Origin of the sequence: Pseudomonas sp. B21-040, assembly GCF_024748695.1 — a bacterium.
GTDB lineage: Bacteria > Pseudomonadota > Gammaproteobacteria > Pseudomonadales > Pseudomonadaceae > Aquipseudomonas.
This window is the reverse complement of record NZ_CP087176.1, coordinates 635880-1097252: the sequence shown is the minus strand read 5'-3', so window position 1 is coordinate 1097252 and position 461373 is coordinate 635880. Positions and strand designations below refer to the sequence as shown.

The window sequence follows — 461373 nt, the reverse complement described above, 5'->3', positions numbered from 1 at the left end:
CGTCGCCTCACCGAGAACGATGCCCTGCTGAAGAAACTGGCGCGTCTCGAATCGATCACTGTTCTGGCTGCCGGCGAAGAAGCACCGCTGTCTGCCACGGCACTGGTTGGCGAGATGGAAGTGCTGGTACCAATGGCTGGCCTCATCGACAAAGGTGCGGAACTGGCGCGTCTGGACAAGGAAATCCAGCGTTTGCAAGGTGAAGTGCAACGCGTCGGCGGCAAGCTGTCCAACGCTGGCTTCGTCGACAAGGCCCCGGCCGAAGTGATCGACAAGGAGCGCGCCAAACTGGCTGAAGCCGAACAGGCTTTGAGCAAGTTGGCCGAGCAGCATGCGCGGATTGCCAGTCTGTAACGGCAAATCGCAATGAAAAAGGGAGGCCCGCAACGGCCTCCCTTTTTTGTGCCTGTCACTTTATAACTAACAACGACTATTCCTGTAGGAGCCGAGCTTGCTCGCGATGGCGGCTGAACATTCGACATAGATGCAGCCTGACCGTCCGCCATCGCGAGCAAGCTCGGCTCCTACGGGAATCTGTGTTGCTTCTGATATTGCGTTCCCAAGAGCTGGATGTGGGACAATACCCGCCACTTTTAGCCATACCCGAATCGACCTCGCCCATGAACGCCCCCCGCACACCTAGACCTGCGCGTAAAAAGCCTGACACCGCGACCCCGGCCAAAGCCGTGGAACCGCGCGAAAAAGCCAGCCTTCACCCGCGCAACCGCCATCAGGGTCGTTACGACTTCCCGGCGCTGATCAAAACCACGCCGGAACTGGCGAAGTACGTGATCATCAACCCGTACGGCAAAGAAAGCATTGACTTCGCCAGCCCCGATGCGGTGCGTGTGTTCAACCGGGCGTTGCTCAAGTCGTTCTATGGCATCGCGCATTGGGACATCCCGGCTGATTACCTGTGCCCACCGGTTCCGGGTCGTGCCGACTACGTGCACTTCCTCGCCGACCTGTTGGCCAGCGTCAATGACGGTGAAATCCCTCGCGGCGCGCCAGTCAAAGTGCTCGATATCGGCATGGGCGCCAACTGCGTTTATCCGTTGATCGGCTACAGCGACTACCGCTGGCACTTCCTCGGCTCGGAAATCGATCCGACGGCCGTGGCCGCTGCCAAAGCCATCGTGCAGTCCAACGGGCTGAACAAAGCCATCCAGCTGCGCCAGCAAACCAACCCCAAGCACATTCTGCTGGGCCTGCTGGAGCCGGGCGAACGTTTTGACCTGACCATGTGCAACCCGCCGTTCCACGCCTCGATGGACGAAGCGACCAAGGGCAGCGAGCGTAAGTGGCGCGCCTTGGGCCGTGCCGACCCGAAACGTAAATTGCCGGTGCTGAACTTCGGCGGACAATCGGCTGAGCTGTGGTGCGAAGGTGGCGAGGCGCGGTTTGTCACGCAATTGATCGCCGAGAGCGCCCATTTCCAACACAAAGTGCTGTGGTTCAGCACCCTGGTGTCGAAGGCTTCAAATCTGCCAGCGATCCAGACCGCCTTGAAAAAGGCCGGCGTCCTGGAAAGCCAGGTGGTGGAAATGTCCCAAGGACAAAAGCAAAGCCGCTTCGTTGCCTGGACCTTCCAGACAAAATCCGAACAGCAAGTGTGGCGTGAACGCTGGGCTCGTAAAAGCTGATTAGCGACTGCAACAGCGGCTGACCGCCGGTCAGTCGCTGAATCGCAGACACAAAAAAACCGTGCCCGGATTGCTCCGGAGCACGGTTTTTTTTAACAAGTCTTACTTGTTAACAGCGTCGGTCAGGCCTTTGGCCACAACCAGCTTGATAACTTTCTTGGCAGCGATTTCGATGGCAGCGCCAGTCGAAGGGTTACGGCCAGTACGGGCAGGACGCTCAGTCACTTTCAGTTTGCCGATACCTGGCAGAGTGATTTCGCCGCCGTTTTCCAGCTGATCAGCAACGATTTGGCCCAGTTGGTCCAGAGCGTTACGCGCGGTGGTTTTTGGCGCGTCGATGGCTTCAGCGATGTCGGCGATCAGTTGGTCTTTAGTAAGAGCCATGTAGTGTTCCTTCCCTATCAAATTCATATGGATTGCAGAGTGCAGTGTCAGCCATCGAGCCCGATCTTCTGGATCTGGCACCCTCGGCCAATAACCACTGGATCGGGGTTATAGATACCGAAATCAGGGTTTGGTTCGACCTGACAAATGCTGAATGCACGCTTAACGCAGTGACTTCGCGTAAGACGGGGCAAAACTAGCACAGAGACGGGGAAATATCCGCCTCTAGCTACCCATTTGGTCAGCTTTATTGCTCTAAATCGGGAAAAAAACGCATAAGCACCGTCGGTCGCCCGGGATTTGCCCTTCATGCCGCGCCAAAACCAGTGGTTGCGGTACACTTGGCACTTTTTCGGGGAGCACGCCCTCCTCTCTTCATTCAGCCGAGAAGCCCATGCCGATCCGTCATTGCATCGTCCACCTGATCGACAAAAAACCCGACGGCACACCCGCAGTTCTTCACGCCCGCGACTCTGAACTCGCCGAGTCGAGCGCGATCGAGAACATGCTTGCCGACCTCAATGAGAGCTACAACGCCAAACAAGGCAAGGCGTGGGGGTTTTTCCATGCCGAATCCGGCGCGCACCCGTTCAGCGGCTGGCTGAAGGAATACTTCGAGGGCGGCAAGGACTTCACGGCGTTCAGCCGGGTGGCAGTAGAGCACCTGCAAAAGCTGATGGAAGAGTCGAACCTCTCGGTGGGCGGCCACGTGCTGTTTGCCCATTACCAACAAGGCATGACCGATTACCTGGCCATCGCGCTCCTGCACCACAGTGAAGGCGTTGCAGTGACCGATCAGCTGGATGTCACCCCGTCCCGCCATCTGGATTTGGGCCAATTGCACCTCGCGGCGCGGATCAACGTGTCCGAGTGGCAGAACAACAAGCAATCCAAGCAGTACATTTCGTTCATCAAAGGCAAGAACGGGAAAAAGGTTTCGGAGTATTTCCGCGACTTCATCGGTTGCCAGGAAGGTGTCGACGGCCCTGGTGAAACCCGCACTTTGCTCAAAGCCTTCAGCGACTTCGTGGAAAGTGAAGATTTGCCGGAGGAGTCTGCCCGCGAGAAGACCAAGACCCTGGTCGATTACGCCAGCAGCCAGGCCAAACTCGGTGAGCCCATGGGCCTGGAAGAACTCTCGGAGCTGATCGACGAAGAGCGCCCGAAAGCCTTCTACGATCACATCCGTAACAAGGACTACGGCCTGTCCCCGGAAATCCCGGCGGACAAACGCACCCTGAACCAGTTCCGCCGCTTCACTGGCCGCGCCGAAGGCTTGTCGATCAGCTTCGAAGCACACCTGCTGGGTTCGAAGATCGAGTACGACGAAGAAGCCGGCACGCTGATCATCAAAGGCCTGCCCACCCAACTGACCGACCAGCTCAAGCGACGCAACTGATGCTGAACAGCATCCTGAAGAAATTCCTGCTGATCGTGTTGGTGGTCGTGGTCTACCAGAACTGGGGCAAGATCAAGCGGGTGTTCAACCCCTCACAAGTCGTGTCAGAGCAGACGCAGGCCAAGGCCAACGTCGTGCTCTACGCGACCGACTGGTGCGGCTACTGCAAGCTGACCCGGCGTTTTCTCGACCAGAAAGGTATTCCGTACAAGGAATTCGACATCGAGAAAGATGCCGAGGCGCGCAAGGCTTATGAAGCCTTGGGTGGTGGCGGAATTCCGATCATCGACGTTAATGGTACGTTGATTCGCGGGTATGACCCGGATGCGATCCTCGCCGCATTGAAGTAACTCTTCGCCTCACACAATTCCTGTAGGAGCCTGGCTTGCCCGCGATGGCCGCGACTCGGTCTAACAGTCACACCGCGTAATCGTTCATCGCGGGCAAGCCATGCTCCCACAGGGGCAGGTCAGTGTTTCTCGATGCGGAATCCGAACCGTGGAAAGTGCACATGCACCACGCCGCCACGCTCGTCTTCACGACGCAGAATCAATTCCTCGCTGCCCGCGAACACTAATTCCCCGGCCACCGGATCAACGCCATAATCGGTTGCGGCAATGACCACCTGCTGGCCCGCCTCAAATCCATTGGGCTCATCGAACTGCTCATCCGGCAGTGCCGCTGGCGTGCTATTGCGCGCGATCTCCAGCGCCTCTTCGGAGGTCATCTCGCTGAAGGCACCGTGCCCGAAACCCAATACTCGCGCGTGCCACGCGGCAACCGCCGGGTAAGCATCCACCAGCGGTGCAGTGACCGGGGTGGCTTTGAGGAACCAGAGGCAATGCGCCAGGGCGAAGTCGGCAATCGACGGTTCGCCGAACAGGAAGTCACCCTGCTCGCGCTGCAATTGCAGCTCCAGCCGCGACATGATCGTGGGCCACTGGTGCCGCGCCTGCTCGGCGGACAATCGGGTCGCACTACCGCCACTGAACAATCCAGCGCGGTCAGCGAGAAACGCCTTGATTGCTTCCGGCGACAACCTGCCAAATCTGACGGCGATCGATTCCGGCTGAAACACCAGGCTGACCGCATGCTGGAACACCACCGAATCGGCCCATGCAGCGAGGGTCGCGGCAATCATTTCCTGACCTTCCGGGAAGAACGCCGGCAAGGCTTTTTCCTGTTCCAGTCGACGGGCGATCAGCGACGTGTCGCAGTAAATATCCGCCCCGATCTGCAATACCGGCGTCTTGCGGTAACCGCCCGTCAACGCCGTCAGATCGGGTTTTGGCATCACCGGCGAGATGTTCACCGAGCGCCAGGACAGCCCCTTGAAGCCCAATAACAGACGGGCCTTTTCGGCAAAGGGGGACGTCGGGTAATGATGAAGAATCAACTCGGACATGCTCGGCTCCGCCGCACGGATTAGGAATCCGCAGCTTAGCGCGCAATCCGCACGCGGCCTACAGATCTGCCTGATGGGAACCTATCAGTCAGGTTGATAAGCCCGCAGCAGCACTCGCCACCAGACATTTCTTGGCTAAGAGAGGCACAAGTCAGTCAGTTGGCGGCCTTGAAACATGCCGACCATCGACAGACCACTGTACATATAGACATATAGGTTTATATCCGGCACATTTCGCCCCCATTGTTATAATTTGGGTCTGCAAACCCAAGGAGATTGAAATGCCTGCTCAACACATCCCGGTCCGGGCTGTCGATGTAGCGGCCGCCATTCAGGAGCGAATGGGGGAAATGACAGCAATGAAGCTTCAAAAACTTGTTTACTACAGCCAGGCTTGGTCACTTGTTTGGGATGAGGCACCGCTCATAACGGAGCAGGTGCAGGCGTGGGCAAATGGCCCAGTAATTCCTGAGCTCTACACCGCTCATAGGGGGCTTTACTCAGTCGCACCAGGCCAGATCGAAGGCGACTCGGGCAAACTCGACAAAGACCAACTTGAAACGATTGAAGCCGTGTTACAGCACTACGGTGACAAGCACTCTCAATGGCTAAGTGACCTCACACACGCAGAAGACCCATGGAAAAATGCTCGCCAACAAGCTGGCTTGACGGACGGCGCGCGAGGCAACGTTGAAATCAGCCAAGCGGCTATGGCCGAGTATTACAGCTCTTTGTGAGGCTTTATGGCGAAGGGATCGCAAAAAAAAGTACCAAAAACCCGCGTAGCTCCAACTTTCGACAAACCTGCAAAGCACCCCCACTCGCGAGAGATGCCAATATCCGGCATTTCCTGGCGCTTCAGCCGCATCGATAAAGGCGGTCCTTTTTCATGGTCTGATCTCGCAGAACCCACTGACTACAAAGCTGTAATGGAACGCTTGCACTGCTTTGAAACGATGTGCGCACGGGAGATACGAGAAAGCGGCTCGCATGACATCGATATAGTCGACTTGTCGAAGGAAGCACGACATCGACTCCAAGAAATCCAACAAGACGACATTGATTCCCTGATGTCATTTCGTATCACCGGCGCAAAAAGAGTTTTTTGTATTCGAGAGCGTGAAGTCATGCGCGTTCTTTGGTATGACCCGGACCACCAAGTCTGCCCTTCACTAAAAAAACACACTTGAACCATGCTCGTTTGATGCTTTGGGCACTCGCATGCTAGCAACGGCATCCTCATCTAAGTGCATCGCTTCGAAACTCCTACGATCTTGGTCAACTTATCAAATCGATAAGCCCGCAGCAGCACTCGCCACCAGACATTCCTTGGCACTTTTCTTGAGTTTTTTGATCAGCCGTTCCTGTCGTAGCGCTTCGCTTTTATCGCGACAGACTTCGGTGTAGACCAAGGCCACGGCAGGGCTGGACAGGAAAAACCGCGCGCCCTTGCCGCTCTGGTGAGTGGCGAAGCGACGCACGGGATCGTCGCTGATCCCGCAGTAGAGCGAGCCATTGGCCGCGCGAACGAGGTAGACGAACCAGGGTTTGCTGACGGGCAGCGCCGGCTCGGCGGCAATGTCGGAAGATTCGCTCTGGGTGTTCACGTGACGATCAAGGCTTGTAGGAAACAAGCCGCGATCTTATCAGCGACTGGCCTGGAATGCCTTCAGCCCCTTCAGGGCTTGAGCTCGCACGGCGTTTCTGACCAGAGGTGTCCAGCCCAGAATCAGCCCTTTGAAACCCAGCGCCTGGCGGGACCAGGTCCACAGGTCGAAGCTGTCGTGATGTTCGCAAATCTTGCCATCGCGAAATATGAAGCGGGCCTGAATGTCGTTGACCACGGTGTTGCCAGTCTGGCTGAACAGATACGTCGCGACCCAATGCGCACCGCCGGTGCGCTCGTCGGCCCGCACGTTATCGAACGTCAGGGAGAAATCCTTCGCCCGGGTGGTGAGCATGCGCCACATGTCGCCGGCGTCGCGGCCGCGCAGTTCACCGAACGCCGGATCACTGAACACCACGTCGTCGGTATAGCAGGCGCTCATGGCCTCGGCATCCAGACGCTGGAAAGCTTGATAGAACCGGGTGATCAATTCGTTGTGGGCATCACTCATGGGCAGACTCCCTGTGCTTGCAAAATGGCCTTGAAAGATTGCCTGCACGATAGTCTGCAACGGAGCGAAACACTATCGGCATTCGCGGGCCGAATACCGACAGTGCGCAGGCGTCAGACTTTTTCGCTTTCGACTCGAACGTACAGCGAACGTCCTGCACCGAGCCCGGCAATAATCGCACCGAGACCAATCACACCAAAGATCCAGCCCAGCGCTGTCCAGCCGCCGGTCCAGTCATGCACGATACCCACCGCGAACGGTCCCATCGAGGCCAAGGTGTAGCCGAACCCCTGGGCCATGCTCGACAGGTTGGCCGCGACATGCGAGTCCCGCGAGCGCAGCACAATGAGGGTCAACGCCAGGCTGAACGTGGCACCCTGCCCCAGACCGAGCAGAATCGCCCAGCCCCACAGGCCTTCAATCGGCGCATACAGACAGCCGAACAGGCCGCCGAGGGTCATCAGCATCACCACCACAATCGCCAGGCGCTGATCCTTGCCGCGTGTCGCCAGCCAAGGCGCCGCCAGTGAACTGACCAACTGAACAATCACCGAACCTGACAGCACCAGACCGGCTTGTGTCGGCGTCAGGCCACGGCCGATCAGGATCGACGGCAACCAGCCAAACACGATGTAGGCCAGGGAGGATTGCAGCCCCATGTACAAGGTCACTTGCCACGCCAACGGATCACGCAGTAGCCCGCGAACCCGGTAAGCGACATTGTGTGCACCGTGTTTCTGGCCGCCCACTTGCGGCAACCAGAAGATCGCCGCGATCAATGCTGGCAACACCCAGAAGCCAAGACCCAAGGCCCAGCTTTTGTCGAAATGCTCGCTCAGTGGCACGGTCGCACCTGCGGCCATCGCCGCCCCCAGACACAAAGCCATGGTGTAGACACCGGTCATGGTGCCGGCCTGTTTCGGGAAATCTCGCTTGACGATACCGGGCAACAAAACACCGATCACACCAATGCTCGCACCAGCCAGCACACTGCCGGCGAACAAGCCTGTCTGGCCAAATGAGCTGCGCAAAATGATCCCGCCCGCCAGCATCAGCAGAATGCCCAACACCACCCGCTCGGCACCAAACCGTCGCGCCAGCACCGGCGCCAACGGCGCGAACAAGCCGAGGCACAGCACCGGTAAAGTCGTCAGCAGGCCGGCCTGGGCAGCCGACAAACCGAGGGTCTTCGAGACCTCGCTGAGCATCGGCGCCATGCTCGACAACGCCGGGCGCAAGTTCAACGCCACCAGGATCAGACCCAGTAACAACAGCCATGGCCGGCGCAGTATCGGGTGACTTTGCTGGACTTGTTCGTCATCCGCTTCGGCGTCGATCAGCAGCTCTTCGAGCTCCGTCGTGCGCTTGGATTGGGCGAGGTTGTTTTCGCTGCTGGACATGGGCTTCCCGGTTTCAAGGTTCATTGATCAACTGCCTCGACAAAGCTTTGGCCCGCTCCGGGTCACGTTGTTCGACGGCATCCAGCAGCTCGATATGCAGGTCGAATACTTCCTGGCGTCGCGGGGTGATATTCAGGGTCTGGCGCAATTGCGCGCCGATGACGCTGGAGAAATAGCGATACAGCTCGCTGAGCGTCGGGTTGTGCGCGGCATCCACCAGACGGCGGTGGAAGACCAGGTCGCAGGCGATGTAACTGTCGAGATCGCCGTGGTAATGACGGCCGCTGACGCCGAGTGCCTCGCGCAACGCCACCAGGTCTTCATCCGTTCTGCGTAACGCAGCGAGACCGATGGCTTCAACTTCGAGGATGTGCCGCGTTTCGCGGGCTTGCTCATGGGAGCAGCGGGACAAGGCTTTCATCGTGTCCAACGGATCGATCACGGCCCGCAGGTAGCTACCGTCGCCCTGGCGGATTTCGATCAATCCGGAAAACGCCAATACACGCATGGCTTCGCGCACCGTGTTGCGGCTGATGCCCAGTTCGGTCGCCAGTTCCGGCTCGGTGGGCAAGCGTTGGCCGACGACCCAGACGCCTTGCGTGATGCGAAGGCGTAGCTGGTCCAGCGCTTGGTCGACCAAGGATCGCTTGGTCAATGGAGAAATGTCTGACATGGAATTCGCCCTTTCATCCAATCATAGGATGAATTTTCTGACATGTTAGTCAGCTACCTGTAGGACGGCAACCGCCTACGGTCAGAGAGAAGGAAATGGAGCGGGATTTTCGATTGGTCAAAATTACCCTTTAAGGGTAATTTCAGGGATAGGGTTCACAGCTTCTTATGGAAAAGAACACACCCCACTACGCCTTGTCAGTCATCAAGGACGAGGTAAGAAGGCAAGGAGCCAAAGCGTTTACTCAAGTCGCATTGAGATCTGGCACGCAAATGGGATTGCACCTGCGAGATATGGAATCAATCATTTGCTCGCTGGAACGCCGAATGCTCTACAAGTCAATGACGTGCTACTCCGATCACCGAAGGTGGCAGGATGTTTACCACACTACATTTCGTGAAATGGAGCTCTACATCAAAGTGACCTACTGCCCCAACGGTGGGCCCCCGGTGATCTCTTTCAAGGAGCGGAACTTATGAACACGCGGCAATGCATGAGTTGTGGCACTCGACATGCCATGCAACATTTCGAAGGTCGCAGCCTCAGTGTCGACTACAAGAACGTATCACGCTGGGTGCACGATATCGCCGGCTGGGAGTGCAAGGTATGCGGTGAAATCATTTTCGATAATGAAACTGACAGCGCCGAGCGCTATTCCGACGCTGGCGATAAATTGCTCGAAGACTGCTTTCAGACCATGGGCGCGGAGATGAAACGCATCCGCCGAAAATTACATCTCACGCAGAAGGAAGCGGTGAAGCAGCTTTCCGGTGCTGGCCACAATGCGTTCTCACGTTACGAGCGCGGCGAACTTCCACCCCCTCAAGCGTTGTTCACGCTGATGCGCCTGCTGGATCGGCATCCTCACTTGCTGGCTGAAATACAAGCCATGAACGAAGGTTCCGACTTGAAGCGACTGCTGGCAGCACGCTTCCCGGAGCAGGAAACGGTACTGGCGTCCTGACCCCGAATATCAGCCAAAAATAAACCCGGAACACTGTCCGGGTTTATTTCACTGCCTGGCTTCGATCAATGCAGGATCTGGCTCAGGAACATCTTGGTCCGCTCATTCTGCGGGTTATCGAAGAAGTCGTTCGGCGCGGCCTGTTCGACGATTTCACCCTTGTCCATGAAGATCACGCGATTGGCCACGGTACGGGCGAAGCCCATTTCGTGGGTTACGCAGAGCATGGTCATGCCGTCTTCAGCCAGGCCGATCATGGTGTCCAGCACCTCTTTCACCATCTCGGGGTCGAGCGCGGAAGTGGGTTCATCGAACAGCATGATTTTCGGTTTCATGCACAGCGCGCGGGCAATCGCCACACGCTGTTGCTGACCACCGGACAGTTGCCCCGGGAATTTATGCGCCTGCTCCGGAATGCGTACGCGCTCCAGGTAATGCATGGCGATTTCCTCGGCCTGGCGCTTGGGCATTTTGCGTACCCACATCGGCGCCAAAGTGCAGTTCTGCAGAATGGTCAGGTGCGGAAACAGATTGAAGTGCTGGAACACCATGCCGACTTCACGGCGCACCGATTCGATCTGCTTGAGGTCGTTGGTCAGTTCCACGCCATCGACCACGATGCGCCCCTGCTGGTGTTCTTCCAGTCGATTGAGGCAACGGATGGTGGTGGACTTGCCGGAACCCGACGGGCCGCACAACACAATACGCTCGCCCTGTTTCACGTTCAGGTTGATGTCTTTCAACACGTGAAACTGGCCGTACCACTTGTTCACGCCCTGCATCTGAATAATGCCTTCAGGGCTCACAGGCTTTTTGATTGCTTCGCTCATTACAGAACTCCTAACGCTTGTGGCCAGTGTCGAGCTTGCGTTCCAGATGCATGGAATAGCGCGACATACCAAAACAGAAAATCCAGAACACCAGGGCCGCGAACACATAACCTTCAGTAGCCATGCCCAGCCATTTCGGGTCGGCGGCGGCTTGTTTGACGCTGTTGAGCAGGTCGAACAGGCCGATGATGATCACCAGGCTGGTGTCCTTGAACAGCGCAATGAAGGTGTTGACGATGCCGGGAATGACCAGCTTCAGGGCTTGCGGCAGGATCACCAGGCCCATGCTGCGCCAGTAACCGAGGCCCATCGCGGCAGCCGCTTCGTACTGACCTTTTGGAATCGCTTGCAGACCACCGCGCACCACTTCGGCCACATAGGCCGACTGGAACAGGATCACGCCGATCAGCGCCCGCAACAGTTTGTCGAAGCTCATGCCTTCAGGCAGGAACAACGGCAGCATCACCGACGACATGAACAGCACCGTGATCAACGGCACGCCGCGCCAGAATTCGATGAAGGTCACGCAGACCACGCGAATCGCCGGCATGTTCGACCGACGGCCCAACGCCAGGACAATCCCCAGCGGCAACGCACCGGCAATCCCCACGGTGGCGATCACCAGGGTCAGCATCAGCCCGCCCCACTGGCTGGTTGCCACGTTGGTCAAGCCGAAGATGCCGCCATGCAACAGGAAGTAGGCAATGATCGGGTACAGCACCAGGAAGCTCAGCGCGTATACCGCTTTACGGTGAAAGCGCGAGATGAACAACGGTGCAATGCCGATGACGGCCAGCCACACGGTCAGGTCCACGCGCCAGCGCAGTTCCGGTGGGTAGTAGCCGTACATGAACTGACCAAAACGCTGTTGGATAAACACCCAGCAGGCGCCTTCCTTGGTGCAGTCGGCGCGGGTCGTGCCCACCCAGTTGGCGTCGAGGATGGCCCAGTTCAGGATCGGTGGGACGACCAGGTAAATCAGGTAAAACGCGAACAGGGTCAGCAAGGTGTTGAGCCAGCTGGAAAACATGTTCGCGCGCATCCATGCGACCACACCGATGCTGCTGCTCGGTGGAGGCATGTCAGGTTTGAAAGTATGAGTACTCATGCGCTTTTCCTTACCGCTCGATCAGCGCAATGCGCTTGTTGTACCAGTTCATCAGCAGGGAGATGCTGATACTGATCGCCAGGTACACGCTCATGGTGATGGCAACCACCTCGATCGCCTGCCCGGTCTGGTTCAGCACCGTACCGGCAAACAACGAAACCATTTCCGGATATCCGATACCGGCCGCCAGCGAGGAGTTTTTCGCCAGGTTCAGGTATTGGCTGGTGAGCGGTGGAATGATCACGCGCAAGGCTTGCGGGATGATCACCTTGCGCAGCGTCGGACCGTTGCGCAGGCCAAGCGAATGCGCCGCTTCGGTCTGGCCGTGGCTGACCGACTTGATGCCCGAACGCACGATTTCGGCGATGAACGCCGCGGTGTACACCGTCAGGGCCAGGGTCAACGCCAGCAATTCCGGGATCAGTACCCAGCCACCGATGAAGTTGAAGCCTTGCAGCTTTGGCATTTCCCAGTGCAGCGGCGCGCCGAAAATCAGTGCGCACAGCGCCGGTATCACCAGGAACATCGCCAGACCGGTCCAGAATTTGTGGAACGGTACACCGGTCTCTTCGAAGCGCTTGGTCGCCCACCGGCTCATCACCACGATGGCGACGATGGCCACCACAACGCTCGCCACAAACGGCCAGAACCCGTCCGCCATCAGGGCGGCCGGCATGTTCAGGCCGCGGCTGCTGACGTAGAAGGTGTCGCCGAAATTATGACTGTTACGCGGCCCCGGCATCGTCAGGAACACCGCGAAGTACCAGAACAGGATTTGCAGCAGTGGCGGAATATTGCGGAAGACTTCCACATACACCGTCGCTACCTTGCTGATGATCCAGTTCTTCGACAGCCGTGACACGCCGACGATGAACCCGAGGATCGTCGCCAGGATCACGCCGATGAAGGTCACCAGCAGCGTGTTGAGCAAGCCGATGACAAACACTCGGGCATAGGTGTCCGATTCGGTGTAGTCGATCAGGTGTTGAGCGATGCCGAAACCGGCACTGCGCTCCAAAAAGCTGAAACCGGAGGTAATGCCCCGGTGCTGAAGATTGGTCTGGGTGTTATCAAACAGATACCAGCCCATCGAGACCACCGCCACGATGGTGATGATCTGAAATAGCCACGCACGCACTTTGGGATCGCTGAGGCTAAGCCTCTGCTTTGGTGCGCCGATTGAATTTTGCATGAAGTGCCCCGGATGTAATGGAACAGAACATCACCCGGTGGTTGGCCCACCGGGTGATAGAACCATCAGCGCACTGGTGGTGCGTATTGAATGCCGCCAGCGTTCCACAGAGCGTTCAGCCCGCGGTCGATTTCCAGCGGAGTGTTCTTGCCGAGGTTCTTCTCGAACACTTCGCCATAGTTACCGACTTGCTTGACGATCTGGACGACCCAGTCTTTTTTCACTTTCAGGTCTTTGCCGTATTCACCGTCGGTGCCCAGCAGACGAGCAACGTCCGGGTTCTTGGTGCCTTTGGCTTCAGCTTCGACGTTTTTCGAAGTGATACCGGCTTCTTCAGCGTTGAGCATGGCGTAGCCAGTCCAGCGCACGATGGCCAGCCATTCGTCGTCGCCGTTACGCACGACAGGGCCCAGAGGTTCTTTGGAAATGGTTTCCGGCAGAACCACGTAGTCCTTCGGCGAGGCCAGCTTGCTGCGCTGGGCGAACAGCTGAGACTTGTCGGAGGTCAGTACGTCGCAACGACCGGACTCGAGCGACTTGGCGCTTTCGTCAGAGGTGTCGAACGTGATCGGGGTGTATTTCAGACCGTTGCCGCGGAAGTAGTCGGAAACGTTCAGCTCGGTGGTGGTACCGGCCTGGATGCAGATGGTTGCACCGTCCAGTTCCTTGGCACTCTTGACGCCCAGCTTGTTGTTAACCAGGAAGCCGATGCCGTCGTAGTAAGTGATGAAGCCAGGGAATTTCAGGCCCATGCCCGCGTCACGAGAGCTGGTCATGGTGGTGTTGCGCGACAGGATGTCGATTTCGCCCGACTGCAGCGCAGTGAAGCGCTCTTTGGCGTTCAACTGGCTGAACTTCACTTTGGTCGCGTCGCCGAAAACGGCAGCGGCCACAGCACGGCAATAGTCAGCATCGATACCAACGATCTTGCCAGTGGAGTCCGGAACCGAGAAACCCGGCAGACCGTCACTTACACCGCACTGTACGAAACCTTTCTTCTGCACTGCATCCAGGGTTGCACCCGCCTGAGCGAACCCGCTGACACCGAGTACTGCGGCTGCAGTCACGATGGCCAGGGTGGATTTCAACATCTTCATTCAAACCTCCAGTTTTGCTCTTGTTGTGTCGGAGCTTGAGTCCTGCCGCACCCTTTTGAGGCGTAATTGACCCCTGTTGATTTTTTTTAGGGTCAACCGACGTAAGGACCTGCGCTATGAGTCTAGTAGGAGAAAACCCACATCATGGATTACTCACTTCTCACCAATCGGCCGAACGGGCTGTAGCCCTTTCACGCTCGCTAAGCCCGTAACGGCCACTGGCGAACATCCATCACCGGATTCTTTGCTATCCCACCACCAACAATGGCCTGATAGTGTTACCGACAGGCGTGGGATTGTTCGTGCAGGTTTTCCCATAGCAAGGCCCGTACCAGACCGCCTGCTGAAGCGTTTATGCGACAGGTCAATAGCAAAACTTGTAGCCTTGCGACATCTTGTTAACTGATCAACCAGACGCGCACCCGGATCTCGCACTCAATGAGAGCGCGCGCACAACTATGGAGCAGCCATGACCGAGCCCCTTATCCTTGAACCCGTGAAGGCCGCAGACGCCTGCGTTATATGGCTTCACGGCCTGGGTGCCGACCGTTACGACTTCCTGCCGGTGGCGGAAGCGTTGCAGGAAACCCTGCTGAGCACCCGATTCGTTTTGCCCCAGGCGCCGACCTGTGCCGTCACCATTAACGGCGGCTACGAGATGCCGAGCTGGTACGACATATTGGCCATGAGCCCAGCACGCTCGATTAACCGTGAACAGCTGGAAGCGTCGGCGGACAGGGTCATTGAATTGATCGAAGAACAGCGAGCCAGCGGAATAGACGCCTCGCGGATTTTCCTGGCAGGCTTTTCCCAAGGCGGTGCCGTGGTGTTGCACACCGCATTCCTGAAATGGCAGGGGCCATTGGGTGGCGTACTTGCCCTCTCCACTTATGCCCCGACGTTCAGCGATCAGCTTGAGCTTTCAGCCAGCCAGCAACGCATTCCCGTGCTGTCGTTGCACGGTCAATACGATGACGTGGTGCAAAACGCCATGGGCCGCTCTGCCTATGAGCATTTGAAGCAGCGTGGTGTCACCGTGACATGGCAAGAGTACCCAATGGGTCACGAAGTGTTACCCGAAGAGATTCACGACATCGGCACCTGGCTTACAGAGCGTTTGCGTTAACGTTCAGGTGAAATACCGCCCTTTGATCATCCCACTACGCCGCGCCCGATTCTTGCATTACACTGGCCGGCGTACATTCCTTAACCAATTGATGAGATGACCGTGCTCAAAGCACTCAAGAAAATGTTCGGTAAAAGCGAGGCTGAGCAGCTCGCGCCAGTTCCCAGCGCTCCGTCTCATACTCCCAGCCACCGCACCGACGGTAATCAGCCTGGCCGGACCGCAACCGTAGCGGCACCGAAACACGAGCCGATGACCACACCGGCCACTCCCTCTGCCCCGGCGACTGCCGATGAGCAGCCGCGTAGCGAAGCGCCAAAACCGGCAAAACCGCGTCGCGAACCCAAGCCAAAAGTCTCTGTCATTCCCTGGAAACTCGAAGATTTCGTCGTCGAACCCCAGGAAGGCAAAACCCGCTTCCACGATTTCAAACTCGCCCCGGAACTGATGCACGCCATCCAGGACCTTGGCTTTCCGTACTGCACGCCCATTCAGGCGCAGGTGCTTGGCTTTACCCTGGCGGGCAAAGACGCCATCGGTCGCGCCCAGACCGGCACCGGCAAAACCGCGGCGTTCCTGATTTCGATCATCACCCAACTGCTGCAAACCCCGCCGCCGAAAGAGCGCTACATGGGTGAGCCGCGGGCGCTGATCATTGCGCCAACCCGCGAACTGGTGGTGCAGATCGCCAAAGACGCAGCGGACCTGACCAAATACACCGGCCTCAACGTCATGACGTTTGTCGGTGGCATGGACTTCGACAAGCAACTCAAGCACCTCGAAGCCCGCCACTGCGACATCCTCGTCGCCACCCCGGGCCGCTTGCTCGACTTCAACCAGCGCGGCGACGTGCACCTGGACATGGTCGAAGTCATGGTGCTGGACGAAGCCGACCGCATGCTCGACATGGGTTTCATCCCGCAAGTGCGTCAAATCATTCGCCAGACGCCGCCGAAGAACGAGCGTCAAACGCTGCTGTTCTCCGCAACCTTCACCGAAGACGTGATGAACCTCGCCAAGCAATGGACCACCGACCCGTCGATCGTCGAGATCGAAGCGCAGAATGTGGCCAGCGAAAACGTCGAGCAGCACATCTACGCCGTTGCCGGTGCCGACAAATACAAATTGCTCTACAACCTGGTCAACGACAACGGTTGGGAGCGGGTGATGGTCTTCGCCAACCGCAAGGATGAAGTGCGACGCATTGAAGAGCGTCTGGTGCGTGATGGCGTCAACGCCGCGCAACTGTCTGGCGATGTACCGCAGCACAAGCGCATCAAGACCCTGGAAGGTTTCCGCGAAGGCAAGATCCGCGTTCTGGTCGCCACTGATGTGGCCGGTCGCGGCATTCACATCGACGGCATCAGCCACGTGATCAACTTCACCCTGCCGGAAGTCCCGGACGACTACGTGCACCGCATCGGTCGTACCGGCCGGGCGGGCGCTGATGGCGTGTCCATCAGTTTTGCCGGGGAGGACGACTCCTACCAGTTACCGTCCATCGAGGCGCTGCTGGGTCGCAAGATCAGCTGTGAAACACCACCGACGCATCTGTTGCGGGCGGTTGAGCGCAAGCGCCCATAACCGGGCACTTGAAGAAAGAGGCGCAGCCGGCAACGGACTGCGCTTTTTTTTCGTCTGGTTTTTTTCAACAGGAGCTTGCCCGATACAACTAAAAGTCCATAATGGACAAATTAGTTTAGTTCAGTGTCCGGAGCCGACCATGTCCAGTACGCCTTATGTGATCACCCAACCTCAGGCTCGCGAGCTGCTGGCCAGGGTCGATGTGCCGCAAATCCTGCGCAAGCTGTTCCGCGACCTGGCTGCCGGGCAAGCGGTGCAACCGGCACAGCAACTGGTGGAATTCCCTCAGGGCGCGGGCGATTTCATCAACTACCTCGGCGTACTGGCGCAAGACGGTGTCTACGGGGTTAAAACCTCACCGTACATCGTCCGCGAACAAGGCCCGCTGGTGACCGCGTGGACCCTGCTGATGTCGATGCAGACCGGCCAGCCGCTACTCCTTTGCGATGCCGGTGAATTGACCACCGCACGCACGGCCGCCACCACCGCCGTGGCGGTCGATGCACTCGCCCCTTTAAAGGCTCGGCGTCTGGCGATCATCGGCAGCGGCAAAGTTGCCCAGGCACACCTGCACTACGTCAAAGACCTGCGCGACTGGCAGAGCATCACGCTGTATTCGCCAAGTCTGAGCGACAAGCAACCCGAAGTATTGGCGCACCTCAACAGTCTCGACCCACGCCTGGTCATCGTCGACAGTCGCGAAGCGGCCACCGGGGACGCCGACGTGATCATGCTGTGCACCTCGTCCGCAGGGCCGGTGATCGACCCGTCAAGCTTGAGTAAACCGGCGCTGATCACCTCGATCAGCACCAATGCCCCACACGCCCACGAAGTCCCGCCGCAGAGCCTCAATGACATGCAGGTGTTCTGCGACTACCGTGTGACCACACCAGGGTCGGCCGGTGAAATGCTGATTGCCGGCGAGCAACATGGCTGGGACAAGCAGGCGATTGTCGGCGACTTGCCTGACTTGCTGAGCGAAAAGGTACAGCGCCCCGATTACAGCCGGCATGTGTTCTTCCGCTCCATCGGCCTGGGCCTGGAAGACATCGCGCTGGCCAATGCCATTTACCAATTGCAGCGTTAACCCTCCGTTTCTGTAGGAGCAAGGCTTGTCCGCGATTGCATCACCGCGGCTAACCTGAATGCCCGCGGCGTCTGCATCGCGGACAAGCCTTGCTCCTACAGAAAACCATTTACTCCGGCCTTTGCGCCCCATCAGGAGACGTTCATGAGCCAGGCAGACTTCATCATCATCGGCGGCGGGATTGCCGGGGCTTCCACCGGTTTTTGGCTCTCGCAGCAAGCCAGGGTGATTGTGCTCGAACGCGAATCGCACCCGGCCTATCACTCCACCGGACGTTCCGCTGCGCTGTACACCGCCGCCTACGGCACTCCCCAGGTTCGCGCACTGACCCAGGCCAGCCGCGACTTCTTCGACGCACCACCGCCCGGTTTCTGCGAACACCCGCTGCTGACACCACGGGGCGAGATGACCGTGGATTTCACTGGCGATCCCACTGAATTGAACAATCAATACCTCAGCGCCAAAGCCACCGTACCTGAGATGCAACTGCTCAGCGCCGACGAAGCCTGCGCGCGCCTGCCGATTCTGCGCCGGGAAAAAGTCCATGGCGCGATCTACGACCCCACCGCCAGCGACATCGACACCGACGCCCTGCATCAGGGGTACTTGCGCGGCATTCGACGCAACAAAGGCGAAGTCCTGACCGACACCGAAGTGCTAGGCCTGGCCCGGAACGCCGAAGGGATGTGGCAGGTAACCACTAACGGCCAGACCTTCAGCGCCCCCGTCATCATCAATGCCGCCGGTGCCTGGGCCGACAAAATCGGTGCACTGGCCGGCGCCCGGCCGTTGGGCCTGCAACCGAAACGACGTGCCGCTTTCATCTTCGCCGGTCCCGACGGCGTGGACATCCACCATTGGCCGATGCTGGTCAGCCTCGATGAATCGTTCTACATGAAACCCGACGCGGGGATGTTCCTCGGTTCGCCCGCCAATGCCGACCCGGTAGAGCCGCACGACGTGCAGCCCGAGGAGTTGGACATCGCGATGGGCATCTACCAGATCGAAGAAGCCACCACCTTGACCATTCGCCGTCCGACCCGCACCTGGGCTGGCCTGCGCAGCTTCGTACCCGACGGTGATTTGCTCTCCGGCTTCGACCCGACAGTGCCAGGGCTGTTCTGGGTCGCTGCACAAGGCGGTTATGGCATTCAGACGTCACCCGCCATGGGCCAGGCCAGCGCAGCATTGGTGCGCGGCGAAGCCTTGCCGGAGCCACTCAGCCGTTTCGGGCTGGACGCCGGCATGCTCTCCCCCGCTCGCCTGGGCTGATCACCTGCTCAGGTGACGTGTCGACACGATTGCGGCAAACTTCACGCGCCCTTTTTGCAGGGCGCTGACGCTGCCTGGAGCTCCACTGTATGAACGCACCTGAAAAAGACCCGGCGCTGGACAATTACCGAGCGATCGCCGATGCCATCGCCACGCTGTTTTTTCCTCATGCCGAGGTGGTGCTGCATGACCTGCGCACGCAAAAGATCGACTACATCGCCAACAATCTGTCAAAACGCGAAATCGGCGATGACGCCGCGCTGGAGGACATGCTCAGCGACGATGTCAGCGAAACCAACATCGGCCCTTACGAAAAGCTTAATTGGGACGGTCAGAAGATTCGCAGTTTGAGCACGGTATTGCGCGACGCAGAAGGTCACCCGCTCGCGGTGCTGTGCGTCAACCTGAACATCTCGCTGTTCGAAAATGCAAAAGCGGCGCTCGATCTATTCCTGTCGCCGTCCAAATTGATCCCGCAGCCGGATTCACTGTTTCGTGATGACTGGCAGGAGCGCATCAACACCTTCCTGCACGCTTGGCTGCGCGAACGTCAGTTGAGCCTTAACCTGCTGACGCGCGATCACAAACGCGAACTGGTGCTGGCGCTGCACGCCGAAGGCGCCTTCAAGGGCAAGAGCGCTTCGAACTATGTGGCCAATGTGCTGAACATGGGACGGGCGACGGTTTACAAGCATTTGAAGGAATTGAAGGGCTGAAGATTTGCAGTGATTGCTCCGGCCCAATCGCGGGCAAGCCCGCTCCCACAATGTTCGAGTCGTACACAACATACATGTGCATCACTGAACCTGTGGGAGCGGGCTCGCCCGCGAAAGCGATTGATCAGTCGCCGTAGATATCGGACTTGAAGTACTTGTCGGAAATCTTCTGATACTCGCCATTGGCACGAATACCATCAATGGCAGTGTTCAGCTCACTGACCAGCTCACCATTGCCCTTGCGCACCGCGATCCCCGCACCCTCGCCAACGTATTTCGGGTCCTTCAACTCTGGCCCGACAAACGCATAGCCTTTGCCGCGCGGCATCATCAGGAAGTCATTGAGGGGAATGGTGTCGGCAAAAATGGCATCGAGACGACCGGCGGCCAGGTCCATGTAGATTTCTTCGTTGTTGCCATAGCGCTTGACGTTGATGCCCTTGGGCTCAAACACCTCGGTGGCATATCGGTCAGTGGTGGTTGCCCGCTGCACGCCGACAGTCTTGCCCTTGAGGCTGGCGTACTGGTCATCCACGACAGCGCCGTCCTTCATGACCAGACGCGAGGAAGTGAAGTAATACTTGTGGGTGAAATCCACCGACTTCTTGCGGTCTTCGTTAATGGTCATGGACGACAGGGCCATGTCGATTTTCTTCACCTTCAGAGAAGGAATCAGACCGTCGAACTCGCCTTCGACCCACACACATTTGACCTTCATCTGCGCGCACAGGGCATTACCGATGTCGTAGTCGAAACCGACGATCTCGCCTTTGTCGGTTTTGGAAGCGAACGGCGGATAGGCGGCTTCGATACCGATGCGCAGGGTTTTATCAGCGGCGAACAGCGAACTGCACGCCAACAGGCTCAGCGCCAGACCGGTAATGAGGGGGAGTTTCTTCATGTTCGTTCTCTCGCAGGTTGTTGTTGGTTTGGCAAGACAGAGGAAAGAGCTGAAACAGGGAAATATCTTTTTTGTACTTATATTTCCATACTGGACTTTAATGTACAAATCGTCAATCGGGCGCGCGCACCTCGCACCGGCCGATGGTCGGGAGGCGAGTCAGCGAGAATTGATCGTTCCCACGCTCTGCGTGGGAATGCCTGAACGGACGCTCTGCGTTCGGCTCTGAAAGGGACGCGGAGCGTCCCGGGATGCATCCCCACGCAGAGCGTGGGAACGATCAACGCAGGAACTACTTGTTCCAGCGATCCGCCGCCGCATGATCGCTGTCACGCCCTTCCACCCAACGCGGGCCGTCGCTGGTGTTTTCCTTTTTCCAGAACGGCGCGCGGGTTTTCAGGTAATCCATGACAAAGGCACAGGCATCGAAGGCGGCCTGACGATGGGCGCTGGCGGCGCCAACGAAGACGATCGGTTCCCCCGGCTCCAGGGCGCCGATGCGGTGCAACACTTCCAGCTTCAACAGCGGCCAGCGTTGCTCGGCTTCGATGGCAATTTTGCCAAGCGCTTTTTCGGTCATGCCCGGGTAGTGTTCAAGGAACATCCCGGCCACATCGAGGCCGTCATTAAAGTCGCGCACGTAGCCGACAAAACTCACCACCGCGCCCACGCCCACATTGGCAGCGTGCATGGCGTTGACTTCGGCACCCGGATCGAACGGCGCAGGCTGCACGCGAATCGCCATGGCTCAGCCCCCGGTCACGGTCGGAAAAAACGCCACTTCATCGCCATCGCTGACAGGTTCGTCGAGCTGGCACAGGTCTTCGTTGCGGGCGCACATCAAGTTCTGCTCGCTCAATACATCGGCGCCGTCACGTTGGGCCAACTGCGCGCGCACGTCATCAACCGTAGCGAAATCGCCTTGAACCTTTACCGAGTCCACACCGAGCGCTTCACGGTAACGAGCAAAAAACTTCACGGTGACGTTCATGATGGATCCGCCTGGAAATGACCGCTCTTGCCGCCGACCTTCTCCAGCAGTCGCACGCTTTCGATGGTCATGCCGCGATCCACAGCCTTGCACATGTCATAGATAGTCAGGGCTGCCACGCTGGCGGCGGTCAGCGCTTCCATCTCGACGCCGGTCTGCCCGGACAATTTGCAGCGCGCAACGATGCGCACGGTATCGTCGCCTTCGGCACTGAGTTCGACTTTGACCCCAGTCAGCATCAGCGGATGGCACAGAGGAATCAGATCGCTGGTTTTCTTCGCCGCCTGAATGCCGGCAATACGCGCCACGGCAAACACATCCCCTTTGGGATGACCGCCACTGACGATCATCTGCAACGTTTCGGGCAGCATGCGCACCAGCGCTTGGGCCGTCGCTTCACGGAACGTCACGGCTTTTTCGGTGACGTCGACCATGTTGGCGCGACCTTGGGAATCGAGATGAGTCAGCACAGGGTTACTCCTGATCAGGAGCGTCGATTGTAAACCTGCGGGTCAATTTTCCGCACGTTTGATTATCGGGTCACCACAATCTCCCTGTGGGAGCGGGCTTGCTCGCGAAGGCGTAGTGCCAGTCGACATTTACATTGACTGATACACCGCATTCGCGAGCAAGCCCGCTCCCACATTTGATTTGGGTTGGGCACAAAAAAACCGGGCGACCTGTGAAGGCCGCCCGGTTTCGATGAAGCAGTTACAAATGCGACTCTGCGTATTCGGCCAGAATCGAACGAGGCACCCCTTGCAGGGTGATGTGCACACCGTTGGGGAAGTCTTTGAAGCGTTCGGTCAGGTAGGTCAGCCCGGAGCTGGTCGCGGACAGGTAAGGGGTGTCGATCTGCGCCAGGTTGCCCAGGCACACCACTTTGGAACCGGCGCCGGCACGGGTGATGATGGTTTTCATCTGGTGCGGTGTCAGGTTCTGGCATTCATCGATCAAAATCAGGCTCTGCTGGAAGCTGCGACCTCGGATGTAGTTGAGGGATTTGAACTGCAACGGCACTTTGCTGAGGATGTAGTCGACACTGCCATGGGTGTTTTCGTCATCCATGTGCAAGGCTTCGAGGTTGTCGGTGATAGCGCCCAGCCATGGCTCCATTTTTTCCGCTTCGGTGCCGGGCAGGAAGCCGATCTCCTGGTCCAGACCCTGCACGCTACGAGTGGCAATGATTCGGCGATAGCGTTTACTGACCATGGTCTGCTCGATCGCCGCCGCCAGCGCGAGGATGGTTTTACCCGAACCGGCTGCACCGGACAGGTTGACCAGGTGGATATCAGGATCGAGCAAGGCATACAGCGCCAGGCTCTGATAGATGTCACGCGGTTTCAGGCCCCAGGCTTCCTGATGCAGCAGCGGTTCCTGGTGCAGGTCGAGGATCAGCAAACGGTCTTCTGCAATTTCCTTGATCCAGCCGACAAACCCCTGCTCATCAATGATGAACTCGTTGATGTGCACCGCCGGCAGGTTGTCAATCAACTGCACCTCGTGCCAGGTGCGGCCATGGTCCTGACGGGTTTCAACCTTGCTCACACGGTCCCAGAAAGAGCCGGTCATGTTGTGGTAGCCGTTGGGCAGCAATGAAACGTCGTCAACCAATTGGTCGGTGCTGTAGTCCTCGGCCGCGATCCCGCACGCCCGGGCCTTGAGGCGCATGTTGATGTCTTTGGTGACCAGCACGACGGGCAGCTTGGGCGAGCGCGCGTGCAGATCGATCAACTGGTTGATGATGATGTTGTCGTTCAGGTGCTCGGGCAGAATGATATTCGGCTCGGTGCGCTTGCTCATCAGAATTGACAGCAAACCCTTGGGCCCACTTTTGCCGCGCTGGATCGGTACACCAAGCTCTACGTCTTCAGGACTGGCATCGCCCAGCGTCTTGTCGATCAGGCGAATCGCCTGACGGCATTCCGCAGCCACGCTGTGATGCCCGCTCTTGAGCTTGTCCAGCTCTTCAAGGACGGTCATCGGGATGGCGACGTGGTGTTCTTCGAAATTGAGCAGCGCGTTTGGATCGTGAATCAATACGTTGGTATCGAGTACATAAAGGATTGGCTGGTTGGAAGAAGAGCTACGTCCGTGATCATCCATACTCGGTCACCTTTGTGGGAGCCAGTAGACGCAATACCTGGGCGGTGCTGCGCCTCGAAGTGGCCGCCGAATCTCACCTGCGGAGAATCAAGTGACTGCAAACAAACGGGTCTTGGAAGACGCCACCTGTGTTGCAGGTTTCGGCGGTCTGTCTTCGTAATACTCCAAAACATGTGACAGAAAAAAGCACTTTGACGTTTTTTTGAAGTTTATTTTTCAGAATGACCAATAGCACTTGGCGGACTGCCACCACCCGTTTAAAGTCGGAAGTCCGCCTGCTGCGAAACCCCTCAAAAAACCGCCTTTAGCCCAATGTTTACGGGCTCTTTCCATTTTCAGCGAAACGCGTCCTGACAATCCTCCCAACCGATCCCGCTTTGCGCCGTTTGCGTAATGAGCCAGGGCATCGCCGTTTTCACCGCGTCCTGCTTCACATTGAAATTGATCACGCCGTGGCGCCACAGCAGCATCAGCGTCAGCACACGCTGCGCGCTGGGGTTGCCCTTGAGCTTGCCCGCCCCGTCCTGTGCATCGATATCCCACAACGCCACCTGCAAGCCCTGGGCGTTGAAGAAGCCTTCGGCATCGGAGCGACGTTGACCGTCGGGCGGGCGAAACAGCGGTACATAATTTTCCGGCAATTTGCTTTTGACCAGCTCGACGCTGCGTCGCACCGAATCCTGCCAATCCTGCCAGTGACTATGGGAGCGGAACTCCCAGCCCTGCACGCCGATGCATTGCTGCGAGTACATCGCTTGCAGGGTCGCCACCGAGCGCTCGGCCAGACGCGCCTGAATATCCTTGCCGAGGACGAAGAACGTGCCGCTCATGTTCGATTTTCGCAGGTACTCGGCGACCCAGCCGGTGTTGTCGGGGGCGACGTTGGCCGCGCTGTCGAAGGTCAGCAAAAACAACCGGTCATGCATCGCATCGCCGTTGCGCTCGTAGTCGCCAAAACGATCGACTTCACTGCTGGTCTGCGGAAACAGAGCAGCCTTGCGCAATTGCTCGTCCAGGTACTGCGCGTGGAACAAACGGCTTGGCTCGGCCCACTTGATGTAGTAGCTCTCGTCGCTGACCTGGAACTTGGCCGCTTGCCCGCGCAGGGTTTCCATGTCCTCGACCAGGAAACAGAACGAAGCATCCTGATCACAGCTTTGCTGGGCGAAGTTGTAGTTGGTCAGCAGGCGCTGCCACAGACGCTGGCGCAGTTGGTTGACCGCTTCCAGATTGATCTTGCGCAACCCCAGGCGCTGGGCCAGGGCCGGCTCATCCAGCGATTCGCTGGCCAGCAGCACCCGTGCAAACATGAGGATTTCGCCCCGCGACGCTACGTCGAACAGGGTCGGGCTGGTGAGCTTTTCAGGCCAGGTGCTGCGATCAAACGTCGCCAGATCGCCCGGCGCCGCCAAGGCACCAAAGCTCAACAGCCAGGCTGAAAAAATAAAAACGATACGCAATGGGATGTCTCCATAACAAAACCCGCGCCGCACTATATATCGAGACGATCAAAAGAGCGCAGCCTCGCGTTGCTCGACAGCGGCTACACCTTGATTAACGCCTCTTCGGACGCTCCGCGTCCGCTTCGACGGTGACGCGGAGCGTCACTGGCTGCATTCCCACGCAGAGCGTGGGAACGATCACCGTCCGGCACCTATCACGTTGATAGCTGGAGTCATCCGGCTCTACCCCCTAGAATCGCGCCCACGATTACAGGAGACGACTTCATGCTGATGGTGATTTCACCCGCCAAGACCCTCGATTACGAAACACCGCCGGCAACCCAGCGCTTTACCCAGCCGCAGTACCTCGATCATTCCCAGGAATTGATCATGCAGCTGCGCGACCTGACACCGGCGCAAATCAGCGAGCTGATGCACGTCTCCGACAAGATCGGCGGGCTCAACGCCGCGCGTTTCGGCAGCTGGACGCCAGCGTTTACCCCGGAAAACGCCAAGCAAGCGTTGCTGGCTTTTAAAGGCGACGTGTACACCGGCCTGAATGCACAAACCTTCAGCGAAGCCGATTTCGACTACGCCCAACAGCATCTGCGCATGTTGTCCGGACTGTATGGCCTGCTGCGTCCTCTGGATCTGATGCAACCGTATCGGCTGGAGATGGGCACCAAACTGGCCAATGCCCGCGGCAAGGACCTGTATGCCTTCTGGGGCACGCGAATCAGCGAATGGCTGAACGAAGCCTTGGCCGATCAAGGTGATGACGTGCTGCTGAACCTGGCGTCCAAAGAGTACTTCTCGGCCGTCAAACGCAACGCCCTGAACGCACGCATCATCAATACCGACTTCAAGGACCTGAAGAACGGCCAGTACAAGATCATCAGTTTCTACGCGAAAAAAGCCCGCGGCATGATGAGCCGCTTCGTCATTGAAGAGCGCATCAACAACCCTGCCGACCTCAAGCAATTTGACGTTCAGGGTTACCGCTACAGCGCCGAGCAGTCCAAACCGGACAATCTGGTGTTCCTGCGCGATCACGCTCCCGAATAAAACCACTCTACGGCGCACGACATCCATAACCTCGTCGTGCGCCGACGGCCGATCGTCCAACAATTCCCCTTCCGTCTCGTCGTTTTATTGGCGTCAAAAATACATCACCTCGTTTTTTAACTTTAGTTTCACTCGACTTCGAACTTTTTTTTCAGTAGTGGCACTGAAAATTTTTATCGGTAGTGGCATAAAACTATCGAACTCGGTTATCACCCTATGTATCAAGGGTGAAACAGCAAGTGCCATCACAATGAAAGTAGTGCCATCTTTCTCAATATTTCAAAAAATTTCAGATTCCGCGATGAATGGGCTGGAACTATGTCCAGATGCGTCGCTCATACCACCGGTAACGATTATCAACGTGCTTGTACGAGATAACTTACGCAGACAAGCGATTCACGCAGCGAAGTTGTCACATTAACTTCTGAACATGAGTCACTTATTTGGACAACACACAAAGGACAGGAGATACGCATCATTAATATCACCTGCACGGCCAAGGCAGCGCCCCTATAAACGTGCTCACCTGAGCACCCAACCGCTTGATTTACGGGCTTTTCGCCTGGCATTGAGCGCGCAAGACCTTTGCACAAGCGTCCTCAGGCCAGAGGATCGGCTGCATAACAGGGCACGTCATAATAATAAGGCCTAGTTACGCACATCTTGAGTGCACTTATTTAGACACTCGGAACTTATGTATGTCTGCACACGGCATTGTGGCGCCTGTACGGCGCACTTTCGAGTGCACTATGACCGCAAAACACCATTAACTCCGGCCATCTAATGGCTCGTTGAATACAGTCTTGATAACAGTGAGGTAATTGCGATGCGCATCAGCATATTTGGTTTGGGTTACGTCGGCGCAGTGTGTGCCGGTTGCCTGTCTGCACGGGGCCATGACGTCGTTGGCGTCGATGTTGCCAAAGACAAAATCGATATGATCAACGCCGGCAAATCACCGATCGTTGAACCGGGCCTGGGCGAACTTCTGCGCAAGGGTATCGATACGGGCCGCCTGCGCGGCACCACCAACTTCGCCGAGGCGATTCGTGACACCGACTTGTCGATGATCTGCGTCGGTACGCCGAGCAAGAAAAACGGCGACCTGGAACTGAACTACATCGAAGCCGTGTGCCGCGAAATCGGTTTTGTCCTGCGCGACAAGACCACCCGCCACACCATCGTGGTTCGCAGCACCGTGTTGCCGGGCACCGTGGCTAACGTCGTAATCCCGATTCTGGAAGACTGCTCCGGCAAGAAAGCCGGTGTTGATTTCGGTGTTGCGGTGAACCCTGAGTTCCTGCGTGAAAGCACCGCGATCGCCGACTACGACCTGCCGCCAATGACCGTCATCGGCGAGTTCGACAAAGCATCGGGTGACGTTCTGCAATCGCTGTACGAAGAACTCGACGCGCCGATCATCCGCAAGGACATCGCCGTTGCCGAGATGATCAAGTACACCTGCAACGTGTGGCACGCCACCAAGGTCACCTTCGCCAACGAGATCGGCAACATCGCCAAGGCTGTCGGCGTCGATGGCCGTGAAGTGATGGAAGTGGTCTGCCAGGACAAGACCCTGAACCTGTCCCAGTACTACATGCGCCCAGGTTTCGCGTTCGGCGGTTCTTGCCTGCCAAAAGACGTGCGCGCCCTGACCTACCGCGCCAGTTCCCTGGACGTGGAAGCGCCACTGCTGAACTCGCTGATGCGCAGCAACGAATCCCAGGTGCAGAACGCCTTCGACATCGTTTCCAGCCACGACAAACGCAAAGTGGCCCTGCTGGGTCTGAGCTTCAAGGCCGGCACCGATGACCTGCGCGAAAGCCCGCTGGTGGATCTGGCAGAAATGCTGATCGGCAAGGGTTTTGACCTGAGCATCTACGACAGCAACGTCGAATACGCCCGTGTCCACGGTGCGAACCGCGATTACATCGAGTCGAAAATCCCTCACGTCTCGTCGCTGCTCAACGCCGACTTCGACGACGTGATCAACAACTCCGACGTGATCATCCTCGGCAACCGTGACGAGAAATTCCGCGCCCTCGCGCAGAACGCCCCACATGGCAAGCAAGTGGTTGACCTGGTGGGCTTCATGTCCAAAGCCACCAGCGTCAGCGGCCGCACCGAAGGCATCTGCTGGTAATCCGGAATCCCGTCTCTGATACCGCGCTTTCGCGGATGAAACACCTGTAGGAGCACGGCTTGCCGGCGATAACGGACTTGAGATCGCCATCGCCGGCAAGCCGTGCTCCTACAGGGGCGCGGGGCTTGCAACTGACTTTAGGATTCCGATTATGCACAGGCTAAAGCACGGCCTTCTTCAGGCCGCCGGTTGGCTGTTTTACCTAAGTTTACTGATGGGCATCGCCATGGCGCTGCCTGCGTCCACGTTCGACTCCGAGTCGAAGGACTTCATTTTCCTGATCGGGTTCATCGGCATCTGGCGTTACTCGATGGGCGCCACGCACTTTCTGCGCGGCATGCTGTTTCTGTACGTGGTCTACCCGCACCTGCGGCGCAAAGTGCGCAAGCTGGGTAAAGCGGCAGACCCGTCCCACGTGTTTTTGATGGTCACCAGTTTCCGCATCGACGCGTTGACCACCGCGCAGGTTTACGCCTCGGTGATCCGCGAAGCCATCGACTGCGGCCTGCCGACCACCATGGTCTGCTCGATCGTGGAAATGTCCGATGAGCTGCTGGTGAAGAGCCTCTGGTCGCGGATGAACCCGCCGGCCCGGGTCAAACTCGACTTCGTGCGCATTCCCGGCACCGGCAAACGTGACGGCCTGGCCTACGGTTTCCGCGCCATCTCGCGCCACTTGCCGGACGACCGCGCCGTAGTGGCCGTGATCGACGGCGACACCGTGCTCGGCGAAGGCACGGTGCGCAAGACCGTGCCGTGGTTCCAGCTGTTCGGCAACGTCGGCGGCCTGACCACCAACGAGTTCTGCGAAGTGCGCGGCGGCTACATCATGAGCGAATGGCACAAGCTGCGTTTCGCCCAGCGCCACATCAACATGTGCTCGATGGCCCTGTCCAAGCGCGTATTGACCATGACCGGGCGCATGTCGGTGTTCCGTGCCACGGTGGTCACCAACCCGGAATTCATTGCCGACGTGGAAAGCGACTCGCTGCAACACTGGCGCCTGGGTCGTTTCAAGTTCCTTACCGGTGACGACAAGTCGAGCTGGTTCAGCCTGATGCGCCTGGGCTACGACACCTTCTACGTGCCGGACGCCGCGATCAACACCGTGGAACACCCACCGGAAAAGAGCTTCATCAAGGCCAGCCGCAAGCTGATGTTCCGCTGGTACGGCAACAACCTGCGCCAGAACTCCCGTGCCCTGGGCCTGGGGATGAAACGCCTCGGCCTGTTCACGTCGGTGGTGCTGTTCGATCAGCGCGTGTCGATGTGGACGTCCTTGCTGGGCCTGACCGTGGCGCTGATTGCCAGCTTCAAATACGGCACCGCGTTCATCCTGGTTTACCTGCTGTGGATCGGCATTACCCGCCTGATCCTGACCGTGTTGTTGTCCCTCTCCGGTCACCGAATCGGCCCGGCCTACCCGGCGATTCTCTATTACAACCAGATCGTCGGCGCGCTAGTGAAGATCTACGTGTTCTTCCGCCTCGACCAACAGTCCTGGACTCGCCAGCCCACTTCTCTGACCCGTGATCTCGCCAGCTTTCAACGTTGGTTCAACACCTGGTCGTCTCGGACCATGACCTTCTCCGCCGGCAGCATTTTTGTCGCCGTGCTGCTGATGATGGTCTGACCGCCCCTCTATTGAATTAACCAGGAAATCGCCCCTATGAATACCGCCGTCAACGCCAATGTAGTGCATGAATCCGAAGCCCAGCGCCAACACGCCCGAGTGAAAATTCCGGCCAAGCTGCGATTCTTCGGTCCAGACCGGACGCCGGTTGAAGCCCGCGTCATCGACCTTTCCGCCGGTGGCCTGGCGTTCAACGCCGGGCAATTGCCGCTCAAAGCCGGCGATGTGTACAAGGCCCGCCTGCAATTCGTCATCGACAACCTCGGCCTGGCCATGGACGTCGAATTGCAGGTCCGCTCCTATGATCGCGAGACCGGTCGTACCGGGTGTCAGTTCCAGAACCTGGAGCCGCGCGATATTTCCACCCTGCGTCACCTGATCACCTCTCACCTGGCCGGCGACATCGTCAGCATGGGTGAAATGCTGGCGACCCTGCAGCGCGACAACTTCACCAAGGCGCGCAAGGTCAAGGATGGCGGCCACGGCATGACCGCGTTCGGTCGTCTGCGTGCAGTGACCTTCAGCCTGGGAATTTTCATTGTCGGCCTGACCGCATTCGGTTTCATTTTCAAATCGGTGTACGGCATGTACTTCGTCAGCCACGCCCAGGCCGGCCTGGTCAGCGTGCCCGGCATGAACATCACCATGCCGCGTGACGGCACCGTGCAAAGCCTGATCAAAGCCGACGGCGTTGCCGCCAAGGGCGCACCACTGGCAACGTTCAGCACCAGCATGCTCGACGTGCTCAAAGGTCATCTGGACGAAGATCAACTGCAACCGGCCAAGGTTGAAGAACTGTTCGGCAAGCAAATGACCGGCACCCTGACCTCGCCGTGCGATTGCACCGTGGCGCAACAACTGGTTGCCAACGGTCAGTACGCCAGCAAGGGCGACGTGATCTTCCAGTTGGTGCCACGCAACAGCGAAGCCAACGTTGAAGCCCGCTTCTCCTATCGCCAATTCCGCGACGTGCGCCCGGGCACCCCGGTCAGCTTCCAGATCGCCGGCGAAGACAAAACCCGCACCGGCAAAATCGTCAGCAGCACCAGCCTGAAAAGCGCTGACCTGTCATCCGACATCCGCGTACTGATCCAGCCTGACGAAGCCCTGGACAGCAGCCTCGCCGGTCGCCCGGTCGAAGTGAACAGCGATCGGGGCCCGAACCTGAACTGGCTGATCGACAAAGCCATGGCTGCCGGTCTTTAAATCGAGGACATGCCTGTGACTATCATCAGCCTCCTGAGAACACCGAGATCCCTGTGGGAGCGGGCTTGCCCGCGATGGGATCACTGCGGTGTTTCTGAAGAACCGCGTCAAGCGAATCGCGGGCAAGCCCGCTCCCACAGGGGTTATATGGTGTGCTCGCTAGCGCTGGCAGTCAGCCTGGCCGGTTGCGCCGGCCTGCCCGACCAGCGTCTGGCCAACGAAGCCCTCAAGCGCGGCGACACGGCGCTGGCTCAGCAGAACTACAAACAACTGGCCGATCTGGGCTACAGCGAGGCGCAAGTGGGCCTGGCCGATATCCAGGTCGACAGCCGTGACCCGGCGCAGATCAAGCAAGCCGAGGCGACTTATCGCGCCGCAGCCGACGTCTCGCCGCGAGCGCAGGCCCGCCTCGGTCGCCTGCTGGTGGCCAAGCCGGGCTCTACCGAAGCCGAACAGCACGAAGCCGAAGGCCTGTTGAAAAAAGCCTCGGCCAATGGCGAAGGCAACACCCTGATCCCGCTGGCCATGCTCTACCTGCAATACCCGCACAGTTTCCCGAACATCAACGCGCAGAAACAGATCAGCCAATGGCGCGCCGAAGGCAAACCGGAAGCGGGTCTGGCGCAAGTGCTGCTCTACCGCACTCAAGGCACCTACGACCAACATCTGGATGAAGTCGCCAGCATCTGCAAAGCCGCCCTGAACACCACCGACATCTGCTACGTCGAACTGGCCACGGTTTATCAGAAACAGGCCAAGCCCGAGCAACAGGCCGAGCTGATCAAGCAGATGCAAGCCGCACACGCCCGCGGCACCGTCTCCGCGCAGCGGGTGGACAGCGTCGCCCGTGTGCTCGCTGATTCGAGCCTGGGCAAAACCGACGAGAAAACCGCGCAGTCACTGCTCGAACCCATCGCCCCGGGCTACCCGGCGTCGTGGGTCACGCTCGCGCAATTGCTCTATGACTTCCCCGAACTGGGCGATCTCGACCAGATGATGAAGTACCTGGACAACGGTCGCGCCGCCGACCAGCCGCGCGCCGAACTGTTGCTGGGCAAGCTCTACTACGAAGGCAAAATGGTCCCGGCCGACGCCAAGGTCGCCGAAGAACATTTCCAGAAAGCCGTCGGCCGCGAAGTCGCCGCCGATTACTACCTCGGCCAGATCTACCGCCGCGGTTACCTGGGCAAGGTCTATTCGCAAAAAGCGCTGGACCACCTGCTGACCGCTGCACGCAACGGTCAGAACAGCGCCGACTTTGCCATCGCCCAGCTGTTTTCCCAAGGCAAGGGCACCCGGCCCGACCCGCTGAACGCTTATGTCTTCAGCCAATTGGCCAAGGCTCAGAACACCCCGCAAGCCACTGAGCTTGCGCAAACACTCGAAGCACAACTGCCGCCTGCCCAGCTCGCCGAGGCCCAACGCCTGTTGAAACAAGAACAGGCCGTTCGCGGGTCCTTGAGCCAGAACACGCTGGAACTGCATGCCCTGCAAGAAGAAGACGGCGAGGAATCCCTATGAAGTTGAATCCATTCATGAAGGCCGGCATCGGCCTCACGTTCGCGCTGATCTGGTCTTGCCCGACACTGGCCGCGATCACTGAAACCAAAAACTTCGGCCTCGAAGTGAAAGTCACCGGCCAGTCCGAAGACGACAGCGACCTGGGCACCCAGAGCGGCGGCGACGTCAACGGCGTCGGTCTCGACCTGCGTCCGTGGATCTATGGCGAGAGCGGCGCATGGAGCGCCTATGCCATGGGCCAGGCCGTGACCGCCACTGACATCATCGAGACGGATACCTTGCAAGGGACCGCCGGCGACGGCACCACGCCGACCACCAACGATGATCGCAAGACCAAGAAAAACTACCTGGCGATGCGCGAATTCTGGGTCGGTTACAGCGGCCTCACGCCGTATCCGGGCGAGATGCTCAAGTTCGGTCGCCAACGTCTGCACAATGCTGACGGCCAATGGCGCGACACCAACATCGAAGCCCTGAACTGGACCTTCGACACCACCCTGTTGCGCGCCAACGTCGGTGTCGCCGAACGCTTCAGCGAGTACCGCACCGACCTCACGGAACTGGCCCCCAAAGACAAGGATCGCCTGCACGTCTACGCCGACGCGGAGTATCAGTGGCCGCCGGGCAACTGGGTCGGCATTCGGGGTCATCACACCCACGATGACGGCAAGCTCGACTACCCGCAACCGGGTGTACCCACCGATTCGCTGGACAAAAAACAGAACGGCGACATCAGCTGGCTGGGCCTGACCGCCGACAGCGACGCCTACAACTGGCGCAACACCAACACCGTCAATTACTGGGGCAGCATCACCGGCATGAGCGGCGACACCGACACGGTCAACCCGCTGAACGCCAACGGTACGCCTCCGGCCGAAGCCAAGCGCGGTCAAGACCTCAATGGCTGGGCCACGGATGTCGGCGTGCGTCTGCGCCTCGATCCGCAATGGCAAGTCGGTGCCGCCTATGCCCGCGCCAGTGCCGAGTACGAACAGAACGGCCTGGAAAGCAACCGCTCGAACTACACCGGTACCCGTTCGCGGGTTCACCGTTTCGGCGAAGCCTTCCGCGGTGAAATGCAGAACATGCAGACCGCGACCCTGTTCGGTTCGTGGATGCTCAACGACGAATACGACGCCAGCCTGATCTACCACAAATTCTGGCGCGTCGACGGCAACAAGCCGATCGGCAGCAACGGCATCAACGCGGTCGAGAACAACACCGACGACCCTACCGGCGCGATTCTCTCCACCACTTCCCTGCCGCTGAACGATGGCGAAAAAGACCTCGGTCAGGAAATGGACCTGGTCGTGACCAAGTACTTCAAGCAAGGCCTGTTGCCGGCGGCGTTGAGCCAGTCGATCGACGAGCCTTCGGCACTCGTGCGTTTCCGTGGTGGTGTGTTCAAGCCGGGTGATGCGTACGGCAAGGAAGTCGATTCGTACATGCATCGCGCGTTTATCGACGTGATCTGGCGCTTCTGATGCGAACCGCGAAGGGAGTGCCCGACATGAACAATTCGAAGCGAGGTTCGCTCACCTTGCTGGCCAGCGCGATGTTGCTGGCCAGTGCGGCTGCCTTCGCCAATGTGGAGCCGGTCACACCCGTCCAGAAAGGACACCCGGCGACCCTTGCCAAAGGTTTGCAACAAGCCAAGACCTACACCGTCAGCAGCGCGCCGACCGCGCCGCTGGAACTGGCCAAACCAAAACTGCCGGACCTGTCCGGTTACACCGCCGAAGCCATTGCCGCGAAGATCGTGCGCAGCAAGGCCGGCAAAATCAGCGTGCGCCGGATGATGCAGGAAGACGCCCTGAAGGACTTCATCGGCGGTGACAACAAGATGGCCGAGTGGGTGGTGCGCCAGCACGGTATCCCGCAGGCAATCTTCGTCGACGACGGCTACATGAACCTCAAGGACCTGGCGAAGAAACTGCCCAAGCAGTACTTCAGCGAAACCTCGCCGGGTGTGTTCCTGGCGAAGTTGCCGATCGTGGTCGGCCGTCACGGCATTCTTGAAATCGACAAGCAGACCCAGGAATTGCGCCTGTCGCAAGAAGCCGGTTCGTTCCTGGTCAACGACGGCCAGCTGTTTGTGCGTGACACCAAAATCACTGGCTGGCGCGAAAAGGACAACGGCCCGGCGACGTTCACTTCGCCGAAGGAATTCCGTCCGTTCCTGCTGTCCTGGGGCGGCACCGAGACCTACATCGCCAACAGCAAGATCGCCAGTTTCGGCTACGCCAACAGTAAGTCCTATGGCGTGAGTATTTCCCAATACACGCCGAACATGGCCAAGGTCCTTAAGCGCCCTGAACCGACCGGCTGGATCGTCGGCTCCGAGTTCTCGGACATGTGGTACGGCTTCTATTGCTACGAAACCCGCGACTTCGTGGTCAAGGGCAACACTTACAAAGACAACATCGTCTACGGCATCGACCCGCACGACCGTTCCCACGGTCTGATCATTGCCGACAACACCGTCTACGGGACCAAGAAGAAGCACGGGATCATTATTTCCCGTGAGGTCAACGACAGCTTCATTTTCAACAACCGCAGCTACGACAACCACCTCTCGGGGCTGGTGATCGACCGTAACAGCGTGAATAACCTGATTGCCTACAACGAGATCTACAAGAACCACACCGACGGCATCACCCTCTACGAGAGTGCCGACAACCTGATCTACGGCAACAAGGTAATCAGCAACAAACGCCACGGCATCCGCATTCGTAACAGCGTGAACATTCGCCTCTACGAAAACCTGTCCATGGCCAACGGCCTGACCGGCGTCTACGGCCACATCAAAGACCTGAGCGACACCGATCGGGACATCAAGCTCGACCCGTTCGACGCCCAGGTGTCCTTGATCGTGGTCGGCGGTGAACTGGCCGGCAACGGCAGCGGCCCGCTGTCCATCGACTCGCCGTTGAGCGTCGAGTTGTATCGCGTGTCCATGCTCTCTCCGACCAAAGCCAGCGGCATCAGCTTCAGCGGCATTCTCGGCGAGCGTCAGGATGAAATTCTCGACCTGCTGGTGCGCCAGCAGAAAGCCGTGCTGATCGACCCTGTCGAACGCCAGACCGAAATTCGGGACTGAGGATTATTTTATGCACCCACACTTGATCAAATTACTCAGCCTGTCGGCCTTGACCGCCGGCATTCTCGCGGCCAGCCATGGTGTTCGCGCGGATGAAATCCAGGCTCCAAAGTTCAGCGCCGAACCGTGCTGCAACCTGTGCCCCGAAGCGCACGACGCGAAGAACTACACCACGCGCTATCAGCAGAACTTCACCACGCTGGTGCAGGCCCAGGGCGACTGGCTGTTCCGGACGCAGGAAGACTTGCGCACCGAATTCGACACCACCCCCGCCGGCTACAAACGCATGAAAGAGCTGCACGATGCGTTCAAGAGCAAAGGCGTGGAGCTCGTTGTTGTTTATCAACCCACTCGTGGCCTGGTGAATCGCAACAAGCTCAACCCGCAAGAAAAGGCCCAGTACGATTTCGACAAGGCGCTGAAGAACTACAAGGGCATGCTCGGTCGTTTCGCCGCCATGGGTTACGTGGTGCCGGACCTCTCGCCGCTGACCAACGAATCGCTGCCCGACACCTTGCCGGCCCACGATTTCTACTTCCGCGGCGACCAGCACTGGACACCGTATGGCGCCCAGCGCACGGCGAAAATCGTCGCCGAAAAGGTCAAGCAGATTCCGGCCTTCGCCGGCATTCCCAAGCGTGAATTCGAGACCCACAGGTCGGGTCGCATGGGCAAGACCGGAACGTTGCACAACATGGCCGGTCAACTTTGTGGCACCAGCTACGCGATCCAGTACATGGATCAGTTCACCACCGAGCCCAAGGGCGAAGCCGCCGACGGCGACCTCTTCAGTGATGCCGGCAACCCGGAGATCACCCTGGTCGGCACCAGTCACAGTGGCAAGAACTACAACTTCGCCGGTTTCCTCGAAGAGGCCATCGGCGCCGACATCCTCAACGTGGCGTTCCCCGGCGGTGGCCTGGAAGGTTCGATGCTGCAATACCTGGGCAGCGAAGAGTTCCAGACCAAGCCGCCGAAAATCCTGATATGGGAATTCTCGCCGCTCTATCGCCTCGACCAGGAAACCATCTACCGCCAGATGATGGCGCTGCTGGACAACGGTTGCGAAGGCAAGGATGCACAGATGTCCGGCAGCGCCACGCTGAAACCGGGCAAGAACGAATTGATGGTCAACAGCAACAACCTGAACCTGCAAAACAGTAGCCACCAGGTCGACATTCGCTTCGCCGATCCATCGGTGAAAACCCTGCACGCCACCCTCTGGTACATGAACGGTCGCCACGAGGACATCAAGATCGATAAACCGGAAACCTCCGACACCGACGGGCGTTTCGCCTTTGAGTTGCGCACGGACGAAGACTGGGCCTCGCAGAACTTGCTGGCCGTTGAAGTCCAAGGCCCTGAAGCCGGTGCCGCACCACAAAAAGTCGAAGCGAAAATCTGCAAACGCAACGTGTTCCCGAGTGCCGAGCAGCGTACTGCTTCGGTCGGGCAATGAGGTCTGCTATGCGAAATCCGAAATTGAAGAATCTGTTGGCACCGACGCTGTTGAGCCTGGCGATGTTCGCCGGTGCCACCCAAGCCGCCGCGCCCCTGCGTCCGCCCCAGGGTTACTTCGCGCCGATTGAGAAAGTCAAAACCGGCGACAGCAGCGAAGGGTGTGATGCGATGCCGACGCCGTACACCGGCTCACTGCAATTTCGCAGCAAGTACGAAGGCTCGGACAAGGCCCGCGCGACCCTGAACGAGCAATCGGAAAAGGCCTTCCGTGACAGCACCGCCGACATCACCAAAATCGAACGCGGCACCAGCAAGCGTGTGATGCAGTTCATGCGTGACGGTCGCCCGGAACAACTGGAATGCACACTCAACTGGCTCACCGCCTGGGCCAAGGCCGATGCCTTGATGTCCAAGGACTTCAACCACACCGGCAAGTCCATGCGCAAATGGGCGCTGGGCAGCATGGCGTCGTCGTACATTCGCCTGAAGTTCTCCGACTCGCATCCGCTGGCCAACCATCAGCAAGAGTCGCAGTTGATCGAAGCCTGGTTCAGCAAAATGGCCGATCAGGTGGTCAGCGACTGGGACAACCTGCCGCTCGAACAAACCAACAACCACTCGTACTGGGCGGCCTGGTCGGTGATGGCAACGTCCGTCGCCACCAACCGTCGCGACCTGTTCGATTGGGCGGTCAAGGAATACAAGGTCGGCGCCAATCAGGTCGACGCCCAAGGCTTCCTGCCGAATGAACTCAAGCGTCAGCAACGCGCCCTCGCCTACCACAACTATGCCCTGCCGCCACTGGCGATGATCGCTAGTTTCGCTCAGGTCAACGGTGTGGACTTGCGCCAGGAAAACAACGGCGCACTGAAACGCCTGGGTGATCAAGTGCTGGCCGGGGTGAAAGACCCGGACATCTTCGAGAAGAAGAACGGCAAGGAACAGGACATGACCGATCTGAAGATCGACTCGAAATTTGCCTGGCTTGAACCGTTCTGCACGCTCTACACCTGCGCGCCGGATGCGCTGAAGAAGAAGCACGGGATGCAGCCGTTCAAGTCCTTCCGCCTCGGCGGCGACCTGACCAAGGTCTACGACCCGGCCAATGAAAAAGGCAACAAGGGTTCTTAGCGGCAAACACAAAAAGCCTGTAGGAGCCGAGCTTGCTCGCGATGACTGAGTGTCAGTCGACATCGATGTTGAATGTCAGACCGCTATCGCGAGCAAGCTCGGCTCCTACAGGGTGCAAGGCATGAATTGAGTGTAATGCCCCCGGATTTTCGTGGGGGGTTTGGGGGGGCCGTTGGCCCTTGACTGTTGATTAAACATGGAGAGATCAGGATGGTATTTTCATCCAATGTGTTCCTGTTTCTGTTCTTGCCGATCTTTCTCGGCTTGTACTACTTGAGCGGAATACGCTATCGCAACCTGCTGCTGCTGATCGCCAGTTACGTGTTCTATGCCTGGTGGCGCGTGGACTTCCTGGCGCTGTTCGCCGCCGTCACGCTGTGGAATTACTGGATCGGCCTGAAAGTCGGTGCCGCCGGCGTGCGCACCAAACCGGCCCAACGCTGGCTGCTGCTCGGCGTGGCCGTCGACCTGTGCATCCTTGGCTACTTCAAGTACGCCAACTTCGGCGTCGACAGCATCAACGCGATGATGACGTCGGTCGGTCTGTCGCCGTTCATCCTGACCCACGTGCTGCTGCCGATCGGGATCTCGTTCTACATTTTCGAGTCCATCAGCTACATCATCGACGTCTACCGTGGCGACACCCCGGCGACCCGCAATCTGATCGACTTCGCGGCGTTCGTGGCGATCTTCCCGCACCTGATTGCCGGCCCGGTATTGCGCTTTCGTGACCTCGCCGACCAATTCAACAACCGCACCCACACCCTGGACAAGTTCTCCGAGGGCTGCACGCGGTTCATGCAGGGTTTCATCAAGAAAGTCTTCATCGCCGACACCCTCGCGGTGGTGGCCGACCATTGCTTCGCCTTGCAAAACCCGACCACGGGCGATGCCTGGCTCGGGGCGCTGGCCTACACCGCGCAACTGTATTTCGACTTCTCGGGCTACAGCGACATGGCCATCGGCCTGGGCTTGATGATGGGTTTCCGCTTCATGGAAAACTTCAAGCAGCCGTACATCAGCCAGTCGATCACCGAGTTCTGGCGGCGCTGGCACATCAGCCTGTCCACCTGGCTGCGTGACTACCTGTACATCACGCTGGGCGGTAATCGCAAAGGCACGTTGATGACCTATCGCAACCTGTTCCTGACCATGCTGCTCGGTGGTCTGTGGCACGGCGCGAACATCACCTACATCGTCTGGGGTGCGTGGCACGGCATGTGGCTGGCGATTGAAAAAGCCCTGGGCCTGAACACTTCGCCGCGCAGCATCAACCCGATCCGCTGGGCACTGACCTTCCTGCTGGTGGTGATGGGCTGGGTGATCTTCCGTTCGGAAAACCTGCACGTCGCCGGCCGTATGTACGGCGCGATGTTCAGCTTCGGTGAATGGTCGCTGTCGGAACTCAACCAGGCCAGCCTCACCGGCCTGCAAGTGGCAACCCTGGTGGTGGCTTACGTGACGCTGGCGTTCTTCGGCATCCGTGATTTCTACACCAACCGTCCGCCGGAGAAGACCAAGCCTGCCGTCAACGTCGAGACCGATGGTCCTGCCGCTGCGACCCCTGGAATGATCAAAGCCGTACCGGGCGACAACCCGGCCAGCATCCATCAACCGGGTTACACCGTCGGCGTCGAAGCCACCGTGCAACCGGCCTACTGGACCGCTGACTGGTCGCGTTATGTGATGCGCGCCCTGGTGCTGCTGCTGTTCATCGCTTCGATTTTCAAACTCTCGGCGCAAAGCTTCTCGCCGTTCCTTTACTTCCAGTTCTGAGGGATCTGACCATGACCCGCTCATTACGCATCTTCTACATCGCCCTGTTCCTGTTGACCCTGTTGGTCTTGGGCCTGTGGTCCACGCGCAGCTTCTTCGGTTTCAGCACCAGTGCCGACACCACGGTGCTCAACGGCCGCTGGACCAAAGCCGTGGAGACGCACTACGACGACGAGTTTCCGATCAAGCGCCTGGGCACCAACCTCTGGGCCGCGCTGGATTTCAAACTGTTCAACGAAGGTCGTCCGGGCGTTGTGCTCGGTCGCGATCAGTGGCTCTACAGCGATGAAGAGTTCCACCCGGTCGTCAACGAAGAGCTGAACCTGCAAGGCAACTACAGGCTGGTCGAAGGCGTGCGCCAGACCCTCAAGGCCAAAGGCGTGCAACTGGTGATGGCGGTGGTGCCGGCCAAGGTGCGCTTGTACCCGGAACACGTGGGTGAGGTGAAACCGGCCAGCATCCACGCCAACCTCTACAAGGATTTCCACCAGCGCCTGGCCGCCGACCGGATTCCTGCGCCGGACCTGCTCGGCCCGCTGCAACAGGCAAAACAGAACGGTCAGCAAGTGTTCTTGCGCACCGACACCCACTGGACCCCGGAAGGCGCCGAGATCGCCGCCAACCGTCTGGCCAGGACCATTGCCGACAAATACCCGCTAAGCGGCGAGCCGCAAAACTTCGTCACCCAAGCGGCAGAGAACATCACGCACAAGGGTGACTTGCGCCTGTTCCTGCCACTGGACCCGCTGTTCGAAAACCTGATGCCGGCACCGGAGCCTTTGCAAAAGCGCAACACCGTGGCCGCTGAAGATCAACCGGCCGGTGACGACGCCCTGTTCGCCAACACCGAAGTGCCGGTGGCCCTGATCGGCACCAGCTACAGCGCCAACCCGAACTGGAACTTCGTCGGTGCGCTGAAACAAGCGCTGCACAGCGACGTGGTCAATTACGCCGAAGACGGTCACGGCCCGATTCTGCCGATGCTCAGCTACCTGAAAAGCGATGCTTTCAAGAACAGCCCGCCACAGGTGCTGATCTGGGAGTTTCCTGAACGCTATCTGCCTGTGAACAACGAAATCGGTGACGCCGACCCGCAGTGGGTCGCAGAGCTCAAAGAAGCCGGCGCTCGAACCGGGCTGGGTGGAAGCGTCGCGAGCGAAGGCAAGACAAGGCAAAAACAGGCAAGGACGCGGAGTTTACGGGCTGTAAATGAGCAGTCCGAGCCTGTTTTTAACGCCAGATTGCCGAGCGCAGCAGCTTCCACCCAGTCCGGCCAACAAAACGTAGCTGCAAACACTACATCCGAGACGCCCGACCGGGCGCAAAACTGAAAGAGAGAGGTACACCATGACTTTCACTACGACTACTCCTCGCCGTCTCGCCAAGACCTTTGCTCTCGTCGCTGGCATGAGCGTGCTGTCCATGTCCGCCTTCGCCGGCGACGCCGCACTTTACGGTCCGACTGCACCGAAAGGTTCGACCTTCGTGCGTGTCTACAACGCCAGCAACGCTGAAGTCAGCGCCACGGTTGGCAGCACCAGCCTGAGCGACGTTGCGCCGCTGGCCAGCACCGACTTCAGCTTCATGCCGGGCGGCGATTACAGCGCCAAGGTCGGCAGCCAGACCCTGCCGGTGAAACTGGCCGGTGATCACTATTACACCCTGGTCAACAACGCCGCCGGCGCGCCGCAGTTGATCGAAGAACCGCCGTTCAAGAACAAGCAGAAGTCCCTGGTGCGTCTGCAGAACCTGAGCGACAAGTCCCTGACCCTGAAGACCGCCGACGGCAAGACTGACGTGGTGCCAAGCGTGGCCGCCAAGGGCCGTGGCGAGCGTGAGATCAACCCGGTGAAAGTCAGCCTGGCGCTGTTTGAAGGCGACAAGAAAGTTGGCGACGTCAAACCGGTTGCCCTGGAACGCGGTGAAGCCGCCGTGCTGTACGTCACCGGCACCGGCAGCAGCCTGTCGCCAGTCTGGGTAAAACGCCCCGTCTCGACGCGCTAACACATTCATCAGGACGGAGATCCCCCTGTAGCAGCTGGCGAAGCCTGCGTCCGACTGCGCAGCCGTCGCAATCCAGACAACTCGGTTTTTCTGAATGACCGCGTTGAACGGATTGCGACGGCTGCGCCGCCGAACGCAGCCTCGCAGGCTCGGCAGCTGCTACATCGGTGAAACGGCCTGGTTACGGAATAAAAACAAGAGTGAAACGACAGAACGTTCGTAGCTCTAACCAATCGATTTTAAAGGAGTAACAACATGATTCCGGTGATCTTGTCAGGTGGTAGCGGCTCACGTCTTTGGCCGCTTTCGCGTAAACAGTTTCCCAAGCAATTCCTCGCCCTGACCGGCGAACACACGCTGTTCCAGCAAACCCTGGAACGCCTGGTGTTCGAAGGCATGGACACGCCGATTGTGGTCTGCAACAAAGACCACCGCTTCATCGTCAACGAACAGTTGGCCAACCGCAAACTGGAAACCCAGCGCATCCTGATGGAGCCCTTCGGTCGCAACACAGCGCCGGCCGTGGCCCTGACCGCGATGATGCTGGTCAATGAAGGTCGCGACGAGTTGATGCTGGTGCTGCCGGCCGACCACGTACTGGAAGACCAGAAAGCCTTGCAACGCGCCCTGGCCCTGGCCACCGTCGCGGCTGAAAACGGTGAAATGGTGCTCTTCGGCGTGCCGGCCACCAAGCCGGAAACCGGCTACGGCTACATCAAATCCACCAACGATTCGCTGTTGCCGGAAGGCGTGAGCCGCGTCTCGCACTTCGTCGAAAAACCCGATGTGAAACGCGCCACCGAGTTCGTCGAGTCCGGCGGTTACTTCTGGAACAGCGGCATGTTCCTGTTCCGTGCCAGCCGCTTCCTCGAAGAACTGAAGAAGCACGATCCGGACATCTACGACACCTGCCTGCTGACCCTCGAACGCAGCCAGCAGGACGCCGACTCCATCACCTTCGACGAAGCCACTTTCGCCTGCTGCCCGGACAATTCCATCGACTACTCGGTGATGGAAAAAACCCAGCGCGCCTGCGTGGTGCCGTTGACCGCTGGCTGGAGCGATGTCGGTTGCTGGTCGTCGCTGTGGGAAGTGAATGAAAAGGACGCCAACGGCAACGTCACCAAAGGCGACGTGGTCATTCAGGACAGCAAAAACTGCATGATCCACGGCAATGGCAAACTGGTGTCGGTGATCGGCCTGGAAAACATCGTGGTGGTCGAAACCAAGGACGCCATGATGATTGCGCACAAGGACTCGGTCCAAGGCGTGAAACAGATGGTCAACACCCTCAACGAGCAGGGCCGCAGCGAAACCCAGAACCACTGCGAAGTCTATCGTCCGTGGGGTTCCTACGACTCGGTGGACATGGGCGGTCGCTTCCAGGTCAAGCACATTTCGGTCAAGCCGGGCGCCTGCCTGTCGCTGCAAATGCACCACCACCGTGCGGAACACTGGATCGTGGTCAGCGGCACCGCTGAAGTGACCTGCGACGAAAACGTGTTCCTGCTGTGCGAGAACCAGTCGACTTACATCCCGATTGCCTCGGTCCACCGTTTGCGCAACCCGGGCAAGATTCCACTCGAGATCATCGAAGTGCAATCGGGCAGCTATTTGGGTGAAGACGATATCGAGCGCTTTGAGGATATCTACGGTCGATCGACACCGGTCGAGCGCGGCGTGTCGGTGAAAACCATCGCGCAGTAAGCGTTCAGCAAAATAAAAGCCCCCGTCCAGCCCGCTGCGTTCCCTATCCGCAGCGGGTTGGGCGGGGGCTTTTTCTATTTGACCAACTTGGCACCGAATTTAAGTGCGATTTTGGCTGAACGTGGATTGATCGCCTCGGTTATTACTTTGGTGACGTTCATCCGTTTCGACACTATCGCCAGAGACTGCACCGTCAAGTAAGTACCTATCCCTTGCATACGGGGTAATCGTCCCGTTACGCCAGAGCTCCCGAACTTTCCTCCCGATGGTTCCCCTGCACCTTGTGTATCAGGGTGGACGACCGTTTGAACGACCGTCACCTCGGTCTTTCCTTTTTCCGTAAAAGTATTCAGTTCGGTCAGACCGTATATAACTCGCTGCTCAGGCAATTTATTCTTATCCGCTCTTCTCAAAACAACGAAAAATCGTCGTTCAACGACAATGTCAGGATGCCGATTTGGTGAGTCTAAGGTGTTCGCGTCATCCACAAAGGTGTCATTAGCGCTCCGCAACATGTAACCCGAAACGCTTTCTCCAAGGCTGTCATTAGATTCCACTTCCCCCGCTCTCCTTGGCGGTGCAACGTTCGAACGGGCGCTATAAATTTCCCTGTAGCCCTTAAGGCTTTTCTTTACCTCGTCACGACCCACCAGGTATTTGCTATCCGATTCCACCTCCACAACCTTAAACTCACCTGACTCTTTGTACTTCCCGGACGCGCTATCAAGTACGTTAACCTTCTTCAATTTCGCCAATTTCAGCGCGAGCTTCTCCTTTAACCCCACATTCACTTCATAGTTTCCGGTACGGCTAAGTCCATTCGTATCCCAATAGGTCATTGGGTTATTAATGACCATCGCATAAAAATTCAGACCATCCACAACTCCTGCCGGGTCAGGGCTAATCCAACGTTGCAACCACGGTATGTAGTACCGAAAACCATAGTAATAAAGCCGCGTCGCATCCCGCTCCTTGCCCGAATACCGAACGATCTTGTAGTCGACGTCAATCGCTTCCCCGCCGGCAAACCACGCTGTCTCGCCGAAGGGATAAAAAACTTCGCGGCTGATAATTCGCGCGTCATTGCCCAGTTCTACGGTGCAGGACTTCAGGTGATCAACCAGGGTGTACCGATACTGATCATTGACGCCGGAGGGTGGAGCACTTTCCCAGTGCAATACCCGAACGGAGTTTAGGCCCGCCAGTGCGGTGATGACTTGCAGCACCTCTCCGGTACCACTGTCGGTGCGCAGCTCCAGCCCCGGCAAGTAACGCACCTGCGCCAACAGTGTGCGGGCATGGGTCTGCAACGAACGAATCTTGCGCACACGCTGGCCACCGCCATCATAGAAATAGAGCTCAGAGTCATTGCGCCCGGAGTCGCGCTCGACCGGGCTGACCGTTTGCAATTGATTGCGCAAATCCCAGGTCAAAAAACGCCCCTGATCCAGCTCCAGCAAATTGCCGTTAGCGTCGAATGCTGCAGCGATTTCCTCTTCCGTCGGCGGCACGCCATTGCGCCAGGGCAGGCAACGATTGCTGTAGAGGGCAGCCGTCAGTTCACGTCCTGGACTTTGCACGCCGACATGCACCAGCTTCAGCAAATTGCCACTTTCGTCATAACGGTAAGTTTGCTGGTAGTTGCTGAGTGCCGCAGGATCGTTGCGCCCCACGGACTCCGGACCTTGCATGGGAGCGCCTGCCTCCCAGCCAAATGCCTCGATCAATTGATACAGGCTGTCGTAGACAAACCGGCTGATCGGCTCGATGCGTTGATTGTTGAAGTAACGAATCGGCAGTGCCTTGTCTTCGATGCTCAGCACGTTGCCCATTTGGTCATAGACGTAAATCAGGTGTTGCAACAGACCGGTGCGATCGCTATGGGCCCGGCGCTCGATCAGTCGCCCGTCTTGCGGCGCATACGTGAGATTCGTCTGTACGCCGTTACCCGCCACTTCGCGAGTGATCTGCCCGTCAGCGTTGTACTCGATGTCACTCACCAGGGTTTGCCAACCGGGCAAGGCTGCGAGCTTCAAGGCACTTTGGCGCAGCCTGCCATCGAGGGTAAAGCTAAAAGCCTGAGCGCTCTGCCGGGCATCGACCGACGCCAGCACATTCCCTAACGGACTGAACCGCCACGTCGAGACCGCGCCATCGCCCGGCTCCAACAACTCATTGCGATCAGCAATCGGCTCTGGCCAATCAGGCGCAGTTGCATCCTCGGTAAAGTGTTGAACGTGGCATGTGCATTGGCCGGTGATCGCAAACCCCTCAAACAATACAGTGCCGCCGGGCCCATCCTGCCGAATGAGCTGGCCAAACTGGCTGTAGTCCTGGCTACCCTGACCGGGGCGACCATATTCCATGCGTTCAGCACAACGTCGTGGTTCTGTAGCGACGTGCTCAAATACCGCCACAGGACGTAGCAGGTCGTCGTATCCAATCTCCCACCGCGTACCACGACTGTCCCAGCCTTGCAGGACTTCATTGGCGAGACCGGGGAGATTGATCTGCGAGCCGGCATCCACGCTGTGCGTCGCTACGGCGACACCCGACAGTGAATAAACGACCACAAGATTGGCGGGCGCCAGAGGGTTTTGTTCCTGCAACAACCAGAGCCGTGGGTCCCATTGTTTGACAGCACGCCCCGCCGCATTGTGGAGGGTACGATGAATGCGGGTCTGCGTCGGTTCATCTGCAACCGCGCACCAATAATCAATGGAAAGGATCGGCAGCTTTCGCGGGTCGACGACCGACACGGTGGGAGTTTTATAGTGCATGCCGGCGTGCCCCTGTGAGCCAGTGGTGAGCTAATCGCTTGTGGCGCGAGCCGGCTACTGTCAGAAATTACAGTTCCGACCAATGGCAACAGCGCTTGATCCACGAATGTCCATTCGCGCAGCCCTTCGGTAGGATGGAGGCCATGAGTTCAAGGAGCGTACACACATGTTCATCGGCGTCCTGCTGGTCATCACCTGGCTGATCCTGCTGCTGCGCTACCCGTCCAAGGCGTTTCCAGTGTCCGTGGCAGCCGCCGTCGGTTTGGGCCTGGTGGCCATGTGGGTGATCTGGCTGGACAACCGCGAGATCAAGCAACTGGCGCGACTGGAATTGCGCATCGCCTACGCGCCAGAGCAGTGCCCGGCGGATCGTCCGTTGCAGCTGAAAATGAACAACGGCAACGACGTGCCGCTGACCGAATTGCGCTGGCGCATCGCGGCGTATGCACCGGGTGACACGGTCAATCTGGCTGACAATCAATACGAAGCCCCCCGTTATCGCGGCCCCGGCGAACTGCAAGCCGGCGCCAACTGGGAAGACTGTTTGCCACTGCCGCCGCTGCGTCCTGGCTACCGCCCGCAAACCCTGGAGTTTCGCGCCGAGCGATTGCAGGGTAGTTTCTCCGATTAATCCCCTTCTTCTTTTTGCACAAGGACCGCGCCATGCCCGTTGCGTTGATTACCGGTTGCTCCAGCGGCATTGGCCGCGCCCTCGCCGACGTGTTCAAAAACGCCGGCTACAAAGTCTGGGCCAGCGCCCGCAAGGCTGAAGACGTCGCGGCCCTGGCCGCCGCCGGTTTTACCGCCGTGCAGCTGGACGTCAACGACGGCGCGGCACTCGAACAGCTGAGCGAGCGCATCAACCAGCAACATGGCGGCCTCGATGTACTGATCAACAACGCCGGTTTCGGCGCGATGGGGCCGCTGCTCGACGGCGGTGTGCCGGCGATGCAGCGCCAGTTCGAAACCAATGTGTTTGCCATCGTCGGTGTCACCCGAGCACTGTTCCCGGTGTTGCGTCGCGCCAAGGGCCTGGTGGTGAACATCGGCAGCGTTTCAGGAATCCTGGTCACGCCGTTCGCGGGCGCCTACTGTGCTTCGAAAGCCGCCGTTCATGCGTTGAGCGATGCGCTGCGCATGGAATTGGCGCCGTTCGGTGTGCGCGTGATGGAGGTCCAGCCGGGCGCCATCGAATCCAGCTTCGCCAAAAATGCCGGCCACGAGGCGGAACAGTTAATCACCGAACAATCGCCGTGGTTTCCATTGCGCGAAGGCATTCGCGCACGGGCCAAGGCATCGCAGGACAATCCAACACCGGCCAGGGCGTTTGCCGAAGGGGTGCTCAAGGCTGTTCAGCAGAGCAAACCACCACGCTTGATTCGCCTGGGCAATGGCAGCCGGGCGTTGCCGTTGCTGGCGGGGTTGCTGCCCAAGGGCTTGCTGGAAGCGGGATTGATGAAGCGGTTTGGGTTGCGCGGGCAACTCTGAGACCGAGTCGACACCATCGCGGGCAAGCCCGCTCCCACAGGGATCTTGGGTGTGAATGCTATTTATGCCACCCAACAGAACCTTGTAGGAGTGAGCCTGCTCGCGATGGCGTCAGAACTAACACAGAAAAATTCAGGAAACACGATGACCGATTACACCCACTACTTCGACGAAGTCATCCAGGCTCACGTTGCCATCGAACAATGGCTGGCCGAAGAACAAGACCCGACTGCGCTGGAGCACTTGCTGACCCGATTTTCACCACAGTTCTCCATGGTCTCGCCGTTGGGCCGGGTGCTGGATTTCGAGGCGTTGAGGGAGTTGTTTCAACTGGCGGGCGGCAAGAAACTCGGGTTCAGGATTCAGCTTAGTGAATTGCGCGGTGTCGCCCTGCATGACGGTGGCGCGACCGTGAGTTATCGCGAGCAGCAGACCGATGCCACCGGGCTGCACTCTGATCGGCGCTCGACGGTGGTGTTTGAGAAACAGGCCGATGGTCGGCTGGTCTGGCGGCATTTGCATGAGACTTTTATCCAAGGCTGAACACATTGCCCGCTCGTCTGAAATCCGCGACTACCTGTTACTTCTGACAGTAGACGCATTGTAGCTCCTCGCACAGGCTGCCGCTTACCGGGAAATGACTGCCTGCACCTCGCAAGCCTTTTCGAGTAACACGCATCTGCCGGTGAACATCACGTTAACCATGCAGAGGTTGTTATGAATCCAAAAAACTCGACACGCCGCGCAGGCGACCTCGACACGACTTTCGGTACTGACGGTGAAGTCTCGCTGAGTATTCTACCGACCTATATTGGTACTGACCGCCTTCTCCAAGGCGTTCTGATCCTCCCGGACAACAAGATCCTGGTAGGCCTGGGAGTGTCAATAAACCCATTGATTGGGTTTGGGGCTCCACCTTCGTACGGACTGGCGCGGCTGTCTCCTGATGGGATACTTGATAAAGATTTTGGTGTTGATGGAGTCATTACCGACAATTTCAGGCCTAAGGAATCCAGCAAGGGTGGCCGGCTGCTGCGCCTTGAGGACGGACGCCTGTTTATGCTCGGTAGCGTCGGTATAAACGAGGGGGGAACGTCAATTCCCCACTTGGCCATGGCCTGTTACACCGAGGACTATAAGCTGGACACGACTTTCGGAGGAGAAGGCACAGGCCATCTCGTTATCGAAAATAGCTCAACCGAAATTTACATGTCCCGCTACGCCAATGTCACCCAGCAAGCAGATGGCAAGCTACTCATCTGCACCGAGTATCATGAATGGGGCAACGCTTACAAAACCACTGGCATACTTTATCGGCTGCATACCAATGGCACACTCGATACAACCTTCAACGGTAACGGCCGCCTGGAGATCAAAGGGCAAGACCCGGACGCAGCCACCGGCCTGAAAGCCTGCCTCGCGCAAGCCGGCGGAAAAATTGTGGTGGTGGGTCATATTTGTTTTCAACCCGGATTAGGAACAGCAGTCATTGCACGCTTCCATAACGACGGCACGCTCGACAAGACTTTTGGCCGTCGAAACTCACCGGGTTACCACACCGTACCCGTAGGCGGTCTCTGGACCCAGTTCAACAACCTGTTGTCCACACCCCGCGGATTTGTCGCCACAGGTAAGGCTGGTGAGGATGAACCCGGTACGGTCAGCCAGGGAATGATGGTCGGCATAACAAAAGAGGGGCTGGAAGACCTCGACTTCAATGATGGCAAACCACTAATTACGAAATATACGTCAGAAACAGAGACCTCCTGGTCCGACGGTTACATGCAACCTGATGGAAAACTGGTGCTCTCGTCAGCGGGACGCCCATTCCTTTCACGCTGGCTGAGCAACGGCAGCCCCGATACCGAGTTCGGAACGGACGGCGCCGTATTGATTAGGGACACGGGTGTCAGATCAGCCTTTGTGGTGAGCCGCCCCGATAGCAAGATTCTTTGGGCAGCAAATGTCGGCGGGATAGGGGGGTCGATAGGCTCGCTGCGCCGTTACCTAGGCTGAATCATTGATGTACCGGTTGCTATAACGGCAGCGGGGATGGCGTGACCACCACCGTGCACGTAATCCCCGCCGCCAACCACACCCCGTCCGGCACTTCATCAATGTGAATCCGCACCGGCACCCGCTGTGCCAGGCGCACCCAGTTGAACGTCGGGTTCACATCGGCAATCAGCTCGCGACTCTCCGGGTTGTCGCGGTCATAGATACCGCGAGAAATACTCTCCACGTGCCCCTTGAGCACTTCACCGCTCATCAACTGCATGTCGGCCTTATCGCCCACGCGAACGTGCGGCAACTTGGTTTCTTCGAAAAAGCCGTACACCCAGAACGAGTTCATATCGACCACGGCCATTTTCGCTTCGCCGATGCGCGCGTAGTCGCCGCGATGCACGTTGAGGTTGGTCACGTAGCCGTCCACCGCCGCCCGCACTTCGGTGCGCTTGAGGTTGAGTTCGGCGGCTTCGAGTTGTGCCTGCGCGTGTTGATAATCGGCCAGTGCCGAGTCGGCGATATTGCTGGCGTCGTCGCGGTTTTCCTTGGAGATCACCAGGTTGTCCATGTCGGCGCGGCGATGGGCATTGACCTTGCGCATCTCCCAGGTCGACTTGCGTGAAGCAACCAGCGACTGCGCCTGCTTGACCGCGATGCGATAGTGCTCGGGGTCGATCTGCATCAGCAAATCGCCCTTCTTCACTAACTGGTTGTCGCGCACCGGCACGTCCACCACTTCACCGGTGACGTCGGCGGCGACGTTGATGATGTCGGCGCGCACCCGGCCATCGCGGGTCCAGGGGGTGTTCATGTAGTGCTCCCACAAGGTCCGGCCGATCCATAGCGCGAGGGCCAGCACCAGCAGGGTGGCGAGCAGGCTGAAAAGCTTTTTCATCAGGGCCTTCTTCAGTGATAGAGAGTCAACGGTAGACAGTCAGCGCCAGGGCGCCAAACAGACAGGTAAACAGGCTCAGGCGCAGCAGCGCCGGGTGCCAGAAGAAGCGGTACAGATCGAACCCGGACAAGAATCGGTCCAGCGCCCAGGCCATTGCCGCCGCGATGAAAAACATCAGGGTCATGGTCGGCATGTACACGCCGTGGAAGGCGATCTCACGAGGCATGTTCAAGTCCTTTGGGCTCGGTTTTCGTGAAGCCCGCGAGCGGTGACTGCGGGTCCAGCAACGACGTACGAATGAAGTGCAGGTAACTCTTCACCCGGCGTAGGGCCGAGGTGTCGAAGTGCGGCGCGAAAGGCTCATCCGTGGCTTGCACGCGACTGATCGCATGGTCGACCGCGATCAGGCTGCGCTCCAGGTTGCTCTGGCTCGGTTGCAAGAACAGCCGCATCAGCGAACGCCCCATCACCCGGATGGCCTGGCGCCACGGCTGCGTTTCGGCATAGGCCGGGTGCACCGGCAGAATCGCCTGTTCCTTGCGCAATTCGATGATCGCGTGCCCCACCTCCAGCACCACGAACATCCAGCGCAACAAGTCGCTTTGGACTTGCGGCTGACCCGCCGCGAGGCCGTAAGCCTGGTGCAGCAAGTCCCGCGTGCGGCTTTCAAAACTCGACGCCAGCCCCTTGAGTTTGCCGCTGATGGCGTACACCACTTGCCCGCGCAAATCCTGCTCCAGCCGACGCCACAACCAGCGGCTGTTAGGCGGCAAAATGATTGCCCCGGCCGCCGCGCATACCAGCATGCCGAGCACCATGGCGATGTAATCGTTGATGAAGGTGTACGGGTTGTAGACCGTGAGGTTGTCCGGCACTGAACCGGTGCTGAAGAAGATCAACAAACCGAGGCCGACACCGGCGTATTGCGGTCGCGACGTGAGGAACGAACCGAGCACGATCACCGGCGCGAGCATCACGCACAGCAACGGGAAACCGTCGATCCACGGGAAGATGAAAAACATCTCGACGAAGCCGATCAACGCCCCGAGCAGCGTCCCGCACGCCATCTGAAACGCCATGCGCTTAGGGTTGGGTGTCGCCGCAGAAAGCCCCACGGTGGCGGCGGCTATCAGGGTCATGGTCGCGCCACTCGGCCAGGCCGTGGCCACCCAGTAACTGCCGAGCACCACCAGAATGAACGCCGCGCGAATCCCCGAAGCGGCGGACGCCATCCAGTTGGTTTGCGGGGTGAACGGCTCATCCCATTGCTCCCGCTCATGGCTATGTTCAGCCAGCGAGGCGTGGGTCTGTGCATAACTGTGCAGGTCATCGACGAAGCGGTAGAGCAACTCGTACGCGGTGTGGAAATCCAGCAACTCGGCGTCGCTCGGCCGGGTCTCCTGAAAGTGCGCACGCAAGTTGCGCACCCGGGCCGGCAAACCCTCTTTGTAAGCGCTCAACTCGGCGACCAGGCGGGCCGCGTCTGCATGGGTCAAGGCCCGGCCACTGAAGCCGTCGAGCACTTCCGCCAAGTCCTGCAACCCCGGTTTGATCGCCGCGACCACGGGGTCGGCACCACTGCTGCGCAAGCGTTCGAGCAACTGATGCAAGGCATTGAACCGGGTGGTGATGCCCATGAACTCGCTGTTCAAGCGATTGAGCCGACCGTTGCGTCGACGCATGTGCGGGTCTTCAAACACGGTGACGCTGCGCAGCCCTTCCAGCCCGACCGCCTCGGCGATGAAGCGCACGTTGCTGGCCTCAAAAGCCTCCCGTTGACTGCGACCGCGCAAGCCATCGGTGACGAACAAGGCGAACACGCCGAAGCGCTGATACAAAGCGTTGCGCATCGCGGCGCTGGCGGTTTGCGGCAGGATGGCGGCGCTGACCAGTGTCGAGCAGAGAATGCCGAGGGAGATCTCCAACACTCGCCAGACTGCCGCCATGAAGGCGCCGTCCGGGTGTGCCAAGGCAGGCAAACCGACCATTGCGGCGGTGTACCCGGCGAGGACAAAACCGTAGGCGCGAAAGTTGCGATACCGCGCCGCGCCGGCCGAGCAAATACCCACCCAAATCGCCAGCGAGCCGAGGAACAGCTCAGTGTTCTGCGCGAACAAGGCAATCAGCGCGACCATCACCGCCGACCCGGTCAACGTGCCGAGAAAGCGGTAAAAACTCTTGGCAAACACCTGCCCGCTCTGCGGCTGCATCACGATAAACACCGTGATCATCGCCGTGCGCGGTTGCGGAAATTCCAGACGCATCGCCAGCCACAGCGTCAGGAATGCGGCGAACAGCACCTTGAAAATGTAGACCCAGGTCACGCCATCACTGCGCGCCCAGTCAAAGAAACCCCGGCGCCATTCAAGGGAATACAGCCAGCGCAAAGGTGCGGGCAAGGGCGTCATGAAATCCTGCTCAGTGAGATTCGATTAAGACGCAGAACCTGTGGGAGCGAGCTTGCTCGCGATGGCGGAGTGTCAGGCGACACATGCATTGACTGACACGGCCTCATCGCGAGCAAGCTCGCTCCCACAGGGTCCGTGTTCAATTTGTGAGGCTCTGAAGCAGGGCCGGGGTTTTCGGGGCCTGGGTTTGTTCGGTGGTTGGCACATCATTGCCCGCCCCCAATCCTCCACCGAGCGCCGTCACCAGTTCTGCATGAGCACTCAACCGCGCCGCCTGAACCTGTTGCTGAACCTGCTGCTGCTTGAACAACAGCGTCTGGGCATTGAGCACGTTGAGGTAATCGGTGAGCCCGCGCTGGTAGGCGATCATCGCGATGTCATAGGTCTTCTGCGCGGTGGCCACCGACTCGGCAGCGAAGGCCTGCTGCTTGTCCATGGACTCACGGCGGATCAACTGGTCAGAGATGTTTTTCAGTGCATTGACCAGTGTCTGGTTGTACTTGGCCACGGCGATGTCATACCCGGCCGAGGCTTCACCCAGCTCCGAACGCAAACGCCCGCCATCGAAAATCGGCAACGAAATCGCCGGGCCGACGCTGTAGTTGAGTTTCTTGCCGGTCAAAAACTCCAGCGCCCCGCCGCCCGTGGCCATGTAGCCGAGGCTGCCAACCAGATCGACGTTGGGATAAAAACCGGCGTGCGCGACATCAATGCCCCGCGCTTGCGCCGCCACTTGCCAGCGACTGGCGACCACATCCGGGCGTTGACCGAGCAATTGCGCGGGTAACGCCGACGGCAATTTCAGCGCCGTGCCCAACGACAATGTCGGCCGCTGCAATTGCGCACCCTCCCCCGGACCGAAGCCAGCCAATGCCGCGAGCTGGTTGCGGCTGAGGGCGATTTCTTCGTCCAGCGCATCAATCTGCCGATGGGTTTCCGGCAGCGGCGTTTGCGCCTGGCTGACTTCGAAATGCGTGCCGATGCCACCGTTCAGGCGCTTTTGCGCCAGGTCGAGAATCTGTTGTTGCTGTTTCAGGGTCGCTTCGACGATGTCGCGCTGCGCGTAATGCAACGACAGCTCGATGTAGGCACGCACGATGTTGTTCTGCAATTCGAGCTGCGCCAGGCGCGCTTCGGCGGCGCTCATGTGCGCCATGTCCACGGCGCGTTCCGTGGCATTGCTTTCGCGACCCCAGAGGTCCAGCGCATAGCTGAAACCCAGGGCGGCGTTGTTATCCCAAGTGGTGGTGTTGGCCAGCTCACCCGGCCCGTAGAACTGATCGGTCGGCCAGTTGTGGCGCTTGAGGGTGGATTCGCCATTGATCTGCAACGACTCGGCGGATTCGGCGATGCCGGCCATGGATTTGGCCTGGCGCACCCGTGCGGCGGCCATGGCCATGGTCGGGCTGCCTTGCACGGCGCGGTCGATCCAGCGGTTCAGTTGCGGGTCGCCATAAGCCTGCCACCATTGTGCGGTGGGCCAGTGCGCGTCTTGTGCGGCGCTCTGGATGGCTGCGTCGGTGGCCAATGAATCGGCCTCCAGTGCCTTGCCCTGCGGGGCGATCCCTGCGGTACCGATGCAGCCACTGATTGCCAGGGTTAAAGCCAAAACACTGAGCGGCTGAAGCGCTCTGCTGATGCGACGCGGCACTGCTGCGATTTCCTGAAATAGGGGAGGTACGAGTTCCTGTAGGAGCCGGGCTTGCCCGCGATGGCATCACCGCGGTGGGTCTGGATGACCGCGGTGATGCCATCGCGGGCAAGCCCGGCTCCTACAGTGGCGCAATTCTAGGGGTGGGTCTGGTTGGCGATAAGCTGGGATTCTTGTGAATCTTTGTTACCGTTAACGCGATAATCCCTTTGTCGGGGTCTCAGCCCCTGAAACTTCGTGTCACAATTTGCCATCGAACCCGAGAGCACCCCATGGACACTTTGCAAAACATGCGCGCCTTCAGTTACGTGGCCGAGGCCGGCAGCTTCACCGCCGCCGCCGTGCAACTGGACACCACCACGGCCAACGTCTCGCGCGCGGTCTCCAACCTGGAAGCCCACCTGCAAACCCGCCTGCTCAACCGCACCACCCGCCGCATCGCCCTGACCGAAGCCGGCAAGCGCTACTTGTTGCGCTGCGAGCAGATCCTGGCCTACGTCGAAGAAGCCGAAGCCGAGGCCAGCGACGCCCATGCGCGGCCGGCCGGGCAGCTCAAGGTGCACACCATGACCGGCATCGGTCAGCACTTCGTGATCGACGCCATCGCCCGCTATCGCAAGACCCACCCGGACGTCACCTTCGACCTGACCATGGCCAACCGCGTGCCGGACCTGCTCGACGAGGGCTACGACGTGTCCATCGTGCTGGCCAGCGAACTGCCGGACTCGGGTTTTGTGTCCCAGCGCCTGGGTATCACCTACAGCATCGTCTGCGCCTCGCCGGCCTATGTGAAAGCCAACGGCTGCGCGCAAAAGCCCAGCGACTTGCTCAACCACATGTGCCTGCGCCTGGTAAGCCCGGTGATCCCGCTGGAGAAATGGGCCTTCGACGGCCCGGATGGCCAGGAAATGGTGACCATCAACAGCTCACCGTTTTTGGTGAACTCGGCGGATGCGATGAAGACCGCAATCACCAGCGGCATGGGCGTTGGCGTGTTGCCGGTGTACGCGGCGATTGAAGGGCTGCGCAACGGCTCGCTGGTGCGGGTGATGCCCAAGTACCGGTCGCAGGAGCTGAACCTGTACGCAATCTACCCGTCGCGCCAGTATCTGGATGCGAAGATCAAGACGTGGGTCGAGTACTTGCGCGGGTCGTTGCCGGAGATTCTGGCGGCGCATCAGGCGGAACTGGCGGCATATGAATTGAGCGGGAGCCTGGCTGGCGCCCGGGTGGCGAACTGATTTCACGGTCCTACAGACGCGGAGAATTTGGGGAAGGTTTCCGACGGGTTCTGTCGGTTGTTGGGTCAGACGGGAAATGGGTAGGCTTTGGGCGTCGCTGGCTTTTCAGCGATCGGGCCTGGAAAACCCGAAGATAGGGTCACAGCACATGACATAATGCGGCGCTTTTTCAGCTCCGCGATTTAAGTTATGGCGGCTGTGCGTGGGAGACCTTCGGGTCTGCCGGGTTTGATCCTTCTCGGTTTTTCCAGTCCGCGTACAGCTGCCACCCAATCGTCTGGAAAACGGAAAGTGGCGGCTCCTCGACTTCAAGGATCTTTGCCAATGATTAAAGAATCACCGAATCCTCCGGAAACCGACGACGTTTCCCCCTACGAATCCATCGACTCCAAAAAACTCAACGAAGCCGCCGAACGCGCGTTGAATCACTACCTCAATCCCGCCGCCCTCAAATCACCCGCGACTCGCAAGCCCAGCACAATGTTCGTGCTTGCGCCCAATATCAAAGACGAGGACTTGCTGGCCCACACTTGTGAATCGTTGGCCCAGGCCAGTGTGATGGCCGGCGATTTTGCCGCCTATCTGGAAGGCCCGCATCGGAACACGGCGATGGCGATTCAGCAGATCGTCATGCTGGCGGAACTGGCAGCGAACCGGATGATGGATAACCTCGAAATCCCCAAACCCACGCCACACCGCTAATCCCCGGCAGAAACCAATCCTCCTGTAGGAGTGAGCCTGCTCGCGATGACGGTGTGTCAGTCGACTTCAATGTTGAATGTGAGTCCGCCATCGCGAGCAGGCTCGCTCCTACAATTGGACCGGGGCCGTCTGGAAGAGATTGGTCGGCTGTCAGGCCGCCATCGCTGGCAAGCCAAGCTCCTACAGGGAATGAGTACACCGGCCGCTTCTCACCACTCATCAGGCCGAGCGTTAGCTCGCCTTCAGCTCTTGATCTTGATCCACCCGCCCCTTCGGGAGGCTGAGTGGAGGTGTGCATCCGGGGAGTGGCGCGCAGCGCCGTTCGACGCAGTCGAACACGCTGCATGTAGGTCGAAGCGAAGCCGACCGGAGGGCAGTGTCCCCGGATGGATACCGGAGCGAAGGAACGCCGAGCCCCAGCGAGGGGCCGGACGCTCGGGGCGAGCCTTTTTTTGCTTACTTTTTTTTGGCGTTTGAAAAAAAAGTGAGTCGCCGTAAGGGCGAAACCCTAAGCGGCCGTTACCGCAGCAACGGATATGTACACAACCCACAAGAACATGGTCGGCCCAAAGGCCGCCAAGTTCAAAAGCTCACAACTACGAAAAAGAATGTTAGCGTGCTTGGCATTCTCCAAGCCAAATCAAGCCAAGCCCGACGAGCCCACCTCCCATGAAAAAGACCGTCCTCGCCTTCAGCCGCATCACCCCCGAAATGGTCGAACACCTCAAGCAAGACTTCGAAGTCATCGTGCCAAACCCGAAAAACGGCGACATCAACGCCCAATTCAACGAAGCCCTGCCCCACGCCCACGGCCTGATCGGCGTCGGCCGCAAACTCGGTCGCGCACAACTCGAAACCGCCGCCAAACTCCAAGTCGTCTCCAGCGTCTCAGTCGGCTACGACAACTACGACCTCGCCTACTTCAACGAACGCGGGATCATGCTCACCAACACCCCCGACGTCCTCACCGAAAGCACCGCCGACCTCGCCTTCACCCTGCTCATGAGCAGCGCCCGCCGCGTCGCCGAACTGGACGCCTGGACCAAGGCCGGCCAATGGCAAGCCACCGTCGGCGCACCACTGTTCGGCACCGACGTGCACGGCAAAACCCTAGGCATCGTCGGCATGGGCAACATCGGCGCGGCCATTGCCCGTCGCGGTCGCCTGGGGTTCAACATGCCGATTCTCTACAGCGGCAACAGCCGCAAGACAGACCTGGAACAACAACTCGGCGCCCAGTTCCGCACGCTGGATCAACTGCTGGCCGAAGCCGATTTCGTTTGCCTGGTGGTGCCACTCAGCGAAAAGACCAAACACCTGATCAGCCACCGCGAACTGGCACTGATGAAACCCGGCGCCATCCTGGTGAACATCTCACGCGGCCCGGTCGTGGACGAACCAGCCCTGATCGAAGCGCTGCAAAACAACCGCATTCGCGGCGCCGGTCTGGACGTCTACGAAAAAGAACCGCTGGCCGAGTCGCCGTTGTTCCAACTGAAAAACGCCGTGACATTGCCGCACATCGGCTCGGCCACCCACGAAACCCGTGAAGCCATGGCCAACCGCGCCCTGGCCAACCTGCGCAGCGCGCTGTTGGGCGAGCGGCCGCAAGACCTGGTCAACCCGCAAGTCTGGAAAGGCTGACGAAAAACGGGCAGACGTGTCCAAACGTCTGCCCGTACGATCAAGCCAGTTTTCCACTTCCCCCCAGCATCGGTGCCTTGGGTTTACGAAATACCAGCACGTTGCCCAGCATCACCAGCACCAACCCCACCAGCGCCGGCGCGGTCCATTGGTAGCCTTCGGCAAACGCCGACACATTCAGCGCCACCACCGGAAACAACACGGTGCAATACGCCGCGCGCTCCGGGCCCATGCGCCCGACCAGCGTCAGGTAAGCGGTGAAACCGATCACCGAACCCGGGATCACCAGGTACAGCAGCGAACCGATGTAGCGCGCGTTCCATTCCATGTCGAACGGAATGCCTTTGACCAGGCACCACACCGACAACATCGCCGCGCCGTAGGCCATACCCCAGGCGTTGGTCGTCAGCGGTTTCAATCCGGCCTTCTGCTGCAAACTCGACAGCATGTTGCCAGCCGAGAAGCACAAGGTCCCGAGCAAGGCCAGGCCCAGGCCGAGCAGCGTTTCCGGGCTGGCGGTATGCCCGGCCAGTTCCGGCCAGAACAACAGGCCAAGCCCGAACAACCCCAGTGCCCCGCCCATCAACACATTGCGAGCGATTTTTTGACCGAAAAACACCCGCGCATTCAGCGCATTCCACAGGGTGGCGGTGGAAAACACCACGGCAACCAAACCACTGGGAATCCACTGGCTGGCCGTCAGGAAGCACATGAAGTTGACGCAGAACAGGCACAGCCCCTGCGCCAGACAGATCAAATGCCCACGCCGGTTCATCACTTGCAGACGCCGACTCAGCAGCAACATCGCGAACAGCACCAGCGCCGCGAGGCCGAAACGATAGACGATCGACACCGGAATCGCCACCACGCCCAGTTGCCATTTCAAGGCAATCCAGGTGGTGCCCCAGATCAGCACGGTCAGCAAGTACAACGACAGGTTCATGGCAAACACTCCTCAATAGAGGTTCAGTGTCCCGCGCCCGCTCGCCCCGCACTTGCATAAACTTGCGCTTTTGTCGGCGCAGAGGCTGGCAGGCCAACGTCTACGGAGTAGGATGCAAGGCGTTGGAGAGAACCGATCATGCCCGCACTGGAAACACTGCAAGTCTTTCAAGCCCTCAACCGCTCGCCCAATGCTCGCCTTGAGCACAGCGCCGAGCTCGGTGACGGCATGGCTGCAGCCTTGTGGAGCAACCATCACGACGCGCAGGATTACGAAGCGCCGAGTCATCACACGTTGTCGTGCTACATCGCCGGCGGCACCGGCACGTTTCGCCGCGACCAACCCGGCACCAAGGGCGGCCCCGACAAGTTGTGCATTCTGCCCGCCGAGCATCAATCCGGTTGGGTGATCAACGGCGACATTCGCCTGGCCCACGTGTATTTCAGCCCCGAACAATTCGCCCTCGGCTGCGTCACGCTGCTGGACCGTGAACCGCGCGAACTGCAATTGCGCGAAGGCACTTTTCTCGACGATCCGGCGCAAGCCCGACGCTTTCGGCAGATGCTCACCCTTAACTGGAACGAACCCGGCGAACGCGTGCTGACCAGCAGCCTGGCCCACGAAATGCTCAGCCACGTGTTGCTCGGGCAGGTTGGAATGCGTGAGGGCTTGCGGCTCAAGGGTGGACTGGCCGCGCATCAGCGGCGGCAGTTGGTGGAGTTCATCGACAACCAGTTGGCGGAGGCCATCAGCCTTGGGCAATTGGCCGCGCTGTGCGCGTTATCGGAATACCACTTTGCGCGGATGTTCAGGGAAAGCTTCGGCTTGCCGCCGCATCAATATGTGTTGGCGCGAAGACTGAGCCGGGCAAGGGAGTTGCTGCGCTCGACGTCGCAGCCGTTGGGGGAGATTGCATTGGCCTGCGGGTTTGCCAGCGCCAGTCATTTCACCAATCGGTTTCGGCAGGCATTGGGTGGGACACCTGGCGACTATCGCCAGGCGTTTTTGCGCTAAGGCCCATGACAGTCGCTGCCTCTCAGGACGCCATCGCGGGCAAGCCCGGCTCCTACAGGAATAGGTGTCGAAGCGCACTCCTGTGAACGACACTATTCCTGTGGGAGCCGGGCTTGCCCGCGATGAACGATGACGCGGTCTCGGTCAGAACTCCAAAGTGCTGGAAAACAACACCTGCCGCGAATCGCCCATCGACACAAAGAACCGGCTCGCCGCCGAGGTGTAGTAGGTGCGGTCGAACATGTTCTTCACGTTGAGCTGGAACTTGACCTTCTGCCCTTCGACCTTGGTGTCGTACGTGGCGAATGCATCGGCCACGGTGTAGGCCGGCAGGTCGAAGTCGTTGACGGCGTTACCCGCCCGCTCGCCGACATATCGCGCACCCGCGCCGACGCGCAACTGATCGCCACCGACGATGGTGCCGAAGTCATAGACCGCCGACAGCGAGCCGCTATTCTTGGCGACGTTCTGCAGTTGCTTGCCTTTGTAATCCGGGTCTTCGGTGACTTCAGCATCGATGTAGGCATAGCTGCCGATCATGCTCCAACGGTCCGTGAGCTGGCCGGTCAGATCCACTTCCAGGCCACGGGAACGCACTTCGCCGGCAGCACTGTAAATCGTCACCGGGCCTTCGGCGTTGGCCACCAGTACGTTGCGTTTCTTGATGTCGAACAGCGCGATATCCGCCGTGATGCGGCCCGGCATGTCGAGCTTGGCCCCAACCTCCCAGGACTTGGCTTCTTCCGGCGCAATGCTGCCGTCGAGCACGGTGCTGCTGCCGCTCAACGGCGCGATGGTGGAGTTGGGTTTGAACGATTCGGTGTAGCTGCCGTAGAACGACAGTTCGTCGGTGTAGCGGTACACCAGGCCCGCACGCGGCACCCATTTCTGGCCGTTGTTGTCCGTGTTGGCCTTGAACGGCACACCTTTGCCGGCGTACTGGTCGTATTCCTGGAAGCGCCCGCCCGCGACGAAAATCCATTGGTCGGTGAGGTGGATCGAGTCCTGAAGGAAGATCGAGTTGCTGCGCAATTCATCGGTTTGATTACTGTCGGCCGCACTGACGGTGGTGCCCGGCACTTCAAGGCCGTAGATCGGGTCGACGTAGCTGAAGATGCTCCGGCTTTTCTGGCGGATCAGGTCTTCGCGGTAAATCTTGCGGTACTCGTCATCGAGGCCGAACACCAGGTCGTGTTTCATCCCGGACCATTCGACATTGCCTTCGAGGCCGACGGTGGTGAAGCGGTCGGTGCTGATGGCGTTTTGCGTGCCGTCCATGCTGCGGGTCAACGTGCCTTTGTCGGTGTCGATGGCGGTCACGCGCACCTGGCTGGCGTCGTAGGTTTCACGGTTCCAGCTGTAGCCGAAGTGAGCTTTCCAGTTGTCGTTGAGCTCGTGATCGGCCTCGAAGTGGTACAGGTCCGAACGGCCTTCCATGTTGTTGAACGGCTCGTCGAGGCGCAGGTTGCGCGAGATGTCCAACGGATGATTGGTGTTCGGATCGATGACTGTGCCACGGTCAAACGGGGTCAGAAACTCACGGTGTTCATAGGAGAACAACAGCGTGGTGCTTTCGCCGAACCAGGCCAGCGACGGCGCGATCATCGACTCGCGGTGGGTGCCGAAATTGCGCCAGTAATCTTCGTCTTCATGGTCCAGCACCATGCGATAAGCGAGGCCCGATGTGCCCAGTGCGCCGGTGCTGTCGAGGGTGCCACCGCTGCCGTTCTTGCCATCGTCGTAGGTCGAACCGCGCAGAGTCAGGGCGTTGTACTGTTCCAGTTCCGGCTTCTTGCTGACCATGTTGACCACGCCGCCCGGGTCCTGGATGCCGTACAGCAAGGACGCCGGCCCCTTGAGCACTTCGACGCGTTCGACACTCTCACTCAGGCCACGCCCCTGCACGATCGGCATGCCGTCGCGCATGATCGAGCCGTTGCGGTTGTCACCGAAACCACGCGTCATCACCGAGTCCTGGGTGCTCGCCAGTGTGTTGCCCTGGGTGATGCCGCTGACGTTGGCCAGCGCGTCATCCAGATTGCGCGGCACCTGATCGCGAATGACTTGGGCCGGGACCACATTGACGGTCTGCGGGACTTCCTGGAGCAAGGCCGAAGAACGCATCACCGAACTGGTGGGCGGCGGCTGATAACTCATGGATTGATCGGCCACCGAGGTGATGGTGGTGGCGCCCAGGTTCAGGGTGCCCGCCGTCGGCACCGGCTCAAGGATCAGGGTGTTGGGGTCGGTACGGCGGAAGATCAGTCCCGAACCGCTGAGCAAACGCTGCAGGGCTTGTTCGGCGCTCAACGGGCCGTTGATCGCCGGGGCGGTGACGCCGTAGGGCGCTTCATCGGTGTAGACCACACTGATGCCGGTCACCCGGCTGAAGTCGCTCAGGGCCTGGGGCAGCGGTTTGGCGGCAATGGCGAAGTTGAACGGCGCCCGCTGTTGCGTGCTGCCCGTGTCAGCGGCCGAGGCGATGCTCAAGGGCAGCAACGCCAGCGCCGACATACTCAGTGCCGAGGCACCCAACCACTGTTTGACCCAACCCGATTTTGCCCTGGACTTCATTGCTCGATAGACCTGTGTAGAACCGCAACGGATGCGAATGACTCGCAGTTTCAGTCACTACACGGATGGGGCTTGGTTTTACCTCATCAAAATGTTGAAAATAATTTTTGTTCTGAAAGATGCGGTGTCTGATCGGTCCTCATCGCGGGCAAGCCCGGCTCCTACAGGGATCGGGTTCCTTCATGAGAATGCGGTCAAGTGTGGGAGCCGGGCTTGCCCGCGATGGGGCCAGCAGCTTTAACGCAAAATAATCAGCTGCCCCAACACGCTGTGCTGCTCAAACCCCAACACCCCTTGCAACGAACTCAACACGACCTGCGGATCCCTGCTCGGAAAGCTGCCACTGATTCGCCGCGCCGCCAGTTCATCATTGAGCAACACGATCCGCCCCGGGAAGTAACGCCGCAAATCCTGCACCACCTCGGCCAGCGTCGCCTTGTAGTAATTGAGCCAACCCTGGCGCCAGGCCAATTGCGCTTCGCTGTCCACCGCATGGGATTGTTGCGTTGCGCCGTTGCCATAGGCCACTTGCTGGCCGGCGGTGAGGATTTGCTGCTCCGCGTGCTTGTCCGCAGTCACGCCCACCCGTCCGGACAACACCGTGACTTGCGCCCCCTGCGGTTGCAGGCGCACTTCAAACTGCGTGCCCAGCACTCGCGCCTGCCCCTGTTCGGCATCGACCACAAACGGGTCGCCGGTGTGCGTCACGCTGAAAAATCCGGCGCCGCGTCGCAGCTGGACGCGCCGTTCACCGCGACTGAAATCCACGGCAATGGCGCTGTCGGCATCCAGCGTGACTTGCGATTGATCGGCCAGTGTCACGGTGCGAATTTCGCCCGGTGCCGAGACATAATCGGCGCCCAGATCATCGACCCAACGCATCGGCTGCCAACCGACCCCTACGCCGATCATCAGCACCAGACACGCCGCCATGGCCAGCGCACCCGACCAGCGCCGCACGCTGTTGCGAGGCGATTGATTCATCGCATTGAGATAACCCTGCAAGGCCAATGCATCTTCATCGGCCAGGGTTCGCGCCGGCGCTTCGCTCAATTCCCACACGACTTGCGCCTGTGCATAAGCCTCGGCGTGGGCAGGATCAGCCTGCAGCCAGTGACTGAACGTAAGTTGATCGCCACTGCTGGGCTGGTCATGCAACAAGCTCAGCCAAGTGTAGGCGGCCTGCTCCTGAGCGGGCGTCGGGGTGACGCGTTCGGGCTGATTCACGGTGCTTTCCCTGGCGTGCGCATGGGCGATTCCTGCAGGCTGGCCTTGCAGGCATCGAGGGCGCGCATCATATGTTTTTCCACGGCGCTTTGGGACAAGCCCATGGCCTTGGCGATTTCGGCGTATTTGCGACCGTGGATGCGGTTGAGCAAAAAGATCTGCCGCGTGCGCTCCGGCAAGGCCCGCAACGCCGCTTCGACGTGACGCAAATCATTACCGGCTTCCAGCGCGGCTTGCGGTTCGCTGCCGTGGCTGTCTGGCGCCTCCGGTATCCAGCCTTCGTTGACCCGCACCCGCGTGCCTTCGCTGCGCAAATGGTCAATGGCGATGTTGCCGGCGCAGCGCAGCAAGTAAGTGCTGAGCTCTTCGACTTGTACCAGCGGCCGCCGCCAGAAACGCAGGAACAAGTCTTGCACCAGGTCCGCAGCCGTCGCCCGACACCCCACGCGCCGGTTCACCAAGGCTTCCATCTGCGAACGCTGGGAAAGGAACACCTGCAGGAAATGCGCGCGCGCCCCGCGATGTTCTTCGTCGTGTGGTTCGGGTGGGAGGGTGATCATCGGCTCAGCTCTGCACAAACGTGGTGACGATAGAGGCACCAACGAGGGCGAGATATTAATGATAAATATTCTCATACGCAAAGAGATCCGATTGCCAGATCCCGTTTTACCGAGGAGGCATGAACCTGTTTCTGATGGTTCCCACACCTGCATGGGAATGCAGCTTGAGACGCTCCTCGTCCCAACAGCGGACGCAGAGCGTCCATCGAGGCGTTCCCACGCAGAGCGTGGGAACGATCAGTATCTGCGTGGGAACGATCAGAAATCAGTGCTCAAACAAAAACGGGCCTGCAATCGCAGGCCCGTTTTTTGGGGAGGGTAAAAGTGAATCAGGCTTCAGCCGTTTTGCGCTGCCTGTTCGTTCTCGAGAAATTCGTCTTCCAGCAGCGCATCGGCTGCGTTTCTCTCGAACGGCACCACCACGGCACGTGGTTTGCCTCGCAGTTTGCCGAACAGGTGCTCTAGCGCGTGTTCGAGTTTTTCGGCTGCACCGTCGATCGCCAGTTCCAGATTGGCGGCTTTATGGGTGACAGAAATCGGTTGGTGGCCTTTTGGCCTCGCTTCCAGTTGGCAGCGTATGTCGTGCGGTCCGGGCTTCTCGCCGTTTTCGTCCCGCAGGTGAACCTCGACGCGGGTCAGGTCCTCTTCATATCGTTCGAGCGTGCTCTCAATGGTCGTACGTACCCACTCCTCCAGTCGTTTACTGCCTTGAATATGGTTATCGCTATTGACTTGGATTTGCATAGTTCTTCCCTTATTTCAGCTAGCTCGCGAGAGGCCGGTCAGCTAAGCCCTTGGGCGTCATCACCGTGACCTCTTAACTACACAATCGGTCTGTACGCTGAACAATTCAACCCCTTAAAAAAGATAAATATCTAATCGCAAAAAAAGCCGGACAACGGCTAAAAGCGCTGCTAAGGTCGGGAGTTGGGTCGCTTCACTTCTTTGTCACAATTACTCACATCTGCTGCTCCGCCAGCGGGTGCACACTTCGAAATATTCCCGCCTCCTCCACCAGCCAGTCATGCACCGCGCGCACGCCCGGATGGCTCAAAGCGCCCGGCGCATACAGCAGCATATAGCGCTTGTGATTGGGCACCGTCAGCCCGAACGGCACGATCAATGTCCCTCGCTCCAACTCATCGTTGAGCAGCGTACGCCGCGCAATCGCCACGCCCATCCCGGCGATGGCGGCTTCGATGGTCAGGTGATTGCGATTGAAGGTGTGCCCGCGCCGCACGTCTGCGCCCTCGAAGCCGATGGCATTGAGGTAGAACTCCCATTCCGCGTATTCGTAACTGCCGCGCCAGGCGGTGATGTCGTGCAGCAACGGGAAATGCATCAGGTCCGCCGGGCCATGCAGCGGTGGCCGCCCTCGCAACAGGCTGGGGGCACAGACCGGAAAGATCTGTTCGTCGAGCAAGGCTGTGGATAACAGGCCGGGGTAGCTGCCATCGTTCAGGTCGATGGCCAGATCGAAATCCCCCTCGTGCAGCGGCACGCTGCTGTCCTCGGCCACCAGGCGCAATTGAATGTCCGGAAAGCGCTGCTGCAAACGTGGCAGGCGCGGGGTCAGCCATTTACTCAGGAATGACGGAATCGAGCGTAACCGCAAAGTGCCGCTGATCATTCCGGCGTCCAGACGGCGTAATTCGGCATCGATGCTGCCGTACGCCTCGTTGACCGTAATGGCCAGACGCTGGCCTTCTGCGCTCAGTTCCACACCGCGAGCGCGACGATGAAACAGGCGAAAACCCAAGCGCTCTTCCAGTTGCCGAATTTGCTGACTGACCGCCCCCGGCGTGATGTGCAGTTCTTCGGCGCAACGGGTGAACGACAAGTGCCGCGCGGCACAGGAAAACACGTGCAGCCAGACGTAGGTCTGGGCATGCAATTGACGACTCATCGTTTAGTCCTGCTAAAGGCTGTCTTAGGAAGTTTCGTTGGTCACGATGGACCGAGGGAGTCAGTATCGCCGAGATTGCGCTTGTCCTACAAAAATGGCAGCGATTTCTCCTCCATTACTTGTATAGGCTTTAGCATGGCTATCAGTGTTTTCGATCTCTTCAAAGTCGGCATCGGTCCGTCCAGCTCCCACACCGTCGGCCCGATGCGCGCCGCCGCGACCTTCGCCCAGACACTGATTGACCACGGTTTGCTGGACGCCGTGCGCCGGGTAGAAATCCGCCTGTATGGTTCGCTGTCCGCCACCGGCGTCGGCCACGCCACCGACCGGGCCTGTGTCATGGGCTTGATGGGTGAATGGCCGGACAGCATTGATCCGGGCAGCATCGACAGCCGAATCAACACGTTGCTCGAAACCGGTGAACTCGCGCTGGCCGGCAAAAGAACCATCGCCTTCAACTGGCAGCGCGATCTCTTGTTGCTCAATGAGAGCCTGCCCTATCACCCCAATGCCATGTCCCTGACAGCCTTCGGCGAAACCGGCGAATTGTCGGAGCAAACGTATTACTCCGTTGGCGGCGGTTTTATCATCGAAGCGGCGCAAGCCGAGTCCGGCATCGCCCCTGCCAGCGATGTGGTGCTGCCGTATGATTTTTCCAGCGCCGCCGAACTGCTCAGACTCTGCAACCAGCACGGCTTGCGTGTGTCCGAATTGATGATGGCCAACGAATTGGCCTGGCGCAGCGAAGCCGAGATCCGCCAGGGTCTGCTGCACATCTGGTCGGTGATGCGTGAGTGCGTCGAGCAAGGTTTACGTCACGAAGGCATCCTGCCAGGTGGCCTGAATGTGCCACGTCGTGCCGCGAAACTGCACCGCAGTCTGTTGGAAATCGGCAAACCGAATGTCATCACGTCCACCCTGTCGGCCATGGAGTGGGTCAACCTGTTTGCCCTCGCCGTAAACGAAGAAAACGCCGCAGGCGGGCGCATGGTCACGGCACCGACCAACGGCGCGGCGGGGATTATTCCAGCAGTGCTTCATTACTACATGAAGTTCAACCCGGACGCGTCGGACGATGACGTAGTCGCGTTCTTTCTGGGCGCGGCGGCGGTCGGGATTCTGTGCAAGAAAAACGCCTCGATCTCCGGTGCTGAAGTCGGTTGCCAGGGCGAAGTCGGTTCCGCCTGCGCGATGGCCGCTGCCGGCCTGGCCGACGTGCTCGGCGCCACCCCGGAGCAACTGGAAAACGCCGCCGAAATCGGCCTGGAACACAACCTTGGCCTGACCTGCGACCCGGTCGGCGGCCTGGTGCAAGTGCCGTGCATCGAGCGCAATGCGATTGCCGCCGTGAAAGCGATCAACGCCACACAAATGGCCCTGCGCGGCGACGGTAAACACTTCATTTCCCTGGACCGGGTCATCCGCACCATGCGCGATACCGGCGCCGATATGCATGACAAGTACAAAGAAACTTCACGGGGCGGCCTGGCGGTGAGCTGGGTAGAGTGCTGATTGCACTGTCTGCGGTCATCGCTTCATTCTTGCCCTGAAACGGGCACACGCAATCGCACTTCGTAGCAGCTGGCGCAGCCTGCGTCCGGCTGCGAAGCAGTCGTTAAATCAGACGACGCGGTGTTTCAGCAAGACCGCACACTCAGGTTTTACGACTGCTGCGCAGCCGGACGCAGGCTGCGCCAGCTGCTACAGAGAACGGTGTGGTTTAGTGAGCTTGGATGAGCCAGGACGTCCGTCGCTTTTTTGCCGAGATAGTTGTTCGACAACTTTGTGCGGCATGCCCCTTGCTACGTCACCGATGAGGCAAATGGACTTTTGAAACCTCAGCGAGCGATCTGCCGATGGTCTGGTGGTGCGAACCAACCCGGACATGGCCGGTCAACAACTGCACGTTCAATCAAGCGGTGACGCATCATGGACAACCCCTTTCAGGTCATTACCGATGCCTTTGCACCGGATTACCAGATCAACCTGAGCATTCAGGGTCTGGACGGCAGCATCATGCTGACCCTTTCCAACGCGGGCCGCGTGGTCGCCAAACGCATGATCAGCGCCGACCAGCGCAATGACCCCAAACGCCTCAAACGCCTCGTGCAAAGCATCCAGTTCGGCATTGCCATCGAACAGGGCCACAGTGCCATGGCCATCCTCGAAGCCATGACCGACGGCGACGATCACACTTTGCCGCCGCCCTACATCAATGGCCAGCCCCGACACGCGGTCCGGCTCTAAAGCTCGCCCTTCTCCACTTCCGGATGCTCACCGGACCCCGCACCGATCTTGCGTTGCGGGTGTTCGATTTTCACCGAAGGAAACTGCGACGAAGCGTAACGCACCACCAGGATCGAAAACGCCAGCAGCAAAATCCCGCCGCACAGGTAGATGATCCCCAGGTCCGGCGGGTTATGGTGCGAGACGTTGGAAATCAGCAAGCGCGTCAGCGCGGTGATCGCCACGTAGATCAGGAAACGCACCGGCATGTGGTTGGTCTTGAAATAAATCCCGACCATCGCACCCAGTTCCAGGTAGATGAACAGCAGCAAGATGTCATCGATCTTGATGTGCCCTGCTTCGATCATCCCCATAAACTCCATCACCGCGGCATACGCGGTCACCGCACCGATGGCGAACAGCGCCAGGTAATGGAAGGTTTCGACGAACAGGTTGCCCAGGGATTCGGCCAGTTGGTGCACGTTCTGCCGCAGGTTTTCGGCCCAGTTGATTTTCACGATGATGCTTCCTTAGCTCGGTTCGAGCGGATGATGCGCGATTGACGTGACGGTTGTTCTGCATGCAGAAAAAAGGCCAGCCGCTCTCGGTGAGAAGATGATGAGTTGTTGCTGGACACTTTTGTGGTGAATTCACTGACGCCATCGCGAGCAAGCTCGCTCCCACAGGGGATCTGTGGTGTTCACAAAACCACTGTGGGAGCTTGCTCGCGATTGGGGACAACACGGTTCACCTGACAAACGCCAATTTCGGTCTACATTAAAAAGCCACTACCCAAAGCGCAGGGATTCGCTTATCCTTTTCGCTGTATATAAATACAGTGGTCGAAACAGACAACTATTGTGAAGGCATGTGAGGTGGTGAATGGCCGTCGAAGTGGTATACCGCAGCAGCCGAGATCTGGAGCGCTTGTTCATGGATAAAGCCGAAGCTGACCGTCATGACAAAATGCTCGAACTGGCTGAATTGCTGGCTGAAGTGTTGCAAAAAGCCGTTCCGTCCCTGACCGAGCAGCAAGTGGAAGAAGCCGGGATTTACATGGCGAAGAATCGCGATGTATTTGCCAAGGCGTTCAAGAGCCAGCCGGATGCCTTGTCCGAGCTGCTGAATGCGCCGGCTGAAGTCATTGAAACGGCCGAAGCTGTCGAAGTGGCTGTTGAAGCGCCTGACGCTGCGCCGACCAAGCCAGCCAAAGCGGCCAAGGCACCGAAGTAAGAAACACCCGAATTGAATAGGCCCTGAGTCGAATGACTCAGGGCCTTTTTCATGTCTTGGGCAATAGCAGAATTCAGCGGTACAACACTTTCTCCGCCAGTTCGTCCGCCACCCGCGCAGGCGAGCGTTTTTCCGCCTGGGCATGGGCGAAGACTTCGGTCAGCCGTGAAGCAATTTTCGACAGGTGCGCGGTGATGGTCGTCAGCTCTTCGCCACGGTGCTTGAGCGAAACGTAGATCAGCCCGCCCGAATTGATCACGTAGTCCGGCGCATACAGGATGCCGCGTCGCTCCAGTTGATCGGCGACTTCCAGGTGCGTCAGTTGATTGTTGGCAGAGCCGGCCACCGCCGAGCAGCGCAGTTGTGTCACGGAGTGGCTGTTGAGCACGCCGCCCAGGCCACACGGCGCGAGGATGTCACACGGCGTGCTGAGCAGTGCGTCGTTGGCAATCGGGTGCGCGCCCAATTGTTCCATCGCCAGTTGCACCTTGCCGTGATCGATATCGCTGACCAGCAGTTCAGCGCCTGCCGCATGCAGTTGTTCAGCGAGCGCGTAACCGACATTGCCCAACCCTTGGATGGCCACACGCAGGCCCTCCAGATTATCGCTGCCCAGACGGGCCATCGCGGTCGCTCGAATGCCGGTGAACACGCCCATGGCGGCATGCGGTGCTGGGTCGCCCGCTGACGTGGTGCTGGTGACGTGTTGGGTTTGCTGGGCGATGCAATCCATGTCGGCGACTGAAGTGCCACTGTCGATAGCCGTGATATAGCGGCCGTCGAGCTGGTCGATGCAGCGCCCGAAAGCTTCGAACAATGCACCGCGATTTTCCACATGGGCCGGGCGAACAATCACCGCCACGCCGCCGCCCTGGGCCAGACCGGCCAGCGCAGCTTTGTAACTCATGCCTTGTGCCAGGCGTATGGCATCCTCGACCGCCGATTCGTCGCTGGGGTAGGCAAGGTAACGACAGCCGCCCAGGGCAGGTCCCAGCCGGCTGTTATGAATGGCAATCACCGCCTTCAACCCGGTGACCGGGTCGACGCTCAGATGCAGCGATTCAAGGCGAGTGCTTTGCATGAGAGCGAACATCGTGGGGCTCCCGAATCACTTCTTGTAGTCGCCAGTATAGGCTTGCGCCCAAAAATTGCAGAAGCGCACCGGAATAAGCGGCGCTACTTTGCAGGCTTTCGGACATAACCTGAAACCGCATGTGTGCAGCACTGGACGAATGCCGGAGACGGGGCTAAAACGAGGCATCCGCCGGAGATTTTGATGACGCCCCGACAATGCTTCTTCGATTGCCTGCAACGTTCACCGCCCGCGCTGTTCGAGGCAGGGCTGTGGATGGCGGTCGAGCACGATGCCAGGCTGGCCCCCGAGGCAGTACTGGCCGACCTCAACGACCTGACACAGCAGGTCAGCCAGGGTTTGCCGATGTTGCCGGTCGCCGAACTGGCCCAGCCGTTGTTGCGGCGGATGAATGACCTGGGGTTCGCCCAGGACGACTTCACTCCGTTACGCCCTCAAGTCGCCTTGCTCAACAGAGTGCTGGAGCTGCGACGTGGCCAGCCGTTGTCCCTTGGGCTGATTGCACTGGAGTTGGCCAAACGCCTGGAAATCCCGCTGGTGGGCGTCAACTTCCCCGGGCACTTCCTGTTGCGGGTTCCCGGTGCCGATCATCTGCTCGACCCTTGTGGCGGGCGCCGGTTATACCCCAACGACTGCCGTGAACTGCTGCATCGACAGTACGGCCCGAACATGAAACTCAGCGCTGACCATTTACTGACGGCTGACCCGGTGCAGATGATGCAGCGCCTGTCGCGAAACCTGCGTCAGCTGCACCTGTCCCACGATGACTACATCGGTGCCCTGATCGACGCCGAACGCGTACTGGAACTGGGCAACGCCAACGCCGCCGACTACCTGGCCAGGGCCAGCCTCTATCAACGGCTGGACTGTCCGAATGCCGAGCGATTTGATCTGGAGCATGCGCTGTTGCTCAGCGACGACCCGATCCAGCGGATTCGCCTGACGGAACGGCTGGGGCATTTGCCGCCCAACTCGATCGTCCATTGATTAATCGCCGGCTCCTACAGGGGTCAACATGAGGCTTTATGGGGTATCAGGCTGGTTGGCCGGGTGCGCCGTGATGAACGCTGGATGGGTGGCTGCCAGTGCCGCTACTCGGCGAATTCGTGGATACGCTTCGAGGGAAATATTGAATCGCTCGGCCGCGTACAGCTGGGGGATCAGGTAGACATCCGCCAATCCCGGTTCGTCGCCAAAGCAATAACCCTTCTCACCGATCAACTGCTCCACCGTCGCCAGCCCCTGGCTGATCCAGTGCCCGATCCACTCCACCACTTGCGGCTCGTCATGACCCAGTTGGCGCAGCTTGTTGAGCACGCTGACGTTATGCAATGGATGCACATCGCAACCAATCACCGCCGCCACACCGCGTTCATGGGCGCGGGCGGCAAGGTCTTTGGACAGCAGCGGCACCTGTGGATAACGTTCTTCCAGGTACTCGATGATCGCTGGCGACTGAATCAACAGATCGCCTTCGTCCGTGCGCAGAGCCGGCACCCGACCCTGCGGGTTGATGCCCAGATAAGGCGGCTGCCGATGTTCGCCACCTTGCGGTGCAATCAGGTTGATCGGCAGCGCCTGGTAGTCCAGGCCCTTGAGCGCCAATGCGATTCGCACCCGAAAAGACGAGGTCGAACGGTAGTAGGTATAGAGTTCCATGACCCGATCCTCTTAGCGAGCCGACAGCACTTTGCCGCGGCATTCGCCGAAACCGATAGAGGCAAAACCTTCACGGCTGCAACGGGCACGCAGGATGATTTCGTCGCCGTCTTCCAGGAATTTACGCACCTCACCCGACGCCAGTTCGATCGGCTTTTTACCGCCCTCGGTGATTTCCAGCAGGCTGCCGAACTGACCGCTTTCGGGACCGGACAAGGTGCCCGAGCCGAACAGGTCACCGGCCTGCAACTGGCAACCATTGACGCTGTGGTGCGCGACCATTTGCGCCACGGTCCAGTACATGTGTTGGGTGTTGCTGAGCGTCAGGCGATGGGCCGGCAACTTCTGCTCGCGCAGGCCTTCGGTGAGCAGCAGCACTTCGAGTTCGATGTCGAAACCGCCAGCGGCTTGATCGCGTTTGTCGAACAGGTACGGCAGCGGCTGCGGATCGCCTTCAGGGCGCGCAGCTTGCGGGCGACGGAACGGCTCCAGCGCTTCGGCCGTCACCACCCACGGTGAAATGCTGGTGATAAAGCTTTTCGACAGGAACGGCCCCAACGGCTGGTATTCCCACGCTTGAATGTCACGTGCCGACCAATCGTTGAGCAAGCAGAAACCGGCGATGTGATCAGCGGCATCACCGATGGCGATCGAGTCGCCCATCTCGTTGCCTTGGCCAATCCAGATGCCCAGTTCCAGTTCGTAGTCCAGACGCGCGCACGGACCAAATGTCGGCTCGGTCTGACCGGCCGGCAAGGTCTGGCCTTTCGGACGGCGAACGTCAGTACCGGACGGACGAATGGTCGAAGCGCGGCCGTGATAACCGATGGGGACGTACTTGTAGTTCGGCAGCAGCGGGTTATCGGGGCGGAACAGTTTGCCGACGTTTTGCGCGTGCTCGATACCGACGTAGAAGTCGGTGTAATCGTTGATTTTAGCTGGCAGGTGCATCTCGCAATTCGCCGCCAAGGGCAGCAGTTTTGCGCCTTGGGCTTCGATTTTTCCGTGCAGGGTGCTGCCTTCGGTGAACAGTTCCAGCAGACGTTGGCGCAAGGCAACGCGAGCGTCGCGACCCAGTTCGAAAAACGCATTCAGTTGACCGCCACGGGTCGCTTCGACGGCCGCTTTCGCAGCGCCATCGAACAGCCCGGCTTCCAGCGCCGCCTCCAGATCAAAAATATGCTCGCCGATCGCCACACCGCTGCGCGGGGCTGAACCGTTCACGCTGAACACACCCAACGGCAGGTTTTGCAGCGGGAAATCGGTGTGGCCGTTGGCGGAGGCAACCCAGCTACGAGTGATGGAAGTCTGAGTCATGGGTTATCTCCGGGTCGGGTCGAAAGTGGCAGGCAGCGTGGCCCAGCAGGCATCGTAGTTTGTTTGCAGTTGCGGGCAATCCAGGGCGAAACGGCTCGGGCGCAATACCTGGCTGGTCTCGAACATGAAGGCCATGGTGTTGTCGATTTTCGCTGGCGCCAGTTCCGCATTGATCGCCTTGGTGCAGGTTTCACCGTCGGGACCGTGTGCACTCATGCAGCTGTGCAAGGACGCACCGCCGGGCACAAAGCCTTCGGCCTTGGCATCGTATTCGCCTTTGATCAGCCCCATGAACTCGTTCATCAGATTGCGGTGGAACCACGGTGGACGGAAGGTTTTCTCGGCGACCATCCAGCGTGGCGGGAAGATCACGAAGTCCAGGTTGGCCAGGCCATGCACACTGGTTGGCGACGTCAGGACGGTGAAAATCGAAGGGTCCGGGTGATCGAAACTGACCGTGCCGATGGTATTGAAACGGCGCAGGTCATATTTGTACGGCACGTTATTGCCATGCCAGGCGACCACGTTGAGCGGTGAATGATCCAGCTCGCAGCCCCACAATTGACCGAGGAATTTCTGCACCAGCGTGGTCGGCTGCTTGAGATTTTCGTAATGCGCAACCGGCGTCAGGAAGTCCCGCGGGTTGGCCAGGCCATTGCTGCCGATCGGCCCCAGGTCCGGCAGACGCAACGGCGCGCCGTGGTTCTCGGCGATGTAACCGCGCGCTTGCGGGTCGAGCAGTTCGACGCGAAATTTCAGCCCGCGTGGCAATACGGCGATTTCCAGTGGTTCCAGATCCAGCACGCCGAGCTCGGTAGCAATTCGCAAGCGCCCCTGCTCCGGCACCAGCAGCAGTTCGCCGTCAGCGTTGAAGAAAACGCGCTCCATGGAGCGGTTCGCGCGGTAGCTAAGGATGCTGATCCCGGCCGGTTTTTCCGCGCCCGAGTTGGCGGCCATGCTCACCAGCCCATCGATGAAATCGGTCGGCTCGGTGGGGATGTCCAACGGGTTCCAGCGCAGGCGGTTGGGGGTCACTTCACCCAATGGGCCGCCGGCCAGTTGCCGATCCAGTTTGACGAACGCCGGGTGATTGGCCGATGGCTGAATGCGGTACATCCATGTGCGCCGCGCTTCACTGCGAGCCATGGTAAACGCGGTGCCGGAGAACAATTCGGTGTAGAGGCCATAGGGGGCCTTTTGCGGGGAATTCTGGCCGACGGGCAGTGCGCCGGGCAACGCTTCACTGCTGAACTCGTTGCCGAAGCCTGACTGATAAGCCAGCGCTGGCGCGGTTGAATCAGGGTTCATGGAGCCTCCTGAACAGGGAGTAGGCAGTGGCCTGTCGCTCTGTTGCAGAGGTTCGGCACGCCTGGGTTATTTTTATCGTAATTTGATTACGCATAACGTAATTTGATTGGTATTGACCGTCAAGCTATAAAGACGCCCATTCGTCCCGGGATCAGACCGCCTCCATGGAAACGCCGCGCAACAACGACAAGCAGAAAGTCCGCTCGGCCGAGGTCGGCACCGACATCCTCAAGGCCTTGGCCCAGTTGTCGCCATCGACCTCGCTGTCGCGCCTGGCGGAACACGTGCAGATGCCGGCGAGCAAGGTCCATCGCTATTTGCAGGCGCTGATCGCCAGCGGTTTTGCCGAGCAGAACACCGCCACCAACCACTACGGCCTCGGGCGTGAAGCCTTGCGCGTCGGTCTTGCCGCACTCAACAGTATGGATGTGCTGAAAGTCGCTGCCCTGCCGTTGGCCGAACTGCGCGATGAACTGAACGAAACCTGCTTTTTGGCGGTGTGGGGCAATCAGGGTGCGACCGTGGTTCACATCGAACCGGCGGTGCGCGCGGTGACGGTGGTGACGCAGTTGGGTTCGGTGTTGCCATTGCTCAGTTCATCCACCGGTTTGGTGTTCGGCGCGTTTCTGCCAAAGCGTGAAACCGTCGACTTGCGCGAGCAGGAACTGCAAACCGCCAACGTTCATACGCTGGCGGACGATCAGGCCTACACGGCATTGTGCGAACAGATCCGCGAGCGCGGTCTGCATCATGTGCACGGGTTGCTGATGCCCGGTGTCGATGCGTTGTCAGCGCCGGTATTCAATGCCGTCGGGAATGTTGCTGCGGTGATGACTATTGTTGGCCCGGCGTCGTTGTTTTACGCAGACGAAAACGGCCCGGCGGCGCAGCGATTGCTGGCGGCGACGCGGGCCGTGAGTTGGCGGATGGGGTATGAGCCATCCCGTTCTATTTGATCTCTGTCGACCTCAGTATCCAGCCTGCACAGAGTAAAGAGAAAAATTAATGCACTGTGGTTTTGCTGGTATTGACGTCTTGTTCACCCAGCACGTCTTGAACGATTTCGAGCAGTCTTTCATGACCGAGTTTCTGCCCCGTGGCCTTAGATACCATGCTCACAACGGTTTTTGCATCACCAAACAACTGGATCAAACTCTTCTGGGCATTGGTGACCTCTTTTGCACCCCGAGTTGCCTGCCCCAGGCTCACCAGTCCGATCAATGCGTCCTTGAAGTATTTAAACGAGGCATCGTAATCGCCATAGTAATGTGCCTTTACGCCATCGTAGAAATTTTTACCCAGTTCTACAATCGTCACCAACACACCAACAGGAGGAATAACTAAACTAATAACAGTGGCAGCCAACATCACATTATCATAAATCAGGCCCGCAACAATCTCATTAAGACTGGTGGTTTGTTCATCGACATCATCAATGACCCGATTCACTTTGATTTCATATGAAGCTCGCAGATCCCTGACCCTGGACATGTACGAAGGCACAGGCGCCGCAACTGTGTCAGCACGACTCTGAAGCAGATCAAAATAGTCGTTGACCACCTTTTTATCTGCGACTTTTATTCGATTGATGTAATAACTCCTGAACGGACCAAAACGAAGCCTGACAGCGGAAGCAAAATGACCGATGGGGCGAAACGCCGCACCATCCGGTGCATCCGGAGTATAAAGAAAATCTTCAAGTCCTTTAGCGGTCTTAATCCTGAATATATAAACACCCGTCACCTCACGAGTTTTTAAAATATTAAATCGATAGACACTTTCCTCATTGACCACAGGATTCTCATACAATTGTCCTTGCGGAACTTTCAGATCAAGAATAAGTTTTTCAATACTTCTAAACTGATCACCGTCCAATCCAGCATCAAAGAACTGAGTCAGTAAGGCCTGATGCATCTCACAATGCACACGTTTGAAGTTTACTTCTCGTCTGAAGGTGTAGGATGAATGACGCTCAGCCAGATAATCAGACTTCAGAAAGTCAATATATTTTTCTCCCGAGCGAAGTGTTTTAGACCACGAGGCAATATCTCGTATATCGAGCTTGTCGAGGGGCGGGTGGACAGCTCTCCAATAAAATTTAGGATACTGCCCTGGAACGGGTTGAGGACTATTATTAGGCTCAAAGCTACGCCCCTCGACAATCAGTTCCGTCAGACTCATCTGCTCATCCGAGCTTATTTGCACATAAACCATATCGGGATCGACATTGACGTAACTCCCGCGAGAACGAAGTACCGCCTCTACCCTTTCTTTAATAAGTTCTCGGGAATATTCCTCAAAGGAAGGAAACGCCGTTTCGCGGGACTCTACAGTGTAAAGCGCTTTGAGCTCTGTATTTAGACGAGCATGTTGCTGACGCAACAGTCGCGGCACATTTCGGTAATAGGCCGGAGCTGCCTGATTGATTTTCGCTAACGACCAATCATAATTCAGCCCCACAAAACGGGTCAGTGGTATTCGCGTCTCTCTATTTAAAACTATGGACTTGAGGTTACTCAGAATCGGTTTTATAACGTGCTGACGCAGCCTTTCCCCCACACTTGGAACATCATTGGCATTCATAAGCGAAGCCGCATAACCAGAATCGCTATTCATCCATTCCCCAAGTTTTTCCTTAAAGGCATTAAACTCAGCAAAACGAAGGACCTCATATTCCCCTTTTGGGGTTTTCAAGAAGACCAGTTGTGTACCAAACGATTTTTGCGCCCCCCAGAACAGCATGACATCATTCAAACAATGGGACGCTCCGTCGAAGTACACGCCATTAATCTCAACCGCCAATTCACCTTGCAATCCACGCTCAACCAACCGGACATCGTTATCGTTGATCTTTCCGGTGTATCGAGCTATCCACAGTGCGAGTTCCAATTTACTCGACAATCGATTGAGACAGGCATCGTGATAGGCCTGTGACAGATAAAAGGGCGCCGCCTCCACAAAATCGCGTCGTACATCGACAGTTTGCAACCAGTATTCAAGCTTTTCGGGAGTCAAGCCAGGAATTGCCTGAGCGCCCTCGAAACGCATCTGGACCCTGTGTCCACCATCGTGCAATCCGAAAATAATCTGTTCTGTCAGGGTCCTTGCGTCCTCCTGAACGATCGTCCGACCACCGATTTTGAGCTCATACCGGCTATGAACTTTTATCGTATCGGGGTTGATTTCAACGCCGAACGCACTGCGGGCCCAATCTTTAACCTTTCTGCGAGCATACAAGGTCAGGGAAAAATGCTCATCGGACTTAACTTGAAACTCGGCGTCGTAATTATCCGCCGATTCTTCAAGTTCCTCATACCGCAGCTGAACGTTCTTGTCCGACGCTTTTAACCAGTCCGGCCAACCGGCACGATTGACTGCCGCCTTCAACACCTCGAATTGAGCTGACCAGTTTGATTTCACCGCGTCCAGTCGCTGAATCGCTTCCAACTCAACGAGCAAATTCGGGCTATGGCTATCACCAAAGTTTAAAAGCCTCGAAAAATCATCGCGCTGTTGCTTTAGACGACTATCGACACAAAAATCGAATATATCCTCTTGCACATTCTTATAGGACACACTGGTTTTCGAGACAGACCATCGCGAACACAATGCCGCATGCATATCATTACTCGTGACGAAAAATTCGAAACCGCTTTCTGGCGTGTACACCACACAAGTGTGCCAGTCGTCATCCAGAGAAAGTTCTGAAGGTGTCAGCCCGTTCATATTGACTACAAAGCTGGAAGGAAACGTCGCCGGAATTTTGTTTGGTACTTCCAATACGATGCGGTATAAAGCAGTACCCTTTCCCGACAGCAGGAGTTCCGAAACCCGTCGCCCTTGGGAAGAGTCCAATACTCCTCCAATAGTACTCAGCGACAGTTGGGCCATCAACGCATGCGCCTGTAATTGCTTCAAGACATCTTTGTTCGTCGAAGCCGGATTATCAATCACTCCGGCATTGGTCAGCCAGTATCGATCAACGCTTGCGCGATGCTCCGATCTGAGATCACTTATTGCTTTTACCAGAATGCGTTCGACCGATTGAATACTGAGGCCTTGAACAGCGTATGCATTATTTGTAGTGTTCGGTCGTGTGTATACACCATCCACCCCAAAAATATAGTTAGGAGATATATTTTTTTCCAAACACTCGAAAAAAACATCCAGCAAAGTACCTGATGGACGAGTTTTCTGCTCAGCCGTGTAAGCACCTCTGGTAATAAAAATATTTTCAGAATTCAGCGCCACATTATACTCATGTACTTTCAGCGCTAACCGGTCACGGGTCATTTCCTTAAATGAAGGAACATCACCCAGAAACGCCAAAAGTTGCTCCCCCACCTGCCGAACCTTCGCCAACTCAGTGGAAGCCTGCACGGTTCCTTGCGGAGCATCGAGCATCAAACTGTTATAACTTGCACTCATCTTAGTTATCCTTGATAGAGACAGACCAGAAGCAACTTCATGTCACTTCACCTGCAGAGGCCCAACCCTAATAACTTTTCACCGCGCTGAAAACACCAAATCCATTTCAAGTAATTTAGTCATCAAACAATAATATTAAAACAACCACCCCCCCCACATTTAACACAACCTTAATAACTTCGCCTTTGCCACTGCTTGCGTTCTCCGGGCAACACCCAACTTCCCATGAATTCGGCGCGCATGAGTCTTAACCGTATGTAAGGAGATATAAAGCTGCTCAGCTATTTGCTGATTGGAATTCCCTTGAGCAATTAACGCGAGCACTTCCAACTCGCGTCGGCTGAGCGGGCCTGCGTCCACGACAGACGGCAAATCGCTTACTTCACGTTCAAAATCCGGTTGTCGCAATTTCAATTCACGCAACGCTTGGTGGAGACCATGACGCTTAACCAATTGCTGACCGCACTGTAAAGCACGCTCAGCAAGGGAACTATCCCCCATCAACCAAGCGACTTGCCCCAGTGCCAACTGCAGTTCTGCCTCCAGGCTTAACATGCCTCTCTGTTGCGCCTGATCTATCAATCCAAACAGTTGAATTTGCGGCTGGTTTGCTTGGTGCAAACAGGTTTTCGCTAAAATCAGCAGGTATTCAATGCGTGGTATGAGATCAAGGGTGGCGGGGGGCGCCTGTCGCGCCTGAGGCCCACGATAATGACGCAAGACCCGCGTCAAGGCCTCAACCGCTAATTCGGGACGGCCCTGCTGGAGCCAGATTTGACTGCTGATTTGCAACAGCACACCGCGGTAAACAGTGTCGGGAATCTGCCGCTGTTGCATCAAGCGTTCGGCGTCGCGCAGATGGGCAAACGCCTGGGCATAGTCGCTCTGATTGGCCGCCACCTGAGCCAAACCGAGGAACCCATAAAGCACCCGTTTGTCGTGACTGCGCAGACAGATCTGCATCCCGGCTTCGAAATATTCGGCGGCCTGTGCATCCAGGCCCTGAGACAAGTTCAAGCGCCCACGGCGCAAGGCAATTCGCCCAAGCAAGGGCCCGGCGATCTGCTGCTGTTGAGTGAGTAGGCCATGTACATTCGCGAGCAAACTTTCGGCACGTTGAGGAGCGCCACGTTGCTCCAGTAATTGCGCGTGATCGAGTTCAAGCAGACCTTCGAACACCAGCGAGCCTTGTGCTCGTGCCAGGCACAACGCATCGCGGTTTATCGCCTGCGCCAAATCGAGTTCGCCCCTGAGCAGGGCTTGTTGCGTCAAACCCGACAGGCACATCAAACGTACGGGCCAGAGTTCAGCACCGAGCACGCTTAGCGCGTCGAGAAAATGCGCGCGTGAACCCTCCATGCGCCCTTGCAAATGCAGTAGCCAGCCTTGCTGGGCCTGCCAGCGCGCAATCAATTGCCGCTGAAGGAGCGCCGACGGTTGAGGGGTGAATCGAGACAGATGTTCGATGCATTCGGCCGCTTGCTCGAATCGACCGGCAAACAGCAAGGCTGCGGTGATCAACCCGACCAATTGCGGCGAGCCGAGCGTCAGTTCGTCGCCGTGCTGCTCATGCAAACGCAGCAACAGGACCACTGTCTGCTCCTCGAATAGATGCTCGAAACTGAAGTGCTGCAGCAGGCTGACCGCGACTTCGAATTCTTCGGCCAGCAAGGCCTGCTCGAAGGCGGCTTTCCAGTCCTGTTCAGCCGTGAACCATTGGCAGGCACGTCGATGCCAGGAACGACCGGCTGGCCATTGCTCATTGCGTATCGTGTGAGTGAGCGGAGCGAAAATTTGCAGCCAGTCTGCCGAGTCCTGCCAAGGCTCGATAAAACAGCCCAGTTCCTGCAACACCTTCAGGTACGCGCAGCCTTCACCGGCCCCAAACAGGTGATCGCAAAGGCTTGCATTGAAACGTGGCAAATGCGCCAGGACCCGCCAGACCTCCGCCAATTCCGGGGTCAGCACAGCGAACAACTCGTGCTGCAGGTAATCAAGCAACGTGTCCGTTTGCCCTTGAAGTGTGTTGTTGCGCGACCAATCACATTTTTGCAGCAGCGCAATCCGTACGCCCGCACACCAGCCGCCACTGCGCTGGATGATTTTACTGGCGGCGTTGTTGGCGTCTGCCTGCGGCAGATGGCGCAACAGTGCGGCGATTTCGGTTTGATTGAAGGCCAGCGTCGAGTGCTCACATTCATACAATTCGTCATCGAGCAGCAACCGCGGCCAGTTGCATTGCGGGCGCCGACGAGCGCCCATCCACCAGGTCAACATCGGGCTGCTGACCGCCAGCATGCGATCCAGCAACAAGTCCAGTTCGGGGTTCGGGACGCGGCAATAGTCGTCGAGAAACAGCCAGGTCGGCGTCTGCAATCGCGCCAGTTGCCCCAGCAATTCAGTTTCGCCTGACGAGGCCAGCCCTAGCGTCTCGGCCAGACGTTGTCGAAAATCAGCGGTGCTCATTGCCACGCCAGACAACGGCAACCAACACACACGACACTGCGGCGGTGCCTGCAACAGGCATTCGGCGAGCAGTGCGGTCTTGCCACTGCCCGCTGGTGCGCAGAGCAATTTCACCCGCGCCGTGGAGGCCAGCAGCGGCTCGGTCAAACGCTCACGCGACAGATGATGGGAGGACAGTCTGGGCAAAAATCCAGAACGGTCCAGACACGGAGTCATGGCGGTCATTGCGGCGTGCCTTTTTATAATTGTCCGCCAACCCTAGACCTGTCCAAGCCGCTTGTTGAGAAGTATTCAGCACGCTGATTGGCGCCCATAAAAAAGGCGACCGAGCGGTCGCCTTTTGTCCTGCGAAGGTATCAGCCCCGTTACCGAACCCCTTCGGCACGCAACGCCGAGGGGGTGAAGTCGTTAACCTTGGCTTCAAAGGCAAACTCAAAACTGTGTTTCTCTTCGTTCTTCATGCCCAGTGCAATGTACCGGCCGGCAATGATGTCGTAGAGCGCTTCCAGCGTGTAGGCCTGGGCCTGGTGATCGTAGTAATACTGAGCGTGACCCTCCGCCACTCGCCACAGTTGCCCGCGACCGTCGTAGTGATCCACCAGCGCCACTTGCCAGCTGTCTTCGTCGATGTACATGTGGCGCTTGGCGTAGATGTGGCGCTCGCTCGGCTTGACCGTGCCGATCACTTCCCAGACGCGGTGCAGCTCATATCGGGTCAGGTCCTGGTTAATGTGGCCGGCCTTGACGATGTCGTCGTACTTGAGGCTCGGCGAATCCAGTTTGTAGCTGTTGTAAGGGATGTACATCTCCTTCTTGCCGACCAGTTTCCAGTCGTAGCGATCCGGTGCACCGGAGAACATGTCGTAGTTGTCGGAGGTACGCAGACCGTCAGCAGCGGTGCCCGGGCCGTCATAGGCCACTTGCGGGGCACGACGCACACGGCGCTGGCCGGCGTTGTAGATCCACGCCAGACGCGGCTCTTTCACCTGATCGAGGGTTTCGTGCACCAACAGTACGTTACCGGCCAGACGTGCCGGTGCGGTCACCGACTGTTTGAAGAAAGTCAGCACGTTGGCGGCTTTGTCCGCGTCCATGTCCTTCATCAGTTGCGGGACGGCGATTTCTTCCTCGAAGCGGATCGGAGTGTAGCTGCCGTTGGTTTGCGGGGTCACCTGGGTGATGATGCGTTTGAGGTTGCCGCCGTGGTAACGGGTGATGTGGTTCCACAACACTTCGACGCCATTCTTGGGAATCGGGAATGCGTAGTAACGGTTGCCGGTGAAACCCGCCAATCCGTTACCGTCATTGATGGTGCTCACGCTCAGTGCACTGCGCTTGGCTGACTCGTAGATCTCTGGCGGCACGGCCACAGTGCGGTGGGTCGGGTAGACCGGAATCTTGTAGGTTTCCGGGTAGCGTTTGAACATCGCCACCTGGCCTTCCGACAACTTGTCCTTGTACTTGTCGACCGTTGCGGGGGTGATTACAAACAGTGGTTTTTCGTTGCCGAACGGGTCAGCCAGAAAACCTTTGCTGTCCACCGCACCGGCGTTTTTCGGGATGCCGCCGGTCCAGGCCGGAATAGAGCCGTCAGCGTTGCCGGCCTTCTCGGCACCCAGCGGCGTGAGGCTGGTGCCCAGTTTGTTGGCTTCTTCCGGCGACACCGCCGCCATCACGTTGACAGCCAGCAAGCTCAGGGCCAGGGCGCCACATTGCAGAATCATCTTGCGCATTGAAATCATCCTTTCTCAGCCAGATCAGAAGTTCACGCCGAAGCTCAGCGCCACGAAGTCGCGGTCTTCGAGGACGTTGAAGTCACCACCAAAAAAGTCGGTGTAGCTCAGGCTCGCGGTATAGGTGTTGCGGTAGTCGGCATCGACACCGACGCTGACCGCTTTGGCGCCTTCGTTGAACAGCCCGTTGGGGCCGTAGCCGGCGACATCGTGCGACCAGGACAGGTTGGGTTTGAGGTTGATCCCGGCGAACACGTCGGCGTAATCAAGGATTGCCCGCGCGCGGTAGCCCCAGGAGGTCGAAGTGACAAACCCGTCAGTTTCGCCACCAAAACCGTATTGCCCGTAGACCGAATCACGGCCGTAACGCAAGTGGCTGCGTCCCTCCAGGCCACCGACATGAACCACCGCCGCTTCGCCGACCACGGTGAGCCGCTGAGCCCCCAGTACCTGATCGAAGAACTGCGTCAGCGAGCTCTGGATTTGCGTGACTTCCTTGCGACGGTAGCCTTTGTTGTCGGCACCGGGCGTCGAGACGATCGGCGATGCCAGACCACCGGCAATCGGGTTGAGCATCGCCAGTGTCAGGTCGTTGGTGTTGACCTGTACGGGCGCGTTCGGGCGATAGCTGATCTCGCCACTCCACGCGGTACCGGTGGACAATGTGGTGGAGAAACTCGCGCCATAAAGACGAATGTCCTCCGGATAATCGAGGTAATACTGACCGCGTCCCAGCATCACACTTTGCGCCAGCCCCGAGCCGCTGCCAGGTGCCAGCCGGTTTGCGGTGGCGACCATGCCCGGCAGGCTGGCCAGCGTCGAGGCGCCCGCTGTAACCGTGCCCACCGTCGGTGAGCGGCTGTGGTAGTTCATGAAATACAGACCGTACTCGGTGTCATCGCCGAGCCAGCGCAATGCCGTGCCCCACTGCCCGGAATCCCGCGCATCGCGGTCGCCGCCACGGGGAACGACCACGCCTTCGCGAGTCACCAGAATCGGTTGGCCGAACGCGGCGGCCAGCGGCGCCAAAGGAGCAATCGCTGGGCTACCGACGGTGTAATTGTTGTTGCAACCATCGGCCGCCACGTCGACAGCGAAGAACGTGCCGCAGTTGTCGAGAACGGTCTGGTCCCACTCCAGTTGGTAGAAACCTTCCACCGAGAGCTGATCCGTCAGGCCTTGGGAGACGTACAGCATGTTCACGGGAATCAGGCCTTCCTTGATCTCGGCGCCCGGACGACGAAACGCAGAAACGTCGATCGGGTTGATGCTGTTGATCGAGTTGCCGATGAAGGTACTTTCCCCCCAACTGACCACTTGCTTGCCGGCGCGCACGCTGCCTGGGCGGTCGACAATGTTGTAGTTGTGATAAACGAAGGCGTCGAGAATTTGCCCGCCGGAAGACTTGGCGCCTTCCTTGCGACCTTTGTTGCTGATCGGCTTGAAGTCACGGTCTTCATCTTCCAGTTCGAAGTCGTACCAGTACTTGCCGCGAACGAACACACCGGTGTCGCCGTATTTCAGTTCGAGGTCGTGAATCCCTTTGAAGATTTTGGAAAAGGTTTCACCCTTGCTGAAGTTCAGCCGCCCGTCATCACCGGTCGATGACTGCCCGGTCCCGCCGTTCACGGTGCCGACCAAAGACTTGTCGGCATCGCGCATGCCCCAACTCGCGCCGATGGACAGCGAGGAGTCAAACGTCCCCTCGATCTCCCCAATGTTGAATGAAACAGCCTGCGCCTGGGCACAGCAACCCAAGGCCACCGCAGCGGCCAGCGCTTGCGGCGTGAAGATGGCGCGCATTGTTGTTTTTGTCATGCGTCTTCCCCGGTGAGTGACAGAAGGCCCCACCCTACTGCCGCAACCCGAGAGCGATAAGCGCACCAAGGAGGTATTCGGGATGTACCTCTAAAGGATGAATGGCCCGCAGGGACGCGGGTTTGCGCAGGGTATGGATGGGCTGGATGGCGGGTTATCAGTCAGATGCATGCGACCTCGTAGCCGCCATGAAAATCCGGGACTGTTGCTCGGGCTGCAACACTGCATGTCGCGAATCGCTATTTTTCCTTTTAGGTCAGGGGCTTATTCTTGCCGGGCTTTCAGGGGCAACCCGCTGAAGCACGAATCCAGATGAATCGATGCTTATCGATTGATCGCCCTGTGTACACAGACGTTGTTTTTTAGCTCCTGATCCAACGTCTTATTTGGCCGCTGCGTTTGCAGCGGCCTTTTTTATGTCTGTTGAAAAGCCGATCGTCCTGTTCTACGAGAAACATCCGAAAGCCACATGGGAAATTTCTTCTTGTACAGAAGTATTCCGACTCGCTTGCTTTAGCCTGCCGAAACTTCACTCAATCTCACACACACTTACTTACAGCCCAATCAGAATCATGCACCAAAGTTTTGCTGTAACTTGAAACAAGTCGACCGTAAGCCGACAAACGGAAATCAGTACAAACCGAATATTTTCACCACCCCATCAATCCCCCATTCAACAAGCACGTTCAAAAGGATATGAATATGCAAAAACCCCCAACATGGGAGTTGACCGAAGCTGTTCACACGACTGCAATTGCCCCTTTACACATGCGCATCGTCCCTGCTACTTCATCAGTCATTCCCCACAGCGGCACGTTTGGCCCTCACAACCCCCAACATATTGTAATTGCGAACTCAGATAAAATAGAAACCACCAAAAAGTCGATTGAACAAGCACATCAAACCCGCGCTCATCAACTACCACAAACCATCGAACATGAACTCGCCACCACCAGACTGGAGTTTTCCAATCAACCTCTTTCTCCAGTAGACGCGATCATTCGTGAACTAGGTGTTCGGAACACTCTTCTGCATCGAAAGACCACTGACTTCCATCAAAAAATAAATCTCGCCAATCAGTTTTATGGCGGTGATCCGCTACGCCGTAGCTTGGTTGAGTTCTATCAAAAAGCAACGACCATGGAACAACGGGTCATGCCCAGTGGTATTGCAATGAACACTTGGGCGGCCTCGTACGCCGCGGCACACGAGGCCAGGCTACTCGCGCAATCCATTCAGATACTGAACCAGCAACACGTGCAGGTACTTAATTGGCTGGCTGCAGTACAAGCTAATGACCAAACGCAAGCGGCGGCGGCAGAAGCCCAACGAGTAGCTGCCGAAAGCACCAGGATCGTAGCCGAACAGCAACGCCTGAAAGCAATAGCTGATGCAGCACGTCGGGAACAAGAACAAGTCTGGTTGCGCGAACAGGCTCGGCTTGCAGCACTGGCGGAAACCGAACAGTTAGCTATCGAGCAAGCTAGAAAGGCTGCCGATAAGGCGCGCGCCGCGCAACTTAAGGAGCAGGCCCAGGCTCAAGAAAATGCACGAATCGCAACATTGATAACAGCGTTGGCCGAGGCGCAAGCAAATGCACAAGCTGCCGCAGAGCATTTCGCAGCCGAACAGGCTCGTCTACAAGATGAAATGGAGCAACGAATCGAGCAGATACAAAAGCAACTAGAAACAGAAAGGCAGACCCTGGAGATTCGCTGGAAAGTCACTGACACGGATCTGCGCTACTACACTCATGAGATACGAGAACTAGATCGTTACAGGGCATTCGGATATAGCGACAGCGCATCCCCTTCCGACGAGTCTCAAATATGGAACAATGCACATACGGCTACTCTTGAGGACTACAAGCCAGGAAGCGAACTGTCACTTTTGTATAACGAAGAAGCCATTGCAGCAATGAATGCACAAGACCAAAGAGAGTACGAAAAAGACATGAGGAGTTTCGAATGATGAACACTATCGAACAAATCATCAAAAACGAATCGGTAGAAGATGTAGTTTCGTTTTTCGCACTTTTCAGATCTGCCCAAGACGTCGACAGAATGTATAGTCGCCACCGTCAGGAGATAGTTTTAAACGGCGAACTGGTAAACACTTACAACTCGCTTTTCAGCAATGGCGTACTGATTAGCGACAAAAATGGAAAAACCGTTAAGGGACCTAACTGGAAGACCCCAAAATTTATGACCGAAAATAAATACTCTTAACAAGCGATTCAGCCACCAAGCCTGAGCTTGGTGGCTCCACGAATTAAAGCGAATACTTCTGCAAATTCCCCATCATTTCCTTCAGCGCCTCAATATTGTCCTTCGGATGCGCCGCTCCTTCGAAATCACAAATCTGCTCCCACTGCGCCGCCACATCTTCCGGAGAGAAACCCACTCGCGGATCAAAACCCGCACCCAGGCTGCGTTCCCAGCGCACCTTGCCCATCCAGCCGCCACCCACTTCAAACAACCCGGAAGTCTCCTTGCAGTTTTCACTGGCCAGATATACCACCAACGGGCTGACCAATTCCGGTTTGAGTTGCTCAAACACTTGTGGCGGGATCAGGCCTTCGGTCATGCGCGTGCCGCCGGTAGGCGCGATGGCGTTGACGAGGATGTTGTTCTTGCGACCTTCGATGGCGAGGGTTCGCGTCAGGCCGTACAGGCCGAGTTTGGCCATGCCGTAGTTGGACTGGCCGAAGTTGCCGTAGATGCCCGAGGTCGACGCAGTGAAGATCACGCGGCCATAGTTTTGCTCGCGCATGTGCGGCCAGGCGGCGCGGGTGACTTTGTAGGCGCCTTCGACGTGGACGCGGTAAACCAGGTCCCAGTCGGCGTCGTCCATTTTGTGGAAGGTCTTGTCGCGCAGGATCCCGGCATTGTTGACCACCACATCGATACGGCCAAAAACGTCGAGCGCGTGCTGGACGATTTTGTCGCCGTCGGTAACGGAGTCATGGTTGGCTTCGGCGGTGCCGCCCGCCTCGCGAATTTCGGCAACCACGCGGTCTGCCGCCGACGCGTTGGCGCCTTCCCCTTGCGCCGAACCGCCGAGATCGTTGACCAGCACTTTGGCGCCCTGTTTGGCAAACAGCAGCGCGTGTGCCCGGCCCAAGCCGCCGCCAGCGCCGGTAACGATCACGACTTTATCTTCGAAGCGCACAGACTCATTCATTGGAAAACTCCAGCAGGCCAAGGGGACAATGAGTCCGAGTGTCAGGCACGGCGCTGCTGGTCACAATAAACAGGGGTGAGGCTGAATGGTGCTCGATAAGGCAGGGGGATAATCAGGACCACGCGACCCTGCGCGGCGGCAAAATCAGCCGATCGCGAAACTCCAGGTAATGCTTGAGCACTTGCGTCGGCGCCTCGGTCTGCGGGTAATGGCCAATCTCGGCCAGCAGGACCGTGTCCGGATTGGGGATCAGCTCCCGATAGCGTGTGACCATGTGCGCGCCGGAAATCGGATCGACCTCGCCATCAATGACGCGCAGCGGTACTTCACCGCGTTGCATGGCCGCGACCCAACGCTCGCGCTGGACACGCCGCTCCGGAATATAGGCGATAAGCTTGTGCATGATCCGCGGGCCGTGATTGCTCTCGACCAAACTCCAGAAATCATCTATTTCACTTTCAGTTGGCCGGGTCATCCGCCCGAAAATCTGCCGAAAACTCTTCACCAGCGCATCTCGCGTGAACGCGCGGCCAATCATCCAGCCCAAAGGGCTGAGCAACAGTTTTTGCGCCAGCAGCGGGCGATGGGTTTCGGGAAACAGGCCGCCATTGAGGAACACACAACTGGCAATGTGAATGCCGGTTTCGTAATGCCGGGCCAACAGTTCCTGCGCCACGCTGTCGCCATAGTCGTGGGCCAACACATGCACGGGCTGCGTAACGCTCAAATGCGCCAGCAATGCCTGCTGCAAGTCGGCCTGTTCGAGCAGGCTGTATTCGTGATCCACCGGTTTGGACGAGTCGCCAAAGCCGAGCATGTCGCACGCAATCACCCGATAGCGCTGCGCCAGTGGCTGCCAGAGGTAATGCCAGTCCCAACTGGCGGTCGGGAAGCCATGAATGAGCAACAGCGGCTCACCCTGCCCCGCCGTCCAGTAGCGGATAGTCTGACCACGAAAGATGAACGTCTGGCCGCGTTTGCGCCAGACACACAGGGGGATCTCGGCGAGTGGCATTAGAGTTTATAACCCGGGTCTTGTTGATCGAGTTTGCGTAGCAGCGCCGGCCAGGCCAGCGCGCCACCCATCCCTTGAGCACTTTTGGTAACACCGGCAATCATCGCCTTGGCACCCGCCAGAATCTGCGGTTCGATGGCGATCAATTCGGCACCGCCGTTTTGTGCCAGCACTTGGATATCGCAGGCGCGCTGGAAGGTAAACATCATCAGGAACGTGTCGGCGATGGTGCTGCCACAGGTCAGCAGACCGTGGTTGTGCAGCATCAGGAAATTGTTTTCACCGAGGTCGGCTTGCAGGCGCGCTTTCTCTTCATGGTTCAGCGCAACGCCTTCATAAGCGTGATAAGCCAGGCTGGACAACACAAACAGGGACTGCTGACTGATCGGCAAAATGCCCTGCTTCTGCGCCGACACCGCCACGCCGGCCGCCGTATGGGTGTGCAGCACGCAGACCACATCGTGGCGAACTTCATGCACGGCGCTGTGAATGGTGTAACCGGCGGGATTGATCTCGTAGGGACTGTCCATCAGTTTGTTGCCGGCTTGATCGACCTTCACCAGACTTGATGCAGTGATCTCATGGAACATCAGTCCAAACGGGTTGATCAGAAAGTCTTCAGTGCCCGGCACCTTGGCCGAGATGTGCGTAAAGATCAGGTCGTCCCAGCCATGGGCGGCGACCAAACGATAACAGGCGGCCAGATCGACGCGGGTTTGCCATTCGGCGGCGCTGACCTTATCTCTGACACTGTGGGGCGACTGGACGGGGGCAACATTCACGGCAAGACCTCCTGTTCTTATTGTTGTGCTGTCGTTACACCAGTCTAGTCAGCCCCCGGGCTTCGTGTAGTTGCATTGGCAGCCAGCTTGATGGCCGTGCGAGTCAGTGACGCAATGAGCTTGGATCCATGTCAAAGGACCGACGCTGGTAACCCTGTAGTGAACAGATTCAGCGATCTCGTCAGAAGTATGACGAGCTTCATCTTCAGCGCAAAACGCTGACCAATTCCGCCAGCCACGGCTCGGCGTCGGTTTCCGGGGTCACCGTTTCGCTGGCGTCCAGACGCAGCATCGGCAGCACTTCGCGCAGCCCCAGTTCACCGAACAGTTCGCGCATTTGTTCGCCGCCGCCACAGAAAGTATCGCCATAGCTCGCATCGCCCAGGGCGATGACTGCTCCCGGCAGACCGCGCCATGCTGCGGGCAATTGATCGCGAATCATCGAATACAACGGTTGCAGGTTGTCCGGCAATTCACCCATGCCGGTGGTCGATGTCACCGCCAGAAACGCTTGCGGTTCGAAAGCCAGGACATCGGCCAGTGACGCACGGGGGTTGTGCAGGGTTTCGAAACCGGCGGCCTTCAAAATACTTGCGGCGTGACGGGCGACTTCTTCAGCCGTGCCGTACACCGAGCCGGAAAGGATGGCGACTTTCATCAATCTGATCCTGAAACTGAGTGAAAGACCGGATATTAACAGCACGAACTGTATTGTTCTTTTAGAATGCAGGCTCAATCAAACCGGAAAGGATTCTCCGATGATCAATGCTCAACTGCTGCAAATGGCAATCAACGCTTCCAACGACGGCATCGTGATTGCAGAAAAGGAAGGCGACCAGGACAACATCCTGATTTACGTCAACCCGGCGTTCGAACACCTGACGGGGTACACCAGCGAAGAGATCCTCTACCAGGATTGCCGTTTCCTGCAGTCAGGCGATCGGGATCAGCAAGCGCTTCCAACCATTCGCGAGGCGCTGAGCACGAAAGGCTCCTGCCGGGAAATCCTCAGGAACTACCGCAAGGACGGCACGCCCTTCTGGAACGAACTGTCGCTTTCGACGGTGAAAGATCCGGGCAATGGGCAGGTTTATTTTGTCGGGGTGCAAAAAGACGTCACGATTCAAGTCAAAGCGCAGCAGCGTGTTGCACAGCTGGAAACACAGCTGGCCGAGGCACTCGCCGAACTTGCTGCGCTGAAAGCGACGAACGGTGCAAACAAAACTTCGAATTAGTGGTCATTAACTACAATCACCAATGACTTTGTAACTACTACTTTCGAGCAAGCCATGCAACGTGACGCACTCCTGACCCAGGATGAACTGGACTTCATCCAGACCATGCAACACAACCCGCAACTCAATGTGCGGGATGCGACGTCGAGCTTGCTCGTTAATGGTGGATCGCAGATCCGTGATTTGCTCACGCGCCTCGCGGCTCATGAGCAAGTCACCATCCAGGCCAATTTTGAAAATCAGCAAATGACCTTTCCGCTGCATCTGGTGGAAGACGAGTTTCATGCGCTGCATTTGCGCTTGGGTGTGCCGAGCATTTACGAAGACGGGCCGATGGTCCGACCCTGGCGCCTGGTGCTCGATGAGCCGGTGGCGCTGGAGAATGCCAAAGGCCAGCCCGGCACGATGTATGTGCACGAAGTCTCTTGCAAAGGGGTTTTGCTGGAAGTTCGCAACAAGACCAAACCACCCAAGCACTTCGCCTTGTGGTTCAGCCCCTCAGGCTATGAACGGATTGCGTTGCGCGGCACGTTTGAGCGTGAAACCGAGCACGGTTTCTATGCCTATGAACTGGGCCAGTCCGACAAAGATGAAACCGAGCGCCTGCGCCAGTTCATCCTTCAGCAGCATCGCCTGACACACCCTGCGTTGCATGTCTGAACCTCAGGTATCGAGGTTGCCCGCCAGGAACTGTTTCAGACGCTGGCGCATCACCGCGCCTTCATTGCCCAGACAGCCAATCGACGAACCGGCCAGGCTTTCCTGAGCCAGTTCCGACGTATCCCCGGCAAGAAACAACTGGCAATCCAGGCTCATCGCCAGACGATTGAGCCGTCGTGGCAGATCAGTTGAAGGCACGTGATTGGAAAAAAGCACCAGCGCTTGCGGTTTTAGCTGCTGGCATACCAGCGGCAACTCATCGAATGGCTGACCAATCGTCAGCAGCCGAACCCCCATTTCATTACTGCTCACGAACAGAGCGGCCACCAACAACTCTAGTTCTCGGCACTGACCTGCCAATGCACTGACGATCACCCGCCGGGGTTGCGCGTTACGCATCAGCAGCAAACGTTGCAATACGCGAACTCGCAGAAACCCATCAAAAAACAGCCATTCGCTGGTGCAACCGAATTGATCCTGGCGTTGTAACAACAACTTCCAGAGCGGCATCAGAATGTCCTGAAAAACGACTGCCTGGGAGTAGGTGGAAAAAATCTGCCCGTAGACTTGATCCAGTTGAACATCATCAAAGGAACTCACCGCCGCTTGGACCTGTTGCTGCCAATGGGCGTAATCGGCCTGAACGACTTCCTTGGGAATGAACTGCGCCAGTGCCTTGGGAGGTTCGGTCCTGGCCAGAATCTTGCCAACCTTGCTGACCGCGACACCGCGGTCAATCCAGCCAAGGATGCTGCGAACCTTCTCGACATCGACCATCGAGTACAGCCGATGCCCACTTTCGGTGCGGGTGGGCTGAATCAGGCCATAACGTCGTTCCCATGCCCGCAGCGTGACGGGATTTATGCCCGTCAGCCGCGCCACCTCACGAATGGGAAACAGCTCTTCGCGATTGATGGAAGGATCTGCCTCAGCGGCAGGAGGAGCGTCAGTCAGGACAGGCATTGGATGATGTACGTCCGGTGCGCAAAATTGGATCCCATTCTAACTCCATTACCCCCTGCATGTTCAACACATGCAAACCATGAAAGTCTCTGGTGTATTGGTCAGATTCAGGAATAATCCTTGCTTGTCTCAAGACGCAGTCCGACACCCTGGTGCTGCGTCTGGCGAAACGCCTATCCGGTGTAACGCAAATGCCCTACGGAGATACAAAATGTCTACCTCCCCCGTCACGCTGATGGTGGCGCGTCGCGTCGCCGATGGCCGTTATCAAGACCTGATTGCCTGGCTGCGCGAAGGCGAACAACTGGCCACCGATTTTCCCGGTTATCTCGGCTCTGGCGTGCTCGCTCCGCCAGCCGGTGATGACGAGTTCCAGATTATCTTCCGCTTTGCCGATGAGCAGACCCTGCACACCTGGGAGCATTCCGCCTCGCGTACTGCATGGCTAGGCCGTGGCAGCGATTTGTTCGCCCATCCAACCGAGCATCGGGTCAGCGGCATTGAAGGCTGGTTCGGCGCAGTCGGACAGCGCCCACCACGCTGGAAACAGGCAGTGGCGATCTGGTTGGCATTCTTTCCGGTGTCCTTGTTGTTCAACTTTGTACTGGGGCCTTTGTTGAGCGAACTGAGCCTGCTGCCGCGGGTTTTCATCAGTACGTTGTGCCTGACGCCGTTGATGGTCTACTTCTTCATTCCCTTGTCGACCCGCCTGTTGGCCAACTGGCTGAACACCACGCCGACACGGCCGTTGCCCGCCCGGCCGTCCACGCAAAACCGCTAAGCTCACTACCACAATAGGTGCATGCCTCCCGTCGCTGGTATAGTTTTGCTCTTACCGCGACGCGAGCCGTTCATGACCCCTTCCGCAGCCCCAATCCTCATCACCGGTGCCGGCCAGCGTGTCGGCCTGCATTGTGCGCAGCGTTTGATTGAAGACGGCCATCGGGTGATCTTCAGCTACCGCAGCGAGCGCCCCGGTGTCCAGGCATTGCGTGATCTGGGCGCCATCGCGGTGTTTGCCGACTTCTCCACTGAAGCCGGGATCCTCGCGTTCATCAGCGACCTGAAAACCCATACCGACAGCCTGCGGGCGATTGTCCACAATGCTTCCGAATGGCTGGCCGAAACGCCGGACACCGAGGCCGAAGCCTTCAGCCGCATGTTCAGCGTGCACATGCTTGCGCCCTACCTGATCAACCTGCACTGTGCCGACTTGCTGCAACGCTCAACTCCGGCAGACATTGTGCACATCAGCGATGACGTGACCCGCAAGGGCAGTAGCCAGCACATCGGTTACTGCGCCAGCAAAGCCGGGCTCGACAGCCTTACCCTGTCCTTCGCCGCGAAATATGCGCCGACAATCAAGGTCAACGGTATCGCCCCCGCCCTGCTAATGTTCAATCCCGAGGACGACGCGGCCTATCGCGCCAAGGCGCTGGCCAAATCCGTCCTGGGCATTGAGCCCGGCAGCGAAGTGATCTACCAGAGCCTGCGCTACTTGCTCGACAACCCGTATGTCACCGGCACCACCCTGACCGTCAACGGCGGACGGCACATCAAATAAGAGGCCTCGCGAGGATATTTCATGACGTTATCCCTGTCCCAGAGCTATCGCGAGATCCTCATCGGTCTCGGTGAAAACCCGGATCGCGAAGGCCTGATCGACACGCCGGCGCGTGCGGCAAAAGCCATGCGCTACCTCTGCCATGGCTACGAACAAAGTGTCGAAGAAATCGTCAACGGGGCGCTGTTCGCCTCCGACAATGATGAAATGGTCATCGTCGACAACATCGAGTTGTACTCGCTCTGCGAGCATCACATGCTGCCCTTCATCGGCAAGGCCCATGTGGCTTATATTCCTACGGGCAAGGTGTTGGGCCTGTCGAAAATTGCGCGACTGGTGGACATGTTTGCCCGGCGCCTGCAAATCCAGGAAAACCTTACCCGGCAAATCGCCGAAGCAGTACAACAGGTGACCAATGCCGCCGGTGTTGCGGTGGTCATCGAAGCGCGACACATGTGCATGATGATGCGCGGCGTCGAGAAACAGAATTCGACCATGAACACCTCAGTGATGCTCGGCGCCTTCCGCGAGTCGAGCAATACCCGCCAGGAGTTCCTGCAATTGATTGGACGGAGCAAGTCGTAATGCCACAACTTCAACCAGGTATGGCGCGCATCCGGGTCAAGGACCTGTGCCTGCGGACCTACATCGGAATCAACGAGGATGAAATCCTCAACAAGCAGGATGTGTTGATCAACCTGACCATCCTGTATGCGGCCCAGGAAGCGGTGCGCGACAACGATATCGATCACGCGCTGAACTACCGCACCATCACCAAGGCGATCATTGCCCACGTGGAGGGCAATCGTTTCGCCTTGCTCGAACGGCTCACCCAGGAACTGCTGGACCTGGTAATGACCAACGAATCGGTGCTGTACGCCGAGGTTGAAGTCGACAAGCCTCATGCACTGCGATTCGCCGAATCAGTGTCGATTACCCTGGCGGCGAGCCGCTGAGTGCGTCTGGCGCATTGGCCGCCAGACTTTTATCATCCGCGCCACGATTTGACCGACAGAGCCCGCCATGAACGATCAACAACGCCTGGAACTTGAAGCCGCCGCCTTTCGCCGGCTGGTGGCCCATCTGGACAGCCGCAAGGATGTACAGAACATCGACCTGATGAACCTCTCCGGTTTCTGCCGCAATTGCCTGTCCAAGTGGTACAAGGCCGCCGCCGACGAACGCCAGATCGACGTCAGCCTCGATGACGCCCGCGAAGTGGTCTACGGCATGCCGTACGCCGAATGGAAAGCCCGATACCAGCAAGAAGCCAGCGCCGAACAACAGGCGGCGTTTGCCAAAGGAAAACCCAATGAGTGATTTGAACACCCTGCGCGCCAGCCTCAAGAGCGGCGAACACGTTTTTGCCGAAACCCTGGCGTTCATCGCCGCCGGTTACGACTATCAACCGCAGGCTTTCAACAACGGTGGTGTGGAAAACGCGGCCGGTCAGAATGAAGGTTCGTGCAAGACCCTGGGTCTGGCGCTGCTCGAAGGCCTGAGCGATGAAGAAGCGCTGCTGGCGTTCGGCGAGCATTACCGTTCGGTGGTCGCAACGCCTGATGGCAGTGACCACGGCAATATCCGCGCATTGATTGCCCATGGGCTGGCCGGGGTGAAGTTCACTCAACAGCCGCTCACTCGCCGCTAAACGCTTTTTCTGTAGGAGCAAAGCTTGCTCGCGATGGCGATCACAGAGACGCCATCGCCGGCAAGCCGCGCTTCTACAAGAGCCACAACACATCCCGACTTTTAAGATTGACCCGGCAACTTTATTTCGTTTGCCGGGCAGCGCTGCTCACGGCTTAGATAAAAAGAAGCATCCCTTCTTCAGAGTCGGTCATCCATGAGCAGCGAATCCATCAGCCGGTCGATCAACATCGTTCATCCTGTCACGCTCAGCCACGGCAAAAATGCCGAGGTCTGGGACACCGATGGCAAACGCTACATCGACTTCGTCGGCGGCATCGGCGTACTCAACCTCGGCCATTGCCACCCGCGCATCGTCGACGCCATTCGCGAGCAAGCCACCCGGCTGACCCACTACGCCTTCAACGCAGCACCGCATGTGCCTTACATCGAACTGATGGATCGCCTGACTGCGTTCATTCCCGTGGACTATCCGGTCAGCGGCATGCTCACCAACAGCGGCGCGGAAGCGGCGGAAAACGCCCTGAAGATCGTTCGCGGCGCCACCGGCCGCACCGCCGTGATCGCGTTCGACGGCGCCTTCCACGGCCGCACGCTGGCCACCCTGAACCTCAACGGCAAGGTCGCGCCCTACAAACAGAAAGTCGGCGTATTGCCGGGGCCGGTGTATCACCTGCCCTTCCCGAGCCAGGACAACGGCGTGACCTGCGCCGAAGCCTTGAAGGCCATGGACCGCCTGTTCAGCGTCGAAATCGACATTGATGACGTGGCGTGTTTCATCGTCGAACCGGTACAGGGCGAAGCAGGCTTCCTGGCGATGGACGTGGAGTTCGCCCAGTCGCTGCGACGGTTGTGTGATGAAAAGGGCATTGTGCTGATCGCTGACGAAATCCAGTCCGGTTTTGGCCGCACCGGCCAGCGTTTTGCGTTCTCGCGGCTGGGCATCGAACCGGACCTGATTCTGCTGGGCAAAAGCATCGCCGGCGGCGTACCACTGGGTGCGGTGGTTGGGCGCAAGGCATTGCTCGACACCTTGCCCAAGGGCGGACTGGGCGGCACCTATTCGGGAAACCCCATTGCCTGCGCCGCCGCGCTGGCGACCCTGGATGAGATGACCGACACACAGTTGCAAGCCTGGGGCGCGCAGCAGGAAGAAGCGATTGTCAGCCGCTACAAAGCTTGGTGCGACAGCAAACTTTCACCGTATCTGGGTCGTTTGACCGGTGTCGGCGCGATGCGCGGAATTGAACTGGCCCATGCCGATGGCACACCGGCACCCGCCCAGTTGACGCAACTGCTGGCGTTGGCGCGAGACGCCGGTTTGCTGCTGATGCCCAGCGGCAAGTCGCGCCATATCATTCGACTGTTGGCGCCATTGACCACCGAAGCGGCGGTGCTGGAGGAAGGCCTGGATATTCTTGAAGCGTGCCTCTGCAAACTAACTTGATCGCAAAATGAGTTCAGGGACTGACATAGCGAATTAAGTTCGCTTGTTGTCCCCGAATTCGTGTCGCAATACTGGCCAAAGACCCCTTTATCTAGCGAGAACATCACCACCTACACATTGAGGCCGTTATGTATCACGACAATATAATTTATAAGAAAAAGTCCAACGATCCTCAATTCCTGCTTGCCGTCGCCGTGGTGCTGTTCCTCGGCTCCTACCTGATGAACCTGGGCAACAGCGCCCTAAGTCATTTTCTGCAACCGCTGCTGGGCGATGCCCCGGACAGCCTCACTGCTCGCAACATCGCCATCGGCCTTGGTATTGCCGCACTGGGCACGCTGAACTTCCATGTCCTCGGGCGCTTGAAGTTCAAGGTGCAAACCACCGTTGTATGGGTCGAACTGCTGGTCCTGTTTCTGGCGTTCTTCGATACCTTCGATCTTTCCTACAGCTTCATACTCGACAAAGTCGGCTTCCTGATCCTCCAGGGCGCTGCCACCACCTTGTACATCTCCGCCGTGGCCATTGTGATCGCATTTGTTCTTGCGCTGATCGGCGCGGTGGCCAAGTTGTCGAACAACGGTCTGGCCAATGCCCTCGCCTCGTTCTACACCTCGTTCTTTCGCGGCGTGCCGCTGCTGATTCAGATCTACCTGATTTACCTGGGCCTGCCGCAACTCGGCTATGTGGTTGATGCGGTGCCGGCCGGCATCCTTGCGCTGTCACTGTGTTATGGCGCCTACATGACTGAAATTTTCCGCGCTGGTATCCAGAGCATTCCGGTCGGCCAGTGGGAAGCTTCGCGAGCCCTGAACATCAGCCCGTTCAAAACCCTCAGCCGCGTGATCATGCCCCAGGCCTTGCGAGTGATCATTCCGCCGACCGGCAATCAGTTTATCGCCATGCTCAAGGACAGCTCGCTGGTGTCGGTGATCGGCGTCTGGGAACTGATGTACCTGGCCAAGACCCAGGGCCGGGCAGACTTCCGCCACCTGGAGATGTTGATTACGGCGGCAATGATCTACTGGGCGCTGTCGTTCATTCTCGAACGGGTGCAGGCGCGAATCGAAAAACGGGTCAACCGTTCCACGGCAAGGGGCTGATACGTGATGACTCGAACCAATACCGCTGAACAACTTGACCTGGCCGCAGTTGTACGACCTGGCCCATCGATGATTTCGATCACTGGCCTGAACAAGTGGTACGGCAATTTTCACGCCTTGCGCGATGTCGACCTGAAGGTCGCCACTGGCGAAATCCTGGTGGTGTGCGGGCCGTCAGGCTCGGGTAAATCGACAATGATTCGCTGCATCAATCACCTGGAAAACTTTCAGAAAGGCCACATACAGGTCAACGGAATCACCCTCACCAGCGAAGCGGAAAGTGTCAGCGCCGTGCGCAGCGAAATCGGCATGGTGTTCCAGAGCTTCAATCTGTTCCCGCACTTGAGTGTGATGGACAACCTGACCCTGGCCCCGCAACTGGTACAGGGCGTGTCATCCGCCGAAGCGAAAAAACGCGCGCAGGTTTATCTCGAACGTGTACGAATTGCCGAGCATGCGGACAAGTACCCCTCGCAATTGTCCGGCGGTCAGCAGCAACGCGTGGCGATTGCCCGGGCGCTGTGCATGAACCCCAAAGTGATGCTGTTCGACGAACCGACCTCCGCGCTGGACCCGGAAATGGTTCATGAGGTGCTGGACGTCATGAGCGAATTGGCCACCGACGGCATGACCATGATCTGCGTGACCCACGAAATGGGCTTTGCCAGCAAGGTCGCTGACCGGGTGTTGTTCATGGATCAAGGCCAGGTCATCGAACAAGCCACCCCTGCCGAGTTTTTCAACAACCCACAGACCGAACGCGCGCAGAAATTTCTGTCGCAAATCATCGGTCACTGAGAAGCGCTTTACCCCCGCATAACAATAACGAGAAGTGGAGATGGACATGCTCAGTAAGAAACACGCATTCACCCTTGCAGCCTCCCTGTCACTGTTGTTTGTCGGTGCCGCCAATGCCGGTGCGGTGCTGGACAAGATCCAGAGCAGCAAGACATTGACCGTCGCCACCTCGGCAACTTGGCCACCCCAAGGTTTCATCAACGACAAGAATGAAATCGACGGTTTTGATATCGACGTGTCCAAGGAGATTGCCAAGCGCCTCGGCGTCGAGGCCAAATTCATCACTCCCGACTGGGATGTGATTACCGCAGGCAAGTGGAATGGCCGCTGGGATGTGTCTGTGGGCTCGATGACCGCGACGAAAAGTCGTGCGCGAATTCTCGATTTTCCCGGAACTTATTACTACGTGCCCTACGTGTTTGCGGTCCACAACAAATCCACGGTCACCGATCACAAAGTGCTGAATGGCAAAACCATCGGCGTCGAAGGTGGCACCACGTCAGAGGACTATTTCAGCCAGGCGCTGGCCATCGAAACCACTGACGTACCACCAGTGGTCTACGACGTAAAAACCGAAAAAATGAAGACCTACGCCGGCTCCGTCGGCCCGCTCGACGATCTGCGCCTGGGCGATGGTACCCGGCTGGACGCCATCCTCACGCAACGCAGCACCCTGGATGCAGCGGTCAAGAAAGGCTATCCACTGCGCGCTGTCGACAACGCCGTGGTGTTTTATGAACCGCTGGCCGTTGCCACCGACAAGGGTGACCCGGAGCTAAAAGCCAAGTTGGGTGAAATCATCGGTGAGATGCACAAGGACGGCACGCTGACCAAGCTGTCGGACAAGTGGTACGGCGTGGATTACTCAACCATCAAGTAACGCCCGATCCTGCGGGGGGGAGCGAGCTGGCTCGCTCCCACAGAAAACAATTCTTCTAGGATTGACCATGTCCTTCCCCAACACCTGGTACTCCCAAACCTCGCTGCCCCACGCAGCCAGGCCAGAATTGAACACCCACGAAACCTGCGACGTGTGCCTCATCGGAGCCGGTATCGCCGGCCTCACCGCCGCGCTGGAGCTGACCCGTCGCGGCAAGCGCGTGATCATCCTTGAAGCCAATCAGGTTGCCTGGGGCGCGTCCGGCCGTAATGGCGGCGTGGTCTCGCCAGGCTGGGCTGAGGGGACCGGTGCGATTCGCAAAAAACTTGGACTGGAACACGCCAGGGCGCTGTTCAAGATGTCAGCCGAAGGCGTGGAGATCGTCCGTCGCAACATCATCGAACTGGCTTTGCCCGGTTGCGTGCCATCTGCTGGCACGATTCGGGTCAAGCGCTACGACGACGGCGCGGGTGTGAAAAACCACATCGAAACCATGCGCCGCGACTTCGGTTATGAACTCAACTATCTCGATACGGCCCAGGTCCGCGATCGAGCCCATACCTTGCGCTATTTCCAGGGCGTCGAAGATCCGAACGCCATGCACTTCCACCCGCTCAATTACTGTCTGGGCCTGGCCCTCGCCATTGAAGCGGCAGGAGGCAGGATTTTCGAGCAATCGAAAATGCACGCCTGGCGTCGCGACGGTAGCGACAAAATCGTCAAGACCGCGCATGGCACCGTGAGCTGTAAAGATCTGGTGTTCTGCGCGGGGGGTTATGGCGGCCCCGAACTGCAAAAACTCAGCCGCGCTTACCTGCCCATCGCCACCTACGTGGTGTTGACCGAGCACTTGGGCGACTCGATTAAAAATGTCCTCGACTCCGGTGCGGCCTTCTCCGATGACCGTCGAGCTTCGGATTACTACCGCATCGTCGAAGGCGACCGCCTGCTCTGGGGTGGACGTATCACCACCCGCAACGAACAGAATGAAAAAGCCCTGGCAGCCATGCTCAAGGCCGACATGGTGTCGGTCTATCCACAACTGGCACCGGTAAAAATCGAATTGGCCTGGTCCGGCCTGATGGGTTACTCCACCAACAAAATGCCCAACCTCGGTCTACTGGAACCGGGCGTCTGGGCCTGCACCTCCTTTGGCGGTCACGGTTTGAATACTGGCTCCATCGGCGGCAGGGTAATTGCCGAAGCCGTGTGCGGGGAAAGTGCACGCCATGAGTTGTTCAAGCCATACCTGCTGGACTGGAATGGCGGGCCGTTCGGTCGGGTGGCCGCCAATGCGATCTATCAATCGCTGAAGGTAATGGATTTCGTTCAGGAGCGGCTCAAGGGCTGAAAAACGCTGGATAACCTGTAGGCGTGACGGAGCCGACATGCACCCACAGGTTCTTTGATCGACAGAAAGTGCGGGCATAAAAAAACCGGCTGCGAAGCCGGTTTTTCATTTCAACGATCTCAGAACTTGGCGTTCTGCAGGTCGTCCAGGTAACGCTCGGTGTCCAGAGCGGCCATGCAGCCAGCGCCGGCCGAGGTGATGGCCTGACGGTAAACGTGGTCAGCCACGTCACCGGCGGCGAAGATACCTTCGATGCTGGTCGCTGTTGCGTTGCCTTCACGGCCGCCTTGCACCACCAGGTAGCCGTCTTTCAACGTCAGCTGACCTTCGAACAACGACGTGTTCGGGGTGTGGCCGATGGCGATGAACACGCCGTCGACTTTCAGTTCGTCGAAGCTGCCATCGTTGTTCTTCAGGCGTGCACCGGTGACGCCCATGTTGTCGCCCAGTACTTCGTCCAGGTTGGCGTTCAGCTTCAGGATGATCTTGCCTTCGGCAACCCGGGCATTGAGCTTGTCGATCAGGATCTTCTCGGCGCGGAAGGTTTCACGACGGTGGATCAGGGTCACTGTGCTGGCGATGTTGGCCAGGTACAGCGCTTCTTCAACCGCGGTGTTGCCACCGCCGACCACAGCCACCGGCTTGTTGCGATAGAAGAAACCATCGCAGGTCGCGCAGGCCGAAACGCCTTTGCCCATGAACGCTTCTTCGGACGGCAGGCCCAGGTAGCGAGCGCTGGCACCGGTGGCGATGATCAGGGCGTCGCAGGTGTACTTTGCGCTGTCGCCGATCAGGGTGTAAGGCTTGGAAGCAAAGTCCACGGCATTGATGTGATCGAAAACGATCTCGGTCTCAAAGCGCTCGGCGTGTTCTTTCATGCGTTCCATCAGCGCCGGGCCGGTCAGGCCGTGGACGTCGCCCGGCCAGTTGTCGACTTCGGTGGTGGTGGTCAGTTGACCACCGGCCTGCATGCCGGTGATCAGCAGTGGCTTGAGGTTGGCACGGGCGGCGTAGACCGCAGCGCTGTAACCGGCAGGGCCGGAACCGAGAATAATCACTCGCGAATGACGGACTTCAGACATGACCTGCTCCTGTTGACCGGCCCTGAACATCAGGCGCGGAACGCCGGGTTGCCGGCGGGAATAAAAAAGGACCGTGGTTACCTTGGGGAAGGCTTGAGTTCGACAGTCCTGCAAAAAGATTGGGTGCAGCGTATCGAGGGGGCGAAGATTAAGGAAATACGGTTTAACAATCCAGCTCATAGGTGGTCTCTATCCCACCGCAGCGACTATATAAACGTCTTTGTTACAGTGAATGTCGATTCAGCGACCGCGCTTTCCCCCTTCCGACAAAGCCGGTAAGGTCGGCGCGTTTCCCTCTGCCCGGAGCACGTTATGCCCGCACCCGCCCTGTCCGGCCCGCAATACCTGCGCGAAGGCCTCAAGCTGGTCCTGAGCCCCAGCCTGCGTTTGTTTGTCTTGTTGCCGCTGGCAATCAACCTGGTGCTGTTCGTCGGATTGATTTATCTGGCCGGCCATCAGTTCAGTCTGTGGGTCGATACGCTGATGCCGACCCTACCCGACTGGCTGAGTTTTCTCAGCTACATCCTCTGGCCGATTTTTGTGGTGCTGGTGGTGTTGATGGTGTTCTTCACCTTCACCATGCTCGCCAACGTCATCGCCGCGCCGTTCAATGGCTTCCTTGCGGAGAAAGTCGAAGTGGTGGTGCGTGGCACCGACGACTTCCCGACTTTCAGCTGGGGCGAACTGATCGCCATGATCCCGCGCACCCTCTCCCGGGAAATGCGCAAACTCGGCTACTTCCTGCCACGGGCAATCGGGCTGTTTATCCTGTCCTTCATCCCGGTGGTGAACATCATTGCAGCACCGCTGTGGCTACTGTTCGGGGTGTGGATGATGGCGATCCAGTACATCGACTACCCGGCGGATAACCACAAACTCGGCTGGAATGAAATGCTCGCCTGGCTGCGGCAGAAGCGCTGGCAGAGCATGAGTTTCGGCGGCAGCGTGTATCTGGTGCTGCTGATCCCGGTGGTGAACATTTTGATGATGCCGGCCGCCGTGGCCGGGGCGACGCTGTTCTGGGTGCGTGAGCGCGGGGCGGAAAATCTGGTGGCCCAGCGCTGACCGAGTCACAAATCCATCATCAAAGCGCCACAATGACGACATGGCCTCAGCCGACACTGAGGTCATGACGACAGCTCTGCATATCACTCTGATCACCGAAACATTCCCTCCGGAAATCAACGGCGTGGCCAACACCCTTGGCCGTTTGTGCGACGGTTTGCGCGCGCGCGGGCACCAGGTGGAATTGGTGCGGCCTCGCCAGGGGGGGGATCAGCAGTTGAGCAGTGACGATGATTTGCTGTTGTGTCGAGGCTGGCCGCTACCGGGCTATCCCGGCCTGCAATGGGGCCAGTCGTCGATGCATAAACTGTTGAGGCGCTGGACGCGTCATCGCCCCGACGTGCTGTACATCGCCACCGAAGGGCCTCTGGGCTTGTCCGCATTACGCGCAGCACGGCGATTGGGGATTTCGGTGGTGAGCGGCTTTCACACCAACTTTCAGCAGTACTCCAGCCAATACGGGCTCGGGTTGTTGACTCGTTTGCTGACGCACTACCTGCGCTGGTTTCACAACCGCTCGACCCTGACCCTGGTGCCGAGCCCCAGTCAGCGACTGGAGCTTGAACGCCGACATTTCGAGCGTCTGGCCTTGCTTTCCCGGGGTGTCGACAGCCAATTGTTTCATCCGAGCAAAAGGCAGGTATCGCTGCGCGAACAGTGGGGCTTGGCCGAGGATGACATTGCGGTCATTCATGTCGGGCGCTTGGCTCCCGAGAAAAACCTGGGCTTGCTCAAACGCAGTTTCGACTCGCTGAAAGCCACTTATCCACAGCGCAACATACGCTTGATCGTCATCGGTGACGGCCCACAACGAGCAGCGCTGGAGCAGGACCTTCCCGAGGCGGTTTTCTGTGGCTCACAACGCGGTGAGGCGCTGGCCAGTCATTACGCATCGGGGGACGTATTTCTATTTCCAAGCATGACCGAAACCTTTGGCAATGTGGTGCTTGAAGCATTGGCGTCGGGATTGGGCGTGGTGGCGTACGACCAGGCGGCAGCGGCGCAGCATATCCGCCATGGCTACAACGGCGTGCTGGCGATGCCGGGGGATGAAGAAGCCTTTTGTGATGCTGCGGCGTGGTTGCTGGAAGAGCGCGAAACCTTGCGGTGTGTGCGGCTCAATGCGCGCCAGCATGCGAGTCGCCAGGGCTGGGCCGCGATTATCGAGCAGTTTGAAGGGCAGTTGCGCGGGGCTTGCATGCAGGGGCAACCCCTACCCGATGCAGCGTTTTTGCCTTAAAAGCATCGCGGGCAAGCCTTGCTCCTACGGTGTTGTGTCGATTCACACATTGGTATTCGACAAAGAACCGTAGGAGTAAGACTTGCCCGCGATAGCGTCAGTGCGGTCGCTGCTTAAACCAGCGACATCAACGCTTCGCGGCTGAACGGCAGGATGTCTTCTTCACGACCGTCGCGTACTTTCTGCGCCCAGTCCGGGTCGACCAACAATGCGCGCCCCACGGCCACCAGGTCGAATTCGTCGTTGTTCAAACGCTCCAGCAGCTTTTCCAGACTGGCCGGCTGGGCGATCTTGTCGGTGTTGACCATGAATTGCAGGAACTCGCCGTCCAGGCCAACGCTGCCCACGGTGATGGTCGGCTTGCCCGTGAGTTTGCGGGTCCAGCCGGCCAGGTTCAGCTCGGAACCGTCGAATTCCGGCTCCCAGAAACGGCGCGTCGAGCAGTGGAAAATGTCCACGCCAGCGTCGGACAATGGCTTGAGGAACTCACCCAACGCTTGCGGGGTTTGCACCAGGCGCGCGGTGTAATCCTGCTGTTTCCACTGCGAGAAGCGGAAGATGATCGGGAAACCTTCGCCGACCGCTGCACGCACAGCCTGAATCAGCTCGATGGCAAACCGTGAACGGTTGGCCAGGCTGCCGCCGTATTCGTCGGTGCGCTGGTTGCTGCCTTCCCAGAAGAACTGGTCCACGAGATAGCCGTGGGCGCCATGGATTTCCACGCCGTCCATGCCAATGCTCTGGGCATCTTTGGCCGCCTGAGCGAACGCGGCGATCACGTCCTGGATATCTTGTTTAGTCATGCCGTGAACCACGACCTGACCGTCCTTCAATTTTTCCGATGGGCCGTAACCCGGGACGCTGGCGTCCGGCTCAGTGCCAATACGACGCACACTGCCGACATGCCACAGTTGCGGAACGATCTTGCCGCCTTCGGCGTGGACCGCATCGACCACTTTCTTCCAGCCGGCCAATGCGGCATCGCCGTAGAAATGCGGCACATTGGGGTAGCCGTTCGACGCCTTGTGGCCGACGGTCGTGCCTTCGGTGATGATCAGACCCACGCCGGCCGCAGCACGACGACGGTAGTATTCGATCACTTTGGAATTGGGTACGCCACCCGGCGAAAACGAACGGGTCATCGGCGCCATGACAACGCGGGTCGGCAGCTCAAGGGTGCCGAGGTGGAACGGTTTGAACAAGGCTTTGACGGACATGGGGCACTCCACGAAAACGATATCGACGGGACGTAATTTTATGACGACGATAATATGCGGAGTTGCCAGCGATGCACAGCACTATTGATCTGGGTGATTAAGGGTCAAAAGGCAGGCATAAAAAAACGCAGCCGAGGCTGCGTTTCTTGTGAGTTCAGCTCAACGCTTTTTCGATCGCATGAACGATCGTCGGATCATCCGGCGCCGTGCGCGGGGAAAACCGCGCCAGCACACGACCGTCCTTGCCCAGCAGGAATTTTTCGAAGTTCCAGGTAATGTCACCCGGGAATTCCGCACCCTCGCCCGCCAGCAGGCGATACAACTGATGACGCTCATGACCGTTGACTTCCAGCTTGCTGGACAACGGAAAAGTCACGCCATAGTTGAGGCTGCAAAACTCCTGGATCTCTTGCTCGGAACCCGGCTCCTGCCCGGCAAACTGGTTGCACGGCAGACCCAGAACGCTGAAACCTTTGGCTTTGAACTGCTGATAAAGGTTTTCCAGCGCCGCGTACTGTGGGGTCAAGCCACATTTGGAGGCGACGTTGACCACCAGCACGACTTGCCCCTTGAAGGGCGCCAGCGGTAGGTCTTGTCCATCCAGGGCTGTCAACTTAAGGTCGTGAAAAGCACTCATGACGAACTCCAAATTCCCGTGTTCTTCTCGAAACAGCCACTTGGCAATGCCGCCAAGGACAGCCGCGGACTAAAAAGGCGCCCTAGGGCGCCTCTCCAGTACTCTGAGCTTAGCGCAGAAAATCAGTGGTGATGGCCACCTTCGCCATGGACGTGACCATGAGCGATTTCTTCTTGGCTGGCATCACGGATGTCGATGATCTTGACCTGGAAATTCAGGCGCTGACCGGCCAACGGGTGGTTGCCGTCAACGGTGACGTCGTCGCCGTCCAGATCGCGAATGGTGACGATCTGCATCTGGCCGTCCGGAGCGGAAGCGTGGAACTGCATGCCCACTTCCAGCTCATCAACGCCTTCGAACATGCTGCGGCTCAGGGTGCTGACCAGTTCGGCAGCGTATTCGCCGTAAGCGTCTTCAGGTTCAACGGCTACGGTCAGCTCGTCGCCAACGGTTTTGCCTTCCAGAGCCTTTTCCAGGCCCGGGATGATGTTGCCTGCGCCTTGCAGGTAGACCAGCGGCGCGCCGCCGGCGGAGCTGTCGATGACCTCACCAGCGTCGTTGGTCAGGGTATAGTCGATGGAGACAGCCTTATTGGCGGCGATCAGCATGGGGCGAGACCTTTTGCATAAGAATGATGAAAGGCCAAGTTTAGCGAAGCAATCGCGCGAAAGCGAACACAACCCGGACGGAAGGTTCGCGGCGCAGGGCGTAACGGTCACAGGTTTCCATCAGGATGAGGACGGGCATTGGGTGGCCGAGCTTTCCTGCGGCCACACCCAGCACCTGCGTCACCAGCCGCCGTGGCAATCGCGTGCCTGGGTGCAGGACCCCGCGCAACGTATTGAAAAAATAGGCCAGCCCTTTGATTGCGGTTGGTGCGCACAAGGCTCGGTTAGCGATAACCTTGGCGACTGAATTGCGGCAGATCGTCAGATATAGATGATCGCCATTGCCATGCACCCTTAGAGAATTCGCATGCAAACTTTTTTTATCGCGCCCACCGACTTTGGTGTGGGTCTGACGTCTATCAGCCTCGGGCTGGTGCGCACGCTTGAGCGTGCCGGTCTCAAGGTCGGCTTTTTCAAACCGATTGCCCAGCCCCATCCGGGTGATACCGGGCCGGAACGCTCCACCGAACTGGTAGCGCGCACCCACGGTTTGAAGCCACCGCAACCGCTGGGCCTGGCGCATGTCGAGCGCATGCTCGGCGATGGTCAACTCGATGAGTTGCTCGAAGAAATCATCACCCTCTACCAGCAAGCCGCTGTCGGCAAAGACGTGCTGATCGTCGAAGGCATGGTCCCGACCCGCAGCGCCAGCTACGCCGCACGGGTGAATCTGCACCTGGCGAAAAGCCTCGACGCCGATGTGATCCTGGTCTCGGCACCGGAAAACGAAGTGCTGACCGAGCTCTCCGGGCGCGTGGAATTGCAGGCGCAATTGTTCGGCGGCCCAAAAGACCCGAAAGTCCTCGGCGTGATCCTCAACAAGGTCAAGACCGACGAAAGCATGGATGTCTTCGCCACGCGCTTGAAAGAACACTCGCCATTGCTGCGCAGCGGTGATTTCCGCCTGTTGGGGTGCATCCCGTACCAGCCGGAATTGAACGCCCCGCGCACCCGCGATGTGGCTGATCTGATGGGCGCGCAGATTCTCAATGCCGGTGACTACGAAACCCGGCGCATGACCAAAATCATCATCTGCGCCCGCACCATGCGCAACACCGTGGAACTGCTCAAGCCCGGCGTGCTGGTGGTCACCCCCGGCGACCGCGATGACATCATCCTGGCCGTCAGCCTCGCGGCCATGAACGGCGTGCCCTTGGCCGGCCTGCTGCTGACCAGCGACACCCTGCCCGACCCGCGCATCATGGACCTGTGCCGTGGCGCCTTGCAGGCGGGGTTGCCGGTGTTGTCGGTGAGCACCGGCTCCTACGACACCGCCAACCAGCTCAATGGCTTGAACAAGGAAATTCCTATCGATGACCGCGAGCGTGCGGAGATCATTACCGACTTCGTCGCCAGCCACCTCGACGCCAACTGGTTGCACCAGCGCTGCGGTACCCCGCGTGAGATGCGCCTGTCGCCCGCCGTATTCCGCTATCAATTGATCCAGCGCGCCCAGGCTGCCAACAAGCGCATCGTGCTGCCAGAAGGCAGCGAGCCGCTGACCGTGCAAGCGGCAGCGATCTGTCAGGCGCGTGGCATTGCCCGTTGCGTGTTGCTGGCCAAACCGGCGGACGTCGAAGCCGTCGCTCGCGCCCAAGGCATCGAGCTGCCACCCGGGCTGGAGATTCTCGACCCGGACCTGATCCGCGAGCGCTATGTCGAGCCGATGGTTGCCCTGCGCAAAAGCAAAAGCCTCAACGCACCGATGGCCGAGCAGCAACTGGAAGACACTGTTGTGATCGGCACCATGATGCTGGCGCTGGATGAAGTCGACGGTCTCGTGTCCGGTGTCATCCACTCCACCGCCAATACCATCCGACCGGCCCTTCAACTGATCAAAACCGCGCCGGGCTGCACGCTGGTGTCGTCGGTGTTCTTCATGCTGTTCCCTGAAGAAGTGCTGGTCTACGGCGACTGCGTGATGAACCCGCACCCGAGCGCCATCGAACTGGCCGAGATCGCCCTGCAAAGCGCCGACTCGGCGGCCGCGTTCGGCATCACCCCGCGCGTGGCGATGATCAGCTACTCCAGCGGTGAATCGGCCAGCGGCGAAGAAGTCGAGAAAGTGCGCGAAGCAACGTTGCTCGCCCACGAGCAGCAAAACTCGCTGTTGATCGACGGCCCTCTGCAGTACGACGCCGCCGCCAACGAAACGGTGGCCCGACAACTGGCCCCCAACAGTCAGGTCGCCGGTCGCGCCACAGTGTTCGTGTTCCCCGACCTCAACACCGGCAACACCACCCACAAAGCCGTGCAGCGCAGCGCCGATTGCGTCAGCCTCGGCCCGATGTTGCAAGGCCTGCGCAAACCGGTGAACGACCTGCCGCGCGGTGCGCAAGTCGATGACATCGTCTACACGATCGCATTGACCGCGATCCAGGCTGCTAACCGACCTATGGATGTTTAAATGCTGGATTTCCTGCCTGCCGCCGTACGCGGCGTGATTGCATCGTTGTTGTTGGCACTGAACACCATTTTGCTCTGCTCCTTTCTGTTCTGCGTGGCACTCGTCAAGGTTTTGCCGTTTGCCTTCACGCAGCGGATTGCAGGCTGGTTGATGAGCCATACCCATGAAGCCTGGATCAGCCTCAACAAAGGCTGGATGAACCTGGTCCGCCGCACGCGCTGGCACCTCAGCGGCCTGCAAGGCCTGGACTATCAACATTCCTACCTGATCACCAGTAACCACCAGAGCTGGGTCGACATTCTGGTGCTGCAATACGTGCTCAACCGTCGTATCCAACCGCTGAAGTTCTTTCTCAAGCAGGAGCTGATCTGGGTGCCGGTCATTGGTATGGCCTGGTGGGCGCTGGGCTTTCCATTCATGAAGCGCTACTCCAAGGCCTATCTGGAAAAGCACCCGGAGAAAAAAGGCAAAGACCTGGAAACCACCCGCAAGACGTGCGCGAAGTTTCGCAATAATCCGGTGGGGATTTTCAACTTTGTCGAAGGCACGCGCTTCACTGAAGCCAAACATGCGCAGCAGCAATCACCGTTTCGCTACCTGCTCAAACCCAAGGCCGGCGGCATTGCCTTTGTGCTGGACGCCATGGGCGAGCAACTCGAATCCATCGTCAATGTGACCATCCACTACCCGGCCGGACGTCCCGGTTTTTGGGACCTGTTGTGCGGGAACGTGGCGGACGTGGTGGTGCATTTTCAGGAACTGAAAATCTCGCCGCAGTACATTGGCAAGAATTACGATCAGGACGGCGATTACCGATTGCAGTTTCAGGGCTGGATCAATCAGCTGTGGCTGGACAAGGATGCGTTGCTGGAGCAGATGCATCGCGAGTATCCGGCCAAGTGAACCAGGTTCCGGAAGGGCCTCATCGCGGGCAAGCCATGCTCCTACAGTTTTTCGTCGTGCCATATGGCGCGGCCACCCGAAATCTGTAGGAGCAAGGCTTGCCCGCGATGGCGATCTTGGGGACAAAAAAAACCCGCCGATGATCACTCATCGGCGGGTTTCTTTTTTGCGCTTAGCGCTTAGATCGCGCCGCGCTGACGCAGCAGGTCCAGCACTTGCTTGACGCTTTCTTCCAGCGACAGCGATTGGGTGTCGACCACGAGGTCGGCATCCAGCGGCACGTCGTACGGGAAGGAGTCGCCCGGGATGTTGTCGCCAGCCGCCGCGTAAAGGCCTTGTGGATCACGCTCGGCACACACGGTCGGCGAGGCCTGGACGTAAATCGTCAGCAGACGCTCTTTGCCGATCAGTTCCTTGGCCTGTTCACGCCCTTCGGCACTTGGGGCAACGAACGCCGCCAGGGTCAGCAAACCGGCTTCGTTGAACTGACGCGCAACGTGCGCGGCACGGCGCCAGTTCTCGGTACGCCCGGCGCGGTCCTGTGGCAGACCTTTGTTCAGGTCGTGACGCAGGTTCTGGCCATCGAGCACAAACACTGCACGGCCCAAGTCGAACAGCTTGCGTTCAACCGCGTAGGCCAGGGTGCTTTTGCCAGCGCCTGACAAGCCGCTGAACAACACGGTGGCCGGTTGCTGGCCGAAGCGCTGGGCGCGTTCTTCGGTGGCGACGTGTGCGAGTTTGCCGTGATGCGTGCTGCTGCCCGGCGCCACTGGCTGAGCGATGATCATGCCAGCGGCGACGGTGCCATTGGTCAAGCGATCAATGACGATGAACGAACCGGTGGTGCGGTTGCTCGCGTAACCGTCCAGCGCGATGGCCGCGTCGAGGCTGATCTTGACCCGACCGATCTCGTTCAGTTGCAAGGCACTGGCAGGGCCTTCTTCCAGGGTGTTCACGTCAACGCGGTTGACGATGCTGGTGATCGAACCCGGCACGTATGTCGTGGCGCGCTTGATGTCGTACTTCTTGCCCGGCAGCATCGGCTCTTCGGCCATCCACACCAGCATGGCGTCGAAGCCGTCAGTCACTTGCGGCAGGTTGTCGGCGTGTACCAACAGATCGCCGCGAGAGATGTCGATCTCGTCTTCCATGGTCAGCGTCACCGCTTGACCCGGACCTGCATGCTCCAGCTCACCTTCGAAAGTGACAATGGATTTCACGCGGCTGCTCTTGCCCGACGGCAGCACAACGACTTCGTCGCCCTTGTGCACAACGCCGCTGGCCAGGGTGCCGGCGAAACCACGGAAGTTCAGGTTCGGACGGTTGACGTACTGCACCGGGAAACGCAAATCGGTGTAGTTGCGATCGCTGGCGATCTCGACGGTTTCCAGAATTTCCATCAGCGACTGGCCGGTGTACCACGGCGAGCGCTCGGATTTGTTCACCACGTTGTCGCCCTTGAGGGCCGACATCGGCACGAAGGCCATGGTGGTCGGCTTGAAGGCGATGCCTTCAGCGAACTTCAGGTAATCGGCCTTGATCGACTCGAAGATGCTTTGGTCAAAGCCATTGATGTCCATCTTGTTGACGGCCACCACGATGTGTTTGATACCCAGCAACGAGGCGATGAAGCTGTGGCGACGGGTCTGGGTCTGCACACCGTAACGGGCGTCGATCAGGATGATCGCCAGGTCACAGGTAGACGCACCGGTGGCCATGTTGCGGGTGTACTGCTCATGGCCGGGGGTGTCGGCGATGATGAATTTGCGTTTGGCGGTGGAGAAATACCGGTAGGCGACATCGATGGTGATGCCTTGCTCGCGCTCGGCCTGCAGGCCGTCGACCAGCAATGCCAGGTCGATGTCATCGCCGGTGGTGCCAACTTTCTTCGAGTCGCGGGTAATGGCTTCCAGGTGATCTTCGTAGATCATCTTGGAGTCGTGCAGCAGGCGCCCGATCAGGGTGCTCTTGCCGTCGTCGACGTTGCCACAGGTCAGAAAGCGCAGCATTTCCTTGCGTTCGTGCTGGCCCAGGTAGGCGAGGATGTCCTCGCTGATCAAATCAGATACGTGCGACATGACAACCCCTTAGAAATAACCCTGACGTTTCTTTTCTTCCATCGAGCCTGCGCCATCGTGATCGATGACCCGGCCCTGGCGTTCGGAAGTTCGCGTCAGGAGCATTTCCTGAATGATGTCGGTCAGCGTGACAGCCTCGGACTCGACCGCACCGGTCAACGGGTAGTCGCCCAGCGTACGGAAACGGACCTTCTTCTTGACGATACGCGCCTTGTCTTCATCGCTCAGGTGATTGAGCAGGCGATCGTCGTCGATCATGATCCAGGTGCCATTCATCTCGATGACGTCGCGCTCGGCGGCGAAATACAGCGGCACGATCGGGATTCCTTCGAGGTAGATGTACTGCCAGATGTCCAGTTCGGTCCAGTTCGACAACGGGAACACGCGAATCGATTCGCCCTTGTTGACGTTGCCGTTGTAGACGTTCCACAACTCTGGACGTTGGTTTTTCGGGTCCCAGCGGTGCTTGGTGTCGCGGAAGGAATACACGCGCTCTTTGGCACGGGACTTCTCTTCGTCACGACGGGCGCCACCGAAAGCGGCGTCGAAACCGTACTTGTCGAGAGCCTGCTTGAGGCCTTCGGTTTTCATGATATCGGTGTGTTTGGCACTGCCGTGGGTCAACGGGTTGATGCCCTGCGCGACGCCATCGGGGTTAACGTGCACCAGCAGGTCAAGGCCGAGTTCTTCAACCATGCGGTCGCGGAACGCGTACATTTCCTTGAACTTCCACTGGGTGTCGACGTGCATCACCGGAAACGGAAGTTTGCCCGGGAAGAATGCCTTGCGCGCAAGGTGCAGCATCACGGCGGAGTCTTTACCGACGGAGTACAGCATCACCGGGTTATCGAACTCGGCGGCGACCTCGCGGATGATGTGGATGCTTTCGGCCTCCAGCTGTTTCAGATGCGTCAGTTTGTCGACCATGGCTACTCACGAAAACGATCTTATGGACGGCCAGCGGGCCGTGTTCGAGCGAGGAATCCTAGCACAGCGACCTCTTCTAATCAGGACGCCAACTAGATCGAAAGGGTATATGAATATACCCCCTCGTTTGGGCTGGTGAATGGCGATCTCCTGTAGGAGCACGGCTTGCCGGCGATGGCGTCCTTGAGATCGCTATCGCGGGCAAGCCTTGCTCCTACAGGGGAGGCAGGTCATCAGATGGGATTGGGGCAATCGATGAAGATGTGTTCCAGCGCAAAGCGTCGCGCCAGATAGTCCCCCAGCGCCTGCACGCCATAACGCTCGGTGGCGTGATGGCCGGCGGCGATGAAGCTGATGTCGTTTTCCCGCGCGCTGTGGAACGTCTGCTCGGAGGCTTCGCCACTGAGGTACAGGTCGACACCGGCGAGCACCGCCTGATCGATGTACCCCTGGCCACCACCGGTGCACCAGCCAACCCGGCGAATCATCTCGCTACCTTCGATCAGCAGCGGCTCGCGGCCCATGACTTCCTGGACACGGCGGGCGAAATCACGCGGCGTCATCGGTTCACTCAACGAGCCGACCAGGCCGACGACTTTCAGATTGTCCGGATCCAGCGGCCCTTCGACCGTAATGTCCAACTGCCTGGCCAATTGCACGTTATTGCCCACGTCCGGGTGCAGATCCAGCGGCAAATGGTAGGACAACAGGCTGATGTCGTGCTTGAGCAAGGTTTTCAACCGACGCTGCTTCATGCCGGTGATGCACGGGTTCTCGCCCTTCCAGAAATAGCCGTGATGCACCAGTACCAGGTCGGCCTGAGCTTCGACGGCGGCGTCCAGCAGCGCCTGGCTGGCGGTGACACCGCTGACGATACGCATCACTTGCGGCCGGCCCTCGACCTGCAAACCGTTGGGGCAGTAATCAGCAATCTTGGCACTGGCGAGGTAACGGTCGGCTTCTTCAACCAGGGTGCTCAGGGCGACGGCCATAAAAGACTCCTAAATATCCCGTTCAGAGGCGTGCTCGGCCTCGTATAATGCGCGACATTATGGGCGGTCTCATACCGCCTGCAACCTTTCAGGACGTGCTTAATGCTCAAGGCGCTGCGTTTTTCCGGCTGGCCGCTGTTGGCTGGCGTGCTTATCGCTCTTTTGATAATTCAGCGTTACCCGCAGTGGGTCGGGCTTCCGAGCCTAGACGTGAATTTGCAGCAAGCACCGCAAACGACCGGCGTGCAACAGGGGCCGGTGTCCTATGCCGACGCCGTGGTCACCGCCGCGCCAGCCGTGGTCAACCTGTACACCACCAAAGTCATCAACAAACCCAATCATCCGCTGTTCGAAGACCCGCAGTTCCGCCGCTTCTTCGGTGATAACTCGCCCAAGCAAAAGCGCATGGAATCGAGCCTGGGCTCCGGCGTGATCATGAGCCCGGAAGGCTACATCCTGACCAATAACCACGTGACCACCGGTGCCGACCAGATTGTCGTGGCGCTCAAGGACGGTCGTGAAACCCTGGCCCGAGTGATCGGTAGCGATCCGGAAACCGATCTCGCGGTCTTGAAGATCGACCTCAAGTCCCTCCCGTCGATCACCATCGGTCGTTCCGACAACATCCGCATCGGCGACGTCTCGCTGGCCATCGGCAACCCGTTCGGTGTCGGCCAGACCGTAACCATGGGCATCATCAGCGCCACCGGGCGTAATCAGCTAGGCCTGAACAACTATGAAGACTTCATCCAGACCGACGCCGCCATCAACCCCGGCAACTCCGGCGGTGCGCTGGTGGATGCCAACGGCAACCTGACCGGCATCAACACCGCGATCTTCTCCAAGTCCGGCGGCTCGCAAGGCATCGGTTTCGCGATCCCGGTCAAACTGGCGATGGAAGTGATGAAGTCGATCATTGAACACGGCCAGGTGATTCGTGGCTGGCTCGGGATTGAAGTGCAACCGCTGTCTCAGGAACTGGCCGAGTCGTTTGGTCTGTCGGGGCGTCCGGGGATTGTGGTCGCGGGGATTTTCCGTGACGGTCCGGCGCAGAAGGCCGGCCTGCAACTGGGTGACGTAATACTTAGCATCGACGGCGAACCGGCCGGCGATGGTCGCCGCTCCATGAATCAGGTCGCGCGGATCAAACCGACCGACAAGGTCACGGTTCAGGTGATGCGTAACGGCAAGGAACTCAAGTTGACCGCAGAAATCGGTCTGCGTCCGCCGCCTGCGCCAGTCAAAGAGAAAGAAGAAGAGTAAGTGATTGATCGTTCCCACGCTCTGCGTGGGAACGATCAGTGACGATCAGTCAGAGGGGGCTTTTAGAGATCGCCGAGGCCGTCGATCAGCGCCTGATTCTGCTCCGGCGTACCAATCGAAATCCGCAGGAACTGCGCAATCCGCTCCTGCTTGAAGTGCCGGACAATCACGCCCTGCTCACGCAACTTCGCCGCGAGTCCTGCCGCATCATGCTGCGGGTGACGCGCGAAAATGAAGTTCGCCGCCGACGGCAGCACCTCAAATCCCTTCGCCTCCAACTGCCCGACTACCTTGTCGCGGCTGTCGATGACCAACCGACACGTTTTGTCGAAGTACTCGCGATCCTCGAACGCCGCCGCAGCCCCCACAATCGCCAGTCGATCCAGCGGGTAGGAGTTGAAGCTGTTCTTGATCCGCTCAAGCGCTTCGATCAAATCCGGATGCCCCACCGCCAGGCCAACCCGCAGGCCGGCCAGGGAACGGGACTTGGACAGAGTCTGCGTCACCAGCAGGTTCGGATAACGATCCACCAGAGTGATCGCCGTTTCGCCACCGAAGTCGATGTAAGCCTCGTCCACGACGACCACCGAATCCGGGCTGGCCTTGAGGATTTGCTCCACCGCATCCAGCGCCAGCAGGCAGCCGGTCGGCGCATTCGGGTTAGGGAAAATGATCCCGCCGTTCGGCTTGGCGTAATCCGCCGGGTTGATCTGGAAGTGTTCGTCCAGCGGCACCGCGTCGAACTTGATGCCGTACAAGCCGCAATACACCGGATAGAAGCTGTAGCTGATATCCGGGAACAGCAGCGGTTGATCGTGTTGCAGCAAGCCGTGGAAAATGTGCGCCAGGACTTCATCGGAACCGTTGCCGAGGAATACCTGGTTGCTCTGCACCCCGTAGTACTTGGCCACGGCTTGTTTCAGCACATCGCTGTTCGGGTCCGGGTACAGACGCAGGTTGTCGTTCAGTTCGGTCTGCATCGCCGCCAAGGCTTTGGGTGATGGACCGTACGGGTTTTCGTTGGTGTTGAGCTTGACCAGTTTTGCCAGTTTCGGCTGCTCGCCCGGCACGTAAGGCACCAGATCCTTAACGAACGAGCTCCAGAATTTACTCATGTTCAGTTTCCCTTTTGCTCGTCGATGATGCGGTACTCGGCGCTACGGGCGTGGGCGGTCAGCGACTCGCCACGGGCCAGCACGGACGCGGTCTTGCCCAGTTCGGACGCCCCCTGCTCGGAGCAGAAGATGATCGACGAGCGTTTCTGGAAGTCATACACGCCCAACGGCGAGGAGAAGCGCGCGGTGCCGGAAGTCGGCAATACGTGGTTCGGACCGGCGCAGTAATCACCCAGGGCTTCGGACGTGTGACGGCCCATGAAAATCGCGCCGGCGTGACGGATCTTCGGCAACCAGGCCTGCGGATCTGCAACCGACAACTCCAGGTGTTCCGGCGCAATGCGGTTAGCCACTTCGATGGCTTGCTCCATGTCGCGCACCTGGATCAATGCACCACGGCCATTGATCGACGTTTCGATGATCTCGGCACGCTCCATGGTCGGCATCAATTTGCTGATGCTCGCGGCGACCTTGTCGAGGAATTCCGCGTCCGGGCTGACGAGAATGGCCTGGGCGTCTTCATCGTGTTCGGCCTGGGAGAACAGGTCCATGGCGATCCAGTCCGGATCGGTCTGGCCGTCGCACACCACAAGAATTTCGGACGGGCCGGCGATCATGTCGATACCGACCTGACCAAACACATGGCGCTTGGCGGTGGCGACATAGATGTTGCCGGGGCCGACCACTTTGTCGACTTTCGGCACGCTTTCGGTGCCGTAAGCCAGCGCGGCCACGGCTTGGGCACCGCCGATGGTGAACACCCGATCAACCCCGGCAATGCACGCCGCGGCCAGCACCAGTTCGTTGATTTCACCGCGCGGGGTCGGCACCACCATGACCACTTCGGTCACGCCAGCGACCTTGGCCGGAATCGCGTTCATCAACACCGAAGAGGGGTACGACGCCTTGCCGCCTGGAACATACAGACCGGCGCGATCCAGCGGCGTGACCTTCTGGCCCAGCACCGTGCCATCGGCTTCGGTGTAGCTCCAGGAATCCTGCTTCTGCTTCTCGTGGTAGCTGCGCACACGTGTAGCAGCTTTTTCCAGGGCTTCGCGCTGAGGCACGGTAATGCGCGTAAGCGCCAGTTCAAGACGTTCGCGCGGCAGGATCAAGTCCGCCATCGAGGCGACTTCCAGGCCGTCGAACTTCTGGGTGAACTCCACCAGCGCCGCATCGCCACGCTCGCGCACGGCTTTGATGATGTCCAGCACCCGCTGATTGACCGAGTCGTCAGACACACTTTCCCAGCTCAGCAGATGATCCAGATGATGCGCGAAATCCGGATCAGCAGCGTTCAGTCGGCGAATTGCAGTCGGTGCGGTCATAGCGAGAGCCTCATAGAATTGGCAAAAACTCAGGCGCCCTAACTTAGCAGTCGTTTCCGCTTGGGCACCTGAGAATTCTGGCTATGAGGCGGATAGACGGGCGCGACTTAACGTCGCGCAGGTAAATCAGCCGCGGTGTCGAGACTCCACTGCCTTGCGCAGGGTGTCGATCAACGCCTGGATTCGGGCGTGTTGCATTTTCATCGAAGCTTTGTTGACGATCAGCCGAGAGCTGATGTCGGCAATGAAATCCTGGGGTTCCAGGCCATTGGCGCGCAGGGTGTTGCCGGTGTCGACCACGTCAATGATCTTGTCCGCCAGACCAATCAGCGGCGCCAGCTCCATCGAGCCGTACAGCTTGATGATGTCGACCTGGCGACCCTGCTCGGCGTAGTAACGCTTGGCAACGTTGACGAACTTGGTCGCCACCCGCAGGCGGCCCTTAGGCTCGACATCGCCGACACGGCCGGCAGTCATCAGCTTGCAGAGGGCAATTCGCAGGTCCAAAGGCTCGTACAAGCCCTGGCCGCCATATTCCATCAGCACATCTTTACCGGCGACACCGAGGTCCGCGGCACCATGTTCGACATACGTCGGCACGTCGGTGGCGCGCACGATCAGCAGACGTACGTCAGGCTGAGTCGTGGGGATGATCAGCTTGCGGCTCTTGTCCGGATTCTCGGTCGGCACGATGCCCGCTTCAGCCAGAAGCGGCAAAGTGTCGTCAAGGATGCGGCCCTTGGACAGTGCGATAGTCAACATGGGAAACGTCAGTCCTTATCAAGGTACTCATGTCCGGTCGCAAATGACGCCGGACACACATCGAGCCGGAAACCGGCTCGACTTCAACAATTCAACGGGCATGTCCTTATGCCCATGCAGCAGAAACTAGCCCGGTACGCGGCGGATCTTGGCGCCGAGCATTTGCAGTTTCTCTTCGATGCACTCGTAACCACGGTCGATGTGGTAGATGCGGTCGATCAGGGTGTCGCCTTCAGCGATCAGCGCCGAAATGACCAGGCTGGCCGAAGCACGCAGGTCGGTGGCCATGACTGGCGCGCCTTTGAGCTTCTCGGTACCGGTAACGATAGCCGTGTTGCCTTCGACCTGAATCTTGGCGCCCATGCGATGCAGTTCGTAAACGTGCATGAAGCGGTTTTCGAAGATCGTCTCGATCACGGCGCCCGTGCCTTCGGCAATGGCGTTGAGGGAGATGAACTGCGCTTGCATGTCGGTCGGGAACGCCGGGTACGGAGCGGTGCGCACGTTGACGGCTTTTGGCCGCTTGCCGTGCATGTTCAGTTCGATCCAGTCTTCGCCACAGGTGATTTCGGCACCCGCTTCACGGAGTTTTTCCAGAACGGCTTCAAGAATGGTCGGATCGGTATCCTTGACCTTCACACGGCCGCCGGTCACGGCAGCAGCGACCAGGTAAGTACCGGTTTCGATTCGGTCAGGCATCACTTTGTAAGTGGTGGTGTGCAGACGCTCGACGCCATCGATGGTGATGGTGTCGGTACCAGCGCCGGAAACCTTGGCACCCATGGCGTTCAGGAAGTTGGCCAGGTCGACCACTTCCGGCTCGCGCGCGGCGTTTGCCAACACACTGCGACCCTTGGCCAGGGCAGCGGCCATCATGATGTTTTCGGTACCGGTCACGCTGACGGTATCGAAGAAGAAGTGCGCACCGCGCAGGCCGCCTTCAGGCGCCTTGGCCTTGATGTAGCCGCCTTCGACGTCGATGACCGCGCCCATCGCTTCCAGACCACGGATGTGCAGGTCCACCGGACGCGAACCGATGGCGCAACCGCCAGGCAGTGCGACTTCGGCTTCACCGAAACGGGCAACCATAGGGCCCAATACCAGGATCGACGCACGCATGGTTTTAACCAGTTCGTACGGGGCGATCAGGGTCTTGATGGTGCGTGGGTCGATTTCGACGGCGAGCTTCTCGTCGATCACCGGCTCGATCCCCATCCGACCGAACAATTCGATCATGGTGGTGATGTCGTGCAGGTGCGGCAGGTTGGCCACGGTAACCGGGCCATCACACAGCAGGGTTGCAGCCAGGATCGGCAGGGCGGAGTTCTTTGCCCCGGAGATGCGGATCTCGCCATCAAGACGAGGACCGCCAGTAATAATCAATTTATCCATAAGAATCTCGACGCCCTTGGGCTCAGGTGCGCTCGGCCCAGGCCGCGCTGCTGAAAAATTTCATAGTGACCGCATGGATGCTGCCATCGGTGATCCATGGGTTCAAATGGGCATAGATCTGCTGTTGACGCTTCACCGGGCTCAACGCCGCCAGTTCATCGCTAATCACGTTCAGCTGGAAATTGCAGCCTTCGCCCTCAACTTCTACCAACGTTCCGGGCAGCTTTCCTTCAAGGAAGCTCTTCACTTCTACGGCCTGCATGCTCAACCTCAATCGGCGCCCTGTGCGCGCGGGTCGGACATCATACAAAAAAGCCCCGCGCCTGCGAACCCCGCGAAGCAGGACTCTGACGGGGGGCTTCTTAATAGATGCGTTTAGGGATGCGCCAACAGCTCGGTCAATTCGCTGACCTGAGCGATTTCACGCATGTCTTCCGGCATCCCGCGAATGCTCAGCGCCTTGCCGGCGGCCTGCGCATCACGGATGAAGCACAGCAGCAGCGACAAGCCGACACTGCTGGACTTCAACACCGCCGAACAATCGACCACCACTTCGGTCGCGGTACTGGCTTTGATCAGCGCCTGTCCCTGCTTGCGCAAGTCGGGGCCGGTCAGGTAATCCAGCATGCCGCTGAGCCGAAGCTCGCCGGTTTCACTCATGCGAATGGCCGACACACTCATTGGTTAGTGGTCTCGGTCGATGCCTTGGCTTTGGCGACTTCCCCGGCCCAGTTGTTGATGGTCTTGTCCAGGTCGTTGCCATTTCGCTGCATCGCATCAGCGAACTGATCGCGGAACAGCTTGCCAATGTTGATGCCATTGATGATGACGTTACGCAGTTTCCACTCGCCGTTGATCTTTTCCAGCGTGTAAGACACCGGGTAGATCGCGCCGTTGTTGCCCTTGACCGTCATGCCAACACTGGTGCGGTCACCCGACTCGTCCTTGGCAGGATCGACGGTGATGCCCTGGTTGTTGTATTCGAGCAAAGCATTGCCATAAAACTGGAACAGGCCCTTCTTGAAGTTTTCTTCGAAGGTTTTCATCTGTGCCGGTGTGGCTTTGCGCGAGTACTTGACCGTCATGATGCTCTTGGAAATACCCTCGGCATCCACCACAGGTCCGACGATGGTGTTCAACGCCGTGTAGAAATCCTGCGGGTCCTGCTTGTACTTCTCTTTATTCGCCGACAGATCGGCAAGCATCCGGGTGGTGGTGTCCTGTACCAGATCGTGCGCGGAAGGCGCCGCCACGGCGTTAGCCACCAACGGCATCGCCGCGAGTAATACCAACAGGCCACGTCGCAAGGTAGAGATCATTCAAAAGCTCCTCATTTGGCGTCTTTACTAACGGTATTGAGCAGGAATTTACCGATCAGGTCTTCGAGTACCAGCGACGACTGGGTGTCATGGATGGTTCCACCATCCTTGAGCAAGGCTTCTTCGCCGCCCACGCTGATACCGATGTACTTCTCGCCCAACAAGCCAGCCGTCAGGATAGATGCAGTGGAGTCAGCCGGCAGGTTATCTACGCGCTTTTCCAGTTGCATGGTCACCCGACCGGTGAAGCTGTCGCGGTCCAGATCGATCGCCGTGACCTTGCCGATGGTCACACCGGCCATGGTCACTTTAGCTCTGACCGTCAAACCGGCGATATTGTCGAAGTATGCATAAAGTTTATACGTGTCGGTGCTCGGGCTCGGGGACAGGCCACTGACCCGCAAAGCCAGCAACAGCAAAGCCAGGATGCCAGCCAGCAAGAAAAGGCCGACACCGATTTCCAGGGTGCGGTTTTGCATCAGAAATCTCCAAACATCAAGGCGGTCAGAATAAAGTCCAGGCCGAGCACTGCCAAAGAGGCATACACCACGGTCTTGGTAGTGGCACGACTGATCCCCTCGGAAGTGGGCTCACAGTCATAGCCTTGGAATACGGCGATCCAGGTCACGACGAACGCGAAGACGATGCTTTTGATGATGCCATTGAGCACATCGTCAGTGAACGTCACGCTGTTTTGCATGTTCGACCAGTAGGAACCTTCATAGACGCCCAGCCAGTCGACGGCCACCCACGAACCACCCCAGATACCCACCACGCTGAAAATCATCGCCAGCACCGGCAGGGAAATGAAGCCGGCCCACAGGCGCGGGGCAACGATGTATTTGAGCGGGTCGACACCAATCATTTCCAGACTGGACAGCTGCTCGGTGGACTTCATGTTGCCGATTTCGGCCGTTAGCGCCGAACCGGCACGCCCGGCGAACAACAAGGCCGTCACGACCGGTCCCAACTCACGCAACAGCGTCAGCGCGACCATCTGCCCCACCGCCTGTTCCGAGCCGTAGCTGGACAGGATATTGAAGCCCTGCAGCGCGAGCACCATCCCGATGAACACCCCGGAGACCACAATGATCACCAGGGACATCACGCCAACGGAATGCAACTGCTTGATCAGCAGGCCAAAACCGCCGCCGATGCCACCGCGACCGAGCAAGGCATGAAACAGGAAAATCGTCGAACGTCCGAACACCGCCAGTGCGTCGATGGCAGAGTGGCCGAACCGGCGCACGCGTTCTATTAATGAAATCTTGCGCATCAACGCTTCCCCAGAAGATCTGCGCGGTAGTCCGTCGCTGGAAAGTGGTATGCAACAGGGCCGTCAGGTTCACCGGTCATGAATTGGCGGATCCGTGGTTCCTGGGAGTTCATCAGCTCCTCGGGAGTCCCCTGCCCCAATACCTGACCTTCGCCGACGACATAGATATAGTCGGCGATGCTCGCTGTCTCGGCCAGATCGTGGGACACCACGATACTGGTGATGCCCAGGGCATCGTTAAGCAGACGGATCAGACGCACCAGCACCCCCATGGCGATAGGATCCTGGCCGACAAATGGCTCGTCATACATGAGAATCTGCGGATCGAGAGCAATCGCCCGGGCGAGCGCGACACGACGCTTCATGCCGCCGGACAACTCGTCAGGCATCAGGTCGATGGCGCCACGCAAGCCCACGGCCTGCAATTTAAGCAGGACGATGTCGCGGATCATTTCTTCCGGCAGCTCGGTATGAACGCGCAGCGGGAAGGCGACGTTCTCGAACACATCGAGGTCGGTAAACAGGGCGCCGCTCTGGAACAGCACCCCCATGTGCTTGCGCGCATCGAACAGATCACTGCGCGACAACTTGGGCAGGTTCTGGCCGTTGACCCAGACTTCGCCCTTTGATGGACGCAATTGTGCGCCCATCAATCGCAGCAGCGTGGTTTTGCCACACCCGGAAGGCCCCATGATGCCGGTGACCTTGCCGCGCGGGATACGGATATCGACGTTATTGAAAATGCTGCGCGTTCCGCGCTTGAAGGACAGTCCCTTCAGCTCGACCGCGTAGGCGTTATCGGCACTCATCTAAACTCCTTGCGATGCAGCCTCTCACTCGGACGCCTGGCTCTCTGACGAAAGCACATACCTCCCCGGGCAGGCCGAACTGGCGGCGAACTATATCACTGCAAAGGCCAAGCGCCAAAGGCCCAAGCCAGACCATCTTGTGGCAAAAAGCCTCGTTTAGAGGGTATTCGGCAAGCGGGAATGACAAAGCGTGACGAACTTGCGTGAGGGTTTTGATCATTACCGCTATAATCGCCGCCTTTTCATCAGGCTATACGATTTCTGACATGAGCCAATCCAGCGACCTGATTCAATCAGCACAACGCACCATCCGCCTCGAACTGGAAGCCGTAGAAGGCTTGCTGCCCCATATCGACGCTGATTTCGTACGCGCTTGCGAGATGATTCTGGCCAGCAAAGGCCGCGTGGTAGTGGTCGGCATGGGCAAATCAGGGCACATCGGCAACAAGATCGCCGCCACCCTGGCCAGCACCGGCACCACGGCTTTTTTCGTGCATCCGGCCGAAGCCAGCCATGGCGACATGGGCATGATCACGCGCGACGACATCATCCTGGCCCTGTCGAACTCCGGCTCCACCAACGAAATCGTCACCCTGCTGCCCCTGATCAAGCGTCTGGGCATCCAATTGATCAGCGTGACCGGCAACCCGGATTCACCGCTGGCCAAGGCTGCCGAGGTCAACCTCAATGTTCACGTCGAACACGAGGCCTGCCCGCTGAATCTGGCACCGACCTCCTCCACCACCGCCGCGCTGGTCATGGGCGATGCCCTGGCCGTTGCATTGCTGGAAGCTCGCGGCTTTACCGCTGAAGACTTCGCCTTTTCCCACCCGGGTGGCGCGCTGGGTCGACGTTTGCTGCTGAAAGTGGAAAATGTCATGCACGCCGGACAAGAGCTGCCACAGGTTCAACGCGGCACCTTGCTCAAGGACGCCTTGATGGAAATGACCCGCAAAGGCCTGGGCATGACCGTGATTCTGGAAGCGGACGGCAAGCTGGCCGGGATCTTCACCGACGGTGACTTGCGCCGCACGCTGGACCGCAGCATCGATATCCATAGCGCTACCATCGATCAGGTCATGACCGCCCACGGCAAGACTGCCCGCGCAGAGATGCTCGCCGCCGAAGCCCTGAAAATCATGGAAGACCACAAAATCAACGCGCTGGTCGTGGTCGACAGCGAAGACCGTCCGGTCGGCGCCTTGAACATGCACGACTTGCTGCGTGCGGGAGTAATGTAATGAGCTCGGACCTGCTTCAACGCGGCAAACAGATCAAGCTGGCAGTGTTCGACGTCGATGGCGTGCTGACCGACGGGCGCCTGTATTTCCTTGAAGACGGCAGTGAATTCAAGACGTTCAACACACTGGACGGCCAAGGCATCAAGATGTTGATGGCAGCCGGCGTGCAGACCGCTATCATTAGCGGTCGCAAGACCCCGGTCGTTGAGCGGCGCGCAAAGAATCTTGGCATTCCCCACCTGTACCAGGGTCGTGAAGACAAACTGGTGGTGCTCGACGAACTGCTTGCCCAACTCAATCTAAGCTATGAACAAGTGGCCTACCTCGGCGACGACCTTCCAGACCTACCGGTGATTCGCCGCGTCGGCCTGGGCATGGCGGTCGCCAACGCAGCCAGCTTCGTGCGAGAACACGCCCACGGCATCACCCAGGCCCGTGGTGGCGAGGGTGCCGCTCGCGAATTCTGCGAATTGATCCTGCGTGCCCAGGGCCGCCTTGATGCGGCCAACGCTGCGTACCTGTGAGCCCATTATGCTAAGCAAAAAGTTTCGCAACATTCTGTTGTTCGGCTGCATTGCGGCGCTGTTCGCCGCAGTCGGCTACTGGAACATCAGCCCGGAACGCTTCCTCGACAAACCTGTGGTCAAGGTCGATGAAAGCGCGATCGACTATTACGCGCTCAACGCCCATAGCGTGCAGTTCCTGCCGGACGGCAAATTGCAATACGAAATGACGTCCGACAAAGTCGAACACCTGAAAGCGTCCGAAGTCACGCTACTGACCAATCCCGACCTGAACATGTTTCGCGGCACCCAGTTTCCCTGGCATGTCCAGAGCGAGCACGGAGAGGTCAACCCTGACGGCACTCAGGTCGAGCTGATCGATTCGGTACGCATCACCCGTTTCGACGAAAAAAACCGCAGGACCCTGATTACCACCACCCGTATGACTGTGTTCCCGCAGCAACAATATGCGCAGACCGACCAACCCGTTAGAATCGACGGCGCTGGCGGTGTATCGACAGGCAACGGAATGAAAGCGTACTTGAAAGAAAGCAGGATACACCTGCTATCGAACGTAAGAGGACAGTATGAGGCTCGTTAAAACTCTCCCTATTTTGCTCAGTCTGGGCGCAGCACTGGGAAGCGTGAGCGCCTGGGCTCTGCCGACCGACCAATCCCAGCCTATCCGCATACAGGCCGACGACGCCCAACTGGACGACAAGAACGGCATCGCCACCTATACGGGCGACGTAATCATCACCCAGGGCACGATGAAGGTCACCGGCAACAAAGTGACCATGACCCGCACTCCGACTGGCGACATCGACGTGGTGACTTCGGTGGGCAACCTCGCTTACTTCGAACAACTGCAAACCCAGGGCGACACCAAGCCTGTTCAGGGCTGGGGCGTCACCATCCAGTACCACGCCTCGCAAAACCGTGTCGTGCTGATCGACAAGGCAAAAGTTGTCGACAAGGACAACAACGTCACCCAAGGCGAGAAGATCGTCTACGACACGGCCAAAAAGCTTGCGAGCGCTGGTCGCGCCACGGGCAGCAAGGTCACTGAGGCGCGCCCGCGTATCGACATGGTGATCCAGCCGAAGAAGAAAACCGACGAGCAAAAGGCCCAGTAATGGCAACTCTGAAAGCTCAGCATCTGGCCAAGAGCTACAAGAGCCGCCAGGTCGTGCGCGATGTCAGCCTGTCGATCGACAGCGGTCAAATCGTCGGCCTGCTGGGCCCTAACGGCGCCGGCAAGACCACCTGCTTCTACATGATTGTCGGCCTTGTACAGGCCGATCAGGGGCGCGTACTGATCGACGACCTGGACGTCAGCCACCAGCCCATGCACGGTCGTGCGAAAGCCGGTATCGGCTATCTGCCGCAAGAAGCGTCGATCTTCCGCAAACTTTCGGTGGCCGACAACATCATGGCGATCCTCGAGACCCGCAAGGAGCTCGACAAGGCCGGACGTCGCAAAGAGCTGGAAAGCCTGCTGCAGGAATTCCATATCAGCCACATCCGCGACAACCTTGGTATGAGCCTGTCGGGTGGCGAACGCCGCCGCGTGGAAATTGCCCGGGCACTGGCGACTAACCCGAAATTCATCCTGCTCGACGAACCTTTCGCCGGCGTGGACCCGATTTCGGTCGGCGACATCAAACAGATTATCCACCACCTCAAGGCCAAGGGCATTGGCGTGCTGATCACGGACCACAACGTCCGTGAAACCCTGGATATCTGCGAAACCGCGTACATCGTCAACGATGGCCAACTGATCGCCGAGGGCGACTCTGCCACCATCCTTGCAAACGACCTGGTGAAAGAAGTCTATCTGGGCCATGAGTTCCGCCTGTAAGCATCGAGGTGTCTGGCTAGTCGACTGAGCTCCTGGCGCAATTAACACAGCAGTGTGTTTTTTATTGTTACGGCGCTCTAGGCAAACACTTCAGTTTCAGGCATATAATTTGCTTATGTTTGGCGCTCCGGCGCCCTGTAGTGGATGGCGCATGTGCGCCGGCGAATAAGGTGTTAAGCCCCTGCCATGAAACCATCGCTAGTCTTGAGAATGGGCCAGCAGCTGACGATGACACCGCAGCTGCAACAGGCCATCCGCCTGCTCCAATTGTCGACCCTGGACCTGCAACAGGAAATCCAGGAGGCTTTGGAGTCCAATCCGATGCTCGAACGCCAGGAAGAAGGCGACGACTTCGACAACGCCGACCCCTTGGCCGACAAAGCCGAGCAGCCACCCAACGCCGACATTCAGGAACCCTCCTATCAGGAAACCGCCCCCACGGTGGACAACCTCGAGGAAGGTGACTGGAACGAACGCATTCCCAATGAACTGCCGGTCGATACCGCATGGGAAGACGTTTACCAGACCAGCGCCAGCAGCCTGCCGAGCAACGATGACGACGAATGGGATTTCACCACTCGCACATCGGCCGGCGAGAGCCTGCAAAGCCACCTGTTGTGGCAACTGAACCTGGCACCGATGTCCGACACCGATCGCCTGATCGCCGTGACCCTGATCGACTGCATCAACAATCAGGGCTATCTGGATGAAACCCTCGAGGAAATCCTCGAAGCCTTCGATCCGGAACTGGACATCGAACTGGACGAAATCGAAGCCGTCCTGCACCGCATCCAGCAATTCGAGCCTGCCGGCATCGGCGCTCGCAACCTGGGCGAATGCCTGCTGCTGCAACTACGCCAGCTGCCAGCCAAGACGCCTTGGCTGGCCGAAGCCAAGCGTCTGGTCACTGACTACATCGATCTGCTGGGCAGCCGCGACTACAGCCAGTTGATGCGCCGCATGAAGCTCAAGGAAGACGAACTGCGCCAGGTCATCGAACTGGTCCAGAGCCTCAACCCGCGTCCCGGCTCGCAGATCGAATCCAGCGAAGCCGAGTACGTCGTGCCTGACGTTATCGTGCGCAAGGATAACGAGCGCTGGCTGGTAGAGCTCAACCAGGAATCGGTGCCAAAGTTGCGGGTCAACGCGCAATACGCCGGATTTGTCCGCCGTGCCGACACCAGCGCTGACAACACCTTCATGCGCAATCAGCTGCAAGAGGCCCGCTGGTTCATCAAGAGCCTGCAAAGCCGCAATGAAACCTTGATGAAAGTTGCCACCCAGATCGTCGAGCATCAGCGCGGTTTCCTGGAATACGGCGACGAAGCCATGAAGCCTTTGGTCCTGCATGACATTGCCGAAGCGGTGGGCATGCACGAATCGACGATTTCACGGGTAACCACGCAAAAATTCATGCATACCCCTCGGGGCATTTATGAGTTGAAATACTTTTTCTCCAGCCACGTAAGTACCTCCGAAGGCGGTGAATGCTCGTCCACAGCGATTCGCGCGATCATCAAAAAACTGGTTGCCGCGGAAAATCAGAAAAAGCCGTTGAGTGACAGCAAGATCGCTGGTTTACTGGAGGCACAAGGCATTCAGGTGGCTCGCCGCACCGTCGCCAAGTATCGCGAATCCCTGGGGATCGCGCCTTCGAGCGAACGTAAGCGGTTGATGTAGGGCCACGCCACAGCGTTCCAGTGGCAGGCATTTCTGCCTGCCGCTTTATGCACTGGCAACGAAGGAGAAGCTGTATGCAAGTCAACATCAGTGGACACCAACTGGAAGTGACCGAACCCCTGCGCACCTACATCGGCGAAAAACTCGAACGATTAGAGCGGCATTTCGACAAGATCACCAACGTGCAGGTCACGATGACCGTCGAGAAGCTGAAGCAGAAAATCGAAGCCACCCTGCATATTCCCGGCAATGAAGTGGTCGCCAACGCGGAACATACCGACATGTACGCAGCGATCGATTCACTGACCGACAAGCTGGATAAACAACTCAAAAAGCATAAGGAAAAGACCCAGAGCCTCCTCCAGGGTGCAACCGGTCGTTAACACTCCCAACCCATGATCCGACTTGAAAACATCCTGACCCCCGGCCGTTCCCTCGTGAACGTGCCGGGCGGCAGTAAAAAGAAAGCCCTCGAGCAAATTGCCAACCTGATCGCCCGGGAAGTGCCGGATCTGGAGATGCAAGATGTCTTCGAAGCGTTGATCGCCCGTGAAAAACTCGGCTCGACCGGTTTTGGTAACGGCATCGCCATCCCCCACTGCCGTCTGAAGGGCTGCATCTCGCCCATCAGCGCCTTGATGCACCTTGACGCGCCCATCGATTTCGATGCCATCGACGGGGCCCCGGTTGACCTGCTGTTCGTACTGCTGGTCCCGGAAGCCGCCACCGATGCGCACCTTGAATTGCTTCGTCAAATAGCCAGCATGCTTGATCGCAAGGAAGTGCGGGAAAAACTGCGTAGTGCTCCGAGCAACGAAGCCTTGTATAAGGTTGTTCTGGAAGAGCAAAACGGTCAGTAATCATGCGCTTGATCATCGTCAGCGGCCGCTCCGGCTCGGGTAAAAGCACCGTACTCGATGTTCTCGAGGATAACGGCTACTACTGCATCGACAACCTGCCCGCCGGACTGCTGCCGGAACTGGCCGAGCGTGCGTTGATTCATACCGAATTGTCGCAACCACTGGTCGCCGTATCTATCGATGCGCGCAATCTGCCGAGCCATCTTTCGCGGTTTCCCGAGTTACTCGAGGAAGTCCGTAGCCGGCATATCAAATGCGATGTGCTGTACCTGGACGCCGACGTAGATACCTTGCTCAAGCGGTTTTCCGAGACCCGCCGTCGTCACCCGCTGAGCACCGCCAATCGCTCGTTGGCCGAGGCGATCGAGGACGAAAGCAATCTGCTGGGCCCCATTGCCGACCTGGCCGATCTCAAAATCAACACGACCAACCTGAACCTGTATCAGCTACGCGACACCATCAAGCTGCGCCTGCTGAACCAGCCGGAAGCCGCCACCGCGTTCCTGGTCGAGTCCTTCGGATTCAAGCGCGGCATGCCGGTGGACGCGGACCTGGTGTTCGATGTGCGCTGCCTGCCCAACCCTTACTGGAAGCCGGAACTGCGAGCGCAGTCCGGGCTTGATCAACCGGTGGCCGAGTACCTGGCGGCTCAACCGGACGTCGAAGAGATGTTCCAGGACATTTCCACCTACTTGCTCAAGTGGTTGCCGCGCTTTGCTGCCAGCAATCGTGCTTATGTCACCATCGCCATTGGCTGCACCGGCGGGCATCACCGCTCCGTCTACCTGACCGAACGCTTGGGCCAGGTCCTGCAACAATCCCTGAAGAACGTCCAGGTCCGCCACCGCGACCTCAGCTAAAGGATCCACATCGCGATGCCTGCTCTGGAAATTGAAATCATCAACAAGCTGGGCCTGCATGCCCGCGCTTCTGCAAAATTCGTTGGCGTCGCCGGTGAATTCAAGGAATGCACGATCCGGGTCGGACGTACTCCCGATTCCATGGTGGACGGAAAAAGCATCATGGCGATGATGATGCTTGCCGCAGGCAAGGGAACGATAATTCACCTTAGTACCGAAGGTGAGCAAGCTGATGAAGCCTTGCAGGCGTTGGTGGATTTGATCAATGACTATTTCGGCGAAGGTGGTTAAGCACTCGTCTAGGCGAGTGCCGTATCCATCACCATCATCAAACAAAATCCGATCAACAAGCCAAGGCTCGCGAGTTTGTCATGACCATTGCGTCGCGACTCCGGGATCACTTCGTGGGTCACCACCAACAACATCGCCCCCGCCGCCAACGCCAATCCCAAAGGCAACAACAGTTCGGCAAGGCTTACCAGCCACGCGCACAACAGCGCGAATACCGGCTCGACCAGGCCTGATGCCGCACCCATCAGAAATGCCTTGATCCTCGACATCCCTGCCCCAGCCAGCACCAACGCAATCACCAGCCCTTCCGGCACATCCTGCAGCGCGATGCCCATGGCCAGGCTGTCCGCGTCCGGCATGCCACCGCCGGCAGAAACGCCGACGGCCATGCCCTCAGGGATGTTATGGGCAATGATGGCAAACACGAACAGCCAGATGCGTGGCGGAATCACCGGATGCTCAAGCGTGCCGATGAGCATTTCCGGTGAAGCGCTCGACACCTTGCGATCAACCAGATACAGACCAAACGCCCCGAGCATGATGCCGAAACAGATCAGTCCACTGGCCGACCACGGCGTCAGGCCGAGGCCTTCAGCGGCGGAAATGCCCGGCACGATCAGCGAAAATGCCGTCGCAGCCAGCATCACGCTGGCACCAAACCCCAACAATGTGTCACTGAGCGCCTGGGGCATGCGCCGAATGACCAGCACCGGCACCGCACCGAGCGCGGTGCCGAGCGCGCAGATCGCACCGCCCTGCAACGCCCGCGACAGTCTCGGCTCCAGATCCAGCCACTCCAATCCGTGGGCGACCAACAACGTCATACCCGCCATCAGTAACAGCGATCCCACCGCGTAACGAAACATTCGTCCACTTCCGATCGCCAGTGTTTCAGTGCCCATAGTCAGCCTTGGATTGTTTTATAGAGGACTTAAACCAGCGCGGCCTGATAGCGCGCAGCGACTTCGGGCCAATTGATGACGTTGTAGAACGCATTGATGTATTCCGGACGGCGGTTCTGATAGCGCAGGTAATAGGCGTGCTCCCACACGTCCAGACCAAGAATCGGCGTGTTGCCGTTCATCAGCGGACTGTCCTGGTTGCCGCTGCTTTCCACCACCAGCGTTTTTTGTGGCGTGACACTCAGCCAGGCCCAACCACTGCCGAAACGGGTCAGCGCCGCTTTGGTGAACGCCTCTTTGAAACTGTCCAGACCACCCAGATGCTCATCGATCGCCTTGGCCAGTGCACCTTCGGGATTGCCGCCGCCGTGAGGTGCCATCACTTCCCAGAACAGCGAATGGTTCGCGTGGCCACCGCCCTGATTGATGACGGCGGCGCGCAGTGATTCCGGCAGCTGCCGGACGCTGGCGACCAGCTTCTCAACTGACCACTCGGCGAACTCCGTGCCCTCAACTGCGGCGTTGAGGTTGTTGATGTAGGTCTGATGGTGCTTGGTGTAATGGATTTCCATGGTCTGTGCATCGATGTGCGGTTCCAGGGCGCCATAGGCGTATGGCAAGGCAGGCAAGGTAAAAGCCATTTCAATGGACTCCATGATGTAAAGGCGCAGGCGCGACCGCCGGGCTGTGCAGCAAACGATGGGTGCGCGGGTACTCGCCGTGCTCGCTGATGAAATTCAGCAGTTCGACATAGGTTTTGCTGCTTTGGCGCAGTGCGGCATCGCGCAGGGCCGGTGCCAGACGCGGATCCTGCAGGGTCTGCAACAACCGTTGGTGGATCGCACACAAATACTCGGCGCTCTCCTCCGGCTGGTTCAGCCGCAGATGCAGGTCCGCCAGGTTGTGGTGGGAAATCACGCAAGCCGCCACCGCTTCGTCGGCATCCGCCCAACGCTCAAACAACACTTGAGCCAGGGCCAGTGCCTGCAAGTAAGCCTCGCGGGCATCGACCAGTTCGCCCAGCATGAAACAGTGATTAGCCCTTTCGATCGTGCGTTTCCAGTGCTCCATGGTGAGCCTCCAAAGCGGTGGCAGTGATTACACGCCGCCAGCGGTGAGTTTTTCCGGGTCCAGCAAAACCTCAAGCTGGTTGCGGGTCAGGTCGGTGTGTTCCAGTGCCACGTCGATAACCGGCCGACCTTGCTGATAAGCCTTCTTGGCAATCTCGGCGGCTTTTTGGTAACCAATGATCGGGTTGAGTGCGGTGACCAGAATCGGATTGCGCGACAGCGCTTCCTTGAGTCTGGCTTCGTTGACCTTGAAGCTGGAGATCGCTTTTTCACCCAGCAGATGGCTGGCGTTGGCCAGCAATTCAATGCTGCTGAGCAGGTTCTGGGCGATGATTGGCAGCATCACGTTCAGTTCGAAATTGCCTGACTGACCGGCGATGGTGATCACGGTGTCGTTGCCGATCACCTGAGCGGCGACCATCGCGGTGGCTTCCGGGATCACCGGGTTGACCTTACCGGGCATGATCGACGAGCCCGGCTGCAAGGCTTCGAGCTCGATCTCCCCCAGACCGGCCAGCGGACCGGAATTCATCCAGCGCAGGTCGTTGGCAATTTTCATCAAGGACACCGCCGTCGCCTTGAGCTGCCCGGAGACCGCAACGGCCGTGTCCTGGGAGCCGATCAGCGCAAACAGATCGGTACCGGGCTTGAATGGGACGTGGGTCAGCTCGCTCAGTTGTTGACTGAAACGCGCGGCGAACTCGGGATGCGCGTTGATGCCGGTGCCCACCGCGGTGCCGCCCTGCGCCAGGGATTGCAGGCTTGGCAGCAGGTTTTGCAGATGACCGATGTTGGCTTTGAGTTGCTGCGCCCATCCGTTAAGCACTTGGCTCATGCGCACCGGCATCGCGTCCATTAAATGAGTGCGACCGGTTTTGATGTGGTGATGAACGGTCTCAGCCTTGTGCTCGATCACCTGCACCAGACGCAGCAGCGCCGGCAGCAGCTGTTCATGCAACGCCAGCGCCGCGCTGACATGGATCGTCGTCGGGATAATGTCGTTGCTGCTTTGGCCGCAATTGACGTGATCGTTGGGGTTCACCGGCTCACCGAGTACACGGCTGGCCAGGGTGGCGATCACTTCGTTGGCATTCATGTTCGAGCTGGTGCCCGAGCCAGTCTGGAAGATGTCCACCGGGAAGTGCTGCATGAAATCGCCGTTGAGCAGACCCAATGCCGCCTCGACAATGGCACCGCCCTGAGCTTCGCTGATTTGCTTGAGCTCGACGTTGGCCCGGGCGGCGGCCGCTTTGGCCAGGATCAGCGCGCGGATGAACTGCACGGGCATCGGCTTGCCGCTGATCGGGAAGTTATCCACCGCCCGTTGGGTCTGCGCGCCATAGAGCGCATCCACCGGGACCTGAAGCTCGCCCATGCTGTCGCGTTCAATGCGTGTCTTGGTCATCAGAAAATCCTTGCACCAGTTCTATGAGGGGAATCGAGGGCTGCAACTCGCAGGTCGCCAGTTGCCAGGTGTAGCGTTGCCAGCGCGTGAGGCGGCACTTGCACAGAGAGAGGCGTTCGAGTTCACGCAGCGGGCGCCAGGCCTGGTCGAGGCAGTAAGTGCGCCAATGCCAGGGCAGCGCGACATCGGCGGCAGTGTCGAGTAACAAACGGAAGGAAGTTTCGGCGATGGTCCAGGGAGACGTTGCCGTGCAACAGGCCAAATACCGGCCTTCAGCCAGGTAATGGGCGATCAGGCGTGGTTCGTCAGGGTCCATGGCGCAACGGATCTGGCGACTCATCCAGCGCCAGCTTTCGAGGTAAGGCTGCTCGTGCAAGGCAGAACTCATGATCCGGGCTCATTCGGTAATGAGATTAATTATTAGATGTTAATGAGAACCAAAACAACCCCGATAAAATCGAGGCATAAAAAAGGCGCGTTTCCCACAGCCGGGTAACGCGCCTTTTTGCGTAACGGTTAAGCGTTAGCTACCCGCGACCGTCATGCGTTCGATCAGCACCGAACCTGTGCGAATGTTGCTGCGCAATTCCAGATCATTACCGACCGCAACGATCTGCTTGAACATGTCACGCATGTTGCCGGCGATGGTCACTTCCTGCACGGCAAACTGGATTTCGCCGTTCTCGACCCAGTAACCCGCTGCGCCACGGGAGTAATCGCCGGTGACCATGTTCAGGCCCTGCCCCATCAGCTCTGTGACCAGCAGGCCACGGCCCATGCGACGCAGCAACGCGGCCTGATCTTCATCGCCATGGGTGACAAACAAGTTGTGCACACCGCCGGCGTTGGCAGTACTCGGCATCCCGAGCTTGCGCCCGGAGTACGTGCCGAGGATGTAGGACACCAACTCACCCTTTTCGACGAACGGCTTGGCGTAAGTCGCCAGGCCGTCGCCATCGAACGCGGAACTGCCCATGGCGCGCATCAAATGCGGACGCTCATCGATGGTCAACCACTCCGGAAACAACTTCTGCCCCAGTGTGCCTTCAAGGAACGACGACTTGCGGTACAGACTGCCGCCGGAAATGGCCGAGAGAAAGCTGCCGAACAAACCACCGGCCAGTTCAGCGGAAAACAACACCGGTACTTCGCAGGTCGGTACGGGACGCGCGCCCAGACGGCTCGCCGCCCGCTGCGCGGCACGCTGACCGATGATCGCCGGATCGGTCAGCAAGTTGCCCTGGCGGTTTACGTCGTACCAGTAATCGCGCTGCATCTGGCCATCGGCCTCGGCAATCATCACGCAACTCAAGCTGTGTCGGGTCGACGCGTAGCCGCCGATAAACCCATGACTGTTGCCGTACACGCGGCAGCCCTGATGGGTGCTGAGCGTGGTGCCGTCGGCATTCTTGATTCGGCTATCGGTGGCAAACGCTGCGGCTTCGCAAGCCAGCGCTTGCTCGATGGCTTGTTCCGGAGTGATGTCCCATTGGTGGAACAGGTCGAAATCCTGCAGGTCGCGGGCCATCAACGCAGCATCGGCCAGGCCCGAGGCTTCGTCTTCGGACGTGTGCTTGGCGATGGCCAGCGCCGCCGCGACGGTTTCCCGAATGGCGTCAGGGCCGCTGGCCGAGGTGCTGGCCGAGCCCTTGCGCTGGCCGACATACAAGGTGATGCCAAAGCCCTGATCGCGGTTGAACTCGACGGTTTCGACCTCGCGCTGGCGCACCGACGTCGACAGGCCCTGTTCCAGGGACACGGCGACTTCGCAGGCACTGGCGCCCTGACGCTTGGCTTCAGCAATGATCTGCTCGACTTGTTCTTGCAGTGCCGGCAACGCTTGTGGGCCGACGCTTTCAACTGCACTCATGCTGTTCTCCACTCAAATTCTGCTTTCGGTATGGCCTTCGAGCGACCGGGCCGGACAAGCGGCCCCCGACTGGTTATCATGGCGGCGTTTCTTTGCGGACGGCCACCATGGTTGATTCTTACGACGACTCCCTCGATACGGGAGAAAAAAGCAAATCCCAGGTTAAACGTGAGCTTCATGCTCTGGTTGACCTTGGCGAGCGCCTTACAACACTCAAGCCTGACTTGCTGGCAAAACTGCCGTTGACCGACGCTTTGCGCCGGGCTCTGGGCGATGCCCCCAAGCACACCGCGAATATCGCGCGTAAACGGCACCTCATGTTCATCGGTAAACTGATGCGCGATCAGGACACTGACGCCATTCTGACCTTGCTCGATCAACTCGATGCCTCCACTCGGCAGTACAACGAACGTTTCCATGGCCTGGAACGCTGGCGCGATCGCTTGATCGCGGGCGACGATGCAGTCCTGGAGAAGTTCGTGCTCGACTACCCGGAAGCTGATCGTCAGCAATTGCGCTCCCTGATCCGTCAGGCCCAGCACGAACTGGCGACCAACAAGCCACCGGCATCGAGCCGTAAAATCTTCAAGTACATCCGTGAGCTGGATGAGACTCAACGCGGCCTGCGTTAAGTCCCTTCTCGGGTGAGTCGCCAAGCGGCTCACCCGAAGCTTCTCTTTTCTCAAAAGCCACTTATGCGCCTGTGCCACCCACAGTGATCGCATCGATTTTCAGCGTTGGCTGGCCGACACCCACCGGCACCGACTGCCCATCCTTGCCACACGTACCCACGCCGCTGTCCAGCGCCAGATCGTTACCGACCATCGACACCTTGCTCATGGCTTCCGGCCCGTTGCCGATCAACGTCGCGCCTTTGACCGGGGCAGTAATCTTGCCGTCTTCGATCAGGTACGCCTCGCTGGTCGAGAACACGAATTTGCCGCTGGTGATGTCCACCTGTCCGCCGCCGAGATTGGCGCAGTAGATGCCGCGCTTCACCGAGGCGATGATTTCTGCCGGATCGCTTTCGCCCGCCAGCATGTAGGTGTTGGTCATGCGCGGCATCGGCAGGTGCGCATAAGATTCGCGACGACCGTTGCCGGTACGAGCCACGCCCATCAGACGCGCATTGAGCTTGTCCTGCATATAGCCTTTGAGTACGCCGTTTTCGATCAGCGTGGTGCACTCGGTCGGGGTGCCTTCGTCGTCGACGTTCAGGGAACCTCGACGGCCCGCCAACGTACCGTCATCGACGATGGTGCACAGTTTGGACGCAACCATTTCGCCCATGCGCCCGCTGTAGGCAGAGCTGCCCTTGCGGTTGAAGTCACCTTCCAGACCATGGCCGACCGCTTCGTGCAGCAGCACGCCAGACCAGCCGGAACCCAGCACCACCGGCAACGTACCGGCCGGCGCCGGAATGGCTTCAAGGTTAACCAGTGCCTGACGCAATGCTTCACGGGCGTAACCCATGGCGCGGTCATCGCTGAGGAAATAACGGTAATCGGTACGACCACCGCCACCATGACCGCCACGCTCGCGGCGACCGTTCTGTTCGACGATCACACTGACATTGAAGCGCACCAATGGCCGTACATCCGCAGCCAGGCCGCCGTCAGTAGAGGCCACCAGAATCCGCTCCCAGACACCGGCCATGCTCACAGTGACTTGCTGGATACGCGGATCGAGAGCACGAGTAGCCGCATCGATGCGTTTAAGGAGTTCGACTTTTTCGGCGCGGCTGATCACTTCCAGCGGGTTGTCCGGCCCATACAACTGGGCGACGTCCTGGGTCGTGAAAGCCTGCACCGTGCCGTTCTGCCCGGCGCGGGAGATTGAGCGCGCGGCACGGGCCGCGGCACCGAGGGCTTCCAGGGTGATGGCATTGCTGTAGGCAAAACCGGTCTTTTCACCCGATTGCGCGCGTACGCCGACGCCCTGGTCGAGGTTGAAGCTGCCTTCCTTGACGATCCCGTCTTCCAGCGCCCAGGACTCGGAAATCTGCCCCTGGAAATACAGGTCGGCAGCATCGATACCCGGGCCAGCCAGGTCGCCGAGCACGCCTTGCAAGCTCTCGATCGTTACGCCACCGGGCGCCAGGAGGTGTTCACTGACTGAGGACAACAACTCGCTCATATGCTTTACGCCTTCAATTCATCGTTCTGAGGCAGGTCGCTGAGCGCCCTGCGAGAAAAAGCGCCGGTGACTGGACACCGGCATCCGCGCCCGGATGGACGCCTGTTCGCTGCTATCTCGTTCGGCCAGCAGCACGGCCTCGCCTTGATCCTGTTGCGCCAGTATCCGGCCCCAAGGGTCGACGATGGCGGCATGCCCCCAGGTTTCTCGCGGCCCCGGATGAGTCCCACCCTGCGCGGCCGCCAGCACATAACATTGAGTCTCGATGGCTCGGGCGCGAATCAGCACATCCCAATGCGCCGCCCCGGTCACCGCGGTAAACGCCGACGGTGCGGTAATCAATTCCGCCCCGGCAGCCCGTAATTCGCTGTACAACTCCGGGAAGCGCAGGTCGTAACACACCGTCAGGCCGACTCGACCGACCGGCGTATCCGCAACCACCACGCCACTGCCATAAGCATAGTCATCGGACTCGCGATAACGCCCGCGATTGTCCGCAACGTCCACATCAAACAAGTGCAGCTTGTCGTAGCGCGCCACCGTTTCGCCATGGTCATTCACCAACAGCGAACAGGCATGCACCTTCGCCGTCGGTTGATCCACCGGCGGCAACGGCAATGTGCCGGCGACTATCCATAACTTGAGGTCGAGGGCGGTCTGTTTCAACCATGGCAGGATCGGCCCGTCGCCCAACGCCTCGGCGCGGCCGATATCGGCGATGTCGCGACGGCCCATCGCGGCGAAGTTTTCCGGCAGCACGGCCAGTTGCGCGCCACCGGCCGCCGCTTGCTCAAGCAGGCGGCGAGCCTGGGCCAGATTGGCCAGCACATCGCTCTGGCTGACCATTTGAATCACCGCTACAGACATGGCCTTTCCTTACTTGAGAAGTGTCCGCCAACCTGTAGCAGCTGGCGAAGCCTGCGTCCGGCTGCGCAGCAGTCGTAACACCGGATTGCACGGTTTACCTGCAAGACCATGTTGACCGGGTTCACGACTGCTGCGCAGCCGGACGCAGGCTTCGCCAGCTGCTACAGGATCTGCGTCGCTGATTGAAATGTGTTCGGCCATGCTACTCCATCGCCTTGGCGAGTGCCTTTTCGAAAAGCGACTCAAAAAGGTTTGTCGAAGGTGATTTTCGGCTCTTTCCACGGGCCTTTGACGGTGTATTTCACACTGGCAAACCGCGCCATGCGATCACCAATCAGTTTGTCGATCAGGAACAGCGCGCCGCCAACGGCCGGCGCGCCAACGATCAACGCGGCAATCGGCAAGTTGTTGGTAACCGGTAACGTCACCAGCAATTTGGCGTCGATTTGATCACCCACCAGATTGAGCGTGCCATCGAGTTCAACATTGCTGGACGGACCGGTCATCCGGATCGGTTCACGGGTGACGTAGACGCCATTGGTACCGACCAGCAAACCTTTGACCCGGTCATAACTCAACCCTTTGCCGAACAGGTCGGAAAAGTCCAGGCGCAAACGGCGACCGATGGAATTGAAGTTAAGCAAGCCGAAGACTCTCAGCGCCTGGGCACTGCCGTCGACTTCAACAAACTGGCCCTTGGTAAGGGAGGCATCAAGGGTGCCGGAGAACCGTTTGCTGGCCAGCCACGCCGGCGAACCGGGCCAGCGACCGTCAACATCCATATGGAACTCTTCGCTGGTGACACTCGGTGCAAACCCCCAGCCCTTGAGCACATCGGCTAGATTCTTGCCGCTGATTCGCCCCTTGTACCAACTGCTGGAACTCCCTGGCGCACCTTCCCAACCGCCACTGCCCTGCAACAGAATGCCTTTGAGCCCCATGTCCAGGTTATTGAATGCAATACCCCGAGGCGTCGGACGGACTTTCAGCGACCAGCCACCCACCAGATCCTGGCCCAGGAACAGCTGATTGATGGTGATGTCCAGCGCCGGAATTTTTGTCGGGTCAACCGTGGCCAGAGGGTCGGGCGCATTATCGTCGGTCAGTGCCTTGGGATCCGGCGCGGGTAGCCGCACGTATTGCAGATTGACCGTGATCGGCGCGCCTTTCGCGTCAGGCACACCGACCGTGCCTTTGACCTGCTGGCTGTCGAGCTGCAAAGCCCAGGCGGCGGGCTTTCGGTTTATCTGCACCGATGCCTTGTCGAGGGTACTGCCCAGTGCACTGAGCTTGCCAATCTGGAAGTCTGCACCGCTGAAGAACTGCTTGGCATTGCCACCCGGATCCTGGCCAGCGTACTTGTCCACCAAATCCTTCCAGGGGCCGACATCCAGTTCCGACAGTACGCCACGCACGCGCAGGCCTTTGGTACCGGGCAACACGGCATTGCCACCACCGAGGAACAGCTCACCACGACCTTCGGCAAAATTGCCGTTCGGGGCTGCAAACGTGAAGTTTGCCAACTCACCATAGTTGACCCAATAACGACGCTCCGCACCTTGCAAGGTCATGCGAAATGTCGTGTCGCGCCCCGCATCGGCTGCCATGCCGAACGGAGCCGGCAGATCAACCGTCACGCCTCTGAGGTTGGAATTGACCATCAACTGGCTGTCGGCGCCATCCAGGGTCAGTTGCAATTGATACGGGATCACCCCGGACACCGGCAACGGCTGAGTCACGTTCAACCACTGAGTGAGTTTTTTGACTTCGACATGACCGGAAGCCGTAACGCGAGTCTTGAGATTGCTGGCGTTGCCATCAGCGAAAATCTGCGCGGTGACCGGTTTATCAAAGGCACGGGCGCTGATGTTCTGCCCGCTCAGACCCTTGGTGCTGTCGAAGCGGAAATCGCCCTTGAGCTGAGTCAGCTCCAGCGGTGGTTCGGGAAGTTTCAGACGCGCCTTGGCTGTTTTGAAGTCAACCAGAATTTTCGGCTTCTCGTCTTTGACCAGCGGGATATCCAGTTTCAGTTTGCCTTGCAGCTCGCCCTCACCTTCCCATTTGGCGAAGGTTTCAGCTGTACCGATGGGGGCCTCCTGAAGAATCTTCAGCCCATCACCCAAGCCGCCAGCAAACTCGCCGTCAAGGAACAGGTGGACGCTTTTTCCATCCGGCACATGGGGAATATTGACGTAGATGTCCTTGACCTGAGTGTCGAGCAACTGGCCCTTGCTGGCCAGAATCCGCACACCACTGTCTTCGACAAACACATCACCCGTGACTTTGCTGACATGCGGCCAGCCTGGCTGGAACGCCAGCTCGGCATCGTGCACCTTGAAGAACAGGCTGATGCTGCGGGCGGTATCAGCGACGCCATGGTTCAGCGACCCCTGATACTGGAAGAAACCTTCATCCACCGCGCCTTTGAGAATGGCCGTACGCAACCATTCGTCGAGTGCGGGGCTGAGGACGGTCGGCAGGTACTTGGCGGTGTAGCGCCCATCGCCTTCCACCATACCCACCCGCAGGTCCATGTAATCTTCCTTGGCGGGATCAAAATACAGGCGAATCAGAAAATCGCCGGCAATCTTGCCCTCTTCGCCAAGCACCTTGAGGTAGGGCGCGATCAGGGTGAAGCCTTCTTTATCGAGTTTCCAGGTCAACGTGGCGTTGGCCTGGATGTACTGCCATGGCTTGGCGAAAATGGGGTCCAGGTGCAGGACAAAGTCCTTGCTGTCCATGCGCAGCTCACCCTTGCCGAGGTCACCGCTGATGCTGCCGCTTACATTTCGCGCCGCCGGGGCGCCGGCATAGGCATCAAAACCTACCCGGTCAAGGTTCGCGGCGAAGCTGAACTTGCTGTCGTCAGTGGCATTGGGCCGCATGTCGATCAGCACATTACGCAGCCCACCGGTCACTTTGAGTTTTTCGACTGCCGTGGCGACACCTTTGGGCAGTGGGCCCAAGGCGTTCAGCAGCGGCGTGAGCGGGGTGAGGTCGAGTCGATCGGCTTGCAGGTGCCAGAGTTCTTCGACCTTGTCAGTGGCCGACGTCTGTTTGAGTTGCAGATGCGACTCCCAGCGCGTCTCGCCGAAGCTCATGGCCAGCGAATCCAGGGTCACCAAGAAGCCTTCGGCATTGCGCTGGAAATAGCCATTGAGCGCCAGGTTGTTGATCTGGATCGGCTTGCGCTCGGCGTACGCCCCTTTGAGTTGCGGCGCGTTGAGGCGAATCGCCGCGCTTTGCAATGTGCGCTGGCCCCAATTGATCCAGAGCTCGCCGCCGGCCTTGATCTCGGAAAAATTCCATTGCTGGGTCAGGCGCTCGGGCAGCCATTTCGACCAATCGCTTTGCGGCAGGCTCAGATAGGCCTCGGCCTCCCCATCCTGCCACTGGCTGGCGCGGATACGGGTACGCAGGCTCATGGCCACTGGCTGGCCATCAGGCAGGGTCATTCGGGCATCGAGACGCTGCCGCGAAGCTCCGGTTTTCAGAGTGAAGCCGACGTAGGTCAAGGTCAGCGCCGGTTGATCCAGTGGTTGCAAGGTCACCTGACTGTCGATCACCGACAACTGCTGGACGATCTGCATGCGATTGAGCAGTTGCTCGGGATCCAGCGGCTGATCCTTCTGCACCGGCAACCCTTCCAGCGCCCACTGCCCGTCGGTGCCTTCCTTGAGGCTGATCTTCAGGCCATTGAGCTCCAGGTGAGCGATGCGCAACTGACGAGCCAACAGGCTGCCCCAAAGGTCAGGCACCGCACGCACCTGATCCAGGCGCAAGGCATTGGCACCTTCGCCGACCGTTACGTCATGGGCGAACAGGATCGGCGCAAAACCACTCCAGCTGCCTTCAAGCTCGCCGATTTGCAATGGCACGCCGAAGGCCTCACGGGCTTTGGTTTCGACCTCGGCCCGGTATTCAGCCACCAGTGGCGTCAGCTCCCGGCCGAGGCTGACGTACAACGCCATCAACACCAATGCCAACGCGCACAGGCCCAGCCCCCAGCGGGTGAGTGCGACCAAAATGCGTGTCAGACGCTCCATGTCAGTTGGCTCCCATGGCAAAAATGCTGCAAAAAGCTGAGGCCAGCCGTTCTAGTAAGGTTGGAACACCGCGATTCAGAGCAACACCACGTCGTATTGTTCCTGGGAATACATGGTTTCCACCTGGAATCGAATGGTGCGTCCGATAAATCCTTCCAGCTCGGCAACGTTACCTGACTCTTCGTCGAGCAAGCGGTCGACAACTTTCTGGTTCGCCAATACACGATAGCCCTCCGCCTGATAGGCGCGAGCCTCGCGGAGAATTTCTCGAAAAATTTCGTAGCAGACCGTTTCAGGGGTCTTCAGCTTGCCGCGCCCCTGACAGCTGCTGCACGGCTCGCACAGCACCTGTTCGAGACTTTCGCGGGTGCGCTTGCGGGTCATCTGCACCAGGCCCAACTCAGTGATGCCGATGATGTTGGTTTTGGCGTGATCGCGTTCCAGTTGCTTCTCAAGCGTGCGCAATACCTGGCGCTGGTGTTCTTCGTCTTCCATGTCGATGAAGTCGATGATGATGATCCCGCCCAGATTGCGCAGGCGCAGCTGACGGGCAATCGCGGTGGCGGCTTCGAGGTTGGTCTTGAAGATGGTTTCTTCAAGGTTGCGATGGCCGACGAAGGCCCCGGTGTTGACGTCGATGGTGCTCATGGCTTCCGCCGGATCGACCACCAGGTAACCGCCGGACTTGAGCGGGACTTTGCGCTCCAGGGCTTTCTGGATTTCGTCTTCCACGCCGTACAAGTCGAAAATGGGCCGCTCGCCTGGGTAGTGTTCAAGACGATCAGCGATTTCCGGCATCAGTTCGGCGACGAACTGCGTGGTTTTCTGAAAGGTTTCCCGGGAGTCGATGCGAATCTTCTCGATCTTCGGGCTCACCAGGTCACGCAAGGTCCGCAACGCCAGGCCGAGGTCTTCGTAGATCACACTCGGCGCACTGATGGTTTTGATCTGCTCGTTGATCTGATCCCAGAGCCTGCGCAAGTAGCGGATGTCCATGAGGATCTCATCGGCGCCCGCCCCTTCGGCGGCGGTGCGCAAAATGAAACCGCCAGCCTCCTTGATGCCTTCTTTGGCCACGCAATCGGTGACCACTTGCTTGAGGCGCTCGCGCTCGGCCTCGTCTTCGATCTTCAGCGAAATACCGACGTGGGCGGTACGCGGCATGTACACCAGATAGCGTGATGGAATCGACAACTGAGTCGTCAGGCGTGCGCCTTTGGAGCCGATCGGGTCCTTGGTGACCTGGACCACCAGGCTCTGGCCTTCATGGACCAGAGCGCTGATGCTCTCGACCACCGGGCCTTCACGCAGGGAGATCTCCGAGGCATGGATGAACGCGGCGCGGTCCAGGCCGATGTCGACGAACGCTGCCTGCATGCCGGGTAGAACCCGCACAACCTTGCCTTTATAGATGTTGCCGACGATCCCGCGCTTTTGCGTACGCTCGACGTGGACCTCTTGCAGAACACCGTTTTCGACCACCGCCACGCGCGATTCCATCGGCGTGATGTTGATCAGAATCTCTTCACTCATGGCAGGGTCTCGTTCGGGCATGTTCACGATAGTGGCTGCATCTTGTCAGTACGACGCTTAGCGCGCGTTAAGTGTTTGCCAACAGGGTATGCCGAAATGGCCGAGCAGTTCCGCGGTTTCGCACAGCGGCAACCCGACCACCGCCGAGTAACTGCCATCGAGCCCGGCAACAAATACCGCACCCACCCCCTGAATTCCGTAGCCACCCGCCTTGTCACGAGGCTCACCGCTGGCCCAGTAGGCTGCCGCTTCTTCGCGACTGATGTTGCGAAACCGCACCAGACTGCGCACCACCAGCGACTCGCAGCGCTCGGCGTCGAGTACGGCGATGGCGGTCAGCACCTCATGCTCACGACCGGCCAACAGCATAAGCATGGCGCACGCATCGGCTTCGTCCACCGGTTTTCCCAGAATTTTGCCGTCCAGCACCACGGCGGTGTCGGCACCCAACACGCAAAAATCGACGTCGGAAACAACTGTTCCGCGCCCGACTTCGGCCTTGCCGCGCGCCAGGCGCTCGACATAGGCCGACGGGGATTCTTGAGGTAAAGGGGTTTCATCGATGTCCGCGCTGATGGCGGAGAATGGCACGCCGATCTGCGTGAGCAGTTCACGCCGACGCGGCGAGCCTGAGGCGAGGTATAGCTTTTTCATCAAGACGTCTCCCTGTCCAGTGCCCTGTCTCACAAATACTGTTCCTTTTTGGCGGCGTCTGTTGTTGCCATACTGCGTTGCCGCTTCTCGCCATAGCGAGCTATGACTTGGCATGGCGCCTTGTCTGGCAACAACAGCCACTCGCCAAAAAAGGAACGTATTTGCGAGACAGGGCACCGGCGCGGGCAAATGCCTGACCGAATTAATTGATTTTGTAGCGTCGACGCAGACCACGCAAACCGTAGCTGACCCAAGGCCAGAGCAACGCACTGACCAGTGCCGGCAGCACCAGCGCCAGGGTTGGCTGGCGATTGCCGGTCAAGGCGCTCAGCCACAGCTGAACCAGCTGCGCGAGGCCGAAGATCACCAGGATCACCAGGCTCTGTTGCCACATCGGGAACATGCGCAAGCGCTGTTGTAGTGACAACACCAGAAAAGTGATCAACGTCAGGATCAGCGCATTCTGGCCAAGCAACGTGCCGTAAAGCACGTCTTCAGCCAAGCCCAGGCACCATGCGGTGACCATGCCGACCTTTTGCGGCAGGGTCAGCGCCCAGAACGCGAGCAGCAACGCCAGCCACAGCGGGCGAAGGATTTCCATGAATTGCGGCAGGGGCGAGATACTGAGCAACAGGCCGATAGCGAACGTCAGCCAGACAATCCAGCTATTTCGGGAAGCTTTGACGCCGACCATTATTCTTCTCTCCCAGTAGAAGCCGGCGCGGGGACAGGCGGTTTGGCGGCAGGCTTCACGGCCGGTTTAGCGGCGGCAGGTTGCGACGCGTGCGGTTTGGCGGCAGCGGGTTTGGCCGGGGTTGCCGCCGGTGCCGGTGCGGCCGGTGCAGCTGGAGGCGCGACAGGTGTGGCAGGCGCTGCGTTGGCGGCGGGCACCGCCGTGGTCGCCGGCACTGGTTTGGGTACGGTGGCCGGAATGATCGGCCCGCCACCATGCTGGTCCAGTGCTTCCTGAGCCTGGGCCGCTTCGTTGGCACGCTCTTCGGCAGTACGGCCGTCGCTGAACACCAACAGCAAGTAGCGACTGCGGTTCAAGGCAGCGGTCGGCACGGCGCGAACAATGGCAAACGGCTGGCCGGAGTCGTGAATCACTTCCTTGACGGTCGCCACCGGGTAACCAGCCGGGAACCGCTGACCGAGGCCGGAGCTGACCAACAGGTCGCCTTCCTTGATGTCTGCAGTATCGGCAACGTGACGCAGTTCCAGGCGCTCCGGGTTGCCGGTGCCGCTGGCAATCGCCCGAAGACCGTTGCGGTTCACCTGCACCGGAATGCTGTGGGTGGTGTCGGTCAGCAGCAATACACGGGAGGTGTAGGGCATCAATTCGACCACCTGCCCCATCAGGCCGCGGGCATCGAGCACCGGCTGACCGAGGATCACCCCGTCGCGCTCACCTTTATTGATGATGATGCGATGGGTGAAGGGGTTCGGGTCCATGCCGATCAACTCGGCCACTTCGACCTTTTCGTTGACCAGCGCGGAAGAATTGAGCAACTCGCGCAGCCGAACGTTCTGCTCGGTCAGGGAGGCAAGCTTTTGCATGCGTCCCTGCAACAGCAGGTTTTCGCTTTGAGTTTTTCGTTTTCGGCGACGAGCTCGGTACGGCTGCCAAATTGGCTGGCCACACCCTGCCATAGCCGCTGCGGCAGGTCGGTGATCCAGTAAGACTGCATCAGCACCAGCGACATTTGGCTACGCACTGGCTTGAGCAGTGTGAAGCGGGCATCGACCACCATCAGCGCGACCGATAGCACGACCAGCACTAATAAGCGCACGCCCAGTGAAGGCCCTTTGGTGAAAAGCGGTTTAATAAGCCGCTCCTCCCAGGCAAATGTTCTCTTTATTCATACGGCATCAAACCGGCCTGGATGCAGACTGACAGAAGATAAACGCCAACAGGCAGCACTGCAAAGTGCTGCCTGCGCGCCAACAGCATAGATGCAACCGGCGAGATCACTCGCTGGATAGCAGGTCCATGGTGTGTTTATCCATCATTTCCAATGCACGGCCACCGCCGCGAGCAACGCAGGTCAGCGGGTCTTCGGCGACGATCACCGGCAGACCTGTTTCCTGGGCCAGCAACTTGTCGAGGTCGCGCAGCAAGGCGCCACCACCGGTCAGAACCAGGCCACGCTCGGCGATATCGGACGCCAGCTCCGGAGGCGATTGCTCCAGTGCGCTTTTCACAGCCTGAACGATGGTGGCCAGGGACTCTTGCAGAGCTTCCAGCACTTCATTGGAGTTCAGGGTGAATGCGCGTGGAACGCCTTCGGCCAGGTTACGGCCACGAACGTCGACTTCGCGAACTTCGCCGCCTGGGTAGGCTGTACCGATTTCCTGTTTGATGCGCTCGGCGGTGGATTCGCCGATCAGGCTGCCGTAGTTGCGACGCACGTAGGTGATGATCGCTTCGTCGAAGCGGTCGCCGCCAACCCGTACGGACTCAGCGTAAACCACACCGTTCAGGGAGATCAGGGCGATTTCGGTAGTACCACCACCGATATCGACCACCATCGAACCGCGTGCTTCTTCAACCGGCAGGCCGGCACCAATCGCAGCAGCCATTGGCTCTTCGATCAGGAACACTTCACGAGCACCGGCACCAAGGGCCGATTCACGGATGGCACGACGCTCAACTTGAGTCGATTTGCACGGAACGCAGATCAGCACACGAGGGCTAGGCTGCAGGAAGCTGTTTTCGTGAACCTTGTTGATAAAGTATTGCAGCATCTTTTCGCAGACGCTGAAGTCGGCAATCACGCCGTCCTTCATCGGACGAATGGCAGCAATGTTGCCCGGCGTTCGGCCGAGCATGCGCTTCGCCTCGGTGCCGACAGCAACGACACTTTTCTGGTTACCGTGTGTCCGAATAGCCACAACCGATGGCTCATTCAGGACGATTCCGCGCTCGCGCACGTAAATAAGGGTGTTGGCAGTGCCCAGGTCAATGGAGAGATCGCTGGAAAACATGCCACGCAGTTTCTTGAACATGGGAAAGGGACCCTAGGCAACGCGTGGGTAAAAAAGTGCGGCAAACTCTAACAACGACAGGGATTTTGGGCAAGGCGCCAATATGTTAAATTGACCGCTTTTCTGTGCACCAACCCCCACAATCGCGGCCTTATGACCGTAGAAATGCGGTAGTGTTCCGACAATCTAACACACGGACGCCGTCCGTTCTGTTTTCCACTGGAGAATCGCAATGGCGCTTGAACGCTCCGACGTGGAAAAAATCGCTCATTTGGCCTGCCTGGGCCTCAATGATGCCGATCTTCCACAAATCACCTCGGCCCTGAATAGCATTCTGGGTCTGGTCGACGAAATGCAGGCGGTCAATACCGACGGTATCGAGCCGCTGGCCCACCCACTGGAAGCCAGCCAGCGCCTGCGCGCAGACGTCGTGACCGAGACCAATCATCGCGAGGCCTATCAGTCCATCGCACCAGCGGTCGAAAACGGCCTGTACCTGGTTCCGAAAGTCATCGACTAAAGGGAAAGAGCCTGCAATGCATCAATTGACTCTGGCCGAGATCGCTCGCGGACTCGCCGATAAAAAGTTTTCTTCCGAAGAGCTGACCAAAACCCTGCTGGCGCGTATCGCCCTGCTCGATCCTCAGCTCAACAGTTTCATCAGCCTCACCGAAGACCTGGCGCTCCAGCAGGCGAAAGCCGCTGACGCACGCCGGGCCAATGGTGAGAGCGGCGCCCTGCTCGGCGCGCCGATTGCGCACAAAGACCTGTTCTGCACCCAGGGCATCCGCACCAGCTGCGGTTCGAAAATGCTCGACAACTTTAAAGCACCGTACGATGCCACCGTAGTCTCCAAACTGGCCGCTGCCGGGACCGTGACCCTGGGCAAGACCAACATGGACGAATTCGCCATGGGTTCGGCCAACGAGTCGAGCTACTACGGCGCGGTGAAAAACCCGTGGAACCTGGAACACGTTCCGGGTGGTTCATCCGGCGGTTCGGCGGCTGCGGTTGCCGCGCGCCTGCTGCCTGCGGCCACGGGCACCGATACCGGCGGCTCGATCCGTCAGCCCGCGGCCCTGACCAACCTCACCGGCCTGAAACCGACGTACGGTCGTGTTTCGCGCTGGGGCATGATTGCCTACGCGTCCAGCCTCGATCAGGGCGGCCCGATGGCGCGCACCGCCGAAGACTGCGCGATTTTGTTGCAAGGTATGGCCGGCTTCGATCCGAATGACTCCACCAGCATTGACGAACCCGTGCCGGATTACCGCTCCAGCCTCAACGGCTCGCTGCAAGGCCTGCGCATCGGCGTGCCGAAAGAGTATTTCAGCGCCGGTCTCGACCCGCGCATCGCCGAGCTGATCCACAACAGCGTCAAGGAGCTGGAAAAACTCGGCGCCGTGATCAAGGAAATCAGCCTGCCGAACATGCAGCATGCGATTCCTGCGTACTACGTGATCGCCCCGGCGGAAGCCTCGTCCAACCTGTCGCGTTTCGACGGCGTGCGTTTCGGCCACCGCTGCGCAGACCCGAAAGACTTGATCGACCTGTACAAGCGCTCCCGTGGCGAAGGCTTCGGCCCGGAAGTACAGCGCCGGATCATGGTCGGTGCCTACGCGCTGTCGGCCGGTTACTACGACGCCTACTACCTGAAGGCCCAGAAGATTCGTCGCTTGATCAAGAACGACTTCATGGCAGCCTTTAATGAGGTCGACATCATCCTCGGCCCAACCACGCCGAACCCGGCCTGGAAGCTTGGCGCCAAGAACAGCGACCCGGTCGCTGCTTACCTGGAAGACGTCTACACCATCACCGCCAACCTCGCCGGCCTGCCGGGCCTGTCCATGCCAGCCGGTTTCGTCGATGGCCTGCCGGTGGGCGTGCAACTGCTCGCGCCATATTTCCAGGAAGGTCGCCTGTTGAACGTTGCCCACCAGTATCAGTTGAACACTGACTGGCACACCCGCACCCCAACCGGCTTCTGAGGAGACACACATGCAATGGGAAGTCGTGATCGGGCTGGAGATTCATACCCAGCTCACCACCCGGTCGAAAATCTTTTCCGGTAGTTCGACCACGTTCGGTTCCGAGCCGAACACCCAGGCCAGCCTGGTAGACCTGGGCATGCCCGGCGTACTGCCGGTGCTGAACCAGGAAGCGGTGCGGATGGCGGTAATGTTCGGTCTGGCGATTGACGCCGAGATCGGCCAGCACAACGTGTTCGCCCGTAAGAACTACTTCTACCCGGACCTGCCCAAGGGCTACCAGATCAGCCAGATGGAATTGCCGATCGTCGGCAAGGGCCACCTGGACATCGCCATGGAAGACGGCACGATCAAACGTGTCGGCGTTACCCGTGCGCACCTGGAAGAAGACGCCGGTAAAAGCCTGCACGAAGAGTTCAACGGCGCCACCGGCATCGACCTGAACCGTGCCGGCACGCCGCTGCTGGAAATCGTCTCCGAGCCGGACATGCGCAGCGCCAAGGAAGCCGTGGCTTACGTCAAGACGGTCCACGCACTGGTGCGTTACCTCGGCATCTGCGACGGCAACATGGCCGAAGGCTCGCTGCGCTGCGACTGCAACGTGTCGATCCGTCCAAAGGGCCAGGTTGAATTCGGCACCCGCTGCGAGATCAAGAACGTCAACTCGTTCCGTTTCATCGAGAAGGCGATCATCAGCGAAGTGCAGCGCCAGATCGAGCTGATCGAAGACGGCGGCAAAGTGATCCAGCAGACCCGCCTGTACGATCCGAACAAGGACGAAACCCGTCCGATGCGCAGCAAAGAGGAAGCCAACGACTACCGTTACTTCCCCGATCCAGACTTGCTGCCAGTGGTCATCGAAGACTCGTTCCTCGACGACGTGCGCGCGACCCTGCCTGAATTGCCACCGCAAAAACGCGAGCGCTTCCAGGAGCAATTCGGTCTGTCGGTCTACGACGCCAGCGTGCTGGCCACCAGCCGCGAGCAAGCCGATTACTTCGAGAAAGTCGCGAGCATCGGCGGCGACGCCAAACTGGCGGCCAACTGGGTGATGGTCGAGTTGGGCAGCCTGCTCAACAAGCAAGGCCTGGACATCGAAGACTCGCCGGTTTCGGCCGAGCAACTGGGTGGCATGCTGCTGCGCATCAAGGACAACACCATCTCCGGCAAGATCGCCAAGGTGGTGTTTGAAGCCATGGCGAACGGCGAAGGCAGCGCGGACGAGATCATCGACAAGCGCGGCCTCAAGCAAGTGACCGACACTGGCGCGATCTCGGCGGTGCTGGACGAAATGCTCGCCGCCAATGCCGAACAGGTCGAACAGTACCGCGCGGCAGACGAAGCCAAACGCGGCAAGATGTTCGGCTTCTTCGTCGGCCAGGCCATGAAAGCCTCCAAAGGCAAGGCCAACCCGCAACAGGTCAACGAATTGCTCAAAAGCAAGCTCGAAGGCTAAATCGTGGTCTTGCGCCCGAGGATCGTTCCCACGCTCTGCGTGGGAATGCCGCCCCGGACGCTCCGCGTCCATCGCAATGTGACGCGGAGCGTCACGGGAAGCGTTCCCACGCGTGAGCGTGGGAACGATCACTCGGGAGCTTTCAAATGAAACATCTGCTCGGCGCCTGCGCCCTGCTCGCTCTGCTGGCCGGTTGCGCCAGCAACGATATCGTCGATCCACACGGCTACGACAAGACCGGCACGGCGTCCTTTTACGGCGCCAAACACCAAGGTAAACGCACCGCCAGTGGCGAGCGTTTCGACAAGAATTCCATGACCGCCGCCCATCGCCAGCTACCCTTTGGCACGCGGGTGAAAGTCACCAATCTGAACAACGACAAGTCCTGCGTGGTCCGCATTAACGACCGCGGGCCACATACCCGTGGACGTCTGATCGACCTGTCCCATGCAGCCGCGGAGCGCTTGGGCATGGTCAAGAGCGGCACCGCCAAGGTTCGCGTGCAAGCCCTCGACGACTGACAGACGGAGCACCCATCATTTTCGGACTTGCCGATATACCCCTGATCAGTGTGATTGAACTGCTCAGTGGCCTGCTTTTACTGATCGCAGGCGCCGAACTGATGGTGCGTGCCGCCGTGCGCCTGGCGGCGCGGTTGCACGTGCGGCCGCTGATTATCGGCCTGACCATCGTCGCCCTTGGCAGCAGTGCGCCGCAGATGGCGATCAGCCTGCAAGCCACCCTGGCGGACAATGCCGACATCGCCGTCGGCAGCGTGATCGGCAGCAGCATCTTCAACATCCTCGTCACCCTCGGGCTTTCGGCACTGATCATTCCGCTGCGTGTCTCGCGGCAACTGGTGCGCCTGGATATTCCGTTGATGATCGGCGCCAGCCTGCTGGTGTTTGTCCTGGCGTGGAATGAAGAACTGACCCGAACCGATGGCGTGATACTGCTGGCAGCATTGGCCCTGTATCTGGGCCTGTTGCTACGCCAGTCCCGGCACTCGGCCCGTCCACCATCGAGCGACCCGCACAGTCACACCGCGCCCTGGATCAGCAGCCTGTTGATGATCGTCGCCGGGCTGGCGATGTTGATCTACGCCGGACACTTGCTGCTGGGGGCGGCGGTTGTCGTGGCGACCGACCTTGGCCTGTCGGAACGAATCATCGGCCTGACCATCGTCGCCATCAGCACATCCCTGCCGGAGTTGGCCACCTCATTGATCGCCGCCCTGCGCGGTCAGCGGGACATTGCCGTGGGCAACGTGATCGGCAGCAACTTGTTCAACCTGCTGGGCGTGCTTGGCGTGACGGCGCTGTTCGCGCCGTCGCCGTTGTCGGTGTCACCCAATGCCCTGGATTTCGACTTGCCGGTGATGCTCGGCGTTGCGGTGTTCTGTCTGCCGTTGTTCTACACCGGCTATCGGGTAACCCGGGCCGAAGGTTTGTTGTGCCTGGCTTTGTACCTGGCTTATGGGTTGCACGTGGTGTCATTCACCACCGGCATGCCACTGGCCGGCAAGCTTGAACACCTGATGCTGTTTTTCGTTCTGCCGGCGCTCGTGGCGTTTCTGCTGTTCTCGTCACTGCGCGCCTGGCATCGCCAACACCACAAGAGGGATGTGTCATGACCGATAATAAAAAATCTGGCGTTGAAGTCCGCCGCCAAGTGATGGGCGACGCCTTCGTCGACCGCGCACTGGGCAATGCCACCGAGTTCACGCAGCCGCTGCAGGATTTCGTCAATGAACACGCCTGGGGCGGTGTGTGGAATCGCGAAGGCCTGCCGCTGAAAACCCGCAGCCTGATCACCCTTGCCGCCCTGACTGCACTGAAGTGCCCGCAAGAATTGAAAGGCCACGTGCGCGGCGCCCTGAACAACGGCTGCACCGTGGAAGAGATTCGTGAAACGTTGCTGCATTGCGCGGTGTACGCCGGCGCGCCCGCGGCGATTGATGCGTTTCGGGCGGCGCAGGAAGTGATTGAGAGCTATCAGAAGCCGGAGTAAATCTTCGGTATTTGCGGCGGCAGGACTACCGCCATCGCGGGCAAGCCCGCTCCCACAGTTTGGAATGCATTCCCCTGTGGGAGCGGGCTTGCCCGCGATGAGGCCCTATAAAACACTACAAATCCCTGGGCTAAATCCACTCGCCCCACTGCAATAAGAAGATCCCGATATTGGTCGTGATTGCCGCCATCAACGTGGTAATCACAATAATCGCCGCCGCCAGTTCATGATTGCCCTCGGCCTGGCGAGCCATGACAAAACTGGCGGCCGCGGTCGGGCTGCCGAAGTACAGAAACAGAATCCCCAATTCCGCCCCACGAAAGCCCCAGAGCCAGGCCCCAAGGGTCGCCAGCACCGGCAGGCCGATCATCTTCACCAGGCTGGAACTGAGCGCCATGTTGCCGCTCTTGCGCAACGCAGCCAGCGACAACGTGCCGCCAATGCAGATCAACGCCAGTGGCAACGTGGTCTGCGCCAGGTACTGCCCGGATGTCTCGAGCCAACCCGGCAAGGCGATCTTGAAATAGGCAAACGGCGCCGCCGCAAACACACTCATGATCAGCGGATTGACCATGACGCTTTTGCAGATGCTCCACGGATCGGACTTGATCACCGGGCTGTAGACTGCCAGCACAATGGTCGAGAGCGTGTTGTAAAACAGGATCACCAGCGCCGCGAGAATCGCCCCGAGGGAAATCCCATAAGCGCCGTACATGCTCGCCGCCAGTGCCAGGCCGATTACCCCGTTGTTGCCGCGAAAGGCGCCCTGGGTGTAAATCCCCCGGTCTTCACGCGGGCACTTCCAGATCGCCCAGCCCCAGGCAATGGCGAAACTTGCCAGGGTCGCAATCGAAAAGTAGATCAGCAGCGCCGGTTGCAACGCGGCGTTCAGGTCGGCATGCAGGATGCCCAGAAACAACAACGCCGGCATGGTGACGTTGAACACCAGGGCCGACGCGGTGTGGATGAAGTTGTCGTTGATCCAGTTGATGCGCTTGAGCAACACCCCCAAAAACAGCATGGCAAACACCGGCGCGGTGATGTTCAGGGTTTCGAGGAAGATTGCCAGCATGCCGGGGATAACCTTGGGTGAGCGTCGTTAGGGGGCTAATGATAAGCCACCCAGAGCATCGGCGTCTGGTAGACCGCTATCGCGGGCAAGCCGTGCTCCTACAGGTCGGCGTCGTACGCAATGGCGTGAACGACATAAAACCGTAGGAGCAAGGCTTGCCCGCGATGCAGGCGACTCGGTCTTACGTAATCGGCGCCGGGTTAAACAACGTGATGTCGTTATGCAGCTTGTGCTGCTCGGCCCACGTCTGTTTTTTGCCGCTGGCCACGTCCAGGTAGTAGTGGAACAACTCCCAGCCAAGCTCTTCGATCGATGCCCGCCCGGTGGCAATCCGCCCGGCATCGATGTCGATCAGGTCCGGCCAGCGTTGCGCCAGTTCCGTGCGGGTCGAGACCTTCACCACCGGCGCCATCGCCAAGCCATACGGCGTGCCACGCCCAGTGGTGAACACATGCAAGTTCATCCCCGCCGCCAACTGCAATGTCCCGCAGACAAAGTCACTGGCCGGGGTCGCGCAGAAGATCAGCCCTTTGCGCTTGAAGCGCTCGCCAGGGCCAAGCACCCCGTTGATCGCACTGCTGCCGGACTTGACGATCGAGCCCAGAGACTTCTCGACAATGTTCGACAGCCCGCCCTTTTTGTTACCCGGTGTGGTGTTGGCACTACGATCCGCTTCGCCCTTGGCCAGGTAGCGGTCGTACCAATCCATTTCCCGCACCAGTTCCTGGGCAACTTCCTCGGTTTCGGCACGGGAGGTCAGCAAGTAAATCGCATCGCGCACTTCAGTGACTTCGGAAAACATCACCGTCGCACCGGCGCGCAGCAACAGGTCCGAGGCATACCCCAAGGCCGGGTTGGCGGTGATGCCGGAAAACGCATCGCTGCCACCGCACTGCATGCCCAGAATCAGCTCGGACGCCGGCACGGTTTCCCGGCGACGCTGATCGAGCTTTTTCAAACGGGTTTCGGCCAGCGCCATGATCTGCTCGATCATCTCGGTAAAACCGTGACTCGAGTCCTGCAAGCGGTACAGCCACGGCTCACTCAAATCCACGGAACTGTCGTTGTCGTGCATGACCTGTCCGGCCTGCAATTTCTCGCAGCCCAGGCTGATCACCAAGGCTTCGCCACCCAGGTTCGGGTTGCGCGCCAGGTTGCGCACGGTGCGGATCGGGATGTACGCGTCCGCCGCCGTAATCGCCACCCCACAGCCATAACTGTGGGTCAGCGCCACCACGTCGTCGACGTTCGGGTACTTGGGCAGCAACTCGTCCTTGATGCGCTTGACCGCATGGTCCAGCACGCCCGTGACGCACTGAACAGTCGTGGTGATACCAAGAATGTTGCGCGTGCCGACGGTGCCGTCGGCGTTGCGATACCCCTCGAACGTATAGCCGTCGAGCGGGGCCTGCGCCGCCGGCACTTCGGTGGACAGCGGCAAGCTGTCCAGCGGTGGCGCGGTGGGCATGCGCAGTTGATCTTCCTTGACCCAGCTGCCGCGCGGAATCGGCTGCAACGCGTAGCCAATGGTCTGGCCGTAACGAATTACCTGGCCGCCTTCGGGAATGTCTTCCAGAGTGACTTTGTGGCTTTGTGGCACGAAGTCCACGGTCACCAGGCCATCGGAAAACTCGGTGCCGGCTGGCACGCCCTGGTCATTGACCACGATCACTACGTTGTCCCGCTCGTGCAGGCGGATGTAGCGCGGCGAGTCGGAATGTTCAATCAACTGCATGACGCCGCTCCTCAGGAATGCGCTTGTGACAATTTGTTATTTGTTTCAGGACCGCTGACTGGCGGCTCTTTTAGCACCACACGCTTGATCGGACCCACGATCACCAGGTAGCTGAACACCGCAACCAGTGCGTTGCAACCGACAAACACCAACGCCCATTTGAACGAGCCGGTGGAGCTGATGATGTAGCCGATCACGATTGGGGTGGTGATCGACGCGATGTTGCCGAACATGTTGAACAGGCCGCCACTCAAACCGGCGATCTGTTTCGGCGAGGTGTCGGAGACCACTGCCCAGCCCAATGCGCCAACGCCTTTACCGAAGAACGCCAGGGCCATGAAACCCACGACCATCCATTCGATGTCGACGTAGTTGCAGGCCACGATGCTGCTGGAAACCAGCAAACCCGCGATGATCGGTGCCTTGCGGGCGAAGGTCAGCGAATGGCCCTTGCGCAGCAGATAGTCGGAAATCACCCCGCCCAGCACACCACCGATGAAACCGCAGATCGCTGGCAACGAAGCAATGAACCCGGCCTTGAGGATGGTCATGCCGCGCTCTTGCACCAGGTACACCGGGAACCAGGTCAGGAAGAAGTAGGTGATGGCGTTGATGCAGTACTGGCTCAAGTACACGCCGAGCATCATGCGGTTGGTCAGCAACTGACGCACGTAATCCCATTTCGGGCCTTCAACGCGCTTGCCGGCTTCCTGGCCTTTGGTTTTGTCCTGGTCCATGTCGACCATGCCGCCATTGTCAGCAATGTGCTTGAACTCTGCGTCATTGATCATCGGGTGCTGGCGCGGGCTGTGGATGACTTTCAGCCAGATCAGCGAGAACACGATGCCGATGCTGCCCATCACCACAAACACGTGCTGCCAGCCAAACGTGAAGACGATCCAGCCCATCAGCGGAGCAAACAACACGGTGGCAAAGTACTGCGCCGAGTTGAAGATCGCCGAAGCCGTGCCGCGTTCAGCGGTCGGGAACCAGGCCGCGACAATGCGTGCGTTACCCGGGAAGGATGGCGCTTCGGCCAGGCCCACCAGGAAGCGCAGCATGAACAGTGCAACCACCGCCGTGGACATGCCGAACTCACCGACATAACCCTGGAGCACGGTGAACAGCGACCAGGTGAAGATGCTCAGTGCATACACTTTTTTCGAGCCGAAACGGTCCAGCAGCCAGCCACCGGGAATTTGCCCGGCCACGTAGGCCCAACCGAATGCAGAGAAGATGTAGCCGAGAGTGACCGCGTCGATGCCGAGGTCTTTTTGCAGGCTGGAGCCCGCGATGGCGATAGTGGCCCGGTCGGCATAGTTGATCGTGGTCACCAGAAAAAGCATGAGCAAAATCAAATAGCGGACGTGAGTCGGCTTGGTCGCTTGCATGTAGATGTACTCCCACTGATTATTTTTATGCGCGGGTGAAACTGTTTATCCCTGTAGGAGCTGTCGAGTGAAACGAGGCTGCGATCTTTTGATCTTTAAAAGCAAAGATCGCAGCCTCGTTTCACTCGACAGCTCCTACAGGGAGTGCGGTATCCGGGGATACCGCGATGTGTCAGGAGCCGATGTAGCTAGTCTTCACGACCGTGTAGAACTCTTGCGCGTAGCGACCTTGCTCGCGAGATCCATAGGATGAACCTTTACGCCCACCGAATGGAACGTGGTAATCCACGCCAGCGGTCGGCAGGTTGACCATCACCATCCCGGCCTGGGAGTGGCGCTTGAAGTGGTTGGCGTACTTCAACGACGTGGTGGCGATGCCCGCCGACAGACCGAACTCGGTGTCGTTGGCCATGGCCAGTGCCGCTTCGTAATCCGCGACGCGAACCACGTTGGCCACCGGGCCGAAGATCTCTTCGCGGCTGATGCGCATCGCGGCTTCGCTGTCGGCAAACAGGGTTGGCGCGAGGAAGTAGCCTTCGGTGTCGCAGGTCACCAGACCACCGCCGCTGACCAGACGCGCACCTTCGGACTGGCCGATGTCGATGTACTTCATGTCCTGTTCAAGCTGCGCTTGCGAAACGACCGGGCCAATGTCGGTGCCGGCTTTCAACGCGTGGCCGACCTTGATCGACTTCATGCGTTCGGCCACGGCTTCGACGAACTTGTCGTGGATGCCGGCGGTGACGATGAAACGGCTCGAAGCAGTGCAACGCTGGCCGGTGGAGTAGAACGCGCTCTGCACCGACAGCTCGACCGCTTGCTTGAGGTCGGCGTCGTCGAGAATGATCTGCGGGTTCTTGCCACCCATTTCCAGCTGAACCTTGGCCTGACGCGACACACAGCTGATCGCGATCTGACGACCGACACCGACGGAACCGGTGAAGCTGATGCCGTCGACTTTCGGGCTCTGCACCATCGCATCGCCAACCACACGACCACTGCCCATCACCAGGTTGAACACACCGGCCGGGAAGCCTGCGCGGGAGATGATTTCGGCCAGGGCCCAGGCGCAACCCGGCACCAGATCAGCCGGCTTGAGCACCACGCAGTTGCCGTAGGCCAGGGCCGGGGCGATTTTCCATGCCGGGATAGCGATCGGGAAGTTCCACGGCGTGATCAGGCCAACCACGCCGAGCGCTTCGCGGGTCACTTCAACGTTCACACCCGGGCGTACCGACGGCAGGTAGTCGCCGGACAGACGCAGGCATTCACCGGCGAAAAACTTGAAAATATTACCGGCGCGGGTCACTTCACCAATGGCTTCAGGCAGGGTCTTGCCCTCCTCCCGAGCCAGCAAGTTGCCGAGTTCTTCACGACGGGCGAGGATTTCAGTACCTACTTTATCCAGCGAATCGTGACGTGCCTGGATGCCCGAAACGGACCAGGCCGGGAACGCAGCGCGAGCGGCGTCGATCGCGGCGTGAACCTGAGCCAGATCGGCTTTGGCGTAATTGCCAATGGTGTCGGTCAGTTCAGACGGGTTGATGTTGGCGCAGTATTCACTGCCCGCAACCCACTCACCATTGATGTAGTTATCAAAACGCTTTGCATCTGCCACGAGATGTTCTCCTCACGCAAAAGGCCGCTGACGAGTCAGCGGCCTTGCTTAATCGAAAGTGTTACTGCGCGCCCTGCTTGTCGATCAGTGCGGCGAGCATTTCGTACTCTTCGCGGGTCAGATCGGTCAGCGGTGCACGCACAGGACCTGCGTCATAGCCGGCAATTTTTGCCCCGGCCTTGACGATGCTCACGGCATAACCGGCCTTGCGGTTACGGATGTCCAGGTATGGCAGGAAGAAGTCGTCGATGATCTTGCCGACGGTGGCGTGATCTTCACGAGCGATCGCGTGGTAGAAGTCCATCGCGGTTTTCGGGATGAAGTTGAACACCGCCGAGGAGTAAACCGGCACGCCCAACGCCTTGTAGGCAGCGGCGTAGACTTCAGCGGTCGGCAAGCCGCCCAGGTAGCTGAAACGGTCACCGAGACGGCGACGGATCGACACCATCAGCTCGATATCGCCCAGGCCATCCTTGTAGCCGATCAGGTTCGGGCAGCGCTCGGCCAGACGTTCCAGCAGCGGCGCGGTCAGGCGGCAGACGTTACGGTTGTAAACCACCACGCCGATTTTTACCGATTTGCACACGGCCTCAACGTGGGCGGCAACGCCGTCCTGGCTGGCTTCGGTCAGGTAGTGCGGCAGCAGCAACAAGCCTTTGGCGCCCAGACGCTCGGCTTCCTGTGCGTATTCGATGGCTTGACGGGTCGAACCGCCAACACCGGCCAGGATCGGCACGCTGGTTTCGCAGGTATCGACGGCCGTCTTGATGATTTCCGAATATTCGCTGGCCGCCAGAGAGAAGAACTCACCGGTACCGCCTGCGGCGAACAACGCCGTGGCGCCGTATGGGGCCAGCCATTCGAGACGCTTGATGTAGCCCGCGCGATGGAAATCGCCCTGAGCATTGAAATCGGTAACCGGGAAAGACAGCAGACCGGAAGAGAGGATGGACTTCAGTTCTTGTGGATTCATTATTCGAACACCCTGGGTAGCAACGTATGTGTGTGTGTGAGAAACCGTTCAGCTTTCGCCGAGTTGTAGGTCATCGTACAACTTAAATAATAACCGTCAACTGCATTTCATCGCCGGCTGCATTTTTATGTAGGAGAGGCTCCTTCCTTGACGTAGGAAATTTCTCGGCTAAGATCGATTTAACTGTATACACATACAGTTATTTTGAAATCTGCCTACGACATATCAAGGAGATAGAAATGTCAGCTCTACACACAAAACCTCAGGAAACACCGAAACAGGTCATTGCCAATCTGGATGATCTTTTTACTGAACGCGGCATTACCGTCAGCGACAACGAACACGTAGTGCTGCACCTTGCCGAGCAACACATCGCGGCTCCTCAACCGCCTGCCTCAACCTCCGCGAGTGCTCTGAAAGGCAAGCCACAGCTACGTTTCGAGGGGGGTGAACACACCGCCATCGGCGACACCACGCTGCTGCGTTTCGTCAAGGATGCCCCGGCCATTCCAGCGGCCCAAGTTGAATTGCACCTGCCCAATGGCCTGGCGCTGACCTATGGCCAAGTGGTTGCGTTGGGGGGTGATTTCTATGGCATTCCCGATCAGCCCGTCAGCGAAGGCGCCACGCCTGCGGAGCGTATCCAGCGCTTTGCCAATGCCTTCAATTCACTCGCTATGCTGCCGGCCGCCAATGCCGAGGCCAAGCAGATCCTCGCCGTGATGCAGAAGGAAATCGCCGCCGTTAATCAGGCGATCCGGGAAGGCAAACAACCTCACGAGGTTTATGACGCCTTGGGAGATACGTTGTCGGAAGAGTGGAACAAGATCACCGGCGGCGGCAGTTTTGTCTCGGCCCTGTTCCCGTTGGGGCGCTATCTGAAATTGGCCGCCAACAACACCGACCATTTTGCCGAACGGGCGCTGGCGGCCTACATCGCCGGGCATACGGCGGCGGTGCAGCAAGCGGTTCTGGCGAAAAGCAGTGGCGACGAAAAACAGCTGGAAATCGCCTACGCGATGAATGCCTTTGCTGATCATTACCTGACCGACCTGTTCTCCGCCGGCCACCTGCGTGTGCCGCGCAAGCAATTGGCAGCGGTGGTCACACCCAGCGACCTGGGCTCGTTGATCACCCGTTTCATGCACGATGAAGACAGCAAATTCGGCCTCAATGTGCGCAACGGCAATGGCGACCAATGGCGGGCCTATGGCGACAAACGCTACTTTGACGCGATCGACAGCGCCAACCGCGTGCAGGTCAATCAAGCGGTTCAACTGTCTGCGGATGAGATCTTCGCGACGTACCTCAGCGGAGTCGCTCCATCGCCGAGCAACTTCAGCGCCTTGAAAAAGCTGCCGGACCTGCAAGCCGTGCTGAACCCGGCGGGCAATTTCTCGCCGCTGTTCAGGGTCGAGGGCAGCAAAGTGCTGCGACGCAAGGACGTCAACAACCTGAACGACACCGCCACCGTCGACGACTGGTGGGGCTGGAGCACCTACTTGCTGCTCAAGGACTACACACCCACCGGCAACGTTGCCTGATAAGGAGATCCATGATGACGATCAAATTGAAACTGGAACTGGCTTCGGGCCAATCAATGAACGGTGCGCCGCTGGAGTTATTGTCCAAGGGCGTGGTGATTGCGCGGGCGGTGGTGAATGGGCGTGGGGACGTGGTGTTTGATGCCAAGCCTGGGGTGGCTGGATTGGCGGTGAGGGTGGATCGGTCAATCCTGCGTACTGGCTGATTTTTTCATCAGGGCTACTGGCCCAATCGCGAGCAAGCTCGACTCCCACAGGTTTTGTGTCGATCACAACCGTGTGAACGCACACAAGACACTGTGGGAGCCGAGCTTGCTCGCGATGGCATTCCAGCAGACAGCAGAAAACTCCGAACCAGAAAATTAACCCCGCTGCGCCTCAGCCTCTTCATGCGCATGACGCAGCCGCTCACGGCTATTGGTCAAGTGCAAACGCATCGCCGCTCGCGCCGCATCGGAATCCTGGCGAGCGATGGCGTCGTAAATCTCTTCGTGCTCACGACTCAGGCGATTCATGTAGTGCTGCTGGTCGTCATGGGCCAGGCGCGCCGAGTTCAGCCGCGTGCGCGGAATGATGCTGGTGCCCAGGTGAGTCATGATGTCGGTGAAGTAGCGGTTTCCGGTTGCCAGGGCAATTTGCAGGTGGAACTGGAAGTCCGAGGCGACCGCATCGCTGGCGTGGGAAGCGCTTTCGTTCAGGGCGTCCAGTGCGGCTCTCATCAGACCCAACTGCTCAGGGCTGCGGCGTTGCGCGGCGAGGCCGGCGGATTCGACTTCGAGGCTGATGCGCAATTCCAGAATCGCCAACACGTCACGCAGGGTCACCACCGTCGCCGGGTCAATACGGAAGCCGCTCGGGCTTGGCGTATCGAGCACGAAGGTGCCGATGCCATGGCGGGTTTCCACCTGCCCGGCTGCCTGCAAGCGGGAAATCGCTTCGCGCACCACGGTGCGGCTGACGCCATGGGCGTCCATGATCGCCGACTCGGTGGGCAATTTGTCGCCGCGCTTGAGGAGACCGTCGCGGATCTGCTCGGACAGCACCGTCACCAATTCCTGTGCGAGGCTGCGGCGCTTGCGAGGGAGGCGGGGTGCGTCAATCGGGTTTTCCATGGTGAACATCTGTCTCGAAAATTCGGCTGAATCCGCATCATAGCTCAACGCGGTTGTACGATCACCGTCGGTGAATATCGCCCGCCGTAGGAGCAAGGCTTGCCCGCGATGGCCATTACTCGGTCTATCCGAGCGACTGCGTTATCGTTCATCGCGGGCAAGCCTTGCTCCTACGGGCATTGTGGTGTTCAGGCGGTCACGGTCTGGTCCACCAAATGGCCGTTCTCGATGCGAACATGCCGTGGATGGAAACGCTTCAGGCTGCTGCGATGCCCGACGCTGATAATGCTCAGCCCTGGCAACTCATCGATCAGCGCTTGATACAACGAAGCCTCATCCTCTTCGTCCATCGCCGACGTCGCTTCGTCCATGTACAGCCATTGCGGTGCGTACAGCAGCGCGCGGGCAAATGCCAAACGTTGCTGTTCACCCGGCGAGAGCATGCGCTGCCAGTGGTTGGCTTCATCCAGACGTCCAACAAGATGCGGCAATCGGCAGGTTTCCAGCACGTGAACGTAGCGTTCTTGCGTATAGGTATCGCCAGGCTGTGGATAACTCAGCACTTCGCGCAGGCTGCCAATCGGCAGATAAGGCTTTTGCGGCAGGAACAGGTAGCGCGCCGATGGCAGGCGAATGCTGCCGTGGCCGCGCGGCCACAAGTGCCCCATGGCTCGCAACAAGGTCGACTTGCCACTGCCGGAACGCCCGCTGAGCATGACACGCTCGCCCTCTTCCACCGCCATATCGGCGTTGGTCAGCAAGTGACGACCGTCCGCCAGATCGAGGCCCAGGTTGTGGATCTTCAGTTCCGTGCCTTGATTCTGCACGTCGATGGCCTGCTGGCGCTCTTCATTGTCGGTCATGGCCTGACGGAAGCTGAGCAGACGGTCACAGGTGGCACGCCATGAGGCGAGGTTCTGATACGCACTGATAAACCAGCTGAAGCTTTCCTGCACATTGCCGAATGCCGAGCTGATTTGCATCAGCTCACCGAGTTCGATCTTGCCGGAGAGGTAACGCGGCGAGGCAACAATGAACGGGAAAATGATGGCCGCCTGGCTGTAACCGGCGGTAAAGAATGTCAGGCGTTTGGACACTTTCATGATGTCCCAGAAATTATGCCAGACCATTCCGAAGCGGCCGCTCAACCGACGATTTTCGTTCGGCTCTCCGTTATATAACGCAATGCTTTCGGCATTCTCGCGAATCCGTACCATGGAGAAACGCAGGTCGGCTTCGAAGCGTTGTTGTTGGTTGTTCAGACCGATCAAGCGGCGACCGATCAAATGCGTCAACCAGCTGCCTACCACTGCGTAAACCAGTACGCACCAGAACATGTAGCCGGGAATAGTGATACCGAAGACTTCAATACTGCCCGACACGCCCCACAGAATGATCGAGAACGACACCAGGCTGACGATATTGCGCAGCAGCCCGATACCCAGCTCAAGGGTGTTGGAGGTGAAGTTGTTAAGGTCTTCGGAAATCCGCTGGTCCGGGTTATCGGTGTAACCGCCCTGCTCCAGCTGGTAGTAGTTTTTGTTGCCGAGCCAACGGGCAAAGTGCTTCTCCGTCAGCCAGGCTCGCCAGCGGATGGTCAGCATCTGTGTCAGATAAAGCCGGTACACCGCACCGACAATCGCCACGGCGGCAATCACGCAGAAATACAGAATCAGCTGCCAGAACGCGGCTTCATCTTTCTTTTGCAAGGCGTTGTAGAAGTCCTTGTACCAGGTGTTGAACCACACCGAGATTCCCACGCTGATCAGCGACAGCGCAATCACTGCAATCAACAGCGTCCAGGCCTTGGCCTTCTCTTCACTTTGCCAATAGGGCGTGATAATCGCCCAGACTTTGCGGAAAAACTGCCCGCGCACGGCATCGTTGACCGCGGAATATTCAGCGTTCTGATTCATGAATAAGGCTCGATAGAGAAAAGAACACGCACGAACCGATCATAGTAGATCGGCTCGGGTTATCGCGAGGACTCTGACGATGATCGTTCAGCGTCCGTTCAGCGACGCACGGGGCGCTTCTGTAGTTTGCGCTGCAAGGTGCGGCGGTGCATGCCCAAGGCGCGAGCGGTGGCAGAGATATTGCCTTCGTGCTCGGTCAGCACGCGCTGGATGTGTTCCCACTGCAAACGGTCCACCGACATCGGGTTTTCCGGTACCAGGGAATCGAGGTCGGCGTGCTCGGAAAGCAGCGCAGCCAGCACGTCGTCGGCGTCGGCCGGTTTGCACAGGTAATTGCAGGCGCCGCGCTTGATCGCCTCGACGGCGGTGGCAATGCTCGAATAACCGGTGAGGATCACCACGCGCATTTCCGGGTCCAGTTCAAGCAGTTTGGGCAGCAATACCAAACCCGAGTCGCCGTCCATTTTCAAGTCCAGCGCGGCGTAATCCGGCAGATCGGCCTGAGCGATGGTCAGGCCTTCTTCGGCAGAGCCTGCAGTGCTGACGCGAAAACCGCGGCGGGCCATGGCGCGTGCCATCACGCGGGTGAAGGTGGCATCGTCGTCGACCAACAGCAAATGCGGCAGTTCTTCGCCTTCAACTTGGATATCGTCACTCATGTTCGTCTCCTCGGGCGACACGGGGCAGGCGCAGCTCGGTGAGCGTGCCGCCTTCCTCATGACTGTAGAGTTTCACTGAGCCGCCGGCGCGTGTCACGCTGGCCTTGCTCAAAAACAGGCCCAGGCCGAAACCTTTGCCCTTGGTGGTAAAAAACGGTTTGCCGATCTGCTCGGCGATGGCCAGCGGCACACCGGCGCCGTGGTCACGAATGCTGATGGTCAGGTTTTCAAAATCCCAGTCCAGCGTCACTTGCAGCCCTTCGGGGCAAGCATCGGCGGCGTTGTTCAGCAAATTCAGCAACGCCTGGGTCAAGTCCGGTGGCGGCGCCATGCGCGGCACGGTGCCCTGCCCCAGGCGCTGGAACCGGTAACTGGCTTCCGGGCGCATCAGGTGCCAGCGGTTCAGCGCTTCATCGAGCCAGTCGGTGACGTCCTGCATCTCCACCGCCAAGCGGCGATTGGCTTCGGCGGCACGCACCAGTTGCTGCAAGGTTTCTTTGCAGGCCTTGACCTGATCCTGCAGCACCTTCAGATCATCCTGCAACATCGGGTCTGGATGATCCTGTTGCATCTCTTTGAGCAACACGCTCATGGTCGCCAGCGGCGTGCCCAATTCGTGAGCCGCACCAGCCGCTTGCGTCGCAACAGCCAGCAATTGCTGGTCACGCAGGCCTTCCTCGCGACGAATGGCACGCAGCTCTTCCTGACGGCGCAACTCTTCGGCCATGCGCGCAGCAAAAAAGGTAATCACCGCCGCGGCCAGCGCGAAACTCAGCCACATGCCGTAGACCTGCAGGTTTTCCCGGGCAATCGGGAAGGTTTGCAACGGATAGAAACGCGCCAGCAGCAAGGTGTACATCGTCAAGGCGATACCGGACAGGATCACCGAATAACGCCATGGCAAGGTCACAGCGGCAATGGTCAGCGGCACCAGGTAATAAGAGACGAACGGGTTGGTCGAGCCACCGGAGAAATACAACAGGGCGCTGTGGATAAACAGGTCGCAGGCCAGCTGCAGCGCGTATTCGAGCTCCGTCACCGGCCACGACGTGCGCAGGCGAACCGCCGTGAATACGCACAGCAGCGTCGAGCAGGCGAGGGTCATTGCCAGTTGCACCCACGGCAGCGGCAGCAGGTCCAGCCAGTAGGCCAACCCCACGGAACCGGCCTGAGCGGCGAGCACCAATGTGCGGATGAACGTCAGCCGCCAGAGGTTCTGGCGAGTAGCAGAAGTGATTTGAACGGGGGCGAGCATGAGCTCTCCTGATGAGCGCTCCAGGCGGATCGCACGGAGTATAACCAAGCGCGGGGGCTGGCAGGCAAAAGTGCGGCAAACCGCCACATGGCAATGGCCAACACAAACCCTTGTAGCAGCTACAGGCGATCGCGTTGATCTGTATAGAAGTTGTAACTGGGCGAACCGGATCATTAAAGCTAGAGTCTGATGGTTTCACGCAGGCTTGGACCTGACGCCTGCGCACCGCCCAAGGAGTTTTCATGCACACATTTCGCCGCAGCGCCGCCCTTCTCGCCCTGAGCATTGGCACCCTCGCCAGCCTCCCGACCCTGGCCGCCGACGAGCTGCACTACAACCAGATCTCCCTGCGCGCTGAAGTCAGCCAGGAAGTGGCTCGCGACCTGATGATCGTGACCCTCTACACCGAAGAACAAAACACCGACCCGGCCAAACTCGCCGCCGACGTCAGCACCACCATGAACAAAGCGCTGGCCCAGGCCAAACAAGTCAAAGACATCACCTTGCGCCAGGGCAGCCGCAACAGCTACCCGATCTACGACACCAAGGGCCAGAAAATCACCGGCTGGCGCGAACGCGCCGAACTGCGCCTGGAAAGCTCCGACTTTGCCGCCCTGTCGAAATTGACCGGCGAACTGCTGACCGACCTGAAAATGGGCGGCATGGACTTCGCCATCGCCACGCCAACCCGCAAGGCCAGTGAAGACGCGCTGCTCAAAGATGCCGTGACGGCCTTCAAGGCCCGCGCGCAACTGGCGACCGATGCACTGGGCGGCAAGAGCTACAAAATCGTTAACCTGAACCTGAACAGCAACGGTTATCCACAACCCTACATGCGCGGGCCGATGATGATGAAAGCTGCCGCAATGGATTCGGCGCCGGTGACCCCGGATGTGGAAGCCGGCACCAGCCAGGTCAGCATGACGGCGGATGGGTCGATTGAAGTGTTGATGCCTTGATTTAATAGCTCGTACATATAAACGGCGATCACCCAGTGATCGCCGTTTTTTATTGCCCGTCGCGAACCAGTCAGATGTTGTGCCGACTGATCCACGGCTCTCGCGTTTTATGCCGGATCAACGTTATCCAACGCCCGATTCACCGCCAACTCCGCCAGCATGATGATCTGCTGAATCGCCATTGCCGTATTACGCTGCGGGCCGATCAGGTTCGTGGCGAAATCACTGGTCATGACGCTGGCAGAGGCCAGTGACTCACAGGCTTGTGCCAGCAGGCTTTCGGTGTCCATGTTCGGGGCGATCATGTACATCGTGCTGGGGCGGCGGGGTTTTTCGGTGTATTGGGATGGAGGGTCGAGGTAGTAGTCGAGAGCGCGTTTTATGGCTTCGCGGTCTTTGATTAGCGACTCGGTGCGCAAAGTCTCGGCATCGGGTGCGGTGGTATCGAGGGGTGGATCGGGTACTAACTTATCCATGGGAAAACTCCTACTTACTGATGGGAGCCATCCATTGCCATTTCCACACGACAAATAGGTGGCCGCTGTACGCAGGGTGGAAATACCGGTTAGTAGGACCCGGCCAGACCGAAGTCTGCCCACGCACAGCCGCCATGACGCAGTTTGCAGACGAAAGAAGTCATCGGCAACGATTACGATGGTCCAGCTATGCGGCTACTAAGAGATCCAGGTTTCCACGCCCGGTCGCTGAAATCGCAGCGACAGCCAAAGATTAGAAGGCCCTCTTCCTACCCGGCAACCTGAAAAATGCGTGGGAAAGCACTGCGTTTTTTACACATCATTCAACACAAAGATGGAACGCGGAGCGTCCCCGGCGGCATTCCCACGCGGAGCGTGGGAACGATCAAAATCGTTAACCTGAACCTGAACAGCAACGGTTATCCACAACCCTACATGCGCGGGCCGATGATGATGAAAGCTGCCGCAATGGATTCGGCGCCGGTGACCCCGGATGTGGAAGCCGGCACCAGCCAGGTCAGCATGACGGCGGATGGGTCGATTGAAGTGTTGATGCCTTGATTTAATAGCTCGTACATATAAACGGCGATCACTGTAGTGATCGCCGTTTTTTATTGCCCGTCGCGAACCAGTCAGATGTTGTGCCGACTGATCCACGGCTCTCGCGTTTTATGCCGGATCAACGTTATCCAACGCCCGATTCACCGCCAACTCCGCCAGCATGATGATCTGCTGAATCGCCATCGCCGTACTGCGCTGCGGGCCGATCAGGTTCGTGGCGAAATCACTGGTCATGACGCTGGCAGAGGCCAGTGATTCGCAGGCTTGGGCCAGCAGACTTTCGGTGTCCATGTTCGGGGCGATCATGTACATCGTGCTGGGGCGGCGGTTTTTTTCGGTGTATTGGGATGGAGGGGCGAGGTAGTAGTCGAGGGCGCGTTTTATGGCTTCGCGGTCTTTGATTAGCGACTCGGTGCGCAAGTCTTCGGCTTCGGGAGTGATGGGTGGATCGGGGACTGACTTATCCATGGAAACTCCTACTGGTAACGGGAGCCATCCCTTCGCCGGATCTCAAGCGGCGAAGAGGTGGCAGCTATGTGCAGAGTGAGATCACCGGTAGTAGGCACCCGGCCAGACCGAAGTCTGCCCGCACACAGCCGCCATAACGCATTTACAGGCAGCAGATAAGCTGGCGCCAATTATGGTGGCATTGGCGCTAGATGAATACTAATAGCCGGGGATCTCACGCCCGGTCGCTGATTTTGCAGCGACAGCCAGAGGTTAGAGACACGGCTTCCTACCCGGCAACCTGAAAAATACGTGGGAAAGCACTGCGTTTCTTACACATCTTTCAACACACAAAAATGGAACGCGGAGCGTCCCCGGCGGCATTCCCACGCGGAGCGTGGGAACGATCAATTGATGCACACCTGTTAGAGATTGGTCGGCTGTCAGGCCGCCATCGCTGGCAAGCCATGCTCCTACAGGAATGAGTACACCGGCCGCTTCTCACCACTCATCAGGCCGAGCGTTAGCTCGCCTGCAGCTCTTGATCTTGATCCACCCGCCCCTTCGGGAGGCTGAGTGGAGGTGTTCATCGGGGGAGTGGCGCGCAGCGCCGTTCGACGCAGTCGAACACGCTGCATGTAGGTCGAAGCGAAGCCGACCGGAGGGCAGTGTCCCCGGAGGGATACCGGAGCGAAGGAACGCCGAGCCCCAGCGAGGGGCCGGACGCTCGGGGCGAGCCTTTTTTTGCTTACTTTTTTTTGGCGTTTGAAAAAAAAGTGAGTCGCCGTAAGGGCGAAACCCTAAGCCGCCGTTACCGCAGCAACGGATATACACACAACCCACAAAAACATGGTCGGCCCAAAGGCCGCCACGACCAAGCGGCGCCACCGAAAGAACCAACGGTTGCACCCAGTGCCACCGCCAAGCAGACAGCCCACGACCCAAGAACTGTCCACCCAAAAACAGCGACCGGTCAAACTGCCCCCACACCCCCAACAAACCCGTTAAACAACAAATACCTAACACCTCACCAAGCAATCAACACCATCCCGCCCCCGACGTAAGAAAACCCCCACCCCGAAAATCAGCCATCTAGGGAATTCTGCCCCCACCGTGTGGGTATAAATAAGTAACACCACGCCCCAACGGGGTGCGCAAATCACCGAGATCGCCCCGCCCCGGTGCGCCGGTTGCACCGAAAAAATCACCCGCAAACGGTCAAATGCACCTGAATTTATACAAATGCGACATTAAGGTACGTACGTGCCACTGTTTAACGCCTATGCTCGATCAGGATCTTGCATTGGGTATGGCCCCTGCATAAGTATCCGCAGGGTCGACTCACGAGGTCGTCCTATAATTCCAAAAAAGCCACAATCATGAGGCCACCATGCTTAAACACGCGGTCATTCCGTTTTTAGTCGGCGCCAGCATGCTAGCTGCCGCACCCTTCGCCCAAGCCGCGACTAACCTGGTGTTCTGCTCCGAAGGGAGCCCGGCCGGTTTCGACCCAGGTCAATACACCACCGGGACCGACTTCGACGCCTCTGCAGAAACCATGTTCAACCGCCTCACCCAGTTCGAACGTGGCGGCACCGCTGTCATTCCTGGTCTGGCGACCAGCTGGGATATTTCCCCGGACGGCCTGACGTACACCTTCCACCTGCGCGACGGCGTCAAGTTCCACACCACCCCGTACTTCAAGCCGACTCGTGATTTCAACGCCGACGACGTGCTGTTCACCTTTAATCGCATGATTAACAAGGATGATCCGTTCCGTAAGGCGTACCCGACCGAATTCCCGTACTTCACCGACATGGGGATGGACACCAACATCACCAAGATCGATAAAGTCGACGACAAAACCGTCAAGTTCACCCTCAAGGAAGTTGATGCCGCGTTCATCCAGAACATGGCCATGAGCTTCGCCTCGCTCCAGTCCGCCGAGTACGCAGCCCAGCTGCTGAAAGAAGGCAAAGCCGCCGACATCAACCAGAAGCCGGTCGGCACTGGTCCGTTCGTGTTCAAGAGCTACCAGAAAGACTCCAACATCCGCTACACCGGGAACAAGGACTACTGGAAGCCGGACGACGTGAAGATCGATAACCTGATCTTCGCCATCACCACTGACCCGTCGGTGCGTATCCAGAAGCTGAAGAAGGGCGAGTGCCAGATCACTCTGTTCCCACGTCCGGCCGACCTGAAGGCGCTGAAAGAAGACAAGTCCCTGAAAGTGCCTGATCAGGCCGGTTTCAACCTGGGCTACATCGCCTACAACGTGATGCCTAAGGTCAAGGGTCAAACCGACGCCAACCCGCTGGCTGAACTGAAAGTGCGCCAGGCACTGGACATGGCAGTCAACAAGCAACAGATCATCGACTCCGTTTACCAGGGCGCCGGCCAACTGGCCGTCAACGCCATGCCACCGACCCAGTGGTCCTACGACACCACCATCAAAGATGCCAAGTACGATCCTGAGAAAGCCAAAGAGCTGCTCAAGGAAGCCGGCGTGAAGGAAGGCACCGAAATCGTCCTGTGGGCGATGCCGGTACAGCGTCCATACAACCCGAACGCCAAGCTGATGGCAGAAATGCTGCAGTCCGACTGGTCCAAGATCGGCCTCAAGGTCAAGATCCAGAGCTACGAGTGGGGCGAGTACATCAAGCGCTCCAAAGGTGGCGAGAACCAGGCAATGCTGATTGGCTGGAGCGGTGACAATGGTGATCCGGACAACTGGCTGAACGTGCTGTTCGGCTGTGATTCGCTGGAAGGCAACAACTTCTCCAAATGGTGCGACAAGAAGTTCGACGGCATCGTAAAAGAAGCCAAGCGCACGACCGATCAGGCCAAGCGCACCGAACTGTACAAACAAGCGCAACACGTCCTCAAAGACGCCGTTCCAATGACACCTATCGCTCACTCGACGGTGTTCCAACCTATGCGCAACGAAGTGCAGGATTTCAAGATCAGCCCGTTTGGCTTGAACTCCTTCTACGGCGTCAGCGTCAGCAAATAAGGTGTTGCAACGGCGACGTTTCTGACGTCGCCGTTGTTTTATCTGCCGAGAAAGTAGGAAAACTCTTACATCCAATTCCGCCGCGTACTACCGCAGTGGTGTCGGACGCGTTGCCATTTCCTACGAGTCTTTAGGACTCTACGCATTTACTGCCAGACCCACGGCCCCTACCGTCGGGTTCTGACCAGCTTATGTGTGGGTTCTCGGTTATTGCCGCCCGCAGGGTTTGAATTCAGTGATCCTCCACGTCCCAGGACGGGACGGCGGCTCATTGTCAAAACACTCGTCAATACAAGAGGGAGCGTCATGCGCCATACCTTGGTTTTATCCGCATTACTGGGCACCGGCCTGTTGGCCGCCACTTCCATGAGCCAGGCCGCCAATAACAGCCTGGTGTTCTGCTCCGAAGGCAGCCCCGCCGGTTTCGACACGGCGCAGTACACCACTGCGACCGATAACGACGCCGCCGAGCCGCTGTACAACCGACTGGCAGAGTTTGAAAAAGGCGCGACCAACGTCGTACCGGGCCTGGCCACGAGCTGGGATATTTCCGAGGACGGCCTTAAGTACACGTTTCACCTGCGCGAAGGGGTGAAGTTTCATGGCACCCAATACTTCACGCCGACCCGTGATTTCAACGCCGATGACGTGCTGTTCACGTTTAATCGCATGCTCGACCCACAACAACCATTCCGTAAGGCTTATCCGACCGAGTTCCCGTATTTCAACGGGATGAGCCTGAACAAGAACATCGCCAAGGTCGAAAAGACCGGGCCCTTGACCGTGGTCATGACGCTCAACAGCGTCGACGCCGCGTTCATCCAGAACATCGCCATGAGTTTCGCCGCCATCCTGTCCGCCGAGTACGCCGACAAACTGCTGGCCGAAGGCAAGCCGAGCGATATCAACCAGAAGCCGATCGGCACTGGCCCGTTCGTATTCAAGAGCTATCAGAAAGACTCCAACATCCGTTACACCGGCAACAAGCAGTACTGGGACCCCAGCCGGGTCAAGCTCGACAACCTGATTTTCGCCATCAATACCGACGCCTCGGTACGCGTGCAGAAACTCAAGGCCAACGAGTGCCAGATCACCCTGCACCCGCGCCCTGCCGATGTGGAGGCACTGAAGAGCGACACAAAACTCAAGCTGATCGAGAAGCCTGGCTTCAACCTCGGCTACATCGCCTACAACGTTCGGCACAAGCCTTTCGACCAGCTCGAAGTGCGCCAGGCGCTCGACATGGCGGTGAACAAACAAAGCATTCTCAAGGCCGTCTATCAGGGTGCCGGTCAACTGGCCGTCAACGCCATGCCACCAACGCAATGGTCCTACGACGAGACGATCAAGGACGCCGCCTATAACCCGGAAAAAGCCAAGGAACTGCTCAAGGCTGCCGGTGTGAAAGAAGGCACCGAAATCACTCTGTGGGCGATGCCCGTTCAGCGCCCTTACAACCCGAACGCCAAGTTGATGGCCGAAATGCTCCAGGCTGACTGGGCGAAAATCGGTCTCAACGTGAAGATTGTCAGCTATGAATGGGGCGAGTACATCAAGCGCACCAAGAATGGCGAGCACGACATCAGCCTCATCGGCTGGACCGGGGACAATGGGGACCCGGACAACTGGCTCGGCACGCTTTACAGCTGCGACGCCATCGGTGGCAACAACTACTCCATGTGGTGTGATCCGGCTTACGACAAGCTGATCAAGCAGGCCAAGGTCGTCACCGACCGTGACCAGCGCACCGTGCTCTACAAACAGGCGCAGCAGTACCTCAAACAGCAGGTGCCGATCACGCCAGTCGCCCACTCGACGGTTAACCAGCCGTTAAGCGCCAAAGTCGAAGGGTTCAAAGTCAGCCCCTTCGGCCGCAACGTGTTCTCGGGCGTCAGTATCGACCAATAACCGATTAGCCAGAACGCTGGGGGCGCAGTGCGCCCTCATGCAAACGTATTGCCGTAATTCGCCGATTCGGCCTACAGCAAACGTTTGCGATGCCTTATATGAGTTCTAAACCAAATAGCCGGACCACCAAAAAAGACCGGTATAAAAAAAGAAAGTAAGGAGCTTCACCCATGAAACTGAGCAGCACCGCGTTATTGGCCTTGGCCATCAGCAGCGTAACCGCCACGGCTTACGCAGAAACCCAGAGCCAGGAATTCACCCCGGTGACGGTCAACACCAAAAGCGCACAAGCCGACGCAACCGGCTTTGTCGAAGGCCAATCCATCAGCGGCACCACGCGCAACTGGTACGCCAACGAACAACTGCATCGCGGCGGCAAGTTCACCTACCGCAAAGACGGTGTAGCCACCCCGACAGATCGTCGTATCAACTGGGTTCAAGGCACCATCATCAAGTACAACTCCGGCTTCACTGAAGGGACCGTGGGTTTCAGCACTGAAGTGGCGGCCTACAACGCTGTCGCGCTTGAACGCGACCGTGAGAACCTGGCCTCCAACAACGGTGGCGCACCGACTTCTCGTCCAGGCGCTGGCAACAACCGTACCCTGACCAAGGAGGGCGGCGACGCTCAAGGCCAGTGGAGCAAACTGGGCCTGGCCAACGTCAAGGCGCGCGTCTCCAACACCACGCTGACTGCCGGCCGCATGAACTTCAGCAGCCCGCAAGTTGATGTGATCGGTAACCGTGCGCTGCCTTCGAGCTTCCAGGGCGTCGCAGTCCACAGCGAAGAGCTGAACAACCTGGCTTTCGACCTGGGCACCTTCGACCGCAACTCACCGCGTACCGAAGAGAGCCTGCGCAAGTTCCGCTCCGAATACGGTACCAGCAGCGCCGAAGCCGACCACGTGAACACCGGCGGTATCACTTACCAGCCATTCGCCAGCCTGACCACCAGCTTCTGGGGCACCCAGGCTGAAGACTTGTGGAACCAGTACTACTTCGGCGCCAGCCACGTATTGGGTGACAGCTCGGTACTGAGCCTGACCACCGGCCTGAACTACTACAAGACGGTCGATGAAGGTAAAAAGCTGCTGGGCGAAATCGACAACCAGGCCGGCTCCCTGTCGTTCGGCCTGACTCACCAGGCTCACACCCTGACTTTCTCGTACCAGGAAATTAACGGTAACGAGTACTTCGACTACCTGCACGAAACCAACGGCATCTACCTGGCCAACTCCCTGCTGTCGGACTTCAACGGCCCGAACGAGAAATCCTTCCAGGTTGCCTACGGTCTGAACATGGCCGAATACGGCGTGCCAGGCCTGAAGTTCAACATCTACCAGGCTCGCGGCTGGGGCATCGACGGTACTCACTACACCGGTACTGCCTACGACGTGAAGAACATGGACGGCGAAACCCACTACGAATACGGCATCGGTTCTACCTACGCCATTCAAAGCGGCCCGCTCAAGGCCACCACTGTTCGCGCGACCTACACCGCTCACCGCGCCAGTGAAAACCAGGGTGATGGCAGCATCAACGAGTTCCGTCTCGTGACCACTATTCCGTTCAATATTCTGTAATGCACCTGCCCACCGGCTGATTCAGTGACGAATCGGCCGTTGGGGTTTTGTCCTTTAACCGATTGCAGAGGGTTCTTGATGAAAATGCTTCCCCTACGTGCGGCCATCGCTGCCGCGTTGCTGAGTGTCGCTGTTGGTGTCTCGGCCAAACCCCTGGTGGTCTGCACCGAAGCCAGTCCGGAAGGCTTCGATATGGTCCAGTACACAACTGCAGTCACCGCCGATGCAGTGGCCGAAACCCTCTTCAATCGCCTGGCGGACTTCAAGCCCGGCACCACCGAGGTGATTCCGGCGCTGGCCGACTCCTGGGACATCAGTGAAGACGGTCTGAGCTACACGTTCCACCTGCGCAAAGGCGTCAAATTTCACACCACCGATTACTTCAAGCCGACCCGCGACATGAACGCCGACGACGTAGTCTGGAGCTTCCAGCGTCAACTGGACCCAAACCACCCATGGCACAAACTGTCGAGCGTGGGCTTCCCGTACTTTGAAAGCATGGGCTTTAAAGAACTGCTCAAAAGCGTAGAAAAAGTCGACGACAACACGGTCAAGTTCACCCTGACCCGTCGCGAAGCGCCATTCCTGGCAGACATTGCCATGGCCTTCTCCTCGATCTACTCCGCCGAGTACGCTGACCAGTTGCTCAAGGCCAACAAGGCCGGCGACCTGAACAACAAACCGGTCGGCACCGGCCCGTTCGTGTTCCAGCGCTATAACAAGGACGCGCAAGTTCGCTTCAAGGCCAACCCGGAGTACTTCCGTGGCAAGCCACCGGCAGACGCGTTGATTCTGGCGATTGCGACCGACAACAACGTGCGCCTGCAAAAACTCAAGGCCAACGAGTGCCAGATCGCGCTGTATCCGAAACCGGATGACATTCCGAGCATCAAGAAAGACACCAACCTCAAGGTTGATGAGCTGAACGCGATGACCGTTTCCTACATCGCGATGAACACCTCGCACAAGTACATGAGTGATGTGCGCGTGCGTAAAGCCATCGACATCGCGTTCGACAAGGCGGCCTATGTCAACGCGCTGTTCGGCAAAGGCAACGCGACTGTGGCGGTCAACCCGTACCCGGACACCCTGCTGGGCTACAACCACAAGCTGACCAACCCGCCGCGTGACTTGGACAAGGCCCGCGCCTTGCTCAAGGAAGCAGGCGTACCGGAAGGCACAACGTTTACACTGTTCACCCGTAACGGCGGCGGGCCGACCAACCCGAACCCGATGCTGGGCGCGCAGATGATGCAGGCTGACCTGGCCAAGGTCGGCATCAAGATCGACATTCGCGTCATGGAATGGGGCGAAATGCTCAAACGTGCGAAAAACGGCGAGCACGACATGGTTTCCGCCGGATGGGCGGGCGATAACGGCGACCCGGATAACTTCCTGACGCCTATGCTGAGTTGCGAAGCAGCCAAGAACGGCGAAAACTACGCGCGCTGGTGCAACGAGAAATTCCAGACGCTGATCGACGAAGCCCGAGCTAAAGTGAACCCGACGGAACGTGCAGCGCTCTACGAGCAAGCCCAGGAGGTTTTCAATCAGGACCAGCCATGGATCAGCATGGCGCACACCCGTATGTTTACTGCAATGCGCAACAACGTAGAGGGCTATCACATTAGCCCGCTTACCACGAATAACTTCGCCACCACCCAGGTGAAGTAAATAAGAAAACTCCCGGTGTCCCTGACTCCAGGGACACCAGGCACGCCTAACCGGCTGATGAGGTACACCACAAGATGTTTAGTTTTATTGCCCGCCGATTGGGGTTATTGATCCCCACGTTTTTCGGCATCACCTTGCTGACTTTCGCGCTGATTCGCATGATTCCAGGCGACCCGGTGGAAGTCATGATGGGCGAACGTCGCGTCGACCCCGAAATGCACGCACAGGCAATGGAACGCCTTGGTCTGAACAAGCCGCTGTATGCCCAGTACCTGGACTACATCGGCAAACTGGCCCACGGCGACCTCGGCGAATCGCTGCGTACCCGTGAAAGCGTGTGGAGCGAGTTCACCTCTCTATTCCCCGCGACCCTGGAACTGTCCATGGCCGCCCTGTTGTTCGCCGGCATCCTGGGCCTCCTGGCCGGGGTGATCGCGGCACTTAAGCGAGGATCCCTGTTCGACCATGGGGTGATGGGCGTCTCCCTCGCGGGGTACTCGATGCCGATCTTCTGGTGGGGCCTGATCCTGATCATGTTCTTCTCGGTGAGCCTGGGCTGGACCCCGGTATCGGGGCGGATCGACCTGCTCTACGACATCGAGCCGCGCACCGGTTTCATGCTGATCGATACGCTGCTGGCCGATGACGTCGGTGCGTTCCTCGATGCCCTGCATCACCTGATCCTGCCGGCCATCGTGCTGGGCACTATCCCGCTGGCCGTTATCGCGCGGATGACCCGTTCGTCGATGCTCGAAGTGCTGCGTGAAGACTACATCCGTACCGCCCGCGCCAAAGGCCTGTCGCCTTCTCGCGTGGTGTTCGTGCACGGCTTGCGTAACGCACTGATTCCGGTACTGACCGTGGTCGGCCTGCAAGTCGGCACATTGCTGGCCGGTGCGGTCCTGACCGAGACCATCTTCTCGTGGCCGGGCATCGGCAAATGGCTGATCGAAGCCATTGGCGCCCGGGACTATCCCGTTGTGCAAAACGGCATCCTGCTAATCGCCTGCCTGGTGATTGTGGTCAACTTCGTAGTGGACATCCTCTACGGCTTTGCCAACCCACGCATCCGTCACCAGCGCTGAGATCATGACCATGACCACTCCAGCTTCAACTCAAAATCAAGCGGTAGCAGTCGATCAAAGCCTGCTGTACCCGTCCCCGTACAAAGAATTCTGGCAAGCGTTCTCCAAAAACAAAGGCGCCGTTGCCGGCCTGATGTTCATGTTGCTGGTGATTTTCTGCGCGATCTTCGCGCCATGGGTTGCCCCGCATAACCCGAGCGAGCAATACCGCGATTTCCTGCTGACCCCGCCAGCCTGGCTGGAAGGTGGGCAGATCCAGTTCCTGCTCGGCACCGATGAACTGGGTCGCGACCTGCTGTCGCGCCTGATCACGGGCTCGCGGCTGTCGCTGATGATCGGCTTGTCGTCGGTGGTGATGTCGTTGATTCCGGGGATCCTGCTGGGTCTGTTCGCCGGTTTCTTCCCGCGCCTGTTGGGCCCGACCATCATGCGTCTGATGGACATCATGCTGGCCCTGCCGTCGCTGCTGCTGGCCGTGGCGATTGTCGCCATCCTCGGCCCTGGCCTGATCAACACCGTGATCGCCATCGCCGTGGTGTCCCTGCCGTCCTATGTTCGACTGACCCGCGCGGCGGTGATGGGCGAACTGAACCGCGATTACGTGACCGCCGCCCGCCTGGCCGGTGCCACGTTGCCGCGCCTGATGTTCATCACCGTGCTGCCGAACTGCATGGCACCGCTGATCGTTCAGGCGACCTTGAGCTTCTCCTCGGCGATTCTCGATGCCGCGGCACTGGGCTTCCTCGGCCTTGGCGTACAACCGCCAACCCCTGAGTGGGGCACCATGCTGGCTTCGGCTCGCGACTACATCGAACGCGCCTGGTGGGTGGTCAGCCTGCCGGGTCTGACCATTTTGCTCAGCGTGCTGGCAATCAACTTGATGGGCGACGGCCTGCGCGATGCGCTGGACCCGAAACTCAAGAACGCCGCCTGAGGAGATTCAAATGTCACTGTTAGAAATCAAGAATCTCAACGTTCGCTTTGGCGACAAAAACGCCGTTCCGGTGGTCGACGGGCTCGACATTACCGTGGAGAAGGGCGAAGTCCTGGCCATCGTTGGCGAGTCGGGTTCGGGTAAGTCCGTGACCATGATGGCGCTGATGGGCCTGATCGAACACCCGGGGATCGTCACTGCCGACGCCCTGAACTTCGACGGCAAGAACATGCTCAAGCTCAGCAACCGTCAGCGTCGGCAAATCGTCGGCAAAGACCTGGCCATGGTCTTCCAGGACCCGATGACCGCGCTGAACCCGAGCTACACCGTCGGTTTCCAGATCGAAGAAGTGCTGCGCCTGCACCTGAAAATGTCCGGCAAGCAAGCGCGCAAGCGTGCCATCGAGCTGCTGGAAAAAGTGGAAATCCCCGGCGCCGCCAGCCGTATGGACGCCTACCCGCACCAACTGTCCGGCGGTATGAGCCAGCGTGTGGCAATCGCCATGGCGATTGCCGGCGAACCGAAACTGCTGATCGCCGACGAACCGACCACCGCGCTGGACGTAACGATTCAGGCGCAGATCATGGACCTGCTGCTGGCGTTGCAGAAAGAGCAGAACATGGGCCTGGTGCTGATCACCCACGACCTCGCGGTCGTGGCCGAAACCGCCCAGCGCGTGTGCGTGATGTACGCCGGTCAAGCGGTTGAAGTCGGTCAGGTGCCCCAGCTGTTCGACATTCCGGCGCACCCTTACAGCGAAGCGCTGCTCAAGGCGATTCCGGAACACAGCCTCGGTGCCACACGCCTGTCGACCCTGCCGGGCATCGTTCCCGGTCGCTACGACCGTCCGCAAGGCTGCCTGCTGTCGCCGCGTTGCCCGTATGTGCAAGACAGCTGCCGCGCCACGCGCCCGGCCCTGGACCCGAAAAGCCACAGCCTCGCCCGCTGCTTCTACCCGCTGAACCAGGAGGTGGCGTAATGGCCGTCGTACTTACCGCCCGCGACCTGACCCGTCACTACGAAGTGTCCCGCGGCCTGTTCAAGGGCCATGCGACCGTGCGCGCCCTCAACGGCGTGTCGTTTGAACTGCATGCCGGCAAAACCCTTGCCGTCGTCGGTGAATCAGGCTGCGGCAAATCCACCCTGGCCCGGGCGTTGACCCTGATCGAAGAGCCGTCCTCCGGCTCCTTGAAAATCGCCGGCCAGGAAGTCACCGGTGCCGACAAGGCCCAGCGCAAGCAACTGCGCAAAGACGTGCAGATGGTGTTCCAGAGCCCGTACGCGTCGCTGAACCCACGGCAAAAAGTCGGTGATCAGCTCGGTGAACCGCTGCTGATCAACACTAACCTGAGTGCGTCCGAACGTCGCGAAAAAGTCCAGGCGATGATGAAGCAGGTGGGCTTGCGTCCCGAGCACTACCAGCGTTATCCGCACATGTTCTCCGGCGGTCAGCGCCAGCGGATTGCCCTGGCCCGCGCGATGATGTTGCAGCCTAAAGTGCTGGTGGCGGATGAGCCGACCTCGGCATTGGACGTGTCGATCCAGGCGCAGGTGCTGAACCTGTTCATGGATTTGCAGCAAGAGTTCAACACCGCCTACGTGTTCATCTCGCACAACCTGGCGGTGGTGCAACACGTGGCTGATGACGTGATGGTGATGTACCTCGGTCGCCCGGTAGAAATGGGTCCGAAGAACGACATCTACGAGCGTCCGCTGCACCCGTACACCCAGGCGCTGCTGTCGGCCACACCGACCATTCACCCGGACCCGAACAAGCCGAAAATCAAAATCGTCGGCGAGTTGCCCAACCCGCTGAACCCACCGTCCGGCTGCGCCTTCCACAAGCGCTGCCCGTATGCCACCGAGCGCTGCAGCACCGAAGAGCCAGCCCTGCGCCCTCTCGATAACCGCCAGGTGGCTTGCCACTACGCCGAGCAATTCCTCGACGGCGCGGCATAAAAATGTGGGAGTGAGCCAGCTCACTCCCACAGCGATTGAATCGCACACGTCATCAAGAAGCGTTAACCAGAAACCCCTTCTCCCACCACTGCGCATCAGCACGGGAGCAGGGGTTTTCTTTTTTCCGGGCGTTACGACTGGCTGTCGCCTTCGTCATCATCGGAATCCGGCTCGTCAGTCGTCGAGTCATCGTCGTTATCCGCACCACCCTGCCCCTGATCGCCTGGCTCGGATTCGGATTTGGCGAGCATCAAGCCACTGTATCCTCCCTGCCCGCTCGAAGCCTGCTCATCATGTTGCGTGCACTCGGCCCACGCCATCGAAGTGCCGAGTGACAGCATCACCATCACTTTCAACAGCAATAAAACACGTAGCAATCTGTTCATAGTCGATTCCATCCTTTCGTAGAGTGCCTATCTGGCGCTGAGTGAAATCTAGTTCCGATCCGCGTGGTTCTCCAGATAGGACGCTAACGGAGGGGTGGAAATGCCGTGGATCGACAGAATGGTTTTGAATAATGGTTATTTCCAAACTCCTTAAGTGGCCGTCTCGCTCTTTAGCGAGGATTTGATCACTGGATGCATACAGGGACGTGTCGCTTGGTATATGAGCGGCATAGAACACATCGCCAACACCGCACTTGCGATCCAGACACTATGCCCGCCAAAGTGACCATATAGCTGGCCGCCAAGGGTCGGCGAAAGAAGCGCACTCATCCCCCAACACATAGAGAAAAGGCCAAAATAAAGCCCACTTCTACCGACTTGCGCACGTTGCATGACCAGGACGTTCAAGGTCGGCATAAACAGAATTTCGCCTACAGTCCAGACAACGGTCGATAGGCAGACAAATAGCATCCCGCTCCCCAACGGCAGAACTCCAAGCCCGAAAGCGAGCAAAAAGGCGCCCGCCAACAGTTGCCGCCGCGCCCCCCATGACTCACTCCAATGGGATAACGGAATTTGCAGCAAAACCACGAGCAATGCATTGAGCGCAAATTGCCATCCGACACCCTCAGCTCGCAGTCGATAGTAATCGAGCAAATAGTTGCCCAACATGCTGTAGACCGGTTCGAAAGCAAGGCCGAGCAAACCTGAAGCCGCTAGTAACCATAAGAACGGTTTGTTCTGGAATGGGGACCTGGCGTCCAATGCTGCGGCATAGAACTCATCCGACATCAGAACATCTCGATGAATAGTCGACCGGACAAACCAGACCAAGGCCAATAACGTCATAGCCGCGCTGACAAAAAACACCCACCGAAAATCAGCCTGTGCCAGAACGCCACCCACCACCCCAGCTATAGCCATACCCAGATTGATGGCAACTCGACTCAATGATTGCGCACGAACACGCCGCTCAACATGGCAATACTCCAGGATCAAACGCTGATGAAGCGTACGAATTGCACCATCGAGAACACCGCTGAACAGCAGCAATCCAGCCAGCCAGGGCACGTCGGTGACCAGCCCCAATAGCACCAAAATCCACACCGAGGCGAACATCAACAATGCAGTAAGCCGCGCCGTGGAGAAATGATCACTCAGCACTCCACCGCCCATTGACCCAATCAGTAATCCTGCACCGTAACCGGACAACAGCCATCCAACCGTTTCAAACGGCAACCCCAGTGCCTGACGCAGGTACAACGCCATGAACAACTTGGCCATGGCGCTCAACCGACTGATGAAAATCAACGCAGCAAGCAGCCAGGCCATAGAGCAGAAGTAGCCATCCAACCGAATAAGGTGAGCAAGTCGGCTAACCATTCCACTGGTCCAGATTGCGGTTCACTTGGCTGTAAATACCTTTTGAGGCGTAAGGAATGTCTGAGCGAATCTCGTGATCCGAATCGAAAAAATACTGCGCCTGTAGCCGGCCATCAGCATCCAGACCTATTAGAGGGTTGTTAATCAGAAATTTTCGCACCGCAGCACAAAGCGTCGGCATTCGAATCAAGATCCTCCACTGTCCGAAGCCGTTTTCCGGAACAACAGCTTGAGCCCCAAAGCGCTTTTTGTATTGGAATGTTCCTTTGCTTAAAAATGGCTCACAACCTTGAAAATCGACCCAGTCGATGGATGATTGATTGGAGGCCCATTCAAGGATCGAGTGATAAACAAAATTCTGCGCACCGTTTGCACGATAAACTGCACTCCCACCCTTCATCCCGATCAAACGTGCATTCAAGGTACGCGTAGACCAGTCAATCAGAGAAACACTTCCCGCAACCCACTCAGCATGCATCTGGACTCGAAACAAAACGCCTCGTTTGAACAAATTCAAAAAAGCGTCCTGCTCTTCCACGCTTCGCGCAAAATCACCGTAACGCGCGTTCATCGTCGGAACATGCATGGTGCGGTAAAAGGAGAAAAAATCCTCATCTTCAATTGACACATCGTACTGAAAGCCACGTTTTATCGATTGAGCCCGGCGTTTGCTTTCACGATTAGATAGTTGCCCCAGCACGTGCTCCCAACCAGCAGAAACATCAACTTTTTGATGAATCCTACTGAGCCCGACAACATCACTTGGTTTTTGGTATTGCTGGATAACATCCGATGAGGTCATCAGCAAACTCATGTCGGCTTTATTTCGTTTTATAAAGTCATCCAGTTGCTCCCACTCCAAAGTCCCTTCTTGGTCTATACACGAACTCTCGAAAAAGCATTGAGCTACAAAAGGAGCGATGTACCGCAGTCCCTCATTCACCCCGAGATACGTAAGACGAGCCAGAGTTCCGGCTCGGGAGGCCCCACTGTAAATACGAAAGTGACAGACTGTTTTCCGACTCATCCGAAAATCAGCGTTCAGCATTATTTCGGTTACGAAGGGTCTCAATCATCTCATCAGCAGTTGCAATGAATGAAAGCCCATCAAACGGCACAACCTCATAGTCCCCAAGACTATAGGTGCCTGATCCATGAATGGTGCAACCGTCCACCTCCTCCAATAGCTGTCTATCAATCGCATTCAAGCAACCGGTCATCGCCATCACCAATGACCACTCCTTCAGATCGCGAGGGTCGCTGGGCAACCTCACTGAGGTATTGGCGAGCATCTGAACGCATTCACTGTAGCGTTGCATACATTCATACAGCGAAACGACAATTCCAGAGCCTCCATTGGCCCGAACATGCCCAGTCATTTCCACAGCGGTAGGCGGCAAGTGCGAGTAAAAAGTGGATTCGAGAGTCTCGTCGGGACTCCAAGTCGTAGCAGGAAAATGTGCAGACGCCGATTGCACCCACAGACCGTCGTCTGCCTGTGTATAGAGTGGAGTAGAAGTGCCCTCGAAATTTCCATCGAGCAAATGCAGAACCATGTCACTGGTAGCCAAGTGTTGAACCAAAAGAAACGAAGGTGTAGAAACCTGTTTTCCTAGGCGTTTCAACGCCTCTACGCCAGAGCAATATCCAAGAAGCCCATAGGCGCTCGATACCGCGTGCACATGCACTGTTTTTCGATCGGTATCCCAAGCATCACCATACTCGAAATCAAAAAAAGCTCGGGCTTGGTCAGAGAATCGATAATTCTCCAGTCGCAGGGAATGCCACAACTTCGAATCACCAAATGGTTCACGACTGAACAGTTCTTTGAACCGCTGACCAATAACCTTCACAGCCTCCGGCGAGTCGCCATCAAGGACAAATATCGGGTTCAGGGCACGCAACCGAGGGTCATCGTAGAGTTCGGTTCTACGCAATTTATCGGTAGTTTGCGCAGGTGTCAGCGTGACAATACGTAATTGCTCGGGATGAACAAGTTTGGCTTTCAACGCACGTAGAACCGCATCACGCAATGCAATAGCCTTGTTACCGGAAGAAGGGGAAAACAACAAAATGCTTTCGCCAGTTTCCTGAATATGCCGGATAGCACGTGCAACGATCAGCGTGGAGGCAAAGGTCTTCGTTGTTTGCGTGTTTGCGTTTTGCCGCAGGTCGAACAGGCGTAGCGGTACACCTCGATAGTGACCTAACTCAAAAAACTGTGCAGTGGCAACAGAAAGAAAATCCTGCATACGGGAGTCCAGTGCAGGCAACCTCATTGAAGGCTCGAAAGAACCGTCGCTGCTGCTGACTTCGAAATCGGAAGCACCTTTGACGATAAGCTCGTAATAACGCTCGAGAACAGAAACCGGGGGCTTAGGTCCTTGTGTCGCCGTTGCACTTGAGTCGGTTTTCATCAGGTCCATTTGTCTTGCGCTCCTGCACGTGGAAAATCGCTACTTGCGAAATACCCAACGAACGCTAGACCTCAACGAGTGCCGTGTCCCGTGAAAAAAGCCAAGAGAACTTGAAACCGGAGCCGAGCTACAAAAATCGGAAAAAAACCCTACAGAAGCATCTTTCATCCTGATCGACTCGACCTATCAGTCATGTCTCTGTTTAACCGCTATCACAACATAATCATCGGTTTGTGCTCACCCTCCAACAGCCTGCGAAGTTCGATTTTGTGCAAGCAAGACGAACAATGGCGGATCGTTTTCCATCAAGGAACATTAGATCACCCGAGATGAATTTCCCCCTTTTACAGGAAAACGTCAGTCATAAAAAAACCCCGGTGCTTGCGCAACGGGGCTTGGGTCTTACTGTTCAGCGCTTAGTGATGTTCACGCGTCGCACGGAATTTCACGTCCGGCCAGCGCTCTTCCATCAGTGCCAGGTTGACTCGGGTCGGGGCCAGGTAGGTCAAGTGACCGCCGCCATCGACCGCGAGGTTTTCCACGGCCTTGTTGGAGAATTCCTCAAGCTTCTTCTTGTCGCTGCAATCGATCCAGCGCGCGGAATAAACGGTGATCGGCTCGTAGGAGCACTCAACCTTGTATTCCTCTTTCAAGCGGCTGGCGACCACATCGAACTGCAGCACACCGACGGCGCCGAGGATGATGTCGTTGCTGCGCTCGGGGAAGAACACCTGGGTCGCGCCTTCTTCGGCCAGTTGCTGCAAACCCTGACGCAGTTGCTTGGATTTCAGCGGATCACGCAGACGCACGCGACGGAACAGTTCCGGAGCGAAGTGCGGGATACCGGTGAAGCCCAGGACTTCGCCTTCGGTGAAGGTGTCGCCGATCTGGATGGTGCCGTGGTTGTGCAAACCGATGATGTCGCCGGCGAAGGCTTCTTCCAGTTGCTCACGCTCGGAGGAGAAGAAGGTCAGCGCATCGCCGATCCGCACGTCCTTGCCGGTGCGCACGTGGCGCATCTTCATGCCTTTTTCGTACTTGCCGGAGCAGATACGCATAAAGGCAATACGGTCGCGGTGTTTCGGGTCCATGTTCGCCTGGATCTTGAAGATGAAGCCCGAGAACTTCTCTTCCACCGGCTCGACGGTGCGCTCGTTGGCCACACGGGCCAATGGCTTCGGCGCCCAGTCCACAACGGCGTCGAGCACATGGTCGACACCAAAGTTACCCAGTGCAGTACCGAAGAACACCGGCGTCAGTTGGCCGTCGAGGAACTCCTGCTGGTTGAACTCGTGGCAGGCGCCCTGCACCAGCTCAAGCTGCTCGACAAAGCGGTCGTACTCGTCACCCAAATGGGCGCGGGCTTCGTCGGAGTCGAGTTTCTCGATGATCTTGGTTTCGGTGCGCTCGTGGCCGTGGCCAGCGGTGTACACAATGATGTAGTCATCGGCGAGGTGGTACACGCCTTTGAAATCACGGTAGCAACCGATCGGCCAGGTGATCGGCGCGGCCTTGATCTTGAGGACCGCTTCGATTTCGTCGAGCAGTTCGATCGGGTCGCGGATGTCACGGTCGAGTTTGTTGATGAAGCTGACAATCGGCGTGTCACGCAGACGGCAAACGTCCATCAGCGCGATGGTCCGTGGCTCTACACCCTTACCGCCGTCGAGGACCATCAAGGCCGAGTCCACCGCGGTCAGGGTGCGGTAGGTGTCTTCGGAGAAGTCTTCGTGGCCCGGGGTGTCGAGCAGGTTGACCATATGGTCGCGATACGGGAACTGCATGACCGACGTGGTAATCGAGATACCACGCTGCTTTTCCATTTCCATCCAGTCGGAGGTGGCATGGCGGTCGGATTTTCGAGATTTCACCGTGCCCGCAATCGCAATCGCCTTGCCCATCAGCAAGAGCTTCTCGGTGATGGTGGTTTTACCGGCATCGGGGTGGGAAATAATGGCGAAAGTGCGGCGTTTCGCGACTTCGGCGGCCTGTTTGGTCATGGGAAATCGCCTGGCAGGTGATTCAAAAAAGGGCGGCGAGTATAGCTCAAAACATGACCTACGAACCACCGTTCGCCTGTAGCAGCTGCCGAGCCTGCGAGGCTGCGTCCGGCGGCGAAGCCGTCGTAAAACCAGGCGCCGCGGTGCCTCGGGCAGATAGCGATGGATGCCTTGACGACGACTTCGTCGCCGAACGCAGCCTCGCCGGCTCGGCAGCTGCTACAGGGGCAAAACGAGATGCGGGGTGGCTAAATGCTGTTAATTATGGAACCTTTTAAAAGGTGCAGACGTCCACTCCCCTGTTACGGCACTCGTACCAGGGGCTGAAAATTCAGCCAGTTAGCCTGACGAGGCTGCGCTTATGGCTCGATCTCATGCGGTTTCATCAGCATGAAGAGCTGCTTCTCGCGAACGTTGATAATCCCGGCAGCCAGGAATGGGATTGCCACTCGGGACTGCGCTCGCCGACAAAGAAAAAAGGAGTCCGCCTGTGGCTATCCACTATGGCAAAGGGCTGATAGGAGGCGCGCTGGTATTCGCCCTTCTGGCCCTGCTGATCCACTGGATCGGCATCAACACGATCGAACATTACCGCGACGATTTGTTGTTTTACCTGCAAGCTCATCTGGTTCTCGTCCTCGCCTCCATGCTGGCCGCCCTCGTTGTGGGCATCCCCGCCGGCATCTTTCTCAGCCGCCCGACCATGGTTGGCCGTGCTGAACGCTTCATGCAGCTCTTCAATATCGGCAACACCGTGCCGCCTCTCGCCGTACTGGCCATCGCCCTGGGGATCCTCGGCATCGGCAGCGGCCCCGCGATCTTCGCCCTGTTCCTCGCCTCACTGTTGCCCATCGTGCGCAATACCTATGAAGGCCTGAAAAACGTCCAGGGCTCCCTCAAGGAAGCGGCCGTCGGCATCGGCATGACCCCGGCCCAAGTGTTGTGGCAGGTCGAATTGCCGAACGCCGTGCCGATCATCATCGGTGGTGTGCGCGTGGCGCTGGCGATCAACGTCGGGACGGCCCCGCTGGCGTTCCTGATCGGCGCCAACAGCCTGGGCAGCCTGATTTTTCCCGGCATCGCCCTGAACAATCAGCCGCAATTGCTGCTCGGCGCGGCTTGTACCGCCCTGCTGGCCTTGCTGCTCGACGGCCTGGTGACACTCGCCAGCCGCCTCTGGCTCGAACGCGGCTTGCGCCCGTCTTAAGCCTCGGCAAAGGAATCAACATGAAAACCTCAAGCTTTTTACTAGGCTGCATCCTGCTGTTCGCAGGATTTGCCCACGCCGCTGAAAAACCGGTCATCCGCATTGGCGCCCGGGTCTTCACCGAACAAACCCTGCTGGCGGAAATCACTTCCCAATACCTGCGCAGCAAGGGTTACGACACTCAAGTCACCGGCGGTTTGGGCAGCAATCTGGCCCGCAGCGCCCATGAAAGTGGCCAACTGGACATGCTCTGGGAGTACACCGGTGTGTCGCTGGTGGCCTACAACCATGTGACGGAAAAACTCGATAGCGAACAGTCCTACGCCCGGGTGAAAGAACTCGACGCGAAAAAAGGCCTGGCCTGGCTCACGCCGTCGAAGTTCAGCAATACCTACGCCTTGGCGCTGCCAAAAAACGTCGCGGATGAATACCCGCAGATCAATACCATTAGTGAGCTGAACACGGCACTACGGGACGAGGCCAAAGCCAACCACCTGGTGGCGCTGGACACCGAGTTCGCCAACCGCTCCGACGGGCTCGGCGGCATGGTGCAGCTGTACGACATGAACCTGACCCGCAAAAACATCCGCCAGATGGACGCAGGGCTGGTCTACACCGCCCTGCGCAATGGCCAGGTGTTTGCCGGTCTGGTCTACACCACCGACGGTCGATTGAACGCCTTCAAGCTGAAACTGCTCGAAGACGACAAGCATTACTTCCCGGACTACACCGCCGCGCCGGTGGTGCGCCAAGCCTTCCTCGATGAGCACCCGCAACTGGCTGAACAGCTCAAGCCACTGGCCCGACTGTTCGACGACGAAACCATGCGGCAACTCAACGCGCGGGTCGATGTCGATCACCAAAGCCCTTCATCCGTTGCCGCAGATTTCCTGCGCCAGCACCCACTCAACTGAGGAGGAAAAGCCATGGAATTTCTGAACGCCTTTTCCCATCTCGACTGGCCGCTGGTCCTGCACCTGACCTGGCAACACATCACGCTGGTCGGCATCGCCGTGACGCTGGCGATTCTGGTCGGCGTGCCGCTGGGCATCCTGATGACCCGCTTCCCGACACTCGCCGGCCCGTTGCAAGCCAGCGCCACGGTGCTGCTGACCGTGCCGTCCATTGCGCTGTTTGGGCTGCTGCTGCCGTTCTACTCCAGGTTTGGCCAGGGCCTGGGGCCGATGCCCGCGATCACGGCAGTGTTTCTGTACTCGCTGCTGCCGATCATGCGCAACACCTACCTTGCGCTGACCAGCGTCGAGCCGGGTATTCGCGAAGCCGCGCGTGGCATCGGCATGACCTTCGGCCAGCGCCTGCGCATGGTTGAACTGCCCATCGCAGTGCCGGTGATCCTCGCCGGCGTGCGCACCGCCGTGGTCATGAACATTGGCGTCATGACCATCGCCGCGACCATCGGCGCCGGTGGCCTCGGCGTCCTCATTCTCGCTTCCATCAGCCGCAGCGACATGTCGATGCTGATCGTCGGCGCCGTGCTGGTCAGCCTGCTGGCCATCTTCGCCGACCTGCTTCTGCAATGGCTGCAACGCTCGCTGACTCCAAAAGGACTCCTGAAATGATCGAACTTCAAAACCTCAGCAAGACCTTCCAAAGTAACGGCAAAGATGTGAAAGCCGTGGACTCGGTAAGCCTGACCGTCAATGAAGGCGAAATCTGCGTGTTCCTCGGGCCATCGGGTTGCGGCAAAAGCACCACGCTGAAAATGATCAACCGCCTGATCAAGCCGACCTCGGGCAAGATCCTGATCAACGGCGAAGACACCACCGACCTCGACGCGGTGACCCTGCGCCGCAACATCGGCTATGTGATCCAGCAGATCGGCCTGTTCCCCAACATGACCATCGAAGAGAACATCGTGGTGGTGCCGAAACTGCTCGGCTGGGACAAGCAGAAATGCCACGACCGCGCCCGCGAATTGATGAGCATGATCAAGCTGGAACCCAAGCAATACCTGAATCGCTACCCGCGTGAGTTGTCCGGTGGGCAGCAGCAGCGGATCGGCGTGATTCGTGCGTTGGCGGCGGATGCACCGCTGTTGCTGATGGATGAACCGTTCGGCGCCGTCGACCCGATCAACCGAGAAATGATCCAGAACGAGTTCTTCGAGATGCAGCGTGCTCTGAACAAGACCGTGATCATGGTCAGCCACGACATCGACGAGGCGATCAAGCTGGGCGACAAGATTGCGATCTTCCGCGCCGGCAAGCTGCTGCAGATCGATCACCCGGACACCCTGCTCGCCCATCCCGCAGACGACTTTGTCAGCAACTTCGTCGGCCAGGACAGCACCCTCAAGCGCTTGCTGCTGGTGAAAGCCGAAGACGCCGCAGACAACGCGCCGTCGGTCAGCCCGGACACCCCGGTGGCCGAGGCGCTGGAACTGATGGATGAACTGGACCGCCGCTATGTCGTGGTGACCTGTGCTGACAACAAGGCATTGGGATACGTCAGACGCCGCGACCTGCACCGTCAGAATGGTACTTGCGGCCAGTACCTGCGCGAGTTCAACGCGACCGCAGCGTATGACGAGCATTTACGCATCCTGCTGTCGCGCATGTACGAGTTCAATCGCTCGTGGCTGCCGGTGATGGATGCCGAGCGAGTGTTTTTGGGCGAGGTGACGCAGGAGTCGATTGCGGCTTACTTGAGCTCAGGTCGTTCGCGCGGCATGAAGACCAACATCGTGTCGCCTGCCGAGGCGGTGGTCGCCTGATAACTCCAATCACCCGGTAAAAATGCAAAACCCTGCAGGAGTGAGCCTGCTCGCGATAGCGCAATGTCAGTCAACGAAGATGTCGACTGTAAAAAACCATCGCGAGCAGGCTCGGTCCTACAAGGTCTGTGCAATTTTTGAGTGATCGACAGAGCGGAAAAAAATATCAACAGCGACACCTCCAAAACCTATCCAGAAATACCTTCTGAAAGAACCAAATCCCCTCTCAACTCAACTTTTGGTGGACAACGTCGCCGAAGTTGACGCTATCGTAGTTACTAGCGACTTGGCGCACAAAAGCATCGAACGTGCAGGTATTTTTAACACTTCACAATTCCTCGGGAACATCCGACTGTCATCTGAGTCGGTTACAAAGAGTGATGTTCGTAACGCGCGTCAGAAGAGTGCAAAAACGCGACATTTTTTGTTGATCTCAAGCCCCTCACGCCCTAAAGTTCGCGCCGAACGTCCATGCTGGAAACGATCCATCCGGCTCAAGTACTGACGACGAGACAGCAAGGCCAAGGGAAAGCTGCACTTCCCATGGCCTTTTTGCTTTCGGCGACATGCCTTGGGAAGTAGGCGAACCAAAGTGGGGATACGGAGGACGTTCATTTGCACCCATTGATTACTAATGTTTGCCACTAGGAGTCCCAAGTATGTCGATCAATGTCGAAGACTATTTCGCGCGCGATACTTTCAACAAAATGAAGGCCTTCGCCGACAAACAGGAAACCCCGTTCGTGGTGATCGACACCGCGATGATTGCCCAGGCCTATGACGACCTGCGCGCCGGTTTCGAATTCGCCAAGGTCTACTACGCCGTCAAGGCCAACCCGGCCGTCGAAATCATCGACCTGCTCAAAGAGAAAGGTTCGAACTTCGACATCGCCTCGATCTACGAGCTCGATAAAGTGATGAACCAGGGCGTCGGCCCGGATCGCATCAGCTACGGCAACACCATCAAGAAATCCAAAGACATTCGCTACTTCTACGAGAAGGGCGTGCGTCTGTATGCCACCGACTCCGAAGCCGACCTGCGCAACATCGCCAAGGCAGCACCAGGTTCGAAAGTCTACGTGCGCATCCTCACCGAAGGCTCGACCACGGCTGACTGGCCTTTGTCGCGCAAATTCGGCTGCCAGACCGACATGGCCATGGACCTGCTGATCCTCGCTCGCGACCTGGGCCTGGTGCCGTACGGCATCTCGTTCCACGTCGGCTCGCAACAGCGCGACATCAGCGTCTGGGACGCGGCGATCGCCAAGGTCAAAGTGATCTTCGAACGCCTGAAAGAAGAAGACGGCATTCACCTGAAGCTGATCAACATGGGCGGTGGCTTCCCGGCCAACTACATCACCCGCACCAACAGCCTGGAAACCTACGCTGAAGAAATCATCCGTTTCCTCAAGGAAGACTTCGGTGACGACCTGCCGGAAATCATCCTCGAGCCGGGCCGTTCGTTGATCGCCAACGCCGGCATCCTGGTCAGCGAAGTGGTGCTGGTGGCACGTAAATCCCGCACCGCCGTCGAGCGTTGGGTGTACACGGATGTGGGCAAGTTCTCCGGCCTGATCGAAACCATGGACGAAGCCATCAAGTTCCCGATCTGGACCGAGAAGAAAGGCGAGATGGAAGAAGTGGTCATCGCCGGCCCAACCTGCGACAGCGCCGACATCATGTACGAAAACTACAAGTACGGCCTGCCGCTGAACCTGGCCATTGGTGATCGTTTGTACTGGTTGTCGACCGGTGCCTACACCACCAGTTACAGCGCTGTTGAATTCAATGGCTTCCCGCCGCTGAAATCGTTTTACGTTTAAGCGCTACGCGTAGAAATGAAAAAGCCCATGACGAGTCATGGGCTTTTTTGTGCCTGCGCTACAGAGGCGCCAGCTGTCGTTCAAGCTCGTCAATGCGTCGGTTATACGCCGGTGCCAACTCGCGAAACTGTGGGTTCACGGCGCTCATCAATGCCTTGCTAGCCACTCGCAGGAAATTCAGATTGCCGCCGGCTAATGCCTTGTGCAACCAGGTCATTGCCTCTTCGACGCCCCCCTCCTCGGCCAGTACCGCGGCATAACTGAACTGCCCGCGAAAATCCCCGCCGACCGCCGAACGGCGATACCAGTCACGCGCCAATGCCGCGTCTGCCGGGCACACTTGTCCTTGCTCCAGATAGCGCCCCAGCAGGTTCATCGATTTCGCGTGACCCAATTCAGCCGCTCGGCGATAGAAGCTGAACGCCTGTGCCTGGTCTTCGATCACACCTCGCCCGGTGGCCAGCAAATTGGCGTAGTTGTACATCGCCCAATCCAGCCCGGCCTGCGCCGCGACCCGGTAATGCCGAGCGGCAATCGAGGCATCCGCCACGCAACCCCAACCGTGCTCATGACAGCGACCCAGCATGTTGCGCGCCATCAAGTGCCCACCTTGAGCCGCAATCGCGAACCAGCGCGTGGCGAGCGGCTGGTCCTGTGCGATGCCATTGCCGTCCAGCAGGATTTGCCCGAGCAGTGCCTGAGCATCGAGTACGCCTTCTCGGGCGGCGATCAAAATGGCTTGAGCCGCACGTGCCGGGCTTTCCTCGAGCATGGATTTGAGTCGGTCACCGTCGAGGACTTCCTCACGGCGCAGTTGATAACTCATACCTCGACCCAACGGCGCAGCAGGTTGTGATAAGTGCCAGTGAGCCGAATCAGCGACGGGTGATCCGGCATGTCCAGCGTCAATTGCTGGATCGCCCCATCCATCTCGAACAGCAAGGCGCGCTGACTGTCTTCACGCACCAGGCTTTGGGTCCAGAAAAACGACGCGTAACGCGTGCCGCGGGTGACGGCGTTGACCTTGTGCAGGCTGGTGCCGGGATACAAAACCATGTCGCCGGCAGGCAGCTTGACGCGCTGAGTGCCGAAGGTGTCCTGGATTTCCAGTTCACCACCGTCGTAGTCCTCAGGTTCACTGAAAAACAGCGTCGCCGACAGATCGGTACGCACCCGCTCGATGCTGCCCTTGGGCTGGCGCACGGCGTTATCAATATGAAAATCGAAACTGCCGCCAGCGGTGTAGCAGTTCACCAACGGCGGGAAGACCTTGTGCGGTAACGCGGCTGACATGAACTGCGGATTTTTCCACAGCCGCTCGAGCATCGCCGCACCGACCTCCTTGGCCAGCGGATGACCCTCAGGCAGTTGCAGGTTGTGCTTGGCTTTAGCCGACTGATAGCCAGCAGTGATTTTGCCATCCGCCCAATCGGCCTGTTCCAGAGCCTCGCGGATACGCTGCACTTCTTCTTTCGAGAACAAGCCTGGAATGTGCAGCAGCATGGCAGGGACACCTGAAACCAAAGGGGCGCTAATGGTATTGATTCTTATTGTCCGTGTAAAACCCTCACGACGAACGAAACAGCAAAAGCGTAAGGTTAAATTGTAAAGAATGTAAATTCCTCGCGAATAGTAACATTTCGCAATTGATACAAATACGCGTCTACCCTATATTCCGCCGCCTCAAATCCTTGGGGAGGGGAATTCAAATGTCGCGTCAACAAACACAAGTACCGGTCAGTTCACCACGTTTGCTCGCATCGGCCATTGGCATGGCGATTACCGCCGGCTCGGCGGGGCACATGGTTTTCGCGGCGGAAAAGGCTGACGAAAAAGCACCGAGTAATGTGATTTCGCTGGGCGCTACCGCCATCACTGGCGAGGCTCAGGACGAGACTTCCTACAACGTCGAAAAAGCGTCCTCGCCCAAGTACACCGCACCACTGGTGGACACACCGCGTTCGATTACCGTCATCCCGCAACAAGTCCTGAAGGACACCGGCGCGATGAACATGCAAGACGCACTGCGCACCGTTCCGGGCATCACCTTTGGTGCCGGTGAAGGTGGCAACCCACAGGGTGACCGTCCATTCATTCGCGGCTTCGATGCCCAGGGCGACACTTACCTGGACGGCGTGCGCGACACCGGTTCGCAGAGCCGCGAGATCTTCGCCGTTGAATCGATTGAAGTCAGCAAAGGCCCGAACTCGGCCATTGGCGGCCGTGGCGCCGCTGGCGGCAGCATCAACCTGGTGAGCAAGAAAGCGCACCTGGGGGATTCGCTCGACGGTGGCTTTACCTGGGGCTCCGACCAGACCCAGCGCTACACCTTCGACGGCAACTATCAGTTCTCCGACACCGCCGCCGGCCGTCTGAACCTGCTGACCCACGAAAGCAACGTCGCCGGCCGCCAGAGCATCGATTACGATCGTTGGGGTATCGCACCGTCCCTGGCCTTCGGCCTGGGCACCGAGACCCGTGTCAACCTCGACTACTACCACCTCGAAAGCAACGACACGCCGGACTCGGGCATTCCGTACTCCATCCCGGTCGCTGGCTCGGCTGCGCGTACCAAGGCCAATCCTGACAAGCCTAATGACGGCGGCAACAGCAGCAACTGGTATGGTCTGAACGACCGCGATTTCCGCAAGACCCGTACCGACACCGCGACCTTCTCCATCGAGCACGATCTGAACGATGCGCTGACCGTCAAGAACACCCTGCGCCACGGCACCAGCATGCAGGATTACATCCTGACCCAGCCGGACGACAGCAAGGGCAACGTCAACAATGGCAGCCTCTGGCGTCGGGCGAATACCCGTGTCAGCAACACCGAGACCACCACTAACCAGACCGATCTGTTTGGTGACGTGTACATCGCCGGGTTCAAGAACAGCTTCGCCACGGGTATCGAGTTCACTCACGAGGAAAACGAAAAATCCTCGTACAACGTCAACACCGATACCACCCCGCGCACCGCAGCGGTGACCACTAACTGCTCTCCGGCCTTGATCGGCAGGCCAAGCGGTTTCAACTGCACCTCGCTGTCCAACCCGAACCAGAACGATCCATGGAACGGTGCAATCTCGCGTAACTACGCCGGTACCGACACCAAGGCCAACACGTACGCGCTGTATGTGTTCGACACCCTGGAATTGTCTGAGCAGTGGCTGGTGAACATGGGTCTGCGTTATGACCATTTCGACACCGACTACAAGACTTTCAACAGTTCCAGCGTGACCACGTCCAAGGGCGATGACACCAGCGAATTCGTCACCGGTCAGTTCGGCGTGGTGTACAAACCTGCTGAAAACGGCAGCATCTATGCGTCCTACGCGACGTCCGCCACGCCACCGGGCAACACCCTGGGCGAAGGTTCGGAAGGCAACCCATTGGGTGGCACACCTGATCGCAACGGCAACCTGCTGAAAAGCGATATGGAACCGGAAACCACCAAGAACTACGAAATCGGCACCAAGTGGGACCTGATGAACGATCGTCTGTCCTTGACCGCCGATATCTTCCGCACCGAGAAAGAAAACGCTCGTGTGCAAACCAACACCACGACATACGAAAACGTCGGCAAGACTCGCGTTCAAGGTGTCGAACTGTCGGCCACCGGCAAGCTCACCGATAAATGGCAGGTCTTCGCCGGTTACGCCTACATGGACAGTGAGCAAGTCGATGGTGGCCCACTGGGTGCGGCCAACGACGGTAACGAGCTGCCTAACACGCCGAAAAACAGCGCCAGCCTGTGGACGACTTATCAAGTCACGCCGAAGCTGACCATCGGTGGCGGTGCGTTCTACGTCGACGATGTGTTTGGCAGCGCTGCCAACACCACCATGGTTGATTCCTACGTTCGTTACGACGCAATGGCGGCCTACAAGCTGAGCAAAAACGTCGACCTGCAACTGAACGTGCAGAACCTGACCGACGAAACGTACTACGACAAAGCGTTCTCGACTCACTTCGCCAACCAGGCGGCCGGTCGTACTGCCTTGCTGAGCACCAACTTCCACTTCTAATAAAAGTGTGAGGAAAAAAGCCCTGCTCATTCGTGAGTAGGGCTTTTGTGTGTAAAAAAGAATGTTTCTCGACAACCCACGGCATAATGCGCGCCGTGAAGACTATTTTTGAACGAACAAGGCGAGTGACGTGTTGAAGAAAACCCTGTTCCAGTTGCACTGGTTTTTCGGCATCAGTGCCGGACTGGTCCTGGCCCTGATGGGCATCACCGGGGCCATGGTGTCGTTTCAGGATGAAATCCTGAGCGTACTGAACCCTTCTGTGTTGCAGGTCCAGAAGCAGGTCGCTGGCGTCCTGCCGCCCGCTGAATTGGTCGAACGCATCGAAGCCGCGTCCGGCAAAAAGGTCTCGATGCTCAACGTCGAAACCGACAGCGGCCGTGCCGCCAAAGTGTTCTTCACCCCGCCGCCGGGTGAACGCCGTGGCGAAATGCGTTACTTCGACCCGTACACCGCCGACTTCATGGGCGATGCCACCGGCCAGGACTTCTTCGGCTTCATGTTGCAACTGCACCGCTTCCTCGCCATGGGCGATACCGGGCGGCAGATTACCGGGGCCTGTACGCTGATCCTGGTGTTCTTCTGCCTGTCCGGTCTTTACCTGCGCTGGCCGCGCCAGTGGAAAAGCTGGCGTGCCTGGCTGACCCTGGACTGGAAGAAAAAGGGTCGTAGCTTCAACTGGGACTTGCACTCCGTGGCCGGCACCTGGTGCCTGGTGTTTTATCTCCTGGCAGCACTGACCGGGTTGTCCTGGTCGTATGAGTGGTACAACAAGGGCCTGACCCGATTGCTGTCCGACGCGCCACAAAACGAGCGCGTGCGCAATCGCGGCCCGGCCCCCAGTGGTCCGGCGCCGACTGCCGATTACTCGGCCATCTGGAGCAGCGTCTACAGCGCCGCCGGCCCGGCACTCAGCGCGTACAACATCCGTATGCCACCCGTGGCCGGCCAGCCGGCGACCGTGTATTACCTGCTGAAAACCTCACCCCACGACCGCGCCCAGAACCAGATCACCCTCGATCCGGCGACCGGCATCGTCAAGCAGCACGACCGTTACAGCGACAAGAGCCTCAAGGCGCAACTGCTGACCAGCATTTACGCGCTGCACGTTGGCAGCTACTTCGGCATTGTCGGGCGGATCATCCTGACGATTGCCTCGCTGACGATGCCGTTGTTTTTCGTCACGGGCTGGTTGCTGTACCTCGATCGTCGGCGCAAGAAAAAGCAGATCAAGGACGCGCGCAAAAGTCTCGATCATCCCGACAGCGATGCGCCGGCCTGGCTGATCGGTTTCGCCAGCCAGAGCGGTTTCGCCGAGCAATTGGCGTGGCAAACGGCCGGGCAGCTGCAAGCCGCCGGGTTGCCGGTTAAGGTGCGGCCACTGGCCAGTGTCAGTGAACAGGATTTGCTCGACTCCACTAATGCGTTGTTCGTGGTCAGCACGTTCGGCGACGGCGAAGCGCCGGACAGCGCGCGCGGCTTCGAACGCAAGATGCTGGGCCGGGCGTCAAGCCTGCAGAGCCTGAACTATGCGGTACTTGGACTCGGTGATCGCCAGTATCAACACTTCTGCGGTTTCGCCCGACGCTTGCACACCTGGCTGGGCGAGCATGGCGGCAAGACCCTGTTCGCGCCGGTGGAAGTCGACAGCGGTGACCCGTACGCCTTGCGTCACTGGCAGCAACAACTGGGCCTGCTGACCGGGCAAACACCGGTCGACACCTGGCAAGCGCCGAGCTACGACAACTGGCCACTGACCCACCGCGAATTGATGAACCCGGACAGCAGCGGCTCGCCGGTGTACTTGCTGGGCCTCACCGCCCCGTCCACCAGCAGTTGGCTGGCGGGAGATCTGGTGGAGGTGTTGCCGCGTAACTGCCCGTGGGCGATCGAGCACTTCCTCGACGGCCTGGGCATCGACGGGCGCGCCGCGGTGGTGTTCGATGGTTTGTCACAACCTTTGGAGCAAGCGCTCGCCACGCGCCAGCTACCTGAAAACAGAGCCCATCTGGTCGGCCTGCACGCTCAGGCATTGGCTGATGCGCTGGTGCCGTTGGCCATGCGCGAATACTCCATTGCCTCGATTGCTGCTGATGGCTTGCTGGAGTTGATCGTGCGCCAGGAACAGCATCCCGACGGCAGCCTGGGCATTGGCTCCGGCTGGCTGACCGAACACGTGCCAGTGGGTGGCAACGTCAGCCTGCGGGTGCGACGCAACAGCGGGTTCCATCTGCCGGCCGAGCCGGTGCCGATGATTCTGCTGGGTAACGGCACCGGCCTTGCCGGGTTGCGCAGTTTGCTCAAGGCGCGCATTGCCGACGGCCAGCAACGCCATTGGCTGCTGTTTGGCGAGCGTCATCGGGAACACGATTACCTGTGCCGCAATGAACTGGAAGAGTGGCTGATCTCAGGCGACCTGGAGCGGCTCGACCTGGCATTCTCGCGGGATCAGGCCGAGAAGGTCTACGTGCAGGATCACCTGCGGGAGTCGGCGGATGAGCTGAAGAAATGGCTCGCCGACGGCGCCGTGATTTACATCTGCGGCAGCTTGCAGGGGATGGCATCAGGGGTCGATCACGTACTCAACGAAGTGCTCGGGATTGCAGAGGTCGATCGCCTGATCGAACAAGGCCGCTACCGCCGCGACGTTTACTGACACACCCCACTCCGTGTAGGAGCTGAGCTTGCTCGCGATGACGGTTTAACAGTCAACAATGAGGGTGACTGACAGGCCGCCATCGCGAGCAAGCTCAGCTCCTACAGGGGGGGCAGGTGTACAAACATTAGACCGGCGTCACCTTCTGCTCAAACACACTCACCCCATCCAGATCCCGCAACACCACACTCATCTCCCCCGTCTGCCCATCAATATTCACCTCGCCAAAAAACTGAAAACCGGCAAACGGTGACGCGTTCTGCACGGGCGGCGCCTTTTCGAACACCACTTCAGGGCCAAAGGTTTTATCCAACTGATCAGGCCCGAAACTCCCCGCGTTCAAAGGCCCGGCGACAAACTCCCAAAACGGTTCAAAATCCTGAAACGCGGCACGATCCGGGTGGTAGTGATGCGCCGCGCAGTAATGCACGTCCGCCGTCAAAAACACGAAATTACGCACCTGCTGTGCTCGCAGGAAACCCAGCAACTCAGCGATTTCCAGCTCACGCCCCTGAGCCGGCCCCGGGTCACCATTGGCCACCGCTTCCCAGCGCGTCACACCGGGGCTGATCTCGCCGTCGGGCGCGCCAAGGCCTAACGACATGTCGGCGGCTATGACTTTCCACTGGGCGGTCGAGCCTTTCAATTCGCGCTTGAGCCAGTCCAGTTGCTCGCGCCCGAGAAAGGGTTTTGCGGCGCCGAGGTTGTCATCATTGGCACCGCGATAACTGCGCATGTCGAGTACAAATACATCGAGCATCGGCCCATAGCCGAGCTTGCGATAAATCCGCCCACCATTGTCGGCGTCCTGCCAACGCATGGGTGCATATTCGAGCCAGGCCTGCCGCCCGTGGCTCACCAGGCTGTGGATATCTTTCTCCTGATAACGCGCGTCGAGTTGCTTGCCCGGCGACCAGTTGTTCACCACTTCGTGGTCGTCCCATTGCCAGATCTGCGGCACCTCGGCATTGAAGCGACGGATGTTTTCGTCCATCAGGTTGTAGCGGTAATTGCCCCGAAAATCGTCGAGATTTTGTGCGACCTTGCTCTTGGCTTCGCTGGTGATGTTGCGCCACACCCGACCGTTTTCGGTGGTCAGTTGCACAGGGATGGGGTTGTCGGCGTAGATCGTGTCGCCGCTGTGGATAAAGAAGTCCGGCAAGCGCAAACGCATGGCTTCATAAATGCGCATACCGCCGATGTCCGGGTTGATACCGAAGCCTTGGCCGGCGGTGTCGCCACTCCAGATAAAACGAATGTCGCGGCGGGTTTGCGGCACGCTGCGCAAATGGCCGAACCAGGGTTCGCTCGCGACACCGCTTTGAGCGTCCTCGAAGGTCACGCGATAGAAAATCGCCTGATCGGCGGGCAACCCGGTGAGCTCGACACGCGCGGTGAAATCGGTGCGGGCATCGGCCAGCGGCGAGACAAATCGGCGCGGGTTGCTGAACAGGCTGCGCGTGTCCCATTCCACGACCATACGGGCCGGGCGATCGCTGCGACTCCAGACCATCGCCCGGTCACCCAGCACATCACCGGACTGCACGCCGTCGCTGAGTTGCGGACGATCCTTGACCGAAGCGATCACCGCCGGCGCCAGGCTTGGTAACAACAGCCCGGCCCCCACCGCTTGGATGACACGACGACGACCGAGGTCGAATTCGCTCATGGTGTTCTCCCTGAAACGGAAAAACATAATGGACTGTGACACACCCCTGTAGGAGCAGAGCTTGCTCGCGATGTCGGTTTAACATTCAACGAAAATGCTGGCTGTTACACCGTCATCGCGAGCAAGCTCGGCGCCTACAAAAAAGGGCGTCAGGCGTTGGCGGGTTCCAGTGCCAACTCGACCGTTTCAGGCCTTTTGACCAGCGCATACGCCACCGCCGTCAACAAACTCCCGGCCACAATCGCCAGCAAGTAAAGCAGCGCATGGTTGATTGCATTCGGGATCGCCAGCACAAACAAGCCACCGTGCGGCGCCATCAGTTTGCAGCCGAAATACATCGACAACGCCCCGGTCAGCGCACCACCGGCAATGCTCGCCGGGATCACCCGCAACGGGTCTTTCGCGGCAAACGGAATCGCCCCTTCCGAGATGAAGCATAGCCCCAGCACCAACGCCGCTTTACCGGCCTCGCGCTCGGTCTGGGCAAATTTGCGCCGGGCAATAAACGTGGCGATGCCCAGGCCAATCGGCGGCACCATGCCGGCGGCCATGGTCGCGGCCATCGGCGCATAGCTTTGCGAGGCCAGCAGCCCCACCGAGAACGCGTAAGCCGCTTTGTTGATCGGCCCGCCCAAGTCGACGCACATCATGCCGCCCAGCAGTACACCGAGCAGAATCGCGTTGGTGGTGCCCATGCTGTCGAGGAAATGCGTCAGCCCTTCGAGCATCCCGGCCACGGGTTTGCCCACCACGTAAATCATCACCAGTCCGGTGAACAGGCTCGCCAGCAACGGGATGATCAGGATCGGTTTCAGCGCCTCAAGGCTCTGCGGCAAACGCGCATAACGATTGATCGCCTGCGCCGCGTAACCGGCGATGAAACCGGCAATGATCCCGCCAATAAAACCGGCACCCAAGGTGCTGGCCAACAGACCACCGATCATCCCTGGCGCCAGGCCCGGCCGGTCGGCAATCGAGTAGGCGATGTAACCCGCCAGCAGCGGCACCATCAGTTTGAACGCGGTGTCGCCGCCGATCTGCATCAAGGCTGCCGCCAACGTGCCGGGTTCCTTGAACGCGGTGATGCCGAACACGAAGGACAGCGCGATCATCAAGCCGCCCGCCACCACCATCGGCAGCATGAACGACACGCCGGTCAGCAAGTGTTTATAGACGCCGGTTTTCTCTTGCCTGGCCGGGCCTTTGGAGCCGCTGGCGGCGCTTTCCTGCTGACCTTCGGCCAACGCTTTGTTCAGCGTCGCTTCGGCTTGCTTGAGGGCAATGCCGGTGCCACAACGGTAAATCTTCTTGCCGGCGAAACGCTCGGTGGCGACTTCAATATCACAGGCCAGCAGCACCACATCGGCCTCGGCAATCGCGGCGGCGCTCAATGGATTGCGCGCGCCGACCGAGCCCTGGGTTTCTATTTGCAAGTCATAACCCAGTCGCTTGGCCGCTTGCTGCAAGGCTTCGGCGGCCATGAACGTATGGGCGACCCCGGTCGGGCATGCGGTGATCGCAACCAGTCGTGGCGCGTTTTTAGGGGTCGCGACAGGCTCGACAACCGTTTCGGGAGCAACGTAAACCTGAGCTTCTTCAGCGCCGCGCCGCAGCACCGCTTCAACATCCTGCAGGGCTTGCGCCGGGGTGCTCTGGAACACGCGTTTGCCGACAAACCGCGCCATATCCACCGGCGCGCTGGTCACCAGCAGGACCCACTCTGCGGCGTCGAGAGTGGCCGCCGACAATTGCCGCTCCGGATGCGTGGCATCCACCACTTCAACGCAGGTCATCCAGCCCTGACGCTGGGCCGCTGCATCGAGCAAACGGGCGCACAGCACACTGGTGACCATGCCGTTCGGGCAGGCCGTAACAATGGCTAACTTCATGACAAACCCTCTTATTGTTCTGTCAGGGGACGCACGCGTACACCCTGTTCGAGCTGCGCCAATTGCGCGGTATCGCCGATGCCGAAACCGATTTGAGTGACCGCCATCGCGGCAATCGCCGTGGCGGTGCGCAGGGTCTGCTCTGGCGTATCGGGCTTTAGCAAACCATGGAGCATGCCGGCCAACAACGAATCGCCCGCGCCCACGGTGCTGGCAACGCTGACCTTGGGGGGTGTGGCATGCAGCGCCGAGCCGACACTGAACCAGTTCACGCCCTCGGCACCGTGGGAAATCACCACGTGCTCGATGCCTTGCGCGTGCAAGCGGCTCGCGGCGTCGGCTTGTGCCGCGACCGACACAACCTCGCAGCCCAGCGCGTCCGCCAACTCTTCTGTGTTGGGTTTGATCAGCCACGGACCGGCCTTGAGCGCCGCGCGCAATGCCTCGCCGCTGGTGTCGAGGGCGACGTTCAAACCGAGTTTTTTCAAGCGTACAATCAACGCCTGCAACCACTGCGCGCTGACGCCCTGCGGCAAACTTCCGGCGACGACGACCGCATCATGGCCGGGCGCAATCTGATCGAGACGATCCAGCAATGCCTGCTGCGCCGCTTCACTCACTCGCGGCCCTGGACCGTTGAGGTCAGTGATGCGCCCGTCGCTTTCCGCCAGCTTGATGTTGCTGCGAATCTCACCGGGAACGCGGATAAACGCGTCGACAAAACCGCGTTTGGCAAACAGGGTTTCGAACGCCTGCAGATTGTCTTCCCCGAGAAAACCGCTGACGGTCAACTGATGCCCAAGGTCGGCCAGCACCTGCGCCACGTTTATGCCTTTGCCAGCGGCGTGGGTGTGCATGGCGTCGCTGCGGTTGACCTGACCGGGTTCAAGGCGCGGCAACTGGACGGTCAGGTCCAGCGCCGGGTTGAGGGTCAGGGTTAAAATCCGGGCCATTACAGAGCCTCCACTAATGCGCGCACTTCATTGGCGCTGCCCACGGCCAGGGCCTGTCGGGCGAGAATTTGCGTCTGGGCGAGGCTGAGTTCGCGAATCCGCGCCTTGACCTCGGCAATGCTGCGACCCGACACACTGAGTTCGTCCACACCCAGGCCGACCAATACCGGCACCGCCAGCGGGTCCGCCGCCAACTCGCCGCACACCCCGACCCATTTGCCATGGGCATGCGCCGCGCGCACGGTGATGTCGATCAATTGCAGCACCGCCGGGTGCAAGCCGTCGGCCTGAGCGGACAAGGTCGGATGACCACGGTCGATGGCCAGTGTGTACTGGGTCAGGTCGTTGGTGCCGACGCTGAAGAAGTCGACTTCCCTGGCCAACACCGGCGCCAGCAAGGCGGCCGACGGCACCTCGATCATGATCCCCAGTTGCAAGTCGGCGACCGGGATTTCCAGACGCAAGCGTTCGGTCATGTCCCGTGCCTGACGCCATTCATCGACGCTGCCCACCATCGGAAACATGATCCGCAGCGGACGGTTATCGGCGGCCCGTAGCAAGGCGCGCAACTGCGCTTCCATGATCTTCGGGCGTTGCAGCGTCAGGCGAATACCGCGCACGCCGAGGAACGGGTTTTCTTCTTTGGCGATGGGCCAATACGGCAGCGGTTTGTCGCCACCGACATCGAGGGTGCGCACCACCAGCGGCCGACCGGCCAGGCCGTCGAGCACGCGACGGTATTCAACTTCCTGGGTGGCCTCGTCCGGCGCCTGCGGGTGGGCCATGAAAATCAGTTCGGTGCGCAACAGGCCAATGCCTTCGGCACCCTGCTCCACCGCGCTGGTGACACCGGCGCTTTCACCAATGTTGGCGAACACTTCGACCGCGTGACCATCGGTGGTCAGCGCCGGTTGATGACGTTGTTCAGCGGCCACTTTCAGGCGCTGTTCGCGGGTGTCGCGTTCTTCGGTGGCGCGTTGCAAGGTCAACGCATCAGCGTCTACGTGCAGGCGACCGCGCTGGCCATCGATCAGCAACGGCGTGCCCGGCGCCAGCAGCAACACCGCCGCACCGGCACCGACCAGCGCCGGAATACCCAAGGCTCGGGCCACGATGGCGCTGTGCGCCGTGGCGCCACCGCGCGCCGTGAGAATACCGGCGACACGCGCCGGATCGAGATGTGCGACGTCGGACGGACCGACTTCGTCCATCACCAGAATGTAAGGTTGGTCAGGCTCTTTCGGCGTTTCAACGCCGCTCAGTTGCGCCAACACGCGCCGACCGATGTCACGCAAGTCCGCCGCACGCTCGGCGAGCAAGGCGTCCTGCAACGACTCCTGTTGCCGGGCCGCCGCTTCGATCACCGCCATCCACGCCGCTTCAGCGCTTTCACCTTGCTTGAGGCGGGTGTCGACTTCATCGCTCAGTTCCGGGTCGTCGAGCATTTCCTGGTGAGTGATGAAAATTTCGCGGATGGCCTTGGACGTGCTGCGTTCAATCAAGCCTTCGATGTCTTGGCGCACCTGCGCCAGTGCCTGTTTGAGGCGCTCGCGTTCAGTTGCGGCGGACTCACCGCGCAGCGGGTAATCGATGGTTTGCAGCACTTGAATATGGGCCGGGCCAATGGCAATTCCGGGCGCCGCGGCGATGGCTTGTATCAGGCTGCCGGACGCCGGGGCGAGCAGTACTTCGGCGACATCGGTGAGTTCTTCGCGCTGCTGACTCACGGCCGGCAACGGCTCGACTTCTTCACCGAGGCCTTCTTCGATGGCCGCCAGCAAGGCGGGCAAGGCATCGGCGGCAATGCTCGGTTCGGCAATGAACTCCAGCACCTGACCGCGACGGGCGCCGAGGCTGAGCAGTTTGCTCAGACTCTTCACCGACACCGCGCTGTCCTGGCTGTCGACGATACGTACGCGTATTTCACCTACAAAATTTTTCGCCAGTTGCGCGAGGATCTTCGCCGGGCGCGCGTGCAAGCCGTGGGCGTTGGCCAATGCGATGCGGGCGCTCGGCCAGTCCGCCGGCAATTCGCCGCCGAGGACTTCAAGCACTTTACGGCTGCTGGTGGCGCGGCCCAATTCGTGGCCGCGACCTTCAATCAGCAAGGCGCACAGGCGTTCGAGCAAGGCTTGATGAGCTTCACCCAGGCTGGCCAGGCAGAACAGACCGCTGAGCGGCTGGCCCAGATAGCGCATTGGTTTGTCCGGGGTGACGAAGGCCAGGCCCGGGCGCTTGACCGTTTGTTCGCTGTGCAACCACCACAGGCCATCGCCCAGCGGCAGTGCTTCGACCTGTTGCAACACAGCGGAAAAACCGTTGCTCACGCAATCGGCCTGGCGCAGCAAACGCGCACCGCGCCAGACCAGTTCTTCGAAGTCGTCGGCAGATACGCCGAGGCCAATCATCTGGGCATCCAGCGCCAGTTCCTGCGGCGCGCCTTGCAGCAGTTTCAACAGCGCTTCAGCGGAGCTTGCACGACGCAAGGCCTGGCCCAGATCGGTCTCGCCTAGGGCGCGGGTCAATAGCTGCAACAAGCGTAAATGCTCATCGGACTTGGCCGCGATACCGATCGCCAGGTACACGATCTGGCCATCGCCCCAGTCAACGCCTTCGGGAAACTGCATCAGCCGCACGCCGGTGGAAAACACCTGGTCGCGGGTTTGTGGCGTACCGTGGGGGATGGCAATGCCTTGGCCGAGAAAGGTCGAGCCCTGAGCTTCCCGTGCTTGCAGACCGGCCAGGTAACCCTCGGCAACCAGGCCATCGGCAACCAGATGCCCGGCCAACAACGCCAATGCTTCGGACTTATCCACAGCCGACTGGCCCATGGAAATCTGCTCTAGGGTGAGCTCGAGCATGCTTTCTCCTTTTTGGCGTCTGATGGCGCCAGGTATTGTTTTGAATGAATCAGCTTAGGCGCTTAGCCTTCACTTTTGGCGGTATCACGGCAGAACCGGCCAAAGGTGTTTATAACGCTGAAAATACGCTTGCTGAAACGTTTAATCTAGAATACTTGGCACGTTACTCGATAATGTCCCATCCTTGAAGCCCAACTTGTCGGATGTGGTTGGACAATAGTCGTCTGCCTGATTCGGGTAGGATTGGCGAAAATGTCGGGGCAAGCTCGAAAAAACAAGGAAATCCCGAGTTGAAACTCAGTGATATCGCACAGTTGGCCGGTGTGTCCGTAACCACCGCCAGTTATGTCATCAATGGCAAGGCTGAACAGCAACGCATCAGCAGTGCTACCGTCGAACGCGTGCGCGCGGTCGTCGAACAACATGGCTTTACGCCCAATCCTCAAGCGGCCGGTCTGCGCAGTCGGCACACCCGCACCCTGGGTTTTATTCTGCCGGACCTGGAAAACCCCAGTTACGCACGAATCGCCAAATTGCTGGAACAAGGCGCCCGGGCACGCGGCTATCAATTACTGATCGCCAGTTCCGACGATGCGCCAGACAGCGAACGACAATTGCTGCAACTGTTCCGCGCCCGGCGCTGCGATGCACTGATCGTTGCCAGTTGCCTGCCGGCCGGTGACGACAGCTACCGCCAGTTGCAGGCCAAAGGCATCCCGATCATCGCCATCGACCGGGTCATGGAGCCCGAGCATTTCTGTTCGGTGATCAGTGATGACCGCGAGGCCAGCCTGCAATTGACCCGCAGTCTACTGGACCCGCAGCCCAAGCAGATCGCCTTGATCGGCGCGCGCCCCGAGTTGAGTATCAGCCAGGAGCGCTCGGCCGGCTTCAAAGAGGCACTCGAGGGGTTCAAAGGCCAAGTATTGATCGAGCATGGCGAGTCGTTCAGCCGCGAATGCGGCAAGCAGTTGATGGAAGAAATGTTGCAGCGCCTGGGGCATCTGCCCGATGCGCTGGTCACCACTTCCTACGTGCTGCTCCAGGGCGTGTTCGACGCCTTGCACGACTTCCCGTTGAAAACCCGTCCGTTGCGTCTCGGTACGTTTGGCGACACGCAGTTGCTGGACTTCCTGCCGCTGCCAGTCAACGCCATGGCCCAACAACATCAACTGATTGCCGATAAAGCCCTGGCACTGGCACTGGCCGCCATCGAGCAGTCCGATTACCAACCTGGCGTGCAAGCCATCGCACGGACCTTCAAGCAGCGCATTCACCGGGACTGAACCGTGGAGCTGATCGACAGCCACACTCATCTGGATTTTTCCGATTTCGACGAGGATCGTCAGGCGCTGCTTGCCGAAAGCCGCGCATTGGGCGTGCGACGGATGGTCGTGCTGGGGGTGTATCAGGCCAATTGGCAGCGGGTCTGGGACCTCGTGCAAAACGATCCCGACCTGCATGCAGCATTCGGTTTGCACCCGGTGTACCTCGAAGATCACCGGCCTGAAGATCTGCGTGAACTGGCTGACTGGCTGACGCGTCTGGCCGGCCATCGACAGGTGTGCGCCGTGGGCGAGATCGGTCTGGATTACTTCATCGAAACCCTGGATCGCGAGCGCCAGCAGGCGCTGTTCGAGGCGCAACTGCAACTGGCGGCGGACTTCCATCTTCCGGCACTGATCCACGTTCGACGCAGCCATGCGGCGGTGATTGCCACGCTTAAGCGCTTTCGGTTGAAACGTGCCGGGATCATCCATGCCTTTGCGGGCAGCAAGGAAGAAGCTCGCGAATACATCAAGCTCGGGTTCAAACTGGGTCTGGGCGGTGCCGCGACCTGGCCGCAGGCGCTGCGCATGCACCGTGTGCTCGCCGAGTTGCCACTTGACTGCGTGGTGCTGGAAACCGACTCACCGGACATGGCCCCGGTCATGTTTCCCGGTCAACGCAACAGCCCGGCGCACCTGCCCGCAATCTGTGGCGCATTGGCGCAAATCATGGCAATCAGCCCCGAGCAGTTGGCCACCGTCAGCACGGCCAATGCCTGCGAGCTGTTCAACTGGTAATCAATCGGCGTGGGCTTTGGCGGCTTCCAGAATTAACGTGATGTGTTGCCGGCGCCGAGCAAATTGAATGACCAGAAAGTAAGCCAGAATCGCGATCAGTGAAAAATTCAGCTGTTCGACCACGCTGAGCATCCCGATCCATTCCATGACCAATGCCACCAGAATCGCCGAACACACCATCACCCGCGTGCTTGCCCGCAGCATGGAAAGTGAGTCCAGCGACTTGAAGCGCTTGATCTGTTTCGGATCACGCAACTGCAAGGCTTTATGGCAGTGAGTACAGGTAAACGATTCGTTGATAGCAATAGCGTTGAGTTGCCAGGCCTCGAGCACACGCGTGCTCCCGCAATGGGCGCAATGCCCCTGGACTCCAATTGTTGCGGCCGACATAACCGGGCCTCCTCAGGGCAGGTCAGAGTGATTGATCTTCCTCCATTGAAGACGAAAAATCTGAATACGCAGGAAATCAGGACCTTACCCACTCACAAAGGTAAAAGTTACTACAGATTATGCGCAAAAACTGTGGGAGCGAGCGTGCTCGCTCCCACAACTTTTACTCAAACCCTGAACGCGCTGATCAGGTGTTTGAGCTCCACCACCTGAGCGGACAACGCGCGGCTGGCATCTTCGGTCTGGTGCGCGCCTTCGGCGGTCCGTTCCCCGGCCCGGTTGATCTCGACGATGTTCTGATCAATGTCGTGGGCGACGGCAGTCTGCTGCTCGACAGCGGCGGCGATCTGCTGGTTCTGGTCAACGATCATGCCGACAGCGCCGAGGATGTTTTCCAGCGCCTGCTGGACCTTCTCCGACTGCCCGACCGTGCCATCGGCCACCTGATGGCTGATGCCCATGGCTTTCACCGCCGCGCCGACGCCGCTGTGAAGCTTGCTGATCATCTGCTCGATTTCTTCGGTCGATTGCTGGGTGCGCTTGGCCAGCGTGCGGACCTCATCGGCCACCACCGCAAAACCACGCCCCTGTTCCCCGGCCCGAGCGGCTTCGATGGCGGCGTTAAGGGCCAACAGATTGGTCTGTTCAGCGATGCTTTTGATCACCTCTAGCACGCGGCTGATGGACTGGCTGTCGCTGGCCAGTTGATTGATCACCAGCACCGACTGATCGATCTCGCTGGCCAATTGCGCGATGCTGCCCTGCTGGGACGCCACCAGCCCGCGACCGCTGATGGTCTCATCGTTGACACTGTGGGCGCTGCTGACTGCAGCGGCGGCACTGCGCGCCACCTCAAGGGAGGTCGCCGACATTTGGTTCATGGCAGTGGCGACCTGTTCGATCTGACTACGTTGCCCGGCCACCGCCTGGTTGCTCTGGGTAGAAACGCTTTGAACCTGCCCGGCCTGGCGCTCGACCTCGTTGACGGTCTGCCCGACGCGTTCGATCAGGTCATGGATTTTCTTCACGGTGCCGTTGAACACCTCGCCCAGCTCACCGAGTTCATCACGACTTTCGGCGCGGAAGGTCACCGTCATGTCGCCCGCAGCGACCGTGTCCATCATGGCGCCAAGTCGTTTGAGGGTGGTGCGGGTGGACGCGTAGAAGCCGCCGTAAAGGTAAAAAATCAATACAAACACCACTGACAACGCCACGGCCTGCAAGACCATGTGAGTGCGGTTCTGCTCCAGTCGCTGCTGCAACTGGGAACCCAGGAACTTCAGCGTGGCTTCGTTGAGTTGGTAGGTCTGGTCCATCAGGGCAGTGACTTGATCGTAAAAACCCTGCCAGGGTGCATCGAGGGTGTCTGCCATCACCACTTTTTCTTCGAACAGCTCACTGGCTTTTTTCAGGGAGGCTTTGCTGCTATCGGCTTGAGCGGCCAGGGTTTCATGCGCCGCTTTGCTGGAGCCCAGTGCATCCTGCAATTTCAGGCTGTATTCGCCCTGGAGTTTTTCGATCTGCGCCAACAACTCATCGAACCGAGTGCTGGATGCCGAGTTGAGAAAGCCCTGCCCCAGGGAATAGGACCCCATCGCCCGGCCATCGCCCAACAGTTGGGTCACAGGCGGGGTGACGTTGGTGATCAGTTCGCTCAGTTGACGCATGTCGCTTTGGCTGTCACGGCTGAGGCCAGCCTGAGTGGCGATGATCTGGCTGAAAATCTGCGCATTACCAAGCAGCTTGCCGATCATTCCGCTTTTGCTTTGCAGGGAGGTTTCCGCTTGCTGGGCCTTGAACGCCGCGATCATTTCATCGCGTTTGCCGTTGAAAACGCTGATCTGCTCCGGATCTGTGGTCATCGCCGTCAGTCCTTGCAGACGCGCCAGGATACTTTGCCCTAGCGTGCCGATCTGCGACTCGATATTGCCGGCCTTGCCAGACTGCCCGAGTGTGACGTTGATCTGCACCAGATTGTTCAGGGTTTCCAGGTCTCGCCGCAGCGTCAGGCCGCTGCCCAGCAGGTCGAGGCTCTGCAGTTCAACTTGTGTGCCCTGAAACTCACGATAGGAATCGCGCACCAGATAGAAGTTGGTGACTAGCATCGGCACCAAAAACAGCACACTGATCAGGCTGAACTTCATGCCGAAGCTCAGTCGATTCATCAGCGCGACGGCGGGATAGAGCAAGCTCTTCACTGGAAGTCTCCCTTTGCATTCTTATTTTTATTTGGCAGGCGCAGCTCAGCGGCAGATAGCCACTATTCAGCGCTATCCCTGTATATCTTAAATCGGCAGGTGGTTTTGTAACTTAAGGTTAACGGGAGGAGGCACAGGCCCGCAGCAGCCTGCATGCGGCTGCGAAGCATGCACCGTGGTTTGGCAGGGTGAACGCGTCGTTTGGATACATGGCGGCTGTGCAGCCGGACGCAGGCAGCGCCAGCTGCTACAGGCATCGATGGGTTACGGCAGGACGGTCCACAGCGCGAAACCGGCGTACCAGAGCACTGCCGCGCGCAATAGCAACTCCCAGATCCGGTCCAGATTGTTGATGCCATCCGGCCCGACGACCGGTGCAGGAATTTCACCGGCCACCAGCCCAACCTTCTCGATCAACTGGGCGGCGCTGATGTTCCAGTTCAGCAACTCATGCAACATCACCCGACTAACGGCGACAAAATTGCCGACCAGCGAAAAACTCGCCGCCAGCAACCGCACCGGTACCCAATCAAAGGCATGACGCAATTGTGCCGCGCGTTCGACCACGCCCGGGTTCTGCCCATGCTCTTCGGCCAGCGCCAACAGGCGATAACTCAGGGCCGCGACCGGTCCGAGCAGGAAGTACCAGAAAATCACCGCAAAGAAACTCTGGTAGGCCTCCCACAGCAAGTGCGCTTCGACCCGCTCCAGCAATTGCTCGCCGCTGTCGGCGCAAATATCCAGGTCCCGTTTGGCCACATGCGCGGCAGCTTGCAGGTCTTCGCGGCGCCAGGCATCGCGAAACGGACCGAGACCGGCCAGCAAGTCACCGCGTCCCAGGCTGTAAATCACCACCAGCAAATGCACCGGTAACGCCAGCAGACCGTAAGCCACCGGATCCAGCACCACCAGCAGCAAGCCCAGCAGCGCGACCGGCAACAACACCAGGATGACCAATATCAACCATGGCCGGTCGATCAGACGTGGCGTGACCTCAAGCTTGTTCAGCTCGCGCACCCAACCGCCATCACGCTGGACCCGATGACGCAGGGCCGAGAATTTCTCGATCCATACCGCCAACAGCAACACCAGAAAACTCATTGTCCTTCCTCTTTTGCCAGGGCTGCGCGATAGCGTGCCCAGTCGAACGCGGGTCCTGGATCGGTCTTGCGCCCCGGTGCAATGTCGCTATGTCCGCAAATACGCTGCGCGGTGATGCCGGGATAAGCACTTTGCAGTTGGCGGGTCAAAGCTGTCAGCGCGTGATATTGAGCATCAGTGAACGGCAGATCATCCGTGCCTTCGAGCTCGATGCCCACGGAAAAATCGTTACAGGTTTCCCGGCCCTCGAAACTTGAAACACCAGCATGCCAAGCCCGATCAAGACAAGAGACAAACTGAGTGACAGTACCGTCACGCTCAATCAGAAAGTGGGCCGACACCCGCAAGTCAGCAATGCCTTCAAAATAAGGATGCTCCGTGACATCCAGACGATTCTGGAAGAATTCCTGCACTTTGCCAGTGGCGAACTGCGCAGGCGGCAAGCTGATGTTATGGATCACCAGCAGGGAAATTTCGCCCGAGGGGCGCGCATTGTGGTTGGGTGAGAGGCATACATGCACGTCCTGACACCAACCGCTCGCGAGGTCCAACTGCATACAGGTTCCTTCAACGAAGTCTGTGTTGGCGCTCAGTATGCCGCGATAGCCCCTCGGGACGCGATCACTTGCCGCCATTGAGTCGGCGCTTCGCACTGAAATAGACGCTGCAGGCGGGCATCGACTTAGCCAGCGAATCGACCAATTGCAGCCCTCAGCGTCAACGGAACACCTCGGACACCTTGGGTTGATTCGTGCCATGGCCCTATAATCGGGGCACTTTGTTTGTGGAGTCCGTTATGCCGAATCTACGCCTCGCCGATTTGACTGCCGAAATCGAAGCCAACGTACGCCGTGCGTTGCGTGAAGACATCGGCAGCGGCGATATCACCGCGCAGTTGATCCCGGCCGAGCGCCTGGCAAAAGCCACCATCATCACCCGTGATGCCGCCGTCATTGCCGGCACGGCGTGGGTCGATGCTGTGTTCCGGCAACTGGACCCGCGGGTTGCGGTGCATTGGCAGGTCAAGGATGGCGAGCGGGTAATACCCAATCAGATTCTGTTCCACCTGGAAGGTCCGGCGCGCTCACTGCTCACCGGCGAACGCAGCGCGCTGAACTTCCTGCAAATGCTGTCGGGCGTGGCCACGCGTGCGCAATACCTGGCGGACTTTGTCGCCAATACTCAAGTGAAGCTGCTCGACACCCGAAAAACCCTGCCTGGCTTGCGTCTGGCGCAAAAGTACGCCGTCACCTGCGGCGGTTGCCATAACCATCGTATCGGCCTTTACGACGCCTTCCTGATCAAGGAAAACCATATCGCTGCCAGCGGTGGCATCCCGGAAGCCATTAACGCCGCCCACAAGATTGCACCGGGTAAACCGGTGGAGATCGAAGTGGAAAGCCTGGATGAGCTCAAAGAAGCGCTGGCGGCGGGTGCCGACATCATCATGCTCGATGAATTGAGCCTGGATGACATGCGCGAAGCCGTGCGTCTGAACGCAGGCAAGGCAAAACTGGAAGCCAGTGGCGGGATCAACGAAAGCACGCTGCTGCCCATCGCCGAAACCGGGGTGGATTACATCTCGATTGGCGCGATGACCAAGGACGTGAAGGCTGTCGATCTGTCGATGCGGTTAAGCCTCTGATCGAGCCTTGTAGAACGAAAAACGCCAGCCTTGTTCAGGCTGGCGTTTTTGTCAGACCACCAGATTGTTCATCTCGCAGTACTCTTCCCACTCAACGCCCAACACCTCGGCCGCCTCCTTGTGCAGTGCCAGGCGTGCAGCCTCGTACTCTTCCGGGGTCGAAGTGTACTTGAGCGTCAATTCCCACGGCTGCAAGCCCTGGGCCTCGGCCTCGTCCTCGAACGCCCACTGGATCTGGTCTTTCTGATCATCGGCGGGCAGGTCTTTGATTTCGTCCATCAATTCAGGCGCGTCCAGCACGTACTTCTTCAGCGCTTCTGCGTGCCTGGCTTCCTGGGTCAATTCTTTAACGGTCATGTCGTTCTCGCTGATCTGGGGAATGGAAGATGGATCTGGATCATCAAGGATCTCTCTGACGCAAAAAACCGGTTGAAGCCCGGTTTATCTGGCCTTCAGAACCATTCGGGGATCATCTGAAAACTGCAAAGCGGTGCTTGTGCAAGCTTCGAATATAGGACGTTTGCTTGCCGATTTATATGGACTTTTACATCAAATCTACAAAAAAAGACTGGAGGAACCTTTCTGAAAATTTTGTCTCGCGTCGCAGGAACAACACGTAAAAGGTAAAGTCATAGCGATGTGCCATATAAGCACTTCACAAGGAACCCTAGTGATGTCCGGTCTTACCAAATGTTCGTCTGCCCTTCTCTCTGCTGGCACGGCTGCCCTTCTTCTTGGCAGCCTGGCGCTGTCAAATACCGCTCAAGCCTTGGAGTACAACACCGACAGCGCTTCGACTTCCGATAAATTTCTCGCTTTCCACAACTATTACGGCAAAGACGTGATGGTCAGATCCAGCGTCAGTACCGAGGATGTGGAGAAATTACAAAGAACCATAAAAACCAATACGGCTGATCTGGAAGAGCTGAAGAAAACCGTCAGTGAACAAGCGCGCCTCATCGAAGAGCTCAAGCGTAACAACGGCTCCAGTTCCAGCTCCAACGCCAGCGAAGTGACCAACCTCAAGCGTACCCTCGGCGAACACGAAACCGGCCTGAAAAATCTCGCCAAGGCAATGGACGAACTCAAACGCAACAGCGGTTCGAGCTCCAGCACCAACACCAGCGAAATGACGGACCTCAAGCGTACCGTCAGCGAACAGCAAAACGGCCTGGTCGCCATGGCCAAGCAGTTGGACGAGCTCAAGCGCAACAGTGGCCAGAGTTCCAGCTCTAGCTCCAGCGAAGTTTCTGATCTCAAACGCAACGTCAGCGAGCAGGATAACAACCTGAAAAAGCTCGCCAGTCAGATGGACGACCTCAAACGCAGCAGCAGTTCGAGCTCCAGTTCCAGTTCCAGTTCCAGCGAAGTGGCCAGTCTCAAGCGCTCAGTCGACGAACAGGATAATGACCTCAAAAGACTCGCCAGCCAGGTCGAAGACCTCAAGCGCAGTGCTGGATCGAGTTCCAGCTCAAGCTCCAGCGACCTGTCCAGCCTGAAGCGGGAAGTCAGCGATCAAGACAATCAACTGAATCAGCTCAAACGCGAGGTGGATGATCTGAGCAGAAAGGTGAAATAAACGGGGGAATGGTGCCCGAGACAGGAATCGAACCTGCGACCTTCGCGTTACGAGTGCGCTGCTCTACCGGCTGAGCTACACGGGCGGTGGGCTAAACCTAGCACCGGTCGCAAGGTCCGGCAACTTGAGGCTCGCCACAGTCATTTCAACAGACAAAAAAATGCCCCGCCGTTTGCACGGCGGGGCATTTTATTACACTAAGGAGTTGGGCTGATTAAACGCCCGAAGCCTTGGCTGCTGCTACGTCTTTGATGGACAGCTTGATACGGCCGCGGTTGTCCACGTCCAGTACCAGTACTTCCACTTCCTGGCCTTCTTTCAGGATGTCGGTCACTTTCTCAACGCGAGCGTCGCTCAGCATCGAGATGTGAACCAGACCGTCCTTGCCTGGCAGGATGTTGACGAATGCGCCGAAGTCGACGATGCGCTCAACCTTACCGACGTAGATCTTGCCGATTTCAGCTTCAGCGGTGATACCCAGAACGCGCTGGCGTGCCGCCTCAGCCGCTTCCTTGGTTTCGCCGAAGATCTTGATCGAGCCGTCGTCTTCGATGTCGATCGAAGCCTTGGTCTCTTCACAGATCGCACGAATGGTCGCGCCGCCTTTACCGATGACATCACGGATTTTGTCGGTGTCGATTTTCATCGCGATCATGGTCGGAGCGTTTTCCGACAGTTCGGTACGCGACTGGCCAATGATCTGGTTCATCTGACCGAGGATGTTCAGGCGCGCTTCCAGGGCTTGGCCCAGAGCGATCTCCATGATTTCTTCGGTGATGCCTTTGATCTTGATGTCCATCTGCAGCGCGGTAACACCCTTGGCGGTACCGGCTACTTTGAAGTCCATGTCGCCGAGGTGGTCTTCGTCACCCAGGATGTCGGTCAGGATGGCGAATTTCTCGCCTTCTTTAACCAGACCCATCGCGATACCGGCAACCGGTGCCTTCATCGGAACGCCAGCGTCCATCAGGGCCAGGGAAGCGCCGCAAACGGAAGCCATCGAGCTCGAACCGTTGGACTCGGTGATTTCCGACACAACACGAATGGTGTACGGGAACACGTCAGCGGCAGGCAGCATGGCTGCAATCGAACGACGGGCCAGACGGCCGTGACCGATTTCGCGACGACCAGCGCCACCCATGCGACCACACTCACCTACCGAGAATGGAGGGAAGTTGTAGTGCAGCATGAACGGGTCTTTTTTCTCGCCTTCCAAGGTATCCAGCAGTTGTGCGTCACGGGCGGTGCCCAGTGTTGCAACAACCAGAGCCTGGGTTTCGCCACGGGTAAACAAAGCCGAACCGTGGGTCTTAGGCAGAACACCGACTTCGATGTTCAACGGACGTACGGTCTTGGTGTCGCGGCCGTCGATACGTGGCTTGCCGTTAACGATGTTTTCGCGAACGGTGCGGTATTCGATTTCGCCGAAAGCCGCTTTGACTTCGCTGGAGGAAGGTTGGCCTTCTTCACCGGACAGCTTGGCAACAACCTGGTCTTTCAGCTCACCCAGGCGAGCGTAACGGTCGGCCTTGATGGTGATGGTGTAAGCCTGGGAGATCGCGTCGCCGAACTCGGCACGGATAGCGCCCAGCAGTGCGGTGGCTTCAGGCTGTGGAGCCCAGGTCCAGGTCGGCTTGGCAGCTTCAGCGGCCAGTTCTTTGACAGCGTTGATCACAACCTGGAACTCGTCGTGAGCAAACAGTACCGCGCCCAGCATCTGGTCTTCGGTCAGCTCTTTGGCTTCCGATTCAACCATCAATACGGCTTCCGAAGTACCGGCAACGACCATGTCCAGGCTCGAAGCTTTCTGTTGTTCGTAAGTCGGGTTCAGCAGGTAACCGGTGCTTTCATGGAACGCAACGCGGGCAGCGCCGATCGGGCCATCGAAAGGAATGCCGGAGATGGCCAGGGCAGCCGAAGTACCGATCATCGCAGCGATGTCCGGATCGGTCTTCTTGCTGGTGGAAACGACGGTGCAGACGACCTGCACTTCGTTCATGAAGCCTTCTGGGAACAGCGGACGGATCGGACGGTCGATCAGTCGGGAAGTCAGGGTTTCTTTCTCGGAAGGACGGCCTTCGCGCTTGAAGAAACCGCCAGGGATCTTACCGGCAGCGTAAGTCTTTTCCTGGTAGTGAACGGACAGAGGGAAGAAGCCCTTGCCTGGATCGGCTTGCTTGGCACCAACGACAGTCACCAATACGCTGACGTCGTCGTCAACGGTGACCAATACTGCGCCGGAGGCCTGACGGGCGATACGGCCAGTCTCGAGGGTAACGGTCGACTGACCGAACTGGAATTTTTTGATTACCGGGTTCACGGTGTCCTACCTTCTTTTGTGGCTCTTGGGGAACTTGTCTTCTTGCGAAATTCTTGGGCAATGTCGGGAGTCGGCCCAACGCCTGTCCAGGGTAAAACGTATATCCAGATAAAACTTGAGGCTGGGAGCCTGCCATGCGCCAGCGGGAAACCCCTGACGCACGGCAGACAACCAACCTCTAGCGCAATCGCTTATTAGCGACGCAGACCCAGGCGACCGATCAGAGTCTGGTAACGACCCAGATCCTTGCCTTTCAGGTAGTCCAGCAGCTTACGGCGCTGGTTTACCATGCGGATCAGACCACGACGGGAGTGGTGATCTTTACCGTTGGCCTTGAAGTGACCTTGCAGCTTGTTGATGTTGTGGGTCAGCAGTGCAACTTGCACTTCTGGCGAACCAGTGTCACCAACAGCTTGCTGGTAGTCAGCTACGATTTGAGCTTTTTCTTGAACGTCGAGAGCCATGAGGCAATCCTTTTATCAGGAAACTGTTTCAGAAAAACAGTTTCAACAGGCCAGGGACAAATCCCTGTATCTAAAAATGAGTAGTGACCGTGCCTGTTAACAGCCACCCTCGTCCGGTCATTCTGACCGAATCAGTCGACGCGGCGCGATGCGCCCGTCTTCGCTCACTTCACCGATACCGATGAAGCGACCGTTGTGATCCTGTACCCGTACCATGCCAAATTTCGGTGCATCCGGGGCTCGAACCGGTTGGCCGTTAAGCCAGTAGAACGAGCTGTGCTCCGAGAACTGCAACAGCGGCCAATCCAGCAGGCCACTGTCCGATGGCATCAGGAAGCGATCAACCGCCTCGTTGCCGCCTTCGGCATGTACCGCTTCCAACTCTTCAAGCGTGACCGTCTGCGCCAGCGTGAAAGGCCCGGCCTGGGTACGTCGCAATTCAGCAACGTAAGCGCCACAACCGAGTTTCTCACCGATATCTTCCACCAGGGTGCGGATATAGGTGCCTTTACTGCAATCCACCGCAAGCCGCGCAGTATCACCCTCAAAGGCCAGCAAATCCAAGCGCGCAATAGTAACAGAACGCGGTTCGCGCTCCACTACTTCGCCAGCACGGGCCAGCTTGTACAGCGGCTGCCCATCACGCTTGAGCGCCGAGTACATCGGCGGTATCTGACTGATTTGCCCACGAAAACCGGGTAAAACAGCTTCGACATCGGCGCGACCAACGGTCACCGGGCGTTCCTGCAAAACTTCGCCCTCGGCATCGGCCGTGGTGGTGGTTTTGCCCAATTGCGCCAGGGTTTCATAAGCCTTGTCGGAGTCGAGCAGGTACTGCGAGAACTTGGTCGCCTCACCGAAGCACAACGGCAACACCCCGGTGGCCAGCGGATCAAGACTGCCGGTGTGCCCGGCCTTCTCGGCGTTGAGCAACCAGCGAACCTTCTGCAACGCGGCGTTTGAGGTGAACCCCAACGGCTTGTCTAGCAGGATAATGCCACTGACGTTACGACGGATACGTTTGACCTGAGCCACCGATTACTCCTTGGCGTCTTCGGGTTCAGCGGCTACCGGGTGCTGATTGTCTTCAGCCACCGCTCGCTCGATCAGGGCCGACAGGTGCGCACCACGCACGACGCTTTCGTCGTAGTGGAAGTGCAGCTGAGGAACGCTGCGCAACTTCATTTCGCGGGCCAACTGCATACGCAGGAAACCAGCGGCGGAGTTGAGCACCTTGATGCTTTGTGCGATGTCTTCGGCGTTGTCCTGCCCCATCACGGTGATGAAGATCTTGGCGTGACCGACGTCACGGCTGACCTCAACAGCGGTAATGGTGACCAGCCCGACGCGCGGGTCTTTGACTTCACGACGGATCAGTTGTGCCAGCTCACGCTGCATCTGATCGCCGATACGTTGGGTACGGCTGTATTCTTTTGCCATGTCTTGTTACCTGTTACTGCCCCACGGTGAAACCCGAGGGGTCTGAAAGCGGCAAACGCCCGGCCTGACAAAAGCCAGACCGGGCGTTGCGTTTAGAGTCCTGACGCTGCGCCGCGCATCTGCATGCGGCGGCTCGACGTGGCCCTTGAAGTGCGCGAGTTAGAGGCTGCGAGCAACCTGAACCTTCTCGAAGACTTCGATCTTGTCACCGACTTTGACGTCGTTGTAGCTCTTCACGCCGATACCGCATTCCATGCCGGCACGTACTTCGGAAGCGTCATCCTTGAAGCGGCGCAGGGATTCCAGCTCGCCTTCGAAGATAACGATGTCTTCACGCAGTACACGGATTGGACGGTTACGGTGAACAACACCTTCGATAACCATGCAACCGGCGATCGCGCCAAACTTCGGCGAACGGAACACGTCACGCACTTCAGCAGTACCCAGGATGTTCTCGCGAACATCGCTGCCCAGCATACCGGTGAGGGCTTTCTTGACGTCTTCAATGATGTCGTAGATCACGTTGTAGTAACGCATATCCAGACCTTCCTGCTCGACGATCTTGCGAGCGCCAGCATCGGCACGCACGTTGAAGCCGAACAATACAGCGTTGGAGGCCAGTGCCAGGTTAGCGTCGGACTCGGTGATACCACCCACGCCGCCACCAACAACACGCACTTGCACTTCGTCGTTACCCAGGCCGTTCAAGGCACCGTTCAACGCTTCCAGCGAACCACGGACGTCGGATTTGAGGACGATGTTGAGCGTCTTCTTCTCTGCCTGACCCATGTTTTCGAAGATGTTTTCAAGCTTGCCGGCGTGAGCACGGGCCAGCTTGACTTCGCGGAACTTGCCTTGACGGAACAGAGCCACTTCACGGGCTTTCTTCTCGTCCGACAGCACGCTCATCTCATCGCCAGCGTCCGGGGTACCGTCCAGGCCGAGGATCTCGACAGGGATGGAAGGACCGGCTTCTTTGATCGGCTTGCCGTTCTCGTCGAGCATGGCACGTACACGGCCGTAGTTCGAACCGACCAGCACCATGTCGCCTTGGCGCAGGGTACCGTCTTGAACCAGAACGGTTGCAACCGGGCCACGACCTTTGTCGAGACGCGATTCAACCACGACGCCACGGCCAGGAGCCGATGGAGTCGCTTTCAGTTCCAGAACTTCGGCTTGCAGCAGAACAGCTTCGAGCAACTCGTCCACACCAGTACCGACTTTCGCCGAAACCGATACGAACGGGGTGTCGCCGCCCCACTCTTCCGAGGTCACGCCGTGAACCGACAGCTCGCTACGGATGCGATCGAGATCAGCGCCCGGCTTGTCGATTTTGTTCACTGCAACAACCAGTGGAACACCGGCAGCCTTGGCGTGCTGAACGGCTTCAATGGTCTGCGGCATCACGCCGTCGTCCGCTGCAACCACCAGGATCACGATGTCGGTCGCCTTGGCACCACGGGCACGCATTGCGGTAAACGCGGCGTGACCCGGGGTGTCGAGGAAAGTGACCATGCCGCGATCAGTTTCAACGTGGTACGCACCGATGTGCTGGGTGATACCGCCGGCTTCGCCAGCAGCTACCTTCGCACGACGGATGTAGTCGAGCAGCGAGGTTTTACCGTGGTCAACGTGGCCCATGACGGTCACAACCGGTGCACGGGAGAACGTCTCACCTTCAAACTTCAGGGACTCGGCCAGGGAATCTTCCAGGGCGGTGTCGCTGACCAGGGTCACTTTGTGGCCCAGTTCTTCGGCTACCAGCTGAGCAGTTTCCTGATCAAGCACCTGGTTGATGGTCGCTGGAGTACCCAGTTTGAACATGAACTTGATGATTTCAGCAGCCTTGACCGACATCTGATTGGCGAGATCGCCAACAGTGATGGTCTCGCCAATCTGCACATCACGCACGACAGGGCCGGTTGGGCTCTGGAAACCGTGGGCGTTGCGTTTCTTCAGCTTGGCCTTGCCGCGACCACCACGACGGAAGCCATCGCTTTCTTCGTCGGTAGTACGTGGCGCAACACGTGGCGCAGGCGCTTTCTCTTTGACCGAAGCACGATGCGGAGCGTTTTTGCGCTCGCCATCACCACCGCCGCTGCGACGATTGTTATCGTCGGCACGTGGTTTGTCCGGACGGCGCTGTTCGTTCTGCTTGTTGCGAACGTCAGCAGACGGTGCTGGTGCAGCCGCTACAACCGGCGCGCTTTCACGCACAGGTTCAGCAACTGCAGCAGGCGCTGCAACAGCGTCAGTCGAACCGTTTTGCGCAGCAGCAGGCTGGCGACGCGCTTCTTCTTCGGCGCGACGCTTGGCTTCTTCTTCAGCCTTCTGACGGGCAGCATTTTCTACTGCGCGACGTTCATCCAGTTCGCGTTTGCGCTCGGCTTCGATTTCTTCCGGGCTGCGCTGTACGAAAACTTTCTTTTTGCGGACTTCAACGCTGATGCTTTTGCTGCCAGCAACACGCAGGGTGCTGGTGGTTTTACGCTGCAGCGTGATCTTGCGTGGTTCTTCCACTTTCGCCTTGTGGCTGCTTTTCAAGTGAGTCAGCAACGATTGCTTCTCACTGTCAGTCACACTTTCTTCGGCGGCGGTGTGCGGCAGACCTGCCTCACGCATCTGCTGCAACAGGCGCTCTACCGGTGTTTTGACCTCATCGGCCAGTTGTTTCACCGTGACTTGCGTCATGCACTTCTCTCCTCAGGCCGCGCCTAATTACTCGAACCAGTGGGCTCGGGCGGCCATGATCAACTTGCCGGCACGATCATCGTCAATGCCGTCGATGTCGAGCAGGTCGTCAATAGACTGCTCGGCCAGGTCTTCGCGGGTAATTACGCCGCGCACCGCCAGTTCCATCGCCAAATCCTTGTCCATACCCTCAAGCGAGAGCAGGTCTTCGGCCGGATGGGCGTCTGCCAGCTTTTCCTCAGTAGCGATGGCTTTGGTCAACAAACGATCCTTGGCACGAGCGCGAAGCTCGTTGACGGTTTCTTCGTCAAAGCCGTCGATGTTGAGCATTTCTTCCAACGGTACGTAGGCAATCTCTTCCAGGCTGGTGAAGCCTTCATCTACCAGCACCTGCGCCAGGTCTTCGTCGACTTCCAGCTCGTCGATGAAGTTGCGCAGGATGTCGCCGGTTTCTGCTTGCTGCTTAGCCTGGATGTCCGATTCGGTCATCACGTTCAGGGTCCAGCCAGTCAATTGGCTAGCCAGACGCACGTTCTGACCACCACGACCGATGGCCTGAGCCAGATTGTCTGCGCCAACGGCGATGTCCATTGCATGGGCATCTTCGTCAACGATAATTGCCGCAACTTCAGCCGGGGACATGGCGTTGATTACGAACTGAGCCGGGTTGTCGTCCCACAGGACGATGTCCACACGCTCACCGCCCAACTCACCCGACACTGCCTGGACGCGCGAACCGCGCATACCGATGCAAGCGCCCTGCGGGTCGATGCGTTTGTCCTTGGAGCGGACCGCGATCTTGGCGCGCGAACCCGGATCACGGGATGCAGCCATTACTTCGATCAGGCCTTCAGCAATTTCCGGCACTTCGATGCGGAACAACTCGATCAGCATTTCCGGCGCGGTGCGCGACAGGATCAACTGCGGGCCGCGGTTCTCGGTGCGGATTTCCTTGAGCAGCGCACGCAGACGTACGCCAACACGGAAAGTTTCGCGAGAAATGATGTCTTCACGAGCCAGCAGCGCTTCAGCGTTGTTACCCAGGTCGACAATCACATTGTCGCGGGTCACTTTCTTCACGGTGCCGGAGATGATTTCCCCCAGGCGCTCGCGATAGGCATCAACGACTTGAGCACGCTCGGCTTCGCGAACTTTCTGCACAATGACTTGCTTGGCAGTCTGTGCAGCGATGCGGCCGAACTCGATGGACTCGATCTTTTCTTCGACTACATCACCAACCTTGGCACCAGGATGCGTTTCCGCAACCTTGCTCGGCCAGGTTTCGATGGCCGGATCGTCCAGATCTGCTTCTTCGACGACCGTCCAACGACGGAATGTCTCATAAGCACCGGTGTGGCGATTGATTTCCACACGCAGATCGACTTCGTCCTCGAAACGCTTTTTGGTAGCAGTGGCCAGGGCCAGCTCCAGCGCTTCAAAAATTACGTTTGCCGGTACGCCCTTTTCATTGGATACCGACTCAACAACCAGCAGTACTTCTTTGCTCATCGTACGCCTCGCCTTTCGCAAGCCATTGGATCCGCGGGATCCGCGTCTCAGTCAAAACTGGGAATAATGTTGGCCTTGTCGATCATATCGATCGGCAACAGGAACTCATGGTCTTCCACCTGCACCACGACGTCCTGTTCTTCTACACCGCGCAGAAGGCCCTGAAAGTTGCGTCGTCCTTCAAAAGGCGAGCGCAGCTTGATCTTCACTTGTTCACCGGCAAATTTTGCAAACTGCTCAATAGTGAACAGAGGGCGTTCCATGCCAGGCGAGGAAACTTCAAGGGTGTATTCAACGGCGATTGGATCTTCAACATCCAGGACACCGCTGATCTGACGGCTGACAATGGCGCAATCGTCCACCAGCACGCCGCCCTCTTTATCAATATAAACGCGCAACATCGAGTGACGACCCTGAGCCGAAAACTCGATACCCCAGCATTCATAGCCCAGGGCCACGACCACCGGGGCCAACAAGGCCTGCAACTCTTCTAGCTTGCTCGACACCTGAACCCCCTCGTGCATGTATGTGCATGCTATGCAAAATAAAAAAATGGGCGAAACGCCCATCCTTGAAACGCCGTCGAACAGCGGCGTTGAAAGTGTCCAGCTAACAAAAAGCCCCTTAAAAGGGGCTCCTTAAACTGGTTGCGGGGGCCGGATTTGAACCGACGACCTTCGGGTTATGAGCCCGACGAGCTACCAGACTGCTCCACCCCGCGACAAAGCTGGGGCGGAAGTATACGACCGATCCCCTACAGGGTCAATGTAACCTTCCACCTGCAAGAAAGCCCGCAACAGCGGGCTCTCCTGACTAATTGGTACCGAGAAGGGGACTCGAACCCCTACACCCTATGGGCACAACCACCTCAAGGTTGCGTGTCTACCAATTCCACCACCTCGGCAATACTACGTTTGAAACCCTTCTTACTTCTGCTCTTGAGCTGGAGGCACGTCAGTCGCTGGAGTAGCCGACTTTTGCTCTTGAAGCACCGGGACATCATCAGAAGCCGGTTGTTGCTTTGGAACTTCCAACACCGCTGGGTTTGGCAAACCTACTTGAGTCAGCTGGTGAGCTTTCTCTTTAGCAAAGTAACCTAACCCTAAGCTGGTTATGAAGAAACCTGCGGCAAGTATAGCAGTAAACTTACTAAGAAAGGTAGAGGAACCTTGGCTTCCGAACACAGTATTTGAAGCACCTGCTCCGAAAGACGCACCAGCATCTGCACCTTTACCCTGCTGTAGCAATACCAGAGCAACTACGCCCAATGCACCCAGCAGATGAAAAACGACTACGACTGTTTCCAGCATTTTTTCAGTTTCCCGCGGCGCGACAGATCGCACCGAACTCATCTGCATTCAGGGAAGCCCCACCAATGAGACCCCCATCGATATCCGGCATGCCGAACAGTTCGACCGCATTGGCCGCCTTCACGCTGCCGCCGTATAGAAGCCGCACACCTTGTGCGATTTCAGAATTCTTTTCCGCCAACTGCGCCCGAATGGCTGCATGCACATCCTGCGCCTGTTGCGGCGAAGCCGTCAGCCCGGTGCCAATGGCCCAGACCGGCTCGTAAGCGATCACAGCCTTTGCAAACACACCAACACCCAGCTCGTCGATAATGCTGTCCAGCTGAGCTGAGACAACTTCGATCGTTTTCCCAGCTTCACGCTGCTCAAGGGTCTCCCCTATGCACAACACCGGAATCAAGCCAGATGCCTGTGCCGCTGCGAACTTGCGAATCAGCACTGCATCCTGCTCGCCCATTATCTGGCGGCGCTCGGAGTGCCCGACAAGCACCAGGGAACAACCTGCATCCACCAACTGACTCGGTGCAACCTCACCGGTCAACGCACCTTGCTCGGATTCCACCGCAGAGTCCTGCGCGCCGACCGAGATCGACTTTCCTTGCAAGCCATCAATCACTTGATTGATATGCAGGCAAGACGGGAATACCGCTACATCAACACCGCTCGGCAAGGCTAAGTCACGAAGGCCGTTGATCAGCTCAGCGACGCTGGCGCGGGTACCGTGCATCTTCCAGTTACCAGCTACCATAGGGCGACGCATGCTGTACCTCGTCGGTCAAAGTGGGCGCAGATGTTACCCAACACAATCAAGGCTGGCAAGCCGAATTCAGGCAGAAACTTCAGTAACCAGTTTTGCCAGCTCTTCTGCGTAACCACGAACCTGCGTTTCGTCTTCGCCTTCGACCATGACACGTACCAATGGCTCTGTACCGGACTTGCGCAAGAGCACACGACCACGACCCGCCATAGCCTTGGTGACACGGTCGCTGGCTTCCTTAACCGCCGGATGATCGAGCGGGCTGGCACCACCGCCAAACCGGACATTGATCAACACCTGAGGGCACTTGCGAAGCGCTTGACGAGCCTGAGCCAGGCCCTCGGAGCGCCTTTTAAGCGCCATCAGCACCTGCAAGGCAGCAATGATCGCATCGCCTGTAGTGGTGTGATTGAAGCAGACGATATGACCCGAGTTTTCACCACCCACCAGCCAGTTACGCTCCAGCAAGTCCGCGATGACATAACGGTCACCAACATTGGCGCGAACAAAAGGAATCGACAAGTCCGCCAAGGCCAATTCCAGCCCGAGGTTACTCATCAGCGTACCAACCACGCCACCTTGCAGCTTGTCGCGCCCATGCAAATCGCGGGCAATGATGTACAGCAGCTCGTCACCATCAACAATGGCACCGGTGTGATCGACCATCAGGACACGATCACCATCACCATCAAAGGCGATACCCAGATCGGCATGCTCGGCCAATACCGCTGCCTGCAGTTGCCCCATATGAGTTGAGCCACAGTTGTCATTGATGTTCAGGCCATTGGGCTGGGCGGAAAGCACAACGACTTCAGCACCAAGCTCACGGAATACACTAGGTGCAACCTTGTAGGTCGCGCCATGGGCACAGTCGATCACGATCTTCAGCCCAGTGAAGCTGGTGCCGGTCGGAACGCTGCTCTTGCAAAATTCGATGTAGCGACCCGATGCGTCGTTGATTCGCGAGACTTTACCGATTTTGCTCGACTCAACCACGGTCATCGGAGTATCTAGCAACTCTTCGATCATCAGCTCGATATCGTCCGGAAGCTTGGTACCTTTCCCGGAGAAAAACTTGATGCCGTTGTCGTCGTGAGGGTTGTGCGAGGCACTGATCACGATACCGGCTTCAGCATGAAATGTGCGCGTCAGGTACGCGATCGCCGGAGTTGGCATCGGCCCCAGGAGCATCACATCAGCACCTGCCGACGTCAGACCGGCCTCAAGCGCGGACTCAAACATGTAACCCGAGATCCGGGTGTCCTTGCCAACCAACACCTTGCAGGCGCCCATTTTGCGGAACGCCATACCAGCAGCCCAGCCCAGCTTGAGCATGAAGTCAGGAGTAATCGGGTATTCACCGACACGGCCACGAATACCGTCAGTACCAAAGTATTTTTTGCTCATAAGTGCTCCATCATTCTTATTCGGCTGATTCCACCGCGGCGATCATCCGCACCACGTCCACTGTTTCGGCTACATCATGGACGCGCAATATACGCGCCCCCCTGGCCGAAGCCAGCGCCGCAAGAGCCAAACCACCGTACAAGCGCTCTCCAACCGGACGATTCAAGGCCTGACCAATCATGCTCTTTCGCGAAACCCCGACCAACAGGGGCCGCCCCAAGGCATGCAGGGCTTGCATATGCTTAAACAAGCTTAGATTGTGCTGCAAGGTCTTCGCGAAGCCAAAACCCGGATCCAGAATAATCCGCTCTGGCGGGATACCCACCGATGCACACAGCACCATGCGCTCGGCGAGAAACTCGCCTACCTCCCTGGTTACGTCCTGATAGTGCGGATCATTCTGCATGTCGCCCGGCTCGCCGAGCATGTGCATCAGACACACCGGCAGCCCGGTAGCCGCCGCAGCGTCCAGGGCACCGTCCCGACGCAGCGAACGCACATCATTGATCAACCCCGCACCCAACCGCGCAGTCTCACGCATGACCGCTGGCGTGGAGGTATCGACAGAAATAATCACATCGAGCTCGCGATTGATTCGCTCAACGATAGGCGCTACGCGCTCCAGCTCCTCAAGCGGTGAAACCGCACGGGCACCAGGGCGGGTCGATTCGCCACCGACATCAATCAGCGTCGCACCCGCCGCCACCATCGACTCGGCATGACGCAGCGCAGCATCGAACTGACTGTATCGGCCACCATCAGAAAAGGAATCGGGTGTGACATTGAGGATACCCATGACATGCGTCTGGGCCAAATCAAGAACCCGGTTGCCGCAAGGCAACCGGGTCGAAGACGGAACAAAAGTCATTTCAAACCTTATACGTCAGCAGCCGGACCGCCGATCGGTGTTTCCGGACGCTCATCCTGCACCACCGGAGGTGTACCGGAAGTACCGGTGCCACCCGACCAGTCACGAGGCTCGCGAGGCGCACGACCCGCCATGATGTCATCGATCTGATCGGCATCGATCGTCTCGTACTTCATCAAGGCATCGGCCATGGCATCAAGCTTGTCACGGTTGTCCGTGAGAATCTGTTTGGCCGTACCGTAGCACTGGTCAATGATGCTGCGCACTTCGGAGTCGATCAGCTTGGCTGTCTCACCAGAGAAACTTGCACTCTGGCCGCCACCGCCGCGACCGAGGAATACTTCACCCTCTTCTTCGGCATACATCAATGGACCGAGTTTTTCCGACAGGCCCCACTTGGTGACCATGTTCCGCGCGATCTGGCTGGCACGCATGATGTCGTTGGACGCACCTGTGGTGACACCATCGAAACCCAAGGTCATTTCTTCAGCGATACGACCACCGTACAGCGAGCAGATCTGGCTGATCAGCGCGCGCTTGGACAGGCTGTAACGGTCTTCTTCAGGCAGGAACATGGTCACACCCAGCGCACGACCGCGCGGGATGATCGAGACCTTATAGACCGGATCATGCTCAGGCACGACACGACCAACAATTGCGTGGCCAGCTTCGTGATAAGCGGTGTTCTGCTTTTCCTTCTCGGACATGACCATGGATTTGCGCTCGGCACCCATCATGATCTTGTCTTTCGCCAGCTCGAACTCTTTCATTTCAACAATGCGCTTGCCGGCACGTGCAGCGAACAACGAAGCTTCGTTCACCAGGTTAGCCAAGTCAGCACCGGAGAAACCTGGTGTACCACGCGCGATCACCGCTGGAGCAACATCGTCACCCATCGGCACTTTACGCATGTGCACCTTGAGAATCTGTTCGCGACCACGAATATCCGGCAGACCGACCACAACCTGACGGTCGAAGCGGCCTGGACGCAGCAACGCAGGGTCCAGTACGTCCGGACGGTTGGTTGCCGCAATAACGATGATGCCGTCATTCATTTCAAAGCCGTCCATCTCCACCAGCAACTGGTTGAGAGTCTGCTCGCGCTCATCGTGACCGCCGCCCATGCCGGCGCCACGATGGCGACCGACGGCGTCGATTTCGTCGATGAAAATGATGCATGGCGCATGTTTCTTGGCCTGCTCGAACATATCGCGAACACGGCTGGCACCGACACCAACAAACATTTCAACGAAGTCGGAACCGGAAATGGTGAAGAACGGTACTTTCGCTTCGCCGGCAATCGCCTTTGCCAGCAAGGTTTTACCGGTACCCGGAGGGCCGACCATCAGCACACCACGAGGAATACGGCCGCCCAGGCGCTGGAATTTGCCCGGATCACGGAGAAACTCGACCAATTCGCCGACTTCTTCCTTCGCTTCGTCACAACCGGCAACGTCAGCCAGAGTGGTTTTCACCTGATCTTCAGAGAGCAGGCGCGCCTTGCTCTTGCCGAAGCTCATCGGCCCACCCTTGCCACCGGCTCCGCCCTGCATCTGCCGCATGAAGAACATGAACACGGCGATGATCACCAGGATCGGGAAGCTTGCGACCAGGAGTTGAGTCCAGATGCTTTGCTGTTCAGGCTGCTTGCCCTCGACCACGACGTGGTTGTCCACGAGGTCGCCGATCAGACCGTTGTCCTGGATTGCCGGACGAATGGTCTTGAAGCTGTCGCCATCGGTGCGTTTACCGGTAATCACGTAGCCGTCAACCGCTACGCGCTCGACCTTGCCATCCTTGACCTGCTGGATGAAGTCGGAATAGTTGAGGGTCTGCGGCTCGTTAGGGCTGGAGAAGTTGTTCATCACTGTCACCAGGACAGCCGCGATGATCAACCACAGGATCAGATTCTTTGCCATATCGTTCAATTAACTACCCTCTGAAGCAAGCTCCGCTAATGGCGCGCGCTTCGCATGATATTCACCGGCCTAACTTACTACATTACCTACGGCTCTGGCAGGCGCCGTCTGTAACCCTTTGTGAAACACTTTCTACACAATATTCGCTAATGCTCACGGGGCGAAATACGAAAAACCTATCGCCCCGCCAAAAAAACCTCGTTTTACTCACTACGCCCGCGGTAACCCCAAGCCAACATGTATTGCTCGCGGGAACTGCCACGAGAAGAGTCTGGCTTGATCATCTGGATCTTGTCGAATTTCCGACGAGCATCCTTCAGGTAAACATCAAACCCTTCGCCCTGAAAAATCTTGATCACGAAATTACCACCTGGCTTGAGTATCCGTTCCGCCAAATCAAGCGCCAGCTCGCAAAGAAACATGGCTTTTGGCATGTCCACTTCAGGCGTACCACTCATATTGGGGGCCATATCGGAAATCACAAGGTCCACCTGCGAATTACCCACGGCTTCAAGGATCCGCGCGAGCACTCCGTCCTCGGTGAAGTCACCCTGGATGAAAGTCACGTCCGGAATGCTGTCCATTTCCAGAATGTCCGAGGCGATCAGGCGCCCCTGACCACCGATCAGACGGCTAGTCACCTGCGACCAACCCCCGGGCGCCGCACCCAGGTCGACAACGCTCATGCCGGGACGGATCAGATTGTATTTCTCCTGGACCTCCAGAAGTTTGTAACTCGCACGCGAGCGGTAGCCATCCTTCTGCGCCTGCTTCACATAGGGATCATTGACATGTCTTTTCAGCCAACCAAGGCTTGTCTTGGAACGCGCCATTGGGCACCTCGATGATAAGGGTCGTGATTAATTGGGCGGATCCACGAGCCCTCGGGTAAAATGGCCGCCATTTTACAGAATCCAGACGAAAGGGTCAGATTATGCCGCTCACTCAAGAGCAGAAGAAACAGTACAAATCCATTGGCCACCATCTGAAACCAGTTTTGATTGTGGCTGACAACGGTTTGACTGAAGGTGTGTTAGCCGAATTTGAACGCGCTTTGGCGGATCACGAGCTGATCAAAATCAAGCTCAACATCCTCGATCGCGAATCGCGCCTGGCGACCATTGCAGAACTCTGCAAGGTTGGCAAAGGGGATCTGGTTCAAGTCATCGGCAAGATGGCACTGATTTACCGCAAGAACTTCAGCGTCAACAAGCAGCTGTCGAACGTCCATCGCTTCAAGTGATGACAAGGGTCAAGGGTGTGCCTCGCGCACCCTGCCACTCCCTCCTGGCACCGGTTGTAACACCAGCAGCAGCCCGGAAAACCCCAACACCAGATAGCTGAACACCTGCCAACGCACCGCATCCGGCCAAGCAAAGCGCACCGCGAAAAACATCGCACACGCATACAGCGCCACCAGCAGCAGTTGCCCGCGAATATCGCGCCATAGACTGGCAAGGCCCTCGGTCTGAACCAGCACCAAAGCCTGAAAAATCACACACGCTGCGGCAAATCCCACCATCAGCGCATTCAGCATGCCTGCAATTTCGTCGATCAGCAGCGGCGCCAGGCCTATTTGACCCAGCGCCGGCGCCAGACCGATGTGTAACAGCCACAGGCCGCCAACCCACAACATCTGAGTCAGCTGCCAACCCATCGCGCCCGCACGTAGCGGGCGCAGGTCTTTAGATGTGGCGAACTTCGACAATCTCGTACTCGATGACGCCGCTTGGCGTTTTCACCGCCACCACATCACCCTCTTCCTTGGCAATCAAGGCGCGGGCCAGTGGCGATCCAACCGAAATCTTGCCCAGTTTGAAATCAGCCTCGTCTTCACCAACGATGTGGTAAGTCACGCGCTCATCCGTCTCAACGTTGGCAATCTCAACGGTGGTACCGAAAATCACTTTGCCTGTGTGAGGAATGCTCGTAACGTCGATGATGACCTGATTCTGAATCCGGCCTTCGATGTCACGAATACGCGCCTCGACCATACCCTGCTGCTCACGAGCAGCGTGGTATTCGGCGTTTTCCTTCAAGTCACCCAACTCGCGGGCCGTACCGATGTCCTGGCTGAGCTTCGGACGGACGACCTTGGTCAGGTGAGTATGTTCTTCTTCCAGGGCGCGAGCGCCCTGAACAGTCATTGGGTACTTGGTTATGCTCATGCCTTCAATCCTGCGTGTAGATCCTGCAAGCGGCGCACGGTCTTCTCGGGACCGAACTTCAGCGCTTCGCAGATAGCTTCGCCAGCAGCAATAGTCGTGGTGCAGTAGATCTTGTGCTGCAAGGCATTACGACGAATGGAGTACGAATCAGCGATCGACTGACGGCCTTCGGTGGTGTTGATGATCAGGGTGACTTCGTCATTCTTGATCATGTCGACCACGTGCGGACGACCCTCGGTCACCTTGTTCACACGACGCACTTTCAGGCCTGCGGCTTCGATCAGCTTGGCAGTACCGGCGGTGGCAACCACTTCGAAGCCCAAGTTGATCAGATCACGAGCCACGCCTGCAACCAGTGGCTTGTCGTCATCACGCACGCTGATGAATGCGGTACCGCCGGTCGGCAGCACTTCGCTGGCGCCCATCTGGGCCTTGGCGAATGCTTCACCGAAGGTATCGCCCACGCCCATCACTTCACCGGTGGACTTCATCTCTGGGCCCAGGATCGGGTCCACGCCAGGGAATTTGGCGAATGGGAACACCGCCTCTTTCACGCTGTAGAAGTTCGGAATGATTTCTTTGGTGAAACCGATTTCTTTCAGGGTTTTACCAGCCATCACGCGAGCGGCGATCATGGCCAGGGACACACCGATGCACTTGGACACGAACGGTACGGTACGGGAAGCGCGCGGGTTGACTTCGATGACGTAGATGTCTTCGCCTTGCAGCGCCAACTGAACGTTCATCAGGCCGACAACGCCGAGTTCCAGGGCCATTTTCTTGACCTGTTCGCGCATCTCGTCCTGGATGTGAGCAGGCAGCGAGTACGGCGGCAGGGAGCACGCGGAGTCACCGGAGTGAACGCCAGCCTGCTCAATGTGCTGCATGATCGCTCCGATCACCACGTCGGTGCCGTCGCAAACCGCATCCACGTCCATTTCGATGGCGCAGTTGAGGAAGTGGTCGAGCAGCACAGGGCTGTCGTTCGACACTTTCACCGCATCACGCAGGTAGCGCTTGAGCTCTTCTTCTTCGTAGACGATTTCCATCGCGCGACCGCCCAGTACGTAGGACGGACGAACCACTAGCGGGTAACCGATCTTGGTGGCAGCACGAATCGCTTCGTCTTCGCTGCGCACGGTGGCGTTTGGCGGCTGACGCAGGTTCAGACGCTCGACCATTTGCTGGAAGCGCTCACGGTCTTCGGCGCGGTCGATGGCATCAGGGCTGGTACCGATGATTGGTACGCCGGCTTCTTCCAGGGCACGCGCCAGTTTCAGCGGGGTTTGGCCGCCATACTGGACGATCACGCCTTTGGGCTTCTCGACGCGAACGATTTCCAGCACGTCTTCCAGGGTAACCGGTTCGAAGTACAGGCGATCGGAAGTGTCGTAGTCGGTGGAAACGGTTTCCGGGTTGCAGTTGACCATGATGGTCTCGTAACCGTCTTCACGCAGGGCCAGTGCCGCGTGTACGCAGCAGTAGTCGAACTCGATACCCTGGCCGATACGGTTTGGACCGCCGCCCAGGATCATGATCTTGTCGCGGCCCGACGGCGCGGCTTCGCACTCTTCCTCGTAGGTCGAGTAGAGGTAAGCGGTGTCGGTGGCGAACTCGGCCGCGCAAGTGTCAACGCGCTTGTAGACCGGGAAGATTTCCAGCTTGTGACGGTGACGACGCAGAGCCTTCTCGGTCACGCCCAGCAGCTTGGCCAGACGCATGTCGGAGAAGCCTTTGCGCTTGAGGCGGAACATCAAGTCGCGATCGATGCTGGTCAGACCGAGGGTCTTGACCTTCTCTTCTTCTTTGATCAGATCTTCGATCTGTACCAGGAACCACGGATCGATCATGTTCATGCCGAAGATGTCTTCGACCGACAGGCCGGCACGGAAGGCATCAGCCACGTACCAGATGCGCTCGGCGCCCGGCACGGTCAGTTCGCGCTTGAGCACGCTCATGCTTTCCGGGTTGCTCAGGTCGAGCTTCTCGTCCAGGCCGCAAACGCCCACTTCCAGACCGCGCAGGGCTTTCTGCAAGGATTCCTGGAAAGTCCGGCCGATGGCCATGACTTCACCGACCGACTTCATTTGAGTGGTCAGGCGGGCGTCGGCTTTCGGGAATTTCTCGAAGGCAAAACGTGGCAGCTTGGTCACGACGTAGTCGATGGACGGTTCGAAGGACGCAGGCGTAGCGCCGCCGGTAATTTCGTTCGACAGTTCGTCGAGGGTGTAGCCGATCGCCAGCTTGGCAGCGATACGCGCAATCGGGAAACCAGTGGCTTTCGAGGCCAGTGCCGAAGAGCGGGATACACGCGGGTTCATCTCGATCACGACCATACGACCAGTGTCCGGGCAGATGCCAAACTGAACGTTGGAGCCGCCGGTTTCCACGCCGATCTCACGCAGTACCGCCAACGAGGCGTTACGCATGATCTGGTATTCCTTGTCCGTCAGGGTCTGTGCTGGCGCAACAGTGATCGAGTCACCGGTGTGCACGCCCATCGGGTCAAAGTTTTCGATGGAGCAAACGATGATGCAGTTGTCCTTCTTATCGCGGACAACCTCCATCTCGTATTCCTTCCAGCCGATCAGGGATTCGTCGATCAGCAGCTCTTTGGTCGGAGACAGGTCCAGACCACGGGCGCAGATTTCTTCGAACTCTTCACGGTTGTAAGCGATACCGCCACCGGTGCCGCCCATGGTGAAGGAAGGACGAATGATGCACGGGAAGCCCAGGCGCTCGAGAACGGCGTTGGCTTCTTCCATGCTGTGGGCGATACCCGAACGCGGGCAGTCCAGGCCGATGGACTTCATCGCCTTGTCGAAGCGAGAACGGTCTTCAGCCTTGTCGATGGTGTCCGCGTTGGCGCCGATCATCTCTACGCCGAACTTCTCCAGGACGCCTTCGCGCTCCAGGTCCAGTGCGCAGTTCAGAGCGGTCTGGCCGCCCATTGTTGGCAGCAGCGCATCCGGACGCTCTTTCTCGATGATTTTGGCAACGGTCTGCCACTTGATCGGCTCGATGTAAGTCGCGTCGGCCATGTCCGGGTCGGTCATGATGGTCGCCGGGTTGGAGTTCACCAGGATGACGCGGTAACCCTCTTCGCGCAGGGCCTTACAGGCCTGGGCGCCGGAGTAGTCGAATTCGCAGGCCTGGCCGATAACGATCGGGCCAGCGCCGAGAATCAGGATGCTTTTAATGTCTGTACGTTTTGGCATGGGTTTGTCACTCAAATCCGCAGGTCAGTCGGCAAGCCGTCTTGTTCAATCTTTGAAGCCTTGAGGGGACCGCCGGTGTCGGGACCGCCCTCAAGCCTTGCACCAATAAAGGTGAGCGATCAGCGTCGCTTGGCCATCTCATTGATGAAGCGATCAAACAATGGCGCTACGTCGTTCGGGCCAGGGCTGGCTTCCGGGTGACCCTGGAAGCTGAAGGCGCTCTTGTCGGTACGCTCGATCCCTTGCAGGGTGCCGTCGAACAGCGATTTGTGGATCGCACGGACGTTGGCTGGCAGGGTCGCTTCGTCTACCGCAAAACCGTGGTTTTGGCTGGTGATCATCACCACACCGCTGTCCAGGTCCTGGACCGGGTGGTTGGCACCGTGGTGGCCGTGACCCATTTTCAGAGTCTTGGCGCCAGAGGCCAGGGCCAGCAGTTGGTGACCGAGGCAGATACCGAAGACCGGAATCTCGGTTTCCAGCACATCCTTGATCGCCTGAATCGCGTAGTCGCACGGCTCAGGGTCACCAGGACCGTTGGACAGGAACACGCCGTCCGGCTTCATCGCCAGAACGTCTGCGGCCGGAGTTTGTGCTGGCACCACGGTCACGCGGCAACCGCGCTCGACCAGCATGCGCAGGATGTTCAGCTTGACGCCGTAGTCGTAGGCGACCACGTGGTACGGCAGCTCGGAGGCTTCGATCGTCGCGTGGCTGTCGGTTTTCAGATCCCAGACCGTCGAGCGCCATTCGTATTGCTCTTTGGTGCTGACGACTTTGGCCAGGTCCATGCCCTTGAGGCCAGGGAAACCCTGTGCAGCGGCGATGGCGGCGGCTTCGGAAATGTTGTCACCGGCCATGATGCAGCCGTTCTGTGCGCCTTTCTCACGCAGGATGCGCGTCAGGCGGCGGGTGTCGATACCGGCGATAGCCACAACGTTGTTGGCTTTCAGGTAATCGGACAGGGACATCGTGTTACGCCAGTTGCTCGCAACCAGTGGCAGGTCACGGATGACCAGGCCAGCGGACCAGACGCGGTCGGATTCGGCGTCTTCCGGCGTGGTGCCGGTGTTGCCGATGTGCGGATAGGTCAGGGTAACGATCTGTTGGGCGTAGGAAGGATCGGTAAGGATTTCCTGATAGCCGGTCATTGCGGTGTTGAACACCACCTCACCAACGGTTTGACCGTCGGCTCCAATGGCTTCGCCGCGAAAAATGCTGCCATCAGCAAGGGCGAGTATGGCTGGCTTAGTCAAGAAGACCTCCCGTAAATAAAGCCTGAAAGGGCGATCGCAGGTTGTAAAAAAGCGGAGTGACGTATGGACACGTCACCCCGCTTCTTCACTGAATTATTCTGCGCGCTTTTAGTGGACACACTAAAGCTGTAGCTTACAGAAAAAGGCATTTTTGGTCTACCGCCAATGAGCCCGAAAGGCTGGAGAATGCGACAGGATGTCGCTTGGCGGTGTAAAACCGGGCTCAAACACTGTGTTTGAACCCGATTTCGGGCGCATCTTAACGCAGATCGAGCACGTCTTGCATGTCGTAAAGGCCTGGCTCACGACCATCCAGCCACAACGCCGCTCGCACCGCGCCTTTGGCGAAGGTCATGCGACTGGACGCTTTATGCGTGATTTCCAGACGCTCGCCCTCACAGGCGAACAGCACCGTGTGATCGCCAACCACATCACCACCGCGAACAGTGGCAAAGCCGATCGTTTCACGCTCACGCGCACCGGTATGACCTTCGCGACCATAGACCGCGACCTTTTGCAGATCACGATCCAAGGCGCTGGCGATCACTTCACCCATGCGCAACGCGGTGCCTGAAGGTGCGTCGATCTTGTGTCGGTGATGCGCTTCGATGATTTCGATATCCGCCTCATCACCCAGCACACGTGCGGCCATGTCGAGCAACTTCAGCGACAGGTTCACGCCAACACTGAAATTGGCCGCGAACACGATCGGAATCTCCTTGCCCGCCTCAGCCAGCAACTGCTTCTGCGCCGCATCCAGCCCGGTAGTGCCGATTACCATGGCCTTGCCGGTCTTGCGGCAGAACGCGAGGTTTTTCAGCATGACTTCCGGGAGCGTGAAGTCGATCAAAACATCGAACTCGTCAGCGACCGCATCCAGATTGCCGGACAACGGCACACCAATACGCCCCAGCGAGGCCAGCTCACCGGCATCCACACCAATCAGCGTGCTGCCGGGGCGCACGATGGCCGCCGTCAGACCGGTCAGCGGCGCGCGCTGCTGCACGGCCTCGACCAGGATTTTGCCCATGCGCCCGGCAGCGCCCATCACAGCTATACGTCGCATGCCGACTCCTTACAAATCGCCGAAGAAGCGCTTCACGCCTTCAAACCAACCGGTGGTTTTCGGCGAATGGCTGTTGTCGTCTGCCAGGGAGCTACGGAACTCTTCCAGCAATTCACGCTGACGACGACCCAGATTGACAGGGGTTTCGACCGCGACACGACACATCAGATCACCCGCACCGCCGCCACGCACTGGCGCCACGCCTTTGCCGCGAACGCGGAACTGCTTGCCGGTCTGGGTCCCCTCAGGGATCTTCAGTTTGACTCGACCATCAAGGGTCGGAATCTCCAGCTCACCGCCCAACGCCGCATCGACAAAACTGATCGGCACTTCGCAGAACAGGTGTTTGCCATCACGCTGGAAGATCGCGTGCTCGCGCACATTGATCACCACGTACAGGTCGCCAGTCGGCCCACCCTGAGCGCCCGCCTCGCCTTCGCCGGACAGACGAATGCGGTCACCGGTATCGACACCGGCCGGCACTTTCACGGAAAGGGTTTTGTACTCTTCAACACGGCCTTCGCCGTTGCAGGAGTTGCACGGGTCGGAAATGATTTTGCCCTGGCCATGGCAACGCGGGCAGGTCTGCTGCACCGAGAAGAAGCCCTGCTGCATGCGGACCTGGCCGATACCGCCGCAAGTCGGGCAGGTAACTGGCGAGGAGCCTTTCTTGGCACCCGAGCCGTCGCACGGCTTGCAGTTGACCAGCGTCGGAACGCGGATGTTCACGGTGGTACCGCGCACCGCCTCTTCCAGGTTCAGTTCCAGGGTGTAACGCAGGTCGCTGCCGCGCTGGGCACCGCCACGGGAACCGCCGCGACCGCCACCGAAGAAGTCACTGAAGACATCGCCAAAGATGTCGGAGAAGTTCTGACCGCCAAAACCGGCACCGCCGCCACCCATGCTCGGGTCGACACCGGCATGACCGTACTGGTCGTAGGCCGCGCGCTTGCTGGAATCGGACAACACTTCGTAGGCTTCGTTAGCCTCTTTGAACATTTCTTCCGACGCTTTGTCATCGGGATTACGGTCCGGGTGATGCTTCATCGCCAAGCGGCGGTAGGCCTTCTTCAGGTCTGCTTCGCTTGAGCCACGCTCAACACCCAATACTTCGTAATAGTCACGCTTTGTCATAAGTCTTTGCACTCTTGAGGACGTTCGGCAAACCTCTCCTGAGCCTTGCCAAACTCGTTGAGCCCCAATACAGGCCCGGACCCAACTCACGTCAATTCAACGATCCTGGTCTTTGATTCATTGCGGTACTTGCGGCTCGAAAAGCAGGAGCATTCCCGGCCATACCAGCAGCACGCGAACGCTGTCGCATGCTGTAAAAATTCGCGTATTCCAGACACGCCAACGCGGGAGCAAGCTCCCGCGCGGCGACATCCTACCAGTCACCGCCTAAAGGCAGTCAACCGGGCGACCAACAACTTACTTGTGGTCTTTGACTTCTTCGAACTCGGCATCGACAACGTCGTCAGCCTTTTCAGCTTTTTCGTCGTGCGGTGCCGCGCCTTCAGCAGGCTGAGCCTGTTCGGCGTACATCTTCTGCGCCACTGGAGCAGAGACTTTCGACAGTTCTTCAACCTTGGCTTCGATTGCAGCTTTGTCGTCGCCTTTGACAGCGGCTTCCAGAGCAACAACAGCAGCTTCGATCGCAGTCTTCTCTTCGGCAGTCACTTTATCGCCAGCGTCAGCGACCATTTTGCGAGTCGAGTGAACCAGCGCATCGCCCTGGTTGCGAGCGGTTGCCAGCTCTTCGAACTGGCGGTCTGCGTCGACGTTGGCTTCAGCATCGCGAATCATCTGCTGAATTTCTTCCTCGGACAGACCGGAGTTGGCCTTGATCACGATCGACTGAGTCTTGCCGGTGGCCTTGTCTTTGGCGCCTACGTGCAGAATGCCGTTGGCGTCGATGTCGAAGGTCACTTCAATTTGTGGCACGCCACGTGGTGCTGGTGGAATGTCGGCCAGGTCGAACTTGCCCAAGGACTTGTTCTGAGCCGCTTGCTTACGCTCACCTTGCAGCACGTGAATGGTCACAGCGCCCTGGTTGTCATCGGCAGTCGAGAACACTTGCGATTTCTTGGTAGGAATCGTGGTGTTTTTCTCGATCAGCGCGGTCATCACGCCGCCCATGGTTTCGATACCCAGGGTCAGCGGGCTGACGTCCAACAGCAGAACGTCTTTGACGTCACCGGCCAATACCGCGCCCTGGATAGCAGCACCCATGGCAACAGCTTCGTCCGGGTTCACGTCTTTACGAGCTTCTTTACCGAAGAACTCGGTTACCAGTTTCTGAACCAGTGGCATACGGGTCTGACCGCCTACCAGGATCACGTCGTTGATTGCGCCAACGTCGATACCGGAGTCTTTCAGAGCGATGCGGCAAGGCTCGATGGTGCGCTGAACCAGGTCTTCAACCAGTGCTTCCAACTTGGCGCGAGAAATCTTCACGTTCAAGTGCTTCGGACCGGTGGCGTCTGCAGTGATGTACGGCAGGTTCACGTCGGTCGACAGAGCAGAGGACAGCTCGATCTTGGCTTTTTCAGCGGCTTCTTTCAGGCGCTGCATGGCCAGCGGGTCACCTTTGAGGTTCATGCCGCTTTCTTTCTTGAATTCGTCAACGAGGTAGTCGATCAGACGAATGTCAAAGTCTTCACCGCCCAGGAACGTGTCACCGTTGGTGGCCAATACTTCGAACTGGTGCTCGCCATCGACTTCAGCGATTTCGATCACGGAAACGTCGAAAGTACCGCCGCCCAAGTCGTAAACGATCACGGTGTGATCGCCCTTCGCCTTGTCCATACCGTAAGCCAGAGCGGCTGCGGTTGGTTCGTTGATGATACGTTTTACGTCCAGACCCGCGATGCGGCCGGCGTCTTTGGTGGCTTGACGCTGGCTGTCGTTGAAGTAGGCCGGAACGGTGATGACCGCTTCAGTCACTGGCTCGCCGAGGTAGTCTTCGGCGGTCTTCTTCATTTTCTTCAGAATTTCAGCCGAGATTTGTGGCGGCGACATTTTCTGGCCGTTCACTTCTACCCACGCGTCGCCATTGTCAGCCTTGGCGATTTTGTAAGGGACCATCTTGATGTCTTTCTGTACGACTTCTTCGTCGAACTTACGACCGATCAGACGCTTCACCGCATACAAGGTGTTGTGCGGATTGGTCACAGCCTGACGCTTGGCCGACTGGCCAACGAGGATTTCGCCATCGTTGGCGTAAGCGATGATCGACGGCGTGGTACGCGCGCCTTCAGCGTTTTCAATAACTTTGGCTACGCCGTTTTCAAGTACGGAGACGCAGGAGTTGGTGGTCCCCAGGTCGATACCGATAATTTTGCCCATGTTCACTCTCCCGAAACTTTGGATTTGGTTGCCGCAGCAGTGGTGGCTAACTGCGGTAGCACTTAAACGCTTGACTTATAAATGGGGGCCTTGCGGCCATTTTCAAGCCTGCTCATCAATCGAAGGCGAAACTGGCGCAGGCGCCTTGCTGACCACGACCATGGCCGGGCGCAGCAGGCGGCCATTGAGCTGATAGCCCTTCTGGAACACCTTGAGCACGCTGTTCGGCTCGACATCGGCGCTTTCCTGCATGGCCATTGCCTGATGCTGAACAGCGTTGAACGGTTCGCCATGCGGATCGATCACTTCCAGCTGATAACGCTTCAGGGTGTCCTGGAACATTTTCAGGGTCAGCTCGATGCCTTCGCGCATTGGACGGATGCTTTCGTCGTCCGGGTTGGACAACTCCAGACCGCGCTCAAGGCTGTCGATGATCGGCAGCAAATCGCCCGCGAATTTCTCCAGGGCAAATTTGTGAGCCTTTTCTACATCCTGCTCGGCGCGACGGCGGACGTTCTGCAGATCGGCGGCTACACGCAAAGCCTGATCCTGCGCGCCTGCCAGTTGCTCTTCGAGCACTTGTACACGAGCCGTCAGGTCATCGCCCGAAGCTTGTGGAGCCTGATCGGCGTCTAGATTTTGCGTATCCACTGTCTGTTCGTCAGCCATAGATTTCTCCTTTCAATATCGTCCGCGAGCTCAACTCGCGCTTCTGTCCCGGTATATGGGGCCGCAAAATCCAGCTTCAAGGGGATTCTTGCGATTACCCTTACAAAAAGCGCTGCATTGCGATTACCCGACGCACCGGGCATTTCGTCAGGCCAAGCAAATCGAGCCAAGCGAGGCCATTGTCAGGCACAAATAAAACACTGTATAAATAACCAGACCTAAAGCCTGGGAGCGGCCTTTATGCTGGTGCACCTGTCCGTACATAACTACGCCATCGTTGAACATCTCGATCTCGAACTCGATCGCGGGATGAGCGTGATCACCGGGGAAACCGGCGCTGGCAAGTCGATCATGCTCGACGCCCTGGGCCTGACTCTGGGTGACCGCGCCGACAGCGGCGTGGTCCGCCCAGGCGCAGACAAGGCTGACATCCTGGCCACCTTCGACCTTGTTGATATTCCGGAAGCCAGTGCCTGGCTCGCCGAGCGCGACCTCGAAAGCGATGGTCCCTGCATCCTGCGTCGAGTCATCACTGCCGAAGGCCGCTCCCGCGGCTACATCAACGGTACGCCCTGCCCTCTCGGCGACCTCAAGGCCCTGGGCGAGTTGCTGATCGACATCCATAGCCAGCACGAACACCAATCGCTACTCAAGACCGACACCCACCGCCGCCTCCTCGACGAGTACGCCGGAGCCACGGACCTTGCCCGCCAGGTACAACTGGCTGCCCAGCGCTGGCGCCAGACGCGCCAGGAGCTCGAACGCCTTTCCAACTCCGGCGACGAGCAGCGCGCTCGCCATCAATTGCTCAGCTATCAACTCGAAGAACTCGAAAACCTCGGCCTCGGCGAAAACGAGCTGGAACAACTGGAGCAGGAACACAAGAACCTTACCAACGCCGAAACCCTGCTGGGCATCTGCCGACAAGTCGTCGAGCAATGCAGCGAAAGTGATTCCGGCAACGTCCTGAACGCCCTGACCGCCAGCCTCAACCGTCTTTCGAGCGTGAACAATTCAATCGGCGCCCTGGGCGAAGCCAGCAGCCTGCTGACCAGCGCACAAATCCAGGTAGAAGAAGCCGTGGGCGAGCTGAACCGCTTCCTCGACAACTTCGACGCCGACCCGGCGCGACTGCAATACCTGGAAGAACGCCTGGATGCGATCTACACCATGGCACGCAAGCACCGCATCCAGCCGACCGAAGTCGCGGAGATGCAGCAACGGCTGCTGGATGAAATCGAAACCCTGAATGCCAACGACGAATCCATCGAGCGGCTCAGCGATGAGCTGGCCTCCTATGCCCGTCATTATCAGGAGCGCGCGCGTGAACTGAGTGACTTGCGCCATCAGGCGTCGAGCAGCCTGGCCAGCGCCGTGGAGCAGGAAATCCAGCGACTGGGCATGCCGGGGGGCCGCTTCACCATCGAACTACGACCCAACAGCAGCGATGAGCTGTTACCCAACGGGCTCGAACAGGTAGAACTGCTGGTGAGCGCCAACCCTGGACAGCCATTGAAAGCCTTGGCCAAAGTAGCTTCGGGTGGCGAACTGTCGCGGATCAGTCTCGCTATTCAGGTGATCACCGCACAAACCTCACGCGTACCAACACTGGTGTTCGACGAAGTGGACGTGGGTATCGGTGGTCCGACCGCCGAAATCGTCGGCCAACTGCTGCGTCGACTTGGGGAGCGGGGGCAGGTGCTGACAGTGACTCACTTGCCGCAAGTGGCTGCGCAGGGTCACCAACACCTGTTCGTACACAAGGTGCGGGGCGAGGATGCAACTCATACGGCTGTCTCCAAGCTGAGCAAAAATGATCGCATCGAAGAAGTGGCGCGGATGCTGGGAGGCATCGACCTCACCAAGGAATCTCTGGCACACGCGAAAAAAATGGTTGTTACCGCAAAAATTTAGGAACAGCAGACAGCACGAAGGCGACCCTGGGGTCGCCTTCGTTCGTTTCGCGAATCTGAAATTCGCGCGACATGCTTACTTTTTCTTGCGTACGTACAGCACCAGATTGTGATCAACCATCTCGAAACCATACTTGTCGACGATGGCTTTCTGCAGGCGCTCGATTTCTTCGTCGAAGAATTCGATCACTTCGCTGGTTTCGACGTTGACCATATGGTCGTGATGCTTGCCGTCATCCAGTTCGAAGACCGCGTGGCCTCCGTCGAAGTTGTGCCGCACCACAAGGCCAGCTGCCTCGAACTGAGTCAGTACACGGTAAACCGTGGCCAGACCGACGTCCTCACCAGCCTCCATCAGCGCCTTGTAAACATCTTCGGCACTCATGTGGCGTTGCTCGGCGGAATCGAGCATTTGCAGAATTTTGACCCTTGGCAGGGTCACTTTGAGGCCGGCTTTGCGTAGTTCGCTATTTTCAACCATGGTCAGCTTTCTCGCGATGCTGCTTCGCAGCTTCTCTTAATGCGGGTATGATCGGCGTTTACGTTGTCCCAGCCAAGATAGTGGAAGTCGCCCACCGATGCAAAACACCAAGCTCTTGCTAACCAGTTTCACCTTTGTGGGACTGCTCGCACTCGCCGGTTGTTCATTCCCCGGGGTTTACAAAATCGACATCCAGCAGGGCAATGTCGTCACGCAGGACATGATAGACCAGTTACGCCCGGGAATGACCCGCAAGCAAGTACGGTTTATCATGGGCAACCCTCTGTTGACTGACACGTTCCATGCCGATCGCTGGGATTATCTGTACAGCCTGCAACCGGGTGGCGGTGAACGCCAACAGGAACGCATTAGCGTTATCTTCAACCCAAATGACCAGCTTGTCAGCCTCTCTGGTGATTTCATGCCAGGCGTGAGCCGCGACGAAGCCATTCTCGGCAAGGACAAAGGCACCACAGTCACTGCGCCAGTTGAAAATGTCGAGAAGCCGAAACCGGAAAAACCGGCCAAGCCTGGTTCGTTGCTGGATCAGATCCAGAAGGACGTCGACGGTGTAGAAACCGTTCCAGTCCCGACGCCAGAACCGCTGGACACCACGCCGCAATAATTTGCGACGCAATAAAAAACCCGGAATTACCGGGTTTTTTATTGTCTGGCGTTTGACCGAATCACTGATTCCGGGCTTTGGCCTCGGCAGCCTTGGCTGCGCGCAACCGGCGAACCTCCTTCGGGTCGGCCAGCAAAGGCCTATAGATCTCGATGCGATCTCCAGCCAGAACCCGTCGACTGTCCGGATCAGCGACGACCTTGCCGAAAATCCCTACAGGGCAAGCCGCCAGATCCAGTTCCGGAAACGCTGCGCCAATGCCTGAGCATTGCACGGCGGCTCGCACCGTCGATGCTGCTGGCATCGTTACGCAGAGCAATACCTGGCGATCCACGGCGGCATACACCACTTCGACCTCAATCACCGACTCAACCATGTATCTGCTTGGCGCGCTGGCAGAACGCGTCCACCAGCGTGTTGGCCGCCTGATTGAACAAAGGCCCCAACGTTGCGCGAACAATCGGCCCGGCGTAGTCGAACGACAGGTCCAGACTGATCTTGCAGGCCTTCTCAGTCAGCGACTTGAACACCCACACGCCGTGCAATTGGGTGAAAGGACCTTCCTCGAGGTTCATTTCGATCGATTGCCCCGGCACCAGAGTATTTCTGGTGACGAAATGCTGGCTGAGGCCGCCCTTGGCCACACCCACGCTGGCACGCATGTACTCAGGCGAAATTTCCAGCACTTCGGCGGCCGAACACCACGGCAGAAACTCGGGGTAACGCGCTACGTCGTTGACCAGGTCATACAGCGCTTGTGCCGGATACGGCAGCAAGGCCGAACGTTGAATATGCGTCGTCATGTCAGCGTCACTTCCACAGCTGGGCGGCAAACACTACGAGAATGCCGATGGGCGCCACATAGCGCATCAAGAACAGGGACAGACCGAACAGCATCGGGCTGCGGATCGACAACTCGTCGCGCACCGCTTCACGCCCCATGATCCAGCCCGCAAACACCACGAAACACAAACCACCGAGTGGCAACATGATCCGTGAGGTAAAGAAATCGATCACACCAAAGAAGTCCAGACCACCGGTCGCCCCCCATTGGTAGAGGTGGAACATCCCGCCATCGTTCACGAAAAACTTGGCTTGCTTCCAGATATTGAAGGAAAACACGGTACCCAGACCGACGAACCAGCAGGAGAAAGCCAACCAGAACGTCACCCAGGCGCGGCGGATTTTGGTGCGTTCAACCAGGTAAGCCACCATGGGCTCAAGCAGCGAAATCGCCGAACTCCAGGCAGCAACCGCAACCAGCACGAAGAACACTACGCCCATCAACTGACCAAACGCTACGTTGCCGAAAGCAAATGGCAGGCTGACGAACATCAAGCCAGGGCCTTCGCTCGGGTTCAAGCCCGCTGCGAACACAATCGGAAACAATGCCAGGCCGGCCACCAGCGAAACGAACGTATCCAGCAGCGCCACGCCCACGACGGTGCCGGAAATCGACGAATGCTTTGGCATGTAGGCGCCATAGATCATGATCGAACCGACACCGACGCTCAGCGAGAAGAACGCGTGCCCCATGGCAGGCAGTAAACCGTCGAGTACTTTTTCCGGGTGGAAGTCGAACATGAAATGCACGCCTTCCATGAAGTGGCCGGTGGTCATGCTGTAACCCAGCAGCACGATGACCATCACAAACAGCAGCGGCATCATGATCCGCAAGCTGCGCTCAAGCCCGGCGACCACGCCTTTGGCGATCACCACGGCAGACAACAGCATGAAAATCGTGTGCCAAAGTGTCAGGCGCCAAGGATCGGCGATCACATTGCCGAAGTACGCGCCGACCTGGTCAGCCGTCACGCCCTGGAAGTCGCCTCGCCCCATGTCGATGATGTAATCCAGCGACCAGCCACCGACCACACTGTAGAACGACAGGATCAGCAACGCCGTGATCATCCCGGCAAATGCGCCCCACGACCATTTGGCCGAATGCCCTGCTTCAAGCGCCAACACCTTCAAGGCGTTGGCCGGACTTTGCCGGGCGCGACGACCAATCAGGGTTTCGGCCAGCATGACCGGCACACCGATCAGCGCGATACAGGCCAGAAACATCAGCACGAAAGCGCCGCCGCCATAGACGCCGACCATGTACGGGAATTTCCAGATACTACCCAGGCCCACGGCCGAACCGGTCGCGGCGAGTATGAAGACCCAGCGGCTAGCCCAACTGCCGTGGACAGAAACCTTGTCTGTCGACATCGTTATCACGCCCAAGCGTTCAAAAAAGAGGCCGCATTGTCCGGGATTCAATCAACCTGCTCAAGCACGTAGCGATACCGTAGCCGACTCGCGCGCAACTCCCTATAATGCCGCCCCTATGGCTAAACAGAAGAAACACCCAACAGGGACCATCGCGCAGAACAAAAAGGCGCGACACGATTACTTCATCGAACATCGGTTCGAGGCTGGTCTGGTCCTGGCCGGCTGGGAAGTAAAAAGTCTGCGGGCAAGCAAGCTGCAACTGGTCGACAGTTACGTGCTGCTCAAGGATGGCGAAGCCTGGCTGCTTGGCAGCCACATTACGCCCCTGATGACCGCCAGCACCCACGTCATTGCTGACCCGACCCGCACCCGAAAGTTGCTGCTCAACCGCCGCGAGCTGGAAAAGCTCGCCGCGGCCGTGCAACAGAAAGGTTATGCCTGCGTATGCTTGTCCTGGTACTGGAGTAAGCACATGGTCAAGTGCGAGATCGCACTGGGCAAGGGCAAGAAGGAATACGACAAGCGTGATACCGAACGCGAGCGCGACGCCGGTCGCGAGTTGCAGCGTGCGGTGCGCAACAAGGGCAAGGAAGACTAACTCTTTGCCTTGAGTTGATTGTTCCCACGCTCTGCGTGGGAATGCAGCAATGGACGCTCTGCGTCCGCCTTGTGACGCGAAGCGTCACGGGATGCATTCCCACGCGGAGCGTGGGAACGATCAGACTACATCCCTTTGCGCCGCTCCGCCCGAGCCATGCGCTGCACTTCCTGACGCACTTCCTCCAGCACTTCCTGCACATACAAAATGTGCCGGCTGGAGACTTCCCGCGCCTGCTCCGCCCGCCCCTCGATAATCGCCAGGTACAACTCCCGGTGCTGCGTGATCAGCATGTCGCGGGTTTCGGTGCGCTGCTTGTACATGCCGCCAATATTGGTCACCACGTTGCGCTTGAGCAGATCGAACAGCCCGCGAATGGTGTGCAGCAACACCGCGTTATGACTGGCCTCGGCAATCGCCAGGTGAAATTTCGCATCTGCCGCACCCTCTTCAGCCCGACTGACGTCATCGTGACGCGAATAACAGTCCTGCAACTCATCAAACGCGGCCGTCAGCCGCTCACGGTCCACATCGGTGGCACGCAAGGCCGCGTAGTAAGCGCAGGACGCTTCCAGCGTGTGGCGAAACTCCAATAGATCGCGTTGCGCCTCAGGGTTATTTTCCAACAGCTGCAGCAATGGATCGCTGAAGGTCGACCCCAACGAATCGACGACGTAATTGCCACCGCCCTGGCGACTGACCAGCAAACCCTTGGCCGCCAGCTTCTGAATCGCCTCGCGCAATGAAGGGCGTGACACACCGAACTGCTCAGCCAGCGTGCGCTCGGCCGGCAAGCGCTCACCAGGCTTCAGCGTGCCTTCCAGGATCATCCCTTCGAGCCGCTCGACAATATCGTCAGACAAACGGCGCTGACGAATCTGATCAAACCCCATAACTCAATTCTCCACGATCCCGACAGCTTGCCGGGATCTCTATTCTGGCCTATTGGCGCGACGCCAGCATCTGGCAAGACGACGCTCGATCAAACCGATCCGATGCGCTGCACACGGCTTATTCGACAAAAGTTTTAGGGCGGCAAATTGACACGCCGCGCATAAGGCTTTTACCCTAGCCAACAGCGATTGTAAATTGGTATTACCAATTAACCAAAAACGCTGCCCAGTGCCTGACCAACAACAATTAGGGGCCACCCCATATGCAAACCTGGCAACAGCTCTACACCCCGCTCGGCAGTCTCGGCGTCTCCGCCCTCGCAGCCGTCATCCCTATCGTGTTTTTCTTCCTGGCGTTGGCGGTGTTCCGCCTCAAAGGTCATGTGGCCGGCAGCATCACCCTGGCGTTATCCATCGCCGTGGCGATTTTTGCCTTCCAGATGCCGGTCGACATGGCGTTCGCCGCCGCCGGTTATGGTTTCGCCTACGGTCTCTGGCCCATCGCCTGGATCATTGTGGCAGCCGTGTTCCTCTACAAACTGACGGTCAAGAGCGGTCAGTTTGAAGTCATCCGCAGCTCGGTACTGTCGATCACCGACGACCAGCGCTTGCAGGTTTTGCTGATCGGCTTCTGCTTCGGCGCTTTCCTGGAAGGTGCAGCCGGTTTCGGCGCGCCGGTAGCGATTACCGCCGCACTGCTCGTTGGCCTGGGCTTCAATCCGCTGTATGCCGCGGGCCTGTGCCTGATTGCCAACACCGCGCCGGTAGCCTTCGGCGCCCTGGGCATCCCGATCATCGTCGCCGGGCAAGTGACCGGCATCGACGCGTTCAAGATCGGCGCCATGACCGGTCGCCAACTACCGCTGCTGTCGCTGTTCGTGCCGTTCTGGCTGGTGTTCATGATGGACGGCCTGCGCGGCGTCAAGGAAACCTGGCCCGCTGCCCTGGTGGCCGGTTTGAGCTTCGCCATCACCCAATACTTCACGTCCAACTTCATTGGACCGGAACTGCCGGACATCACCTCGGCTCTGGTCAGCCTGATTTCGCTGACCCTGTTCCTGAAAGTCTGGCAGCCGAAACGCGCCGCGGGCCAACACATTGTCGGTGCCGTCTCGGCGTCCGTGGTGACCGCCAGCGCCGGCGGCTTCGGTCAACCGCGCACCACCGTGGCCTCGCCTTACAGCCTCGGTGAAATTTTCAAAGCCTGGTCACCGTTCCTGATCCTCACCGTACTGGTCACCATCTGGACCCTGAAACCGTTCAAAGCCATGTTCGCTGCTGGCGGTTCGATGTACAGCTTCGTATTCAACTTCGCCATTCCGCACCTGGACCAAATGGTGATCAAGGTTGCTCCGATCGTGGCGGCGCCGACTGCCATTCCGGCGGTGTTCAAACTTGACCCGATTTCCGCGACCGGCACGGCGATTTTCTTCTCTGCGCTGATCTCGATGCTGGTTCTGAAGATCAACATCAAAACTGGTCTGACCACTTTGAAAGAGACCTTCTACGAACTGCGTTGGCCGATCCTGTCCATCGGCATGGTGCTGGCGTTCGCTTTCGTCACCAACTACTCGGGCATGTCTTCGACCATGGCTCTGGTGCTGGCGGCGACGGGTGCAGCGTTCCCGTTCTTCTCGCCGTTCCTCGGCTGGCTGGGCGTGTTCCTGACCGGTTCCGACACCTCCTCCAACGCACTCTTCAGTTCGTTGCAAGCAACCACCGCGCACCAGATCGGCGTCAACGATGTGTTGCTGGTGGCGGCAAACACCAGTGGCGGCGTGACCGGCAAGATGATCTCGCCACAATCGATCGCCGTGGCCTGCGCCGCGACCGGTCTGGTGGGCAAGGAATCGGATCTGTTCCGCTTCACCCTCAAGCACAGCCTATTCTTTGCAACGATAGTCGGCTTGATCACCCTGGCCCAGGCCTACTGGTTCACCGGCATGCTGGTGCACTAAGTACTACACGTTAAAAAGCAAAAACCGACGCCGGACCACGATTCCGGCGTCAGCAATTCACAACCCGGTCTGCAAGGCTGCTGAAAGCTTCCCTCTCTATATTCAGCAGCCTCAGCGGACGGATAACCGGGACCACCCGGAGACACGCCTGATGAGCGAGCTTTTTTACAACGCCGTGCCGAATGCGACCCGCGTCGCCCCGCCACTGCACGAGCCTCGGCAATACCCTAGCGAGAAACCGTCACGGGTTTACCTGTTCGGAACCTGCGTGGTGGACTTGTTCTACCCCGAAGCCGGGATGGACGCGATTCACTTGCTGGAACGCGAAGGTATTCGTGTCGAGTACCCGCAAGGGCAAAGCTGCTGCGGACAACCGGCCTACACCTCGGGTTACACCGAGCAGGCAAGGACGGTGGCGCGCTCGCAACTGGCGCTGTTTGCCGGGGATTATCCGGTGGTGGTGCCGTCGGGATCGTGTGCCGGGATGTTGCGCGAACACTACGCCGACTTGTTCAAGGACGAGCCGCAGACGTTGAAACAGGTTCAGGCCTTGGCGGCCAGGACGTATGAGCTGGCCGAGTTCCTGCTGTTTGTCTGCAAGGTGCAGCTCAAGGACAGCGGCGAGCCGGTCAAAGTGGCGCTGCACACGTCGTGCTCGGCACGCCGCGAAATGAACACCCACCTGCACGGTCGCGAGTTGTTGGCGCAATTGAGCAACGTAGAGCGGGTCAATCACGATCACGAAAGTGAATGTTGTGGCTTTGGCGGGACGTTCAGCGTCCGTATGCCAGACATTTCCGGTGCGATGGTGGTGGACAAGACCCGGTCGTTGAAGGAGTCCGGCGCGCACAAGGTACTCAGTGCCGACTGCGGTTGCCTGATGAACATCAACGGCTCGCTGGAGAAACAAAAGGAAGCGCTGCGCGGCCAACACCTGGCCAGTTTTCTCTGGCAGCGAACCGGAGGTGCCCGATGAGCACTTCCACGATTATTCCTACGGTTGCCGTAGAAGAGGATTTTCGCACCCGGGCTCACAAGGCTTTGGACGACAAGCAACTGCGAAACAACTTTCGCACTGCGATGGATTCACTGATGACCAAACGGGCAGCGTCCTTCAGCGATGCCCACGAAAGAGAACATTTGCGAGCGCTGGGCAATGCTGTCCGCGCCCGTGCGTTATCCAAGTTGCCCGACCTGCTCGAGCAGCTTGAACAGAACCTGACCCGCAACGGTGTGACAGTGCACTGGGCGGAAACGGTGGACGAAGCCAATGGCATCGTCCTCTCGATCATCCGCGCTCACGAGGGGCGGCAAGTGATCAAGGGCAAATCGATGGTCAGCGAAGAGATGGAGATGAACCATGTCCTCGAGGCTCAAGGCATTGAATGCCTGGAGTCGGACATGGGTGAGTACATCGTCCAGCTCGACCACGAGAAGCCTTCACACATTATTATGCCGGCGATCCACAAGAATGCCGGTCAGGTCGCGTCCTTGTTCCACGACAAACTTGGCGTGGAATACACAAAGGACGTTGACCAACTCATTCAGATCGGTCGCAGAGTCTTGCGGCAGAAATTCTTCGAAGCGGACATCGGCGTCTCCGGCGTCAACTTCGCCGTGGCCGAAACCGGCACCCTGTTGCTGGTGGAAAACGAAGGCAACGGGCGCATGACCACCGCTGTCCCACCCGTGCATATCGCCGTGACCGGCATCGAAAAAGTCGTGGAAAACCTGCGCGACGTGGTGCCGCTGCTGTCACTGCTGACCCGCTCGGCGCTGGGCATTCCGATCACCACCTACGTCAACATGATCTCCGGCCCACGCCAGGAGCATGAACTCGACGGCCCCCGGGAAGTGCACCTGGTATTGCTCGACAACGGTCGCAGCCAGGCGTTTGCCGACAGCGAATTGCGCCAGACCCTGAACTGCATCCGCTGCGGTGCCTGTATGAATCATTGCCCGGTCTACACCCGAATCGGCGGCCATGCCTATGGGGAGGTTTACCCTGGGCCTATCGGAAAAATCATCACGCCTCACATGGTCGGCCTGGCGAAAGTCCCGGATCATCCCAGCGCTTCATCGCTTTGCGGTGCTTGCGGCGAAGTCTGCCCGGTAAAAATTCCTATCCCTGCATTGCTGCGTCGCCTGCGGGAAGAGAACGTCAAAGCCCCGGACAGCCCGAATCAGGTCATGCGCGGTCAAGGCAGCAAGTATTCGCGCAAGGAACGGTTCATCTGGAACGCCTGGGCCAGGCTCAACAGTTCGCCGACGCTTTATCGCCTGTTCGGTTTCTTCGCCACTCGCCTGCGCGCCCTCACGCCAAACAATGTCGGCCCCTGGACGCAAAACCACAGCGCGCCAAAGCCCGCCGCCCGCTCACTGCACGACATGGCCCGCGAACACCTGGCCAAACAGGGAGACCGTTGATGAGCGCCAAGCAAAACATCCTTGCCAAGTTACGGAAAAGTCTGACCGGCACTACGCCCGTGCCTGACGAATTCGACGTCGAACTGGTGACAGCGCCCTACACCTACACACCTGAACAACGCATTCCACAACTGCGCAAACTGATGGAAGCGGTGCACACCGAAATCCATCTGACCTCCAGTGAAGCCTGGCCCGCATTGCTCGCCCAACTGCTGCGTGATCGCCAGTTGCCAAGCCTTTTGATCGCCCCGACGACGCCCCACGGCCAACGCATCACTGGGCACTGGGCGAATCATCCTGAGCTGCCAACGCTCAAAGCCTACGATCGTCCGGTTGAAGAATGGAAAGCCGAGCTGTTCAACGATACCCCGGCCAGCCTCACCGGCACCCTTGGCGCCATTGCCGCAACCGGCAGCCTGATTCTCTGGCCGACGCGTGAAGAACCGCGCTTGATGAGCCTGGTACCGCCGGTGCATTTCGCCCTGCTCAAGGCCAGTGAAATCCGCGACAACTTCTATCAGGTGCAGCAGGAATTCAATTGGGCCCAAGGCATGCCGACCAACGCTTTGCTGGTATCCGGCCCGTCGAAAACTGCGGACATCGAACAAGTCCTGGCGTACGGCGCGCATGGACCGAAAGACCTCGTGGTGCTGATCCTGGAGGACCAATGAGTCTACCGACGGCGTTCCTCAGAGATGCAGAAAAACTGATCCCCCACGAGCGACGTTTCGACGACCCGCTATCGACCCTGGCCTTTGGCACTGACGCCAGTTTCTATCGGCTGATTCCGAAGCTGGTGATTCGCGTCGAGTCGGAAGACGAAGTGGTCTCGCTACTCAAGCTGGCGCAACGGGATCACGTCCCGGTAACGTTCCGCGCCGCCGGCACCAGCCTGTCTGGTCAAGCCATCAGCGATTCGGTGCTGATCGTGTTGGGGGATAACTGGAATGGTCGCGAGATCCGTGGCCAAGGCACGCAAATCCGTCTGCAACCGGGCGTGATCGGCGCGCAGGCCAACGCCTGGCTGGCACCGTTCGGCCGCAAGATCGGCCCGGACCCGGCCTCGATCAACGCCTGCAAAATCGGCGGTATCGTCGCCAACAATGCCAGCGGTATGTGTTGCGGCACGGCGCAGAACACCTATCACACCCTGGCCGGCATTCGGCTGGTGCTGGCCGATGGCAGCCGCCTCGATACCGAAGATTCGGCCAGTGTCGCGGCGTTTCGCCAAAGCCACGCCTCGTTGCTCGAACGCCTGGCGACCTTGGGCCGCGAGACCCGCGCCAATGCTGAATTGGCTGCGAGAATCCGCCACAAATACCGTCTGAAAAATACCACCGGCCTGTCACTCAATGCGCTGGTGGATTTCGACGAGCCTGTGGATATCTTGAGCCACTTGCTGGTGGGTTCCGAAGGCACCCTCGGTTTTATCAGTGCCGTGACGTACGACACGGTGATCGATCACCCGAACAAGGCGTCCGCGCTGATCGTGTTCCCGGATGTGGAAACCTGCTGCAATGCCGTCAGCGTGCTGAAAAGCCAGCCGGTGTCAGCGGTGGAATTGCTCGACCGCCGCAGCCTGCGCTCGGTGCAAGACAAACCCGGCATGCCGTCTTTCGTACAACACCTGTCGAATAATGCCTGCGCGCTGCTGATCGAATCCCGCGCCGCATCGTCCACTTTGTTGCAGGAACAACTGGCGCAGATCATGGCGTCGCTGTCTTCGTTCCCGGTGGAGAAACAGGTCGACTTCACCGAAGACCCGGTGGAAAACGCCCGTCTCTGGGCGATCCGCAAAGACACCTTCCCCGCCGTCGGCGCCGTGCGCAAAACCGGCACCACGGTGATCATCGAGGACGTGACGTTCCCGGTGGAACAACTGGCCATCGGCGTCAATCGCCTGATCGAGTTGTTTGACAAACATCACTACGACGAAGCGATCCTTTTCGGACACGCACTGGAAGGCAATCTGCACTTTGTCTTCACCCAAGGCTTCAACAACCCGGAAGAAGTCGCACGCTATCAAGCGTTCATGGACGACGTGGCGCAGTTGGTGGCGGTGGAATTCGGCGGCTCGTTGAAGGCCGAACACGGCACCGGTCGCAACATGGCGCCGTTCGTTGAGCTGGAATGGGGCAGCGATGCCTACCAATTGATGTGGCAGCTCAAGCGCCTGCTCGACCCCAACGGCATTCTCAACCCGGACGTGGTGCTCAGCGAGGACCCGCAAATCCACCTCAAGCATCTGAAGCCGTTGCCGGCCGCCGACGAGATTGTGGATAAGTGCATCGAATGCGGTTTCTGTGAGCCGGTCTGCCCCTCGAAAGGCCTGACCCTGAGCCCGCGCCAGCGCATCGTGATCTGGCGGGATATTCAGGCGAAAAAGCGTGCGGGCGTTGATGCCACCGAACTCGAAGCGGCCTACGAATACCAAGGCATCGATACTTGCGCGGCCACCGGTCTTTGCGCTCAACGTTGCCCTGTCGGCATCAATACCGGCGAGCTGGTGAAAAAGCTGCGCAGCCGTCACGCAACACGTACGAAAACTGCCAACTGGCTGGAAGGCAATTTCGCCACGGCGCTGCAAGGTGCACGTTTCACTCTGCACGTCGCCAATGGCGCACGGATGCTGCTGGGAGCACCACGCCTGGCGAAACTTTCGGCGTCGCTGACGAAGCTGTCCAAAGGTCAGGTCCCGCAATGGACCAACGCCATGCCGCAGCCGGAAAAAGCCATTCGCTTCAGCCCCACCGTGTCGGACGAACGCCCTCGCGTGGTGTACCTGGCGGCGTGCGTGTCGCGGGTCATGGGCCCGGCGGCGGCGGATAAAGAGCAGATGTCGCTGTACGACAAAACCCGTGGGCTGCTGGAAAAAGCCGGTTACCAAGTGGTCTTCCCGGACAACCTGGACAACCTCTGCTGCGGCCAGCCATTCGCCTCCAAAGGCTACGCCGAACAGGCCGAACACAAGCGCCAGGAACTGATCGGCGCATTACTGCACGCCAGTCGCGGCGGGCTTGATCCGATTTATTGCGACACCAGCCCGTGCACGTTACGGCTGGTTCAAGACCAGGGTGAAGTTCGACTCGACCTGTACGACCCGGTGCGTTTCATCCGTACGCATTTGATGGATCGCCTCGACTTCACACCGCAGGAAGCGCCGATTGCAGTGCACGTCACGTGCAGCACTCAGCACCTTGGGGAAAGTCAGGCGCTGATCGAACTGGCGCGCAAATGCAGTAAAAACGTGGTGATTCCTGAAGGCATTCACTGCTGCGGGTTTGCCGGTGACAAAGGATTCACGACGCCCGAACTGAACGCCCACTCGCTGCGCACGCTCAAGGATGCGGTTCAGCAGTGCAGCGAAGGGATCTCTACCAGCCGCACTTGTGAGATTGGTTTGACGCAACATGGCGGCATTGACTACCACGGACTAGTCTATCTGGTGGACCGCGTTACCCAGGCTAGGGTGCCCTGATAGCAGGATCTAAAGGAAGAAGCATAGGCATGCCGTGCTTATGCTTCTTGCTGGAAACGACAGATTTAAAGCAAAAAAAAGAACCCTGACGTGCCGCCGCAGTCCACTGACCAAGTCCCGCTAATGCGGGACCTCCTAAAAAATCGGTAGACCGTTTTGATGGCCAGCAATGCCTGGTCCTTCAGTCCAAGGAGAAACACATGAATCGTTCTGTGCTTTTAGGTTTGTTCGTTACTGCTTCCATGATGGCTTCCACTTCGTTTGCGGCCGAAAAAACCCAATGCGATGTCAACCTGCAAACCATTGAAAACGGCAAGGCACAGGTTCCTCAGGAAATGGCGGACCAGGTGGAGGCCTCCGTCAAGCAGGCCAAAGCCGACCAGGCAAAAGGCACCAAGGAAGGTATTGATGATTGCATCGCCGAGACCAACGACATCATCAAGACCATCACCGACGCGCACAAAGGCGGGAAGTAACTCAGCTCCGGGCCAACCTTCGGGTTGGCCTTCTGGGCCGTGTTGGCGTGCTGCCTCCAGCAAATACGAAGCAAACCAAAACCCGTCAATTGCGGGTTTTGTCGCATCTGGGGTCTGGTAATCCGTTTTAGTGCCATTGCTCCTGTCACACAGTTTTTTCATCGCTTTTCTGCAAAAACCGAATTCCTGTGCCGCTCCGTAGTCTTTTGGATAAGCCCATCAATCGTGGCTGATTTTTCAGACTCGGCCGAGCCGCCCGCCCATGCGGCAGCACCGAGACCATCAGTTCGAGGAGATACCCATGAAACGTACCGCACTCGCTGGTCTGTTCATTTCTGCTGCAATGCTGGCCTCTCCCGTATTTGCTGCGGACAACAACCTGTGTACGAGCAAGCTGCAAGAGCTCGAAGCCAAAGTGAATTCGCTGCCAGCGACCTCCAGCAATGCGCCGGAGATCAAAAGACTGTTGGCCAGCGCCAAGGCTTCACAAGCCGCCAACGATGAAAAAAAATGCGCCACCGAGGCCAGCCAGGCATTGTCGATGGCAAATTGAACAAGGAACCACCCCATGATCAATCGAGGCCAACCTTGCGGGTGGCCTTCTGAGGCGTGTTGGCGTACACTGCAAAGGCTTGTTGCTCACTTTGATTCACGGAGCAACAGGCTCGGGGCCGTTTAGGATTCGACGCCGGTTGCGAAACTTTAGGTGCATGCCGAGTTGGTAACAGAACTCGTAAATCCACTGTTGCAACTACTTATAGTTGCCAATGACGAAACCTACGGCCAGGAATTCTCTCTCGCTGCGTAAGCAGCTTTAGATCCTGAGCTTCTGGTACCTTCGGGTCCAGCAATCACCAGGGGATGTCTGTAAACCCAAAGTGATTGTCATATAGAACAGAATCGCCGTGCAGTACGTTGTGGACGAAGCGGCTAAAACTTACACAACTCGCCCAAAGCACCCTGCCCTTCGGGTCGCTGAGGGTTAACTTAATAGAAACGGCTACGCATGTAGTACCGACAGCGGAGTACTGGCGGACGGGGGTTCAAATCCCCCCGGCTCCACCATTTGATCAACTAAAGACGTCCACGGACGTCTTTTTTTGTGCCTGCAATCCAGTAAATACGGGGGGTTCAGGGCCACGGGAGGCTTTCCAGGCTTTTTGAGTTCCAGGCAGTTTGGTATTCCCAATGGTATTCCCGGCTACCCGGCGCTAATCTTGGGAATACCAAAAGGTGTCATGGAGTACTTCTCATGTGCGCTCAAACCACCCGCCTCTCCGACCGCCAGCTCAAGGCGGTCAAACCGAAAGACAAGGATTACGTCCTCACGGATGGCGACGGGCTCCAACTGCGAGTCAGGGTCAATCGCTCGATGCAGTGGAATTTCAACTACCGGCATCCCGTCACCAAAAATCGAATCAACATGGCACTCGGCTCTTATCCCGAGGTTTCTCTTGCGCAAGCGAGGAAGAAAACCGTTGAGGCCAGAGAGCTGCTTGCACAGGGCATCGACCCAAAAGCTCAGCGCAATGAGCTACAGGAAGCCAAACGAGCGGAAACGGAACACACCTTCGAGAACGTGGCCTCCGCCTGGTTCGAGCTGAAGAAGGATTCCGTCACGCCGGCGTATGCCGAAGACATTTGGCGCTCCCTCACACTGCATGTTTTTCCGAGCATGAAATCAACGCCTCTCTCCGAAGTCAGCGCCCCAATGGTCATCAAGCTCCTTCGTCCGATTGAGGCCAAAGGCAGCCTCGAGACAGTTAAGCGAGTGAGCCAGCGCCTTAACGAGATCATGACCTACGGGGTCAATTCCGGAATGATCTTTGCCAACCCTCTCAGCGGCATTCGAGCGGTGTTCAAGAAACCTAAGAAAGAGAACATGGCAGCGCTACCACCAGATGAGCTTCCGGAGCTCATGATGGAAATCGCGAACGCCAGCATCAAGCGGACGACCCGCTGCCTGATCGAATGGCAGCTACACACTATGACCCGCCCTGCCGAAGCGGCGACTACCCGATGGGCAGACATCGACTTCGAAAAACGCATCTGGACCATCCCTCCGGAGCGAATGAAAAAGCGTCGTCCGCACACAATCCCGCTGACCGAACATGCACTCTCGTTATTGGAGACGCTTAAGCCCCATAGCGGCCACAGGGAATATGTGTTCCCGTCAGATAGAAATCCGCGCACCCACGCGAATAGCCAGACAGCCAACATGGCATTGAAACGAATGGGCTTTCAGGACCGCTTAGTCAGCCACGGCATGCGCTCCATGGCCAGCACAATTCTGAATGAGCATGGATGGGATCCGGAGCTAATCGAAGTCGCGCTGGCGCATGTCGATAAAGACGAAGTTCGAAGCGCCTACAACCGGGCGGATTACATCGAACGCCGGCGTCCGATGATGGCCTGGTGGAGTGAACATATCCAGAAGGCAGCCACCGGCAGCCTGTCGGCATCCGCCATCAATCAAACCAGGGACCGTAACGTCGTGCCGATACGCTGAGCAGGCGACAATTCGTGCAGTGCAGCAGGGCGACTGAAGTGGCGACTGTCGCTAAATCAGCCGCATGCCTGCGCTTCTTCGGCCAAGCCCCTAAGTATGGGAAGGCTCCGCATTCCCATACTTAGGGGCTCACGCTTAAAGATCTATCAGACAACCACGAGTTGCGTCTTTCTGCGGCGGATCAGCCCTGCTGTTAACTCATAGTAATAGATGGTCGCTGGTGCTGAGCAACGCAGGTAGTGCTCTAAAAACCATCTGGTGTGCTTTTCCTTCCAGGACCAAGGGGTCGCACAACTCCAGCGCTCACGAATCGCCTCGTGCATCCTTTCTGCCTGCCTGATATGCCGCTGCCGCGTGGCATGCGCACCTTTGAGCACGGGGCTCAGAAACAACGCCATATCGAACTCGGACTTCATCGACGACCTCCGATGTAGGCACTCACCACGTCGATGCGGTTATGCCCCAACTCGTGGCTGATCTGCTGACGTGCACGCTGATCGAGTGCTCGATCCTCTCGTTGACCACGACCGCCATTGATGGGCGCGGAGAAGCCGGTCAGTTGTTCATAGCGCTCACAGGCGTAAGCCGCCCGCAGTTCATGAAAGCCTTTCAATCCATGCTCATGCATGATGTCCCGCGCCGGTCGTACGATTGTCTGTAAGAAATCTTTGTAGCTTTCATCAGGTGTTAACAGACTCCGACTGCCCTTGGGTGAGGCCTCGCTGGCCCTGTCGAGGGCGCCACGAACTTGATCCGTGACCGCAATCCAACGCGGTGCCGATGCGCCTGATCGACCGCCTTTGGTGCCGTCCTGGATATTGATCTTGCCCAGTTGCCGAGCCTCACGTTGCAGCCGGGGCAAGTCCGCCAAGATCGCTTCACGCAGGCGCATGCCGGTCTCCCGAGCGAGGAGCACGATGGCACTCACCCTCAGTTGCTGTCGCTCTGACAGCGCTTGCGCAATCAGCCTGACCTGCACACGGTCTTGGCCTTGTGGCGCCTCACTACGCACGCTTGAGCGCTGCAAGCCAAGCGCCTTACTTGGACTCGGGATTTTGACGTATTGATCACCGCGCAGCGCAGCCATCGTTCGGTTCACGCTGGACAGTCGGTTCTGCGCGGTAGCGATGCCGACGTTGCCCTGATCAACCTGCTCCCGCACGTGGACGGCGTACCGCATTAGGACTTCGCGGTCGATCTGTCGCGCATCATTGAGCCTCGGCCCTTCCTCGGATAGACACCAACGCACGAAGGCCTGCCAGCGATCACTATGGGCTTTGACGGTAGCAAAATGGCCGTCGCCAAACAGCTCTTTCAGTGCTTGCGGTCCGGCATAGCTGAGCTGGCGACCGTAGCCGAAATTGCGCCCTGCTCGCTTACCGACCCGAGCCATTTTTCTGTTCCTGATCGGCTGCTGCGAGATCATGCAAAAGGGCTCGCCAGTGCGCACTTACAATCGCGAACTGAGCCCAATCAGTCGGGCGAAAACACAGCGTGTTGTCGGTGACGTAAAGATGCGCGCCCTGCTCTTCCAACCATTGGATAATGGAGGTCGTCGAGGTGGTAGTTCTATGGAGGGTGGCGACACCGGCGACAACGGCGACACCCCTTGCCTTGCCTGCCTTTGAGCGTGGCGACAAAGTGGCGACAGTACCGGCGACAAATCGCACTTTCGGCTCCTTTTGGCGTTGAGCCAGATGGTTGCGCAGCGCTTCATCAAGATTGAACATGGCGCACCTCGAAGGTGTGGCCGTCGGAGATCAACCACTGATGATCAATCAACTCGACCAGCAGCTTTGCGGCATGACGACTGCTCTTGCGGGCAAAGCGGGGACCGTTGCGATTCAGATCTCGAATACTGAAGCGCTTCCAATCCTTGACCTGCAGCCAGCGCAACAGCCGGTCCGCCTCTTCTTTTACCCTGCACACCGGCTCCTGCTCGGTCAGGCGCTGCATCTCGGTGAGGTAGTAGCCAACTAAGGCCGAGGCCCGCTGGATATGGTCGACCTCCACGACACTGCTCTCCTCCACAACGGCCAAAATGCCGGCGACGCGCAAAAGGTTGTCGGCGGCCTTCGAACCGCTGGGCCGCACGCTGGCGAGCTCGCCAAACTCACCCAGTTGAGCTTCGATAGCATCATGCAAATCAATCCAGCGACGACGCGCGAGCGGACTGAGGCTCAGCTTTGACAGTTGCAAGGCTCCGTCAGCGGAAAGTGACCAAGGCTGATAAAACAGAGCCGAAAGGCGGTGATGATAGCGCTTGAGGGCAGCGTCTTTGGACAAGTCGACAGCCTGGTAGCTACGTTGCCCGGCTAGACTGGTGGGCCAGGTCATCAAGCAGCGCCCTAGAATGCCTTGCCCCTGCAGCAACGGGTCACTGAGTAACTGCATGGCCAAATACGGTTGCAGCATCAGGTGCAGGCTCAAGCGTCGGTCATAGGCTCGCAAGCTTTCACCAACCATGGAACGCGCGCGATCTATCGGGCTGCCATCCCAGAGTGACGACAAGGTCGTGACCGCTTTCAAACGGTTATCCCGACTCATGGTGCTGCTGCCGAGGAATTGTCCACCCTCATCACAGAACAGACCCATGCTAGGCAGGTCATGACAGAGCCCCTTGATCAGGGCCTCGATAGTCGGGTCCGTGGTGATCAGTCTAGGGGCTGAGGGCTCCGCTTCGAGCGACATTCCGTTTGCGGGCTCAGGATCGCCGGGCTTGATACGCTGCGCCTGTCGCTGTGCGGCACGGTACCGGGCAAGTTGTTCGCGATAGCGCTGCCACTGTTCACGCTCCCATTGCCGTGCTGGCAGCAATGCAAAACGATCTGCCGCGGTCTTGCGATCACCTGACGCGGCCACTGTAATCAGGAACAGCGACAGGGGGTAATTTCGTCCATCGAGTTGCAAGCCCGCATGACCTTGAGTGGCCAGCGCCGAGGCAGCCAAGACCGATTGTGCGGCCAGTGCCTGGGGCACGCCGATGACCTCGGCCATGCGCTCAACCGCAGGCCCAAGAATTCCACCCAGTGCCTGGACCGGATAAGGCTCGGCCACGGGGTTTGACTCAATTAGCGGTCGTGATAGTTCAAGCTTCGGATCTAACTGCTGCATGGGCTCTCTCCTCGGTAATTGCTGGTTGTCCTCACGTAGTCCCGCCACGGCTGTTGAGTGTTATCAGGGATCAAGGCCCCTGCGGCCTGCGAGGTGTTCACTGACGTGGAACGCACGGCTCCTTACGGCCGGGAGCGAGGGCATGACCCCATGAACCTGACCTCCTTGACGTATCCAAAGACACGGGCGGGTGGAGGCTGTACCGACTGACGAGTTCGGCACCTGGAGATCCTGAGTGGGAGAAGGCAAAAACATCGACACCTGGGGCATGCCTGACTGTCAGTCAGATGCAGCCTTTCCTTAGGCTGCGGCACCGGTGCCTGTATTATTGCGGATGGCGACGAATCGGATTTGTCAGGCCGATTGTCACGAGGAGAGTTGCGGCAATGCTTTGTACGACGTGGCTTGCAGCAGTGGTACGAGCGCCCGTCTCTTTCAAGGAGAAAGAGACGGGCGCGGATTGGCGCAGCGAAGTGTGCCGAGAGGTGAGGTTGCTGCAGTGCAGCGAGGAAGGTCCATCGTCTGCCGCGGTGGGCAGATCAGTCGAGTAGGCGTCCATCACTCTTGGGGAGTGACCGTGCGAGCCGCCGGACGCTAATCGCACTTCGGAAGAACCACCACACAAGTGGCGTAGCCTTAAAGGTTCTGGCTACCTGGGCTGGTGCTGTCAACGACAGCGGTCCGTGCGCCAATTTTTACACCCACGCGAAAAGTCGCGTCAAGCATCATGGCAAAAGCGCTCAGAAAATGGCGACTGTCGCCACTTTTGTCGCCACGCTCCAGGCCCCATTCTGCCAGGGTTGTCGCCGGTGTCGCCGGTGTCGCCAACTCTCGAGCATAGCCCCACGACAACCCCCGCTCTGACGCTCTGGCACTGCGCGATACTCGATAGAGATCACGGGCAATTAATGACGGATAAACAACGGCGTGGCGCTAATCATATTTGAAATGGGAGGGTGGAACGAGGTGGCTTCAAGAAAGAGCGGGTGAACCCTCCGATCGGCGCGATCAAAGATCGCTGGATCGGAGGGTTTGGCGGGAAAAGCAAAGTCTCAAACGTCAATTAGAGCCTCAAGCATCGAAACTTGTTGGTCGGGATGCCGCGACTTCACGAAGGTTGATCAGCGTCTGCTGCAAACGCAGGAGAAAACCGGCCTCGAACGCTTCCTGAAAATCACCTGGACGATGACGTTTTCGATTCTGCGACAGCGCCCACCATAATGGTAATGATGAGCCTTCAAGCCAGGTCTCAGCACACCGAACGCCATCCTTAATCGCCGGAGCGAACTCATCACCCCAGGGGGTTTGAATCGCGGGCGAACCTTCTGCGGACGGAACAGAGACGTACTCACCGATCTGTTGATGAACGCGCTGAGCCGGGATGCCAGTCAAATAGCGAAAGGCCTTGTCGAAAAGCACTGCCGCGTCATCCAGCAGTTCTACGGCCAGCTCAACGTCCTGCGGAAAATGAAGCAGAATACTCTGCGCTCCATTTAGCCGAAGCGTGGCAGCCTGCCGTAGTTTAACTGCGGCATCTTCAGGGGTAAGCGATGCAGTATCGATGGTGTTGGGTTTGGGAAGGCCGATTAGAAGCGAGAGATCAAACATCACGGAATCCTCCGAGATAGTTTGAAGTACAAAACAAACGGCCGGGGTGGCGCACGAGCTTAAAAGGGGGACAGGGCATTTTCCTTATCTCCTCGGACAGTTAAGGAACCGTCCACCCAGCCGTTCTGACACGAAATGGGTGGCGGACCGTACGGGGGTCAGAAACCGGCGTCCGAGGGAACCGGCCAGGCCGAAGCCTGCCCCGCACGGACCGCCATAGAAAAGCGGCAGCTAAGCCTCTGTAAGCACTTAATTGCTGGCTATGGCGCCATGCGCCTCGAACAATTCAGGTTCTGACACCCGGTCACGGGACTGACCGCGACGGACAAAGCGTAAATGTGAAGCAGCGACAACACAAGCATGCAGTATCAATAAGATATGCGTCCGAACGAAGGCTGCCGGCCAGACGCTGATGCTCGCAGGTATCTGGTGGCCCTCTATCGCCTCAGGTCTGACCCAACGACGATTTACCGCCGAGTCCGGCCACACTGATAGAATCGATCAGGCTGTACATAACACCCTTCTGAGAAATGATATGAATATAGAGTTGACGGAAGAAGAGATGCGCCGGGCGCTATTCAGTGAGTCTAAGTCCCCTGCACCGGCAATTAACTCACACGTGCAAGACACCGTTCCGGATGTCGTGACCGTGCAACCGGTAAAGGCAGCGAAGAAAAAGAAAGCGTCAAAAGCCTTTACGCCCAGGCTGAGAGTCACGCTGCGGGTGGGAAATGAGTTTGAAGGCAAAATGCACGAGGAAGTACATGAGGTCGATACACTGAGCACCCTAGTTGCGGAGCAAGAAGCTAAAAAGACGGCTAGAAAAAAATTCAAGTTTGTGGAGGTTATTTCGGTCAAGTCGATGTAAGCGGCCATTCTAATTTGGCCTTGAATCGCTTGCTGTTACCGCGAGTCGCCCAACCGGCGAGTTCGTGTCGCTTGATCACTTAAACCTCAGTTACGGTGATGGTATCGCTAGTTTTACAGTACAGTATCATTCGCAGTATCGTCCCTAGCTGAACGCTCCCCCGATGCCGAGGGTACCGATAGGCATAAACCGGCCAAAAGCGGCCGGTCGGCCCTATAAATAAATCGTCCCCTTTTAATCTTTCAGTTATTTGTAGACGCATAACGAGGCATTATTCTCTATTTAGTGCCTTGTTGTGCTAATTCGTTGAGTCGTCTCGCGGTTCACATTAAGCATGGCAGGCCCAGCTCTTTCAGAAACACATTGTGTTTGTCCCGTGCCGCTTGAATGGTTTCTTCTAACGTAGCCAGTTTGTCATTCACGGCTTGTAGGTTAATGTCTGTCTCTGCGCTCGCGGTAGTGATGTAGCGGGAAATATTCAGGTTGTAGCCGTTCTTTTCAATCTCCCCCATCTCCACCCTACGAGCATAGCGGGGCTCCTCTTTACGGAACTGGTAAGTATCGATGATCTTGGCGATGTTCTCATCGGTCAGTTGGTTCTGGCGCTTACCTTTGATGAAGTGTTCAGCCCCGTTGATAAACAACACGTCGTCCGGTTGCTTGCACTTCTTGAGCACAAGAATGCAGACAGGGATACCTGTGGAATAAAACAGGTTAGATGGCAAGCCGATCACGGTATCGATGTGGCCGTCTTTTAGCAGTTTGGTGCGGATGCGCTCTTCAGCACCGCCACGGAATAACACACCGTGGGGCAGGATGATGGCCATCACGCCTTCGTCTTTCAAAAAGTGAAAGCCATGCAGCAGAAAGGCAAAGTCGGCAGCCGATTTAGGTGCTAGTCCGTGGTTTTTGAAGCGCACGTCATCGGCCAGGGCTTCCGTGGGGTCCCAGCGGTAGCTGAAGGGCGGGTTAGCGACAATGGCATCAAACGTGGGTTTTTTAGCAGGGTTTAGCTCGCGTAGAATGCCCCAGTCGTTGCTCAAAGTGTCGCCATGGTAAATCGCGAACTCGGTGTCCTTCACCCCGTGCAGCAGCATGTTCATGCGGGCCAAGTTATAGGTGGTGATGTTCTTTTCCTGGCCATAAATCTTGCCAATGCCATGCTGCCCCATGCGCTTGCGCACGTTAAGCAGCAGCGAGCCGGAACCGCAGGCGAAGTCCAACACACTTTCCAAGCGCTTTTTGGGCCCGGTTTTGGGGTTTTGGCTGTCAAGGGTGACTATAGCGGAAAGGATGTCGGAAATTTGTTGGGGGGTGTAGAACTCGCCCGCCTTCTTGCCTGAACCAGCGGCAAACTGGCCGATCAGGTATTCGTAAGCATCGCCCAGTGCATCACTATCTGTGGAAAAGTCTGCTAGGCCCTCGGCGATCTTTTGGATGATGGTGCAGAGCTTAGTGTTGCGCTCCGTATAGCTCCTGCCCAGCTTGGGGGACCCCAGATCGATTTCCGAGAAAAGGCCTTGGAAGGTGCTCTCAAAGGACTCGGTTTCGATGTATTTAAAGCCCGCTTGCAGCGTAGTGAGCAGATCATCGTCCTGAGTGCGTGCCATATTGGCGATGCTGTTCCATAGATGTGCCGGCTCGATGACGTAATGCACTTTGCGGCGCATCTGCTTCTCGAAGGCGGGGATGTCCGCCTTGTTCTCCTCATACCAGACTTGAAGAGGAGTCGCTGCCCCCGTTTTTAGCAAGGCGTCAGTGGGCAACTCTGGATAGTCTTTTCCAAGTTCCTTCTTCGCCGCTATTTCATAGTTGTCGGAGAGGTAACGAAGGAAGAGGAAGGACAGCATATAGTCGCGAAAATCATCCGCATCCATAGCTCCGCGCAATTGATCGGCAATGGCCCATAGGGTTTTTCCGAGTTTCTTTTGGTTTTCGGTCATAGTGATTAATTCGTTTCGCTGGAAAACAGCGCTTCGTTAAAAGGGTAAGTGGCAATAAAGTTTCTGAAGATTTTTTGGAAGTGCTCTTTGTTTTCGCCCATCATTTCCCTCGGCTCGTATATCGAATAATCGCCATGACTCATTAGATCAATGATTCTTTTGTGTAAAGTTTTATCTTGGTCATCATTCTCAATTTTGATGCAGTCATCCCAGCTATTCAAGTCGAAAAAATTCGCTGTTTGCTCCATTACGCGGCGCAGCATGTTGAAGTGGTGCGTATATATGGCACCTGTGGCAATTGACTCATTAAGTTCAGCCAGTGTCGCAAGGTGGTGTAGGAATGGCTTGCTGGTTGTGTCCTCAAGGATATAGTTTTCTGGAGCCGCCCCCTTTTTGACAAAGTGACGATAGGCCTTCTTCTTCAGTTCGTTGCTTAGGACGTTAAAGAAGAGAACATGGTGCGATGAAATAACTGTTCTAGGCATCTTGTCTGTTTTGGTTAACAATTGCGCCAGATGATTGGCAACGGTTATTGCGTTATGCTCGTCGAGAGAGGAGATTGGATCGTCGATATAAATGTACTTTACCCAGCTATAAGATTCTGTGTCATCCAGCACTAACTGAACAACGGCGAGAAAGAAGCACCAGATGAAGATATTTTCTTCACCTCGGGAAATTTTAATATGAGTTTCCATCTTGGTGCGTTCTTCTAGAGGGCTGGTTGCGTTCTCATCGAAGTTTGGATTAGGTATTTTTCGAGAAAAGACAACTTCCCAATTTTCGGTGTCAATTCGGAAGTCGAAGTCCGCATAGCGAGCAAGAAACGGGCGAATTCGCGTTTCCATCTCCAGCTCCCACAGTGCGGTGATGAACCGCGAGTTGCGGTTTATTTTAAGCTTCCGCTCTCGGTCTTCCTCAAGGTCATTATCCCAGTAAAACAGGTCCTCGGTGAATGCGTTGAAATAAAGTGTGTCAGGCTCGCCATCAATCTTGCCAAGGTCTTTGAATGTTGTAGAAAGACGTGTTTTTCCAGTGCCATTGAAAGCGTAGAGAATAACAATTTTTTTAGTATTCAATGCATCTCGTAAGTGGAGTGCTAAATTCGTTAAATTAGCAAAAGAAGAAGGCATCAGACGTCGATCTCTGCAAATAATGGGAAGAGCTGCTGCATCAAGCCCATTTTGTGGGCCTTTATGGCTTCAAGCTTAAGACTTTGGGTAACGATCAGGTCACCAAGTGATGACAGGCAGGCAGAGATCTTTCGTTGTTCCAGATCGGATGGCACCAGAATTGGCAGTTTTTTTAAGATACTTCCAGTTATTAGTGGCTGACCCGAACCGAAGATGAGTCTGTTTATATTGATGCTTTCCAGGTAGTAAAAGATAAAATCAATATTGATTGAAGGCTTTAGGCTGACCACAATAGTATTGTCAGTTACGCCAAACGAACCTTTTGCTTTGGTTAATAGGCCAGCATTTGCTCCAACTCTGGCGATTAGTATTCGTTCGCCGCTAAAGCTTGGGCTTGTCGTTTTTCCGATGATGCTAGTCGATCCGTAAAGATCAAAAGCTCCTTCAGGATTGAGCTTATCTCGACCCGATGAAATACTGATGCAAAGACTATCGAGCTTATTTACGATCCATGATTCTCGGAAGCCAGAAAAGCGCAGATTAGGTTGGGTTTCGCCTTCGCGTGGGAAAAGCTGCTGCAGCAGCCCTTCTTTATGGGTCTTGAGCGCGTCCACTTTGCTGCGTTGAGCGACTATCAATGCGTCCAGTGAATTCAGACAATCAGCGATTTTTTGTTGTTCGTCTGGTGACGACACAGGCAAAGGCATTGCCATAAAGTCGTCGCTTGATATGGCCATCCTATCGTGGCGTGCACCAGTGCTAGATGCCTGCCGCATATAGGTGTGCCAGCCGGTAGTCTTGAAAAAATGTTCGTAAAAATCGTTCCTATCGTCTTTGAATTTAAAGACTGTATACAGCGGCGACATTACTCCTGTGCCAATTTTGTTCTTTGATATGGGGCCTACTGGCGCTGTTGACGATATGCGTGGGTTGTAGACGTAGCAGCCCAGCCCAACAACAAAATAGCCTTCAAGTTTTCCTTGCGTAGCGATGTCCTTATCAAAAAAATCTCTCTGATCTACTACACCAAATTCAGCAGAATTGGTTAGCACACGATCAATTTTTTCGTCTCGATTTTTCTGTTTAGCACGAATCGCCAAGCGATTTAGAGGGGTAAACTTCCAGCCCTCTGCCTGCCGAAACTCCGGAAACCGCAGTTTCGGCACCAGCGTGGGCGTGCTGTCTTCCATCGAACTGGTTGTATTTGTCTTACTGCTCATACGCGCTAAGTCCTGATATTTCGCGGCCTTGGGCGCGTTTAATAAGTAGGTCGTGGAGTTCTTTCATCAACGCCAGCTCTGCTTGGGCGCGTGCTTTCCAGCCGAGGTCGAGCGGGGCCATCAGGTCACTTAGCTGGTCGCCGTCGAAGATCATGCGTTGCAGAATGCCATCCACAAAACCTTGTAAGGCTGCTGGGGCCAGGTTGTGTTTGTCTGCGATAGCGGCGAGTTCGGCGGTGTCTTTGTGTTGCTTGAAGCGGCTATAGCCGTCCCGGATAGCGGTTTCGCTCAGCCCCTCACCGGCCTTAAGAGTAGCGATATAGGCGGCAATGTCCTCGCGCTCGTTGATAAACTTGGCATCAGCCTGAATCAGGCCAATCAGCTGTTCGCGGCTCATTTTCTGCTTGCTGGGCTCTTGCTGCGAGAAGCGTGACATCAGCCCCACGATGTAGTCGTAGTCAATAACGGTGGAGGCGAAGAGCACGAACTCGAAATCGAGCTGGTCAACTGCATTGGCTTTGCCATCTTTGTCTTTGCTGTGCTTATCTTGCTGAGCCTTGAGGCGCTGGGCTGTTTCCAAATAAGCACCGCGAAAGCCCAGCAGGTTTTCCTTGGGCAGGATGTGCTCAATGGCAGCGGCGTTGTCTTCAGTGAGGTCGGTATATTGGTCAAGCTGGGTTTTGAGACGCTGCACTTCCTTGAAGTGGCTAATAAAAGCAGCGCGGGCATCGTCTCCTTTTAGGTTATTCACGGCCTCCGGTGCGCAGGCCACGCCTTGCGATTGCATAAAGTCATCAAGCTTTTGCACGGCAGCCTGTAGTTTTTCAATAACTACGGGAGCCTTGTCAACTAGCCAGATTTCGCGGGCCTGTTTGCCGGATTGTTCGCCGGAGAACCGGGTAATCGCGATATCTACAGCATCTTGCTGCTGGCGGAAGTCAAGAATGTTGCCGTAGGGCTTGGTGCTGTTAAGTACGCGGTTGGTACGCGAGAACGCCTGGATCAAACCGTGGTACTTGAGTTTTTTGTCCACGTAGAGCGTGTTCAGGTATTTGGAATCGAAGCCAGTGAGCAGCATGTCGACCACGATGGTGATGTCGATTTTCTGCGTATGTGGGTGGTCAGCATTGGGCCACTGTTGGTCTTTGATGCGCTTTTGCACGTCTTGGTAATAGAGGTCGAACTCGCTGATGCTGTGGTTGCTGCCATAACGGGCGTTGTAGCTACCCAGGATGGCTTTGAGCGCTGCTTTTTTGCTTTCTGGGTCTTCTTCGTTGTCCTGCTTTTCTTGCGGCAGGTCTTCCTGAATCTGCTTTACGTCCGCATTGCCTTCAGCTGGCGGCGAGAATACACAGGCGATATTCAGCAGCGGGTAGTCAGGTTCGGCCAGTTGTTTGGCATGTTGCAACTCGGCAAACAGGCTATGGTATTCGATGGCGTCGTTGATGCTGGCCGTAGCCAAAATGGCATTGAAACGACGCTGGGAGGTGGCCATGTCGTGCTTAGCGAGGATGGCTTCGATTACGGCTCGCTTGGCCAAACCTTCCCCAGGCTTGGGCATTTTTTTGCCCTCTGGTTTAAAGTAATCGATATGGAAGCGCAGCACGTTGGCGTCTTCAATAGCGTGGGTGATGGTGTAAGCGTGCAACTGCTTCTGAAAAAGCTCTTCTGTGGTTTGGTAAGAGGCCTGCTGGTCTTCCACTTTTACGCGTGAGGCGTTTTCTTCGAAGATGGGCGTGCCGGTAAAGCCAAAGAGCTGGGCTTTGGGGAAGAACTCCTTGATGGCTTTGTGGTTCTCGCCAAACTGGGAGCGATGGCATTCATCGAAGATGAACACAATGCGTTTGTCGCGCAGTGGGGCCAACTGCTCTTTGTAGGTGAGCTGGTCGTTCCGTTTGCGCTGCTTGTTACGTCTACTGTTTTCATCCAGCGCGAGGCCGAGCTTCTGGATGGTGGTGACGATAACTTTGTCAGCGTAGTCCTCGGACAGCAGCCGACGCACCAGCGCAGCGGTGTTGGTGTTTTCTTCGACGCAGCCTTCCTGGAACTTGTTGAATTCTTCACGGGTCTGGCGGTCGAGGTCTTTGCGGTCCACCACAAAGAGACATTTCTCGATCTCTGGGGTGTCCTTGAGCAAGGTAGAGGCTTTGAAGGACGTGAGCGTTTTGCCGCTGCCGGTGGTGTGCCAGATATAGCCATTGCCGCAGTTTTGCTGGATGCACTCGACGATGGCTTTGACTGCATAGACTTGGTACGGGCGCATCATCATGAGCTTTTGCTCGCTGGCAATGAGCACCATGTAGCGGCTAAGTGTTTGGCCAAGCGTACATTTGACGAGGAAGGTCTCGGCGAAGCTGTCGAGGTAGGTAATCTTTTTATTTGCCTCGTCAGCAAACTGATATATGGGCAAGAAGCGCTCATCAGCGTTAAACGAGAAATGACGGGCGCTATTATTGGCGAAGTAGTAGGTGTTGTCGCGGTTGCTGACGATGAACAATTGCAGGAAGCACAGCAGCGTTTTGGTGTAGCCGTTGCCGGGGTCGTTTTTGTATTCGACGATCTGCTCCATGGCGCGCCGCGGGTTGATACCCAGCGTTTTGAGTTCCACTTGAACGCACGGAACACCATTGATAAGGATTAGGACGTCGAAGCGGTGGTGGCTGTTGTCGGTGTTGATGCGTAGCTGGTTAACCACCTCAAAGGTGTTTTTGCACCAGTCTTTGATGTTGACCAGTGTGTAGTTCAGAGGAGTGCCGTCTTCGCGGGTGAACGCATTACGCTCGCGCAGGGTGCGCGCCGCCGCAAACACATCAGGGGTGACGATCTCGTCGAGCAGGCGTGCGAATTCGCCATCAGTGAGGCGAACGCGGTTGAGTGCCTCGAATTTATCGCGAAAGTTGCGCTCCAGTGAGGCGCGGTCTCTGATATCTGGGCGGTAGGTGTATTTGAGCTCAACTAGCTTGTCTATAAAGCCTTGTTCGATTCTTTGCTCACTCATTGATGGTGCTCTGCGATCTTCATATGGCCCGTAGTAAAACATGACTATTGTGATTCGCCACATGTTAGCTGGAAAGGGCCTGCGTTCGTAGTTCGTAGGATCAGTTGAGCTGCGTGATACCCATCATTGTTTTTGCTGTTGCCGCGATCGCTGCCGATGGGTATCGCTTCGCTCAACACATCCTACGGCGCACGTTTAGCCCAAGCCTCGCTCCGTCCAGGCGCGCGCTACGCTGTGATGCAGAATCCCGTGGCGCTCGGGCAGGGCTGTGCGGTCTTTGTCGTAGCCGCCGATCAGCCCTACCGCGGGAATGTCGCTGCCCAGGCAGCGGTTAGGCACGGCTTCGTCGCGGACGACGACCGCCCACTTCTGGCCGATTTCTGCCTGTCGTCACCGGCAGCTATACGCAGTTAACTGCCAACCATGGTTACGAAGTGTGCTGGTCAACTCCGATGCAATCGGTGGTCAGATCGAATGCAAACGGGTGGCCAATTTCGCACGGCATTCCAGGTGGTATTCCAAGTGGTATTCCAGCCAAAAACAAAAACCGATATTAATTTTATAAATCAATAACTTAATTAACAGATTCAGATTACCCCGGCCCACCAAATACGAAGCAAGACAAAACCCGCCAAGTGCGGGTTTTGTTGCATCTGGGGTTTGGAAAATTGCGGAGGATTGTTGTGGCGTCCTGTCGACTCACGCCCACATCGGCGACTTATCAGCGGCATCCTCTCCGGCACTCTGCCGACCGCTCGAAATCCCTGATCGCTTGACCGACGCGTGGAGCGATTGACCCACTGGCAGACCACGTTCACGATCAGTACTTGATGTCCCGAGCTGTGCGACGGGTATCTTGCTTGGTACTGCGCTTGTCCTGGCGACACTCTACGTTGCTCTTGTCATTGCCCTTTCTACACTCATCCTTGGTTTGCCGGGCATCGGAACGCCCTTCCTGCCTGGTATCGCGAGCATCACGCCGTTGTTCACCCTGCTCGGTCGCGTAGGCGGGTAGCGTCACCCACTGCACGCCGGCGGCGATGAGCAGCGTCGCCAAGGCTTTCAAGTAGTGCTTGCGAATCATCATTTTTCTCCCATTTTTTATCGCTCAGTCGCTTCGTTTGCTCACCGAAGAACTCAGCGAAAACGTGTGTTACAGCGTGCGCTCGCGACTCTCAAAGCACTTTGCGGTATGTGAAATCTGACGATATGGACAGACAGGCAGTGGCGCAAGGCTGTTATCTGCATGATTGCAAGATGGACATCGGTAACGACTCAATTTGTTCTATGAAAACCCCAAGATGCGGGGTTACAGCCAACGTTGATTACGGATTTGACCGTGGGCTCATCACTGGATCGAACCGGCGGGCTGGGCAGCCCAACACAATCGGGCCTATGCTGGCGTTCTATTCGCAAGGAAGCCGCCATGAAATTCAAAATGCTGATTGTCGCGTTAACCCTCTCCCTGACGTCCGGTTGCGCGTACTACAACGACCGCACCACGGACACCAACAAGAACGGGCGGATTGCCTGTGATGCCGAGCCGGCCAATCAGCCGGGCTGTTATACGAAACAGTCGAAGGATTGGAATTGGGGTGGGTTGAAGTTTGGGGTCGGGGCTTCGAATTAGTTTCGGGTCCTACAGACGCTGTGATTTTTGGAGAGATTTCCGACAGGTTTTGGCGGTTGTTGGGTGGGAAGCAGAGCCCGTAGGCTTTGTCGGTCGCTGCGCATCAGCGATCGGGTGTGGAATCCCGAGATAAACATACTTGCCCCCATGGCATACTGCGGCGCTTTTTCAGGCGCAGTTTTAAGTTATGGCGGCTGTGCGTGGGAGGCCTTCGGGCCTGCCGGGTTTTCTCCGTTTATCTCGGTTATTCCACCCCGCGCACAGTTGCCACCCATTCGAGTGGAATCGGAGCAGTGGCAGCGCCTATGACTCAACGGACGATATTTGCCATGATTAAAGAAACCCCAAATCCGCCTACTGCGGACGACGCGCCCCCGTGCTCCGCCCTCAAATCCCCCGCATCCCGCAAACCCAGCACGATGTTTTTCGTTTCGCCGGATATCAACGACGAAGACCTGTTGGCGTATGCCTGTGAGTCATTGGCTTCGGCGAGTGTGATGACGAGTAATTTTGCGGGGTATCTGGAAGGGCCGCATCGGCACACGGCGATGGCGATTCAGCAGATTGTGATGCTGGCGGAACTGGCGGTGAACCGGATGCTGGATAACGTTGAGTTGCCAAAATCACCACACTGCTAGTCCCCTGTGGGAGTTAGCTGCTCACGATGACGATGGTTCATTCGATATCCATATTGAATGAACCATCGTCATCGCGGGCAAGCCCGCTCCCACATGGGTCAGGTGTATGACTGAAATTTCTTCATCACACCTAAACCACCTTCAACTCCACCTCAACATGCCCACGGGTCATCCGCGAATACGGGCACATCTGATGCGCCGCCTCAGCCAATTCACGCTTCACCCCCGCCTCCAGCCCGGGAATGTTGACGCTCAGCCGGACCGCCAACTGAAAGTCCCCGGCACTGGTTTTGCCCAGGTCCACCTCTGCATCCACCGAGGTATCTTCCGGCAATTTGATTTTCATCTTGCCCGCTGCCACCTGTATCGCGCCGATGAAACAGGCCGAATAGCCCAGTGCAAACAGTTGCTCCGGGTTGGTGCCGGGCTTGCCCGAACCGGGGGAGCTGAAGGTGACGTCCAGCTCGCCGTCGCTGGATTTGCCAGTGCCGGTGCGGCCACCGACGGTGTGGGTTTTTGCGGTGTACAGAACGGTTTCCAGTGCAGTACTCATGGCCGTGACTCCTGAAGGGAAGCGACAGAGTAGGCAAGCCTAGCAGTGCAATCCCTGTTCACAGGTGACGTTGGTCGGATGAAAAAAAAGGCACTGGGCGATCATCGCCAGTGCCTTTTTTGTGCCTGAATAATCCGTCAGCGCGACAACATAAACGTGTCGTACTCCAGATCTTCCAGTGCGGTTGTCAGCCTGTGTAAACCCAGCAATACACAAATCAGCAACGACAAGGTAAAGCCATAACCGAAGAAGCTTGGCCCCAGATACATGCTGAACAGGGTCAACATGGCGTTCAACACCGCGAACAGTACGCACAACTCCAGCACCACGGTGCGTTTGTCCAGGTAGAAGAACACGTTGAGCAAGGCCATGAACACCACCTGGATGCTCACACCGATCAAGTCGATGTAGAACAGCGGCAGGTAATAACTGGAAATGCCCAGCCACTCCAGCAAGCGCGGTGCGAACAGGAACAACAACACCGCCGTCAGCCCCTGCACCTTGCAGATTTCCACCAGGCCCTGACGGATCGACAAGGTCATTTCGGTTTTCAGCTGACCGATGTGCTGCAGCGTTTCACCCTCGCGGATCGCCCGAAAAAGTCGGTCGTACCACTCGGCAAAATCGGTCTCGATGCGCACCAGAAACACCGCCATGCCGGGGATGATCGCCAGGTATGCGAGGAAGATCGGCAAGTCGTACAGGATCGAAGCGCGCAGCGGGCCGACAATTGCGCTGGAGGTGCCGGGGTTGAACCAGAACATGAATTTGTCGATCCAGATGCCCAGGTTGTAGAAGAAGCCGGTGGCCAGCAGGCTGAGGAAAACGTTGCGCCGTGCGAGGAAATCGAAGGCGATCAGTTTCTCGGCGCGGTACTCGCGCAGGATGTCGTAGAGGAACAGGAACAGCAGCGTGCTGTGCCCGATCAACAGCGCCAGCAACAAGCCCGGCATTTGCAGAAAGCTGAGTACGTAAGCACTCGCGACCATCAGCGAGTACCCCACCAGCATCACCAGCAGAATGCGGTTATAGGCCTTCATCCCCGAGAGAAAAATGATCACCAGCCACAAGTTGCACAGCACCACAAAGTTGGCCAGGACCAACACGCGGTAAATCAGCGGCTGGTCGAACAGCAAGCCCAGCACGACAATCCCCAGCAGCCCGGCGCCCAGCGTCACCAGCAACAACACGCCCAGCAGGTTGGGCAGAATCTGATCGTACTTGTGTTCAAACAAGCGGTCGGACACAAACCGGGTGAAGAACAGCTGCAAGCCGCCCGTGAGGATCAACGAGCTGGCCATCAGGTACGTCACCGTCACCAGAAACTGCCCGACCAATGCGTTGGGCAGCAACAAGCCGAGGCTGATGATCCCCACCAACATCACGCTGATGATCGACAACACCCACGGGCCGGAGCTGATCAAGCCGGCGTACACGTAGGCGTGCAAGGTGGCGGTGTAGGAGTCACGCGAAAGGATTTTTCGCAGTTCGAAGCCAATCCCGGCCATTTAACTGTTCTCCATGGCAGCTTGATACAAATCGCGATAACGCTGCAGCATCAAGGCTTCGGTGTAGTAACGAGTGACCCGCAACAAGCCGCTGGCCTGCGCGGCCTCCCAGCGTTGCGGGCTGCGCAGCAGTTCGAGGATCGCCGCGCAGGTGGCTTGCGGGTCGGCGATGGCCACCACTTTGCCGGCGTGCCCGAGGTCACGGTCCTCGGCGCTGCCGCCTTCGATCAACTCGCGGCACGATCCCACGTCACTGCTGACCACTGGTGTACCGGCGGCCCAGGCTTCGAGGATCACCAGCGGCTGTGCCTCACTGATCGAGGTCAGCACCATCAGGCCGAGTTTGGGCAGGATGTCCTGAATGCGCTGGAAGCCGAGAAAGTGCACCTTGCCTTCCAGCCCGAGACTGGCCATCAGGCTGCGGCATTCGTTGACGTATTCCGGGTCTTCCTCTTCCGGGCCGACGATCCAGCCTTCGGCCTGCGGCATGGCGCTGATCACGCCACGCATCGCCCGCAGAAAGGTTTTTACGTCTTTGATCGGCACTACTCGCCCGATCAGCCCCACCACCGGTGCAATACCCTGCGCACGGGATTCCAGCGCGGCCGTCCAGACCGGCAGGTCGATACCATTGGGAATCACCTGCGTGCGGGCCCCGATGGCGCCGTCCTTGATTTGCCGCTGACGATTACCGTCATAGAGCGCGATGATGTTGTCGGCGCTGTTGTAAGTCAGCTGACCGATGCGCTCGAAAAACCGCACCCACAACGTGCGGATGTACCCCGAACCGGCGTCGAGACTGCGGTTCAACGCCTGACCGGAGCTCTCGGCGATCCAGCTGGCCTGCGCCAGGTCGATCTTGCGTTCCTTGGTGTAGATGCCGTGTTCGCTGAGCAAATAGGTGCAGTTCCAGCGCTGCTTGAGGATGCATCCCAGAAAGCCCGCATAACCGGTGGAAATCGAGTGCAGCACTCGCGCTTTCGGCATCCGGCGCGAGGCTTCGGCGAGCATCAGCAGTGGCGACTGCATCGAGCGCAGGGTCCAGAAATAATTGACGAAAGAAGGGTCGGCGCAATGCTGACGGTAGCCTTCGCTCAATGCCGACCAACTGGCGCGGCTGCGCAAGACGTCGTCGAGGGTCAAGCGGCCCTGTGCGATGCAGTCGAGCAAGCGTTCACCCAGCTCCGCTTCTGGCGCATCCGGGTGATGCAGGAAACGATACAAATCCTGCAATTGCTGCTCGTCGGCCTCTCGCGGATCGCCAAGGGTGTCGGTCGGATGCGTCGCATCTTCGAGAAACACCTCTTCAATGTGCAGCACGTTCGCCGGCACTTCGTAGCGTCGCGCCGAATACGCCTGACGCTGTCCACCGATGAACATCACCGAGAAGGTCAGCTCCGGCAGCCCCAGAATCATCTGGTGAATCCAGCTGGAAACGCCGCCGCGCACATAAGGCCAGGTGCCTTCGAGCAGCAGGCAAATGTCGGCAACGGGTGCCTGTTCCTTGTGAGTCATGTCCAGCTCCTGACCAATGCGGCGAACGGCGGACGCTGACGGGTTTCCTCGGGAAGGCGCGCCAGCAATCCGGGAATTTCGTGATAGCGACCGGCCTCGAATGCCAGCTCGGCGTGAAAGGGCAGCACCTGCGCCGCGCCCATTCCGTTCTCCTGGGCCTGACGGAGCAGCACTTCGGCGCGCTCGATATCGCCACGTTCCAGGGCGATGCGTCCGGCCAGCAGAAACAGTTCTCCGCCCTCGCCCGCTGCCAGGCCAAGCTCGGCGTGCTCACCCGCTTGAGTCAGCACGTGTTCGAGCACACTGCCTTGCGCCAGCCCCAGATACGCGAGTTCCCAGTACCAGCGCGCCAACCGGCCATGCAGCGAGCCCGCCGCTTTGGCATTGGCGTCAGCCAGTTCACCGAGCGCGATCTGGATGTGCAGGTTGATGTCGCTTTCCTGCTTGTCGAGCATCGAATACGCCAGCAGCCGCACATCGTCACTCGGGTCCGCGAGCGCCAGTTTGAGGATCGGCACGGCTTCTTTGCCGGGCATGCGCCGGGTGGCCAGCAACGCGGCCAGACGCTGATCCGGATCGGGCGCATGACGCAACACGTCCTGCAAACCGCCATCGGCGAAGATCGGCTTGTGCAGTTGCAACTGCGCGCGGTACGGCAGGCTCGGAATACCCACGGCTTTCCAGGCCTGCTTGTCGCGTTTGCGCGGCAGGTACAGCGCCGGGAAAATCGCCGCGACCACGCCCACCGCCCCCAGCACCGGCACAAAAAACGCCAGGCTGAAGATGAACAGCGGGCTCCACGGCAACGGCGAACGGTAACGCGCCGGCAGCAAAAGCCACACCGCCGCGCACAGCATCACGCAGGCCAGACCGTGGCTGAGGGTGAACACCAGCAATTGTTGTAACTCGGGCGCCGCGAGCCACAAACTGGCCCAACTGCCCGCCTCTAACAACAAGGCTCCGCTAAACAGCCACTTGCTGATCATTCAGGCCACACTCGTTGAACAGGAAATTACGCAGCCCGTTGCGTTCGCAGCCAGGCTCCAGGTTGAACGGCAGCACGCGTACGCCAAGGCTTTCCAGGCTACTTTCGACGCCAAAGTGCTCGTGCAGCATCAGGTTGATCCGAGCCAGATAGCCTTCAGTACCTTGCGGGCTGGTCAACGGCAGCAGCACCAGCAGCAATTGATGATCGAGGTTGTTACGCAGCGACAAATGCAGATCGAGGCCGCGCTGACTACGTTCAAGCAGACGCGTCAGCTCATCGTTGTGACGAGTGATTTCGAAGGCAAACAGCCCGGCCGCCAGTTGATGCTGCTCGACATCCACCAGCGATCGCTTGAGTTGCAACGTGAACTGCTGCGCGTCGGCGTCGGCCAGTTGCAAGACTTGCGGGTCGCGGCGCAACAGGTCGGCGATGTGCCCGGCGAGCAACGCCAGCAGGCTCAGGGTGCGATCCTGGAAGGCGAAGAACGGCATCTGCCGCACGGCCAGAATCGCCAGCAGTCGACCTTCGGCATCGATCAGCGGAATGCACGCCTGTAGCGACGAGAATTGCGCCGAGCTGCCGGCATCGATCAGTTCCTGACGCACGCTGACCAGCTCACCGCGCTCCAGGCACAGCTTGACCAGACCGTCCTCGGTGCCCAACGGCCCCATGACGCCGATGGTCGCCAAGGCTTCGGGCAACACATTTTCTTCACGCTCGTCGACGCGGTACAAACCGGCCACGCGCAACGCACCGTACTGGCCGAGCATGGTCACGATCGGATCGGCCAGCGCGAGCAGCGCATCACCTTCGTTCGGCATCACCCGCAGCTTGTCGCGCAAGCCCAGCAGGGAACTGCGCAAACTCTGATCGCTGCCGGCCACGCGCTGTTCCAGCAGGTCGTGAGAGACCCGCAGAATCTGGTGTGCCCGGGTGAATTCATCGAGGCGATACTGACGGTAATCGTTGGCCATCTGCAGGCGCTGCAAACGTCGCTCCCACAGATCACGCACCTCGCCCACCAGCATGCCGCTGACCAGCACACCGACGATGAACGACGGATCCAGCTCTGTGTAGCCGTCATGCCCGACGTAGCGCAGGGCGAACAGCGCCATCACCAACAGACTGGCGCTGACCAGCCCGCGCACAAAACCGTAACGCACACCCAGCAGCAACGGCGCCAGCACCGGCCAGGGGAAACCGCTGTGCATTTGCAACGGGTCTTGCGGGGTCAGCCACAAGCCCAGGCCGATGGCCGCACCGGTCACCAACAGCGTTTCCAGCCAAGACACCGGGCCGCTGGCACGCGGCGCGAGGCTGTAATCCATATGGGGAGAATTCATTGCATTCACTCGAACTTGAGGGCGCCAACAAGTGTGTCGAGCACCGTTTGCGCGGTGCCGGCCAGGCTTTCACGGGACCAACCGGCGCGGGCGCCGCTTTTGCTCCAAAGCACACGACCGCTGCTGGCTTCGAGCACGCGCAGGCTGATGCCCACCGCTGGCTCGCCGTCCAGACCGTTCTTGTACTGCCACTCTTCAACGCTGCCGGACAGGACGTAATCGAGCTTCTGATCGCGTGCCCAATCGAGCGCGCCGGCCAGGCGTTCGGTGTCATCCATCAAGGCTTGTTCGCCCTGGGTGCTGGCCGGGTAAACCCGGGGTTGCAGACCGTGGCTGCTGAGCACGCTGAGCAGGATTTGCTCACTGCGCTCGCCGGCCTGCGGGGTCTGCGAATAGTTGACCATCGGCACCACGCCCCACTTCGCGTTACGCGGCAGATTGGGGCTGGTGTCGCCGGTGAAACTGGCGCAACCGGCGACGAACAGGACGGCCAGAGCCAGGCTCAGATTACGAATTGCTTGCATCGGTATTACTCCTGTAAACAGTTGATGATCAGCGTCCGAAACGCACGCCGTAGCTCACACCCAGTGTTCCGCCCGCCTGACCATCCCCGCCCTGTGGCGCAGATTGGTAACCGAAGGTCAGGGCCAATTCGTCATTGCCCAGCACTTCGACGCCGATCCCGGTGTTGATGCCGTAGTTGAAGGTTTGATCGAACCATTGCCAGCCCGCCGTCACGTCCACCAGCCAGGTGTATTGCGGGCGAGTGCGCACCAATGCGCCCGGCAAACCGCGACGCCAGGAGCTGCCGACATACAGTTGGCCGTAGCGGCTTTGCAGCAGATCGCTGGCCGTGACGACTGAGGGATCATCCGAGTTATCAACGTTTTTCACCGGGCCGCCGTTGGCGCTGGACAAGTCATTGAGCGTGCGGTCATCCACGTTGTTGTGCTGGTAATCGACGCCGCTGCGCAGGGTCCAGTTAGGTCCGGCGAATTCCAGCGTGTGGTTGTATTCCATCTTCAGTGCCTGGCCGTTGCCCAGGGAATCGCCTTCACGGGTGGAGAACGATTTCTGTGCCACTTCCCAACTGAGCTGGTCTCGCGCCGACAACCCGTGACGACCGCCGAGCCATACGCTGTCGTGCTGACCGAAAGCGCGCATCAAACCGCTGTCTTCGCTTTTGCGATGCCAGTCCAGGCCGCTCTCGATTTGATCACTGGCGCCCAACTGCCAGGTCCGGGACAGACCCAGGCCATTGCGGTCGTCGTCCTTGCGCTGGCTGGTGTCGGCGAACAGTTTGTAGCTGCCGTCCTCGACGAAACGCTGCAAGGTCAGGCCGGCGTTGTTCTCATCACCCATGCGCGATTCAATCAACTGATCGCTGTTGTACGTGCCCTGCTCCAGCTCAACGTCGGCGTACCACTGATCGCCAATGTTGTGCCCGACCTGCAAGCGCGGGCCGTTGATTTCCAGGCCGCCGAAATCCTGTTGATGCCAGGACAGCAGCGCGCCTTGCGGAGTGAGCTCCTGGAGTTCCACTGCCTGGCGACGCAGTTGCTCGCGCACGGCGGCCGGTTGATCGTCACCCAGTGCGGACTGGCTGAGGTCCAGGGCCTCGCCGAAACGGCCGAGACGACTGAGGGCCTGCGCGCGTTGCGCCGGGTTCAGGTCGTTGCTGGCCAACAGCGTTTCGACGTGCTGCTTGTTGCGGCTGCGCAAGGCCTGCTGAATCTGTTCATAACGCTCGACCTTCAAGCCCTGGCTGCGCGCCCAATCCAGCCATTGGTCTTTCTGCGATTCCTGGTTGGTCGCGTCGAGACGCGCCAGCAACCGTTCGAACCACAATTGCAGCATCGCCGGCGAGCCGTCTTTCCACTGCGACACTTCCTGCGACGCCTTGCCAGGCGAATAACTGCTGGCCATCAGGCGTAACCAGACCGCGTAACGCTGGGACGACGGCTTGATTTCTTCACCCTCGGGGCTGCGCAGTAACTTCAGACGCAAGCGTTGAGCTGCGTCCGTATAACCGGCGCTTTCCAGCGCATCGGCATAGGCTGCGCGCACCAGCCAATCCTGCGGGCTGGTCTTGAGGTACAGGCGATACCAGGCCAGGGCCTCGCTTTCACGACCGAGCAACTGGCTGGCACTGGCGAACGGCAACCACAGAATCCGGTCTTCCCGCGCCTGCTTGCGCCACTCGGTCAGCAGCGGTTTCAGAGCCGTTGTGTTGCCCTGATCGATGTAGAGCCACATCAGGCGCTCGCGGAACTGGTTGTCATCCGGGTAACGCGACAAGCCCAACAAGTACAAGCGCTGCGCTTCTTCGGGCTGCCCTTGCTGCACCGCCAAGGCGCCCCGAATCGACAGTACCTGAGCCTGCTCGTAGGCGTCCGGGTTTTGCTCGGCGCTCTTGAGCAACGCGGCCACTTGCGGCCAGTCCTGCAAATCCTGGGCTTGCTGCAAGGCTTCGACCAGACGCTGCGGGTCTTGCAGACGATTCCAACTGCCGACCATCATGGTCAGCGCACGCTGGGGATTGCTGGTGCGGTACATCGTGATCAGCTGACTTTCGTCGCCACTGTTGAGCGAGCCTCGCAGCGTGAGCAGTTTTTCCAGCGACGTCTGCAACTCGTTGTCGAGTTCCAGATCCCAGGCCAGCGCCGAGCGCAGGCGCCAATATTCCTCATCGGCGATCTTGCGGTTATCGACCTGCATCACGCCCCACGCCGACTGATTGTCGAACAGCTTCAGGTAGGTGTTGGCCCAATCGACACGCTCGGCAGTGGTCAGTGCAAAACGTTTGGAGTAAGTCTGGTAGACCTCGGCCTTATGCGCGTATTGCCCGGTGTTCTCCAGGTTTTGCACCAGCCGCGTCCAGGCCAGACGATGCGCCGGGTACTTTTTCAGGTAAGCGCGCAACCACGCTTCGGCTTGCGTCGGTGTGCCGCGCGATTCGTGACCGTAGATCAACGCATCGAGTTCGACGTCGGTCAGCGCACGCTGCTCCATGATCTGGGCAAGCAACGGGATGGCTTGATCAAAGTCAAACTGCTGACTCGCCAGACGCCAGGCGTGCTCGCGTGTTTGCGGGTCTTCGTGCAATGCCAGCACGCGAATCCAGTAGGCCAGCGCCGCCTGACCATCACCACGCCATTCACCCAGGTGCGCCATTTGTTCCAGCAAGGCCGGCTCATCCGGGTGTTCGGTCACGAGCTGTTGACCGCTCTCCCAGGCACCGGCCAGGTCGCCGAGGGCCAGGCGCATGCCAAATTCTTTCCTGAGTATTTGCGGGTTGTCCGGCTGCAAAACACGCCATTGATCAAGGAAGCGCTGCGCCAGATCAAAGCGCTGACTGCCGACGGCGACATCGACGCCCTGCTCCAGCCACGGTGCGTCGGTTTGCGGACCCTTGAGCTGATCCAGTTCATCGGCGAGCACACGCGACGCCTGGTCACCACGGCCAGCGGCCAACAGGCTGTTGAACGCCAGTTGTGCATACTCACGACGCTCTGAGGCTTGCTGGCTGTCCTGTTTGAGCAGCAGATAAATGTCGGCTGCGCGCCCCGGCTGCTCACCACCCAGGTACCACTGCGCGGCGGACTTGAGCGCCTCGATGCGCTGCGCCGGATCACGATCGGCGATTTCTTCGTAGACGCTGGCGGCGAAGGCCGGCGCCTGCAACGTCAGGGCAAGCTTGGCCAGGTTCTGCAATTGCGGCAGCGGCAGCATCCGGTGATCGAAGCTTTGCAAGCGCTCGATCAAGGTTTTCTGCGCAACCGGATCCTGCGCCTTCGCCGCTTCCAGTGCGTCCAGTTCAAGCCGGTAATACGCCTGCAACTCCGGCATCGGTGTCGGCCAGTTTTCGAGGTGCTGGCGTGCCTTGGTGTAGTCGCCGAGACGGATCAACAGGTCGACCAATTGCAGTCGCAAGTGATCGTCGTCCGGGTGCGCCGACAACAGCAGTTCGGCGTAATTGGCCGACACCGCGTCCGGCTCGCGACCGTCGGGCTGGAACACTTCTTCGCGCTGGAACGTCAGCCAAAGGATGCCACCCACCGCCACTGCCACCACCGCCAATGTCCACGGATTGAGCAGGCGGCTGCTTTTAGTTGCTGGGGAGTTAGTTGCAGAAGAGCTGACCATGACTCACCTGCTTCATTGGTAATTGAAAAGTCCACAGGCCGGCAGATGCCTTGCCTGCAAAACGTTGTCCATCCACTTCAACCCGGCAGGTGCCCGCCGAGCGTACGGAGAAGGTCAGGTCGACCTGCCCCGCAAACGAAAAGTCCACCTGGTGCTCATCCACATAGCGCCAGTCCACCAACGGCAGATTGGCCTCCTCCAGTGCCGGTCGGTTATCCCGATCAGGGCGCAACACCAGCAACGCATGGTCGCTGCTCAAGGCCACGTAACGGCCTTGCGGCAAGTCGCGAACACCGGCCACGCCTTGCGAACGCATCAGGTCCGGCCAGCCCATTTGAGGGTCCAGTCGCAGGGTGCGCAGTGCGTCCAGCCCACGAATCTGCCAGGCGCCCTCGGCGGTCCGCGCCAGACTGACCTGATACAACCCGTGCAAACGATCCAGGTAATCGCTCATCCACAGCGACATCGGCTGCTGCGTCTTCATGTAGCCGTAGATGTCGTCCATGGCCTTGATCGAGGCCTGCTTGGTGCTCGAATAGAAGTGGTAATAGAGGTGCAGCCCACGCAAGCGCCGTGGGCTGTCGGTGAGCTCGAAGGTGTCGATCACATCGCGGAAACCGTAATACGGCCCCTTCCACAAATTGGTGTAGAGGTTCTCGTTGATGATCGGTGCGTAGTACTGCAAACCCCCTTCGGTCGGGCGCAGCAGCGGGTTCAAACCGGTCAGCGACGGGTTGGCCTTGGTCAGCATGGTCTCGGCGCCGTTGACGTTTTTCAGACCGGCGTCGTACGCCAGTTTGATCGTGGCGGCAGACGGCAATGCGTCGCCCGGCCAGAACACCATCTTCACCGGTTTTTCCGGGGTGGTGAGGTGCTGGTTGATGTAGTCGCGCGAGCCAAAAATCTCGCGGCGAAAATCGATTTTGTCGTAGCCCGGTATGGCCATTTTCAGGCCGTATTCAGGGTTGAAATTTTCACGCTTCTTGGCCAGTTCAGGTTGCAGAAAAAACGGGTGGCTGAAGGTGTGAGTGGCGACTTCGACTTTCGGGTCGGCGAACAAATCACGGGCAATCGGTTCCAGTTCGCGGGCGAGAAACGGGAACATACCGCGCGGTGAAATCTCACCTTCGATCACCGACACCGAGGTCAGAAACGGATTGGGCCGAATGAAATCGTCGAGCACCTGTTTGCCGGCATACGGCGTGCCGCGCACTTCAGCCCGGGACGGGAAACCATCGCCATCGATGTGCACGGTAGCGATGCGCCGACCGTTTTCGGTGGTGGTGTCCGGACGTGGTTGCACCGGCAGGCGCAAGCTGGCCTGAAGGAAAGCAAACGGATCGAGAATCCAGCGGCTGCGCTCGTTGTTGGTTTCGAGAATGTACGGCGCGAGGGCCAGACCACCCCACTCGCCCACCGCCACCGGCGCAAAGGTCTGGCCATCAGCAGCGGTCAACAGCAGCGCGGCTTTTGGACCTTTGGGTAACAGGGAGATCGCAGTCAGGTCACGGGATCGGGGCTGCACCGGTGCTTCGAACGCTCCAATCAGCGCCTTGTCCTGATAGGTGATGCTCAACGCTTGCGTGCCGATCGGCGCCGCACGATTCAAGCCCAGACGCTTGAGCAGCAGCGGGTCTTGAATCGGCAGGCCGGAAAAAAACACCACCGGCACTTGCTCGTCCAGACGCTTGCCGATCCAGCTGTTGAATGCCGGGGCATCCTGCGGCGGGCCGCTGGTCATCCAGGTGATGACGCCAGCGTACAAACCGCTGAAGCGATATTCCGGCAAGGTGTTGTCGACCGGCAGGTAATCCACGCGATAACCAAGGTATTCGAGCAAGCCACCGAGCAAAGTGTGCCCGGCGTTGCGAATCAGGTCGCCTTCACGCGGGTCGTACAGCAGCGCGACCCGGCGCGGCTGGACTTCGATGTTGCTGACGCCCATCGAGTCCAGTTCAGGCGTGCCGATGTAGGGAATAAACCCCTCTTCGCGCAGACGCGCGGCCAGTTTGCGCGCTTCATCGCGACGCTCCGGCGGCAAGTAGTCGATCGCCACCAGCGGGATGCCTTTGGCACGCAAGGGCTGGATCTGGGTTTCCAGCCATGCTCGGTCGGCTTCAGGCACCGGGCGATAACGCTTGGCGGTCGCATCCCAACCAGCGTGAATCGATTCGACAGCCACAGCCGCTGCGACACCATCAAGCTCGGGCAGCACTTCAAAACCACGGTTAAAAAACAGCTTCAGTGTCGGCTGGCGCTGGTGCAATTCGCGCAGGAAACTGGCGAGCGCCAGACGCTGTGTTTCTCGGTCTGCCTCGGGCTGCAACTGGAAACTGTCGAGGGTGTCGAGGAACAACCCGGCATAGCCTTCGGCCTGCAACGCCTTGGCGCGACCGAACAAATGCTCACGCCAGGCCGGCGCGGCAAGGTTCATCACCTGACTGTCCCAAGCGCCGTTACGCACCGGGCTGATCGCGCCGGCGAGGTGGGCTTTTTCGATGTCGGCCTTGTTGCCGCTGAACTCGCCAATCGACAGATAGGCGAATGGCTGGCTGCCCAAGTCGCGCAGGGTTTTGACGTCGCCTTGGGTCATGTGCCCGGGCTCCACCACCGACCAGTCGAACTGTGCGAGCTCCGGGATCGGCGGCTGATCGGCGTACCAAAACGTCACACTAGAGGGTTGTGGCAAGGCAGCAGCCTGGGCTGCCGGGCCACTCACGATAAGCGCGATGGCAGCCAGCAGCCGTTTAGCGGCCGAGCGGACACGCGTCCTGCGAAAAACGATTTCCATAACGCACTCTTGAATTGACTGAATCGATACCGCGTCAACGTCGAGCCGAGTGACTCGGCCGAATTACAGACTGCGGATAAGCTGCGCTAAACCCTTGCCGATGGTGGTCGGCTCAGGGAGCGTGAAACGCTCGAGCAGGCGAGCGTTGTTGGCGCGCGAGTGGCGAATGTCGCCTTGTCGTGGCGCGTGATGAACCACCTTCAGTGGCGTGCCGACCACACTCCCCAACTCAGTGATCAGGTCGTTGAGACTGGTGGAGCGGCTGAGACCGACGTTGACCGCACCGGGGCTCGGTTCGCTCACTTCCAGGGCCTGGACGAGAATGCTCACCAGGTCCTTAACAAACACGAAATCGCGGGTCTGCCCACCATCACCGAAAATCGCCACCGACTGTTCGGCCATGGCCAGTTTGGTGAAAATGCTGATCACGCCGGAGTACGGCGAAGACGGGTCTTGGCGTGGCCCGAAAATATTGAAGAAGCGAAAGATCATCGGCTCCAGGCCGTGCTCGCGACGATAGAAATCGAGGTAATACTCGCTGGCCAGTTTGTCGGCAGCGTAGGGTGTGAGCGGGGATTTTGGCGTGTCTTCGTGGATCGCCGTGCCTTCGCCGTTATTGCCGTAAATGGCCGCGCTGGAGGCAAACACCACACGCTTGATCCCGGCTCTCGACATGCTTTCGCAGACGTTGAGGGTGCTGACGAAATTGCTTTGATGCGTGCTGACCGGATCATCCACCGAGGCTTGCACTGAAGCCACTGCCGCCAGGTGCACCACGGCGCTGCAATCGCGCATGGCCTGCTCAACGACAGCGCCATCCGCCGCATCACCGATGACCAGGTTGAGATGGGCATTGTCCATTGGCAAATTATCGACTTTGCCGGTCGACAGATTATCCAGCACGCGAACTTTGTAGCCCTTGCCAAGCAACGCTTCGACAAGGTGCGAACCAATAAATCCCGCCCCGCCAGTCACCAGTATTCGCTCGACAAACATCACATTTCTCCCTGAACAGTAGAGCGGGTTCCGCCGACTTTATGGCGCAAGGCCACCAAAACGCGGCCGATAATGGGAGTTCAGGAGCGCACTGTCAATAGTTTGTCTAATCTGATCAGGCATGAAAAAACGCAGCCGAACACGTCATTAATTTGGCGGCATTTAATAGATTCAAGATGTCATGCTACTGCCAAGAAAGAACGACAGACTCGTCTGGAACGGGGCTCTGCGCCGGTTTCGAGGGGCACATAGGCGACGGCTAGCCCACCCCGACCGCATCACCGCTTATCGACGCAAGCCACTGGACGATGACGGCGTGATTGAGGCTGATCGCTGCGTATCAAGTACCAGAGTCGAACGGCTGATCGAGCCAGTGGCGAATCGATTTCAGCGCCGAATGGACTCCCTGATCTATCCTTTCGTCGTCGGTGTACTCAGGAAAATAAATATGAATTTTTGGCTGGGCGCCATTCTGTTGACCGTGATTTTCACGTCTGCACAGGCCGCCACTGAAGTTGCACCTCGGGTCGAGCAAGTGCCTTTCGACAAGGGGACCGATAGCGCCAGGTTCAATGAGTCCATCAAAGGCCGGCTCACCGCGCAGTACCGCACCACCGCCAAGGCCGGCCAGATACTGACCGTCGACCTCAAGACGTCCAACACATCTGTCTATTTCAATATCAGCGCCAAAGGCGCGGACGCTGCGCTGTTCAACGGCTCGATCATGGGCAACCACTTCATGGGCCCGTTGCCCGTGGATGGCGAATACACGGTTCAGGTGTACCTCATGCGCAACGCCGCACGGCGCAACGAAGTGGCGAATTACAGCCTGTCCATGAACCTCAGCCCCTCCTCGGACAGCGCCCAGCCGTTTGATCAAACACTTGAACTGCAAGGCATTCGATTTCAGGTGAAGGGCGAATGGGTCGACGGCAATCCGGTGGTGCGCATCTCGCCGCAAGGGCTGGAAATCGACAACTCGGCTATCAGCCGACCGCAGACCGGCAACATCGCCCGCGCTGAAGTCGCCGACCTTGACCAGGACGGCTCGCCGGAGATTTACGTCTTCGCCCGATCACCTGGTCGCGGCATGCCGGGGGAGTTGGTGGCGTACGCGGCTAACCGTAAGAAGTCGCTGAGTGAGATTTACCTTCCGCCGGTTAGTGAAAACGCGAAGTGGGCGGAGGGGTATCAAGGGGAGGATGAGTTTGCGGTGGTGGAGAATGCGCTGGTGCGGCGGTTTCCGGTTTATGAGAGTGCGGATGCTGGGGCGGGGAGGACGGGGAAGATGCGGCAGGTTCGGTATCGGTTGGAGGCTGGGGAGGCGGGGTGGGTTTTGAAAGGGGATGAGGGGGTGGAGTATTAAGAAATAATCTGGCATCCCTGAACTTCCATACCCCAGATACGAAAAAACCGACTTTCGTCGGCTTCCCCCCCGTTCTCCAGATGGTCATGCCACGCCGGAGATATGGGTTAGTTGTTGACGCAGACTTTAAGCAGCTCGACCACCATCGTCAATGCTCATCTGATGATCACGGAGAGTTGTTGAGGTGCCGAGGTAGAGGACAAGCATTGAGGTAATCGCAGTCAACGGACACGCCTCGTAAGAAATATAGATTGGTGATGTAGCTAGATTTCTTGGGCGCTATCCCAAGCCGTATTTTTGAAAAAAAAGAGACCGATTTCCCTGATGCCAGTCAGTTAAGCAATTTCTGTGGTAACGCAATTTTTGTAGCAGCTGGCGAAGCCTGCGTCCGACTGCGCAGCAGTCGTGAAATCAGGTGACGCGGTGTTTCAGGAAAACCGAAAACGCAGGTATTACGACTGCTGCGCAGTCGGACGCAGGCTTCGCCAGCTGCTACGGATCGCGTTATTGCTTAACTGATCAGCATTGACCGATTTCCCAGCAAAAAAATATGTAGTCCACGCCCTAGGAAACTTCCCGCAACTCGTATCGACTTTCATGAACTGGCGGACACCACGTCCGGCAGATAACCTTGGTTCTTCGCTGTGAACCAGCGAACGGTTTTGACAGGCCGAAAAAGTGGAGATCCAGAAAATAAATGGAGTTCCTTTATGAAAAAAACTAACCCGAACCAACCTGAAGTTCCGACTCTTTCCGAGTCAGAACCCCTCGATTTATCAGACCTATCCAAAACCACCGAACGCACCATCAGCGCCCGCCTCCGCAACCCAAAACGCCCCGACCCCATCAGCCACATCTTCACCCTCCTCCCCGACGTCGACACTCCCACCCTGCTGGCCCACGCCTGCGAAACCCTCGCTTCCCTCAACGTCATGACCACCGACCTCGCTTGTGAACTCGAAGGCTCTCGTCGCAACGTGGCACTGGCCATTCAGCAACTGAGCGTACTCGCCGAGCTGCTGGTAAACCGCGCACTGGACAACCTCGACCCGCCCGACGGGTTGCCCGAGGTTGCATCCGCCAATCACTGAGTGGTCGTGTTTTTTTACACAATGGAGGGTTTGTCATGGATCGATACATGCCTGTCACCGGCATCGACTGCACCATCGCGTCGTTGCTGATCGACACCCAGGCACCGCTGGACGTGTTGCACGAAACCGCGGCTTACCGCATCCGCACCGCGACTCAATTGCTGGAGAGCATCGCTGTTGGCGAAGGTGTTCACAGTGAACTGGCGCGGGGGTTGGTGACGTCGCTGCGCGATGGCTGCGATTTGCTGGATGTCGTCGGTCGGCGATTGCAGGCGCAGGTTTCGACGATGTAACGGAATGGCTATTGAGTCTGCCTCATTAAAAAAAGCACCTGACGAAAACATCGCAGGTGCTTTTTTTCAGCAAAGTGTTTCTAGTCAACAGGCTCAGCACGCCCCCAGCCTTCTGAGGGCCCTCCCCCCGCATTGGCCCGTGCACTAAATGAGCTGACTACAGTGAAAGGCCATTCGGTATTCGCGATTACCCAAACGACAGCATAAATGGCGCTGCCGCTTGTTGAATGGCAGTGACTACATGAGGCGCTCGCTCCCGATGCTGCGGGTAACGATCAAGCACCGCCTCCACCGCCGCCAGCAACTTCTGGACACGCTCCTTCGGCCGCTCGATTTCACACGTCTGTGCAAACTCCAGCACCCCTTGGCGGGAGGCAAATAATGACTTGTTACCTGCCAAATCCAGCGCCAAGACATCTTCCGGGATATAGGCCGTGGTGTTGACGATGTCATAAGCCGGCGCCAGATGCGCATCGCGCTGCGTAGGTTCGGAGTAGAGCAAGCCAAAGTTCTTCAGGTGAGCGTCACCGTTTCCGACGATGCAACTCAAGGCGACGCTATCGAACAGTTGATCAAGTGAAGACTGCAAATGTTTAGCCGGACAAAACAGCCGTACCGCCTTGGCAATTGCCGCGTAACTTTTGCTGTATTTCTGATCGGCCGAAAGCCCCATCAACGCTGCCATGTCCTCGAAGCCAATCGGATTTAACTGATCGTCCCTGTCAAAGCGCCGCATGACAAACAACTGCGCATTATCGGACAGGAAAAATTCCGGGACGGGAATGCCCGCTTCCCTGGCAATGGACATGCAAAGAAATTCATTGATCGCCAGCCCTGGAAACTCTTCCCGACCACTTTTGATTATCAAGTCAGATGTTTTCGAAGTGACTCGTGGCAAATCAGTTTCCTGCTGTTCAGGTACCAACACCTTGGGTTGAACACCGGAAATACCTGCACGCAGAATGTAGCGGTCAAGTAGGTCAGCGAAGATATCTTCAGCTCCGTCCCACGTCAGAATCTCATCGAGCTTTTCACCCGGAAACTGTTGTTCTGCCAGCAAGGTATCGACAGTTTCGGAGCGCACATGAACCCGTCCTATGGGAGAGCTGCTACCGGAAAGGGCGAGTAACAACATCGGATCGACATTGACGGTTTTAGCCAACCGATTACGTAATTGCTCCAGGACATAACCTTCCGGCAAGTTCATCTGAAAAATAGGGTGCAGTTCACGCCGACGGAACTCATCAGGTCTCACTGGCATCGACAAACTGATTGCCATGGGAGGCAATGCATCTTCGTCATAACGAAAGAGGAAATCCTGGCCGCTAGTGAGGATCCTGCCGCTACGACCCTCCGGTGTACTGACGTTCAGAGAGGTCATTTTCATTCGAACATATCCCCAAGTTCTTCCAGCGTCGGCATCGCCGCGGGAATGACCGATAGTTCACAATCCAGTGCGGCTAGAATTCGCGCAAAAGCGATCATTCCGACGGAAACGGTGCCCTTTTCTACCGCGATAACTTTGTATCGTGTCAGCCCGGCGAGTTCGGCAAGCTGGGCTTGCGTCAGTCCACGATTGATACGTTTTTCGCGTATTTGATCGCCAAGGCGAGTGATGATCAGAGAATAGTCCATGTGTAGCTACCGTAACATTTATAACTCAATGTACCGTATACACAACATTCAAGCTAACCCGAATTGCTGACTTATCAAATTCGGCCGCTAATCCGCCTCACTCCAACCCCCACCAATATCCCCAAAACAATCGCCCCCAACGGCACCGCCCCCACCCACGTCATCGTTGGAAACACCAACAAGATCTGCGAGTCATTCCCCCCCAGCATCATCGACGCCCCAATCCCCATCAGCACCCCCGCCAGCAAATGCTTCCCTGCGGCCATCACATCAAACCGCTGGTAGCTGAAGGTTCGGCGATGCAGCGTGTAGCTGAGCATCCCCAGCAACAGCACGACGAACACGGCCACCCGCCGGCTGGTCAGGGAGCTGTCCCCCGAGTCCCAGAACAGTTGCGAAACGTTGTAGATGAATACGCTCGGGGTCCACAGCGGTTCGAAGGTGTAGAGGGCGCTGGTCAGGGCGCCCAGCAGCATGCTGGACAGGACCAGGTGTTTGTCACCGTGAACGCGGATCAGCAACAGCAGCACCAGCAGGACGATGCCCAGGGTCAGCCAGTAGTGGCGGCTGGTGATGGTCGGCATTTGCAGGGCTTTGTGTTCGGCGAGCATGTTCAGGTGGTACCAGAGGACGATCCCCAGCACCCAGCCGAAGAGGGTGAAGGCTTTGTTGAGGTTGCCGCTGGCGAGTTTGGTGAGTGTGCCGACGCTGCAACCGTCATTGAGGACCGAGGCGAGACCAAACAACAGCCCGCCCCCGACCAGTGACAGGTAGCCGATTTCAGGAATGAACAGCGGCTGACTGACACCCAGCAATGCGTAGAGCGGCGCCAGTAACAGGCCGAACAAACCGCACGTGATCAACGCCACAAACAACGTCGGCCGCCCCTTGAGCAACTGCCCCGTGGCATTGACCAGGCACATGCCCATGCGCTGGGACACCCAGCCGATCAGGAAGGCCAGCAGCAGCGAAATCAGCAGTGAGAGCACAAACCTCCTTGTTGCCGGGCAGCGAGAAGTCATCAGGGCATGAAGGACAGATTAGTCGCTGCTCAAACACTTCGGATGAGCCTGCAAAGCCCTTCTACACTCAGTTCGAATTCGTCTTTTTATGCCGACCAGAAAAGAGCCCTCATGACGCCCCTCGAAGACCGCTTGAAGCAAGGCAAGGATGCTCGCAAAAGCTGCCCGCGCAGTTCGCAGGCGTCCACCGGGAAAGTAACGCGTGATCCGCTGCCGCTGATCAAGCGGTCCAGTGAAGGCCGGATCAAATCGCTGGTCGAGCTGCGTTATGGGCGCATGCTGGTTTCGCCCTTTACCTTTTATCGCGGTAACGCACTGCTGCAAGCCCACGACTTGGCGGGCACGTCGAACATGGGCCTGATTTCGACGATCTGTGGCGATTGCCACTTGATGAACTTCGGCGGATTTGCCACGCCCGAGCGCAACCTGTTGTTCAGCGTCAACGATTTCGACGAAGTCCATCCCGGCCCCTGGGAATGGGACCTGAAACGTCTGGTGGCGAGTTTCATGGTGGCGGCCCGCGACCTGCGCCACGGTGAGACGGTTGAAGAAACCGTCTGCCGCCAAGTGGTCGGCGCCTACCAACAAACCATGTTCGAGTGCGCCCAACAAGGCTCGCTGGAAAACTGGTACGAGTCCATCAGTTATGACGATCTGCTCAAGCAGGCGAACAAAAGCACGCTGGAGCACGTGGAACGCGCTATCGAAAAAGCCGAACGGCGTACACATGCTGAACTGCTGCCCAAAATCAGCGAGCGCGACGCTCAAGGTCGCCTGATTATTCGCGATGACCTGCCGGAAATTTTCCACCTGCACAAACACACCACACTGCTTGATGCCGAGGATGACTGGTTGCGCCTTGCGGACTGGCGGCCCCTATACGAAACCTTCATGCGTGATTACCGAAACACACTGCAAACCGACCGACGCGAATTGCTCGCTCGGTTTCATGTTCAAGACTTGGCGTTCAAAGTGGTGGGTGTCGGCAGCGTTGGCACGCGTTGCCTGGTGGCATTGCTGACGGATGACCAGGAGTTCCCGCTGTTCCTGCAATTCAAGGAAGCGCGGCGCTCAGTGCTGGCCGATTACGTGAAGGCCAAGTCAGGGGTACGCCATGACGGTCAACGGGTGGTCGATGGTCAACGGCTGATGCAATCGGCCAGCGACCTGTTCCTCGGCTGGACCACCGGCCCCAGCGGTCGACACTTTTATGTGCGCCAGTTGCGCGACATGAAAATTTCCGCCGAACTCGAAACCTTCGATGCGGAGACTTTCGCGGCCTATGGGCGAGTCTGCGGCCGCGCCCTCGCCCGTGCGCATGCCAAATCCTCCGGTTATGCGGCACAGATCAGCGGGTATGTCGGCAAGAGCGACGCGCTGGCCGATGCGCTGTTCAAGTATGCAAAAAGCTATACCGAACAGAATGAGCGCGACTACGAACGCTTCCAGCAAGCCTGCCGCAAGGGCCGGTTAACGGCACGTTCAGAAGTGGACTTTGCAGCCGATCATTTGCCATAGGCACTCGCGTGCAGGGGCGTTCATCTAGATGAACTTTTCTTCACCCCTACGCGCCTCGGCAATCGGTACAGTGCACACGCTCATTCAAGAAACTACGGTTTGCCCGCCCTCCCGCGGGCTTTTTTTTGCCTGAAGGAAACATCCACCCAGCGTTCACATATCGTTCAGCTTTCGTTGCCTATGATCGGCTCTTCACCCTCCTTCCCGGTCACCACAAGCCCATGTCGCGCGCTGCCTCCTCCCTGTTTCTGCTTGCTGCTTTGCTGTTTTTCTTCGCGCTGGGCAATTACCAATTGCAAGGTTCCACAGAGGCTCGAGTGGCCGGGATCGCCATGGAAATGCACCTGGACAACGATTGGGTGACACCACGCTTGTTCGGCGAGCCGTTTCTGGAAAAACCTCCCTTGAGCCTATGGCTCGACGCCACGGCGATCCGCGTGTTCGGTGGCACCCCGTGGGCGGTGCGGCTGGCGTCGGCCTTTGCCGGGTTGTTCAGCGTGATGGTTCTTTACGCGATGCTGCGCCGATTCGGCCGCCCCAAAGAAATCGCGTGGACGGCGGGCATCCTGCTCGCAACCATGGCCAGCTACTGGAGCAATGTGCGTAGCGTCGGCGAAGACGCCTTGCTGGCCTTGGGTGTGACCGTGGCGTTGCTGGCGTTTTTCCAGGGTGTGAGGCAACCGCAACGCCAGTCGACGCTCGGTAATGCGTTGCTGTTTGCTTCAGGAATTGCCATCGCCACCTTGAGCAAAGGCGTGCTGGGCCTGGCGATGCCGGGCGTGGTGATTTTCGCGTATCTGTTGGCCGAAACCCTGATCGACAAACGCCTGACCCTCTCGGACTGGCTGCGCCCCGGACTGCTGACGTTGCTGGGGTTGGTGCCGTTGTTGGTCTGGCTCGCCTTGCTGTATCAGCGCGGTGGCACACAGGCGGTGACGGATGTATTGCTGACCAACAGCGTCGGGCGCTTTAGCGGTTCCTTCGTTGAAGCAGGGCATTACGAGCCGTTCTATTACTACCTGGCCAAGCTGCCGCAAGCGTTTTTACCCTGGAACATTCTGGTGTATCTGGGGCTGTGGCACTTTCGCAAAAGTCTGATGGCCAATCGTTACTTGCTGTTTTTTACGCTGTGGCTGCTGGCGCAGTTCGCCGTGCTGACACTGGCCTCGAGCAAACGCACCGTGTACCTGATGTCGATGACACCTGCGGCAGCGGTGATTGCAGCGGAATACGCGAGTGTGTTGTACGCAGGACTGAAGGCCCGTGAAACCGCCGCAACCGTGTGGGGTTGGATCGCACGGCATCGACGTGGAGGGGTCATCGGCGTGCTCGCCGTGGTGATGGGCAGCTACCTCGCCACCGCGCAATGGTTGCTACCCCAGGCTGATAGCAGCTTGTCCTTTGTGCCGCTGACTGCGCAGATTCAAACCCTGCAGGACAACGGGCAGCACGTTGCCCTGTTCCAGGCCAATGAGCGAGTAGGTGGCGCCAGCGTGTTCTACGCCCAGCGCCTGCTCAAGGGCCTGGACACTGACGCGCAACTGCATGAGTTTCTGGCGGCGTCAGCGTCCAACGTGGCGGTCATGTCCGGTGATACCGAACCTGCCGCGCCGTTGAAGGTGATCAAGACATTGATGGTGGGACGACAGGCTTACTATTTTGTAAATCTGTAAGTGCTTCAGCGCTGCGCCGCTCGGCCTTTTGCAGCACCGGCACATCCAGCCTTGCCCGTCCATAAAACGCCAGGGCTGTCAGCAAGCACGCCAGCCAGACGAAGATCCCGGCCCAGAAGGTGTGGGACATGTAGTGCCAGCCTTGCAGAACGCGCGTGGTGCCATAGACGAAACCGAGAATCAACGAGCCCCACAACACGGCTTTGGAAAAACGCCATTGGTAACGGCGTGCCACGAAGTACAGCGCGAGCATGGTGAAACCACCCGACGCATGACCACCTGGCCAGCAACGACCGTCACCGGCTTCCCTGAACAGCTGGAAGTTGTTGTACCACTCCATGTGGGCAATTTTGCCGCCATAGAGGGTCGTTTCAATTGGGCAGTACACGCTGGTGTGCGCCTTGAGGAAATGGATCACGCCGGTGCAAACGGCAAACGCCACCACTACAAAAATGAAGTCACGGCGATGCTCGTAGGTAAACCGCAGCACGGAAGCAGCTTTGCTGCGCTCCAGAAAACCGCCGAGGCGTGGATGCTTTTGCGTATTGATCCGCGGCCAGACAAACGACAGCATCGCGCCGATCAAGGCGATTTCAGCGGTCCAGTTGGGAATGATGCGCGCCCACTTGTGGGTGAGCTTCTCAAAGAAGTGCACCTTGTCGAGCGGGAAAGTCTGGCTGACTGGATCAAAAAGAAGGTTGCTGAACGCGATATCGATTGTGGTCATGTCGAACATCAGGAAAACCACGGCCGCGCAAACCAGCGCAATACCGAAGTTCACCCAGTAAAAGCGGTGTCGGGAAAAATTCAGCATTGTGTGTCCTGATCCAGATAAAAAGTTATTCGGTGGTCACCGCGCTCCAGTCGGAGGCCTCAATGAAACCCAGCATGTGAGTCGTTTGCGGTGTTGGAGCGGAGATAAACAGCGAAGCGCCGTAATCCAGGGTGGAGACTGGCAACTTGAGGTCTTTTTCAAGTTGATCCATGCATTCACTGTGGGTCACCAGAACCAGATTGCGGCCCGCCGCTTTGTGCGCCAGCGCATCACGCAACATAGTGCCCTTGCAGCTGATTAGCCAGTCTTCGCCGACGCCTGCCTTGTTAAACATATAACTGGCGGTTTGCGCAGCCCGCAGGATCGGGCTGTGGTAAATGTCGGTTTTGTTCAGTCCGAGCCGTTGGAAGTGCGCGCCCACACTGGCCGCGACGCCTCGGGAACGCTCGGTGATGCCATCGTTTCCAACCAGGCAAGGGGCGGTGGAGTGATCGCAGCGCTCGACATGGCGCACCAGCACAATCATGTCGCCCTTGGTCCAACCGTCCGCCAATGCCTTGGCACCGGCAAAATTGCCATGGGCAAGGTCCGGCACAGCGGCGGGCTGCAACAGCCATAGCGTCAACGGGATCACCAGCAGCGCAGAGGCCAGCACCACCGCCGCATTACGAAAACGGGCATAGCGGCTCAAATCAATCGAGCGCTTTATCCCGAATAGATTCAGTCTCAATTCCACATCAGGCCGCCTCGCCGGCACGTACCACTGTCATTTAATCCCGGGAAGTTAGCGAGGCGTGCGTTGGCAGCAAGTGAAAGTCATGTGAAAAAAAGCTGAAACCCGCGCAAAGTCTTGTTACAGGATCGCGTCCTACAAAATCCTTTCAGCTCTCGCGAATGCGGCCGATACAAACCTGCTACCTACTTTGCTGGCTCCCAAAAACAACAATCTTCCAGCCAACTGACGATCAAGAAACACAATGTTCCTGGAGGAATTGATGAATAGCTGGTTCGGCAATATCAGCGTGAACATGAAACTGGGCCTGGGGTTCGGCCTGGTCCTGGCTCTGACCTGCGTCCTGGCCCTGACCGGCTGGACAAGCCTGGGCAGCCTGATTGACCGCAGCAACTGGATGAGCGACATCACCCAGCTCAACGCCGGCCTGACCAAGTTGCGCGTGGTTCGCCTGCAATACATGCTGACCAACGGCGACGAAACCGCAGCGCAGAGTGTGCAGACCACCCTTGACGCCTTTTCCGCTCAGCAGCAGGCATTGCTGACCAAGTTCAAGAGCCCGGAAAACCTCAAGCTGCTCAAGGAACAAGGCAGCGTCATTGCGGCGTACCAGACGTCCCTGAACAAAATGCGCAGCGCCTACCGCACCGGCAATGGTGCCCGCGACGCCATGGGCGCCAATGCTGAAACTGCCGGCACGCTGATCGAAACCATCAGCACCCGCGTGCAGCAAATGCCGCTGAGCGATCAGCGTTTCGAACAATTCCAGGCCATCACCGCCGCCAAGGAAGCGTTCATCCTCGCCCGTTACGAAGTGCGCGGCTACACCGCCGCCACCAACGCCGAAACCGAGCAAAAAGCCGTCGGCCAACTGGATGCGGCGATTGCCAGCCTCAAAACGCTCAATGCGCAATTCGCCGACACTCAGCAAGACGCCTTGCGTCAGCTCGAAACCGCGCTGAACAATTACCGCAGCGCCTTGCAGGCCTACAAATCGGCCAGTTCCGACGCTGTGCAGGCTCGCAAGGAAATGACCGACCAGGGCGCCGCCATCGTGACCCTTAGCGATCAGCTGTATCAGATCCAGCTCGACCGCCGGGACGCCGAGAGCGCCCAGGCCCGCACCCTGCAATTGATCAGCATCTTGCTCGCGTTGCTGGTTGGCGTGATTGCCGCCGTGATCATCACCCGTCAAATCACCGGTCCGATTCGTGACACCCTGGCCGTGGTTGAACGCATTGCCAGCGGTGACCTGTCCCAGGACATCAAAGTCACCCGCCGTGACGAACTCGGCGTGTTGCAGCAAGGCATCGCGCGCATGGGTGTGACCCTGCGCGACCTGATCAGCGGCATCCGCGATGGCGTCACGCAAATTGCCAGCGCCGCCGAAGAACTGTCGGCCGTGACCGAACAAACCAGTGCCGGGGTGAACAGCCAGAAGATCGAGACCGACCAGGTCGCCACGGCCATGCACGAGATGACGGCCACCGTGCAGGAAGTCGCGCGCAATGCTGAAGAAGCCTCGCAAGCCGCCGCAGCGGCAGACGGCGAAGCCCGCGAAGGCGACAAAGTGGTCAACGAAGCCATCGCCCAGATCGAGCGTCTGGCCAGCGAAGTGGTGCGTTCCACCGAAGCCATGAGCGTGCTGCAACAGGAAAGCGACAAGATCGGCAGTGTCATGGACGTGATCAAAGCCGTCGCCGAGCAGACCAACCTGCTGGCGCTCAACGCTGCGATTGAAGCGGCCCGTGCCGGTGAAGCCGGTCGTGGTTTTGCGGTGGTGGCCGATGAAGTGCGGGGCCTGGCCCAGCGTACGCAGAAATCCACCGAAGAAATCGAAGGCCTGGTGGCCGCTCTGCAGAACGGTACGCAACAAGTGTCGGCGGTGATGAACAACAGCCGTGCGCTCACCGACAGCAGCGTCGCCCTGACCCGCAAGGCTGGCGCGTCGCTGGAGAACATCACCCGCACGGTGTCCAACATCCAGTCGATGAACCAGCAGATCGCCGCCGCTGCCGAACAGCAAAGCGCGGTGGCCGAAGAAATCAGCCGCAGCATCATCAACGTGCGCGACGTGTCCGAACAGACCGCCGCCGCCAGCGACGAAACCGCCGCCTCCAGTGTTGAACTGGCGCGGTTGGGTGGTCAGTTGCAGCAGATGGTCAGCCACTTCCGCGTTTAAGTCGTAACCTTGATCGTTCCCACGCTCCCGCGTGGGAATGCCTCAAGGGACGCTCTGCGTCTGCTTCGGCAGGTGACACAGCGCGCCACGGGCTGCTTGCCCACGCAGAGCGTGGGCACGATCATTTACGTGACCGCGAAGATACTCAGGCGTCCCACGGATTGATCACCTCAATCCCGGAAAACTCGAAGTCTCGAATATTGCGGGTAGCTATAGCAGCCCCATGGCTTCGGCAAATGGCAGCAATTTGCACATCTGCCATTGAAACTGCACGTCCATTTGCTTCAGCACTCGCTGTCAGCGTTGCGTACTCAACAGCGGCATGAGCATCGAACGGCAGAATGCGTCCGGCAAAGTCCTCTTCGAACATTGCCATTGCATGGGCTTCAAGTTTTTGTTTGCGCTTACCGGAAGGCAATCGTGCAATGCCGTGGAGTATCTCAGCCACCGTCACCGCACTGACTGCCAGGTCCATCGCTGGCTGCGCATCAACCCAGGCAAGCACCCGGGGCTCAGGCTCGATTCGCATAAACTCTGAAAGAATGTTGGTATCGAGCACTATCATTCAGAAAAATCCACCGCAGTCGCTTTTTCTGAACGCTCTGGCAGATCAAGCTCCACTCCACCGACAGCGCTGAATCTGTTGCGTATCCGGCTTCCAAGTCCACCGGCGCGATCAACCGTCGCCAAGGCCCTGCCCAGAATCAGGCGAGCCTCCTCCTCCATGGAATGTCCGTTGTGAGCCGCTGTGATACGCAACTGCTCCTTTAGCTTCTCATCGAGGTTTCGAATTGTGATGCTGGCCATGATGCCTCCTGCAATCAATGAAATCATTGATTGCAGGCTAGCACATCCTCCCTGGCCAAAACCCGGCAATCTTCCGAACGGCCAATGTCACCACTCACCGCGTCCCGCGCTGACGCAAGGCCGATGGCATGAAGTACGCGTCTTCCGGCACCGCTTGGGCGAAGTCGACGGTTTCCGGTTCTTCGTTGTCCAGGTTTTGCACGTAGTAACGACGCGCCTGCAAGTCGTGGAAGACGTCCAGTGCACTCCAGGTGGTGGGCAGGTCGTAGAAGTTTTTCAGGTAGGCCATCGACACCCGCCACAACTCCCCTCGCCCGTCATATTGATCCACCAGCGCGGCGCCCCAACTGTCCTCGTCCAGAAACAGCACGCGCTTGGAATAGATGTGCCGCGCACCTGGCTTGAGTGTGCCTTCGACCACCCAGACCCGATGCAACTCATAACGGGTGTATTGCGGGTTGAGGTGGCCCGGCGTGAGCAACTGCGCGTACTTCACCTCAGGGCTGCCGACTTTGTAGCTGTTGTAGGGAATGTAGACCTCTTGCTTGCCCTTGAGCTTCCAGTCGTAACGGTCCGGCGAGCCGTTGAACAGGTCGGTATCGTCCGCCGTGCGCAAGCCGTCGGATGAGGCGATCGGCGTGTCATACGCCAGGTTCGGCGCCCGCCGCACACGGCGTTGGCCGGCGTCGTAGACCCAGGCCTGGCGCGGGTCCTTGAGCTGGTCCAGGGTCTCGTGAATCAACGCCGCACCGCCGGCCAGCCGGGCCGGGCTCTTCACGAATGCCAGGTAGTAAAACAGGATGTTTTTCAGGTCGGCGAACTGACCGCCCGGACGGTAGTAGTTGAACATCCCTTCCTGCTGCGAGGTCACCAGCGCGAAGCTGCCGTTGCGCTGTACCGGCGCTTCGGAGGCACGACGGACCACGTAGATGCCGCGATAACGGGTGATGTGGTTCCACAGCGCCTCGACGCCATCCTTGGGCACGGGGAACGGTACGCCGCCATAGGCATCGGCAAAACCGGTTCCGCCGTCGAGCAGCTTGGCCGAAGTCGCGTTCTTGAAGGTGTTGTCATACAGCCACTGCGGCGCCGACCCCGAACGACGAGAGGTATAGACCGGCATCTGGAAGGTGTCGGGGTAGCTGTTGAACAGCGCGATCTGGCCCGGGCTGAGGTGGGCCTTGTACTGGTCAAGGTTGGCCTTGGTGATGGTGAACAAGGGCTTGTCCGCCGCATACGGGTCCGGGTGATGCTGACCCGGTTTGTAGCCTGCCGGCGCCTGGGTGATGCCGCCGCTCCAGGCCGGAATGGTCCCGGCCGCGTTGCCGGCACGCTCGGCACCCAGCGGCGTCAGCGTGGTTTTCAATTGCTCGGCTTGTTGCGGCGTGATGGCGGCCATTGCGCTGCCGGTGGCCAGGCTCAGGGCCAGCACCAGTGCAGTCTTGGTGAGTCGTGAAGTGTGAAACATGATCGTTCTCCGAATTAATCCAGCAGGTCTGCAAAACACAGCAGATCCCCTGTGGGAGCGGGCTTGCTCGCGAAGGCGATATATCAGGCGACATCCATGTTGGATGTGCCGCCCTCTTCGCGAGCAAGCCCGCTCCCACATTTGGTTTGCGTGTAGCACTTAAAGGAAATACTTGAGGTTGAAGCCGACGTTGTCTCGGTCGCGAACACCGTTGTCCTGCCCGCCGCCGTAGAACTCGGTGTATTGCAGCTCGGCCTCCAGCTTGTTCTGGTAGTTGGCCTTGATCCCCAGGGTGTAGGCCTTGCGGCCGTCGATCGTGTTGCCCGCCTGATAGCTGTTGCCCTTGAAGTCATCCTTGTAGACGACGTAGGGCGAGACGTTGACCCCGGCGTACACGTCGTTCCAGGTGCCGTTGAGCATCGCGGTGTAGCTGTAGGAGTTGCGGTTGACCTGGTCGCTGCGCTCACCGCCGGACACATAGGAAAAGTTGCCGGTGCCCGCGTAGTAACGGGTGCTGCCGTCAAAAGCGGTGTATTGCAGATCGCTGCCGCGCAAGTGCTCGGAGGCGAGTTCGAACACGCCGAACATCGAGTCGAACGACAGACTCGGGCCAAAGTTGTAGATGGTGCCCAGGGACGTGTTGAACGCTTCCACCCGCTCGGCGTTATTGATCTGGCTGTCGAGCGTGACCATCTGCCCGCCAATGTTGATGGTCTTGCCGGACGCGGCAGCAGCTGCGCCATTGGCCAGGTCGCCGATCAGGTCGTTGGTGGCGGCGACACCGATGGGCAGGTTCGGCCGATACGCGACTTCACCGAACACTGACGCCTCGCCCAGGGTGGTGTTGAAGCTGAAGCCGTACATGCGGATGTCTTCGGCGTAGCGACGATGGGCCTGAATACTGCCCAACACATCAATGGTCGTCAGGCCGTTGGCCAGTTGCCCCGCCTGACTGCCCGCCACACCGGACAACACGTTAGTCAGCGCGTTGATGTCGACGCCTTGGTACCCGCCCAGGTCGGCGGAAATGGTCGGTTCCTTGGCGTGGTAATTGACCATGTACACGCCGAACTCGGTGCTGTTGAGTTCTTCTGCAATGTAGCGAAAGGCAAAGCCGAACTGACCGTCGTTGCGCGCGTTGTAATCCTTGCCGACCGAGGCCACCTTGAGGGTGTTGCCGAAAGCCGGGGTCACGCCGTTGGCGTAAAGGCCAGTGGTGCTCAGGGCCTGGTTGAGCAACGGATTGTTGCCCAGTGCGGTGTACAGTCCGATCACGTTGCCGAAGCCGGGAACCGGCGTGTCCAGCGCGGTGTTGCTGAAATTGTTGTAGCCGGTGTTACCACCGTCGGCGAACAGGTCCGTCTGCGAGTAGAAGGTGCCGACCGGGTCGATGCGGGTTTCCTTCCAGTTCGTCTGGTAGAAGCTTTCCATGGTCAGGCTGTCGGTCAGGCCAATGTTGAAGCTGAGCGCTTCCACCGGCACCAGCACTTCCTTGACTTCGGCGCCGGGCAAACGGTACTTGGCGGCGTCCACCGGGTTGGTGGTGTTGATCCCGCCACGGTAGAAAATCCCCTCGCCCCAGTTGAACACCTGGCGACCGACACGGGCCGTGACGGGCATTTGCGCGACGTCCCAATTGCCATAGAGGTAGGCATCGAGCATCTCCACCCGGCTGCCGGCGATGTCGCGGGTCTGGCCAGTGAAGTGGTCGTCCTGGGGGTAACTCTGGCTAGGTTGCGACGGGTTGTTGTTGCGGTAGTAATCGTTGCGCTTGTCCATCAGTTGGGTGTCATAGAACGCGGTGCCGCGCATGAACATCCCGTAGTTCTGATAGTTGGCCTCAAGTTCCGAAGTGATCTTGTACACCTCGGAAACCAGCCCGGTGTCGAAGTTGCGATTACCGTCGTTGGTGTTGACGTCATCGTTGTTTTTGTCCCGGCCCTGGACCCGCCACAAGCGGCCATAAGACAAGGTACTGTCGAACGAACCCGTGACCTGTTTGTCCAGCACACTGAATTCCACGGCCTGCACGCCGTCGACCGCGCACAGTTGCAGCAGCCCTGCCAGGCCGACGCCAGGTAGCGCCGCGCCAGACAGGCGTAATCGAGTGCTCATGATCTGTTCCTCTTCCCTGGGTTTATTGTTTTTATGATTGCTGTGTGAGTGGGCAACGCTGCCGCGATGGCTAGGGCGCCAACCCCGCATTGACATAAATCCGGCTGTGCGCGCCGAAATGTCCCAGCAGCGTGAACAGCTGCTGATTCAGTGCCGGGTGGTCGTAGTCTTCGCGCTTCACTTGATTACTGGCGCTGAAATCGCTGGTGACCGGTGCCGTGTCCAGCCACTGCCCGATGGCTTCATCGAACGCGGCGGATTCCTCGGCAGACTCGGCACTCACCACCTCGCGCAGGTAGTCCACCGAGTACGGCGGGTAGCGAACGTCTTGTACAAGGTCGGCGTAAGCCTTGAGCATCGGGTGTGGCTGACCTTCGCGCAGTAAGCGACGCAGCCAGGTCGACTGATATTTCTCAACTTCCATGTGCCGGGTCGCGACCCGTTCAATGGCCGCGTGCTTGTCGGCATCGAAGCCGGCCAACGCCTTGCTTTCCAACAGCAACAGGCTCGCCAGTTCGACGCCGGGCAGCGGCTTGGCGTGATAAGGCTGGGTCAAGTCCTGGACGTGGTGCAAACCCCAACCGAGAAAACGATAACCCCAGTAAGAATGGCCACTGGCAAACGCCAATCGCGCCAACCCCATGTACTGATAGGCGCGCCAGTCCGGCCAGCTGCGCTGAAGAAACCCGGCGGCGGCATACACCACCGGGCTCTCATGGAAGAACCCCATATGGAACGGCGCCTGTGAGCTGTACTGAAACCGCGCGTCGCCGAAAGACTGCGCGCCGAAGCCGTACAACGCGCCCACCTCGCCTGGGTTGTCGCTGAACAGGTTGATGTCGTGGCCGTAATCCGGCTCATCGGCGGCGCTGGCCAACACGGCCAGGGGCGCGACTTTTTCGCCGTCAGCCACACGGATGAAACGCTGGCGGTTCCAGGGTGAGAGCGTCTGCTCGACCATGACCTGTTCGGCTTTCAGGTGTTCACGCTCGGGCAAATCCTTGCCCGGCAATGGCTGGATAACCATGGCCAGATGAATGTGGGGATTGATCCGCAACGCGGTGAGGAAGTCGTGTCGCAGATTGTCCCCAGGCTCGGCTGGCAGCCGCAGGTTATCGGGGCGCGGCGGGTACTGGGCGAAGTGCTCGCGGGCGAAGCGTTCCTGCTCGTCCAGCAGCGCGATCACGGCGGGGTATTGTTGCGCGAGAAACTGCTCCAGCGGCTCGACTTCAACCTGAGGGGCTTCGCGCAAGGCCGGCAAATCCTGCAACGCCAGGTAGCTGCCCACCGTATGGTTGGACCAACCCCACGCCATCGGGGCGGTTCCACAAAGCAGCAGCAGGAGAAAGGTCAGCTTCATTGCTTTTGGTTCTTATTGGATGTGCTGTGGGGTTGAGCCTAACAACCGACCCTGTCCCTGACACTGTCCAATCTCACCAGAAAAGTTCTCCGATAGCGCCACGCCCCGGTGCAAAAAACACCACCGTCCCCCGTAGGAGCCGAGCTTGCTCGCGATAGCGGTGTGTCAGTCAACAGTCATGCTGGCTGACATACCGCTATCGCGAGCAAGCTCGGCTCCTACAGGGATTTGAGGTGTCTGCTAGGCGGGGTAACCGGTGATTTTGCGGATGCTTTGATACAGCGGCTTGAGCTGTCGGTACATGCGCAGGTAAACCTCTTTGTACAGTCGCTCATAGACCTGCTGCGCCTCAGGTTGCGGCATGAACACCGCACCGACCCGCGTCATGGCCTCCATCGCCGTGGGAAAGTCCGCGTACAGACCCAGCCCCACCGCGCAGCAAATCGCTGCGCCCAGACCGGACGCTTCATAGACATGCGGACGCTCGGCCGGCAGGCCGAAAATGTCGGCCGTGAGCTGCATCGCCGCATCACTCTGGGAGCCACCACCGGCAACACGCAAACGCGTGACGGAGACTTTCGAGCGCTTCTCGATTTTCTCCAGGCCCTGACGCAAGGCATACGCCAGGCCTTCGAGGATCGCCCGATAGATATGCGCGCGGGTATGCACATCGCCGAAGCCGATAATCGCGCCCTTGGCCTCCACACCCGGTTCGCGGATGCCGGGCGACCAGTAGGGTTGCAACATCAGCCCCATGGAGCCCGGCGGCACCGCATTGACCAGCGCATCGAAGAGTTGCTCGGGCTCGATGCCCTGCGCCTTGGCCTGCTGCATTTCCCGCAGGCCGAACTCGTTCTTGAACCAGCTGACCATCCAGTAGCCGCGATAGATCATCACTTCGCAGTTGTAATGATCCGGCAGCGCAGACGGGTAAGGCGGAATCAACGGGACGATTTCCAGGTAGCGCGACCGGGTGCTGGTGATCGTCGCCGTGGTGCCGTAGGACAGGCACACCGTGCTCGCGTCGACGACGCCGGAACCCACCACTTCGCAAGCCTTGTCGGCGCCCGCCGCAATCAGCGGCAACCCTTCGGGAATACCGGTGTGGCGGCTGGCTTCAGCGGTGATGAAACCCAGGGTTTCGCCGGGCTTGTGCAGGCTCGGCAATTGCTCGGGGCGCACCGCCAATGCCTGCCATTTCCAGTCGCTGGGCGCGGCCCATTTCAGACGTTTGAAATCGAACGGCAGGTAGCCGACGCAACAGCCCACGGAATCGACAAAGCGCCCGCACAGGCGATGGGTGAGAAACCCCGAGAGCAGCAAGAACTTGTCGGTCGCCGCCCACACTTCAGGCTGGTGCTTCGCGATCCAGTTAGCCTCCGCCTGGGCGCGAAAATAATCCACGGTGGCTTGCGCGCCGACCAGTTTGAACAGCCAGCCCCACGGTCCCTTGATGCCGCCTTCGACTTCAGCCTGGCGCTGATCGAGCCACAGGATCGCCGGGCGCAGCGGCTTGCCTTGGGCATCGACGTTGATCAAAGTACCGCGCTGGGTGGTCAGGGAAACGCCGGCAATCTGCGACCGATCGATACCGGTTTGCTGCCACACCTGCTGGCAGGCCTCCCCCAGTTTCGCCCAGTAATACTCCGGGTCCTGCTCGGCCCAGCCCGGTCGAGTCGAATAATAGGCCTGCAACTCGACCTTGCCTTTGCCCAGCAAATTGCCCTGCAGGTCGAAGAGCAGCGCGCGCACGCTTTGGGTGCCATTGTCGATGGCCAGCAGGTAACGCTTGGTCGGGTGGTTATCCATGGAGCTCTCTTCAATGGGCATGGGTCGCGCACATTCCTGAATGTTCTAATCCGTAGCAGCTGTCGAGCGAAGCGAGGCTGCGTCCGAGGACAACGTCCTCGCAATCACGGGGGCGACGGCTTCGCCGCCGAACGCTGCCTCGCTCCGCTCGACAGCTGCTACAGGGCTGCAGGGTCGCAGGGCAAACCGTGATGACGTTGCCACAACGCCTGGTAGCGCTGCTGCTCCTGCTGCCAACGCTCGTCGTCCCAGCCCAGTCGTGGTTGGCAGAGTTGGCGAATAGCAGTGAAATAATCCTCGCCACCGCGCGTCAGCAACAGGCCCAGACGGGTTCGGCGCAGCAGCAGGTCATCCAGGTGCAGGACCATTTCCGACTCGCAGGCAAAGGCCAGTTCCGCCCACAACGTATCCGTGGCGCCGACCGTGTCATGACCTGATTCTGCGAGCAGCTCCGCCAGCCTCGGCAGATCACGGCCATGCCGCCCCGCCAGACGCCGCCACTGGCTGCCACTGAGCCCCGGGATCGCCAGCGGCGGTACGACGGCAAAAACCGGCCCGGCGTCATCATCGAAGGGACGTTCGAGCATGTTCGCGCAGGCCTTGAGCACTTCAATGGCCTGCGGGCGAAAGGTGGTCAACTTGCCGCCGGCCAGGGTCACGCAACCCGGCTCCTGCCACAGCACATGCTCACGGGTTTCATTCGAGGGTTTGCCTTGATGTTCACCCGCCGCACTGCCCACCACCGGGCGCACCCCGGACCAGGTCGACAGCACGTCGTCAGCGACTACCTCTGCGTGGGGAAATTGTTGAGTACAGGCCGCCAGCAAATAGTCGAGTTCCTCGCGGCTGATGCTCGCGCTCTGGTCCAGGTCTTCGTGATGATCGAGGTCCGTGGTGCCGACCACCGTGGCGCCCTCCCAAGGAAAAACGAACACCGGTCGACGGTCGCGCTCGTGCAGGAAGGTGAAAGCCTGCGCCACGGGCAGACGCCAGCCCGGTAGCAACAAGTGACTGCCCCGCAACGGGCGCAACTGACGAGGGGCATCGGGCAGGCGCAAGCGCTCGGCCCAGGCGCCAGTGGCCACGGCCAGCACACCACAACGCAAGGTCAGCAATCCGTCACCCTCGCAGTCCTTGACCCGGACCCCGCAAACGCGCCCCTCTTCACGCAGCAATTGCTCCACGCGCACGCCGTTGAGTACCACGGCGCCGTCGCCTCGCGCCTCGCCTAAAACGCGCATCACCAGACGCGCATCATCGGTCAGCGCATCGACAAAACAGGTGCCGCCCAGCAGGTCATCTTCCTTCACGCCCGGCGCCAGATAATGCAGTTGTTGCGCGTCATGGAAGCGATGGCTGCGCCGCCCGGCCAACGCGTCATAGATGGACAACAAACCACCCAGCACCCGTGGGCCGGGAAAGCCGCCACGGTAATGCGGCATCATGAAACTCATCGGCTCCACCAGCCCCGGCGCTTCGTCGAGCAGGCGCTGGCGTTCGCGCACCGAATCACGGGTCAGGCGCCATTGGCCCTTGGCGATGTAACGCAAACCGCCATGGACCATTTTCGAGGATCGGCTGGAGGTGCCCCAGGCGAAATCGCGCTGTTCCAGCAGCAGGCAGCGCCAGCCACGGCGCGCTGCCTCGCGCAGGATACCGGCGCCGCTGATGCCGCCGCCGATCACGATCAGGTCCCAGGTTTCATCCGCCAGCGTCGGCAATACGTGCTGTCGCCACGCGGCGTTCCAGTCCAGGCTCATGGCCGTCACTCCTGCAACAGCGTGCCAGGGTTGAGGCGCCCGGCCGGATCAAAATGCCGGCTCAGTGCCTGCAAGGTGTCCATCGCCAGCGCGCCCTTCTCGCGCAGCAAGTACGGCGCGTGGTCCTTGCCCACGCCATGCTGGTGACTGATGGTGCCGTGGTTGTCGACGATGGTCTGGCTGGCCGCGTGCTTGAGCGCCTGCCAGCGCGCCAGGGTGGCGGGATAGTCCGCCGCCGGCCGAAACACATAGGTGGTGTAGATGCTCGACCCTTCGCCGTAGACATGCGACAGGTGGGTGAACACATGCACCCGCTCGCCCTCAGCCGCCAAGGCGTCGCGCAGGCTGTTTTCGATCAGGGTGAGCAGGTTGTCGACATTGCTCCAGTCGGTAGCGGTTTCCAGGGTGTCGACCACGTAACCGGCGTTCCACAAGTTCTCGCGCAGGTAGGGAAAACGGAAGCGGTTCTGCGCCCACTTCTTGCCGAGCAAGGTGCCGGTAAACACCCCGCCGAACGCCTTGAGGTGCTGGCGGGCCTGGCTCAGGGACAGCGCATTTTGCTTGCGATTACCGGTCACGCCGAAGGTCAACAGGCATTTGCCCGCACCGGCGCCGCGCAGGTTCAGGTACTTTTCCAGCCAGGCGATCTGCTGCGGGTGACCGGCCAACGCCAACTGGGTTTCGGTTTCCACCGCGTTGGACAGGCGCAGCATCGACAGCGGCACGCGCGCCTGGGCCAACTGGCGGATGGCTTGCAGCGCCTGGGTCCAATCGGGCAGAAAGACCCCGTAGAAACGTTCATCAGCGGGCAATGCACTGACCCGCACCTTGACCTCGGAAATAATCCCGAAACGGCCTTCACAACCCAGCACCACCTCGCGCAGATCGGGGCCGGCAGCCGAGGCCGGGAAGGTCGGGATCTCCAGAGGTCCGGCGAAGGTTTCCAGAGTGCCGCCAGCGAACAGTTGCTCGATTCGCCCGTAGCGCAACGATTGCTGGCCACTGGAGCGACTGGCGACCCAACCACCGAGGGTCGAGAGCTCCCACGACTGCGGAAAATGCCCCAGCGTGTAACCCCGGGCGCGCAACTGACTTTCCACCTGTGGCCCGCTGGCGCCGGGGCCGAAGGTGGCCAGCAGGCTCTGTTCGTCGAGGTCCAGCAGGCGATTCATGCGGGCCAGGGACACCGTCACCACTGGCCGCGCGGAACTTGGCGGGTTGATGTGCCCGGCCACCGAGGTGCCGCCGCCATAAGGAATCAGGCACAGATCCTGTTCATGGGCGAGCAGCAGTAACTGGCGAATCTGTTCAGCCGTCTCGGGAAAGGCCACGGCGTCGGGATAAATCCCCAGAGCCCCTTCGCGCAACGCCAGCCAGTCCGGCAGGCTCTGCCCCCGTGCATGCAGCAAACGATCATGGGCATCCACGCTCAAAAGCGGGTGTTCCTGCAACCGCGAGGCCGGCACACGGGCCAATGCCGTCTCAAGCGTGGCATCGGGCAGCGCTCGACCGTCACCCAACCGTTGCGCGAGAAAACTCGCGCCCTGGGCCGGCAGTTCGACCACCGTGGTTGCATCTCCCCAGCCGTTCCAGCGTCGCATGCGTGTGTCCTTTTGCGGTTCTGATCAGTGAAATTTCAGGCCCCCATACTAATCAGCGGCCCGAAAGTGTCACGGTCGCATCCGGCCAGTTCGAGTAGCCAATTGAGTCAAACGTCGCGCAGGTGTCAGCCATTTACTTTAGCCGTGGTTTCAAATTACCTTTCACGGGCATTCATCCGCGCATGCGGGCCTTGATCAAAGGAAGACGATCATGCAATCCCTGGGCTTCACTTCAGTTCCGCCGCTGCTCAAATACCTGCGTCATGCCGAACAACTGGGCGTGGCCATCGAGCCTGCGTTGGCGGCGGCCGGGTTGCAGGCGCAGCAGTTGAGCGATAACAGCCTGCGGCTGCCGGGTGAAGCCCATGAACGGTTACTCGATTATTTCTGCGAACACTCGGGCGATCCGTTGTTCGGTCTCAATGCCGCGCGTTTTGTATTGCCCAACTCCTGGAGTGTGCTGGGTTACATCACCATGAACTGCGCGACCCTGGGCGATGCCATGAGCCGCATCATGCCCTTCGAGAAGCTGGTGGGCGACATGGGCGTCAGCCGCGCCGAGGTGCAAGGCAGCGAGGTGCACCTGATCTGGGCCTGCCGCCATCAACGCCCGCGCATTCGCCGGCACCTGGTGGAAAACGTGCTCGGTTCCTGGCTGCAATACGCACGCTGGATCGCCGATACACAGATGTCGCCGGCCGCCGTCTGGCTGGAACATACACAGCCGGCCGACACGACGCTGGCGCAATACGAGCAGTTTTTCGACTGCCCGGTCCTGTTTGACCAACCTTACTCGGCGCTAATTGTGCCGTTGCCATACTTGCAGTTGCCCTTGCGCCAGGCCGATGCGCAATTGCTGCGCACCCTGGAAGAGCACGCCATGGGATTGATGGCCACGCTGGAGGACGCGTCGCTGGAACAGCGGGTCAAAAGCATCCTGCGCCAGTTGCTCAAGGAGGGCCTGCCACGCAAGGAACAGGTGGCCGAACATCTCGCCGTATCCGTGCGCACGCTGCAACGCCAGTTGCATCAGGCTGGCACGTCGTACCAGCAAATCCTCGATGACCTGCGCCAGGAATTGGCCGAGCATTACCTGCTCAACAGCACCTTGCCGATCCAGGACATCGCCCAGTACCTGGGCTTCACCGAACCGCGCTCGTTTCACCGCACGTTCAAAAGCCGGCGCGGGATGCCGCCCGGTGAGTTTCGCCAGACTCATCGGGGGTGACTGCGCTGGCCTCTTCGCGAGCAAGCTCGCTCCACAGTGGATCTTCATTGACCACCAATTTTGTGAACCACACAAAATCCCTGTGGGAGCGAGCTTGCTCGCGAAGGCGTCAGTCGCAACAACGCAATAAACACCTTTCAGCGCGGGTGTTTAAAGACACTCAGCGTTACGTGACAACGCCCACAGATCCTTGCGCCGCTGCCTACGACTACGCCAGAATCCGCCGGCTTGTGCGCTTGCGGGCTGCTCGGTAACTTGGATCGGGTCACTGATTCCCAGTGATCGGGTTTAGCAGCCCGGCTATGTTCGCTCCTGGTTGCACAAGTATCATCCAGTCAGGCATTTGCCTACGCTTGATGGTGGCTGTGCGCATGGCACCTTCGGGTGCGCCGGGATGGGATGCGACCGGTCTGCTAACTTGCGCATAGCCGCCACCCATTCGCTTAGCAGCGAAAGGGATGCCGCCTTACAAGGTACGCTCCCATGTTCAAAGTTACGCCAAACCCACCGGACACCGATCCGGCATCCCCCTACGAAACCCCTGAGTCAAAGAAATTCCACGAAGCCGCCGAGCGCGCGCTCAACCACTATCTTGGTCCTCCTCCGGCCGCCCAGATCATGGCGACGCCCTACCAACCGAACCGCCTCTACATGGCCAACCCGGCGTCCGGCACGGAACCCTTGCTGGCCGACGCCAGCGAAACCCTGGGCTCAGCCACCGTCATGCTCAACGACTTCGCCGCCCTGCTCCAGGGCTCGCACCGCAAAACCGTGCAAGGTATCGCCCAAGTGGTCATGGTGGCGGAAATGGCGGTCAATCAAGTGCTGGATAAATTAGTGCCCACGGAGTGATCAGTGCGGTGGCGAGGACGCTTGCCACATAGGCCTCTGATCCCTGAACGAAAAAGCCCGCAGCCAAACCGCAATGGTTTGGCAGCGGGCTTCTTTGTGCGGCGGGGGCTTTTCAGCTCAAAGGCTGATCGCGTTGGTGAACACCAACCGATTGCCGAACGGATCAGCGATGGTCATGTCCTGGCTGCCCCACGGCATGGCCTGAATCTGTGGATGCGAAAACGCGTATTCCTTGGCAATCAACTGCTGCTGGAAGGCCTCCAGTTCACCGGTCTCGATGCGCAGGGCCGAACCCGGCGTGGCGTCGCCATGGTGTTCGGACAGGTGCAGCACGCATTCGCCACGAGACACCTGCAAGTACAACGGGAAGTTCGCTTCGAAACGGTGCTGCCAGTCGACTTTGAAACCCAGGAAGTCGACGTAAAACTCCAACGCCTTCGCTTCATCGAAAATCCGCAGGATCGGGGTGGTTTTACCGAAGCTCATGCAGTTACTCCCTGACTGAAATGACGCCCAGTGTAGCTGGGCCGATTGTCAGCGCTTCGGCTTGGTAGCGGCTTTCTTTAGTTGCAATGTGCCACCAGTGTGACAGACCACTAAAAATGCTCACACAAACCCATCACGCAAATCGCCTTGCCGCGCCAGGAACCGCCCTTCCCTTTTGCCGTTCGCCTGCCCTTCGCTGTAACTCAATACACCGTTGACCCACACGCCATCGATGCCTTCCGCCGCCCGTTGCGGGTCATTGAAATCCGCCACGTCGCGAATGGTCACAGGGTTGAACAACACCAGATCCGCCCAGTTGCCTTCACGAATCTCGCCACGCTCTTTCAAGCCAAACCGCGCCGCCGACAGCCCGGTCATTTTGTGTACCGCCGTGTGCAACGGAAACAACCCGACATCGCGACTGAAATGCCCGAGTACCCGTGGAAATGCACCCCACAATCGCGGATGCGGGAACGGGTCTTCGGGCAGCCCGTCGGAGCCGACCATCGACAGCGGGTGCGCGAGGATTCTGCGGACATCCGCTTCGTCCATTCCGTAGTACACCGCACCCGCCGGTTGCAGTTGGCGGGCGGCGTCGAGTAACGACAGGTTCCACTCGGCGGCGATGTCCATCAGGTCGCGGCCGCCCATTTCCGGGTGCGGTGTCGACCAGGTGATGGTGATGCGGTGCGCATCGGTGACTTGCTTCAAATCCAGCGTCGAAGAACTGGCCGCGTAGGGATAGCAGTCGCAGCCCACCGGGTGGGTTTTCGCCGCGTGTTCAAGGGACGCCAGCAATTGCGGGCTGCGCCCCCAGTTACCGGCGCCCGCGCATTTGAGGTGGGAAATGATCACCGGGGATTTCGAATGACGACCAATCTGGAAAGCCTCGTCCATGGCCTCCAGCACCGGTTCGAATTCGCTGCGCAAATGGGTGGTGTACACCGCACCGAACGCCGTCAGCTCTTCGGTCAGTTGCTTCACTTCATCGGTGGACGCCGAGAACGCGCTGGCGTACGCCAGGCCTGTGGATAACCCCAACGCGCCGGCCTCAAGGCTCTCGCGCAGTTGCTCGCGCATTGCGCTGATTTCATCCGCCGTGGCGGTGCGGAACAAGTCGTCGAGGTGGTTACTGCGCAACGCGGTGTGCCCGACCAGTGCTGCAACGTTCAGCGTGGTGTTTGCCGCTTCGACTGCTGCGCGGTAATCGCTGAACGTCGGATAAACAAAGGCTGCGGCGGTGCCGAGCAGGTTCATCGGGTCCGGCGGATTGCCCTTCAAACTTACTGGCGAAGCGCTGATCCCGCAGTTGCCGACGATCACCGTGGTCACGCCCTGGCTGAGCTTGGGCAGCATCTGCGGTTGGCGGATGACCACGGTGTCGTCATGGGTGTGCACATCGATAAAACCCGGCGCCAGCACGCGGCCGGCGGCGTCGATTTCTTCGGTGGCCGTGGCATCGTGCAAATCGCCGATGCGCTCGATGCGCCCGTCCAGGATCGCCACATCGGCGGTGTAACCGGGGGCGTTGCTGCCATCGATGACCAGGGCGTTGCGAATCAGCGTGTCGTACATCATGTCAGTCTCCCAGCGGCAAGTGATCGTCGCCGCCGCGGTAATCGTCCAGGGCGAGTTTGATTCGCCGCAGACGCTCTTGATTGTCTTCAGGGTTAGCCAGCGCCAGCTCGGTGGCCAGCACGTCGATCGCCAGCAGCATGCCGTAGCGTGCCGCGGTCGGTTTGTAGATAAAGGACGTCTCGGCGCTTTGCAGCGGCAGCAGCACATCGGCCAGTTGCGCCAGCGCCGAGTCGGCCCGGGTGATCGCCAGAATTCGCGCGCCGTAGCTGCGCGCCAGTTCAACGGCTTGAAGCAGCTCGGGGGTAATGCCGGTCAGCGAGCAAACGATCACCGCGTGCTCGGCGCCGAGGCTGGCGGCGGTGACGCGCATCATCACCGGGTCGTGGCACACGGCAATCGGATAACCGAGCCGCACCAGCCGCACTTGCAGCTCATCACTGCACAAGGTCGAGCAGCCGCCCATGCCGAATGCATGAATCATGCGCGCCTTGCCCAGCAGCTTCACCGCATCGGTGAAGCGAGTCTCGTCGAACGCCGACAGATGCTGGTGCAAGGTCGACTCGATATCACCGACGATCTGCCGGTAAAACGCCGACTGGTCCGGCGTGCCGGCCGGGTCGAGAAAACGGCTGCCGACGCCACTGGCCTGGGCCAGTTGCAGGCGCAAATCGCGCAAATCCCGGCACCCTACCGTACGGGCGAAACGCGACAGGGTGGCCGTGCTGACTTCCGCTCTCAGCGCCAGCTCATCAAGGCTGGCGGACGAGGCAAAGCCTACGTCGTCGAGCATCAGACGAGCGATGCGTCCTTCACCGGCACTGAAGGAATCCTGGCGGGCGCGGATCTGGTAGAGGATGTCCATGGCAGGCGGCTCCGGTTAAATCAGGTAGGAAAGGCCCACGGTCAGACCGAACGCGACCACCGAAATAATAGTCTCCAGCACGGTCCAGGTCTTGAAGGTCTGGGCGACGCTCATGTTGAAGTATTCCTTGATCAACCAGAAGCCACCGTCGTTGACGTGGGAAAAAATCACCGACCCGGCACCGGTCGCCAGCACCAGCAATTCTGGATGCGGATAGCCGAGCCCAATGGCCACCGGCGCGACAATCCCCGAAGCGGTGGTCATCGCCACCGTCGCAGAACCGGTGGCGATGCGCATCAACGCGGCGAACAACCAGCCCATGATCAGCGGCGACAGGTGAAATTCGTGGGCCAGGCTGACGATCTGGTCGGTGACGCCGGCGTCCACCAGAATCCGGTTGAGGCCGCCACCGGCGCCCACCAGCAAGGTGATGCTGGCGGTCGGGGCCAGGCATTCGTTGGTGAATTTAAGGATCGATTCGCGGCTAAATCCCTGGGCGATGCCGAGGGTCCAGAAGCTCAGCAGCGTGGCCAGCAGCAAGGCGATCACCGAGTTGCCGATGAACAACAAAAACTGGTTGAGGCCGCTGCCTGGCGTGGAGATCAGGTTGGCCCAGCCACCAATCAGCATCAGCACCACCGGCAACAGAATGGTCGCCATGGTGATGCCGAAGCCCGGCAGGCTGTCGCGCGGTTCGCGCTCGAGGAACTGGCGTTCCAGCGGGTTTTCCGCCGGCAACTGAATGCGCGGCACGATGAACTTGGCGTACAGCGGACCGGCGATGATCGCCGTCGGAATGCCGATCAGAATCGCGTACATCAACGTCTGCCCGACCGACGCCCCATACACCTGCACCGCGAGCATCGCCGCCGGGTGCGGTGGCACCAGCGCATGCACCACCGAGAGCCCGGCGACCATCGGCAAACCGACCATCAGAATCGACACGCCCACACGCCGCGCCACGGTAAAAGCGATCGGCACCAGCAACACAAAACCGACCTCGAAGAACAGCGGCAGCCCGACCAGGAATGCAATGCAGACCATCGCCCAGTGCGCGTTCTTCTCGCCGAAGCGGTCGATCAAGGTCCGCGCCACCTGCTCGGCGCCGCCGGACTCGGCCATCATCTTGCCGAGCATCGTCCCCAGCGCCACCACCAGCGCAATGTGCCCCAGGGTTTTGCCGACCCCGGCCTCGTACGCACCGACCACGCCGGACGCCGGCATCCCGGCCAGCAAGGCCAGGCCGATGGACACCAGGGTGATGACGATAAAGGGATTGAGCCGGTAACGGGCGATCAGAACGATCAGTGCAATGATGGCGATGGCGGCATACACCAGCAGCCAATAGCCGAAGGACAGGGTCATGCGGTACTCCTCGAAAGGGTCACGTCGAATGGATTGTGAAACTCTTAAAACATTTCGAGAGGTGATTTTCAAACGAGGTGAAAGTAATTTTCGCGAAGGGGTAAGGGTTGTCGTTGAGAGATATGCGCGGTCGAGGATTATGAAAATCGGGCAGGCGGATTTTCATCCCTTCACGCTGATCGACGCTGATCGCTCCCACGCTCCGCGTGGGAATGCAGCCAGGGACGCTCTGCGTCCCAAAGTGGACGCGGAGCGTCCGGTGAGGCATTCCCACGCAGAGCGTGGGAACGATCTCGACTGCCGTGGCTGGACGTCAGTCGTGACTCACGCGGGCGCGTTTCAGCAGTTTTTTGCAACGCGCCGACACGTGCAGCACGCGCAGGTGCTTGCCGGCCTTGGTGTAGCGTTCGCGCAGCGTATCCAGCGCAGAGATGGCCGAGTAATCAACGAAGCTCAAATGACGGCAATCGAGCGTGACCTGGGCAGGATCATTGGCCGGGTCAAATTGATTGAGGAAAGGCGTGGTCGAGGCAAAGAACAGCGTGCCATGCACCCGGTAGAGTTTGCTGCCGTCGTTCTCCAGATGACTGTCGGCATACAGCTGCCGGGCCTGCTGCCAGGCAAAGTTGAGCGCCGCGATGATGATCCCGCACATCACGGCGGTGGCCAGATCGGTGAACACGGTGATGACCGTCACCGCGATGATCACCAGCACGTCGTTCAACGGCACTTTGTTCACCACCCGCAGCGAGGCCCAGGCGAACGTCTGCTGGGACACCACAAACATCACCCCGACCAGCGCTGCCAGCGGGATGCGCTCGATCAGCGGTGAAAGAAACAGGATGAACAGCAGAATCAGAACCCCGGCCACCACGCCCGACAGCCGGCCGCGCCCACCGGAGCTGAGGTTGATCACGGTCTGGCCGATCATCGCGCAGCCACCCATGCCACCGAACACGCCCGAGACCATGTTGGCCGCGCCCAGCGCCACGCACTCGCGATCCGGGAAGCCACGGCTCTCGGTGATTTCGTCGGTCAGGTTCAGGGTCAGCAGGGTTTCCAGCAGGCCGACCAGCGCCATCAATATCGCGTAGGGGGCGATGATGCGCAGGGTTTCCAGGCTCCAGGGAATGTCTGGCAGCGCAAAGGTCGGCAGGCCACCGGCGATGTGCGCCATGTCACCCAGCGTGCGGGTCGGCAAGCCCAGCAGATACACCGCCAGGCCCACGCTCAGAATCGCCACCAGTGCCGGCGGCACCGCACGCGTGAGGCGCGGCAGCAGATAAACAATGGCCATCGTCACGGCCACCAGCCCCGTCATCAAGGACAGCGGCGTGCCGCTGAGCCAGGTCTCTCCGCTTTTGAAATGCTCCAGCTGCGCCAGGGCAATGATGATCGCCAGGCCGTTGACGAAACCGAGCATCACCGGGTGCGGGACCATGCGCACCAGTTTGCCCAACTTCAGCAGCCCGAACGCCAACATGATCAACCCACCCAGCAGCACCGTGGCCAGCAAATACTGCACGCCGTGTTGCACCACCAGTGCCACGATCACCACGGCCATCGATCCGGCAGCCCCCGAGACCATCCCCGGCCGCCCGCCGAACAGCGCGGTCAGGGTGCAAATGATGAACGCCCCGTAAAGCCCCATCAGCGGGTTGAGATGCGCGACCAGCGCGAAGGCGATGCACTCGGGGAGCAAGGCAAAAGACGTGGTGAGCCCGGCCAGGACATCGGCGCGTAGACGTTTGGGTTTCATCGGAGGGGACCGCACTTGGGAATGACAAAAATTAGTGTGCGGATGTTACGGAATCGAGGCCGGCCCGGCCAGTTGTCGCATTGCTGAAAATGTCATCGCGGGCAAGCCATGCTCCTACAGGTCTGGTGTCGTTCGCCAATGACGTGAACGGCTCAGTACCCTGTAGGAGCATGGCTTGCCCGCGATGAACGATGACGCGGTTTAAGGCGAACTCACACCATCTCGTCACGAATCCAGTCAATCACCGACGTCCGCTGCGGCACCCAGCCCAGCAGTTCACGCGCCTTTTGACCACGCACCCGGCTGTTGGAACCCAAACCGTAGTTGGCCATCTCATACCCCCACTCGGCTTCGGCATCTTTGAGCGGCCAGTCTTGCGCCGCCCCCAACTTCAGCGCCCCGGCCATCGCGGTGGTCATGTCGATGAACGACGCTTCACCGCTTTCAACGAAGTAGAACGTGCCCGGTACGTTCTTGGTCAACGCCAACAGATACAGGGACACCACGTCTTCGATGTGCACGTTGGACCAGATGTTCTGCCCCGGGCCGACATGCCGGACCACGCCACTTTTGCGCGCCTGTTTGAGCAAGCGCGGCAGTTGCACGCTGTCGCGACTGACACCCAGGCTGTGGCCGTAGATCAGGGTGTTGCAGATCACGGCCGAGTTCACGCCGTCGTTCGCCGCGGCGAGGATCAGGTTGTCGATGGCCACGCGGGCAGCCTTGTCGGCAGTCGGTTCCGGCAAGTTGTCTTCGAAGTAGATGACGTCACTTGATTTGCCGCCCGACGCATCGCCGACGATGCTCGAACCGCTGGTGTGCAGGAACACTTTGTTGGAGCCACGCAGGGCGTTGAGCAACGCCTCGACGGCGCCACGATGGTCGCTGCTGGCGGCGTTGATAACGGCGTCGGCAGTGCGAGCCTGTTCGGCGAGCAGGGCGTTGTCGTCGAGCGTGCCGATCACTGGGGTGATGCCCAAGGCGCTCAGTTCATTGGCTTGTTCAGCGCTGCGCACCAGGCCGGTGACGGTGTGGCCGGCACGGATCAGACCGGTGGCGATGGAACCGCCGATAAAACCGGCAGCACCGGTAACGAATACGTTCATGGAGAAACTCCCTGCGTGGATAAGTGATGCAACGAGTATCCAGCAGGGATCACTGACGAATAATCCCCTCTGACCCAATTCACTCTTGCGTAGGAATCACGAATCAGCCCTTGAAATCCGAGTTCGCGTACTCCGCCAATTTGCTTTGGATAAAGTCCAGGAAACACTGAATCCGCAAGGCCAGTTGCGAGTTGCGGTAGTACACCGCGTTGATCGGCTGGCGATAGCCGCTGTTGAATTCGGCCAGCAGCACTTTCAAACGCCCGGCACGAATGTCTTCGATGGTCATGTAGTGCGACAGGCTGGCGATGCCCTGGCCTTCCAGCGCCAGGTGGCGAATGGTCTCGCCGCTGGAAGCGCTGATCGACGCCTGTATCGGCCAGCGATCGCCATGCACATAACGCAGCGGCCACTGATTGAGGCCTTCATTCTGGGTAAACCCCAGTAGCGTGTGCTCACTCAAATCCGCAACTGCCTGCGGCGTACCGTGCTGCTCCAGGTACGCCGGGCTGGCGACGATATGCAACGGGCTGCACCCCAGGGAACGGGCATGCAACGTGGAGTCGGTCAGGGTGCCGATGCGGATGGCGATGTCGGTGCTTTGTTCCAGCAGATCGATGATCAGGTCATTGCTGTTGAGTTCCAGCTGAATGTCCGGGTAGAGCCGGCGGAATTCGTCGATGTACGGCACGATGGCGTGCAGCATGAACGGTGAGGCGGCATTGATCCGCAGCCGCCCGGACGGGGTTTGCTGGCGTGAGTTGAGGCGTTCTTCAAGCTCGTCCATCTGATCGAGAATCCGCTTGGCGTGCTCGAAGAAGTACTTGCCCTCCTCGGTCAGGTCCATGCGCCGCGTGGTGCGATTGATCAACGTGGTATCGAGCTTGGCCTCCAGCCGTGACAACGTGCGACTGACCGCCGAGGGCGTTTGCCCGACCTGTTCAGCCGCAGCGGAGATAGACCCGCACTCAATCACGCAGACAAAAATCTGCAACTCATCGGATCTGGCTTTCACGGATGCCCCTCATTCAAAACTGGCTTGATAGTAGCTGGATGCGGGGCAAAAGGAACCTTACGCCGGCAGGCCGAACACCTCGGTCAAATGCTGCTCATAGCGCGCCACATCGGCTTCGATGTTCGGGCGTTTCATCACGTCGACGCTCAGGAAAGTCGGCAGGCCAGTCATGCCGAGAAACTCGTTGGCCTTGTGGAACGGGAAGTACACCGCGTCCACCCCTTTGCCTTCGAAGAAATCGCTCGGGTCATCGAACGCTTGTTGAGGTGCGTTCCAAGTCAGCGACAGCATGTATTGCTTGCCTTGAATCAGGCCGCCGCTGCCGTACTTTTGCGACGCGTCGGAACGGGTGCGGCCGTCGCTGGCGTAGAGGCTGCCATGGCCTTCGGTGAAGACTTCGTCGAGGTACTTTTTCACGGTCCACGGCGCGCCCATCCACCAGCCGGGCATTTGATAAATGATCACGTCGGCCCAGAGGAATTTGGCGACTTCATCGGCGATGTCGTAACCCTCGTCGATGAAGGTGGTTTTGATATCCATGCCGCCGCGATCCAGCACGCTCAGTGCAGCTTCATGCAGGGTGGTGTTGTAGCGGCCATCGGAGTGGGCGAATTTTTTACCGCCATTGAGCAACAGGACTTTTTTCATGAGAAATCTCGAAAGGTTCAGAAATTTGATGGCGGCAGGTTAACGGCTGACCCCGCGCGGAATAAGCGCTGAATTCGCAAAATTCATTTGACTCATACGCACGAATCAACAGGCGATTGTTGCCATAAACTTGCGACGGTTCTTAACTTGAGGAGATTTCTGATGAGTGAAATGCAAGGCTTCATCCTGCACGCCAAGACCCACCCGGAAAAATCCGACGCCTTCGAAGCGTTTTTCCGTGGCTATGTGGAAGCGAGCCGCGCCGAGCCCGGTTGCATCGAGTACCACATGCTGCGCGACAAACAGGACCCGACGCTGTTTATCTTCTACGAGATCTGGCAGTCCCAGGCCCACCTTGATGTGCACTCGAATCTGCCGCACATGAAGCAGTTCCTCGACCAGCGCGATGAGTACCTGGAACGGGATTTCGATATCCGCGCCATCGACATGCTCAGCCCGTCGTCGGCTAACCACTGATCAACAAATGGCCGCCGAGCACACCGAGGCCGATGAAAAACACACGCTTGAATAACAAAGCGCTGATCCGCTGACGCAGCCATTGGCCCAGCCACATACCGAGCACTGCCGGGATCAGCGCCAGCAACGAGGCACTCAATTCACCACCGCCCAAAGCACCGCGCCACAGCAAGCCCGCGGCCAGCGCGAGGGTCGAAACGGTGAACGACAAACCCAGTGCCTGCACCAGTTCGTCCTTGTTCAAGCCGAGGGCCTGCAGATAAGGCACGGCAGGAATCACGAAGACACCGGTGGCCGAGGTGATGAGGCCTGTCAGCACGCCGCACAGCGGACCGAGCCAGCGTTCGCTGCGACTGCCCACGTGCAAGGTTGGCAGGAACAAGCCGCTCAGCGCGTACAGCAACAACGCGGCGCCCAAGCCCCGCGCCACCCAATGCCCTCCAGCCATGCCGATCCACAGCGTGCCCACCCCCGTGCCGATGAAGATCGACAGCAACAGCGGCCATAGCCGTTTGATCAGCCCGCGCAAATGCCCACCGAACGCCAGTTGCCAGACATTGGTGAGCGTGGCGGGAATGATCAGCAGTGCGGCAGCCTGCGACGGCGCCATAGCCAGGCCGAGAAGGCCCATGGCGATGGTGGGCAAGCCGAGGCCGATGACGCCCTTGATCATGCCGGCCAGCAGGAAGGTGGCGATGACCAGTAAAGAAAGGGCAAGCCCGAGGTTTTGGTAGAACGCGGCGAGTGTATTCATGGGGCTATCCTGAGCCCGGGCGAGTCAGTTGAAAATCTGCCATATACTGAGTCAGCCTCTTGCCAAGCAAGAGGCAGTGATCGTTCCCACGCTCTGCGTGGGAATGCAGCCCGTGACGCTCCGCGTCACCTGCCGAAGCGGACGCAAAGCGTCCAGTGAGGCATTCCCACGCAGAGCGTGGGAACGATCTTGGGATAAAACATGCACTTCGACCTGACCGACCTGCGCCTCTACCTGAACATCCTCGACAGCGGCAACATCACCGCCGGCGCCGCGCGCAGTCATCTGTCGCTGGCAGCCGCGAGTGCAAGAATCCGCGCCATGGAGGCTTCGCTCGGTATCGAATTCCTGCAGCGTGGCCGGCGCGGCGTCACGCCCACGTCGGCGGGTAAAGCCTTGGTCAAACACGCCCGAGCCCTGCTGCAACAGGCCGAACTCATGCAACAGGATCTGGCCGAGTACGCCAAAGGGGTCAAAGGCCAGGTGCGGTTGCTGTGCAACACCACGGCGATCACCGAGTACCTGCCGGAGTTGCTCGCGGACTTCCTGCACGAGCATCCGAATCTCGACATCGACCTTCAAGAACTCCCCAGTGCGCGCATCACTCACGCCTTGCGTCAAGGTGCGGCTGACTTGGGTATCGTCTCCGACGCCGTGGAAACCGATGACCTGCAAACCCGTGCGTTTCGCGACGATCCGCTGGTATTGCTGCTGCCCCGCGATCATCCGTTGGCGGACCGCGAATCCCTGAGTTTCGGCGACACCCTGCACCATGATTTCGTAGGACTGAACGCCAGCAGTGCCTTGGCCGTGTACCTCGAAGCACAAGCGCTGCACGCTGGCGTACGCCTGAAAATCCGCATCCGTGCCGACGGTTTTGATGGCGTCATGCGCATGGTCGCCCGGGGCGCGGGGCTGGCGATCGTGCCCCTCGCAGCCGTCGAGCGCTGGTCCGGCGAACAGCCTTTCCAGAGCATCGCACTGCAAGAACCCTGGGCCCAACGCAAACTCCTGCTCTGTGCCCGGGACTTTGCCACGCTGCCCGGTTATGCCAGAGCCCTTCTGCATACCTTGACTCTCCCCTGAGGGGCAGACTTTACCCTTGAGGTTTCATCTTCAAGGACAGAGACGATGGGCAAACGAATTCTGGTGATTCTCGGTCATCCTTCCAGCAACAGCTTTTGCGCTGCACTCGCCGAGCGATATGCTCAATCGGCGTTGCGCGCCGGGCATGAAGTCCGCCAGTTGTTTCTCGGCACAATGGACTTTGACCCGGTGCTACGTGATGGCTATCAACAGGTTCAACCTCTGGAAGCCGACTTGCGTCAGGCGCAGGCCGACATCCTGTGGGCGCAGCATCTGACGCTGGTTTATCCAATCTGGTGGGGCGGGATTCCGGCCTTGCTCAAGGGCTTTTTTGATCGAGTGTTCCTGCCCGGTTTCGCTTTCAAGTACCGTGAAGGCAAAGCCTTTCCCGACAAATTGTTGCGGGGTCGCAGCGCGCATTTGTTGGTGACCATGGACACGCCACCCTGGTATTACCGTTGGGTGTATCGCATGCCCGGGCTGCATCAGATCCGCAAAACCACCCTCGCCTTCTGCGGTATCGAACCCAGGCGCACACTCACCTTCGGCCCGATTCTCGGCGCCAGCGCAGTCCAGCGTGAAGCCTGGCTGCTGCAAGCCCAGGCTATCGCCAGCCGCTGAGTCTGCCGATAATGCGCGGGGCTGTACCACGGCAAAAAAGGATTTTTCATGTACATCGGCCAAGCCGCGCAACGCTCCGGCACCACGATCAAGAGCATCCGCCATTACGAGTCGATCGGCTTGCTGCCTGAGGCCCGGCGCTTAGGGAAATACCGCGTCTATGACCAGCAAAGTGTCGACCTGCTGATTTTTATCAAGTGCGCCCAACAACTGGGTTTCAGGCTCAAGGAATTGCAGGCGAGCTTCGCCGGCCATCAGGGTCAGTCAATGCCGTGGGAACTGGCGCGTCAGGCCATCGATGCCAAAAAGCGCGAGATCAGTGAGCGAATAACCGTGCTGTCGCACCAGCACGCACAATTGATCGCGTTCGACGCCAGCCTCGAACAATCCAGGGCCGATTGCCCATTGGAAAGTCTTTGAGGTGTTGCGCGTTTCTGGACACCTGGATGTCGAGTTCAGACAACTGACCGGTGCATGGGGGCTATAGGGTGCGACTTCAGTTCTTGAGCCCACTGCCCGGAGTCATCATGACCGCACCGATTACCGTCCTTCGCGATACTCATCCACTGCCGGTACTAGACGCCTGCAAATGGGAAAAACTCGAAGGTGACCCGCACACCGTCAACCTCAACGCCTACACCAGCGAAGACGGCAGCAAGATCATGGGCACCTGGATCTGCACGCCGGGCAAGTGGTATGTGGAATATGTGAAGTGGGAATACTGCGATTTCCGCGAGGGCTACTGCATCATCACCCCGGAAGGCAAAGAGCCGATCCATCTGCGCGCCGGCGATATTTTCGTCATCGAGCCGGGGATGAAAGGCACGTGGGAAGTGGTTGAAACCGTGCGCAAGTATTTCGTGTTTGCCTGATGCAAAAAAACCGGGGGATCACCCGACGTGATCTCCCGGTCAATGAGGGCATGCAGTACCTGTTAAGCGATTATTGCGGCTTGCGATAGCTGTTGATGATCGCCGAGAAGTCTTTACCACCTTCCCCGCGCTGACTCATCGCCTGATACAACTGCTGGGCCACTGCGCCGAGCACCACCGGTTGATGCGCCTGACGGGCCGCTTCCGTGGCCAGTCCCAAATCCTTGAGCATCAGTTCGGCACCGAAGCCACCGGTATAACCGCGCGAGGCCGGCGCTGTTTCAACGATGCCCGGCCACGGGTTGTACATTTCCGAGCTCCAGCAACGCCCGGTCGAGCTGTTGATGATCCCGGCCAGGACGGTCGTGTCGATCCCCAGTGCATCACCCAGCGCCATGGCTTCGCTGACGCCGACCATGGAAATCGCCAGCAGCAGGTTGTTGCAGATCTTGGCGATTTGCCCGGTGCCGACTTCACCGCAATGGACGATGTTGCGGCCCATCTGCGCCAACACCGGTTGCAGGGTGGCGAACAGTTCCGGGGTGGCGCCGACCATAAACGTCAGCGTGCCGGCCGCCGCACCGCCGGTGCCGCCAGAGACGGGCGCATCGGCCATGGCCACGCCTTGCTTGGCTGCGGCGGCGGCCACATTACGCGCGGTCTGTGGATCAATGGTGCTGCAATCCACGGCCGGTACGCCTTGGCCGATACCGGCGAGAACGCCGTCTTCACCCAGCCACACACTGCGAACATGCACAGCGGCGGGCAGCATGGTGATCACCAGTTCTGCACCTTGTGCCGCTTCACGCGCCGAAGCGCTGATGCTGCCGCCCAACTGCTCAAGTTCAGCCAGCACGGTTTTGTTCAGGTCGACCAGGCGCAGCGCGTGGCCGGCCTTGATCAGGTTGCGCGCCATCGGGGCGCCCATGTTGCCGAGACCGATAAAAGCGATTTTCATGTCCGGCTCCTTAACGCAAGTTGATGGTGGTGTTCACACCGTCGTTGACGCTGTCGTCATCGAACCAGCGGCTGGTGACGGTCTTGGTCTGAGTGTAGAACTGCACCACTTGCTTGCCATACGGGCCGAGGTCGCCGAGTTTGGAGCCGCGCGAACCGGTAAAGCTGAAGAACGGGACCGGCACCGGAATCGGGATGTTGATGCCGACCTGGCCGACGTCGATTTCGTTCTGGAATTTACGCGCCGCCGCACCGCTCTGGGTGAACAGGCCCGTGCCGTTGCCGAACGGGTTGGCGTTGACCAGCGCAATGGCTTCGTCGAGCGTATTCACTTCCAGTACGACCAGCACCGGGCCGAAGATTTCCTGGGTGTAGATCTGCATGTCGGTGGTCACGCCGGAGAACAAGGTTGGGCCGACAAAGTTGCCCTTTTCGTAACCCGGTACCGTGATCTCGCGACCGTCCAGCTCCAGCTTGGCGCCTTCCTTGATGCCGCTTTCGATCAGATCGAGAATCCGCGCCTTGGCTTTTTTCGAAATAACCGGCCCCACGTCGGTGCCCGGCTCGCTGCCCGCATTCACAGTCAGCTTCTGCGCCAGCGCTTTCAGATCCGGCAGCCATTGCTTGGCCGCGCCCACCAACACCACCACGGAGGTGGCCATGCAACGTTGACCGGCGGCACCGAAACCGGCGCCGACCAGTGCATTCAGCGCTTGCTCGCGATTGGCGTCCGGCAGCACCACGGCGTGGTTCTTCGCGCCCATCATCGATTGCACGCGTTTGCCGTGTTTGCCGGCCAGGTCGTAGACGTGCGTACCGACGGCGGTCGAACCGACGAAGGACACAGCCTTGATGTCTTTGTGCGTGCAGAGCGCGTCCACCACGTCCTTGCCGCCATGCACGACGTTAAGCACGCCCGCCGGAACGCCAGCCTCGATAGCCAGTTCCACCAGGAGCATGGTCGACATCGGGTCCTGTTCGGACGGTTTGAGCACGAAGGTGTTGCCGCAGGCGATGGCCATCGGGAACATCCACAACGGAATCATCGCCGGGAAGTTGAACGGGGTGATGCCGGCGCAGACACCGATGGGTTGACGCAGGGTGTAGGTGTCGACACCGCCGGCCACGTTCTCGGCAAATTCGCCCATCTGAAGGCTGCCGATGGAGCAGGCGTGCTCGACCACTTCCAGGCCGCGGAAAATGTCGCCTTCAGCGTCGGCGATGGTTTTGCCCTGCTCGGCACTGAGGACCACGGCGATACGCTTGGAGTGTTCGCGAATCAACGCCTGGAGCTTGAGCATGATGCGCATCCGCGCGCCGATCGGGGTCAGTTTCCAGGTCTGGAAAGCACGATGGGCGGCGCTGATGGCGGCATCGACTTCTTCGGTGGTTGCAAACGGAACCTTGGCCAGCACTTGCTGGGTCGCTGGGTTGACGATGTCGTGCCACTCGGTGGACTTCGATTCGACCCACTGGCCGTCGATCAACAGCTTGACCTTCTGCACGGTGGTTTCGTTAGGCGTGAGCGATGCGTTCATGTGGGTCTCCGGATGCTTGTTTTTATCTTGGGAGCCAAGGCGAGTAAGTCGCCTTGAGATGAGGCGTGTGCCGCGAATTGGTTGTGGAGCTGTTTTTGGAGTATAGATGTGCAAACTTCTAATAAGAACGCACATAAAAGCCGGTCCATCATGCAAAAAAACATCACCTCGCTAGGCTCGCTGAACTGGGACGACCTGAAGTTTTTCCTCGAAGTCGCCCGCACCCGCAAGGCCAGCACCGCGGCCAAGCGCCTAGCGGTGGACTACACCACCGTGTCGCGACGGATCAGTTCGCTGGAAGCTTCATTGGGGACGTTGCTGTTCGAGAAATCCCGGACCAGCGGTTTTGTCCTGACCGCAGAAGGTCAGCGATTGCTGGGTTACGCCGAGTCGATCGAAAGCACGCTGCACATGGCCTGCGAGCAGGTTTCAGGATCGGGAGTCGCGCTTTCCGGGCACGTACGCATGGGCTGCACGGAAGGGTTCGGCAGCTTTTTCATCACCCCGCAACTGAGCCATTTCGTCGACGCCTACCCGGCCATCTCCGTCGACATCCTGCCGCTGCCACACTTCATCAGCCTGTCCAAGCGCGAAGCGGACATCGTCATCGCCCTGGAGCGCCCGGAACACGGGCCATATGTCTGCTGCAAACTCTGCGACTACCGGTTGCAGCTGTACGCAACCCAGGAGTATCTCGACAAACATCCACCGATCCGCCGCCCGGCAGACCTGGGCAAGCATTCATTCATTAGTTATGTCGACGATTTGGCGTTCAGCTCGGAGCTGTTGTACCTGGCAAACGTACTGCCCGGCGCCAGCGCCAATCTGCGCAGCACCAGCGTGATCGCGCAATTCGTGGCGGCGCAGCAGGGACGCTCGCTGGCCATCCTGCCGTGCTTCCTGGCGGCGCAGGACTCACGATTACTGCCGGTGTTGCCGCAAGAGATCAACATTACGCGGCAGTTCTGGATGTACTGCCGCGAGGACCTGAGGAAGCTCAAGCGGATTACCCTGTTGTGGGATTACATCCGCGCTGTAACCGAGCAGAACCAAGGGTTGTTGATGGGGGAAAGTCGGGAAATGTTGTTCGCCGACTGAGGATTTTCAAGGAATCAGGTATCGAAATCGTCACGAGGCCAGCAGTCCTTTACCAATGCTTTGTAACAGCGGTTGATACGCAACTTGTAACACCGCTGACGACAGATCGGTACGTCCGGAGAGAGGCATGGCTACCACGTAAAATCTGACTCAAGAAACGCTATACGCAAATCCAGATGAAAGGTCATGGATTGTCATGAAGTGCTAAAGCGCTGTCGCCAAATGAAAGGCTGGAACTCCCCTCGCCTATAAACTCCTCATACGTTCTACGCGGCAAGCCCAGCTATTTACCGGCTCGCTCCATAACCGTGCTTTATGAGGCTGGAGCATGGCTGTGAGATGAACTCCTATCTTTAAGCCATATTTAAAGTGCGTCCAAGGAGAAAAATCATGAAAGACATGGTTATCAGAACGCTCGATTTCCTTTCGAGTCTGTTGGTCGTCCTGGCCCTAATTGTGGGTGCGTTTTCCACGTTTTCCGGACAGGGACCTTATGGTGTTCTGATTGGTGTAGGTATTTTCATTGGCGCCTGCTTTACGTGCGGGTTCTGGATGGCCTTGTCCAAGATCATTGAGAATCAAGAGCGAATGATAGTTATCAATAAACGCTTGCTCCAATCCATCGATAATCTCGACGAAAATTTATCCTCCTCAACGACTAAAACGCTTTCGAGCCGTTAGTTCGGAGCTGGCCCGGCGAAGTCTGCCGCAGCTGACTCGTAAGAGACATCGGGCTTGAGAGGGGAGTGGCGATCTTCTTCACGCTTTTCGTGCAAGTGAGATATAGACCCCTGCCCACAGGACATGCCTACGTTGTGCGTTACTTGAATGTACTCCAGCGAGTTTTTCTCACGCAAACTCTTCGGAGTGATGCCGTTGAGCCACCCCCCATAAAAAGGAAGACTGTATGAGAAAGACGTTGTTTTTGGTAATTGTGGCTACAGCAGTAGCACTTTCCGGAAATGTATATGCTCGTGGCAGTAGTTATGGCGGGCAATCTTCGTACAAATCTAGTTACTCCTATGGAAGTCGCTCTGATCATACCGTCAGTGGATATACGCGAAGTAATGGAACGTATGTCCAACCCTCCCATGCTACAAATCCAGACTCCACTAGAAACAACAACTACAGCACTAGAGGGAATATGAATCCGTACACCGGAAAATACGGCACTAAACCTCGTGATAGCAGGTAGTTATGGAGTTGCTTTACTGGTTTGACAATTCACAGCGAGGTTGACGATGAAAACGTTGTATGCAATGGCGCTGCTTGTATCGATGCTAAATAGCACAATTGCATCTGCAGATACGTTTGACGACTACGAATGCACGGATGACTGCTCAGGGCATCAAGCGGGGTATGACTGGGCCGAAGAAAAGGGGATTGTTGATGAGGATTCCTGTAGCACACCGTCTCAATCATTCAACGAAGGATGTCAGTCGTTCGTTCAAGGTGGCAGTGGGACTATCTCATCGGATGACGATGACGATGAATGAGCTATCTAATGGCTGCTTGGGCAGAGGGCACTACTGAAAGTAGCGCCAACTCCTATAAGACAGATAACTCGTCCAATTTTTTCAGACCAAAAACGACACTACCTGCGTAAAGTGGAGGCGCCTCCGATTTTTAATATTATTTCCCCGGACGATACTATTCCCATGGCGCAAGTTGAAGCGGATTACCCTGTTGTGGGATTACATCCGTTCGGTCACTGAGCAGAACCAAGGGCTGTTGATGGGGGAAAGTCGGGAAATGTTGTTCGCCGACTAGTCGGCGCTCACCACGATCGACACTCGGCGGTTCTCGGTGCGGCCTGTTGTGCTGTCGTTAGACGCCACCGGTTCGCTGCTGCCGAAACCGCGCAACTGGATGTTCTGTTCTTGCATGCCGACGGTGGTCAGCACCTTGCCGACACTTTTCGCCCGGCGCAGGGAAAGCTTTTCGTTATAGGCCTCTTTGCCTGACGCATCGGTGTGGCCATCGACCCGCACGCGCTCAATGCCAACACCCAACAACGCCTTGCCAATGCGTTCGACGATTTCGGTACTGGCAGGGTTCAGGCTGTCGTCGTCACTGCCGAACAGGACTTTGCCGGACAGACCAAATGCCCAGCCTTCCTCGGTCAGTTCAAAACCTTGCTGTTTCAGCACGGCAATTTGCGCCGGCGTCAGGCCCTTTTGCGGGGCCGTCTGGCAGCCGGTCAATGCCAGCAAGGCCATGAACACAGTCATCGCGAAAAATCGCAGGGAACGCGGGGTCATCGATAACAAGAAGTCAGCTCCTGGTTTGATCATCGGCGACAGGATGCTCCGACCCTGCCGTGTGTTGCGCGCCACGAGAGACGCGCTTGGCTTGGTACATGGCCGCGTCGGCGGCGTGGAGCAGAGCGCCCGGTGTGAGGCCATGATCCGGGAAGACGGCGATGCCGATACTGAGCGAGGTCAGCACTTGGGTATTGCCCGGCAACGGGATCGGCAGTTCCATGCTGGCGAGAATCTTGTCGGCAATCCGTTCGGCGTCTTCGGTCTTGTGCAGCGGCGACAGCAGCACGGCAAACTCATCGCCACCCAGCCGCGCCACCAGGTCATCTTCACGAAGTTGTGCACGCACGCGAGTCGCTACCGCCGTCAATACCGCATCACCGGCCGCATGACCGAAGTTGTCGTTGATCTGTTTGAACCGGTCGCTGTCGAGAAACAGCACCGCCACCCGCTCGTTGAGTTTGTTGGCGTTGCGCAACGCACGAATCAGGCGGCCTTCGAAAAAGGCCCGATTGGGCAATCCGGTGAGGCTGTCATGGTTGGCCTGGTGCGCCAGGGTTTCGTTCTCGTTTTGCAGGTGGGTCTGCCAGGATTCCAACTCGTCGAGCAAGGCATTGAAGTCGTTGCCCAGATTGTCCAGTTCGGCGATGGCGGCGGGCGGTACACGACGGTCGAATGCACGCTCGCTGCGGGCGGCGTGAGCAACGGCGGCGAGGCTTCGCAGCGGACCGGTAATCCCGCGAAGTTGCCGCCGCGCCAGATACAGTGCCACCCAGGCACTGATCGCCGTACACAGGACAATGCCCACCAGACCACTGAGCAGAAAGCGCATCAGACTGTAGCCATGCCCTATGAGCTGGATGCTGCCGATTTCGCGGCCTTGATGAACAATCGGCATACCGATGGGCTTTTCCAGAATGATCTTGCCAATCTGTGATTCGAGGTCGGAGAGCAATCCGCTTTCCGAACGCTGCCAGCGCGCCAGCAACTGCCCTTTTGCGTCAAGCACCTGGGCATCGGCGACTTCCTCGGTGGATGCGATCATCGCCAGCGCTTCCGTCGCGGCGGCTTTGTCGTTGAACACCACGGCGGCTTCAACGGTGTAATTGATCGAACGCGCAATGAGGTGCAGGTTGTGGTCGGCATAGACCCGCAACGCCAAGACGCCCAGCAGGGTCAGCGACACACTGGCCATGGCCACACCGACCAGCGCGACGACCAGATGCCCGCGACCGATGACCGAACGCAAGGTTGGGCGAGTATCGGGTTTGAACAGGCTCATGGTGCTACCGACTTGCGGCGCGACAGCTGCAACACACTGGGGTGAATGCGCACGCCACTGCGGGCGACGGAGTCGAGATTGACCTCGAAGGACACTTGATCATCGCTGACCCGCAGGCAAAACAGACTGCCGACGGTGCATTGATCGTCACTTTCGCTGATGCTCAGCACCGGATGCCCGATCAACGAGGCGAACAGCCGAGTGCGCTCATCAGCGATCAGTTTGCCGATGTACACCGCATCGCACTCCCCGACAATCGACGGATTGTCGGCCAGCAGGCGTTGCACGGTGACGGATCGGCCAGTGGCCTGGGTCGTGCCTTTGACCAGATCGTCGGTGTATTCAGTGGGGCCGACCACGCACAAACGCAGTTGCGCAGGTTCGACGGGCCAGCGGGCGTAACTGAGAATGCCGAGCACCACTTGAGTGACCGATTGGGCACGCTGGTCAGCCATGCTCGCCGGCGTTTGCGACTGCGCAAAAACGGCGCCGGACAGCCAGCAGAGTAGGCCAGCGAGCAACACTTGCTTGCCGCCAATGACGCGTCCTGTCGTCCAGGCAGCCACCTTCATGCAGTGATTCTCTTCGATCATAGCGAAATAATGTCGCACGATAGCATAGCGATGAAACACCCGCGAGGCCGCGTACTACGGTGCTTTGGACGGTTTTTTGGCGCCGGGAACTCGCGCCTCAATCGCTCGGTGTACCCCCTTCTTCCAGCTCCAGCATCAACCCGCTCAAGCGCTTGACCTTGCGTCGAACAGCCTCTTCAAATACGCCGGCGCGAGGCTCGATCAAGGTGAACCAGTGCTTGGCCCGGGTAATCCCGGTGTAGATCAGCTCCTTGGTGAGCACCGGGTTCAGGGCGTCCGGCAGAATCAGCGCAGTGTGGGCAAATTCCGAGCCCTGGGATTTGTGCACGGTCATGGCGTAGACAGTTTCGACATCATTGAGCCGGCTCGGCAGAACAAACCGCACGCCGCCCTGACCATCATTTCGCGGAAACGCTACACGCAGAACCTGTTTCCCCGCCTCAGGCCCGTCACGCTCCGGCAGTTTGAGGGCGATGCCGATGTCACCGTTCATCAACCCCAAGCCATAGTCATTACGGGTCATCAACACCGGTCGCCCTTCGTACCACTGCTGATCACTGTCGATCAGCCCGGCCTTGAGCAACGCGGCGGTCACTCGCTGATTCAAACCTTCCACGCCCCATGGGCCTTTGCGCACGGCACACAGCAACTGGAATGCATCGAAGGCTTGCAACACCTCACGCGCCCACTCGGTCCAGCGCGGATCGTCGAGCGTGCTGTCGAGCGCTGGCCGCTGATTGAGAAGAAGGCTCAAGTAGTGGCGATAACCTTGTGGTCCGTCGCCATGTCCTTCGAGCAACAAACGCTCCAACGCCCGATCGTGCTCCCCTTTGAGCGAGAGGGAAAACACGTCGTCGTGGCTTCGAGCCGTCAGTAATGTGCGGGCTTGTTCGGGTTGTTGCTGATTGACCCAGCGCGCCAGTTGCCCAATGCCGCTGCCCTCGCCGAACCGGCGCGAGTGGCGCAGCATCACGACTTGCTGGGCCAATGGATGAGTGCCTTGGGTGTCGGCCTGCAAACCACTGGTGTCCAGGTTTTCGCCACTGACCGCTTCCAGCCATTGGCGTGTCTGCGGGCTGTACCAACCGGCCTCGGCATCCCGGCACAAATCGCCCAGCACCGCACCGGCCTCCACCGATGCCAGTTGATCCTTGTCCCCCAACAACACCAGCCGCGCGTGAGCCGGCATCGCATCCAGCAGGTTGGCCATCATTTCCAGGTCGATCATCGACGCTTCGTCCACCACCAGCACATCCAGTGGCAAGCGATTACCGGCATGGTGGCGGAAGTGTCGCGTGCCGGGTCGACTGCCCAGCAAACGGTGCACCGTGGTGACCTCAGACGGGATCTGGCCGCGAACCGATTCGACGACTTCCAGGGTACGAACCTGTTGGCTGATGGACTCCGTCAGTCGGGCCGCCGCTTTGCCGGTGGGTGCCGCCAGGCGGATGCGCAGCGGTTTGCCAGCCTCCACGGCGGGCGCCTGGAGCAACGCCAGCAAACGCACCACGGTGGTGGTCTTGCCGGTTCCCGGGCCGCCGGTGACGATACTGAACGCACTGCGCGTCGCCAGGGCGCAAGCGAGTTTCTGCCAGTCGATCACGTCACCGGTTTTGGCTGAGCCGAACAAACCGGTCAGGCGCAGGGGCAAATCATTCGGCGTTGTTTCCTGTTCAGCCAGGCGCAGGCGCAGGGCATCGTCGATGCGTCGTTCGTAAGTCCAGTAGCGGCGCAGGTACAGACGCTTGCCCGATAAAACCAAGGGCCGCGATTGCGCCGCTTCACGACTGTCAGCCGCCAGGGCCACCAGCGGGCTGGAGGCCAGAACCTTGCACCAATGGGCACCGTCCAGCGCTTCAAGCAATTGCGACGGCAACACCATCGCGCCACCGTGTAGATCACCTTCAGGGGGCAGCGACAGGGCGAAATCCGGTTCTTTCAATGTTTCGAACACATCCAGGCACACATGACCGTGGCCCAGTTGGTGACTGGTCAGGGCGGCAGCGAGCAGCACCAATGGATCATCGTCGGGAGCGAGTTCATGAAGGAAGGCGACGAAGGCCTTGTCCAACGCTCGCAACCAGCCCCGTTCAACCCAGCGCGTCAGCAACAGCAACAGGTCATCGGCACGACTCAACGGCGCCAGGTCCGCCAGGCTTTCGGCCGCCAAGGGTGTGGGCAGCAAATCGGCGAAGGTACGGGTCATAGCAGTACTCCCTGTTCCCAGGCGGGTTCGGCGGCCTTGGGTTCTGGCTTGCCCTGGAACATTCGGTCCAGTTGCTCGATCAGTGCTTTGGGTGGACGGGCGAAATACACGCCTTGGCTGGCGGCACGCGTGCCACGCAAGAACAGATAGAGCGCCCCGCCAACATGCCGATCGTAGTCATAGTCGACAAGACGTGCCTTGAGTTGCCGGTGCAAGGCCAACAGGTACAACACGTATTGCAGGTCATAGCGGTTATCGAGAATCGACTGCTCCATGGCCTGTTCGGTATAGGCCGCGTCATCAACGCCCAGCCAGTTGGACTTGTAGTCGGCGACGTAGTAGCGCCCCTCGTGCTCGAAGGTGAGGTCGATAAAGCCCTTGAACATGCCGTTGAGCGTGACCGGTTCGGCAGCCACTCGGGCGACGCCGTTGTGGGTGTGCTGACGCACCAATTCATCCAGTTTGAGCACGTCGACTTTATGGCTGGCGAACCAGAACTCCATCTCGACGCGGTACTGGGTCAATTGCTCGAAAATGACCGGTGCCTGCCCGTCGCCGAGGTGCAGCGGGGACTTGAGCAAATGTTGCAGCCAATCGCTCAGCGTGGTGATCCAGCCTTCCCAGCCACGGCGGTTGCAACGGCGGGCAATGGCGTCTTCGACGGCTTGCGGGGCAGCGGCAAAACCTTCGTCACCGGCCCATTCCAGCAAGCCATGGAGAAAGGTGCCGGGATTCGGGCCACGGGGGAATCGGTGGATATCACCGCCACCGGCCATCACTTCTCGTGGTGCTTGCGGATCGAGGCGTTCGTCGTCGAAGAGCTTTTGCGCCTGCGGGCTCTCCGGGGCTTCGTCACTGCCCACACTCAAACTGTCGCCAATGCGCAAGGCGCTGTAGGAGGCAATCCACCAGTTTTCACTGGCCTTGCGTTTGGGGATGCGCAGTGCGAGCAACGTCGCCTGGTTCTGCGGCGGATCGAAGAGCCCATCTGTGGCGTCGGGTACTTCAGCGTAAATCAGCGCCGGGCAATCCTGTTGCACGTCTTCCAGCCAGCGCTTCAAGCCTGCCGACTCGGCTAAAGGCAACCCACCTCCCAACAAGTAACCCAACGCTGACAGGTGCAGCACCGAGCTGTTGTTGTTGCCGCGTTTGAGATCCGTCACGCCGAGCCAGCACGCGTGTTGCGCGCGGGTCAGGGCGACATAAAGCAATCGCAGGTCCTCGGCCAGACGCTCGTCATCGGCCAGGGCAATCAATTCGGCAGTCGGCTTCAACGTCACTTGAGCCTTGCCGTCTGCGTCGTGGTAATGCAGCGGCAAACGGCTGCCATCCACCGGTTTCGCCGAACAAATGAAGGGCAGAAACACCAAGGGATACTCAAGGCCCTTGGACTTGTGGATGGTCACGACCTTGACCAATTGCTCGTCGCTCTCCAGTCGCAGGATTTGCTCTTCACCGGCCTGGCCGGACAACGCCAGATGCTCGGACAAATGACGAATCAGCGCTTGCTCGCCATCGAGCTCGGCCGCTGCCTGCTGCAGCAATTCGAACAGGTGCAGCAGGTTGGTCAGTACTCGCTCCCCATCGCTGCGCGCGATCAATGCCTGGGGTAACTGGAAGTCATGCAGCAGGCGTCGCAGCATCGGCAGCACACCTTGCTTGCGCCAGAGTTCGCGATACCCACGAAACTGCATGACCCGGGCTTCCCAGGCCAGTTCGTCCTGATTCAATCGCTCCAGTTCGGCCAGCGACAGATCCAGCGTGATGCAGGCCAGCGCGGCTCGCAGTGGCCGCTCGGCATCGGGCTCCGCACAGGCCTTGAGCCAGGTCAGCACATCGTGAGCTTCTTGTGCGGCGAATACCGAGTCCTTGTCCGACAGATAGACGCTGCGCACACCGCGCGCCGACAGTTCGCTGCGAACGGCTTGAGCTTCCTTGCCATCGCGCACGAGGATTGCGATGTCCGCTGGCAGCAGGCCTCTGAAGTCCTTGCCGTCCTCGGTGAAACCCGCTCGCCCTTGTTGTCCTGCGTTGAGCAATGCAGTGATTTCACTGGCGCACGCAGCGGCCAGTTTCTGCCGGTACACAGCACCCGACAGTGGCTGATCTGCGGATAGATGCCAGATGTTCAGGGCCGGGACCACCTGGCCTTCCACGTGCAGAACCTCGTCGCGCCCCTGGGATTGAACGGGCTGGAACGGCACAGGATTTTCGCCGTTTTTTTCCCGAAACAGAAACGCGCCGCGCCCCAGTTCACGAGACTCGGCACGCTCGAACACATGGTTCACCGCGCTGACCATGCCATGGCTGGAGCGGAAGTTGGTGCCCAGTGTATGCAGTCGACCGGTGGTGGCCTGACGGGCGCGCAGGTAGGTGTAGATGTCGGCGCCACGGAACGCATAGATCGCCTGCTTCGGATCGCCGATCAGGAACAGACCACTCTCTGGATTGTTGTCTTCGATGCGATAGATGCTTTCGAAGATCCGGTATTGCACCGGGTCGGTGTCCTGAAACTCGTCGATCAATGCAACAGGGAACTGCTCGCGAATCAAGGTGGCCAGGCGCTCGCCGCCCTCGGACTGCAAGGCCGCATCCAGGCGCAGCAGCATGTCATCGAAACCCATCTCTGCGCGGCGACGCTTTTCTTCCTCGAAACGTGCTCCGACCCAGTGAGCGGCATGCTGCAAAACGGCAGCATCGGGGGTTGGCAGTTCGTCAAGGTTGGCCTTGAGGCCGGCCATCGCGTCCAATCCTGGATGGCGAGGCGCTTCGCCCTTCCAGGCTTCGTCCATGCCATCAGGTGTCAGGCGAGTGAAGCCGGTGCTGATATCCAGTTGCTCAAGGGATTCATCTTCGGCCCAGGCTTTGATTTTTTCGAACCAGGGTTCGAAATAGCGCGCCTGCATCTTTCGACCGTCGACGCTCTTGCTCGCCACGCCCTGGTGACAAATGACAAGCAGCTCGTCCGCCCATTGGCACCAAGGCTTCTTGAGTTCGAGCAAGGCGACTCGCCGCTCCTGCAAGCATTCGCTGATCAGCTCGGCAGGCTCTTTATCCTCAACTCGGTCACGCTCACTGGCAAACAACCCTCGCACCCGCGGCAGCAACGCCGCCGGACCGCCCCAATTGCTACGCACCCAATTCAACGCATCGCCTTGCATCGGGTAACAAAACAAGCGCCAGTAATCGCGCAGGACTTCGCCCAGCAAATCGCTGTGATCGGTTTCCAGGGTCTGGGTAAACAGGCTGCCGCTGTCGAACGCATGTTCGCGCAGCATGCGCTGACACCAGCTGTGAATGGTCGAGACGGCAGCCTCATCCATCCATTGCGCGGCGATGTCCAGACGGTTTGCGCAGCCGGACCATTGTTCGGGCAGGTACTGCTCACGCAAATCAGAAATGAGGCTATCCGGCGCCTTCGTCTCATCGCGGAAAAACCGCGCGGCCTCGGCCAGGCGAGTGCGGATACGTTCACGCAACTCTTTGGTGGCGGCATCAGTGAATGTCACAACAAGGATTTGCGGCGGTAACAATTCACGCCCGAAACCGCTCGCCTCACCACCGTGGCCAAGGACGAGGCGCAGATAAAGCGCGGAAATGGTGAAGGTCTTGCCGGTCCCGGCGCTGGCTTCGATCAGTTGGCTGCCGCGCAGTGGGAATGCCAGCGCCAGTGGTGTTTTTGTGGTCATCAACGAGCCTCCTCGCTGGTCAATGAACGCCAGGGGGCTTCAAGCATCGGTTTGTACAAGGCGTTGCACCAGTCGGGGAACGTTTCGTCAGCAATCAGCGCATCGAAGTCAGCAAACTGCCGGGTGAGTGCAGGGGTTTCACGGCGTTCACCGTCAGTGGACTGGCCATCGCCTTCATAGGCTTTACGTGCAGCGGCGTCGGCTTTCAGCGGATCGGTCTGGCCAAGCCAGGCGAAAGCTGTTTTGACTGCAATTGGCAGTGGCTGACGCATACCCGCACGCCAGGCTTGCAGGAGGTGTCCCAGCGTTTGAAGTGCTGCGCCCTTCTCCAGCGGTTCCAGCAGCAGGCTGTCGTCGCTGGCGACCAGTGCGGTAGATATCGGTATGCCGCTGGCGCAGGCCACCAGATGATTGACCCAAGGCCGCGTCAAGCGGTGCCATTTACGGTTCTTGACTGAGCCAATGCTGTTGGGGATGGTCGTGACCGAGAGCAATCCGCCGTCTGCTCGTTGATGCAGACCACTGAGCCAACCTTCCAGACGCAGTCCTTCCAACTCAAGCGCCACCGGCAGAGCACTGGCAAGCGGTGTCGGCCATAGCGCCAGGAGCTGTTGATAGCGTTGCAGCAGATTCGGCAGCGGTTCGATCAATTCACGCTGCAGACATTCGCCGAAACCAGCCATGGGCAGTAGTCCGCTGTTTTGCAAGCGTTTTGCCTGATCTTCAAGTGCCTGATCGGCTTGATCAATTTTCCCCAAAGCAGCAGCCAGCAAGCTGTCGCTGAGGCTATAGCGTTGCAGCGCATCGAGAACGAAGGGTTCTTCATCGGCCAAGGGCACTTCAGCCGCCTCGAAGAACACCTTGAGCCGCTGGCTGAAAAAATGTCGCACGGGATTGCGCAGGAAATCCTGCAATTGACCAAGGCTGAGTGGCTCCTCCTGCGCGTAGGCCTCCAACACTTCGGCACCGGCCGTTTGGTCAGTGACCTGATGAAGAACTTGCCACTCATTGGCGTAGCTGAACAGCGCGTCACCTTCATGAAAGTAGCGAGCGCTGAAGGGTTGCAAAGGGTGCTCCTGAGTCATGGCCTTCAGCAGGTTCTCGCCTTCATTGCGCAGTCGCCAGCCGCTGGCGAGATGGTCACGTAACTGGCCAATCAGGACTGAGGCCGGGCGCTCACTGTTGTCGCGAATGCTGCGGCCAACCCAGCTGATGTAGAGCTGATCGCGCGCCGACAGCAGCGCCTCCAGCAGAAGATAGCGGTCATCTTCGCGGCGGGATCGATCGCCAGGGCGGTAATCACTGCCCATGAGATCGAAATCCAGCGGCGGTTGCGCGCGGGGATAGTCCCCGTCATTCATGCCAAGCAGACAAACCCGTTTGAACGGGATCGCACGCATGGGCATCAAGGTACAGAAGTTGACGGCACCCGCCAGAAAACGCTGAGACAGACGGCCCTGATCCAGTCCCGCCAGCCAGGCTTCGCGAACGACGGTTAACGGCAATTCGTCGTGTAAACCTACGGAATCGCAGGTGTCGAGCCAGGTTTCACGCAGTTCTTCGAGCTGGGCCAGCAAGTAGTCGTCGTGCTCATTGCTTGCCTGGAAGAACAGCTGCACCAGTGCTTGCAAGCGCACGCCCCACTCTTTGGGCGGTGCAGGTTGAGCCAGTTCCTGGTGGGCGATTTCCAGCGCATCCAGCAGCGCCACCAACGGCCCAATGAGTGCGGCATCCAGGCCGCCAATTTCGTCATAAGGCTCGATGCCTTCGCATGCATTGGCGTTGCCCACGGCATAACCCAGCAGCATCCGGCGCAGGCCGAATCGCCAACTGTTTTGCTCCAGCGCTTCAGGCAATCCCAAACCCGCACGCTGTTCGGCATTCATTCCCCAGCGGATGCCAGCCCCTTCGATCCAGCGATGCAGCGTTGGCAGGTCACGCTCCACGACGCCAAAGCGGGCACGTAGCGCTGGAACGTCCAGCAAGTCGAGGATCTCGCTGACAGGGAAACGGCTATCGGGGAGCTTGAGCAGGTGTTCGACAGCAATCAGCAGCGGATCGCGGCCACGCTGGCCTTGGTCCGCGAGCGTGAACGGAATGAAGCGTGGATCCTGTCGGTCAAGTTGACCGAACACTGCTCGAATATGCGGTGCGTAACTGTCGATGTCCGGGACCATCACGATGATGTCGCGGGGCCTTAAGTCAGGGTCAGCGCTGAAGCGTGCCAGCAACTGATCATGGAGAATTTCTACTTCACGTTGAGCACTGTGTGCGATGTGAAAACGGATTGATTCGTCCTGCTCCAGATCGACGGCTGGCCAACACGCGCGCGTTTCGTTCAGGGGACGTAGTTCGAGAATATCGTCCTGCAATTGGTTGAGCATGTTCTGTGGCTGATTGTCGCTGAACAGGTCGATGCGCCCATCACGAAATGCCGAACTATAGCTATTGGGGTCGTCGTAACTGTCGAGAAGATTGATGTAGTCGCGCCCCTGTTTACCCCAGGCAGCCAACAGCGGATGGGCATGCTGGTGGAGCGTTTGCGGGTCGAGCACAACCGGCATTCCGCTCTTGCGGGCCTGGCGTTTGTATTGATGCCGCAGCAGGTCTTTATCGGCGACGATGTCGGCCCAATGGTGACGACATGGGTTATGTACGCACAGCAGAACCTGACTGAAACGGGCCAGCCCGGCGAGCGCTTCGAGGGCTTGAGCCGGTAGAGAGGAAATCCCGAAAACGATCACCCGCGAAGGCAATCCGCTGGGTGCGACGTCCAGGCTGTTGATGCGTTCGATAAACCGCTGATGAACACCGGCTCGGCTTTGCGCCATGCCTTCCTCACCCACATCCAGCAATAGCGCACGCCATAATTCCGCTTGCCAGCAGTTCGCCGGGGCCAGGGGTTTGGCTTCGCCTCTGCCGTTGCGTAGTTGGTGACGGCCTTCTGCCCAGTCTTCGAGCCAGTCGGCTCGATAGACCTGGTATTGGTCAAACAGATCCGCCAGTCGTTCAGACAACTGGTAGCGCTTGCGCAGATCAGTGTCGTGGGTCAGGAAGCGCTGCAGCGGCTCGAAGTGCGGTTGGTTGATCAGTTGCGGAAGTAGCCGCATCAGACGCCAGGTCAGTGGGGCTTTATCGAGCAACGATTTGACCGGGATTTCATCCCGTCCGAGGACCATGCGATAGAGTTGCCACATGAAGCTGCCGGGTAACTGCACGTCGATGGCGGCTGCAATACCACAGCCGCCCAGGTCATCCTCTTCCGGGTCTTCGGCCAGTGCCAACTTAAGCCATTGCGCAATGCCATTGCTCTGCACCAGGGCAATTTCATTTTCCAAGGGAGCCAGCGGATATCGCCGCATGACGCTGATCACCAGGCTGCGCAGTTCATTCAGGCTGTTGCTTTGAACCACCATAAAAGCAGCATTGAGGGACGTGGCGTCCGGCATAAAGGCTTCCTTGGGAAAATACAAACGCTAGGACCGAACCTTAGCATTGTCGGGAGACGGTGACAGCCGGGAGCTGTCCGGTAATGCTGTACGAACTTTCCTGCGGGCAAAACAAAACCCCAACTGCTTTCGCAATTGGGGTTTCGGAATTTAATCTTGACGATGACCTACTCTCACATGGGGAAACCCCACACTACCATCGGCGATGCATCGTTTCACTGCTGAGTTCGGGATGGGATCAGGTGGTTCCAATGCTCTATGGTCGTCAAGAAATTCGGGTACCGAATCGTGGCCAGCTGGCCGCGCTTCAGCAAATTGGGTATGCGATAGTTGGGTGTTTTGTGAGTATCTCGAACTTTCGGTTCGTTTCGTCTTCACACACCGCAATCTGATGCTCTCTCGAGTAGTCAAATTGCTTGGGTGTTATATGGTCAAGCCTCACGGGCAATTAGTATTGGTTAGCTCAACGCCTCACAGCGCTTACACACCCAACCTATCAACGTCGTAGTCTTCGACGGCCCTTCAGGGGACTCAAGGTCCCAGTGAGATCTCATCTTGAGGCTAGTTTCCCGCTTAGATGCTTTCAGCGGTTATCTATTCCGAACATAGCTACCCGGCAATGCCACTGGCGTGACAACCGGAACACCAGAGGTTCGTCCACTCCGGTCCTCTCGTACTAGGAGCAGCCCCTCTCAAATCTCAAACGTCCACGGCAGATAGGGACCGAACTGTCTCACGACGTTCTAAACCCAGCTCGCGTACCACTTTAAATGGCGAACAGCCATACCCTTGGGACCGGCTTCAGCCCCAGGATGTGATGAGCCGACATCGAGGTGCCAAACACCGCCGTCGATATGAACTCTTGGGCGGTATCAGCCTGTTATCCCCGGAGTACCTTTTATCCGTTGAGCGATGGCCCTTCCATACAGAACCACCGGATCACTAAGACCTACTTTCGTACCTGCTCGACGTGTCTGTCTCGCAGTCAAGCGCGCTTTTGCCTTTATACTCTACGACCGATTTCCGACCGGTCTGAGCGCACCTTCGTACTCCTCCGTTACTCTTTAGGAGGAGACCGCCCCAGTCAAACTACCCACCATACACTGTCCTCGATCCGGATAACGGACCTGAGTTAGAACCTCAAAGTTGCCAGGGTGGTATTTCAAGGTTGGCTCCACGCGAACTGGCGTCCACGCTTCAAAGCCTCCCACCTATCCTACACAAGCAAATTCAAAGTCCAGTGCAAAGCTATAGTAAAGGTTCACGGGGTCTTTCCGTCTAGCCGCGGATACACTGCATCTTCACAGCGATTTCAATTTCACTGAGTCTCGGGTGGAGACAGCGCCGCCATCGTTACGCCATTCGTGCAGGTCGGAACTTACCCGACAAGGAATTTCGCTACCTTAGGACCGTTATAGTTACGGCCGCCGTTTACCGGGGCTTCGATCAAGAGCTTCGCGTTAGCTAACCCCATCAATTAACCTTCCGGCACCGGGCAGGCGTCACACCCTATACGTCCACTTTCGTGTTTGCAGAGTGCTGTGTTTTTAATAAACAGTCGCAGCGGCCTGGTATCTTCGACCGGCATGGGCTTACGCAGTAAATGCTTCACCCTCACCGGCGCACCTTCTCCCGAAGTTACGGTGCCATTTTGCCTAGTTCCTTCACCCGAGTTCTCTCAAGCGCCTTGGTATTCTCTACCCAACCACCTGTGTCGGTTTGGGGTACGGTTCCTAGTTACCTGAAGCTTAGAAGCTTTTCTTGGAAGCATGGCATCAACCACTTCGTGTACTAAAAGTACACTCGTCATCAGCTCTCGGCCTTAGAATCCCGGATTTACCTAAGATTCCAGCCTACCACCTTAAACTTGGACAACCAACGCCAAGCTGGCCTAGCCTTCTCCGTCCCTCCATCGCAATAACCAGAAGTACAGGAATATTAACCTGTTTTCCATCGACTACGCTTTTCAGCCTCGCCTTAGGGACCGACTAACCCTGCGTCGATTAACGTTGCGCAGGAAACCTTGGTCTTTCGGCGTGGGTGTTTTTCACACCCATTGTCGTTACTCATGTCAGCATTCGCACTTCTGATACCTCCAGCAAGCTTCTCAACTCACCTTCACAGGCTTACAGAACGCTCCTCTACCGCATCACCTAAGTGATACCCGTAGCTTCGGTGTATGGTTTGAGCCCCGTTACATCTTCCGCGCAGGCCGACTCGACTAGTGAGCTATTACGCTTTCTTTAAAGGGTGGCTGCTTCTAAGCCAACCTCCTAGCTGTCTAAGCCTTCCCACATCGTTTCCCACTTAACCATAACTTTGGGACCTTAGCTGACGGTCTGGGTTGTTTCCCTTTTCACGACGGACGTTAGCACCCGCCGTGTGTCTCCCATGCTCGGCACTTGTAGGTATTCGGAGTTTGCATCGGTTTGGTAAGTCGGGATGACCCCCTAGCCGAAACAGTGCTCTACCCCCTACAGTGATACATGAGGCGCTACCTAAATAGCTTTCGAGGAGAACCAGCTATCTCCGAGCTTGATTAGCCTTTCACTCCGATCCACAGGTCATCCGCTAACTTTTCAACGGTAGTCGGTTCGGTCCTCCAGTTAGTGTTACCCAACCTTCAACCTGCCCATGGATAGATCGCCCGGTTTCGGGTCTATTCCCAGCGACTAGACGCCCTATTAAGACTCGCTTTCGCTACGCCTCCCCTATTCGGTTAAGCTCGCCACTGAAAATAAGTCGCTGACCCATTATACAAAAGGTACGCAGTCACCCAACAAAGTGGGCTCCCACTGCTTGTACGCATACGGTTTCAGGATCTATTTCACTCCCCTCTCCGGGGTTCTTTTCGCCTTTCCCTCACGGTACTAGTTCACTATCGGTCAGTCAGTAGTATTTAGCCTTGGAGGATGGTCCCCCCATATTCAGACAAAGTTTCTCGTGCTCCGTCCTACTCGATTTCATGACCAAGAGATTTTCGCGTACAGGGCTATCACCCACTATGGCCGCACTTTCCAGAGCGTTCCGCTAATCTCAAAGCCACTTAAGGGCTAGTCCCCGTTCGCTCGCCACTACTAAGGGAATCTCGGTTGATTTCTTTTCCTCAGGGTACTTAGATGTTTCAGTTCCCCTGGTTCGCCTCTTGCACCTATGTATTCAGTACAAGATAACCATCTTATGATGGCTGGGTTCCCCCATTCAGACATCTCCGGATCAAAGTCTGTTTGCCGACTCCCCGAAGCTTTTCGCAGGCTACCACGTCTTTCATCGCCTCTGACTGCCAAGGCATCCACCGTATGCGCTTCTTCACTTGACCATATAACCCCAAGCAATCTGGTTATACTGTGAAGACGACATTCGCCGAAAATTCGATAATACTCAATTAAGAGCAACTCACAAATTTTACCTTAGCCTGATCCGTTACCAGTGAAAGTAACGTTCAGTCTATCTTTCTATCACATACCCAAATTTTTAAAGAACGAACTAGTCAAAGACTAGAAATCAACATTCACCATCTCTCGATGGAATGCTCATTTCTAAGCTTTCAAACTTCAGAAGCAGTAGTGGTGGAGCCAAACGGGATCGAACCGTTGACCTCCTGCGTGCAAGGCAGGCGCTCTCCCAGCTGAGCTATGGCCCCGTATTTCTACAGGCGTTTCCCACACAAAATTGGTGGGTCTGGGCAGATTCGAACTGCCGACCTCACCCTTATCAGGGGTGCGCTCTAACCAACTGAGCTACAGACCCAATTTCGGGCTGCTTCTTTCGTCTTCTTCAATGAATCAAGCAATTCGTGTGGGAACTTATGGAGCAGCTGATGTCGTCGATTAAGGAGGTGATCCAGCCGCAGGTTCCCCTACGGCTACCTTGTTACGACTTCACCCCAGTCATGAATCACACCGTGGTAACCGTCCTCCCGAAGGTTAGACTAGCTACTTCTGGTGCAACCCACTCCCATGGTGTGACGGGCGGTGTGTACAAGGCCCGGGAACGTATTCACCGCGACATTCTGATTCGCGATTACTAGCGATTCCGACTTCACGCAGTCGAGTTGCAGACTGCGATCCGGACTACGATCGGTTTTCTGGGATTAGCTCCACCTCGCGGCTTGGCAACCCTCTGTACCGACCATTGTAGCACGTGTGTAGCCCAGGCCGTAAGGGCCATGATGACTTGACGTCATCCCCACCTTCCTCCGGTTTGTCACCGGCAGTCTCCTTAGAGTGCCCACCATAACGTGCTGGTAACTAAGGACAAGGGTTGCGCTCGTTACGGGACTTAACCCAACATCTCACGACACGAGCTGACGACAGCCATGCAGCACCTGTCTCAATGTTCCCGAAGGCACCGATCCATCTCTGGAAAGTTCATTGGATGTCAAGGCCTGGTAAGGTTCTTCGCGTTGCTTCGAATTAAACCACATGCTCCACCGCTTGTGCGGGCCCCCGTCAATTCATTTGAGTTTTAACCTTGCGGCCGTACTCCCCAGGCGGTCAACTTAATGCGTTAGCTGCGCCACTAAGAGCTCAAGGCTCCCAACGGCTAGTTGACATCGTTTACGGCGTGGACTACCAGGGTATCTAATCCTGTTTGCTCCCCACGCTTTCGCACCTCAGTGTCAGTATCAGTCCAGGTGGTCGCCTTCGCCACTGGTGTTCCTTCCTATATCTACGCATTTCACCGCTACACAGGAAATTCCACCACCCTCTACCATACTCTAGCTCGACAGTTTTGAATGCAGTTCCCAGGTTGAGCCCGGGGATTTCACATCCAACTTAACGAACCACCTACGCGCGCTTTACGCCCAGTAATTCCGATTAACGCTTGCACCCTCTGTATTACCGCGGCTGCTGGCACAGAGTTAGCCGGTGCTTATTCTGTCGGTAACGTCAAAATTGCAACGTATTAGGTTACAACCCTTCCTCCCAACTTAAAGTGCTTTACAATCCGAAGACCTTCTTCACACACGCGGCATGGCTGGATCAGGCTTTCGCCCATTGTCCAATATTCCCCACTGCTGCCTCCCGTAGGAGTCTGGACCGTGTCTCAGTTCCAGTGTGACTGATCATCCTCTCAGACCAGTTACGGATCGTCGCCTTGGTGAGCCATTACCTCACCAACTAGCTAATCCGACCTAGGCTCATCTGATAGCGCAAGGCCCGAAGGTCCCCTGCTTTCTCCCGTAGGACGTATGCGGTATTAGCGTCCGTTTCCGAACGTTATCCCCCACTACCAGGCAGATTCCTAGGCATTACTCACCCGTCCGCCGCTCTCAAGAGAAGCAAGCTTCTCTCTACCGCTCGACTTGCATGTGTTAGGCCTGCCGCCAGCGTTCAATCTGAGCCATGATCAAACTCTTCAGTTCAAACATCTTTGGGTTTTTAAGAAACCCTAAACTTGGCTCAGCAATCGTTGGTTACATCTTTGATTTCTCGCGGAGTAACTTGTGATGCTGATAATCTTGTTGACTATCAGTCTGACTCCACAAGCACCCACACGAATTGCTTGATTCAGTTGTTAAAGAGCGGTTGGTTAAGATCTTTCGTCTCAACCGAGGCGCGCATTCTACAGCAGCCTCTGTTGCTGTCAAGTGGTTATTTTCAGAAGTTTTCAAAGTTTCCTTTGTAACTTCAACCACTTGCGCTTCCGATCACTCGGTAGCGGGAGGCGAATTCTACAGCGTTACACGCCGCTGTCAACACCTCTTTTTCAACTCCTTTCGGACTTCGATCAACTGAAGCCACTCACTGCCGAAAACTGCGTAACTCTTTGTTTACCAAGGAGTTTTCCGTTTCGACTGCGCCGGAAGTGGGGCGAATTATAGACATCCTGAATCTGCCGTCAACACTTAATTTCACAATTCTGTCATATGGGTCAAAAAACCCCGGAAACACAAAGGCCGGCCCCAAGGGGCCGGCCTTCTTCCCTTCTACTTACAAGCTAGGGAATGCGAATTGCGAAGCTTCATGGCTCGCGCGCTGCGGCCAGCGCTGAGTGATGGCTTTACGGCGCGTGTAGAAACGCACGCCGTCCGGGCCATAGGCATGCAAGTCGCCGAACAGCGAACGCTTCCAGCCACCAAAGCTGTGATAAGCCACCGGCACCGGCAGCGGCACGTTAACGCCGACCATGCCCACTTCGATTTCATCGCAGAACAACCGCGCCGCTTCACCGTCACGGGTGAAGATGCAGGTGCCATTGCCATACTCGTGATCGTTGATCAGCTGCATCGCCTCTTCCAGGCTGTTGACCCGAACGACGCACAACACCGGCCCGAAGATCTCTTCTTTATAGATGCGCATCTCTGGCGTGACGTTATCAAACAGGCAGCCACCCAGGAAGAAACCTTCCTCGTGACCCGCCACGGTCAGACCACGGCCGTCCACCACCAGCGTCGCGCCGGAAGAAACGCCGTCTTCTACATACCCGCTGACCTTGTCACGTGCCTGCCCAGTCACCAGAGGCCCCATGTCCAGACCACAGTTGGTACCCGCACCGATTTTCAGCGCCTTGATCTGCGGCACCAGTTTGGCCACCAACGCATCCGCCACCTGATCACCCACGCACACGGCCACGGAGATCGCCATGCAGCGTTCGCCACAAGAACCATACGCCGCGCCCATCAGTGCGCTGACAGCGTTATCCAGGTCTGCATCCGGCATCAGCACCGCGTGGTTCTTCGCACCGCCCAGTGCCTGGACGCGCTTGCCGCGCTTGGTGCCTTCGGCGTAGATGTATTCGGCAATCGGCGTCGAACCCACGAAACTCAGCGCTTTGACTTCCGGCGCTTCGATCAGCGCATCCACCGCAGCCTTGTCACCATGCACGACGTTCAGCACGCCTTTAGGCAGGCCGGCTTCCAGCAGCAGTTGAGCGATCAGCAGCGTGGAGCTTGGATCGCGCTCCGAAGGCTTGAGGATAAAGCAGTTGCCGCAGACGATCGCCAGCGGATACATCCACAGCGGCACCATCGCCGGGAAGTTGAACGGAGTAATACCAGCCACAACACCCAACGGCTGGAAGTCCGACCAGGCATCGATGTTCGGGCCGACGTTGCGGCTGTATTCGCCCTTGAGGATTTCCGGCGCTGCGCACGCAAATTCTACGTTCTCGATACCGCGCTTCAACTCACCCGCCGCATCTTCCAGGGTCTTGCCGTGCTCTTCGCTGATCAACTGAGCAATGCGGGCTTCGTTCTGTTCCAGCAGTTGCTTGAAGCGGAACATCACTTGGGCACGTTTGGCCGGCGGCGTGTTACGCCAGGCCGGGAATGCAGCCTTGCCGGCGTCGATTGCCTTCTGAATGGTTTCACGACTGGCCAATGGCAGTTTGCGAATGGCCTGGCCGGTGGACGGGTTGAACACGTCAACCGTGCGACCGTCTTCGGTCACCAGTTCGCCATTGATCAAATGCGGGATAAGGCTCATGTAGCGCTCCTGAAAAGTTGTCCACAGGCGCGCCCAATCAGACGCGCCTTCTATATAGATAGCTCTGGGTATAAACCAAGCCGTGATGGCGCCTGTGAATACGCCATCGCGAGCAAGCTCGGCTCCTACAAGTCTTGTTGAAATCAGTCGATCTTGTTCAGCACTTCGCCGACCGCGTCGAACAGACGATCAAGGTCTTGCGGCTTGCTGTTGAAGGTTGGGCCGAACTGCAGGGTGTCGCCGCCGAAGCGCACGTAGAACCCGGCTTTCCACAACGCCATGCCCGCTTCGAACGGACGCACGATCGCGTCGCCATCACGCGGTGCGATCTGGATGGCACCGGCCAGGCCGTAGTTACGAATGTCGATAATGTTTTTCGTGCCCTTCAGGCCGTGCAGCACGTTTTCGAAATGCGGTGCAACATCGGCGACGCTCTGTACGAGGTTTTCCTTTTGCAGCAAGTCGAGTGCTGCCAGGCCAGCGGCGCAGGCCACCGGGTGCGCGGAATAGGTATAGCCGTGCGGGAATTCCACGGCGTACTCAGGCGTCGCCTGGTTCATGAAGGTCTGGTAGATCTCGGAGCTGGCAATCACCGCGCCCATCGGGATCGCGCCGTTGGTGACTTGCTTGGCGATGCACATCAGATCCGGGGTGACGCCAAAAGTATCGGCACCGAACATTTTGCCGGTACGGCCGAAACCGGTGATCACTTCGTCGAACACCAGCAGGATGTTGTGCTGATCGCAGATCTCGCGCAGACGCTTGAGGTAGCCCTGAGGCGGAACCAGCACGCCAGCGGAGCCGGCCAGTGGCTCGACGAATACGGCGGCGATGTTCGAAGCGTCGTGCAGTTCGATCAACTTCAACAGCTCGTCAGCCAGCGCGATACCGCCCAGCTCAGGCATGCCACGGGAGTAGGCATTGCTCGCCAGCAGTGTGTGCGGCAGATGATCAACGTCCATCATCGCCTGACCGAAAATCTTGCGATTGCCGTTCACACCGCCAAGGCTGGTGCCGGCGATGTTCACACCGTGGTAACCACGGGCACGGCCGATCATTTTGGTCTTGGTGGCCTGGCCTTTCAGACGCCAGTAAGCGCGAACCATCTTCACCGCCGTGTCAGCGCACTCGGAACCTGAGTCGGTGAAGAACACGTGATTCAGATTGCCCGGGGTCAGGTCGGTGATTTTCTCAGCCAGCTGGAACGACAGCGGATGGCCGTACTGGAAGCCTGGCGAGTAATCGAGCGTGCCCAATTGCTTGGCGACCGCTTCCTGGATTTCCTTGCGAGTGTGCCCGGCGCCGCAGGTCCACAGACCGGACAGCGAGTCATAAACCTTGCGGCCCTTGTCGTCGATCAACCAGCTGCCTTCAGCGCCGACAATCAGGCGCGGGTCGCGCTGGAAGTTACGGTTGGCGGTGTAGGGCATCCAGTGAGCATCAAGCTTGAGCTGGCTGGCCAGGGAAGTCGGGGCGTTTTCAGGCAAGTTCATGGGCAAAACCTCGCAGGGCAATAAGCGGCGTAGAGATCAAAAGCGTTCTTGCAGCTAAATTGCCACGGGGATAAAGTCTGTGAAATCCAACTTTTCTAACGTTCAGTCAGGCTACTACTAAACTATGAGCACCCGTCGCCCTGATCCACTCGCGCAAGTCAGCGACTTTGATATCCGTTTATTGCGGATCTTTCGCAGCGTGGTCGAGTGCGGCGGCTTCTCGGCGGCGGAAAGCGTGCTGGGGATCGGTCGTTCGGCCATCAGCCAGCAAATGAGTGATCTGGAACAGCGCCTGGGCTTGCGATTGTGCCAACGCGGTCGCGCCGGATTTTCCCTGACCGAAGAAGGTCGCGAGGTGTACCAATCGGCCTTGCAGCTATTAAGTGCGCTGGAAAGTTTCCGCACCGAGGTCAACGGCCTGCACCAACACTTGCGCGGCGAATTGACCATCGGCCTGACCGATAACCTGGTCACCCTCCCCCACATGCGCATCACCCACGCCTTGGCGCAATTGAAGGAACGCGGCCCGGACGTGCAAATCCAGATCCGCATGATCGCGCCCAATGAAGTTGAACAAGGCGTGCTCGATGGCCGTTTGCATGTCGGCGTAGTCCCGCAGGCCAGCGCGCTGTCAGGGCTGGAATATCAGCCGCTCTACAGCGAACGCTCGCTGCTGTACTGCGCGGTCGGACATCCGCTGTTTTATGTCGACGACAAACAACTCGATGACGAGCGTCTCAATAGCCAGGACGCGATTGCCCCGACCTTCCGCTTGCCGGCGGAGATCCAGGCCCATTACCAGGCGCTCAATTGCACCGCCAGCGCTTCGGACCGTGAAGGCATGGCGTTCCTGATCCTGACCGGCCGGTACATTGGTTACCTGCCGGACCATTACGCCAGCCTCTGGGTGCAGCAAGGTCGTTTACGCGCCTTGAAACCGAAGGCACGTTTCTATGACCTGAGCCTTGCATCGGTCACGCGCAAGGGCCGCCGTCCGCATTTGGTCCTGGAAAGTTTCCTGGAAAGTCTCGCCGCAACGCGCTGAACGGTAGGAGCCGAGTTTGCTCGCGATGGCGGCTTAACATTCAGCATTCATGGTGACAGACCGGACGCCATCGCGAGCAAGCTCGGCTCCTACAAGTACAAAGGGTTTTATCGCGCAGGCTCTTGTCTGAATCCTGTGGGTGCGCTATCAACGCACTGGTTGCACCCACCTATTTGTCTGGAAGTGCCTATGACCTTTGAAGTCCCAGCTCACGGCGGCAAACCTGCCAGCCGCATTCGTCAGAAGAACGAAGAGACCATCATCAAAGCCGCCGAAGACGAGTTCGCCCGGCACGGGTTCAAAGGCACCAGCATGAACACCATCGCCCTGAATGCCGGGTTGCCCAAGGCGAACCTGCATTATTACTTCACCAACAAACTCGGTTTGTACGTGGCGGTGCTGAGCAACATCATCGAGTTGTGGGACAGCACCTTCAATACCCTGACCGCCGAGGATGATCCGGCCGAAGCGCTGACGCGTTATATTCGCGCCAAGATGGAGTTTTCCCGTCGCCAGCCACAAGCGTCGCGGGTCTTCGCCATGGAAGTGATCAGCGGCGGCGAATGCCTGACCGAGTATTTCAACCAGGATTATCGGGCCTGGTTCCAGGGCCGGGCGGCGGTGTTCCAGGCGTGGATCGACGCCGGCAAAATGGACCCGGTTGATCCGGTCAACCTGATCTTCCTGTTGTGGGGAAGCACTCAGCATTACGCCGACTTCGCCACACAGATCTGCCGGGTCAGCGGGCGTACCAAACTGACCAAACAAGACATGGAAGAAGCCGGCAACAATCTGATCCGCATCATCCTCAAGGGCTGCGGCCTGACCCCTGCCATTTAAGACACCTATGCCTTTTACCCTCAGCGACTTTTGCGAATACCGCGAAGAGATTCGCAAAAGCCGCTTCATCACCTTCGCCGCACCGATTGCCAGCCCTGCTGACGCCCAGGCCTTCATCGAGCAACACAGCGATCTGAATGCGTCGCACAATTGCTGGGCGTGGAAGCTCGGCGATCAGTACCGCAGCAACGACGATGGCGAGCCCGGAGGCACCGCTGGCCGGCCGATTCTGGCCGCCATCGAAGCACAGGACTGCGACCAGGTCGCGGTGCTGGTGATTCGCTGGTATGGCGGTATTCAACTGGGCACCGGCGGCCTCGCCCGGGCCTATGGCGGCGGCGCCAACAAGTGTCTGCAAGCCGCGCCGAAGATTGAGCTGATCAGTCGCGTACCCGTCAGTTGTGCCTGCGCCTTCGGCGAACTGGCGCTGGTGAAACTTCGTGTGGCGGAACTGGGCGGGCTGGTGGTGGAAGAAACGTTCACCGCCAACGGCGTCGAACTGCAATTGGCAGTGGGGAAAGCGCAAATCAGTGCTCTGCAATCGCAGCTGGCGGACTTGAGTCGCGGGCGCATTGTGTTGCAGCACTGAACGCACCAACAACGTTCATCCTTATTCCGTCGACGTTAGAGATTTGCCCACATCTACTGTGCACCCGCCTGTGGATAACCTGAGCACAGGTGCCTGTAACCCTTCTGTCATGCGGGTTTGCGGGCTTTGTTCACTTTTCGTCCAATTCGCCATCACTCACCGTAAATTCGCGTAAAAACAAATAGTTAGCGCGGTTTATCACCTTTAGAAGATAGCCGTACAGTGCTTATGCCCGTCCTTTGAGCTTGCGCACAAATGCTGTGGAGCAATCTGTGGATAACCCGTTCATGGCTGTCGCCGCCCCATATCTGGCATGGCTTGCGAGCAGTTGTTCGTTTTTTAACCAACTGCCGACGAGCAAAACCGGGGCCTGATCAATCGGTTTGCCCTGAAGTAGTGCCTGACTTAGCCTCGAGAGATAGCAATGCCTCGTCCTTGAGAGCCGTGCTTGCAGGGACTGCCGGCTTTCCTGACTCAATGGCCAGGAAATTGCTTTATCCACAGGCATCACTCCTGTCGACCCGAGTCAGTCATGCCCAACCCCGTGCCGATCCCCGATCAAACGCCGCGCCTGCACTTGCGCAGCATCAGCAAACGCTACCCCGGCTGCTTGGCCAACGACGCTATCGACCTGACCATTGCGCCTGGCGAAATCCATGCCCTGCTCGGGGAAAACGGCGCCGGTAAAAGTACGCTGATGAAGATCATCTACGGCGTCACCCAAGCCGATTCGGGAGAGATGATCTGGCAAGGGCAACGCGTGACCATGCGCAACCCCGCCCAGGCCCGAGGTCTTGGGATCGGCATGGTGTTCCAGCATTTCTCGCTGTTCGAAACACTGAGCGTGGCGCAGAACATCGCACTGGCGATGGGCCGGGCGGGTGGCACACCGAAACAGCTTGAACCGAAAATTCGTGAAGTGTCCCGACGTTATGGCATGGCGCTGGAGCCGGAGCGACTTGTCCACAGCCTGTCCATTGGCGAGCGGCAACGGGTAGAAATCATTCGCTGCCTGATGCAAGACATCCGCTTGCTGATCCTCGATGAACCAACCTCGGTGCTGACCCCGCAAGAGGCCGAGGAATTGTTCGTCACCTTGCGCCGACTCGCCGCCGAAGGCTGCAGCATTCTGTTTATCAGCCACAAGCTCGGTGAAGTCCGGGCGCTGTGCCACAGCGCGACCGTGTTGCGCGGCGGTCGAGTGGCCGGGCATTGCGTGCCGGCCGAATGCTCGGACCAACAATTGGCGCGGCTGATGGTGGGTGAAGCGGCAGAGTTGATAACGGACTACCCGAAGGTCGTGGCCAGCAATGCGTTCCTGGCTATTAACGGCGTGTCCTGGCCCAACCCCGACCCGTTCGGCTGCTCGCTCAAAGGCGTTGATCTTGAGGTGCGCAGCGGTGAAATCGTCGGCATCGCCGGTGTCGCGGGTAATGGTCAGGATGAATTGCTGGCCCTGCTCAGCGGCGAAGAACGACTGAGCCACAACGACGGATCGACGATCAGTTTCGGCGGGCAACCCGTCGCCCACCTGCGGCCTGATGCACGGCGTAAGCTCGGCCTCGCCTTCGTTCCGGCTGAACGCCTGGGTCACGGCGCGGTACCGGATTTGAGCCTGGCGGACAACGCGCTGCTCACAGCGTTTCAACAAGGGCTGGTCAGTCACGGATTGATTCAGCGCGCAAAGGTTGAAGCATTGGCCGAAGAAATCATCAAGCGCTTTGGCGTAAAAACCCCCGATACCCAAACGCCAGCCCGCAGCCTCTCCGGTGGCAACTTGCAGAAATTCATCCTCGGCCGGGAGATCCTCCAGCAACCCAAACTGCTGATCGCCGCACACCCGACCTGGGGCGTGGACGTCGGCGCCGCCGCGACCATTCACCGCGTGCTGATTGCCTTGCGCGATGCCGGCGCAGCGATTCTGGTGATCTCCGAAGACCTCGACGAATTGTTCCAGATCAGCGACCGCCTCGGCGCGTTGTGCAGCGGGCGGCTGTCGCCGCTCAAAGCCACTGTCGACACGCGCCTGATTGACGTCGGCGCCTGGATGGCCGGCCAGTTCGATGCCAATCAATCACCTGAACCCGCAACGGTTTAACGGCTTAACTGTTTATCGGAGCTTTCCATGCTGCTTTCTCTCGAACCCCGTGGCCAGCAATCGCGCCTGATGCTTTGGTGCTCACCGTTGTTGGCGGCGGTGCTGACGCTGGGTTGTGGCTCATTGCTGTTTGTCGCGCTGGGCCACGATCCGCTGCTCACCTTGCACACGTTGTTGATTGCGCCGATCAGCGATGGATACGGCGTATCGGAACTCCTGGTCAAAGCGCTGCCGATTCTGCTGTGCGCATTGGGTCTGGCCGTGGCGTATCAGGCACGCATCTGGAACATCGGCGCAGAAGGTCAATTACTGCTCGGCGCATTGGCCGGCAGTACCTTGGCGGTGAACATCATTGACCTGCAAAGTCGCTGGGCACTGGTGCTGATTTTGCTCGTCGGCACCGTGGCCGGTGCAGCCTGGGCCGGGCTGACCGCCTGGTTGCGCACGCGCTTCAACGCCAACGAAATCCTCACCAGCATCATGCTCAATTACATCGCCCTGAACCTGCTGCTGTTTTGTGTGCATGGGCCGTTGAAAGACCCGGAGGGGTTCAATTTTCCGCAGTCAGCGATGTTCGGGGACTTCAGCCGTTTGCCCTTGCTGACCGAAGACGGCCGGGTTCACGCCGGGGTGTATTTCGCCTTGCTGGCGTTGGTCGCGGTCTGGGTGTTGTTGCAGAAAAGCTTTGTCGGTTTTCAGATCAAAGTGTTGGGGCTGGACAAGCGCGCGGCGGGGTTCGTCGGGTTTCGCGAGAAACGGCTGATCTGGCTGGTGCTGCTGATCAGCGGCGGTTTGGCGGGGTTGGCCGGCGTGTGTGAGGTGACCGGGCCGATCGGTCAATTGGTGCCGCAGGTCTCGCCCGGCTATGGCTATGCGGCGATTACCGTAGCGTTTCTCGGGCGGCTGAATCCTGTCGGCATTGTGTTTTCGAGCCTGTTGATGGCGTTGCTGTACATCGGTGGCGAGAGCGCGCAAATGAGCATGAACCTGCCACAAGCCATCACCCAACTGTTCCAGGGAATGATGTTGTTTTTCCTGCTGGCCAGCGATGTGCTGATTCTCTATCGGCCACGTTTGAACCTGCGCTGGGCCCGCCGCGCACCCGCCACCGCCGTACACGCAGGAGCGCTGTGATGGATATCGATCTGCTGAGCAATATTTTCTACGCCATGGTCCGTTGCGGCACACCGTTGCTGTTGGTGGCGCTGGGTGAATTGATTTGCGAGAAAAGCGGCGTCCTCAACCTCGGCCAGGAAGGCATGATGCTGTTTGGCGCGGTGATCGGTTTTATCGTTGCGCTGAACAGCGGCAACCTCTGGCTTGGTGTGCTGTTGGCGATGTTCGCAGGGATGCTGCTGTCGTCGTTGTTTGCGTTAGTCGCGCTGGTGTTCAACGCCAATCAGGTAGCCACTGGCCTGGCGCTGACGATTTTCGGCGTGGGCCTGTCGACGTTTGTCGGCGCGGCGTGGGTCGGTAAACCGTTGAGCGGTTTTGAACCGGTGGCGATTCCCTATCTGAGTGAAATCCCGCTGATCGGGCGAATGCTGTTTGCACAGGATCTGCTGGTGTATTTGTCGTTCGCGCTGTTTGCGTTGGTGGCCTGGGTGATTTTGAAAAGCCGCGTCGGGCTGATCATTCAGGCGGTCGGGGAAAGCCCGGATGCAGCGAGTGCCATGGGCTTGCCGGTGTTGGCGGTGCGCACGCTGGCGGTGTTGTTTGGCGGCGCGATGGCCGGATTGGCCGGGGCGTATCTGTCCCTGGCATACACGCCGATGTGGGCGGAGAACATGAGCGCCGGACGCGGCTGGATTGCATTGGCGCTGGTGGTGTTCGCCAGTTGGCGGGTGTGGCGCTTGCTGCTGGGGGCGTATCTGTTCGGCCTCGCCAGCATCCTGCACCTGGTGGCGCAGGGATTGGGGCTGGCGATACCCTCGAGCCTGCTGGCGATGCTGCCGTATGTCGCGACGATTGTGGTGTTGGTGCTGCTGTCGCGGGATGCGTTGCGTACGCGGTTGTATGCGCCGGTTTCGTTGGGGCAGCCGTGGCAGGCCGGGCATTAGTGGTGCCTTCGCGGGCCTCATCGTCGGAACGCCGCCCGGACCAAGCCAGCTCCCACCTGACCGTGTTGATCACAATTAATGCGCCTGGCGCAAATCCTGTGGGAGCGGGCTTGCCCGCGATGGCGTCCGGACAGGCAACACCTGAATCACGCCCCACGCCAATTCAAAGATCAGGAAGATCACCAACAACGAACTCGCGCCATGGAGCAAGGCATACAGCTGCCAGGCCGAAAACAGGAATCTTCCGACCGCGTCATACCGCCCAAACACCTGCTGCGGATCACGAATCCGCAGCACTGCCCACACGCACACAATCGACCCCAACAGATTCGCCATCAACATGTGCATCGGTTCAAACGCTGGCAGCTCGCCGGGCAAATCCAACGCCTGGCTCACACTCGTCAGCACCCCGTGCAACGCCGCAAAACTCCACGGCGTGGCAAACGCCGCCGTCACGATCAAGTCATACCAGGCACTGCCTTGCACCACCCGGCGATATTGCGCTGAAGTCCACATCGGCATTGCTCCATAAATTCGGGGAGCAACAAGGCTAAAGCCTGGAGTATGCTCCAGGGTCAAGCCCTCTCGAGACGCCAACATGCGCATCGGTGAATTAGCCCAGGCCAGCGCCGTCAGCCGCGACACGCTGCGCTTCTACGAGCAGCGCGGACTGATCGCGGCGCAACGCAGCGCCAATGGTTATCGCGACTACCCGGCGGACATGGTGCAACTGGTGCAGTACATCAAAACCGCTCAGCGACTGGGGTTTACCCTCGGCGAAATCGGCAACAGCGTCGCGGCCATCTGGCAATCACCTGATCCCGACAGTGCCGTCACGCAATTGCTGCAAGACAAACTCAAACTGATCGAAGCCCGGATGGATGAACTCGGCGCGTTGCGTCACGAGTTGCAACAACGGCTCGGGCAACGCTGTCCACTGAATCCATGATCCTCATTTTTCAAGGAAGCCACTCATGTCCAAGGCAAAAACCGCCCTTATCATCGGCGCCTCCCGGGGCCTGGGCCTCGGTCTGGTGAAAGCCCTGCTGGCCGACGGCTGGCAAGTGATCGCCACCGTGCGTAATCCACAGAATGCTGAAGCGTTGCAGGCGTTGGGCGACGTGCGCATCGAGAAACTCGACATGGACGATCAGCCCGCGGTGATCGCCCTCAGCGAACAACTCAAAGGCGAGGTGTTCGATCTGTTATTTGTAAATGCCGGGGTCAAGGGCCCGGACGTGCAAACACCCGGTGGTGCCACGTTGGCCGAAGTCGGCCAGTTGTTTTTTACCAACGCCGTGGCACCGATCAATCTGGCCCAGCGTTTCGTCGGACAGATTCGTCCAGACAGCGGCGTGCTGGCGTTCATGAGTTCGGTACTGGGCAGCGTGACCATGCCCGACGCGCCTGAACTGGCGTTGTACAAGGCCAGCAAAGCAGCGTTGAACTCCATGACCAACAGCTTTGTGACGCAACTGGGCGAGCAAAAACTCACCGTGCTGTCGCTGCACCCAGGCTGGGTGAAAACCGACATGGGCGGTGAAGGCGCGGACATCGATGTCGACACCAGCACCCGTGGTCTGGTTGATCAGGTCAATGCCTATACCGGCAAGGGCGGGCATCATTTTGTGAATTACCGGGGTGAAACCATTCCCTGGTAAACAACTCCGCCGACTGTAGGAGCCGGGCTTGCCCGCGATCGCATCAACCAGGTTTCGCTGACAGACCGCGGCGCCTGCATCGCGGGCAAGCCCGGCTCCTACAGGGATTTGTGTTGTCTGGTCGGGCCGGGCTTGCCCGGAACAGCATTTTGTCCGAAACTGCGCCCCTCGCCCCCGCGGCGACCCTGGATCAGCAGACAGGGTAATCACTGAGCTGGCTAACCTGAACCCCACTTTCAGAGGAGCCGGCCAACATGCCTGCGACCCGTACCTGGTTAAAAAACCCCCTCTCCATTTTTACTGCCAATGGCCTCGATGCCCGTGGTGGCCTGGTAGTGCAAGACGGTTTGATCGTCGAAGTGCTCGGCCTGGGACAGCAACCCTCCACGCCTTGCCATGAAGTCTTCGATGCCCGCGAGCATGTGATCCTTCCGGGGCTGATCAACACCCATCACCATTTCTATCAAACCCTGACCCGTGCCTGGGCGCCGGTGGTCAACCAGCCGTTGTTCCCGTGGCTGAAAACCCTGTACCCGGTCTGGGCCCGTCTTACCCCGGAAAAACTCGCCCTCGCCACCAAAGTCGCGCTGGCCGAGTTGCTGCTGTCGGGCTGCACCACTGCTGCCGATCACCATTACCTGTTTCCCGAAGGCCTTGAAAACGCGATCGACGTGCAAGTCGAAAGCGTCCGTGAACTGGGCATGCGCGCCATGCTCACACGCGGTTCCATGAGCCTCGGCGAAAAGGACGGCGGCCTGCCCCCACAGCAAACCGTGCAGGAAGGCGAAGTGATTCTCGCCGACAGCCAGCGCTTGATCGCCGAATACCATGAACGCGGCGACGGTGCGCAAATCCAGATCGCGTTGGCGCCGTGCTCGCCGTTCTCGGTGACACCGGAGATCATGTCGGCCAGCGCCGAGCTGGCGAACAAGCTCGACGTGCGCCTGCACACGCACCTGGCCGAAACCCTCGACGAAGAAGACTTCTGCCTGCAACGCTTCGGCCTGCGCACCGTGGATTATCTGGACAGCGTCGGCTGGCTCGGCCCGCGTACGTGGCTGGCGCACGGTATCCACTTCAACCCGGACGAGATCGCCCGCCTCGGCACCGCCGGCACCGGTATTTGCCATTGCCCGAGTTCGAACATGCGCCTCGCTTCCGGCATCTGCCCGACGCTGGATCTCACGGCCGCCGGCGCGTTGCTCGGTCTGGGGGTAGACGGCTCGGCGTCCAACGATGCGTCGAACATGATGCTCGAAACCCGCCAGGCGCTGTACATCCAGCGTCTGCGTTATGGCGCCGAGAAGATCACGCCGGAGTTGGTGCTCGGTTGGGCCACCAAGGGTTCGGCGAGTTTGCTGGGACGCACCGATATCGGCGAACTGGCGGTCGGCAAGCAGGCGGACCTGGCGCTGTTCAAACTCGACGAACTGCGCTTCTCCGGCAGCCATGATCCGGTGTCGGCGTTGCTGCTGTGTGGCGCGGATCGCGCGGACCGGGTAATGGTGGGCGGCAAGTGGCGCGTGATTGACGGGCAGGTCGAAGGCCTGGACCTGAAGGGCCTGATTGCCGATCACAGTCAGGCTGCCCGACAGTTGATCGCCGGCGTCTGATAGGACGCCATCGCGGGCAAGCCTTGCTCCTACAGGATTTGCATCGTTCTTGAGAGCGACGCTGTACCTGTAGGAGCATGGCTTGCCCGCGATGCTTTTAAAGGCCCAACAGCGACAACATGATGAACGTCGCAAACAGCACAAAGTGGGTCATGCCTTCGATGGCGTTGGTTTCGCCATCGTTAAGGTTGATCGCGCTGACGATCAGGGTGATGAAAATCATCACCGTCTGCACCGGCGTCATCGCCATCTGGAACGGTTGGCCGGTGTAAAGCGCCATCGCTTCCATCACCGGCACCGTCAGGATGACCGTCGACAGTGACGCCCCCATCGCGATGTTGACGACCGACTGCATGCGATTGGCCAGTGCCGCGCGCAATGCCGTCAGAATCTCCGGCGCAGCCGAAATGGCCGCCACCAGAATCGCAGTTATCACCGGCGGCGCCCCCGTTCCTTGCAAGCCCAGATCCAGGGTTTTGGACATCACTTCGGCCAACGCACCGATCACCACCACGCCAAACACCAACGTGCCGATACTCAGCGCCAGATTGACCGGTTCCGGTTCTTCTTCCGGGACTTTCCGGCGGCGTTTTTCCGGGTAGCTGTAGCTGAAAAAGTAGCTGTGCGGACCAACCTGCATCCGCAGGAACAATGCGTAGAGCACAACCATCGCGCCGATGGTGAAGGCCGAATAGAGTTTCCAGTTGGCCTCGGGAATGAACTCCGGCACCACCATCGATACGCCCATGGCGGTCAGAATCATCACGCTGTAGCTGCGTGCCGAGTCATCGTTGTAGGACTGCTCGCCGTGCTTGAGACCGCCCATCAACGCCGCCAGGCCGAGGATGCCGTTGATGTCGAGCATCACGGCCGAGTAAATCGTGTCGCGCACCAACGTCTTTGAGGCTTCGTTGCTCATCATGATCGCCAGGATCACCACTTCCACCAGCACCGCCGCCAGCGTCAGGATCATCGTGCCGTAGGGATCGCCGACTTTTTCCGCCAGCAGCTCAGCGTGACGGGCGACGCGCATGGAGGCGGCGACGATGAACGCAATCAACACCAGTCCAGCGGCCAGCGCGGCGGGTTGGCCACTGTGGAGCATCCAGTGCTCGAGCGGGTACGCAACAACGGCAGCGAGGACGGCCAGCAGCAGAAAGGTTTCTTGCCTGAGAAGTCTGAGCATCGCGATACCTTTTTGCGCAGTGGCGCGAAATCAGTGCGGTGAGCTACTGACTGCGGTGCGGCGCTAACGTTTCGTTAGACCTTAGCGCACCAGTGGATGGCAACCCTGTCTGGCCATGCACTTTTATTGGCCGCACCGACCTCATCGCGGGCAAGCCCGCTCCCACAGGATTTGCGCAGGTCATGTAGGAGCCGGGCTTGCCCGCGATGGCCGTTACGCGATCTCGTGATGTTTGTTGTCCTGTTGGTCAGCAATTTGCATTGCCCCTGCCAACCTCACAACAACATGGAGTTCGAATTCATGCATAACCGTCCGCTGAAGAAGCTGCTTTGCGCCGTCGCCGCCGCCATCGGTCTGAGCGCCAGCCTGATCGCCAGTGCCGCCGTCCCGCTGAAAGTCGGTTTCGTCTACATCGGTCCAATCGGTGACCACGGCTGGACGTATCAGCATGAACAGGGACGCAAAGTGCTCGCCGAAAAATTCGGCGACCAGATCACCACCAACTACGTGGAGAACGTCGCCGAAGGCGCTGACGCCGAGCGGGTAATCCGCAACATGGCCAAGGACAACTACGACCTGATCTTCACCACGTCTTTCGGCTACATGAACCCGACCCTGAAAGTCGCCAGGCAGTTTCCCAAGGTGACCTTCGAACACGCCACCGGCTACAAGCAGGACAAGAACCTAGGCACCTACCTGGCCCGCACTTACGAGGGCCGCTACGTCGGCGGTTTCCTCGCGGCGAAGATGACCAAGACCAAGAAGATCGGCTATGTCGCCTCATTCCCCATCCCGGAAGTGATCCGCGACATCAACGCCATTCAACTGGCCCTGAACAAGTACAACCCCGGCACCGAGATCAAAGTGGTGTGGGTCAACTCGTGGTTCGATCCAGGCAAGGAAGCCGACGCCGCCAACGCGCTGATCGACCAGGGCGTGGACGTGGTGTTCCAGCACACCGACAGCCCGGCACCGATCCAGGCGGCCGAACGTCGTGGTGTGTACGCCGTCGGCTACGCTTCGGACATGGCGCACTTCGGCCCGAAAGCCGTGCTGACCTCCATCGTCAACGACTGGGGCCCGCACTACGTTCAAGCGACCCAAAGCGTGCTCGACCACGACTGGAAATCGCAGGATTACTGGGGCGGCTTGAAGGAAGGCACGGTTGAACTGCCGATCAGCGACCTGGTGCCTGCGGCGGTGAAAACCGAAGCCGAGCAGATCATTGCCGACATCAAGAGCGGCGCGTTGCAGCCGTTTACCGGGCCGATCAAGGACCAGGCCGGCACGGAGAAAATCCCGGCAGGCGTCAGTGCGACCACTGCGCAACTGGCGTCGATGAACTACTACGTCGAAGGCATGAAGGCCGATATTCCGAAGTAGCTCCCCCAACCCAACACTGTACTTGTGGGAGCGAGCTTGCTCGCGATAGCGGTCTGTCATTCAGCAGTGATGTGACTGACCTGGCCTCATCGCGAGCAAGCTCGCTCCCACAGGGGTACTCCGGTGTTTTTCAGACTGCGTATTCCTCAGGACAATTGTATGAACAGTCTTCCGATCATCGATATCTCCCCTCTCTACAGCGATGACCAAAATGCCTGGACAGCCGTCGCTGCCGAGATCGACCACGCCTGCCGTGAATGGGGTTTCTTCTACATCAAGGGTCACCCAATCTCCCCATCGCGCATCGCCGCCGTACTCGACCACGCTCAACGCTTCTTCGCCCAACCCACCGCCGAAAAGCTGAAAATCGACATCACCCAAACCCGCCACCACCGCGGTTACGGTGCCATCGCCACCGAACAACTCGACCCGAGCAAGCCCAGCGACCTCAAGGAAACGTTCGACATGGGCCTGCACCTGCCCGCCGATCATCCCGACGTGCTGGCGGAGAAACCGCTGCGCGGCCCCAATCGACATCCCGCGCTGCCCGGCTGGCAATCACTGATGGAGCAGCACTACGTCGACATGCAATCCCTGGCGCAAACCCTGTTGCGGGCGATGACGCTGGCGCTGGGCATCGAGCGGGATTTTTTCGATAGCCGTTTCAACGAGCCGGTCAGCGTGCTGCGCATGATCCACTACCCGCCACGCCACACCGCCAGCTCCGATGAACAACAAGGCGCGGGCGCTCACACCGATTACGGCTGCATCACCCTGCTGTATCAGGACACTGCCGGCGGGCTGCAAGTGCGAAACGTAAAGGGCGAGTGGATCGACGCGACGCCGATCGAAGGGACTTTTGTGGTCAACCTCGGCGACATGATGGCGCGCTGGAGCAACGACCGGTATCTGTCGACGCCGCACCGGGTGATCAGCCCGTTCGGTGTGGACCGTTATTCGATGCCGTTCTTTGCCGAACCGCACCCCGACACCGCCATCGAATGCCTGCCGGGTTGCCAGGATGAGCAGCACCCGGCGAAATACCCGGCCACTACCTGCGCGCAATTCCTGCTTTCGCGTTTTGCCGATACCTACGCCTATCGACGGGAACAGGAAGCGGTGTAATCAACCGGCTGGTCAGGTTTTGCTAATTGTTTCCACGGGCATCTGTAGAATGCTCGCCATCTGCACCTGATGAGAAAAGATTATGTACGACTGGCTAAACGCCCTGCCCAAGGCAGAATTGCACTTGCACCTCGAGGGTTCGCTGGAGCCTGAGTTGCTGTTCGCCCTGGCCGAACGCAACAAGATCGCCCTGCCATGGAGCGACGTCGAAACCCTGCGCAAGGCGTACGCCTTCAACAACCTGCAAGAGTTTCTCGACCTGTATTACCAGGGCGCCGACGTGTTGCGCACCTCTCAGGATTTCTACGACCTGACCTGGGCATACCTGTTGCGCTGCAAGGCGCAGAACGTGATTCACACCGAACCGTTCTTCGATCCACAAACCCATACCGACCGTGGCGTGCCCTTCGAAGTGGTGCTCAACGGCATCGCTGCGGCCCTCAAGGATGGCGAGCAACAACTGGGCATTACCAGCGGTTTGATCCTGAGCTTCCTGCGCCACTTGAGCGAAGAAGCAGCCGAGAAAACCCTCGACCAGGCGCTGCCGTTCCGTGATGCGTTTGTGGCCGTGGGCCTGGACAGTTCGGAAATGGGCCACCCGCCCAGCAAGTTCCAGCGTGTGTTTGACCGTGCCCGTCACGAAGGCTTCCTGACCGTGGCCCACGCCGGTGAAGAAGGCCCGCCCGAGTACATCTGGGAAGCCCTCGACCTGCTGAAAATCCAGCGCATCGACCATGGCGTGCGCGCCATCGAAGACGAGCGTTTGATGCAGCGAATCATCGACGAGCAGATCCCGCTGACCGTGTGCCCGTTGTCGAACACCAAACTCTGCGTGTTCGATCACATGTCCCAGCACAACATTCTCGACATGCTCGAGCGTGGCGTGAAAGTGACCGTGAACTCCGATGACCCGGCGTACTTCGGCGGCTACGTGACCGAGAACTTCCATGCGCTGTACACCGACTTGGGCATGACCCAGGATCAGGCCAAGCGCCTGGCGCAAAACAGCCTGGACGCCAGATTGGTCAAGCCATAAGCCACACCGCATAAACCGGAGGTTGCTGCATCTCTACAGCGCCATTTCGAGCTCGGTCTCTTTGGCGAAGCGATGGATTTCTCGCTGCCCTGCGGTGGTCACCTGCAGGGCGCGGGAGTCGTTGGGCAGGCTCAACCAGCCCGACTGCATGAACAATTGCAACAGTGCCGCGCCCAGCGAACCGCCCATGTGCGGGCGTCTTTCGCTCCAGTCGGGACAGGCACAGGCAACCCTGCTGTTGCGATGGGCCAGTGCCTGGATGAACACACCTCGTGTCGCCAGTTGGGTTGAGCCCTTGTGAGTAATCATGACCCGCTGATCGATCTGTTCGATCCAGCCTGCATCCAGCAGGCGCTGGTAAAGGTCGGCGGCCAGGGTGCCTCCCAAATGGTCATCGCACAGTCTGGCCCGCAGCAGTGACGAAGGCGCGGCCTGAGGTTTGGCGATGGGGTTCGGGCGCTTGAAAACATCCGGGACTTCTTGTGGCGTGCTGGCCAGGGTCGCGCTGGCCAATGCCTCGATGGCTGCACCGACCTCGGGGGCCGCCAAGCGGAAAAATCGCTTTCGGCCACGGATTTCAACCCTCAACAGACCGCCTGCGGACAATCGCCCCAAGTGTGCGCTGGCCGAAGAGGGTGACAGGCCGGCCAACAACGCCAGCTCTTCGGTTTGCCGCGCCGTGCCGTCCATCAAGGACCACATCATTGCGCTGCGCTTTGGGTCAGCCAGCAATGTGGCGATCTGGCTGATGCAAGGTGCATGTTCCATGTATTCACTCCCTGTTGAATCGTTTCGTCTGCTGCTCAGAGACATCTTGACCAGTAATGTGTGGTCGGCCAAGACGCGGAAACCGCCATAAGCCGGGCGAAGCTCACCCACTCCTCCCCTGTGCCATTGCTTCGCAGCCAGGGCGAAGGCCGGGTGATTGAGCGGGGTACCGCGCCGACTGGAACGCGGACTCGCCATCGCGAGATCGACGGTGCGTACATGAGGCGGCGCTAGTATAAGCGCGTTAACCGCCGGTTCCTGCCCGTGGGAAACCGTGGGTGGTGATAGTTGCTGAGAGAAATTTCGCTATTTGCCTGCGACTAATGATCGATCCCCGCTATCGTCGGAAATTGACTGCCTAATTGAGCGCATCGGCTGGCAAGCATTTCCCGTAACAGGTTCACCGGCTTACTCAATTGTGCGCGATGGGCGCACAGCAAATTCAGAGGAGCGCGCTCACAGAGCAACTCCGGCATCAGCACCTTCAGTCGCCCGGCGAGTACATCGGCGGCGACATCGAGCCAGGACTTGTAGGCGATCCCCGCGCCGGCAACGGCCCACAACCGGACGACATCGGCATCGTCACTGAAACGGTCACCACTGACGGTCAGGCCAACCTCGCGCTTGCCGTCATGAAAACTCCAGTGATCGTGGACCCGGCTGCCGAGCATGAACAACAAACAATTGTGCTGAGCCAGTTGCTCGAGCTGCCGGGGCTCCCCATGTCTGGCCAGGTAAGCGGGCGCCGCACACAGCACCCGGCGGTTCTGCGGGGCGATGGGCAATGCCACCAGACTAGAGTCTTCCGGCTCGCCGTAGCGCAGGGCAATGTCCACCGGTTGGCGGAACAGGTCGGCAATGCGGTCTCCCAGCAATAGCCGCACGGTCAGTTTCGGGTGCTCACGCTGAAACTCGTCCAGCCAGGGCAACAACAGATTGCGGCCGAAGTCCGACGGTGCGGACAGTTGCAAAATCCCGCTGACCTGGTCCTGACCACTGGCCAGCAAGCGGCGTCCTTCGTCCAGATTGCTCAGGGCGGCGCGGGCATATTCCAGGAACCCCTCGCCTTCGGCGGTCAGGCGCAGGCTGCGGGTTGAACGCGCGAGCAACCGCGCGCCCAGTTGCTGTTCGATGCGCTTCAACGCCGCGCTGGCCACGGCCGCCGACATGTCCATCACCCGCGCCGCCGCCGACAGGCTCCCCAGGTCGGCAGCCCGGACGAACAACTGCAAGTCATCGAAACGCAGCATTTTCAGCCTCGATTATCAAAAAAATATTGAAAGAGACTGCTCTTTTAGCGGGTTTTATCTTGCTGTGAAATAGCCAATCATCTGTGCCATCGAATTCATTACGCTCCCGGAGTCGTCCATGTCCCAGCCATTTACCGCCATTGCCACGCTCATCGCCAAAGCCGGCCAGCAAGACGCCCTTGAACGGCACCTGCGTGCACTGCTGGAACCAACCCGCGCTGAGGCCGGTTGCGGCCAATACGATCTGCATCAGGACCTCGCCAATCCGCATGCCTTTTACATGATCGAGCAGTGGAGCAGCGACGAAGCCCTGGCGGCGCATGACGCCAGCGCCCACATCCAGAATTTCCGGGCCAAGGCCGGCGATTTTCTCGAACACTTTGATCTCAAGCGCCTGCGCACCGTGGCCTGATCCCTAGTGCCGATCCGCACTTTTGTAGCAGCTGGCGAAGCCTGCGTTCGGCTGCGGAGCAGTCGTGAAATCAGGCGATGCGGTGTTTCAGGAAATCCGCGTGTACAGGATTTACCACTGCTCCGCAGCCGAACGCAGGCTTCGCCAGCTGCTACGGAGTGCGCCTCGGCTTAAATGATCGGTATCAGGCTGTCCCCTTTCTTTTATTACCTTTCGGAAACCCCTGTATGAAAGCCATTGCCTATTACACCTCGTTGCCGATCAGCGACGAACAATCCCTGCAAGACATCGAACTGCCGGAACCGGTTGCCGGCCCGCGCGACCTGTTGGTGGACGTCAAAGCCATCTCGGTCAACCCGGTGGACACCAAAGTCCGCCAAAACGTCCAGCCTGAAGACGGCGCGGCCAAGGTGCTGGGTTGGGACGTGGCCGGGGTGGTCAAGGCTGTCGGTAAAGACGTGACCTTGTTCAAGGCTGGCGACAAGGTCTTTTACGCCGGCTCCATCGCCCGTGCCGGCGGCAACAGCGAACGGCATGTGGTGGATGAGCGGATCGTCGGCCACATGCCGAAAACCCTGGGTTTCGCTGAAGCCGCCGCGCTGCCACTGACCGCGATTACCGCCTGGGAATTGCTCTTTGAACGCCTGCAAGTGCGTGAAGGCCAAACCGACGAAGGCCAGCGCCTGCTGATCGTCGGCGCGGCGGGTGGGGTGGGTTCGATCCTCACACAGCTGGCCAGTCAACTGACCGGGCTCAAGGTCATCGGCACCGCTTCCCGCGCGCAAACCCAGAGTTGGGTTCGTGAGTTGGGCGCGGACCTGGTGATCGATCACAGCCAACCGTTGAGCGAAGCGCTCAAGCGTGCCGGGGTGGAATACGTGACCCATGTCGCCAGCCTGACCCAGACCGATCAGCACCTGGATCAATTGGTCGAGGCGCTGGCGCCGCAAGGCAAACTGGCGCTGATCGATGATCCCAAGTCACTGGACGTGACCAAGCTCAAACGCAAGAGCCTGTCACTGCACTGGGAGTTCATGTACACCCGCTCGCTGTTCGAAACCGCAGACATGATCGAGCAACACAAGTTGCTCAACCGCATCGCCGCGCTGATCGACGCCGGGACGTTGAAAACCACGGTCGGCGAGCACTTCGGCAGCATCAACGCGGCCAACCTGCGCCGTGCCCATGCGCTGCTGGAGAGCGGCAAAGCCAAAGGCAAGATTGTGCTGGAAGGGTTCTGAAACATGATGAAACAGTGTCGTTCCTGAAGGAACGACACCGTCAGTCTGAGAGTTGACGCCTGTCACAATAGCGATCGTATTCAGGACTACAATCGAAACCTCTGCGGCACAATCTTTACGTGGCAGTTATTACGAGAGGAGAGGTCAGCAATGAAGATCCTGATAAAAGAATTGGCTAAATCTCAATGGCAGGTCCGCCTGGACCAGCATGCCGTGACATTTCGCAGCGAAGCCGAAGCTCTGGCCTTTACCCGAACCCTCGAAGCACGCCTTTACGCCCCCCATCAAATTCCCGGTCGCCAGCAACGAGCCGCTGGCTGACCCCGTCTTCAGGCCTGCGCTTGCGCCAACGCCCGAACCTTTTGCAAACGCCGGGTGAACATCGCCGCGCTCACCACCAGAACACCACACAGGCTGATGACCATCGCCATCGGTACGGCACTGCCATCGTGTAAAACACCGACCAGCGCCGCGGCACCCGCCGCGACGCTGAATTGCAGACACCCAAGCATCGCCGACGCACTGCCGGCGCGGGCGCCCTGCCCGTTCATCGCACACGCCGAAGCGTTGGGCAAAATGCAGCCGAGGCTGGCGATGCAAATAAACAGTGGAATCAGCAGAGGCCACAAGTGCGCGGGGTGCAAGGCGCTGACGGCGAGCAGCGTCAAACCGGCGGTCAGGTAAACCCACACAGCACGCGCCAGCAAGAACGCCGGACCCCGCTTGGCCAGCAATCGCGCGTTGACTTGCGCCACCAGAATGAACCCCGCCGCGTTGGTGCCAAACAGCCAGCCGAAATGCTCGGCCGGTACGCCATAGAGCTTGATGAAAACGAACGGCGAACCGGCGATGTAGGCAAACATGCCGGCGATGGCGATGCCGCCCGTCAAGGCATGACCGAGAAAGATCCGATCCGACAACAGGCGACCGTACTGCCGAAAAGCCCCGGACAACGGCTGACGCGGCATGTGTGCGGGCAGGCTTTCCGGCAACCCGAGCGTCACGGCCAGCGCAGCCAAGGCACTGAAACCGGTCAACGCCAGGAAAATCGACTGCCAGCCCGTGGTGTTGACCAGCAAGCCGCCGAGCATCGGCGCGAGAATCGGCGCCAGGCCCATGACCAGCATGAGTTGCGAATAGACTTTCGCCGAACCCACCGCATCGCATTTATCGCTGACCACCGCACGGGATATCACCATGCCCGCACAACCGCCCAACGCCTGGACAAATCGTGCGCCGATCAGCCATTCCAGACTCGGTGCATAGGCACAGGCCAGCGACGCAAGGGTGAACAAACCAACCCCGGTCAGCAATGGAATGCGCCGACCGAAACGATCGGCCACCGGGCCGTATGCCAATTGGCCAATCGACAAGCCGAGGAAATACGCCGCCAGTGTCAGTTGAACGTGTTGTTCATCGGTGCCGAAGGCGAGTGCCATCGCCGGGAAGGCCGGCAGATAAAAGTCGATCGCCAGCGGACCGAAAGCGCTGAGGGCGCCAAGAATCAAAATGGTACGAAAGTTCATCAGGCATCCAGTTGGGCATGAGTCAGCAGGCCGACAGTCTAGCCGTGCATGAACGCCTTGAACATTCCGATAGCTCGCTAACTATTAAAAAACACTGAATGCCTTGTGTCAGGCGACTTTGACCTCGTAGCCTTCTTCGCTGATCGCGGCGATCACTTGCTCGACCGTCAACGCGCTTTCAACGCCGACTTCCTTGGCCGCCAGATCGACCCGCACGCTGGCCGCCGGATCCATGGCTTGAAGTGCCTGAGTGATGGCTTTGACACAGTGACCGCAAGACATGCCTTGAACGTTGAACACTTGCATGGTGTGGCTCCTTTGTTGAGATTGCGTGCAGTCTCGAGCTTGCCACCATGGCAAGGTCAAGTTCTTGAACAAACTGCCGGGCTGGCAATCGGCGTCGCGCTCGGCCAAGCTGCGTGCATCAATGACTCGACTTCAGGAGATTCAGCCATGCGCTGGTCAGCTCTCAGCCTGTTTGGCTTCCTCAGCCTCTTTGCCGCGACACCTTCGGTTCAAGCCGCCGGGGAGGACTATGGCGTACTGATCATTTCCCGCGAGCGCCTGGAAGTCGCCACCTCCTGCGAAATCGGTGTGTACATCCAGGATCAACTGGCCGCGCGACTGTTCCAGGAACAAAGCACCTCGTTCAACCTGCCGCCGGGCAATGTGTCCTTGCGCCTCAAGCTGCTGCCGGGCCAGGCGCCGGGTTGCAACCCGGGCATGCTCGCACCGGGTTCGCAGATCATCTCGCTCAAGGCGGGTGATGTGTTGAAGTACCGGATTGCGATGACGCAAGAAGGGATGCACCTCAAGCGAGCAGACCTGGAATATTGACCCGCTGATCGTTCACGCGCTCCGCGTGGGAACGATCGCGGTGCCATAAATAATGGCGCTTGACCTTGCCAGCATGGCAAGGTTGATCCTGTAGGTCTCTACTACAGGGAGCGTGACCGATGTCCGAATCCACCACTTTCGATTTGCCGATTGCCGGCATGACGTGCGCCAGTTGCGCCGGGCGTGTCGAGCGCGCCTTGAGCAAAGTCATCGGCGCCTCCGCCGTCAGCGTCAACCTGGCCACTGAACAGGCCCGAGTCCAGGCGCCCAGCGACAGTTTGCCGGCGTTGATGGCGGCGGTTGAACAGGCCGGCTACAGCGTGCCCCGGCACACTCTGGAACTGAGCATCGACGGCATGACCTGCGCCTCGTGCGTGGGCCGGGTCGAACGTGCGCTGGCCAAGGTGCCGGGCGTGAAGAGCGTCAGCGTCAACCTGGCCAACGAGCGCGCCCACCTCGAACTGCTCGGCCACGTCGATCCGCAAACCCTGATCGCGGCGGTGACCAAAGCGGGTTACTCCGCCAGCGTCTGGGAAGTCGAACACCCGCAAACCGACACTCAACAACAGCGCCTGCACCGTGAGCGTTGGGCGTTGATCATGGCCATCGTCCTTGCCTTGCCGCTGGTGTTGCCGATGCTGCTGCAGCCGTTCGGCGTGCACTGGATGCTTCCCGCCTGGGCGCAATTCGCCCTGGCAACGCCGGTGCAATTCATCTTCGGCGCACGCTTTTATGTGGCAGCCTGGAAAGCCGTGCGCGCCGGGGCCGGGAATATGGATTTGCTGGTTGCCCTCGGCACCAGCGCCGGTTACGGCCTGAGTCTTTACGAATGGGCCACCGCCGCCGGGCGCATGCCGCACCTGTATTTCGAAGCCTCGGCCGTGGTGATTGCCTTGGTCCTGCTCGGCAAATACCTGGAAAGCCGCGCCAAGCGCCAGACCGCCAGCGCCATTCGCGCCCTCGAAGCCTTGCGCCCGGAGCGGGCGATTCAGGTGATCGACGGTCGCGAACAAGACGTCGCCATCAGTGCCCTGCGCCTCAATGACCTGGTCATGGTCAAACCCGGCGAACGCTTCCCGGTGGACGGCGAAGTGGTCGACGGCCAGAGCCACGCCGACGAAGCGCTGATCAGCGGCGAAAGCCTGCCGGTGCCCAAGCAACCCGGCGACAAGGTCACCGGTGGCGCGATCAACGGTGAAGGGCGCTTGTTGGTGCGCACCCAGGCCTTGGGCGCGGAAACCGTGTTGGCACGCATCATTCGTCTGGTCGAAGACGCCCAGGCCGCCAAGGCGCCGATCCAGAAACTGGTGGATAAAGTCAGCCAGGTGTTCGTGCCCACCGTCCTGCTGATCGCGCTGGCGACATTCATCGGCTGGTGGCTGTACGGCGCGCCGATTGAAACAGCCCTGATCAATGCCGTCGCGGTGCTGGTGATTGCCTGCCCCTGTGCCCTGGGACTGGCCACACCAACAGCCATCATGGCCGGGACCGGCGTGGCCGCACGCTACGGGATACTGATCAAGGACGCCGAAGCGCTGGAACGTGCGCATGAAGTCAGTGCGGTGGTGTTCGACAAGACCGGCACGCTGACTTCGGGCACACCGCGGATCGCGCATTTGACCGCCATCGACGGTGACGAATCCGCCCTGCTGCAAATGGCCGGCGCGCTGCAACGGGGTAGCGAACACCCGCTGGCCAAGGCCGTGCTGGACGCTTGCGCCGAACGCGGTTTGAACTTGGCGGATGTCAGTGACAGTCAATCGCTGACAGGGCGAGGCATCGCCGGCACGCTGGAGGGTCGTCGACTGGCATTGGGCAATCGTCGTCTATTGGAAGAAAGTGGTTTAAACGCAGGATCATTGGCTGACTCGGCAACCGCCTGGGAAACCGAAGGCCGGACGCTGTCCTGGCTGATCGAACAAAGCCCCGAATCGAAAGTGCTCGGCCTCTTCGCCTTTGGCGACACGCTCAAACCAGGCGCCCTGCAGGCGGTGCAACAACTCAGCGCAAGGAACATCAGCAGCCACCTGCTCACCGGTGACAATCGCGGCAGTGCCAACGTTGTCGCCCAGGCGCTGGGCATCAATGACGTCCACGCCGAAGTGCTGCCCGCCGACAAAGCGGCCACCGTCGCCACCCTGAAACAAACCGGCGTGGTCGCAATGGTCGGCGATGGCATCAACGACGCCCCGGCCCTGGCGGCCGCGGATATCGGCATCGCCATGGGCGGCGGCACTGACGTGGCCATGCACGCGGCCGGGATTACTTTGATGCGCGGTGACCCTCGGCTAGTGCCGGCGGCGCTGGAGATCAGCCGCAAGACCTACACGAAGATCCGGCAGAACCTGTTCTGGGCCTTCGTCTATAACCTGATCGGCATTCCGCTGGCGGCGTTCGGCTTCCTCAACCCGGTGCTGGCCGGTGCGGCCATGGCATTGTCGAGCGTCAGCGTGGTGAGCAATGCGTTACTGTTGAAAACCTGGAAGCCCAAGGACCTGGAGGACAATCGATGAACATCGGTCAAGCAGCCCGCCAAAGCGGCCTGAGCGCGAAGATGATTCGTTACTACGAGTCCATCGGCCTGCTCAAGGCCGCCCATCGTACCGAGAGCGGCTACCGCGTTTACGGTGACGACGACCTGCACACCCTGGCCTTCATCAAGCGTTCCCGGGACCTGGGGTTTTCGCTGGAAGAGGTCGGCAAGTTACTGACCCTCTGGCAGGACCGCCAAAGAGCCAGCGCCGATGTGAAGGCCCTGGCCCGTCAGCACATCGACGAACTGAACCAGAAGATTCGCGAACTCGGCCAACTGCGCGATACCCTGCAAGACCTGGTTGAGCACTGCCAGGGCGACCATCGTCCCGACTGCCCGATCCTCAAGAATCTCGCGTCGGGCTGCTGCGCCGAACCAGTTCGTCCCTGATCGCCAGCCCCTTCACCACCAACAACGTGGTGAGCGGAATGCCGTGGAACAGCAGCACCACGGCCCCCGGCGTCCACCATGAGTAAAACGGCGCGGCGATCAGCATGCCGACGCCGAACCCGGTCATTTGCAGCAGGGTCAGTAAGCTGAAAATCGGCAGACGCAGGCTGTCCGGTTCACGCTGCAGGCGCGACATCAGCCCCACCTCAGAGAAACCGTCGCCCAACCCCGCGGGCAGGGAAAACAGGAGCAAGCCGTACAGGGTCGGCTGCTGAAACATCAGGATGAAGCCGCAGGACATCAGCAACACCCCGAGAAAAAATCGCCGCTCCAGGTGGGCGTTGTCCGAGCCTTTCAGGCGACTGGCAATGCGCGCACCGATGAATTTCCCAAAGGCCCATACCGCCAGCATCAGTCCCAGCGTGGTGCTGGCCGATTCTGGGGTCAGCAGTTTGGAAACAATCGGCAACCCCACGTTATGTGCAGCGCTGCCCAAGGTGTCGGCCATGGTGACGGCGAGCATCGCGGCCACCACCGGTGCATTGCGCAGCCCTTGGCGCAGGGCCGACCATTCACCCCGCTCATGGGTCGATCCATCACTGGTCACCGGGATGGAAAAGCGCAGTGGCAAGATGAATAACGCGGCCAACAGATACGTCACCACGTTCAGCGCAAACACCGTTTCAAACCCAAACGCCGCCACCAAAAGCCCCGCCACCAGACTGCCGCCGACCATCGCGGCCGAGGAGGCAGAGGTGATCCAGGCATTGGTCTTGAGCAGGTGTTCGCCATCGATCAAGTGCGGCAGCTGACTGTTCAGGCCGATGGCAAACATCGAGTTACCCAAACCCAGGCCGAATGCGATGACAGGGAGCAACAGCGCCTGTTGATCAACCGGCAGCACCAGCAATAAGCCAAGCAAACCTGCGCGCAACAGGTCGAAGGCGATCAACGGCATGCGCCCGACCCAGCGGCGATAAAACGCGGTGCTGATGAGGCTGGCGAAAATCCCCCCGCCCACACGACTGGCGAGGAAGATGCCGACACTCATGGCGCTGTTGCTGAGCAGGTAAACGTAGGTGGCCAGGGCGACCATGTTGAGAAAGGCGCCGAAATCCGAAATCAGACGGGCGGCAATGATCAGTCGGGCGTTGCGGGTGGAGGTGTTCACATTCAGTCCTTGAGTGTGGGGAGTATGGCTGTTGTGGATTGTCTGGTCTGACGCCATCGCGGGCAAGCCACGCTCCCACAGGTTTTGTGTCGACCATGGCGTTCGGGACCGACACTAAACTTGTGGGAGATTCTATGTTGCAGGGGAACCCTGCAGCCTTAAATTTGGCTGGTATTCGCTCTGGTTTTTCATGAGAGCGAATGCCACCCGGCATAGCTTGCGGGCGAGGATCACCAGGGCTTGGGTTTTTGCCAAGCCTCTGACGAGATAGGACTCATAGTACGGTTTCCAGGTGGCAGACCGACAAGCCGCCATCGCCGCGTTGTGAGCCAGGCGCCGCAGCTCCGTATCGCCTTTTTTGGACAGGTGGCGAGGGCTGTTCTTCTTGCCTGAATCCTTTGCTCGCAAGTCCATCCCCAAAAAAGCAATGAATGCATCGCCGTTGGCGAAGTGACCGCGCATGAATGCGGTCGCCAAGCCCATAGCCGTAAGCTCACCGATCCCCTCAATGGCTTTGCAGCGCTTGATGTTTTCGGTGATGCCTGCCTTTTTGCTGACTTTGTGCAGTAATTTCTGGATGGCTTGCTCCGCTTGTTTGAAGGACTTCAATTGCCGGGCCAATTCATCCTTCAGAAGCGGTTCACCTGACCAACTCAGCGTCATGCCCACACGCACATTGATAAGCTCTGCGCGTCTATGAAGCAGACTTTTCAACACCTTGTAGGCCTGCGGAGGTGGACTCCAGAGGCGCAGTCGATCCTGCTCGCTAGACAGGTAACGCGCGAGCAGGCGCGCATCACAAGGGTCGGTTTTCGCCCGTTGGCCAATGCTTTCGCGGTAGTGGCTCAGACGATAAGCATCCACAACGTAAACCCGGTGTCCCATTTCATGGGCCAGTTCGACCGTGTCCAAGTGGTAAATGCTGGTGGCTTCCAAAGCAATTGAGCTTTGCGCAGGCAGAGCTTTGAGCCAACGCCCAAGAGTCTCTCGGTCGTTGTTGATGTGTTGAGTGGTTTGCATGTCTTCGCGGTAAGCGACGATTTCGGCCTTGGCTACATCGATACCGATTACCGTTGGCGAGGTAAGGATTGTCATGACGAATCCTCGGAGCTAGGGTTTAAGGGCTTGTCGGGGTTTACCCTTGCGCTGGCTTGCCTCTATCGTCGGTTTTACCGATGAATTCCTTATCGGCGCTTCGGGTAGAAGGGGCGGGACGAGAAGTCTCCCACGGTCCGTACTGGCTAGAGTCGGAATCGAGCTTTTAGTCCCGCCCACCCCTTCAAGTCTAAACATACAAGCGTGGCTTGCCCGCGATTGAGGCGACGCGGTTACAACAAATGGCACCCACAAAAAACCCGGCCGAAGCCGGGTTTTTGTTTAGCGCATCACTGCATCCAGGGCGGAGGCGGTTCTTCGGCTTTACTCGGTGGCGCATCGTCAGCAGCGCGGATCGCTTGCTTGCGCTCTTCGTCCAGCCGTGCGGCCTCGATTTCGCGCATGATCCCGCCCACGTCGGCCAGTTCTTCCGGCTCGTCGAACTCGCCGGTCAGGACACTGGCCGGGTGCAAGGTGCCAGCTTCGTACAACGCCCACATTTCCTTGGCGTACTTGGTCTTTTTCAACTCCGGCGCAAAACGTCCGAAGTAGGACGCCATGTTGCCAACATCCCGCTCCAGCATGTTGAACGCATGGTTGTTACCCGCAGCGTCCACCGCCTGAGGCAGGTCGATGATGACCGGGCCGTCCGGGGTCAACAGCACATTGAACTCGGACAGGTCACCGTGCACCAGACCGGTACACAACATCAGCACGATCTGCGAAATCAGGAACGCGTGATATTCACGGGCCTGGTCCGGCTCCAGCACCACATCGTTCAGACGCGGCGCGGCATCACCGTATTCATCGGCCACCAGTTCCATGAGCAGTACGCCTTCGAGGAAGTCATACGGCTTGGGCACCCGTACACCGGCACCGGCCAGTCGGAACAAAGCCGCCACTTCGGCGTTCTGCCAGGCATCTTCGGTTTCTTTCTTGCCGAACTTGGAGCCCTTGGCCATCGCCCGAGCCTGACGGCTGTTGCGCACCTTGCGGCCTTCCTGGTACTCGGCCGCCTGACGGAAACTGCGTTTATTCGCCTCCTTGTAGACCTTCGCGCAACGTAACTCGTTGCCGCAGCGCACCACATAAACAGCTGCTTCTTTACCACTCATGAGTGGGCGCAGCACCTCGTCGACCAGACCGTCCTCGATCAGGGGTTCAATGCGTTTTGGAGTCTTCATCAGCTTTTATTGTGGGTCCTTTATTACCAAACACGCGAAAGTCATTCGTTATACGGCAATCCACCCGTTCGGGGGAGGGGTTGCCGACCTATGAACGTCGTGAAGCACACAATGTGCCGGATTAATCGCTCATCCATCACCGGTCGTCAATGACCGGCCGAGATCATAGCTGAGCCAGCGAACTTTGTTGGCGAAGGGATTTGAAGGCATTTGCGACAGAAGCTGACATCTTGCGCAAACCCCTGCGTAGGATTTTTCCAATATGGACTCAATTTCTCCCATCAGCAGCCGAAGTCCTCAGGACAAAGGAATTTGTCCGACAATCGTTCTGATAGAAAAACGACGACGCTTCAGGGACCGAAGTACACCAACAACGTTTTCGGCTACCAATATTCCGCGAGTCATCTGCACTGCGTGGGCCTACAAGAAAATCTGGAGCGCGGATGAACATCAAACAGAAGTTGACCTGGGCGTTTGCAATCATCGCCTGCGTGCCCGTGGTGCTGGTCGCCACCCTGGTTGTGATGAACTTGCGCAGTGATGCCAAGGACAGTTTTGTCGATGGCAGTGGCCGTGAGATTCGTCAGGTCAGCAACGCCATGCAATTGTTTTTCGACGGCATCAGCCAGAACGTCGACTACCTGGCCAAACAGCCCCTGATCAAGGACTCCGACGACAGCCTCAAGACCTACATGAGCGCCAACGCCGAGAGCATTCCCCAGGGTGAAGCAGACAAAAAAGTCTTCAGCCTCCTCCAGGACCTGGGCAACAGCCATCCGTCCTACGCCTATGCCATTCTCGGCACTGCGGCCGGCGGTTATGTGTCCTGGCCGGACGATGCGAAGTTGAACAACTACGATCCACGCCAGCGTCCGTGGTACAAAGCGGCCCAGGCCAAACCGGGCAAGCCGTTTCGCACCGAGGCCTATTACTGGGCACAGGACGACGCGACTTACGTCAGTACCGTGCGCACCATCGACAACAAGTTGGGCACTAACGGCGGCGTGGTCAGCATCGACGTGACGCTCAAGCAGCTCACCGAAATCGTCAAGCAGATCAAGCTGGGTGAAACCGGCTACCTGATGCTGCTGGAAAACACCGGCATGGTCCTGGTGGACCCGAAACAACCAGAGCACAACTTCAAGCCACTGAGCAGCCTCGGCGAGGGTTACGCGCAACTGGCCAAGGCCGGCAAAGGCCTGGTGGAAGTCGAGCTGAACGGCGAACGCTACATGGCCAACGTCTGGCCGTCGGAGCAACTGGGCTGGACCTTCATCGGCCTGATCAAGCAAAACGACGTGATGAGCTCGGCCACCCAACTGACCTGGCTGATCGCAATCATCGCCGCCGTGCTGGCCGTGTTCTTCGCCATCCTCGGTGCCAGCTTCGCCAGCGTTATCGTGCGCCCGATCCGCAGCGTGGCCAGCGGTCTGGAAGGCATCGCCCAAGGCGAAGGCGACCTGACCAAAAACCTGGAAATCCGTGGCAGCGACGAAACCGCGCAACTGGCCAGTTGGTTCAACCAGTTTTTGACGGCGATTCGCAACCTGATTCAAAGCATCGGCGGCGCGGCGACGAAAATTCTCGCCACCTCCAAAAGCTCGACCCAAGTTTCCAGCGACATGGCCGAAGCCGCCGGGCGCCAGCGTGAAGCCGTGGACATGGTGTCCACGGCGTTCCACGAAATGGTCGCCACCGCGAACGAAGTCGCGCGCTCCTGCAGCCAGGCGGCGGAGTCGGCCGACAGTGGCCAGCGTCAGGCCCGTGAAGGTCAGCAGCAGATTGATGCGGCGGTGAGCAGCGTTGATCGCTTGAGCCAGGAAATCGAACAGTCGGCGCAATCGATGCAACAGCTGGAACGCGACAGCAACGATATCCAGTCGATCCTGGGGACCATTCGCTCGATCGCCGAGCAGACCAACCTGCTGGCGCTGAACGCGGCCATCGAAGCGGCACGGGCCGGCGAGCAAGGTCGCGGGTTCGCGGTCGTGGCTGACGAAGTACGGGCGCTGGCCAAACGCACGGCGGACTCCACGGCGGAAATCGACGGGCTGCTCGGCAACCTCGCCAAGCGCACCAGCCAGGTGACCCAACAGATGCACGCCAGCCTGGAAGTGTCGCAACAGTCGGTGAGCCGAATCGGCGAAGCGCGTAACAGCTTCGGGCAGATTCGCGAGTCGGTGGACGTGATCCGTGACATGAACACGCAGATTGCGACAGCCGCCGAAGAACAGCATCACGTGGCCGAAGACATCAACCGCCACATCAGCCAGATTCATGGGGATGCGCAATTGGTCGCGGAACTGGCGAACTCCGCGCGCCTGGATTCGCAGAGCCTGGCCGGGCTTTCGAATGAGCTGGACGGGTTGGTTCGACGGTTCAGAACCTGATCCCCGGCACACCATAGAACCAGTGACTTGATCGTTCCCACGCTCCGCGTGGGAATGAATCCCGGGACGCTCCGCGTCCCACCCAAAGCAGACGCGGAGCGTCCGTTGAGGCATTCCCACGCAGAGCGTGGGTACGATCAATCATTGTCTGAAGAGTTCGCCGGGGGTAAACCCGAACAGGCTTTTGAAGGCGGCAATGAACGCCGAAGTCGAGTCATACCCACATGCCAGTGCGGTGTTGGTCACGCTGTCGCCCTCCTCCAGCAGACTCAATGACGACAGCAGTCGCATCCGCTGTCGCCAGCCGCGAAAGCTCAACCCGGTCTCGCGCTGAAACAGGCGCATCAGGGTTTTTTCCGACAGGCCCAAGCGCTCCGCCCAGGCCTGCAATGTCACGTTTTGCTCAGGGCTTTCAATCAGTTCGTTGCACAATCCCAGCAACCGTTCATGCCGGGGCAACGGCAGGGAAAACCCCACCTCGGGCAAACTCGCCAACTGATCGAGCAACACGCTCACCAGCCGCGCTTCCTGGCTGTCGCCCTGTGGATACTCCACCGCCAGCAGGCAAAAACTCTTGATCAGTTCCCGCGCCAGCGGCGTAACTTCCAGCACCCGGCAACGTCCATCCGCCCACGCACAATCCTCGCGGCGCACATACAAACTGCGCATTTCAGCGCGCATCGAGGTAACGACCTGATGCTCAAGGTCCGCCGGAATCCAGATGCCCCACTGCGGTGGCGCAAAAAAACTGCCCTCGGCGGTATGCACCCCGAGCACGCCACTGATCGCGTAGGAAAACTGCACCCAATCGTGACGATGCGGCGGCGTCCATGAACCGGCATTCAGGCTTTCTACCCGGGCAAACAGCGGACGGGGCAGAGCCGTCAGCGTCGGTATCGTCCGTTCGAGGGAAATTTGTCCGTTAGTCGGCATCAACTAGCCTTATATCGCAAGAGGGTTGATGGAGCCGACGTTAGGCCAAGTAGCAGAGCCATACAAATCTATTTGATGCCGAGATTCCCTGTAGGAGTTCTTCAGCGCTCGATAATCGCGGTGACGCCTTGACCGCCAGCCGCACAGATCGAGATCAGGCCTCGGCCCTTAACGGCCGCGTCCAGCAACTTCGCCAGATTGGCGACGATACGCCCGCCGGTGGCTGCAAACGGATGCCCGGCCGCCAGTGAACTGCCTTTGACGTTGAGGCGGCTGCGGTCGATGGAGCCCAACGGCGCATCAAGCCCCAAGCGGGTTTTGCAATATTGCGGATCTTCCCAGGCCTTCAGCGTGCAGAGCACCTGTGCGGCGAAGGCTTCGTGGATTTCGTAGTAATCGAAGTCTTGCAAGGTCAGGCCATTGCGCGCCAGCAAACGTGGCACCGCGTACACCGGCGCCATCAACAGGCCTTCGGCACCGTTGACGAAATCCACCGCCGCTGCTTCCCCATCACGCAGATAAGCAAGGATCGGCAAGCCACGCGCCCTGGCCCATTCTTCACTGCCCAACAGCACCAGCGAGGCACCGTCGGTGAGTGGCGTCGAGTTGCCGGCGGTCATCGTGCCCTTGGCGCTTTTCTCGAAGGCCGGTTTCAGCTTGGCGAGTTGTTCCAGGGTCAGGTCCAGACGCAAGTTGTTGTCGCGGGTCAGACCGAGGAACGGCGTCATCAGGTCGTTGTGCCAGCCCTCGGCGTAGGCGGCGGTCAGGTTGCGGTGGCTTTGCAGCGCCAGTTGATCCTGTTCTTCGCGGGGGATGTTCCAGGTCTGCGCCATCAGCTCGCAATGTTGCCCCATGGACAAACCGGTGCGGGGTTCGCCATTGCGCGGGAACTCGGGAATGAGATGCCGGGGCCGCAATTGCAGGAATGTTTTCAGTTTGTCGGCGGTGGTCTTGGCGCGATTGGCTTGCAGCAGGATCCGGCGCAGGCCTTCACTGACACTGATTGGCGCATCCGAGGTGGTATCGACGCCGCCGGCAATGCCGCAATCGATCTGCCCCAGGGCGATCTTGTTCGCCACCAGCAACGCCGCTTCCAGCCCGGTACCGCACGCTTGCTGGATATCGTAGGCCGGTGTTTCGGGCGACAGCCGCGAACCGAGCACGCACTCGCGGGTCAGGTTCATGTCCCGCGACAGTTTGAGCACGGCCCCCGCGACCACTTCGCCCATGCGCAGGCCGTGCAGGTTGAAGCGTTCGATCAAGCCTTCGAGCGCTGCGGTGAGCATCGCCTGGTTACTGGCAGTGGCATACGCCCCGTTGGAGCGAGCGAAAGGAATTCGGTTACCGCCGATAATCGCGACGCGGCGCAGCTGAGTCATGAAAAGCTCCTTGTGAAATATTCGAACATCAAACCTGAACCCACAGGCTCTGCATTCCCCCGCAAGTCCTGCAGAACCCAGGTTCAACTACTCTGCAATGTTCAAGCGTAGGCCTTATCTCGTGGATCGAACGACTGATTACCAATCGTGGTCCACACTTCGAACCCCAGCCGCCGGAGCACGTTCCATGTCTGACCGTTATATCGACTTCGCCAATTCGTCCATCGGCCATCGCCTGGTCGGGGCCTTGGGTCTGCCGTCGCCGGTACGCCTGGAGCGCTGGCAGGCCGGCCGATTGCGGCCGGTCGAAGGGGCGTTGTTGATCGGCGGCGGTCCGCTGGCGGAGAAGGTCGGCGCGCTCGCCAATCGCCTGACCGACGCGATTTACAGCTACGGCACCGAGCCCTCGCTGGCCACCGCGTGGATTCCCGGTCACGGCCCGAAACTCAAAGCGGTGGTCTTCGACGCCAGTCATCTGGTGCAGACCGATCAACTCAAACAGTTGCGCGAGTTCTTCCAGCCCTTGATGAAAAACCTCGACCACAGCGCGCACCTGGTCATTCTGGGGCGCGCGCCTGAGACCTTGAACGACCCGTTTGCCGCCAGCGCCCAGCGTGCCCTGGAAGGGTTCAGCCGTTCGCTGGCCAAGGAACTGCGCAGCGGTGGCACGTTGCAGTTGATCTATGTCGGTGAAGGCGCCGAGGAACAACTGGAAGGTCCGTTGCGGTTTTTCCTTTCGCCCAAAAGCGCGTTTGTGTCCGGGCAAGTGATTCGGTTGAAAGCCTGCGACACGCCCGTTCAGGACTGGACGCGGCCGCTGGCAGGGCGCAAGGCGTTGGTGACCGGCGCGGCGCGCGGCATCGGCGCGTCCATCGCCGAAACCCTGGCCCGCGATGGCGCCGAGGTGATTCTGCTGGACGTGCCACCGGCCAAAACCGATCTCGAGGCGCTCGCCGCACGGCTTGCCGGGCGCAGCATCACCCTGGATATTTGCGCCGAAGACGCTGCCGCGCAGTTGATCGAACACTTGCCCGACGGGGTCGACATCGTGGTGCACAACGCCGGTATCACCCGGGACAAAACCCTGGCCAACATGACGCCGGAATTCTGGGACGCGGTGTTGGCCGTCAACCTCAATGCGCCGCAGATGCTGACCAAGGCCCTGCTCGACAGCGCCACCCTGCACGACAACGGTCGCGTGATTTTGCTGGCCTCCATCAGTGGCATCGCCGGCAATCGCGGGCAAACCAATTACGCTGCCAGCAAAGCCGGGCTGATCGGCCTGGCTCAAGCCTGGGCGCCGTTGCTGGGTCAACGCGGCATCAGCATCAATGCCGTGGCGCCAGGATTTATTGAAACGCAAATGACCGCGCACATTCCATTCGGCTTGCGCGAAGCCGGCCGACGCATGAGTTCACTCGGCCAGGGCGGCTTGCCGCAGGACGTCGCCGAAGCCGTGGCATGGTTGGCGCAACCGGGGACGGGTGCGTTTACCGGGCAAGCACTGCGGGTCTGTGGACAAAGTGTTTTGGGGGCCTAGTGATGATGACCGATTGGCACACGCTCAACCGTGAACCGAGCCTGCCGGCGTTGTACGTGCGAGCGGCGACGCGACGCAAGATTACCGGCACCACGTTGCCTCCCACGGGCTTGCACTGTTGGGTCGAGGTCGACCACAAACGCCTGGCGGCTTATCGCAAGGTCTGCGGGTTTGCCGACAACGGGTTGCTGCCGCCGACCTATCCGCACATCCTCGCGTTTGCCTTGCAGATGCAATTGCTCACCGCCAAGGAATTCCCGTTCCCCCTGTTGGGGTTGATTCACCTGAGCAACCGCATTCGCGTCTTGCGTCCCTTGGGCGGGGTGAGTCGTGTACGCGTCAGCGTGCAGGTGCAGAATCTGCAACCGCATGCCAAGGGTGCGACGTTCGACCTGGTGACCTCGCTGAACGATCAATTGGGGCCGCTCTGGGAAGCGCAGAGCCAGATGCTGTGCCGGGGCGTCACACTTGACGGTGATCCGATCGAAGACGTTTTGGCCCCAAGCCTGGAGATGATCGAAGTGAGCCGCTGGCAAGCGCCCGCCGACATTGGTCGCCAGTACGCCAAGGTGTCCGGCGATTACAACCCGATTCACCTGAGTGCCTTCAGCGCCAGGATGTTTGGTTTTCCCGCGGCGATCGCCCACGGGTTGTGGAACAAGGCACGTACCTTGGCGGCGCTGGCCGATCACCTGCCGACGGCGAATATCGAGATTGCCGTGCAGTTTCGCAAACCGGTGCGCTTGCCCAGTGAAGTGACATTGCTGGCGAGCGTGGCGGGGAGCAGTGGTGATTTTCAGCTGGTCGGTGCCGGGGATCTTGAGCACATGGTCGGACATTGGCGGCCGGTGGCCTGATGGTTTGGCAACGCAAAAACCGGAGTCGAAAAAAAACCGCTGATGCGTTCACGTCAGCGGTTTTTTATTGACTGGCAACTCGCCAGTTAACATCAGACATCCCATGCAGTGTCAGTGGGTCAATTTGGGTGGGTAGTTGGCCAGGATGCGTACGACGGTTTCATGAATCGCATTGCTGCGATCGGTCGGGTTCGGCGAGCCGCTGAGCAGTTGCTCGTCACTGCCACGCCACACCAGTTTGCCGTCCTTGCCGTCGAGCAGATCGATCTGGATGGTCGCCACTTTGTAGCTGACGTTGCGGGTTTCGTTGTACATCGGCGCGCCCCAGTAACCGTTCCAAGGGTTGCCATAACCGCCGCCATAATTGGTGGTCACTTGTTGCTGGCGCTCTTCGACGATCAAGTAAGTCTGCACACTCAAGTCACCCTTGGTGCCGGCAGCGGCCGGACGCAAGCCTCGCTGGTCCAGTTGATCGGCAACGGATTGGCGGATGCGTTGCTCGGTCAGATCACTCTTGATCCGCGGATCATCGGGACGGTACTGCAGAGCGGGTTCTTTCCAGCTCCAACTGCGGTAGGCGGCAAAATCACGGCTGGCGTCAAAGTCATGATTGACCTGGTTGGCGGCGCAGGCACTGAGCAGCGCGGCCATAGCCAGTACAACGAGACGGCGGAACATGATGGTTCTCCGGTTGAAGGCATAACTCTGCGAAATGCTTCTTATCTACAGAAGCTAACTAGGAGGATACGCCGACATTGCCTTTTCTACAGCCTTTCGCAGGGCATCGGCTTGCTCGCTCTGGCTGCCGTTATGGCCCGTTTCGGCGCTGGCACTCCACACCGGTTGACCGGTGCCCGCATCGAACATGTCTACCTGCACCACCAAGACTTGTTCCTGATAGGTACGGATGATCGGCACGCTGCCGTACATCCCGTAACCGTTACCGTAGTGGTTGTACCCGCCATAACCGCCGCCGTAATAACCGTAGTCGTCCTGAACCTGACGCAAGCGGGTTTCCAGGTGCAAGTTGGCGCTGACAAACAGGTCGGCTGGACGGTTATCGTGCAACGGTCGCAGGCCGCGCTGATCCAGGGCATTGCTGACCACTTCGGCCACCTGCGCCGAGTCAGCCCAAGTGGTACCCGGCGGCAGTTGACCATCGAGCCAGGCCCAACTGCGATAACGCCCGTAGTCACGGGGTGGCGCGGGGTAGGCGCTGCGATCGAAGGTGTTGGCCGCGCCGGGTGGCGCCGGCGGGATAGGGTTGGACGATGCCACATACGGATTGCTGCCCTGACAGGCCGCCAGCCCGAGACAGATCACCAGCAACCCTGAACGACTTTTCATTTCGTGCTCCGATCAGACCGGTCGACAGATCCAGTGCAAATAGCGCCCAAGCCCGGCAAAGCTTGGGTGACGTCGATGGGCCAGTTCCATTTCGAGCAAGTCCACCAGCTCGGCGCGGGCCTGGAATTCCACAGGCATATAGTCGTGAAAAACCCGCACTCCACTCTGGGTTTCGACCTGCCACAGGCCTTCAAGTTGCGCCGCCAGTTCGCGTGGATCAAGGGGCTGTTGCGGGGTCAGGCTCTGCTTCTCGCCTGCCATGTCGTTCTTGCGCATCTTGCGAAAGTGGCCCTTGAGCAGGTTGCGGTAAATCAGCGCATCGCGGTTATAGAAGGCCAGGGACAACCAGCCACCGGGCTTGGTCAATTGATGCAGCACCGGCAGAATCGCGTGAGGCTCCGCCAGCCATTCGAGCACGGCATGGCACAGCACCAGGTCGTAGGGTTCGGTGAGCTGACCGAGCAGATCCTGCCACGGCGCCTGAATGAACGTTGCGCTCTGCCCGGCCTCGGCAAAGCGCTGGCGCGCCCCTTCGAGCATCGGCTCGGCGGGCTCGGCCAGCGTGACGTCATGGCCGCGCTCGGCCAGCCACAACGACATGTGGCCCAGACCGGCGCCGATGTCGAGTACGCGCAATGGTCGGTCCGGCAGGGTTTCGGCCAGGTCGGCCTGAAGCACCGCCAGGCGGATCGCGCCTTTGGCTCCGCCGTAGATTTTTTCGGCGAAGCGGGTCGCCAGTTGATCGAAATGACGATCGCTCATCAGCTGAACCTCTTTTCGCTGTCTGCGAGTTTGCTGCGCACGACTTCATTCATGTCCAGTCCCAACTCGCTGCACAGCAGCAATAGATAGAGCACGATATCGCCGACTTCCTGCCCGGCATGGGCGAGTTTGTCGGCCGGCAACTGACGTGACTGGTCTTCGGTCAACCACTGGAAAATCTCCACCAGCTCGGACATTTCCACACTGGCGGCCATGGCCAGGTTTTTCGGGCTGTGAAATGGCCGCCAGTCGTTGCGGTCACGGATGGCGTGCAGGCGTTCGGTCAGTTCAACAAGGTTCATCGGGCTCTCCTGAAGGCGTATAGCTTCGGGGGGATGCTGCGTGAAGGCAAGCGGCAAGCACCGCAAAACCACTATGCTTGCAGGGAACTCGCCACCGCGATCAATGGCCCAAGGCTCAACCACTTTCATCAGGACGTTAACGACATGCAGGTAGAAGGTTTTTTCGACTGGCTTGGCCAGGCGCTCGGTTCGGTCATCCGCTTTATCGTTGACGGCCTCAGTGGCTTGTTCAATCTGTTGAGCCACGCCGGCGCAAACTTTGTCGAGGGCTTGTCCCGCACGCTTGGGATGGATACGTCGATCATCAGCATCGTGGCGCTGATTGTGGGGTTGATGTTGTTGTGGTCGGCAATTCGGGCGTTTATGAATGCGTCGGTCATCATGGGGATTATCTGGTTACTGCTGGGGCTTTGGTTGTTGAGCTGGATCATTCACTAACCCCACCTGTTGCTGATCGTTCCCACGCAGAGCGAGGGAACGATCATCACCAACTGTCGCTACAATGCCGGCTTCGCCAAGGAGCCTGCATGTCCAACCTGATTACCGACTGGCGCGACCGCCCGACCCATCGTCGGGTCTGGGCGCTGGCTGCGCCGATGATCCTGTCGAATATTTCCGTACCGCTGGTGGCATTGGTCGACAGTACGGTCATCGGCCACCTGCCCCACGCTCATCAGCTGGGCGCCGTCGCGGTCGGGGCCAGCTTGTATACCTTCCTGGCCTGGGCCATGGGTTTTCTGCGCATGGGCTCAACCGGCTTCGCGGCGCAGGCCGCCGGACGCGGGGATGGTGCGGCTTTGCGGCAGATTTTGCTGCAAGGCCTGTTGTTGGCCTTGGGCCTGTCGATTGTGCTGGGTGCTGCGGGCGTTCCTTTGAGCAGCGTCGCGCTGCACTTCATGCAGCCGTCGGCAGAACTGGATCAACTGACCCGCGAATTTTTCCACACACGTTTGTTCGGCCTGCCGGCGGCACTGGCCAGTTATGCCTTGGTGGGCTGGTTTCTGGGCACCCAGAATGCCCGGGCACCGCTGGCGATTCTGCTGAGCACCAACCTGGTGAACATCGCACTGAACCTGTGGTTTGTCCTCGGTCTGGAATGGGGGGTGGTCGGTGCGGCGCGGGCCTCGGTGATTGCCGAATGGACCGGTGCGCTGATCGGCCTGCTGCTGACGCGCAAAGCCTTGCGTGCCTACCCCGGTCACATCGTTTGGGCCGCGCTGGCGCTGTGGCAGAGTTGGCGGCCATTGCTGGCGGTCAATCGCGACATTTTCATCCGTAGCCTGGCGCTGCAATCAGTGTTTTTCCTGATCACCGTGCAGGGTGCTCGCCTCGGCGATGCCACCGTTGCCGCAAACGCGCTGCTGCTTAACGGCTTGCTGCTGACGGCGCACGCACTGGACGGTTTGGCGCATGCCGTTGAAGCCCTGTGCGGGCACGCCATCGGGGCGCGTGATCGAGAGGCATTGCGGCGTTCATTGGTGGTCGCTTGCGGTTGGTCATTGCTGGCGAGCCTGGGCTTTGCCGTGCTGTTTGCATTCGCCGGGCATTTGTTTATCCAGATGCAGACCGACATTCAGAGTGTGCGCGACACCGCCTTCATCTACCTGCCCTACCTCGCCGCGCTGCCGTTGATCGCGGTGTGGAGCTACTTGCTCGACGGGCTGTTCATCGGCGCCACTCGCGCCCGGGAAATGCGCAACGGCATGCTGTTGACCGTGATCCTGCTGCTGCCCTTCGCCTGGGCCCTGCAAGGCTTGGGCAACCATGGGCTGTGGATCACCTTTTTGCTGTTCATGTTATTACGCAGCCTGACCCTGGGTACTTTTGCCTGGTACTTGCGCAAGAACGATGGCTGGTTCACCGGATGATAGGGGCCGGGGCTTCAGGGTTGATCGCCCTGCCACAGATTGCGCAGTCTATCGAGACGTTCCTGCTGAGTGATCCCCGGCAGCGGCAGTTCAGGTACAGCGCCGGGGTATTGCAAGCGTAACCATAACCATCCATCGAGCACCGGCCGCTCGCTGAAACCCAGCGCCAACCCCTCCAGCAGTTGGGACCACAGGTCGGTGTAATCGCTCCCGGTGGATTGGCTCCAGCGCCAGGCGTGCTGTTCCAGCAGGCAGGTTTGCAATGAGTCACGCTGACGTGCACTGAGGGCTTCCTCTATGCCCAGCGGCTCGACGGCAAGCCCCGGATTGAACAACTGCTGCCAGCCCTGACAGCCAATTGCCCGGTCAGCCCAGGTTCCACCGAACCAGCGTAACCGGCTGATCGGACCGAGCCAGCGACTCAACTCCCGGGCATCGCACGCATCGAAAAAATAGCTGGCCGTCTGGGGGTTGTAGTAGCTCAGCAAGGCGCGGTGATGCAGGCCAACGGTGACGGTGAGCATGCGTTGCAAATGTTCGAGCAACAGCAACGGTGACGCGTCACTGGCCAGCCACAACCCGTTCCAGAGGTGGGGTTCACGCTGACAACGTTCGGTCAGTGCCGAGTGTCCCTTGAGGTCGATCAACACCGGGCCGTGCTCCCTCAACGGCTGCCATTCGCAGTGGTTGAACAGCCAGAACTGCCGGACCTGGGCAAACTGCTCCCGCAGCGCCTCTGCGGCCCCGGGCTCGCCCGGCACATCGAGCAACAGCCATTGCGGGGTGACGTCGGGAGCCTGGACGGCAATCATGCCGCACCGCTCCGGCCAAGCTGTGTCGCGGCCCGGCACGTGCAAAGGGTTTGCGTGCAATGAATAAAACTGCCCCCGCCGGGCAACAGGCACAGCAACACCAACGGTTCACTGGACCGCAACAAACGCAACAATCCATCGGCCGACACCGCGTCATCGACCACCGCAGTGGGTTGTCGCTCGGCCGGGACCGGGGCGGCGGAAGGACCGGGGAGAAACCCGGTAATCATCGGTTGATCCGGATCGCCCTCGATAAAGCTCACCAGCACTTCCACGCCCTCAGTCAACGACTTGACGGGCGCATAGCTCAATTCAGGTGAAATCGACAACCAGCAGTGGCTGGGGGCCGCGCCTTCGCCCTGATAGAGCCAGTCAAATTGCACGGCAACGGGTCTGGACGCTTCGGGTTGCGGCTCATCGACCTCGACCACCCAGGCCCGTTGCAGGCCATGCATCCTGGGGCCAACGGCCGAACTCTGCGGTATAGGAGACAACTCTGCGGCCACCGCACGGATTTGGTTGCCATACGTCAATGCAGGGGCTTGTCCCGCGTGATGCTCGACATGGGTCAGCCACCAGAGACGACTCCCGTCGGCATACGGGTGGCCGGACAGCCGGACACGCTGGCCGCTGCGCAGCGTCGCGAGGTTCGAATGACCATCGCTGGCCTGTGTTCGGTCGTGAAGCGTGAACTGATGCACACCCGAGTGTCCGGTGTCGGGCGTAAAGGCCATCGTTGCGTCACACCGAACGCGCCCCGCCCCGTCTCTAATGACCAGGCAGTGACCGCGCCTGTGATGCTCGAAGTGGTAATGCAGGCGTTCCTGCGCGCACAGCCGCTGGAAAAATTGCAGGTCTGATTCCTGATACTGCGTACAGAAATCACGCGGGGGGTAATCGCCACTCACCTCAAAACGCCGATCCGTGCCGGCAATGCCATGCTCCTTGAGCACCTGAGCGAGGATCTGTGGTACCGAACGGTTACTGAACATACGCTGGCTGAACCGCTGGGCCAGGCAGGCCAGTTTCGGCCGCAGGCGCACACGACAATGCCTGGGGGTGGCGTCATGTCCACCCTGGACCAGTTCATGCAACTGCCCGTGAATCCCGTTCCCCGCAGGTCCGAAATGCAAAAAAACCGGGCGATACATCAGGCTGGCCAAGTCCAAAGCCGGATCATCGACCAACAGATCGACATTGAACTCAAAGGGCTCGCTGATCGCTTCACTGCCGGTAAAGGCCAAGACCTCAAAGGGATCTGGCAGACCCTCTACATCCAGACGAAATGGCGGCTCGTTGACTGGATCGAACATCGGCGATTCTCTACAGGAGGGGCGGCCGGGGATTCTCGCCGAGAGACATGGCCGAGTAGAGAGGCGAAGTACAACTTAGGAAATGACCTACGCGAAAAGAAGACCACATCACGTGGATAGATGTGGTTGTGAGTCATTTCGCTTAAGAAAAAAGAAGCGTCGCACCAGGTCATCTGAAATTTCCGCAGCATGCGGAACATTTTCAGACAACCCGATGAGAGCAGTGCCTTACCTTACGAAGACAGGTAAGACGAACGGGTCAGGCCCAGGCGCAGCGCGTCGAGGAACTGGGTGCGCTCGGCAGCGGTGATGCGGGCACTGGCGCACTTGTCGCGGTAGTGGGTCATCAACTCTTCCGGCGACAAGTGCACGTAACGCAACATGTCTTCGATGGTGTCATGGGTTTCGATACCGGCGTGGTACACGCTGCCATCGGCGTTCTGGTAAATGTTCACCGAGTCGGTGTCACCGAACAGGTTGTGCATGTCACCCAGGATTTCCTGGTAAGCGCCGACCAGGAAAATCCCCAGCAGGTAGTCTTCACCGTCGTTCAGCGCATGCACCGGCAGGCTGGTTTCGATGCTCTGCTCGTCGACGTATTGCTTGATCTTGCCGTCGGAGTCGCAGGTCAGGTCTTGCAGCACGGCGCGGCGCAGCGGCTCTTCGTCGAGACGGTGCAGCGGCAGGATCGGCAGGACCTGGCCGATGGCCCAAGTGTCCGGCAGGCTCTGGAACACCGAGAAGTTGCAGATGTACTTGTCGGCCAGTTTGTCGTTGAGTTCGTCGAGCACCTGACGGTGGGAGCGCTGACGCGCCTTCAACGAGTTGTGCAGGCGACGGCACACGGCGAAGTAGCATTGCTCGGCCAGGGCTTTTTGCGCCAGGGTCAGCTTGCCATCGGCGTACTGGGTGGCCACGTCGCTCATGTAGTGCGTGGCGCGCCAGTAGGTTTCGGTAACCATCTCGATGTCGGTCGGACCCAGCAGATCAACCAGCCACTGCACGGTTTCCGGCAGTTCTTCCTTGTTGTCGATCTTCGGCACGTCATCGTTGTGTTTCTCGACGTCGGTCACTTGCACCACCAGCATGGCGTGGTGCGCGGTCAGGGAACGGCCGCTTTCGGAGAAAATGTTCGGGTGCGGCAGGCTCTGCGCGTCGCAGAATTCCTTGAGCATCCCGACCACGACACCGGCGTAATCGTCCATGTCGTAGTTGATCGAACTGGCGTTACGCGAGTGCGTACCGTCGTAGTCCACGCCCAGGCCGCCGCCAACGTCGATGTGATCCACCGGCAGGCCAAGGTTGCGCAGTTCGCCGTAGTAACGAATCGCTTCCTTGAAACCGTGTTGGTAGTCCGCCAGGTTGGCGATCTGCGAGCCCATGTGGAAGTGCAGCAGGCGAATGCCCTGATCCAGGCCCGCCGCGCGGAAACGCTCGACCACCGACAGCAATTGCGCCGCCGACAGACCGAATTTGGATTTCTCGCCACCGGTGTCAGCCCACTTGGACGAGGCCAGGGACGACAGGCGAACGCGCAGGCCGACCTGAGGCTTGACCTTGAGCGATGCCGCTTCTTCGATCACCAGGCCGACTTCGGATTCTTTCTCGATCACAATAAAGACGTTGTGACCCAGTTTCTGGCCCATCAGCGCCAGACGAATGAACTCGCGGTCCTTGTAGCCGTTGCACACGATGGTGCCGCCCTTCGGCGCCAGCGCCAGCACGGCCAGCAACTCTGGCTTGGAGCCGGCTTCCAGACCGATGGAGACGTCCTGGGTGGCGATGATGTTTTCGATGACCGCTTCTTGCTGGTTCACCTTGATCGGGTACAGCGCGGTGTACTTGCTCTGGTATTCCAGACGCTCGATGTTCGCATCGAAGGCGCCAGTCAGCTGACGCACGCGGTCTTGCAGGATATCCGGGAAACGCACCAGCAATGGCAAGGACAAACCGCTTTGGCGCAGTTGGTCGACTTGCTCGAACAGATCAATAGGCGAACTGGTCGGACCGTTCGGACGAACTTCGACGCGACCGGCGTCATTGATCGCGAAATACCCGGCCCCCCAATGGCGAATCCCGTAAACACTGCGGCTGTCCGCAACTGTCCATTGGCTGCCATCGTCTTTGCGTGTGCGTCGTACGGACATTGAAGTCCCCTATAAAGAAGTCATAGAGCGTCGCCTGGGTTCAGGCCGGCGCAGTCTAAAGAATGAAAATGACGATTAGCCTGCATGCAAGGGCGATAGACCGCACATTCAGGTTTGAGTTTAGAAACCGGTCAGAACAGGCTCTGTGAAAACCATGTAGACGACGCCAGGCCTGGTGTCAGGACCGGATCAAGCCGAGGGTGGTTTTCACAGAGGCTGCTAGCCGCCGGACTTCTTCGCTTTGAAACCGAGTTTGATCAGTTCGCCCAAGAGTAGCTCGACATGATCGCCCTGTATTTCGATGATCCCGTCTTTCAACGCCCCGCCGGTCCCGCAACGTTTCTTCAACGTGGTGGCCAGCTCCTTGAGCGCGTCTTCGGCCAACGGCACGCCGGTGATGGTCGTCACCGTCTTGCCGCCACGGCCCTTGCTTTCGCGACGCACGCGAGCGATGCCGTCGCCGGCCGGGATAACGGTCTGTTTGCAGATGCAGGCGTCCACCGGTTTACTGCATTCCGGGCAATGACGACCTGCGTCGGTGGAAAATACCAAGCCACCAAGGGCGGCGAAGGATGCGGCTTTTTTGGCCACCGGCAATCCTCTTGGGAGGACAAAGACTGGTCGCAGCACTTGGGAAGGCTATCGACCGCGAAGCCCCACTCAGGCAGGGGCAGCGCTACTGAAACGGTACAGACTTGTAGGAGCAGAGCTTGCTCGCGATGCACGTCAACGATAACGCGCGGCATCAGACAGCACGTGTCGCTCACTCGTCCTTCGCGAGCAAGCTCTGCTCCTACAAAAGGTCGCGCAGTGTAACGGCAAAAAGCCGACTTGCTAAGAGCCAATCGGCGCCAATTTATGCCTTGTTTGCGACGTCGCTTTGCTGAGCCTTCAAATAGCGCTTCAACGCCGCCAAAGAGTCCGGGCAATAAGGCTTTTGCTCGATTTCCAGCATCACCTGATCGATGGGGATAAAGCGCGCTTCAAGCACCTCTTCCGGCTGCAGGATCAAGGGGCCGTCCCACACCGCCGAAAACGCCGAACACCACAGGCGGTTACCGGTGTCCTCAAAGAAGAAGTGATCGTGGGCGGTCAGCTCCACGCCACTGACACCCAGTTCTTCTTCGAGTTCGCGGGCGGCCGACTCGGCGTAGGTTTCGCTGGCGAGCACCATGCCCCCTGCCGCCACATCCCAATACCCCGGATAAATGGCTTTGCTCAAGGTTCGGCGGTGCACGCAAAGTTCACCCGCCGAATTGAACAGCATGATGTAGGTACCGCGCCCGATCAGCCCGCGCTCGCGCAAGTCTGACCGGACCAGGGCGCCGAGCAGGTTGTCCTGCTCGTCGACCCAGGCGATCTGTTCGGCATCCGAGGCCGCGCGATGGGCGGCCTCTTTTGAACTATCGACCATGACTCAGCCCTGATTGAGCAATTGACGCAAATCGATCACGGCGGCGTTGGCCCGGGAGATGTAATTGGCCATGACCAACGAGTGGTTGGCCAACACGCCGAAGCCGCTGCCATTGAGGATCATCGGGCTCCAGACCGGCTCTTGCGAGGCTTCCAGCTCACGAATGATCTGGCGCACGCTGACCGTGGCGTTTTTCTTGGCCAGGACATCGGCGAAGTCGACTTCAATGGCACGCAACAAGTGGGACAGGGCCCAGGCTTGACCGCGAGCTTCGTAGAACACGTTGTCGATCTGCATCCACGGGGTCTCGACGATTTCTTCGTCAACCTGTGGCACTTGCCCTGGCGCGAGGACTTCGGTCTTCAGCGAAGTGTTGAGTTTGACCCGACCGACACTGGCCGACAGGCGTTGCGACAGCGAACCCAGGCGAGTGCCGACGTCACCCAGCCAGTTGTTCAGGTTGTCGGCGCGGGCATAGAACAGCGCGCTTTTCTGGTTCGGATCAGACAAGCGCGCCTGATAACGGCTCAGGGAATTGATGCCTTCCTGGTACTCGGACTCACTGGAAGGCAGCACCCAGCTCTTGTTGTCAAAGTTGAAGCGCGGCTCGGCCTTGGCCAGATCGGCGTCTTCGGCGGACTGCGACTGGGAGCGGGCGAAGTCTTTACGCAGCGCACGGCTCAGGTCGCGGACCTGGACCAGCACGCCGTATTCCCAGCTCGGCATGTTGTCCATCCACAGGCCCGGCGGAAAACGGTCATTGGAAATATAGCCACCCGGTTTTGTCAGCAACGTACCGGCGACGGTCTTTAGGGTTTCCACCGTGGTGTAGCCGACCACCATCTGCTTGCCTTCTTTCTCGGCGGCAACCTGGGCCGTTTGCTGAACCGGGAACAGTGCAGGCTCCTCGCTCCAATACCAACCCAGCGCAATGGTAACCAGCAGGTAAAGACCGACCAGCGTGGCCAGCGCCCGGCTGAACAGCAGGCCGCCGAAATAACTGCGGGTGGCCGACTTCGGTTCAGCGGCACGTTCAGGCGCGCTGCCCGCGCGGTTCTTCCAGTCCAGCATGGCGATATCCTTTCAATCACTTGAGTTCATCGGTTCGACCACAACCCTACGCCATCGTGCCTCGTTTTGCCGCGTATTAATCGGCGCGCTGCGGTGAGCCAGGATTGCATCGTCGAGGCGCCACTATAAAGGAAGCACATACCTTGTAGCAGCTGGCGAAGCCTGCGTTCGGCTGCGCAGCAGTCGTAAACCTTGAGTGCGAGGTCTTTCTGAAACACCACATCGACTGATTTCACGACTGCTGCGCAGCCGAACGCAGGCTCCGCCAGCTGCTACATGAGCCGATCCGACTGGCCGGTCACAAACTGAATGACGTCGCAATACAGATTATTGACGTACGACACTCATCCAATTGAAAAGAGGTGCTAGCATAGAGCCACCAGTCGATCTCAGCATTTACCCTAACTAGTAGTCAGGATATGACCGAGCCAGAAGACCCCAGCCGTGAGCGCCTCAAGCACCACTTTGCCCAGCGGGTAATTCATCAGGCACGTCAAATTCTTGAGATCTGGCAGCGCCTGCAACGCAGCGAGTGGTCCATTACCGACCTGTCGGAACTGAGCGAAGCCAACCTTCGCCTGCTGCGCTTTGCCGAGCGCTTCGAACAACCGGAACACACTCAACTGGCGCGCCATATCGGCCAGTCGCTGGAAGCTGTCGACGCCAATCGCGGACGCCTGAGCAGCGGTCTGATCACTGACCTCAATCGCTTGATGCAGCGTCTGTCGCGCACCGGCCTGCGCCATGGCGATCAGTTCGAACAAACCTTCCTGCCGCCCTTGCGCAAGCCCATCTACGTGATGCTGCAGGATCACGACCGCGCCGAGCGCCTGGCCAAGCAACTGGAATTTTTCGGACTCAGCGCCCAGTCCCTGGACAGCGTTGCAGCGTTTCGCTCCTCGATGGTCGAGCGCTTGCCGGCGGCGATCGTCATGGACGTGGACTTCAGCGGCCCCGGCATTGGCCTGAAACTGGCGGCCGAAGCCCAGGAAGGTCTCGATCATCGGCTGCCGCTGTTGTTCTTCAGCCTGCACGAAACCGACACCCCGACCCGCCTCGCCGCCGTGCGCGCCGGTGGCCAGGAGTTTCTCACCGGCACGCTGGAGGCTTCGAGCCTGCTGGAGAAAATCGAAGTCCTGACCTGCGTCGCTCAGTACGAGCCTTACAAAGTGCTGATCATCGACGATTCGCGCGCCCAGGCCCTGCACACCGAACGCCTGTTGAACAGCGCCGGGATCGTCACACGCACACTGATTGATCCGATTCAGGCCATGGCCGAACTGTCGGACTTCCAGCCTGACCTGATCATCCTCGACATGTACATGCCGACCTGCACCGGTACCGAGCTGGCCAAGGTGATCCGACACAACGACCGTTACGTCAGCGTCCCGATCATTTACCTGTCGGCAGAAGACGATCTGGACAAGCAGCTCGATGCCATGAGCGAAGGCGGCGATGACTTCCTGACCAAACCGATCAAGCCGCGCCACCTGATCACCACTGTACGCAACCGCGCAGCACGGGCGCGCAATCTGAAAGCCCGAATGGTCCGCGACAGCCTGACCGGCTTGTACAACCACACGCACATTTTGCAATTGCTCGAAGACTGCAGCTTCCGCTCTCGCCGCGAGAGCAAGCCGTTGAGCTTTGCGATGCTCGACATCGACCACTTCAAGCGAGTCAACGACAGCCACGGCCACCCCATGGGCGACCGGGTGATCAAAAGCCTGGCGCTGTTCCTCAAGCAACGGTTGCGCAAGACTGATTTCATCGGCCGTTACGGCGGTGAAGAGTTTGCGATCGTCATGCCGGACACCGATCTCGAATCCGCTTACACAGTGTTGGATGAAATTCGTCAGCGCTTTGCCGAAATCCACTACCCGGCCCAACCACAGGATCTGTGGTGCACGTTCAGCGCGGGCGTGGTGGAGCTGTGCGAACACTCCGACAGCCTGATGATGGCCAGCCAGGCAGACGAGGCGCTGTACCGCGCCAAGGACGCCGGACGTAACCGTGTCCAGGCGGCGCGAACGTCACAGCAAAGTGCCACTTTTTCATCGGAATCTACCGATTCGGTCATAACCCTGTAACACAAACGCAATAAATTCAGGCGCTTACCATTCTGCCGCTGGTAGACCTGCTATGCGCCTGAAGTTGCTGACCAATCTCAACACCCTCCTTTTAGTCGCCGTGTGCGTGGCCCTTGGCGCCACACTGTGGTGGTCGCAAAAGGCCCTGGAGCGTCCCTATCTTTTGATGGAGCGTTACCTCGGCCTGTCCCAACAATTTCAGAATGAAGTTGCGCGCAACATCGAGGACTACCTTGGCAGTGGCGATGCCCTGCGCCTTAGTAGCGCCAGCCAGGCCATTGATGCCTTGCAAAAGGAGCTCGGTGAACTGCCCCCGGCGCTGGCCGACACCTTGCGCCCGAGCTTGTCGGGCCTGGATGAATTCAGCAAAACCGACCTGTTGGCCGCCGGCAAACTCGCGGGTGACCCGCAAGCATTGTTGCTGCAAGCCGAGCGCGAACTGGGCGCCAGCCTCGACCAGCTCAGCCAATACGCCAGCGCTGACCCGGCCTACCTGACGCCGCTGCTCGCCGCCGCTCAACACTTGGGCAAACTGTCTCTGGCCCGGGACAAACTGGTCAGCAGTGGCCGCAGCGAACTGGCTGCGGACGTCGAGCGCGAAGTGGCCAACATCCGTGCGCAAGCGGAGCTGCTGGGCACCCTGCCGCTGCTCGGCGTCGCCGCCAAAAGCGAATCGAACACCGATGATTTCGCGTCGATGATGGGCCTGGAGAACAACGAAAAAACCGCCGCCGAAGATGCCGGTGTCGGCCTCAAGCGTGAACTCAACAGCCTGCTGACGCGCTACCCGGCCGAGCTGGCGCGCACGCGCGACCAGATTCAGAAACGTACTGACCTCAGTGCCGCCACTCACTTGAAAATCGCCGCCGTGCAGCAAGCCATTGCCGGGCTCGAACCGGTGGTCCGCGCCCAGCACGGGCAGATCCAGAGCGAAGTGAGGTTGATGCAGGGAGTGATGATCGGACTCATCCTGTTGATCGCCTTGCTCATCGACACCCTGCAACGACGCCTGGCCCGAACCCTGACGAACCTGGCGCCGGCGCTGTCCACCTGGGCAGAAGGCGACTTCAGCCGCGACATCGAACTGGGCAATACCAATCGCGAACTGCATGACATTCAAGCGTCGCTCAATCGCTTGCGCGCCTACCTGGTGGACCTGGTCGGGACCATTCGCCTCAACGCCGAGCTGGTCGCTGGCAGCAGCCGAACCCTGGCCGATTTGAGTAGCGACCTGCACAGCGGCGCCGAGCATCAGGCCGGCGACACAGCGCTGATCCGCGATTCCCTCGGCGAACTGGAGGCGACCATTCAACAAGTCGCCGACGATGCCAGCCAAGCGGCCGACGCCAGTCGCAATGCCGGCCTGGCGGTCGAGCATGGGCAGAAAGTCATCGGGCTTAGCCTGACGGGCCTGCACGCACTGGTGGGTGAAGTACAGGGCAACGCGCAAATGATCGAGCACCTGGCGGAAGAGTCGGCGACCATCGGCGGTGTGTTGACGGTGATCCGCTCGATTGCCGACCAGACCAACCTGCTGGCCCTGAACGCCGCCATCGAAGCGGCCCGCGCCGGAGAATTGGGTCGCGGGTTTGCGGTAGTGGCTGAAGAGGTTCGCTCGCTGGCGCAACGCACCGCCGGGGCCACAGCCGAAATTCAAACGCTGATTGCCGGCCTGCAAACCGCCGCGCGCCAATCGGTGGAAGGCATGCGCGCCCAGGTCGAACACGCCGAAGCCACGGCCAATCAGGCGCAAGCGGCCGACGGCGCACTGGATAAAATCGTCGGGGCCATCCAGACCATTGCCGACACCGCCGTGCGCATCGCCGATGTCACCGCTCAGCAGAGCGGCGCCGTCAGCGAGATTCGCAACCACAGCGAGCGAATTCACCAATTGGGCGGGGATAATTTGCTGCGCATTGGTGAAGGGCGCGAGCAAGGGGAGAACTTGCTGGTGCTGGGTGGGCAATTGCGTACCGCCGTTCAGGCCTTTCGCGTCTGAAGACTTCTCCTTCCTGCTGATCGTTCCCACGCTCTGCGTGGGAATGCCTCAACGGACGCTCTGCGTCCGCTTTTGGGACGCGGAGCGTCCCGGGCTGCATTCCCACGCGGAGCGTGGGAACGATCAACAGAACTCCCCGCCCTGCACGCTGGCTCGCCGTCCGCTATCATGCCCCCAATTCCGATACGCGAGATTGTCATGCGCCGCTTGCTCTGCCTGCTGCTTTTAGTGCTCGCCCTGCCGGCCACCGCCGCCGGGTTGCTGGACACAAGGCCCAGTTCCACCCTGGGCTCGATCAACAACAGCGCCGACTTCCTGCCGGTGCGCGAAGCCTTTCAGCTGAGCCTGGTAGACAGCACAGCGCAATCGATCAAGCTGCGATTCGTCGCCACCGAGGGGTATTACCTCTATCGCCATCGTTTCCAGTTTCATGCTGATCCAGCCGAGATAAGCCTGGGCGCTGCACAACTGCCCAAGGGCGAGCAGAAGCACGACGAGTTCTTCGGCGATGTCGAGGTCTATCACGGGATTATCGAGGTCGAGCTGCTGCGCACCGATCCGCGCGCTTTCACCCTGGCCGTGACTTATCAGGGGTGCGCCGATAAAGGCCTGTGCTATCCGCCAGAAACCGAGCGCTTGAGCATTGATGGCATTGGCACGCAGGCAACGGTGCAAAACTGGAGCTGGCGCGAACTCGCCCTGTTCTTCCTCGCTGGCCTGGGCTTGACCTTCACACCGTGCGTGCTGCCGATGTTGCCGATCCTTTCCGGCGTGGTGTTGCGCGATCAGGTCGGCGGGCTGCGGGGTTTCAATCTGTCGCTGGCCTATGTGCTGCCAATGGCCGTCTGCTTTGCCCTGCTCGGCGCCTTGATGGGCATGTTCGGTGCGCAGCTCAATCTCCAGGCACGGCTGCAATCGGCCTGGGTGCTGGTGCCGTTCGCAACGTTTTTTGCCATATTTGCGCTGGCGATGTTCGGCATCTTCGAACTGAAATTGCCGCAGTTCATCAACAATCACCTGCATCGCATTGCCGGCCGCACTCAAGGCGGTTCGCTGTGGGGCGCGGCAGTTCTCGGGACGGTATCGAGCCTGATCGTTTCGCCTTGCGTGTCCGCGCCATTGGCCGGCGCCTTGCTGTACATCAGCGCCAGCGGCGATGCACTGGGGGGCGCACTGAAACTGTTCGTGCTCGGCCTGGGCATGGGCCTGCCGCTGATACTGGTGGCGACCGGTGGTGCCGCCCTGCTGCCGAAAAGCGGCCCGTGGATGGTCATGGTCAAAAACATCATCGGTGTCCTGCTGCTGGGTACTGCCATTGGCCTGCTGAGCCGCGTGATCCCCGGGCCGATGACGCTGGTCCTGGTGGGCTTGCTGTGGGCCGGGGTCGGCTTGTTTCTTGGCGCGCTGGAGTTCGTCTACAAACCCCCTCGAAAACGCCTGGCACAACTGCTCGGCCTGTTTCTGCTGTTTTACGCCATGGCCTGCTGGTACGGCGCCTTCAGCGGCCAGGGCGACCTGTTGAACCCCCTCGCTCGAACGCCCGTCGCGGCCAGTAGCAGCCAACCGCAGCTCACCGATGGCTGGCAAACAATCAGTACGCCCGCAGAACTGGATCGCACGCTCGCCGACGCCAAATCCTCCGGCACTCCCCTGCTGCTCGACTGGTATGCCGACTGGTGCATCAGCTGCAAAGTCATCGAACGCGAAGTCCTCAACGACCCCAACGTCGTTGAACGCCTGAAAGGTTATCGACTGATCCGCTTCGACATCACCGCCAGCAATGCCGAACAACGCGCCCTGCTCGACCGCTACACACTGTTCGGCCCTCCGGCCCTGATGTTTTTTGGCAAGGACGGCGTTGAACGCACCTCCATTCGAGTGATCGGAGAGATCAACGCCAAAGACTTCGCCGAACGTGCCGCGAAAGCAAATGACCAGATTTAATTACTTGGTCACATATTTCGCGCAAACATCGGCTATCGTGCTGGCTATTGCATAGAACTGGACAGTCACAAAGGCTTTGCGGCATAGTCGCCGGGTTCTGACAACTGCACACAGATAACCAAGGAACAGCAAATGGCGACTCTACTGGTGCTGCACGGCCCCAACCTGAACTTGCTCGGCACCCGTGAACCGGGCACCTACGGCGCGACGACACTGGCGCAGATCAACCAGGACCTGGAACGCCGCGCCCGTGAAGCCGGCCATCATTTGCTGCACCTGCAAAGCAACGCCGAGTACGAATTGATCGACCGCATCCACGCTGCCCGCGGCGAAGGTGTGGACTTCATTCTGATCAATCCAGCAGCTTTTACGCATACAAGTGTCGCATTACGTGACGCGCTGCTGGCGGTGAGCATCCCATTCATCGAAGTGCATTTGTCTAACGTGCACAAACGCGAACCTTTCCGCCATCACTCTTACTTCTCCGACGTAGCGGTGGGAGTGATCTGCGGCCTTGGCGCCAGCGGTTATCGACTGGCCCTGGAGGCTGCACTAGAACAGCTTGAAACACAGGCAACGACTTGAACTACAAGCGTTAAACGCCCCTGACCGACCCTTGGGAGTTGATGATTCATGGATATCCGTAAAGTTAAGAAACTGATCGAACTGCTGGAAGAGTCCGGCATCGACGAGCTCGAGATCAAGGAAGGCGAAGAGTCCGTACGTATCAGCCGTCACAGCAAGACGCCGGCTCAGCAGTACTACGCACCTGCTCCAATGCACGCTCCGGCTGCCGCGCCTGCCGCGCCTGCCGCTGCTGCTCCGGTTGCCGCAGCCGCTGCTCCGGCAGCACCGGCCGCCCCCGTCCTGAACGGCACCGTTGCCCGTTCGCCGATGGTCGGCACCTTCTATCGCAAATCTTCGCCATCCTCGCCTTCGTTCGTTGAAGTCGGCCAGACCGTGAAGAAAGGCGACACCCTGTGCATCGTCGAAGCCATGAAGATGATGAACCACATCGAAGCTGAAACCAGCGGTGTGATCGAATCCATCCTCGTCGAAGACGGCCAGCCGGTTGAGTACGACCAACCGCTGTTCACCATCGTTTGAACCGCGGAGAAACTTTGATGACTGCGAAGTTGGAAAAAGTTCTGATCGCCAACCGCGGTGAGATTGCCCTGCGGATCCTGCGGGCCTGCAAAGAGATGGGCATCAAGACTGTCGCCGTTTACTCCAAGGCTGACAAAGAATTGATGCACCTGGGCCTGGCAGACGAATCCGTCTGCATCGGTCCGGCCTCTGCCGCGCACTCTTACCTGCACATTCCGGCAATCATCGCCGCGGCCGAAGTGACTGGCGCTACCGCCATTCACCCGGGCTACGGTTTCCTTGCGGAAAACGCTGATTTTGCTGAACAGGTCGAGAACTCCGGCTTCGCCTTCATTGGCCCGAAAGCCGACACCATTCGCCTGATGGGCGACAAGGTATCGGCCAAGCACGCCATGATCGCTGCGGGCGTTCCAACCGTTCCGGGTTCCGATGGCCCACTGCCTGAAGACGAAGAAACTGCTCTGCGCATTGGTCGCGAAGTCGGTTACCCGGTGATCATCAAGGCCGCTGGCGGCGGTGGTGGTCGCGGCATGCGCGTTGTGCATAAAGAAGAAGACCTGATTTCTTTCGCAAAACTGACCCGCACCGAAGCTGGCGCGGCGTTCGGCAACCCGATGGTCTATCTGGAAAAATTCCTGACCAACCCACGTCACGTGGAAGTCCAGGTACTTTCCGACGGCCAGGGCCACGCCATCCATCTGGGCGACCGCGATTGCTCGCTGCAACGTCGTCACCAGAAGGTTCTCGAAGAAGCGCCGGCACCGGGCATCGACGAGAAAGCACGCCAGGAAGTCCTCGCTCGCTGCGTCAAGGCCTGCATCGACATCGGCTACCGTGGCGCCGGCACCTTCGAGTTCCTTTACGAGAACGGCCACTTCTACTTCATCGAGATGAACACTCGTGTCCAGGTAGAACACCCGGTTTCGGAAATGGTCACCGGCATCGACATCGTCAAGGAGATGCTCAGCATCGCCGCTGGCAACAAGTTGTCGTACACCCAGGACGACGTGGTGATCCGCGGTCACGCCCTGGAATGCCGAATCAACGCCGAAGACCCGAAAACGTTCATGCCTAGCCCGGGCACGGTCAAGCACTTCCACGCACCAGGCGGCAACGGCGTTCGCGTCGATTCGCACCTGTACAGTGGTTATGCCGTTCCGCCGAACTACGATTCGTTGATCGGCAAGCTGATCACCTACGGCGCAACCCGTGACGAAGCCATGGCGCGGATGCGCAATGCGCTGGACGAAATCGTTGTCGACGGGATCAAGACCAACATCCCGCTGCACCGCGACCTGGTCCGTGATGAAGGCTTCTGCAAAGGGGGCGTGAACATTCACTACCTCGAGCACAAGCTGGCTGGCGAGAAGCACTAAGCTTCGACCCGATCAACAAAGCCGCCTTCGGGCGGCTTTGTTGATTCTGGGCATTGCAACAGCCCTGTAGCAGCTGGCGAAGCCTGCGTTCGACGGCGAAGCAGTCGTGAAATCAAGCGATGCGGTGTTTCTGGAAGACCGCGCACTCAGGTTTTACGACTGCTTCGCAGCCGAACGCAGGCTCCGTCAGCTGCTACAGGTGCGCGTTGCAACATCGCTGCTGCGTTCGGAGCTACCTCACTCCCACAAAAGCCCCGCGCTCGCGTAAACTTGCGCGCTTCTCGCAGCCCGCTAGGCTGCAATCAATATTTTTCAAAGGTGCCCGCCATGCCTTGGCTGCAAGTCCGTCTCGCCATCAGCCCAGAACAAGCCGAAACCTACGAAGACGCTTTCCTTGAAGTGGGCGCCGTCTCGGTGACCTTCATGGACGCCGAAGATCAGCCGATCTTCGAGCCAGAACTCAACACCACCCCGTTGTGGTCGCACACGCACCTGCTGGCCCTGTTCGAAGGCGGCACCGAAGCCGGCCCGGTACTGGCCCACCTTGAGCTGCTGACCGGTAGCCCGCTGCCCGAGCATCACAGCGAAGTGATCGAAGACCAGGACTGGGAACGCAGCTGGATGGACGGTTTCCAGCCAATGCGTTTCGGCCAGCGCCTGTGGATCGTTCCAAGCTGGCATGCCGCGCCGGAGCCTGACGCCGTCAATCTGCTGCTGGACCCGGGCCTGGCGTTCGGCACCGGCACCCATCCGACCACCGCGTTGTGCCTGGAATGGCTCGATGGCCAGGACCTCAAAGACTGCAACGTGCTGGACTTTGGCTGCGGCTCGGGGATTCTGGCGATTGCCGCCCTGCTGCTGGGCGCCAAGGAAGCCGTTGGTACCGACATCGACGTGCAGGCCCTGGAAGCCTCGCGCGACAACGCCGGTCGCAACAACATCGACGACGCGCTGTTCCCGCTGTACCTGCCGCAAGATCTGCCGCAGGTGAAGGCTGACGTCCTGGTCGCCAACATCCTTGCCGGCCCGCTGGTTTCCCTGGCGCCGCAGTTGTCCAGCCTGGTCAAGTCCGGTGGTCGCCTGGCGCTGTCGGGCATTCTCGCCGAACAAGGCGAGGACGTTGCCGCCGCCTACGCTCAAGACTTCGATCTGGACCCGATTGCCAATCGCGATGGCTGGGTGCGCATCACCGGCCGTCGGCGCTAGAATGAACGCCTGCATAGACCGGATCGCCGCATGACCGACAGCTTCGTCACCCAGTGCCCGCATTGCCAAACCAGCTTCCGCGTCAGCCATGCTCAGTTGAGCGTGGCCCGAGGGGTGGTTCGTTGTGGCTCCTGCTTGCAGGTGTTCAACGCCGCCAAACAATTGCTGGACCAACGGGCCGACAAAGAAGCCGTCAAACCGGTAGCCCCAGCCATCGTCGAGCCGCCGGTACAGCGTGCCATCAGCCAAAAGCAATGGACCGCCTCGGAACTGGATCTGGACAGCCTGGACCTGGACAGCCTGGACCTCGACGAAGAGCTCGCCCGGCTCGAACAACGGGAAATCCAGCCGACCACCGAATTTGGCCGGCACCGCGAAGACGGCCTCAGCGCTCGACGCGATTCTATCGAGCACGATGAAGAACCCTGGTCCGACAGCCTCTTCAGTGAGTCGGCGGCCGACCGAGCACCACCCGTAGAAACCGAACAGCCACAAACAGACGCCGAACCGGGCAAACACTCGCGAACCGAGCCTTCGTTTTCGCTGGAACCGGTGGATCTGGACGATGAGAACCAGGTGCCCCATCTGCGCCTGCACGACCCACTCGACTCCCCTCTTAACCGCGACCGCCTGTCGGCGACCGAGACGCTCGACGACGACCTGCCCTCAGTCGAACCGTTGCGCAAACGTCGTGAGCGCAGCGAACCGGGTGTGCGCGCCGAAGTCCTGCAGGACCTGACCGACGACCCGCTGCAACTGGATTGGCAAAAACGTCGATCGCCCTGGGGCCGACGGCTGTTCTGGTTGCTGCTGGTCCTGCTCGGCGCCGCCGCGCTGGCGGGCCAATACATTGCCTACCACTTCGACGAACTGGCGCGTCAGGACCAATACCGCCCCTGGTTCCAGCAACTGTGCCCGCAAATCGGCTGCACGGTGCCCTCCAAAGTCGACATCGCCAAAATCAAAAGCAGCAACCTGGTGGTCCGCAGCCACCCGGACTTCAACGGCGCACTGGTGGTCGACGCGATCATCTACAACCGCGCCCCGTTCTCCCAGCCTTTCCCGCTGCTAGAGTTGCGCTTTGCCGACCTCAATGGCCACTTGATCGCCAGCCGTCGCTTCAAACCCGGCGAATACCTCAACGGCGATCTCGAAGGCATGGCCGAAATGCCGCCGCAAACACCGATCCACATCGCGCTGGACATTCTCGACCCAGGCGCCAAAGCGGTGAACTACAGCCTGAGTTTCCACTCCCCCGAGTGAATCGCATCACCGCTACAGGCTTGACGGCAAATTTCTGACTGGGACCGCTCACACCAAACTGCGGGTAATAACAAAATAACTGTTCAGATTTTGTTCAATTCAGCCTTTATCCAGTCATCGAGAGCGGGTATCATGCCAACCCTTTTTCGAACTCTAATGATCCGGCCCCACAACAGGGAAGTCCTATGTCGGCGGTACGCATCGGTCCATACACATTGCAAAACGGCTTGATTCTCGCCCCGATGGCGGGAGTCACCGACCAACCCTTTCGTCAGCTGTGCAAGCGATTGGGTGCGGGGCTAGTAGTCTCGGAAATGGTCACCAGCGACATGAGTTTGTGGAACACCCGCAAGTCGCGGATGCGCATGATCCACGAAGGTGATCCCGAGCCACGCTCGGTACAGATCGCCGGTGGTGATGCGCAGATGCTGGCAGACGCAGCCCGGGCCAACGTCGAGCTGGGTGCGCAGATTATTGATATCAACATGGGCTGTCCGGCGAAGAAGGTCTGCAACAAGGCTGCCGGTTCCGCGCTGTTGAAGGATGAAGCATTGGTTACCGAGATCCTGCAGGCCGTCGTGGCTGCGGTGGATGTGCCGGTGACCCTGAAGATCCGCACTGGCTGGGACCGGGACAACAAGAACGGCCTGACGGTGGCGAAGATTGCCGAACAGGCAGGCATTACGGCGCTGGCGGTCCATGGCCGCACCCGTGCCGATTTGTACACCGGTGAAGCCGAGTACGACACCATTGCCGCGATCAAGCAGGCGGTGTCGATGCCGGTCTTCGCCAACGGCGATATCGACTCGCCCGAGAAGGCCCGGTACGTGCTCGACGCGACCGGTGCCGATGGCTTGTTGATTGGTCGGGCTGCCCAGGGGCGGCCGTGGATTTTTCGCGAGATCGAGCATTTCCTGCGTACCGGCGAGAAACTCCCGGCGCTTGAATTGATCGAGGTGGAACGCATTCTGCTAGAGCATCTGGCTGCCCTGCACGTCTTCTATGGCGATGTCATGGGTGTCCGTATCGCTCGAAAGCATGTGGGCTGGTATCTCGCAACCTTGCCGGGCGCCAGGGAGTTTCGCGCCCACTTCAATCGTTTGGATGGTACGGAAACACAATGCGCCAACGTTCGGGAGTTCTTCGCCGAACGTTACAAGAGCCTGACAGGGGACGGAGAAGGGGTGGCCGCATGACGATGATGACCGAGACTTTAGTGAGTGGAACAACACCCGTGAGCGACAACGTGAATTTGAAACAGCACCTCAATACGCCCAGCGAAGAAGGTCAGACCCTTCGCGGGAGTGTCGAGAAGGCGCTGCACAATTATTTCGCCCACCTTGAGGGCGCTGCCGTCACGGATGTGTACAACCTGGTGCTCTCCGAAGTCGAGGCTCCCCTGCTCGAGTGCGTGATGAACTACGTCAAGGGCAACCAGACCAAGGCCAGCGAGCTGCTCGGGCTCAACCGAGGCACGCTGCGCAAGAAACTCAAGCAGTACGATTTGCTGTAAGCATTCAATCAAACCAGAAAGGCGCCCGCGTAAAACCGGTCGCCTTTTTTGCTGACTCCTTTGCTTTTGATGGAAATTGAAATGACCGACCAGACTACCCGCCTGCCGATCCGCCGCGCCTTGATCAGCGTTTCCGACAAGACCGGGATCCTCGAATTCGCCAAAGAGCTTGAAGCCCTGGGCGTTGAGATCCTTTCTACCGGCGGGACGTTCAAGCTGCTGCGTGACAACGGCGTTGCCGCAGTGGAAGTCGCGGACTACACCGGTTTCGCAGAAATGATGGACGGTCGGGTGAAAACCCTGCACCCGAAAATCCACGGCGGGATCCTCGGTCGTCGCGGTATCGACGACGCGATCATGAACGAGCACGGCATCAAGCCGATCGATCTGGTCGCGGTCAACCTGTACCCGTTCGAAGCCACCATCAACAAGCCAGGCTGCGACCTGCCGACGGCGATCGAGAACATCGACATCGGCGGTCCGACCATGGTCCGCTCGGCAGCAAAAAACCACAAAGACGTGGCCATCGTGGTGAATGCCAGCGATTACGCCAATGTCCTGGAAAGCCTGAAAGCAGGCGGCCTGACCTACGCTCAGCGTTTCGACCTGATGCTCAAGGCGTTCGAACACACCGCCGCCTACGACGGCATGATCGCCAACTACATGGGCACTGTGAACCAGGCGGCTGACACCCTCAGCACAGAAGGTCGTAGCGAATTCCCGCGCACCTTCAACAGCCAGTTCATCAAGGCTCAGGAAATGCGCTACGGCGAGAACCCGCACCAGAGCGCGGCGTTCTACGTGGAAGCCAAGCCTGCCGAAGTGGGCATCGCCACCGCGACCCAACTGCAAGGCAAAGAATTGTCGTACAACAACGTGGCCGACACCGACGCCGCGCTGGAATGCGTGAAGAGCTTCGTCAAGCCAGCCTGCGTGATCGTCAAGCACGCCAACCCGTGCGGCGTTGCCGTAAGCCCGGACGCTGAAGGCGGTATCCGTCAGGCCTACGAACTGGCTTACGCCACCGACACCGAATCGGCCTTCGGCGGCATCATCGCCTTCAACCGTGAACTGGATGCCGAGACCGCCAAAGCCATCGTCGAGCGTCAGTTCGTCGAAGTGATCATCGCCCCGAGCGTCAGCGAAGAAGCTCGCGCCATTGTCGCCGCCAAGGCCAACGTGCGCCTGCTGGCCTGCGGCGAATGGTCGGCTGATCGCGCCGCTGCCTGGGACTACAAGCGCGTCAACGGTGGCCTGTTGGTACAGAGCCGCGACATTGGCATGATCGGTGCCGACGACCTGAAAGTCGTGACCAAACGCGCACCGACCGAACAGGAAATCCACGACTTGATCTTCGCCTGGAAAGTCGCCAAGTACGTCAAGTCCAACGCCATCGTCTACGCCAAGAACCGCCAGACCATCGGTGTCGGCGCTGGCCAGATGAGCCGTGTGAACTCCGCCCGTATCGCTGCGATCAAGGCTGAACATGCCGGTCTGCAAGTAGCCGGTTCGGTCATGGCATCGGACGCTTTCTTCCCGTTCCGCGACGGTCTGGACAACGCGGCCAAGGTGGGTATCACTGCGGTGATCCAGCCAGGCGGCTCGATGCGTGACAACGAAGTGATTGCAGCAGCCGACGAGGCTGGCATCGCGATGGTCTTTACTGGCATGCGCCACTTCCGTCACTAAGCGAAACGCGGTCGGTGTAGCAGCTGCCGTCAGGCTGCGTCCGGCCGCGAAACGGTCGTAATCGATTTATCGCCGGAAGGTCGTTCCGACCTTAACGCAGCCTTCGGCAGCTGCTACAGGGGTTGTGCCGCTCTCTAGTGCCAACCCTTCACAGAATTAGCGTCATCCGAGGTTTTTGAAATGAATGTTTTGATCATTGGCAGCGGTGGCCGTGAACACGCCCTGGCCTGGAAAGTGGCTCAGGATCCGCGCGTGCAGAAAGTATTCGTCGCGCCCGGCAACGCCGGCACCGCCATCGAAGCCAAGTGCGAAAACGTCGCTATCGATGTTCTGGCCCTTGAGCAACTGGCCGACTTTGCCGAGAAAAACGTTTCCCTGACCATCGTCGGCCCGGAAGTGCCGCTGGTGGCAGGCGTGGTCGATCTGTTCCGCAGCCGTGGCCTTGACTGCTTCGGCCCGACCGCTGGCGCCGCTCAGCTGGAAGGTTCGAAAGCCTTCACCAAAGACTTCCTGGCGCGCCACAAGATCCCGACCGCCGACTACCAGAACTTCACCGAGATCGAGCCAGCCCTGGCTTATCTGCGTGAAAAAGGCGCACCGATCGTGATCAAGGCCGACGGCCTGGCCGCCGGTAAAGGCGTCATCGTTGCCATGACCCTGGCCGAAGCCGAAGACGCCGTGCGCGACATGCTCGCAGGCAACGCGTTTGGCGAAGCGGGCTCGCGCGTCGTGATCGAAGAATTCCTGGATGGCGAAGAAGCCAGCTTCATCGTCATGGTCGACGGCAAGAACGTACTGCCAATGGCCACCAGCCAGGACCACAAGCGCGTCGGCGACGGCGACACCGGTCCGAACACCGGCGGCATGGGCGCTTACTCCCCTGCCCCGGTCGTGACCAGCGAGGTGCATCAGCGCGTCATGGACCTGGTGATCTGGCCGACCGTTCGCGGCATGGCCGATGAAGGCAACGTCTACACAGGCTTCCTGTATGCAGGCCTGATGATCGACAAGGCTGGTAATCCAAAAGTCATCGAGTTCAACTGCCGTTTCGGCGATCCTGAGACCCAGCCGGTAATGCTGCGCTTGCAGTCGAGCCTGGTCTTGCTGGTTGAGGCCGCTCTGGCACAAGCGCTGGACAAGGTCGAAGCGCAGTGGGATCCACGTCCGAGCGTCGGTATCGTGCTCGCCGCTGGCGGTTATCCGGGTGATTACGCCAAAGGCGTGGCCATCAACGGTCTGGATGCAGCCGCCGCCCTGGAAGGTAAAGTCTTCCACGCGGGCACTGCACTCAAGGACGGTCAAGTCGTGACAGCCGGTGGCCGGGTGCTCTGCGCAACCGCCATGGGCGCCAGCGTCGATGCGGCTCAACAGCAGGCTTACAAACTGGCGGCTAAAATCGATTGGGAAGGCTGCTTCTACCGCAAGGACATTGGCTACCGAGCCATTGCCCGTGAACGTGGCGAAAGCCAGGAATAAGGCCATTCATTTGGCCGGGCAAGGGCCGCTGGTCCTTGCCGCACTATTCCGGCACCGCGCATAGTTATAATCTGGCATCAACCTACGAAGGGATTTCGCCGTGCGCTGGCTCAGGATTGCCATAAGTCTTACCGTCACGCTGCTGACCCTGCTCTGCATGCTCCCGGCCCAGGCCGCGCAAGGCAGTGGTTGGGCGGTATTGCTCGACGAACAGGGCGACCTGCAGCTTAGCGACATCCGTTCCGCTCGCTACACCAATCAATTCAGTCCCATCGAACTCGAGCGCCTCACGGCGTCCGAGCCCGATGGTGCGTTGTGGCTGCGTTTCAGGCTGGCCCCCGGCAAGCATGAACAATTGCTGCGGGTGTTCGCCCCCGATCTGTCGGCACTCAATCTGTATGTACTCGACGGCGACAAGCTGATCGATCAATTGAACACCGGCACCAGGCAACCCCAGGCTAATCGCCCCCTGCCCAACAGCGACTTCATGTTGCCGCTGCCGCAAAGTGACAACACCCTCGACGTCTACCTGCGGCTGGTCTCTGAACACCAGTTACGACCTTATATCACCCTGCAATCGGCGGTCATGACCGCGGCCGATCAGAACCAGACGTTGATCTACGGCCTGCTGTTCGGCTGCATCAGCATGCTGATCCTGCACAACTTCGTCCGCTACGCCTACACACGCTCGCGCAGCAGCCTTTGGCTGGCCTGGTGTGAAGGGTTGTTGATGCTCAGCCTGCTGTTGCTGCTGAACCTGGCCGGCCCATGGTTACCCGACTGGCACGCCATCCAGACGCCGGGCGCCTACCTCGCGTTACTGCTGACCGCGCCGAGCGGCCTGATGTTCGCCTACCGCTTCTTTACCCCGCTCGGCCCGCACCCGCTGAACAAATTGTTGCTGGCGGACATTCTGTTCATTGTCGTCTGCGGCTTGTTGCTGTTGTTCGTCAACACACTGCCGCTGAACATCATCACCTACGTCTTGGTGGCTCTGGCCGGCTTGAGCATGTTGTTCGTCAGCGCCTATCACTGGCAAAAAGGTTATCGCCCGGCACGCTTTTTCGTCGCGGCCATGGTGGTGTTCAACATTGGCGCACTGGTCATCCTGCCCGCGCTGCTGGGACTGACTCAGCTCGCACCGCAAGATCTGATCATCACCCTGTTGGTGGTTATCTGTATCAGCGGCCTGCTGATGAGCATCGCCCTGAGTGAACGTCAGCGCCGCATCACCGAAGACCGCTTCAGCGTCAGCCGTGACCTGGCCGCCAGCAACGCCGAAATCAATGCAAAAGCCGAGTTCCTGGCGAAAATCAGCCATGAAATCCGCACCCCCATGAACGGTGTACTGGGCATGACCGAACTGTTGTTGGGCACGCCCCTGTCGGTCAAGCAACGCGACTATGTGCAAACCATCCACAGCGCCGGCAATGAGCTGCTGACCTTGATCAACGAGATACTCGACATCTCCAAGCTCGAGTCAGGGCAGATCGAACTGGACGACGTGCAGTTCGACCTCAACGCCTTGATCGAAGACTGCATGAGTATCTTCCGCGCCAAGGCCGAGCAGCAGAATGTCGAGCTGATCAGCTTTATCCAGCCGCAAGTACCGCGCGTCATCAGTGGCGACCCTACACGCCTGCGTCAGACCCTGCTGAGCCTGCTGGAAAACGCGCTGAAGAAAACCGACGAAGGCGAAATCCTGATCGTTGTCGCCCTCGATGAACGCAGTGCAAAACCGCGACTGCGCATTGCGGTGCAGGACAGCGGTGTGCCGATGGAGGCAGAAGAGCGCGATGCCCTGATGCACGCCGAACTGCACAGCAAGCACTTCCTTTCGGCAACGAGTCTGGGCGGCAATTTGGGGCTGGTGATCGCCCGTCAACTGATCCGCCTGATGCAGGGCGAGTTCGGCATCAAGACCGGCGCCAACCAGGGCAGCACCTTGTGGCTGACGCTGCCCCTGGACCCGGACCGGCTTGAACACCCGACCTCTGACCTCGACGGACCGCTGCAAGGCGCGCGCGTGCTGGTGGTGGACGATAACGATACCTGCCGCAAGGTGCTGGTGCAGCAATGCAGTGCCTGGGGCCTGAACGTCAGCGCCGTGCCGTCCGGCAAGGAAGCCCTGGCACTACTGCGCACCAAGGCTCACTTGCGCGATTACTTCGACGTGGTCCTGCTGGATCAGAACATGCCTGGCATGACCGGCATGCAACTGGCGGCCAAGATCAAGGAAGACCCGAGCCTCAATCACGACATTCTGCTGATCATGCTGACCGGCATCAGCAATGCACCGAGCAAGATCATTGCACGCAACAGCGGGATCAAACGCATCCTCGCCAAGCCCGTGGCCGGCTATACCCTCAAGACCACCCTCGCCGACGAACTGAGTCAGCGCAACAAAGGCCCGGCCGCTTCGCATCACCTGTCGCCCGGCTCGGCGCTTCCGGTCAAGGTTCCGAGCGATTTCCGCATCCTGGTGGCCGAGGACAACACGATCTCGACCAAGGTGATTCGCGGCATGCTCGGCAAGCTCAACCTGCAACCAGACACCGCCAGCAATGGTGAAGAGGCGTTGCAGGCGATGAAAGCCCAACGCTACGACCTGGTGTTGATGGACTGCGAAATGCCGATCCTCGATGGTTTCTCTGCCACCCAGCAACTACGCGCCTGGGAAGTCGGCAATCAACGCACACGCACCCCCGTGGTGGCATTGACCGCGCATATTCTCGCCGAGCACAAAGAGCGTGCGCGCCAGGCCGGTATGGACGGGCATATGGCCAAGCCGGTCGAACTGTCGCAGTTGCGTGACCTGATCGAGCATTGGGTTGCCCAGCGTGATCAGCAGAATCGGGCAGCCGCTCCGACCTCCTGACTGAACCTCAATCAGGTAACACGCTGCCTATATATCCAGTTCATGCAAATGACGGGTGGTTTCGGCCACCACCGCGGCCGCCACTTTTTTTCTGAAGGTCACGTAGTGAAGCGTGCTGAACGTAATGATCGCCATTTCTTCCCGACTGTTTTCCACGATTTCTTCAATTGGCCAAAACAGGAACTGCGAGACGTTTCGGCGGGTGCTGAACTGTTTGTGGTACAGGGCGATTTCGATCTTTCCAGGGGCTTTCAGGCAACAGGGAATCATTTGAAAGAGCCCCGTTTCACGTTGCAGGCTAAGCCTTTCGAATACCTCAAGTGCATTGGCATTGCGCTTGAGCGACTTGAGCGCATGTTCTGCCGGACTCGAAAAACGCTCGCCGGCCGCCCCTGATATTTGCTGCGCAACGCTTTCCGACATCTGCCCCTGTCCAGCAGGACCTGGACTGACCGCGCGCGACATATCCCAGCCCAGAAACCTGAGTTTGTTTTTGTAGTAATCAAACCAATTGCCGACCAAGCCGTCTTTTTGCGCTGAACGAGTGGCCAACTGCGCATATAGATTACTCAGATAGATATCTTCCCTGTCCTGCGACGACATCCCTTCGTTGAATGAAACAACACTGTTGCCCACCACCGCCGCACGTGGGGAATAACTGCTACTGAGCACTTGACCGGCGGCAAATCTGGAGTCCTTTGCAGTCATGACGGTGCCCCCGCTGTCGATGGCAATCCAACTGGCTTAATGTCAGAAATGTACAGGATGTTTTTCGCCGCCTTATCCCCCAGTTTCTTTACGATGGCATCGCGAAGGGAGACATAAAGGACAGACGACAAGTTGGCTTGAAACCATCTGAGTCGGATATTGCCCAGCACGTTATCTGAGGAAAACAAATGGCCCAAAGGATCAGTTAAGGTATGCACATTGGTTTCGAACTCTATAAAGAGACTGCTCATTACAGCCCCTTGGCCGACGACAATGATTTGCAACCTGACGTCACTCACTGCCTCTGCGGGTGTGCCCGACACCTCGATATTTTTTTGCCTGGACATCTGCTCGCGCAGTAGCTCAGTTGCCGGATGATTGCAGGGCAATTGAGCGATATCGTTAAAGACCCCGGCGATCCCGGCAATCGTAATGTTACCTGCTTGATCTTCCAGTCGGCTCTCGACCCACTGCACCATGGCACGCTTCGATTCGGCATCGGTTCCGAAACTGTCCCACGCCACCGCCCTCTGCAACCAACTATCCTTAAGTACCCCCTGACAGGTGTCATACCACCCATCACCAAGCGTAAATTCCGGGTATTTCTTATTAGCCACCAATTGCGCGAACAACACCGAATTCAACACATCCTGCCTCTCCTGCTCCAGCAGGGCGGAGGACAGTAAGACAACGGCACCGGCATTAACGAAAACTGAATACTGCGCACCCATCAATAACTCCTGACTCATTCAAAATTGGCGACTACAACGTAGTCGCCAAACGATCACACAGGATCAGATTTCGTATTCGTCAATTTTGGTTTGTGCACGATCACCCAACTTCGCGATGATGGTGGCGCGAGTGCGCTCAATAATGGAAGGCACAATGGTCATATGACTTTCGCCTTTGTACAGATCGACGGAACTGCTGTCCCAATCCACAAACAGGACTTTGGTCTGGTTGGTCCGTTTAATGAAACGGACGGCACCCAGCGCCATGATCACTTCGCCGTGCTGGCTTTCCTTACAGCTGGCCACACCAAACCCACCCGTCCCCGAATCCTTGATGTTCTGGTCGAAAAGTTGAAGGGGCTTGCCACTGGTTTGTAGCGCAGCCAGCGCATCACCAGCGACTTTCAGCATCAGAACCGAGGTCGGCCCCGGAACGGCAGCGGCAGCGACGGCAGAGCCGAGGATCTTCAGCACCAACTGATCCATCTTGAAGCTCTTGCCGGAAGCGGCAACAGTGTCGTAATACTTCTGCAAGATGGTCCAACCCGAATCCTGCATTACTTGCAGAAAAAGCTGATACCACTCTTTACCTTGATCATCGCGCGGGTATTTTTTATTAGCCACCAACGAAGCGAAGAGATAAGTGTGTTGAATATCGGTTTTATTTTGCTCGCTCATTCCCGATACAAAAGACAAGATGCCGTCTCCCACAATCGAGGCGCGATCCGGTTGATCGACATCGCCACTATTGATGGTCATGGCACGCGGAACAATAATGATACTCTCTGGCATCACGTCATATGCGTTCAAACGCTCAAGACGATCAGACAAAGTTACTACAGGATTAGATTCAATACTCATAACACTTCCTTTATTTAACAAAAGCCCTCCATGGGCCCGAGCGACAAAGTTACACAAACCACTTGAATACAACAAGATCACAACTGTAACGCCATATAGCTTACAACCATGCCACAACTAAAATACGCCAGCAGACCAACTAACAAAAACTAATACGCCGTACAAACCAAGTAGTTTTCTGCACGCAAAACTATCGTGGCCTCAAGCCGACAGACGCCCCCGCGCCTGATAGACTCCACTTCAATTTCAATCGCCGTGAGCTCCGACCATGCTCCAAGAGTTATTCAGCGTTTACCTGAAGATGCTGGTGCTCTACAGCCCATTCTTCGTATTGTCCTGCTTCATCAGCTTGACTCGCGGTTACTCGCGCAAAGAACAACGACGCCTGGCCTGGAAAGTGGCCATCGCCACGCTGGTGTCGAGCGTCTTGCTGTACTTGTTCGGGCGGGTGATTTTCACTGTGTTCGGCATCACCGTGGACGCGTTCCGCATCGGTGCCGGCAGCGTGTTGTTCATTTCGGCGCTGGGCATGGCCCAAGGCAAGTCGGCGGTGCAAACCGACAACGTGCAGCAGGACGTGACCATCGTCCCGCTGACCATTCCCCTGACAGTCGGCCCCGGTACCATCGGTGCATTGCTGGTGATGGGCATCGGCCAGCCGCATTGGGACGACAAACTCACGGCGATTCTCAGCATTGCCCTGGCCAGTTTCACCGTGGGCGTCGTGCTTTATCTGTCCAACCACATCGAGAGGATTCTTGGCGATCAGGGGTTGCAGATCGTCAGCCGGCTAATGGGGTTGTTCGTCTGCGCATTGGCTGCGCAAATCATCTTTACCGGGGTGAAGGGCTACCTGGTGCCCTGACCTTCAAGGCCGCAGAGTCGAAAAAACCTGCGGCCTTGTGTCAACCGGACTCAGCTCAACCCGTTGCCCGAAACCTCCTCTGCGGTCGGCAGATCGATGCGCTGCGCCGGTACAACCTCGCTCAACAAGACGTTGTCCTCGTTACCGAGCTTGATCAGCAACGCTTTCACCAACGCGGACACGGCAAAGGATCGATACCCTTCTACGGCCAGGAACACTTCGCCCTGCAAGGTGACGTCCGCCGAGAACACGTCGCGAAAGATCAGGCTGTGCCCACAGTCGGGATCGACAATGACCAAGTGTTCCTGAACCTTGCTCAGCGTCAGTTTCTCCGTGTTGTCCAGCGCCCAGATCAACTTGCCGGGAATTGACGCCTCACGTCCCGGTATTGCCCGGCAGTCGACAATGACCGACTCCAACCTGAACCAGACGGCCTTCGACAAGCAGTAAGTAACGGCGCCCTGGCCCAGTCGAAGGACCAATGTGTGCACGTCGTCGGGAATCAACGGCATCAGGTCACTGACGGTCATCTGCCCTTCGAGGGTCAGCACTTCAGCATTGCGCTGAACATAACGCACGGGGCCGGCCTGCTCCTTGCCCGGGTAGGTATGCAGCAGCCCGTCCTTGCGCTCATGAAGCAACACATTGATTTGCTGCTGTGTCCCCAACAGTTCGAAGTCGTCGGTATTCGAAGCTTTCGAAACCCGAATCAATCGGCCGGTTTCAGACACATACCATTGCAGGCTGTCGGGTGCCTCAACCGCAAGGAACGCCGCGTGCCGGTGGTTTTCGACCAGCCTCTTGAGACCGTCTTGCAACGGCGCGGTCTGAACAGCCACCCATTGGCTATCAACGCCCGTGATCAACACCGACTCCTGATAGCGCAACTCCACGTTGATCCCTTCAAGCGTCGTAGCGCGAAGTCCTGCGCCTGCTGCTGTTACTTCGGCAAACCGCCAGGGCCCCCACTCTCGCACCGGTGCCGGTATCACGCCGGCCTGCAACAATTGCAAACCCTGGCCAAATGCACTGTCGAGTTGCACAGGATCGATAAAGCCCTGACGGTAAATTTCACCGGTGGACAGCGCCAGCAACCAGGCTGCGCTGCTGTCCGGCGTAACGCTCAGCAAGCGTACTTCCTCGCCACGTCCCAGATCGGATAACAGCAGCCGATCGTTCACGTACCAGGCGCTTAACCGGGCATGGTCGTGCAAGTGGCTCAAGCCCACGATGGCAAAACTCGCGACGGGGTATTGGTCGGCCACGCTGTCCAGCGCCAGCCACCAACGTGCTCGATCCTTGAGCCAGTCATCGGTCACCCCACCCAACTGCAGGCGACCGTCGGTAGTCACATTGAAAAACAGACCTTTATCTGTCAGCGCCAGATATTCCTCTTCAATGGCAACCACATTCACCAGCCCTTCGGGTTCAATCTGTTCAACAGACCAGGCCCCGTTGATTCGTTGCTGGCGTGACAGATGCCCGGCAGCCTTGTCGTAGACGACGAACACATCCCCCTCATTATTCGTGGGCGGGACAAGCGTGAGCTCTTTGAGATTTTTGATGGAATCCGGCCAGCCTCGCTCCCGGTGTCGCGGCGCGGCAGGGCGGACAATCAGGCGGTCACTGCGGCGAATCCAGGCCAGGTCGCGCAGCGTCGAATCCACCTTCCAGCAAATCGAGACGTACGCCGCTGGCTGCCAGTCGACAGTGGTTACCACACCGTTTGCCGGCACAGGCGCAAACACAACATGCCCTCCCAATACCTGAGCCCAGTCGCCGAGTGTCTCGCGCTTGCTCACGACCGCTGCCAGCGTCGGGTCCAGGTCGCGCGTCATCGAACTCAAGAACAGTTCGCCGTCATGCAGTTGGTAGACAAACTCATCCACCGTCCGGTCTTTACGAGTGACCTTCTGCACGAGAGTGATCACCCCGTGCGTCGCTTCCTGGCAGTGGGTAATGAGGCTATCGGCAGCCTCGGCGAGCAACAGCCGATAACGTCGGTGGAGCAGGCCAGTCACTGCGTCGACTTGCCAGACAAGGTAATTCAGCGGGTGATAGAAATACGCATACCCATCGACCACCGCGCCCAATAATGCCCCATCGGCCTCCCCCGGATCATCGTCACGAAAATACAGAAAGCGATCGACAGCCGAGTCATACCAGGCGGTCGTAAACCTGGGTTCATCGGGTTTTTCGAACGGGACCGGAAACTGATGTACCGGCGTGTAGGGCATGCCCAGGCGATGCGCTCGGGCCAACGTCTTGAAGTGATCCTGCAATGCCTGGGCATCCATGCCCGGGGTCGCGTCCTGCTCGATAACCATCAACGTCAACTGGGTGAAGTCGACCTTGAACACTTGATCCTTGCCGATTTTTATCAGGACTTCATTGCGTCCCCTGCCGCTCAACTCAACGTTGATTGAACCAATAAAGAGTTCGCCAAAACGCTCCACTCGAACATCGCTTTCCTTCGCCCACGAGGCTTGCAGCAACCAACGCGAGGTCTCCTGGCTCGGCGACTCCAGTTCGATCTTCACCCCGGGATTGAGCACCAGCGAGCAGTTCGCCCCTGCGCCTTCGATTTTATAAGTGATCTTGTCGTGCCACGATGTCGGCAGCGCAGGCACCACCAGCGTGCGTGCGATTGCGTCCAGCCGAACATTGATCATCGTGGGCTGATAGACCGGGCTCAGGCGATAGACAATGTAGTCACCGGGAAACGAATAGAACGAGAACAGAAACAGACGCGTGCCATCCCGTGTCCTCTTCTCGAGGCGACGCGCCGTATCAAACCCGACGCTGTGGCGCAGTGTCGAAAAGGGCAGCCATTTGTATTCATAGCCGTAAACCGTTTTAGGCGTGCACGGCAGCACGATGGCCTGACCCGCAGCGGGTGCAAACGCGGCGCGCCCTGGCAAACCGAGTTCACGACGAATATCAATCGTTCGCTCGTAATCCACATCAAAGTCAGGGACCCCGAAATGATCACGCAGGGGGAACAGTTCAGGGCTGCCGAACGCCAGGGTGCGGGCCTTCAGGTCCAACGTCTGGAAGACCAGGGCCGATTGAGGCAGCCACGCGCTGGCGGCCTCATCGAACCGATAACCGCCTTCGCGATGCGCACGTTCCAACCCGTCAAAAAACAATCCGACTTGTTTGACCTCTTCGGCAATCACGGCAAAACCTTGTGCGAGCGCTGCCGCACCAATCGCCAGGCCACCCAGAATCACACCGGCACCACCCAGCACCGCGGCCGCTGTACTCGCCCCCACCACCCCGGCGCCAATTCCGGCCCCTGCCAGCATTACGCTGGCGGAATCGAATGCCAGTTGAGTACCGTATTGCGCGCGCTCGACGTCGTTTTCGGCCGTGGATAACTGATAGATATCGAAACCTGCGTTGGCCAGGCCCAACACCGCACCCACGCCTTCATTGGCGACATGGCCCAAGGCCTCGCTCACCACCGGCGCACAGGTTTGAGCGATCACCTTCTCTTCAGCCAGCGCTTGTCGCACCAGTTTGACCAGCCCAAGAACATCGACCGCATTGCCATGTACCAACTGCGCGTAATTGACGTAAGCGTGCAACCGAACGGCCATCGTCAACGGTTTTCCAGCACCTTCCTGGTTGCGCAACGCGTTCATCAGCGCCTGGATGGTGAACCCTGCGTTCAAGGTATGGACGCTGCCGGCGCCCGTCGGGTCCAGCTCATTGACCGGCGCCCGGGGTTTTGTCGCCAGCGTCGAGAATTGCTCTGACAAATAGGTTTTGATGCGCAGCAAGCGCTGATCGTTAGTGATGACTTGTACCAGGTGCTCGGGCTTTTCGGGATCGATCAGGCTCAAGCGATACTCGCCGACCGGGGTAATTTCCAACGTCTCGAATAACGGGACAAGCCTCTGCGCCAGCTGATTTTTTTCCAGAAGCTCAGTGGTCGCCTCGCGTATCTGCTGGCTCCAGCCATAGCTGTCGAGTTCCAACAGACTGCTGCCCAGACGCGGATTACTCATCAGCGAGTCGCCGTGAGCACTGGCCAGGCGCTGCCTGAGTGCAGGCAATGTCTGCTCCTTCAACGGGCCGGGTTGCAGCAATTCCGACACACGAATACCGGAAGGCAACGCCGTTTCGGACAGGCGTGTACCGTCCACCTCGATCAGGTCAAACGTTGGCCGCAAGGCGTCGCCATAGGCGGCGTACTGTTTGGCCATTTCATGTTCCAGAAAGAACTGCTCCAACGCTTCGCGAAACAGCAGTGGTTGCTCAAACTCGAACACACCGAAGTTCGGATCGTAGAAGTGATAGAGGCCGCGCTCGCCGACAAAGGTTTTCGCCACCAGCATCGAGTGGTTATTGGAGTTGAGCATCAAGGTGCTGGGGGACGTCTTGGTTTCCAGTAGCGCCACCACCTGCGCCACGTCAGAACGAGCGAGGGAGGTACCCACCTCGTTGAGTTGCACGCCGCGCATTTCTTCCACCGCGTTCAGAAAGACCGCGGAGTCGTTTTCCTTTGGATCAATGACCCCAAGGTAGAAACGTTCGCGCAGGGTATTGGCGGCGGCAGGGCTGTGTAGCAGCGCCGCGGCCATCGCCAGTGCCAATGGATAACAACGGCCACCCACCCGCTCACCGGCCCCCTGTAACAACAAATCCTGTGGCACCAGTTTCGTCGTACCCGCCTGGAAACTTTCCAGAACAATCCCCACTCGCTCGACAACCCGGTCACGAAATTCAAGCTTCGCGACCTCTTGGATTCGGGCGACGTTCTGCCCCCATTGGCGCAAGGTCAACGGTTGCGCGAGGGCATTTTTCTTGAGTTCCAGTGCGTGCTCAAAGAACGCTGGCGGTTCGCCGGGAGCGCTATTCATTCCCGCCAGGAAGGCCGGCGAATTGTGTTTGAAGAGTTGACGCTCAATGGCCGCATAACGTCCCGAAACGCCCAGTTCGCGAACGGTGTTGGCCAGGTTATCGAGTTCGGCACTCAGCGCCTCGAAGCTACGGTTATCCAGTGCCTTGGCGCCCAATAAAGCACCGAGCAAGAGTCGCTGCGCGGGGCTCAATTGCGCCGTCAGGAGCGAGCCGCTGGCAATGGCGGTCAAGGCTTCATCGATGGATAAACGTTGCGTCTTTGTGTCGCTCAGCGAAGCCGGAGGCAGCGCTTTTCCGTCCTGGGCGATGATCGATTGCCGGTCATCAAAGCTCAACGGCACGGCCTTTTCAAACGTCAGCTCATCGCTGCGCTGTTCATTCATCGCCTGCAGAAACGGCTCACCCAGTTCATCAGCCAAGCGCTGTAACAGGTCGGTCGACAACACATGGCGCCCCTCGATGACCGGCCAGCCTTCCTCGAAATCAATGGTCTGGTACTTGAGCAGTTCCCCCATGTCACCCATGAAACGGTTTTTGAATCGCCCCTCCTGCCAGCGCTTTTGCTCACTGGCGAGCCATTGGGAGGTGTCACTCGTGTTCTCTTTCCAGGAGTGATCCAGCTCCTCCTCGGTCGACCGGTTGACGGTCGCGATGGGGGCAATGGCAACGTCGCCTCGCCAGGCTACAGCCGCCTGTGGGGTGAAGTGCATTCTGACGTAGGCGGTGACCGCATCACGCATCGCAGCCGGCCCGGTCAGGTAGATCGTCACTTCGCTCTGGGGGCGAATCCCGTCGCTGTAATAGGTGGCGGCTGCTTCTGTCAGAAAAGCGAGCGACAACTCTTCTTCCATCGGAAGTTCGCCCAAGGAACCGAATCTGTTCTCGACGACCTCTCGCGCAACACCGCTCATGGTCTCGGCGTCGATAAACGCTACCTTTCTCTGCAAGGCCAACCGGGTCGTGGCATCGACTATTTCATAGTTGAGCCTGAAACGTTCGATCACGGCGCTCAGCATCGCCGACCCGGGATGAGCCATGATGAATGCATTACTCAAACTGCTTTGTTCGGCGACGGCTCGCAGTCCGTCCGGACGCACCAGACGCTCTGCCGGCGGGCGAAAAACGCTGTTCAACGCCGGATGACTTTTGGCAAAACGTTCCAGCGCCGGAAGATGCTCCTCGGGAATCACCTGGGCATAGTTTGTGTACCTGCTACGCAGCGCCTGGCGACCCGGCATCCATTCGGGATTGTGATCCAGCAACAATTGCAGGACGCCCAGACGCGCATCGGGGGCAAATTGGCTGATGTCCACCTCGCCCAGGATGTTCGGAAGAGGCGGCAGGTTATCGACATCCGCGTAACGGCCTCCTTCAGCCATCAAAGCCTCGATGCGTACCACATCGGAGGCCGCGGCAAAGTTGCCGCGCAGTCTGATTTCTCGTTCGTAGATGGCCTGCAAGCGCAGCGGCGTGGCATTGCTGGCCAGGTCACGAAGTTCCAGGTCGCCCTCGCCCAGTGCCGAAAGACTCTCACTGTTTTTGACCTTCAAGGCTTTCAAGTGCGCTTCGTGCTGCCCATAAGCGCGGACCAGCAGATCAATGCGAGCATCGTCGGCTTTCTCGCCGCGACTTACAGCGTTGGTGATATGCGCGCTCATCTGTTGCTTGAGGACAATCGCTCGTTCTTCGTACTTGTCACCCAGTTCAAGCGCGGTCTCGCTGGTCGCCCCACCCTTAATCATCGCATCAGCCTTGGCGGCCTCGACAATAATCCGGTTGGTCTCGTAGGCCAGCAACGCGTCACTGTCATACCAGAGTTTGAGGTTATAGCCTTCCCCCGCGAGGGCCTGTTTCCAGACATTGATGTAATCGCGCTGAATATCCCCAATGCCACCGCCTAGCCATACAAAGTGCAGGTTTTTCGGCACTTCGGTGGCGGCGACCGTTAATTGTTTAACACTGTTGGACAAACGCGCCTGAAAACTTTCAACGCGGTTGAGAATGTTCGTCAGGGTGGGGGACTGACCTTCACCAGGTTCCGCCGGCACCTTTACTTCCGCCGAACGTCGGCGTCGCCTCGAGGGTTTTGCAAACGACCCCAATGCCTGGATCAGCAGCCCGAGTGGCGCACGCATCCGTGGAAAATCGAGTTGACCAATACAACCGAAGTAATAGCGAAATACCGCGTCGTATTCATCAGTCCCTTTATGATCATGTAATGCCTGTTCAAGATCAGACAACTTGAAAAGATCGATGAAACTTACATACCCATCAGTACGACGCTTATCTTGCTCATGCATAAACACACTTCCTTGTAGAGTAACAATTGACGATTTTATTAAAACGTTAAATCAACACTAACCGAATTGATTTTCCGCCTCAAAAAACAAAACAGACAATTGATTACCAACAAAACATTCAGAAATGCGAAAACCGCAACAACAACCCGCCGCACCGGCAGTTAAAAACATTAACTTACAGCCGCACTTTTAATAACAGTGTTGCAAGAGATTGATATTGATTAAACAGCAGCCGATAGAGTGCGGCCTCAGGATGAGGCCGCTGACTGTTATGAAGTTGGCTTGTCGCCATACCAGCGCGGCGTATACACCCACTCGCCACCCTCGGCACGCGGGAACACACAGGTGGTGGAGGAGCCGATCAGCACCATCGTGCGCATGTCCACTTGATCCGGGGTCAATAGCCCCAGCGTGGTGACGCGCAAGGTCTGGCCCGGACGCCCGATGTCTCGTCCCAACACCACCGGCGTTTGCGCGGTGCGGTGTTGCGCGACGATCTCCAGTGCCCGCCCCAACTGCCAGGGACGCGAACGGGAGATCGGGTTGTAGAACGCCAGCGCCAGGTCCGCCTGAGACGCCAGGTCCAGACGTTTCTCGATGATTGCCCAAGGCTTGAGGTTGTCCGACAGGGACATCACGCAGAAGTCGTGCCCCAACGGCGCGCCGGCCTGAGCCGCGGTTGCCAGGGAAGCAGAAACACCCGGAAGGATCTCCAGATCAACGCTGTGCCATGTGGGCTCATTCGATTCGTGTAGCGCTTCGAGCACCGCGGCCGCCATGGCGAACACGCCGGGATCGCCGGACGAGACGACCACCACCGAACGCCCCTGGGCTGCCAGTTCAAACGCATGGCGAGCGCGCTGCATTTCCTCACGGTTATCGGTGCAGTGCAGCACCTGATCGTCGCGAAACGGGCCGGCCATGCGCACGTAGGTTTCATAACCGAGCACATCATTGGCACGCGCCAGTTCGGCCTTGACCGCCGGCACCATCAGTTCGGCGGCGCCAGGGCCCAGGCCGATCACCGCCAGACGACCGCGCGCACGACCGATGCGGGCGGGGTCCAGCGGTTGGCTGGCCACTGCAATAGCAAGACCCAAGTCCGCCGAAACGACGGCAGCGTCCGGCACGCTGTGGCGGGCCAGTTCGCCGACGCTGCCGCTGAACGTCGCAAAACGCAGCGGCACGCCCAGTTCAAGCGCCGCTTCACGCAAGGCCGGGTTGGCCATGTGCCGCTCGCTGGCCACCAGGCACGCCAGCGATTGCACGGCGATGTTCGCCTGATGCAGCGCCGCGCGAATCGCATTCGGCAGCTCCGCCACATCGCCATTCACCGCCACCAGAACGCTGCGCGGGTAGATCAGCAATTCATTAGCCGCAGGCAGGCGCTCGGCACTGCCGACGTGAATCGACAACCGCGCCTGCGGATCCTCGGGCAATTGCGCCTGCGCCAACCATGGCGCCGCGCCTTCGATGCGCACGCTCTGGCCGGCGAGCAAATCCGAGACAAAGCGTTTACCCAGTTCCAGATCACCCAACGCGTAACCACTTGGCGGATTGAGCAGGCAGGTGCCAAAGCGCAATTCACCGCTGGTGGTAATCGCTGCCGCAACGTCGAGACCGTCAGCGATCTCCCGGGCCATGACGTTCACACCACCGAGCCCGCCGAGCAGCGGCACCACGGCGCTGCCGTCTTCGGCCACCGCCAGCACCGGCGGCTCGGCGCCTTTTTCGAGCAACAACGGTGCGAGCGTGCGAATGACAATGCCCGCCGCACACAGGGCGATGATCGGCGTGTCCTGTTGATAGAACTCACGCAAGGTTGCGCCGAACTCGTGATAGACACGGTCTGCGCCTTCAACCCGTTCAGCCAGGCCGTGGATCAATGCGCCGGGGTAAACCTGCTGAATCTTGCGCGCGGTCGCAAGGCTGCCGTTGCCCAGAATGACAATCGCCGGAACGGGACGGGCCATCAGCCTTGCCACCGTTCGCCGGGCACGATAATCAGCGAGAAGTACGGCGAGGACATCGGCTCGACCTCATTGAGCGGCACTATTTTCTGATTGGCCATGGTTGCACGTTCGACGTACAGCGCGCGGTCTGCCAGACCGAGTTCTTCGAGCACCTGACGGACCTTGGGGAAATTGCGCCCCAGCTTCATGATCACCGCCGCATCGGCATCGGCCAGCCGACGCTTGAGGTCGTCGTGAGGCAGCACACCGGACAGCACCGACAAACTCTGATTGCGGTACACCAGCGGCGCGCCCAGCACCGAAGCGCCGCCGAGCATCGAGCAGACCCCCGGCACGACTTCGGCTTCATAGCGCTCGGCCAGTCGATCGTGCAGGTACATGTAAGAGCCGTAGAAGAACGGATCACCTTCGCAGATCACCGCGACGTCACGGCCCGCGTCCAGATGCGCGGCGAGTTCTTCGCCGGCCGCATCGTAGAAATCGCTGATCACTTGCTCATAGGACAGCGGTGCCGGCAATGCCTCGGTGGTTACCGGGTACACCAACGGCAGCAGCGTTTGTGCGTCTTGCAGATGCGCTTCGATGATGCCGAAGGCATTGCCCTTTTTACCCTTGGCGACGAAGTACGCCACCACCGGGGATTCGCGCAACAGGCGCAGGGCTTTGACGGTAATCAACTCCGGATCACCGGGGCCGACGCCCAGGCCAATCAAGCGTCCAGGTTGCTGCATCATTCGATCTCCGTGGCGAGGGCATTAACAGCGGCGGCGGCCATGGCACTGCCACCCAGTCGGCCTTGCATGATGACAAACGGCACGCCGCGACTGTCGGCGGCGAGCGCAGCCTTGGATTCGGCGGCGCCGACGAAGCCCACCGGGAAGCCGAGGATCAGGGCCGGTTTCGGCGCGCCGGCGTCGAGCATTTCCAGCAGGTAGAACAGCGCGGTCGGCGCATTGCCGATGACCACGACGCTGCCTTCCAGATGCGGGCGCCACAGTTCCAGCGCGGCGGCGGAACGGGTGTTGCCCAACTCGCGGGCAAGCGCAGGAACGCTGTCGTCGCGCAGTGTGCAAATCACCTGATTGTTGGCTGGCAGGCGCGCGCGGGTCACGCCTTCGCTGACCATCCGCGCGTCGCACAGAATCGGCGCACCGGCCGCCAGCGCATCGCGCCCGGCCTTGCCCGCGCCTTCGGAAAACTGCAAGCCGTCGATGGCATCGACCATGCCGCAGGCGTGGATCACGCGCACTGCGAGTTTCTCCAGGTCGGCGGGGATTCGTGCCAGGTTGGCCTCGGCGCGAATGATCGCGAAGGAGTTGCGATAGATCTCCTGACCGTCGCGTATGTAATCAAGCATCCAGGGGGCTCCGTGAGCGGTCGTCGAGCAAGGCTGCGACCGCTTCAATAGTAAGACTGCGGGCGTGCAGCGCGCCGAAACCGGGCTGTGCTGCATCGCAAAAATAGAGGTCGTAGCGACCGGCAGAAACCGCCAGCAAGGTGATCGGCGCCCGGTGCGCCGCCGCGCAGGAACGCATGCAACCGGACAGATGAACGTTCAACGCATGCCCGTGACGTTGCAGCAGCGCCGCCAGTTGCCGGGCATCGCCCTTGGTGTCGGCCAGGCCTTTGCCGCACCCGGTCGAACCGGTGCAGGCAATCAGTCGGGCCAAGGCATCATCGGCCGAGCATTGCAGGCCCAGTTGTTCAAGACTGTGGATAACGTACGGCGCATCGACGCGCTGGACAGCGGGCAGCAACAGGCTTTGCCACGGGGTAAAGCGCACGCTGCCATCGCCCTTCTCCCGCGCCAGTCGGGCGACGCCCCGGAGCCTGGCGGGGTCGAGGCGTCCCAGCGGCGGTACGGCGCCGACATACACCTGCCCGGCGTCACGCTGCGAATGAGCGCCGATGTGCAGGATGCCGGCACTCGCGTCACGCTGCCACTCGGTGACGGGCATCAGCGGAACGCGTTCGGCCAGATCAGCGAGAAACTCGTCGAGCGGACATTCAGCGAGCAAATGACGCATGCGCGTCTGATCCGGGCGCGCCCGTTCCAGAAACACTTCAAGCACCGCAACGACCAGCGCATGGCCCTGATCCAGCGCCACCGAACTGACGGGCACGTCTGTCGGGCAACCGGCCAGACCAAACGCCCAGCGCTGTTCGCCGTTCCACTCGACCGCAGAAAGCCACAGGTCATGCGGATGTTCGAGCATGGCCAAGGCTTCGCCGCCATCGAGTTGCACGGCGAATTTGGCGCTGAGGTCATGGAAGGGTTCGTGGTTTTGCAGGGAGGCGAGAATCTGCCCGGCCAACGGACGTGTGTCGATCAACATGTGCTGATCGATCCCGGCGCTCGGGCTGAGCATCAGGTTGCGCACATCATCGCCAGCGACAGTGCTCGGGCCCAGCCCTGCCGCCATCAGGCTATCGATCAACGCCCCGTGCTGCGTACCGATCCCGCGAATTTGCAGGTTGGCGCGGTTGGTCGCCTCGATCACGCCGCCAGCAAAGCGCTCGGCTGCACAAGCCACCGCCTCAGCCTGATCGGCACTGATCGAACCGCCATTCAATTTGATCCGGCAGATACCGCCATCCAATGCCTGAACGATGCGTAGCAACCCCGGGCAAGCCGAGGGGCGTAAGGCAGTGGACATCGGACGTTCGTTCAAAGGGGCGACCGGCTCTGTGGGAAAGGCGCTTCGCGGGCGAAGGCGCGGTATTATGCCTGCTTTGTCAGGCGGCATGAAAAGCCTGCCCGTCGGAACTGTCCGATTGCGAACTATTTTTGAGGGCTGAAGATGTCACCCTGGCTGACAGTAGTGGGAATCGGTGAAGACGGCTTCAAAGGCCTGGGCAGAAATGCCCGGCACGTGCTGCTGCGTGCTTCGCGGATTATTGGCGGTCAGCGTCAACTGGATTTGTTGCCCGTGTGCATTCGTGGCGAGCGGCAGTTGTGGCCGAGTCCTTTTTCCCTGGAGCCGGTGTTGGCCCATCGAGGCGAGCCGGTGTGCGTGCTGGCCAGCGGCGATCCGATGTTCTTTGGCGTCGGCGCCAGCCTGGCGCGGCAAGTGCCGGCAGCTGAAATGCAGATTCTGCCCGCCCCCTCCTCCTGCTCGCTGGCGGCGGCGCGAATGGGCTGGCCCTTGCAAGAGGTCGTGACGCTGTCGGTGGTGGCCCGCCCGGTCGCCGCACTGAACGCCCATCTGTCCAGCGGCGTGCGCCTGCTGGTCTTGAGCAACGACGGCCACAGCCCTGCCGTAATTGCCCGGGTACTGCGTGAACGCGGTTTCGGTCCGAGCCACCTCACGGTGCTGGAGCATCTGGGCGGTGAGGCCGAGCGGCGCATCGAAGGCGTTGCCAATGACTGGAATGATCCGACGGTCGCCGATCTGAACCTGATCGCCATCGAGTGCATCGCCGAACCGAACACTCCGCGCCTTTCGCGTCTGGCCGGGCTGCCAGATTCAGCGTTCAAGCACGATGGGCAACTGACCAAGCGCGACGTTCGCGCCATCACCCTCGCGCGCCTCGCGCCGGTGCCCGGTGAACTGCTGTGGGATGTCGGCGCGGGCAGCGGCTCGATTGGCATCGAGTGGATGCGTGCGCACCCCGGTTGCCGTGCACTGGCGATCGAAGCCGATGCGGGCCGCCAACAGTTGATCGAATTGAACCGCGACGCCCTTGGCGTTCCCGGCTTGCAGCTGATCCGTGGCAGTGCGCCACAGGCGCTCGCCGGGCTCGAACGCCCGGACGCGATTTTCATCGGTGGCGGTGTCACCCGCGAAGGCGTGCTCGACACCTGCTGGGCACAACTCAAACCCGGTGGGCGACTGATTGCCAACGCCGTGACGCTGCAAAGTGAAATGACCCTGATGGCCTGGCGCGAACAGCACGGCGGTGAATTGACCCGCATCCACATTGCTCAGGCCCAGCCGCTGGGAGAGTTCGACACCTGGCGTCAGGCGTTGCCGATTACCTTGCTGGACGTGACGAAGCCCTGCGATGCGTGACGAAACCGCCGAGCAACCCGCCCCGCTGCGCAGCGGCCTGACCACCGGCAGCTGCGCCACCGCCACCAGCCTGGCGGCCGCACGCTTGTTGTTGGCCGGGATGAGTGCTGACGCGGTAGAGATCGTTTTGCCCAAGGGCAAGCAGGTGCAGATGCGCCTGGAGTTTTGTCGCCTGACGGACGACGGCGCCGAAGCCGGGACGATCAAGGATGCCGGCGATGACCCTGACGTGACCCACGGCGCCCTGCTGTTTACGCAAGTGCGCCTGAGCGCCGAGCCGGGCATACGCTTCAACGCCGGTCGCGGCGTCGGCACGGTGACTCGGCCTGGGCTGGTGCTCGGCGTCGGCGAGCCGGCGATCAACCCGGTGCCACGCAAGATGATCAGCGATCACCTGAGGTTGTTGGCCGAAGAGTTCGGTTACAGCGGCGGTTTCGAGGTCACCGTTAATGTCGAGGACGGCGAAGCCCTGGCGCTGAAAACCATGAACCCACGACTGGGGATTCTTGGCGGGCTGTCGATTCTCGGTACCAGCGGCATCGTCCGGCCGTTCTCCTGTGCGGCGTATATCGCCTCGATCCACCAAGGCATCGACGTCGCCAAAACCAATGGTTACCTGCACATCGCCGCGTGCACCGGCAACGCCAGCGAAGACACCATGCGCCGGGTCTACGACCTGCCGGAAATCGCCCTGATCGAAATGGGCGACTTCGTGGGCGCCGTGCTCAAACACCTGCGCAAAGTGCCTGTGGATAAACTCAGCCTGTGCGGCGGCTTCGGCAAGATCAGCAAACTGGCGGCCGGGCACATGGATTTGCACAGCCGGCACTCCAGCATCGACCTGCCGCAACTGGCGGAATGGGCAGCGGCGGTTGGCGCCGATGAAGCGCTGCAACAGGCCATTCGCGAGGCCAACACCAGCCAGCAAGCCTTGGCCATGGCCAGCGCGGCAGGCATCGCGCTGGGTGATGCGGTGTGCCAGCACGCCCTGGATTTTGCTCGCAGCGTGGTGCCGGCGCAGGTTCAGGTCGAAGTGTTTGCCATCGACCGCCAGGGCGGGATCGTCGGTCATGCGGGGGCTTTTCAATGAAGCGCATTTTGCTGCTCGGCGGCGTGACGGAAGCCCTGGCCATCGCTCGAACCCTCGGGGCGCAACACCTCTATAGCCTGGCCGGCGTGGGTCGCGTGCCGAGCGATTTGACCTGCCAGGTGCGCGTTGGCGGCTACGGCGGCGCAGAGGGCCTGGCGCAGTTCATTCGCGATGAAGGCATCGACCTGCTGCTGGACGCCACCCATCCCTACGCCGCGCAAATCAGCCAGAACGCCGCCACTGCCGCGCAGTTGACCGGCATCGCCTGCTGGGCACTGCGCCGTCCGGCCTGGCAACCTCAGGCCGGGGATGACTGGCGCGAAGTCGGCGACTGGGCCGAATTGATCGACGCCCTGAAACCCTTCCACCGCCCGCTGTTCACCCTTGGCCGCGAACCGTTGCAGCACCTGCACGAAATCCCGCCGGAGCAATTCTGGACCTTGCGTGCGCTGGACGTTTACCCCGGCAACGAGCGCTGCGAAGTGATCGGCGCACGCGGGCCGTTTCTGCTTGGCGATGAACGCGAGCTGTTCGAACGTCGGCAGATCGATGTGCTGATCAGCAAAAACAGCGGCAGCACCGCCACCGAGCCGAAGCTGGACGTGGCACGGGAGCGCGGGGTGCCGGTGATTGTGTTGAAGCGGCCGGTGTTGCCGGGGGTTGATCGGGAGTTCGGGGCGGTGGCAGACGTGCTGGCCGCCCTGACAGCTGAGATCAACACATGACCCGTAGCAGCTGGCGAAGCCTGCGTCCGGCTGCGAAGCAGTCGTAAATCCTGCATCCACGGTTAACCTGAAAAATCGAGGTGCCTGATTTTACGACTGCTTCGCAGCCGGACGCAGCCTTCGGCAGCTGCTACAAAAAAATGCGTGATCGGCGCTGGACGGCACTGGCAATCTGAAATTCGCGACTATCATAAATTTATAAATGCATGGCACTGCGACACCACACCGCACGCCGCTTTTTTACTTATCGGCCCTGATCAGGCTAAATAGCCGCGCTTGATCGCCCACTCAACCGGATTTGTCCCATGTCCCGACATCGGCTTGCAATTGCCTGGATCGCCTGCTTCGCAGTGCTGTTCAACATGCTCGCCATGCCGATGAGCAACGCGATGGCACAAACGGCGAAATCGCCGGCCGAGCAGTTGTTGTGGGGCAGTTTCTGCACGTCCAGCGGCACCAAAATGGTGGCGATTTCCCTGGGCACGCTGGAGCAGAAAGCACCACAAGGCGACGATCATTCCAACATGCAGCATTGCTGGTGCTGCTCGGGCTCCGCGCCACTGGTGGCGTTGCCGGGGCACGAACCACAGTTGTACTTCGCGCAGTTCGAATCCAATCGAAGCCTGCCCGCCGCCACACTCGATACCCCTACACCGCGCCAGCAATGGCCCAGCCTCAACCCCCGCGCTTCCCCTCTGGTGTGATTCCTTCTCGCAATTGACCTGCGTTTTGAATCGCTCTGGAGAACTGCCATGTTGAACAAACTCATCGTTCTGGCCGCGTTGCTGCTGCCTGCCTGCCTTGCTAATGCCCACGAATATAAAGTCGGCGAATTGGAAATCGCTCATCCGTGGTCGCAAGAATTGCCGCCCAACGCGCCGACCGTTGCTGCGTATTTTGTGATCGACAACAAAGGCAAAACGGCTGACCGACTGCTCAGCGTTGACTCGCCCATTGCCGGCGAAGCCCAGTTGCATGAACACATCATGCAAAAGGATCTGATGAAAATGCAGCAGGTGCCGAGCGTCGACATCCCTGCCGGCGGCAACGTCACGTTTGCGCCGATGGCCTATCACGTGATGCTGGTAAACCTGAAAGACCGCAGCCTGCTGAGCGATGGCAAACACTTCCCGCTGACAATGCACTTCGAAAAAGCCGGTGACGTGACCGTCGAAGTCGCGGTGCAGAAGAAGCCACAGGAAGATACGCAGATGCACGCCCACGCCCAGTAATCGACTGAGCTGAACACTCCCATGCGCCCGCTTAGCGCCAGGTCATCCGCGTCACGTCGTCAGTCCATGAGCCTGACGCGCGGCAGCTGGATCAGCCTGTTCGCCATGCTGATGATCTTTATCGGACCGCTGATTTCTCAGTCGATGCCGATGGATCAACGCGCCTCTTCAATGACCATGAACATGTCGATGGACATGAGCATGGACATGGATATGTCGGCAATGGAGCACGCCGACCACGGCGCGCAACCCACTGCCGAGCATTGCCCGCCTACCACGTCGCACCACGCGATCTGGGAAAAATGCGGCTATTGCAGCCTGCTGTTCAATTGCCCGGCGCTGACCGGCGGTGTTTCGTTTACCGCCTTCGATACCCCGCCAGCCCCCACGTTCACCACCCCGTCCACCCGCCTGGGCCACGCCCGGCAAACCGTCTTCCCCGGCGCCCGAACCCGCGCCCCACCCGTCGTCGCGTAAACACCCCACCGCTGATTTCACACGGTTTAGAAGACAGCCAAAGGCTGCCGGCCGTGTCGTTTACGACTGTTCGATGGAAATTGTCATGTCCAGGTTTTCTGCTGACTCACGCTTGAGCGCTGCCCAAGCAACTTTCGCCCTGAACGAATCCAGTGTTCGTTTCAGGCACGCCACCGCATTGCTGTGTGGCGCTTTATTGACCCCTATGGCGATGGCTAATGAACACGCCGGCCACGCTGAAGAACTGAGCCCGACGGTGATCACCGCGATCGCCCCGAGTTCACCGCTGACCATCGTCACCAACCCCAAGGACCCGCGCCAACCCGTGCCGGCCAGCGACGGTGCCGACTACCTGAAAACCATCCCCGGCTTCGCCCTCGTGCGTAACGGCGGCACCAATGGCGACCCGGTGCTGCGCGGCATGTTCGGCTCGCGGATGAACATCCTCACCAACGGCGGCCAGTTACTCGGCGCCTGCCCCGGCCGGATGGATGCCCCCACCTCCTACCTTTCGCCGGAAACCTACGACAAACTCACCGTCATCAAAGGCCCGCAAACCGTGCTCTGGGGCCCGGGGGCTTCGGCCGGGACCATCCTGTTCGACCGCGAACCGGAAAGCTTCGGCGAACTCGGCTCGCGTGTGAACGCCAGCGTATTGGGCGGCTCCAACGGTCGCTTCGACAAAGTGGTGGACGCCGCTGCCGGCGGACAGCTTGGCTACGTACGGGTGATCGGCAACACCGCGCATTCCGACGACTACCGCGACGGCAACAACGACACCGTGCCGTCGCGCTACGACAAGTGGAACGGTGACGTGGTGCTCGGCTGGACCCCGGACGCCGACACCCTGCTGGAATTGACCGCCGGCAAAGGCGACGGTGAAGCGCGTTACGCCGGGCGCGGCATGGACGGTTCGCAGTTCAAGCGCGAAAGCCTGGGCCTGCGTTTCGAGAAGTCGAACATCGGCGACGTGCTGGACAAGGTCGAGGCGCAGATTTACTACAACTACGCCGACCACGTGATGGACAACTACACCCTGCGCACGCCCTCCGGCACCGGGATGATGTCCGGGCCGATGGCGTCGAACGTGGACCGCCGAACCCTCGGCGCACGAATCAAAGGCACCTGGCGCTGGGCCGACATTCAGTTGATCAGCGGCATCGACGCGCAAACCAGCGAACACCGCCAGCGCGGCAGCATGGGCATCGACACCTACAAAAACCTGCCATACACCGAGGACGCCGACTTCCACAACTACGGCGTCTTCGGCGAACTGACCTGGTACGCCGCCGACCGTGACCGGCTGATTACCGGCGCACGCCTGGATCGCGCGACGGTCAAGGATTACCGGCAAACCATCGGCTCGGGGATGATGACGCGCCCCAACCCGACTGCCGACGACATCCGCGCCGACACCCTGCCCAGCGGCTTCGTGCGTTATGAACATGACCTGGCTGACAGCCCAACCACCCTGTATGCGGGCCTCGGCCACACCGAGCGTTTCCCGGATTACTGGGAACTCTTTTCACCCAAGAACGGCCCCGCCGGCTCGGTGAATGCCTTCGATTCGATCAAGCCCGAGAAAACCACGCAGATCGACTTCGGCCTGCAATACAAAAACCAAGACCTCGAAGCCTGGGCCTCGGGTTACATCGGCAAAGTGCACGACTACATCCTGTTCAACTACACCCCGACCATGATGGGCACCACCTCCCAGGCACAGAACATCGACGCGCGAATCATGGGCGGCGAGCTCGGTGCGGCGTATCAACTGACCTCCAACTGGAAAACCGACGCCACCCTGGCCTACGCCTGGGGCAAGAACAGCAGCGACGGCAACGCGCTGCCGCAAATGCCGCCACTGGATGCGCGTTTCGGCCTGACCTACAGCGAAGACAACTGGAGCGCCGGGGCCTTGTGGCGCGTGGTCGCGGCGCAAAACCGCATCGACCTGAACAAGGGCAATGTGGTCGGCAAGGACTTCGGCAAGACCCCGGGTTTTGGCGTGTTCTCGCTCAACGGTGCCTACCGGATCAACCAGAACTGGAAGGTCAGCACGGGCGTCGACAACCTGTTCGGCAAGGCCTACGCCGAGCATTTGAACCTGGCCGGCAACGCCGGTTTTGGCTACCCGGCCAATGACCCGCAAGCCATTAAAGAACCGGGGCGAACGCTCTGGACCAAGGTGGACATGAGCTTCTAACAAGAAAAGTAAAAGATCGCAGGCTACGCCACGCGCACCCCCTGTAGGAGCTGTCGAGTGAAACGAGGCTGCGATCTTTCACAAACAATTAAAACGCCAAGCGGAGCACAACCGATGAAACAGCCCAAAGTGAATTTCTACAACCTGGCCTGGCGCTGGCATTTCTATGCCGGTCTGTTCGTGGCGCCTTTTATGGTGATGCTGGCCCTGACCGGCACTCTCTACCTGTTCAAACCGCAACTTGATCCGTTGATGTACGGCAGCCTGATGAACGTCCCGGCCGGCCACCACACCGTGTCCGCCGATGACCTGCTCAAGCGCGTGAAAGAGGCTTATCCACAGGCAACGATCAAACAGTACCTGCCGCCGGTCAACGCCGAACGCAGCGCTCAGTTCGTCGTGATCAACGGCGGCACCGAATTGAACGTGTTCATTGATCCGTACCACGGCGACATCCTCGGTGAGCAAGACGCCAAGAAGAACCTGCAAGCCATCGCACGGGCGATTCACGGCGAGCTGATGATCGGCACCGTCGGTGATCGACTGATCGAAATGGCCGCCGGTTGGGGCATCGTGCTGGTGGTGTCCGGTGTGTTCCTGTGGTGGCCGCGCGGCCAGGCAGCGGGCATTTTGTGGCCGCGCCTGAGCAGTCGCGGTCGTGTGCTGTGGCGTGACCTGCACGCCGTGACCGGTTTCTGGGGCGCGTCGTTGCTGTTGGTAATGTTGCTCAGCGGCATGACCTGGACCGGTTTCTGGGGAGAGAAATACGCAGGCGTCTGGAACGTGTTCCCGGCCGCCATGTGGGACAACGTGCCCAAATCCGATGAAGAGGCCCGCAGCCTCAACACCGCCACGCGCCAGACCGTGCCGTGGGCGATGGAAAACACGCCGATGCCGATGTCTGGCGACCACGCCCAACACATGGCCCACGGCGGCACGCAAGCCGGCCCCGCCGCACCGACCATCAGCCTGCAAGACGTGCAGGACATCGCCGAGCAACGCAACGTCGAGCCGGGTTACAGCATCACCTTCCCGAAAACCGCGACGGGCGTGTTCACCATCGCCGTGTTCGCCGACGACCCGCGCAACGACGCCACGCTGCATGTCGATCAATACAGCGGTGAAGTCCTCGCCGATGTGCGTTTCGAACAGTACGGCACCGTCGCCCGCGCCACCGAAATCGGCGTGATGCTGCATGAAGGCAAGATGTTCGGCGTGGTCAACCAGATCATCGTCCTGCTGATTTGCCTGATGATTCTGCTCAGCGCCGTCAGCGGCGTGGTGATCTGGTGGAAGCGCCGTCCGCAAGGCAAGTTCGGCGTTCCACCGCTGCGCCACGACCTGCCGAAGTGGAAAACCGCGACGGTCATCATGCTCGCACTGGGCGTGATGTTCCCGCTGGTGGGGGCTTCCATGGTGGTGGTCTGGGCGCTGGACCGGGTGCTGCTGGCACGCCTGACTCGACAAACTCAAACGGGCCCGGTTGTCTGAGTAATGAACGGATACCGAACCGTGCAAGCAACATGAGGAATAGGGGCTGGTGCTCGCTCTGGCCCCATTCAAGTTACCCGCCTCAGCAGGGATCAACCTGAAGGTAGCCGTTGCAATTGTGGACACTGCTCAATGCGTCCATGTCGATGTCCCGGGACAGATTGGGTACGCCACCACCGTACTGATTCTCGCAAGTAACGGTCATTCGACACTGGCCATTCTGCAGGTCGATGACCATCGGCACGACCTGATCTGGCGAGGTAGCATTTGAGTACTCCTTGCAGCTTTGGCTAACAGGATTCTGCTTCCAGGCGCTGATGCAGTCTTGTCCGGCAGTGGCCGCGGCAGCGCTCCATAGAACCAGCACACAGGCCAATGTTGTGATGGTGAAGATCGGCATGATCAGTATCTCTCTGCCCATGAAGAGATTTAACGCTAACGCTCGCGAGGGCCACGGTCTACTGTCACAAATGACAGTCCGGCATAACTTTTGGCGATTGAATGAATCTCAAACCAGCAAACTGAATCGGTCTCATCTTCATCATGAAACAGGCGAGATGCGCGGATTAGAGAGGTCTGTAGACTCCCCGCGCTTATCTTGCGGTCATTTTTAGTGTTACTGTGTAACGCAAAATGACGCTCTGACCCTAAGACCCCATCGCGAGCAAGCTCGGCTCCTACAGGAATTGCATGAACCCGTATCGCGATGGCGCTGCGTGACCCTGTAGGAGCCGAGCTTGCTCGCGATGGGGCCATCAGCAACACCCAATATCTCCGAGCAAACGCATGACCTCGCTGAACCTCTCCCACCTCGCCTGGACACCCTTGGGCCACGGCCATTGTCATCACCAGTTCCAGCTGCGTGATGCCTCCTTGCACGTGGCCGCCGGTGAGTTCGTCGGGTTGATCGGCCCCAATGGCAGCGGCAAGACCAGCCTGTTGCGGTGTGCCTGGCGCTTCAGCAAACCCGAAAGCGGCGAGGTCCGGCTCGACCATCAAAACGTCTGGAAACAGTCCTCGCGCTGGTGCGCGCAACGCATCGCCGTGGTGCTGCAAGAATTCCCGGACGCGTTCGGCCTGACCGTCGACGAAGTCGTCGCCATGGGCCGCACGCCACACAAAGGCCTGTTCGATGGCGACACCCTGGATGACCGGAACCTCGTGACCCAGGCGCTGGAATCGGTGGGCCTAAAAGGCTTCGAAGACCACGCCTTCGCCACCCTCTCCGGCGGCGAAAAACAACGCGTGATCCTCGCCCGCGCCCTGGCCCAGCAACCGCAACTGCTGATCCTCGACGAGCCGACCAATCACCTCGACCCGCGCTATCAGCTCCAATTGCTGCAACTGGTCAAACGCCTGCAAATCGGCACCCTGGCGAGCATCCACGACCTCAACCTCGCCGCCGCTTTCTGTGACCGGTTGTACGTGATCAATCACGGCCGCATCGTCGCCAGCGGCACACCCCGGGAAGTGCTCACCGAGGCATTGCTGCGCAACGTCTTCGGCGTCGATGCCTTGATCGATGAACACCCCCTGCACGGCTACCCACGAATCACCTGGATAACCCAACCATGACTTTGCGTTCCCTGCTGTGCGCCGCCCTGTTGCTGGGCAGCGCCCAGGCATTGGCCGAGGCCACTCATTACCCGTTGACGATTCAAAGCTGCAATCGCGAAGTCACCTTCCAGCACGCGCCGAAACACGCGGTCAGCCACGACATCAACATGACCCAGATGATGCTCGCCCTCGGCCTCAAGCCGAGCATGGCCGGTTACAGCGGCGTGACTGGCTGGAAGTCGGTGACGCCCGAGATGCAGAGCATCCTCGACGGCTTGCCAGAGCTGGCGGCCAAGTACCCGTCGGTGGAAACCCTGCTCAACGCCAACGTCGATTTCTTCTTCGCCGGTTGGGATTACGGCATGCGCGTGGGCGGAGACCTGACGCCGCAAACCCTGCAACCGCTGGGCATCAACGTCTATGAACTGACCGAGTCCTGCGCGTTCGTGATGAGGCGCCCCGCCGCCAGCCTGGAAGACATCTACAACGACCTGCGCAACCTCGGCAAAATCTTCGACGTGCAGGACCGCGCCAACGCCTTGATCGCGCAGATGCAGGCGCAAGTCGACGAGGTGCGCCAGGACCTGCCGGCGGACAAACCGCGCGTGTTCCTTTACGACAGCGGTGAAGACCGCGCCATGACCTCCGGCCGCCTCGGCATGCCGCAAGCGCTGATCGATGCGGCGGGCGGGCGCAACATTCTCGAAGACGTCGACGCGAGCTGGACCCGGGTCAACTGGGAGAACGTGGTCGAGCGCAATCCGCAGGTGATCGTGATCGTCGACTACGGCGAAGTCACCGCCGAACAGAAGGTGCAATTCCTGCTCAACAATCAAGCGCTGCAATCAGTGGACGCGATCAAGCACCAGCGCTTCATCATCATTCCCTACGTGCAGGCGACGCCGGGCATCGACAACGTGTTGGCGGTCGCAACCCTGGCCAAAGGTTTCCACGGCGAATGATCAACCATCGTTACGCGTTGTGGCTGCTGGCCCTCGGCGCGTTGTTACTGGTGTCGTGCGTGGTGTCGCTGGGCTTCGGCCCGGCGCGGGTGCCGGTGGACGTGGTGTGGCGGATTTTGCTGCACAAGGCATTCGGTGTTGGCGACGTGAACTGGAGCGCCGGGCAGGAGCACATTGTGTGGCTGATCCGCGTGCCGCGCATGTTGCTCGGTGCATTGGTCGGCGCTGGGTTGGCGTTGATTGGCGCGGTGTTGCAAGCGGTGACGCGCAATCCACTGGCCGACCCGCACCTGCTCGGCGTGACCTCGGGTGCCACCCTCGGCGCGGTGATCGTGGTGCTGCATGTCGGTGAAATCGTCGGCCTGCTGACCTTACCGATGGCCGCGTTTATCGGCGCGCTGGTGAGCATGTTGCTGGTACTGATGATCGCCAACCGCAATGGGCGACTGGACAGTGACCGGTTGCTGCTGTGCGGTGTGGCGGTGTCGTTCGTGATGATGGCGATTGCCAATCTGCTGCTGTTTCTCGGCGATCACCGTGCCAGTTCCGCGGTGATGTTCTGGATGCTCGGCGGGCTCGGGCTGGCGCGTTGGGAATTACTGGCGGTGCCGGCAGCCAGCGTGTTGCTGGGGTTGGTGTTGCTGCTGGGCATGGCCCGACCGCTGAATGCGTTGATGGCCGGCGAACAGACGGCGGTGACCCTGGGGCTCAATGCGCGCACCGTGCGGTTGCGGGTGTTTTTGATTGCGTCGCTGATGACCGGGGTGCTGGTGTCGATCAGCGGGTCCATCGGCTTTGTCGGGCTGATGGTGCCGCACATTGCGCGGCGCCTGGTCGGGGCCGAACACCGGCGATTGTTGCCGGTGTGCGTGTTGCTCGGCAGCGTGTTTCTGGTCTGGGTCGACGTCGCCGCCCGCACCCTGATCGCCCCCGAGGATTTGCCCATCGGCGTGGCCACGGCGGCGATTGGCGGGTTGTTCTTCATCGGCCTGATGCGCCGCCGTTGACGCTCACAAGAACACCACTGAACTCTGTGGGAGCGAGCCTGCTCGCGAAGACGACGGCACATCAATCGGGGACTGGCCAACCAGACGTATGTCTCCGTAGCGGGAGGCGTGACCGAGGAGTGGATCCGACAGCAGATGCGACTGCTGGGCGTGGTCGCCACCTTGATCACCGTCGACTCCACCACCGCAGGCCTCAAGCTGGCGGCCAAAGGCAAGGCCGATGCGATGTTCGCCGAGCGGATGACACTCAAGAACCTCCTCGACAATCAGTACCCCAACGGCCCGCGCTTTGCTTCAGGGCGCTGGAACCACAACGTAGTTCACGTTGCTCCCTTGATACTGTGGCTGATACCAGGTTGACCCGCACTGTAAATACGTCGTGTTGTTGCGCATGACCTGCGAGCAATCGTTGGGCATTTCGTCAGGCTCCATGATTGACCCGATAGCCGCTGCGGTAACCGCTACCGTAGCGCCTACCACTAATGCCGCCGCGAGCGGATTATCGAAGTCATCATCGTCGTCATAGTGGCCGTAACCATCCGCATTGACGTTGACGTTACGGTTGATGTTGCCATTGTTGACGTTGGCCCGGTTGCCCACGTTGTTCCCGGCAGCGGTGCGGTTGCCGGCATTCACATTATTGCCAGTACGGTTGGTCGCATTGAGGTTGTTCGCCGTATTGGCGCGGTTCTCGGCGTTAACGTTTTCCCCCGCATTGGCACGGTTCTCGGCGTTAACGTTTTTCCCCGCATTGGCACGGTTCTCGGCGTTAACGTTTTTCCCCGCATTGGCACGGTTCTCGGCGTTAACGTTTTTCCCCGCATTGGCACGGTTCTCGGCGTTAACGTTTTTCCCCGCATTGGCACGGTTCTCGGCGTTAACGTTTTTCCCCGCATTGGCGCGTTGACCCGTATTGGCTTTGTCCCCTGCGTTGGCGCGATTACTCGGTTTGGCAGTGTTCGCGCGTTGCTGTGGCGGATTGACCCGTTGAGCCCTTTGCGCGTTGGCTGGCGGTGGCCGGTTCACCGAAGTCTTGGCCTGCCCTTGGGCACGTTGAGGTCTGGCATCGGCCATGGGGATTGTACCGACGGTGAGTACCGATGCGGTTGCGAACGCAAACAACAGGTTCCACGCCAATGTGCGTTTCATGTCATTGCCCTCCCTGCTCAGCCACTTTTTTCAACGGAATAGCTGCATCGCCTTTGCCCGGTTTGAAGGTGAACATTGACTCCTTCAACTGCGGTTTCAGATTCCAGCGATATACCGCGCTGTATTCCGGAAAACTGGGTGCATCGGTGGTGGTAATCACCAGCTTGCACGGTAGCGGTGTTTGCGAACGAGTGATCCACAGCTGCCAGTCGACGCCCTCCTGCCTGAACGCCAAATGGTCACACAGCTTGCCGTCGATCGTCGAAGGCCCAACGTAGGCCGCTTCCTTGAGTGCATCAATTTGCGACTGATCGCTGCCGAACAGGAACAGGTCCTCCATGGGCACTTGAATACCGTAATGTTCCTCGAACAGGTGCAGGGCTTCGGACAGTGTTGGCGGCGCGTCTACTGTTGTGTAGTACTTGAGGAACGGGGCGTATTGGGTCAGCTGCTTGCCGTTGTAGAACAGCTCCCGGTTGCGCACGTCGCCGTCTGCCTTAGCGTAAAACCGATTGTGGTCGAGGACTTTCAGCGTATTGGTGGATTGGGTTTTGATCTTCTGCCCAGACTCAAGAACCGAGTCCCGCGTCACTTCGGCGTCCACCTGAAACTTCGGCAAACTGCGCAGGTAATTGCCCATATCAATGAGCTTGTCGACAACACGCGTGTTGATTAGCGGGTTGCTCGGCGTCGCGGGCGGATCCTCTGCATGGGCCACGGATGCCAGGGCCACGGAGAACATCAGGCAGAAAACACGCGTGCTGGCTTTCATACATCCCACTCCTGGCTCGACGTTGATGTGAAACAACACCCTATTCACATGACTGCTGGCTGAGCCTAGTTCGCCATTGACCACAACGCCACTAAGGCGGGTCTCGTCGGTTTGCGGGTTTGAATGTTGTTTGGTGTTGGCCTCGTCACCGGTTCAACCCGCGCTGTCCGAGCGCCATCGGAGTCATCCCGGCATGGGGCGACAGCTGTTTACAGCGCTGAAAACCACCGGCACCTCAGTTTCGTTTACCGGTGTTTTTTTGCATCAAGCAATAAAAAGCCATCAGTCCACCGGATGGCCCTGTTATCAATTCGCATAGCATTTGACCAACCGCTTAATAGGATTACAGTCTAAGTGAAAGGTCGACCCCGTCGGTCTTTGAGCCGCAACGGCTGTCGCCACGCAGGTTCCTCAACGGCAGGTACAAAAACGGAGTATTGCTCATGATCAAATACCTTCGAATGATCGCAATGATTTCAATCTTCGCGATCGCTGCGGGCTGCCAAATGAATCAATCAACTTCCGCCTCTAGTGCGAAGGCTGCTAACGCGGAAATGGACCGCGACGCGAAGGCGGCGTTACAGAGTTTGTATACCAAAACGCCGCAAGCGCGCGCCCTCGCGCAGCGAGCCAAGGGTATCCTCGTTTTCCCTGATGTGCTGAAAGCGGGCCTCATCGCCGGCGCACATCATGGCGAAGGCGAATTGATCGAGAACGGAAAAGTCACGGGATACTACGCCACCACAGCAGCCTCATACGGCCTTCAGGCGGGCGTGCAGAGGTTTGGTTACGTGATGTTCTTCATGACCTATTCAGCGATGAACGATCTGAAAAATGTTAATGGATTTGAGGTCGGCGTGGGCCCAAGCATCGTGGTCGTAGATTCAGGCATGGCCAAGTCGATGACTACCTCAACGGCTCAGTCCGATGTCTATGCGTTCATCTTTGATCAAAAGGGCTTAATGGCCGGGCTGGGATTGCAGGGTTCAAAAATTACCAAGCTCAGTCGCTAACCAGCATGTCCTGCGTACCGGAGGGGCTTAGTTGAACTGACACCCCCTGTTTGCGCCAAGATGCGCTGTATCGATGAATGGTTTCGATCAAATAGTTGGGCGATCTGCTGGAGAGCAGTCGCCTTACTGCCAGTGATCCCACATCAGTTTTTTCTGGCTTTCGGTGTAATAGATCCGAGATCTCTTTCATCTGCAACACGCCTTCTACTTACACAGAATTTAGTTGTGTTGCATCGACCTGCTGAATCCACAGTCCCTGGCTGCCCTTAGCGGAGGGCAGCAATGGGGCGCTCTCTGCCGGTCGTCACTACGGCGTGTGCTGGTCAAGTCGAATACAAACAATTGGTCAGCACGGATGCAATTGACCGGTCAGGGGCAATGCAAATGGGTGCTCAAGTCCATGCAAATACGCACAAACCCGCTCTCGCAGGGGAGTTGTGATTCTGGGCTTGTTTATGTGTGTTTATACGGACGCAAAAAGTCAGGACGTTTCCCACGGGTTTTTCAGGTTGTTCGTCGGACGTGAGCTGTCTAGTCTGGGGCCGTCACTGCACATCAGTGATCGGGCGTGAGAACCCGGGAAATATAGCCACGCAGTACTCGTATCAGCATAATTGCCGTCAGCTTATCCGCTGCCTGCAAATGCGTTATGGCGGCTGTGTGTGGGCGGACTTCGGTCCGGCCGGTTTCTTGGCTTCCCGGTTTCTCACCCTGCACATAGCTGCCTCCCTCTTCGCCGCGTGAGAAACGGCAATTGGTGGCTCCAACTTGAAACCAAGGTATTCACATGAATAAGAAGCTCGTACCAGATCCACCCATCGACACCACCATCTCCGATCCCGAAACATCTCGCGACGAAGATCTGCTCAGGGACCGCGACGCCATCAAACGCGCCCTCGACTACTACCTCGATCCCCCGGCGCACTACACCGAAAAACCCCGCCGCCCCAGCACCATGTTCATGATCGCCCCGAACAACGACACCGAAAGCCTGTTGGTCAACGCCTGTGAATCCCTGGCATCCGCCAGCGTCATGGCCAGCGATTTCGCCACCGACCTGATCGGCCCGCAACGCCACAAGGCGATGGCGATCCAGCAGATCATCATGCTCGCGGAACTGGCCGTGAACCGCGCGGTGGATAACGTCGTCCCCACTTAGAAACACCGCAAAAAAATGTAGGAGCGAGCCTGCTCGCGATGACGGCGGCACATCCAGCATCAATGTGACTGACACACCGCTTTCGCGAGCAAGCCCGCTCCCACATTTGATCGATGTTGCTTGCAAGGACTACGCCCCAATGTGGCGCACCTCGTCGCACCACCGCCCCGCCCTCGTCCCTTACTGGTGCGCCTCCAACCCGCGCAACCGCTCTAAACCGACATTTCCCTGCCTTTCGCCGACCGGGCACAGCCCTTGCAAAACACCCTTCAGTAGTCCGCATCTGCCCACCAAGAAAATTCATAAGTTCATGGAGATCGCACAATGAAGCGTCGTAGCTTGATCAAGGCTTTCACACTCTCGGCATCCATTGCCGCGATGGGCATGACCTGGACCGTCCAGGCCGCCGAGACCATCAAGGTCGGTATTCTGCATTCGTTGTCCGGCACCATGGCGATCTCTGAAACATCGCTCAAAGACATGGCGTTGATGACCATCGACGAGATCAACGCCAAGGGCGGCGTGAACGGCAAGATGCTGGAGCCCGTGGTCGTGGACCCGGCGTCGAACTGGCCGCTGTTTGCCGAAAAGGGCCGGCAGTTGCTGACTCAAGACAAAGTGGCCGTGGTGTTTGGTTGCTGGACGTCCGTGTCGCGTAAATCGGTATTGCCAGTGTTCGAAGAACTCAACGGCTTGCTGTTCTACCCGGTGCAATACGAAGGCGAAGAGATGTCGCCGAACGTGTTCTACACCGGCGCCGCACCGAACCAGCAGGCGATCCCGCCGTTGAATACCTGATGAGCGAAGAAGGCGGCAGCGCCAAGCGCTACTTCTTGCTGGGCACTGACTACGTCTACCCGCGCACCACCAACAAAATCCTGCGTTCGTTCCTGCACTCCAAAGGTGTGGCCGACAAGGACATCGAAGAGGTCTACACCCCGTTCGGCCACGCCGATTACCAGACCATCGTTGCCAACATCAAAAAATTCTCGGCCGGTGGCAAGACTGCCGTCATCTCGACCGTCAACGGCGACTCCAACGTGCCGTTCTATAAAGAACTGGCCAACCAGGGCCTGAAAGCCACCGACGTGCCGGTCGTGGCGTTCTCGGTGGGAGAAGAAGAACTGCGCGGCATCGACACCAAGCCGTTGGTGGGCAACCTCGCGGCGTGGAACTACTTCGAGTCCGTCGAGAACCCGCAGAACAAGAAATTCGTCGCCGACTGGAAAGCCTACGCCAAGAAACACAACCTGCCGGGCGCGGACAAAGCGGTGACCAACGACCCGATGGAAGCCACCTACGTCGGCATTCATATGTGGGCGCAAGCGGCTGAGAAAGCCAAGTCCACCGACGTCGACAAAGTCCGCGAAGCCTTGGCCGGCCAGACTTTTGCCGCGCCGTCCGGCTACACCCTGACCATGGACAAGACCAATCACCACCTGCACAAGCCGGTGATGATCGGCGAGATCCAGGCCGACGGTCAGTTCAACGTGGTGTGGCAGACCGAAGGGCCGATCCGCGCCCAGCCGTGGAGCCCGTTTATCGATGGCAACGACAAAAAGCCTGACTATGCGATGAAGAGCAACTGATTCCCGGGAATAAGCCCCTAACCCTGTAGGAGCCGAGCTTGCTCGCGATTGCGGTACGTCAGACACACCGCCATCGCGAGCAATCTCGGCTCCTACAGGGTCCATCGTCGCCTTTCAGGACGTAGCTATGTCCCTTTATCGCCTGCTTCTCACCATAACTTTTTTGCTGTTGCCGATGGTTTCCCACGCCAGCGACGCCGAAGACTTCGTCGCCGCCAACCCCGTGCAGCAAGCCAAACTGCTGGAAGCCTGGGCCGCGCAGCCCGATTCGGCCCGTATCGAACTGATCAACGCCCTGCAACAAGGTGAGTTGACCGTCGACGGCCAAGCCAAAACCCTGCGCCTGAATAATCGCCTGCGGGGTCTGATCGACACCGCACTGGCCAGCCACCAATTGCTCGCCGCCGACGCCAAAACCCGTCTGACCGCTGCGCAACAACTGCAGAAAAGTGCCAAACCCGCACAGCTGAAATTCCTCGGTCAGCAACTGGCGGGCGAACAGGACGAAAGCGTCCATGCCGCTCTCAGCCTGGCGCTGGCCAACCTTCAACTGGTCGACACCGACCCGGCTGTACGCCTCGCCGCCATCCGGCTGCTGGGTGAAACCGGCGACCCGTTGGCCCGCACTCGCCTCGAAAGCCTGCTGGAACCGGGTGTCGAAGCCGACGCCACGGTGCGCACCGCCGCCGAAACCAGCCTCGCCCAAGTCAAACGCAAACTGCTGATCGGCGAGATGCTCGGTCAGGCGTTCAGCGGCATGTCCCTCGGTTCGATTTTGCTGCTCGCCGCCCTGGGCCTGGCGATCACCTTCGGCCTGCTCGGCGTGATCAACATGGCGCACGGCGAGATGCTGATGCTCGGCGCGTACTCGACGTACGTCGTGCAGATGCTGTTCCAGCGCTTCGCTCCGCAGGCCATCGAGTTCTACCCGTTGATTGCCTTGCCGGTGGCGTTTTTCGTCACCGCCGCCATCGGCATGGCGCTGGAGCGTACGGTGATTCGTCACCTCTACGGCCGCCCATTGGAAACGCTACTCGCCACGTGGGGCATCAGCCTGATGTTGATTCAACTGGTGCGCCTGGTGTTCGGTGCGCAGAACGTTGAAGTGGCCAACCCGGCGTGGTTGTCGGGCGGGATTCAAGTGCTGCCGAATCTGGTGCTGCCGTACAACCGCATCGTCATCATCGCCTTCGCGCTGTTTGTGGTGGTGCTGACCTGGCTGTTGTTGAACAAGACACGACTGGGCCTGAACGTGCGCGCCGTCACCCAGAATCGCAACATGGCCGCGTGCTGCGGCGTACCCACCGGGCGCGTGGACATGCTCGCCTTCGGCCTCGGCTCGGGCATTGCAGGCCTTGGTGGCGTGGCCCTCAGCCAGATCGGCAACGTCGGCCCGGACCTCGGCCAGAGCTACATCATCGACTCGTTCCTGGTGGTGGTGCTCGGCGGTGTCGGTCAGTTGGCCGGTAGCGTATTGGCCGCGTTCGGCCTGGGGATTGCCAACAAGATTCTCGAACCGCAAATCGGCGCCGTACTCGGCAAAATCCTCATCCTCGCGCTGATCATTTTGTTCATCCAGAAGCGTCCGCAAGGCCTCTTCGCACTGAAAGGACGGGTGATCGACTGATGAACCAGCCCCTGCTCGTTACTGCCACACAAAAAGCCGGCCCCACCGCCACGATTGCCGTCGGTGCGGTCGTCCTCGTTCTGTTGCTGGCATTGCCACTGCTGTCGTTGTTGCCGGCGGACAGTGCATTTCACGTGTCGGCTTACACGCTGACGCTGGTGGGCAAAATCCTCTGCTACGCCATCGTCGCCCTCGCACTCGATCTGGTCTGGGGATACGCCGGACTGCTGTCCCTCGGCCACGGCCTGTTCTTCGCCCTCGGCGGTTACGCGATGGGCATGTACCTGATGCGCCAGGCCTCGGGCGATGGTTTGCCGGCGTTCATGACGTTCCTGTCGTGGACTGAATTGCCGTGGTACTGGACCGGCACCAGCAGCTTCCTCTGGGCGATGTGCCTGGTGGTGTTGGCCCCGGGTTGCTGGCGTTGGTGTTCGGCTTCTTCGCCTTCCGCTCGCGGATCAAGGGCGTGTATTTCTCGATCATGACCCAGGCCCTGACCTTCGCCGGGATGCTGCTGTTCTTCCGCAACGAAACCGGGTTTGGCGGCAACAACGGCTTCACCAATTTCCGCACCATTCTCGGCTTCGGCATTACTGAACCGGGCACCCGCGCCGTGTTGTTTTTCGCCACGGTGGTGTTGCTGGTCGCCAGTTTGTTCATCGGCTGGCGCCTGGCGCAGAGCAAGTTCGGCCGGGTGCTGACGGCGCTGCGCGATGCGGAAAACCGCCTGATGTTCTGCGGCTACGACCCGCGCGGTTTCAAGTTGTTTGTCTGGGTGTTGAGCGCAGTGTTGTGCGGCTTGGCCGGGGCGCTGTACGTGCCGCAGGTCGGGATCATCAACCCGAGTGAAATGTCGCCGACCAACTCCATCGAAGCAGCGGTGTGGGTCGCTTTGGGTGGTCGCGGAACCTTGATCGGCCCGCTGCTGGGCGCCGGCGTGGTCAACGGTATGAAGAGCTGGTTCACCGTGGCGTTCCCGGAATACTGGCTGTTTTTCCTCGGCGCGCTGTTCATCGTCGTGACCTTGTATCTGCCTAAAGGCGTGATCGGTCTGCTGAAGAAAAGGGGCGAACAATGAGAATCACACCGACGGCGGAATTCATGCTCGAACCTGCTTTTTTTCCTGTGGAACCGAATAAGGATGCCGGCACCAGCCGCGATTCCATTGGTCTTGGCCAACGCGTCGGTCCGGGCCTCGATACCCGCCACGGCACGATCCTGACCCTGGAAGACATCAGCGTCAGCTTCGACGGCTTTAAAGCGCTGAACGCGCTGAACCTGTACATCGGCGTCGGCGAACTGCGCTGCATCATCGGCCCCAACGGCGCGGGCAAGACCACGCTGATGGACGTGATCACCGGCAAGACTCGCCCGAGTCATGGCAAGGCCTGGTTTGGTGAAACCCTGGACCTGACGCAGATGAGCGAAGTGCAGATCGCCCAGGCCGGCATCGGGCGCAAGTTTCAGAAGCCAACGGTGTTCGAAGCCTTGAGCGTGTTCGAAAACCTGGAGCTGGCGCAGAAAACCGACAAGTCGGTGTGGGCCAGCCTGCGCGCGCGCCTGAGTGGCGAACAGAAAGATCGCATCACTGACGTGCTGGAAACCATTCGCCTGACGACGTCGGTCAATCGTCCGGCGGGTTTGTTGTCCCATGGTCAGAAGCAGTTTCTGGAAATCGGCATGCTGCTGATGCAAGACCCGCAACTGCTGCTGCTCGACGAACCGGTGGCGGGCATGACCGACGCCGAAACCGAATTCACCGCCGAGTTGTTCAAAAGCCTGGCCGGCAAGCATTCGCTGATGGTGGTGGAGCACGACATGGGTTTCGTCGGCTCGATTGCCGACCACGTCACCGTGTTGCACCAGGGCAGCGTGCTGGCCGAAGGGTCGCTGGAACAGGTGCAGGAGAATGAGCGGGTGATTGAAGTGTATCTCGGTCGCTGAACCTGCAAACACCTTGATCGTTCCCACGCTCCGCGTGGGAATGCCGCCATGGACGCTCCGCGTCCGCCGTTATGTGACGCGGAGCGTCACGGGATGCATTCCCACGCAGAGCGTGGGAACGATCACTGAGGGGAATTTGAGAATGCTGCAAGTCGACAAGCTGCACCAGTATTACGGCGGTAGTCACATCCTGCGGGGCCTGACGTTTGAGGTGAAGGTCGGCGAAGTCACCTGCCTGCTCGGCCGCAACGGGGTGGGCAAGACCACGCTGCTCAAGTGCCTGATGGGTCTGCTGCCAGCCAAGGAAGGTGCGGTGAATTGGGAAGGCAAACCGATCACCTCCTTCAAGCCGCACCAACGCGTGCATGCCGGCATCGCCTACGTGCCGCAGGGCCGTGAAATCTTCGGCCGGCTGACCGTGGAAGAAAACCTGTTGATGGGGCTGTCGCGTTTTCCCGGCAGCGAAGCCAAGGAAGTCCCGGCGTTCATCTACGAGCTGTTCCCGGTGCTGCTGCAAATGAAACAGCGGCGCGGCGGCGACTTGTCCGGCGGGCAACAGCAGCAGCTGGCTATCGGCAGGGCCTTGGCCAGCCGCCCACGGTTGCTGATTCTCGACGAGCCCACCGAAGGCATCCAGCCGTCGGTGATCAAGGAGATTGGCGCGGTGATCAAGAAACTCGCGGCCCGCGGCGACATGGCGATTTTGCTGGTGGAGCAGTTTTACGATTTCGCCGCTGAACTGGCCGATCAATATTTGGTGATGTCCCGGGGCGAGATCGTGCAGCAAGGTCGCGGCGAAAATATGGAAGCCGAGGGTGTACGCGGTCTGGTTACAATCTAATCTGTAGCGTCCTAACGATAATTAGAAATCATGAATTCACCTCTTCCCACTGCCCTGTTTACCCCGAGCTGGCACGCCGAACTGGAGTTGGGTTACGCCCGATTCGGTGACAGCACGCGCCCGGTCCAGCGCCGCCACAAAGGCCCGCTGCGGGTGCAAAAGCACCTGTATGCCGAAGGTCCCGAGGTGTGCCAGCACATTATCGTTCATCCGCCGGGCGGGATTGCCGGCGGTGATCGGCTGGACATTTCGGCCAGTGTCGGCACCGATGCCTGGGCGCAAATCACCAGCCCCGGCGCGGCCAAGTGGTATCGCGCGGCGGGGCCCGCCTATCAGACGCTCGACTTGAAGGTAGGCGCTGGCGCGACACTGGAATGGTTGCCGCAAGAGACGATTATCTTCAGCGATGCACAGGCCGAACTCAGCACCTCGATTGACCTGCAAGGCGACGCCCGGTTGTTCTACTGGGACGTGGTGGCGCTGGGCCGTCCGGCCAGCGGCGAGCGTTTTGACCTTGGGCATTTCCAGGCACAGCTGGACATCCGTCGCGACGGTCAGTTGCTCTGGCACGAACGCCAGCGCATTGTCGGCAATGACGGCTTGCTGGATTCACCGATCGGGCTGGACGGGCAACCGGTGTTTGCGACGTTGCTGGTGACGGGGGAGATCGACAGTGAGCTGCTGGAAACCTGTCGCTCGCTGCCCAATGCCGTGCGCGGGGATTTGACCCAGTTGCCAGGGCTGTTGGTGGCTCGGTGCCTGGCCAGTGAAGCGCTGTTGGCGCGCGGTTGGTTGATCGAATTATGGCGACTGCTCCGGCCTGCCTTGCTTGGCCGGGAAGCGGTCCCACCGAGAATATGGAGCACCTGAAACACAATCCCCCTGTAGGAGCATGGCTTGCCCGCGATGAACGATAACGCGGTGCATCTGATACACCGCAGCGTATCAATCGCGGGCAAGCCTTGCTCCTACAGGTTGAGTGACCTTTTAACTGCCGATATGGATTCCAACGATGGACCTGACCCCACGCGAAAAAGACAAGCTGCTGATCTTCACCGCCGGCCTCGTGGCCGAGCGGCGTTTGGCGCGCGGCGTGAAACTCAATTACCCGGAAGCCATGGCCTACATCTCCGCGGCCCTGCTCGAAGGCGCCCGTGACGGCCAGACCGTGGCCGAGCTGATGCACTTCGGCACCACGCTGCTCAGCCGCGAACAAGTCATGGAAGGCATCCCGGAAATGATTCCGGAAATCCAGGTGGAAGCGACGTTCCCCGACGGCACCAAACTGGTCACCGTCCACCAACCCATCGCCTGAGGAGCCGCCATGACTTACCACATCCGCGATGCGGTGCACGCCGACCTGCCGGCGATCCGCGACATCTACAACGATGCCGTGCTCAACACCACGGCGATCTGGAACGAACAAGCCGTCGACCTGGGCAACCGTCAGACCTGGTTCAGCGCCCGGCAAGTCCAGAATTACCCGATCCTGGTGGTCGTCGACGCTGAAAACAACGTGCTCGGCTACGCTTCCTTTGGTGACTGGCGGCCATTCGACGGCTTCCGCCACACCGTCGAGCACTCGGTTTATGTACGCAGCGACCAGCGCGGTAACGGCCTCGGTCCGCAATTGATGAGCGTACTGATCGAGCGCGCCAAGGGCTGCGACAAACACGTGATGGTCGCGGCCATCGAAAGCGGTAACGCGGCGTCCATTCGCCTGCACGAACGCGCCGGTTTCATCACCACCGGGCAGATGCCGCAAGTTGGCACCAAGTTCGGTCGCTGGCTGGACCTGACCTTCATGCAACTGACCCTCAACCCTGGCGCGGAGCCGCCTGTCGCCAGCAAGGAGTAACGCCCGATGAACGCCGCCCAACTGCGACGCGTCAATGTTGAAAGCTTTGCGCACTACCGCCAGGGTTTGATTGATCTGCTGCTCGACGCCGTCGGTTATGGCGCCAGCGTCGGCTTCATGGCGAATCTGGATGCCACCCAGGCACGCGCCTATTTCGATGACGTTCAGGAGAACCTGAACAAGGGCAACGTGCTGCTGTGGGTGGTGGTCAAGGACGAACAAGTGCAGGCCAGCGTGCAGCTGACCTTGTGTCAGAAAGCCAATGGCCTGAACCGCGCCGAAGTGCAAAAACTGCTGGTGCGTGAGCACGCGCGCCGTCGCGGCTTGGGTCAGCAATTGATGAGCGCGCTAGAGGCGGCGGCCTTGCAGCACAAGCGCGGCATGCTTTACCTCGACACCGAAGCGGGGTCGCCGGCGGAAGATTTCTACAAGGCGCTGGGTTACACCCGGGCGGGGGAAATCCCCGACTACGCCTGCGATCCGAGCGGGCGCTACAAACCCACCGCCCTCTACTACAAGATTCTCCAAGGAGCCCATTGATGATCCCCGGTGAATACCAGATCCAGTCCGGCGACATCGAACTCAACGCGGGTCGTCGCACCGTCAGTTTGAAAGTGGCTAACAGCGGTGACCGGCCGATCCAGGTCGGCTCGCATTACCATTTTTTCGAAACCAACGACGCCCTGACCTTTGATCGCGCCGCCAGTCGCGGCATGCGCCTGAACATCCCGGCCGGCACCGCCGTGCGCTTCGAACCGGGGCAGAGTCGCGACGTCGAACTGGTCGACCTGGCCGGGCATCGCCGGGTGTTCGGGTTTGCCGGGCGGATCATGGGTGATCTCGACTGACATTTGCAGTGCTTTCAAAAGATCGCAGCCTCGCTTCGCTCGACAGCTCCTACAGGGACCGCGTGCGCACAGGCTGCGTGAACACCTGTAGGAGCTGTCGAGCGCAGCGAGGCTGCGATAGCGAGCTATGCGAGCGGTCTCAAAAACAATTGAATCCCAAGGCAAGCCCATGAAAATTTCTAAACAGGCCTACGCCGACATGTTCGGCCCCACCGTTGGCGACAAGGTCCGCCTGGCCGATACCGAACTGTGGATCGAGGTCGAAATAGACTTCACCACCTACGGCGAAGAAGTGAAGTTCGGTGGCGGCAAAGTCATCCGTGACGGTCAGGGCCAGAGCCAACTGCTGGCCGCGGACGTCGTCGACACCGTGATCACCAACGCACTAATCATCGACCACTGGGGCATCGTCAAAGCCGACGTCGGCCTCAAGGACGGCCGCGTCGCGGGCATCGGCAAGGCCGGCAACCCGGACGTGCAACCCAACGTCACCATCGCCATCGGCGCCGGCACCGAAGTCATCGCCGGTGAAGGCATGATCCTCACCGCTGGCGGCATCGACACGCACATCCACTTCATCTGCCCGCAGCAAATCGAAGAAGCCCTGATGAGCGGCGTCACCACCATGATCGGCGGCGGCACCGGCCCGGCAACGGGCACCAACGCGACAACCTGCACCTCCGGGCCGTGGCACCTGGCGCGCATGCTTCAGGCCGCCGACGCGTTCCCGATGAACATCGGCCTCACCGGCAAGGGCAACGCCAGCCTGCCGGAGCCCTTGATCGAGCAGGTCAAGGCCGGCGCCATCGGCCTCAAGCTGCACGAAGACTGGGGCACGACCCCGGCGAGCATCGACAACTGCCTGAGCGTTGCCGACCAATACGACGTCCAGGTGGCGATCCACACCGACACGCTCAACGAATCCGGCTTCGTCGAGACCACCCTCGCCGCGTTCAAGGGCCGCACCATCCACACCTATCACACCGAAGGCGCGGGTGGCGGACATGCCCCGGACATCATCAAGGCCTGCGGCTTTGCCAACGTGCTGCCGAGTTCGACCAACCCGACCCGGCCGTTCACCCGCAACACCATCGACGAACACCTCGACATGCTGATGGTCTGCCACCACCTGGACCCGAGCATTGCCGAAGACGTGGCCTTCGCCGAAAGCCGCATCCGTCGCGAAACGATTGCCGCCGAAGACATCCTCCACGACCTCGGTGCGTTCTCGATGATCAGCTCCGACAGCCAGGCCATGGGCCGCGTTGGCGAAGTCATCACGCGCACCTGGCAGACCGCCGACAAGATGAAAAAGCAACGTGGCCCGTTGCCCGGTGATGGCGAGGGCAACGACAACTTCCGCGCCAAACGCTACATCGCCAAGTACACCATCAACCCGGCGATCACCCATGGCATCAGCCATGAAGTGGGCTCGGTCGAAGTGGGTAAATGGGCCGACCTGGTGCTGTGGCGCCCGGCGTTTTTCGGGGTCAAGCCGACGCTGATCCTCAAGGGCGGCGCCATCGCGGCCAGCCTGATGGGCGATGCCAATGCCTCGATCCCGACACCGCAACCGGTGCACTACCGTCCAATGTTCGCCAGTTATGGCGGCTCGCTGCACGCCACCAGCCTGACCTTCATCAGCCAGGCTGCTTCGGACGCCGGGTTGCCCGAAGCCTTGGGCCTGAAGAAGAAAATAGCCGTGGTCAAAGGCTGTCGCGAGGTGCAGAAAACCGACCTGATCCACAACGACTATCTGCCGAACATTGATGTCGATCCGCAGACGTATCAGGTCAAGGCCGACGGCGTTTTGCTGTGGTGCGAACCCGCCGATGTGCTGCCGATGGCCCAGCGGTATTTCCTGTTCTGATGAGTTGAGCCGCACAAAAAAGGCCTGGATGCTCGCGCAGATCCAGGCCTTTCTTTTTATGGTTTGTCAGACATTACTGTCCGTCAGTACGGGTGTTTGGCCAACGCCTCACGAGTGAATTGCTCGATCAGTGCAGCCTCTTCAATTTGCAGTTGAGCACCCAGGTCTTCGGACTGCGTCTTGTATTGCGCCTCGGACAGCAGGCCCTTCTGCTGGCTTTCACGCAGACTGGCCAGGCGGTCCTGATAGGGTTCACGCTGCGCTTCGAATTGCGGCCGGTAGGTGTTGGTCACGTAGTCTTTCCAGAAATCTTTCGCCACCAGTGACTGGAATTCCG

397 protein-coding genes, 5 tRNA genes, 3 rRNA genes, 1 other RNA gene and 10 pseudogenes (2 of these 416 running past the window's edge) are annotated in these 461373 nt (G+C 58.9%); 198 read left to right on the top strand and 218 right to left on the bottom strand.

Annotation, left to right across the window (positions count from 1 at the left end; all coding sequences use genetic code 11):
* Positions 1-354, top strand: the 3' end of a protein-coding gene (locus tag LOY55_RS04885) for a valine--tRNA ligase (protein WP_109786054.1). 2493 nt of this gene lie to the left of the window's left edge; the window shows 354 of its 2847 coding nt (coding positions 2494-2847); its start codon lies off the left edge, out of view; the stop codon is at positions 352-354.
* A gap of 266 nt (positions 355-620) precedes the next feature.
* Complete coding sequence (gene rlmF, locus LOY55_RS04880) at positions 621-1643, top strand: 23S rRNA (adenine(1618)-N(6))-methyltransferase RlmF (protein WP_109786055.1); 1023 nt, start codon at positions 621-623, stop codon at positions 1641-1643.
* Between the two features lie 102 nt (positions 1644-1745).
* On the opposite strand, the gene LOY55_RS04875 is transcribed toward rlmF, so the two are convergent.
* Positions 1746-2027 (bottom strand): HU family DNA-binding protein, encoded by a 282-nt coding sequence (locus LOY55_RS04875; RefSeq protein WP_007905514.1) that lies wholly within the window; start codon positions 2025-2027, stop codon positions 1746-1748.
* 394 nt (positions 2028-2421) lie between these two features.
* Here LOY55_RS04875 and yejK point away from each other — a divergent pair, with 394 nt between their 5' ends.
* Both yejK and LOY55_RS04865 read left to right on the top strand, forming a co-directional pair.
* Positions 2422-3426 (top strand): nucleoid-associated protein YejK, encoded by a 1005-nt coding sequence (gene yejK / locus LOY55_RS04870; protein ID WP_007944833.1) that lies wholly within the window; start codon positions 2422-2424, stop codon positions 3424-3426.
* Complete coding sequence (locus tag LOY55_RS04865) at positions 3426-3776, top strand: glutaredoxin family protein (RefSeq protein ID WP_223523787.1); 351 nt, start codon at positions 3426-3428, stop codon at positions 3774-3776. The genes yejK and LOY55_RS04865 overlap by 1 nt, the downstream gene beginning before the upstream one ends.
* 119 nt (positions 3777-3895) lie before the next feature.
* On the opposite strand, the gene LOY55_RS04860 is transcribed toward LOY55_RS04865, so the two are convergent.
* Positions 3896-4831 carry a glutathione S-transferase family protein gene (locus tag LOY55_RS04860; protein WP_046028987.1) on the bottom strand — a complete coding sequence of 312 codons (936 nt, stop codon included), beginning with the start codon at positions 4829-4831 and terminating at the stop codon, positions 3896-3898.
* A gap of 281 nt (positions 4832-5112) precedes the next feature.
* On the opposite strand from LOY55_RS04860, the gene LOY55_RS04855 reads away from it, so the two are divergent.
* Positions 5113-5568 (top strand): Panacea domain-containing protein, encoded by a 456-nt coding sequence (locus tag LOY55_RS04855; RefSeq protein WP_109786056.1) that lies wholly within the window; start codon positions 5113-5115, stop codon positions 5566-5568.
* A gap of 6 nt (positions 5569-5574) precedes the next feature.
* Complete coding sequence (locus LOY55_RS04850; RefSeq protein WP_223523786.1) at positions 5575-6021, top strand: hypothetical protein; 447 nt, start codon at positions 5575-5577, stop codon at positions 6019-6021.
* A gap of 96 nt (positions 6022-6117) precedes the next feature.
* Here the strand turns inward: LOY55_RS04850 and LOY55_RS04845 are convergent, their stop codons facing one another.
* The 4 genes from LOY55_RS04845 to LOY55_RS04830 all read right to left on the bottom strand — a co-directional run bounded on the left by LOY55_RS04845 (position 6118) and on the right by LOY55_RS04830 (position 9021).
* A complete protein-coding gene (locus LOY55_RS04845) occupies positions 6118-6438 on the bottom strand; it encodes a GIY-YIG nuclease family protein (RefSeq protein WP_109786057.1) in 321 nt (106 codons plus the stop codon).
* Positions 6439-6477: 39 nt separating this feature from the next.
* Positions 6478-6948, bottom strand: a complete 471-nt coding sequence (locus LOY55_RS04840; protein ID WP_046028983.1) for a nuclear transport factor 2 family protein — start codon at positions 6946-6948, stop codon at positions 6478-6480.
* Between the two features lie 113 nt (positions 6949-7061).
* Positions 7062-8372, bottom strand: a complete 1311-nt coding sequence (locus LOY55_RS04835) for an MFS transporter (RefSeq protein WP_223523785.1) — start codon at positions 8370-8372, stop codon at positions 7062-7064.
* Positions 8362-9021 carry a FadR/GntR family transcriptional regulator gene (locus tag LOY55_RS04830; protein ID WP_046028979.1) on the bottom strand — a complete coding sequence of 220 codons (660 nt, stop codon included), beginning with the start codon at positions 9019-9021 and terminating at the stop codon, positions 8362-8364. The genes LOY55_RS04835 and LOY55_RS04830 overlap by 11 nt, the downstream gene beginning before the upstream one ends.
* Positions 9022-9188: 167 nt before the next feature.
* Here LOY55_RS04830 and LOY55_RS04825 point away from each other — a divergent pair, with 167 nt between their 5' ends.
* On the top strand, positions 9189-9500 hold the full coding sequence (locus LOY55_RS04825) for a type II toxin-antitoxin system MqsR family toxin (protein WP_109786058.1): 312 nt from the start codon (positions 9189-9191) through the stop codon (positions 9498-9500).
* Positions 9497-9985 carry a type II toxin-antitoxin system MqsA family antitoxin gene (locus LOY55_RS04820; RefSeq protein ID WP_046028975.1) on the top strand — a complete coding sequence of 163 codons (489 nt, stop codon included), beginning with the start codon at positions 9497-9499 and terminating at the stop codon, positions 9983-9985. Before LOY55_RS04825 ends, LOY55_RS04820 begins: the two co-directional genes overlap by 4 nt.
* Positions 9986-10050: 65 nt before the next feature.
* Here the strand turns inward: LOY55_RS04820 and LOY55_RS04815 are convergent, their stop codons facing one another.
* The 4 genes from LOY55_RS04815 to LOY55_RS04800 form a co-directional block, all read right to left on the bottom strand.
* Positions 10051-10815 (bottom strand): amino acid ABC transporter ATP-binding protein, encoded by a 765-nt coding sequence (locus tag LOY55_RS04815; RefSeq protein ID WP_007944823.1) that lies wholly within the window; start codon positions 10813-10815, stop codon positions 10051-10053.
* A 10-nt stretch (positions 10816-10825) separates the two neighbouring features.
* Positions 10826-11923, bottom strand: a complete 1098-nt coding sequence (locus LOY55_RS04810; RefSeq protein WP_046028973.1) for an amino acid ABC transporter permease — start codon at positions 11921-11923, stop codon at positions 10826-10828.
* A gap of 10 nt (positions 11924-11933) precedes the next feature.
* Positions 11934-13115: an amino acid ABC transporter permease gene (locus LOY55_RS04805; protein WP_109786060.1), complete on the bottom strand. Its 1182-nt coding sequence runs from the start codon at positions 13113-13115 to the stop codon at positions 11934-11936.
* 65 nt (positions 13116-13180) lie between these two features.
* Entirely contained in the window at positions 13181-14212 is a 1032-nt protein-coding gene (locus tag LOY55_RS04800; protein ID WP_046028970.1) for an amino acid ABC transporter substrate-binding protein, read from the bottom strand.
* Between the two features lie 469 nt (positions 14213-14681).
* Between LOY55_RS04800 and LOY55_RS04795 the strand changes: the two genes are divergently transcribed.
* The 5 genes from LOY55_RS04795 to LOY55_RS04775 all read left to right on the top strand — a co-directional run bounded on the left by LOY55_RS04795 (position 14682) and on the right by LOY55_RS04775 (position 19997).
* Positions 14682-15338, top strand: a complete 657-nt coding sequence (locus LOY55_RS04795; RefSeq protein ID WP_223523784.1) for an alpha/beta hydrolase — start codon at positions 14682-14684, stop codon at positions 15336-15338.
* Between the two features lie 96 nt (positions 15339-15434).
* Entirely contained in the window at positions 15435-16922 is a 1488-nt protein-coding gene (gene rhlB / locus LOY55_RS04790) for an ATP-dependent RNA helicase RhlB (protein ID WP_223523783.1), read from the top strand.
* A gap of 139 nt (positions 16923-17061) precedes the next feature.
* A complete protein-coding gene (locus LOY55_RS04785) occupies positions 17062-18009 on the top strand; it encodes an ornithine cyclodeaminase family protein (protein ID WP_223523781.1) in 948 nt (315 codons plus the stop codon).
* Positions 18010-18153: 144 nt separating this feature from the next.
* On the top strand, positions 18154-19281 hold the full coding sequence (locus LOY55_RS04780) for an FAD-binding oxidoreductase (RefSeq protein ID WP_046028964.1): 1128 nt from the start codon (positions 18154-18156) through the stop codon (positions 19279-19281).
* An 89-nt stretch (positions 19282-19370) separates the two neighbouring features.
* Positions 19371-19997, top strand: coding sequence for a transcriptional regulator (locus LOY55_RS04775; protein WP_046028962.1), 627 nt, complete (start codon positions 19371-19373; stop codon positions 19995-19997).
* Between the two features lie 124 nt (positions 19998-20121).
* Here the strand turns inward: LOY55_RS04775 and LOY55_RS04770 are convergent, their stop codons facing one another.
* The 6 genes from LOY55_RS04770 to LOY55_RS04745 form a co-directional block, all read right to left on the bottom strand.
* Positions 20122-20898 (bottom strand): ABC transporter substrate-binding protein, encoded by a 777-nt coding sequence (locus tag LOY55_RS04770; protein ID WP_046028961.1) that lies wholly within the window; start codon positions 20896-20898, stop codon positions 20122-20124.
* A 292-nt stretch (positions 20899-21190) separates the two neighbouring features.
* Entirely contained in the window at positions 21191-21643 is a 453-nt protein-coding gene (gene moaE, locus LOY55_RS04765) for a molybdopterin synthase catalytic subunit MoaE (protein WP_109786062.1), read from the bottom strand.
* A 3-nt stretch (positions 21644-21646) separates the two neighbouring features.
* On the bottom strand, positions 21647-21889 hold the full coding sequence (gene moaD, locus LOY55_RS04760; protein ID WP_109786063.1) for a molybdopterin converting factor subunit 1: 243 nt from the start codon (positions 21887-21889) through the stop codon (positions 21647-21649).
* Positions 21886-22359, bottom strand: coding sequence for a cyclic pyranopterin monophosphate synthase MoaC (moaC, locus tag LOY55_RS04755; RefSeq protein ID WP_077430837.1), 474 nt, complete (start codon positions 22357-22359; stop codon positions 21886-21888). The genes moaD and moaC overlap by 4 nt, the downstream gene beginning before the upstream one ends.
* 241 nt (positions 22360-22600) lie before the next feature.
* Complete coding sequence (locus LOY55_RS04750; RefSeq protein WP_046028950.1) at positions 22601-23995, bottom strand: PhoH family protein; 1395 nt, start codon at positions 23993-23995, stop codon at positions 22601-22603.
* A 335-nt stretch (positions 23996-24330) separates the two neighbouring features.
* Positions 24331-25455 (bottom strand): polysaccharide deacetylase family protein, encoded by a 1125-nt coding sequence (locus tag LOY55_RS04745; RefSeq protein ID WP_223523779.1) that lies wholly within the window; start codon positions 25453-25455, stop codon positions 24331-24333.
* A gap of 267 nt (positions 25456-25722) precedes the next feature.
* On the opposite strand from LOY55_RS04745, the gene yaaA reads away from it, so the two are divergent.
* The 13 genes and pseudogenes from yaaA to LOY55_RS04680 all read left to right on the top strand — a co-directional run bounded on the left by yaaA (position 25723) and on the right by LOY55_RS04680 (position 44184).
* Positions 25723-26502: a peroxide stress protein YaaA gene (gene yaaA / locus LOY55_RS04740; protein WP_109786065.1), complete on the top strand. Its 780-nt coding sequence runs from the start codon at positions 25723-25725 to the stop codon at positions 26500-26502.
* An 826-nt stretch (positions 26503-27328) separates the two neighbouring features.
* A complete protein-coding gene (locus LOY55_RS04735; protein ID WP_109786066.1) occupies positions 27329-28645 on the top strand; it encodes a nucleotide sugar dehydrogenase in 1317 nt (438 codons plus the stop codon).
* Between the two features lie 151 nt (positions 28646-28796).
* On the top strand, positions 28797-30278 hold the full coding sequence (gene alg8, locus LOY55_RS04730; RefSeq protein ID WP_109786067.1) for a mannuronan synthase: 1482 nt from the start codon (positions 28797-28799) through the stop codon (positions 30276-30278).
* A 36-nt stretch (positions 30279-30314) separates the two neighbouring features.
* Positions 30315-31484 carry an alginate biosynthesis protein Alg44 gene (locus tag LOY55_RS04725; protein WP_223523777.1) on the top strand — a complete coding sequence of 390 codons (1170 nt, stop codon included), beginning with the start codon at positions 30315-30317 and terminating at the stop codon, positions 31482-31484.
* A gap of 9 nt (positions 31485-31493) precedes the next feature.
* Positions 31494-33005, top strand: coding sequence for an alginate biosynthesis TPR repeat lipoprotein AlgK (gene algK / locus LOY55_RS04720; protein WP_109786068.1), 1512 nt, complete (start codon positions 31494-31496; stop codon positions 33003-33005).
* Positions 33002-34489 (top strand): alginate export family protein, encoded by a 1488-nt coding sequence (locus tag LOY55_RS04715; RefSeq protein WP_258667768.1) that lies wholly within the window; start codon positions 33002-33004, stop codon positions 34487-34489. Before algK ends, LOY55_RS04715 begins: the two co-directional genes overlap by 4 nt.
* Positions 34490-34515: 26 nt before the next feature.
* Complete coding sequence (algG, locus tag LOY55_RS04710; RefSeq protein ID WP_223523776.1) at positions 34516-36105, top strand: mannuronan 5-epimerase AlgG; 1590 nt, start codon at positions 34516-34518, stop codon at positions 36103-36105.
* A 10-nt stretch (positions 36106-36115) separates the two neighbouring features.
* Positions 36116-37564: an alginate O-acetyltransferase gene (locus tag LOY55_RS04705; RefSeq protein ID WP_109786069.1), complete on the top strand. Its 1449-nt coding sequence runs from the start codon at positions 36116-36118 to the stop codon at positions 37562-37564.
* A gap of 8 nt (positions 37565-37572) precedes the next feature.
* Positions 37573-38697 carry a mannuronate-specific alginate lyase gene (locus LOY55_RS04700; RefSeq protein ID WP_109786070.1) on the top strand — a complete coding sequence of 375 codons (1125 nt, stop codon included), beginning with the start codon at positions 37573-37575 and terminating at the stop codon, positions 38695-38697.
* A 210-nt stretch (positions 38698-38907) separates the two neighbouring features.
* Entirely contained in the window at positions 38908-40473 is a 1566-nt protein-coding gene (locus LOY55_RS04695) for an MBOAT family protein (protein ID WP_109786071.1), read from the top strand.
* A gap of 11 nt (positions 40474-40484) precedes the next feature.
* Positions 40485-41603, top strand: a pseudogene (locus tag LOY55_RS04690) (alginate O-acetyltransferase); the annotation flags it as partial.
* Positions 41604-41820: 217 nt separating this feature from the next.
* Complete coding sequence (locus LOY55_RS04685) at positions 41821-42477, top strand: alginate O-acetyltransferase AlgF (RefSeq protein WP_109786072.1); 657 nt, start codon at positions 41821-41823, stop codon at positions 42475-42477.
* Positions 42478-42732: 255 nt separating this feature from the next.
* Positions 42733-44184: a mannose-1-phosphate guanylyltransferase/mannose-6-phosphate isomerase gene (locus LOY55_RS04680; protein ID WP_109786073.1), complete on the top strand. Its 1452-nt coding sequence runs from the start codon at positions 42733-42735 to the stop codon at positions 44182-44184.
* A 74-nt stretch (positions 44185-44258) separates the two neighbouring features.
* Here LOY55_RS04680 and LOY55_RS04675 read toward each other — a convergent pair whose 3' ends face one another.
* Complete coding sequence (locus LOY55_RS04675) at positions 44259-46964, bottom strand: RHS repeat domain-containing protein (protein ID WP_223523774.1); 2706 nt, start codon at positions 46962-46964, stop codon at positions 44259-44261.
* 166 nt (positions 46965-47130) lie between these two features.
* Here LOY55_RS04675 and LOY55_RS04670 point away from each other — a divergent pair, with 166 nt between their 5' ends.
* The 4 genes from LOY55_RS04670 (at position 47131) to LOY55_RS04655 (ending at position 50468) form a co-directional block, all read left to right on the top strand.
* Entirely contained in the window at positions 47131-47595 is a 465-nt protein-coding gene (locus tag LOY55_RS04670; RefSeq protein WP_223523772.1) for a multidrug transporter, read from the top strand.
* A 32-nt stretch (positions 47596-47627) separates the two neighbouring features.
* On the top strand, positions 47628-48452 hold the full coding sequence (locus tag LOY55_RS04665; protein ID WP_223523770.1) for an SDR family oxidoreductase: 825 nt from the start codon (positions 47628-47630) through the stop codon (positions 48450-48452).
* 144 nt (positions 48453-48596) lie between these two features.
* A complete protein-coding gene (locus LOY55_RS04660) occupies positions 48597-48995 on the top strand; it encodes a DUF4440 domain-containing protein (RefSeq protein WP_223523768.1) in 399 nt (132 codons plus the stop codon).
* A gap of 174 nt (positions 48996-49169) precedes the next feature.
* Positions 49170-50468, top strand: a complete 1299-nt coding sequence (locus LOY55_RS04655; RefSeq protein WP_109786078.1) for a hypothetical protein — start codon at positions 49170-49172, stop codon at positions 50466-50468.
* Positions 50469-50487: 19 nt separating this feature from the next.
* Here LOY55_RS04655 and LOY55_RS04650 read toward each other — a convergent pair whose 3' ends face one another.
* From LOY55_RS04650 to LOY55_RS04635, 4 genes are all read right to left on the bottom strand, one after another.
* A complete protein-coding gene (locus LOY55_RS04650; protein WP_223523766.1) occupies positions 50488-51354 on the bottom strand; it encodes an HlyD family secretion protein in 867 nt (288 codons plus the stop codon).
* A 25-nt stretch (positions 51355-51379) separates the two neighbouring features.
* Positions 51380-51580: a DUF1656 domain-containing protein gene (locus tag LOY55_RS04645; RefSeq protein ID WP_077430850.1), complete on the bottom strand. Its 201-nt coding sequence runs from the start codon at positions 51578-51580 to the stop codon at positions 51380-51382.
* Positions 51570-53762 (bottom strand): FUSC family protein, encoded by a 2193-nt coding sequence (locus LOY55_RS04640; RefSeq protein WP_223523764.1) that lies wholly within the window; start codon positions 53760-53762, stop codon positions 51570-51572. The genes LOY55_RS04645 and LOY55_RS04640 overlap by 11 nt, the downstream gene beginning before the upstream one ends.
* 139 nt (positions 53763-53901) lie before the next feature.
* The gene (locus LOY55_RS04635) at positions 53902-55413 is read right to left on the bottom strand and encodes an efflux transporter outer membrane subunit (protein ID WP_223523762.1); all 1512 of its coding nucleotides are present in this window, start codon (positions 55411-55413) and stop codon (positions 53902-53904) included.
* A gap of 272 nt (positions 55414-55685) precedes the next feature.
* Between LOY55_RS04635 and LOY55_RS04630 the strand changes: the two genes are divergently transcribed.
* The 3 genes from LOY55_RS04630 (at position 55686) to LOY55_RS04620 (ending at position 59000) form a co-directional block, all read left to right on the top strand.
* Entirely contained in the window at positions 55686-56654 is a 969-nt protein-coding gene (locus LOY55_RS04630) for a LysR family transcriptional regulator (RefSeq protein WP_046026746.1), read from the top strand.
* A 324-nt stretch (positions 56655-56978) separates the two neighbouring features.
* Positions 56979-57356, top strand: coding sequence for a DUF6124 family protein (locus LOY55_RS04625; protein ID WP_046026749.1), 378 nt, complete (start codon positions 56979-56981; stop codon positions 57354-57356).
* 669 nt (positions 57357-58025) lie between these two features.
* The gene (locus LOY55_RS04620; protein ID WP_109786082.1) at positions 58026-59000 is read left to right on the top strand and encodes a D-glycerate dehydrogenase; all 975 of its coding nucleotides are present in this window, start codon (positions 58026-58028) and stop codon (positions 58998-59000) included.
* A gap of 40 nt (positions 59001-59040) precedes the next feature.
* Here the strand turns inward: LOY55_RS04620 and LOY55_RS04615 are convergent, their stop codons facing one another.
* Complete coding sequence (locus tag LOY55_RS04615) at positions 59041-59943, bottom strand: DMT family transporter (protein WP_046026751.1); 903 nt, start codon at positions 59941-59943, stop codon at positions 59041-59043.
* 138 nt (positions 59944-60081) lie between these two features.
* Here LOY55_RS04615 and LOY55_RS04610 point away from each other — a divergent pair, with 138 nt between their 5' ends.
* Positions 60082-60957, top strand: a complete 876-nt coding sequence (locus LOY55_RS04610; RefSeq protein WP_109786083.1) for an AraC family transcriptional regulator — start codon at positions 60082-60084, stop codon at positions 60955-60957.
* Between the two features lie 144 nt (positions 60958-61101).
* Here LOY55_RS04610 and LOY55_RS04605 read toward each other — a convergent pair whose 3' ends face one another.
* The 5 genes from LOY55_RS04605 to LOY55_RS04585 form a co-directional block, all read right to left on the bottom strand.
* Entirely contained in the window at positions 61102-63531 is a 2430-nt protein-coding gene (locus tag LOY55_RS04605) for a TonB-dependent receptor (RefSeq protein WP_223523760.1), read from the bottom strand.
* Positions 63532-63768: 237 nt separating this feature from the next.
* Complete coding sequence (locus tag LOY55_RS04600; RefSeq protein WP_223523758.1) at positions 63769-64758, bottom strand: FecR family protein; 990 nt, start codon at positions 64756-64758, stop codon at positions 63769-63771.
* Entirely contained in the window at positions 64755-65318 is a 564-nt protein-coding gene (locus tag LOY55_RS04595) for an RNA polymerase sigma factor (protein ID WP_223523756.1), read from the bottom strand. The genes LOY55_RS04600 and LOY55_RS04595 overlap by 4 nt, the downstream gene beginning before the upstream one ends.
* A gap of 336 nt (positions 65319-65654) precedes the next feature.
* On the bottom strand, positions 65655-66062 hold the full coding sequence (locus LOY55_RS04590; protein ID WP_046026758.1) for an HPF/RaiA family ribosome-associated protein: 408 nt from the start codon (positions 66060-66062) through the stop codon (positions 65655-65657).
* Positions 66063-66276: 214 nt separating this feature from the next.
* Entirely contained in the window at positions 66277-67224 is a 948-nt protein-coding gene (locus tag LOY55_RS04585) for a LysR substrate-binding domain-containing protein (protein WP_046026759.1), read from the bottom strand.
* A 135-nt stretch (positions 67225-67359) separates the two neighbouring features.
* Here LOY55_RS04585 and LOY55_RS04580 point away from each other — a divergent pair, with 135 nt between their 5' ends.
* Both LOY55_RS04580 and LOY55_RS04575 read left to right on the top strand, forming a co-directional pair.
* Positions 67360-68736 (top strand): L-serine ammonia-lyase, encoded by a 1377-nt coding sequence (locus tag LOY55_RS04580; protein WP_223523754.1) that lies wholly within the window; start codon positions 67360-67362, stop codon positions 68734-68736.
* Between the two features lie 417 nt (positions 68737-69153).
* Positions 69154-69471, top strand: a complete 318-nt coding sequence (locus LOY55_RS04575; RefSeq protein ID WP_046026761.1) for a DUF3509 domain-containing protein — start codon at positions 69154-69156, stop codon at positions 69469-69471.
* On the opposite strand, the gene LOY55_RS04570 is transcribed toward LOY55_RS04575, so the two are convergent.
* Positions 69468-69968, bottom strand: coding sequence for a phosphate-starvation-inducible protein PsiE (locus LOY55_RS04570; protein ID WP_109786087.1), 501 nt, complete (start codon positions 69966-69968; stop codon positions 69468-69470). The genes LOY55_RS04575 and LOY55_RS04570 overlap by 4 nt on opposite strands.
* 364 nt (positions 69969-70332) lie before the next feature.
* Here LOY55_RS04570 and LOY55_RS04565 point away from each other — a divergent pair.
* Positions 70333-70587 (top strand): annotated as a pseudogene (locus LOY55_RS04565) (YebG family protein); the annotation flags it as partial.
* Positions 70588-70756: 169 nt separating this feature from the next.
* Here the strand turns inward: LOY55_RS04565 and LOY55_RS04560 are convergent.
* On the bottom strand, positions 70757-71776 hold the full coding sequence (locus tag LOY55_RS04560; RefSeq protein WP_046026764.1) for a Glu/Leu/Phe/Val dehydrogenase dimerization domain-containing protein: 1020 nt from the start codon (positions 71774-71776) through the stop codon (positions 70757-70759).
* A gap of 183 nt (positions 71777-71959) precedes the next feature.
* Here LOY55_RS04560 and LOY55_RS04555 point away from each other — a divergent pair, with 183 nt between their 5' ends.
* On the top strand, positions 71960-72763 hold the full coding sequence (locus tag LOY55_RS04555) for a SirB1 family protein (RefSeq protein ID WP_109786089.1): 804 nt from the start codon (positions 71960-71962) through the stop codon (positions 72761-72763).
* Positions 72764-72799: 36 nt separating this feature from the next.
* On the opposite strand, the gene maiA is transcribed toward LOY55_RS04555, so the two are convergent.
* From maiA to hmgA, 3 genes are read right to left on the bottom strand one after another with little or no spacing between them, the layout of a single operon-like run.
* Positions 72800-73435 carry a maleylacetoacetate isomerase gene (maiA, locus tag LOY55_RS04550; RefSeq protein WP_223523753.1) on the bottom strand — a complete coding sequence of 212 codons (636 nt, stop codon included), beginning with the start codon at positions 73433-73435 and terminating at the stop codon, positions 72800-72802.
* Positions 73436-73447: 12 nt separating this feature from the next.
* Positions 73448-74752, bottom strand: coding sequence for a fumarylacetoacetase (gene fahA, locus LOY55_RS04545; RefSeq protein WP_109786091.1), 1305 nt, complete (start codon positions 74750-74752; stop codon positions 73448-73450).
* Between the two features lie 3 nt (positions 74753-74755).
* Entirely contained in the window at positions 74756-76060 is a 1305-nt protein-coding gene (hmgA, locus tag LOY55_RS04540) for a homogentisate 1,2-dioxygenase (RefSeq protein ID WP_223523751.1), read from the bottom strand.
* Positions 76061-76224: 164 nt separating this feature from the next.
* Between hmgA and LOY55_RS04535 the strand changes: the two genes are divergently transcribed.
* Positions 76225-77016, top strand: coding sequence for an IclR family transcriptional regulator (locus LOY55_RS04535; RefSeq protein ID WP_109786093.1), 792 nt, complete (start codon positions 76225-76227; stop codon positions 77014-77016).
* Between the two features lie 46 nt (positions 77017-77062).
* On the opposite strand, the gene LOY55_RS04530 is transcribed toward LOY55_RS04535, so the two are convergent.
* The 4 genes from LOY55_RS04530 to LOY55_RS04515 form a co-directional block, all read right to left on the bottom strand.
* Positions 77063-80488 (bottom strand): dermonecrotic toxin domain-containing protein, encoded by a 3426-nt coding sequence (locus LOY55_RS04530; protein WP_223523749.1) that lies wholly within the window; start codon positions 80486-80488, stop codon positions 77063-77065.
* 159 nt (positions 80489-80647) lie between these two features.
* Positions 80648-83179: a LuxR C-terminal-related transcriptional regulator gene (locus LOY55_RS04525; RefSeq protein WP_109786096.1), complete on the bottom strand. Its 2532-nt coding sequence runs from the start codon at positions 83177-83179 to the stop codon at positions 80648-80650.
* 140 nt (positions 83180-83319) lie between these two features.
* Positions 83320-84687 (bottom strand): DUF1329 domain-containing protein, encoded by a 1368-nt coding sequence (locus tag LOY55_RS04520; protein WP_077430861.1) that lies wholly within the window; start codon positions 84685-84687, stop codon positions 83320-83322.
* A 24-nt stretch (positions 84688-84711) separates the two neighbouring features.
* The gene (locus tag LOY55_RS04515) at positions 84712-86505 is read right to left on the bottom strand and encodes a DUF1302 domain-containing protein (RefSeq protein WP_109786098.1); all 1794 of its coding nucleotides are present in this window, start codon (positions 86503-86505) and stop codon (positions 84712-84714) included.
* 702 nt (positions 86506-87207) lie between these two features.
* On the opposite strand from LOY55_RS04515, the gene LOY55_RS04510 reads away from it, so the two are divergent.
* Complete coding sequence (locus LOY55_RS04510) at positions 87208-88476, top strand: hypothetical protein (RefSeq protein WP_258667766.1); 1269 nt, start codon at positions 87208-87210, stop codon at positions 88474-88476.
* A complete protein-coding gene (locus tag LOY55_RS04505) occupies positions 88473-88733 on the top strand; it encodes an immunity protein (RefSeq protein ID WP_258667765.1) in 261 nt (86 codons plus the stop codon). The genes LOY55_RS04510 and LOY55_RS04505 overlap by 4 nt, the downstream gene beginning before the upstream one ends.
* A 43-nt stretch (positions 88734-88776) precedes the next feature.
* On the opposite strand, the gene LOY55_RS04500 is transcribed toward LOY55_RS04505, so the two are convergent.
* From LOY55_RS04500 to LOY55_RS04485, 4 genes are all read right to left on the bottom strand, one after another.
* Positions 88777-89688, bottom strand: a complete 912-nt coding sequence (locus LOY55_RS04500; protein ID WP_046026776.1) for an SDR family oxidoreductase — start codon at positions 89686-89688, stop codon at positions 88777-88779.
* 112 nt (positions 89689-89800) lie between these two features.
* A complete protein-coding gene (locus tag LOY55_RS04495) occupies positions 89801-90703 on the bottom strand; it encodes an alpha/beta fold hydrolase (RefSeq protein WP_109787888.1) in 903 nt (300 codons plus the stop codon).
* Entirely contained in the window at positions 90703-91485 is a 783-nt protein-coding gene (locus LOY55_RS04490; RefSeq protein WP_046026778.1) for a class II aldolase/adducin family protein, read from the bottom strand. The genes LOY55_RS04495 and LOY55_RS04490 overlap by 1 nt, the downstream gene beginning before the upstream one ends.
* A gap of 205 nt (positions 91486-91690) precedes the next feature.
* Positions 91691-92143, bottom strand: a complete 453-nt coding sequence (locus tag LOY55_RS04485; RefSeq protein WP_109787887.1) for a flavodoxin — start codon at positions 92141-92143, stop codon at positions 91691-91693.
* 100 nt (positions 92144-92243) lie between these two features.
* Between LOY55_RS04485 and LOY55_RS04480 the strand changes: the two genes are divergently transcribed.
* Both LOY55_RS04480 and LOY55_RS04475 read left to right on the top strand, forming a co-directional pair.
* Positions 92244-92720 (top strand): PAS domain-containing protein, encoded by a 477-nt coding sequence (locus tag LOY55_RS04480; RefSeq protein WP_077430867.1) that lies wholly within the window; start codon positions 92244-92246, stop codon positions 92718-92720.
* Positions 92721-92774: 54 nt separating this feature from the next.
* A complete protein-coding gene (locus LOY55_RS04475; protein WP_046026781.1) occupies positions 92775-93380 on the top strand; it encodes a hypothetical protein in 606 nt (201 codons plus the stop codon).
* 3 nt (positions 93381-93383) lie between these two features.
* On the opposite strand, the gene LOY55_RS04470 is transcribed toward LOY55_RS04475, so the two are convergent.
* Entirely contained in the window at positions 93384-94343 is a 960-nt protein-coding gene (locus LOY55_RS04470; protein ID WP_109787886.1) for a MerR family transcriptional regulator, read from the bottom strand.
* Between the two features lie 211 nt (positions 94344-94554).
* On the opposite strand from LOY55_RS04470, the gene LOY55_RS04465 reads away from it, so the two are divergent.
* The 11 genes from LOY55_RS04465 (at position 94555) to LOY55_RS04415 (ending at position 103136) form a co-directional block, all read left to right on the top strand.
* Entirely contained in the window at positions 94555-95124 is a 570-nt protein-coding gene (locus LOY55_RS04465; protein ID WP_223523744.1) for an antibiotic biosynthesis monooxygenase, read from the top strand.
* A gap of 72 nt (positions 95125-95196) precedes the next feature.
* The gene (gene folM / locus LOY55_RS04460; RefSeq protein ID WP_109787884.1) at positions 95197-95907 is read left to right on the top strand and encodes a dihydromonapterin reductase; all 711 of its coding nucleotides are present in this window, start codon (positions 95197-95199) and stop codon (positions 95905-95907) included.
* A 21-nt stretch (positions 95908-95928) separates the two neighbouring features.
* Positions 95929-96492, top strand: coding sequence for a GTP cyclohydrolase I FolE (folE, locus tag LOY55_RS04455; RefSeq protein ID WP_046026785.1), 564 nt, complete (start codon positions 95929-95931; stop codon positions 96490-96492).
* Positions 96492-96863 (top strand): dihydroneopterin triphosphate 2'-epimerase, encoded by a 372-nt coding sequence (gene folX, locus LOY55_RS04450; protein WP_046026786.1) that lies wholly within the window; start codon positions 96492-96494, stop codon positions 96861-96863. The genes folE and folX overlap by 1 nt, the downstream gene beginning before the upstream one ends.
* A gap of 67 nt (positions 96864-96930) precedes the next feature.
* A complete protein-coding gene (locus LOY55_RS04445) occupies positions 96931-97227 on the top strand; it encodes a DUF1244 domain-containing protein (protein WP_223523742.1) in 297 nt (98 codons plus the stop codon).
* Positions 97220-97558, top strand: coding sequence for a HopJ type III effector protein (locus LOY55_RS04440; protein WP_223523740.1), 339 nt, complete (start codon positions 97220-97222; stop codon positions 97556-97558). Before LOY55_RS04445 ends, LOY55_RS04440 begins: the two co-directional genes overlap by 8 nt.
* 195 nt (positions 97559-97753) lie before the next feature.
* Entirely contained in the window at positions 97754-99004 is a 1251-nt protein-coding gene (locus tag LOY55_RS04435) for an aspartate aminotransferase family protein (RefSeq protein WP_223523738.1), read from the top strand.
* Between the two features lie 128 nt (positions 99005-99132).
* Positions 99133-100107, top strand: coding sequence for an amino acid ABC transporter permease (locus tag LOY55_RS04430; protein ID WP_223523737.1), 975 nt, complete (start codon positions 99133-99135; stop codon positions 100105-100107).
* Between the two features lie 6 nt (positions 100108-100113).
* The gene (locus LOY55_RS04425; protein ID WP_309475397.1) at positions 100114-100905 is read left to right on the top strand and encodes an amino acid ABC transporter ATP-binding protein; all 792 of its coding nucleotides are present in this window, start codon (positions 100114-100116) and stop codon (positions 100903-100905) included.
* A 46-nt stretch (positions 100906-100951) separates the two neighbouring features.
* Positions 100952-101785, top strand: coding sequence for a transporter substrate-binding domain-containing protein (locus LOY55_RS04420; protein ID WP_223523735.1), 834 nt, complete (start codon positions 100952-100954; stop codon positions 101783-101785).
* Positions 101786-101852: 67 nt separating this feature from the next.
* Positions 101853-103136 carry an FAD-binding oxidoreductase gene (locus tag LOY55_RS04415; RefSeq protein WP_223523733.1) on the top strand — a complete coding sequence of 428 codons (1284 nt, stop codon included), beginning with the start codon at positions 101853-101855 and terminating at the stop codon, positions 103134-103136.
* Between the two features lie 119 nt (positions 103137-103255).
* On the opposite strand, the gene trxB is transcribed toward LOY55_RS04415, so the two are convergent.
* Positions 103256-104218, bottom strand: a complete 963-nt coding sequence (gene trxB, locus LOY55_RS04410) for a thioredoxin-disulfide reductase (protein ID WP_109787881.1) — start codon at positions 104216-104218, stop codon at positions 103256-103258.
* A gap of 312 nt (positions 104219-104530) precedes the next feature.
* Here trxB and cysZ point away from each other — a divergent pair, with 312 nt between their 5' ends.
* Complete coding sequence (gene cysZ, locus LOY55_RS04405; protein WP_077430868.1) at positions 104531-105283, top strand: sulfate transporter CysZ; 753 nt, start codon at positions 104531-104533, stop codon at positions 105281-105283.
* Between the two features lie 40 nt (positions 105284-105323).
* Positions 105324-106523, top strand: coding sequence for a glycosyltransferase family 1 protein (locus LOY55_RS04400; protein WP_223523732.1), 1200 nt, complete (start codon positions 105324-105326; stop codon positions 106521-106523).
* A gap of 113 nt (positions 106524-106636) precedes the next feature.
* Here the strand turns inward: LOY55_RS04400 and LOY55_RS04395 are convergent, their stop codons facing one another.
* From LOY55_RS04395 to LOY55_RS04385, 3 genes are all read right to left on the bottom strand, one after another.
* Positions 106637-107740 carry an NADH:flavin oxidoreductase gene (locus LOY55_RS04395; RefSeq protein WP_046026792.1) on the bottom strand — a complete coding sequence of 368 codons (1104 nt, stop codon included), beginning with the start codon at positions 107738-107740 and terminating at the stop codon, positions 106637-106639.
* A 154-nt stretch (positions 107741-107894) separates the two neighbouring features.
* A complete protein-coding gene (locus tag LOY55_RS04390; protein ID WP_046026793.1) occupies positions 107895-108377 on the bottom strand; it encodes a glutathione peroxidase in 483 nt (160 codons plus the stop codon).
* Positions 108378-108499: 122 nt separating this feature from the next.
* On the bottom strand, positions 108500-108985 hold the full coding sequence (locus LOY55_RS04385) for a peptidylprolyl isomerase (RefSeq protein ID WP_008150718.1): 486 nt from the start codon (positions 108983-108985) through the stop codon (positions 108500-108502).
* Here LOY55_RS04385 and LOY55_RS04380 point away from each other — a divergent pair.
* Genes LOY55_RS04380 through LOY55_RS04370 form a run of 3 tightly spaced genes read left to right on the top strand, consistent with a single transcriptional unit; the run spans position 108954 to position 112355 of the window.
* A complete protein-coding gene (locus tag LOY55_RS04380; RefSeq protein ID WP_109787879.1) occupies positions 108954-109292 on the top strand; it encodes a DUF3565 domain-containing protein in 339 nt (112 codons plus the stop codon). The genes LOY55_RS04385 and LOY55_RS04380 overlap by 32 nt on opposite strands.
* Positions 109293-109352: 60 nt before the next feature.
* Positions 109353-111452 (top strand): phosphate acetyltransferase, encoded by a 2100-nt coding sequence (pta, locus tag LOY55_RS04375; protein WP_046026794.1) that lies wholly within the window; start codon positions 109353-109355, stop codon positions 111450-111452.
* Positions 111453-112355: an acyltransferase gene (locus LOY55_RS04370; RefSeq protein WP_223523730.1), complete on the top strand. Its 903-nt coding sequence runs from the start codon at positions 111453-111455 to the stop codon at positions 112353-112355.
* Positions 112356-112534: 179 nt separating this feature from the next.
* Here LOY55_RS04370 and cysN read toward each other — a convergent pair whose 3' ends face one another.
* From cysN to LOY55_RS04355, 3 genes are all read right to left on the bottom strand, one after another.
* Positions 112535-114433 carry a sulfate adenylyltransferase subunit CysN gene (cysN, locus tag LOY55_RS04365; protein ID WP_077430870.1) on the bottom strand — a complete coding sequence of 633 codons (1899 nt, stop codon included), beginning with the start codon at positions 114431-114433 and terminating at the stop codon, positions 112535-112537.
* 9 nt (positions 114434-114442) lie between these two features.
* On the bottom strand, positions 114443-115360 hold the full coding sequence (gene cysD, locus LOY55_RS04360; protein WP_077430871.1) for a sulfate adenylyltransferase subunit CysD: 918 nt from the start codon (positions 115358-115360) through the stop codon (positions 114443-114445).
* A 233-nt stretch (positions 115361-115593) separates the two neighbouring features.
* Complete coding sequence (locus LOY55_RS04355; protein WP_046026802.1) at positions 115594-116352, bottom strand: Nif3-like dinuclear metal center hexameric protein; 759 nt, start codon at positions 116350-116352, stop codon at positions 115594-115596.
* A 102-nt stretch (positions 116353-116454) separates the two neighbouring features.
* Here LOY55_RS04355 and algW point away from each other — a divergent pair, with 102 nt between their 5' ends.
* On the top strand, positions 116455-117615 hold the full coding sequence (gene algW, locus LOY55_RS04350; RefSeq protein ID WP_109787876.1) for a Do family serine endopeptidase AlgW: 1161 nt from the start codon (positions 116455-116457) through the stop codon (positions 117613-117615).
* Between the two features lie 62 nt (positions 117616-117677).
* Here algW and hisC read toward each other — a convergent pair whose 3' ends face one another.
* The 10 genes from hisC to LOY55_RS04300 all read right to left on the bottom strand — a co-directional run bounded on the left by hisC (position 117678) and on the right by LOY55_RS04300 (position 125616).
* Positions 117678-118730: a histidinol-phosphate transaminase gene (hisC, locus tag LOY55_RS04345; protein ID WP_077430872.1), complete on the bottom strand. Its 1053-nt coding sequence runs from the start codon at positions 118728-118730 to the stop codon at positions 117678-117680.
* 2 nt (positions 118731-118732) lie between these two features.
* Positions 118733-120058: a histidinol dehydrogenase gene (gene hisD / locus LOY55_RS04340; protein WP_046026807.1), complete on the bottom strand. Its 1326-nt coding sequence runs from the start codon at positions 120056-120058 to the stop codon at positions 118733-118735.
* A gap of 126 nt (positions 120059-120184) precedes the next feature.
* Complete coding sequence (gene hisG / locus LOY55_RS04335; protein ID WP_007942738.1) at positions 120185-120820, bottom strand: ATP phosphoribosyltransferase; 636 nt, start codon at positions 120818-120820, stop codon at positions 120185-120187.
* A gap of 126 nt (positions 120821-120946) precedes the next feature.
* Positions 120947-122212, bottom strand: coding sequence for a UDP-N-acetylglucosamine 1-carboxyvinyltransferase (murA, locus tag LOY55_RS04330; protein ID WP_109787875.1), 1266 nt, complete (start codon positions 122210-122212; stop codon positions 120947-120949).
* Positions 122213-122234: 22 nt separating this feature from the next.
* A complete protein-coding gene (locus tag LOY55_RS04325) occupies positions 122235-122474 on the bottom strand; it encodes a BolA family protein (protein WP_007912386.1) in 240 nt (79 codons plus the stop codon).
* A 113-nt stretch (positions 122475-122587) separates the two neighbouring features.
* Positions 122588-122893, bottom strand: a complete 306-nt coding sequence (locus tag LOY55_RS04320; protein ID WP_046026812.1) for a lipid asymmetry maintenance protein MlaB — start codon at positions 122891-122893, stop codon at positions 122588-122590.
* A complete protein-coding gene (locus tag LOY55_RS04315; RefSeq protein WP_046026813.1) occupies positions 122890-123531 on the bottom strand; it encodes a phospholipid-binding protein MlaC in 642 nt (213 codons plus the stop codon). Before LOY55_RS04315 ends, LOY55_RS04320 begins: the two co-directional genes overlap by 4 nt.
* 11 nt (positions 123532-123542) lie before the next feature.
* On the bottom strand, positions 123543-124010 hold the full coding sequence (gene mlaD, locus LOY55_RS04310; RefSeq protein WP_046026814.1) for an outer membrane lipid asymmetry maintenance protein MlaD: 468 nt from the start codon (positions 124008-124010) through the stop codon (positions 123543-123545).
* Positions 124010-124807 carry a lipid asymmetry maintenance ABC transporter permease subunit MlaE gene (mlaE, locus tag LOY55_RS04305; RefSeq protein WP_109787874.1) on the bottom strand — a complete coding sequence of 266 codons (798 nt, stop codon included), beginning with the start codon at positions 124805-124807 and terminating at the stop codon, positions 124010-124012. Before mlaE ends, mlaD begins: the two co-directional genes overlap by 1 nt.
* Positions 124807-125616, bottom strand: a complete 810-nt coding sequence (locus LOY55_RS04300) for an ATP-binding cassette domain-containing protein (protein ID WP_109787873.1) — start codon at positions 125614-125616, stop codon at positions 124807-124809. Before LOY55_RS04300 ends, mlaE begins: the two co-directional genes overlap by 1 nt.
* Before the next feature lie 266 nt (positions 125617-125882).
* Between LOY55_RS04300 and LOY55_RS04295 the strand changes: the two genes are divergently transcribed.
* From LOY55_RS04295 to LOY55_RS04250, 10 genes are all read left to right on the top strand, one after another.
* Complete coding sequence (locus tag LOY55_RS04295) at positions 125883-126857, top strand: KpsF/GutQ family sugar-phosphate isomerase (protein ID WP_007942750.1); 975 nt, start codon at positions 125883-125885, stop codon at positions 126855-126857.
* Positions 126857-127381, top strand: coding sequence for an HAD family hydrolase (locus LOY55_RS04290; protein WP_046026817.1), 525 nt, complete (start codon positions 126857-126859; stop codon positions 127379-127381). The genes LOY55_RS04295 and LOY55_RS04290 overlap by 1 nt, the downstream gene beginning before the upstream one ends.
* A 7-nt stretch (positions 127382-127388) precedes the next feature.
* Positions 127389-127961, top strand: coding sequence for an LPS export ABC transporter periplasmic protein LptC (gene lptC, locus LOY55_RS04285; protein ID WP_109787871.1), 573 nt, complete (start codon positions 127389-127391; stop codon positions 127959-127961).
* Positions 127948-128496: a lipopolysaccharide transport periplasmic protein LptA gene (gene lptA / locus LOY55_RS04280; protein WP_046026819.1), complete on the top strand. Its 549-nt coding sequence runs from the start codon at positions 127948-127950 to the stop codon at positions 128494-128496. The genes lptC and lptA overlap by 14 nt, the downstream gene beginning before the upstream one ends.
* Complete coding sequence (lptB, locus tag LOY55_RS04275; RefSeq protein ID WP_045061453.1) at positions 128496-129221, top strand: LPS export ABC transporter ATP-binding protein; 726 nt, start codon at positions 128496-128498, stop codon at positions 129219-129221. The genes lptA and lptB overlap by 1 nt, the downstream gene beginning before the upstream one ends.
* Positions 129222-129407: 186 nt before the next feature.
* Positions 129408-130901, top strand: coding sequence for an RNA polymerase factor sigma-54 (locus LOY55_RS04270; protein ID WP_109787870.1), 1494 nt, complete (start codon positions 129408-129410; stop codon positions 130899-130901).
* A gap of 74 nt (positions 130902-130975) precedes the next feature.
* Positions 130976-131284, top strand: coding sequence for a ribosome hibernation-promoting factor, HPF/YfiA family (hpf, locus tag LOY55_RS04265; RefSeq protein WP_046026821.1), 309 nt, complete (start codon positions 130976-130978; stop codon positions 131282-131284).
* Between the two features lie 12 nt (positions 131285-131296).
* Positions 131297-131761, top strand: coding sequence for a PTS IIA-like nitrogen regulatory protein PtsN (ptsN, locus tag LOY55_RS04260; RefSeq protein ID WP_046026822.1), 465 nt, complete (start codon positions 131297-131299; stop codon positions 131759-131761).
* Positions 131762-131763: 2 nt separating this feature from the next.
* A complete protein-coding gene (rapZ, locus tag LOY55_RS04255) occupies positions 131764-132621 on the top strand; it encodes an RNase adapter RapZ (protein ID WP_223523729.1) in 858 nt (285 codons plus the stop codon).
* 15 nt (positions 132622-132636) lie between these two features.
* A complete protein-coding gene (locus LOY55_RS04250; protein WP_223523727.1) occupies positions 132637-132912 on the top strand; it encodes an HPr family phosphocarrier protein in 276 nt (91 codons plus the stop codon).
* Positions 132913-132920: 8 nt separating this feature from the next.
* Here the strand turns inward: LOY55_RS04250 and LOY55_RS04245 are convergent, their stop codons facing one another.
* The 6 genes from LOY55_RS04245 to pmbA all read right to left on the bottom strand — a co-directional run bounded on the left by LOY55_RS04245 (position 132921) and on the right by pmbA (position 138159).
* Entirely contained in the window at positions 132921-133814 is an 894-nt protein-coding gene (locus LOY55_RS04245) for a ZIP family metal transporter (RefSeq protein WP_223523725.1), read from the bottom strand.
* A 29-nt stretch (positions 133815-133843) separates the two neighbouring features.
* Positions 133844-134455, bottom strand: coding sequence for a superoxide dismutase (locus LOY55_RS04240; RefSeq protein WP_223523723.1), 612 nt, complete (start codon positions 134453-134455; stop codon positions 133844-133846).
* Between the two features lies 1 nt (position 134456).
* Positions 134457-134885, bottom strand: a complete 429-nt coding sequence (locus LOY55_RS04235; RefSeq protein ID WP_046026827.1) for a hypothetical protein — start codon at positions 134883-134885, stop codon at positions 134457-134459.
* A 27-nt stretch (positions 134886-134912) separates the two neighbouring features.
* Positions 134913-136289 carry an aspartate ammonia-lyase gene (locus tag LOY55_RS04230; protein ID WP_223523721.1) on the bottom strand — a complete coding sequence of 459 codons (1377 nt, stop codon included), beginning with the start codon at positions 136287-136289 and terminating at the stop codon, positions 134913-134915.
* On the bottom strand, positions 136270-136677 hold the full coding sequence (locus LOY55_RS04225) for a hypothetical protein (protein ID WP_046026829.1): 408 nt from the start codon (positions 136675-136677) through the stop codon (positions 136270-136272). The genes LOY55_RS04230 and LOY55_RS04225 overlap by 20 nt, the downstream gene beginning before the upstream one ends.
* Before the next feature lie 135 nt (positions 136678-136812).
* A complete protein-coding gene (gene pmbA, locus LOY55_RS04220; RefSeq protein ID WP_046026830.1) occupies positions 136813-138159 on the bottom strand; it encodes a metalloprotease PmbA in 1347 nt (448 codons plus the stop codon).
* A 107-nt stretch (positions 138160-138266) separates the two neighbouring features.
* Between pmbA and yjgA the strand changes: the two genes are divergently transcribed.
* Positions 138267-138791 (top strand): ribosome biogenesis factor YjgA, encoded by a 525-nt coding sequence (gene yjgA, locus LOY55_RS04215; protein WP_008026892.1) that lies wholly within the window; start codon positions 138267-138269, stop codon positions 138789-138791.
* 61 nt (positions 138792-138852) lie between these two features.
* Here the strand turns inward: yjgA and tldD are convergent, their stop codons facing one another.
* The 8 genes and pseudogenes from tldD to mreB all read right to left on the bottom strand — a co-directional run bounded on the left by tldD (position 138853) and on the right by mreB (position 150401).
* Positions 138853-140295, bottom strand: a complete 1443-nt coding sequence (gene tldD, locus LOY55_RS04210) for a metalloprotease TldD (RefSeq protein ID WP_046026831.1) — start codon at positions 140293-140295, stop codon at positions 138853-138855.
* Positions 140296-140313: 18 nt separating this feature from the next.
* On the bottom strand, positions 140314-141162 hold the full coding sequence (locus tag LOY55_RS04205; protein ID WP_046026832.1) for a carbon-nitrogen hydrolase family protein: 849 nt from the start codon (positions 141160-141162) through the stop codon (positions 140314-140316).
* A 242-nt stretch (positions 141163-141404) separates the two neighbouring features.
* Positions 141405-145208: a YhdP family protein gene (locus LOY55_RS04200; protein WP_223523719.1), complete on the bottom strand. Its 3804-nt coding sequence runs from the start codon at positions 145206-145208 to the stop codon at positions 141405-141407.
* Between the two features lie 75 nt (positions 145209-145283).
* On the bottom strand, positions 145284-146741 hold the full coding sequence (gene rng / locus LOY55_RS04195; RefSeq protein WP_046026834.1) for a ribonuclease G: 1458 nt from the start codon (positions 146739-146741) through the stop codon (positions 145284-145286).
* Between the two features lie 57 nt (positions 146742-146798).
* Positions 146799-147395, bottom strand: coding sequence for a nucleoside triphosphate pyrophosphatase (locus LOY55_RS04190; protein WP_109787862.1), 597 nt, complete (start codon positions 147393-147395; stop codon positions 146799-146801).
* A gap of 202 nt (positions 147396-147597) precedes the next feature.
* The gene (gene mreD / locus LOY55_RS04185; RefSeq protein ID WP_046026836.1) at positions 147598-148089 is read right to left on the bottom strand and encodes a rod shape-determining protein MreD; all 492 of its coding nucleotides are present in this window, start codon (positions 148087-148089) and stop codon (positions 147598-147600) included.
* Positions 148089-149185: pseudogene (gene mreC, locus LOY55_RS04180) on the bottom strand (rod shape-determining protein MreC). Before mreC ends, mreD begins: the two are co-directional and overlap by 1 nt.
* A gap of 178 nt (positions 149186-149363) precedes the next feature.
* The gene (gene mreB, locus LOY55_RS04175) at positions 149364-150401 is read right to left on the bottom strand and encodes a rod shape-determining protein MreB (RefSeq protein WP_002555108.1); all 1038 of its coding nucleotides are present in this window, start codon (positions 150399-150401) and stop codon (positions 149364-149366) included.
* A gap of 211 nt (positions 150402-150612) precedes the next feature.
* Between mreB and gatC the strand changes: the two genes are divergently transcribed.
* From gatC to LOY55_RS04145, 6 genes are all read left to right on the top strand, one after another.
* The gene (gene gatC, locus LOY55_RS04170) at positions 150613-150900 is read left to right on the top strand and encodes an Asp-tRNA(Asn)/Glu-tRNA(Gln) amidotransferase subunit GatC (RefSeq protein ID WP_046026838.1); all 288 of its coding nucleotides are present in this window, start codon (positions 150613-150615) and stop codon (positions 150898-150900) included.
* Positions 150901-150916: 16 nt separating this feature from the next.
* Positions 150917-152368, top strand: coding sequence for an Asp-tRNA(Asn)/Glu-tRNA(Gln) amidotransferase subunit GatA (gatA, locus tag LOY55_RS04165; RefSeq protein WP_223523717.1), 1452 nt, complete (start codon positions 150917-150919; stop codon positions 152366-152368).
* 10 nt (positions 152369-152378) lie between these two features.
* On the top strand, positions 152379-153824 hold the full coding sequence (gatB, locus tag LOY55_RS04160) for an Asp-tRNA(Asn)/Glu-tRNA(Gln) amidotransferase subunit GatB (protein ID WP_258667733.1): 1446 nt from the start codon (positions 152379-152381) through the stop codon (positions 153822-153824).
* A 146-nt stretch (positions 153825-153970) separates the two neighbouring features.
* Entirely contained in the window at positions 153971-154345 is a 375-nt protein-coding gene (locus LOY55_RS04155) for a septal ring lytic transglycosylase RlpA family protein (protein WP_223523714.1), read from the top strand.
* A 50-nt stretch (positions 154346-154395) separates the two neighbouring features.
* On the top strand, positions 154396-155457 hold the full coding sequence (locus LOY55_RS04150) for a calcium/sodium antiporter (RefSeq protein WP_077430877.1): 1062 nt from the start codon (positions 154396-154398) through the stop codon (positions 155455-155457).
* Entirely contained in the window at positions 155454-155834 is a 381-nt protein-coding gene (locus LOY55_RS04145; protein WP_046026843.1) for a carboxymuconolactone decarboxylase family protein, read from the top strand. Before LOY55_RS04150 ends, LOY55_RS04145 begins: the two co-directional genes overlap by 4 nt.
* A gap of 130 nt (positions 155835-155964) precedes the next feature.
* Here LOY55_RS04145 and LOY55_RS04140 read toward each other — a convergent pair whose 3' ends face one another.
* The 5 genes from LOY55_RS04140 to kdgD all read right to left on the bottom strand — a co-directional run bounded on the left by LOY55_RS04140 (position 155965) and on the right by kdgD (position 162623).
* The gene (locus LOY55_RS04140; RefSeq protein WP_223523712.1) at positions 155965-156906 is read right to left on the bottom strand and encodes an AEC family transporter; all 942 of its coding nucleotides are present in this window, start codon (positions 156904-156906) and stop codon (positions 155965-155967) included.
* A gap of 181 nt (positions 156907-157087) precedes the next feature.
* Entirely contained in the window at positions 157088-158641 is a 1554-nt protein-coding gene (gene garD / locus LOY55_RS04135; RefSeq protein ID WP_109787856.1) for a galactarate dehydratase, read from the bottom strand.
* 11 nt (positions 158642-158652) lie between these two features.
* Positions 158653-160032, bottom strand: coding sequence for an MFS transporter (locus LOY55_RS04130; RefSeq protein ID WP_109787855.1), 1380 nt, complete (start codon positions 160030-160032; stop codon positions 158653-158655).
* Positions 160033-160204: 172 nt separating this feature from the next.
* Entirely contained in the window at positions 160205-161650 is a 1446-nt protein-coding gene (locus LOY55_RS04125) for an aldehyde dehydrogenase family protein (RefSeq protein ID WP_046026847.1), read from the bottom strand.
* A 61-nt stretch (positions 161651-161711) separates the two neighbouring features.
* A complete protein-coding gene (kdgD, locus tag LOY55_RS04120) occupies positions 161712-162623 on the bottom strand; it encodes a 5-dehydro-4-deoxyglucarate dehydratase (RefSeq protein ID WP_046026848.1) in 912 nt (303 codons plus the stop codon).
* 239 nt (positions 162624-162862) lie between these two features.
* Here kdgD and LOY55_RS04115 point away from each other — a divergent pair, with 239 nt between their 5' ends.
* Both LOY55_RS04115 and LOY55_RS04110 read left to right on the top strand, forming a co-directional pair.
* Entirely contained in the window at positions 162863-164167 is a 1305-nt protein-coding gene (locus tag LOY55_RS04115) for a phospholipase (RefSeq protein ID WP_258667731.1), read from the top strand.
* A gap of 14 nt (positions 164168-164181) precedes the next feature.
* Complete coding sequence (locus tag LOY55_RS04110) at positions 164182-164373, top strand: hypothetical protein (protein ID WP_109787852.1); 192 nt, start codon at positions 164182-164184, stop codon at positions 164371-164373.
* Positions 164374-164529: 156 nt separating this feature from the next.
* On the opposite strand, the gene LOY55_RS04105 is transcribed toward LOY55_RS04110, so the two are convergent.
* The 4 genes from LOY55_RS04105 to LOY55_RS04090 form a co-directional block, all read right to left on the bottom strand.
* Complete coding sequence (locus LOY55_RS04105; RefSeq protein WP_175648959.1) at positions 164530-165279, bottom strand: FadR/GntR family transcriptional regulator; 750 nt, start codon at positions 165277-165279, stop codon at positions 164530-164532.
* A gap of 188 nt (positions 165280-165467) precedes the next feature.
* Entirely contained in the window at positions 165468-167195 is a 1728-nt protein-coding gene (locus LOY55_RS04100) for an ABC transporter ATP-binding protein/permease (RefSeq protein WP_109787851.1), read from the bottom strand.
* A 98-nt stretch (positions 167196-167293) separates the two neighbouring features.
* Entirely contained in the window at positions 167294-167854 is a 561-nt protein-coding gene (locus LOY55_RS04095; protein WP_046026852.1) for a response regulator transcription factor, read from the bottom strand.
* Positions 167847-169109, bottom strand: a complete 1263-nt coding sequence (locus tag LOY55_RS04090) for an ATP-binding protein (RefSeq protein ID WP_046026853.1) — start codon at positions 169107-169109, stop codon at positions 167847-167849. Before LOY55_RS04090 ends, LOY55_RS04095 begins: the two co-directional genes overlap by 8 nt.
* A gap of 242 nt (positions 169110-169351) precedes the next feature.
* Between LOY55_RS04090 and LOY55_RS04085 the strand changes: the two genes are divergently transcribed.
* Positions 169352-170068, top strand: a complete 717-nt coding sequence (locus LOY55_RS04085) for an SIMPL domain-containing protein (protein ID WP_109787849.1) — start codon at positions 169352-169354, stop codon at positions 170066-170068.
* A gap of 107 nt (positions 170069-170175) precedes the next feature.
* Here the strand turns inward: LOY55_RS04085 and LOY55_RS04080 are convergent, their stop codons facing one another.
* Positions 170176-170544, bottom strand: coding sequence for a DUF6124 family protein (locus LOY55_RS04080; protein WP_077430879.1), 369 nt, complete (start codon positions 170542-170544; stop codon positions 170176-170178).
* 375 nt (positions 170545-170919) lie between these two features.
* Between LOY55_RS04080 and LOY55_RS04075 the strand changes: the two genes are divergently transcribed.
* Complete coding sequence (locus LOY55_RS04075; RefSeq protein ID WP_223523997.1) at positions 170920-171105, top strand: hypothetical protein; 186 nt, start codon at positions 170920-170922, stop codon at positions 171103-171105.
* Positions 171106-171213: 108 nt separating this feature from the next.
* Here the strand turns inward: LOY55_RS04075 and LOY55_RS04070 are convergent, their stop codons facing one another.
* Complete coding sequence (locus LOY55_RS04070) at positions 171214-171573, bottom strand: DUF6124 family protein (RefSeq protein WP_258667726.1); 360 nt, start codon at positions 171571-171573, stop codon at positions 171214-171216.
* Between the two features lie 1369 nt (positions 171574-172942).
* Between LOY55_RS04070 and LOY55_RS04065 the strand changes: the two genes are divergently transcribed.
* The 8 genes from LOY55_RS04065 to LOY55_RS04030 all read left to right on the top strand — a co-directional run bounded on the left by LOY55_RS04065 (position 172943) and on the right by LOY55_RS04030 (position 183711).
* Positions 172943-174568 carry an ABC transporter substrate-binding protein gene (locus tag LOY55_RS04065; protein WP_046026856.1) on the top strand — a complete coding sequence of 542 codons (1626 nt, stop codon included), beginning with the start codon at positions 172943-172945 and terminating at the stop codon, positions 174566-174568.
* A 306-nt stretch (positions 174569-174874) separates the two neighbouring features.
* Positions 174875-176476, top strand: coding sequence for an ABC transporter substrate-binding protein (locus LOY55_RS04060; protein ID WP_077430882.1), 1602 nt, complete (start codon positions 174875-174877; stop codon positions 176474-176476).
* Positions 176477-176646: 170 nt separating this feature from the next.
* Positions 176647-178059, top strand: a complete 1413-nt coding sequence (locus LOY55_RS04055) for an OprD family porin (protein WP_046026858.1) — start codon at positions 176647-176649, stop codon at positions 178057-178059.
* Positions 178060-178137: 78 nt separating this feature from the next.
* Complete coding sequence (locus LOY55_RS04050; protein WP_109787847.1) at positions 178138-179733, top strand: ABC transporter substrate-binding protein; 1596 nt, start codon at positions 178138-178140, stop codon at positions 179731-179733.
* Positions 179734-179807: 74 nt separating this feature from the next.
* A complete protein-coding gene (locus tag LOY55_RS04045; RefSeq protein WP_258667725.1) occupies positions 179808-180818 on the top strand; it encodes an ABC transporter permease subunit in 1011 nt (336 codons plus the stop codon).
* A gap of 4 nt (positions 180819-180822) precedes the next feature.
* Positions 180823-181752, top strand: a complete 930-nt coding sequence (locus LOY55_RS04040) for an ABC transporter permease subunit (RefSeq protein WP_408980958.1) — start codon at positions 180823-180825, stop codon at positions 181750-181752.
* Positions 181753-181762: 10 nt separating this feature from the next.
* The gene (locus LOY55_RS04035; protein ID WP_027924492.1) at positions 181763-182731 is read left to right on the top strand and encodes an ABC transporter ATP-binding protein; all 969 of its coding nucleotides are present in this window, start codon (positions 181763-181765) and stop codon (positions 182729-182731) included.
* Positions 182731-183711: a peptide ABC transporter ATP-binding protein gene (locus LOY55_RS04030; protein WP_077430884.1), complete on the top strand. Its 981-nt coding sequence runs from the start codon at positions 182731-182733 to the stop codon at positions 183709-183711. Before LOY55_RS04035 ends, LOY55_RS04030 begins: the two co-directional genes overlap by 1 nt.
* A 131-nt stretch (positions 183712-183842) precedes the next feature.
* Here LOY55_RS04030 and LOY55_RS04025 read toward each other — a convergent pair whose 3' ends face one another.
* The 5 genes from LOY55_RS04025 to LOY55_RS04005 all read right to left on the bottom strand — a co-directional run bounded on the left by LOY55_RS04025 (position 183843) and on the right by LOY55_RS04005 (position 189897).
* Complete coding sequence (locus LOY55_RS04025; protein WP_077430885.1) at positions 183843-184097, bottom strand: hypothetical protein; 255 nt, start codon at positions 184095-184097, stop codon at positions 183843-183845.
* A gap of 150 nt (positions 184098-184247) precedes the next feature.
* Positions 184248-185480 (bottom strand): MFS transporter, encoded by a 1233-nt coding sequence (locus LOY55_RS04020; protein ID WP_109787643.1) that lies wholly within the window; start codon positions 185478-185480, stop codon positions 184248-184250.
* On the bottom strand, positions 185473-186294 hold the full coding sequence (locus LOY55_RS04015) for a hypothetical protein (protein ID WP_258667721.1): 822 nt from the start codon (positions 186292-186294) through the stop codon (positions 185473-185475). Before LOY55_RS04015 ends, LOY55_RS04020 begins: the two co-directional genes overlap by 8 nt.
* A gap of 220 nt (positions 186295-186514) precedes the next feature.
* Positions 186515-187906, bottom strand: a complete 1392-nt coding sequence (locus LOY55_RS04010) for a DUF6002 family protein (RefSeq protein WP_258667719.1) — start codon at positions 187904-187906, stop codon at positions 186515-186517.
* 407 nt (positions 187907-188313) lie between these two features.
* On the bottom strand, positions 188314-189897 hold the full coding sequence (locus LOY55_RS04005; protein ID WP_046031953.1) for a peptide chain release factor 3: 1584 nt from the start codon (positions 189895-189897) through the stop codon (positions 188314-188316).
* A gap of 490 nt (positions 189898-190387) precedes the next feature.
* Between LOY55_RS04005 and LOY55_RS04000 the strand changes: the two genes are divergently transcribed.
* The 5 genes from LOY55_RS04000 to LOY55_RS03980 all read left to right on the top strand — a co-directional run bounded on the left by LOY55_RS04000 (position 190388) and on the right by LOY55_RS03980 (position 195661).
* On the top strand, positions 190388-191104 hold the full coding sequence (locus LOY55_RS04000; RefSeq protein WP_109787641.1) for an ABC transporter permease: 717 nt from the start codon (positions 190388-190390) through the stop codon (positions 191102-191104).
* 20 nt (positions 191105-191124) lie between these two features.
* Positions 191125-192018 carry a glycine betaine ABC transporter substrate-binding protein gene (locus tag LOY55_RS03995; protein ID WP_223522704.1) on the top strand — a complete coding sequence of 298 codons (894 nt, stop codon included), beginning with the start codon at positions 191125-191127 and terminating at the stop codon, positions 192016-192018.
* 12 nt (positions 192019-192030) lie between these two features.
* A complete protein-coding gene (locus LOY55_RS03990; protein WP_258667716.1) occupies positions 192031-192684 on the top strand; it encodes an ABC transporter permease in 654 nt (217 codons plus the stop codon).
* The gene (locus tag LOY55_RS03985; protein WP_223522703.1) at positions 192681-193838 is read left to right on the top strand and encodes a betaine/proline/choline family ABC transporter ATP-binding protein; all 1158 of its coding nucleotides are present in this window, start codon (positions 192681-192683) and stop codon (positions 193836-193838) included. Before LOY55_RS03990 ends, LOY55_RS03985 begins: the two co-directional genes overlap by 4 nt.
* A 659-nt stretch (positions 193839-194497) precedes the next feature.
* Positions 194498-195661 (top strand): type III PLP-dependent enzyme, encoded by a 1164-nt coding sequence (locus tag LOY55_RS03980; RefSeq protein WP_109787638.1) that lies wholly within the window; start codon positions 194498-194500, stop codon positions 195659-195661.
* Positions 195662-195719: 58 nt separating this feature from the next.
* On the opposite strand, the gene LOY55_RS03975 is transcribed toward LOY55_RS03980, so the two are convergent.
* Positions 195720-196487, bottom strand: coding sequence for a tetratricopeptide repeat protein (locus tag LOY55_RS03975; RefSeq protein WP_258667709.1), 768 nt, complete (start codon positions 196485-196487; stop codon positions 195720-195722).
* On the bottom strand, positions 196484-197164 hold the full coding sequence (locus tag LOY55_RS03970) for a Fe2+-dependent dioxygenase (protein ID WP_046031946.1): 681 nt from the start codon (positions 197162-197164) through the stop codon (positions 196484-196486). Before LOY55_RS03970 ends, LOY55_RS03975 begins: the two co-directional genes overlap by 4 nt.
* 206 nt (positions 197165-197370) lie before the next feature.
* On the opposite strand from LOY55_RS03970, the gene LOY55_RS03965 reads away from it, so the two are divergent.
* Positions 197371-199689 carry a TonB-dependent siderophore receptor gene (locus tag LOY55_RS03965; RefSeq protein ID WP_258667706.1) on the top strand — a complete coding sequence of 773 codons (2319 nt, stop codon included), beginning with the start codon at positions 197371-197373 and terminating at the stop codon, positions 199687-199689.
* Between the two features lie 130 nt (positions 199690-199819).
* Entirely contained in the window at positions 199820-202345 is a 2526-nt protein-coding gene (locus tag LOY55_RS03960) for a sulfite reductase flavoprotein subunit alpha (RefSeq protein ID WP_258667705.1), read from the top strand.
* A gap of 127 nt (positions 202346-202472) precedes the next feature.
* Here the strand turns inward: LOY55_RS03960 and LOY55_RS03955 are convergent, their stop codons facing one another.
* From LOY55_RS03955 to ptsP, 4 genes are all read right to left on the bottom strand, one after another.
* A complete protein-coding gene (locus LOY55_RS03955) occupies positions 202473-204014 on the bottom strand; it encodes an alkaline phosphatase (RefSeq protein WP_109787633.1) in 1542 nt (513 codons plus the stop codon).
* 149 nt (positions 204015-204163) lie between these two features.
* The gene (locus LOY55_RS03950; RefSeq protein WP_109787632.1) at positions 204164-205903 is read right to left on the bottom strand and encodes a PTS fructose-like transporter subunit IIB; all 1740 of its coding nucleotides are present in this window, start codon (positions 205901-205903) and stop codon (positions 204164-204166) included.
* Between the two features lie 11 nt (positions 205904-205914).
* Complete coding sequence (gene pfkB / locus LOY55_RS03945; RefSeq protein WP_258667702.1) at positions 205915-206856, bottom strand: 1-phosphofructokinase; 942 nt, start codon at positions 206854-206856, stop codon at positions 205915-205917.
* Entirely contained in the window at positions 206856-209717 is a 2862-nt protein-coding gene (gene ptsP / locus LOY55_RS03940; RefSeq protein WP_258667700.1) for a phosphoenolpyruvate--protein phosphotransferase, read from the bottom strand. Before ptsP ends, pfkB begins: the two co-directional genes overlap by 1 nt.
* Before the next feature lie 290 nt (positions 209718-210007).
* Between ptsP and cra the strand changes: the two genes are divergently transcribed.
* Both cra and LOY55_RS03930 read left to right on the top strand, forming a co-directional pair.
* Positions 210008-211003 carry a catabolite repressor/activator gene (gene cra, locus LOY55_RS03935; RefSeq protein ID WP_046031939.1) on the top strand — a complete coding sequence of 332 codons (996 nt, stop codon included), beginning with the start codon at positions 210008-210010 and terminating at the stop codon, positions 211001-211003.
* A gap of 3 nt (positions 211004-211006) precedes the next feature.
* Positions 211007-211783, top strand: coding sequence for a TatD family hydrolase (locus LOY55_RS03930; protein WP_109787629.1), 777 nt, complete (start codon positions 211007-211009; stop codon positions 211781-211783).
* Here the strand turns inward: LOY55_RS03930 and LOY55_RS03925 are convergent, their stop codons facing one another.
* The 4 genes from LOY55_RS03925 to ampD all read right to left on the bottom strand — a co-directional run bounded on the left by LOY55_RS03925 (position 211784) and on the right by ampD (position 216029).
* On the bottom strand, positions 211784-212173 hold the full coding sequence (locus tag LOY55_RS03925) for a hypothetical protein (protein WP_109787628.1): 390 nt from the start codon (positions 212171-212173) through the stop codon (positions 211784-211786).
* Between the two features lie 167 nt (positions 212174-212340).
* Positions 212341-214371: a methyl-accepting chemotaxis protein gene (locus tag LOY55_RS03920; RefSeq protein ID WP_109787627.1), complete on the bottom strand. Its 2031-nt coding sequence runs from the start codon at positions 214369-214371 to the stop codon at positions 212341-212343.
* Positions 214372-214635: 264 nt separating this feature from the next.
* On the bottom strand, positions 214636-215472 hold the full coding sequence (gene ampE, locus LOY55_RS03915; RefSeq protein WP_046031935.1) for a regulatory signaling modulator protein AmpE: 837 nt from the start codon (positions 215470-215472) through the stop codon (positions 214636-214638).
* The gene (gene ampD / locus LOY55_RS03910) at positions 215469-216029 is read right to left on the bottom strand and encodes a 1,6-anhydro-N-acetylmuramyl-L-alanine amidase AmpD (RefSeq protein ID WP_046031934.1); all 561 of its coding nucleotides are present in this window, start codon (positions 216027-216029) and stop codon (positions 215469-215471) included. The genes ampE and ampD overlap by 4 nt, the downstream gene beginning before the upstream one ends.
* 239 nt (positions 216030-216268) lie before the next feature.
* On the opposite strand from ampD, the gene nadC reads away from it, so the two are divergent.
* Entirely contained in the window at positions 216269-217117 is an 849-nt protein-coding gene (nadC, locus tag LOY55_RS03905) for a carboxylating nicotinate-nucleotide diphosphorylase (RefSeq protein ID WP_109787626.1), read from the top strand.
* A gap of 51 nt (positions 217118-217168) precedes the next feature.
* Here nadC and LOY55_RS03900 read toward each other — a convergent pair whose 3' ends face one another.
* On the bottom strand, positions 217169-217474 hold the full coding sequence (locus LOY55_RS03900) for a DUF6388 family protein (protein ID WP_046031932.1): 306 nt from the start codon (positions 217472-217474) through the stop codon (positions 217169-217171).
* Positions 217475-217790: 316 nt separating this feature from the next.
* Here LOY55_RS03900 and LOY55_RS03895 point away from each other — a divergent pair, with 316 nt between their 5' ends.
* Positions 217791-218696: a hypothetical protein gene (locus tag LOY55_RS03895; RefSeq protein ID WP_109787625.1), complete on the top strand. Its 906-nt coding sequence runs from the start codon at positions 217791-217793 to the stop codon at positions 218694-218696.
* 9 nt (positions 218697-218705) lie between these two features.
* Here LOY55_RS03895 and LOY55_RS03890 read toward each other — a convergent pair.
* The 16 genes from LOY55_RS03890 to rlmE form a co-directional block, all read right to left on the bottom strand.
* A tRNA-Thr gene (locus LOY55_RS03890) sits at positions 218706-218781 on the bottom strand.
* A gap of 129 nt (positions 218782-218910) precedes the next feature.
* Positions 218911-221016 carry a polyribonucleotide nucleotidyltransferase gene (pnp, locus tag LOY55_RS03885; protein ID WP_007942868.1) on the bottom strand — a complete coding sequence of 702 codons (2106 nt, stop codon included), beginning with the start codon at positions 221014-221016 and terminating at the stop codon, positions 218911-218913.
* A gap of 194 nt (positions 221017-221210) precedes the next feature.
* Positions 221211-221480, bottom strand: coding sequence for a 30S ribosomal protein S15 (rpsO, locus tag LOY55_RS03880; RefSeq protein WP_003177875.1), 270 nt, complete (start codon positions 221478-221480; stop codon positions 221211-221213).
* A gap of 117 nt (positions 221481-221597) precedes the next feature.
* A complete protein-coding gene (truB, locus tag LOY55_RS03875) occupies positions 221598-222515 on the bottom strand; it encodes a tRNA pseudouridine(55) synthase TruB (RefSeq protein WP_223522700.1) in 918 nt (305 codons plus the stop codon).
* Between the two features lie 3 nt (positions 222516-222518).
* Positions 222519-222920 carry a 30S ribosome-binding factor RbfA gene (gene rbfA / locus LOY55_RS03870; RefSeq protein ID WP_007942872.1) on the bottom strand — a complete coding sequence of 134 codons (402 nt, stop codon included), beginning with the start codon at positions 222918-222920 and terminating at the stop codon, positions 222519-222521.
* Between the two features lie 159 nt (positions 222921-223079).
* Complete coding sequence (infB, locus tag LOY55_RS03865) at positions 223080-225611, bottom strand: translation initiation factor IF-2 (RefSeq protein WP_109787599.1); 2532 nt, start codon at positions 225609-225611, stop codon at positions 223080-223082.
* A gap of 27 nt (positions 225612-225638) precedes the next feature.
* Positions 225639-227120, bottom strand: coding sequence for a transcription termination factor NusA (gene nusA / locus LOY55_RS03860; RefSeq protein ID WP_007900474.1), 1482 nt, complete (start codon positions 227118-227120; stop codon positions 225639-225641).
* A gap of 47 nt (positions 227121-227167) precedes the next feature.
* Positions 227168-227626, bottom strand: a complete 459-nt coding sequence (rimP, locus tag LOY55_RS03855; RefSeq protein WP_010463487.1) for a ribosome maturation factor RimP — start codon at positions 227624-227626, stop codon at positions 227168-227170.
* 138 nt (positions 227627-227764) lie between these two features.
* Positions 227765-227841: transfer RNA gene (locus tag LOY55_RS03850), tRNA-Met, on the bottom strand.
* A gap of 97 nt (positions 227842-227938) precedes the next feature.
* Positions 227939-228024: transfer RNA gene (locus LOY55_RS03845), tRNA-Leu, on the bottom strand.
* Between the two features lie 22 nt (positions 228025-228046).
* Positions 228047-228430 (bottom strand): preprotein translocase subunit SecG, encoded by a 384-nt coding sequence (secG, locus tag LOY55_RS03840; protein ID WP_017336473.1) that lies wholly within the window; start codon positions 228428-228430, stop codon positions 228047-228049.
* 4 nt (positions 228431-228434) lie between these two features.
* Positions 228435-229190 carry a triose-phosphate isomerase gene (gene tpiA / locus LOY55_RS03835; protein WP_109787597.1) on the bottom strand — a complete coding sequence of 252 codons (756 nt, stop codon included), beginning with the start codon at positions 229188-229190 and terminating at the stop codon, positions 228435-228437.
* 66 nt (positions 229191-229256) lie between these two features.
* A complete protein-coding gene (glmM, locus tag LOY55_RS03830) occupies positions 229257-230594 on the bottom strand; it encodes a phosphoglucosamine mutase (protein WP_109787596.1) in 1338 nt (445 codons plus the stop codon).
* 16 nt (positions 230595-230610) lie between these two features.
* Complete coding sequence (gene folP, locus LOY55_RS03825; RefSeq protein WP_109787595.1) at positions 230611-231462, bottom strand: dihydropteroate synthase; 852 nt, start codon at positions 231460-231462, stop codon at positions 230611-230613.
* 8 nt (positions 231463-231470) lie between these two features.
* Positions 231471-233381 carry an ATP-dependent zinc metalloprotease FtsH gene (gene ftsH / locus LOY55_RS03820; protein WP_046031926.1) on the bottom strand — a complete coding sequence of 637 codons (1911 nt, stop codon included), beginning with the start codon at positions 233379-233381 and terminating at the stop codon, positions 231471-231473.
* 203 nt (positions 233382-233584) lie between these two features.
* A complete protein-coding gene (rlmE, locus tag LOY55_RS03815) occupies positions 233585-234214 on the bottom strand; it encodes a 23S rRNA (uridine(2552)-2'-O)-methyltransferase RlmE (protein WP_109787594.1) in 630 nt (209 codons plus the stop codon).
* Between the two features lie 101 nt (positions 234215-234315).
* On the opposite strand from rlmE, the gene LOY55_RS03810 reads away from it, so the two are divergent.
* Positions 234316-234624 carry a YhbY family RNA-binding protein gene (locus LOY55_RS03810; RefSeq protein WP_046031924.1) on the top strand — a complete coding sequence of 103 codons (309 nt, stop codon included), beginning with the start codon at positions 234316-234318 and terminating at the stop codon, positions 234622-234624.
* Between the two features lie 9 nt (positions 234625-234633).
* Here LOY55_RS03810 and LOY55_RS03805 read toward each other — a convergent pair whose 3' ends face one another.
* From LOY55_RS03805 to grpE, 8 genes are all read right to left on the bottom strand, one after another.
* Positions 234634-235038, bottom strand: a complete 405-nt coding sequence (locus LOY55_RS03805) for an MFS transporter (protein ID WP_109787593.1) — start codon at positions 235036-235038, stop codon at positions 234634-234636.
* Between the two features lie 28 nt (positions 235039-235066).
* Positions 235067-235543 (bottom strand): transcription elongation factor GreA, encoded by a 477-nt coding sequence (greA, locus tag LOY55_RS03800; protein ID WP_046031963.1) that lies wholly within the window; start codon positions 235541-235543, stop codon positions 235067-235069.
* Between the two features lie 2 nt (positions 235544-235545).
* Entirely contained in the window at positions 235546-238767 is a 3222-nt protein-coding gene (gene carB / locus LOY55_RS03795; protein ID WP_109787592.1) for a carbamoyl-phosphate synthase large subunit, read from the bottom strand.
* 119 nt (positions 238768-238886) lie between these two features.
* The gene (carA, locus tag LOY55_RS03790; protein WP_046031921.1) at positions 238887-240023 is read right to left on the bottom strand and encodes a glutamine-hydrolyzing carbamoyl-phosphate synthase small subunit; all 1137 of its coding nucleotides are present in this window, start codon (positions 240021-240023) and stop codon (positions 238887-238889) included.
* Positions 240024-240282: 259 nt separating this feature from the next.
* Positions 240283-241089 (bottom strand): 4-hydroxy-tetrahydrodipicolinate reductase, encoded by an 807-nt coding sequence (dapB, locus tag LOY55_RS03785; RefSeq protein WP_223522699.1) that lies wholly within the window; start codon positions 241087-241089, stop codon positions 240283-240285.
* Positions 241090-241098: 9 nt separating this feature from the next.
* Positions 241099-242223 (bottom strand): molecular chaperone DnaJ, encoded by a 1125-nt coding sequence (gene dnaJ, locus LOY55_RS03780; RefSeq protein WP_046031919.1) that lies wholly within the window; start codon positions 242221-242223, stop codon positions 241099-241101.
* Positions 242224-242520: 297 nt separating this feature from the next.
* Entirely contained in the window at positions 242521-244437 is a 1917-nt protein-coding gene (gene dnaK, locus LOY55_RS03775; RefSeq protein WP_007942898.1) for a molecular chaperone DnaK, read from the bottom strand.
* A 102-nt stretch (positions 244438-244539) separates the two neighbouring features.
* The gene (grpE, locus tag LOY55_RS03770; RefSeq protein ID WP_046031918.1) at positions 244540-245106 is read right to left on the bottom strand and encodes a nucleotide exchange factor GrpE; all 567 of its coding nucleotides are present in this window, start codon (positions 245104-245106) and stop codon (positions 244540-244542) included.
* 240 nt (positions 245107-245346) lie between these two features.
* Between grpE and recN the strand changes: the two genes are divergently transcribed.
* A complete protein-coding gene (recN, locus tag LOY55_RS03765; RefSeq protein WP_046031917.1) occupies positions 245347-247020 on the top strand; it encodes a DNA repair protein RecN in 1674 nt (557 codons plus the stop codon).
* 75 nt (positions 247021-247095) lie between these two features.
* On the opposite strand, the gene fur is transcribed toward recN, so the two are convergent.
* Positions 247096-247500: a ferric iron uptake transcriptional regulator gene (gene fur, locus LOY55_RS03760; RefSeq protein ID WP_003197684.1), complete on the bottom strand. Its 405-nt coding sequence runs from the start codon at positions 247498-247500 to the stop codon at positions 247096-247098.
* 97 nt (positions 247501-247597) lie between these two features.
* Here fur and LOY55_RS03755 point away from each other — a divergent pair, with 97 nt between their 5' ends.
* A complete protein-coding gene (locus LOY55_RS03755; protein ID WP_109787588.1) occupies positions 247598-248125 on the top strand; it encodes an outer membrane protein assembly factor BamE in 528 nt (175 codons plus the stop codon).
* Positions 248126-248186: 61 nt separating this feature from the next.
* Here the strand turns inward: LOY55_RS03755 and LOY55_RS03750 are convergent, their stop codons facing one another.
* Genes LOY55_RS03750 through LOY55_RS03740 form a run of 3 tightly spaced genes read right to left on the bottom strand, consistent with a single transcriptional unit; the run spans position 248187 to position 250339 of the window.
* Positions 248187-248501, bottom strand: a complete 315-nt coding sequence (locus tag LOY55_RS03750; protein WP_109787587.1) for an RnfH family protein — start codon at positions 248499-248501, stop codon at positions 248187-248189.
* Entirely contained in the window at positions 248494-248928 is a 435-nt protein-coding gene (locus LOY55_RS03745) for a type II toxin-antitoxin system RatA family toxin (protein WP_046031914.1), read from the bottom strand. The genes LOY55_RS03750 and LOY55_RS03745 overlap by 8 nt, the downstream gene beginning before the upstream one ends.
* Positions 248929-248935: 7 nt before the next feature.
* Positions 248936-250339, bottom strand: a complete 1404-nt coding sequence (locus LOY55_RS03740) for a sodium-dependent transporter (protein WP_109787586.1) — start codon at positions 250337-250339, stop codon at positions 248936-248938.
* A 118-nt stretch (positions 250340-250457) separates the two neighbouring features.
* On the opposite strand from LOY55_RS03740, the gene smpB reads away from it, so the two are divergent.
* Positions 250458-250940, top strand: coding sequence for an SsrA-binding protein SmpB (smpB, locus tag LOY55_RS03735; protein WP_028623113.1), 483 nt, complete (start codon positions 250458-250460; stop codon positions 250938-250940).
* Positions 250941-251065: 125 nt separating this feature from the next.
* Here smpB and LOY55_RS03730 read toward each other — a convergent pair whose 3' ends face one another.
* Entirely contained in the window at positions 251066-251833 is a 768-nt protein-coding gene (locus LOY55_RS03730; RefSeq protein WP_046031912.1) for a GntR family transcriptional regulator, read from the bottom strand.
* A 263-nt stretch (positions 251834-252096) separates the two neighbouring features.
* Between LOY55_RS03730 and LOY55_RS03725 the strand changes: the two genes are divergently transcribed.
* From LOY55_RS03725 to LOY55_RS03685, 9 genes are all read left to right on the top strand, one after another.
* Positions 252097-253791 (top strand): lactate permease LctP family transporter, encoded by a 1695-nt coding sequence (locus LOY55_RS03725; RefSeq protein WP_109787585.1) that lies wholly within the window; start codon positions 252097-252099, stop codon positions 253789-253791.
* Positions 253792-253942: 151 nt separating this feature from the next.
* A complete protein-coding gene (locus LOY55_RS03720; protein WP_223522698.1) occupies positions 253943-254767 on the top strand; it encodes a (Fe-S)-binding protein in 825 nt (274 codons plus the stop codon).
* Positions 254764-256218, top strand: coding sequence for a LutB/LldF family L-lactate oxidation iron-sulfur protein (locus tag LOY55_RS03715; RefSeq protein ID WP_109787583.1), 1455 nt, complete (start codon positions 254764-254766; stop codon positions 256216-256218). The genes LOY55_RS03720 and LOY55_RS03715 overlap by 4 nt, the downstream gene beginning before the upstream one ends.
* Positions 256218-256889: a lactate utilization protein gene (locus tag LOY55_RS03710; RefSeq protein ID WP_109787582.1), complete on the top strand. Its 672-nt coding sequence runs from the start codon at positions 256218-256220 to the stop codon at positions 256887-256889. Before LOY55_RS03715 ends, LOY55_RS03710 begins: the two co-directional genes overlap by 1 nt.
* Positions 256886-259696, top strand: a complete 2811-nt coding sequence (locus LOY55_RS03705; RefSeq protein ID WP_223522697.1) for an FAD-binding and (Fe-S)-binding domain-containing protein — start codon at positions 256886-256888, stop codon at positions 259694-259696. The genes LOY55_RS03710 and LOY55_RS03705 overlap by 4 nt, the downstream gene beginning before the upstream one ends.
* Before the next feature lie 200 nt (positions 259697-259896).
* Positions 259897-260172 carry a hypothetical protein gene (locus tag LOY55_RS03700; protein ID WP_046031906.1) on the top strand — a complete coding sequence of 92 codons (276 nt, stop codon included), beginning with the start codon at positions 259897-259899 and terminating at the stop codon, positions 260170-260172.
* Between the two features lie 301 nt (positions 260173-260473).
* Positions 260474-260725: a hypothetical protein gene (locus LOY55_RS03695; RefSeq protein WP_077430897.1), complete on the top strand. Its 252-nt coding sequence runs from the start codon at positions 260474-260476 to the stop codon at positions 260723-260725.
* Between the two features lie 114 nt (positions 260726-260839).
* Positions 260840-261237, top strand: a transfer-messenger RNA (tmRNA) gene (ssrA, locus tag LOY55_RS03690).
* 187 nt (positions 261238-261424) lie between these two features.
* Entirely contained in the window at positions 261425-262681 is a 1257-nt protein-coding gene (locus LOY55_RS03685) for an integrase domain-containing protein (RefSeq protein ID WP_046038677.1), read from the top strand.
* A gap of 146 nt (positions 262682-262827) precedes the next feature.
* Here the strand turns inward: LOY55_RS03685 and LOY55_RS03680 are convergent, their stop codons facing one another.
* From LOY55_RS03680 to LOY55_RS03660, 5 genes are all read right to left on the bottom strand, one after another.
* The gene (locus tag LOY55_RS03680) at positions 262828-263097 is read right to left on the bottom strand and encodes a hypothetical protein (RefSeq protein ID WP_046038675.1); all 270 of its coding nucleotides are present in this window, start codon (positions 263095-263097) and stop codon (positions 262828-262830) included.
* A complete protein-coding gene (locus tag LOY55_RS03675; protein ID WP_046038673.1) occupies positions 263094-264074 on the bottom strand; it encodes an integrase domain-containing protein in 981 nt (326 codons plus the stop codon). The genes LOY55_RS03680 and LOY55_RS03675 overlap by 4 nt, the downstream gene beginning before the upstream one ends.
* A complete protein-coding gene (locus LOY55_RS03670; RefSeq protein WP_258667680.1) occupies positions 264058-264411 on the bottom strand; it encodes a hypothetical protein in 354 nt (117 codons plus the stop codon). The genes LOY55_RS03675 and LOY55_RS03670 overlap by 17 nt, the downstream gene beginning before the upstream one ends.
* Positions 264398-265795 (bottom strand): YfjI family protein, encoded by a 1398-nt coding sequence (locus LOY55_RS03665; protein ID WP_046038669.1) that lies wholly within the window; start codon positions 265793-265795, stop codon positions 264398-264400. The genes LOY55_RS03670 and LOY55_RS03665 overlap by 14 nt, the downstream gene beginning before the upstream one ends.
* 1071 nt (positions 265796-266866) lie before the next feature.
* Positions 266867-267403: a LasR-specific antiactivator QslA gene (locus LOY55_RS03660; RefSeq protein ID WP_046038667.1), complete on the bottom strand. Its 537-nt coding sequence runs from the start codon at positions 267401-267403 to the stop codon at positions 266867-266869.
* Between the two features lie 535 nt (positions 267404-267938).
* On the opposite strand from LOY55_RS03660, the gene LOY55_RS03655 reads away from it, so the two are divergent.
* Positions 267939-268271, top strand: coding sequence for a hypothetical protein (locus LOY55_RS03655; RefSeq protein WP_046038755.1), 333 nt, complete (start codon positions 267939-267941; stop codon positions 268269-268271).
* A gap of 323 nt (positions 268272-268594) precedes the next feature.
* On the opposite strand, the gene LOY55_RS03650 is transcribed toward LOY55_RS03655, so the two are convergent.
* The 6 genes from LOY55_RS03650 to LOY55_RS03625 all read right to left on the bottom strand — a co-directional run bounded on the left by LOY55_RS03650 (position 268595) and on the right by LOY55_RS03625 (position 276649).
* Positions 268595-270214 (bottom strand): type I restriction-modification system subunit M, encoded by a 1620-nt coding sequence (locus LOY55_RS03650; protein ID WP_046038666.1) that lies wholly within the window; start codon positions 270212-270214, stop codon positions 268595-268597.
* Between the two features lie 5 nt (positions 270215-270219).
* Positions 270220-271344, bottom strand: a complete 1125-nt coding sequence (locus tag LOY55_RS03645; RefSeq protein WP_046038664.1) for an AAA family ATPase — start codon at positions 271342-271344, stop codon at positions 270220-270222.
* Positions 271344-272564, bottom strand: a complete 1221-nt coding sequence (locus tag LOY55_RS03640) for a restriction endonuclease subunit S (protein WP_046038662.1) — start codon at positions 272562-272564, stop codon at positions 271344-271346. The genes LOY55_RS03645 and LOY55_RS03640 overlap by 1 nt, the downstream gene beginning before the upstream one ends.
* Positions 272554-275562, bottom strand: a complete 3009-nt coding sequence (locus tag LOY55_RS03635; protein ID WP_185754754.1) for a type I restriction endonuclease subunit R — start codon at positions 275560-275562, stop codon at positions 272554-272556. The genes LOY55_RS03640 and LOY55_RS03635 overlap by 11 nt, the downstream gene beginning before the upstream one ends.
* A gap of 195 nt (positions 275563-275757) precedes the next feature.
* Positions 275758-275901 (bottom strand): hypothetical protein, encoded by a 144-nt coding sequence (locus LOY55_RS03630; RefSeq protein ID WP_404942348.1) that lies wholly within the window; start codon positions 275899-275901, stop codon positions 275758-275760.
* 481 nt (positions 275902-276382) lie between these two features.
* A complete protein-coding gene (locus LOY55_RS03625) occupies positions 276383-276649 on the bottom strand; it encodes a hypothetical protein (protein ID WP_408980973.1) in 267 nt (88 codons plus the stop codon).
* A gap of 213 nt (positions 276650-276862) precedes the next feature.
* On the opposite strand from LOY55_RS03625, the pseudogene LOY55_RS03620 reads away from it, so the two are divergent.
* The 3 genes and pseudogenes from LOY55_RS03620 to LOY55_RS03610 all read left to right on the top strand — a co-directional run.
* Positions 276863-276937: pseudogene (locus LOY55_RS03620) on the top strand (hydrolase); the annotation flags it as partial.
* 51 nt (positions 276938-276988) lie between these two features.
* The gene (locus LOY55_RS03615) at positions 276989-277192 is read left to right on the top strand and encodes a hypothetical protein (protein ID WP_109787515.1); all 204 of its coding nucleotides are present in this window, start codon (positions 276989-276991) and stop codon (positions 277190-277192) included.
* A 329-nt stretch (positions 277193-277521) separates the two neighbouring features.
* The gene (locus LOY55_RS03610) at positions 277522-277830 is read left to right on the top strand and encodes a DUF6124 family protein (protein WP_258668295.1); all 309 of its coding nucleotides are present in this window, start codon (positions 277522-277524) and stop codon (positions 277828-277830) included.
* A gap of 130 nt (positions 277831-277960) precedes the next feature.
* Here LOY55_RS03610 and LOY55_RS03605 read toward each other — a convergent pair whose 3' ends face one another.
* The 9 genes from LOY55_RS03605 to LOY55_RS03565 form a co-directional block, all read right to left on the bottom strand.
* Positions 277961-278383 carry an organic hydroperoxide resistance protein gene (locus LOY55_RS03605; protein WP_223522696.1) on the bottom strand — a complete coding sequence of 141 codons (423 nt, stop codon included), beginning with the start codon at positions 278381-278383 and terminating at the stop codon, positions 277961-277963.
* Between the two features lie 137 nt (positions 278384-278520).
* Positions 278521-279891: an exopolysaccharide Pel transporter PelG gene (pelG, locus tag LOY55_RS03600; RefSeq protein ID WP_223522695.1), complete on the bottom strand. Its 1371-nt coding sequence runs from the start codon at positions 279889-279891 to the stop codon at positions 278521-278523.
* Complete coding sequence (gene pelF / locus LOY55_RS03595) at positions 279892-281406, bottom strand: GT4 family glycosyltransferase PelF (protein ID WP_109787477.1); 1515 nt, start codon at positions 281404-281406, stop codon at positions 279892-279894.
* Entirely contained in the window at positions 281403-282392 is a 990-nt protein-coding gene (locus LOY55_RS03590) for a hypothetical protein (RefSeq protein ID WP_046031882.1), read from the bottom strand. Before LOY55_RS03590 ends, pelF begins: the two co-directional genes overlap by 4 nt.
* On the bottom strand, positions 282370-283737 hold the full coding sequence (locus tag LOY55_RS03585; RefSeq protein ID WP_223522694.1) for a PelD GGDEF domain-containing protein: 1368 nt from the start codon (positions 283735-283737) through the stop codon (positions 282370-282372). The genes LOY55_RS03590 and LOY55_RS03585 overlap by 23 nt, the downstream gene beginning before the upstream one ends.
* Before the next feature lie 5 nt (positions 283738-283742).
* Positions 283743-284261 (bottom strand): penicillin-binding protein activator LpoB, encoded by a 519-nt coding sequence (locus tag LOY55_RS03580; protein ID WP_223522693.1) that lies wholly within the window; start codon positions 284259-284261, stop codon positions 283743-283745.
* Positions 284262-284289: 28 nt separating this feature from the next.
* Positions 284290-287883 (bottom strand): tetratricopeptide repeat protein, encoded by a 3594-nt coding sequence (locus LOY55_RS03575; protein WP_223522692.1) that lies wholly within the window; start codon positions 287881-287883, stop codon positions 284290-284292.
* Positions 287861-290674: a bifunctional glycoside hydrolase 114/ polysaccharide deacetylase family protein gene (locus LOY55_RS03570; RefSeq protein ID WP_223522691.1), complete on the bottom strand. Its 2814-nt coding sequence runs from the start codon at positions 290672-290674 to the stop codon at positions 287861-287863. The genes LOY55_RS03575 and LOY55_RS03570 overlap by 23 nt, the downstream gene beginning before the upstream one ends.
* Positions 290675-290737: 63 nt before the next feature.
* Positions 290738-291670: an NAD-dependent epimerase/dehydratase family protein gene (locus LOY55_RS03565; protein WP_046031877.1), complete on the bottom strand. Its 933-nt coding sequence runs from the start codon at positions 291668-291670 to the stop codon at positions 290738-290740.
* A gap of 397 nt (positions 291671-292067) precedes the next feature.
* Between LOY55_RS03565 and LOY55_RS03560 the strand changes: the two genes are divergently transcribed.
* From LOY55_RS03560 to LOY55_RS03550, 3 genes are all read left to right on the top strand, one after another.
* Positions 292068-293036: a hypothetical protein gene (locus tag LOY55_RS03560; RefSeq protein WP_223522690.1), complete on the top strand. Its 969-nt coding sequence runs from the start codon at positions 292068-292070 to the stop codon at positions 293034-293036.
* A gap of 710 nt (positions 293037-293746) precedes the next feature.
* A complete protein-coding gene (locus tag LOY55_RS03555) occupies positions 293747-294127 on the top strand; it encodes a DUF6124 family protein (protein ID WP_223522689.1) in 381 nt (126 codons plus the stop codon).
* A gap of 35 nt (positions 294128-294162) precedes the next feature.
* Positions 294163-294420 (top strand): hypothetical protein, encoded by a 258-nt coding sequence (locus LOY55_RS03550; protein ID WP_109787483.1) that lies wholly within the window; start codon positions 294163-294165, stop codon positions 294418-294420.
* A 187-nt stretch (positions 294421-294607) separates the two neighbouring features.
* Here the strand turns inward: LOY55_RS03550 and LOY55_RS03545 are convergent, their stop codons facing one another.
* From LOY55_RS03545 to LOY55_RS03535, 3 genes are all read right to left on the bottom strand, one after another.
* The gene (locus LOY55_RS03545) at positions 294608-295807 is read right to left on the bottom strand and encodes a type II toxin-antitoxin system HipA family toxin (protein ID WP_223522688.1); all 1200 of its coding nucleotides are present in this window, start codon (positions 295805-295807) and stop codon (positions 294608-294610) included.
* Positions 295804-296055 (bottom strand): helix-turn-helix domain-containing protein, encoded by a 252-nt coding sequence (locus tag LOY55_RS03540; protein ID WP_077430915.1) that lies wholly within the window; start codon positions 296053-296055, stop codon positions 295804-295806. The genes LOY55_RS03545 and LOY55_RS03540 overlap by 4 nt, the downstream gene beginning before the upstream one ends.
* A 74-nt stretch (positions 296056-296129) precedes the next feature.
* Positions 296130-297044, bottom strand: coding sequence for a YeeE/YedE thiosulfate transporter family protein (locus LOY55_RS03535; RefSeq protein ID WP_109787485.1), 915 nt, complete (start codon positions 297042-297044; stop codon positions 296130-296132).
* Between the two features lie 144 nt (positions 297045-297188).
* Here LOY55_RS03535 and LOY55_RS03530 point away from each other — a divergent pair, with 144 nt between their 5' ends.
* Both LOY55_RS03530 and LOY55_RS03525 read left to right on the top strand, forming a co-directional pair.
* Positions 297189-298595 carry a DUF2252 domain-containing protein gene (locus LOY55_RS03530; protein WP_223522687.1) on the top strand — a complete coding sequence of 469 codons (1407 nt, stop codon included), beginning with the start codon at positions 297189-297191 and terminating at the stop codon, positions 298593-298595.
* Between the two features lie 221 nt (positions 298596-298816).
* A complete protein-coding gene (locus LOY55_RS03525) occupies positions 298817-300268 on the top strand; it encodes a glycosyltransferase family 39 protein (protein WP_223522686.1) in 1452 nt (483 codons plus the stop codon).
* Here the strand turns inward: LOY55_RS03525 and LOY55_RS03520 are convergent.
* A complete protein-coding gene (locus LOY55_RS03520) occupies positions 300219-301082 on the bottom strand; it encodes a phosphatase PAP2 family protein (protein ID WP_109787487.1) in 864 nt (287 codons plus the stop codon). The two genes, LOY55_RS03525 and LOY55_RS03520, sit on opposite strands and share 50 nt — an antisense overlap.
* Before the next feature lie 25 nt (positions 301083-301107).
* Positions 301108-301779, bottom strand: coding sequence for a histidine phosphatase family protein (locus LOY55_RS03515; RefSeq protein ID WP_223522685.1), 672 nt, complete (start codon positions 301777-301779; stop codon positions 301108-301110).
* Positions 301780-302020: 241 nt separating this feature from the next.
* Between LOY55_RS03515 and LOY55_RS31125 the strand changes: the two are divergent.
* Both LOY55_RS31125 and LOY55_RS31120 read left to right on the top strand, forming a co-directional pair.
* A pseudogene (locus tag LOY55_RS31125) lies at positions 302021-303052 on the top strand (methyl-accepting chemotaxis protein); the annotation flags it as partial.
* Between the two features lie 42 nt (positions 303053-303094).
* Complete coding sequence (locus LOY55_RS31120; RefSeq protein ID WP_408980991.1) at positions 303095-303958, top strand: methyl-accepting chemotaxis protein; 864 nt, start codon at positions 303095-303097, stop codon at positions 303956-303958.
* Positions 303959-304103: 145 nt separating this feature from the next.
* Here LOY55_RS31120 and LOY55_RS03505 read toward each other — a convergent pair whose 3' ends face one another.
* From LOY55_RS03505 to LOY55_RS03470, 8 genes are all read right to left on the bottom strand, one after another.
* On the bottom strand, positions 304104-304523 hold the full coding sequence (locus LOY55_RS03505) for a type II toxin-antitoxin system VapC family toxin (RefSeq protein WP_223522684.1): 420 nt from the start codon (positions 304521-304523) through the stop codon (positions 304104-304106).
* Positions 304520-304765, bottom strand: coding sequence for a FitA-like ribbon-helix-helix domain-containing protein (locus LOY55_RS03500; RefSeq protein ID WP_109787490.1), 246 nt, complete (start codon positions 304763-304765; stop codon positions 304520-304522). Before LOY55_RS03500 ends, LOY55_RS03505 begins: the two co-directional genes overlap by 4 nt.
* Before the next feature lie 94 nt (positions 304766-304859).
* Positions 304860-306233 (bottom strand): DUF1329 domain-containing protein, encoded by a 1374-nt coding sequence (locus LOY55_RS03495; protein ID WP_223522683.1) that lies wholly within the window; start codon positions 306231-306233, stop codon positions 304860-304862.
* Between the two features lie 159 nt (positions 306234-306392).
* Positions 306393-308348, bottom strand: a complete 1956-nt coding sequence (locus LOY55_RS03490; protein ID WP_223522682.1) for a DUF1302 domain-containing protein — start codon at positions 308346-308348, stop codon at positions 306393-306395.
* A 70-nt stretch (positions 308349-308418) separates the two neighbouring features.
* Complete coding sequence (locus LOY55_RS03485; protein WP_223522681.1) at positions 308419-309708, bottom strand: phospholipase; 1290 nt, start codon at positions 309706-309708, stop codon at positions 308419-308421.
* Between the two features lie 240 nt (positions 309709-309948).
* Positions 309949-311517, bottom strand: a complete 1569-nt coding sequence (locus LOY55_RS03480) for an FGGY-family carbohydrate kinase (protein ID WP_223522708.1) — start codon at positions 311515-311517, stop codon at positions 309949-309951.
* A 158-nt stretch (positions 311518-311675) separates the two neighbouring features.
* Positions 311676-313277 (bottom strand): glycerol-3-phosphate dehydrogenase/oxidase, encoded by a 1602-nt coding sequence (locus LOY55_RS03475; protein ID WP_223522680.1) that lies wholly within the window; start codon positions 313275-313277, stop codon positions 311676-311678.
* Between the two features lie 5 nt (positions 313278-313282).
* Positions 313283-314878: an FAD-binding oxidoreductase gene (locus LOY55_RS03470; protein WP_223522679.1), complete on the bottom strand. Its 1596-nt coding sequence runs from the start codon at positions 314876-314878 to the stop codon at positions 313283-313285.
* A 211-nt stretch (positions 314879-315089) separates the two neighbouring features.
* On the opposite strand from LOY55_RS03470, the gene LOY55_RS03465 reads away from it, so the two are divergent.
* The gene (locus tag LOY55_RS03465; RefSeq protein ID WP_223522678.1) at positions 315090-316106 is read left to right on the top strand and encodes an AraC family transcriptional regulator; all 1017 of its coding nucleotides are present in this window, start codon (positions 315090-315092) and stop codon (positions 316104-316106) included.
* 483 nt (positions 316107-316589) lie between these two features.
* Positions 316590-316958 (top strand): DUF6124 family protein, encoded by a 369-nt coding sequence (locus LOY55_RS03460; RefSeq protein WP_046031861.1) that lies wholly within the window; start codon positions 316590-316592, stop codon positions 316956-316958.
* A gap of 117 nt (positions 316959-317075) precedes the next feature.
* On the opposite strand, the gene LOY55_RS03455 is transcribed toward LOY55_RS03460, so the two are convergent.
* From LOY55_RS03455 to LOY55_RS03420, 8 genes are all read right to left on the bottom strand, one after another.
* A complete protein-coding gene (locus LOY55_RS03455) occupies positions 317076-317444 on the bottom strand; it encodes a glyoxalase superfamily protein (RefSeq protein ID WP_077430924.1) in 369 nt (122 codons plus the stop codon).
* Between the two features lie 120 nt (positions 317445-317564).
* Positions 317565-319022 (bottom strand): amidohydrolase family protein, encoded by a 1458-nt coding sequence (locus tag LOY55_RS03450; RefSeq protein WP_223522677.1) that lies wholly within the window; start codon positions 319020-319022, stop codon positions 317565-317567.
* 1 nt (position 319023) lies between these two features.
* On the bottom strand, positions 319024-319884 hold the full coding sequence (locus LOY55_RS03445; protein ID WP_046031858.1) for a MurR/RpiR family transcriptional regulator: 861 nt from the start codon (positions 319882-319884) through the stop codon (positions 319024-319026).
* Between the two features lie 15 nt (positions 319885-319899).
* Positions 319900-321249 carry a gluconate:H+ symporter gene (locus tag LOY55_RS03440; protein ID WP_046031857.1) on the bottom strand — a complete coding sequence of 450 codons (1350 nt, stop codon included), beginning with the start codon at positions 321247-321249 and terminating at the stop codon, positions 319900-319902.
* Positions 321250-321562: 313 nt separating this feature from the next.
* A complete protein-coding gene (locus LOY55_RS03435) occupies positions 321563-323008 on the bottom strand; it encodes a SulP family inorganic anion transporter (protein WP_223522676.1) in 1446 nt (481 codons plus the stop codon).
* Positions 323009-323220: 212 nt separating this feature from the next.
* A complete protein-coding gene (locus LOY55_RS03430) occupies positions 323221-324114 on the bottom strand; it encodes an NAD-dependent epimerase/dehydratase family protein (protein ID WP_223522675.1) in 894 nt (297 codons plus the stop codon).
* Between the two features lie 103 nt (positions 324115-324217).
* Positions 324218-325129: a LysR family transcriptional regulator gene (locus tag LOY55_RS03425; protein WP_046031854.1), complete on the bottom strand. Its 912-nt coding sequence runs from the start codon at positions 325127-325129 to the stop codon at positions 324218-324220.
* 57 nt (positions 325130-325186) lie between these two features.
* Complete coding sequence (locus LOY55_RS03420) at positions 325187-325777, bottom strand: NAD(P)H-dependent oxidoreductase (RefSeq protein WP_046031853.1); 591 nt, start codon at positions 325775-325777, stop codon at positions 325187-325189.
* Positions 325778-325939: 162 nt separating this feature from the next.
* On the opposite strand from LOY55_RS03420, the gene LOY55_RS03415 reads away from it, so the two are divergent.
* A complete protein-coding gene (locus LOY55_RS03415; protein WP_223522674.1) occupies positions 325940-326254 on the top strand; it encodes a putative quinol monooxygenase in 315 nt (104 codons plus the stop codon).
* On the opposite strand, the gene LOY55_RS03410 is transcribed toward LOY55_RS03415, so the two are convergent.
* The gene (locus tag LOY55_RS03410; RefSeq protein ID WP_223522673.1) at positions 326244-327008 is read right to left on the bottom strand and encodes a sulfite exporter TauE/SafE family protein; all 765 of its coding nucleotides are present in this window, start codon (positions 327006-327008) and stop codon (positions 326244-326246) included. The genes LOY55_RS03415 and LOY55_RS03410 overlap by 11 nt on opposite strands.
* Before the next feature lie 201 nt (positions 327009-327209).
* Between LOY55_RS03410 and LOY55_RS03405 the strand changes: the two genes are divergently transcribed.
* The 4 genes from LOY55_RS03405 (at position 327210) to LOY55_RS03390 (ending at position 329587) form a co-directional block, all read left to right on the top strand.
* On the top strand, positions 327210-328094 hold the full coding sequence (locus LOY55_RS03405) for a LysR substrate-binding domain-containing protein (RefSeq protein ID WP_109787500.1): 885 nt from the start codon (positions 327210-327212) through the stop codon (positions 328092-328094).
* Between the two features lie 45 nt (positions 328095-328139).
* Entirely contained in the window at positions 328140-328715 is a 576-nt protein-coding gene (locus tag LOY55_RS03400) for an NAD(P)H-dependent oxidoreductase (RefSeq protein ID WP_109787501.1), read from the top strand.
* Positions 328716-328763: 48 nt separating this feature from the next.
* On the top strand, positions 328764-329135 hold the full coding sequence (locus LOY55_RS03395; protein ID WP_223522672.1) for a MerR family transcriptional regulator: 372 nt from the start codon (positions 328764-328766) through the stop codon (positions 329133-329135).
* A gap of 107 nt (positions 329136-329242) precedes the next feature.
* A complete protein-coding gene (locus tag LOY55_RS03390; RefSeq protein ID WP_007946320.1) occupies positions 329243-329587 on the top strand; it encodes a cupin domain-containing protein in 345 nt (114 codons plus the stop codon).
* A 70-nt stretch (positions 329588-329657) separates the two neighbouring features.
* Here the strand turns inward: LOY55_RS03390 and mmsB are convergent, their stop codons facing one another.
* Entirely contained in the window at positions 329658-330545 is an 888-nt protein-coding gene (mmsB, locus tag LOY55_RS03385) for a 3-hydroxyisobutyrate dehydrogenase (protein WP_223522671.1), read from the bottom strand.
* Between the two features lie 10 nt (positions 330546-330555).
* Positions 330556-332082, bottom strand: coding sequence for a CoA-acylating methylmalonate-semialdehyde dehydrogenase (locus LOY55_RS03380; RefSeq protein ID WP_046031846.1), 1527 nt, complete (start codon positions 332080-332082; stop codon positions 330556-330558).
* A 150-nt stretch (positions 332083-332232) separates the two neighbouring features.
* Between LOY55_RS03380 and LOY55_RS03375 the strand changes: the two genes are divergently transcribed.
* The 4 genes and pseudogenes from LOY55_RS03375 to LOY55_RS03360 form a co-directional block, all read left to right on the top strand.
* Positions 332233-333180 carry a LysR family transcriptional regulator gene (locus LOY55_RS03375; protein WP_046031845.1) on the top strand — a complete coding sequence of 316 codons (948 nt, stop codon included), beginning with the start codon at positions 332233-332235 and terminating at the stop codon, positions 333178-333180.
* Between the two features lie 390 nt (positions 333181-333570).
* Complete coding sequence (locus tag LOY55_RS03370) at positions 333571-333861, top strand: hypothetical protein (RefSeq protein ID WP_109787503.1); 291 nt, start codon at positions 333571-333573, stop codon at positions 333859-333861.
* A 560-nt stretch (positions 333862-334421) separates the two neighbouring features.
* Complete coding sequence (locus tag LOY55_RS03365; RefSeq protein WP_077430930.1) at positions 334422-334676, top strand: hypothetical protein; 255 nt, start codon at positions 334422-334424, stop codon at positions 334674-334676.
* Between the two features lie 166 nt (positions 334677-334842).
* Positions 334843-334950: pseudogene (locus LOY55_RS03360) on the top strand (LysR family transcriptional regulator); the annotation flags it as partial.
* Here the strand turns inward: LOY55_RS03360 and LOY55_RS03355 are convergent.
* The 13 genes from LOY55_RS03355 to LOY55_RS03295 all read right to left on the bottom strand — a co-directional run bounded on the left by LOY55_RS03355 (position 334947) and on the right by LOY55_RS03295 (position 355583).
* Positions 334947-335441, bottom strand: coding sequence for an OmpA family protein (locus tag LOY55_RS03355; protein WP_223522707.1), 495 nt, complete (start codon positions 335439-335441; stop codon positions 334947-334949). The pseudogene LOY55_RS03360 and the gene LOY55_RS03355 overlap by 4 nt on opposite strands.
* Positions 335442-335454: 13 nt before the next feature.
* On the bottom strand, positions 335455-336723 hold the full coding sequence (locus LOY55_RS03350; protein ID WP_223522670.1) for a diguanylate cyclase domain-containing protein: 1269 nt from the start codon (positions 336721-336723) through the stop codon (positions 335455-335457).
* A complete protein-coding gene (locus LOY55_RS03345; RefSeq protein WP_046031840.1) occupies positions 336720-337295 on the bottom strand; it encodes a YfiR family protein in 576 nt (191 codons plus the stop codon). The genes LOY55_RS03350 and LOY55_RS03345 overlap by 4 nt, the downstream gene beginning before the upstream one ends.
* Before the next feature lie 118 nt (positions 337296-337413).
* Entirely contained in the window at positions 337414-339522 is a 2109-nt protein-coding gene (gene recD / locus LOY55_RS03340; protein ID WP_223522669.1) for an exodeoxyribonuclease V subunit alpha, read from the bottom strand.
* On the bottom strand, positions 339519-343211 hold the full coding sequence (gene recB, locus LOY55_RS03335; protein ID WP_223522668.1) for an exodeoxyribonuclease V subunit beta: 3693 nt from the start codon (positions 343209-343211) through the stop codon (positions 339519-339521). Before recB ends, recD begins: the two co-directional genes overlap by 4 nt.
* Entirely contained in the window at positions 343211-346660 is a 3450-nt protein-coding gene (gene recC / locus LOY55_RS03330) for an exodeoxyribonuclease V subunit gamma (protein WP_223522667.1), read from the bottom strand. Before recC ends, recB begins: the two co-directional genes overlap by 1 nt.
* Before the next feature lie 154 nt (positions 346661-346814).
* Positions 346815-346930: ribosomal RNA gene (rrf, locus tag LOY55_RS03325) — 5S ribosomal RNA — on the bottom strand.
* A gap of 157 nt (positions 346931-347087) precedes the next feature.
* Positions 347088-349979 (bottom strand): 23S ribosomal RNA (locus LOY55_RS03320).
* 248 nt (positions 349980-350227) lie between these two features.
* Positions 350228-350303, bottom strand: a tRNA-Ala gene (locus tag LOY55_RS03315).
* A 30-nt stretch (positions 350304-350333) separates the two neighbouring features.
* Positions 350334-350410: transfer RNA gene (locus tag LOY55_RS03310), tRNA-Ile, on the bottom strand.
* Between the two features lie 81 nt (positions 350411-350491).
* A 16S ribosomal RNA gene (locus tag LOY55_RS03305) occupies positions 350492-352028 on the bottom strand.
* The 16S, 23S and 5S rRNA genes sit together here with 2 tRNA genes alongside, the layout of an rRNA operon.
* A gap of 568 nt (positions 352029-352596) precedes the next feature.
* Positions 352597-354090 (bottom strand): CoA-acylating methylmalonate-semialdehyde dehydrogenase, encoded by a 1494-nt coding sequence (locus LOY55_RS03300; RefSeq protein WP_046032948.1) that lies wholly within the window; start codon positions 354088-354090, stop codon positions 352597-352599.
* A 143-nt stretch (positions 354091-354233) separates the two neighbouring features.
* Entirely contained in the window at positions 354234-355583 is a 1350-nt protein-coding gene (locus LOY55_RS03295; RefSeq protein ID WP_223523419.1) for an aspartate aminotransferase family protein, read from the bottom strand.
* Between the two features lie 124 nt (positions 355584-355707).
* Between LOY55_RS03295 and LOY55_RS03290 the strand changes: the two genes are divergently transcribed.
* The 6 genes from LOY55_RS03290 (at position 355708) to LOY55_RS03265 (ending at position 362215) form a co-directional block, all read left to right on the top strand.
* Positions 355708-356628 (top strand): LysR family transcriptional regulator, encoded by a 921-nt coding sequence (locus LOY55_RS03290; protein ID WP_007940170.1) that lies wholly within the window; start codon positions 355708-355710, stop codon positions 356626-356628.
* Between the two features lie 189 nt (positions 356629-356817).
* Positions 356818-357468: a TetR/AcrR family transcriptional regulator gene (locus LOY55_RS03285; RefSeq protein ID WP_046032950.1), complete on the top strand. Its 651-nt coding sequence runs from the start codon at positions 356818-356820 to the stop codon at positions 357466-357468.
* A 7-nt stretch (positions 357469-357475) separates the two neighbouring features.
* Positions 357476-358057: a YigZ family protein gene (locus tag LOY55_RS03280; RefSeq protein ID WP_223523420.1), complete on the top strand. Its 582-nt coding sequence runs from the start codon at positions 357476-357478 to the stop codon at positions 358055-358057.
* A gap of 532 nt (positions 358058-358589) precedes the next feature.
* Positions 358590-360155, top strand: a complete 1566-nt coding sequence (locus tag LOY55_RS03275; RefSeq protein ID WP_223523422.1) for an ABC transporter ATP-binding protein — start codon at positions 358590-358592, stop codon at positions 360153-360155.
* Positions 360156-360182: 27 nt separating this feature from the next.
* On the top strand, positions 360183-361289 hold the full coding sequence (locus LOY55_RS03270; RefSeq protein ID WP_223523424.1) for an ABC transporter permease: 1107 nt from the start codon (positions 360183-360185) through the stop codon (positions 361287-361289).
* Positions 361289-362215 carry an ABC transporter permease gene (locus LOY55_RS03265; protein WP_223523426.1) on the top strand — a complete coding sequence of 309 codons (927 nt, stop codon included), beginning with the start codon at positions 361289-361291 and terminating at the stop codon, positions 362213-362215. The genes LOY55_RS03270 and LOY55_RS03265 overlap by 1 nt, the downstream gene beginning before the upstream one ends.
* A 75-nt stretch (positions 362216-362290) precedes the next feature.
* On the opposite strand, the gene LOY55_RS03260 is transcribed toward LOY55_RS03265, so the two are convergent.
* On the bottom strand, positions 362291-362731 hold the full coding sequence (locus tag LOY55_RS03260) for a hypothetical protein (protein WP_223523428.1): 441 nt from the start codon (positions 362729-362731) through the stop codon (positions 362291-362293).
* Positions 362732-362813: 82 nt separating this feature from the next.
* On the opposite strand from LOY55_RS03260, the gene LOY55_RS03255 reads away from it, so the two are divergent.
* The 3 genes from LOY55_RS03255 (at position 362814) to LOY55_RS03245 (ending at position 365489) form a co-directional block, all read left to right on the top strand.
* Complete coding sequence (locus tag LOY55_RS03255) at positions 362814-363164, top strand: MerR family transcriptional regulator (protein WP_077432433.1); 351 nt, start codon at positions 362814-362816, stop codon at positions 363162-363164.
* A gap of 25 nt (positions 363165-363189) precedes the next feature.
* Positions 363190-363876 (top strand): SDR family oxidoreductase, encoded by a 687-nt coding sequence (locus tag LOY55_RS03250; RefSeq protein WP_223523430.1) that lies wholly within the window; start codon positions 363190-363192, stop codon positions 363874-363876.
* A 254-nt stretch (positions 363877-364130) separates the two neighbouring features.
* A complete protein-coding gene (locus LOY55_RS03245; RefSeq protein ID WP_077432432.1) occupies positions 364131-365489 on the top strand; it encodes an 8-oxoguanine deaminase in 1359 nt (452 codons plus the stop codon).
* A 97-nt stretch (positions 365490-365586) separates the two neighbouring features.
* On the opposite strand, the gene LOY55_RS03240 is transcribed toward LOY55_RS03245, so the two are convergent.
* A complete protein-coding gene (locus LOY55_RS03240) occupies positions 365587-366675 on the bottom strand; it encodes a calcium:proton antiporter (protein ID WP_077432431.1) in 1089 nt (362 codons plus the stop codon).
* 300 nt (positions 366676-366975) lie between these two features.
* Here LOY55_RS03240 and LOY55_RS03235 point away from each other — a divergent pair, with 300 nt between their 5' ends.
* From LOY55_RS03235 to LOY55_RS03225, 3 genes are all read left to right on the top strand, one after another.
* Positions 366976-368058 (top strand): BMP family ABC transporter substrate-binding protein, encoded by a 1083-nt coding sequence (locus tag LOY55_RS03235; RefSeq protein WP_077432445.1) that lies wholly within the window; start codon positions 366976-366978, stop codon positions 368056-368058.
* Between the two features lie 159 nt (positions 368059-368217).
* Positions 368218-369183, top strand: coding sequence for an isopenicillin N synthase family oxygenase (locus LOY55_RS03230; protein WP_223523432.1), 966 nt, complete (start codon positions 368218-368220; stop codon positions 369181-369183).
* Positions 369184-369265: 82 nt separating this feature from the next.
* Positions 369266-370219 (top strand): adenosine deaminase, encoded by a 954-nt coding sequence (locus LOY55_RS03225; RefSeq protein ID WP_046032961.1) that lies wholly within the window; start codon positions 369266-369268, stop codon positions 370217-370219.
* A 33-nt stretch (positions 370220-370252) separates the two neighbouring features.
* Here LOY55_RS03225 and LOY55_RS03220 read toward each other — a convergent pair whose 3' ends face one another.
* Together LOY55_RS03220 and LOY55_RS03215 are read right to left on the bottom strand one after the other, a co-directional pair.
* A complete protein-coding gene (locus tag LOY55_RS03220) occupies positions 370253-370987 on the bottom strand; it encodes a helix-turn-helix transcriptional regulator (protein ID WP_223523433.1) in 735 nt (244 codons plus the stop codon).
* Positions 370988-371307: 320 nt separating this feature from the next.
* The gene (locus LOY55_RS03215) at positions 371308-372237 is read right to left on the bottom strand and encodes a LysR family transcriptional regulator (protein WP_046032963.1); all 930 of its coding nucleotides are present in this window, start codon (positions 372235-372237) and stop codon (positions 371308-371310) included.
* A 118-nt stretch (positions 372238-372355) separates the two neighbouring features.
* On the opposite strand from LOY55_RS03215, the gene LOY55_RS03210 reads away from it, so the two are divergent.
* From LOY55_RS03210 to LOY55_RS03200, 3 genes are all read left to right on the top strand, one after another.
* A complete protein-coding gene (locus LOY55_RS03210; RefSeq protein WP_046032964.1) occupies positions 372356-372649 on the top strand; it encodes a putative quinol monooxygenase in 294 nt (97 codons plus the stop codon).
* Between the two features lie 227 nt (positions 372650-372876).
* On the top strand, positions 372877-373890 hold the full coding sequence (locus LOY55_RS03205; RefSeq protein WP_046032965.1) for a zinc-binding alcohol dehydrogenase family protein: 1014 nt from the start codon (positions 372877-372879) through the stop codon (positions 373888-373890).
* A gap of 150 nt (positions 373891-374040) precedes the next feature.
* On the top strand, positions 374041-374211 hold the full coding sequence (locus LOY55_RS03200) for a hypothetical protein (protein WP_175649049.1): 171 nt from the start codon (positions 374041-374043) through the stop codon (positions 374209-374211).
* An 8-nt stretch (positions 374212-374219) separates the two neighbouring features.
* Here LOY55_RS03200 and LOY55_RS03195 read toward each other — a convergent pair whose 3' ends face one another.
* Together LOY55_RS03195 and LOY55_RS03190 are read right to left on the bottom strand one after the other, a co-directional pair.
* The gene (locus LOY55_RS03195; RefSeq protein ID WP_223523435.1) at positions 374220-375416 is read right to left on the bottom strand and encodes a multidrug effflux MFS transporter; all 1197 of its coding nucleotides are present in this window, start codon (positions 375414-375416) and stop codon (positions 374220-374222) included.
* A gap of 108 nt (positions 375417-375524) precedes the next feature.
* Positions 375525-375722, bottom strand: coding sequence for a cation transporter (locus LOY55_RS03190; RefSeq protein WP_046032967.1), 198 nt, complete (start codon positions 375720-375722; stop codon positions 375525-375527).
* Between the two features lie 147 nt (positions 375723-375869).
* On the opposite strand from LOY55_RS03190, the gene LOY55_RS03185 reads away from it, so the two are divergent.
* The 3 genes from LOY55_RS03185 (at position 375870) to cueR (ending at position 379176) form a co-directional block, all read left to right on the top strand.
* Positions 375870-376253: a hypothetical protein gene (locus LOY55_RS03185; RefSeq protein WP_223523437.1), complete on the top strand. Its 384-nt coding sequence runs from the start codon at positions 375870-375872 to the stop codon at positions 376251-376253.
* 119 nt (positions 376254-376372) lie between these two features.
* Positions 376373-378766, top strand: a complete 2394-nt coding sequence (locus tag LOY55_RS03180; protein WP_109785510.1) for a heavy metal translocating P-type ATPase — start codon at positions 376373-376375, stop codon at positions 378764-378766.
* Positions 378763-379176, top strand: coding sequence for a Cu(I)-responsive transcriptional regulator (gene cueR, locus LOY55_RS03175; RefSeq protein ID WP_046032970.1), 414 nt, complete (start codon positions 378763-378765; stop codon positions 379174-379176). The genes LOY55_RS03180 and cueR overlap by 4 nt, the downstream gene beginning before the upstream one ends.
* On the opposite strand, the gene LOY55_RS03170 is transcribed toward cueR, so the two are convergent.
* The 3 genes from LOY55_RS03170 to LOY55_RS03160 form a co-directional block, all read right to left on the bottom strand.
* Positions 379130-380347: an MFS transporter gene (locus tag LOY55_RS03170; RefSeq protein ID WP_258667646.1), complete on the bottom strand. Its 1218-nt coding sequence runs from the start codon at positions 380345-380347 to the stop codon at positions 379130-379132. The two genes, cueR and LOY55_RS03170, sit on opposite strands and share 47 nt — an antisense overlap.
* 132 nt (positions 380348-380479) lie before the next feature.
* Positions 380480-381442: an IS110 family transposase gene (locus LOY55_RS03165; RefSeq protein ID WP_046031124.1), complete on the bottom strand. Its 963-nt coding sequence runs from the start codon at positions 381440-381442 to the stop codon at positions 380480-380482.
* 290 nt (positions 381443-381732) lie between these two features.
* On the bottom strand, positions 381733-382626 hold the full coding sequence (locus LOY55_RS03160) for a PA4780 family RIO1-like protein kinase (RefSeq protein WP_046032972.1): 894 nt from the start codon (positions 382624-382626) through the stop codon (positions 381733-381735).
* 443 nt (positions 382627-383069) lie between these two features.
* Between LOY55_RS03160 and LOY55_RS31115 the strand changes: the two are divergent.
* Positions 383070-384158, top strand: a pseudogene (locus tag LOY55_RS31115) (cache domain-containing protein); the annotation flags it as partial.
* A gap of 90 nt (positions 384159-384248) precedes the next feature.
* A complete protein-coding gene (locus tag LOY55_RS31110) occupies positions 384249-385016 on the top strand; it encodes a methyl-accepting chemotaxis protein (RefSeq protein ID WP_371916749.1) in 768 nt (255 codons plus the stop codon).
* A 141-nt stretch (positions 385017-385157) separates the two neighbouring features.
* On the opposite strand, the gene LOY55_RS03150 is transcribed toward LOY55_RS31110, so the two are convergent.
* On the bottom strand, positions 385158-385949 hold the full coding sequence (locus tag LOY55_RS03150) for a helix-turn-helix transcriptional regulator (RefSeq protein WP_223523440.1): 792 nt from the start codon (positions 385947-385949) through the stop codon (positions 385158-385160).
* Positions 385950-386050: 101 nt separating this feature from the next.
* Positions 386051-387328, bottom strand: coding sequence for an acetyl-CoA C-acetyltransferase (locus tag LOY55_RS03145; protein WP_223523441.1), 1278 nt, complete (start codon positions 387326-387328; stop codon positions 386051-386053).
* Between the two features lie 187 nt (positions 387329-387515).
* Between LOY55_RS03145 and LOY55_RS03140 the strand changes: the two genes are divergently transcribed.
* Positions 387516-388868, top strand: a complete 1353-nt coding sequence (locus tag LOY55_RS03140) for a 3-oxoacyl-ACP reductase (protein WP_223523443.1) — start codon at positions 387516-387518, stop codon at positions 388866-388868.
* A 2-nt stretch (positions 388869-388870) separates the two neighbouring features.
* Entirely contained in the window at positions 388871-389725 is an 855-nt protein-coding gene (locus LOY55_RS03135; protein WP_223523444.1) for a MaoC/PaaZ C-terminal domain-containing protein, read from the top strand.
* 111 nt (positions 389726-389836) lie between these two features.
* On the opposite strand, the gene LOY55_RS03130 is transcribed toward LOY55_RS03135, so the two are convergent.
* The 4 genes from LOY55_RS03130 to LOY55_RS03115 are packed head-to-tail and all read right to left on the bottom strand — an operon-like array spanning position 389837 to position 392136.
* Positions 389837-390403 carry a DUF4136 domain-containing protein gene (locus tag LOY55_RS03130; protein WP_046032978.1) on the bottom strand — a complete coding sequence of 189 codons (567 nt, stop codon included), beginning with the start codon at positions 390401-390403 and terminating at the stop codon, positions 389837-389839.
* Between the two features lie 54 nt (positions 390404-390457).
* The gene (locus tag LOY55_RS03125; protein WP_046032979.1) at positions 390458-391072 is read right to left on the bottom strand and encodes a DUF4136 domain-containing protein; all 615 of its coding nucleotides are present in this window, start codon (positions 391070-391072) and stop codon (positions 390458-390460) included.
* Positions 391073-391084: 12 nt separating this feature from the next.
* Complete coding sequence (locus LOY55_RS03120; protein ID WP_046032980.1) at positions 391085-391834, bottom strand: methyltransferase domain-containing protein; 750 nt, start codon at positions 391832-391834, stop codon at positions 391085-391087.
* Positions 391834-392136 carry a MazG-like family protein gene (locus LOY55_RS03115; protein ID WP_046032981.1) on the bottom strand — a complete coding sequence of 101 codons (303 nt, stop codon included), beginning with the start codon at positions 392134-392136 and terminating at the stop codon, positions 391834-391836. Before LOY55_RS03115 ends, LOY55_RS03120 begins: the two co-directional genes overlap by 1 nt.
* Before the next feature lie 144 nt (positions 392137-392280).
* On the opposite strand from LOY55_RS03115, the gene LOY55_RS03110 reads away from it, so the two are divergent.
* Positions 392281-392574 carry a hypothetical protein gene (locus tag LOY55_RS03110; RefSeq protein WP_077432444.1) on the top strand — a complete coding sequence of 98 codons (294 nt, stop codon included), beginning with the start codon at positions 392281-392283 and terminating at the stop codon, positions 392572-392574.
* An 89-nt stretch (positions 392575-392663) separates the two neighbouring features.
* Positions 392664-394004 carry an MATE family efflux transporter gene (locus LOY55_RS03105; protein WP_109785504.1) on the top strand — a complete coding sequence of 447 codons (1341 nt, stop codon included), beginning with the start codon at positions 392664-392666 and terminating at the stop codon, positions 394002-394004.
* A 14-nt stretch (positions 394005-394018) separates the two neighbouring features.
* Here LOY55_RS03105 and LOY55_RS03100 read toward each other — a convergent pair whose 3' ends face one another.
* From LOY55_RS03100 to LOY55_RS03075, 6 genes are all read right to left on the bottom strand, one after another.
* A complete protein-coding gene (locus tag LOY55_RS03100) occupies positions 394019-394816 on the bottom strand; it encodes a DUF4123 domain-containing protein (RefSeq protein ID WP_223523446.1) in 798 nt (265 codons plus the stop codon).
* On the bottom strand, positions 394813-396129 hold the full coding sequence (locus LOY55_RS03095) for a type VI secretion system Vgr family protein (protein ID WP_223523448.1): 1317 nt from the start codon (positions 396127-396129) through the stop codon (positions 394813-394815). Before LOY55_RS03095 ends, LOY55_RS03100 begins: the two co-directional genes overlap by 4 nt.
* Positions 396130-396362: 233 nt before the next feature.
* Positions 396363-398276, bottom strand: a complete 1914-nt coding sequence (speA, locus tag LOY55_RS03090; protein ID WP_077432419.1) for an arginine decarboxylase — start codon at positions 398274-398276, stop codon at positions 396363-396365.
* 219 nt (positions 398277-398495) lie between these two features.
* Complete coding sequence (locus tag LOY55_RS03085; RefSeq protein ID WP_046032986.1) at positions 398496-398867, bottom strand: translation initiation factor Sui1; 372 nt, start codon at positions 398865-398867, stop codon at positions 398496-398498.
* A gap of 265 nt (positions 398868-399132) precedes the next feature.
* Positions 399133-399690: an NUDIX hydrolase gene (locus tag LOY55_RS03080; RefSeq protein ID WP_077432418.1), complete on the bottom strand. Its 558-nt coding sequence runs from the start codon at positions 399688-399690 to the stop codon at positions 399133-399135.
* Between the two features lie 3 nt (positions 399691-399693).
* The gene (locus tag LOY55_RS03075) at positions 399694-400761 is read right to left on the bottom strand and encodes a DUF2333 family protein (RefSeq protein ID WP_077432417.1); all 1068 of its coding nucleotides are present in this window, start codon (positions 400759-400761) and stop codon (positions 399694-399696) included.
* 419 nt (positions 400762-401180) lie between these two features.
* On the opposite strand from LOY55_RS03075, the gene LOY55_RS03070 reads away from it, so the two are divergent.
* The 13 genes from LOY55_RS03070 (at position 401181) to LOY55_RS03010 (ending at position 419302) form a co-directional block, all read left to right on the top strand.
* A complete protein-coding gene (locus LOY55_RS03070; RefSeq protein WP_046032989.1) occupies positions 401181-402851 on the top strand; it encodes a PleD family two-component system response regulator in 1671 nt (556 codons plus the stop codon).
* 52 nt (positions 402852-402903) lie between these two features.
* Positions 402904-404850 carry a methyl-accepting chemotaxis protein gene (locus LOY55_RS03065; protein ID WP_223523449.1) on the top strand — a complete coding sequence of 649 codons (1947 nt, stop codon included), beginning with the start codon at positions 402904-402906 and terminating at the stop codon, positions 404848-404850.
* Positions 404851-405048: 198 nt separating this feature from the next.
* Positions 405049-406794 carry a protein-disulfide reductase DsbD gene (locus tag LOY55_RS03060; RefSeq protein WP_223523451.1) on the top strand — a complete coding sequence of 582 codons (1746 nt, stop codon included), beginning with the start codon at positions 405049-405051 and terminating at the stop codon, positions 406792-406794.
* Between the two features lie 132 nt (positions 406795-406926).
* Positions 406927-407379 carry a type II 3-dehydroquinate dehydratase gene (gene aroQ, locus LOY55_RS03055; protein WP_046032992.1) on the top strand — a complete coding sequence of 151 codons (453 nt, stop codon included), beginning with the start codon at positions 406927-406929 and terminating at the stop codon, positions 407377-407379.
* Between the two features lie 48 nt (positions 407380-407427).
* The gene (gene accB, locus LOY55_RS03050; RefSeq protein ID WP_258667633.1) at positions 407428-407901 is read left to right on the top strand and encodes an acetyl-CoA carboxylase biotin carboxyl carrier protein; all 474 of its coding nucleotides are present in this window, start codon (positions 407428-407430) and stop codon (positions 407899-407901) included.
* A gap of 17 nt (positions 407902-407918) precedes the next feature.
* Positions 407919-409277, top strand: coding sequence for an acetyl-CoA carboxylase biotin carboxylase subunit (accC, locus tag LOY55_RS03045; protein ID WP_027921899.1), 1359 nt, complete (start codon positions 407919-407921; stop codon positions 409275-409277).
* 327 nt (positions 409278-409604) lie between these two features.
* Positions 409605-410483, top strand: a complete 879-nt coding sequence (prmA, locus tag LOY55_RS03040) for a 50S ribosomal protein L11 methyltransferase (RefSeq protein ID WP_046032994.1) — start codon at positions 409605-409607, stop codon at positions 410481-410483.
* A gap of 30 nt (positions 410484-410513) precedes the next feature.
* The gene (locus LOY55_RS03035) at positions 410514-411746 is read left to right on the top strand and encodes a DUF3426 domain-containing protein (protein ID WP_046032995.1); all 1233 of its coding nucleotides are present in this window, start codon (positions 410514-410516) and stop codon (positions 411744-411746) included.
* 185 nt (positions 411747-411931) lie between these two features.
* Positions 411932-412942: a tRNA dihydrouridine synthase DusB gene (dusB, locus tag LOY55_RS03030; RefSeq protein ID WP_046032996.1), complete on the top strand. Its 1011-nt coding sequence runs from the start codon at positions 411932-411934 to the stop codon at positions 412940-412942.
* On the top strand, positions 412939-413259 hold the full coding sequence (gene fis, locus LOY55_RS03025; RefSeq protein WP_007907419.1) for a DNA-binding transcriptional regulator Fis: 321 nt from the start codon (positions 412939-412941) through the stop codon (positions 413257-413259). The genes dusB and fis overlap by 4 nt, the downstream gene beginning before the upstream one ends.
* Before the next feature lie 81 nt (positions 413260-413340).
* On the top strand, positions 413341-414948 hold the full coding sequence (gene purH / locus LOY55_RS03020; protein WP_046032997.1) for a bifunctional phosphoribosylaminoimidazolecarboxamide formyltransferase/IMP cyclohydrolase: 1608 nt from the start codon (positions 413341-413343) through the stop codon (positions 414946-414948).
* Between the two features lie 180 nt (positions 414949-415128).
* Positions 415129-416424: a phosphoribosylamine--glycine ligase gene (purD, locus tag LOY55_RS03015; protein WP_109785494.1), complete on the top strand. Its 1296-nt coding sequence runs from the start codon at positions 415129-415131 to the stop codon at positions 416422-416424.
* Positions 416425-416524: 100 nt separating this feature from the next.
* On the top strand, positions 416525-419302 hold the full coding sequence (locus LOY55_RS03010; protein ID WP_223523453.1) for a hybrid sensor histidine kinase/response regulator: 2778 nt from the start codon (positions 416525-416527) through the stop codon (positions 419300-419302).
* A 27-nt stretch (positions 419303-419329) separates the two neighbouring features.
* Here the strand turns inward: LOY55_RS03010 and LOY55_RS03005 are convergent, their stop codons facing one another.
* The 3 genes from LOY55_RS03005 to LOY55_RS02995 form a co-directional block, all read right to left on the bottom strand.
* Positions 419330-420010, bottom strand: a complete 681-nt coding sequence (locus tag LOY55_RS03005) for a hypothetical protein (protein WP_046033000.1) — start codon at positions 420008-420010, stop codon at positions 419330-419332.
* Positions 420007-420741, bottom strand: a complete 735-nt coding sequence (locus LOY55_RS03000; protein WP_046033001.1) for a hypothetical protein — start codon at positions 420739-420741, stop codon at positions 420007-420009. The genes LOY55_RS03005 and LOY55_RS03000 overlap by 4 nt, the downstream gene beginning before the upstream one ends.
* A 63-nt stretch (positions 420742-420804) precedes the next feature.
* Positions 420805-421602 (bottom strand): hypothetical protein, encoded by a 798-nt coding sequence (locus tag LOY55_RS02995; protein WP_109785493.1) that lies wholly within the window; start codon positions 421600-421602, stop codon positions 420805-420807.
* Between the two features lie 268 nt (positions 421603-421870).
* On the opposite strand from LOY55_RS02995, the gene LOY55_RS02990 reads away from it, so the two are divergent.
* The gene (locus LOY55_RS02990) at positions 421871-422467 is read left to right on the top strand and encodes a MarC family protein (protein WP_046033003.1); all 597 of its coding nucleotides are present in this window, start codon (positions 421871-421873) and stop codon (positions 422465-422467) included.
* A gap of 50 nt (positions 422468-422517) precedes the next feature.
* Here the strand turns inward: LOY55_RS02990 and LOY55_RS02985 are convergent, their stop codons facing one another.
* The 5 genes from LOY55_RS02985 to cobG all read right to left on the bottom strand — a co-directional run bounded on the left by LOY55_RS02985 (position 422518) and on the right by cobG (position 434266).
* Positions 422518-429636 (bottom strand): TcdA/TcdB pore-forming domain-containing protein, encoded by a 7119-nt coding sequence (locus LOY55_RS02985; RefSeq protein ID WP_258667622.1) that lies wholly within the window; start codon positions 429634-429636, stop codon positions 422518-422520.
* A 269-nt stretch (positions 429637-429905) separates the two neighbouring features.
* On the bottom strand, positions 429906-431609 hold the full coding sequence (gene cobJ / locus LOY55_RS02980; RefSeq protein WP_223523457.1) for a precorrin-3B C(17)-methyltransferase: 1704 nt from the start codon (positions 431607-431609) through the stop codon (positions 429906-429908).
* Positions 431609-432340: a precorrin-2 C(20)-methyltransferase gene (locus LOY55_RS02975; protein ID WP_046033006.1), complete on the bottom strand. Its 732-nt coding sequence runs from the start codon at positions 432338-432340 to the stop codon at positions 431609-431611. The genes cobJ and LOY55_RS02975 overlap by 1 nt, the downstream gene beginning before the upstream one ends.
* Complete coding sequence (locus LOY55_RS02970; protein ID WP_223523459.1) at positions 432340-432966, bottom strand: precorrin-8X methylmutase; 627 nt, start codon at positions 432964-432966, stop codon at positions 432340-432342. Before LOY55_RS02970 ends, LOY55_RS02975 begins: the two co-directional genes overlap by 1 nt.
* Positions 432959-434266, bottom strand: a complete 1308-nt coding sequence (gene cobG / locus LOY55_RS02965) for a precorrin-3B synthase (protein ID WP_309475396.1) — start codon at positions 434264-434266, stop codon at positions 432959-432961. The genes LOY55_RS02970 and cobG overlap by 8 nt, the downstream gene beginning before the upstream one ends.
* A gap of 144 nt (positions 434267-434410) precedes the next feature.
* On the opposite strand from cobG, the gene cbiE reads away from it, so the two are divergent.
* From cbiE to LOY55_RS02925, 8 genes are all read left to right on the top strand, one after another.
* Positions 434411-435622 carry a precorrin-6y C5,15-methyltransferase (decarboxylating) subunit CbiE gene (gene cbiE / locus LOY55_RS02960; RefSeq protein WP_223523462.1) on the top strand — a complete coding sequence of 404 codons (1212 nt, stop codon included), beginning with the start codon at positions 434411-434413 and terminating at the stop codon, positions 435620-435622.
* Complete coding sequence (locus tag LOY55_RS02955) at positions 435615-436712, top strand: cobalt-precorrin-5B (C(1))-methyltransferase (RefSeq protein WP_223523464.1); 1098 nt, start codon at positions 435615-435617, stop codon at positions 436710-436712. Before cbiE ends, LOY55_RS02955 begins: the two co-directional genes overlap by 8 nt.
* Positions 436709-437437 carry a cobalt-precorrin-6A reductase gene (locus LOY55_RS02950; RefSeq protein WP_109785487.1) on the top strand — a complete coding sequence of 243 codons (729 nt, stop codon included), beginning with the start codon at positions 436709-436711 and terminating at the stop codon, positions 437435-437437. The genes LOY55_RS02955 and LOY55_RS02950 overlap by 4 nt, the downstream gene beginning before the upstream one ends.
* Before the next feature lie 305 nt (positions 437438-437742).
* Positions 437743-438141, top strand: a complete 399-nt coding sequence (locus LOY55_RS02945) for a DUF2946 domain-containing protein (RefSeq protein ID WP_223523466.1) — start codon at positions 437743-437745, stop codon at positions 438139-438141.
* Between the two features lie 48 nt (positions 438142-438189).
* Entirely contained in the window at positions 438190-438669 is a 480-nt protein-coding gene (locus LOY55_RS02940) for a copper chaperone PCu(A)C (protein WP_223523468.1), read from the top strand.
* Between the two features lie 21 nt (positions 438670-438690).
* On the top strand, positions 438691-439146 hold the full coding sequence (locus tag LOY55_RS02935) for a DUF2946 domain-containing protein (RefSeq protein WP_258667620.1): 456 nt from the start codon (positions 438691-438693) through the stop codon (positions 439144-439146).
* Positions 439147-439231: 85 nt separating this feature from the next.
* Positions 439232-441349 (top strand): TonB-dependent copper receptor, encoded by a 2118-nt coding sequence (locus LOY55_RS02930; protein WP_223525386.1) that lies wholly within the window; start codon positions 439232-439234, stop codon positions 441347-441349.
* A 114-nt stretch (positions 441350-441463) separates the two neighbouring features.
* A complete protein-coding gene (locus LOY55_RS02925; protein WP_223525387.1) occupies positions 441464-442840 on the top strand; it encodes a PepSY domain-containing protein in 1377 nt (458 codons plus the stop codon).
* Positions 442841-442922: 82 nt separating this feature from the next.
* On the opposite strand, the gene LOY55_RS02920 is transcribed toward LOY55_RS02925, so the two are convergent.
* A complete protein-coding gene (locus LOY55_RS02920) occupies positions 442923-443240 on the bottom strand; it encodes a hypothetical protein (RefSeq protein ID WP_077432408.1) in 318 nt (105 codons plus the stop codon).
* 386 nt (positions 443241-443626) lie between these two features.
* Between LOY55_RS02920 and LOY55_RS02915 the strand changes: the two genes are divergently transcribed.
* The 4 genes and pseudogenes from LOY55_RS02915 to LOY55_RS02900 form a co-directional block, all read left to right on the top strand.
* Positions 443627-444415: an ABC transporter ATP-binding protein gene (locus LOY55_RS02915; RefSeq protein WP_223525388.1), complete on the top strand. Its 789-nt coding sequence runs from the start codon at positions 443627-443629 to the stop codon at positions 444413-444415.
* The gene (locus tag LOY55_RS02910; RefSeq protein WP_258667618.1) at positions 444412-445359 is read left to right on the top strand and encodes an ABC transporter substrate-binding protein; all 948 of its coding nucleotides are present in this window, start codon (positions 444412-444414) and stop codon (positions 445357-445359) included. Before LOY55_RS02915 ends, LOY55_RS02910 begins: the two co-directional genes overlap by 4 nt.
* Positions 445356-446366, top strand: coding sequence for an iron ABC transporter permease (locus LOY55_RS02905; RefSeq protein ID WP_223525390.1), 1011 nt, complete (start codon positions 445356-445358; stop codon positions 446364-446366). The genes LOY55_RS02910 and LOY55_RS02905 overlap by 4 nt, the downstream gene beginning before the upstream one ends.
* Positions 446367-446417: 51 nt before the next feature.
* A pseudogene (locus LOY55_RS02900) lies at positions 446418-446630 on the top strand (amino acid ABC transporter substrate-binding protein); the annotation flags it as partial.
* Between the two features lie 30 nt (positions 446631-446660).
* Here the strand turns inward: LOY55_RS02900 and LOY55_RS02895 are convergent.
* Positions 446661-447515 carry a hypothetical protein gene (locus tag LOY55_RS02895; RefSeq protein WP_258667610.1) on the bottom strand — a complete coding sequence of 285 codons (855 nt, stop codon included), beginning with the start codon at positions 447513-447515 and terminating at the stop codon, positions 446661-446663.
* A 1-nt stretch (position 447516) separates the two neighbouring features.
* Positions 447517-448287: a DUF2092 domain-containing protein gene (locus tag LOY55_RS02890; protein ID WP_046033022.1), complete on the bottom strand. Its 771-nt coding sequence runs from the start codon at positions 448285-448287 to the stop codon at positions 447517-447519.
* A gap of 443 nt (positions 448288-448730) precedes the next feature.
* Here LOY55_RS02890 and LOY55_RS02885 point away from each other — a divergent pair, with 443 nt between their 5' ends.
* From LOY55_RS02885 to ureC, 13 genes and pseudogenes are all read left to right on the top strand, one after another.
* On the top strand, positions 448731-449300 hold the full coding sequence (locus tag LOY55_RS02885; RefSeq protein ID WP_077432405.1) for a YSC84-related protein: 570 nt from the start codon (positions 448731-448733) through the stop codon (positions 449298-449300).
* Between the two features lie 787 nt (positions 449301-450087).
* Complete coding sequence (locus LOY55_RS02880) at positions 450088-450459, top strand: DUF6124 family protein (RefSeq protein WP_109785478.1); 372 nt, start codon at positions 450088-450090, stop codon at positions 450457-450459.
* A 324-nt stretch (positions 450460-450783) separates the two neighbouring features.
* A pseudogene (gene urtA / locus LOY55_RS02875) lies at positions 450784-452048 on the top strand (urea ABC transporter substrate-binding protein).
* Positions 452049-452175: 127 nt separating this feature from the next.
* Positions 452176-453675, top strand: coding sequence for an urea ABC transporter permease subunit UrtB (gene urtB, locus LOY55_RS02870; protein ID WP_223525392.1), 1500 nt, complete (start codon positions 452176-452178; stop codon positions 453673-453675).
* A pseudogene (gene urtC / locus LOY55_RS02865) lies at positions 453675-454753 on the top strand (urea ABC transporter permease subunit UrtC). The gene urtB and the pseudogene urtC overlap by 1 nt, the downstream one beginning before the upstream one ends.
* A complete protein-coding gene (urtD, locus tag LOY55_RS02860; RefSeq protein WP_046033029.1) occupies positions 454750-455619 on the top strand; it encodes an urea ABC transporter ATP-binding protein UrtD in 870 nt (289 codons plus the stop codon). The pseudogene urtC and the gene urtD overlap by 4 nt, the downstream one beginning before the upstream one ends.
* A 142-nt stretch (positions 455620-455761) precedes the next feature.
* Entirely contained in the window at positions 455762-456460 is a 699-nt protein-coding gene (gene urtE, locus LOY55_RS02855; protein ID WP_046033030.1) for an urea ABC transporter ATP-binding subunit UrtE, read from the top strand.
* 30 nt (positions 456461-456490) lie between these two features.
* On the top strand, positions 456491-457330 hold the full coding sequence (locus tag LOY55_RS02850; RefSeq protein WP_223525394.1) for an urease accessory protein UreD: 840 nt from the start codon (positions 456491-456493) through the stop codon (positions 457328-457330).
* A 142-nt stretch (positions 457331-457472) separates the two neighbouring features.
* Positions 457473-457775, top strand: a complete 303-nt coding sequence (gene ureA / locus LOY55_RS02845) for an urease subunit gamma (protein WP_007907366.1) — start codon at positions 457473-457475, stop codon at positions 457773-457775.
* 9 nt (positions 457776-457784) lie between these two features.
* Positions 457785-458318: a GNAT family N-acetyltransferase gene (locus LOY55_RS02840; protein ID WP_223525395.1), complete on the top strand. Its 534-nt coding sequence runs from the start codon at positions 457785-457787 to the stop codon at positions 458316-458318.
* A gap of 6 nt (positions 458319-458324) precedes the next feature.
* Entirely contained in the window at positions 458325-458858 is a 534-nt protein-coding gene (locus LOY55_RS02835; RefSeq protein WP_046033033.1) for a GNAT family N-acetyltransferase, read from the top strand.
* Positions 458858-459166, top strand: a complete 309-nt coding sequence (locus tag LOY55_RS02830) for an urease subunit beta (protein WP_046033034.1) — start codon at positions 458858-458860, stop codon at positions 459164-459166. Before LOY55_RS02835 ends, LOY55_RS02830 begins: the two co-directional genes overlap by 1 nt.
* A 169-nt stretch (positions 459167-459335) precedes the next feature.
* Positions 459336-461036 carry an urease subunit alpha gene (gene ureC, locus LOY55_RS02825; RefSeq protein WP_223525396.1) on the top strand — a complete coding sequence of 567 codons (1701 nt, stop codon included), beginning with the start codon at positions 459336-459338 and terminating at the stop codon, positions 461034-461036.
* An 83-nt stretch (positions 461037-461119) separates the two neighbouring features.
* Here ureC and LOY55_RS02820 read toward each other — a convergent pair whose 3' ends face one another.
* On the bottom strand, positions 461120-461373 hold the end of the coding sequence (locus LOY55_RS02820) for an NEL-type E3 ubiquitin ligase domain-containing protein (RefSeq protein WP_223525397.1). 5800 nt of this gene lie beyond the right edge of the window; only the last 254 of its 6054 coding nucleotides appear in the window; the start codon falls outside the window, past its right edge; the stop codon is at positions 461120-461122.

What these genes read in the sequence shown, in the direction of transcription:
- rlmF (WP_109786055.1), top strand. Translation starts at nt 621, where the DNA reads ATGAACGCCCCCCGCACACCTAGACCTGCGCGTAAAAAGCCTGACACC.
- LOY55_RS04875 (WP_007905514.1), bottom strand. Translation starts at nt 2,027, where the DNA reads ATGGCTCTTACTAAAGACCAACTGATCGCCGACATCGCTGAAGCCATC.
- yejK (WP_007944833.1), top strand. Translation starts at nt 2,422, where the DNA reads ATGCCGATCCGTCATTGCATCGTCCACCTGATCGACAAAAAACCCGAC.
- LOY55_RS04865 (WP_223523787.1), top strand. Translation starts at nt 3,426, where the DNA reads ATGCTGAACAGCATCCTGAAGAAATTCCTGCTGATCGTGTTGGTGGTC.
- LOY55_RS04860 (WP_046028987.1), bottom strand. Translation starts at nt 4,831, where the DNA reads ATGTCCGAGTTGATTCTTCATCATTACCCGACGTCCCCCTTTGCCGAA.
- LOY55_RS04855 (WP_109786056.1), top strand. Translation starts at nt 5,113, where the DNA reads ATGCCTGCTCAACACATCCCGGTCCGGGCTGTCGATGTAGCGGCCGCC.
- LOY55_RS04850 (WP_223523786.1), top strand. Translation starts at nt 5,575, where the DNA reads ATGGCGAAGGGATCGCAAAAAAAAGTACCAAAAACCCGCGTAGCTCCA.
- LOY55_RS04840 (WP_046028983.1), bottom strand. Translation starts at nt 6,948, where the DNA reads ATGAGTGATGCCCACAACGAATTGATCACCCGGTTCTATCAAGCTTTC.
- LOY55_RS04835 (WP_223523785.1), bottom strand. Translation starts at nt 8,372, where the DNA reads ATGAACCTTGAAACCGGGAAGCCCATGTCCAGCAGCGAAAACAACCTC.
- LOY55_RS04830 (WP_046028979.1), bottom strand. Translation starts at nt 9,021, where the DNA reads ATGTCAGACATTTCTCCATTGACCAAGCGATCCTTGGTCGACCAAGCG.
- LOY55_RS04825 (WP_109786058.1), top strand. Translation starts at nt 9,189, where the DNA reads ATGGAAAAGAACACACCCCACTACGCCTTGTCAGTCATCAAGGACGAG.
- LOY55_RS04820 (WP_046028975.1), top strand. Translation starts at nt 9,497, where the DNA reads ATGAACACGCGGCAATGCATGAGTTGTGGCACTCGACATGCCATGCAA.
- LOY55_RS04815 (WP_007944823.1), bottom strand. Translation starts at nt 10,815, where the DNA reads ATGAGCGAAGCAATCAAAAAGCCTGTGAGCCCTGAAGGCATTATTCAG.
- LOY55_RS04810 (WP_046028973.1), bottom strand. Translation starts at nt 11,923, where the DNA reads ATGAGTACTCATACTTTCAAACCTGACATGCCTCCACCGAGCAGCAGC.
- LOY55_RS04805 (WP_109786060.1), bottom strand. Translation starts at nt 13,115, where the DNA reads ATGCAAAATTCAATCGGCGCACCAAAGCAGAGGCTTAGCCTCAGCGAT.
- LOY55_RS04800 (WP_046028970.1), bottom strand. Translation starts at nt 14,212, where the DNA reads ATGAAGATGTTGAAATCCACCCTGGCCATCGTGACTGCAGCCGCAGTA.
- LOY55_RS04795 (WP_223523784.1), top strand. Translation starts at nt 14,682, where the DNA reads ATGACCGAGCCCCTTATCCTTGAACCCGTGAAGGCCGCAGACGCCTGC.
- rhlB (WP_223523783.1), top strand. Translation starts at nt 15,435, where the DNA reads ATGACCGTGCTCAAAGCACTCAAGAAAATGTTCGGTAAAAGCGAGGCT.
- LOY55_RS04785 (WP_223523781.1), top strand. Translation starts at nt 17,062, where the DNA reads ATGTCCAGTACGCCTTATGTGATCACCCAACCTCAGGCTCGCGAGCTG.
- LOY55_RS04780 (WP_046028964.1), top strand. Translation starts at nt 18,154, where the DNA reads ATGAGCCAGGCAGACTTCATCATCATCGGCGGCGGGATTGCCGGGGCT.
- LOY55_RS04775 (WP_046028962.1), top strand. Translation starts at nt 19,371, where the DNA reads ATGAACGCACCTGAAAAAGACCCGGCGCTGGACAATTACCGAGCGATC.
- LOY55_RS04770 (WP_046028961.1), bottom strand. Translation starts at nt 20,898, where the DNA reads ATGAAGAAACTCCCCCTCATTACCGGTCTGGCGCTGAGCCTGTTGGCG.
- moaE (WP_109786062.1), bottom strand. Translation starts at nt 21,643, where the DNA reads ATGGCGATTCGCGTGCAGCCTGCGCCGTTCGATCCGGGTGCCGAAGTC.
- moaD (WP_109786063.1), bottom strand. Translation starts at nt 21,889, where the DNA reads ATGAACGTCACCGTGAAGTTTTTTGCTCGTTACCGTGAAGCGCTCGGT.
- LOY55_RS04750 (WP_046028950.1), bottom strand. Translation starts at nt 23,995, where the DNA reads ATGGATGATCACGGACGTAGCTCTTCTTCCAACCAGCCAATCCTTTAT.
- yaaA (WP_109786065.1), top strand. Translation starts at nt 25,723, where the DNA reads ATGCTGATGGTGATTTCACCCGCCAAGACCCTCGATTACGAAACACCG.
- LOY55_RS04735 (WP_109786066.1), top strand. Translation starts at nt 27,329, where the DNA reads ATGCGCATCAGCATATTTGGTTTGGGTTACGTCGGCGCAGTGTGTGCC.
- alg8 (WP_109786067.1), top strand. Translation starts at nt 28,797, where the DNA reads ATGCACAGGCTAAAGCACGGCCTTCTTCAGGCCGCCGGTTGGCTGTTT.
- LOY55_RS04725 (WP_223523777.1), top strand. Translation starts at nt 30,315, where the DNA reads ATGAATACCGCCGTCAACGCCAATGTAGTGCATGAATCCGAAGCCCAG.
- algK (WP_109786068.1), top strand. Translation starts at nt 31,494, where the DNA reads ATGCCTGTGACTATCATCAGCCTCCTGAGAACACCGAGATCCCTGTGG.
- LOY55_RS04715 (WP_258667768.1), top strand. Translation starts at nt 33,002, where the DNA reads ATGAAGTTGAATCCATTCATGAAGGCCGGCATCGGCCTCACGTTCGCG.
- algG (WP_223523776.1), top strand. Translation starts at nt 34,516, where the DNA reads ATGAACAATTCGAAGCGAGGTTCGCTCACCTTGCTGGCCAGCGCGATG.
- LOY55_RS04705 (WP_109786069.1), top strand. Translation starts at nt 36,116, where the DNA reads ATGCACCCACACTTGATCAAATTACTCAGCCTGTCGGCCTTGACCGCC.
- LOY55_RS04700 (WP_109786070.1), top strand. Translation starts at nt 37,573, where the DNA reads ATGCGAAATCCGAAATTGAAGAATCTGTTGGCACCGACGCTGTTGAGC.
- LOY55_RS04695 (WP_109786071.1), top strand. Translation starts at nt 38,908, where the DNA reads ATGGTATTTTCATCCAATGTGTTCCTGTTTCTGTTCTTGCCGATCTTT.
- LOY55_RS04685 (WP_109786072.1), top strand. Translation starts at nt 41,821, where the DNA reads ATGACTTTCACTACGACTACTCCTCGCCGTCTCGCCAAGACCTTTGCT.
- LOY55_RS04680 (WP_109786073.1), top strand. Translation starts at nt 42,733, where the DNA reads ATGATTCCGGTGATCTTGTCAGGTGGTAGCGGCTCACGTCTTTGGCCG.
- LOY55_RS04675 (WP_223523774.1), bottom strand. Translation starts at nt 46,964, where the DNA reads ATGCACTATAAAACTCCCACCGTGTCGGTCGTCGACCCGCGAAAGCTG.
- LOY55_RS04670 (WP_223523772.1), top strand. Translation starts at nt 47,131, where the DNA reads ATGTTCATCGGCGTCCTGCTGGTCATCACCTGGCTGATCCTGCTGCTG.
- LOY55_RS04665 (WP_223523770.1), top strand. Translation starts at nt 47,628, where the DNA reads ATGCCCGTTGCGTTGATTACCGGTTGCTCCAGCGGCATTGGCCGCGCC.
- LOY55_RS04660 (WP_223523768.1), top strand. Translation starts at nt 48,597, where the DNA reads ATGACCGATTACACCCACTACTTCGACGAAGTCATCCAGGCTCACGTT.
- LOY55_RS04655 (WP_109786078.1), top strand. Translation starts at nt 49,170, where the DNA reads ATGAATCCAAAAAACTCGACACGCCGCGCAGGCGACCTCGACACGACT.
- LOY55_RS04650 (WP_223523766.1), bottom strand. Translation starts at nt 51,354, where the DNA reads ATGAAAAAGCTTTTCAGCCTGCTCGCCACCCTGCTGGTGCTGGCCCTC.
- LOY55_RS04645 (WP_077430850.1), bottom strand. Translation starts at nt 51,580, where the DNA reads ATGCCTCGTGAGATCGCCTTCCACGGCGTGTACATGCCGACCATGACC.
- LOY55_RS04640 (WP_223523764.1), bottom strand. Translation starts at nt 53,762, where the DNA reads ATGACGCCCTTGCCCGCACCTTTGCGCTGGCTGTATTCCCTTGAATGG.
- LOY55_RS04630 (WP_046026746.1), top strand. Translation starts at nt 55,686, where the DNA reads ATGGACACTTTGCAAAACATGCGCGCCTTCAGTTACGTGGCCGAGGCC.
- LOY55_RS04625 (WP_046026749.1), top strand. Translation starts at nt 56,979, where the DNA reads ATGATTAAAGAATCACCGAATCCTCCGGAAACCGACGACGTTTCCCCC.
- LOY55_RS04620 (WP_109786082.1), top strand. Translation starts at nt 58,026, where the DNA reads ATGAAAAAGACCGTCCTCGCCTTCAGCCGCATCACCCCCGAAATGGTC.
- LOY55_RS04615 (WP_046026751.1), bottom strand. Translation starts at nt 59,943, where the DNA reads ATGAACCTGTCGTTGTACTTGCTGACCGTGCTGATCTGGGGCACCACC.
- LOY55_RS04610 (WP_109786083.1), top strand. Translation starts at nt 60,082, where the DNA reads ATGCCCGCACTGGAAACACTGCAAGTCTTTCAAGCCCTCAACCGCTCG.
- LOY55_RS04605 (WP_223523760.1), bottom strand. Translation starts at nt 63,531, where the DNA reads ATGAAGTCCAGGGCAAAATCGGGTTGGGTCAAACAGTGGTTGGGTGCC.
- LOY55_RS04595 (WP_223523756.1), bottom strand. Translation starts at nt 65,318, where the DNA reads ATGATCACCCTCCCACCCGAACCACACGACGAAGAACATCGCGGGGCG.
- LOY55_RS04590 (WP_046026758.1), bottom strand. Translation starts at nt 66,062, where the DNA reads ATGCAAATCCAAGTCAATAGCGATAACCATATTCAAGGCAGTAAACGA.
- LOY55_RS04585 (WP_046026759.1), bottom strand. Translation starts at nt 67,224, where the DNA reads ATGAGTCGTCAATTGCATGCCCAGACCTACGTCTGGCTGCACGTGTTT.
- LOY55_RS04580 (WP_223523754.1), top strand. Translation starts at nt 67,360, where the DNA reads ATGGCTATCAGTGTTTTCGATCTCTTCAAAGTCGGCATCGGTCCGTCC.
- LOY55_RS04575 (WP_046026761.1), top strand. Translation starts at nt 69,154, where the DNA reads ATGGACAACCCCTTTCAGGTCATTACCGATGCCTTTGCACCGGATTAC.
- LOY55_RS04560 (WP_046026764.1), bottom strand. Translation starts at nt 71,776, where the DNA reads ATGTTCGCTCTCATGCAAAGCACTCGCCTTGAATCGCTGCATCTGAGC.
- LOY55_RS04555 (WP_109786089.1), top strand. Translation starts at nt 71,960, where the DNA reads ATGACGCCCCGACAATGCTTCTTCGATTGCCTGCAACGTTCACCGCCC.
- maiA (WP_223523753.1), bottom strand. Translation starts at nt 73,435, where the DNA reads ATGGAACTCTATACCTACTACCGTTCGACCTCGTCTTTTCGGGTGCGA.
- fahA (WP_109786091.1), bottom strand. Translation starts at nt 74,752, where the DNA reads ATGACTCAGACTTCCATCACTCGTAGCTGGGTTGCCTCCGCCAACGGC.
- hmgA (WP_223523751.1), bottom strand. Translation starts at nt 76,060, where the DNA reads ATGAACCCTGATTCAACCGCGCCAGCGCTGGCTTATCAGTCAGGCTTC.
- LOY55_RS04535 (WP_109786093.1), top strand. Translation starts at nt 76,225, where the DNA reads ATGGAAACGCCGCGCAACAACGACAAGCAGAAAGTCCGCTCGGCCGAG.
- LOY55_RS04530 (WP_223523749.1), bottom strand. Translation starts at nt 80,488, where the DNA reads ATGAGTGCAAGTTATAACAGTTTGATGCTCGATGCTCCGCAAGGAACC.
- LOY55_RS04525 (WP_109786096.1), bottom strand. Translation starts at nt 83,179, where the DNA reads ATGACCGCCATGACTCCGTGTCTGGACCGTTCTGGATTTTTGCCCAGA.
- LOY55_RS04520 (WP_077430861.1), bottom strand. Translation starts at nt 84,687, where the DNA reads ATGCGCAAGATGATTCTGCAATGTGGCGCCCTGGCCCTGAGCTTGCTG.
- LOY55_RS04515 (WP_109786098.1), bottom strand. Translation starts at nt 86,505, where the DNA reads ATGACAAAAACAACAATGCGCGCCATCTTCACGCCGCAAGCGCTGGCC.
- LOY55_RS04510 (WP_258667766.1), top strand. Translation starts at nt 87,208, where the DNA reads ATGCAAAAACCCCCAACATGGGAGTTGACCGAAGCTGTTCACACGACT.
- LOY55_RS04505 (WP_258667765.1), top strand. Translation starts at nt 88,473, where the DNA reads ATGATGAACACTATCGAACAAATCATCAAAAACGAATCGGTAGAAGAT.
- LOY55_RS04500 (WP_046026776.1), bottom strand. Translation starts at nt 89,688, where the DNA reads ATGAATGAGTCTGTGCGCTTCGAAGATAAAGTCGTGATCGTTACCGGC.
- LOY55_RS04495 (WP_109787888.1), bottom strand. Translation starts at nt 90,703, where the DNA reads ATGCCACTCGCCGAGATCCCCCTGTGTGTCTGGCGCAAACGCGGCCAG.
- LOY55_RS04485 (WP_109787887.1), bottom strand. Translation starts at nt 92,143, where the DNA reads ATGAAAGTCGCCATCCTTTCCGGCTCGGTGTACGGCACGGCTGAAGAA.
- LOY55_RS04480 (WP_077430867.1), top strand. Translation starts at nt 92,244, where the DNA reads ATGATCAATGCTCAACTGCTGCAAATGGCAATCAACGCTTCCAACGAC.
- LOY55_RS04475 (WP_046026781.1), top strand. Translation starts at nt 92,775, where the DNA reads ATGCAACGTGACGCACTCCTGACCCAGGATGAACTGGACTTCATCCAG.
- LOY55_RS04470 (WP_109787886.1), bottom strand. Translation starts at nt 94,343, where the DNA reads ATGCCTGTCCTGACTGACGCTCCTCCTGCCGCTGAGGCAGATCCTTCC.
- LOY55_RS04465 (WP_223523744.1), top strand. Translation starts at nt 94,555, where the DNA reads ATGTCTACCTCCCCCGTCACGCTGATGGTGGCGCGTCGCGTCGCCGAT.
- folM (WP_109787884.1), top strand. Translation starts at nt 95,197, where the DNA reads ATGACCCCTTCCGCAGCCCCAATCCTCATCACCGGTGCCGGCCAGCGT.
- folE (WP_046026785.1), top strand. Translation starts at nt 95,929, where the DNA reads ATGACGTTATCCCTGTCCCAGAGCTATCGCGAGATCCTCATCGGTCTC.
- folX (WP_046026786.1), top strand. Translation starts at nt 96,492, where the DNA reads ATGCCACAACTTCAACCAGGTATGGCGCGCATCCGGGTCAAGGACCTG.
- LOY55_RS04445 (WP_223523742.1), top strand. Translation starts at nt 96,931, where the DNA reads ATGAACGATCAACAACGCCTGGAACTTGAAGCCGCCGCCTTTCGCCGG.
- LOY55_RS04440 (WP_223523740.1), top strand. Translation starts at nt 97,220, where the DNA reads ATGAGTGATTTGAACACCCTGCGCGCCAGCCTCAAGAGCGGCGAACAC.
- LOY55_RS04435 (WP_223523738.1), top strand. Translation starts at nt 97,754, where the DNA reads ATGAGCAGCGAATCCATCAGCCGGTCGATCAACATCGTTCATCCTGTC.
- LOY55_RS04430 (WP_223523737.1), top strand. Translation starts at nt 99,133, where the DNA reads ATGTATCACGACAATATAATTTATAAGAAAAAGTCCAACGATCCTCAA.
- LOY55_RS04425 (WP_309475397.1), top strand. Translation starts at nt 100,114, where the DNA reads ATGACTCGAACCAATACCGCTGAACAACTTGACCTGGCCGCAGTTGTA.
- LOY55_RS04420 (WP_223523735.1), top strand. Translation starts at nt 100,952, where the DNA reads ATGCTCAGTAAGAAACACGCATTCACCCTTGCAGCCTCCCTGTCACTG.
- LOY55_RS04415 (WP_223523733.1), top strand. Translation starts at nt 101,853, where the DNA reads ATGTCCTTCCCCAACACCTGGTACTCCCAAACCTCGCTGCCCCACGCA.
- trxB (WP_109787881.1), bottom strand. Translation starts at nt 104,218, where the DNA reads ATGTCTGAAGTCCGTCATTCGCGAGTGATTATTCTCGGTTCCGGCCCT.
- cysZ (WP_077430868.1), top strand. Translation starts at nt 104,531, where the DNA reads ATGCCCGCACCCGCCCTGTCCGGCCCGCAATACCTGCGCGAAGGCCTC.
- LOY55_RS04400 (WP_223523732.1), top strand. Translation starts at nt 105,324, where the DNA reads ATGGCCTCAGCCGACACTGAGGTCATGACGACAGCTCTGCATATCACT.
- LOY55_RS04395 (WP_046026792.1), bottom strand. Translation starts at nt 107,740, where the DNA reads ATGTCCGTCAAAGCCTTGTTCAAACCGTTCCACCTCGGCACCCTTGAG.
- LOY55_RS04390 (WP_046026793.1), bottom strand. Translation starts at nt 108,377, where the DNA reads ATGAGTGCTTTTCACGACCTTAAGTTGACAGCCCTGGATGGACAAGAC.
- LOY55_RS04380 (WP_109787879.1), top strand. Translation starts at nt 108,954, where the DNA reads ATGGAGACAGCCTTATTGGCGGCGATCAGCATGGGGCGAGACCTTTTG.
- LOY55_RS04385 (WP_008150718.1), bottom strand. Translation starts at nt 108,985, where the DNA reads ATGCTGATCGCCGCCAATAAGGCTGTCTCCATCGACTATACCCTGACC.
- pta (WP_046026794.1), top strand. Translation starts at nt 109,353, where the DNA reads ATGCAAACTTTTTTTATCGCGCCCACCGACTTTGGTGTGGGTCTGACG.
- LOY55_RS04370 (WP_223523730.1), top strand. Translation starts at nt 111,453, where the DNA reads ATGCTGGATTTCCTGCCTGCCGCCGTACGCGGCGTGATTGCATCGTTG.
- cysN (WP_077430870.1), bottom strand. Translation starts at nt 114,433, where the DNA reads ATGTCGCACGTATCTGATTTGATCAGCGAGGACATCCTCGCCTACCTG.
- cysD (WP_077430871.1), bottom strand. Translation starts at nt 115,360, where the DNA reads ATGGTCGACAAACTGACGCATCTGAAACAGCTGGAGGCCGAAAGCATC.
- LOY55_RS04355 (WP_046026802.1), bottom strand. Translation starts at nt 116,352, where the DNA reads ATGGCCGTCGCCCTGAGCACCCTGGTTGAAGAAGCCGACCGTTACCTC.
- algW (WP_109787876.1), top strand. Translation starts at nt 116,455, where the DNA reads ATGCTCAAGGCGCTGCGTTTTTCCGGCTGGCCGCTGTTGGCTGGCGTG.
- hisC (WP_077430872.1), bottom strand. Translation starts at nt 118,730, where the DNA reads ATGAGTAAATTCTGGAGCTCGTTCGTTAAGGATCTGGTGCCTTACGTG.
- hisD (WP_046026807.1), bottom strand. Translation starts at nt 120,058, where the DNA reads ATGACCGCACCGACTGCAATTCGCCGACTGAACGCTGCTGATCCGGAT.
- hisG (WP_007942738.1), bottom strand. Translation starts at nt 120,820, where the DNA reads ATGTTGACTATCGCACTGTCCAAGGGCCGCATCCTTGACGACACTTTG.
- murA (WP_109787875.1), bottom strand. Translation starts at nt 122,212, where the DNA reads ATGGATAAATTGATTATTACTGGCGGTCCTCGTCTTGATGGCGAGATC.
- LOY55_RS04325 (WP_007912386.1), bottom strand. Translation starts at nt 122,474, where the DNA reads ATGCAGGCCGTAGAAGTGAAGAGCTTCCTTGAAGGAAAGCTGCCCGGA.
- LOY55_RS04320 (WP_046026812.1), bottom strand. Translation starts at nt 122,893, where the DNA reads ATGAGTGTGTCGGCCATTCGCATGAGTGAAACCGGCGAGCTTCGGCTC.
- LOY55_RS04315 (WP_046026813.1), bottom strand. Translation starts at nt 123,531, where the DNA reads ATGATCTCTACCTTGCGACGTGGCCTGTTGGTATTACTCGCGGCGATG.
- mlaD (WP_046026814.1), bottom strand. Translation starts at nt 124,010, where the DNA reads ATGCAAAACCGCACCCTGGAAATCGGTGTCGGCCTTTTCTTGCTGGCT.
- mlaE (WP_109787874.1), bottom strand. Translation starts at nt 124,807, where the DNA reads ATGCGCAAGATTTCATTAATAGAACGCGTGCGCCGGTTCGGCCACTCT.
- LOY55_RS04300 (WP_109787873.1), bottom strand. Translation starts at nt 125,616, where the DNA reads ATGAGTGCCGATAACGCCTACGCGGTCGAGCTGAAGGGACTGTCCTTC.
- LOY55_RS04295 (WP_007942750.1), top strand. Translation starts at nt 125,883, where the DNA reads ATGAGCCAATCCAGCGACCTGATTCAATCAGCACAACGCACCATCCGC.
- LOY55_RS04290 (WP_046026817.1), top strand. Translation starts at nt 126,857, where the DNA reads ATGAGCTCGGACCTGCTTCAACGCGGCAAACAGATCAAGCTGGCAGTG.
- lptC (WP_109787871.1), top strand. Translation starts at nt 127,389, where the DNA reads ATGCTAAGCAAAAAGTTTCGCAACATTCTGTTGTTCGGCTGCATTGCG.
- lptA (WP_046026819.1), top strand. Translation starts at nt 127,948, where the DNA reads ATGAGGCTCGTTAAAACTCTCCCTATTTTGCTCAGTCTGGGCGCAGCA.
- lptB (WP_045061453.1), top strand. Translation starts at nt 128,496, where the DNA reads ATGGCAACTCTGAAAGCTCAGCATCTGGCCAAGAGCTACAAGAGCCGC.
- LOY55_RS04270 (WP_109787870.1), top strand. Translation starts at nt 129,408, where the DNA reads ATGAAACCATCGCTAGTCTTGAGAATGGGCCAGCAGCTGACGATGACA.
- hpf (WP_046026821.1), top strand. Translation starts at nt 130,976, where the DNA reads ATGCAAGTCAACATCAGTGGACACCAACTGGAAGTGACCGAACCCCTG.
- ptsN (WP_046026822.1), top strand. Translation starts at nt 131,297, where the DNA reads ATGATCCGACTTGAAAACATCCTGACCCCCGGCCGTTCCCTCGTGAAC.
- rapZ (WP_223523729.1), top strand. Translation starts at nt 131,764, where the DNA reads ATGCGCTTGATCATCGTCAGCGGCCGCTCCGGCTCGGGTAAAAGCACC.
- LOY55_RS04250 (WP_223523727.1), top strand. Translation starts at nt 132,637, where the DNA reads ATGCCTGCTCTGGAAATTGAAATCATCAACAAGCTGGGCCTGCATGCC.
- LOY55_RS04245 (WP_223523725.1), bottom strand. Translation starts at nt 133,814, where the DNA reads ATGGGCACTGAAACACTGGCGATCGGAAGTGGACGAATGTTTCGTTAC.
- LOY55_RS04240 (WP_223523723.1), bottom strand. Translation starts at nt 134,455, where the DNA reads ATGGCTTTTACCTTGCCTGCCTTGCCATACGCCTATGGCGCCCTGGAA.
- LOY55_RS04235 (WP_046026827.1), bottom strand. Translation starts at nt 134,885, where the DNA reads ATGGAGCACTGGAAACGCACGATCGAAAGGGCTAATCACTGTTTCATG.
- LOY55_RS04230 (WP_223523721.1), bottom strand. Translation starts at nt 136,289, where the DNA reads ATGACCAAGACACGCATTGAACGCGACAGCATGGGCGAGCTTCAGGTC.
- LOY55_RS04225 (WP_046026829.1), bottom strand. Translation starts at nt 136,677, where the DNA reads ATGAGTTCTGCCTTGCACGAGCAGCCTTACCTCGAAAGCTGGCGCTGG.
- pmbA (WP_046026830.1), bottom strand. Translation starts at nt 138,159, where the DNA reads ATGAGTGCAGTTGAAAGCGTCGGCCCACAAGCGTTGCCGGCACTGCAA.
- yjgA (WP_008026892.1), top strand. Translation starts at nt 138,267, where the DNA reads ATGGTTGATTCTTACGACGACTCCCTCGATACGGGAGAAAAAAGCAAA.
- tldD (WP_046026831.1), bottom strand. Translation starts at nt 140,295, where the DNA reads ATGAGCGAGTTGTTGTCCTCAGTCAGTGAACACCTCCTGGCGCCCGGT.
- LOY55_RS04205 (WP_046026832.1), bottom strand. Translation starts at nt 141,162, where the DNA reads ATGTCTGTAGCGGTGATTCAAATGGTCAGCCAGAGCGATGTGCTGGCC.
- LOY55_RS04200 (WP_223523719.1), bottom strand. Translation starts at nt 145,208, where the DNA reads ATGGAGCGTCTGACACGCATTTTGGTCGCACTCACCCGCTGGGGGCTG.
- rng (WP_046026834.1), bottom strand. Translation starts at nt 146,741, where the DNA reads ATGAGTGAAGAGATTCTGATCAACATCACGCCGATGGAATCGCGCGTG.
- LOY55_RS04190 (WP_109787862.1), bottom strand. Translation starts at nt 147,395, where the DNA reads ATGAAAAAGCTATACCTCGCCTCAGGCTCGCCGCGTCGGCGTGAACTG.
- mreD (WP_046026836.1), bottom strand. Translation starts at nt 148,089, where the DNA reads ATGGTCGGCGTCAAAGCTTCCCGAAATAGCTGGATTGTCTGGCTGACG.
- mreB (WP_002555108.1), bottom strand. Translation starts at nt 150,401, where the DNA reads ATGTTCAAGAAACTGCGTGGCATGTTTTCCAGCGATCTCTCCATTGAC.
- gatC (WP_046026838.1), top strand. Translation starts at nt 150,613, where the DNA reads ATGGCGCTTGAACGCTCCGACGTGGAAAAAATCGCTCATTTGGCCTGC.
- gatA (WP_223523717.1), top strand. Translation starts at nt 150,917, where the DNA reads ATGCATCAATTGACTCTGGCCGAGATCGCTCGCGGACTCGCCGATAAA.
- gatB (WP_258667733.1), top strand. Translation starts at nt 152,379, where the DNA reads ATGCAATGGGAAGTCGTGATCGGGCTGGAGATTCATACCCAGCTCACC.
- LOY55_RS04155 (WP_223523714.1), top strand. Translation starts at nt 153,971, where the DNA reads ATGAAACATCTGCTCGGCGCCTGCGCCCTGCTCGCTCTGCTGGCCGGT.
- LOY55_RS04145 (WP_046026843.1), top strand. Translation starts at nt 155,454, where the DNA reads ATGACCGATAATAAAAAATCTGGCGTTGAAGTCCGCCGCCAAGTGATG.
- LOY55_RS04140 (WP_223523712.1), bottom strand. Translation starts at nt 156,906, where the DNA reads ATGCTGGCAATCTTCCTCGAAACCCTGAACATCACCGCGCCGGTGTTT.
- garD (WP_109787856.1), bottom strand. Translation starts at nt 158,641, where the DNA reads ATGCAGTTGATTGAACATTCCGACTCGCCGCGCTACATCCGCCTGCAC.
- LOY55_RS04130 (WP_109787855.1), bottom strand. Translation starts at nt 160,032, where the DNA reads ATGCAAGCGACCAAGCCGACTCACGTCCGCTATTTGATTTTGCTCATG.
- kdgD (WP_046026848.1), bottom strand. Translation starts at nt 162,623, where the DNA reads ATGAATCCACAAGAACTGAAGTCCATCCTCTCTTCCGGTCTGCTGTCT.
- LOY55_RS04115 (WP_258667731.1), top strand. Translation starts at nt 162,863, where the DNA reads ATGTCAGCTCTACACACAAAACCTCAGGAAACACCGAAACAGGTCATT.
- LOY55_RS04110 (WP_109787852.1), top strand. Translation starts at nt 164,182, where the DNA reads ATGACGATCAAATTGAAACTGGAACTGGCTTCGGGCCAATCAATGAAC.
- LOY55_RS04105 (WP_175648959.1), bottom strand. Translation starts at nt 165,279, where the DNA reads ATGGAAAACCCGATTGACGCACCCCGCCTCCCTCGCAAGCGCCGCAGC.
- LOY55_RS04100 (WP_109787851.1), bottom strand. Translation starts at nt 167,195, where the DNA reads ATGAATCAGAACGCTGAATATTCCGCGGTCAACGATGCCGTGCGCGGG.
- LOY55_RS04095 (WP_046026852.1), bottom strand. Translation starts at nt 167,854, where the DNA reads ATGAGTGACGATATCCAAGTTGAAGGCGAAGAACTGCCGCATTTGCTG.
- LOY55_RS04090 (WP_046026853.1), bottom strand. Translation starts at nt 169,109, where the DNA reads ATGCTCGCCCCCGTTCAAATCACTTCTGCTACTCGCCAGAACCTCTGG.
- LOY55_RS04085 (WP_109787849.1), top strand. Translation starts at nt 169,352, where the DNA reads ATGCACACATTTCGCCGCAGCGCCGCCCTTCTCGCCCTGAGCATTGGC.
- LOY55_RS04080 (WP_077430879.1), bottom strand. Translation starts at nt 170,544, where the DNA reads ATGGATAAGTTAGTACCCGATCCACCCCTCGATACCACCGCACCCGAT.
- LOY55_RS04070 (WP_258667726.1), bottom strand. Translation starts at nt 171,573, where the DNA reads ATGGATAAGTCAGTCCCCGATCCACCCATCACTCCCGAAGCCGAAGAC.
- LOY55_RS04065 (WP_046026856.1), top strand. Translation starts at nt 172,943, where the DNA reads ATGCTTAAACACGCGGTCATTCCGTTTTTAGTCGGCGCCAGCATGCTA.
- LOY55_RS04060 (WP_077430882.1), top strand. Translation starts at nt 174,875, where the DNA reads ATGCGCCATACCTTGGTTTTATCCGCATTACTGGGCACCGGCCTGTTG.
- LOY55_RS04055 (WP_046026858.1), top strand. Translation starts at nt 176,647, where the DNA reads ATGAAACTGAGCAGCACCGCGTTATTGGCCTTGGCCATCAGCAGCGTA.
- LOY55_RS04050 (WP_109787847.1), top strand. Translation starts at nt 178,138, where the DNA reads ATGAAAATGCTTCCCCTACGTGCGGCCATCGCTGCCGCGTTGCTGAGT.
- LOY55_RS04045 (WP_258667725.1), top strand. Translation starts at nt 179,808, where the DNA reads ATGTTTAGTTTTATTGCCCGCCGATTGGGGTTATTGATCCCCACGTTT.
- LOY55_RS04040 (WP_408980958.1), top strand. Translation starts at nt 180,823, where the DNA reads ATGACCATGACCACTCCAGCTTCAACTCAAAATCAAGCGGTAGCAGTC.
- LOY55_RS04035 (WP_027924492.1), top strand. Translation starts at nt 181,763, where the DNA reads ATGTCACTGTTAGAAATCAAGAATCTCAACGTTCGCTTTGGCGACAAA.
- LOY55_RS04030 (WP_077430884.1), top strand. Translation starts at nt 182,731, where the DNA reads ATGGCCGTCGTACTTACCGCCCGCGACCTGACCCGTCACTACGAAGTG.
- LOY55_RS04025 (WP_077430885.1), bottom strand. Translation starts at nt 184,097, where the DNA reads ATGAACAGATTGCTACGTGTTTTATTGCTGTTGAAAGTGATGGTGATG.
- LOY55_RS04020 (WP_109787643.1), bottom strand. Translation starts at nt 185,480, where the DNA reads ATGGTTAGCCGACTTGCTCACCTTATTCGGTTGGATGGCTACTTCTGC.
- LOY55_RS04015 (WP_258667721.1), bottom strand. Translation starts at nt 186,294, where the DNA reads ATGAGTTTGCTGATGACCTCATCGGATGTTATCCAGCAATACCAAAAA.
- LOY55_RS04010 (WP_258667719.1), bottom strand. Translation starts at nt 187,906, where the DNA reads ATGGACCTGATGAAAACCGACTCAAGTGCAACGGCGACACAAGGACCT.
- LOY55_RS04005 (WP_046031953.1), bottom strand. Translation starts at nt 189,897, where the DNA reads ATGACCAAACAGGCCGCCGAAGTCGCGAAACGCCGCACTTTCGCCATT.
- LOY55_RS03995 (WP_223522704.1), top strand. Translation starts at nt 191,125, where the DNA reads ATGAAAACCTCAAGCTTTTTACTAGGCTGCATCCTGCTGTTCGCAGGA.
- LOY55_RS03990 (WP_258667716.1), top strand. Translation starts at nt 192,031, where the DNA reads ATGGAATTTCTGAACGCCTTTTCCCATCTCGACTGGCCGCTGGTCCTG.
- LOY55_RS03985 (WP_223522703.1), top strand. Translation starts at nt 192,681, where the DNA reads ATGATCGAACTTCAAAACCTCAGCAAGACCTTCCAAAGTAACGGCAAA.
- LOY55_RS03980 (WP_109787638.1), top strand. Translation starts at nt 194,498, where the DNA reads ATGTCGATCAATGTCGAAGACTATTTCGCGCGCGATACTTTCAACAAA.
- LOY55_RS03975 (WP_258667709.1), bottom strand. Translation starts at nt 196,487, where the DNA reads ATGAGTTATCAACTGCGCCGTGAGGAAGTCCTCGACGGTGACCGACTC.
- LOY55_RS03970 (WP_046031946.1), bottom strand. Translation starts at nt 197,164, where the DNA reads ATGCTGCTGCACATTCCAGGCTTGTTCTCGAAAGAAGAAGTGCAGCGT.
- LOY55_RS03965 (WP_258667706.1), top strand. Translation starts at nt 197,371, where the DNA reads ATGTCGCGTCAACAAACACAAGTACCGGTCAGTTCACCACGTTTGCTC.
- LOY55_RS03955 (WP_109787633.1), bottom strand. Translation starts at nt 204,014, where the DNA reads ATGAGCGAATTCGACCTCGGTCGTCGTCGTGTCATCCAAGCGGTGGGG.
- LOY55_RS03950 (WP_109787632.1), bottom strand. Translation starts at nt 205,903, where the DNA reads ATGAAGTTAGCCATTGTTACGGCCTGCCCGAACGGCATGGTCACCAGT.
- pfkB (WP_258667702.1), bottom strand. Translation starts at nt 206,856, where the DNA reads ATGGCCCGGATTTTAACCCTGACCCTCAACCCGGCGCTGGACCTGACC.
- ptsP (WP_258667700.1), bottom strand. Translation starts at nt 209,717, where the DNA reads ATGCTCGAGCTCACCCTAGAGCAGATTTCCATGGGCCAGTCGGCTGTG.
- LOY55_RS03925 (WP_109787628.1), bottom strand. Translation starts at nt 212,173, where the DNA reads ATGTCGGCCGCAACAATTGGAGTCCAGGGGCATTGCGCCCATTGCGGG.
- ampE (WP_046031935.1), bottom strand. Translation starts at nt 215,472, where the DNA reads ATGAGTTTTCTGGTGTTGCTGTTGGCGGTATGGATCGAGAAATTCTCG.
- ampD (WP_046031934.1), bottom strand. Translation starts at nt 216,029, where the DNA reads ATGCAGTTGGACCTCGCGAGCGGTTGGTGTCAGGACGTGCATGTATGC.
- nadC (WP_109787626.1), top strand. Translation starts at nt 216,269, where the DNA reads ATGCCGAATCTACGCCTCGCCGATTTGACTGCCGAAATCGAAGCCAAC.
- LOY55_RS03900 (WP_046031932.1), bottom strand. Translation starts at nt 217,474, where the DNA reads ATGACCGTTAAAGAATTGACCCAGGAAGCCAGGCACGCAGAAGCGCTG.
- LOY55_RS03895 (WP_109787625.1), top strand. Translation starts at nt 217,791, where the DNA reads ATGTCCGGTCTTACCAAATGTTCGTCTGCCCTTCTCTCTGCTGGCACG.
- rpsO (WP_003177875.1), bottom strand. Translation starts at nt 221,480, where the DNA reads ATGGCTCTCGACGTTCAAGAAAAAGCTCAAATCGTAGCTGACTACCAG.
- rbfA (WP_007942872.1), bottom strand. Translation starts at nt 222,920, where the DNA reads ATGGCAAAAGAATACAGCCGTACCCAACGTATCGGCGATCAGATGCAG.
- infB (WP_109787599.1), bottom strand. Translation starts at nt 225,611, where the DNA reads ATGACGCAAGTCACGGTGAAACAACTGGCCGATGAGGTCAAAACACCG.
- nusA (WP_007900474.1), bottom strand. Translation starts at nt 227,120, where the DNA reads ATGAGCAAAGAAGTACTGCTGGTTGTTGAGTCGGTATCCAATGAAAAG.
- secG (WP_017336473.1), bottom strand. Translation starts at nt 228,430, where the DNA reads ATGCTGGAAACAGTCGTAGTCGTTTTTCATCTGCTGGGTGCATTGGGC.
- tpiA (WP_109787597.1), bottom strand. Translation starts at nt 229,190, where the DNA reads ATGCGTCGCCCTATGGTAGCTGGTAACTGGAAGATGCACGGTACCCGC.
- glmM (WP_109787596.1), bottom strand. Translation starts at nt 230,594, where the DNA reads ATGAGCAAAAAATACTTTGGTACTGACGGTATTCGTGGCCGTGTCGGT.
- folP (WP_109787595.1), bottom strand. Translation starts at nt 231,462, where the DNA reads ATGACTTTTGTTCCGTCTTCGACCCGGTTGCCTTGCGGCAACCGGGTT.
- ftsH (WP_046031926.1), bottom strand. Translation starts at nt 233,381, where the DNA reads ATGGCAAAGAATCTGATCCTGTGGTTGATCATCGCGGCTGTCCTGGTG.
- rlmE (WP_109787594.1), bottom strand. Translation starts at nt 234,214, where the DNA reads ATGGCGCGTTCCAAGACAAGCCTTGGTTGGCTGAAAAGACATGTCAAT.
- LOY55_RS03810 (WP_046031924.1), top strand. Translation starts at nt 234,316, where the DNA reads ATGCCGCTCACTCAAGAGCAGAAGAAACAGTACAAATCCATTGGCCAC.
- LOY55_RS03805 (WP_109787593.1), bottom strand. Translation starts at nt 235,038, where the DNA reads ATGGGTTGGCAGCTGACTCAGATGTTGTGGGTTGGCGGCCTGTGGCTG.
- carB (WP_109787592.1), bottom strand. Translation starts at nt 238,767, where the DNA reads ATGCCAAAACGTACAGACATTAAAAGCATCCTGATTCTCGGCGCTGGC.
- dapB (WP_223522699.1), bottom strand. Translation starts at nt 241,089, where the DNA reads ATGCGACGTATAGCTGTGATGGGCGCTGCCGGGCGCATGGGCAAAATC.
- dnaJ (WP_046031919.1), bottom strand. Translation starts at nt 242,223, where the DNA reads ATGACAAAGCGTGACTATTACGAAGTATTGGGTGTTGAGCGTGGCTCA.
- dnaK (WP_007942898.1), bottom strand. Translation starts at nt 244,437, where the DNA reads ATGGGCAAAATTATCGGTATCGACCTGGGGACCACCAACTCCTGCGTC.
- grpE (WP_046031918.1), bottom strand. Translation starts at nt 245,106, where the DNA reads ATGGCTGACGAACAGACAGTGGATACGCAAAATCTAGACGCCGATCAG.
- recN (WP_046031917.1), top strand. Translation starts at nt 245,347, where the DNA reads ATGCTGGTGCACCTGTCCGTACATAACTACGCCATCGTTGAACATCTC.
- fur (WP_003197684.1), bottom strand. Translation starts at nt 247,500, where the DNA reads ATGGTTGAAAATAGCGAACTACGCAAAGCCGGCCTCAAAGTGACCCTG.
- LOY55_RS03755 (WP_109787588.1), top strand. Translation starts at nt 247,598, where the DNA reads ATGCAAAACACCAAGCTCTTGCTAACCAGTTTCACCTTTGTGGGACTG.
- LOY55_RS03750 (WP_109787587.1), bottom strand. Translation starts at nt 248,501, where the DNA reads ATGGTTGAGTCGGTGATTGAGGTCGAAGTGGTGTATGCCGCCGTGGAT.
- LOY55_RS03745 (WP_046031914.1), bottom strand. Translation starts at nt 248,928, where the DNA reads ATGACGACGCATATTCAACGTTCGGCCTTGCTGCCGTATCCGGCACAA.
- LOY55_RS03740 (WP_109787586.1), bottom strand. Translation starts at nt 250,339, where the DNA reads ATGTCGACAGACAAGGTTTCTGTCCACGGCAGTTGGGCTAGCCGCTGG.
- smpB (WP_028623113.1), top strand. Translation starts at nt 250,458, where the DNA reads ATGGCTAAACAGAAGAAACACCCAACAGGGACCATCGCGCAGAACAAA.
- LOY55_RS03730 (WP_046031912.1), bottom strand. Translation starts at nt 251,833, where the DNA reads ATGGGGTTTGATCAGATTCGTCAGCGCCGTTTGTCTGACGATATTGTC.
- LOY55_RS03725 (WP_109787585.1), top strand. Translation starts at nt 252,097, where the DNA reads ATGCAAACCTGGCAACAGCTCTACACCCCGCTCGGCAGTCTCGGCGTC.
- LOY55_RS03720 (WP_223522698.1), top strand. Translation starts at nt 253,943, where the DNA reads ATGAGCGAGCTTTTTTACAACGCCGTGCCGAATGCGACCCGCGTCGCC.
- LOY55_RS03715 (WP_109787583.1), top strand. Translation starts at nt 254,764, where the DNA reads ATGAGCACTTCCACGATTATTCCTACGGTTGCCGTAGAAGAGGATTTT.
- LOY55_RS03710 (WP_109787582.1), top strand. Translation starts at nt 256,218, where the DNA reads ATGAGCGCCAAGCAAAACATCCTTGCCAAGTTACGGAAAAGTCTGACC.
- LOY55_RS03705 (WP_223522697.1), top strand. Translation starts at nt 256,886, where the DNA reads ATGAGTCTACCGACGGCGTTCCTCAGAGATGCAGAAAAACTGATCCCC.
- LOY55_RS03700 (WP_046031906.1), top strand. Translation starts at nt 259,897, where the DNA reads ATGAATCGTTCTGTGCTTTTAGGTTTGTTCGTTACTGCTTCCATGATG.
- LOY55_RS03695 (WP_077430897.1), top strand. Translation starts at nt 260,474, where the DNA reads ATGAAACGTACCGCACTCGCTGGTCTGTTCATTTCTGCTGCAATGCTG.
- LOY55_RS03685 (WP_046038677.1), top strand. Translation starts at nt 261,425, where the DNA reads ATGTGCGCTCAAACCACCCGCCTCTCCGACCGCCAGCTCAAGGCGGTC.
- LOY55_RS03680 (WP_046038675.1), bottom strand. Translation starts at nt 263,097, where the DNA reads ATGAAGTCCGAGTTCGATATGGCGTTGTTTCTGAGCCCCGTGCTCAAA.
- LOY55_RS03675 (WP_046038673.1), bottom strand. Translation starts at nt 264,074, where the DNA reads ATGGCTCGGGTCGGTAAGCGAGCAGGGCGCAATTTCGGCTACGGTCGC.
- LOY55_RS03670 (WP_258667680.1), bottom strand. Translation starts at nt 264,411, where the DNA reads ATGTTCAATCTTGATGAAGCGCTGCGCAACCATCTGGCTCAACGCCAA.
- LOY55_RS03665 (WP_046038669.1), bottom strand. Translation starts at nt 265,795, where the DNA reads ATGCAGCAGTTAGATCCGAAGCTTGAACTATCACGACCGCTAATTGAG.
- LOY55_RS03660 (WP_046038667.1), bottom strand. Translation starts at nt 267,403, where the DNA reads ATGTTTGATCTCTCGCTTCTAATCGGCCTTCCCAAACCCAACACCATC.
- LOY55_RS03655 (WP_046038755.1), top strand. Translation starts at nt 267,939, where the DNA reads ATGAATATAGAGTTGACGGAAGAAGAGATGCGCCGGGCGCTATTCAGT.
- LOY55_RS03650 (WP_046038666.1), bottom strand. Translation starts at nt 270,214, where the DNA reads ATGACCGAAAACCAAAAGAAACTCGGAAAAACCCTATGGGCCATTGCC.
- LOY55_RS03645 (WP_046038664.1), bottom strand. Translation starts at nt 271,344, where the DNA reads ATGCCTTCTTCTTTTGCTAATTTAACGAATTTAGCACTCCACTTACGA.
- LOY55_RS03640 (WP_046038662.1), bottom strand. Translation starts at nt 272,564, where the DNA reads ATGAGCAGTAAGACAAATACAACCAGTTCGATGGAAGACAGCACGCCC.
- LOY55_RS03635 (WP_185754754.1), bottom strand. Translation starts at nt 275,562, where the DNA reads ATGAGTGAGCAAAGAATCGAACAAGGCTTTATAGACAAGCTAGTTGAG.
- LOY55_RS03625 (WP_408980973.1), bottom strand. Translation starts at nt 276,649, where the DNA reads ATGATGATTCGCAAGCACTACTTGAAAGCCTTGGCGACGCTGCTCATC.
- LOY55_RS03615 (WP_109787515.1), top strand. Translation starts at nt 276,989, where the DNA reads ATGAAATTCAAAATGCTGATTGTCGCGTTAACCCTCTCCCTGACGTCC.
- LOY55_RS03610 (WP_258668295.1), top strand. Translation starts at nt 277,522, where the DNA reads ATGATTAAAGAAACCCCAAATCCGCCTACTGCGGACGACGCGCCCCCG.
- LOY55_RS03605 (WP_223522696.1), bottom strand. Translation starts at nt 278,383, where the DNA reads ATGAGTACTGCACTGGAAACCGTTCTGTACACCGCAAAAACCCACACC.
- pelG (WP_223522695.1), bottom strand. Translation starts at nt 279,891, where the DNA reads ATGGCCGGGATTGGCTTCGAACTGCGAAAAATCCTTTCGCGTGACTCC.
- pelF (WP_109787477.1), bottom strand. Translation starts at nt 281,406, where the DNA reads ATGACTCACAAGGAACAGGCACCCGTTGCCGACATTTGCCTGCTGCTC.
- LOY55_RS03590 (WP_046031882.1), bottom strand. Translation starts at nt 282,392, where the DNA reads ATGATCAGCAAGTGGCTGTTTAGCGGAGCCTTGTTGTTAGAGGCGGGC.
- LOY55_RS03585 (WP_223522694.1), bottom strand. Translation starts at nt 283,737, where the DNA reads ATGAATTCTCCCCATATGGATTACAGCCTCGCGCCGCGTGCCAGCGGC.
- LOY55_RS03580 (WP_223522693.1), bottom strand. Translation starts at nt 284,261, where the DNA reads ATGCAAGCAATTCGTAATCTGAGCCTGGCTCTGGCCGTCCTGTTCGTC.
- LOY55_RS03575 (WP_223522692.1), bottom strand. Translation starts at nt 287,883, where the DNA reads ATGGTCAGCTCTTCTGCAACTAACTCCCCAGCAACTAAAAGCAGCCGC.
- LOY55_RS03570 (WP_223522691.1), bottom strand. Translation starts at nt 290,674, where the DNA reads ATGGAAATCGTTTTTCGCAGGACGCGTGTCCGCTCGGCCGCTAAACGG.
- LOY55_RS03565 (WP_046031877.1), bottom strand. Translation starts at nt 291,670, where the DNA reads ATGTTTGTCGAGCGAATACTGGTGACTGGCGGGGCGGGATTTATTGGT.
- LOY55_RS03560 (WP_223522690.1), top strand. Translation starts at nt 292,068, where the DNA reads ATGGACTCCCTGATCTATCCTTTCGTCGTCGGTGTACTCAGGAAAATA.
- LOY55_RS03555 (WP_223522689.1), top strand. Translation starts at nt 293,747, where the DNA reads ATGAAAAAAACTAACCCGAACCAACCTGAAGTTCCGACTCTTTCCGAG.
- LOY55_RS03550 (WP_109787483.1), top strand. Translation starts at nt 294,163, where the DNA reads ATGGATCGATACATGCCTGTCACCGGCATCGACTGCACCATCGCGTCG.
- LOY55_RS03545 (WP_223522688.1), bottom strand. Translation starts at nt 295,807, where the DNA reads ATGAAAATGACCTCTCTGAACGTCAGTACACCGGAGGGTCGTAGCGGC.
- LOY55_RS03540 (WP_077430915.1), bottom strand. Translation starts at nt 296,055, where the DNA reads ATGGACTATTCTCTGATCATCACTCGCCTTGGCGATCAAATACGCGAA.
- LOY55_RS03530 (WP_223522687.1), top strand. Translation starts at nt 297,189, where the DNA reads ATGACGCCCCTCGAAGACCGCTTGAAGCAAGGCAAGGATGCTCGCAAA.
- LOY55_RS03525 (WP_223522686.1), top strand. Translation starts at nt 298,817, where the DNA reads ATGTCGCGCGCTGCCTCCTCCCTGTTTCTGCTTGCTGCTTTGCTGTTT.
- LOY55_RS03520 (WP_109787487.1), bottom strand. Translation starts at nt 301,082, where the DNA reads ATGCTGAATTTTTCCCGACACCGCTTTTACTGGGTGAACTTCGGTATT.
- LOY55_RS31120 (WP_408980991.1), top strand. Translation starts at nt 303,095, where the DNA reads ATGGGTGTGACCCTGCGCGACCTGATCAGCGGCATCCGCGATGGCGTC.
- LOY55_RS03505 (WP_223522684.1), bottom strand. Translation starts at nt 304,523, where the DNA reads ATGATAGTGCTCGATACCAACATTCTTTCAGAGTTTATGCGAATCGAG.
- LOY55_RS03500 (WP_109787490.1), bottom strand. Translation starts at nt 304,765, where the DNA reads ATGGCCAGCATCACAATTCGAAACCTCGATGAGAAGCTAAAGGAGCAG.
- LOY55_RS03495 (WP_223522683.1), bottom strand. Translation starts at nt 306,233, where the DNA reads ATGTTTCACACTTCACGACTCACCAAGACTGCACTGGTGCTGGCCCTG.
- LOY55_RS03490 (WP_223522682.1), bottom strand. Translation starts at nt 308,348, where the DNA reads ATGAGCACTCGATTACGCCTGTCTGGCGCGGCGCTACCTGGCGTCGGC.
- LOY55_RS03485 (WP_223522681.1), bottom strand. Translation starts at nt 309,708, where the DNA reads ATGAAGCTGACCTTTCTCCTGCTGCTGCTTTGTGGAACCGCCCCGATG.
- LOY55_RS03480 (WP_223522708.1), bottom strand. Translation starts at nt 311,517, where the DNA reads ATGGATAACCACCCGACCAAGCGTTACCTGCTGGCCATCGACAATGGC.
- LOY55_RS03475 (WP_223522680.1), bottom strand. Translation starts at nt 313,277, where the DNA reads ATGAGCCTGGACTGGAACGCCGCGTGGCGACAGCACGTATTGCCGACG.
- LOY55_RS03470 (WP_223522679.1), bottom strand. Translation starts at nt 314,878, where the DNA reads ATGCGACGCTGGAACGGCTGGGGAGATGCAACCACGGTGGTCGAACTG.
- LOY55_RS03465 (WP_223522678.1), top strand. Translation starts at nt 315,090, where the DNA reads ATGCAATCCCTGGGCTTCACTTCAGTTCCGCCGCTGCTCAAATACCTG.
- LOY55_RS03460 (WP_046031861.1), top strand. Translation starts at nt 316,590, where the DNA reads ATGTTCAAAGTTACGCCAAACCCACCGGACACCGATCCGGCATCCCCC.
- LOY55_RS03455 (WP_077430924.1), bottom strand. Translation starts at nt 317,444, where the DNA reads ATGAGCTTCGGTAAAACCACCCCGATCCTGCGGATTTTCGATGAAGCG.
- LOY55_RS03450 (WP_223522677.1), bottom strand. Translation starts at nt 319,022, where the DNA reads ATGATGTACGACACGCTGATTCGCAACGCCCTGGTCATCGATGGCAGC.
- LOY55_RS03445 (WP_046031858.1), bottom strand. Translation starts at nt 319,884, where the DNA reads ATGGACATCCTCTACCAGATCCGCGCCCGCCAGGATTCCTTCAGTGCC.
- LOY55_RS03440 (WP_046031857.1), bottom strand. Translation starts at nt 321,249, where the DNA reads ATGACCCTGTCCTTCGGCTATTGGCTGCTGGTGTATGCCGCCATCGCC.
- LOY55_RS03435 (WP_223522676.1), bottom strand. Translation starts at nt 323,008, where the DNA reads ATGAAACCCAAACGTCTACGCGCCGATGTCCTGGCCGGGCTCACCACG.
- LOY55_RS03430 (WP_223522675.1), bottom strand. Translation starts at nt 324,114, where the DNA reads ATGAACGTATTCGTTACCGGTGCTGCCGGTTTTATCGGCGGTTCCATC.
- LOY55_RS03420 (WP_046031853.1), bottom strand. Translation starts at nt 325,777, where the DNA reads ATGAAAAAAGTCCTGTTGCTCAATGGCGGTAAAAAATTCGCCCACTCC.
- LOY55_RS03415 (WP_223522674.1), top strand. Translation starts at nt 325,940, where the DNA reads ATGAGTGAAATGCAAGGCTTCATCCTGCACGCCAAGACCCACCCGGAA.
- LOY55_RS03410 (WP_223522673.1), bottom strand. Translation starts at nt 327,008, where the DNA reads ATGAATACACTCGCCGCGTTCTACCAAAACCTCGGGCTTGCCCTTTCT.
- LOY55_RS03405 (WP_109787500.1), top strand. Translation starts at nt 327,210, where the DNA reads ATGCACTTCGACCTGACCGACCTGCGCCTCTACCTGAACATCCTCGAC.
- LOY55_RS03400 (WP_109787501.1), top strand. Translation starts at nt 328,140, where the DNA reads ATGGGCAAACGAATTCTGGTGATTCTCGGTCATCCTTCCAGCAACAGC.
- LOY55_RS03395 (WP_223522672.1), top strand. Translation starts at nt 328,764, where the DNA reads ATGTACATCGGCCAAGCCGCGCAACGCTCCGGCACCACGATCAAGAGC.
- LOY55_RS03390 (WP_007946320.1), top strand. Translation starts at nt 329,243, where the DNA reads ATGACCGCACCGATTACCGTCCTTCGCGATACTCATCCACTGCCGGTA.
- mmsB (WP_223522671.1), bottom strand. Translation starts at nt 330,545, where the DNA reads ATGAAAATCGCTTTTATCGGTCTCGGCAACATGGGCGCCCCGATGGCG.
- LOY55_RS03380 (WP_046031846.1), bottom strand. Translation starts at nt 332,082, where the DNA reads ATGAACGCATCGCTCACGCCTAACGAAACCACCGTGCAGAAGGTCAAG.
- LOY55_RS03375 (WP_046031845.1), top strand. Translation starts at nt 332,233, where the DNA reads ATGCAAAAAAACATCACCTCGCTAGGCTCGCTGAACTGGGACGACCTG.
- LOY55_RS03370 (WP_109787503.1), top strand. Translation starts at nt 333,571, where the DNA reads ATGAAAGACATGGTTATCAGAACGCTCGATTTCCTTTCGAGTCTGTTG.
- LOY55_RS03365 (WP_077430930.1), top strand. Translation starts at nt 334,422, where the DNA reads ATGAAAACGTTGTATGCAATGGCGCTGCTTGTATCGATGCTAAATAGC.
- LOY55_RS03355 (WP_223522707.1), bottom strand. Translation starts at nt 335,441, where the DNA reads ATGACCCCGCGTTCCCTGCGATTTTTCGCGATGACTGTGTTCATGGCC.
- LOY55_RS03350 (WP_223522670.1), bottom strand. Translation starts at nt 336,723, where the DNA reads ATGAGCCTGTTCAAACCCGATACTCGCCCAACCTTGCGTTCGGTCATC.
- LOY55_RS03345 (WP_046031840.1), bottom strand. Translation starts at nt 337,295, where the DNA reads ATGAAGGTGGCTGCCTGGACGACAGGACGCGTCATTGGCGGCAAGCAA.
- recD (WP_223522669.1), bottom strand. Translation starts at nt 339,522, where the DNA reads ATGACCCGTACCTTCGCCGATTTGCTGCCCACACCCTTGGCGGCCGAA.
- recB (WP_223522668.1), bottom strand. Translation starts at nt 343,211, where the DNA reads ATGACCACAAAAACACCACTGGCGCTGGCATTCCCACTGCGCGGCAGC.
- recC (WP_223522667.1), bottom strand. Translation starts at nt 346,660, where the DNA reads ATGCCGGACGCCACGTCCCTCAATGCTGCTTTTATGGTGGTTCAAAGC.
- LOY55_RS03300 (WP_046032948.1), bottom strand. Translation starts at nt 354,090, where the DNA reads ATGAGCCTTATCCCGCATTTGATCAATGGCGAACTGGTGACCGAAGAC.
- LOY55_RS03295 (WP_223523419.1), bottom strand. Translation starts at nt 355,583, where the DNA reads ATGAACTTGCCTGAAAACGCCCCGACTTCCCTGGCCAGCCAGCTCAAG.
- LOY55_RS03290 (WP_007940170.1), top strand. Translation starts at nt 355,708, where the DNA reads ATGAGCACCCGTCGCCCTGATCCACTCGCGCAAGTCAGCGACTTTGAT.
- LOY55_RS03285 (WP_046032950.1), top strand. Translation starts at nt 356,818, where the DNA reads ATGACCTTTGAAGTCCCAGCTCACGGCGGCAAACCTGCCAGCCGCATT.
- LOY55_RS03280 (WP_223523420.1), top strand. Translation starts at nt 357,476, where the DNA reads ATGCCTTTTACCCTCAGCGACTTTTGCGAATACCGCGAAGAGATTCGC.
- LOY55_RS03275 (WP_223523422.1), top strand. Translation starts at nt 358,590, where the DNA reads ATGCCCAACCCCGTGCCGATCCCCGATCAAACGCCGCGCCTGCACTTG.
- LOY55_RS03270 (WP_223523424.1), top strand. Translation starts at nt 360,183, where the DNA reads ATGCTGCTTTCTCTCGAACCCCGTGGCCAGCAATCGCGCCTGATGCTT.
- LOY55_RS03265 (WP_223523426.1), top strand. Translation starts at nt 361,289, where the DNA reads ATGGATATCGATCTGCTGAGCAATATTTTCTACGCCATGGTCCGTTGC.
- LOY55_RS03260 (WP_223523428.1), bottom strand. Translation starts at nt 362,731, where the DNA reads ATGTGGACTTCAGCGCAATATCGCCGGGTGGTGCAAGGCAGTGCCTGG.
- LOY55_RS03255 (WP_077432433.1), top strand. Translation starts at nt 362,814, where the DNA reads ATGCGCATCGGTGAATTAGCCCAGGCCAGCGCCGTCAGCCGCGACACG.
- LOY55_RS03250 (WP_223523430.1), top strand. Translation starts at nt 363,190, where the DNA reads ATGTCCAAGGCAAAAACCGCCCTTATCATCGGCGCCTCCCGGGGCCTG.
- LOY55_RS03245 (WP_077432432.1), top strand. Translation starts at nt 364,131, where the DNA reads ATGCCTGCGACCCGTACCTGGTTAAAAAACCCCCTCTCCATTTTTACT.
- LOY55_RS03240 (WP_077432431.1), bottom strand. Translation starts at nt 366,675, where the DNA reads ATGCTCAGACTTCTCAGGCAAGAAACCTTTCTGCTGCTGGCCGTCCTC.
- LOY55_RS03235 (WP_077432445.1), top strand. Translation starts at nt 366,976, where the DNA reads ATGCATAACCGTCCGCTGAAGAAGCTGCTTTGCGCCGTCGCCGCCGCC.
- LOY55_RS03230 (WP_223523432.1), top strand. Translation starts at nt 368,218, where the DNA reads ATGAACAGTCTTCCGATCATCGATATCTCCCCTCTCTACAGCGATGAC.
- LOY55_RS03225 (WP_046032961.1), top strand. Translation starts at nt 369,266, where the DNA reads ATGTACGACTGGCTAAACGCCCTGCCCAAGGCAGAATTGCACTTGCAC.
- LOY55_RS03220 (WP_223523433.1), bottom strand. Translation starts at nt 370,987, where the DNA reads ATGGAACATGCACCTTGCATCAGCCAGATCGCCACATTGCTGGCTGAC.
- LOY55_RS03215 (WP_046032963.1), bottom strand. Translation starts at nt 372,237, where the DNA reads ATGCTGCGTTTCGATGACTTGCAGTTGTTCGTCCGGGCTGCCGACCTG.
- LOY55_RS03210 (WP_046032964.1), top strand. Translation starts at nt 372,356, where the DNA reads ATGTCCCAGCCATTTACCGCCATTGCCACGCTCATCGCCAAAGCCGGC.
- LOY55_RS03205 (WP_046032965.1), top strand. Translation starts at nt 372,877, where the DNA reads ATGAAAGCCATTGCCTATTACACCTCGTTGCCGATCAGCGACGAACAA.
- LOY55_RS03200 (WP_175649049.1), top strand. Translation starts at nt 374,041, where the DNA reads ATGAAGATCCTGATAAAAGAATTGGCTAAATCTCAATGGCAGGTCCGC.
- LOY55_RS03195 (WP_223523435.1), bottom strand. Translation starts at nt 375,416, where the DNA reads ATGAACTTTCGTACCATTTTGATTCTTGGCGCCCTCAGCGCTTTCGGT.
- LOY55_RS03190 (WP_046032967.1), bottom strand. Translation starts at nt 375,722, where the DNA reads ATGCAAGTGTTCAACGTTCAAGGCATGTCTTGCGGTCACTGTGTCAAA.
- LOY55_RS03185 (WP_223523437.1), top strand. Translation starts at nt 375,870, where the DNA reads ATGCGCTGGTCAGCTCTCAGCCTGTTTGGCTTCCTCAGCCTCTTTGCC.
- LOY55_RS03180 (WP_109785510.1), top strand. Translation starts at nt 376,373, where the DNA reads ATGTCCGAATCCACCACTTTCGATTTGCCGATTGCCGGCATGACGTGC.
- cueR (WP_046032970.1), top strand. Translation starts at nt 378,763, where the DNA reads ATGAACATCGGTCAAGCAGCCCGCCAAAGCGGCCTGAGCGCGAAGATG.
- LOY55_RS03165 (WP_046031124.1), bottom strand. Translation starts at nt 381,442, where the DNA reads ATGACAATCCTTACCTCGCCAACGGTAATCGGTATCGATGTAGCCAAG.
- LOY55_RS03160 (WP_046032972.1), bottom strand. Translation starts at nt 382,626, where the DNA reads ATGAAGACTCCAAAACGCATTGAACCCCTGATCGAGGACGGTCTGGTC.
- LOY55_RS31110 (WP_371916749.1), top strand. Translation starts at nt 384,249, where the DNA reads ATGGCCGAAGCCGCCGGGCGCCAGCGTGAAGCCGTGGACATGGTGTCC.
- LOY55_RS03150 (WP_223523440.1), bottom strand. Translation starts at nt 385,949, where the DNA reads ATGCCGACTAACGGACAAATTTCCCTCGAACGGACGATACCGACGCTG.
- LOY55_RS03145 (WP_223523441.1), bottom strand. Translation starts at nt 387,328, where the DNA reads ATGACTCAGCTGCGCCGCGTCGCGATTATCGGCGGTAACCGAATTCCT.
- LOY55_RS03140 (WP_223523443.1), top strand. Translation starts at nt 387,516, where the DNA reads ATGTCTGACCGTTATATCGACTTCGCCAATTCGTCCATCGGCCATCGC.
- LOY55_RS03135 (WP_223523444.1), top strand. Translation starts at nt 388,871, where the DNA reads ATGATGACCGATTGGCACACGCTCAACCGTGAACCGAGCCTGCCGGCG.
- LOY55_RS03130 (WP_046032978.1), bottom strand. Translation starts at nt 390,403, where the DNA reads ATGTTCCGCCGTCTCGTTGTACTGGCTATGGCCGCGCTGCTCAGTGCC.
- LOY55_RS03125 (WP_046032979.1), bottom strand. Translation starts at nt 391,072, where the DNA reads ATGAAAAGTCGTTCAGGGTTGCTGGTGATCTGTCTCGGGCTGGCGGCC.
- LOY55_RS03120 (WP_046032980.1), bottom strand. Translation starts at nt 391,834, where the DNA reads ATGAGCGATCGTCATTTCGATCAACTGGCGACCCGCTTCGCCGAAAAA.
- LOY55_RS03115 (WP_046032981.1), bottom strand. Translation starts at nt 392,136, where the DNA reads ATGAACCTTGTTGAACTGACCGAACGCCTGCACGCCATCCGTGACCGC.
- LOY55_RS03110 (WP_077432444.1), top strand. Translation starts at nt 392,281, where the DNA reads ATGCAGGTAGAAGGTTTTTTCGACTGGCTTGGCCAGGCGCTCGGTTCG.
- LOY55_RS03105 (WP_109785504.1), top strand. Translation starts at nt 392,664, where the DNA reads ATGTCCAACCTGATTACCGACTGGCGCGACCGCCCGACCCATCGTCGG.
- LOY55_RS03100 (WP_223523446.1), bottom strand. Translation starts at nt 394,816, where the DNA reads ATGATTGCCGTCCAGGCTCCCGACGTCACCCCGCAATGGCTGTTGCTC.
- LOY55_RS03095 (WP_223523448.1), bottom strand. Translation starts at nt 396,129, where the DNA reads ATGTTCGATCCAGTCAACGAGCCGCCATTTCGTCTGGATGTAGAGGGT.
- speA (WP_077432419.1), bottom strand. Translation starts at nt 398,276, where the DNA reads ATGTCCGTACGACGCACACGCAAAGACGATGGCAGCCAATGGACAGTT.
- LOY55_RS03080 (WP_077432418.1), bottom strand. Translation starts at nt 399,690, where the DNA reads ATGGTCGATAGTTCAAAAGAGGCCGCCCATCGCGCGGCCTCGGATGCC.
- LOY55_RS03075 (WP_077432417.1), bottom strand. Translation starts at nt 400,761, where the DNA reads ATGCTGGACTGGAAGAACCGCGCGGGCAGCGCGCCTGAACGTGCCGCT.
- LOY55_RS03070 (WP_046032989.1), top strand. Translation starts at nt 401,181, where the DNA reads ATGACCGAGCCAGAAGACCCCAGCCGTGAGCGCCTCAAGCACCACTTT.
- LOY55_RS03065 (WP_223523449.1), top strand. Translation starts at nt 402,904, where the DNA reads ATGCGCCTGAAGTTGCTGACCAATCTCAACACCCTCCTTTTAGTCGCC.
- LOY55_RS03060 (WP_223523451.1), top strand. Translation starts at nt 405,049, where the DNA reads ATGCGCCGCTTGCTCTGCCTGCTGCTTTTAGTGCTCGCCCTGCCGGCC.
- aroQ (WP_046032992.1), top strand. Translation starts at nt 406,927, where the DNA reads ATGGCGACTCTACTGGTGCTGCACGGCCCCAACCTGAACTTGCTCGGC.
- accB (WP_258667633.1), top strand. Translation starts at nt 407,428, where the DNA reads ATGGATATCCGTAAAGTTAAGAAACTGATCGAACTGCTGGAAGAGTCC.
- accC (WP_027921899.1), top strand. Translation starts at nt 407,919, where the DNA reads ATGACTGCGAAGTTGGAAAAAGTTCTGATCGCCAACCGCGGTGAGATT.
- prmA (WP_046032994.1), top strand. Translation starts at nt 409,605, where the DNA reads ATGCCTTGGCTGCAAGTCCGTCTCGCCATCAGCCCAGAACAAGCCGAA.
- LOY55_RS03035 (WP_046032995.1), top strand. Translation starts at nt 410,514, where the DNA reads ATGACCGACAGCTTCGTCACCCAGTGCCCGCATTGCCAAACCAGCTTC.
- dusB (WP_046032996.1), top strand. Translation starts at nt 411,932, where the DNA reads ATGTCGGCGGTACGCATCGGTCCATACACATTGCAAAACGGCTTGATT.
- fis (WP_007907419.1), top strand. Translation starts at nt 412,939, where the DNA reads ATGACGATGATGACCGAGACTTTAGTGAGTGGAACAACACCCGTGAGC.
- purH (WP_046032997.1), top strand. Translation starts at nt 413,341, where the DNA reads ATGACCGACCAGACTACCCGCCTGCCGATCCGCCGCGCCTTGATCAGC.
- purD (WP_109785494.1), top strand. Translation starts at nt 415,129, where the DNA reads ATGAATGTTTTGATCATTGGCAGCGGTGGCCGTGAACACGCCCTGGCC.
- LOY55_RS03005 (WP_046033000.1), bottom strand. Translation starts at nt 420,010, where the DNA reads ATGACTGCAAAGGACTCCAGATTTGCCGCCGGTCAAGTGCTCAGTAGC.
- LOY55_RS03000 (WP_046033001.1), bottom strand. Translation starts at nt 420,741, where the DNA reads ATGGGTGCGCAGTATTCAGTTTTCGTTAATGCCGGTGCCGTTGTCTTA.
- LOY55_RS02995 (WP_109785493.1), bottom strand. Translation starts at nt 421,602, where the DNA reads ATGAGTATTGAATCTAATCCTGTAGTAACTTTGTCTGATCGTCTTGAG.
- LOY55_RS02990 (WP_046033003.1), top strand. Translation starts at nt 421,871, where the DNA reads ATGCTCCAAGAGTTATTCAGCGTTTACCTGAAGATGCTGGTGCTCTAC.
- LOY55_RS02985 (WP_258667622.1), bottom strand. Translation starts at nt 429,636, where the DNA reads ATGCATGAGCAAGATAAGCGTCGTACTGATGGGTATGTAAGTTTCATC.
- cobJ (WP_223523457.1), bottom strand. Translation starts at nt 431,609, where the DNA reads ATGGCCCGTCCCGTTCCGGCGATTGTCATTCTGGGCAACGGCAGCCTT.
- LOY55_RS02975 (WP_046033006.1), bottom strand. Translation starts at nt 432,340, where the DNA reads ATGCAGCAACCTGGACGCTTGATTGGCCTGGGCGTCGGCCCCGGTGAT.
- LOY55_RS02970 (WP_223523459.1), bottom strand. Translation starts at nt 432,966, where the DNA reads ATGCTTGATTACATACGCGACGGTCAGGAGATCTATCGCAACTCCTTC.
- cobG (WP_309475396.1), bottom strand. Translation starts at nt 434,266, where the DNA reads ATGTCCACTGCCTTACGCCCCTCGGCTTGCCCGGGGTTGCTACGCATC.
- cbiE (WP_223523462.1), top strand. Translation starts at nt 434,411, where the DNA reads ATGTCACCCTGGCTGACAGTAGTGGGAATCGGTGAAGACGGCTTCAAA.
- LOY55_RS02955 (WP_223523464.1), top strand. Translation starts at nt 435,615, where the DNA reads ATGCGTGACGAAACCGCCGAGCAACCCGCCCCGCTGCGCAGCGGCCTG.
- LOY55_RS02950 (WP_109785487.1), top strand. Translation starts at nt 436,709, where the DNA reads ATGAAGCGCATTTTGCTGCTCGGCGGCGTGACGGAAGCCCTGGCCATC.
- LOY55_RS02945 (WP_223523466.1), top strand. Translation starts at nt 437,743, where the DNA reads ATGTCCCGACATCGGCTTGCAATTGCCTGGATCGCCTGCTTCGCAGTG.
- LOY55_RS02940 (WP_223523468.1), top strand. Translation starts at nt 438,190, where the DNA reads ATGTTGAACAAACTCATCGTTCTGGCCGCGTTGCTGCTGCCTGCCTGC.
- LOY55_RS02935 (WP_258667620.1), top strand. Translation starts at nt 438,691, where the DNA reads ATGCGCCCGCTTAGCGCCAGGTCATCCGCGTCACGTCGTCAGTCCATG.
- LOY55_RS02930 (WP_223525386.1), top strand. Translation starts at nt 439,232, where the DNA reads ATGTCCAGGTTTTCTGCTGACTCACGCTTGAGCGCTGCCCAAGCAACT.
- LOY55_RS02925 (WP_223525387.1), top strand. Translation starts at nt 441,464, where the DNA reads ATGAAACAGCCCAAAGTGAATTTCTACAACCTGGCCTGGCGCTGGCAT.
- LOY55_RS02920 (WP_077432408.1), bottom strand. Translation starts at nt 443,240, where the DNA reads ATGCCGATCTTCACCATCACAACATTGGCCTGTGTGCTGGTTCTATGG.
- LOY55_RS02915 (WP_223525388.1), top strand. Translation starts at nt 443,627, where the DNA reads ATGACCTCGCTGAACCTCTCCCACCTCGCCTGGACACCCTTGGGCCAC.
- LOY55_RS02910 (WP_258667618.1), top strand. Translation starts at nt 444,412, where the DNA reads ATGACTTTGCGTTCCCTGCTGTGCGCCGCCCTGTTGCTGGGCAGCGCC.
- LOY55_RS02905 (WP_223525390.1), top strand. Translation starts at nt 445,356, where the DNA reads ATGATCAACCATCGTTACGCGTTGTGGCTGCTGGCCCTCGGCGCGTTG.
- LOY55_RS02895 (WP_258667610.1), bottom strand. Translation starts at nt 447,515, where the DNA reads ATGAAACGCACATTGGCGTGGAACCTGTTGTTTGCGTTCGCAACCGCA.
- LOY55_RS02890 (WP_046033022.1), bottom strand. Translation starts at nt 448,287, where the DNA reads ATGAAAGCCAGCACGCGTGTTTTCTGCCTGATGTTCTCCGTGGCCCTG.
- LOY55_RS02885 (WP_077432405.1), top strand. Translation starts at nt 448,731, where the DNA reads ATGATCAAATACCTTCGAATGATCGCAATGATTTCAATCTTCGCGATC.
- LOY55_RS02880 (WP_109785478.1), top strand. Translation starts at nt 450,088, where the DNA reads ATGAATAAGAAGCTCGTACCAGATCCACCCATCGACACCACCATCTCC.
- urtB (WP_223525392.1), top strand. Translation starts at nt 452,176, where the DNA reads ATGTCCCTTTATCGCCTGCTTCTCACCATAACTTTTTTGCTGTTGCCG.
- urtD (WP_046033029.1), top strand. Translation starts at nt 454,750, where the DNA reads ATGAGAATCACACCGACGGCGGAATTCATGCTCGAACCTGCTTTTTTT.
- urtE (WP_046033030.1), top strand. Translation starts at nt 455,762, where the DNA reads ATGCTGCAAGTCGACAAGCTGCACCAGTATTACGGCGGTAGTCACATC.
- LOY55_RS02850 (WP_223525394.1), top strand. Translation starts at nt 456,491, where the DNA reads ATGAATTCACCTCTTCCCACTGCCCTGTTTACCCCGAGCTGGCACGCC.
- ureA (WP_007907366.1), top strand. Translation starts at nt 457,473, where the DNA reads ATGGACCTGACCCCACGCGAAAAAGACAAGCTGCTGATCTTCACCGCC.
- LOY55_RS02840 (WP_223525395.1), top strand. Translation starts at nt 457,785, where the DNA reads ATGACTTACCACATCCGCGATGCGGTGCACGCCGACCTGCCGGCGATC.
- LOY55_RS02835 (WP_046033033.1), top strand. Translation starts at nt 458,325, where the DNA reads ATGAACGCCGCCCAACTGCGACGCGTCAATGTTGAAAGCTTTGCGCAC.
- LOY55_RS02830 (WP_046033034.1), top strand. Translation starts at nt 458,858, where the DNA reads ATGATCCCCGGTGAATACCAGATCCAGTCCGGCGACATCGAACTCAAC.
- ureC (WP_223525396.1), top strand. Translation starts at nt 459,336, where the DNA reads ATGAAAATTTCTAAACAGGCCTACGCCGACATGTTCGGCCCCACCGTT.